Genomic DNA, 454,615 nt, shown 5'->3' on the forward strand with positions numbered 1-454,615 from the left:
ATTTGGTTATATTTTATACAGTTATTTCATCTTCATCATGTCATTCATCTTTTCCAATTCATCATTTTTCAAAGTCAAAATTACCTATGACCACAGAACCGTCTAAAGCGCCGCCGCTTTACCCGAAGACCCACCTGCTCGCCGCAAGTGGAATCGCCGCCCTTCTTAGCCTGGCTCTCCTGGTATTCCCTTCCAGTGATGTTGAAGCCAAAAAGACGACCCTGAGTCTTGAACTGGAAAGTCCTGCTGAACAACTGACACAAGATCAAGACGCTGCTGACGCGGTTCAAGCCACAAATGAGCCAGTAGCTTCTCCGTTTGCTCAAATCGAAAACACTGACGAAAACACCGCACAAACCGCAGAAGCCGCACCTGCGCCAGTCGCCGAAAAACCGAAAGCCCCCGGGCATCGTGAAGTTGTTGTAGCCAAGGGCGATACGCTGTCGACCCTGTTCGAAAAAGTCGGCCTGCCGGCTGCGTCCGTCCATGAGGTCTTGGCCAGCGACAAACAGGCCAAGCAGTTCAGCCAGCTCAGGCACGGCCAGAAACTCGAATTCGAATTGAACCCTGAAGGCCAACTGACCAGCCTGCACAGCAAGGTCAGCGACGTCGAAACCATTACCCTGACCAAGAATGACAAGGGTTATGCCTTCAACCGGGTTACCGCAAAACCAACCGTTCGCACAGCTTACGTCCATGGCGTAATCAACAGTTCGCTTTCACAATCCGCAGCCCGTGCCGGGCTCTCCCATAGTCTGACCATGGATATGGCCAGCGTTTTCGGTTACGACGTCGACTTCGCTCAGGACATCCGTCAGGGTGACGAATTCGATGTGATCTACGAACAGAAAGTGGTCAACGGCAAGTCGGTCGGCAACGGCCCGATACTGTCCGCTCGCTTTACCAACCGCGGCAAGACGTATACCGCTGTGCGTTACACCAACAAGCAAGGCAACAGCAGCTACTACACCGCTGATGGCAACAGCATGCGCAAAGCGTTCATCCGTACTCCGGTGGACTTCGCCCGCATCAGCTCGAAGTTCTCGATGGGCCGCAAGCACCCGATCCTGAACAAGATCCGCGCTCACAAAGGCGTTGATTACGCTGCGCCACGCGGTACGCCAATCAAGGCTGCCGGGGACGGTAAAGTGCTGCTCGCCGGCCGCCGTGGCGGCTACGGCAACACCGTTATCATCCAGCATGGCAACACCTACCGTACGCTGTATGGCCACATGCAAGGCTTCGCCAAGGGTGTGAAGACTGGCGGTACCGTGAAACAGGGCCAAGTGATTGGCTACATCGGCACCACCGGCCTGTCCACCGGCCCGCACTTGCACTATGAGTTCCAGGTCAACGGCGTTCACGTAGATCCGCTGGGCCAGAAGCTGCCAATGGCTGACCCGATTGCCAAAGCCGAACGCGCTCGTTTCCTCGCACAGAGCCAACCGCTAATGGCGCGCATGGATCAAGAGAAGGCCACCATGCTGGCTTCGAGCAAGCGTTAAGCCATGGCCCTTTATATCGGTGTGATGTCCGGAACCAGCCTCGACGGTCTGGACATTGCCCTGATCGAACAGACCTCGGCGATCAAGCTGATCGCCACGCACTACATTCCCATGCCTGAATCACTGCGCGCAGAGCTGCTCGGCTTGTGCGCCAGCGGCCCTGACGAAATCGCCCGCTCGGCAATTGCCCAGCAGAACTGGGTAAAACTTGCTGCGCAGGGCATTAACACCCTCCTCGATCAGCAGAACCTTAAACCACAAGATATTCGAGCGATCGGCAGCCACGGCCAGACCATCCGCCATGAGCCTGCGCGCGGCTTCACCGTGCAGATCGGCAACCCTGCCCTGCTGACTGAATTGACCGGTATTACCGTAGTCAGCGACTTCCGAAGTCGCGATGTCGCCGCCGGTGGTCAAGGCGCCCCGCTGGTTCCTGCGTTCCATGAAGCTTTATTCGAAGAGCGTACCGGTAACCAGGCGGTCTTGAATGTCGGCGGTTTCAGCAATCTCAGTCTGATAGAGCCGACCAAGCCTGTAGCCGGTTTCGACTGCGGCCCTGGGAATGTTCTGATGGACGCCTGGATTCACCAGCAACGCGGCGATAACTACGATCGCAACGGCGACTGGGCGAAGTCAGGCTCTGTTGAGCCAACCCTGTTGAAGGCACTGCTCAGCGATCCGTTCTTCGTCACCAAAGGCCCGAAAAGTACCGGCCGAGAAGTGTTCAACCTGCCATGGCTGGAAAAACATCTCTCACATCTGCCAACCTTTGCTGCGGAGAATGTGCAGGCCACGCTGCTTGAATTGACTGCACAGAGCATCATCGAGTCGCTGCAAAGCGCTCAATCCGATACTCAGGAATTGTTGGTCTGTGGCGGCGGTGCGCATAACGCCACACTGATGAAGCGACTGGCCGACTTGCTGCCCAAGGCAACCGTCGCCAGCACTGCGACTCATGGTGTCGATCCGGACTGGGTGGAAGCGATGGCCTTCGCCTGGCTGGCCCATTGCTGCCTTGAAGGGATCGCCGCCAACCGCCCAAGCGTCACCGGCGCACGCGGTCTGCGGGTACTCGGCGCCATCTACCCGGCCTGATCAATTCGCACACAGCAAAACGCCGCAGAACCGTAAGGCTCTGCGGCGTTTTGTTATCTGAAACGAAAAGCGATCAGATCGAGAACGATGATCCGCAACCACAGGTCGTGGTGGCGTTCGGGTTCTTGATCACGAAGCGCGAACCTTCCAGACCTTCCTGGTAGTCCACTTCAGCACCCGCCAGGTACTGGAAGCTCATCGGATCGACCACCAGACTCACGCCTTCGCGCTCGACGATGGTGTCGTCCTCGGCCACATCCTCATCGAAGGTGAAGCCGTACTGAAACCCTGAACAACCGCCGCCCGTAACGAATACGCGCAGCTTCAAGCGATCATTCCCCTCTTCATCGACCAGGCTCTTCACCTTGTGCGCGGCACCGTGGGTGAATTGCAAAGCCGTGGGGGTGAAGGATTCGACGCTCATGCTGACTATCTCCCGGCGTTACGCCGCCATAATGCGTGATGACGCGCATTATCCGCTTGTCCGAGAAAATCGGTCAACTATTGTTACGGTATATCAATAAAGCCGACGAGCTGTTCACAATGCAAAAAGGCCCGTTAAACGGGCCTTTTTGCTATGCCGCTTAAAGTGTTACGGCAGCATACCGGCGTGGGACAGGCCGAAACGCTCGTCCAGACCGAACAGGATGTTCATGTTCTGCACTGCCTGACCCGACGCACCTTTGACCAGATTGTCGATCACCGACAGCACCACCACCAGATCGCCATCCTGCGGACGGTGAACGGCAATGCGGCAAACGTTGGCGCCGCGCACGCTACGGGTTTCAGGATGGCTACCGGCCGGCATTACGTCGACGAACGGTTCGTTGGCATAACGCTTTTCGAACAGTGCCTGCAGATCCACCGAACGATCTACCACGGTCGCGTAGAGTGTGGAGTGAATACCACGGATCATCGGGGTCAGGTGTGGAACGAAGGTCAGACCGACATCCTTGCCCGCTGCGCGACGCAGCCCCTGGCGGATTTCCGGCAGGTGACGGTGACCTTTCACCGCATAGGCCTTCATGCTTTCCGAGGTCTCGGAGTACAACGAGCCGACAGCCGCACCGCGACCGGCACCGCTGACGCCGGATTTGCAGTCGGCGATCAGACGCGAAGTATCGGCCAGACCCGCCTCCAGCAATGGCAGGAAACCCAGCTGGGTAGCGGTCGGATAGCAACCCGGCACGGCGATCAGGCGGGCCTTCTTGATCTGTTCGCGATTGACTTCCGGCAGACCATAAACCGCCTCGTCCAGCAATTCAGGCGCGCCGTGCGGCTGACCGTACCACTTGGCCCACTCTTCAGCGTCTTGCAGACGGAAGTCGGCGGACAGGTCGATCACTTTGGTGCCCGCTGCCAGCAATTCACCCGCCAGCGCGTGCGCAACACCATGCGGCGTGGCGAAGAACACTACATCGCAAGCACCGAGGGTCTTGATGTCCGGCACGCTGAAGGCGAGGCCATCGTAGTGGCCGCGCAGGTTCGGGTACATGTCAGCCACGGCCAGACCGGCCTCGGATCGGGAAGTGATCACAACCACTTCTGCCTGCGGATGCTGCGCCAACAGACGCAGCAGTTCGACACCGGTGTAACCCGTGCCGCCGACGATACCGACCTTGACCATAACCTGCCCTCAAAGAACCCACTGGAAAGCCGTCGATAATAGGGCGCGCGCGGCCCTGCGACAACCGTCAAGGTGACGTGCGGACGCTCAAGCCTCTACTATCTGGCCTACCGTGATTAAGGAAATAACTAAAAATGCTCTATCTATGGATCAAAGCTTTTCACATTGTCAGCATCGTTTGCTGGTTTGCCGGACTGTTCTACTTGCCGCGACTGTTTGTTTATCACGCGCAAAGCGAAGACACGATCAGCAAGGAACGCTTCAGCGTCATGGAGCGCAAGTTGTATCGCGGCATCATGGGCCCGGCGATGATCGCTACGCTGATCTTCGGTGGCTGGCTGATTTACCTCAATCCGACCATCTTCAGCATGGGCGGCTGGATTCACGCCAAACTGACACTCGTCGTCCTGCTGATCGGCTACCACCACATGTGCGGCGCGCAGGTAAAACGTTTTGCCCGTGGCGAAAACACCCGCAGCCATGTCTTTTATCGCTGGTTCAATGAAGTCCCGGTTCTGATATTGCTGGCTATCGTAATTCTGGTCGTGGTCAAGCCGTTCTAACTTCAACAAGTACAGATCTTTGGGGTGTTCATCATGTCGCTGCCCGCTCTGCTCGAACAACGTCTGCGTCTGCCTGTAGTGGCCGCGCCGATGTTTCTGATTTCCAATCCTGAGTTGGTGCTCGCCTGCTGCCGCAATGGCGTGGTCGGCAGTTTTCCGGCCCTGAACCAACGCGAAAGCAGCGGCTTCAAAGCGTGGCTGGAACAGATCGAAGCGGGCCTGGCGACACTGGAGAACCCGGCGCCGTATGCAGTGAATCTGATCGTGCACAACAGCAACCCGCGTTTACAGGCGGACTTGAACATCTGTGTCGAACACAAAGTGCCGATTGTCATCACCAGTCTCGGCGCGGTGAAGGAACTGGTCGACGCGGTGCATAGCTATGGCGGTCTGGTGTTCCATGACGTGACCACTCGCCGCCACGCCGAGAAAGCGGCTGAGGCCGGCGTCGATGGTTTGATCGCTGTCGCCGCCGGCGCCGGGGGCCATGCCGGTACCTGGAGTCCGTTTGCACTGATCGCCGAGATCCGAGAGTTTTTCGATAAAACCCTGCTGCTTGCAGGATGTCTTAACCACGGCCATGAGATCCTCGCCGCACAGCTGCTCGGTGCGGATTTGGCCTACTTCGGTACGCGATTTATCGGCACGACGGAAAGTCATGCGCCTGACGCGTACAAAGATATGCTGCTGACAGCCAAGGCTGCGGACATCATTCATACTCCAGCGGTGTCGGGAGTGCCGGCGAGCTTCATGCGCCAGAGCCTGGAGGCCGCCGGTTTCGATATGGCCGCTCTGCAAGGCAAAGGCGAAGTGAATTTCGGCGACAAGCTCAAGCCGATCAGCGATGAAGCCAAAGCCTGGAAAACCGTGTGGTCCGCCGGTCAGGGTGTAGGGCAGATCGATGACTTGCCAAACGTGGATCAATTGATCTCGCGGCTGGACGCTGAATATCGTCAGGCACAGGAAAACGCGACACAGCTTACGAAACACTGGCCACGCTAAGAAAAACCAGGCCAGCCCCGACGGACTGGCCTTACACTGCTGACCTTTCAATCTATTCGCGACAAGGATGCCTCGGCCATGAGCGAACCCCGTTACAAGATCGTATTCGACGGAGCTCTACAGCCCGGTGTCGATATCACCACTGCCAAACTCAATCTGGCGGATCTGTTCAAAAGTGATGTGGCCGCGATCGAGCGCCTGTTCAACGGCCGCACCGTCGCACTCAAACGTGATTTGTCCCACAGCGATGCGCAGACCTATCTGCAAGCGCTGAGCAAAACCGGGATCGATGCGCGCATCGAAGCTGAAACGACGATCGAACTGAATCTCTCCGACGTACACGAGCATTCAGCTGCCATAGCGGAACCTGACTCCCCTTACGCACCACCGCGCGCCACCGTCGGCGAGAGTCTGCCGGCGTTCGCCACGCTCAAGCCGTTCAGCGTCGAAGGGCGAATCGGCCGCCTGCGATTTCTGGCATGGACAATGGTCCTGAGCCTGGTGACCCTGCCCATTGTCGGCGTGTTCGCCCTGCTGGCTCTGGGGCTGGTCAGCGGCGATTCCACCACTGGCCTGATCATCGGTGGCATCTTCGCCTTCTTCCTGTTTGTCGCCTTCCTGATCGTCAGCATTCTGTTCAGCGTTCAACGACTGCACGACATCGGCTGGTCGGGTTGGCTGTGGCTGCTGAACCTGGTGCCGTTCGTGGGCAGCTTCTTCCCGCTGGTCATCATGGTTGTGCCGGGCAACACCGGCGCCAACCGTTACGGGCCTCCGCCGCCGCCCAACAGCACCGCAGTGAAAGTCTTGTGTTCACTGTGGATCGTGTTTTTCGCGCTGGTCTTTGCCGGTGGAATGCTCGGCGGGATTTCGGCCATACAGCAGGAATACGAAAGCAATCTGGAAAGCAGCTACGAAAGTGGCTCAGTGACTACTGATGAAGTCGAAGTAGAGGTCGAATCACCCGTGGATTCCGCCGACGAAGCAGCCGAAGCGGCGCAGGCCCCTGTAGACTCTGCAAAAGAATGAACAGCGCTCCCCGCCGTGACACCCGCGTCGCTGGCGCGGAGCTGTTGCGATGGAGAATTGCATGACCCGTTACGCTCTGATCACTGGCGCCTCCAGCGGCATCGGCCTGGCCATGGCCGAAGCGCTGGCCCGGCGCGGCCGCAGCCTGATTCTGGTGGCCCGACAGCGTGATCAGCTGGAAAGTATTGCGATCGAGTTGACCCAACGCTTCGGTGTTGAAGTGCTGTTCCGCGCCTGCGATCTGGGCGAGCCGTTGCGCCTGTCCGGTTTTTTGCTGGAACTGGAAGAAGGCGACCGGCAGATCGACTTGCTGGTCAATTGCGCCGGCATCGGCACCTGCGGCCCGTTTCTCGCGCAGGACTGGATGACCGAGCAGGATCTGATCGAGGTGAATATCCTCGCCCTCACCCGCTTGTGCCACGCCATCGGTAACAGCATGGCGCTGCAAGGTGGCGGGCAGATTCTCAATGTCGCCTCGGTGGCAGCGTTCAATCCCGGCCCGTGGATGAGCACTTACTACGCCAGCAAGGCGTATGTTCTGCACTTCTCCGAGGCCTTGCGGGTTGAGCTCAAACAAAGCGCGGTCAAGGTTTCGGTGCTCTGCCCCGGCCCGACACGCACGGCATTTTTCCGCACGGCACAGCTCAACAGCGACAAACTCAAAGACAGTAAATTGATGATGAGCCCCGAGGAGGTCGCGCTTTACACCGTGCGCGCCCTCGACAAGAACCGCGCGATCATCATTCCCGGGCGGCGCAACCGCTGGTTCGCATTCCTGCCGCGACTGGGTTCGCGCTGGCTCAATCGCACCATTGTCGGCATGGTCAACAAGGCTTACTGCCCGCGCTGAAATGCCCTACAGGTAAAACACTGGGCGGGATAAGCCGCCCTGAGTACACTCAGACCAGCCAAACAACGGAGAAAACAGCAGTGGATACTCTGTTCACCAAGATCATCAACCGGGAAATCCCGGCGAAGATCATTTACGAGGACGACCAGGTTCTGGCGTTCCACGACATCGCCCCTCAGGCACCAGTGCATTTCCTGGTGATCCCGAAGAAACCGGTGCGCACCCTCAATGATCTGACCGAAGACGACAAGGCTTTGGCCGGGCATATCCTGTTCACTGCGCAGCGTCTGGCGCTGGAACTGGGCTGCGAGGAAGGTTTCCGCGTGGTGATGAACTGCAATGAAAAGGGTGGGCAGACCGTCTACCACATTCATATGCACGTACTCGGTCAGCGGCAGATGAACTGGCCGCCGGGCTAAGGCACGCCCCTTCCCCCTGTGGGAGCGAGCCTGCTCGGGAAGACTTCGGCACATTCAATGTATCAGTGCCTGACACTCCGCCTTCGCGAGCAGGCTCGCTCCCACAAAAAAGCATGACCGCGCAGCAAATGACCCAGCGCAAACCTTCCCCCGGCCGATTCGGTTAAACTGGCCGCCGAGATTCTTCCCGGAGGTCAGCATGACTACCCAACGTCACTACTCGCCGATTGACCGTCTTCTGCTGCAAGCCGATGCCGCGATGCGTACCCTGTTGCCCTTCAGTGGCCAGCCGTACCGTCCGTCGCCAGCGATTTTGCAGCCGGACACGCAGATGAGCGACGAAGACACCCGCCACGTCGCCGGCCTGATGCGCATCAACCATACCGGTGAAGTCTGCGCCCAGGCGCTGTATCAGGGGCAGGCGTTGACTGCCAAGCTGCCGCAGGTACGCGAGGCCATGGAGCACGCCGCCGAAGAAGAAATTGATCATCTGGTCTGGTGCGAGCAACGCATTCACCAGCTGGGCAGCCATACCAGCGTTTTGAATCCGCTGTTTTACGGGATGTCGTTCGGGATTGGCGCGGTGGCCGGATTGATCAGCGACAAGGTCAGCCTCGGGTTTGTCGCGGCGACCGAGCATCAGGTGTGCAAGCACTTGAACGAACACCTGGAGCAGTTGCCAGCGGAGGATGAGAAATCCCGGGCGATTCTCGAGCAGATGCGCATTGATGAAGAACATCATGCCGAAAGTGCTTTGGAGGCTGGAGGTTTCCGTTTTCCGGCGCCGGTGAAGTTCGGGATGAGTATTCTGGCCAAGGTGATGACCAAGAGTACTTATCGGATCTGAGAACGATATTGCTGCAGAGGGCCCCTTCGCGAGCAGGCTCGCTCCCACAGGGGGGTGGCAGAAATGAAAAAGGCGACCGAAAGGTCGCCTTTTTTGTGCCCGGGAATCTTAGGTCGGCATGTTGCGCGCATAGAAGATTTCGAGCATTTCGTGTTTCACCCGGTCTGTCACCTGAGCGCGCTGCTCAGGGGACAGGTTGCTGGTGGCATCGCCGAACAGGTAGTTATCCAGTTCGAAGTTCTTCAGCAGCATTTTGGTGTGGAACAGGTTTTCCTGGTACACGTTCACGTCGGTCATCTGGTACGCGTCGCGGGTGTCTTCGGAAAGGTAGTTCTGGATCGAATTGATCTCGTGGTCGATGAAGTGCTTGTTGCCTTCAACGTCACGGGTGAAGCCGCGCACACGATAATCCACAGTCACGATGTCCGAATCGAACTGGTGAATGAGGAAATTGAGCGCTTTCAGCGGTGAGATGACACCACAAGTCGACACGTCGATGTCCACACGGAACGTTGCAATACCGTCGTCCGGATGAATTTCCGGGTAGGTGTGCACCGTGATGTGGCTCTTGTCGAGGTGGGCCAGGATAATTTCGGGCAACGGGCCCGGCGATTCTTCGATCTGGCTTTCAGTCGGGGTTACCGGCTCTTCAGAAATCAGAATCGTGACGCTGGCGCCCTGAGGTTCATAGTCCTGACTGGCAATGTTCAGGATGTTGGCACCAATGATCTCGACAACTTCTGTGAGAATCTGCGTCAGGCGTTTCGCGTTGTACTCTTGATTGATGTACTCGACGTAAGCCTGCTGGTCTTGCGGGGTTTCCGCGTAGCAGATGTCATAGATGTTGAAGCTCAAGGTCTTTGTCAGGTTATTGAACCCGTGGAGCTTGAGTTTGCTTTTCACCGTTAAAAACTCTCTATGTATGCGGCCCGGCCGCGTGATCAAGCATGCCCGTCAAGTGCGAACAACGCACCTGCGTAGGACGGTTAACACCTCTTCGCGATGGCGATTTTGGTTATCTGTTCAGGCGGCTGATCCATCGGCTGACCGATCACTGCCCTGAAAAAAGTGGCGCATTATGCAGACGTCAGCGGGGGATCGCCAGAGTCTGCACTGCTTTTATGATAGTTGAATGTCGGTTCAACCGAGTTCGACGATTTCGTAATCGTGAGTAATCGCCACACCAGCCGCGCCGAGCATGATCGAAGCCGAGCAATACTTCTCGGCGGACAGCTCGATCGCGCGTTTGACCTGGGCTTCTTTCAAGCCACGGCCCTTGACCACGAAATGCATGTGAATCTTGGTGAACACCTTCGGATCTTCGGTCGCGCGCTCGGCTTCCAGGAAGGCTTCGCAGCTTTCCACGGCCTGGCGGGACTTCTTCAGAATGCTGACCACGTCGAAGTTGCTGCAACCGCCAACACCCAGCAGAAGCATTTCCATCGGGCGAACACCCAGGTTACGACCACCGGCGTCCGGCGGACCGTCCATCACTACGACATGACCACTTCCGGATTCGCCGAGGAACATGGCTTCGCCAGCCCATTGGATGCGTGCCTTCATCGCCAAGACTCCACTGTTGAAAAAAGGGTCGCCAGCTTAGCACAGCACTTTGCCCGGACAGCGGGCGGCGTTCCTAGGACGGACGCCTCTGCGGTGTAGGTAATTTCTCGAATTTTCGACGAAGTGTCTGTTAAGCTGGCGCCAATTCGCTGGCGCCCATGCCAGCTGTGCAGCGACCGCCTTCAGCGCCTCATAAAAAAATCAAACATCACCGTGCAGTCTTTTCGGGATACAACCATGGTTGCTATTACCCCCACACCCAAAATCAAGAACCTCGACAAGCTGCTGATGCATTGTCAGCGCCGTCGTCATGCAGCCAAAAGCAACATCATCTGTGCGGGCGATCGTTCGGACACGCTGTACTTCATCATCAAGGGCTCGGTAACGATCCTGATCGAGGACGACGACGGTCGTGAAATGATCATCGCCTACCTCAATGCCGGGGATTTCTTCGGTGAGCTGGGTCTGTTCGAACAAGCCGGCCAGGAACAGGAACGCAGTGCCTGGGTGCGGGCCAAGGTCGAATGCGAAACAGCGGAAATCAGTTACGCCAAGTTCCGCGAATTGTCGCAGCAGGATCCGGACATTCTTTACGTCCTCAGCGGACAAATCGCACAACGCCTGCGCAACACCACGCGCAAGGTTGGCGATCTGGCGTTCTTCGACGTCACTGGCCGGGTAGCACGTTGTCTGCTGGAACTGTGCAAGCAGCCAGATGCGATGACCCACCCGGACGGCATGCAGATCAAGGTGACGCGTCAGGAGATCGGGCGGATTGTCGGTTGTTCGCGGGAGATGGTCGGTCGCGTGCTCAAGGATCTTGAGGAACGCAACCTGGTCGATGTGAAAGGCAAGACCATGGTGGTCTTCGGAACGCGCTAAGCCCGAATATCAGGCGCTGTACATCTGCGCCAGCATCAAACGAAACAGCTCATCGAGACGCGCCAGGGCCTGTGGCGCGCTGAATTTCTCGTGCAGGGCGATGTGGCTTTCAGCCCGCACGCGTTGCTCCAGGCCGCACGCTTCGTTGAAGCGATTGACCGCGGCGACCATCGATTCGCGCTCGTTATCCATCAGCATCGCCCCGTGCACCAGACCGACCGGGCGCTGTCCACCCTGACTCTGGCGCCAGCGCTGGGCGGTGCCGACCATTTTGCGGCCGTCGAGATTGACGTTGAAACGACCGTCACAGAAAGCGCCGTCGATCTCACCCAACGATGATGTGCCACCCAACTCATCCAGTAACTGACAGATCGGATCGCAGAGACGACGGTAGCCGGTTTCGATACGGTTCAGATCGCCTTCGCTGCGCGGTGGTGCGTAGACCAGAGCGATATTGATAGTGGCGGCAGATTGCGGCACGGGTTCGCCGCCGGTTTCGCGCAGCAGGACGGGCCAGCCAGCGGCGGCGGAGACTTCGCAAGCGTGGTCGAAACCGGGGAGACGATTGAGGCGGCGCGGCATGACCAGGGCGCGATCGCTGGGTTGCCAGAACAGCAGGCCGAATTCAGAGTCGCCGGCGCAGACCGAGGCCAGCAAATCCTGTTCGGCTTGCAGGCCGGCTTCGATGATCAGGGGGGTTGGCAGCGACATGGAAGGCTCCGGCAGATCTGGAATCTTTGGGGATTTCTAGTACCTCATCGCGAGCAGGCTCACTCCTACAATTGGAACGCGTTCCCCTGTAGGAGTGAGCCTGCTCGCGATGGCGTCGACTCGGTCTGGAGCGAATCAGTCGAGGGTCGAACCGCTGATCGACACGCCACGCTCCGGGAAGAACAGACGCTGCAGTTCAGTGCCCGGATTTTCCGCACGCATGAACGCTTCACCGACGAGGAACGAGTACACGTCGCTGATTTCCATCAGTTCGACATCAGCACGATTGAGGATACCGCTCTCGGTAATTACCAGACGATCGCGCGGAATGCGCGGCAGCAGGTCGAGGGTGGTTTCCAGACTGACATCGAACGTATGCAGATTACGGTTGTTGACCCCGACCAGCGGCGTGTCGAGGGTTTTCAATGCACGTTCCAGCTCATCGCCGTCGTGCACTTCGACCAACACATCGAGACCGACGCCTTTGGCGACCGAGGCCAGTTCGGCCATTTTCACGTCATCCAGTGCGGAGACGATCAACAGCACACAGTCGGCGCCCAACGCACGGGCCTCGACGATCTGGTACGGATCGATCATGAAATCCTTGCGGATCACCGGCAGGCTGCACGCGGCACGAGCCTGTTGCAGGTACGCATCAGCGCCCTGGAAGTAATCGATGTCGGTCAGTACGGAAAGACAAGTCGCCCCACCCTTCTCATAGCTTTTGGCGATGTCGGCGGGAACGAAGTTCTCGCGGATCACGCCTTTGCTTGGCGAAGCCTTTTTGATTTCGGCAATCACCGCAGGCTGTTTCTTCTTGGCTTGCGCCAGCAATGCCTGGGCAAAACCACGGGGTGCATCGGCCGCCTTGGCCAGACTTTCCAGCTCGCTCAGGCTGACGCGAGCACTACGCTCGGCGACTTCCTGAACTTTGCGCGCCAGAATGTTTTCCAGAACCGTCGGTACACTCATCCCTCATTCTCCACTCTGAATACCGCGGTAAAGGCACCCAGCTCCTCGAGTTTTTCCCGAGCGAGACCGGTGTGCAGCGCGTCGTGCGCAAGCTCGACACCCTGTTTCAAACTGCTGGCCACGTCAGCGGCATACAGCGCTGCACCGGCATTGAGCACAATCATTTCGGCGGCTTTCTGGCCGTTCTCGGTTTTGCGCTTGCCGAGGGCATCGCGGATCAGCGCCAGCGAGGCTTCCGGGCCGTCGACCGACAGACCGTGCAGGCTCTGGCTCTTCATACCCAGATCTTCCGGCTCGACCCAATATTCGCTGATTTCGTTGTTTTTCAGCTCGGCGACAAAGGTCGGTGCGGCGAGACTGAATTCATCCAGGCCGTCCTTCGAGTGCACCACCAGCACATGCTTGCTGCCCAGACGCTGCAAGACTTCGGCCAATGGCCGGCACAGCGCCTTGTTGAATACGCCCACTACCTGATGCTTCACACCGGCCGGATTCGTAAGCGGGCCGAGCATGTTGAACAGCGTACGCAGGCCGAGATCGCGGCGCGGGCCGGCGGCGTACTTCATGGCTTTGTGGTGAGTCTGGGCAAACATGAAACCGATGCCGACGTTGTCGATGCAACGGGCGACCTGAACCGGCGTCAGGTTCAGATAAATGCCGGCGGCTTCGAGCAAATCGGCGCTGCCGCTCTTGCCCGATACCGCACGGTTGCCGTGTTTGGCTACGGTGCAACCGGCTGCCGCGACAACAAAGGAAGAAGCCGTCGACACGTTGAAGATGTTTGCGCCGTCACCGCCAGTGCCAACCACATCGACGACGCCGTCGAGGGTTTTCAGGTCAACCTGATCGGCCAGCTCACGCATCACCGACACGGCGCCGACGATCTCGTCGATGCTTTCGCTCTTCATGCGCATGGCCATCATGAACGCGCCGATCTGCGCGTCGGTGCATTGGCCGGTCATGATTTCGCGCATCACGTCGCGCATTTCATCGGTGCTGAGGTCGAGGTGTTCGACGATACGGCTCAGGGCTGTCTTGATATTCATGGGAAGTCCTTAGCGCGTGCCGCCGGTTTGTTTGAGGAAGTTGGCAAACAGTTCATGGCCCTGCTCGGTCAGGATCGACTCGGGGTGGAACTGTACGCCCTCAATGTTCAGGGTCTTGTGACGCAGGCCCATGATTTCGTCGACCGAACCGTCGTCGTGTTGCGTCCACGCGGTCAGCTCCAGGCAATCGGGCAAAGTATCGTGCTTGACGATCAGCGAGTGGTAACGGGTAACCGTCAGCGGATGATTCAGACCTGCGAAAACGCCCTTGTCCTCATGGAATACCGGGCTAGTCTTACCGTGCATCACTTGGCGGGCGCGGACTACATCGCCGCCAAACGCCTGGCCAATGGACTGGTGGCCAAGGCAGACACCGAGGATCGGCAGCTTGCCGGCGAAGTGTTTGATGGCTTCGATGGAGATGCCAGCTTCGGTCGGCGTGCAAGGGCCTGGCGATACGACGATGCGCTCAGGTTTCAGCGCTTCGATTTCGGCGACGGTCAATTCGTCGTTGCGCACGACTTTGACGTCGGCACCCAGCTCGCCGAGGTATTGCACAACGTTGTAAGTAAAGGAGTCGTAGTTGTCGATCATCAGCAACATGGCGTGTCGAACCTCTTGAATTCTGATTTGAAAACAGCCTTCAGATCACTTGCCCGCAGGGCGCTGCACGATGTCGGACGCAGGTAGATGCGTCGGCACAGCGGCATTTCAAACAGGCAAGGAAGGCAAAGCGATACAGATCCGGCAGGGCCGGCAGAAAAGATTCAGGCGCGCCAACGCCAGCGGGCGTGTGCCTTGATGACTTGATCCAGAAGTTTGCTGGTGATCAACACGGGGAAGGTCTCGTTCATACGTTCCGGCACAGTAACTTAGCTGGGCGGAGCGTGCAATATGGCCGGGGCTGCGGGAGATAAAAGCTGGGGAGGATTCGCGACCGATGGCAAAACGCCGGGAGTTTTTGGTACTGTCGTTTCGTTCACCTACAACAATAAATAAACGGACTTGCTCATGATCAAACAGACGCTGTTTGTCCCGCTGGCTGGCTGCCTGCTCGCACTGGCTTGTGCTCAGGCCAATGCTGCACCCAATCCCTATTCGAATTTCATAGTTTTCGGCGACAGTCTGAATGACGCCGGAACCTTCGCCGACACTGGCGGACCGGCCGGCTCCACCGAGCGTTACACCAATCGGACCGGGCCGGTGTATCAGAATGGCAGCGGTGAACTGTATTCGTTGAACTCCACGCAGTTGCTCGGCGGACGCCTTGGCTTTTCGCCAGACCAGACAGCCTCTTCCAGCTCCGCCGTGCGCGCCGAAAACGGCCAGCCGGACGGCAACAACTGGGCGGTCGGCGGCTATCGCACCGACCAGATCCTCGACTCGATCACCACGCAATCCGCTACCGGCGAACGCACCCGCGCCGGTTACCTGCCCTCCAACGGCTTCCGCGCCGACCCGAATGCGCTGTACTACATTTCCGGCGGCGGCAACGACTTCCTGCAAGGGCGCATTCTCAGCCTGCCGCAAGCCAACGCCGCGGCGGATCGTCTCGCCGACAGTGTGCAGACGCTGCAAACCGCCGGCGCCAAATACGTGATGGTCTGGCTGTTGCCTGACGTTGGCCTGACCCCAGCCATCAACGGTACGCCATTGCAAGCCTTCAGCAGTCAACTTGCCACCCAGTTCAACAGTCAATTGGTCACACGCCTGCAAGGCATCAATGCCGAAATCATTCCGTTGAACATTCCGGTCTTGCTCTCGGAAGTGTTTGCCGACCCGGGACGCTTTGGCCTGGCGACCGATCAGAACCTCACTGCGACCTGCTTCAGTGGCAGCAGTTGCCCGGAAAACCCCCGTTACGGCATCAACAGCGCGACACCCGACCCGAGCAAACTGATCTACAACGACGGCGTGCACCCGACCGAAGCCGGGCAAAAACTGATCTCCGACTACGCCTATTCCCTCCTCGCCGCGCCGTGGGAGCTGACGCTGCTGCCGGAAATGGCCCACGCCACCGTGCGCGCGCACCAAGACGAACTGCGCAACCAATGGCAGGCGGATTGGGAGAACTGGCAAGCGGTTGGCCAATGGCGCGCGATTGTTTCCGCCGGCGGCCAGCATCTGGATGTCGACAGCCAAAGCAGCGGCGCCAGCGCCGATGGCAGCGGTTACAACCTCAACGTCGGCGGCAGCTATCGCTTGAATGAAGCCTGGCGCGTGGGTGTGGCAGGCGGCTTCTACCGACAGAATCTGGAGGCCGGCCATAACGACTCGGACTACAAACTCAACAGCTACATGGCCACGGCATTTGCCCAGTACCAGCAAAATCGCTGGTGGGCTGATGCAGCGTTGACCGGTGGCAAACTCGACTACGACAACCTCAAACGCAAGTTCGATCTTGGCGCCAGCGAAGGTGCGGAGAAAGGCGACACTGACGGCAGCCTCTGGGCCTTCAGCGCGCGTGTCGGTTACGACATTGCCCAGCCGGGCAGCGAGTGGCACCTGTCGCCATTCGTCAGCGCCGACTACGCCAGCGTTGATGTCGATGGTTATTCAGAGAAGAGCAATCGCGCCACGGCATTGACCTTCGATGATCAGACCCGTGACTCGAAGCGTCTGGGTCTGGGCTTGCAGGGCAAGTACAACATCACCCCGCAAACCCAGGTGTTTGGCGAATACGCTCACGAGCGTGAGTACGAAGATGACGTGCAGAAGGTCCGCATCGCGCTCAACACCTTGCCGGCGAATGACTTCAAGCTTGAGGGCTATACGCCGCAGAGTCATCTGAACCGCTTGAGTCTGGGCGTGAGCCACAAACTGACGGCTGATCTGGCGCTGCGCGGCGGGTATTCGTTGCGCAAGGATGATGATTTTACCCAGCAGGGTGTGAATGTCGGGGTTGTGTTGGATTTTTAAGCGGTAGATCAAAAGATCGCAGCCTGCGGCAGCTCCTACAGGGCTGTTGCAGGTCATAAAAAAGCGGCGCCCTCACAGGCGCCGCTTTTTTATTGCCAAACATATGCCCCCCTGTGGGAGCGAGCCTGCTCGCGAAAGCGCTAAGTCAGCCAACATCAATGGTGACTGACACGGCCTCTTCGCGAGCAGGCTCGCTCCCACAGGGAAGATCAGTGATCAGTCCGGGGTTTGCTCGGCCAGGGCCACAGCGCGGAACATCGCGCGGCGTTTGTTCAGGGTCTCTTCCCATTCCAGCGCCGGCACCGAGTCGGCGACGATACCGCCACCGGCCTGCACATGCAGTTCGCCGTTCTTGATCACCGCCGTGCGAATGGCAATCGCGGTGTCCATATTGCCGTTCCAGGCGAAGTAACCGACCGCGCCGCCGTAAACACCACGCTTGACCGGCTCCAGTTCGTCGATGATTTCCATCGCGCGAATCTTCGGTGCGCCCGACAAGGTGCCGGCCGGCAGAATCGCCCGCAGCGCGTCCATCGCCGTCAGCCCTTCTTTCAACTGGCCGGTGACGTTGGAGACGATGTGCATCACGTTGGAATAACGCTCGATGACCATTTTCTCGGTGAGTTTCACCGAGCCGATTTCCGAAACGCGCCCGGTGTCGTTACGGCCCAGATCGATCAGCATCAAGTGCTCGGCGATCTCTTTATCGTCCGACAGCAGGTCTTCTTCCAGCGCCACATCGGCTTCTTCGGTGGCACCACGTGGGCGAGTACCGGCGATCGGGCGCACAGTGATCAGGTTGTCTTCGACCCGCACCAGCACTTCCGGGGAACTGCCGACGACGTGGAAGTCGCCGAAGTTGAAGAAGTACATGTACGGCGTCGGGTTGAAGCAACGCAGGGCGCGGTACAGATCGATCGGTGCAGCCTTGAAGTCGATCGACATACGCTGCGACGGCACAACCTGCATGCAGTCGCCAGCAAGGATGTACTCCTTGATGGTGTCGACGGCTTTTTCGTAATCGTCCTGGGTGAAGCTGGAACGGAACACCGGATCAGCCGATTGCTGTTTGCTGAAGTCCAGGCCACGGCGTGGGGTGATCGGCTGGCGCAGTTTTTCCAGAAGTGCCTGCAATTGCGCCTGACCTTGTTCGAAGGCATCCGCCTGCGCAGGATCGGCCAGCACGATCGCGTGCATCTTGCCGGCGAGGTTGTCAAAAACGACGACCGCGTCGGAGACCATCAACAAAATGTCCGGCACGCCCAGTGGATCCGGGTTCGGGCACTTGCCCAGACGCTTCTCGACATAACGCACGCAGTCGTAACCGAAATAACCGACCAGGCCACCGTTGAAACGCGGCAGACCGGCAATGGTCGGCACGTTATAGCGAGCCTTGAAGGTTTCGACGAAGGCCAGCGGATCTTCAACATCGTGGCTTTCGGTCTCGACGCCATCAACGGTGATGCTGACGTGATGGTCGTGAACCCGCAGCACGGTGCGGCACGGCAGGCCGATGATCGAGTAACGGCCCCATTTCTCGCCGCCCTGCACCGATTCGAGCAGGTAGGAGTTGGGCTGGTCGGCCAGTTTCAGGTAGATCGACAGCGGCGTGTCGAAGTCGGCCAGGGTTTCGCAGGCCAACGGAATGCGGTTGTAGCCGTCAGCGGCCAAGCGCAGGAATTCTTCGCGGATCATAAGGTGCCTCGTGGTGTGAGGGGCAAATCAGTCAGGTATGCAAACGCGCCGGCGAGCCGGCCAGGAACAAGTCAGGCGCGCCAACGCCAGCGGGCCAGGGCCTTGATGACTTTCATCCAGAGTTTGCGAGTGACCACCACGATGGCGTTTCCAGAATGGGATTGAGAAGCGTCGGGCAACGTTATCTCAGCGGCCGTACCGAGGCAACCGGGAATTAGCTTGCGCAGATCGTCGATCACCAGCGCCGGGGATTCCTCGGCAATCGGTCGGCCATGGTTGTAGCCGTAACTCAGCGCCACGCATTTGACTCCCGCCGCTTTCGCCGCCAGCACGTCGCTGCGCGAGTCGCCGACGAACAACGATTGCGAGGCCGGGATGTTGGCCATTTTCATCACGAAGAACAGCGCCGCCGGATCAGGCTTCTTCTGCGGCAAGGTATCGCCACCAATGATCCATTTGAAGTAGCGACCGATCTTCATCTGATCCAGCAACGGCGCGACGAAACGCTCCGGCTTGTTGGTGATCAGCGCCATGGCCACGCCTTGCTTGTGCAGCCACTTGAGGGTGTCGCGCACGCCGGGATAGACCAAGGTCAGCTCATGGCTGGCGCCGTAGGCCTGCATGAACACTTCCAGCGCACGCTCGGCTTCGACGTCATCCACGGCTGAATGGTCAATGCCACCGGCCAGCGCGCGGCGCACCAGCACTGGCGCGCCATTGCCAACCCACTCGCGCACCGAATCGATGCCCGCAGGCTTGCGGCCGAGGGAGAGCAGCATGGTGTCCACCGCGGCTGCCAGGTCCGGAACCGAGTCGATCAGCGTGCCATCCAGATCGAACATCACCAGCCGTGGCAGTTTCCCCGGGAACAGCTGCTCGAACCCGCTCATGGGCGCGCCAGCGCCAGTTCGGAGCGCATCTTGTCGATGACTTCCTGATAGTTCGGCGCGTTGAAGATCGCCGAGCCGGCAACAAAGGTGTCAGCGCCAGCGGCGGCGATTTCGCGGATGTTGTTGACGTTGACGCCGCCGTCGATTTCCAGACGAATGTCACGACCCGAAGCATCGATGATCGCCCGCGCTTCGCGCAGTTTGTCGAGGGTGCCGGGAATGAACTTCTGCCCGCCGAAGCCCGGGTTGACGCTCATCAGCAAGACCATGTCGACCTTGTCGATCACGTACTTGAGCACGTCCAGCGGGGTTGCCGGGTTGAACACCAGACCGGATTTGCAGCCGCCTTCACGGATCAGTTGCAGCGAGCGATCAACGTGCAGCGTGGCTTCCGGGTGGAAAGTGATGTAGGTAGCGCCGGCCTCGATGAAGTCGCCGACGATGCGGTCCACCGGGCTGACCATCAGGTGCGCGTCGATCGGCGCGGTGACGCCGTACTTGCGCAATGCCGCACAAACCATCGGACCGATGGTCAGGTTCGGCACGTAGTGGTTGTCCATGACGTCGAAGTGAACGAAGTCGGCACCCGCGGCCAGAACGTTGTCGACTTCCTCGCCGAGGCGGGCGAAGTCGGCGGAGAGAATTGACGGAGCAATTACGAAGGGCTGCATGACGCACCTTTTCTGAGCTAAATCACGATGGCGCGCATTGTATACCTCAAGTTTCCAAGCGCGCACCGTGACCGCGATGATTGGGTTGTGCCATGACGGAGGACGGGCGCTGACTCAATACGCCGCGCGGTAGATCTTCTCGATGTCCCCAGCGCTGAGTTTGCGCGGATTGTTGCGCATCAGGCGCTCGATCCCCGCCGCTTCCACGGCCATCGCCGGGATCGCTTCTTCCGGCACGCCGAAACTACGCAGTCCGGCCGGAATTTCCACGGCTGCGCACAGATCGCTCATTGCCTGCACGGCTTTGTCCGCTGCTTCGGCGGCGCTCAGATGAGCGGTCTTCACCCCCATGGCTTCGGCGATATCCTGCATGCGCTCAACGCAGGCCATCTTGTTCCAGGTCATGACGTACGGCAGCAGCAACGCATTGCTCACGCCATGGGCGATGTTGAAACGCCCGCCCAGTGGATACGCCAGCGCATGCACCGCGCCGACCCCGGCATTGCCGAACGCCATACCGGCCATCAGGCTGGCGGTGGCCATGTCTTCGCGCGCTTGCAGATTGCCGCCGTTGGCATAGGCCTTGGGCAGGGCTTTGGCGATCAGCTTGATGGCACCGATGGCCAGCGAGTCGGTGATCGGCGAGGCATTCACCGACAGATAGGATTCGATGGCGTGCACCAAGGCGTCGACGCCACTGGCGGCGGTGACACTGCGTGGGCAGGTCAGGGTCATCTGCGGGCTGACCAGCGCCACGTCCGGTAATAGAAAGTCGCTGACGATGCCTTTCTTCAACTGCGCGACTTTGTCCGAGAGGATCGCTACGTTGGTCACTTCGGAACCGGTGCCGGCGGTGGTCGGGATGGCGATCAGTGGCGGGCCTTTGCGTGGCACCTGGTCGACACCGAACAGATCTTCCAGTGCGCCGTGGTAACCGGCATACGCCGCGACACTTTTGGCGATGTCGATGGCACTGCCGCCACCGAGACCGATCAAGCCGTCATGCCCGCCCTCGCGGTAAACACGCATGCAGTCTTCGACGATGGCAATTTCCGGGTCTGGCAGCACACGGTCGAATATTTCGTAGTCGCGCCCGCCGAGTTGCACCAGCGCCAGCTCCACCGTGCCGGATTTGACCAGGGCGGCGTCGGTGACGATCAACGGGTTGTCGATGTCGAGGCGTGTGAGTTCGGCGGCCAGTTGTTCGATGGCGGCGGCGCCGGTGATCAGTTTGTGAGCGATTTTGAACTGGGACAGACTCATCGTGCGCAGCCTCTTATAGATGTGGGAGCTGGGCACAAGATTAGCTGGGGATTTGGGGTTGTCTGCTATTCAGGTGGTGAATGACCTATCGAGGGCAAGAGCAAGAGCCCCTCACCCTAGCCCTCTCCCAAAGGGAGAGGGGACTGACCGAGTTGTACTCTCGAAGTACACCGACCTGAATTACCGAGTCGAACTCAGGTTTTGAAAAGCACAACGATCTGCTCCCTTCCCCCGCGCCCCCTTGGGGGCGGTCCGACGTTTCGGGAGGGCTGGGGTGAGGGGGTGGCTCTTGATCTGGCCCTTAAACCTGAGCCGTACGCAGTTTTTCGCTACGACCCCGTAGCCATTCCAGGGTCAGCAGCAGGATGACGGAGAAGGCGATCAGCAACGTAGCCGCAGCCGCAATCGTCGGACTCAGGTTCTCGCGAATCCCGCTAAACATCTGCCGAGGCAACGTCGCCTGCTCAGGCCCGGCAAGAAACAGCGTCACCACCACCTCATCAAACGAAGTCGCAAACGCAAACAGCGCCCCGGAAATCACCCCCGGCGCAATCAGCGGCAAGGTCACCCGACGAAACGCCGTCAGTGGCGAAGCACCAAGACTAGCCGCCGCACGCACCAGATTGTGGTTAAACCCCTGCAACGTCGCCGATACCGTGATGATCACAAACGGCACGCCCAACACCGCGTGCACCACGATCAACGAGAAGAAGCTGTTGCCCAACCCCAGCGGTGCGAAAAACAGATAGCTCGCCACACCAATGATCACCACCGGCACCACCATCGGCGAAATCACCAGCGCCATCACCAGCGCTTTACCGGGGAAGTCACCGCGAGTGAGACCGATTGCCGCCAGCGTGCCAAAGATCATCGCCAGCACCGTCGCCGCCGGGGCGACGATGATGCTGTTCTTCAGGGCGCGCATCCATTCCGCCGAGGCGAAGAAGTCGTGATACCACTGCAGCGAGAAACCCTGCAGCGGATACACCAGAAAACTGCCCGAGTTGAACGACAGCGGAATAATCACCAGCACCGGCAGAATCAGGAACAACAGAATCAGGCCGCAAAGGATCCGCAGGCTGTAGAACCACACCCGTTCAATGGGCGACATGTAAGGACTCAGCATCTCGAATTCCCCTTAGCTCAGGCGCAGGCGACTGGCGCCGACCAGCCAGCTGTAAATCAGATAAAGCACGACAGTCGCCAGCAACAACAGCCCGCCCAGTGCGGTGGCCATGCCCCAGTTGATGCTGGTGTTGGTGTAGAAGGCGACGAAGTAGCTGACCATTTGATCGTTCGGGCTGCCGAGCAGCGCCGGGGTGATGTAGTAGCCAATGGCGAGGATGAACACCAACAGGCAACCGGCGCCGACACCGGCATAGGTCTGCGGGAAGTACACCCGCCAGAAACTGGCAAACGGATGGCAGCCAAGGGAAATCGCGGCGCGCATGTAAGTCGGCGAGATGCCTTTCATCACGCTGTAGATTGGCAGAATCATGAACGGCAGCAGGATGTGCACCATCGAGATGTACACGCCGGTGCGGTTGAACACCAGTTCCAGCGGTTTATCGATGATGCCCATGGCCATCAGGCCACTGTTAATCAGACCGCCCGATTGCAACAGCACGATCCATGCGGCGACACGCACCAGAATCGAGGTCCAGAACGGCAACAGCACCAGAATCATCAGCAGATTGCTTTGCCGCGATGGCAGGTTTGCCAGCAGGTAGGCCAGTGGATAGGCGAGCAGCAGGCAGATCACGGTGATCACCAGGCCCATCCAGAAGGTGCGGGCGAAGATGTCGAGGTAGATCGCCTGATCCGGGGTGGCCGGGGCGATTTCGCCGAGGTCGTCGATGCGGTGGTCGACGGACGCCAGCAGGTAATACGGGGTGATGCTGCTGGTGTTGCGTTTGACCGCCTGCCAGTAGGCGGGGTCGCCCCAACGTTCGTCGAGTGCTTCCAGGGCTTCTTTATAAGAGGCCGGTTCGCTGGCGAACGGCAGCGCCCGGGCGGTTTTGGTCAACAGGCTGCGATAGCCGGCCAACTCCATGTTCAAGCGCTTGGACAAATCGCCCAGCGTCTGGTTTTTGCGTGCTTCGGCGAGGTCTTCGCCGGCGGCTTTATAGACCGGTTCAGCGGGCAGGCCGCGGCCGTCCCAACTGGCGATGGCCGCCACGGTGCGCGGCATGCCGCCGACCACTTCGGGATTGCCGACGCTTTTGTAGAGCAGCGCCACGATCGGCACCAAAAACACCAGCAACAGAAACAGCACCAGCGGCGCAATCAGCGCTTGAGCCTTCCAGCGGTTGACCCGCTCGGCGCGCTTGAGCTTCTGCTTCAAGGTGGGGCTGTTGCCCTCGTTCAGGGGAACGGCGATGGCCATGACGTACTCCGCAAATCTTTGATCGTTACAGAGGTGGTGAGCCACCGCTGTTGTGTTGAAGCACAGCTACCTGTGGGAGCGAGCCTGCTCGCGAAGAGGCCAGCACATTCAACATCTATGCTGGCTGATCTACCGCTTTCGCGAGCAGGTTCGCTCCCACAGGGGTGGGCAAGCCCACCCTCACCAGGCTCGGCTTATTTCGCAGCCCAGGAGTTGAAGCGCTGCTCCAGCTGCTCGCCGTTGTCAGCCCAGAAGCTGACGTCGATCTGCACCTGGTTGGCGATGTTTTCCGGGGTGGTCGGCATGTCTTTCAGGACATCCTTGGCCAGCAGCGGCACAGCCTGGGTGTTGGCCGGGCCGTAGGCGATGTTTTCCGAGTAGGTCTTCTGTTGCTGCGGCTGTACCGAGAAGGCGATGAATTTCTTCGCCGCTTCCGCGCGCTTGGCGTCCAGACCTTTCGGGATGGCCCAGGCGTCGAAGTCGTAGATGCCGCCGTTCCACACCACTTTCAGGTTGGATTCTTTCTGCACCGCCGCGATGCGACCGTTGTAAGCCGAGCTCATCACCACGTCACCGGAAGCGAGGTATTGCGGCGGTTGCGCGCCGGCTTCCCACCATTGGATGCTCGGCTTCAGCTCATCAAGTTTCTTGAAAGCGCGATCCTGGCCACCCTTGCTCGCCAACTCTTTGTAGACGTCTTTCGGCGCCACACCATCGGCCATCAAAGCGAATTCGAGGGTGTACTTGGCGCCTTTACGCAGGCCACGTTTGCCCGGGAATTTCTTCGTGTCCCAGAAATCCGCCCAACTGGTCGGTGCGGTTTTCAGCTTGTCGGCGTTGTAAGCCAGTACGGTCGACCAAACGAAGAAGCCAACACCGCAAGGCTGAATCGCGCCTTTGACGTAGTCTTCAGTCTTGCCGAACAGCGCCGGGTCGAGTTGTTCGAACATGTCTTCGTCGCAACCACGGGACAGCTCTGGCGATTCGACTTCGACCAGATCCCACGACACGCTCTTGGTGTCGACCATGGCTTTGACCTTGGCCATCTCGCCGTTGTATTCGCCGGCGACGATCTTGCCGTTGCCTGCCGCTTCCCACGGTGCATAGAAGGCTTTGACTTGCGCGGCCTTGTTCGCCCCGCCAAACGACACCACGGTCAAATCGGGGCCAGCGGCCATTGCGTTTGCCGCACCCATCAGGCCCAGGGTCAGGGCGGTGAACTTCAGGGATCTCAACATTTATTGTTCTCTCCACGTGCAGGGTTGGTGTTGGTATTGCCGGGGCGATCAGTTCGCCTCTAAAAGCGGGTCAAGCGCGCGAACGTGCTCGACCTGCCAGCCAAGCGGTACCACGTCACCGACCGCGAGCGCTGGATCGAGCTCGGCAATCGGTTGTTTCACGAAGAAGTCGGTCTTGCCGCAGACTTCCAGGCGCACCCGGACGTGGTCGCCCAGATAGATGAATTCCGCCACCCTCCCTGAGAAGCGGTTAACGCATTGATCGCTCGAACCGTTGAGGCTGACGCGCTCCGGACGGATCGACAGGGTCACCGGTTCGCCGGTCTGGCCGACATTGACCGCCAGCGCCTCGACCTTTTCGCCACGACCCAACTCGACCACGCAACGCTCGCCGCTCTGGCTGAGCAAGCGGCCGTTGAGGCGGTTGTTTTCGCCGATGAAATTGGCGACGAAGGTATTTTTCGGTTCTTCGTAAAGGGTGCGCGGCGGGGCGATCTGCTGGATTTCACCCTGATGGAATACCGCAACACGATCGGACATGGTCAGCGCTTCACCCTGATCGTGGGTCACGTAGACCACGGTCACGCCGAGGCGCTGGTGCAGGTGTTTGATTTCCATCTGCATGTGTTCACGCAGTTGTTTGTCGAGGGCGCCGAGGGGTTCGTCCATCAGCACCAGTTGCGGTTCGAACACCAGCGCGCGGGCCAATGCCACACGTTGTTGCTGACCACCGGACAACTGCGCCGGATAGCGCGAGGCGAACGCGTCGAGCTGAACCATGCTGAGGACTTTTTTCACACGGTCGCTGACGTCGCTTTTGTTCAGGCCACGGACGGTCAGAGGGAACGCGAGGTTTTCCGCTACGGTCATGTGCGGGAACAACGCGTAGTTCTGGAACACCATGCCGATGTCGCGTTTGTGCGGCGGCACGTTGTTGATCGAGCGCCCGGCCAGCAGAATTTCACCGGCGGTTGGTGTTTCGAAACCGGCGAGCATCATCAGGCTGGTGGTCTTGCCGGAACCGGACGGCCCGAGCAGGGTGAGAAATTCGCCTTTGCGAATGTCCAGGTTGAGGTCTTTGACGATCAGGTTCTCGCCGTCGTAGCTCTTCTGCACTCCACGAAAGCTGACCAGTACATCACTGGCCCCTGCGTTTGTATCGACCTGGCTCATACCCACACCTTTGTTGTTGATGACTGCTTGTGGATTAAGCCTAGTGGTTGCTGACAGGCACGCAAATCGGGGCGCAGGAGAGAATCGCCTCAGCCGGATGGAAGGTTGGGGGTAGGGATTGCCCTACAAGGATGGCGCTGATGGATAAGGCAGTGACAAGCGACAAGCTGCGAGCCACATGCAATGGCAAAAACGCGTGTCGCTTAGGGATATGCGCACAATCCGGATCCAAAGCAGATCCCTTGTGGGAGCGAGCCTGCTCGCGAATGCGGTGGGTCATTCAGCTTATTCGGTGACTGTTACACCGCTTTCGCGAGCAGGCTCGCTCCCACAGGGGAACAGTGCTGATCAGAGAAGTTTGTGTTCCATCGCGTATTTGACCAGTTCGGCCAGCGAGGTGATGTTGAGTTTCTGCATCAGCCGCGCTTTGTGGGTGCTGATGGTCTTGCTGCTCAGGGCCAGTTGCTGGGCGATGTCGTTGACGTTGGCGCCTTGGGCCAGGCGTTCGAACACCGAGAACTCGCGTTCGGACAACAACGAATGCAGCGGCCGCGCATCAGTCAGACCGACTTCAAACACCATGCGATCCGCCAGATCCGGATCAATGTATCGCCCGCCGGCCGCGACTTTACGAATGGCGGTGAGCAACAGCGCCGGATCACTGTCCTTGGTCGCATACCCGGCCGCGCCAACCTTCAGCGCCCGCGCGGCCATCTGCGCTTCGTCGTGCATCGACAGCACCAGAATTGCTGGCGGATTGTTCAACGCACGGATGCGCGGGATTGCTTCGAGGCCATTGACGCCGGGCATGGAGATGTCGAGCAAGACCACTTCGCATGGCACGCTACGCAAGGTTTCGAGCAGTTGCTCGCCATTGCTCGCCTCGCCCACCACTTGCAGATCCTTGGCCAGGCCGATCAATTGCTTGATGCCCTCGCGGACGATGGTGTGGTCTTCGGCTACCAGTACACGGATCAAATCTTTTCTCCAGATTTCAGGTACACACCATTCCCTGTAGGAGTGAGCCTGCTCGCGATAGCGTCAGCCCAAACACTACAGACTTTCAGACCTCACTCACCGGCACCCGCACCATCAGACTGGTGCCCTCCCCCGGTTCACTCTCCAGCGTCAACCGCCCGCCCATGATCAGCACCCGCTCGCGCATGCCAACCAGTCCAAACGAAGTCGGCCGACCGGCAGCGGCGACAAATCCTACGCCATCATCACTGACAGTCAGACACAATTCGTCGCCTTCCAGCGCCAGCGTCAGTTCCACAGTATGCGCCTGAGCATGGCGCATCACATTGGTCAGCGCCTCCTGCAGGATCCGGAACAGGCCAATCGCCTTGGCATCACTGAGCGCCGGAAGATTGTCCGGCACCTGCACCAGACACGGAATCTGCGTCCGCGCTTCAAACCGCCGCGCCTGCCATTCGATCGCCGACGCAATCCCGGCATCGAGAATCGGTGGCCGCAGCGCCGTCGCCACATCGCGCACCAACTGAAACAACTGGGCGATCAAGCGTTTCATGCTGTTGAGGCGTTCGTTAAGACCGGGATCGAGTTGCGCGTAGGCCAGTTCGCACATCGATGTTTCCAGTTTCAGCACCGTGAGCATCTGCCCCAATTCATCGTGAACCTCGCGGGCAATTCGCGCCTTCTCTTCTTCACGCACGCTCTCAAGATGCGCCGACAGTTCGCGCAGTTGCTCACGGGAGGCGGCCAGCTCCAGCTCGATACGCTTGCTCTCGGTGATGTCCCAAACGATGCCGTCCCACACGTAGGCGCCATCCTCCAGTTGCCGGGTGATCGCCTTGATCTCGGCCCAGCGCTGCTCGCCCTGACGCGTGAGGATTCGGCCCTGCCATGACCAGTCGCTGTCGGTGTCCAGCGCCTGATCCTGGGTGCGGTGGTAACTGGCCTTGTCATCCGGATGCACCAGACTGCGCAGACCCATGTCGCGATGAGCGATGACGGCCGGTGCGTAGCCGACCAGACTTTCGCTGCCTTCACTGATGTAGGCAAAGTCGATCTGCCCGGTCACCGGCGCGCGCTCCAGACGGAACACCAGTCCCGGTACGTTGGCGGCGATGCCCTGCAGACGCGCCTCGCTTTCCTGCAACGCCGCCACGGCGCGACGGCGCTCGGTGACGTCGGTGAGATAAACCACCAGATACTCACTGTCACGAAAACGCAAGAAACTCAGCGAGACATCCGCCGGCAAAACACTGCCATCGGCACGCACGCAACTGGTCTCGAAACTCAACGGCCCTTCTTCACTGGCGCGCGCGCGCTTCCACAGGTTGAGCCAGCGATCCATGTGCAGGCCCGGCTCGAAGTCGATCAGCGGTCGCTCGATCAACCCACCCGAGGGGTAACCGAGCATGACTTCGGCTGCACGGTTGGCGTAGCGCACATGGCTGTCCCAGTTGACCCAGAGGATGCCGACGGTGCTTTGATCAATGGAGAACTGCGTCAACCGCAGCGCTTCTTCGCTGGCCGCGCGCAAGGCGATGTCTTCCCGGGCGGCCAGCAGTCGCTGTTCGAGACTGTGCTGTTGGCGGCGCTGCCAGAACACGATCGCGACACAACTCAACAGCATTACCGCGAACAACAGGCTGAGGTTCTGCCAGAACCCCGGCGACTCCGACAGTCGTGGATATTTCGGTTGCAGCCATTGATTGTGCAGTTGCTCGAGATCCTTGGCCGGGATCGCGCGCAGCGCACTTTGCACGATGCCGGCCAACTCTGGCCAATCGCGGCGCGAGCCGACTCGCAGCAGTTGCGGCAGGCCGATATCGCCGACCACCACCAGTTCGGCGAACTCCGGTTCTACCGACAAGCGTCCGAGCTGCGCCTCATCGACTACGGCGTAAGCGGCCTGCTGACTCAACAGCAACTGCAAGGCCTGACGTTCGAGCGGCACGCCTTGCAGGTTCAGATGCGGATAGTTGCCGCGCAGATAGTCGGCGGTGGTACTGGGCATGCGCACAGCGACACGGACCTGGCTATCGAGTTTCTCCAGATCGACCACGCCACTGGCCTTCTGATCGCTGACGACCAATTGCGGCACGCGCATGTACGGATCGGAAAACTGCCACAGACGCAGCGCACTCGGGGTTTGACTCAGGCCCGGCGCGATATCGATCTCGCCCTCGCGCACCGCGGTTTCCAGTTGCGCGAGATCCTGAAAGTTGCGCCAGCTCAGTTCGACATTGAGCGTTTTCGCCAACAACTTCATCAATTCGACGTTGGCCCCGGACAACCGTTGCAGGCGCCGGTCGTATTGCGCATAAGGGGCTTGCAACACCAGACCAACACGCAATTCATTGTGCTGCGCCAGCCACTGCTGCTGGCCCGCCGACAACTGTGCGAGATGTGACGGCGGCGCAGGCGCCGCCCAGCCCATCAAGGGAAACCATAAACAGCCGATAACCCACAGGCAGCAAAATCGCTTCATTGAAGTCTCATACACTGACAAATTCTGACCAACCCATTAGGCTGCCGGGATACTTTCTGGCCTGGAATAACCGATGCCCTCTGTCTACCGCCTGGCAATGCCAGCATTGTGCCTGTCGCTGATTCTGCCTTGTGCGTTTTCCGTCGAAGCCGCCGATCCGGCACCTGCCGCCACCGCAGAAAAACCGGCCGAAGAAAAACCCGCCGAACGCCAGCCACTGCTTGAGCGTAGTCAGGAAGAAGCCGCCGCACTGCAACGTAAGGTCCCGGCGCAAGAACAGCAACAATTACAGGCCGGCAGCGACACCTTTCTCGCCCTGTGGAAACCGGCCAACACCGCCGAGCCCAAAGGCGCGGTGATCATCATCCCTGGCGCTGGCGAAACCGCTGACTGGCCACAGGCGATCGGCCCATTGCGACAAAAACTGCCTAACGCCGACTGGAGCAGCCTGAGCATCACGCTGCCTGATCTGCAAAGCGATGCCATTGCCCCGCGCGTCGTCGAAGCAGCTGCCGCGCCGAAGGCACCGGAAAGCGGCAGCAAGGACGCCACCACCGCGCAGCCAATCGAACAGGCGGCGGGCGGTGAAGCCGAAGTCGCCGAGCAGGTCGTTGCCGAGACCACCGAAGAACAAGCCAAGGCCGATGCCGAGCGTATCTTCGCGCGGATCGACGCGGCGATTGGCTACGCCGAACAGCAAAGTGCACGCAGCATTGTCGTACTCGGCCACGGCACCGGTGCCTATTGGGCCGCGCGCTATTTGACTGAAAAACAAACCGCGCAGATCGAAAAATTTGTCATGGTCGATGCGCAAGCACCGGCCAAAGCCAAACCGGCATTGGCGGAACTGACACCGACATTGAAATTGCCGACCGCGGATATTTTCTACATGGACAAGCCGCTTGATCGCAACGCAGCGCTGGAGCGCATGCAGGCGAGCAAGCGCTTGAAGACATCGGCGTTCAGCCAGGTCGCACTCAAGGCCTTGCCGGATAACAAGGCTGAACAGGAGCAATTGTTCCGCCGGGTGCGTGGCTGGTTGAATCCGCAGAACCCGGACTGATCGGTAAATCGCGTCGCCCCCTTCGCGAGCAGGCTCGCTCCCACATTGGATCTGCGTACACAATCCATTGTGGGAGCGAGCCTGCTCGCGAAGGGGCCATCACCGGCAACACAGCGCTAACGACTAGCGAAAATCCCGCCGCTCACGAATCAACGTGTAGGCATTGTGCAGCTCGCGGGTTTTATCGGTCGCCTCCCGCACCTGCGCTGGCGTCGCCCCCGTACCGGCAATCTTGTCCGGGTGATGACGACTGAGCAGGCGCCGATAAGCGCGCTTGATCTGCGCCGGCTCACTGGCCGCCGACACGCCGAGCAAGCGCATCGCCTCTTGATAGCTTACCGCCGCGCTGACGATCGGCCGCTTGCCCGGCTCGTAATCGTTGGCCAAGGCCTGCACCTGATGCGCCGTCCAGCCCAGCCACTTGCCCCACTGCGCCAGCAACTCACGTTCACTGACGCCCGCGCGACCATCGGCCCAGACCATTCGCCAGCAGGCGCGCAATACGCCTTCGGCAGCATGCGGTTGCGTACTCAGACGCCGCAGATAACCGCGCAGACTGTCACTGCCGGACTTGCCGCGATTGAACGCGGCAATCGCCCGACGAGTTGCCGGCTCACTCATTTCCAGCGCACGCATCTCGTTGCGCGCCTGCTGGATGTGCCCGTCGGTGACCCGACCGTCGCTCTTGGCCAGACGGCCGAGCAGCACAAACAGCAACTCATCGTTGCGCAGCATCGGCCGGCCGCCGAGTTTTTCCCGCAAATGCCCCCAGCTCTGCAAGTGCAGACGCCGATCCAGCGCTTGCCCCAACAATGCCCCAAGCATGGCCCCCGGAATGCTGGCTATCGCAAAACCCGCTCCGGCTCCAATCAGAGTCCCTGGCCACAACATGTCAGCGACTCGCTTCTATCAAGGTTTCAGCTTCTGCCAGACGCTCGTGCGTACCAACATCGACCCAGTGACCTTTCAGACGCTCGCCCGTGACTTCGCCAGCCGCCATGGCGTTGCGCAACAGCGGTGCCAGTTTGAAAGCACCGTCGGCGCAGCCGTCGAACAACTGAGGATGCAGCACCGCGATGCCGCTGTAGGTCAGGGTTGCAGCGTCCGGCTGACCGTCGTGCACCTTGCCATCGACCAAAGTGAAATCTCCACTCGGGTGATGCGCCGGGTTGTCCGCCAGCACCAGATGCGCCAGACCGGTGATCGGCTGGTGCAGGACGCTGAAGTCGTAATCGGTCCAGATATCACCGTTGACCACCAGAAACGCGTCATCGCCAAGCAACGGCAGCGCCCGGAAAATCCCGCCGCCGGTTTCCAGCGGTTCACCTTCCGGCGAATACTGAATGCTCACGCCAAACTGCGAACCGTCGCCCAGATAATCTTCGATCTGCTGACCGAGCCAGGCGTGATTGATCACGATCTCGTTGAAGCCGGCCGCCGCGAGGGCACGCAGGTGGTATTCGATCAGAGGAACGCCGCCGGCACGCACCAGCGGTTTCGGCGTGGTCAGGGTCAGCGGGCGCATGCGCTCGCCTTTGCCTGCAGCCAGAATCATTGCCTTCATGCTGTTGCTCCACCCCGCAGGCTGGTGAGCAGCGTTTGCAGCTCCGCCAGTTCCGGACGACGCCCGATCACTGCCTCTATATAAGAGAAGAAGCGCGGTACGTCGGCCAGATAACGCGGCTTGCCATCGCGATGGCAGATGCGCGCAAAGATGCCAATGACTTTCAGGTGACGCTGCACGCCCATCAGGTCGCTGGCGCGCTGGAAATCTTCGAAGTCCGGCTGCACCGGAATATTCAGCGCCGAGGCTTGTTGCCAATAACTTTCCAGCCAGCCACGTACGCGTTCTTCAGGCCAGCTGAGGAAGGCGTCCTTGAACAGACAAGTCACGTCGTAGGTCACCGGGCCGTAAACCGCATCCTGGAAATCCAGCACGCCGGGATTCGGCTCGCTGAGCATCAGGTTGCGCGGCATGTAGTCGCGGTGAACCAGCACTTTCGGCTGGGCCAGGGCGCTGTCGATCAGCAGATTGCTGACTTGTTGCCATTGTTGTTGCTGAATTGAATCGAACTCGACGCCGAGTTCGCGCTTCACGTACCACTCGGGAAACAGTTCCAGCTCACGGCGCAGCAACGCAACGTCGTAACTCGGCAACGGTGCAACCATCGGCAACTGCTGAAAAGCCAGCAGCGCTTGCAGGGCATCGTTGAACAATTGATCGGCATTTTCGCCATCGATCACGTCGAGATAGGTCTTGCTGCCCAGGTCATTGAGCAAAAGAAATCCGCGATCGAGGTCTTCGGCATAAATTTTCGGCACATTTATTCCGGATTTCGCCAGCAAAAAGGCGATATCCACGAACGGTTTGCAGTTTTCCTGGGGCGGCGGTGCATCCATTACGACAAAGCTGCGACCCTCCCCTTCCCAGCGGAAGTAACGGCGAAAGCTCGCGTCGCTGCTGGCCGCGGTCAACGTGGCCGGGGGCACGGTGCCCCAGCCCTGATCTGCAAACAGGATTGCCAACTGCTCATCGAGCCAAACTTTCAGGTGTTGCAAGCGTACATCTTGATCAGGCATTGCAAGGGTCTCCGACGGCGCTAGCCGTCAAGCGGGTCATGCTTTATTATCCAGCATCTTTTTCAGACCATCGAGAGGCGTGCGGCCCACACCGCGGGCAGATGGCACGCAGGAAGCCCGGACTAATAAGATGGCATTGAAATCCCCCGCGTTTCGTAAAAAATTTCCGTTGTTGGTAACCGGCAGTCTGCTGGCTATGCAACCTCTGGCCAGTCAATTCGTTGTTGCCGCCGAGCAGTATGACTGCTCCGTCTCGGCTTCGGGTGGTTGGGCCTGTGCGCCCAAATCAACCGCTGCTGCGTTGCCGCCGCGTCCGGTGCATGACGGCAGTGCCGTCAGCGCTACCGGCGAAGCCGCGACCGAGAACGGTTCGGTTGCCGACACAGCCCCTAAAACGGCACTCGTCACCGAAGCCAAAGGCCGCGGTCTGAAATCCCGTAGCGAAGACTTCAGTCACCTCGACTGGGTTCCGCGCGAGAAACTCACCGCCGCCCAACTGGCCGAGACCGGGCCTTACTGCTCTGGTGCCTATATCGAACCGATTCGTCCTGGCATGAATGACAAGACGAACAAAAGCGATGCACCGACCTTTATCGGCGCAAAAGCCTCGCGCTATAACACCGATGATCAAGTCGGTACGCTGGCCGGCGATGTCGTCCTGCGTCAGGGCAGCATGCAGGTCGAATCCGACGAGGCCAGCCTGTATCAGGCGGAGAGCCGCGCCGAACTCAATGGCGATGTGCGCATCCGCGACAACGGCGCGCTGATCGTTGGCGACCATGCCGATGTGCAGCTCGACACCGGTGAAGCCAAAGTCGACAACGCCGAATACGTGATGCACAAATCGCGTATCCGCGGCAACGCGCTGTACGCCAAGCGTGCGGAAAACGCGATCATCCGCTTGAAGGACGGCACGTACACCACGTGCGAACCGAACAGCAATGCCTGGCAGCTCAAGGGCAACAACATCACCTTGAACCCGGCCACCGGTTTCGGTACCGCGACCAACGTGACGTTGCGCGTAAAAGACATTCCGATTCTTTACACGCCGTACATCTATTTCCCGATCGACGACCGTCGCCAGTCGGGCTTCCTGCCGCCGACCATTGGCAGCGGCACCGATACCGGCTTCATGCTGGTTACACCGTACTACTTCAACCTGGCGCCGAACTATGACGCCACGTTGTACCCGCGCTACATGAGCAAGCGCGGCATGCTGGTGGAAGGCGAATTCCGTTACCTGACCAAGTCGAGTGAAGGTCAGTTCGGTGCCGCCTACCTCAATGATGAAGACGATGATCGCAAGCGACAGTCCGACTACAACGAGACTCGCTACATGTACAACTGGCAGCACAAGGGCGGTCTCGACTCCCGTGTGTTCACTCAGGTTGACTACACCAAGATCAGCGATCCGTACTACTTCCAGGACCTGCAAACCGATCAGATTGGCGTGAAGTCCAGCGACTTCGTCAACCAACAGGGTCTGGTTTCCTACCGTGGTGATTCGTACACCGCCACGTTGAATGCCCAGCAATACCAGCTCGCAACCGTTTCGAACCTGACGCCGTACGGCCGTCTGCCGCAGATCACCTTCAACGGTCAGCTGCCGTACCACCCGGAAGGTCTGAATTTCGATTACGAGACCGAGCTTGTCCGTTTCGACCGTGACCTGAGAAGTGGCACCTTTGTACAGGAAGACGGCGTCACTACCGAGTCGCGCCTGGACAACAACATCACGGGTCTGGCACGTGCCAATGGCGACCGCTTGAATCTCAAGCCGGGTGTCAGCCTGCCAATGAACTGGACCTATGGCTTCTTGAAGCCATCGCTGAAATACCAGTACACCCAATATCAGCTGGATCTGGACAACACCGGCAAATCGCAGATTGATGCGATGACAGCTGAACAGAAAAAGCTCAACGGCGAATTCGACAGCAACCAGAACCGTGGTGTACCGATCGCCAGCATCGACGGCGGGCTGTATTTCGACCGCAATACCCAGTACTTTGGCAAAAACTATCGTCAGACTCTGGAACCACGCCTGTTCTACCTTTATGTACCCGAGGTCGACCAGGAAGACATTCCAGTATTCGACACCAGCGAATACACCTTCAACTACGCTTCGCTGTTCCGCGACAACCGTTTCTCTGGCTCCGACCGCGTCGGCGACGAGAACAAACTGTCGCTGGGCGTTACCAGCCGCTGGATCGAAGACAACGGTTTCGAACGTCAACGCATCAGTGTTGGTCAGGCGTTGTACTTCAAGGATCGCAAGGTTCAATTGCCTGGCATCGCATTCAACGATCGTGACGACGCGAAATCCAACGTCTCGCCATACGCTCTGGAATACGAATACCGCTGGAACCGCGATTGGCGCACCACGGCCGATTACAACTGGGATCCGGACAGCCGCAGCCCGCGCTCCGGCAGCGCGATGTTCCACTACCAGCCTGAAGACAACCCGAACAAGGTTATCAACGTCGGTTATCGCTATCGCAACGACCAGATCCGTTACGACCAGAACACCGGTAAATGGACAGTGGGTGGTGGCGACTACGGCACTCCTGGTCAGCCTGGCTACGTGAAGGACTACTACAAGATCCAGCAGCATGACTTCTCGGTCATCTGGCCGATCGTTCCGCAGTGGAACGCCATCAGCCGCTGGCAGTACGACTACAACCGCAACCGTACCCTGGAAGCCTTCGGTGGTTTCGAGTACGACAACTGCTGCTGGAAACTGCGCCTGATCAACCGTTACTGGGTTTCCTATGACGAGTTCAGCCAGGAAGCCCCGCAAAACGAAAAAGGCGACCATGGCATCTTCCTCCAAATTGTTCTGAAGGGACTCGGCGGCCTCACTGGCGCCAAGGTAGAGAGCTTCCTCGACAAAGGCATTCAAGGTTATCGTGAACGTGAAGACCAAGCTTTCTGATTGTCTGCGCCCGCTGATGCTGGGCGCGCTGTTCCTGGGTACTGCGGCTAACGCCGCAGTTCAATCCATCGACAAAGTGGTAGCGATCGTCGACAACGACGTGGTCATGCAGAGTCAACTGGACCAGCGCGTCCACGAAGTTCAGCAGACCATCGCCAAGCGTGGTGGCGGCCTGCCGCCTCCAGGCGTACTGGATCAACAGGTGCTCGAGCGTCTGATCGTCGAAAACCTGCAACTGCAGATTGGCGAGCGTTCCGGCATCCGCATCACCGATGAAGAATTGAACCAGGCAGTCGGCACCATTGCTCAGCGCAACAACATGACTGTTGATCAATTCCGTGCTGCTCTGGCTCGCGACGGTCTGTCCTACGACGACGCCCGTGACCAGATCAAACGCGAAATGGTCATCAGCCGCGTACGTCAGCGCCGCGTGGCAGAACGCATTCAGGTCTCCGAGCAGGAAGTGAAGAACTTCCTCGCCTCCGACCTGGGCAAGATGCAACTGTCCGAAGAGCTGCACCTGGCCAACATCCTGATCCCGACGCCGGAAAGCGCCAACTCTGACGCGATTCAGAGTGCTGCCCGTCAGGCCATGGAGGTTTACCAGCAACTCAAGCAAGGCGCTGACTTCGGTCAGATGGCCGTGGCCAAATCCGGTAGCGACAACGCTCTGGAAGGCGGCGACATGGGCTGGCGTAAAGCCGCACAATTGCCACCGCCGTTTGACCGCGAGTTGAGCAGCATGGCCGTTGGCGACATCACTCAGCCTGCACGCACGCCGGGTGGTTTCATCATCCTCAAGCTACTGGCCAAGCGCGGCGGCGAAGCGCAGATGCGCGACGAAGTGCATGTACGCCACATTCTGGTCAAGCCAAGTCCGATCCGCGACGAAGCCAAAACCAAAGCCTTGGTGCAATCGTTGTATGACCGCATCCTGGCCGGTGAAGATTTCGCCGAACTGGCGAAAAACTACTCCGAAGACCCGGGGTCTGCCCTCAACGGCGGCGACCTCAACTGGATCGACCCGAACGCACTGGTGCCGGAATTCCGCGAAGTGATGGCCCAGACCCCACAAGGTCAGCTGTCCAAGCCATTCCAGACCCAATACGGCTGGCACGTTCTGGAAGTCCTTGGCCGTCGCGCCACCGACAGCACCGAACAGGCCCGCGAGCAGCAAGCCATGACCGTACTGCGTAACCGCAAATACGACGAAGAGCTGCAAACCTGGCTGCGTCAGATCCGTGACGAAGCTTACGTAGAGATCAAACTCCCTGGTGCAGACCAGGCAGCGCAGTGAAACCCCAGCGTTTCGCGCTGACACCCGGCGAACCAGCCGGCATCGGTCCCGACCTGTGCCTGCTGCTCGCCTCGCAAGCCCAGCCACATCCCCTGATTGCCATCACCAGCCGCGACCTGCTCCTTGAGCGGGCCGCGCAACTGGGGCTGGCTGTCACTTTGCTGGATGTTGCGCCTGGTAGTTGGCCGGATGCCCCGGCGCCCGCCAACAGCCTGTACGTCTGGGATACTCCGCTTAGCGCCCCCGTGGTGGCTGGGCGCCTGGACAAGGCCAATGCGGCTTTCGTCCTCGAAACCCTGACCCGCGCCGGCAACGGCTGCCTGAACGGCGACTTCGCCGGAATGATCACCGCCCCTGTGCACAAGGGCGTGATCAACGAGTCCGGCATCGCCTTTTCCGGGCACACGGAATTCCTCGCTGATCTGACCCACACCGCCCAAGTGGTTATGATGCTCGCCACCCGCGGTTTGCGCGTCGCACTGGTCACCACTCACCTGCCCCTGCGCGAGATTGCCGATGCGATCACGCCAGAACGGCTGGAGCGGGTCACGCGGATTCTGCACGCCGACCTGCAAGAAAAATTCGGCATCGCCCAGCCACGCATCCTGGTCTGCGGCCTCAACCCGCACGCCGGTGAAGGCGGCCATCTGGGCCATGAAGAAATCGACATCATTGAACCGACATTAGAGCGTCTGCGCGGCGAGGGCATGGACCTTCGTGGCCCGCTGCCTGCCGACACTCTGTTTACCCCCAAATATCTGGAGCACTGCGATGCAGTGCTGGCGATGTACCATGACCAGGGCTTGCCTGTGCTCAAGTACAAAGGCTTCGGCGCTGCCGTCAACGTGACCCTTGGTCTGCCGATCATCCGCACCTCGGTCGACCACGGCACCGCCCTGGATCTGGCCGGCAGCGGCAAGATCGACACCGGCAGCCTGCAAGTCGCCCTGGAAACCGCCTACCAGATGGCCGAGACCCGTTTATGACCGAGCAATACCAACACAAGGCGCGCAAACGCTTTGGCCAGAACTTCCTGCACGATGCCGGGGTTATCGACCGCATCCTGCGCTCCATCAGTGCCAAGTCTGAAGACCGTCTGCTGGAAATCGGCCCGGGCCAGGGCGCATTGACCGCTGGCCTGCTCAACTCCGGCGCGCAACTCGATGTCGTGGAACTGGACAAGGACCTGATCCCGATCCTCAACCAGCAGTTTGCCGGCAAGAGCAACTTCAACCTGCATCAGGGTGATGCACTAAAGTTCGACTTCAACACGCTCAATGCCGCGCCGAACAGCCTGCGTGTGGTCGGCAACCTGCCGTACAACATCTCCACGCCGCTGATTTTTCATCTGCTGAACAACGCCGGCATCATTCGCGACATGCATTTCATGCTGCAGAAAGAAGTGGTCGAGCGTCTGGCCGCTGGCCCGGGCGGCGGTGACTGGGGTCGTCTGTCGATCATGGTTCAGTACCATTGCCGCGTAGAGCACCTGTTCAACGTTGGCCCGGGCGCATTCAACCCGCCACCTAAAGTTGATTCGGCGATCGTTCGTCTGGTGCCGCACGCCGTGCTTCCACACCCGGCCAAGGATCACAAGCTGCTGGAGCGCGTTGTGCGCGAAGCCTTCAACCAGCGTCGCAAAACCTTGCGTAACACCCTCAAGCAATTGCTCAGCAACGCTGAAATCGAAGCCGCCGGCGTCGATGGCAGCCTGCGTCCGGAGCAACTGGATCTGGCCGCATTCGTACGTCTGGCCGACCAGCTCGCGGTACAAGTCCCGGCCTCCCCTGCCGCCGACTGATAAACGATGAACGCTATCGGGCAGGACGCCACTCTGGTTTACTGCCCGATACTTGCCTAGACTGACTCCCCATCAGCTACGCCCCGCGTTCCGCTTCGTTTAAGGCCTCTTGCATGTCCGATTCCCGTTACCAGGTCGATGTCAGCGTCGTTACCCACTATCTGGCAGACCAATCGCAACCCGAGCACGACCGCTTCGCCTTCGCCTACACCATCACCGTGCAGAACAATGGCGAGCAGCCCGCACGCCTGATGTCGCGGCACTGGGTGATCACCGACGGTGATGGCCATGTCGAAGAAGTGCGTGGTGCAGGCGTAGTAGGTCAGCAACCGTTGATCGATGCCGGCCAGAGCCACACCTACAGTAGCGGCACGGTAATGACCACCAAGGTAGGCACCATGCAAGGCACCTATGAAATGGTCGCCACTGACGGCAAACATTTTGACGCGATCATCAAACCCTTCCGCCTCGCCGTGCCCGGATCTTTGCACTGATGGCGACGTATGCCGTCGGCGACCTGCAAGGCTGCCTCGAACCGCTGAAATGCCTGCTCAAGCAAGTCGCGTTCGACCCGGCACTCGATCGGCTCTGGCTGGTCGGCGATCTGGTCAACCGTGGCCCGCAATCACTGGAAACCCTGCGTTTTCTGCATGGCATGCGTGAATCGCTGGTCTGCGTACTCGGCAACCACGACCTGCATCTGCTGGCCGCGGCCAGAAATATCGAGCGCTTGAAGAAGTCCGACACGCTGCGCGAGATTCTCGAAGCGCCGGACTGCGCTGAATTGCTTGAATGGGTGCGACAGCAAAAGCTCATGCACTACGACGAGCAGCGTAATGTCGCCATGGTCCACGCCGGCATTCCGCCGCAATGGTCGCTGAGCCGCGCGCTGAAGTGCGCCGGCGAAGTCGAAACCGCCCTGCGTGACGACAACCTGCTCCCCGCCTACCTCGACGGCATGTACGGTAACGACCCGGCGAAATGGGACAACGACCTCAAAGGCGTCACGCGCCTGCGCGTCATCACCAACTACTTCACGCGCATGCGCTTCTGCACCGCCGAAGGCAAGCTCGACCTCAAGAGCAAGGAAGGCCTCGACACCGCTCCACCCGGTTACAAACCTTGGTTCCAGCACAGAGAGCGCAAGACCAAAGGCCTGCGCATCATCTTCGGCCACTGGGCGGCACTCGAAGGCAATATCCATGAGCCAGGCATCTCGGCGCTGGACACCGGTTGTGTCTGGGGCGGCAGTCTGACCCTGATGAACGTCGACAGCGGCGAACGCCTGTCATGCAAATGCGATGAACACGGCGGCCTCGCCCCGACCGTCGCACCACTTATCCCCGAAACTTCGCCAGTCAGCGCGCCGCGTTAGACTGCGCTTTCAGCCGAGTAACAGGAACCCGCCATGAGCGAATTCAAACGAATCCCCCCGGAACAGGCCCAGGCCCTGCGTGAACAAGGTGCTGTCGTTGTAGACGTGCGCGACCCAGCGACTTTTGCCGCGCTGCACATCAGCGGCTCGAAGCATCTGGACAACCATTCGCTGCACGCCTTCATCCAGGGCGCCGACCTGGATGCGCCGACTGTGGTCGTCTGCTATCACGGTAATTCCAGCCAGGGCGCTGCGGCGTACCTGATCAGCCAAGGCTTCTCCGACGTTTACAGCATGGACGGCGGCTTCGAGTTGTGGCGTACGACGTATCCTGCAGAAACCGCGCAAGGCACCGCCGAATAATTTTTTTGTCACGCGCAGGCCCCGGCTGCCGTGGGCCTGCGCGGGCAGACGAACGGTCTTGCCACAACTAATTACGTATCTCGCCTTTACCTCCCGAATTCCCAACTATCCTTAAGCCCAGGCCATCCAAATCAGGGGAGAGCCGGTACACCGGCGCACGGGTCATCGGGAGTGACTTTCACGATTGTCGATCGTGGAAGTGTTCTGGGGGGTAAACAAACAGCTGCCAAAACGGTTGTTTGCCAGCATCGACTGAGTGATCCGGCGTCGGCTCCACGTATCGAGCGAGGTGACGTCATGAGTATCTTTAGCCACTTCCAACAACGCTTCGAGTCCACACGCCAGGAAGAACTCTCGCTGCAAGAGTACCTGGAGCTGTGCAAGAAAGACCGTAGCGCCTACGTTTCCGCCGCCGAGCGTCTATTGCTGGCCATCGGCGAACCGGAACTGCTCGACACCTCGACCAACTCGAGGCTGTCACGCATCTTCTCCAACAAGGTGATCCGTCGCTATCCGGCCTTTGAAGACTTCCACGGGATGGAAGAATGCATCGACCAGATCGTCTCGTATTTCCGCCACGCCGCCCAAGGCCTGGAAGAGAAGAAACAGATTCTCTATCTGCTCGGCCCCGTCGGCGGCGGTAAATCGTCGCTGGCCGAGAAGCTGAAACAGTTGATCGAAAAAGTGCCCTTCTACGCAATCAAGGGCTCACCCGTATTCGAATCGCCGCTGGGTCTGTTCAACGCCACCGAAGATGGCGCGATCCTCGAAGAAGACTTCGGCATCCCTCGGCGCTACCTGAACACCATCATGTCGCCATGGGCGACCAAACGCCTGGCCGAATTTGGCGGTGACATCAGCCAGTTCCGCGTGGTCAAACTGTATCCGTCGATCCTCAATCAGATCGCCGTGGCCAAGACCGAACCGGGTGACGAGAACAACCAGGACATCTCGGCGCTGGTCGGTAAGGTCGACATCCGCAAACTCGAGGAATACCCACAGAACGACGCCGACGCCTACAGCTATTCCGGTGCGCTGTGCCGGGCCAACCAGGGCCTGATGGAATTCGTCGAAATGTTCAAGGCACCGATCAAGGTGCTGCACCCATTGCTGACCGCTACTCAGGAAGGCAACTACAACAGTACCGAAGGCCTCGGCGCGATTCCGTTTACCGGGATCCTGCTCGCCCACTCCAACGAATCGGAATGGCACACCTTTCGCAACAACAAGAACAACGAAGCGTTCATCGACCGGATCTACATCGTCAAAGTGCCGTATTGCCTGCGCGTCAGTGACGAGGTGAAGATCTACGACAAACTGCTGTTCAACAGCTCCCTGGCCAAAGCGCATTGCGCGCCAGACACCTTGAAGATGCTCGCCCAGTTCACCGTGCTTTCGCGCCTCAAGGAGCCGGAAAACTCCAACATCTATTCGAAGATGCGTGTCTACGACGGCGAAAACCTCAAGGACACCGATCCGAAGGCCAAGTCGATTCAGGAATACCGCGACTCGGCAGGTGTCGATGAAGGCATGAATGGTCTGTCGACCCGCTTCGCCTTCAAGATCCTGTCCAAGGTGTTCAACTTCGATCCGCACGAAATCGCCGCCAACCCGGTGCACTTGCTCTATGTGCTGGAACAGCAGATCGAACAGGAACAGTTCCAGGCCGAAACCCGCGAGCGCTATCTGCGCTATCTCAAGGAATACCTGGCACCGCGTTATATCGAATTCATCGGCAAGGAGATCCAGACCGCCTACCTCGAGTCTTACAGCGAGTACGGCCAGAACATCTTCGACCGCTACGTGCTGTACGCGGACTTCTGGATTCAGGATCAGGAATACCGCGATCCGGAAACCGGCGAGATCCTTAACCGTGTCGCGCTGAACGAAGAACTGGAGAAAATCGAGAAGCCGGCCGGCATCAGCAATCCGAAGGATTTCCGCAACGAGATCGTCAACTTCGTATTGCGCGCCCGCGCCAACAACAACGGCAAGAACCCGACCTGGCTCAGCTACGAAAAACTGCGGGTGGTCATCGAGAAGAAAATGTTCTCCAACACCGAAGACCTGCTGCCCGTCATCAGCTTCAACGCCAAGGCCAGCAAGGAGGATCAGCAAAAGCACAACGACTTCGTCACTCGAATGGTCGAACGCGGCTACACCGACAAACAGGTACGGCTTCTTTCCGAATGGTACCTACGGGTCCGGAAGTCGCAGTGAAGCAGCTGCAAGCTTCTAGCTACAAGCTGCAAGAACAAAGCGCGTAACCCAGAGATGCCCGGGAACCTGCTTTTACTTGCAGCTTGAAGCTCACAACTTGAAGCTGCCCGGAGGGCTTCCTATGAGTTATGTGATCGACCGACGTCTCAATGGCAAGAACAAGAGCACGGTAAACCGCCAGCGTTTCCTGCGGCGCTATCGTGACCACATCAAGAAGGCTGTCGAAGAGGCGGTCAGTCGGCGCTCCATTACCGATATGGAGCACGGCGAACAGATCAGTATTCCCGGTCGCGACATCGACGAACCGGTGCTTCACCACGGCCGCGGCGGCAAGCAGACCGTGGTTCATCCCGGCAACAAGGAATTTACTGCCGGCGAACATATCGCACGGCCACCTGGAGGTGGCGGCGGACGCGGTCCGGGCAAGGCTGGCAACTCCGGCGAAGGCATGGACGAGTTCGTCTTCCAGATCACTCAGGAAGAGTTCCTCGAATTCATGTTCGAAGACCTCGAACTGCCGAACCTGGTCAAGCGTAACCTGAGCGGCACCGACACCTTCAAAACCGTACGCGCAGGGATCAGCAACGAAGGCAACCCGTCACGGATCAACATCATCCGCACCCTGCGCTCGGCGCACGCACGGCGTATCGCCCTGTCCGGCAGCAGCCGCGCGAAACTGCGCGAAGTCAAAGAGGAACTTGAGCGACTGAGACGCGAAGAGCCAGACAACTTCGGCGATATTCAGGAACTCGAAGCGGAAATCGAAAAACTCAGTGCGCGCATCCACCGCGTGCCGTTCCTCGATACGTTCGACCTGAAATACAACTTGCTGATCAAACAGCCGAACCCGAGCTCGAAAGCCGTCATGTTCTGCCTGATGGATGTTTCCGGCTCCATGACCCAGGCGACCAAGGACATCGCCAAACGCTTTTTCATCCTGTTGTACCTGTTCCTGAAACGGAACTACGACAAGATCGACGTGGTGTTCATCCGCCACCACACCAGTGCCCGGGAAGTCGACGAAGAAGAGTTTTTCTATTCGCGGGAAACCGGCGGCACCATTGTTTCCAGCGCCCTGAAACTGATGCAGGAGATCATGGCCGAGCGTTACCCGAGCAACGAGTGGAACATCTACGCGGCGCAGGCTTCCGACGGCGACAACTGGAACGATGACTCGCCGATCTGCCGTGACATTCTGATCAACCAGATCATGCCGTTTGTGCAGTACTACACTTACGTGGAGATCACCCCGCGCGAACATCAGGCCCTGTGGTACGAGTACGAACGCATCGCCGAAGCCTTCTCTGACACTTTTGCCCAGCAGCAACTGGTCTCGGCCGGGGATATCTATCCGGTCTTCCGTGAACTCTTCCAGCGCAGGTTAGTGACATGACCGCCAAAGAGCAGAAGCGCCAACCCATTTCCACCGGCTCCGAATGGACGTTCGAGCTGATCCAGACCTACGACCGCGAAATCGCCCGGATCGCGGCCCGCTATGCACTGGATACCTATCCCAACCAGATCGAAGTGATCACCGCCGAGCAGATGATGGACGCCTATGCCTCGGTCGGCATGCCGCTGGGTTACCACCATTGGTCCTACGGCAAACACTTCCTCAGCACCGAAAAATCCTACAGCCGTGGACAGATGGGCCTGGCCTACGAAATCGTGATCAACTCCGATCCGTGCATTGCTTACCTGATGGAAGAAAACACCATCTGCATGCAGGCGCTGGTCGTGGCGCACGCGTGCTACGGCCACAACAGTTTCTTCAAGGGCAACTACCTGTTCCGCACCTGGACCGATGCCAGCTCGATCATCGATTACCTGGTGTTTGCCAAGCAGTACATCATGCAGTGCGAGGAGCGCCACGGCATCGATGCGGTGGAAGACCTGCTCGACTCCTGCCATGCCCTGATGAACTACGGCGTCGACCGCTACAAGCGGCCGTATCCGATTTCCGCCGAAGAGGAAAGGCGGCGGCAGAAGGATCGCGAAGAGCACCTGCAGAAGCAGATCAACGATCTGTGGCGCACCATCCCCAAAGGCGCAGACAAGTACAGCGACAGGGACAACGCGCGCTTCCCGGCCGAGCCGCAGGAAAACATCCTGTACTTCATCGAGAAACACGCGCCGTTGCTGGAGCCTTGGCAGCGCGAGATCGTGCGGATCGTGCGTAAGATCGCCCAATATTTTTATCCACAGCGCCAGACCCAGGTGATGAACGAAGGCTGGGCGACGTTCTGGCACTACACGCTGATGAATGACCTGTACGACGAAGGGCTGGTCACCGACGGTTTCATGATGGAGTTCCTGACGTCGCACACCAGCGTGGTGTTCCAGCCGGGTTTCGACAGCCCTTACTACAGCGGCATCAACCCTTATGCACTAGGCTTCGCCATGTACCGCGACATTCGGCGCATGTGTGAAGAACCTACCGAAGAAGATCGTCACTGGTTCCCGGAAATCGCCGGGAGCGACTGGCTGTCGACCATCAAATTCGCCATGAGCAGCTTCAAGGACGAGAGTTTCATCCTGCAGTATCTGTCGCCGAAGGTGATCCGTGACCTGAAACTGTTCAGCATCATGGATGACGATCAGAAGGACGACTTGCTGGTGCCTGCGATTCATGACGAACCCGGCTACCGGATCATTCGCGAAACCCTTGCTGCGCAGTACAACCTCGGCAATCGTGAACCGAACGTGCAGATCTACAGCATTGATCGGCGCGGGGACCGTTCACTGACCTTGCGTCACCAACAGCACGATCGCAAACCGCTGGGAGACTCCACTGACGAGGTGCTTAAACATCTGCATCGCTTGTGGGGCTTCGATATCCATCTGGAAACCCTGCAAGGCGACCAGATCATGAAAACCCATCACGTTCCGCCGCGCAGTGAACACAGCGAAGGGGATTACGGCCGGCTCGACCTCGCCGTCATTCATCTTTGAAACGGTTCTGGCCTCCGAAAGTCCGACACAAGAGTTATCCTGTCGGGCTAACGGAGGTTTTTTATGCAGATTTTCAAGGTTGGCGGTGCCGTACGTGATCGCTTGCTGGGCAAACCGGTTACGGACATCGATTGGGTGGTGGTCGGCGCCACAACAGAAGAAATGCTCGCCAAGGGTTATCGCCCGGTCGGCTCGGATTTCCCGGTATTTCTTCACCCAAAAAGCGGCGAGGAATACGCCCTCGCCCGCACCGAGCGTAAAAGCGGTCGCGGTTATGGCGGCTTCACCTTTCACGCCAGCCCCGAAGTCACGCTTGAAGAAGACCTGATTCGTCGCGACCTGACCATCAACGCCATGGCCGAGGACGATCAGCTGAACCTGACCGATCCGTACCATGGCCAGCGCGATCTTGAAGCTCGAATCCTGCGCCACGTTTCTCCGGCGTTCGCCGAAGATCCTCTCCGCGTTCTGCGTGTTGCCCGCTTTGCCGCGCGTTACGCCGGGCTCGGCTTCACGGTCGCGCCGGAAACCCTGGAACTGATGCGCCAGCTCAGCGAGTCCGGTGAACTGGAGGCGTTGACCGCCGAACGCAGCTGGAAAGAAATCTCCCGTGCACTGCTGGAAGATCGGCCGCAGGTATTTATTGAGGTGCTACGCGACTGCGGCGCGTTGAAGGTACTGATGCCGGAAGTCGACGCGCTTTTTGGTGTGCCACAACCGGAAGCGCATCACCCGGAAATCGATACCGGCCTGCACACACTCAGCGTGCTGGAGCAGTCGGCGCTGCACAAACAGCCGCTGACCGTGCGCTGGGCTTGTCTGCTGCATGACCTCGGCAAAGGCCTGACGCCGGAAGAAGAGTGGCCACGGCACATCGCCCATGAGCACACCGGCCTCAAGCTGATCAAAGCGGTCAACGAACGCTTCAAGGCGCCGAAGGATTGTCAGGAGTTAGCGCTACTGGTCGGCAAGTACCACACTCATGGACACCGGGCGCTGGAGTTAAAGGCTTCGACATTGCTGGAGCTGCTGCAGAGTTTTGACGTGTATCGCCGACCGCAGCGCTTCGAAGAATTTATTGCTGCGTGCGAGATGGATGCGCGGGGACGCAAAGGGCTGGAACAGAGAAGTTATCCACAGGCGGATTACTTGCGCGGCGCTGCCAAGGTTGCGCGGGAAGTCGCGGTGCAACCGTTGCTGGAGAAGGGATTCAAGGGGCCGGAGCTGGGTGAGGCGCTGAAGCGTGAGCGACTAAAGGCGTTGAAGGCTTACAAAGAGAACGCCTGAGGCAAGATCAGGAGATCGCAGCCTGCGGCAGCTCCTACGCGGGAATATGCGTTTCTCTACAGGAGCTGCCGCAGGCTGCGATCTTTTGCTTTAAAGATTCGGCGGGGTTAACTGCTTACCCCGCCACTCGAACGCCACCGGCGCCAGCACCTGATCAATCTGCGCCTCAGCCCACAACATCGCGAAGCTTTTTCCCATACCCGGATGCATGCGATCCGGCGCAATCAGCGACAGCGGCCACAGCACAAAGGCATTTTTCAGAATCTCCGCGCGCGGCAGAACCAGCCCGTCGAAATTTCCCGCCAGTTCGCCATACAGCAGCACATCGATATCCAGCGGCAGCCCCTTGCGATCCGGTGCGTAGCGACCGTTGTCCGCCTCAATGAATTTCAAGCGACGATCCAGCTCCATCAGCGGCAGGTCGGTATACGCCGACACCACAAAGTTGAAGAACGGCCCGCTTTTGATCCCGACCGGCTGGCTTTCGAACACCGCCGAACAGCGGATATCCACCAGAAACGTCGCCAAAGCGTCGAGACCAGCGCACAGATGAGTTTCGCGCTCGATATTGCTACCGAGCCCGAGGTAGACCTGAGTCAGCGACATCCGCGCTCGATCTCCACACCCACGCCACCCTTGGCCGCTGGCACCGCACCTGGCTTGGTCAGCTTCAAGCGTACCCAAGTGATGTTGAATTCGCTCATCAACACTGCGACCAGACGCTCGGCAAAGGTCTCGACCAATTGAAACTGCGCCTGCTCGGCAAAGGCCTGGATTCGCGCGGATACGCTGGCATAGTCGAGCGCCAGGGTCAGGTCGTCACCAGCGGCGGCCGGGCGATTGTCCCAGGCGAAGCTCAGATCAAGTCGCAGGCACTGTCGGATGCCGCGCTCCCAGTCGTAGGCACCGATCACGGTGTCGACTTCCAGGCCCTCGATAAACACTCTGTCCAAGCACTTCTCTCCACTGCACGACAAGGGCGCAATGCGCCGTTAGAATCAGGGCGTCCTCGCCCGGAATAGTTAGCATGTTTTGGTTACTGGCGACTCTCGCCTACCTGCTCGGCTCGCTGTCCTTCGCCATTTTGCTCAGCCGCCTGACCGGAAACCCGGATCCGCGAATGAGTGGCTCGGGCAATGCCGGCGCCACCAACATGCTGCGCCTGGCCGGTCGCAAACTGGCGATCCTGACCCTGCTCGGTGATCTGTGCAAAGGCCTGGTGCCGGTGCTGATTGCCTCGGCAGTGGGCCTTTCGCTACAGGATCAGGCGTGGATCGGCGTGTGCGCCGTGATCGGTCACCTGTTCCCGCTGTACTTTCGCTTTCGTGGCGGCAAGGGTGTCGCCACCGCTGCCGGCATGCTGCTGGGCCTGTATCCGCCCGCCGCGCTGCTGGCAGTATGCGCCTGGTTGCTGACGTTTTACCTGACCCGCACCAGCTCGCTCGCAGCACTGATCGCCACGCCCTTGACCCTGCCGCTGCTGGCCTGGCAGGAACCGGAGGCGCTGTTGCCGATGAGCGCGCTGACACTGCTGATCGTCTGGCGCCACCGCGGCAATCTACGCGACCTGTTTGCCGGGCGCGAACGGCATTTCTGAATACCGTCCATGAGCGCCACTCATCACAGCGCCGACAACTGCTCCATCGGCCAGCGCGCCTGCACGCTGATTGCCAGACTTTCCTGCTGACCGGCCTGCAAGCGCTGGCAACCGGCAAACGCGATCATCGCGCCATTGTCGGTGCAGAACTCGGGACGGGCGTAGAACACATCACCTTTCATGTCGCCGAGCATCTTTTCCAACGAAACGCGCAAGGCTTTGTTGGCGCTGACGCCACCAGCGATCACCAGACGCTTCATGCCGGCCTGCTTCAGGGCCCGTTTGCACTTGATGGTCAAAGTCTCCACCACGGCCTGTTGGAACGCCAGCGCGATGTCGCAACGGGCTTGCTCGTTGTCGTCCCCGGCGCTGACGCACTGCTGCCAGGCGTTGAGAGCAGAGGTTTTCAGACCACTGAAGCTGAATTGCAGACCCGGGCGATCGCACATCGGACGCGGAAAGGTGAAACGTCCTGCGACGCCCTTCTCGGCCAGTTTGGCGATTTCCGGGCCACCCGGATAATTGAGGCCCATCATCTTCGCGGTTTTGTCGAACGCTTCACCGGCAGCATCGTCGAGGGTCTCGCCGAGCAGACTGTACTGGCCAATGCCATCGACCTGAACCAGCTGCGTATGACCGCCGGAAACCAACAAAGCGACGAACGGAAATTCCGGCGGTTTTGGCTCAAGCATCGGCGCCAGCAAGTGGCCTTCCATGTGGTGCACACCGAGCGCAGGAATACCCCAGGCAAAGGCCAGTGCCTGAGCACAGGAAGCACCGACCAGCAGCGCGCCAACCAGCCCAGGACCCGCGGTATAGGCGATTGCATCGATCTCGGTCGGCACGCAGTCCGCCTCGGCCAACACCTGACGGATCAAGGGCAGCATGCGTTTTACGTGGTCACGCGAGGCGAGCTCCGGCACCACACCGCCATAGGCACGGTGCAGGTCGATCTGGCTGAACAGTGCGTCGGCCAGCAGGCCACGTTCGCTGTCGTATAATGCGACGCCGGTTTCGTCGCAGGAGGTTTCTAATCCCAGTACTAGCATGGGTTTGCGCCTTGTTTAGGCTGAATTCGAAGGCGCGCATAATAGTCGCCGCGTGATGCCCCGACCAGCGGTTTTCGATCAGAGGCTTTGCATTCCGAGCGATGAGGGGTTAACATCCGCAACCCTTAAAAACCGACGTCTTCAAGTGCTCTTTTGCCGCGAGGATGTTGACCCCGGTAATGAATGAAGGTAGCTCTGGATGCCAGCCGTCAAAGTTAAAGAGAACGAACCCTTCGACGTAGCTCTGCGTCGTTTCAAGCGCTCCTGCGAAAAAGCCGGTGTACTGGCTGAAGTTCGTAGCCGCGAATTTTACGAGAAGCCAACTTCTGAGCGTAAGCGCAAAGCAGCAGCCGCTGTTAAGCGTCACGCCAAGAAAGTTCAGCGCGAACAGCGCCGCGCCGTTCGTCTGTACTAATACACAGACGTTCGTAGCAAGCTTCTTGCCTAAGCCCGGCTCTCAGCCGGGCTAATGGCATTTGCGTAAAACGCTTGATGCTTCACCGTCGAAGCCGCACACGCGACCGAGACAAATCTGCTTCACACGTCAGACCTGGCTCTTTTGCCAGCGGTGCACGTCTTTTCTGACGAGCCTTTCAAGGCTACTGACGAGCACACCCACTGATTCCTCTCACGACGATCAGCCCAAGGCACCTGCATGCGTGCCCGCTTTATTGAGCTATCCGAGGCCCTCAACCAGCCGTCAGCGGATTCAGCGCAACACTTTCAAATAGTCGAAGACTGATGAGTACTAACGTCAGTGGATTTTCGGCAGATACACTTCCCGACAGCGATTACGCAGACGACACCGGTCGAGCCGCATATTTTGCGTGCCTACAGTAACGACCCGCGTCCGACCGCCCTTCGTATCGGACTATTTACAGCGCAGACGACGAGAACGCCATGGCCGGGCTGATTCCCCAGAGCTTCATTGACGACCTGCTGAACCGCACCGACATCGTCGACGTGGTCAGCTCGCGCGTGCAATTGAAGAAGGCCGGCAAGAACTACACCGCCTGTTGCCCGTTTCACAAAGAGAAAACCCCGTCGTTCAGCGTCAGCCCCGACAAGCAGTTCTATTACTGCTTCGGCTGCGGCGCCGGCGGCAATGCCCTCGGCTTTCTCATGGATCACGACAACCTGGATTTTCCTCAGGCTGTCGAAGACCTGGCCAAAGCCGCCGGCATGGAAATCCCTCGCGAAGAAAGCGGCCGCGAGCGCAAGCCACGGCAACCGACCGATTCGCCGCTATACCCGTTGCTCACCGCCGCCGCCGACTTTTACAAGCAGGCGCTCAAGAGCCATCCCGCCCGCAAGGCTGCCGTGGATTACCTCAAGGGCCGCGGCCTGACCGGCGAAATCGCCCGCGACTTCGGTCTCGGTTTCGCGCCGCCGGGCTGGGACAACCTGTTCAAACACTTGAGCAGTGACACACTCCAGCAGAAAGCCATGATCGACGCCGGCCTGCTGATCGAGAACGCCGAAACCGGCAAACGCTATGACCGCTTCCGCGATCGCGTGATGTTCCCGATCCGCGATACCCGTGGGCGGATCATCGCTTTCGGCGGTCGCGTGCTAGGCGACGACAAGCCGAAATACCTGAACTCACCGGAAACCCCGGTATTCCATAAAGGCCAAGAGCTCTACGGCCTTTATGAAGCGCGCAAGAACAACCGCAACCTCGACGAAATCATCGTCGTCGAAGGTTATATGGATGTCATCGCCCTCGCCCAGCAAGGCTTGAAGAATGCCGTCGCAACACTGGGCACGGCGACCAGCGAAGAACATCTGAAGCGCCTGTTCCGTGTCGTACCCAACGTACTGTTCTGCTTCGACGGCGACCAGGCCGGCCGCAACGCCGCGTGGCGCGCACTGGAAGCAACGCTGTCGAGCCTTCAGGATGGACGTCGCGCACGCTTTCTGTTTCTGCCCGAAGGCGAAGATCCGGACACCCTGGTGCGTGCCGAAGGCACTGACGCCTTCAAGGCCCGGATCAATCAGCACGCTCAGCCGCTGGCAGATTATTTCTTCCAGCAACTGACCGAAGAGGCCGATCCACGCTCGCTCGAGGGCAAGGCCCACATGGCCACCCTCGCCGCACCGCTGATCGACAAAGTGCCTGGGGCGAACCTGCGCATCCTGATGCGTCAGCGCCTGACCGAAATTACCGGCCTGAGCAGCGAGACCGTCAGTCAGCTCGCACAAAGTGCGCCGCAGGAAGCACCGCCCGCCTACGATCCAGGCATCGATTACGACGCAATGCCGGATTACAGCGACTACCATCAGCCGCAGGCACAAGACATGTATGTGCCGCAGCAGGAGTGGACGCCGAAGAAACCCGGTGCTGGCGGTAAAAAATGGGACAAGAAGCTCTGGGACAAGAACGGCAAGCGTGGTGGTGATCGCGATCAGCAACGCCCGCGCACGCCGATTGGCGTCGAATCGCCAACCCTGACCGCCCTGCGTACGTTGCTCCATCACCCGCAACTGGCCGAGCGCGTCGAAGATGCCGGACACATTGCGGACGAGAATCAGACCAACGCCCAGTTACTTGTGGCGCTGCTCGAAGCCGTACAGAAGAATCCCAAGCTAAACTCATTTCAGTTGATCGCGCGATGGCACGGCACTGAACAGGGTCGCCTGCTCAAGGCACTGGCAGAAAAGGAATGGCTGATTGACGGAGATAACCTTGAACAACAGTTTTTCGACACCATTACTAGCTTGTCAGCCCGCCAACGCGAGCGAAATCTGGAACAGTTGCTCAGGAAAGCGCGTCAAAGCGAATTGAGCATCGAAGAGAAAAATCAACTGCGCGACCTATTAAGTCGCAATGTTTCCGCATCAAACCCGACCTCAACTGGCGCGTGAGGTCATAGCTCAGGTATAATCCTCGGCTTGTTTTTTGCCCGCCAAGACCTTCAGTGGATAGGGTGTTATGTCCGGAAAAGCGCAACAGCAGTCTCGTATTATTGAGTTGATCAAACTGGGTCGTGAGCAGAAGTATCTGACTTACGCCGAGGTCAACGACCACCTGCCCGAGGATATTTCAGATCCTGAGCAGGTGGAAGACATCATCCGCATGATTAACGACATGGGGATCCCCGTACACGAGAGTGCTCCGGATGCGGACGCCCTTATGTTGGCCGACGCCGATACCGACGAGGCCGCTGCGGAAGAAGCAGCCGCTGCGTTGGCAGCGGTGGAGACCGATATCGGTCGCACCACTGACCCAGTGCGCATGTACATGCGTGAAATGGGTACGGTCGAGCTTCTGACTCGTGAAGGCGAAATCGAAATCGCCAAGCGTATCGAAGAGGGCATCCGTGAAGTGATGAGCGCAATCGCGCACTTCCCTGGCACGGTTGACCACATTCTCTCCGAGTACACCCGCGTCACCACCGAAGGTGGTCGCCTGTCCGACGTTCTGAGCGGTTATATCGACCCGGACGACGGCATTGCGCCGCCTGCCGAAGTGCCGCCGCCTGTCGAAGCGAAAGTGGCGAAAGCCGACGACGACACCGACGACGATGAAGCCGAATCTTCCGATGACGAAGAAGAAGCCGAAAGTGGCCCGGATCCGGTCATCGCTGCCCAGCGCTTCGGCGCCGTGGCTGACCAGATGGAAATCACCCGCAAGGCCCTGAAAAAGCACGGTCGCAACAACAAGGCAGCGATTGCCGAGTTGCTCGCACTGGCCGAGCTGTTCATGCCGATCAAACTGGTACCGAAGCAATTCGAAGGCCTGGTCGAGCGTGTTCGCGGTGCCCTGGATCGTCTGCGTCAGCAAGAGCGCGCGATCATGCAACTGTGCGTACGTGATGCACGTATGCCACGCGCCGATTTCCTGCGTCAGTTCCCGAGCAACGAAGTCGACGAAAGCTGGTCCGACGCCCTGGCCAAAGGCAAGAGCAAGTACGCCGAAGCCATCGGTCGTGTGCAGCCGGATATCATTCGTTGCCAGCAGAAACTGATCGCGCTGGAAACCGAAACCGGTCTGACCATCGCAGAAATCAAGGACATCAACCGTCGCATGTCGATCGGTGAGGCCAAGGCCCGCCGCGCGAAGAAAGAGATGGTTGAAGCCAACTTGCGTCTGGTGATCTCGATCGCCAAGAAGTACACCAACCGCGGCCTGCAATTCCTCGATCTGATCCAGGAAGGCAACATCGGTCTGATGAAGGCGGTGGACAAGTTCGAATACCGTCGTGGTTACAAGTTCTCGACTTATGCCACCTGGTGGATCCGTCAGGCGATCACTCGCTCGATCGCCGACCAGGCCCGCACCATCCGTATTCCGGTGCACATGATCGAGACGATCAACAAGCTCAACCGTATTTCCCGGCAGATGCTGCAGGAAATGGGTCGCGAACCGACTCCGGAAGAGCTGGGCGAACGCATGGAAATGCCTGAGGACAAGATCCGCAAGGTATTGAAGATCGCTAAAGAGCCGATCTCCATGGAAACGCCGATCGGTGATGACGAAGACTCCCATCTGGGTGACTTCATCGAAGACTCGACCATGCAGTCGCCAATCGATGTCGCCACTGTTGAGAGCCTCAAAGAAGCGACTCGCGAAGTACTGTCCGGCCTTACTGCCCGTGAAGCCAAAGTACTGCGCATGCGCTTCGGTATCGACATGAACACCGACCACACACTCGAAGAAGTGGGCAAACAGTTTGACGTAACGCGTGAGCGGATCCGTCAGATCGAAGCCAAGGCGCTGCGCAAGCTGCGCCACCCGACGCGAAGCGAGCATCTGCGCTCCTTCCTCGACGAGTGATACCAGAACCCCCGGCCCAGGCCGGGGGTTTTGTTTATATGGCAGATTAAATCCTTCGCAACGCCCCTCCCCCGCATACCCCGTCTACACTCGAAACAATCATCCCCGAGCCATAACGAGAGCGTTATGCCCAGATTGGCGTCCGTGCTTTTTTTGCTGTCACTGATGATCTGGACCGCAACGGCTGACGCGCTGACTCTGACCGATGAAGAACGTAGCTGGCTGGCGGCTCACCCGGACTTGCGCCTGGGTGTCGATGCGTCGTGGCCGCCCTTTGAATTTCGCGACGACCAGAACCGCTATCAGGGCCTGGCGGCCGACTATATCGACGTGATTCGCCAACGCCTGACGATCAAATTGACCCCCATCGAACCGGTGAGCTGGACGGTGGTGCTGGAACAAGTGAAGTCGGGCAAGATCGACCTTCTACCCGGCATCATGTCCACCCCTGAACGCCAGACCTACCTGTCGTTCACCCGCCCTTATCTCGACTTCCCGATCGTCATCCTCGCCCACATCGGCGGCGCGCAACCACGCAAGCTCGACGACCTGTACGGCTTGAAGATCGCCGTGGTGGAAAACTATGCACCCCACGAACTGCTGCGCACCCATCACCCTGATCTGAATCTGGTGGCTATGCCGAATGTCAGTTCGGCATTGCAAGCGCTGGCGACCGACGAAGTGGACGCCGTTGTCGGCGACCTCGCTTCCAGTGTCTGGAGCCTGCGTCAGCTCAAGCTCGACGGTTTGTACGTCAGCGGCGAAACCCCTTATCGCTACCAACTGGCGATGGCCGTGCCCCGTGACAACAAGGTACTGGTGGGGATTCTCGACAAAGTGCTGGCCGACATGAGCCTGGATGAAATCAGCAGCATTCAGGAGCATTGGGTCGGCAACGTCCTTGATCACCGGACATTCTGGTCGGACCTGCTGATCTACGGTTTACCGGGGCTGTTGTTGTTGGTGACGATTCTCGCCGTGGTAATCCGCATCAACCGCCGCCTGAGTTCGGAAATCGCCCGACGCATCGACCTCGAACAGGAATTGCGCAGCAGCGAATACCACTATCGCGGCCTGGTCGAGAGTCTGTCGGCCATTGCTTGGGAAGCGCGGATGAGCGACTTCACCTACAGCTATGTGTCGCCCCACGCCGAAGACTTGCTCGGCTACCCACAATCCCATTGGCTGATCCCCGGTTTCTGGCACAACATCATTCATCCGGCCGATCTGACTCGCACGCAAAGTTACTGCAAAGAAGCCCTGCGCGAGGGTCGCGATCACATCGTCGATTATCGTGTCATCACCGCTGACGGCCGTTGTTTGTGGGTGCGCGACATCGTCAGCCTGATCGAACACGGTCATGAGCCGGTGATGCGCGGCTTGATGATCGACATCAGCGAAATCAAGCGCACTGAAGAGGCGCTGCGGCTTTCGGAACAGAAATTCGCCTCGGTCTTCCAGCAATGCCCGGACATTCTGGTGATTGCACGGCTGTCCGATGGCTGCCTGCTGGAGGTCAACGAAGCGTTTGAAGAACAGATCGGGCTGAAAGCCGAGGAAGTGCTGGGGCAAACGGCGACCGACCTCAATATCTGGGGCATTCCCGGCGTCGGTCCGGGGCTGCTGCAGCGTTTGCAGGCGGGCAGTATTCGCAATCTGGAGATGCCCTTTCGCCGCAACAACGGCCAGTTGTTCACCGGCCTGATTTCCGCCGAGCCGTTTGATCTGGATACCACGCCAGCCTTGGTGGTCGTTGTACGTGACATCACCCAGCTCAAGGAAACCCAGCAGCAACTGCAAACCTCCGAGGAGAAGTTCGCCAAAGCCTTCCATGCCTCACCGGACGGTTTGTTGTTATCGCGCCAGAGCGATGGCTTGCTGCTGGAGGTCAACGAAGGTTTCAGTCGTATCACCGGTTTCAATAGCGCCATGTCGGTGGATCGCTCGGCGCTGGATCTGGGCATCTGGGTCAATCTCAATGAACGCAAACAGATGCTCGACCTGTTGCATCGCGACGGTTTTGTGCGCGACTTCACCTGCCACATCCGCCGCAGCGACGGGCAGATTCGCCTCTGTGAAGTCTCCAGCCGTCCGCTGCCGATCGGTGAAGAAGACTGCATGCTGACCATCGCCCGGGACATCACCGAGCGCCATCTGATGCAGGAAAAACTACAACAAGCCGCCACCGTGTTCGAAAGCACCGCTGAAGGCGTATTGATCACCGACACCCAACAGCACATCAGTGCGGTCAACCGTGCCTTTACCGAGATTACCGGTTACAGCGAAAGCGAAGCGCTCGGGCATACGCCTCGCCTGCTCGCCTCCGGCCTGCACGACAGCGCCTTTTACGCGGCAATGTGGCACCAGTTGACCGACGAAGGTCACTGGCAGGGCGAGATCTCCAACCGGCGCAAGAACGGCGAGTTGTACCCGAGCTGGCTGACCATCAGTGCTGTGCGCAACCGCGACAAGTTCATTACTCACTTTGTCGCGGTATTTGCCGACATCTCCAGTCTCAAGCATGCGCAAGCCAAACTCGACTATCAGGCACACCACGACCCGCTCACCGGCCTGCCGAACCGCACACTGTTCGAAAACCGCCTGTTGATGGCACTGAACAGTCAGCAGGAAAACGGCGGTCAGGGCGCCGTGCTGTTTCTCGATCTCGACCGCTTCAAACACATCAATGACAGCCTCGGCCATCCGGTCGGCGACCTGCTGCTCAAGGGCATCGCCGTGCGCCTGAAAGAGCAACTGCGCGACATCGATACCGTGGCGCGTCTGGGCGGTGACGAATTCATCATTCTGCTGCCCGGCCTGCAACAGGCCAGTGATGCCGACAACATTGCCACCAAACTGCTCAACTGCTTTGGTGCGCCGTTCCAGGCTGGCGAGCATGAGTTCTTCATCAGCGCCAGCATCGGCACCAGCCTCTATCCACGGGACGGTTGCGACGTCGCCACACTGGTGAAAAACGCCGACGCAGCCATGTACCGCTCCAAGGCCAAGGGCCGCAACCGCGTCGAGAGCTACACCCGCGACCTCACGGCCCAGGCCAGCGAGCGCATCGCGCTGGAACACGAACTGCGCCGGGCTATCGAGCGCGATGAACTGTTTCTCTACTACCAGCCGAAAATCAGCCTCGACGATCATCGCCTGGTCGGTGCAGAGGCGCTGATTCGCTGGCGTCACCCGACTTTCGGCGACGTACCGCCAGAGCACTTCATTCCGTTGGCCGAAGAGAACGGCATGATCCTGCAGATCGGTGACTGGGTGCTGGAGACCGCGTGCCGGCAAATGTTCGAGTGGAATCAGATCTACGACAGCCTCGGCCCACTCTCGGTAAACCTCGCCGGCGCGCAACTGCGTCAACCGAATCTGCTTGGGCGCATCGAACAACTGCTCAACGACAACCACCTGCAGCCGGATTTACTGCAACTGGAAATTACCGAGAATTTCATCATGAGTCAGGCCGAAGAGGCGCTGGCCGTGTTGCACCAGCTCAAACACCTCGGCGTACAACTGGCGATCGATGATTTCGGTACCGGATATTCCTCGCTCAGTTACCTCAAGCGTCTGCCGCTGGATATCCTCAAAATCGACCAGTCGTTTGTCCGCGGATTGCCCGACGACCCCCACGACGCGGCCATTGTCCGAGCCATCATCGCGCTGGGACGGAGCATGCAATTCACGGTCATCGCCGAGGGCGTGGAAACCCAGGCGCAACAACAATTCCTCGCCGCTGAAGGTTGCGAGCAGATCCAGGGCTACATTGTCAGCCTGCCGTTACCACCAGAAGAATTCGCAGCAACGTTTCTTCGTGTAACCGTATCGGATTATTCGGATAGCACAGCCGAGAAACCGTCGCTATAATCCGCGACCTACTGAGGGCCTATAGCTCAGTTGGTTAGAGCAGAGGACTCATAATCCTTTGGTCCACGGTTCAAGTCCGTGTGGGCCCACCAAATTGAAAGCCGCGCTAAATGCGCGGCTTTTTCTTGGGCGATGGATTAGGGTTCGACGTCTTGGCGAGCGTAATGTACGGAAGGCCATTGTTAGGAATACAACCGCAAGATCTGTAGGAATGTTCCCAAACTAAGTTTTCTCCCCTCTCCGCGCGTTGTTGACCGTTTCTCCAGACGAGTAATCTCCGGACGCCTCCGCCAGTCCAGGATCGATTTCATGCTCGTGAATGCTGCGCCACTGATAAAGGAAGCAGCCGACCAGCAAACCTGGATCGACCTCGCCTTACCCGATCTCAGAACCTTATCAAGAGAACTTCGGTCAGCCGCGATAGAAGAGGTTAAAAGGGCTGAGAACGCAGAAGGCGCGCTCAAAATCCTCTCGGATCACTTTGGGTTTGTCGACGAGTCATTATTGGCCGTTACCATCCTCACACCCATCGGGAACGTCACGGTCCTGAGAGACAAACTGGCCCACATCGTCGAGAAACGTCCAGACTCCCGAGAACGTTATGTTCGACATGCCATAGATACGCTGACGGGACCTTTTGAAATATGGAAAGTTCTCTACGATAACGGCGGATACCGAATGGCATTCATTAACGCCTACGAGGCAAAAAACGACATGCTTGTCGTGGTCGATGTGCGAAACGGGCATGTCCTCTGGAACTTCATGCACGCTCCCGCCAGAGCGATGAACAAACACCGCCAAGGCGAACTTTTGTACAAGCGGTACATTCTTGAAGACAAAGAAAAGGGCAGCCATTTGGCTGCCCTTAATATTTGAATCCTGATATTTGCATCCTCAGGAAATGGGATGAAGAGGTCTCACCTTACACCGATGTTGCAGCATCGCTGAGGTACCTACGTCCACTAATGCCCTGCAAGGCAGCGGATTTCGCGCTCTTGCTGGCATTCTTGATAAATAGGCCAACCAAGTCAAATCAAATATCCGATGTATTGTTTCAGCGCAACGATGCCATCGATTCTTGGGTGAACAATTCAAACATCGCCTGCAAGCGTGTTGCTGACAGTGTCTGTAACATGCGTACTCACCGCCCCCACACCCATGGAGCCGCACCCTTGCCAGACACCCGCCCGCCCGTGCTCGATGAAATCGACCGTCAGCTGATCGCCGCCCTGCAAATCAACGCCCGCGAAAGCGTTGCCATGCTTGCCCGGCAGTTGGGCATTGCGCGCACCACCGTGACTTCGCGACTGGCGCGGCTGGAAAAGGCCAAAGTGATCACCGGTTACGGCGTGCGTCTCGGTCAGCGCGTGGTCGATGGCGGCTTGCAGGCTTACGTGGGGATCAAGGTGCAGCCGCGTTCCGGCAAAGAGGTGGTGCGCCGGTTGAGTGCGATGGCGCAGGTGCAGCAGCTGTGTGCGGTGAGTGGCGAGTTTGATTATGTGGCGTGGTTGCGCACTGATTCGCCGGAGCAGCTCGATCAGTTACTGGATCAGATTGGCGGGGTGGATGGGGTGGAGAAGACGACGACTTCGATTATTTTGAGTAGCAAGGTTGATCGGGGGCAGCCGGTTTAAGGTTTTGATCGGGTATCTCGAGTGGATTACAGGGCCTCTTCGCGGGCAAGCCCACTCCCACATTTGACCCGGGTTGCTCACAAAATCTGCGCCAAGCACAAATCCACTGTGGGAGCGGGCTTGCTCGCGAAGGCGGTTTGTCAGCAACAACGATGTCGACTGATTCGACGCTTTCGCGAGCAAGCCCACTCACACATTTTGGTCGGTGTGCAGGCCTCTATCGTCAGATTGATCAGGTTATTGGCAAAACGACGACACTTTGCGTCTTATTAACGTGTTCTACGCTCCCTAGAATGGCTGGCATCTTTTCCTATACTCAGACGCGCATCCTGCGTCGGGTCGCCAGCAAGGTCAGCCATGAACAAGAACAATCGCCATCCTGCAGACGGTAAGAAACCAGTCACCATTTTCGGTCCGGACTTTCCGTTCGCCTTTGACGACTGGATCGAACACCCGGCCGGTCTCGGCACTATTCCTGAGCACAACCACGGCGCCGAAGTGGCGATTGTCGGCGCCGGCATCGCCGGTCTGGTGGCCGCTTACGAGCTGATGAAGCTCGGACTGAAACCGGTGGTTTACGAGGCCTCGAAACTCGGTGGTCGTCTGCGCTCGCAGGCGTTCAATGGCACGGACGGCATCGTCGCGGAACTGGGCGGCATGCGTTTCCCGGTGTCCTCCACCGCGTTCTATCACTACGTCGACAAGCTCGGCCTTGAGACCAAACCGTTCCCGAACCCGCTGACGCCGGCCTCCGGCAGCACCGTGATCGATCTGGAAGGCAAAACCCATTACGCACAGAAACTGGCGGATCTTCCTGCACTGTTCCAGGAAGTGGCTGACGCCTGGGCGGATGCCCTGGAAGCCGGCTCGCAGTTCGCCGATATCCAGCAAGCCATTCGCGACCGCGATGTGCCGCGCCTGAAAGAGCTGTGGAATACCTTGGTGCCGCTGTGGGACGACCGCACGTTCTATGACTTCGTCGCCACCTCCGAGGCCTTCGCCAAGCTGTCGTTCCATCACCGCGAAGTATTCGGTCAGGTTGGTTTCGGTACCGGCGGCTGGGACTCGGACTTCCCCAATTCGATGCTGGAAATCTTCCGTGTGGTGATGACCAACTGTGACGATCACCAGCACTTGGTGGTCGGCGGCGTCGAACAAGTCCCACAAGGCATCTGGCGCCATGTGCCGGAACGCTGCGTGCACTGGCCTGAAGGCACCAGCCTGAAATCCCTGCACCGTGGCGCACCGCGTTCCGGCGTGAAGAAAATCGCCCACGCGCCAGATGGCCGTTTCGCGGTCACCGACAACAACGGCGACACCCGCGAATACGCCGCCGTGTTGACCACGTGCCAGAGCTGGCTGCTGACCACGCAGATTGAATGCGACGAAACCCTGTTCTCGCAGAAGATGTGGATGGCGCTCGACCGCACGCGCTACATGCAGTCGTCGAAGACATTCGTGATGGTCGACCGGCCGTTCTGGAAGGACAAGGACCCGGAAACCGGCCGCGACCTGATGAGCATGACCCTCACCGATCGCCTGACCCGCGGCACCTACCTGTTCGACAACGGCGACGACAAGCCGGGCGTGATCTGCCTTTCCTATTCGTGGATGAGCGACGCTTTGAAGATGCTTCCGCATCCGGTGGAAAAGCGCGTTGAGCTGGCGTTGAATGCATTGAAAAAGATTTACCCGAAAGTCGATATCGCTGCGCGGATCATCGGTGATCCGATCACCGTGTCGTGGGAAGCTGACCCGTACTTCCTCGGTGCATTCAAGGGCGCGCTGCCCGGCCACTACCGCTACAACCAGCGCATGTACGCGCACTTCATGCAGGACGACATGCCCGCCGAGCAGCGTGGGATCTTCATCGCCGGCGACGATGTTTCGTGGACGCCGGCATGGGTTGAAGGCGCGGTGCAGACTTCGCTCAACGCGGTTTGGGGGATCATGAAGCATTTTGGCGGCGCGACACATAAAACGAACCCGGGCCCGGGTGATGTGTTCAAAGACATCGGCCCTATCGCCCTGCCCGAGTAAGAGGAATCCCTGATGCGTGTAGCCCTTTACCAATGTCCACCGCTGCCCCTGGACCCCGCCGCCAACCTGCAACGCCTGCATCAACTGGCGATGGAGGCCAAGGGCGCCGACCTGCTGGTGTTGCCGGAGATGTTCATGACCGGCTACAACATTGGCGCCGAAGCGGTGAGTACACTGGCCGAGGTCTACAACGGCGAATGGGCGCAGCAGATCGGCCGGATCGCCAAGGCTGCCGGTTTGGCTATTGCGTATGGTTATCCCGAGCGCACCGCCGATGGGCAGATTTACAACGCCGTGCAGTTGATCGATTCGCACGGTGAGCGCCTGTGCAATTACCGCAAGACGCATCTGTTCGGTGATCTGGATCGCTCGATGTTCAGCCCCGGCGATGATGACTTCCCCATCGTCGAACTCAACGGCTGGAAACTCGGTTTCCTGATCTGCTACGACCTCGAGTTTCCGGAAAACACCCGACGTCTGGCACTCGCTGGTGCCGAACTGATTCTGGTGCCAACGGCGAACATGATTCCGTTCGATTTCGTCGCCGATGTCACCGTGCGTTCGCGCGCCTTCGAAAACCAGTGCTACGTGGCCTACGCCAACTATTGCGGCAGCGAAGGCGACATCCACTATTGCGGGCAAAGCAGCCTCGCCGCACCGGATGGCAGCCGTATCGCCCAGGCCGGACTCGACGAAGCGCTGATCATCGGCGAAGTCGATCGGCAGTTGATGCTCGACTCACGCGCCGCCAATCGCTACCTCGGTGATCGCCGCCCGGAGCTTTACGGCGCGCTCAACCTGCGCTAATCCGCTAGCATTGGCACTTCACTGTTCTGGAAGTGCCCATGCCTGCGCCGACCCACCCCTGCCCCCACACTGAAACCCTGGCCAACGGCTTGCGCGTGACCCTGCGTCATGTGCCTGACCTGAAGCGCTGCGCGGCTGCTTTGCGCGTGGCCGCCGGTAGCCATGACGTGCCGCTGGCGTGGCCGGGGCTGGCGCATTTTCTTGAGCATTTGCTGTTTCTCGGCACCGAGCGTTTTCCCACGGGCGAAGGGCTGATGGCTTACGTGCAAGGTCACGGTGGGCAAGTAAATGCCAGCACGCGTGAACGCGCTACAGACTTTTTCTTTGAGTTGCCGAACCGAGTATTCAGCGGTGGCCTGGAGCGTCTGTCAGACATGCTCGCCAGGCCGCGTATGAATCTGGACGATCAGTTGCGCGAACGCGAAGTGTTGCAGGCGGAATTTGTCGCCTGGTCGCAGGATCCTGCGGCGCAGCGGCAGTTTGCGTTGTATGAAGGTTTACCAGCAGACCATCCACTGCGCGGGTTTCACGCGGGTAACCGGGACAGCCTGAAGGTTGAAGATCCGGCATTTCAGCAGGCGTTGAAAGATTTCCACCAACAGTTTTATCAGACCGGGCAGATGACCTTGAGTCTGGTCGGGCCACAGAGCCTTGAAGAATTGAAATTGCTGGCGGAGCAATTCGCGGCGGCGTTACCGGCTGGGGATAAAGTTATGCAGGCTGCGCCCCTGCCGCTGGCGGTGAAAAGTTATCAACAGGTCGATGAGCAGTGCGCCAATCTGATGTTTGCCTTCGATGCCCTGCCTGAATCGTCCACCGAGGCTTTGGCGTTTCTTTGCCATTGGTTGAACAGCGCCAAGCCCGGCGGATTGCTCGCGCATTTGCAGCAGCAAAAACTGGCGAATGGATTAAACGCGGCGCCGGTTTATCACTTTGTCGGACAAGCGTTGCTGCACCTGGAATTCACCGCTCCCACCGAATCGCTAGTAGCCATTCGCGAACAACTGCTCGATTGGTTGAGCTTCTTTGCTCAGCAGGATTGGACGTCACTGCACAAAGAATACGCAGCCCTGCTTCAACGTCGGCAGCAAGTGAGCGGCGCACTGCAACTGGCACGGCTCGACAGTGAGCAGCTGGAAAACGGCCTGTCCGATGCCGGCGTTGAAGCACTTACACAGATACTCCGCGAAATCGGCACTGTGGATAACTTCAGTGCTCACTGGCACCTGCCTGCCGCCAATCCATTCCTGCGCGCCAGTGAACCTTTGGCCAATGCCGGGCTGATTCGCGGCCAGACCAGCGCCCACCGAGGCCTGCGTACATTTGCTCAGGATCGCTCGCGCGGACGCCGCGAACGCTCGCCGATGCAGTTCAGCCAGGCTTTGCCGGACAGCGGCGATGACGGCGCGATCTACCTGCGTTGGCAGGTGGAAGCGGCAGCCAGCGCTGATCTGCTCTCAAGGTTGCAACGCAGTCTTCGGCTCATTCTGCAAGATGCGCGTGAGGCCGGGGTCGATTTGTCTTTTAGCGCCACTGGCAATCAATGGCTGCTGAAGCTCACCGGTCTGCAAGAGCCGATGCCCAGCGTCCTTGAGCACGCGCTGAAATGTCTGACGCAAGTTGATGCGGATTCCCCGCGCAGCGAGCCAGAAACGCCGCTTGTCGCCATCCGCCAACTGCTTAAAGCACTGCCGGAACACGTTCTGCAACCAGCAAAAACCGGCGATGACGCCAAACACCTGTGGACAACTTCGCGCTGGGACGGCCTCGCACTGGGCCTCAACCAACCAACGCAATCCGCCATGGGCCTGGCCCTGAGCCGCATACCCGGGATCCCGGACAATCAGTTGCCCGGGCCAACAGTGATCTTCGCGCAAAAGCACTGGCGCCACATCGATTCCGCATCCAGCGAACATGCCTTGCTGCTGCATTGCCCAACCGCCAGCCGTGACATCGCAGACGAGGCAGCGTGGCGAATGCTCGCACAACTGTGCCAGACACCGTTCTATCAGCGTTTGCGCATCGAACTGCAATTGGGCTACGCCGTGTTCAGTGCGCTGCGGCAGATCCAGGGTCAAACCAGTCTGCTGTTCGGCGTGCAATCGCCAAGTGCCAAACCTGCGGAGTTGCTTGAACACATTCAACAGTTTCTCAACGGCATTCCCGCGCTGATCGAACAGCTTGATGAAGCCAGCCTCAGCCAACACCGGCAAAACCTCGTCGATCAATTCGACGACGCCACGCTGGCCGGAAAAGATGCAGCCGAATTGCTCTGGCAGGCCAGGCTCACGGGCCACTCGTCGGATTATCTTGAGCAACTGATTGCTGCCATCGGCCAACTGGATCGCCAGGCACTGCTCAGCGCTACACAGCGCCTGATCAACGCCGAAGGCGGCTGGCTCTGCCTCGCCAGCGATCCAGCGCCCGAAACCCCATGGCAAGCGGGAAATTGATCATTACCGAGGCTGCAAGGAGCTTTCTCAAAGATTCACGGGCAAATCCGGTGAAATTTTGAGTAACATAGCAGCCTAACTATTTGGAACATCTCTGCGCTGCCGTGGACTATAACTATGGACAGCGCTATCCCACCCACCCTGAGGAGACACACCATGTCCTGGACAAAACCGGCTTACACCGACCTGCGTATCGGCTTCGAAGTCACCATGTACTTCGCCAGCCGCTGAGTTCTGCTTACGTAGAATTGCAGTGCAACGCCTCGGCTCGCCGGGGCGTTTTATTTTCCGCGTTGAAATGATGGAGCGTTCATGTTCGTCCAGATTCTGGGTTCGGCCGCCGGCGGCGGTTTTCCGCAGTGGAACTGCAACTGCGTCAATTGCGCAGGCTTTCGCGACGGCAGCCTGAATGCCAAGGCCCGCACCCAATCGTCCATCGCGATCTCCGATGACGGCGTGAACTGGGTGCTGTGCAACGCCTCGCCGGACATCCGCGCGCAGCTGCAAAGCTTCGCCCCGATGCAACCGGGCCGCGCCCTGCGTGACACTGGCATCAGCGCGATCATTCTGATGGACAGCCAGATCGACCACACCACCGGCCTGCTCAGCCTGCGCGAAGGCTGCCCGCATCAGGTCTGGTGCACGGACATGGTTCATGAAGATCTGAGCACCGGTTTCCCGCTGTTCAAGATGCTCACGCACTGGAATGGCGGGCTGGACTGGAACCGCATCGAACTCGACCAGAGCTTCACCGTGGCCGCCTGCCCGAACCTGCGTTTCACCCCGCTGCCGTTGCGCAGCGCCGCGCCACCGTATTCGCCGCACCGCTTCGATCCGCACCCGGGCGACAACATTGGTTTGATCGTGGAAGACCTGAACACCGGCGGCAAATTGTTCTATGCGCCGGGGCTGGGCAAGGTCGATGCACCGCTGCTGGAGATCATGGCGAGCAGCGATTGCCTACTGGTCGACGGCACGATGTGGGACGACGATGAAATGCAGCGCCGCGGCGTCGGCACCCGTACCGGTCGCGAGATGGGTCACCTGGCACAGAACGGGCCTGGCGGCATGCTCGAAGTGCTGGAGCAGTTGCCTGAGCAGCGCAAAGTGCTTATCCACATCAACAACACCAACCCGATTCTCGATGAGGATTCGCCGGAGCGTGCGGAACTGGCGCGGCGTAATGTTGAAGTGGCGTTCGATGGCATGAGTATTGTGTTGTAAGCCGTAGACACCGATGCGCGGCCCTTCGCGAGCAGGCTCGCTCCTACATTGGAATGCGATCACCTGTAGGAGTGAGCCTGCTCGCGATAAGGCCGGCACAGACACCAGATATTTCTAGGGTTGTTCCCCGGAGAACCGCAATGACCGACACCCCGCTTTCCCCGGCCGAATTCGAAGCGGCCCTGCGCGCCAAAGGCGCCTACTACCACATCCACCACCCTTACCACGTGGCGATGTACCAAGGCCGCGCCACTCGCGAGCAGATTCAGGGCTGGGTCGCCAACCGCTTCTACTATCAGGTGAACATCCCCCTGAAAGACGCGGCGATCCTCGCCAATTGCCCGGACCGGGAAATCCGCCGCGAGTGGATTCAGCGCCTGCTCGACCACGACGGCGCCCCCGGCGAAGACGGCGGCATCGAAGCCTGGCTGCGTCTCGGTCAAGCGGTCGGTCTCGACCCGGATCAACTGCGCTCGCAGGAACTGGTGCTGCCCGGCGTGCGTTTCGCCGTCGATGCCTACGTCAACTTCGCCCGTCGCGCCAGTTGGCAGGAAGCCGCCAGCAGCTCGTTGACCGAACTGTTCGCGCCGCAGATTCACCAGTCGCGCCTCGACAGCTGGCCGCAGCATTACCCGTGGATCGACCCGGCCGGTTACGAATACTTCCGCACCCGCCTCGGTCAGGCGCGGCGTGATGTCGAGCATGGTCTGGCGATCACGCTGGAGCACTACAAGACCCGCGAAGGCCAGGAGCGCATGCTGGAAATTCTCCAGTTCAAACTGGACATTCTTTGGAGCATGCTCGATGCCATGAGCATGGCCTACGAACTGAACCGCCCGCCGTATCACAGCGTCACCGAACAACGGGTCTGGCATAAAGGAATCACCTTATGAGTTTCGACCGCAGCAAAGTCCCGACCTGGCGTCCCGGCTACCGCTTCCAGTACGAACCGGCACAAAAAGGTCATGTGCTGCTTTATCCGGAAGGCATGATCAAGCTCAATGAATCTGCCGCGCTGATCGGCGGTTTGATTGACGGTCAAAGCAATGTCGCGGCAATCATTGCCAAACTCGATGAGCAGTTCCCCGGCGTGCCCGAGCTCGGTGACGACATCGAGCAATTCATGGAGGTTGCCCGTGCGCAGCACTGGATCGAACTTGCCTGATCTGCCGGCCAAGCCTGAAGTCGGCCTGCCGCTGTGGCTGCTCGCCGAGCTGACCTACCGCTGCCCGCTGCAATGCCCGTACTGCTCCAATCCACTGGATTTTGCCGAGCAGGGCAAAGAGCTGACCACAGAACAATGGATCAAGGTATTTCGCGAAGCGCGGGAGATGGGCGCGGCGCAATTGGGCTTTTCCGGTGGCGAACCACTGGTGCGTCAGGATCTCGCCGAGCTGATTCATGAAGCGCGACAGTTGGGTTTCTACACCAACCTGATCACCTCGGGCATCGGCCTGACCGAACAGAAAATCAGCGACTTCAAGAAGGCCGGCCTCGATCACATCCAGATCAGTTTCCAGGCCAGCGACGAGCAAGTGAACAACCTGCTCGCTGGCTCGAAAAAAGCGTTTGCGCAGAAGCTGGAAATGGCCCGCGCGGTGAAGGCCCACGGCTATCCGATGGTGCTGAACTTCGTCACCCATCGGCACAACATCGACAAGATCGACCGCATCATCGAGCTGTGCATTGCGCTCGAAGCCGACTTCGTCGAGCTTGCCACCTGCCAGTTCTACGGTTGGGCGCAGCTCAATCGTGTCGGCCTGTTGCCGACCAAAGAGCAACTGGTCCGTGCCGAACGCATCACCAACGAATACCGCGCAAAACTGGAAGCCGAAGGGCATCCGTGCAAGCTGATTTTCGTCACCCCGGATTACTACGAAGAACGCCCGAAAGCCTGCATGAACGGCTGGGGCAGCATCTTTCTGACGGTTACCCCGGACGGCACCGCCCTGCCCTGCCATGGCGCCCGACAACTGCCGGTGCAATTTCCCAATGTGCGCGATCACAGCATGCAGCACATCTGGTATGACTCGTTCGGCTTCAACCGCTTTCGCGGTTACGACTGGATGCCCGAGCCGTGCCGCTCCTGCGACGAGAAAGAAAAAGACTTCGGCGGCTGCCGCTGCCAGGCGTTCATGCTCACCGGCGATGCGAGCAATGCCGACCCGGTGTGCAGCAAATCCGAACATCACGGCGTGATCCTCAAGGCCCGCGAAGAAGCCGAGACCGCCACTCAAACCATCGAACAACTGGCCTTTCGCAATGAACGAAACTCACGCCTCATCGCCAAGGGCTGAGCCTTTCAGCGCCTCGCAAGCCGTCGCTGCCGGCATGGACTTCGCCGAGTTGCAGCTCGGCGCCAACGGGTTGTTCTGGAATGAATATCGACCGGAAGATGCCGCGTGCCGGATCTGGCATTGGCGCGATGGCGTGGCGAAATGTCTGACGCCGGATGGCTTCAGTGCGCGCAGTCGCGTGTACGAATATGGCGGTGGCGCGTTTTGTCTGACGCCTGACGGGGTGGTTTTCGTTGCTGAGGCGGATCAGCAGTTATACCGCCAGAACCTCGGTAGCAGGCCGGAAGCACTGACCTCGGGTGAGTGTCGTTACGGCGATCTGCATTTTGCTTTCGGCCAAGTGCTGGCGGTCGAAGAACAGCACGATCAGCATCGGCTGGTAGCAATAGATCTGGCTGACGGGAAGCGGCACTTATTGGCTGAAGGCGCGGATTTTTATGCGGCGCCAACCCTCAGTGTGGATGGCCAGCGTTTGGCGTGGATCGAGTGGAGCCGGCCGCATCAGCCGTGGACGTCGACCCGGTTGATGGTGGCTGAGCGTTTGACTGACGGTGCATTTGGTACGCCGCAATGCATGGCTGGCGCCGAGATTGAAGAATCCATTCAACAACCGCGATTCGATGCGCAAGGTCGCCTGAATTGCCTGACTGATCGCGGTGGATTCTGGCAGCCGTGGGTTGCGACTGGCGACGGCTTGAAACCACTGCCTGCTGCGCACGCCGATCATGCGCCGGCGCCGTGGCAACTGGGCGGGTGCACCTGGTTACCGGTTGGCGATGCATATATCGCCAGTTGGAGCGAAGGTGGTTTCGGGCGTCTGACGCTTGGCGATGACGATTTCACTGGCGACTACAGCCGCTTCCGTCATTTGGCTTTGGATGCGCAATTTATCTACTGCATCGCCGCCTCGCCGATCAGTCCTTCGGCGGTCATCGCCATTGATCGATCAACGCGCGAAGTGAACGTGCTGGCCGGCGGCGCGGCGCCCTTGCCCGCCGAACGCATCAGCCGTCCGCAAACCCTGCGCTACCCAAGCGGTTCGGGCGAGGCTCACGGATTCTTTTATCCAGCCATGAGCGGCGAGACAAAACCGCCGCTGGTGGTCTTCATTCACGGCGGCCCTACGTCAGCCTGCTACCCGATGCTTGATCCGCGCATTCAGTACTGGACGCAACGCGGCTTCGCCGTCGCCGATCTCAACTATCGCGGCAGCAGCGGTTATGGCCGCGAATATCGGCAGGCCTTGTACCTGAGCTGGGGTAAAGTGGATGTCGAGGATGCTTGTGCGGTGGTGAGTTATCTCGCCGAGCAGGGTTTGATCGACGGTGAACGCGCATTCATTCGAGGTGGCAGCGCAGGCGGCTACACCACTTTATGTGCGCTGGCGTTCAAACACGTCTTCCGCGCCGGAGCGAGTTTGTACGGCGTTAGCGACCCGGTTGCATTGGCTCGGGCAACGCACAAATTTGAAGGTGATTATCTGGACTGGCTGATCGGTGACCCCGAGCAAGACGCCGAACGCTACGCCGCCCGCACGCCGCTATTGCACGCAAACAATATCCGCGTGCCGGTAATCTTTTTTCAGGGTGAACTGGACGCTGTCGTAGTCCCGCAACAAACCCGCGACATGGTCACGGCACTCGAGAACAACGGCATCCCGGTCGAAGCGCATTACTATCCCGACGAACGCCACGGCTTCCGCCGCGCGGCCAATCAGGCGCATGCGCTGGAGCAGGAGTGGAAGTTCTATCGGCGGGTGATGGGATTGGCGGACTGATCGCTGCGCCCCTGTCAAAACCGAGTTGCCGCACTCGCGAGCAGGCTCGCTCCCACATTGGATCTGTGTTGTTCACAAATCCCCTGTGGGAGCGAGCCTGCTCGCGAAAGCTATCTATCAGGCGCTACGTTATTCAGCGCTTGGCGATGATATACACCGCATGCACGATCCCCGGAATATACCCGCACAACGTCAGCAGAATGTTCAACCAGAACGCCCCGCCAAACCCAACCTGCAGAAACACACCCAGTGGCGGCAACAGAATAGCGATGATGATGCGAATAAAATCCATGGGGCAACTCCTGAATGGGGGTTGGCTCACCTGAGCCATACAAGCTAATCGACCCGCGCCGTTCGTCAGGGTTCAGTGCAATAGCTGCCCACCGCCTTAAGCCAGAATTTTCAGCCCATGCTTCTGCACAATACTCAGCAGCTTGAGGGCCATCCCACTTGGATGTTTTTCTCCCGATTCCCACTGTTTAATCGTCGACGCACTGGTATTCAAATACCGTGCGAACACTGGCTGGCTGACATTATTGCGCTCGCGTAGCGCCTTGATCTGATCGGCCGGGATCGCTTCTGGAACCGTTGCCAGGCAAGACTCATCAAACTCCCGCATGGTTGCCTTGCTGATTGCTCCGACAGCCAGAAGAGCACTGGCTGACTCGTGTATCGATTCAAAAACTTCACTTTTGAATTTCTTACTCATGAAATATCTCCACAAACTCTTTCATCGCCAACAAATCCCGAATCTGCTCTTCAGTCAGTTGCGCGTACACCTTGGCTAACTTTCTTAAATCCTTCAGTTCTGTGTGAGTGATGTTGCTCTGATCTTTCTTTGCAAACAGCACTTGATAGATCCAATAGCGCCCTCCCTTCGCCAAAACAATTGAGCGATGACGGTTGGCGCTCAATCGTTTCTTCCAGACGCCACCACCAAGATCGTCAGCCTGACCTGCAAGCATCTGGCAAAACGCCTCCCGAAGCTCCTCGTCGCTGATCCATGCCTTGCCGGCTCGTATCGCAAAACCTTTGGTTTTGAACAGCCTGAATGACATCGGTATCCCTTCCCAAAAAACATACCACCCAGTGGTATAGATTACAAAGCCATCCGTCTCGAAAATATCGATCGGCCTTAACCCGCATTCCCTGCCGGCGCTTTCTAAAAAACCATTCGTACCACCAACACTCAAGGACTAATCGCCACCTGCAAAACCCGGCCACAAAAAAAACGCCCCACGCCAAAAGAATCAGGCGTGGGGCGTGCGTTATACCGCGAGACGGTTCTTTAATTCGGGTAGGAAACTTCAGCTCAGACGGCAATCCCCTTGCGGCATTGCAGTTGTGCGGTGCGCACTCGCGAGAAGGCGCGGCCCAGGCGCAGGAGCATTTCGTCGATGTTGGTTTTGCTCACGGTGAGCGCTGGGGTGAAGCGCAAGCAGTTGGCTTGCGGGGCATTGAGCAGGAGGCCTTCGTGCAGGGCTGCATGGACCACAGCATCGGCGGAATCGTCCGACAGGGTCAGACCATAGAACAGGCCTTGGCCGCGCAATTCGCCGTGGTCATAGCGGTGCGCCAATCGAGCCAGGCCTTCGCGCAGGTATTGGCCGTTGTCGTAGATCTGCTGGAGGAAGCTGCGGTCGTGCACGCTGTCGAGCACTACCAGACCGGCCGCCGTCATCAATGCATTGCCGTGATGCGTACCGCCGAGCTCGCCGGCCTCGAAACAACATGCTTTGCCCCGCGCCAACAATGCCGCCAACGGCACACCGCCGCCAAGCCCTTTACCGAGCACGACGATATCGCCGCGCACGCCGTAGGACTGTTCCGCGAGCAGAGCGCCGCAGCGGCCGATACCGGTTTGCACTTCGTCGAGGATCAGCAGAATGCCCAGTTCACGGCACAGACGCTCGACACCCTTGAGGTAATGCTCGGTGGCCGGGATTACACCGGCATCACTCTGGATCGGCTCCAGCATGATCGCCACGGTCTGCGCATCGACCGCCGCATGCAGCGCCGGTAAATCGTTGAACGGCACCAGATCAAAACCCGGCAGCAGCGGCGCGAAACGGTTGTGCAGGTTGCAGCTGTCCGAGGCGGAAATCGTCGCCAGACTACGGCCATGACACCCCTGCTTCGCAACGATGATCCGCGACGCGCCGCCGCGATGCAGTTGGCCCCACTTGCGCGCCAGTTTGATCGCCGCTTCACAGGCTTCGCTGCCGCTGTTGAGCAGGTAAGCCTGATCGCTGGAGGTCGCGGCGCACAGGCGTTCGGCGAGGCTGAGCATGCCGCGATTGTGTAGATTGAATCCGGGATTGATCAGCGCCTGCGCCTGACTGCTGATGGCTTTCACCAGCGCCGAAGGGCTGTGGCCGAGGCTGTTGGCGCCACCAGCTTGGGAAAAATCCAGGTAAGCGCGGTCGTTACTGTCCCATAGCCACGAACCCTGACCACGGATGAATACCTGTTGCGGCCGTCCGACGCTGGGCATCAGGCGCTCGGCGCTGAGATTTTCGTTATGGTCAGATGGATTGGCCTCGAAAGCGAGGTCATCAAGACTCGGCGTCTGACGCCGCAAACTGAACAGATTCATTGAAAAACACCTCGTTTCAGGTGTTTTGAACTGCCTATGCAAACACTGTCGAAGCGAACGCTATTCATCGCGTTTTCTGGCCCTGTAAGCCTTGTGAATACGGTTAGACTAGGCTCACTGACGCCCGCGGGCCATTTCGATTTCCCAGCATTTTCGATAAGCATTACTTATGGATTTCAAACAACTGCGTTATTTCGTCGCGGTCTACGAAGAAGGTCATGTTGGCCGCGCCGCTGAACGCCTGTCGATCTCGCAACCGGCACTGTCGCAGCAGATCCGCCAACTCGAGCAAAACCTCGACGTCACTCTGTTCGAACGCAGCAGCAAACGCCTGCTGCCAACTCTCGCCGCGCACACGCTGTACAACCATGCCTTGCCATTGCTTGATGGCTTGCAACGGGCGCGCGAGGCATTGGGCAACTTCAAGGGCCAGGCCTTGCGTACGCTGGCGATTGGCGTGCTGCAAACGGTTCACACCAGTCTGGTGCCGCAAATGCTCGAACGGGTGCGCAAGGCGCAACCGCATCTGGTGGTGCAAATTTACGAATTGACCGGACTTGAGATCGAGCGGCGACTGCTCAACGGTTCATTGGACATCGGCATCAGTTATCTGCCGCCACGCCAACCTGGGCTGCACGGCGTAATGCTCTACGAAGATGAACTGACGCTGGTGATCCCGGCGGATCATCCGTTGCGTGAATTCAAGAAAGTCTCGATGCGCCAAGCGGCAGAACTGCCCATGCTGCTGTTGGGCGAAGAGTTTCAGATCCGCCAGATCTGGCAGGCGCAACTGACCGCCCTGGGACGACGCCCGCAAGTGCAGGCCGAGCTGAACAATATGGTGGGGATTCTCGACAGTCTGCCGCACACCAGACTGGCGACGGTGCTGCCCGGGCGTTCGCAGAAGGAATACGACGATCAGGATCTGTTGTGGAAACCGCTGAGCGAACCGCGGGTACCGCTGAAAGTGGGCCTGGTCTGTCGCGATGTGCAGCGTCAGCAGGCGCCTTTGGCGCTGTTGCAGACATTGCTGGAGGAAGTGATGGCGCGTGAAGTGCGGCCAGAGAGAGATCCTTTGGTCTGAGCTCTTTTCTTCAGGCAAAAGAAAACCCCGCCGAAGCGGGGCTTTGCAGACTGTTTCCCTGACATCCATTTCACTCCGCCACCCTGGCAGAATCCTACGTGTCCGTGTTGTTGCTTTGCGCTTCCTGCGCGACGTCCATGAAATGTAGATTAGCCGTGGATCCAATCCGCGCCTATGGGAGAACAGCAGCACGTCATGTAAGAGAATGCTTACATGACGCGATCACATCAGAATTGCGCTGCATCCAGCAGGAACAACGACTCGCTACCCGCCTTGACCGACGCGCTCAGCGAGTGAATACGCGGCAGCAAACGGGCGAAATAGAAGCGCGCAGTGCCGAGCTTGCTGGCATAGAAATCGTCCTGCGCTTCTTTGCCCAGTGAGGCTTTGGCCATCAATGCCCACATGTAGGCGTAGGAAACGTATCCAAACGCTTGCAGGTATTCGACCGAAGCCGCGCCGATTTCGTTCGGGTTGGTTTTCGCCCGATCCAGCAGCCACGAGGTCAGCTCGTCGAGGGTGCCGACGGCATCGTTCAGCGGTTTGGTGAATTCGCCCAGATCGGCACTGGCGGTAGCGGTGAAATGGCGGATCTCATCGGCGAACAGTTTGTAGAACGCGCCACCACTGCCGACGATCTTGCGCCCGACCAGGTCCAGTGCCTGAATACCGTTGGTGCCTTCGTAGATCTGGGTAATGCGCACGTCACGCACCAGTTGCTCCTGACCCCACTCGCGGATGTAGCCGTGGCCGCCGAAAATCTGCTGGCCGTGCACGGTGGTTTCCAGACCCAGATCGGTAAGGAACGCTTTGGCCACCGGCGTCAGCAACGCAACCAGATCTTCCGCACGTTTGCGGGTGGTGGCATCTTCGCTGAACTTGGCAGTGTCGAGTTGCATCGCCACGTAAGTGGAGAACGCGCGTCCACCTTCGTTCGAGGCTTTCATGGTCAGCAGCATGCGCCGCACGTCCGGGTGGACGATGATCGGGTCAGCGACTTTGTCCTTGTTCTGCGCGCCGGTCGGCGAACGGCTTTGCAGACGGTCGCGGGCGTATTCAACGGCGTTCTGATACGAACGCTCGCCGGTGGCCAGGCCTTGAATGCCGACGCCTAAACGCTCGTAGTTCATCATGGTGAACATCGCGGCCAGGCCTTTGTTCGGCTCGCCGACCAGATAACCGACGGCTTCGTCGAAGTTCATCACGCAGGTCGCGGACGCCTGGATGCCCATCTTGTGTTCGATCGAACCGCAGGTCGCCGGGTTGCGTGCGCCCAGGCTGCCATCGGCATTGACCATGAACTTCGGCACGAGGAACAGCGAGATGCCCTTCGGGCCCGCCGGGGCGTCCGGCAGTTTCGCCAGCACCAGGTGAATGATGTTTTCGGTAAGGTCGTGTTCGCCACCGGTGATGAAGATCTTGGTGCCGCTGACCTTGTAGGAACCGTCGGCCTGAGGCTCGGCTTTTGTACGAATGATCCCCAGATCGGTACCGGCATGCGGCTCGGTCAGGCACATCGAACCGGCCCAGATGCCGGCATACATGTTCGGCAGGTAGGCGGCTTTCAGCTCTTCGCTGGCGTGGGCGTTGATCGACAGGCAGGCGCCGGCGGTCAGCATCGGGTACAGACCGAACGACAGGCTGGCGGAGTTGACCATTTCTTCGACTTGCGCCGACACGGCTTTGGGCATGCCCATGCCGCCGTATTGCGGATCACCGCCAACGCCGACCCAGCCGCCTTCGGCATAAGTCTGATAAGCCTGTGGGAAACCGGCCGGGGTGGTGACGGCACCGTCGGCCCAGTGGCAGCCTTCTTCGTCAGCGGCACGGCTCAGTGGCGCGATGCTTTTGCTGGTGACCTTGCCGGCCTCTTCGAGAATGGCTTCAACGGTTTCGGCATCGACGGTCTCGGCCAGCGCTGGCAGTTCGGCCCAGAGTTTGGCGACCTCGAATACTTCATTGAGGACGAAGCGCATATCGCGCAGCGGCGCTTTGTAGTCAGCCATGGCAAACCTCGCAAGATCTAAACAGGTGATTCGTGGAATGGTGTTTTCGTTGAGCCGGAGTGTACCTCAACAACTTTTGCGACACATAGGGTCAACCAGTGACTGATTTGTTATTTTTAGTCACCGAAAAAAGATCGCAGCCTGCGGCAGCTCCTACAGATAAAACTCGGTCCCATGTAGGAGCTGCCGAAGGCTCGGGCCGCGATCGGACGATCTTTTGATCTTGCTTAAAGCGCAAACATTTCCGCCGGCAACTTCATCAAACACTCACTCCCCGCCTCGATCGCCGCTCGATGCGCCGCCGTACGCGGCAACAAGCGCTTGAAGTAAAACTCGCTCGTCGCCAATTTGCCCCGCAGGTAATCCGCCTCACCCTCGCCCGCTTCCAATTGCGCCTGCGCCACCAACGCCATGCGCAACCACAGATAACCGAGAATGATGTAACCGCTGTACATCAGGTAATCCACCGACGCCGCGCCCACTTCATCCGGGTTCTTCATCGCCGCCATGCCGACCTTCATGGTCAGGTCGCCCCACTGCTGGTTCAACTCATTGAGTTGCGCAACGAAACTGCCCAGTTGCGGATGCTCGGCGTTGGCTGCGCAGAATTTGTGGACGATTTTGGTGAAGCCACGCAGCAACTTACCCTGACTGCCCAGCACCTTACGGCCCAGCAGATCCAGCGCCTGAATGCCGTTGGTGCCTTCGTAGATCGGCGCAATCCGACAGTCGCGAACCAACTGCTCCATGCCCCACTCGCGAATGAAGCCGTGGCCGCCAAACACCTGCATGCCGTGGTTAGTCACTTCCAGCCCGGTGTCGGTCATGAACGCTTTGCAGATCGGCGTGAGGAACGCCAACAGATCTTCCGCCTCCTGCCGTGCCTCGGCGTCGCTGCTCAGGTGCGCGACATCGAGCAACTGCGCGGTGAAGTAGGTCAGCGCGCGGTTGCCTTCGTTGAAAGCTTTCATGGTCAGCAACATGCGCCGCACGTCCGGGTGGACGATGATCGGATCCGCCACTTTGTCCGGGGCTTTGGCGCCAGTCAGCGAGCGCATCTGCAAGCGGTCGTTGGCGTATTTGATCGCGCCCTGAAAGCTCGCCTCGCCCAGACACAACCCCTGCATGCCGGTGCCGAGCCGCGCGTGGTTCATCATGGTGAACATGCAGTTCAGGCCCTTGTTCGGTTCGCCGATCAGGTAGCCTTTGGCGCCGTCGAAGTTGAGCACGCAAGTGGCCGACGCCTTGATGCCCATCTTGTGTTCGATCGAACCGCAGGAAACGCCATTGCGCTCGCCTGCTTCGCCCGCCGCATCCGGCAAGAACTTCGGCACGATAAACAGCGAAATCCCTTTGGTCCCTGCCGGTGCGTCCGGCAGTTTCGCCAACACCAGATGGATGATGTTGTCGCTCATGTCGTGCTCGCCAGCAGAAATGAAAATCTTGCTGCCGGTGACCGCATAACTGCCGTCAGCCTGAGGCACGGCGCGGGTCTTGATGATGCCCAGGTCGGTGCCGCAGTGGGCTTCGGTCAGGCACATGGTGCCGGTCCATTGCCCGGCGGTGAGTTTGCTCAGGTAAGTTTCTTTTTGTTCGGCAGTGCCGTGGGCATGGATTGCCGACATCGCGCCATGAGTCAGGCCCGGGTACATGCCCCAGGAGGTGTTGCTGGAGCCGACCATTTCGCTGATCACCAATCCCAGCGAACTCGGCAAGCCCTGGCCGCCGTAAACCGGATCTGCTGCCAGACCGTGCCAGCCGCCCTCGACGTATTGTGCGAAGGCTTGCTTGAAGCCTGTAGGCGTTGTCACCACACCATTGTCGAAATGGCAGCCCTCTTCGTCACCGCTGCGATTGAGCGGCGCCAGAACGTTCTCGCAGAACTTCGCGCCCTCTTCGAGAATCGCGTTGATCATGTCCGGGCTGGCGTCGTGCGCGCCGAGGGTGGCGTAATTGGCGTGGAAGTCGAAGACGTGGTCGATCAGAAAGCGCATGTCGCGCAGGGGAGCTTTGTACTCAGGCATGGTGGCTTCTCCGTCAGCAGATTTCCTCAACCTACTGCCGGCCACCACGCCCCACAATCATTGTGCAGACGCTGAATGCGCCGTCATCACTCAACCTGCGGCCGTGTCCATGCGCACCGCGCCGCGGCGGTTTTGTCCGTATGCCATCACGCAATTACGCCCCGCACCTTTTGCGGCATAGAGCGCCTCGTCGGCAGACTTCAGCACTTGTTCCGGGTTGCGCTGTTCCACTCGTTCGGCGACGCCGATGCTCACCGTCACCGATACGCTGGAGGCACCCGAGCCGGCCCGGCGCTGACGACCTTGCTGATCATCCTGCGGACGGTTTTCCTGATTGCGCAGTTGAATGCTGTAGGACGCAATCGACTCGCGGATCACCTCAAGATGCGGCATGCACTCTTCAAGGGTTTTGCCTGCGAACACCAGAGCAAATTCCTCACCACCGTAGCGATACGCCCTACCGCCACCGCTGATTTTCGACAGCTTGCTGGCGACCAGACGCAGTACCTGGTCACCGACATCGTGACCGTGGGTGTCGTTGAATTTCTTGAAGTGATCGACGTCGCTCATCGCCAGCACGTAGTTGCGGCCAAGGCGCTGCATGCGTTCGTTGAGTGCGCGGCGGCCCGGCAGACCGGTGAGTTCGTCACGGAAGGCCATTTGATAAGCCTCGTGCGCCACCGCAGCGGCAATCATCAACATCACCTGACTGCACATGATGTTGAGGGTAAACGGCAGGATGAAGGTTTTCGGCAGCATCCAGAACACGCCGAGCAAGCCGACCAGTTGCGCCGCATGCAGCGGGCGCGGATTGCGCCAGTATTGCCAGGCGAGCAACAGGAATGCCGAGATAAACACCGGATAGGACAGCTGGATCAGGCTCATCCATGCGCCATGCAGCGCCGGCCAGCGGATCTCCGACAGCCAGATCAGCAAAGCCTGGGGATAACTTTGCTCAAGGCCCAACGCCACACTGCCAAAGGCCAGCAACACGGCGAACCGCGCGACCATGTCCTGGAACAGATGTGTTCGTTCCTGCCAGGCGGCGAACAAGCCGAATAACAACGGCAGCAATAAACAGACCAAGTGGAAGACCACCGCAGCGTCTTCGCGGACCTTGCCGTTGTCGCGGTAATAGTCGGTCTGGGTATCGAGGAGAAAGTAGGCGATGTACACCGTGAGCATCAGAAACAGCTCGCGCTGACGGCGGTAAACCGCGCAATAAGCACCACCCAACAACAGCACCAACGTCGGCAACACATTGAACAGCGAAGTGAAGAACACGTTGAGGTCTTTGACGTACGCAGCCGCCAACCCCGCGAGTAACAACAGCAGTGAAGGTAGGAAATGGCTGAAACGTACAGCGGAAGAACGCGGCAAGGGTAAAGCTCCGACCCGTCATATCAAAGAGATGGCATTGTGCCTGCAAAGTGCAGCCAAGCCCACACAATGTGATCCAGATCACACACTGTCTCTTTAACGGCCGGAAGCCCGACTATCTGAGCGATTCGCCAACAAAAAAACCGCTGTCCCCCAACGGGAGCAGCGGTTTTCATGAAACAGCGCTAGAGCTTAGTAACCCAGCGCGAAGTCTTCTTCTTTCATGTCCATCAGGTTGTTGGCGCCCGACAGCATGGTGGCCACGTGCGTACGGGTACGCGGCAGGATGCGCTGGAAGTAGAAGCGCGCGGTTTGCAGCTTGGCGGTGTAGAACGCCGCGTCGCCGCTGCCTTCTGCCAGCTTTTCAGCGGCCAGACGCGCCATGTCGGCCCAGAAGTAAGCCAGGCAGGCATAACCGGAGTACATCAGGTAGTCCACGGAGGCCGCGCCGACTTCTTCGCGATCTTTCATGGCGGCCATACCGACCTTCATGGTCAGCTCGCCCCATTCCTTGTTGATTGCAGCCAGCGGTGCGACGAATTCTGCAACGGCTTCGTTGCCTTCGTTGTTCTGGCAGAACTTGTGGACGATCTTGGTGAAGCCTTTCAGAGCTTCGCCTTGAGTCATCAGCACTTTACGGCCGAGCAGGTCGAGCGCCTGGATACCGGTGGTGCCTTCGTACAGCATCGAAATGCGGCTGTCGCGAACGTTCTGCTCCATGCCCCACTCGGCGATGAAGCCGTGGCCGCCGTAGATCTGTACGCCGTGGTTAGCGGACTCGAAACCGACTTCGGTCATGAACGCCTTGGCGATCGGGGTCATGAAGGCCAGCAGTGCGTCGGCTTTCTTCTTCTCTTCTTCATCGACACCGTATTTGACGATGTCGACCTGTTTGGCGGTGAAGTACACCATCGCGCGATTGCCTTCGGCGAAAGCCTTCATGGTCAACAGCATGCGGCGTACGTCAGGGTGCACGATGATCGGGTCAGCGGCTTTGTCCGGCGCTTTCGGGCCAGTCAGCGAGCGCATTTGCAGACGATCGCGAGCGTATTTCAAGCCGCCCTGGAAACCGATTTCGGCGTGGGCCAGACCTTGCAGTGCGGTACCCAGACGTGCGGTGTTCATAAAGGTGAACATGCAGTTCAGGCCTTTGTTCGCCGGGCCGATCAGGAAACCGGTAGCGCCGTCGAAGTTCATCACGCAAGTGGCGTTGCCGTGGATGCCCATCTTGTGTTCCAGCGAACCGCAGCTCACTGCGTTGCGCTCACCGACAGTGCCATCGGCATTCGGCATGAACTTTGGAACGATGAACAGCGAGATGCCTTTGGTGCCAGCCGGTGCGTCCGGCAGGCGGGCCAGTACGATGTGGACGATGTTGTCGGCCATGTCGTGTTCGCCGGCCGAGATGAAGATCTTGGTGCCGGAGACTTTGTAAGAACCATCAGCCTGAGGTTCGGCCTTGGTGCGCAGCATGCCCAGGTCGGTGCCGCAGTGCGGCTCGGTCAGGCACATGGTGCCGGTCCATTCGCCGGAGACCAGTTTGGTCAGATAGGCTTCTTGCTGCTCTGGGGTGCCGTGCTCGGAGATGGTGTTCATCGCGCCGTGCGACAGGCCTGGGTACATGCCCCACGACCAGTTGGCTTCGCCAACCATTTCACTCACTGCCAGACCCAGCGACTCCGGCAGGCCTTGGCCGCCGTGCTCAACGTCGTGGGCGAGGCTTGGCCAGCCGCCTTCGACGAATTGCTTGTAAGCCTCTTTGAAGCCAGTCGGGGTTTTCACGCCGGACTCGCTCCAGGTGCAACCTTCGAGGTCGCCCACGCGGTTCAGCGGTGCCAGTACCTGCTCACAAAACTTGGCGCCTTCTTCGAGAATGGCGTCAACCATGTCCGGAGTTGCGTCTGCGCAAGCCGGAAGGCTCTGATAGTGCGCTTCGTAGCCGAGCAGTTCGTCACGAACGAAGCGAATATCACGCAAGGGGGCCTTGTAGTCAGGCATAGCGATAAACCTCTGCTGATGTAACCGGGAATGAACGACCGTGTTGATTTGTTGTGACGGTCAAACAGTTGTTTGAAACATACGTTTACGCCGAATTCTTGTCAAGCATCGATCTTTTGCCGTTCGTCATCGCACCTTTCAAACGCCGGGCACAGCAAACCGCCATGCGTTCGAATGAGCCACGGGCGCTGAAAAAAGATTAGTTGAGGGAGAAGGACTTACAACGAAAAACGCCGCGACAAGGCGCGGCGTTCAGGATGCAGATTGCGAAAAATCAGGCGAAGGTGTCGATGATCGTACCGAGCACTTCGTCGGAGGCTTTGGCGACTTTCACTCCCAGCTCTGCCTGGATCTTGCCTTGGGACATCTCGACCATATTGCTGGCCAGATCCGATTGCTGGGCACGATCCACGCCGCGCAGACGATCAACCTGCACTTGCGAAGACTGGCTGGTCACCGAACGTTCAATCGTATTATTGGCAATCTGGCTGGCAGCCTGATCGACGCGGTTCTGCCCGCTCTGAATCGAGCTCAGGCCTGCATAAAAAGCTGTGTTACCGGAGATTTCCATAACGGTTCTCATCCTTGGGAAGGATCAATGGCTGCCATTGAAGCAGAGGCGCCAGAAAAACACCCGTCAAAAACACTAATGGCACAGTGCCTGCCCATAGAGAAAAGCTTAGTCGAGCAAATCCAGTTGCAGATGAGCCGCCACCGCTTCCGCACTCAACGCCTTGAGTTTCGGCACTCGACCCAAACAGGGCGCTGGGATCCGCTCAGCCAATGTCGCCAGATTCTCCTCCAGCCGCGACGTCTTCGGATCAATGATATTCGCCACCCACCCTGCCAATTGCAGCCCATCGCGAGCAATCGCCTCGGCTGTCAGCAAAGCATGACTGATGCAACCCAGCCGCACGCCCACCACCAGAATCACCGGCAACCTCAGCGCAATCGCCAGATCCGACAAATTATCCTGATCCGCCAACGGCACCCGCCAACCACCCGCGCCTTCGATCAGAGTGAAATCGGCATTCATCGCCAGAATCTCACGCATCGGCGCCAGCAGCGATTGCACGGTCAACGCGACACCCGCTTCACGCGCCGCCAGATGCGGAGCAATGGCCGGCTCGAACGCCACAGGATTGACCTGTTGATAACTCAGCGGCAACGAACACTCGGCCAACAGCGCCAGCGCGTCGGCATTGCGCAGTCCCTTCGGCGTCACTTCGCACCCGGACGCCACCGGTTTGCCCGCCGCGGTGCTCAACCCGGCAGAACGCGCCGCATGCAGCAACCCGGCGGCAACGGTGGTCTTGCCGACGTCTGTGTCGGTTCCGGTGATGAAATAGGCTGCGCTCATACGGGTTTCTCCAACACGGCGTAGACCACCTGATAAGTCGCCGGCAATCCCGACGCCTCACGGAATTGCTCGTAAGCTTCGACCAGCCCGAGAATCCGCGCGCGGCCGGTCAAACCGCCCGGCCGCCCAGGATTCAGATTGTGCGCACCCAACGCTTTCAGTTCGTGGGTCAGACTGCGCACATCCGGGTAGTGCAACACGTGAGGCTGATTCTCCAGACTCAACGTGCGCAAGCCACTGGCCGCAGACAATTGCTCATACCGGACGAACTCGCGGAAGCGATTGACGTGCACCAGCCCGTCGACCTGCCGCCAACTGTCGCGCAACTCAAACAACGTCCCTGCACAAAGACTAGCAAACGCAAAAATCCCACCCGGTTTCAGCACGCGAAAAGCTTCGCTGAGCACTGCATCGAAGTCCGCGCACCACTGCACGGCGAGGCTGGAGAAAATCAGGTCGCAGGTCGAATCCTGCAGCGGCAGCCGCTCCGCATCGCCGGCGATGAAATGCTCGGCACCGCCCAATGGCCGCGCGTGATTGAGCATGCCCTCGGCGATATCCAGCGCCAGACCGTGGCCCTCGGCAAACCGCGAAGCCAGCGCGCGAGTGAAATAACCCGTGCCACAGCCCAGATCCAGCCAACGCGCAGGCACAAATTCCTCGGGCAATCGCTGCAGCAACTGTGTACCGACATCACGTTGCAACTCGGCGACGCTGTCGTAACTGGCCGCCGCACGAGAGAAAGAGGCCGCGACCTGGCGTTTGTCAGGCAAGCCGCCAGGCAGCACTAGAGACAAATCAGTCATCACCGCACTCGTGTAGAAAAGCCTGGATAGCACCCGCCAGTCCGTGGGGGTCTTCCAGAAGAAACGCATGACAGGCCTGTTCAATCAGACCTATTTCGATATCCGGCAACAGCGCGAATAACGCCCCCGCCGCTTCGGCAGGCACCAGCTCATCGTGCCCGGCAAAAAGATGAAACTGTGGGCCACGAAACGCTAGCAACGCTTCACGGGTGTCCAGTTGCGCGAGCAGTTCCAGTCCTGCCATCAACGCGCCGGGCGCCGTCTGCGGTGCGCCGCCGAGCATCAGCCGCGACAAGCCGCGCGGATCTTGCGCACCTTGAGCACACAGCAACGAGAAACGCTTGAGAGTCATCCGCGGATCGGCCTGGCAACCGGCAAGGAACGCATCGAAGGTCTCGCCGGGCATCGCATTCGGCCATTGTTCATGAGCAACAAAAGAAGGATTGCTCGCCAGCGTCAGCAAGCCGCAGCAATGTTCACCCCGACGTGCGGCCAATTCGGACGCAAGCATGCCGCCCAGCGACCAGCCACCGAGCCACACGTCGTGGGGAATACGTTCATCGAGTTCGTCGAGCCAGTCTTGCGGATCGCTGGAATCCAACTGCGGCAGCGGCTCGATTTCCACTTTCAGATGTTCGTCGAGCCCCTGCAACGCCGCAGCCAGAGGCTCCATCGGCGACACACCGAGGCCCCAGCCGGGCAGCAGAATCAGGCGATCACGCATGGCTTGGCTCCGACGACAGTTGGGCAAAGCAATCGGCCAGTCCCTGTAACAATAGCTGCACCTGCGCCTCGCTGTGCGCGGCGGTCAGGGTCACGCGCAAGCGAGCGCTGCCGGCAGGCACGGTTGGCGGGCGGATGGCGGTGACCATCAAACCGCGCTCGCGCAACATCTGCGACAACCGCACCGCGCGCCCGGCATCGCCAATCATGATCGGCTGGATCGGCGTGAAGCTGTCCATCAACTCCAGGCCAATCTGCTCGGCGCCATGGCGGAACTGACGGATCAGCGTTTGCAGATGTTCTCGACGCCAATGTTCAGTGCGCAGCAGCTCCAGGCTTTTCAGCGTCGCGCAGGCCAGCGCTGGTGGTTGGCTGGTGGTGTAAATGTACGGGCGGGCAAACTGGATCAGGCTTTCGATCAGCTCTTCACTGCCGGCGACGAAAGCGCCAGCGGTGCCGAAGGCTTTACCGAGGGTGCCGACCAGCACCGGCACATCCTCCTGACTCAAACCGAAGTGCTCGACGATGCCACCACCGTTGGCACCCAACGGCCCGAAACCGTGAGCGTCATCGACCATCAACCACGCGCCTTTGGCCTTGGCTTCGCGGGCGAGTGCCGGCAAGTCGGCAAGGTCGCCGTCCATGCTGAACACACCGTCGGTGACTACCAATGTGTTGCCGGTGGCTTTCTCCAGGCGTTTGGCCAGACTCACCGGGTCGTTGTGCAGATAGCGATTGAAACGCGCGCCGGACAACAGACCCGCATCCAGTAACGACGCGTGATTGAGCCGATCTTCCAGCACCGTATCGCCCTGCCCGACCAGCGCCGTGACGGCGCCGAGATTGGCCATGTAACCGGTGGTGAACAGCAGCGCACGCGGACGCCCGGTGAGGTCAGCCAATGCTTCTTCCAGTGCGTGATGCGGGCCGCTGTGGCCGATCACCAGATGCGAGGCACCGCCTCCAACGCCCCAGCGTTCAGCACCGGCGCGCCAGGCTTCGATCACTTGCGGGTGATTGGCCAGACCGAGGTAATCGTTGTTGCAGAACGCGAGCAGCGGTTTGCCGTCGACCACCACTTCCGGCCCCTGCGGGGACTCGAGCAGCGGTCGCTGGCGATAGAGGTTTTCGGCACGACGGGCAGCAAGGCGTGCGGCGAGATCGAAAGACATGCAGGCCTCGACTTTCAAGTGACACAGATCCCATGTGGGAGCGAGCCTGCTCGCGAATAGGCCTTCACATCCAACATCAATGTCGACTGAGGCACCGCTTTCGCGAGCAGGCTCGCTCCCACAGGGGTTTGGCATTCCTTCAGAGGAATCCGGCCGCTTTCAGACGGCGGCGTTGTAGAACTGCTCGCTGCTCTTCTGCTCCACCAGCGCCTGCTCGATCGCGGCCTGGTGAACCTCGTCGGCATGCTCCTCTCGGGCCTCTGGCTGGATGCCCAGACGCGCAAACAACTGCATGTCCTTGTCCGCCTGCGGGTTGGCCGTGGTCAGCAACTTGTCGCCGTAGAAAATCGAGTTGGCGCCGGCAAAGAATGCGAGAGCCTGCATCTGCTCGTTCATCGCTTCGCGGCCAGCGGACAGGCGCACGTGGGACTGCGGCATGAGGATCCGCGCCACAGCGAGCATACGAATGAAGTCGAACGGGTCGATGTCTTCGGCGTTTTCCAGCGGCGTGCCGGCGACTTTCACCAGCATGTTGATCGGCACCGACTCCGGATGCTCCGGCAGGTTGGCCAACTGGATCAGCAGATTGGCGCGGTCGTCCAGCGACTCGCCCATGCCGAGAATGCCGCCGGAACAGATCTTCATCCCGGATTCACGCACGTAAGCCAGCGTTTGCAGGCGATCGCTGTAAGTGCGGGTGGTGATGATGCTGCCGTAGAACTCTGGCGACGTATCAAGGTTGTGGTTGTAGTAATCGAGGCCGGCCTTGGCCAGCGCTTCGGTCTGATCCTGATCGAGACGCCCAAGGGTCATGCAGGTTTCCAGGCCCATGGCTTTCACGCCTTCGACCATTTTCAGCACGTACGGCATGTCTTTGGCCGACGGGTGCTTCCACGCCGCCCCCATGCAGAAACGCGTCGAACCGATGGCCTTGGCGCGTGCCGCCTCTTCGAGGACCTTCTGCACTTCCATCAGCTTTTCTTTTTCAAGGCCGGTGTTGTAGTGACCGGACTGCGGGCAGTACTTGCAGTCTTCCGGGCAGGCGCCAGTCTTGATCGACAGCAGGGTCGAGACCTGCACGCGGTTAGCGTTGAAATGTGCGCGGTGCACCGTTTGCGCCTGGAACAGCAAGTCGTTGAATGGCTGTACGAAGAGTGCTTTGACTTCGGCCAGAGACCAGTCGTGACGCAGGGTGGCGGTAGTGCTCGCGCTCATGGGTAGTTCCTTGGTTATGCTTGGCTGGCGGCTGCGGGAACGGAATACCCACAGGCGCGACACGGATGTTCGGCATATTTAAGGAAGAGTCATGCGCTGTCAACCACGATACGAAGGACAGGTTTACATCTGTTTAAATAATGTACAGATCTGCTTGCTTTGCGATGAGCCTGCAGAAGCAGAAATGCCAATCTGCGTGGCTTGCGAAACCGATCTGCCGTGGCTGGGAGATCACTGCATCACCTGTGCGCTGCCGCTGGCGGCGGCGGACATGACCTGTGGTGAATGCCTGCTAGAGCCTCCGGCATTCGAACAGGTCGTTGTGCCGTGGACGTATGGCTTCCCGGTGGACAGCTTGATTACGCGCTTTAAACACAACGCGAAATGGCCGTTTGGCCACCTGCTCGCCGACGTTCTCGGGCAATGCCTGCAACATCGCTTCGATGAGGGTTTGCCCAGACCGGATGTGTTGTTGCCGGTGCCGCTGGCGGGTAAACGTCTGCGCCAACGGGGGTTCAACCAAGCGGCGATGCTGGCGCGCTGGTTGAGTCAGACGCTGGATCTGCCGTGCGAAGAACAGGTTCTGCGCCGAATCAAGGAGACCGGTGCCCAGCAGGATCTTGATGCCAAGGCGCGTAAACATAATTTGCGCAATGCCTTCGGCCTCGTGCCGGATGCGCATGTAAAAGACCGGCATTTGGCGTTGATTGATGATGTGCTGACCACTGGCGCGACCGCACAGGCTCTGGCCCGGCTGCTGATGAACGCGGGCGCGGCGCGGGTCGATGTCTACTGTCTGGCGCGCACGCCAAAACCCGGAAGCTGAAGCCAACACCATTCCCTGTGGGAGCGAGCTTGCTCGCGAAGGGGCCAGCACATTCCACATTTATGCTGGCTGACACTCCGCATTCGCGAGCAGGCTCGCTCCCACAGGGTTCTGTGTCAGGCTTGACTCTCGCGTCGCTAGCGGCCAACTTCCACGCCACCGCCACAAAAAAGCATCCATCCATGTCCATGCCTTCCCTGTTGTCCCAGCACATCGTCCGCCGTCCGCAGCGCATCGCTCTGCTGCAACACATCGCCGAACAGGGCTCGATCACCCGCGCCGCAAAAAGCGCCGGACTGAGTTACAAAGCGGCGTGGGATGCCATCGATGAGCTGAACAACCTCGCGCAGAAACCGCTGGTCGAGCGTGCCGTCGGCGGCAAGGGTGGTGGCGGCGCGAAACTCTCCAGCGAAGGCGAGCGCGTTTTGCGTCTGTACCAAAAATTGCAGGCCTTGCAGGCGCAGGTGCTGGAGGCAGCGGAAGATGCCAGCGACCTCGACCTGCTCGGTCGCTTGATGCTCAGAACCAGCGCGCGCAATCAGTTGCACGGCAAAGTCGTGGCAATCGCAGCGCAGGGCCGCAATGACCTGATCCGCCTCGAACTGGCCGAAGGGCTGTGCCTCGACGCGCAGATCACCCATGACAGCACCGTGCATCTGGAGCTGCAGGCCGGTACCGAAGTGGTGGCCCTGATCAAGGCCGGCTGGCTGGAATTGCTCGGCAGCGCGCAATCTGCAACGTCTGGTCACAATCTTCTGAAGGGCACCATCGAAGCGATTCTCGACGCCGAGGACGGCCCGAGCGAAGTACGGATTACCCTGCCCAACGGCCATACCCTCTGCGCCCTGGCTGAGCCGCTCGACTTGCGCACGCGCGGATTGAGCGTGGAACAACCGGTGCAGGTGCAGTTTTCGCCGTCCAACGTGCTGATCGGCACGCCGCTGTAATCCGGCGCTGCAACGAAAGCGTCATCGACGCTCATTAAGGTAGCTGCCAAAACCAAGCAGGGAGCCTGATGTGAGCCTATTAGAAGAAAACCAATCCACTGACCTGGAAAAAATGGTCGGCCTCAGCCGTCGCGGTTTCATCGGCGCTGGCGCACTGTGCGGCGCGGCAATGTTCCTCGGCGGTAGTCTGTTGAGCCGCAGCGCACTGGCCACCGGCGTCAGCGCCGGCAATAGCCGCTTGCTCGGTTTCGAGAGCATTCCCGCCGCGACCACCGACGTCATCACATTGCCCAAAGGCTACAAGTCTTCGGTGCTGATCAGTTGGGGGCAGCCCCTGCAAAAGAACGGCCCGGCGTTCGACCCGAGCGGCAACGGCACCGCCGCCGCACAGGAAGTGCAGTTCGGCGACAACAACGACGGCATGAGCCTGTTCGCCTTCCCCGACGACCGCAACCGCGCGTTGATGGCGATCAACAACGAATACACCAACTATCGCTACCTCTACCCGCACGGCGGCATGCCGCAATCGGCCGAAGACGTGCGCAAGGCGCTGGCCTGCGAAGGTGTTTCGGTGATCGAAGTGCAACGCAAGAACGGTCAGTGGCAGTTCGTTCAGGGCTCGCGCTACAACCGGCGCATTCACGGCAACTCGCCGTTGCGCATCAGCGGCCCGGCGGCCGGTCATGACCTGATGAAAACCGCGGCCGACAAACACGGCAAGAAAGTCCTCGGCACGTTCCAGAACTGCGCCAACGGTAAAACGCCGTGGGGCACTTACCTGACCTGTGAAGAAAACTTCACCGACTGCTTCGGCAGCAGCAACGCCCAGCAGCAGTTCGACCCGGCGCAAAAGCGCTACGGCGTCTCGGTCGCCAGCCGCGAGATCAACTGGCACCCGTACGATCCGCGCTTCGACATGGCGAAAAACCCCAACGAACTCAACCGTCACGGCTGGGTGGTCGAGATCGATCCGTTCGACCCGCAATCGACTCCGGTCAAACGCACCGCGCTGGGCCGCTTCAAGCATGAAAACGCCGCACTGGCCGAGACCGATGATGGTCGCGCCGTGGTGTACATGGGCGACGACGAGCGTGGCGAATTCATCTACAAATTCGTCAGCCGCGACCGCATCAACCACCGCAACGCCAAGGCTAACCGCGACATCCTCGACCACGGCACCCTGTACGTGGCGAAATTCGACAACGGCGACAGCAACCCCGATCACCCGAAAGGCCAAGGCCAGTGGATCGAGCTGACTCACGGCAAAAACGGTATCGACGCCAGCAGCGGTTTTGCCGATCAGGCCGAAGTGCTGATCCACGCACGCCTTGCCGCCAGTGTCGTAGGCGCGACGCGCATGGACCGCCCGGAATGGATCGTCGTCAGCCCCAAGGACGGCCAGGTCTATTGCACCCTGACCAACAACGCCAAGCGCGGCGAAGACGGCCAGCCGGTGGGCGGGCCGAACCCGCGTGAGAAGAACGTTTACGGGCAGATCCTGCGCTGGCGCACCGACCGTGACGATCACGCGTCGAAGACATTTGCCTGGGACCTGTTTGTGGTCGCTGGCAACCCGGGCGTGCACGCCGGGACGCCGAAGGGTGGCTCGAAGAACATCACCCCGCAGAACATGTTCAACAGCCCGGATGGCCTGGGTTTCGACAAGGCTGGGCGTTTGTGGATTCTCACTGATGGTGATTCGAGCAACGCCGGCGACTTTGCCGGGATGGGCAACAACCAGATGCTGTGTGCCGATCCCAAGACCGGTGAGATTCGCCGGTTCATGGTCGGGCCGATTGGCTGTGAAGTCACTGGGATCAGCTTCTCGCCGGATCAGAAAACCCTGTTTGTCGGGATTCAGCATCCGGGGGAAAACGGGGGGTCGACCTTCCCTGAGCATCTGCCGAATGGCAAGCCGCGGTCTTCGGTGATGGCGATTACCCGTGAGGACGGTGGAATCGTCGGCGCCTGACAGACCCTCATCGCGAGCAGGCGAAGGCCTACATTTGGAATGCGTGCGTTCCCCTGTAGGCCTTCGCCTGCTCGCGATGGCGTCAGCACAGACACCAACCAACTCCCCCGCTGCCATCTGCGCTACCATGCTGGGCCGGACGCGGCAGCCTGCTGCGCGCAGGAGTCAGCATGGCCCACCCGTTTGAAACCCTCACACCCGACCTCGTGCTCGATGCCGTTGAAAGCATTGGCTTTCTCAGTGATGCGCGCATTCTGGCGCTCAACAGCTACGAAAACCGCGTCTATCAGGTCGGCATCGAAGACTCCGAACCGCTGATCGCCAAGTTCTATCGTCCGCAACGCTGGACCAACGAAGCCATCCTCGAAGAGCACCAATTCACCTTCGAACTGGCCGACGTGGAAATCCCGGTGGTGGCACCGCTGATCCACAACGGCGAAACCCTGCACGAGCATGCCGGTTTCCGCTTCACGTTGTTTCCGCGTCGCGGCGGCCGGGCGCCGGAGCCGGGCAATCTTGACCAGCTGTATCGCCTCGGCCAGTTGCTCGGGCGGATTCACGCGGTCGGCGCGACCAAGCCGTTTGAACACCGCGAAGCTCTCGCTGTGCAGAACTTCGGCCACGCGTCGTTGAACACCTTGCTCGAAGGCAATTTCATTCCGAAAAGCCTGCTGCCGGCCTACGAGTCCGTCGCCCGCGACCTGCTCAAGCGCGTGGAAGATGCTTACGCCAACACACCGCACCAGAACATCCGCATGCACGGCGATTGCCACCCCGGCAACATGATGTGCCGCGACGAAATGTTCCACATCGTCGACCTCGACGACTGCCGCATGGGCCCGGCGGTGCAGGACATCTGGATGATGCTCGCCGGTGATCGTCAGGAATGCCTGGGGCAGTTGTCGGAATTGATGGATGGCTACAACGAGTTCCACGATTTCGACCCGCGTGAGCTGGCGCTGATCGAACCGCTGCGCGCCCTGCGCCTGATGCACTACAGCGCCTGGCTCGCGCGGCGCTGGGATGACCCGGCGTTCCCGCACAGCTTTCCGTGGTTCGGCACCGAGCGTTATTGGGGTGATCAGGTGTTGGCGTTGCGTGAGCAACTGTCCGCGCTTAACGAAGAACCACTGAAACTTTTCTGATCCGCCTCCATCCTCTGTAGGAGTGAGCCTGCTCGCGATAGCGTTTTATCAGTCAACGAAAATGTTGAATGTCAGAGTGCTATCGCGAGCAGGCTCACTCCTACATTTGTTCGGTGTTCACAATTTCCCGACCTATCCGCTAAGGCATTCGTAGACAAACCTCCTTACAATCCCTCCTTTGTTAGCTGCCTAAGCAAGGATTCTGCATGCAAGCCGCCAACCCGCGTCGCGGGTACATTCTGGGCCTGAGTGCCTACATCATCTGGGGCCTGTTCCCGATCTACTTCAAAGCCATCGCCGAAGTGCCGGCCGTCGAAATCATCATCCATCGGGTGCTGTGGTCGGCACTGTTCGGCGCGCTGTTGCTGATGGTGTGGAAACACCCGGGCTGGTTGCGCGAGTTGCTCGACAATCCCAAGCGACTGGCGATTCTGGCCTTGAGCGGAACGCTGATCGCGGCCAACTGGCTGACCTACGTGTGGTCGGTGAACAACGGGCGCATGCTCGAAGCGAGCCTCGGTTACTACATCAACCCCTTGGTAAACGTGCTGTTGGGCATGTTGATTCTCGGCGAACGCTTGCGCCGGATGCAGTGGCTCGCGGTCGGTCTGGCGGCGGTCGGTGTCGCGCAACAGGTGTGGCAGGTCGGCAGTCTGCCGTGGGTTTCGCTGGTGCTGGCGTTGACGTTTGGCTTCTACGGCTTGATCCGCAAACAGGCACCGGTCAAGGCGTTGCCGGGGTTGGTGGTGGAAACCTGGATGCTGGTACCGATCGCGATTGCCTGGCTGCTTTTCAACCAGACCGCGACCAGTGCGCAACCTGAGTTCTGGACTACGTCCCAAGCCTGGTGGCTGGTGGCGGCCGGTCCGGTCACATTGGTGCCGCTGGTGTGCTTCAACGCCGCCACGCGCCATTTGCCGTACACCACGATCGGCTTCCTGCAATACCTCGCCCCGACCCTGGTGCTGTTGCAAGCGGTACTGTTGTTCGGTGAGCACTTGTCGTCGAGCACGCTGGTCGCGTTTATCTTCATCTGGGCCGGTCTGGCCGTTTACAGCGTTGATGCGTGGATAAGTCTGCGCCGGCGCAGCTGATCAAAAAACGCACAAACCCTCACAGGCCACGGTTCTCGTGGCCTGTATCGTTCCTTCCCAAGGTTATCCACAGCGTGATCCCCGCCGTTTGTGCGCAAGTCACTGAATGTTGGCGGTTTTTTGATCAACTCCCGCAAAGCCACGGCGGGTGTGGCGTTGACGACAGTCTCTACAGGTTATCCACAGGCAGGTGCACGTTTAAACTGGATAACCTGATCGGTGCTTAAACGTCTGTGCGTAACACCAGTTCCACCATCAGATCGTCAGCCAGGGTTTCCAGACGCGACTGCAAGACGTCGAGCGACAAGGTCAGCGGTACCGCGAGAATCGCCTCAGCATGGAACAGCGGCTCACTGCTCATCGGCGCCGGACGCACTTCCGTGACCAGCCTTTCCAGGTTTACACCCTGCTCGCTCAACAACCGGGTGATGTCCCGCACAATCCCCGGCCGATCATTGCCCACCAACTCCATGGCGATCGGTTTCCAGGTACAGGATTGTTCGATACCACTTTCGGCAATCAGCACGCGGATGCCATGCACCGTCAGTGCTTGTAGGGAATCGACTAATTCGTCGTAAGCCTCTGCCGGCACGCCCACCCGAAGAATCCCGGCGAACTGCCCGGCCATCCTCGACATGCGGCTTTCCAGCCAGTTACCGCCATGCTCGGCGATGCATTGGGCGATGCGCTCGACCTGTCCGGGCTTGTCCGGGGCGAAAACAGTGAGTACGAGATGGTCCATGGCGCAGCCCTCTTGTCATGACTTTTGTTATGGAAGAGCAAGTATAGGCAAGGGATGGTCAGCCGCCTCAGACGCGCGAAACGACAAATCGTGTACAACTTTTTATATTTAACTGGAACAATCCAGCTATTTTTTGAGAACATCCCGTTCCGCGACGTGACTGCAATGCGTCATGAGGTCGCAGAACGACGTTATTAGTCTGATTTTCACAAGCGCAACTCATCATGTAGTATGCCGCAGCGCGCACTACATAACGCTGGATCGATGTCTGCCCAAGGCACGTTCGCAACCCTGAAAGCCCTGTCAGCAAGGCCCCCAAGCCGTTGATTGGTCCCAGCCCAGCCGCCAGCAATGGCATGTACTGGTCGGCAGGTTTGTGGTTTAAATGGCCAGAGGCTTCATTGTCAAAATTGAAGAGCTGAAAAGCGAAATAGCTGAGCAGAGTGAGGCAAGCAATGACTGAACACGTTCAAGTCGGTGGCCTGCAGGTCGCCAAAGTCCTGTTCGACTTCGTGAACAACGAAGCCATTCCCGGTACCGGCCTCACCGCCGAAAAATTCTGGGAAGGTGCCGACAAGGTCATTCATGACCTGGCGCCGAAGAACAAAGCCCTACTCGCCAAACGCGATGACTTCCAGGCTCGCATTGATGCCTGGCACCAGGAACGCAACGGTCAGGCGCACGACGCCGTGGCCTATAAAGCCTTCCTGCAAGAAATCGGTTATCTGCTGCCAGAAGCGGCTGATTTCCAGGCAACGACACAAAACGTCGATGATGAAATCGCCCGTACCGCCGGTCCGCAACTCGTTGTGCCGGTGATGAACGCCCGCTTCGCTCTCAATGCCTCGAACGCCCGCTGGGGTTCGCTGTATGACGCCCTCTACGGCACCGACGCGATCAGCGAAGAAGGTGGCGCGGAAAAAGGCAAAGGCTACAACAAGGTGCGTGGCGACAAAGTCATCGCCTTCGCCCGTGCGTTCCTCGATGAAGCTGCGCCATTGGCGGCTGGCTCTCACGTCGATTCGACCGGCTACAAAATCGCTGACGGCAAACTGCTGGTCACCCTCAAGGGCGGCAGCAACACTGGCCTGCGTGATGACGCTCAGCTGATCGGTTTCCAGGGCGACGCCAACGCGCCAATCGCCATCCTGCTGAAACACAATGGTCTGCACTTCGAAATCCAGGTCGATGCCACCACTCCGGTCGGCCAGACCGATGCTGCTGGCGTCAAAGACATCCTGATGGAAGCTGCGCTGACCACCATCATGGACTGCGAAGACTCCGTGGCCGCCGTCGATGCCGACGACAAAGTGGTGATCTACCGCAACTGGCTCGGGCTGATGAAGGGCGACCTGGCGGAATCCGTGTCCAAGGGCGGCCAGACCTTCACTCGCACCATGAACCCGGATCGCACCTACACCGCGCCGAACGGCGGTGAAGTGACCCTGCACGGCCGTTCGCTGTTGTTCGTGCGTAACGTGGGTCACCTGATGACCATCGACGCGATCCTCGACAAAGACGGTAACGAAGTGCCGGAAGGCATCCTCGACGGTCTGGTCACTTGCCTCGCGGCGATGCACAACCTCAATGGCAACACTTCGCGCCGCAACACTCGCACCGGTTCCGTGTACATCGTTAAACCGAAGATGCACGGCCCGGAAGAAGCGGCGTTCACCAACGAGCTGTTCGGCCGCATCGAAGACGTGCTGGGCCTTTCGCGCAACACCCTGAAAGTCGGGATCATGGACGAGGAGCGCCGCACCACGGTCAACCTCAAGGCCTGCATCAAGGCTGCCAGTGAGCGCGTGGTGTTCATCAACACCGGTTTCCTCGACCGCACCGGCGACGAAATCCACACCTCCATGGAAGCCGGCCCGGTTGTGCGCAAGGCTGACATGAAGGCTGAGAAGTGGATCGGCGCGTACGAAAACTGGAACGTCGATATCGGTCTGAGCACTGGCCTGCAAGGTCGTGCGCAAATCGGTAAAGGCATGTGGGCGATGCCGGATCTGATGGCGGCGATGCTTGAGCAGAAAATCGCGCATCCATTGGCCGGCGCCAACACCGCTTGGGTACCGTCGCCGACCGCCGCTGCACTGCACGCGCTGCACTACCACAAGGTTGATGTGTTCGCTCGTCAGGCCGAACTGGCCAAACGTGCTCGCGCTTCGGTAGACGACATCCTGACCATTCCGTTGGCGGTCAAACCGAACTGGACGCCAGAGCAAATCAAGAACGAACTGGACAACAACGCCCAGGGCATTCTCGGTTACGTGGTGCGCTGGATCGACCAGGGCGTGGGTTGCTCGAAAGTACCGGACATCAATGACGTCGGCCTGATGGAAGACCGTGCCACGCTGCGCATCTCCAGCCAGCACATCGCCAACTGGCTGCGCCACGGCGTGGTCACTGAGGCGCAAGTGATGGAAAGCCTCAAGCGCATGGCGCCGGTGGTGGATCGTCAGAACGCCAACGACCCGCTGTACCGTCCGCTGGCACCGAACTTCGACAGCAACATCGCCTTCCAGGCGGCGGTCGAACTGGTGATCGAAGGCACCAAACAGCCGAACGGCTACACCGAGCCGGTGCTGCACCGTCGTCGTCGCGAGTTCAAGAAGGCCAACGGCCTGTAACTTGCGCTGAATGCCGGACATGAAAAAGCCCTGATCGAAAGATCAGGGCTTTTTTGTTTGTGTCGTGGATTGGATTTTTGTGGTGGGCTTGAGATCCATCCCCCTCACCCCAGCCCTCTCCCCCAAGGGGGCGAGGGGGAAAGGGAGCAGATCCATGTGCTTTTCAAAATCTGGGCTCGGCTCAGCAATTGCCAAGGGTTGAGGGGAAAGGGAGCCAATCTTTGTGCTTTTCAAAACCGGAGTTCGACTGAGGAATTTCAAGTCGGTGGACCTTGCACATCCACCGCAGTCAGTCCCCTCTCCCTCTGGGAGAGGGTTAGGGTGAGGGGCTTTTAGGGTTCTATCCCCAATTCATGCTTCACCAACGCCAACAACTTGCCCGTATCAATCGGCTTGAGCAGAAAATCCACCACGCTCAAATGCATCGCCGCAATCGCGTCTTTCACATCAGCATCACCCGACACAATGATGATCGGCATCGCCGCCCGCACCGATTCGCGTACTTGCCGAATCAGCTCAAGCCCACCGACATGCCCCATGCGCAGATCGGTGATCACCAGCCCGATTGAAGGTTTCTCCTCCAGCATCTTCAGCGCAGTCTCGCCACTGGCTGCGGTCAGGCAACGAATGCCGTCCAACGCGAGAATCTCCGACAACAGCTCCCGGGCGTCCTTGTCGTCATCAACGATCAATACACGCTGAGGTGGAAGATCAGGTTCGAGCATGACTGCACTGAGCGCTTCTCGCTCGGCATCGCTCAAAATATCGTGGTCGGACATGGCGTTCTCTAAGTATTCAAAACAGTCCCTTGGCAAGTGGTCAGACATCGCAGGGCAGAGCTTCAATGTGCACTTCGTCGGATTTTTTTCCAAGGGGGCAAGCAAGGGAATTTCCGACTGTTTGCGTAGGGCATCTCCGAAACTGCGCCAATGGTGGCAAAACCTAGACTTACGTCCAATGGGCACCCTGTCCGCAGGGGTCGACCATGGCCGTAACGATCCGACAACAACAATTCGAAAAAGACTGCGGTAATGGTTATGAGTAAAGCGGACGCCTTCACCCAGGCAGGGAAAACCGCGGTATTGCAGAATATTCAGGGCACCCTGCAATTCCTCCAGCGCTTCCCGCCCTTCAATCAGATGGAACACGCCCACCTCGCTTATCTGGTGGAGCAATGTCAGCTGCGTTTCTACGGCCAGGGCGAGAGCATCATCAAACCTGCCGACGGCCCGGTCGAACACTTCTATATCGTCAAGCAAGGTCGGGTGGTCGGCGAACGTCAGCACATCACCAAGCCCGGCACCGAGACCACGTTTGAAATCACCACCGGCGAATGCTTTCCGCTGGCCGCGCTGCTCGGTGAACGCGCAACCCGCACCGAGCACTTGGCTGGCGAAGATACGTTCTGCCTGCAACTGAACAAACTGGCGTTCATCAAACTGTTCGCCCTCTCCAACGCCTTTCGCGACTTCGCCTTGCGCGGAGTCAGCAGCCTGCTCGATCAAGTCAACCAGCAAGTGCAGCAGAAAGCAGTGGAAACCCTCGGCACGCAGTACTCGCTGAACACCCGACTTGGCGAATTGGCCATGCGCCACCCGGTCACCTGTAGCCCCGACACACCACTGCGCGAAGCGGTGAAATTGATGCACGAGCAACAGGTGGGCAGCATCGTTGCGGTGGACGAACACAAGGCGCCGCTGGGGATTTTCACCCTGCGCGATTTGCGCCACGTTGTGGCTGAAGGCATCGGTGATTTCAGTGAAGCCATCGAGCGCCACATGACGCCTTCGCCCTTTTATCTTTCGCCGGATCACAGTGCCTTCGATGCAGCGATTGCCATGACCGAACGGCACATCGCCCACGTCTGTCTGGTCAAGGATCAGCGTTTGTGCGGCGTGGTCTCCGAGCGCGATCTGTTTTCCCTGCAACGGGTCGATCTGGTGCATCTGGCGCGGACCATTCGCAGCGCGCAACGCGTCGAACAACTGGTGAGCCTGCGTGGTGAGATCGGCCAACTGGTCGAACGCATGCTCGCCCACGGTGCTTCTTCGACCCAGATCACCCACATCATCACCTTGCTCAACGACCACACCGTGTGCCGGGTGATCGAACTGACTCTCGCGGAAAAAGGTGACCCCGGCGTGCCGTTCAGTTGGTTGTGCTTTGGCAGCGAAGGCCGCCGCGAGCAGACGCTGCACACCGATCAGGACAACGGCATTTTGTTCGACGCGCGAGACGCGGCGCATGCAGCAGAGATTCGCGGCAAGCTGCTGCCGATTGCCCAGCAGATCAACCAGAGTCTGGCGCTGTGCGGCTTCACCCTGTGCAAAGGCAACATCATGGCCGGCAACCCCGAGCTGTGTTTGTCGCGAGCGGAATGGGCACGGCGTTTTGCAGCTTTTATTCGTGAGGCGACGCCGGAGAATCTGCTCGGGTCGAGCATTTATTTCGACTTGCGCGTGGTCTGGGGAGATGAACAAGGCTGTGAACAACTGCGCCGAGGCATCCTCGATCAGGTCGGCGACAACCGTTTGTTCCAGCGCATGATGGCCGAAAACGCCCTGCGCAATCGTCCGCCGGTGGGACGTTTCCGTGAGTTTGTGCTGGCGCGCAAGAACGGCGAGAAAGCCACACTGGATCTCAAGGTGCAGGGGCTGACGCCGTTCGTGGATGGCGCGCGACTGCTGGCGCTGGCCAACGGCATCGACGCCAACAACACCCTTGAGCGCTTCCGTCAGTTGGTCGAGAAAGAAGTCATTGAGCGCCTGGATGGCGCGGCGTATGAAGAGGCCTATCACTTCATTCAGCAAACGCGCATGCAACAACATCAACTGCAGACGCGGGAGAATCTGCCCTACTCCAACCGCGTCGACCCGGACAGCCTCAATCACCTCGACCGGCGCATCCTGCGAGAATCCCTGCGCCAGGCCCAGCGCCTGCAAAGCAGCCTGACCTTGCGGTATCAGCTATGAGCCTGTTCTCGTGGCTGCGCCCGGCGAGTGCGGTGGTGCCGGTGGATTTCCAGCAGCGTCTGGCGCAGCTGCCGGCGATTACCGAACTGCGCGAATGCACGTTGCGCGAACAACGTTGGGTCGTGCTGGATCTGGAAACCACCGGACTGAACCTGAACAAGGATCGTGTGTTGTCGATTGGCGCGGTGGTGATCGAGGATGGCGCAATCGATTTCAGCCAGCAGTTCGAGCGCACGCTGCAATGCCGCGAGCTGAAGCTCAGCCCCAGTGTGTTGATTCACGGCTTGGGGCCGAACGCGATTGCAGCCGGCAGTGAACCGGCCGAGGCGTTGCTGGAGTTATTGGAGTTTATCGGTGAAAGCCCGGTATTGGCGTTTCATGCGCCGTTCGATCAGCACATGCTCGGGCGCGCGTTGAAGGAGCATTTGGGGCACAAGTTGCAGCAGGTCTTTCTGGATGTCGCCGACATTGCACCGCTGGTGTGTCCGCAGGCGAATATTCGTGAGGCCGGGCTGGATGAGTGGATCGACTGGTTCAAGCTTGAGGTGTTCGAGCGGCATAACGCGAGCGCCGATGCGCTGGCGACGGCGGAACTGGCGTTGATTCTGTTCAGCCGGGCGCGGGGACAGCAGATTCATAGTCCGTTGAATTTGCAGCAGCGGTTGAGTCAGTGGAAGCGGCGGCAGCAGGCGCCTTCGTTCTAAATCAGAAGACCAGCCCTCTCCCCGAGGGAGAGGGAGCCGACCGAAGTGTCTGACGCTTTATATCGACCTGAAAGATCGAGTCGATTGAGGATTCGCTAAAAATCGTTCAGGTCGGTGTACCTCTAGAATATCCCCCGATCGATCCCCTCTCCCTCTGGGCGGTCCGACGTTTCGGGAGGGCTAGGGTGAGGGTCTGCCTTTAACCGCCCACCTGACCAGTGGCCAATTGCTAACCATTCCCACCTCTGCCACAATCGCGAACAATTCGCGTTAGTTAACATTTCCCAATCGGTGATGTCCGGTGTCGTCAGTCCCAAGCCCTAACAGTGAGCTCGTCGGTGCGATGTATCGTGACCATCGCGGCTGGCTGCTGGCATGGTTGCGGCGCAATGTGGCGTGCCCGCAACGCGCCGAAGACCTGAGCCAGGACACCTTCGTCCGTCTGCTCGGTCGCGATGCCATGCTGACACCCCGCGAGCCGCGCGCCTTTCTGGTGGCGATCGCCAAAGGCCTGCTGTTCGACTACTTCCGCCGCGCTGCGCTGGAACAGGCCTACCTCACCGAACTGATGCTGATCCCCGAAGGCGAGCAACCGTCGGTGGAAGAACAGCAAATGATCCTCGAAGACCTCAAAGCCATCGACCGCTTGCTCGGCAAACTGTCGACCAAGGCCCGTGCCGCCTTCCTTTATAACCGCCTCGACGGCCTCAGCCATGCCGAGATCGCCGACAAGCTCGGCGTCTCGGTGCCGCGCGTTCGGCAGTATCTGACGCAAGGCATTCGGCAGTGCTACATCGCCCTGTACGGTGAGCCGACGTGAGTCCGGCCAGTTCCAGACCGGTGCCGGCGCATGTGCTGGACGCGGCGATTGCCTGGCAACTGACCCTCGACTCGAGCAGTCCGCTGGAGCGTGAGGAGTTCGCCAAATGGCACGCAGCCAATGAAGAACACGCCCGCGCCTGGCAGCAACTGGGCATGCTCGATCAGCGTTTCAACGTGGCCAAGGGCCCGGCCCGCAGTGCCTTGCTGCAATCGCGCGAAGGCATTCGCCGACGGGTACGCAAGCTCGGCAGTGGGCTGGCCAGCGTTGTGGTGCTGGTCGGTGTGGGGCTGTTTGCCAGTGAACGCTTTCTGCCGCTGGATTACTGGCTCGCCGATCAGCGCACCGCGACCGGTGAGCAGCGCACCGTGCGTCTGGCGGACGGCACTGTGCTGAATCTCAACACCCACAGTGCGGTGGACGTGCGTTTCGATGAGAAGCGCCGGCTGATCGTGTTGCAGGAAGGCGAAATTCTCGTCGAGACCGGTCACGGCGATCCGCGCCCCTTTATCGTCGAAACCCGCGAAGGCAGCATGCGTGCCTTGGGTACGCGGTTTCTGGTCAAGCGTGAAGACGAAGGCACGCGCCTGAGCGTGTTGCAGTCGGCCGTGGCCGCACACGGGCAAGCAAATCCAGAAGAGCAGATCCTCCATGAAGGCCAGCAAGTGCTGCTGCGCAGCGACGGGCTGGATTCGATTGTCGCGCTCAACCCCGGCGCCGATGCCTGGACGCGCGGCATGTTGGTGGTGGATAACGCGCGACTCGGCGATCTGGTGCATGAGCTGGGGCGTTATCGTCGCGGGCATCTGGGCGTGGCGCCGGAAGTGGCGGATCTACGGATTACCGGCAGCTTTCCGCTGCATGACACCGATAAAGCCTTGAGCGCATTGCTGCCGACCCTGCCGGTGCAGATCGAGCGGCATACGCCGTATTGGGTCACAGTCGCGAAGGCCGAGCCCTCCTCCCCTTGATCTGATCGTTCCCACGCTCTGCGTGGGAATGCAGCCCGGGACGCTCTGCGTCCCTGCCGAAGCGGACGCAGAGCGTCCATTGAGGCATTCCCACGCGGAGCGTGGGAACGATCAAGCCCGCAGAAATGTGGCTGTTTTCCAGTTAATCGAAATTATTTTCATCCAGCCCTATCACTTTTTGCTTTTCATCCGGCACACAGGCAATTGAGAAATATTTCCATTCAGGAGCCGCCGTATGTCCCGTTCGCTAGACACCTTGTTGCGCCCCAGTCTGCTGGCTGTCGCCATCGCGCTCAGCGCGCCGCTGATCAGCAGTCCGTTGCTTGCCGCTGAACAAGCGTCCAGCGTACGCGCCTACAACTTGCCAGCGGCGCCACTGTCGACGACCCTCAACCAGATCGCCAGCCAGGGCGGGATTGCGCTGTCGCTGAATCCGTCGCTGGCGGCAGGCAAGACCTCGGCGCCGGTCAACGGCCAATACGATGCGGCTGGCGCTCTGCGCGCGGCACTGCGTGGCACCGGTCTGCAACTGGAACAAAGCAGCACCGGCACTTACACCCTGGTTGCCGTGCCTGAAGGCGTGATGGCCCTGCCGGAAACTTCGGTCATCGGTGTAGAAAACTTCGAAAGTGCCTGGGGCCCGGTCGAAGGCTACACCGCCACTCGCACCGCCGCTGGCACCAAGACCGACACCGCACTGGTCGAAGCACCGCGCTCGATCTCGGTGGCGACCCGTCAGCAAATGGACGACCGCAGCGTGCACAGCCTCGACGATGCCGTGCGCTACATGCCGGGCATCACCGCCAGCAGCTACGGCAGCGACACCCGCGCCGACTGGCTGCGCGTACGCGGTTTCGAGCCGACCCAGTTCCTCGATGGCCTGCCGCTGCCAAAAGGCGTGTACGCCAACCCGAAACAGGAAACCTGGAACCTCGACCGCCTCGCCCTGCTGCGCGGCCCGGCCTCCTCGGTTTACGGCCAGACCCCACCGGGCGGTCTGCTCGACATGGTCAGCCGTCGCCCAAGCGCCGAAGCCAGCAACGAAATCCAGTTGCAGTACGGCAGCGACAACCATCGCCAGATCAACTTCGCCAGCACCGGCAAGATCGACGACGCCGGCCAGTTTCTCTATGGCCTCAGCGGTGTGGTGCGCGACAGCGGCACCCAGGTCGATCACGTCGACAACAAGCGCTACAACATCGCGCCGAGCCTGACCTGGAACATCGACGATGACACCAAGCTCACCCTGCTGAGCCAGTTCACCCGCGACGATACCGGCATCACCAGCCAGTTTCTGCCAATTCAGGGCACTAAGATCAAGTCACCGTTCGGCGATATCTCTCACCACAAGAATCTGGGTGATCCGGACTGGGAATATTACGATCGCACCTACTACGCGCTGGGCTATGCCTTCGAACATCGTCTGAACGATGTCTGGCAGTTCAAGCAGAACCTGCGCTACACCAAGTCGGATCTGTCGTTCCAGTCGCTGACACCGGGGTCGTACCCATTCACCGAAGTGGATGATCAAGGCAATGTCGGACGCACCAGCACCAGCGTCGAAGAAGACATCAGCCAGTTCGCCGTGGACAACAACTTCCAGGCCGACTTCGCTACCGGCGACATCCGCCACACCCTGCTGCTGGGCCTTGATCACCAGCGCAGCAACACCAACTACACCTCGATCTTCGGCTTTTCGGATACCACTCCGGGCACCAACGTGATCACCCCGATCTACGGCCAGCCGATCATTCGTCCAGCGCGTTCCACCGCGTTTTACGATTACGACCAGAAGACCTACCAGACCGGCCTGTACGTGCAGGACCAAATGGCCCTCGACCAGTGGCGCCTGACTCTCGGCGGCCGTGAAGACTGGGTACACACCAGCACCAAATTCATCAACAAGGGTGATGCCACCAACACCCAGCGCGACAAGGCCTTCAGCGGCAACGCCGCGCTCAGCTACGTCTTCGACAACGGTTTCGTGCCGTACCTGTCGTACGCCGAATCCTTCCAGCCGACCACGGGCGCTGATGCCACCTCGACCGGCTCGCTCAAGCCGACCGAAGGCAAGCAGTGGGAACTGGGCATCAAGTACCAGCCGCCGGGCAGCAAAACCCTGCTGACCGCCGCCGTGTATGACCTCACCCAGAAGAACGTCTCGGTCAACACCTTCGTCAACAACGTGTCGATCACCAGCCAGACTGGCGAAGTGAAAGTCAAAGGCCTGGAGCTGGAAGCGGTTTCCGACGTCACCGACAACCTGAAAGTCATCGCCGCCTACACCCTCGCCAAATCCGAAGTGCAGAATGGCGTCGACAAGGGCAATCGCCTGCAACTGATGCCGAACCAGCAAGCGTCGCTGTGGACCGATTACACCTGGCACGCCGGCGTACTCGACGGCTTCGGCATTGGCGGTGGCGTGCGTTACACCGGCAACACCTACGGCGACAAGGCCAACACCTGGCTGGGCAAGGCTGACGCCTACACCGTGTTCGACGCGAGCGTGCATTACGACCTCGGCCGTCTGGACAACAGCCTCAAAGGCGCGTCGCTGGCACTCAACGCGACCAACCTGTTCGACAAGGAATACATTTCCACCTGCGACAGCTTCTACTGCTACTACGGCGACACGCGCAGTGTCGTCGCCAGCGCCACTTACAAGTGGTAAGCGATTGAGCTGAAACAGGCCCTGTGACCAGGCCGTCCCTCGTGGACGGCTTTGGTGTTTTTGAAGGTCATGAAATGAAAAGTAAAACAATCCGCCGCTGGTCGTTCGTGCATACCTGGACCAGCCTGGTCTGCACCGTGTTTTTGCTGATGCTGGCACTGACCGGTCTGCCACTGATTTTCCATCACGAGATCGAGCACCTGCTCGGCGATGCGCCCGAAGTGCGCGAGATGCCCGCCGACACGCCACGTCTGAATCTGGCGCAACTGGTCGAGGCCGCCGAGAAACATCGTCCCGATGAAGTCGTGCAGTATTTCGGTTTCGATGACGATGAGCCGAATGCCGTACTGACGATCATGGCGAAAACCGCCGGCACTGAACCGAACTCGTCGCACACCTTCATGCTCGATGCACGTACCGGTGAAGCGCTGGAAACGCCGTCGGCCAACGGCGGTTTGATGCTGTTTATCCTGCGCCTGCACGTCGACATGTTCGCCGGGCTGCCGGGCAAGTTGCTGCTGGCGTTCATGGGGCTGCTGTTTGTCGTGGCGATTGTCTCGGGGACGGTGCTGTACCTGCCGTTCATGCGCCGCTTGAAATTCGGCACCGTGCGTCAGGACAAGTCCACCCGTTTGCGCTGGCTCGACCTGCATAATCTGATCGGCGTGGTCACCCTGACCTGGGCCTTGGTGGTCGGCGTGACAGGCGTGATCAGCGCTTGCGCCGACCTGTTGATCGCGGCGTGGCGCAACGATGCACTGACCGCCCTGATCGAACCTTACCGCGAAGCGCCACCGCTGACTCACCTGGCACCGGCCACGCGGTTGCTCGACATCGCGGCTGAAGTCGCGCCGGGCATGAAACCGGATTTCATCGCTTTCCCCGGCACACGGTTTTCCAGCGAGCACCATTATTCGGTGTTCATGAAGGGCGGCACGCATTTGACCTCACACCTGCTGACACCGGTGCTGATCGATGCCACCACGCTGCAGGTCACCGCCGTGGCCGAACGACCGTGGTACATGGACGCCATGGGCATGTCGCAGCCGCTGCACTTTGGTGACTATGGCGGCATGCCGATGAAGATTCTCTGGGCCACCCTCGATGTGTTGACCATAATCGTCCTCGTCAGTGGCGTGTACCTGTGGGTGGTGCGGCGCAAAGCGGCGAAGCCTGTGCTGGAAACGGCGGAGGCCTCTGCATGAAACCGCGTCAGTCGAATTTCTGGAAGGTGTTCAGCACGCCGATCGTGATTGCGTTGCTCAGTGCGGCGGGGTTGTTTGCGGCGTTGCTTGGGGATGGGATTTGGGATGCGCTGAGCTGGGTTGGTCTGGGTGTGCCGGCGGTTCTGGCCATAAGAGGATTGCTGCAGCGAAGCTAAAGAAACCTGTGGGAGCGAGCCTGCTCGCGAAAGCGCTCTGACATTCAACACCAATGTTGACTGTACCGACGCCTTCGCGAGCAGGCTCGCTCCCACATTGGTTTTGCACTGGGCTTGAGGACGTGGCGTTACGCGCTATGCTGCTCCCTCATCGTTCTGATCGAGACCCTGCCAATGTCCGCCCCCAGCATGACCCTGTACCACAACACGCTCTCCCCGTTCGTGCGCAAAGTGATGGTGTTGCTGCACGAAACCGGCCAGCAGCATCGCGTCGCCTTGCAAGACTGCGTACTCAGCCCGGTCAGTCCGAGCGCCGAGCTCAATCTCGACAACCCGCTGGGCAAGATCCCCGCCCTGCGTCTGGCCGACGGCAATGTCATCCATGACAGCCGTGTGATCCTCGAATACCTCGACCAGCAACACGTCGGCAACCCGCTGATCCCGCGCGAAGGCGCGGCCCGCTGGCGGCGTCTGACCCTGGCCTCGATGGCCGACGGGATCATGGATGCGTCGGTGATGGTGCGTTATGAAATGGTCCTGCGTGCTCCGGAAAAACATTGGGACGAATGGCTCGAGGCTCAGCGCGACAAGATCCGCCGCGCTCTCGCTGTGTTGGAAAACGACGCGATTGCCGAGCTGACCAGCCATTTCGACGTGGCCGCCATCAGCGTGGCCTGTGCGTTGGGTTATCTCGATCTGCGTTTCCCGGATCTGGGCTGGCGTGAGGCCAACCCGCAACTGGCCAACTGGTTTTTTGAAGTGAGTCAGCGACCGTCCATGATCGCCACCATGCCCAAGCCTTAAATCGGCGGAGCCTGTACCGGCCTCTTCGCGAGCAGGCTCGCTCCCACATTGTTTTTGGGTATGGCAGACATCTCTGTTCCAACACCCATCCTGTGGGAGCGAGCCTGCTCGCGAATGCACCACCTCGGTTCCACAGGCAAATATCCGATAATCCGCGTCACCAACTCATCCTTCCAGCACTGATCCTCACGCAATCCCAGCGACCGGCTCATTGCATCGCCCCCACATCAAACTCCAACGGCTTCGCCGGTTTCTGCCCGATCCCGTACCAATCCAGTTTGCGCGTCAGCACCATGAACACACCGAGCAGACCGAACAGCAACAACGAGCCCATCAACAACGCGTAATCCTCGGCGCTCAGCAAGCCATAGAGCAGGCCATACAACGCCGCCAGCCCCGCCGAAAAACTCAAGCCGTGACGCACACTGCGTAGCACGTGACAGACATAAAACCCGATCAACAACACGCAACCGCTGGCCGACAACAGATACGCCGGGGCGAAACCAATGTGCTCCGACAGCGACAGCAACAACAGATAAAAGAACGCCAGCGCCACACCGACTAGCGCGTATTGCACCGGGTGCACGGCCAGACTCTTGAGCACTTCGAACAGGAAGAAACCGGCGAACGTCAGGACGATGAACAGCAACGCGTATTTGATCGCCCGGTCACTCTTCAAATATTGATCTACCGGATCGATGAAGCTCACGCCAAAGCTGCGGCCGTTGAATGCCTCGCAATCATTGCTGCTGACGCAACGGCTCATGGCGTCTTGCAGGTTGGTGGAGAAGAACGTGGTCTGCCAATCGGCGCTGAAACCCTGATCGTTGATCTCACGCTTGGCCGGCAGGAAATTACCGATGAAACTTGGATGCGGCCAATTCGCAGTGAGGCTGACGCTGCTGCTCTTGCCCACTGGCAACACCTGCAATGAACCGGTGCCTTGCAGACGCAGGTCAAAACCGAAGCTCAGTTCCGTGGTTTTGCTGGTGTCGAGCAGCGGCAGCGTCACTCGTACACCCTCGCCGAGCCAGCCCACTTGAGTCCCCGGCACGAAGTCCAGACGCTGGCCGTCGAGTTCCAGCTTCAGCGCATTTTCGATGCCGCGAATGTCGCTGATACCGACCGCGAGAAACGGTGCATCGAACTGGTAGTCGCTAAAGTCTTCTTTGATGCCCAACTGCGCCGGCAACGAGAAATGGCCGTTGACACGGTTATCGGCGTGGAACAGCCGCGCCTCATAAATGCCGCGCGCACGCAGCTCGGTTTGCACCTGGCCGTCGAGTTCGAAACGCTCCGGCAGGAAGTACAAACGCCCGCGCTCTTCGCTCGGTTCGTCGTAGCGTTGGTTGGTTTTGTCGTTGGTTTTCCAGTTGTGAATCACTTTGCGATACGGCACCACCATCACCGGCCCGCTCAGTTGCTGGCTGTAGCTGGAACTGCGGGCGATGTCTTCGAGCACGCCGTCGCGCAACTGTTGGCGGTCGTCGATGACGCCATCGATCATCAATAAAGGTATCAGCAACAGCAGGATCAGCACGGCGATGGCGCCGAGCTTGATGGTCAGATTCTTGTTCATGGGACTCTCCCTGTTTGGATGGGGGGAGTCTGGTGATCGGGTGTGGGGGTTTTGTGGGGGGAATGTGGAGATTGTGTGGAAAAATCAAAAGATCGCAGCCTTCGGCAGCTCCTACAGGTGTACGCACCCTATGTAGGAGCTGCCGAAGGCTGCGATCTTTTGACGGAATCAAGGCAAGCGCAATGTCACCTCAACACCACTTTCGACATTACGAATCTGCATCGACCCACCATGCAACTTGACCACCTCTTCAACGAAGTTAAGCCCCAGCCCCGTGCTTTTCCGCCCACTGTCCGGTCGCGGTAATGAGTAGAAGCGCTCGGTCAAACGCGGCAAGGCGTAATCGGGAATCGGGGCGGTTTCATTGAACAGACGCAGTTCAATCTGCTCATCCCGACGCTCGGCACTGAACCGCAGCAGCCCCTCAACCGGGGTGAAATCCAGCGCATTCTCCAGCAGATTACCCAACGCCTGACGCAGCAGAAACGGCTCGCCGATCAACAGAAGATCAGCCGCAATCGCCTGTTCGATGCGCAACTGCTTTCCTTCAATCCGCGCCGCCTGCCCCTGCAGCAATTGATCAACCAGCGCCGCCAACGGCACAGCGACCCGCTCTTCAAGGCCCTGACGTTGTTCCACTTGTGCCAGATTCAACAACCGTTCGATCAACTGCTGCATCCGCGCACTTTCGCTGTCGATGTTGCCGACAAAGCGCAGACGTTGAACCGGCGGCATTTCACCTTGCAGCAACTCCGCCGCGCCACGAATCGCCGCCAGCGGACTTTTCAGTTCATGGGTCAACGTATGCACGTAGCGCTCAACGTACGCCTTGCCCTCCAGTTGTGTGCGCATCTGCTCAACCGCTGTGGCCAGTTGCTCCAGCTCACCGCCGCGATAGTGCGGCACTTCCACCCGCCGCCCTTCGCTCACCGCTTGTGCATAACCGGTCAAACGGTGCAGTGCGCGGCTCAGCCACCACGACAGCAAGGCACCAAAGAGCAGACCGAGTCCGATCAAACCCGCGCCGTAAAACAGCAGGCGCCGTTCGGTACGATCCACATAAGGCTGCAATGAGCTGTTGGGTTTGGCCACGGTGACCACGCCGATGATCTGCCCGTTGTCGCGGATCGGCGCGCCGACGTGCATCACCGACGAGCTCGCGTCGTCCGGGTCGCTGCGGCTCGAACGCGCACCGTATTCGCCGCGAAGGGTCAGGTAGACGTCGTTCCAGCGCGAATAATCCTGACCGACCGCGACGCCACTGGAATCGAGCACAACGATGCCTTTGGCGTCGGTGACGTAAATGCGGTGGTTGACCTGATTTTTCGGTAAGCCCCAAATGCTCGCTTGCGGCTGACGCTCGCCATAGGCGCGCAGCAACTCGGGCCAGCGGTTCTCGCTGAGGGTGCCGGCCTTGAAATCGTCCCGCAGGATTTCCGCCATCAGGTTGGCGGTGTCGACCAGGGTTTCTTCGGTGGACTGGCGCACGCCGGGACGGATTTCTTCCATCACCGTGTTGAGCACAAAATAGCCGGTCAGGCCGACAAACAGCACATACACCAGAAAGATCCGCAGCCCCAGTGACATCAGCTGTGCCCCGGGCTGTAGCTGTAACCGAGGCCGCGATGGGTCTGGATCGGCTCGGCGTCGGCGCGCACCAGACGCAACTTGGCGCGCACGCTTTTGATATGACTGTCGATGCTGCGCTCGTAGCCGGCGTCGGCCGCTACGCCTAGCGCATCAAGCAATTGCTCACGACTGAACACCCGCTCGGGTTGTTCGAGCAGGCATTGCAGCAGGCGGAATTCGTGGCGGGTCAGGGTCAACGTCTGGCCGCGATAAATGATTTGAATCCGCTCCGGATCGATTCTAAATAGCGCTGAAGTGGCTTCAATCGCAGGACGCGGCGCCATGCGTTTAAGGATTGCCTTCACTCGCGCCGCGACTTCACGCGGGCTGAACGGCTTGACCACATAATCGTCGGCACCAATTTCCAGACCCACCACGCGATCAATCTCGGCATCGCGGGCGCTGAGGAACAGCACCGGCACCTCGCTGAAGCGCCGCAGTTGCTTGCAGGTCTCGAAACCGCTGATATCCGGCAGGCCGATGTCGAGGATGATCAGATCGGCCGGGGCCTGCCGCTGATGCTCCAGCGCCGCCGCGCCGAGGCTCAGCCACGTGGTGGTGAAGCCTTCGCCCTGCAAGGCAAAAATCAGCGTGTCGGCAATCGCCGCTTCGTCTTCGACAATCAGGATATGAGGCATGGCGTCCGAGCCCGTAGGTTAAGTGCGCGAACGGTGCCCCAAGCCCGACGTTACGTCAATGAGACCACTTGGCTCAGCAGTCCGGCTTGTCGGCCGTGAAGCGTCGCGCCGGGTTCACCGCTGCGCCGAATTCGCGCAAGGCTTTGGCACCGATCAGCAACGGGTAATTGAAGTTGCTGCGGTCGGTCAGGTTGACCTCAACGGTACGCTTGACGTTACCCAGGCACAGCTCCAGATCGACCACCGGGCGTTTGGCGACTTCGGTGCTTTCACCCTCGTCCTCTTCGTCCGAGCGGCTCTTGATCTTGCTGATCCGCGCGACCTTGTGTTCGTAGACCTTGTTGCTGGCGTCTTTGGTGCCGAGGCGGAAACGCACCCATTCGTCGCCATCGCGGGTGAAGGTTTCGATGTCCTTGGCCGACAGCGAGGCGGTCAGTGCGCCGGTGTCCATCTTGGCCTTGAGCACTTCGCCGCCGATTTCCGGCAGCGCAATGTATTCGTAACGCCCGTACAGGGTCGGCTCGGCGGCCATGACCGGCAGAGCGACGAGGGCAAACAGTGCAAGGAGGGATTTCACGTAAGGGGCTTCCTTGAGAGGTTGGGCAACGGGATTTTAGACCGTTGCGCGCTTGATCGTTCCCACGCTCTGCGTGGGCATGCATCCAGTGACGCTCTGCGTCACAGGGACGCGGAGCGTCCCGGGCGGCGTTACCACGCAGAGCGTGGGAACGATCAGGTTAACGCGACGAAAGTGAAACATTCGTCACCACCGATTTGGCCTGCCGCGCGAAGCTGCTTATCATGGCGCGCCCATCCGTTTGCAAAGAGTTGCTTATGCGCCGCCTGCTCACCGGCTGTTTCGTCACCCTGCTGCTGTTGCTCAACACCCTGATCCTGATCGGGCCGTTGCTGGTCTTTGCCCTGCTCAAACTGATCGCACCAGGCCGCTGGCGCGATTACGCGTCGGGGACGGTGATGTGGATCGCCGAGACCTGGGCCGAGATCGACAAACTGATTTTCCGCCTGTGTATCCCCACCCAATGGGACATTCGCGGTGGCGAAGACTTGCGCGGCGACACCTCGTATCTGGTGGTCAGCAACCACCAGTCGTGGGTGGATATTCCGGCGCTGATCCAGACCCTCAACCGGCGCACGCCGTTCTTCAAATTCTTCCTCAAGAAAGAGCTGATCTGGGTACCGTTTCTGGGGCTGGCGTGGTGGGCGCTGGATTACCCGTTCATGAAGCGCTACACCAAGGCCTTTCTGGCGAAGCACCCGGAGCTGGCGGGCAAGGATCTGGAGATCACCAAAGCGGCCTGCGAGCTGTTCAAGCGTCAGCCGGTGACCGTGGTCAATTATCTGGAAGGCACACGCTACACCGCCGCGAAAAGCGCGCAGCAGCAATCACCGTTCAGCCACTTGCTCAAGCCCAAGGCCGGCGGCGTGGCGTTTGTCTTGGCGGCGATGGGTGAACAACTGGATGCGATTCTCGACGTCACCGTGGTTTATCCACAGGCGAACATTCCGGGTTTCTGGGATCTGATCAGCGGCAACGTGCCGCGCGTGATCATCGACATCAAGACCCGCGAACTCGACCCGGCGCTGTGGCAGGGTGATTACGAGAATGATCCGGCGTTTCGCGAGAAGGTCCAGAGCTGGGTCAACCAGCTCTGGAACGAGAAGGATCAGCGCATCGCCGAACTGCGCGGCGAGCGCGGCTGAATCAGCTACCGGTGCCGGCGCCCCAGATACTGCCCAGGCTGCTCAGCAGCGAACCGCCGACGCCCTGCTGACCGAGGTATTGCAACAGCACAGGGGCAAACTGGCCGATCATGCCGCTGTCCATGCCCAATGCGCTGAAGGCATTGTTCAGGTCATTGGTGTCCTTGACGTTGCCCAGCGCATTCTCAAGCCCGGCGGACTTGCCGGACGAACCGAGCAAAGCCCCCAACGCCGCCAGATTGCCACTGCCGCCTGACAACTTGTCGATGCCCGGCACTTCCTTGGCCAACTGCGAATAATCGGTACTGCTCAACTGATTCTTGGCCAGCCCGAGCATCGCGCTAGTACCGCCAACGGCTTGCTCCGGAGTGACATCCAGCGCACTGAGGGCACTGAGCAAACCGGCGGTTTCCGAGGTCGGCGCCGCAGCGGCCGCCTTGTCACCGCCCTGCATCCCCGAAACCGCACCAGCGACATCGTTCAGACTGAAACCGGCAAACACCGGCCCGGCCGCCAGGGTCAGGAGCGATGCCAAGGCAAAACCGCGTGAAATCTTCATTCAGACATCCTCTTGCGCTGTGAAAACCACCCGCTGAACGGGCAGTGAAACTGCCGGTTTGACCGGGTATCCGCCGGCATGTTCCGGCGCGGCGCATCCATTTTCATCCGGCCTGCGTATATAAAACGTGAAATCCCGGACACCCTCGCGATGAATGGCACAACCGCTGTCGCTGAACTAGCCTGTGAACAGTCCGAGCCCAGCCCTCGTCGCCCGACCTTTGCCTGGAGAGTCGTCATTTCCATCGCCGACACCGATCAGCTGCGACAGTTGTTGGCCCAGTGTTCACTGGGTGATCGTCGCGCCTTCGAAACGCTCTATCGCAGCGTCGGCCCGCGCCTGCATGGCGTCGCGCTGCGCTTCATGGGCCGCGCCGATCTGGCCGAAGAAGTGCTGCAGGAAGCCTTCGTGCGCATCTGGAACAACGCCTCGCGCTACGAAGCGCACCTGTCGGCGCCGTTGACGTGGATGATCAACATCACGCGCAATCAGGCTATCGATCAATTGCGCAAACACCGCGACCGACCGCTGACGGATCTCGAACAAGATGCGCTGCTGGACGAAAGCCCTTCGGCACATGATCAGTTGAACAGCGCCCGCGAGGCTCAGATGTTGAACCGCTGCCTTGAAACCCTCGACGGCATGCAGCGCCAGTCGATTACGGTGGCCTACTTTCAGGGATTGTCGTGCACGGAACTCGCCGAACACCTGGCCACGCCGCTGGGAACGGTGAAATCCTGGATCCGTCGTGGCATGGAACGCCTGCGTCGGTGCCTTGAATCATGAACTACCAGCCCCCTGCCCTGCGCCGCGCCCTCGCCGCCGATTATGCGATTGGCTTGATGTCATCGGCTACGCGTCGGCGGTTTGAGCAGTTGTTGCTGGATGACGCAGCATTAAGGGCTGAACTGGCGCAATGGCAGGAATCGCTGGTGAGGCTCACCGAATCTCTGCCGGAGCATCCGGTGCCCGATCGCGTCTGGCATGGCATTACCGCGCGGATCGAACCGCAAGTGCTGCATGTGCCCGAGAAGCGGCCGTTCTGGAACTGGCTACGGGTTAGCGCTGTGCTGTGTTCGATCGTGGTGCTGGTGTTCCTCGGCTCGCTGTACAACCGCGACGACGCCCGCTACCGCGCCACCCTGCTGACCGCCGATGCGCAACCGGCGCTGAAGGTCGAAGCGCATGCGGATTATCTGCAAGTCGAGCCGCTGACGCTGGCGGCGGTTGATGCGGATCGCAGCCTGGAACTGTGGGCGATTCCGGCTGACGGAAAACCGATTTCTCTCGGCGTTATTCCGGCGGGGGGCAAAGGCAAGGTTGAGTTGAACGAGGCGCAGAAAGTCTTGATCGGTAAGCCGATTGCGCTGGCGGTAAGTCTTGAGCCGAAAGGTGGTTCGCCGACCGGGCAGCCGACTGGGCCGGTGTTGTACCAAGGGGCGTTGGCGGGCCTGTAAAGCAAAGCCCCTCACCCTAACCCTCTCCCAGAGGGAGAGGGGACTGACCGAGGTGTCTGGCACCATACATCGACCTGCCACACCGAGTCGATTATGGATTCACAGCGGTATTTTCAGGTCGGCGTAAATTGTGAGCATCCCTCGGTCGGCCCCCTCTCCCTCCGGGAGAGGGCTGGGGTGAGGGTCGCTTTTGACCTGGGCTTGCAACAAAAAACGGCGACCCTCAGGTCGCCGTTTTGTATTGCGCTTGAACCTTACGCCGCACTAAACAACTTATGCGGATCAATCACAAACTTCTTCGGCACGCCCGCATCGAACTCGCCATAGCCTTCCGGTGCCTGATCGAGGCTGATCACTTGCACGCCCACCACTTCGGCGATGTTGATGCGATCCCACATGATCGCCTGCATCAGCTGGCGGTTGTACTTCATCACTGGCGTCTGGCCGGTGTGGAAGCTGTGCGACTTGGCCCAGCCCAGACCGAAGCGAATGCTCAGGCTGCCCATTTTCGCGGCGGCATCCACGGCACCCGGATCTTCGGTGACGTACAGGCCGGGGATACCGATCTTGCCGGCGACACGCACCACGCCCATCAGTGAGTTGAGCACGGTGGCCGGAGCCTCGGCTTTCACGCCGTCGTGGCCGTGGCCGCGTGCTTCGAAGCCGACGCAGTCCACCGCGCAATCCACTTCCGGCTCGCCGAGCAGTGCGGCGATCTGTTCGTGCAGCGGGGTGTCCTTGGACAGGTCGACGATTTCAAAACCCTGGGATTTGGCGTGAGCCAAGCGGATGGTGTTGACGTCGCCGACGATCACCACCGCCGCACCGAGCAAACGCGCAGAGGCAGCGGCGGCCAGACCGACCGGGCCGGCGCCCGCAATGTAAACGGTGCTGCCCGGACCAACGCCGGCAGTGACGGCGCCGTGGTAGCCGGTCGGGAGGATGTCGGAGAGGCAGGTCAGGTCGCGGATTTTCTCCATGGCCTTGTCGCGGTCCGGCAGTTTCAGCAGGTTGAAGTCGGCGTACGGCACCAGCACGTATTCGGCTTGGCCACCGGTCCAGTCGCCCATGTCGACGTAGCCGTAAGCGCCACCGGCACGGGCCGGGTTGACGGTCAGGCAGACGCCGGTGTGTTGCTCTTTGCAGGAACGGCAGCGCCCGCACGCGACGTTGAACGGTACGGAGACCAGATCACCGATTTTCAGGTTCTCGACGTCGGAGCCTTTTTCGATCACCTCACCAGTGATTTCGTGACCCAGCACCAGACCGGTCTGCGCCGTGGTACGGCCACGCACCATGTGCTGGTCGGAGCCGCAGATATTGGTGGAAACCACTTTGAGAATGACCCCGTGCTCGATCTTGCGACCGCGCGGGTCCTGCATTTTCGGATAGTCGATTTTCTGTACTTCGACCTTGCCAGCGCCGAGATACACCACACCACGATTGCCAGACATGCTTTCACCTCGCTGTTGTTTTTATGGAACCGCGTTGCCCAGGCAGGCAGCGCGTTGAATGCTCGGTAAATCAAAAGATCGCAGCCTTCGGCAGCTCCTACATGAATCGCATCCCCCTGTAGGAGCTGCCGAAGGCTGCGATCTTTTAGCGAACTAGAGAACGACCGTGCGATTGGCGTTGAGAAACACCCTCCGCTCAATGTGATACCCAACCGCCCGCGCCAACGTCAGGCCTTCGATATCGCGCCCCTTGGCAATTAGATCCTCAGGGTAATGACTGTGATCCACCGCCTCGACGCCTTGAGCAATGATCGGCCCTTCGTCGAGGTCGTTATTGATGTAATGCGCCGTCGCGCCCACCAGTTTCACGCCTTTGTTGTAAGCCTGGTGATACGGCTTGGCGCCCTTGAAGCCCGGCAGCAACGAGTGATGAATGTTGATCGCCTTGCCATCGAGCTTGCGGCACAGCTCCGGCGACAGCACTTGCATGTAGCGGGCGAGGATCACCAGTTCGGCGCCGGACTCTTCGATCACCTGCCACACCTGCCGCTCCTGCGACGGCTTGTCGTTGGGGTCGAGGGGGAAATGGTAGTAGGGAATCTGGTGCCAGTCGGCCAGCGGTTTCAGATCCGGGTGATTGGAGACGACGGCAGCAACGTCCATCGACAACTGGCCAATGCGCTGGCGGTAGAGCAAATCGTTGAGGCAGTGATCGGCCTTGGAGACCATGATCACCACTTTTGGCCGGTAGTTCGGCGCGGTCAGCTCGAAGATCATGCCGAACGCCTGCCCGCGTTCGGCTAAGCCGGCGCGGAAGGATTGCTCGTCGAAACCGTCGGGCTGACGGAATTCCACGCGAATGAAGAAACGCCCGGAGAGGCGGTCATCGAACGAATGGTGCTCGGTGACGTAGCAGCCCTGCTCGAACAGAAAACGCGTGACCGCGTCCACGGTGCCGAGGACGCTGGGGCAGTCGGCGGTCAGAATCCATGTGTCTGGGGCGCGGCTCATGGTGCGGTGACTCCTGTTCTCGTGCGGGGTGTCAGGTTTTCCCTCACCCTGGCCCTCTCCCAGAGGGAGAGGGGACTGACCGAGGTGTTCTCTCGAGCTACGCCGACCTGAAATATCGCGGCGAACTCAGGCTCGAAAACTCCACAAATCTGCTCCCTTTCCCCCTCTCCCCCCTGGGGGAGAGGGCTGGGGTGAGGGGGTAGCTCTTGATCTTTCAGGCCTGAACGCTCAACCCGTACTCAGCCGAAGCATCCTGCAACCACAACCACCAGTAATCCGAAAAGCTACGACGAATCAGCAGTTCCCAAGTGTCTTCAGCGGTATGGCGAATCATCAGCTGCGACTTGGCGAACACCGTGCCCACCGCTTTACCCACCGGGAAATTATTCGGATGCACGTCGTAGCTGGTGGATTTCATCAGCACCTGACGCACGTTCGGCCCGCTCAGTTCGAGCAATTGCTGGCCGCCGCTGACGTTGACGATCGCGATGTGCAGATCACCCAGCGCTTCGCGCAGTTTCTGTTCGGCAGCGAATTCTTCACCGCTTGGCACGATCAGCAGCCACTCATCCGGGCCCATCCATTGCAGGCTGGTCTCGCCTTTGACGATGACGCTCAGAGCGCCGGGCAATTCGATGCCCAGGGCTTTGTGCACACCGGCAGCGAACGCGGCATCGTGGCCATCGCCACGGATGGTCAGGTGACCGAGGAGTTTCTTTTCCCGCACGATCACGCCGGCGTTCTTGCGGCCCTTGCCGACCAGGCTGGCGAGGTCGGCATGGTGCAGCGACGACTCGGCCTTGGCGCCGGTGGTCGGGCGTTGTTGGTAAACATTGGCTGTGGTCATAAAGCACCTTCCTGAATTCTGTTGGTTCCTGCGGTGGCTGATCTGCCGCTTTCGCGAGCAGGCTCGCTCCCACAGGGGAACGCGGTCGAATGTGGGAGCGAGCCTGCTCGCGAATAGCCGCCCGCCCACAGTTCTTGAGGCCGTCAGATGTTCTGGCGATCCCCCTTCGGATCGAAGAACACCGAAGAAACGATTTCCGCCTCGATCACGCTGCCGTCGGCCAGCGGTGCAAACACCCGCTCACCGAGGCGCTTCAGACCGCCCTTGACCACACCCATGGCAAACGAATAACCGAGGGAGTTGTGCGCGTAGCTGGAGGTCACGTGGCCGACCATGGTCATCGGAATCGCCTGCTTGGTGTTGAACACCAGTTGTGCGCCCTCCGGCAGCCAGACGTTCGGATCGATCGGCCTCAGACCGACCAGCTGTTTACGCTGATCCTTCACGCAGTCTTCACGGTTCATGCCGCGTTGGCCGATCCATGAGAACGGTTTGGTGCGACCCACACACCAGCCCATGTTCAAGTCGTCCGGGGTCATCGAGCCGTCAGTGTCCTGACCGACAATGATGAAGCCCTTCTCCGCGCGCAGTACGTGCATGGTTTCGGTGCCGTACGGGGTCAGGTTGTACTGCTTGCCGGCCTCGACGATTTTCTCCAGCACGCCCATCGCGTAGTCGGCCTGCACGTTGACTTCGTACGACAGCTCACCGGTGAACGAGATGCGGAACACCCGCGCCGGCACGTCGCCGACCAGACCTTCTTTCCAGGTCATGAATGGGAACGCTTCGTTGCTCAGATCAATGTCGGTCACGGCGCTGAGCAGCTTGCGGCTGTTCGGCCCGGACAGGGTCATGGTCGCCCAGTGGTCAGTCACGGAAGTGAAGTAGACCTTCATGTCCGGCCATTCGGTCTGGTGGTACAGCTCCAGCCATTGCAGCACGCGAGCCGCGCCGCCGGTGGTGGTGGTCATGACGAAATGGTTGTCGGCCAGACACGCCGTCACACCGTCGTCGAAGACCATGCCGTCTTCTTTGCACATCAAACCGTAGCGAGCCTTGCCCACGTCGAGCTTGGTCCAGGCGTTGGTGTACACGCGGTTGAGGAACTCGCGGGCATCCGGGCCTTGAATGTCGATTTTGCCGAGGGTCGAGGCGTCGAGCAGACCAACGCTGTCGCGTACGGCTTTGCATTCGCGCTTCACAGCGGTATGCAGGTCTTCACCGTTTTTCGGGAAGTACCAAGGGCGCTTCCACTGACCGACGTCTTCAAATTCCGCACCGTTTTTCACATGCCAGGCATGCAGCGCGGTATGACGCACCGGCTCAAAGATGTGCCCACAGTGACGACCGGCCACGGCGCCGAAGGTCACCGGCGTGTAGTTCGGGCGGAACATCGTGGTGCCCATCTGCGGGATGGTCACGTTCAGCGAACGGGCCGCGATGGCCAGACCGTTGACGTTGCCGAGCTTGCCCTGATCGGTGCCGAAGCCCAGCGCGGTGTAGCGTTTGACGTGCTCGACCGACTCGAAACCTTCGCGGGTCGCCAGTTCGATCGCCGCAGCGGTCACATCGTTTTGCAGGTCGACGAATTGCTTCGGCGCCCGTGCGGTGTTCTTTTCATGCGGCACCTGGAACAGCGCCAGTGTTGGTTCTTCGTGACGGCTCAGGGCTTTCGGCAGCACGCCTTCGACGGTCTGAAAACCGGCTTCAGCGGCAGCGCGCACGCCACCTTCAAAACCGTCAGCCAGCGAATCGCCGAGACCGTAGACGCCATTGATGCCGCCGACGCACACGCGTTTCTGCGGTGCTTCGCCCGGTACGAAACCAAGGATGTCTTCACGCCAGGTCGGCTTGCCACCGAGGTGCGAAGCCAGGTGAACGACCGGGCTATAACCGCCGGAACTGGCAACCACATCGCAGTCGAGCCATTCGCCCGGGCTGGTCACCGAATGAGCTTTGACATCAATCGCGGCAACGCGGGCAGCGGTCACGCGCTTGCTGCCACGGGCTTCGATCACGGCACTGCCAGTGAGGATACGAATACCTTTGGCGCGGGCTTCTTCCACCAGAGCACCACGCGGATTGCTGCGCGCATCGGCGATAGCCACCACTTGCAGACTGGCGTCGAGCCAATCCAGAGCAACGCGGTAGGCGTGATCGTTGTTGGTCGACAGCACGAGTTTCTTGCCCGGTGCTACGCCGTAGCGACGCACGTAAGTCGACACCGCACCAGCGAGCATGTTGCCCGGCACGTCGTTGTTGCCGTAAACCAGCGGACGCTCGCAAGCACCGGTCGCCAGCACGACACGCTTGGCGCGAACACGGTGAATGCGCTGGCGCACCTGGCCAATTGGCGCGCGGTCACCGAGGTGATCGGTGAGGCGCTCGTGAATGGTCAGGAAGTTGTGGTCGTGGTAACCGTTGACCGTGGCGCGCGGCAACAGCAGCACGTCCGGGGTGTTCTTCAGTTCAGTGATGACGCTGGCGACCCAGTCCATCGCCGGTTTGCCGTCGAGGCTTTCACGAGAATCGAGCAGGCTGCCGCCGAACTCTTCCTGCTCATCGGCCAGAATCACTCGGGCACCGCTGCGCGCAGCGGCCAGGGCAGCGGCGAGACCGGCCGGGCCAGCGCCGACGATCAGCACGTCGCAATGCTGGTTCATGTAGTCGTAGGTGTCCGGATCGACTTCGGTCGGCGAACGGCCCAGACCGGCAGCCTTGCGAATGTACTTCTCGTAGGTCATCCAGAACGATTGCGGGTACATGAAGGTTTTGTAGTAGAAACCCGGCGGCATCAGCTTGCCGCCGACCTTGCCGAGAATGCCCATCATGTCGTTGTTGACGCTCGGCCAGCCGTTGGTGCTGGTCGCGACCAGACCTTGATACAACGCCTGTTGCGTAGCGCGCACGTTGGGAATCTGGGTGGCTTCGGTCGCACCGATCTGCAGCACCGCGTTCGGCTCTTCGGCACCGGCGGCGAAGATGCCGCGAGGACGCGAATACTTGAAGCTGCGGCCGATGATGTCGACGCCGTTGGCGATCAGCGCGGCGGCCAGCGAGTCACCCTCGAAGCCTTTGTAGCTCTGGCCGTTGAAGGTGAAGCTCAGCACTTTGTTGCGGTCGATCCGTCCACCGTTGGACAGGCGATTGGTCTGGCTCATACCTTCTCTCCCAGCGCCGTCGTGGCTGTTTTCGCCGAATCAGCCTTGTCGGTGAATTGCGGCTTGGTGCCGATCTTGTAGGTTTCGAGAATCTCGTAGGTCACGGTGTCGCGGGTGACGTTGAAGTACTGACGGCAACCGGCGACGTGATCCCACAACTCGTGGTGCAGACCGCGCGGGTTGTCGCGGAAAAACATGTAGTCGCCCCACTCCTCGTCAGTGCAGGCGCCAGGGTCGAGCGGGCGCGGAATGTGCGCCTGACCGGATGCGTGGAATTCCTCTTCGGAGCGCAGTTCGCCGCAGTGAGGACAGAAGATATGCAACATGGGGATTTCTCCTGTTAGTGGGCAACCGCAGCAGCGCCGTGTTCATCGATCAACGCACCGTTGTGGAAACGGTCGATGGAGAAAGGTGCAGCCAATGGGTGCATTTCACCCTTGGCCAGACTCGCGGCAAACACGTTGCCCGAGCCAGGCGTTGCCTTGAAGCCACCGGTGCCCCAACCGCAGTTGAAGAACATGTTCGGCACCGGGGTTTTCGAAATGATCGGGCAAGCGTCCGGCGTGGTGTCGACGATGCCGCCCCACTGACGGTTCATGCGTACCCGCGACAGCACCGGGAACATCTCGACGATGGCCTGAATGGTGTGCTCGATCACCGGATACGAACCGCGCTGGCCGTAGCCGTTGTAGCCGTCGATACCGGCGCCGATCACCAGGTCACCCTTGTCGGACTGGCTGATGTAACCGTGCACGGCGTTGGACATGATCACGCTGTCGATAATCGGCTTGATCGGCTCGGACACCAGCGCTTGCAGCGGGTGCGATTCGATCGGCAGACGGAAACCGGCGAGTTTGGCCATGTGCCCGGAGTTACCGGCCGTGACCACGCCGACGCGCTTGGCGCCGATGAAACCCTTGTTGGTTTCAACACCGATGCACACGCCGTTTTCCTTACGGAAACCGATGACTTCGGTCTGCTGGATCAAGTCGACACCGAGGGCGTCGGCGGCACGGGCAAAGCCCCAGGCCACGGCATCGTGACGGGCGACGCCGCCGCGACGCTGAACGGTTGCGCCCATTACTGGGTAGCGGGTGTTTTTCGAGCAGTCGAGGTACGGAATCTCGTCAGCGACTTGCTTGGCGTTGAGCAGTTCACCATCGACGCCGTTGAGGCGGTTGGCGCTGACCCGACGCTCGGAATCACGGATGTCCTGCAGGGTGTGGCACAGGTTGTAGACGCCACGCTGGGAGAACATCACGTTGTAGTTGAGATCCTGCGACAGGCCTTCCCACAATTTCATCGCGTGTTCGTACAGGTGCGCCGACTCGTCCCACAGGTAGTTGGACCGCACGATGGTGGTGTTGCGCGCGGTGTTACCGCCGCCCAGCCAGCCCTTCTCGACCACGGCGACGTTGGTGATGCCGTGTTCTTTGGCCAAGTAGTAAGCCGTCGCCAGACCGTGCCCGCCGCCGCCGACGATGACCACGTCGTAGACCTTCTTCGGCGTTGGCGTGCGCCACATGCGCTGCCAGTTTTCGTGGTGGCTGAGGGAGTGTTTGAAGAGGCCGAAGCCCGAATAGCGTTGCATAGTCAGTTACTCCAGAACACTCAGCGATAAACCGGGAAGTCTGCGCACAGGGCCGACACTTGCTGGGCAACATTGGCCTCGACATCGGCATCGCCGAGGTTGTCGAGGATGTCGCAGATCCAGCCAGCCAACACTTCGCACTGGGTCACCTTGAAACCGCGAGTAGTGACAGCCGGGGTGCCGATGCGCAGACCCGAGGTCACGAACGGCGATTGCGGGTCATTTGGCACGGCGTTCTTGTTAACGGTGATGTGCGCGCGACCAAGGGCGGCGTCGGCATCTTTGCCAGTCAGACCCTGACGGATCAGGCTGACCAGGAACAAATGGTTGTCGGTGCCGCCGGACACTACATCGTAGCCACGTTTGATAAACACGCTGGCCATCGCCTGAGCGTTGTCGATCACTTGTTGCTGATAGGCCTTGAAGCCAGGCTCCAGCGCCTCCTTGAAGCACACGGCTTTACCAGCGATGACGTGCATCAGCGGGCCGCCCTGGGCACCCGGGAATACCGCGGCGTTGAGCTTCTTCTCGATCTCTTCGTTGGACTTGGCCAGGATCAAGCCGCCACGTGGACCGCGCAGGGTTTTGTGGGTGGTGGTGGTGACCACGTCGGCGTACGGCAGCGGGTTCGGGTACAGACCGGCGGCAACCAGACCGGCAACGTGGGCCATGTCGACGAACAGCAGCGCGCCGACTTTGTCTGCGATCTGACGGAAGCGCGGGAAGTCCAGCGTCTTCGAGTAAGCGGAGAAACCGGCGACGATCATTTTCGGCTTGGATTCGACGGCGAGACGTTCGACTTCGTCGTAATCGATCAGCCCGGTGTCGGTGTTGATGCCGTACTGCACAGCGTTGTAGAGCTTGCCCGAGGACGACACTTTGGCGCCGTGGGTCAGGTGACCGCCGTGAGCCAGGCTCATGCCGAGGATGGTGTCGCCCGGCTGGATCAACGCCAGGTACACGGCGCTGTTGGCCGAAGAACCGGAGTGCGGCTGGACGTTGGCGTAATCGGCGCCGAACAGCTGCTTGGCGCGTTCGATGGCCAGCGCTTCGACTTTATCGACGTGCTCGCAGCCACCGTAGTAGCGCTTGCCCGGATAGCCTTCGGCGTACTTGTTGGTCAGGCCGCTGCCTTGCGCTTCCATCACGCGTTTGCTGGTGTAGTTCTCCGACGCGATCAGCTCGATGTGATCTTCCTGACGTTGCTCCTCGGCATTCATCGCCGCCAGCAGTGCATCGTCGTAACCCTGGATCTGGTCTTGCTTGCTGAACATCGCGTCTCTCCCAGCGGCATCTGTGCGCCATTCGTCTCGGTAAGGCACTGGCAATGAAGGCAGTGCCCTTTGATGCCGATGGTATGACCGGCGCAGACAGCTCAAATGCCTGCGCGCGCCACGCAAAGGTGCGTTTACGACATGGCTCGAAATGGCTGGTCGAACGCATCCCTCGAATCCGTGGAGATCCCCTGTGGGAGCGAGCCTGCTCGCGAAAGCGGTCGGTCAGCCAGCTTCTATGTTGGATGTGCCGGCCTCTTCGCGAGCAGGCTCACTCCTACAGGGGTTATGCGATCAATTGGCGGACGGCGAGTAGCAGGAGGAAATGCGCGGGATAGAGGGCGTAGGCCCAGCGGCGCATCGCCGGTGGCTGGAGATGTCGCGCATGTCGCAACAGGAACATCCCCAGCATTGGCGCAAACAGACAGGTGGCAATACCAAGAATGGCGACGCTGCTACCGAACCTTGCCGAGTCGTAAAGCACTTGCCACTGATTCGCTGCGAGGCATATCAAACCCGGCAACAAGCTGAAATACCACGGGCGGCGAAACACCAGCAGCATCGCCAGCGGCAGCAATACTCCGAAGAACCCGAACATCAGTTGTTCCGGGAACACAGCGGCCAGCGCCAGCGCGGCGACACCCAACAATCGCGCCATGATCGAGGGATCCTGCCACCCCCGCGCCACCAACAAGCCCAGCGCCAGCGTCGGCATCACGTTCAGCGTATCGGGGTCGGGAATGTACAGCCGATAGGGAATCTCGCTCACGGCACTGAACAATAACAACCAGCCCAAGTAGCGCCATTCCATCCTCCGCAATCCATCGCGCGCCAGATTCGCCGCCATCGCCAGACAAAACCACGGAAACGCCAACCGCCCCGGCACGTACAGCCAATCGGCGGAGAACCCGACATATCGCAGGTGATCGAACAACATGCTCAACAGCGCCAGCCACTTGAGCAGATCCAGCGCGCCGTCGCGTTTAGTCAGGTGCATAATCGGCCTGCGTCCATGTAATGTTCTGCCAGCGACATCCCGTGTGCTCCCCGGAAGATCTTCGGTAAAGTGCGCACCATCATTGACCACGAGCCTTCACAAGAGTCTCGACCACGGAAGCCGGCCATGACCGACAAGAGCCAACAATTCGCCAGCGACAACTATTCCGGTATCTGCCCTGAAGCCTGGGCTGCAATGGAACAGGCCAACCACGGCCACCAACGCGCGTATGGCGACGATGAATGGACCGCGCGCGCGTCCGACCATTTCCGCCAGTTGTTCGAAACCGACTGCGAAGTGTTCTTCGCCTTCAACGGCACCGCCGCCAACTCGCTGGCCCTGTCGTCGCTGTGCCAGAGTTACCACAGCGTGATCTGCTCGGAAACCGCCCACGTCGAAACCGACGAATGCGGCGCCCCGGAATTCTTCTCCAACGGCTCGAAACTGCTGATCGCCGGCACTGAAAACGGCAAGATCACCCCGCAGTCGATCCGCGAAGTCGCGCTCAAGCGTCAAGACATCCACTACCCGAAACCGCGCGTGGTCACCCTGACCCAAGCCACCGAAGTCGGCAGCGTCTACACCCCGGAAGAAGTCCGCGCCATCAGCGCCACTTGCAAGGAACTGGGCCTGCACCTGCATATGGACGGCGCGCGCTTCTCCAACGCCTGCGCCTTCCTCGGCTGCTCGCCAGCGGATCTGACCTGGAAGGCTGGTGTCGATGTGCTGTGTTTCGGCGGCACCAAGAACGGCATGGCCGTGGGTGAAGCGATCCTGTTCTTCAACCACAAACTGGCGGAAGACTTCGACTACCGCTGCAAACAGGCCGGTCAGTTGGCGTCGAAAATGCGCTTTCTGTCAGCACCGTGGGTCGGCATCCTCGAAAACGACGCCTGGCTCAAATACGCCCGCCACGCCAATCACTGCGCACAATTGCTCGCTGAACTGGTCAGCGACATTCCCGGCGTCGAACTGATGTTCCCGGTACAGGCCAACGGCGTGTTCCTGCAATTATCCGAACCGGCCATCGCCGCGTTGACTGCGAAGAACTGGCGCTTCTACACCTTCATCGGCAAGGGCGGCGCACGCTTCATGTGCTCGTGGGACACCGAAGAAGAACGCGTCCGCGAACTGGCCCGCGACATCCGCGAAGTCATGTCCGCCTGACCTGAGGCCAGTGCACTGATCGTTCCCACGCTCCGCGTGGGAATGCCTCCCGGGACGCTCCGCGTTCCATCCCCCAGACGCTAAACACCGCTATGACGCAGAGCGTCAATGGCTGCATTCCCACGCAGAGCGTGGGAACGATCTTCGGCCGAAGATGACTTTTCCCACCGTAATACCAGACTTCTCTTCTAGCGCAATCATCCCACCCGCCTCACCCTGATCGTTCCCACGCTCCGCGTGGTAACGCATCCCGGGACGCTCCGCGTTCCATCTCCAATGCACCGCAAGATTCAAGGAAGAATCCCATGGGCCGCAGCCGCTACACCTTTACCGAAACCGACAAACCGCATTTCCTGACTTGCACGATCATGGAATGGTTACCGCTGTTCATCCGTCCCTACATCGTCGACCACCTGCTCAACTGCTGGCGTTATCAACAGACCCACCATGACTTGAAGCTGTACGGCTACGTGATTCTGGAAAACCATCTTCACTTCGTCGCTCAGGCGCCCGACCTGAGTAAATGCCTCAGCCAGTTCAAATCATTCACTGCTCGACAGATTATTGATGACTTGCAAAGCAAAGGCGCTGACAAAACCCTGCAACGGCTGCGCTTTAGCAAACGTGCGCACAAGCAGGATCGGGTTTACCAGTTATGGCAGGAAGGTTCTCACGCAGAAATGGTTTATAGCGAATCGGTGATGCGCCAGAAGCTTGAATACATTCACAACAACCCGGTGAAACGCGGATATGTGGATTTGCCGGAGCATTGGCGTTATTCGAGCGCCAGGGATTACGCGGGAATGCCGGGGCTGATCGAGGTTCAGTGCTGGTATTGAAATGGGACGCAGAGCGTCCCGGGCTGCATTCCCACGCAGAGCGTGGGAACGATCAACTTCGCCCGCGAAGACTTGGTCTACATTGTCTGTCGAGCCCTCCGCTCAGATAACAATAAGCAGGAGCATCGGCATGTTGTTACAAGGCAAAACCCTGTTCATCACCGGCGCCAGCCGTGGCATTGGCCGTGAGATCGCGCTGCGTGCTGCGAGGGACGGCGCCAATATCGTCATTGCGGCGAAGAGCGCCGAACCCCACGCCAAATTGCCCGGGACCATCCACAGCGTCGCCGCCGAAGTCGAAGCGGCGGGCGGCAAGGCTCTGGCAATGCAGTTGGATGTGCGTGATGAAGACGCGGTGCGCCGGGCACTGGCCCAGGCCAACGAGCACTTCGGCGGCATCGATGCACTGGTGAACAACGCCGGGGCGATCAAGCTCACGGGCGTGCAACACATCGAACTCAAGCGTTTCGACCTGATGCACCAGATCAACACCCGCGCGGTGCTGCTGTGCAGCCAGGCCGCCCTGCCCTATCTGAAGAAATCCGCCGGGCACATTCTCAACCTGTCGCCGCCGCTGAATCTGGCGAACAAGTGGTTTGCGCAGCTCAGTCCGTACACCGTGACCAAGTACGGCATGAGCATGCTGACGCTGGGGATGAGCGAGGAATTTGCCAGTTATGGGATCAGCGTCAACTCGCTGTGGCCGCAGACGATGATTGCCACGGCGGCGATCGAGTTTCAGCTAGGGAATCGGGAGTCGTTCAAGCAGGCGCGAACGCCAGCGATCATGGCGGATGCGGCGCATGTGATTCTGGATAGTAGTGGACGGCAGATTACCGGGCGGTTGTTGATTGATGAGGAGATTTTGCGGGAGAGCGGCGTGACTGAGTTCGATCAATATCGCTTTGATCGAGAAAGCGACGCGGCGTTGATGCCGGATTTGTTTGTTGACTGAAAAGCCCCTCTCCCAGAGGGAGAGGGGACTGATTGGGGGATATTTGAGAATCACGCCGACCTGAAACTGCTTTGCCGAATCCATAGTCGACTCGATATATCAAGTCGGTGTACCTCGTGAAAACAACTCGGTCAGTCCCTCTCCAAAAGAGAGAAGGGACTGATTGGGGGATGCTCAAGGAGTACGCCGACCTGAAACTGCTTTGCCGAATCCATAATCGATAAGGTCGTTCAGGTCGATGTACAACCCTGGACAACTCGGTCGGCCCCCTCTCCCTCTGGGAGAGGGCTGGGGTGAGGGGCAAGCCGTACGCAAAAACCCGCCCCACTCAGAAATCGATTCGCACATCCCCCTTCGGCACGCTGCAGCACGACAAGATAAACCCTTCCGCCTCGTCATCCTCGGTAATCCCGCCGTTGTGTTCCATCTCCACCTCGCCGCCCAGCTTCAACACCTTGCACGTCCCACAAATCCCCATCCCGCAAGCTTTCGGAATCATCAAGCCCAGCTTGGCCGCCGCCGCATGCACCGTCTCACCCGGTGCCACACGAATGCTCTTGCCGGACGAGGTGAATTCGACCTGATGCAGATCCGCCGCATCGATTTCCGGCGCATCCGCAGCCTGCTCGGCCTGTTCCACCGCATCGGCGCGGGCTTCCGGTGGCGTGGCGCCAAAGGATTCCTCGTGATAACGCGACATGTCGTAACCGGCCACTTCCAGCAAACGCTTGACCGCATTCATGTACGGCGTCGGCCCGCAGCAGAACACTTCGCGCTCGAGGAAGTCGGGCACCATCAATTCGAGCATCTTGTGGTTGAGATAGCCGCGATAACCGGCCCATGGTTCGCCCAAGCCATGCTTCTCACAAATCAGGTGCAGGCTGAAGTTGTCGATCCGCGACGCCATGTGCTCCAGCTCGCGGTGGTAAATGATGTCTTTCGGCGAGCGCGCGCTGTGGATAAAGGTCATGTCGACGTTGGCGTTGGTATCGTAAAACCAGCGCGCCATCGACATGCACGGCGTGATGCCGACGCCACCGCTCAGGTACAGCACTTTCGGGCTGGGGAAGTCGATGGCATTGAACAGCCCGACCGGCCCGTGCACCGCCAGCTCCTGCCCTTCATGCAAGGTATCGTGCAACCAGTTGGAAACCTTGCCACCCGGCACGCGTTTGATCGTCACCGAAAAGCTGTACGGCACCGACGGCGAGCTGGAGATCGTGTACGAACGCATGATCGGCTGGCCTTCGATTTCCAGCTCCAGGGTCACGAATTGCCCGGGCTTGAAGAAGAACAGGATCGGCTGATCAGCCATAAAGCAGAAGGTGCGCACGTCCCAGGTTTCCTGGATGACTTTGACGCAACGGACGATGTGTCGGCCATTGGCCCAGGTCTGGGTGGTGACCGGATTCAGGAAGCTGTTGGACATGCTGTTCTCCACGGCCGACTGTCGGCCTCATGTCGGCGATTCTGCGTATAGCGCGAACCGCCCGTTTACCTATCCGCGACATCGGCATACTTATCGCGACCAGCCCCCAACCACCGGGGGTTGCGCGTCGGGAACAGATTGCACCATGTCGCCCATGGATAAGGTTGCGCCCTGCGCCGGGCCCACACTCGCCCCAACACCAAGACAGCTTCTTTACACCTTGCGTAGCAACCGTTAGCAGCACACCTGATCAGCCACTTTTCGCCGGCCACGCAGATGGCCATGAGGATCACATCGATGGACGTCACCGCAAAAATCAGCCTGGGCGATCCGCTGGAACCCGCACGCAAGGCCACCGCACAAATGCTGCAAGAGCGCGAGCGCACCTTTTCGCTGCCGCAACCGTTCTATAGCGATGAGCGGCTCTTCGATATCGACATGCAGGAGATTTTCCAGAAGGAGTGGTTGATCGCCGGCATGACCTGCGAAATTCCGGCCAAGGGCAATTACCTGACCCTGCAGATCGGCAAGAATCCGATCATCGTCATCCGTGGCGCCGAGGGCGTCGTGCATGCGTTCCACAACGTCTGCCGTCACCGTGGCTCGCGTTTGTGCACCAGTGAAAAAGGCAAGGTCGCCAAATTGGTCTGCCACTACCACCAGTGGACCTATGAACTGGACGGTCGCCTGCTGTTCGCCGGCACCGAGATGGGCGCCGACTTCGACATGAAGCAATACGGCCTCAAACCAGTGAACGTGAAGACCGCCGGCGGCTACATCTTTATCAGTCTGGCGGAGAACCCGCCGGCCATCGATGACTTCCTGTCGACACTGAACCATTACATGGAACCGTACGACATGGAGAACACCAAGGTGGCGATTCAAACCACCTTGTTCGAAAAGGCCAACTGGAAACTGGTGCTGGAAAACAACCGCGAGTGCTACCACTGCAACGCGTCGCACCCGGAACTGCTGAAAACCCTGCTGGAATGGGACGACGTCACCGACCCGCGCGCCGATCAAGCGTTCAAGGATCACGTTGCTGCGTCCGCCGCTGCCTGGGAAGCCGAGAAGATTCCTTACGCCCACGCCAGTTTCGGCCTGCGTAACCGCATCGTGCGCATGCCGCTGCTCAAAGGCACCGTGTCGATGACCCTCGACGGCAAACAGGGCTGCGCGAAACTGATGGGGCGGATCAAGAACCCGGACCTCGGCTCGATGCGCATCCTGCACCTGCCGCACTCTTGGAACCACTGCATGGGCGACCACATCATCGTCTTCACCGTGTGGCCGATCAGCGCCCAGGAAACCATGGTCACCACCAAGTGGATCGTGCACAAGGATGCGGTTGAGGGCGTCGATTACGATGTTGATCGCATGCGTCAGGTGTGGGATGCGACCAACGATCAGGATCGCCGACTGGCGGAAGAGAACCAGCGCGGGATCAATTCGACGGCGTATCAGCCTGGGCCTTACTCGAAGACCTACGAGTTCGGCGTGGTCAACTTCGTTGATTGGTACAGCGAGCGTCTGCTGAACAACCTTGGCGCCGAGCCTGCGCCTTACCTCAAAGGCGTCCCTGTTCAGGGCTAAAGCAAAAGCTTCGCGAGCAGGCTCGCTCCCACAGGTGGAATGCATTCCAAATGTGGGAGCGAGCCTGCTCGCGAAGGCGTCATGAAAGTCATTACATCTCTGAAACGGATTGCACAATTTCTGATCAACCACCCCACACACCATACCCACCAAGCCCCCCAGCCTTCCGCAAACAAGTTATCCACATAGCCACCCACAGCAAATGGGGACAACTGTGGATGACTCAAAAAATATCTCACTGATTTGCAAAGAAAAACCGTGACTTATCCAGAAGCACGGTTTTCGAAAGGCAATGATCGTTTTTTGATCAACAGGCTGAAAGGTACACAGATCGTGGCCTTCAGCGGATGGCAAACACCTTATCCACAGAAGCGCCAACAGAGATCGGGGGTAACTTTGCATCTGCTGTGGAAAAGTGCTGAAGACTGCGAAAAATCGGGGGTTTCGGAAGATTCATCCGATTAAAAGTGCAAATTGATCAGTTATTGATCAAACCTTTGAAAGCCACGTTTTGCATGGCTGTCAGCGGACAGCGAACATCTTATCCACAGAAGCGCCAACAGAGATCGGGGGTAACTCAGGAAGTTATCCCGCGGGAAAATTCCGTAAAAACCGCAACTTAGGCTGGTTGTTTTTTGATCTGCGGCCTGCAAGCCACGGCTGACGTGACTTGCAGTGAAGGGCAAACACGTTATCCACAGACTGACCAACAGGGATTGTGAGTAAACACTCGTCAGTGGATAACCGGATTCAGGCGCGGTGCATCAGATAGGCCTCACCCGTCACCCGAATCATCGGATGCGGTACCACCTGACAGGTTTTGACGATGCCAAAGCCATGTCGCTCATAAAACCGCCGAGCGCCAGTATTGGCGGCGTAGTCGATCAGGCTCAGGCCTTTGAGCGTGAGTTGATCGGCGCGCGCCTGGGCATGTTGGAGGAACTGCACGCCCAATCCTTGATTACGCCAGCCTTCGTGCAGCGCCAGGCTGGAGATGTACAGCGTATCCGCCACCTCCATATCGGCGTAAGGCGCCAGCAATGGATCGGTGGGCGGTGTCGGGTCTGGGTCTTCGCGCATGACGTAGCTGTGCATCATGCCGACCACACAGCCTTCGGCCTCAGCGATCAGGCAGTTCTGCCAGGAAAAGTCCACATCGTCGCGGGCATAGCGCCGCTCACCGACATCAAGCAACGTCTCGCCTGGCTCCGCCAACTGGCTCCAGATGTAATCCGAGGCGCCCTCCGAGGAGATCTGAAACAAACGCGCAATGTCGCGCGCATCCGTGCGCCGGGCAGGTCGAAACTCAACTGTCATTCACATTATTCCTGTGGGTAAGCCGCTGACCTGAAGGAAAGGGATTTGGGATGTCAGCGGACGACACCTTCTTCGATCAGCAGTTTGAGGATGGCTTCGGCGCCAGCCTGCGGGGTGACGCCTTTGAGCACTTGCCCACCGCCACCACTGGCTTTTGCAGTAGCGGCTTTCATGCGGTCGGCGCCGCTTTTGGCTTTGATCACTTTCAGGCGTTTTGGTCGGGGTTTAGCGGGTTGCAGGGTAGCGACGGAGAGGAGTTCATCGTCGATCACTTCAACGTCATCAGCCTCCAATACCCCGCGCCGCGCCGGACCATACGCACTCTGCCGAGGCTTCGGCGCAGCGTTATCCACAGTCGCGAGAAACGGCAGCTTGACCTTCAACCGTCGCCGCTGTCCACGCGGCAACGCTTGCAGCACCAGCGCCGAGCCGTCATTGATCGACTCGACCAGCGCCAGCCCCACCACTAGCGGCCAACCCAAACCTTCCGCCAACAAGAACGGCAACATCCCCGAACCTTCGCCGGTTTCCGCCTGGCTGCCGGTCAGCACCACTTGCGCACCGGCATCGCGCAGATACGCGGTCAACGCCGGCAGCGCATCGGCGCCAGCCGGTTGCTCCAGCACGTGCATCTGCTCAAGACCCATACCCAGATAGGCGCGCAACGCCGGCTCCGCAACGTCGCCGGCATGCAGCACTTGCAGGTTATCCCCAGCCAGTTGCAGGCCGAGTTCCACGGCGCGCGCGTCCTGGTCGGCGCGACGTGGCCTGCCGGAAGTCGGGTGGGCGCCGATTGAAACCAGACTGATAACTTTCGTGTTCATAGCGTTTCCTTAAGCCGCATCGCGCTTGGCTTCGTTGCGGTAAGCCGCCACCGCCTCGATCAACGCTTGAAGAATCTCTGCGCTCTCGCCAATCACCGAGAGGTCGGCGCGCTTGATCATGTCGCAACCCGGATCGAGGTTGATCGCCACCACCTTGTCGCAGGCGCCGATACCTTGCAGGTGCTGGATCGCGCCGGAGATACCCACAGCCACATAAACCCGTGCGGTGACCCAAGTGCCGGACGCGCCGACCTGGCGATCACGGGCCATGAAGCCATCATCCACTGCAACGCGGGAAGCGCCTTCGGTAGCGCCGAGTGCCGCCGCCGTTTCGTGGAACAATGTCCAGTCCTTGACGCCGTTGCCGCCGGAGAAAATGAACTCCGCTTCGGCCATCGGAATCGCTGCCGGGTCGACCGCCACAGCGCCGAGATCTTCGATCCGCGACAGGCTGCGCGCGACACTTGTGGATAACTCCACCGGCAACGCTTCGTGACGGGTTTCACTGACCGGTTCAGCGCATTCGGCCGCCGCCAGAATCAACCGTGCGACGGGACGGGCAAGGTCTTGCAGCCCCGCGCCAGCGCGGCCGATGCATTCCTGATCCTTGACCTGCCAGACCCGTGTCGCCGGGCGCTCGCCCAATGCCGCCGCAAAGCGTCGACCGAGTTCACCGCCACCGCTGCGGCTGTCCGGCAGCAACCAATGGCGCGGGTTGAACTGGTTATCCACAGCGCGCAAACCTTGCACCCGTTGCTCCGGTGCATAACCGCTGAATTCCTCGCCTTCGAGTACCAGCAAGCGATCGACGCCAGCGGTCGCGAAAGCGTTTTCCTTATGCTCGCCAAAGACCACCGCCAACACTGCGCCGTCATTACCGGCGAGCTGATGGGCGAGGCCAAACAAATCACGGTCGTGACTGCTCAAGCGGCCACCGACCATGTCCGGTACCACGCTGATGTAGAACGCCGGCGCGGGCACCTGATGCAGCGGCAATTGCACTTCCACAGCAGCGGATCGTTTGACCACCCCGCCCTGTTGCGCGCCGCTGCGGTCGATACGCTTGATGCCGTTGGGGCCGATAAAACCGATGCCGTGCAGGTTCTTGCGGATGACGCCATTCGGCCCCATCCAGCTGTGTTGCGCCGGTTGCATGGCCGCGTGCAGCGGGTGCAGGCGGTTACGCGCAATCCATTCGGCGCGCGGGTCGCGGCGGATAATGTCGCTCATCAGTGGGCCTCCGCAGGTTCACGTTTGGCCGGAGTGGCAGGCTTGCTCGGCGCGGCGTCTTCGAGCAGCGCGTCGGCCACCAGTTCGGCGATGTCCTTGATCAGCGGCCGCGGTTCGACCACGCCTTCGAGCATCGCCGTGCACTGTGGACAACCCACCGCCACCAGTTCAGCGCCGGTCTCGCGGATGTCTTCCATGCGCATGTCGGGAATCCGCTGCTTGCCCGGAATGTCGGTAATTGGCGCGCCACCGCCACCGCCGCAGCAGCGCGAACGGAAGCCGGAACGCTGCATCTCTTTCACTTCGATACCGAGCGCACGCAGCACTTCGCGCGGCGCTTCGTACTCGCCGTTGTAGCGGCCGAGGTAGCACGGATCGTGATAGGTCACGCTGTTGCCTTTGTGCTGACCGAGATTGAGCGCGCCGGCCTGAATGATTTCCGCCATGTAGGTGCTGTGATGTTGCACCAGGTAATTGCCGTCGAACGCGCCGTACTCGTTTTTCAGCACGTGGAAGCTGTGCGGATCGCAGGTGACGATGCGGTTGAAGCTGTATTTGGCCAGGGTCTGGATGTTGCGTTTGGCGAGCAACTGGAAGGTTGCTTCATCGCCGAGACGGCGGGCCACGTCGCCACTGTCACGCTCTTCGAGACCGAGTACGGCAAAGTCGATTTTCGCCGCTTTCAGCACTTTGACGAACGCGCGCAGGGTGCGCTGGTTACGCATGTCAAAAGCACCGTCGCCAACCCAGAACAGCACGTCGGTGGATTTCTTTTCGCTGAGCAGATTGAGGTTCAAGTCCGCCGCCCAGTTCATCCGTCCGCCCGGGGCGAAACCACCGGGGTTGTCGGTGGCGATCAGATTTTCGAGGACTTCGGCGCCCTTGTTCGGCGTCGCGCCTTTTTCCAGGGTCAGGTGACGGCGCATGTCGACGATGGCGTCGACGTGCTCGATCATCATCGGACATTCCTCGACGCAGGCACGGCAGGTAGTGCACGACCACAGGGTTTCGGCGTCGACCAAGCCGTTGACGATCGGTTGATGTGGATTGCCTGAGTGTTCGCCGATGGGTTTGCCAGGATAAGGGCTGCCGGCGAACTTGGCATCGGTACCACCAGCGAGGCCGACGACCATGTCCTGAATCAGCTTTTTCGGGTTCAGCGGCTGGCCGGCGGCAAAGGCCGGGCACGCCGCTTCGCATTTGCCGCACTGCACGCAGGCGTCAAAACCGAGCAGTTGGTTCCAGGTGAAATCCTTGGGTTTCTCAACACCCAGCGGAGCACTCGGATCGTTCAGATCCAAAGGTTTCAAACCCGTGGAACGACCACCACCAAAACGTTCGGCGCGACGGTGCCAAGCCAAATGCAAGGCACCGGCAAAGGCGTGTTTCATCGGCCCGCCCCAGGTCATGCCGAAAAACAGTTCCGACACGCCCCACAGCACGCCAATCCCGAGAATGACTGCGAGCACCCAGCCGCCGAAGTTCTCCGGAAGGATTCCGGCCACCGGCAAGGTCAGCAGGAAGAACGACGCCGAGAACGCCAGCAGGCTTTTCGGCAGGCGCATCCACGGGCCTTTCGACAGCCGCGCCGGCGGGTTGCGCCGACGCAGGTAAACGAAGATCGCGCCGACGAACATCACTGCCGTCATCAGCAGCAAGGCGTAACCGAGGATGCGGTTATGCAGGCCGAAACCGTGCACCAGCAGCGCCAGCACAATCGACGCCACCGCACCGCCCGCTGTAGCGACGTGGGTGTTGGCGATGTATTTGTCTCGCGCCACCACGTGGTGCAAGTCGACCATGTAGCGCTTGGGCATGGCCAACAGGCCGCCGATCAGATCGACCTTCGAGGCCCGGCCCCGACGCCACATCGCTACCCGCCGCAACGCGCCAAGGACACCAAGGCCGATAGCTGCGAACAACAGGATTGGAAGAAGGGTGTTCAACATGGTGAAGCTCCCACCAGTACAACCTGGAGAAACACGATCCGCTTTACTGTGGGAGCGAGCCTGCTCGCGAAAGCGGTGAATCAGTCAGCTCATCTTTCACTGACAGATTGCATTCGCGAGCAGGCTCGCTCCCACAGGGTTTGGTGCAAGTCCTTAGAAGTCCTTGCAGAGCCGCAGGGCGTCATAGATCGCGGCGTGGGTGTTGCGCTGCGCCACGCAGTCGCCGATGCGAAACAGCAAGTAGCCGTCGCCCGCCTCGCTCAGCGAAGGTTGCGGCTGGATCGCGAACAACGCTTCGACGTCGATCTGGCCCTTGTTGCGCGAACCCTCTTTGAGCGCGTAGTAGATTTCCTCATCCGGACGCACACCGTTTTCCACCACCACCTGATCGACCACCCGCTCCTCTTTGGCGCCGGTGTATTCGTTCTCCAGCACCGCGACCAGTTTGTCGCCTTCGCGGTAGACCTTTTCCAGCATCATGTCGCCGGTCATGATCACTTCTTTCGGGTACATGCTGCGGTAGTAGGTCGGGAACGACGTTCCGCCGATGGCCACGCCCGGTTTGATGTCGTCGGTGACGATCTCGACCTGGCTGCCTTTGTCGGCGAGGAAGTCGGCAACCGACATCCCGGTGAACTCGCAAATGGTGTCGTAGACCAGCACGTTCTTGCCCGGCGCCACCTTGCCGTCGAGCACGTCCCAGCTGCTGACCACCAGCCCTTCGGCGGCACCCCAGTGTTCGTTCTGTTCCAGGTACGGATGCCCGCCGACCGCCAGCACCACCACGTCCGGACGCAAGTCCATGATGGTGTCGGCATCAGCTGCCGTGCCCAGGCGCAAATCGACTTTCAGCCGCGCCAGTTCCAGCTGGAACCAGCGAGTAATACCGGCGATCTGGTCACGCTGCGGCGCTTTCGAGGCAGTCGTGATCTGCCCGCCGATGAATTCCTTCTTCTCGAACAGGGTCACGTCGTGGCCACGTTCGGCGGCAACGCGGGCCGCTTCCATCCCGGCAGGGCCGGCACCGACGATCACCACTTTGCGCTTCGGCCCGGTGGATTTCTCGATGATGTGCGGCACGCCCATGTATTCACGGGACGTTGCAGCATTCTGGATGCACAACACGTCGAGGCCTTGATACTGGCGGTCGATGCAATAGTTGGCGCCGACGCACTGTTTGATCTGGTCGATCTGGCCCATCTTGATCTTGGCGATCAGGTGCGGGTCGGCAATGTGCGCGCGGGTCATGCCGACCATGTCGACGTAACCGCCTTCAAGAATCCGCGTGGCCTGGTTCGGGTCCTTGATGTTCTGTGCGTGCAGCACCGGCACCTTGACCACTTCCTTGATCCCGGCGGCCAGATGCAGGAACGGCTCCGGTGGATAACTCATGTTCGGAATCACGTTGGCCAGGGTGTTGTGGGTGTCACAGCCCGAGCCGACGACGCCGATGAAGTCGAGCATGCCGGTGTCGTCGTAATACTTGGCGATCTGCTTCATGTCCTCGTGGGACAAACCGTCCGGGTGGAATTCGTCACCGCAGATACGCATGCCCACGCAGAAGTCGTCACCGACCTCGGCGCGCACGGCTTTCAGTACTTCCAGACCGAACTTCATCCGGCCTTCGAAAGTGCCGCCCCATTCGTCGGTACGCTTGTTGACGCGCGGGCTCCAGAACTGGTCGATCATGTGCTGGTGCACTGCCGACAGTTCAACGCCGTCGAGGCCACCGGCCTTGGCCCGGCGCGCAGCCTGGGCGTAGTTGCCGATCACCCGCCAGATTTCTTCCGGCTCGATGGTTTTGCAGGTTGCGCGGTGCACCGGTTCACGTATGCCCGACGGCGACATCAGGGTCGGCCAGTGGAAACCGTCCCAACGCGAGCGCCGGCCCATGTGGGTAATCTGAATCATGATCTTGGCGCCGTGCTTGTGCATGGCGTCAGCCAGATTCTGGAAGTGCGGGATGATCCGGTCGGTCGACAGGTTGACCGAACTCCACCACTGCTGCGGGCTGTCGATGGCGACCACGGAGGAGCCGCCACAGATCGCCAGGCCGATGCCGCCCTTGGCTTTCTCTTCGTAATATTTGACGTAGCGCTCGGTGGTCATGCCACCGTCAGTCGCATAGACCTCGGCGTGTGCGGTGCTGAGCACGCGGTTGCGGATGGTCAGTTTACCGATCTGGATCGGCTGGAACATTGCTTCGAAAGCCATGGCGGGTTCCTCGACTTACAACGGCTTGACGGTGAACAGGCCGTCGTCGTGGCCTTCTTCGGAGCCACCGTAGACTTGCTCGGCGACGGTGCGAATCTTGCTGCCGCGCGCCTCAAGAATCTGATCCATGGCCCCGGCAAACCAACCGGTGAACATGTAATCGACCTTGCGCCCGACCTTGCCGTAGACGTAGACGAACGCCGAGTGTTCGAGCTTGACGCTGGCGGTGCCTTTGTCGAGGTCGATGTCCTGGATCTTGAACAGGCCCCAGCCACGTTGCGACAGGCGTTTCATGTAGTGCTCGAACACCGCGACGCCTTCCAGGCCGTGGCATTCAGCTTCTTTTTCACACCAGTGCCAGGCGGACTTGTAGCCGGCCTTGTAGAGGATTTCGGCGTAGGCGTCGGCGCCCAAAACCTCTTCGATGCCCATGTGGTTATTCACGAAGAAGTGACGTGGCACGTAGAGCATTGGCAGGGCGTCGGAGGTCCAGACACCGGTCTCGCTGTCGACTTCGATTGGCAATTGCGGGGCGATCTTGGCCATGGAAACTTAACTCCAGAAAAATAGTGGATTCAGTGGTGACCGCTGCCCTCACCCCAGCCCTCTCCCACAGGAGAGGGGGCAGATCGGCGGCGGTCTTGAGTCAGCGTTACTCGCCCCAGACGTCCTTGAGGACGTTGACCCAATTCTCGCCCATGATCTTGCGCACCACGCGCTCGGAATGGCCGCGCTTGAGCAGGGTTTCGGTCAGGTTCGGGAACTCGCCGACGGTGCGGATGCCCAGCGGGTTGATGATCTTGCCGAAGCTGGTCAGACGGCGGGCGTAACCCTTGTCGTGCGTCAGGTATTCGAAGAAGTCCTGACCGTGGCCCTGGGTGAAGTCGGTGCCAATGCCGATGGCGTCTTCGCCGACGATGTTCATCACGTATTCGATCGCTTCGGCGTAATCGTCGATGGTCGAATCGATGCCTTTGGCGAGGAACGGCGCGAACATGGTCACGCCGACAAAACCGCCGTGGTCGGCGATGAACTTCAGTTCTTCATCGGACTTGTTGCGCGGGTGCTCTTTGAGACCCGACGGCAGGCAGTGGGAATAGCAGACCGGTTTTTTCGACTCGAGGATGACTTCTTCGGACGTCTTGGAACCGACGTGGGACAGGTCGCACATCACGCCGACGCGGTTCATCTCGGCGACGATTTCGCGACCGAAGCCCGAGAGGCCGCCGTCACGCTCGTAGCAACCGGTGCCGACCAGGTTCTGGGTGTTGTAGCACATCTGCACGATGCCGACGCCGAGTTGCTTGAACACCTCGACATAGCCGATCTGGTCTTCAAAGGCGTGGGCATTCTGGAAGCCGAAAAGGATGCCGGTCTTGCCCTGCTCTTTGGCGCGACGGATGTCGGCGGTGGTACGCACCGGCATCACCAGGTCGCTGTTTTCGCGGATCAGCTTCTGGCTCGCAGCAATATTGTTCACGGTCGCCTGAAAGCCTTCCCACACCGACACAGTGCAGTTGGCTGCCGTCAGACCGCCCTTGCGCATGTCTTCGAACAGCTCGCGGTTCCATTTGGCAATGATCAGACCGTCGATAACGATGCTGTCGGCGTGTAATTCGGCTGGGCTCATCAGGCGTCCCCTTATTGGCGATTCATGCGCCGAATCGTCTGCCGGCGCTTTGGGGCCAGCATATGCCTCGGTGCAGGGGCGACCGGGTGCAAAAACGACAGGGGAATTGCCGAAAGCGTCAATCCGCGACAAAGGGTCATCCGCCGCGCCGACCTGCCACCTTTCCAAGCCCGCACGCTTGAGCCAGAATCACCGGCATCTTGCAAACACCACTGGATTAGAGCGGCGACAACAATGAAATCGATCTTCCTGGCCCTGGCACTGATTGCGACCGGCGTACACGCCGCCGAAGAGTCCGACAACAACCCGTGCGACGCAGTCGAAAACGACGTCCAGACCCTGGAATGCTCGACCTACAGCCGCACCACCGCCGAAGACCTGCTCAAAGACAACTACGCCAGCCTGACCGAACGCATGCAGACCGCATACGGCAAAAACGCCACGCAACTGGCGGATATCACCGCCAAACTCAAAACTGCTCAACAGCAGTGGTTGAAGACGCGGGATGCGGATTGCGCGGTTGAGGCATTCCCGGCGACGGCGGGGAGCAAGGCTTTTACCATCGCGCAGAATGATTGCGTGGCGCGGATGAGTGATGAGCGGTCGGAGTTTTTGGAGTCGATTGGGCAGGAGTGATCCTGATTACTCGCAACATGCCGTCAAACGTTGCTGGTTGGTCTCGCGAGAAATATAAGCAAAGATCCTCGAATCTTATAAAAGGCTTATATTTCTCCGAACATGAAATTGTCCAAAGACATCCAAATCATCAACGACGCCGAGGGCAAACCGGCCTTTGTGGTCATTCCGTACGCGCAGTACGTTGCGCAAAAAATGCAGCCCGACCTGATTCCCCATGAGGTCGTCAGCCGGATGGTCGATGGGGCCACACCGATCCGTGCCTGGCGCGAACACCTCAACCTGACTCAGGAAGAAGTCGCCAAACGCATGGGTATTTCGCAACCGGCGTTTGCCCAGCAAGAAACAGTCGCCAAACCTCGCAAGGCTACGCGTGAGAAAATTGCGTCGGCGTTCGGCATCACCGCCAATCAGCTTGAGCTGTAAGCTGCCCTCTTCACTTAAAGGAATTCCCCATGAACATCTGCGGCATTGAAATCAAAGGCAGCGAAGCGATTATCGCCGTGGCCGCTCTCGACGGTTCGGTCCTGAGCCACGTCCCCCTCGCCACCAAGAAAATCGCTCTCGAAGAGGATGACGAAGCGGCGAACGTGAAGTTGTTCGCGGCGCAGGTGGCGTCGTTTGTGCGTGAGAATTCGGTTGACCGGATTGCGATCAAGAAGCGCAGCAAGAAGGGTGAGTTCGCCGGCGGGCCGACGACGTTCAAGATTGAGGGGATTTTGCAGCTGCTGGATGGCTGTGAAGTGACGTTGTTGTCGCCGCAGACGATCAATGCGCAGGCGAAGAAGCATAATTTCGAACTGCCGGGGACGTTGAACAAGTATCAGCATGAGGCTTATAAGGCTGCGTGTTCGGCGTTGGTGAAGAAGTAACGCGATCAAACTGTAGGAGTGAGCCTGCTCGCGATGACGAAGTGTCAGTCGACATCAGTGTTGTCTGACTTACCGCTATCGCGAGCAGGCTCACTCCTACAGGGGTTTTGTGTGCATCCATTCAGGCCTGGGCGGTACGCCGGTCTTCGCGCGGGCAGCGGGCGAATTTTGCTCGATAGCTGCGGGTGAAGTAGGACGGTGATTCGAAGCCGCAGGCGATGCTGACTTCGAGCACGCTCATGTCGGTCTGACGCAGTAGCTGCCGGGCCTTTTCCAAGCGCAATCGCAGGTAAAAGTTACTCGGCGTATCGTTCAGATGCAGCCGAAACAACCGTTCCAGTTGCCGCCGCGTGACTTTGATCGATTCCGCCAATTGCAGCGTGGTCAGCGGCGGTTCGCTGTGCTGCTCCATCTCGCCAATCACCTGCACCAGTTTCTTGTTATTGATGCCATAACGCGTAGCGACTTCCATGCGCTGGTGGTCTTTGCGCGGGCGAATCCGCCCCAGCACAAACTGCTCACTGACCTCAATCGCCAGCTGCGGCCCATGGGCCTGGGCGATCAGATCGAGCATCAGATCGATGGACGCGGTGCCGCCCGCCGAGGTGATGCGCCGACGGTCGATCTCGAACAGCTCCTGAGTGACGCTGAGCTGTGGATAAGATTCCTTGAACGCATCGATCGCTTCCCAGTGCAGGGTCAGGCGATGGCCCTCAAGCAACCCGGCTTCGGCAAGGACAAAGCTGCCCGTGTCGATGGCGCCCAGCGTCACGCCATCGTTATCCAGCCGCCGTAACCAATGTTCAAGGTTTGGCGTGGCGAACTTCAGCGGCTCAAACCCGGCCACCACCAATAACGTCGCGCCTTTCTTCAGCGGTTCCAGCGCGGCATCGGCGTTAACCGACATGCCATTGCTCGCCAACACCGCCCCGCCATCGGCGCTAAGTACGTGCCAGCGGTACAGCTCGCCGCGAAAGCGGTTGGCCACGCGCAGCGGTTCGATGGCGGAAATAAAGCCGATGGCGGAGAAGCCCGGCATCAGCAAGAAATAGAAATCCTGAGACATGTGCGCACTCGATTCGCGGGTAACGAGAGGGAGGGGAGCGTGGATCGTTGATACGCCGATTGTCGTCAGCGTTCAAGGGTGCAGGTCGCTACAGTGCAAATGCCCGTCGCCGTAGTGCGCTTTCACGGGTGCATTGCTGCGTAACTTTGCATCACCGGCGCATCAGAGCCGGGAACCACAATAACGACCTGCCGAGGAACCCGACATGAAACGACTGATCAGCAGCTGTGTTCTTGCACTCAGCGGTACCGCTTTCTTCAGCGCCAGCGTCATGGCGGCCGACCCGGCATCGTGCCAGAACGTGCGCATGGGCGTGGTCAACTGGACCGACGTGATCGCCACCAGTGCCATGACCCAGGTCCTGCTCGACGGCCTCGGCTACAACACCAAACAAACCAGCGCCTCCCAGCAAATCATCTTCGCCGGGATCCGCGATCAGCGCCTGGACCTGTTCCTCGGTTACTGGAACCCGCTGATGACCCAGACCATCACCCCGTTCGTCGACGCCAACCAAGTCAAAGTCCTCGAAGCGCCAAGCCTGAAAGACGCCCGCGCGACCCTCGCCGTGCCGACTTATCTGGCGGACAAGGGCCTGAAAACCTTCGCTGACATCGCCAGGTTTGAAAAAGAACTGGGCGGCAAGATCTACGGCATCGAACCGGGCTCGGGCGCCAACACGCAGATCAAGGCAATGATCGCCAAGAACCAGTTCGGCCTCGGCAAATTCCAGTTGGTCGAGTCGAGCGAGGCCGGCATGCTCGCCGCCGTCGACCGCGCCGTGCGCCGCAAAGAGGCTGTGGTGTTCTTCGGCTGGGCGCCGCACCCGATGAACGTCAACGTGCAGATGACGTATCTGACCGGCAGCGACGACGCCCTCGGTCCGAACGAAGGCATGGCCACCGTGTGGACCGTCACCGCGCCGAAATACGCCGAGCAGTGTCCGAACATCGGTCGCCTGCTGACCAACCTGACGTTCACCGCCGAGGACGAGAGCCGGATGATGCAGCCGCTGCTCGATCACAAGGACGCCTTTGAATCCGCCAGGCAATGGCTCAAGGATCACCCTGAAGACAAGCAGCGCTGGCTGGAAGGTGTGACCACGTTCGATGGCAAACCGGCCGCTGAAAACCTGCAGTTGACCAGCAAATAACCCTCTCTTGAAAAGCCCCTCTCCCAGATTGGGAGAGAGGACTGACCGACGCTTCGCAGCCCCGAAAAGGGCTGCGGACAGACCCATCACGCCTGAAGGAAACCGCACCATGAACCACGACGTCATCATCACCTGCGCACTCACCGGTGCTGGCGACACGACCGCCAAGAGCCCGCACGTGCCGGTCACCCCGAAACAGATCGCCGCTGCCGCCGTAGAAGCGGCCAAGGCTGGAGCCACCGTCGTGCACTGCCATGTGCGCGATCCGCAGACCGGCAAGTTCAGCCGCAACGTAGCGCTGTACCGCGAAGTGATGGAGCGCATCCGCGAGGCCGACGTCGACATCATCGTCAACCTCACCGCCGGTATGGGCGGCGACCTGGAGATCGGCGCCGGCGAGAACCCGATGGAGTTCGGTCCGAACACCGATCTGGTCGGCCCGCTGACCCGTCTGGCGCACGTTGAAGAACTGCTGCCGGAAATCTGCACTCTCGATTGCGGCACGCTGAACTTCGGTGATGGCGACACCATTTATGTGTCCACCCCGGCGCAACTGCGTGCCGGCGCCAAGCGCATCACCGAGCTGGGCGTGAAGGCCGAGCTGGAGATTTTCGACACCGGTCACCTGTGGTTCGCCAAGCAGATGATCAAGGAGGGTTTGCTGGATAACCCGTTGTTCCAGCTGTGCCTGGGCATCCCGTGGGGCGCACCGGCCGATACCACCACCATGAAAGCCATGGTCGATAACTTGCCCGCTGACGCGGTGTGGGCCGGGTTCGGCATTGGCCGGATGCAGATGCCGATGGCGGCGCAAGCGGTGTTGCTCGGCGGCAACGTGCGGGTCGGGCTGGAAGACAACCTGTGGCTGGACAAGGGTGTGCTGGCGACCAACGGCCAATTGGTCGAGCGCGCCACCGAGATCCTCAGCCGCCTCGGCGCCCGGGTGCTGACCCCGGCCGAGGGCCGCAAGAAAATGGGCCTGACCCAGCGCGGTTAAACCATCACTCATTTCCCCTGTGGGAGCGAGCCTGCTCGCGAAGAGGCCCGTACATCCGAAGCATCTTCATCAGCAGAGGCACCGCTTTCGCGAGCAGGCTCGCTCCCACAGTTGATCGCCGAACTATTCAGGAATGTCGCCATGAGCTTTATCACCGATATCAAAACCTTCGCCGCGCTGGGCAGCGGTGTCATTGGCAGCGGTTGGGTCGCTCGCGCCCTCGCCCATGGCCTCGATGTGGTGGCGTGGGACCCGGCCCCCGGTGCCGAAGCAGCGCTGCGCAAACGCGTGGCCAATGCCTGGGGCGCGCTGGAGAAAAATGGTCTGGCACCCGGCGCTTCGCAGGATCGTCTGCGCTTTGTTGCGACCATCGAAGAGTGCGTGCGCGATGCCGATTTCATTCAGGAAAGCGCCCCGGAACGTCTCGAACTGAAACTCGATCTGCACAGCAAAATCAGCGCCGCGGCCAAGCCGAATGCGTTGATCGGCTCGAGCACTTCGGGCCTGCTGCCGAGCGAGTTCTACGAGAGTTCGACGCACCCGGAGCGCTGCGTGGTAGGCCACCCGTTCAATCCGGTTTATTTACTGCCGCTGGTGGAAGTTGTGGGTGGCAAGAACACCGCGCCCGAAGCCGTACAAGCAGCGATGAAAGTCTACGAATCCCTCGGCATGCGTCCGTTACATGTGCGCAAGGAAGTGCCCGGATTCATCGCTGACCGCTTGCTTGAAGCGCTGTGGCGTGAGGCGCTGCACCTGGTCAATGACGGTGTCGCGACCACTGGCGAGATCGATGATGCGATCCGCTTTGGCGCCGGGTTGCGCTGGTCGTTCATGGGTACGTTCCTGACTTACACCCTGGCCGGTGGTAATGCGGGCATGCGCCACTTCATGTCGCAATTCGGCCCGGCGTTGCAGTTGCCGTGGACGTATTTGCCGGCGCCGGAGCTGACTGACAAGTTGATTGATGATGTGGTCGATGGCACCAGTGATCAGCTTGGCCGTCACAGCATTTCGGCGCTGGAACGCTATCGTGATGATTGCTTGCTGGCGGTGCTGGAGGCGGTGAAGACTACCAAGGAGAAGCATGGGATGAGTTTTAGCGAGTGATGCGTTTGCTTCATACCGCTGCCCTCACCCTAGCCCTCTCCCAGAGGTAGAGGGGACTGACCGAGTTGAATGTTCGAGCTACGCCGACCTGCACCACCGAGCCGAACTCAAGTTTTGAATAGCATAAAGATCGGCTCCCTTTCCCCCTCTCCCCCCTGGGGGAGAGGGCTGGGGTGAGGGGGTAGCTCTTGATCCTGACGACCCGCCAACTGCCGGAACCCAATCATGCCCAACCTCACCACCTACCAAACCAGAATCATCCCCGACTGGGTCGACTACAACGGCCACCTGCGCGACGCCTTCTACCTGCTGATTTTCAGCTACGCCACCGACGCCCTGATGGATCGCCTCGGCATGGACAGCAACAACCGCGAAGCCAGCGGCAACTCGCTGTTCACCCTCGAACTGCACCTCAATTATCTGCACGAAGTGAAACTCGATACCGAGGTCGAAGTACGCACGCAAATCATCGGCCACGACAGCAAACGCCTGCATCTCTATCACAGCCTGCACAAGGTCGGTGATGACCAGGAACTGGCGGGCAACGAACAGATGCTGTTGCACGTCCACCTCGCCGGCCCACGTTCGGCACCGTTCAGCCCGGACACCCTGAGCCGCCTGCAAAGCATCGTCGCCGAGCAGAAAGACTTGCCTGCCCCCGCTTACATCGGCCGCGTCATCGCGCTGCCACCTGCAAGGTAAATCCATCGATCACAAGGAACCGCCATGAACACCGCTGCCGCTGTTGCCGACTTCCGTACTTATCCGTTGATCAGCGCGCTCGGTGGCGTGCAGACCTTGGCGGATCGCGTTGCCATTGAGTGGGCTGACGGGCGCGTCAGCCCGTTCCACCATATCTGGTTGCGGGACAACTGCCCGTGTCCACAGTGCGTCTACAACATCACCCGCGAACAGGTCTTCGAGATTGTCGATGCCGCTGAAGACCTCAAACCTGCTGCCGCGCATATCGATACCCACGGCTGTCTGCGCATTGACTGGCAGGACGGCCACCTCAGCCGATTCGATCCAGGCTGGTTGCGCGCCCATGCCTACGATGAGCAATCCCGCGCCGAACGCTTGGCCGCCAAACCCAAGCCTTATCTGTGGCGCAGCGATATGCAGTTGCCGGTGTTCGAATACGCGGCACTGATGAACGACAACGCCGCGCTGCTGCAATGGCTGATTGCGGTACGCGACATCGGCCTGACCCAAGTGCGCGGCGTACCCACCGAACCCGGCTCGCTGAAGCTCATCGCCCAGCGCATTTCCTTTATTCGCGAGAGCAACTTCGGCGTGCTGTTCAACGTGCAATCCAAAGCCGATGCCGACAGCAATGCCTACACCGCTTTCAACCTGCCGTTGCACACCGACCTGCCCACTCGCGAGCTGCAACCTGGATTGCAATTTCTGCATTGCCTGGTGAATGACGCCGAGGGTGGCGAGAGTATTTTTGTCGATGGTTTTGCGATTGCCGATGCGTTGCGCAGCGAAGACCCGGCAGCGTTTCAGGCGCTGTGTGAAATACCCGTGGAGTTTCGCAACAAGGATCGTCATAGCGACTATCGCTGCCTGGCGCCGATCATTGCTCTGGATGCCTTGGGACGCGTGGCGGAAATTCGCATGGCGAACTTTCTGCGCGGCGCGTTCGATACGTCAGTGGAGCAAATGCCACGGTTGTATCGGGCTTATCGACGCTTCATTGCGATGACTCGCGAGCCACGGTTTCGGCTGATGCAACGGCTCAACCCCGGTGAGTTGTGGTGTTTTGATAACCGCCGCACATTGCATGCGCGCAATGCGTTTGACCCGGCCACCGGGGCGCGGCATTTTCAGGGCTGCTATGTCGACCGGGATGAATTGTTGTCGCGGATTCTGGTGCTGCAACGCTAAACCGCGTCATCGTTCTTCGCGAGCAGGCTCGCTCCCACATTCAACCTCATTCCCATGAAGGAACGCGGTCACCTGTGGGAGCGAGCCTGCTCGCGAAGGCGTCAGCAGCAACACACCGTTCTCTGATTCACAGGCAAAAAAACTCCGATCAAGCCGTGACAGGATCGGAGCTGAGGAGGGTACTGTTGAGGAGCTGCCAAGCGAGGGTGACCAAACCTTCGTGTTGCAAGCTGAGTTCAGTGTGCCCACTCCCTTGAGCGGCGAGTTAGCCGAAAACGACCTGTTCATAGCCGTCGCGGCCACTGCGACAAATCGCCCTTGCCGTGCCTCGGCATGCCTACCAGAATCGAGCCACGACCTCCGTTACCGAAGAAGGATGCGCGTCATGATGTATGCCGATTTGATCGATCAGGAAGATTTGTTGGGCCAGCTCAAGGCGTTGGGTATTCAAGTGCCCAGTGGCACGACCGCCGATCAGGCTTGCGAGTGCGCGGTGCGCGGTCTGGATAACGTTCGCGCGTTTGAACTGCGCAAGATGGTCAAGGACATGTACACCAGCGGCGCCAGTATTCAGCCGGCGGTGCGTCAGGCGATCGACAAACAGTTGTTGCCGGCCTTGGCGGACTACCAGCAAAGCCATAGCGCCTGACGTTGCTCACCTGATCGTTCCCACGCTCTGCGTGGGAATGCCTCAACGGACGCTCCGCGTTCGGCCTTTTGGGACGCAGAGCGTCCCGGGTTGCGTTCCCACGCAGAGCGTGGGAACGATCCTCATCAGAGCCTTACGCTTGCAAACGTCGATTCATTGCGCGCCTGACTCAACGCCGACATCGGCCCCGACAGCGGCGACATCACGATCGCCTGCGGCAGCGGCAGCATCGCCACTTGCTGGGTGGTGTTGGAGCCTACGCGCTCGTCACGCGGCGGAATGCCGAAGTATTCGCGGTAGCACTTGGAAAAGTGCGGCGTCGAGACGAAACCACACACCGACGCCACCTCGATGATCGACATCGGCGTCTGCTTGAGTAACTGCCGCGCGCGAATCAAACGCAGCTTCAAGTAGTAACGCGACGGCGAGCAGTGCAGGTATTTCTGGAACAGGCGCTCCAGCTGTCGACGCGACACGGCGACGTACACTGCCAATTCATCCAGGTCGATCGGCTCTTCCAGATTGGCTTCCATCAGCGCGACGATTTCCTGCAGCTTCGGCTGGTTGGTGCCGAGCATGTGCTTGAGCGGCACGCGCTGGTGATCCTGTTCGTTGCGGATACGTTCGTAGACGAACATCTCCGAGATCGCGGCGGACAGTTCGCGGCCGTGATCGCGGCTGATCAGGTGCAGCATCATGTCCAGCGGTGCGGTGCCGCCGGAACTGGTGAAACGGTTACGGTCGAGGGTGAACAAGCGCGTGCTCATGGCCACGCGCGGGAAAGCTTCCTGCATCGCCGCCAGACATTCCCAGTGCACGCTGCAATCGAAACCGTCGAGCAACCCCGCGCAAGCCAGCGCCCAACTGCCGGTGCACACGGCGCCGAGGCGCTTGGACTGTCGCGCCTGGCTTTGCAGCCATGAAACGTGTTCGCGGGTGACAGTGCGTTGGATACCGATGCCGCCGCAGACAATCACAGTGTCCAGCGGCGGGGCTTTGTGCATGGAAGCGTCGGGCGTGATTTGCAGACCGTCACTGGCCCACACCTGGCCGCCATCGACGGTGAGGGTGCTCCAGCGATACAGCTCGCGACCGGACAATTGGTTGGCCATGCGTAGAGGTTCTACTGCGGAGGCCAGAGAAATCAGCGTGAAATTGTCCAGCAGCAGAAAGCCGATGGATTGAGGCGCACGGTTCTGGGGTTGGGCCCCGGAGTTGAACGACGTCATCGCGGTATCTCCTCACACAAAGCGGGTGATGGCCTCAGGCGGAGGCTCTTGTTATTGCCAGCGTTCTCGCGTGGGAGACGGGCTTTGTTATGACAGAGCAATTGCCATGCCTAAAATTGAATGGCTGTTCAATAACTCCTGAAAACGACGTCGCGACGTGTCTATACGAGCCGTCCGACGAAAGGTGTTTCGAAGTGCCATTAGTGTTGTTGAGCGCCTTGCCCCGAGGGGTGTGAGCAAATCGGTAGCACTTGTGGGAACTGGCCTGCGCGCGATTGTCGGACAGTGTCACCGCAAGCACGGGTGACGGACGGTAGGAGAGCTGAGCGCGTGTAACAGGTGGGAAAGACTCTTATCTGATTACGACGCGCTAAAAGGTGGCGTGATTTATTGTCTGTGTTCACTTGGTGAGCAGTTTTGACTGGTCTGGCCCCTTCGCGAGCAGGCTCGCTCCCACAGTAGATCTCCAGTGAACACAAAATGTGTGAACGCCAGGGTCCAATGTGGGAGCGAGCCTGCTCGCGAAGAATTCACCTCGGTGTCACTGACTCAGCACTCCACCGCACTGACCGCCAACCCACCTCGCGATGTCTCTTTATATTTGTCATGCATATCCGCACCGGTGTCACGCATGGTGCGGATCACCCGATCCAGCGAAATAAAATGCTGACCATCACCACGCAACGCCATCTGCGCCGCGTTGATCGCTTTCACCGCCGCAATCGCATTGCGCTCGATGCACGGCACTTGCACCAGGCCACCGACCGGATCGCAGGTCAGCCCAAGGTTATGTTCCAGGCCAATCTCCGCCGCGTTGCACAACTGCTCCGGCGTAGCGCCAAGAATCTCCGCCAGCCCCGCCGCCGCCATCGCGCACGCTGAACCGACCTCGCCCTGACAGCCAACTTCGGCGCCCGAGATCGACGCATTCTTCTTGCACAGAATCCCCACTGCCGCCGCACCGAGGAAGTAGTCGACCACGTTGGCGTCCGTCACCGCTTCGCTGAACTTCATAAAGTAGTGCAACACCGCCGGAATGATCCCCGCCGCGCCATTGGTCGGCGCCGTGACCATGCGCCCACCCGCCGCGTTTTCTTCATTAACAGCCAGCGCAAACAGATTGACCCACTCCATCGCGCTGAGCGTCGAGCCGATCACATTGGGCTTGCCCAACTCCTGAAGACTGCGGTGCAACTTCGCCGCGCGCCGCCGTACATTCAATCCGCCAGGCAGGATGCCTTCGTGTTTCAGCCCCTGCTCGACGCAGTCCTGCATCGCCCGCCACAGCTTCATCAGCCCGGCGCGGATTTCTTCTTCACTGCGCCAGACCTTTTCGTTAGCCATCATCAGTTCGGCAACGCGCAGGTTGTTGTTCTTGCACAGCTCCAGCAGCTCGACCGCGCTGGAAAAGTCATAAGGCAATTCAGTGCGATCCAGATCGACCACGCCACTGGACGCCTGCGCTTGATCGACGACAAAACCGCCACCCACCGAATAGTAGGTGTCGCGATGCAGTTCGCCGTGATCGCCCTCGGCCACAATCGTCATGGCATTGGGGTGGAACGGCAGGTTCTCGTCGATCAGACGCATGTCCCGCGCCCAGACAAACGGCACCGCCAAACGACCGTCCAATAACAGCGTGTGAGTTTCACGCAGGGCCTGAATGCGCGGGCCGATCTGCGACGGGTCGATTGCGTCCGGCCACTCGCCCATCAGGCCCATGATCACCGCGTTGTCGCTACCGTGACCAATGCCGGTCGCCGATAACGAACCGTACAGCTGCACTTCGATCCGCCGCACCTGCTCCAGCTGGTGCTTGTCCCGTAGCGACTCGACGAACAACGCCGCGGCGCGCATGGGCCCGACGGTGTGGGAACTGGAAGGGCCGATGCCGATTTTGAACAGGTCGAAAACGCTGATAGCCATTGCTGCAGAGCTCCTGAGGATGCCGGTCCGGGACGCAAAAGCGCCCGCTGGCGGAGCTGCTACGCTCAAGCTGCGATCCGCCGGAATGCCCGCATCATCAGGCTTTTGTCGGAGCGCACGGCGTCTGACACCGACGCACTCATGTCCACCAGCGCCGCGCCGTTTTCGTCCCGGTTTTTCGCCGTTTTTATACGGTTCAGAGGGCCATTCGGGGCTGAAAAAAGCTGTAAACGACGTCACTGACACTGGATGCGACCATCCCTGTACTGGATACGACCCCCCCTGTAGGCGTCAGATTTTCACTGGTACATGATCGTTATGACTCGATTGCAAGGCGCCGTGGTAGAGCTGTCTCCAGAACGCCATCCAACCGCAACCTATAAGTGCGGTGGTCCACAGTCGGAACACTGCCAAAAAAAACACCAAGGAGTCCATCCATGAAAGGTTCCCCGTCGTTGTTGTTGGCCGCCATGCTGAGTCTGCCGTTACTGGCGCAAGCTGCAGAACCGGCGCAGTGCAGTACCGTTAACTTCTCCGATGTCGGCTGGACCGACATCACCGCCACCACCGCCACCACCTCCGTTGTCCTCAACGCCCTCGGCTACAAGACCAAGACCACCATGATCTCCGTGCCCGTGACCTACAAGTCGCTGGCCGACGGCAAGAACATGGACGTGTTCCTCGGCAACTGGATGCCGACCATGGAAAACGACATCAAGGCCTACCGCGACGCCGGCACCGTGGAAACCGTGCGCACCAATCTCAAGGGCGCCAAGTACACCCTCGCCGTGCCGCAAGCCCTGTATGACAAAGGTCTGCATGACTTCGCCGACATCGCCAAATTCAAGAAAGAGCTCGACGGCAAGATCTACGGCATCGAGCCTGGCAACGACGGCAACCGTCTGATCCAGAGCATGATCGACAAGGACGCCTTCGGCCTGAAGACCGCCGGTTTCAAAGTCGTCGAATCCTCCGAAGCGGGCATGCTCTCGCAGGTGGATCGCGCGCAAAAACGCGACACAGCGGTGGTCTTCCTCGGCTGGGCGCCACACCCGATGAACAAGCGCTTCAAGATTCAATACCTGACCGGTGGCGATGATTTCTTCGGCCCCGATTTCGGTGCGGCGACCGTGGCGACCAACACCCGCAAGGGTTACGCCACGGAATGCAGCAACGTGGGTCAGTTGCTGAAGAACCTGGAGTTCACCGTCGACATGGAAAGCGAACTGATGGGCAACATCCTCGACGACAAGATGAAGCCTGACGCGGCCGCCAAGGCCTGGCTGAAAAAGAATCCACAAGTGCTCGATACCTGGCTCGCTGGCGTGACCACCATTGACGGTAAACCTGGCCTGGAGGCCGTGAAAGCCAAGATTGCTCAGTAATCGCTTATGCCGGACGGCTGCGGCCGTCCGGGCTGTTTATTTCCTTGCATGCGGACGTTCACTACCATGCTGATTGATCAGAAAATACCTTTAGGCCAGTACATCGCGGGCTTCGTTGAATGGTTGACGCAACACGGCGCCAACACTTTCGACGCAATCGCCGTGACCCTGGAAACGATGATCCACGGCGTGACGTTTGCGCTGACCTGGTTCAACCCACTGGTCTTGATTGGCCTGATTGCAATCATCGCCCATCTGATTCAACGCAAGTGGGGCCTGACCGCGTTTGTGGTCGCCTCCTTCCTGCTGATCCTCAATCTGGGGTACTGGCAGGAAACCATGGAAACCCTCGCCCAGGTCATGTTCGCGACCCTGGTCTGCGTGGTCATCGGCGTGCCGCTGGGCATCGTCGCCGCGCACAAACCGATGTTCTACACTGTCATGCGTCCGGTACTCGATCTGATGCAGACCGTACCGACCTTCGTTTACCTCATTCCTACCCTGACCCTCTTCGGGCTGGGTGTGGTCCCGGGCCTGATCTCCACGGTGGTGTTCGCCATCGCTGCGCCGATCCGTCTGACCTACCTGGGCATCCGCGATGTCCCGCAAGAACTGATGGACGCCGGCAAGGCCTTCGGCTGCTCGCGTCGCCAATTGCTCTCACGGATTGAACTGCCGCACGCCATGCCGAGCATCGCGGCCGGCATCACCCAGTGCATCATGCTGTCGCTGTCGATGGTGGTGATCGCCGCACTGGTCGGCGCCGACGGACTCGGCAAACCGGTGGTCAACGCACTGAACACTGCTGATATCGCCTTGGGCTTCGAAGCGGGCCTGGCGATCGTACTGCTGGCGATCATGCTCGACCGTATCTGCAAACAACCCGACGCCAAAGTAGGGGGTGACGCATGAGCATAATTCGCTTCGAAGACGTTGACGTAATCTTCTCCAAAGATCCGCGCGAGGCACTCAAGCTGCTGGATCAGGGCATGACCCGCAACGAGATCCTGAAGAAGACCGGACAGATCGTCGGTGTGGAAAAAGCCACGCTGGACATCAACAAAGGTGAAATCTGCGTGCTGATGGGCCTGTCGGGTTCCGGCAAGTCGAGCCTGCTGCGCTGCATCAACGGCCTCAACACCGTGAGCCGCGGCAAGCTGTTCGTCGAGCATGAAAACCGCCAGATCGACATCGCCTCCTGCACCCCGGCCGAACTGAAAATGATGCGCACCAAACGCATCGCCATGGTGTTCCAGAAGTTCGCCCTGATGCCGTGGCTGACGGTGCGCGAGAACATCAGTTTCGGTCTGGAAATGCAGGGCCGTCCGGAGAAGGAACGCAAGAAACTCGTCGACGAAAAACTCGAACTGGTTGGCCTGACCCAATGGCGCAACAAGAAGCCTGACGAACTCTCCGGCGGCATGCAGCAGCGCGTTGGTCTGGCGCGGGCGCTGGCGATGGACGCCGATATTCTGCTGATGGACGAACCGTTCTCGGCGCTCGACCCGCTGATCCGTCAGGGTCTGCAGGATGAACTGCTGGAACTGCAACGCAAGCTGAGCAAGACCATCGTCTTCGTGAGCCACGACCTCGACGAGGCGCTCAAACTGGGTAGCCGCATCGCGATCATGAAAGACGGCCGGATCATCCAGTACAGCGTGCCGGAAGAGATCGTGTTGAACCCGGCGGACGACTATGTGCGCACCTTCGTCGCACACACCAATCCGCTCAATGTGCTCTGCGGCCGCAGCCTGATGCGCACGCTGGACAAGTGCAAACGCATCAATGGTTCGGTGTGTCTCGATCCGGGCGGCGATTCGTGGCTCGATCTGGCCGAAGGCAACACCATCAAAGGCGCGCGGCAGAACGGCTCGGTGCTGAACCTGCAGAACTGGGCACCGGGGCAAGCGGTCGAGGGCCTGGAGCGCAAGCCGACGCTAGTGGACTCGAACATCGGTATGCGCGATGCGCTGCAGATTCGTTATCAGACCGGCAACAAGCTGGTGCTGCACGATAACCATCATGTGGTGGGGATCTTGGGCGACAGCGAGCTGTATCACGCGCTGTTAGGCAAGAACCTCGGTTAAGGCAGGATAAAAAAAGGGATCGCGGTGAGCGATCCCTTTTTTATTGGGAAAAAAGCCCCTCACCCTAGCCCTCTCCCGGAGGGAGAGGGGACCGACCGGGGGATGCTGCAGATCTACACCGACCTGATCTTGCTTCACCGAATCCATAATCGACTCGATCTTTCAGGTCGATGTACAACGCCAGACACCTCGGTCAGCTCCCTCTCCCTTGGGGAGAGGGTTGGGGTGAGGGGGCTTTTGACTTTAGCTGTACACCCGGCCAAGGAGCTGCCGATGGCTTTCAAACTGATCGAGCACATCGCGTGTGATCTGATCCTGCGTGAAGCCCATCAGGTCGTAATCCTGGCTGCCGTTGTGCAGATACACTTCAGCGCGGTAGTAACGCTGACGCGCTTCATCGGACTGCGCCGATTCGGTCGGGGTCGCCAGATAGCCGTCCAGGCTGACTTCGTAAACGAAAGGGTTGCCCTCTTCCATCTCAACGCGCACACCCATGCAACGCTTGGATTTACCCAACAGCGTCTGCACTTCCAGACCCTGCGCACGCATCTGCGCGGTGGCATCTTCCAGCGCCGGGCTGACCTGCTTGTCCATAAAGCGCTGCACCACCGATTGGCTCGGCTGCAGGTCCAGTTGCGTCAAACGCTCGCTGAAACCACGACGACCGCGCTCCGCCAGTTGCGCCTGCTCCTGTTCGATCTGCACGTCCTGACGCATGGCCTTGTGCAGGCCGAACATGAAGAACACCAGCACCACCGAGAACGGCAGACCGGCCAGCACCACCATGGTTTGCATGGCTTCGAAGTTACCGGCAAACAGCAGACCGATGGTCACCAGGGTGATCACCACCGACCAGAAGATCCGCAGCCAGTGCGGCGCATCTTCATCGACGTTGCCGCCCTTGCAGGACAGATTCGCCATCATCACCGCGCCGGAGTCGGCCGGGGTCAGGAACAGCACGAAGCCAACAAAGATCGACACACCGATGACGACTTTCGACGCCGGGTAGTGCTCAAGCAATTGATAGATCGCCATCGACGGCTGTTCCAGCGCCGTCTTGCCCAACTCAACCGCCCCCTGGTTCATCACCAGATCCAGCGCCGAGTTACCGAAGATCGACAGCCAGGCCAAGGTGAAGCCCAGCGGAATCAGCAGCACGCCAGCCACCAGTTCACGCACGGTACGACCACGGGAGATACGCGCGATGAACATGCCGACGAATGGCGCCCAGGAAATCCACCACGCCCAGTAGAACAGGGTCCACAGGCCCATCCAGCGCTCGGACTTGGCGTTGTCGCCCTCGTACACATAAAGGTCGAAGGTTTTCAGTACGATGCCATTGAGGTAGTCACCGATGTTCTGCACGAAGCCGTTGAGCAGGTGCAGGGTCGGCCCGAACAGCAGGACGAAAATCAGCAGACCGCTGAACAGCACGATATTCAGGTTGGACAGGCGACGGATGCCGTTTTCCACGCCGGACACGGCAGCGATGGTCGCCACGGTGCTCATCACGATGATCACGATCAACAGGTTAGTGTTGCTGTGTTCCATGCCGAACAGGTTTTCAAGGCCCGAGGACACTTGCAGCGAACCAATCCCCAGGTTGGTCACCAGACCCAGCAGGGTCACGAACATGCCGAAGCCGTCCACCGCGTGACCGGCCGCGCCCTTGACCCAACGCTCGCCGACCAGCGGATACAGCGCCGAACGCAGGGCCAGCGGCTGGTTATGACGGTAAGCAAAGTACGCCACGGCCAGACCGACCAGTGCGTAGATCGCCCAGCCGTGCAGGCCCCAGTGCAGGAACGTCAGCTGTACAGCCTGACGCGCGGCCATGTTGGTGGCCGATGCGCCTTCCGGCGGATTGAAGTAGTGATCCAGCGGCTCGGATGCGCCGAAGTACAGCAGCGAAATACCGATACCCGACGAGAACAGCATCCCCGCCCAGGCGCCGTAACTGAAATCCGGGGTGTCGTCCTTGCTGCCCAGTTTGAGTTTGCCGTACGAGGAAAACGCCAGGCCCACCACAAACACCAGGTAGGCGGCGATGACCACCATGTAGTACCAGCCGAAGCTGCGCGACAACCAGGCCTGAGCGATACCCAACAGTCTGCCGGCCTCTTGCGGGGCGATAATCAGAATGGCGGTCAACAACAGAATCAGCGCGGTAGAGGTGTAAAACACCCAACCGTTGACCGTCACCTTCTCGGGCGGGGTCTTTATAAGCGAGGCAGAACTCATGGCACAAATGCTCCAGGCAGTGCGAGAGAAGAACACAAGGCAACACGGAACCCGACCAATCGGTTAGTTGGCAGCCGACCGGCGGGTGATATAAAGACACCCCGAAAAATGCCCGAACCTGCCGAAATGGCGCTGCGAATCGCTTTCGTGGCCGAAGGTGGACGGACGTTCATCCGAAACCTGGCCGTGAGCGTCTTGCCCTTTCAACACGTCCATCGAATCGCGAACCGCGCCATGCCCCACGCAGGTTTCGAGCTTTTTCGGATGTCGGTTTTATCGCCACTTACACGTAGGAAAAATCTGTAGGCAGCGACGATTTGTCGCAGATCTTATTCTTTGTTGATTGAACGTTCAATCAAAACAAAATAGACTGGCCGTCAATCCGATAGGCGTGATTCGCCGCTCGGAAGGCCTAAGGAGATGTGCAAGATGCCCAAGGTCGGTATGCAACCCATCCGCCGCCAACAACTGATCGAAGCCACTTTGCAGGCGGTCGATCAGGTCGGAATGGGGGACGCCAGCATTGCGCTGATCGCCCGTTTGGCCGGTGTCTCGAATGGCATCATCAGTCATTACTTTCAGGACAAGAACGGCCTGATTGCCGCCACGATGCGGTATCTGATGACAGCCCTCAGCGAGAGCGTCACCGCGCGCCGTCAGGCGCTGGCAGATGACAGCCCACGGGCGCATCTGCAGGTGATCATCGAAGGCAACTTCGACGCCAGCCAGGTCAATGGCCCGGCAATGAAAACCTGGCTGGCCTTCTGGGCCACCAGCATGCACCAGCCGTCTTTGCACAGGTTGCAGCGGATCAACGATCACCGTCTGTATTCCAACCTGTGCTGCGAGTTCCGCCGTGTGTTGCCGCTCGAAGATGCGCGCACCGCAGCGCGTGGCCTGGCAGCGTTGATTGACGGCTTGTGGTTGCGCGGCGCTTTGTCGGGAGATGCTTTCGACACGGCGCAGGCGCAACAGATCGCTTACGAATACATGGATTTCCAATTGGCCAAGAAGGTGAGCTAGAGCACACAGAAAACGCTCGGCCCCTGAACGCCACCGCAGCCTCACCGCGGTGGTCAACGCCAACCACCAATGCACTTGCGAGGACACTATGGCCCGTTTCGAACTGCAAAAACTTTACATCGATGGCGCGTACTCCGACGCCGGCAGCGATGCCACCTTCGAAGCCATCAACCCGGCTAACGGTGAAGTCCTCGCACTGGTGCAACGTGCGACCAAGGAAGACGTCGAGCGCGCCGTGGTCAGCGCTAAAAAGGGCCAGAAAATCTGGGCTGCGATGACCGCCATGGAGCGTTCGCGCATCCTGCGTCGTGCCGTCGACATCCTGCGCGAGCGCAACGATGAACTGGCCGCACTGGAAACTCTGGACACCGGTAAATCCTTCTCCGAAACAAAATACGTCGACATCGTTACCGGCGCTGACGTGCTGGAATACTACGCAGGCCTGGTGCCGGCCATCGAAGGCGAGCAGATTCCTCTGCGTGACACTTCGTTCGTCTACACCCGTCGCGAGCCACTGGGCGTGGTTGCCGGTATCGGCGCGTGGAACTACCCGATCCAGATCGCGCTGTGGAAATCCGCTCCAGCCCTGGCCGCTGGTAACGCGATGATCTTCAAGCCAAGCGAAGTCACCTCGCTGACCACCCTGAAACTGGCCGAGATCTACACCGAAGCCGGCGTTCCAAACGGTGTGTTCAACGTACTGACCGGCAGCGGCCGTGAAGTCGGCACTTGGCTGACCGAGCACCCGCGCATCGAAAAAATCTCCTTCACCGGCGGCACCGACACCGGCAAGAAGGTCATGGCCAGCGCTTCGGCTTCGTCGCTGAAAGACGTGACCATGGAACTGGGCGGCAAGTCCCCGCTGATCATCTGCGACGACGCCGACCTCGATCGCGCTGCCGACACCGCGATGATGGCCAACTTCTACAGCTCCGGTCAGGTCTGCACCAACGGCACTCGCGTGTTCGTACCGGCGCACCTGAAAGCCGCTTTCGAAGCCAAGATCGTTGAACGCGTTGCACGCATCCGCGTTGGCAACCCGGAAGACGAAAACACCAACTTCGGCCCGCTGGTCAGCTTCGCGCACATGGAAAGCGTGCTGGGCTACATCGCCAAAGGTAAAGAACAAGGCGCTCGCGTGCTGTGCGGCGGCGATCGTCTGACCGACGGCGAATTCGCCAAAGGCGCGTTCGTGGCTCCAACCGTGTTCACCGATTGCACCGACGACATGACCATCGTCCGCGAAGAAATCTTTGGCCCAGTGATGGCGATCCTCTCCTACGAAACCGAAGAAGAAGTGATCCGCCGCGCCAACGACACCGACTTCGGCCTGGCCGCCGGTATCGTCACCAAAGACCTGAACCGCGCCCACCGCGTGATTCATCAACTGGAAGCCGGTATCTGCTGGATCAATGCCTGGGGCGAGTCCGACGCAAAAATGCCGGTCGGCGGTTACAAGCAGTCGGGTGTTGGCCGTGAGAACGGCATCAGCTCGCTGAACAACTTCACCCGCATCAAATCGGTACAGGTCGAGCTGGGCGATTACGTCTCGGTGTTCTAAGACCCGAGTCTTGTATTGCTCGTGAGGCCGTCTTCGCGAGCAGGCTCGCTCCCACAGGAGATCCCATTCCAATGTGGGAGCGAGCCTGCTTGCGAATCGAGTGCAAAGCACTCGTCAGGCCCGACCTGACCACATCTAAAGAGGGTGCATTCAATGTCCCAAGAATTCGATTACATCATCATCGGTGCCGGCTCGGCCGGTAACACCCTGGCGACCCGTCTGACTGAAGACGCTGGCGTCACCGTTCTGCTGCTCGAAGCAGGCGGCCCGGACTACCGTTTCGACTTCCGCACGCAAATGCCGGCTGCCCTGGCATTCCCGCTGCAAGGTCGTCGCTACAACTGGGCGTACGAAACCGATCCAGAGCCACACATGGACGGTCGTCGGATGGAATGCGGTCGCGGCAAAGGCCTTGGCGGTTCTTCGCTGATCAACGGCATGTGCTACATCCGTGGTAACGCGATGGACTACGACGGCTGGGCAAAATTGCCAGGTCTGGAAAACTGGTCGTACCTCGACTGCCTGCCGTACTTCCGCAAAGCCGAAACCCGCGACATCGGCCCGAACGATTACCACGGTGGCGAAGGCCCGGTCAGCGTGACCACGCCGAAGGCTGGCAACAACCCGCTGTTCCACGCCATGGTTGAAGCCGGCGTACAAGCCGGTTACCCGCGCACCGAAGACTTGAACGGTTACCAGCAGGAAGGCTTCGGCCCGATGGACCGCACCGTGACGCCGAACGGCCGTCGTGCTTCCACCGCCCGTGGCTACCTCGACACCGCTAAAAAGCGTTCGACCCTGACCATCGTCACTCACGCCCTGACCGACAAGATTCTGTTCGAAGGCAAGCGTGCGGTTGGCGTGCGTTACCTGGTCGGCGACGCCGAAGAGCGCGTTGAAGTCAAAGCCCGTAAAGAAGTGCTGCTGTGCTCCGGCGCCATCGCTTCGCCGCAGATTCTGCAGCGCTCCGGTGTCGGCCCTGCCGAACTGCTGAAGTCGCTCGACATTCCGGTGGTTCACGACCTGCCGGGCGTCGGTGAAAACCTGCAGGATCACCTTGAGCTATACCTGCAATACGCGTGCACTCAGCCGGTTTCGCTGTACCCGTCGCTCCTCTGGTACAACCAGCCAGCCATCGGTGCCGAGTGGCTGTTCAACGGCACCGGCATCGGCGCCAGCAACCAGTTCGAAGCCGGCGGTTTCATCCGTTCGCGTCCGGAATTCGAATGGCCGAACATTCAGTACCACTTCCTGCCGGTAGCGATTAACTACAACGGCAGCAACGGTGTGAAAGAGCACGGTTTCCAGGCGCACATGGGCTCCATGCGTTCGCCGAGCCGTGGTCGCATCCAGGCCAAGTCGAAAGACCCGCGCCAGCACCCGAGCATCCTGTTCAACTACATGGCCACCGAGCAAGACTGGCAGGAATTCCGCGACGGCATCCGCCTGACCCGTGAAATCATGCAACAGCCAGCACTGGACGCCTTCCGTGGCCGCGAAATCAGCCCGGGCATCGAAGTGCAAACCGATGAGCAGCTGGACAAGTTCATCCGCGAGCACGCCGAAACTGCGTTCCACCCGTCCTGCTCGTGCAAGATGGGCACCGACGAGATGGCTGTGGTGGATGGCGAAGGTCGCGTGCACGGCATGCAGAGCCTGCGTGTGGTCGATGCCTCGATCATGCCGATCATCACCACCGGTAACCTGAACGCACCGACGATCATGATCGCCGAGAAAATCGCCGACAAGATCCGTGGCCGCCAGCCGCTGCCGCGCAGCACCGCGCCGTACTACGTCGCGGGCGATGCGCCGGTGAAGGGCAAGCCGATGCGTGATATCACCCCGGCTGCTCAGTAGCCTGAAGTGATCGTTCCCACGCTCTGCGTGGGAATGCATCCCGTGACGCTCTGCGTCACACAGCGGACGCAGAGCGTCCATGGCGGCGTTCCCACACAGAGCGTGGGAACGATCTCCTGCCTCGCACAGTAAATCCCCCTACACCCCCTCCTCACTTGATCCTACCCCCACGCAGGCCTACTCTAGACCTCGCGCAACCGTTTCACCCCCTCCCCGCCGCTGCTCTACCGCTTCCCCCTGACAAGGAGGTTCCCGAATGTTCGATTTCCACCCCCAGCTCAAGCAGCGCTTCGCTGCCTTGCGCACGGGCGCTGAGTTTTTTTCCCTGCGATACGTACGCGAATCCGGGCAGTACCTGTCGGTGCGTAAAAACGTCGCCGAACCGCCGAGCCTGAGCCGCGACGAAGGCGCGATGCTTACCGTGCGCGTCAACGGCGTTGAAGCCTATGCCGCGACCAATGACCTGTCGCAACAAGGTCTGCAGGCCGCCCTCGAACGCGCCGAGCTGCAAGCGCGCCGGCTCAAGCCGCACGCCTTGCTCGACCTGCGCGATCAGCCAGTGTCCAGCGATCGCGCTGATTACTTTTCGCCCAATCTCGAACAACCCTTCCCGTCCCTGAGCGAATGCTTTGAGTTGCTCGGTGCGGAATCCGCCTCGGTGCCAAAGGATGAGCGCCTGGTGAACTGGGAAGTGAGCATCGGCATCACCCACGTCGAACAGATCTATCTGAGCAGCGCCGGGGCTGAATTGCGCCAGGCCCAGCGCTTCGTCTACCCGGGCCTCGACGTAACCGCCTACGACGGCAACGACAGCCAGACCCGCAGCCTCGGCCGCGAGAACTTCGGCCAACAGGGCGGCGCTGACGTGATCAGCCGCTGCGGCCTGATCGGCGCCGGTCCGCAGGTCGCCGATCAGGCCCTGCAACTGCTACTCGCGCCGAACACTCCGCAAGGCCCGCGCGACCTGCTGTTGATGCCGGACCAGATGATGCTGCAGATCCACGAATCCATCGGCCACCCGCTGGAACTCGACCGCATCCTCGGCGACGAGCGCAATTACGCCGGCACCAGTTTCGTCAAAGCCAGCGACTTCGGCAGCCTGCAATACGGCTCCAAACTGCTCAACGTGACCTTCGATCCGGGTATTCCCGAAGAACTGGCCAGCTATGGCCACGATGACGACGGCAGCAAAGCGAGCAAACAATTCCTGATCCGCGATGGCCTGTTGCTGCGTCCGCTGGGCGGTGCGCTGTCGCAATACCGTGCCGGGATGGATGGCGTCGCCAACAGCCGCGCCTGCGGCTGGAACCGCGCGCCGATCGACCGCATGGCCAACCTCAATATCGAACCGGGCGACCAGCCGCTTGAGCAGTTGATCAAAGGCATCGAGCACGGCATTTTGATGAGCACCAACCGCTCGTGGTCGATTGACGATGCGCGCAACAAATTCCAGTTCGGCTGCGAATGGGGTCAGTTGATCGAAAACGGTGAACTCAAAGGCGTGGTGAAAAATCCGAACTACCGGGCGATTTCCGCGCACTTCTGGAAAAGCCTGCGCGCCGTCGGCGACGCCAACACCGTCAAGGTGCTGGGCACGCCGAACTGCGGCAAGGGCGAACCGAACCAGGTGATCCGCGTTGGCCACGCTTCGCCGGCCTGCGTATTCAGCAATATTGATGTGTTTGGGGGAGACGCCTGATGAGCATTTCGAAGAGTCAGTCCGACGCCTTCAAGGTCATGGTCAATTGGCTGCGCGACAGCGTGCGCGAGCCGGAACAGTTCACCCTCAGCTTCGCCGCCGAATCGTCGGCGTTCGTGCGTTTCAATCACGCCAAGGTGCGGCAGGCCGGGCAAGTGCAGCAGGCCAACATCGTTCTGAAACTGATCAACGACGGGCGTCATGCCGACCTGCAAGTCACCCTGTCCGGTGATCAGGAAGGCGATCTGCAACGCCTCGCCGAAGGCCTGCAACAACTGCGCGAAACCCTGCCGTTGCTGCCGCAGGATCCGTACCTGCTGCTCAATCACAACGGCTGGCAGAGTCAGAACGTGCAGGAGCATCCGCTGCCGGATACCGAACAGGTTGTCGATGAAATCTGTGCCGCTGCCGAAGGTCTGGATCTGGTCGGCTTTTATGCTGCCGGCCCGATCAGCCGGGGTTTCGCCAGTTCTTCAGGCGCATTTGGCTGGCATCAGGCCAACAGCTTCAACTTCGACTTCAGCCTGTTCCACGACAATGGCGAAGCGGTGAAAGCCAGCTACGCCGGGCATGACTGGAGCAGCGAAGGCTTCGCCAAGCGCTTCGGCCAGGCACGCGAGCAACTGGAGTTTCTCGGCCGCCCGCTGCGCACCTTGGCGCCAGGGCAGTACCGAGCCTATCTGGCACCGGCGGCGCTGGAAGAAATCATGGGCATGCTGAGCTGGGGCGGTTTCTCGGCGCAGTCGATTGCCAGCAAAAGCAGCCCGTTGCAGAAGTTGTATGTCGGTGATCAGGCGTTCAGCCCGCTGGTGTCGCTGGATGAGAAAGTCAGTGAATCGTTGAGCCCGGCGTTTTCCGGCGAAGGTTACCCGCGCAGCGATCTGCGGCTGATCGTCGAAGGCAAGGCCGGCGATCAACTGGTCGGCTCGCGCAGTGCGGCGGAATATGGTCTGGCCGCCAACGGCGCCGGCGGTGGTGAAATGCCGAGTGCGTTGAACATGGCGGCGGGCGATCTGTCGCAAGCAGAGATCCTCAAGCAGTTGGGCACCGGGTTGTACATCAGCAACCTGTGGTACCTGAACTACTCGGATCAACCGGCGGCACGCATGACCGGCATGACCCGTTTCGCGACCTTCTGGGTCGAGAACGGCGAGATCCAGGCGCCGGTGAGCACCATGCGCTTTGATGACAGTGCTTACAGCCTGCTCGGTTCGCAGCTGGAAGCGTTGACCGCCGAGCGCGAGTTGCTGCTGTCGGCGAGTACGTATAGCCAGCGCAATACCTCCTCGGCGTTGCTGCCGGGGGCACTGGTGAGCCGACTCACGCTCACCCTCTGACAGCGATCGTTCCCACGCTCTGCGTGGGAATGCAGCCCGGGACGCTCTGCGTCCCAGCCAAAAGCGGACGCGGAGCGTCCGTTGAGGCATTCCCACGCAGAGCGTGGGAACGATCATCAAACAGACAACAAGAGGTTCCATGCCCAACCGCCCGCCTCTCGACGCCATCACCGCACGCTGGTTGCCGTGGGTCGTCGCCATTGCCTTCTTCATGCAGTCCCTCGACGGGACCATCCTCAACACCGCCCTGCCCGCCATGGCCCGCGATCTGGCCGAAGACCCTTTGCGCATGCAAGGCGTGATCATCGCCTACATGCTCACCGTGGCCCTGCTGATCCCCGCCTCAGGCTGGATCGCCGACCGCTTCGGTACCAAGAAAATCTTCTTCGGCGCGATTCTGCTGTTCAGCTTCGGTTCGCTGCTCTGCGCCTTGTCGAGCAGCCTGAGCATGCTGGTCGGCGCGCGGGTGATTCAGGGCCTTGGCGGTGCGCTGATGCTGCCGGTCGGTCGCCTCGTCGTATTACGCGCCTATCCGCGATCCGAACTGGTACGGATCATGGGCTTCATCACCATTCCCGGTCTGCTCGGCCCGTTGATCGGCCCGACCATGGGCGGCTGGATGGTCGAGTACCTGACGTGGCACTGGATCTTCCTGATCAACCTGCCGGTCGGCGTGATCGGTTGCTACGCGGTGTGGAAATTCATTCCCGACCTGCGCGGCACCGAGCGCACGCGCTTCGATAGTCTGGGTTTCCTGCTGTTTGGCGCGGCGATGATCCTGATCACCATCGCCATGGAAGGTCTCGGCGAATTGCACTTGCCGCACCTGCGCGTGATGTTGCTGCTGTTCGGCGGCATGGCCTGTCTGGCGGCGTACTGGTTGCGCGCCGGGCACATCGAAAACCCGCTGTTCGCACCGTCGTTGTTCAAGACCCGCACCTTTGCCGTCGGCATTCTCGGCAACCTCTTTGCCCGCTTGGGCAGCGGCGCCTTGCCGTTTCTGGTGCCGCTGCTGCTGCAGGTAGCTCTGGGTTATTCACCGTCGCAAGCGGGGATGAGCATGCTGCCGCTGGCCGCAGCGGCGATGATCGCCAAGTGGGTGGCGCGGCCGCTGATCGAACGGCTCGGTTATCGCATCGTCCTCACCGGCAACACATTGGCGCTGGGGATCATGCTGGCGAGCATGGGCCTGGTCAGCGAGCAGACGCCGTACTGGCTGCTGCTATGCCTGCTGGCAGTGCTGGGCGCGATCAACTCGCTGCAATTTACGGCGATGAACACCGTGACCCTGATCGACCTCGACGACGCCAGCGCCAGCAGTGGCAACAGTTTGCTCTCGGTGGTTGCACAATTGTCATTGAGTCTGGGGGTTGCCTGCGCCGGTGCGTTGCTCGGCGGGTTCACCGCGGAGGTTGGTAACGATGGCGTCGAGACCGTGCTCGGTGCGTTCCAGCTGACCTTCGTCACCGTCGGCATCATGGCAATGCTCGCCGCGACAATCTTCTCGCAACTGTCGAAAGAAGACGGTCGGCGCGCCAAACGCCCGGAAGAACACATCGAACATTAACCACTGTTCGTCCAGAACTTTCGAAGAAAGTGGCACGGGGCTGCTACACTGCGCGACATTTTGTTTTGCAGGCCAGTCCCGTGACCACCATCGCCACCGCTTTTAATACTCTGCCGCTGTCCGCCGCCATGCTGGCTAACCTCGAATCCCTCGGTTATGCCCAGATGACGCCGATCCAGGCGCAGAGCTTGCCGGTGATCCTCAAGGGGATGGACCTGATCGCCCAGGCCAAGACCGGCAGCGGCAAGACCGCCGCGTTCGGCATCGGCCTGCTCAACCCGATCAACCCGCGCTACTTCGGTTGCCAGGCACTGGTGATCTGCCCGACGCGTGAGCTGGCCGACCAGGTCGCCAAGGAAATCCGTCGTCTGGCCCGTGCCGAAGACAACATCAAGGTCCTGACCCTGTGCGGCGGCGTGTCGTTCGGCCCGCAGATCGCTTCGCTGGAACACGGCGCGCACATCATCGTCGGCACCCCGGGCCGTATCCAGCAGCACCTGCGCAAGGGTTCGCTGGTCCTCGATGGCCTGAACACGCTGATCCTCGACGAAGCCGACCGCATGCTCGACATGGGTTTCTACGACGCCATCGAAGACATCATCATCAAGACCCCGGAACGTCGTCAGACCCTGCTGTTCTCCGCGACTTACCCGGTGGGCATCAAACAACTGGCGTCGAAATTCATGCGTGATCCGCAAACGGTGAAAGCCGAAGCGTTCCACGATGACACGCAGATCGAGCAGCGCTTCTACGAGATTTCCCCGGAAGACCGCATGAGCGCAGTGACCAAAGTCCTGCACCACTTCCGTCCGGCGTCGTGCGTGGCGTTCTGCTTCACCAAGCAACAGGTGCAGGAAACCGTCGATCACCTGACCGCCAAAGGCATTTCCGCCGTCGGCCTGCACGGCGATCTGGAACAGCGTGATCGCGATCAGGTGCTGGCGATGTTCGCCAACCGCAGCACTTCGGTACTGGTCGCCACCGACGTCGCCGCCCGTGGTCTGGACATCGATGCGCTGGACATGGTGATCAACGTCGAACTGGCGCGTGATTCGGAAATCCACATTCACCGCGTCGGCCGTACCGGTCGCGCTGGCGAGAAAGGCATCGCGATCAGTCTGGTTGCGCCGGGTGAAGCGCACCGCGCGCAAGCCATCGAACAACTGCAGAAATCGCCGTTGAACTGGGATCAGGTCGATAACCTCAAGTCCCAGGGCCTCGCCCCGCTGCAGCCGCCGATGACCACGCTGTGTATCGGTGCTGGCCGTAAAGACAAGGTTCGTCCGGGCGACATTCTCGGTGCATTGACTGGCGACGCCGGCATTCCCGGTGCACAGGTGGGCAAGATCGCGATCTTCGATTTCCAGGCTTACGTGGCGGTTGACCGCACCGTGGCCATGCAGGCCTTGCAGCGTCTGAACGACGGCAAGATCAAGGGCCGTTCGCTGCGCGTACGCATTTTGTAAACGATCTTCCATTTAACGAAGATCCCCTGTGGGAGCGAGCCTGCTCGCGGAGGCAATCTGTCAGCCAACATCAATGTTGAATGACACACCGCTTTCGCGAGCAGGCTCGCTCCCACAGTTTGTTTTGTTGCGACCCACCATGAGGACACCGTTTTGCGCTCTACCGAAGTCGTGATCATTGGCGCTGGCGCCGCTGGGTTGATGTGTGCACTGACCGCCGCCGGGCGTGGGCGTCAGGCGTTGCTGCTCGACCACGCGAACAAGGCCGGCAAGAAAATCCTGATGTCGGGCGGTGGCCGCTGCAATTTCACCAACATGTACACCGAGCCGAGCAATTTCCTCTCGCAGAACCCGCACTTCTGCAAATCCGCACTGGCGCGCTACACCCAGTGGGATTTCATCGGCATGGTCGGCAAACACGCCGTGCCGTACCACGAGAAAAAACTCGGCCAGTTGTTCTGCGATAACAAATCCAGCGACATCCTCGAAATGCTCCTGACCGAGTGCGATCAAGTCGGCGTCGAACTGCACCTCGATACCTCGATCCAGACCATCGAGAAGGTCGAGAGCGGTTACCTGCTCGACACCACCCTCGGCCAGGTTCAGTGCCAGTCGCTGGTAATCGCTACCGGCGGGCTGTCGATCCCGACGCTGGGCGCCACGGGTTTCGGTTATCAGGTGGCCAAGCAGTTCGGCCATGAGTTGCTGCCGACCCGCGCCGGTCTGGTGCCGTTCACCATCACCGATCAGCTCAAGGAGCTCTGCACCGAGTTGTCCGGGACGTCGGTGGACTGTCTGGTCAGCTGCAACGATCAGAGCTTTCGCGAGAACATTCTCTTCACTCACCGCGGCCTCAGCGGCCCGGCGATTTTGCAGATTTCCTCGTTCTGGGAATCCGGCGACACCGTGGAGATCAACCTGCTGCCGGATCACGACGCCGCGAGCTGGCTGCAACAGCAGGTGGCCGAGCGCCCGAACAGCGAATTGAAAACTCTGCTGGGTGAGATTTTCACCAAGAAGATGGCCAATCTGCTGGCGGACAACTGGTTTGCGTCCAAGCCGATGAAGCAGTACACCCATGCGGAACTGGCGGAAATCGCCGAGAAGCTCGGCAGCTGGAAAGTCGTGCCAGCGGGGACTGAGGGTTATCGCACAGCCGAGGTAACACTCGGTGGCGTTGATACCCGTGAAGTGTCGTCCAAGACCATGGAATCACTGAAAAGCCCTGGCCTGTATTTCATCGGTGAAGTGCTCGACGTCACTGGCCATCTGGGCGGTTTCAACTTCCAATGGGCCTGGGCCTCCGGCTACGCCGCCGCGCAGTACGCCTGATCCAAACTCAAACACAAAACCCAGTGGGAGCGAGCCTGCTCGCGAATGCGGTGTACCAGTCGACATCAATGTTGAATGACACTCCGCTTTCGCGAGCAGGCTCGCTCCCACAGTGGTTTTTGGTGTAAGTAAAAGGAACACTTTTTGCTGTCAGATGTGATCGGCGCCATTGCGTCGGCGTCATTACTGGCTCAATTTAGCGGCATCGCCTCGGAAGGCCTTCGCACTTCATGTCCTCGACCTCGTTTCGTCAGTCTTTGCGGCGCCTGTGGGCGCTGGATAAATTCAGCTACAGCGTGCGGGTGTTCATCGCCCTGACCGGCAGCATGGCGCTGTGCTGGTATCAGGATGAAATGGGCCTGCTGATCCCGTTGTTCCTGGGGATTATCGCCAGCGCCCTGGCCGAGACCGACGACAGTTGGCAGGGCCGCCTCAATGCCCTCGCGGTGACGCTGGTGTGTTTCAGTATCGCCGCGCTGTCGGTGGAATTGCTCTTCCCCTACCCCATCGTGTTTGCCATTGCTTTGGCGCTGGCCAGTTTCGGCCTGACCATGCTCGGTGCGCTCGGCGAGCGTTATGGCGCGATTGCCTCGGCGACGCTGATTCTGTCGGTGTACACGATGATCGGTGTTGACCAGCGCGGTGGCGCGGTCACCGACTTCTGGCACGAGCCGATGCTGCTGGTCGCCGGTGCGGCGTGGTACGGCTTGCTCTCGGTGGTGTGGCAGGCGCTGTTTTCCAACCAGCCGGTGCAGCAAAGTCTGGCGCGATTATTCCGTGAGCTGGGCTTTTACCTGAAATTGAAATCCTCGCTGTTCGAGCCGATCCGGCAAATGGATGTGGAGGCGCGGCGGCTGGAACTGGCCCAGCAAAACGGTCGCGTGGTGGCGGCGCTGAACAGTGCCAAGGAAATCATCCTGCACCGCGTCGGCAACGGCCGCCCCGGCTCGAAAGTCAGCCGTTACCTGAAGCTGTACTTCCTCGCTCAGGACATCCACGAACGCGCCAGCTCCTCACACTATCCGTACAACGCGCTGGCCGAAGCGTTCTTCCACAGTGACGTGCTGTTCCGCTGCCAGCGCCTGTTGCGCCAGCAAGGCAAAGCCTGCCGCGCACTGGCCGAATCGATCCAGATGCGCCAGCCATTCATTTACGACGCCAGTTTCGCCGAAGCCCTGAGCGATCTCGACGCCTCCCTCGAGCACCTGCGCATCCAGAGCAACCCGGCGTGGCGCGGATTGCTGCGTTCGCTGCGCGCACTGGCCGCCAACCTCGGCACCCTCGATCGCTTGCTCAGCGACGCGAGTAATCCCGATGCCTTGGCCGATGCGACCGACAGCAGCCTGCTCGACCGCTCACCGCGCAACCTCAAGGACGTGTGGATTCGTCTGCGTACGCAACTGACGCCGACTTCTCTGTTGTTCCGTCATGCCCTGCGCCTGCCCTTGGCGCTGAGTATCGGCTACGGCATGGTGCATTTGATTCACCCGTCGCAGGGTTACTGGATCATCCTCACCACGCTGTTCGTCTGCCAGCCGAACTACGGCGCGACCCGGCGCAAGCTCGGTCAACGGATCCTCGGCACCGCCATCGGCCTGACCGTGGCGTGGGCGCTGTTCGATCTGTTCCCGAGTCCGTTGGTGCAGTCCTGTTTCGCCATCGCTGCCGGCGTGGTGTTCTTTACCAACCGCACCACCCGCTACACCCTGGCGACGGCGGCGATCACCATCATGGTGCTGTTCTGCTTCAACCAGGTCGGCGACGGTTACGGACTGTTCCTGCCACGGTTGTTCGATACCTTGCTCGGCAGTTTGATTGCCGGGCTGACAGTGTTCCTGTTCCTGCCGGACTGGCAGGGCCGACGCCTGAACAAAGTGCTGGCCAACACCCTGACCTGCAACAGCATCTACCTACGCCAGATCATGCAGCAATACGCCGCCGGCAAAAGCGACGACCTCGCCTATCGCCTGGCCCGGCGCAATGCGCACAACGCCGATGCGGCACTGTCGACGACGCTGGCGAACATGCTCATGGAACCGGGGCATTTCCGTAAGGAAGCGGATGTCGGTTTTCGCTTTCTGGTGTTGTCGCATACCTTGTTGAGTTATCTGTCAGGGCTGGGCGCGCATCGGGAAACTCAGTTACCCGCCGATGTGCGTGAGCAGTTGATTGATGGCGCCGGGGTGAAGCTGGCTTCGAGCATCGACGAAATTGCCCAGGGGCTAGCCAACAAGCAGCCGGTGGCGATTCAGAGTGATGAAGAAGAAGCGCTGGCCAATGAGCTGGAGCAGATGGCCGACGAGATCGATGAGGGGCAGCGGTTGGTGCAAACGCAACTGGCGTTGATCTGCCGGCAGTTGGGGCCGTTGCGGACGTTGGCGGCGCATCTGATCAAGGACACCAGTGAGGTCAGCGCTGGCTGACAGGACGTCTTCGCGAGCAGGCTCGCTCCCACACTGGATTTATGCACGACACAGACCCCCTGTGGGAGCGAGCCTGCTCGCGAAGAGGCCATCAGACACCCAGCAAATTCAGGATCAGAAACTCACATCCCATGCTGCCTCAACAACTTGTCATAACTCCCATCTGCCTTCATCGCCGCAATCGCCTTATCAAACCCCGCGACAATCTGCTCATGCTGCGGATTCTTCAGGCTGACCAATATATGCAGGCTGTTCTCACTCAGCGGCTTGGGCAAAAACTCCACCGAGTTGCGCACCTTGGCTGATTCCCGCGCCAGGTAATACTTGGCCACATACTCATCTTCCAGCGTCAGCTTGACCCGATCCGCCGCGAGCATGCGCACGGCCATGGCGAAGTTATGCACAGGGACTTTCTGCAACGCCGTGTCGGCATCGAACGGCGCCGAATAGGCATAACCGCGCACCACCGCAATCGGATAGGTGTGCAGTTGTTGCAGATTGCTGTAGTCGAGTGGCGTGTCTTTGCGCTTGAGAAAGCGAATGCGGTTGAGCAGGTATTCCCCGGAAAACTGGCCGAGCCTGGTCCGTTCATCGTTGTACCAAGCGTTGACCAACACATCGTAGCGGCCTTCGCCGACACCGAGCAGCGCCCGCGCCCAAGGCACCTGCTCGTAGCCGCTGGCATAACCGGCCCGGGCCAGGGCAGTCGTGACGATGTCGGTGGCCAGTCCGCCGTTGACCAGCGTGTCGTCGGTAAAGGGTGGCCAGATATCAAACACCAGCCGCAGCTTCTCCGCTGCAGCGGTCTGAGCCAGCAAGAGCAATCCGGTCAAAGCAAAGGCTCGATGCAAACGCGGCATGCTTGAAAATCCTTAGCGGGCAGGTTGCCCGGCATGTTTTCAGCCAAAACCCCAAGGCCCCTTACCGGCAAAACCCAGGCCCTAACATTAGCTCATTGCAGCCAGTGCACAGCGCTCTCCAGCAGATTACACAAAGTCGCCGAGGCTGCGAGAAAGGAATGATGGCATTTTGACCTTTGTCACAGACTCTTACGCCATAAAGACATCTTTGCCGCAGGCGCTTAGTATCGGGCGACACGTTCAAGGAATCGGCACATGACAATCGAATGGGTCTGCAAACATCACAGTGATCTGGGCAAGGAACAGCTGTACGCGCTGTTGAAGCTGCGCTCAGACGTGTTCGTCGTCGAACAGAAATGCGCTTATCCGGACCTCGACGGCCAGGATCTGGAAGGCGACACCTACCATTTGATGGGGTGGGAGGATGACCAGTTGATGGCGTACCTGCGCCTGCTGGACCCGGAATCCCAGGGCGGTGATGTGGTGATCGGCCGCGTGATTACTGCACCGCAGGGCCGCGGCAAAGGGCTGGGGCACGAAATGATGGAACAGGCGTTGAAGCAGGCCGAGAAGCATTGGCCGCAGGTGCCGATCTATCTGTCGGCGCAGGCGCATTTGCAGGGGTACTACGGCAAGTACGGGTTTGTTGTGGCGGGTGAGGAGTATCTGGAGGATGACATTCCGCACATTGGGATGCGTCGCCCTTAAGTGCCCCTTCGCGAGCAGGCTCGCTCCCACAGGGAAACGCATTCCAACTGTGGGAGCGAGCCTGCTCGCGAAGGCGTCAGCTCAGGCGCCGCAGGACTCAGGGATACTCCAGAACAGCCTTGATCTGCCGCAAATTACGCTCGATCCACCCGCGATCAATCGCCCCCCACTCACGAATCCGATAGCGCCCTGCATGGTTGCGCGCGCCCTCTTCCTGCTCGAACTCACAAACGATATCCAGATCCGCCAACGCGGCAATCGTGTCCTGCGCCGTGCGCCGCGGCATGCCGGTCACTTCGGTCAGCGTCGGCACACTCGGCGCCAGACCGCTGTCGATCAGGTACGCCACATACAAACGGCGGTAGAAACTGCTTTTGGTCTTGCTGACGTCCATCCCCACCTTCCTGGTTGCGTACGGTTAAGCCTGCATATCGCGCCACGTCAGGTACACGCGCAGATCAAACTCGACCTGGTGATACCCCGGCAGCATGTGCTCGCACAATTTATAGAACGCCTTGTTGTGATCCGATTCCTTGAAGTGCGCCAGTTCATGCACGACGATCATTTTCAGAAAGTCCGGCGCGGCGTCCTTGAACAACGAGGCGATACGAATCTCTTTCTTGGCCTTGAGCTTGCCGCCCTGCACCCGCGACACAGTGGTGTGCAGACCGAGGGCGCGGTGGGTCAGGTCGAGGCGGTTGTCGAACAGCACCTTGTCGATGGCCGGCGCGTTGCGCAGGTATTCCTGCTTCAAGTCCAGCGCGTAGCTGTACAAGGCCTTGTCGCTCTGCACATCGTGCCGCCCTGAATAGCGTTGATTCAGGTATTCACCCAGCCGCCCTTCGGCGATCAGTTGGCGCACCTGGTCCTGCAATTGCGCGGGATAGGCCTGGAGGTACTTCAACACAGTCATGGACAAGCGACACGGTTCGAAAAAGGTGCGCCAGTGTAGCGAATTCAAACGGGCAGCGCGCTCCAGTCAAACGGCTCGGCGAAGCTGACCGCGTCCTCGGCGATCAATGGACGCGCGACAAGGAAGCCCTGCACATATTCACAGCCGTGAGCTTGCAGCCACTGGTATTGCTCGATGGTTTCCACCCCTTCGGCAATCACCAGCAAACCGTATTGCTTGCACAGACTGATGACCGTGCTGACCAGCGAGGCGTCCCGCTGGGAGTCCGGCAATCGGGCGATTAGATGGCGATCAATTTTCAGCGTATCGAGCTCCAGATCGCGCAGATGTGCCAGCGAACACGGCCCGGAACCGAAGTCATCCAGCGCCACGCGCACACCGAGATTGCGCAGCAAGCGCAGCTGCTTGCGGGTTTCGTCGGGATTCTGCATCAGCGCTTCTTCGGTGACCTCGACCTCCAGCTGCCGGGGCTGCAAGGCATGTCGCTCCATGACTTGCCGCAACTCGGTGACCAGATTCGGCAGACTGAACTGGGTGTTGCTCAAACTCACGCCCAGCACCAGATCTTCGGCAAACAGGGTTTCCCAGGCTTTGCGCTGGCCGGCGCCACGATGATAGATCCAGCTGCCGAGGCGACTGATCAAACGTGCCTCTTCCAGCAACGGCAGAAACAGCCCCGGCGGCACATCGCCCACGCTCGGGTGCTGCCAGCGCAATAACGCTTCGAAGCCACGAATCTGGCCAGTGTCGATGGCCACTTGCGGCTGATACACCAAGTTGAAATCGCGGTTTTCGATGGCTGCACGCACGCTCTCCTCGAGCATCAGCCGCGAACGCGCCCGACCGTTCATTTCATGATCATAAAAGCGATATTGCTGACGTCCGGCGCGCTTGGCCTCGTACATGGCGATATCGGAGGCACGCAGCAATCCGTCAAGGTTGGAGCCGCAGTCCGGGTAAGTGGCGATGCCGATGCTGGCACCCAGCGCGATGTCCAATCCTTCGATCTGCTGACAGATCGACACCCGCTCAATGAGCTTTTCGGCAATCTTCGCCGCTTGCTCGGGGAATTCCAGATCCAGCAGCGCGGTAAATTCATCACCACCCATGCGCGCGAGAATGTCGAATGGCCGCAGGCACGCCTTCAATTGCTCGGAGACCCAGCGCAACACCCGATCGCCGGCATCATGACCGAGCGAATCGTTGACCCGCTTGAAGCCGTCGAGGTCCAGATACAGCAACACCCAACTGCTGTCGCTGCGCTCGCCACGCAGCAGCAGATTCTCAACCGTCTGGTAAAACCCGCGCCGGTTGAGCAACCCGGTCAGTGGATCGGTGACCGCTTGAAATTCGAGCTGTTGGTGCAAGTGACGCACCACCGACATGTCCAGCACGGTCACCACCATCGCATGCTGTTCGGCGGGCAACGCCGCACAGGACAGCGCAACTGGCACCTGCTGGCCGGGCGCCGTGCGCAGCAAGGCATCGTGCAGTCTTAATGTTTCGCCACGCTTGTAGCTGGCATAAAACTCGGAATCGGCCCACAGCGGAATGTGTGGCTTCTGTAGAAAATCGAGAAACTCTTTACCTTCCAGCTCCTTCACCGGCGCATTCAGCAAGCGCGAAATCGCCGGATTGGCAAAGCGGATCAAACCGTCCTCACCTACCACTAATATCCCCTCGGCGGCGTTATCCAGCACCGAGGCATTGAAGGCGCGCGCCACTTCCAGGTCATGACTCAGGCGCTGCAACGCGCGGCGATTGCGCTGGTGTTCCAGCAACGCCTGCACCTTAGGCTTGAGGATCTGCGGGTCGAACGGCTTGAACAGGTAATCCACCGCGCCACTGGCGTAGCCCTTGATCACGGCGTCCTGGGATTGCTCGTTGGCGGTCAGAAAGATAATCGGCGTCAGGCGCGTGCGCTGGCTGCCACGCATCAGGCGCGCGACTTCAAAGCCGTCCATGCCCGGCATCTGCACATCCAGCAGCACCAGGTCGACGTCGTGGGACAGCAGAATATTGAGCGCTTCGAAACCTGAGGCTGCAGTGAGGACATGCCAATCCTGGCGCTGCAGCAACGCGCGCATGCTGATCAGATTTTCAGGGTAATCATCAACGATCAAAAGGACAGAGCTGCCTTCACCTGGCGGGGGTTGCGCGCATTCCATGCTGCTTCTCTTGTCGGGACTTTTGGTCGGTTGCCGGTAAAAACCGCACACATACTGAGCCTTCACTCTAGTACTGGATCCAAGAAAGCAGAAGCTGTCATCAGGCCATCATTTAACCAAAGCGTGAATTTGCCGACTAACGGTCACCGCTGAAGCCCCCGGAAACCGGCAGAGATGGCATTTCGACAGGATGTTGACGTCAATCATCTGCCAAACGGGCGTTAACAAATTTTCCCTCTACGCTTATAAAGGCCGCCCCAAAACGTGCGGGCTAGAGCTTCTGGCACGTACGTGCAGTGAAACTTGAGTGGAAGAACCGACATGATCGATCTCGCAACCTGGAACCTCAGCGTTCCCGTTGGCAGCCCGCCATACACCGTCGAAACCTCCAAACTGGTGAACGGCTTCAAAGATCAATACTTCCATTCCGACACCGGCACCTTGTTCTTCTGGTCACCGGTTACCGGGTCAAAAACCGAAAACGCCATCTACCCGCGCACCGAACTGCGGGAGACCTATAGCAACGGCACCCTGCGCAACTGGTATTACCCGGACGCCGACAACCTGCTGCGCGCGACCCTCACGGTTAATAAGGTGCCCAGTTCCGGCAAGATCGTCATCGGCCAGATTCACGCTTATGAAAGCCAGAAGCCGATGGTCAAACTCGAATATCAGTACAAGACCAAAACTGAAACCGGCAACCTGGTGATCAAGGTGCGCATGCATCCGGATGACGACGAAAGCCGCGTCATCACCCTGGCGACTGGGATCAAACTGGATCGCGAATTCAACTACCTTATTCACCTGAGTCCTGGCGGTGCGTTGGGTGTCAGTGCGGCGGGTTATCAGTGGGATTCACAGATCAGCGCGACCTGGCGCAACAAGCCGCTGTATTTCAAGGCTGGGGTTTATGTGCAGGACAACACCGGGTATACGAGTGAGGGTGGGCAAGTGACCTTCTCCAAACTTGATATCGATCATGATAAGTAAGGTGTTTGCTACTTGAACGCACGGGGTCGATGATGAAATAAAACGGCAGACTAAAGAAGTCTGCCGCTTGGTTTTAATGCCGCATAAGCCATGCAACATCAAGTTTCAGAAAAATCAAAAACCGCTGATACAGAAAACGCACCATCTTCATACCAACTGAGTACTCCCTGCGGATAAGGTCCGTTTTTTGTCAGATAAATAATACCCTCGGCTTGTTTATCGTTGTCATTACGATCCAATTCCAGGTGAGCAAATGCTACCGTTCCAAGTTCGCCAAGCTTGTGAGCCACATTGGTCGCGGCATTCATTTTTATTTGGGAACCAATATAGAAATTGTGCCCTCCCAAATCAAAATATGCTTTAAAGTGGAAATGATCTCCATCTCGGAAAAAAAACTCTCTACCCACAACTGCGTATGTAAACTCTTCACCCTCGAAAGTCTTCAACGACAGGTAAACTTTACCTACAGCGTCCGCATTGGTTCGCTCATCCCTTGGCATTTTGTGCATCCTGAAAAAGAAGTGAGCCGTTACTTTAAGCCTTCAACAAAATATAGACACCTGTCATATCTGACAGGTTTTTATACCTATTGGATATAATCCACAAGCCATAACAACCAAACTCAACTAACTAAAAAAATAACCTCGTCACAAAAACGACTTAAAGTCATCAAAAGCATTCCAAATCAATATAAGAACCTGTCAGGTTTTACAGTCGTCGACAACTCTCCACGCAGGTTACGTTGGCTGGTACATCAACCATCCAATGCCTGGCCCAATCGGAAAATTCTGTAACGACGACAACAGCTTTTGCATAGATATCACCCGCGTAAATGCCAACGACGGCCAGATGTGGGTACCGCTGAAAGAACACACTCAGATTTATTCTTTTGCAGGGTCTTATTACCACCGAGACAGTACCTACACCGACGTTTGGCTTATGACCGACAACGCCGATGCAAGAGATAGCTGGCAAGGAGAAATAGACTGCTTGAGAGGTTATCCGACACTCAGTGCCATTCGCGCTCATGCGACGGGAGGCGGGCGCCACGCCCTGACCGGTTATCACTTGAAAGAGAAGCTTTCTCCCCTGTCAATTCACTGCACTCATTCAAGTGCGGAGGCACCGCTTTACGGTGGGTTATTCGTTCAGTTGAAGCTTTGAATGCTCGGTTGAGTCGTTTTTACATCCAGCCTTTAAACAGCGCTGTTTAGATCTGTCAGCAGTTACTTCCGGATGCCTACAACAGCTTGCGTCGTTGCCTACCACTACGCCAGAATCCGCCGGCTTGTGCGCCTGGCGGGCCATCGGTAACTTGATTCGCGTCACTGATTTCCAGTGATCGGGTTTAGTAGCCCGTGGTTACGCGATGCGCATTGGCACCATTCAGTCGGGCATAACCCGCGCTTGATGGCAGCTGTACGCAGGGCGCCTTCGGGTGCGCCGGTCGCGTCTCCCCGGTCTACTAACCTGCGTTCAGCTGCCACCCTCTTCGTTTAGTAGCGATCCGGTGTCGGCTCCATTTACCGGAGACGAAACATGATCAAATCAACGCCGCACCCGCCAGAAACAGATCCCGCATCCCCCTACGAATCCCTCGATTCAAAAAAACTCAACGACGCCGCCGAGCGAGCCCTCGACCATTACCTCAAACCGTCCGCCTTCATCATGGCCAGCACACATAAACCCGAACCCATGTACCTCGCCAACCCGAAGTACAACACCGAATCCCTGCTGGCCAACGCCAGCGAGACCCTGGGTTCAGCCAGCGAAATGCTCAACAACTTCGCCGCCATGCTCGACACCTCACACCGCAAGACTGCCCTGGGCATTGCGCAAGTGGTCATGCTCGGTGAACTGGCGGTAAATCAGGCGCTGGATCATGTCGAACTGAAGGAATAACCGCCCACAAAAAACCCGCCTCACGGCGGGTTCCTGAATAGCAATAAGCGTTAAAGCGTAGCTAACCGTTGCTATCTCCCAATACATGCTTACGCTTCAACCCCGACCCAACCGAGTCGTTCAAGGCGACTGTACGTCCGACATCCCATTCGCGTTGCATCCCCGCAAACAATTCAGCATCCACCCGGGACCGATGAGCAGACAGTGCCTGGCTCATTGCCTCAGCTATTCGGTCGATGATCAATGCCGGCCTATCCACCGCGCAGTGTTTGCGGCCGAACTCGATCAGTTGCTGGCGATCCGGGTAGTCTTTGGTTTTATTCATTTTGATTGCCAGGGTACGGTCAACCAGTGAACGCCCTGACTTCGGGTTGTAGTTTTCATAGACCGTGGTGGTCGTAACATCGTAAATCGGGGCTAACTGCACGGTTTCTGGAGCCGCGGGCTGCGTGTATATCACGCCGAAGTTCTTCAAATGTGCATCGCCATTGCGCACCATCACCGAAAGGCAGACTGACGAAAAGTATCGCTCCAGCTCTCGTATCGGTTCGGCATGGCGACATACCTGGCGGATGACAGCCGCGAGGGTTTCATAGCTCTGCGAATACTTGTAATTGTCGTGAGGATCTTTGTTAAGACCCAACAGTACCGCCATGTCTTCGAAGCCGAGCCGGCCGGACGACGTCAGGTCAAACCGCTCCATGACAAACAGCTCACCGCTCTCGGAAAGCCAGAACGGTGGCGTTTCCAATCCTGCCAGCCTCGCCGCCTCCAGACACAGAAACTCGTTCTGGGCCAAGTGCTCATACTCCTCGGCTCCTGATTTGACGATGAGATCGGAACTGAGGATGGTTTTTCGGCCGCCAGTGAGCTTGTCCAGGTCAGGCACCAGTACCTTGGGCTGCACTCCGGAAATACCCGACTCAAAGTAGGTTTCAACCAGAAAGTTGAAAACACCCTGAGAGGCGTCGGCAGACAGAATGTCTTGTAAACCGACCTGGGCACGCACGGCGCTAGGTGGCTCAGTCGGATTTTCATAGGTGAGGCGACCAATCTGATTGCCGCCAATGACCGAAAGCAGGCGCATTTCATCGACCTGCATATGCTTGGCCATCCGACGTTTGATCTGATCGGCCAGAAAACCTTCGGGCACATTCATATCGAAGATCGGGTGCAGCACATTGCTCACCGCGGGCGTCGGGTCATAGGGCATGACCAACGAGACTTCCCGAGACGCTTCTGCCGTCTGGTAGGCAAACGAGAACTGCGAACCTTTGGATAGCTCGCCCGCGCAGCCTTGCGGCGTAACGACGTTGAGTCGTTTGACCTTATTCATCATGCTCTACCAGATCGGCAAGCGACTTGAGATCGATTCGGTTGTCGACGATTTCAAGCGCCATGCCCAACGCGGCAATCACCCGGAACACGGTATAAAAAGCGACGTTTTCACCCGCCTCAAGATCGATAATGGTCTTGCGACTGCATTTGGCCTTATGCGCCAGCATTAGCTGACTGTAGCCCTTGGCTTTTCGCAGCTGACGAATGCGTTCGGCGAAAATCGCAGGATTGCTCAGAATCAAAATGTCACCCATACCGTACTTTAAGCTGATAAAAATCATTAAAGTTCACTATAGGTGACATTTCAAGTGTGGATTCCCAAGTATCACCACCAAACATTTCACCAACAAAAAACCCGCCTCACGGCGGGTTTCTTTTAAAGCAGTCTAACGCTCAGGCTCAGTTAACCTTAGCGTTCAACTCACCCTTCAGATAACGCTGGTACATCGCTTCCAGTGAGATCGGCTTGATCTTCGAAGCATTACCGGCAGTACCAAACGCTTCATAACGAGCGATACACACATCACGCATCGCAGTCACAGTCGCGCCGAAGAATTTACGTGGGTCGAATTCGCTCGGGTTGGTGGCCATCAGGCGACGCATGGCGCCGGTGGATGCCAGACGCAGGTCGGTGTCGATGTTGACCTTTCGCACGCCGTACTTGATGCCTTCGACGATTTCTTCAACCGGTACGCCGTAGGTTTCTTTGATGTCGCCGCCGTACTGGTTAATGATCGCCAGCCACTCTTGTGGCACCGAGGACGAACCGTGCATCACCAAGTGGGTGTTCGGGATGCGTTTGTGGATTTCCTTGATGCGGTCGATCGCCAGCACGTCGCCGGTTGGAGGCTTGGTGAACTTGTAGGCGCCGTGGCTGGTGCCGATGGCGATGGCCAGGGCATCGACCTGGGTGCGTTTGACGAAGTCAGCGGCTTCTTCCGGGTCGGTCAGCATTTGGCTGTGATCCAGAACGCCTTCGGCGCCGATGCCGTCTTCTTCACCGGCCATGCCGGTTTCCAGCGAACCCAGGCAGCCCAGCTCGCCTTCTACCGAAACGCCGCAGGCGTGCGCCATGGCCACGGTTTGTTGGGTAACGCGGACGTTGTAATCGTAGTCGGTCGGGGTCTTGCCGTCTTCGCCCAGCGAGCCGTCCATCATTACCGAGCTGAAGCCCAGCTGGATCGAGCGCTGGCAGACGTCAGGGCTGGTGCCGTGGTCCTGGTGCATGCACACCGGGATGTGCGGGAATTCTTCGATCGCGGCGAGGATCAGGTGACGCAGGAATGGCGCGCCGGCGTATTTGCGAGCGCCGGCCGAAGCCTGGACGATCACCGGGGAGTCAGTCTTGTCAGCGGCTTCCATAATGGCGCGCATCTGCTCAAGGTTGTTGACGTTGAAAGCTGGAACGCCGTAGCCGAATTCGGCTGCGTGGTCCAACATCTGGCGCATGCTGATAAGTGCCATTGTGTGTGTCTCTCCCGGTTGAGGGTCGTTAATCGTGCCAGCCTGCCGGAGCGGCGGCGGCTATTCAAGTGATTGCAGATCGGGGGTTGAGGCCCGGTCTGGTGATTCGATAAAGCAAAATCCTGAGAGCTACACAGAACCCCTGTGGGAGCGAGCCTGCTCGCGAAAGCAATCTTGCAGTCGCTGATGCAGTGCCTGTCAGACCGCTTTCGCGAGCAGGCTCGCTCCCACATTAGAACTGTGGTGTGTCAATTACTGCGCTTTGCAGCCGCGGCCGATCAGGTCATTGGTGGCGACCCAGTACACCAGGCCTTCCTCTCCCTTGACGTGAAACGCCAGCATGCCGTCGCTGTACAGCGTGCCCGAGGCGCCTGGCTCTTCTTTCAGGCGATAGACCTGATCACCGCCACCCAGTCGAACATCGACTTCCTTCTGGCCGGCGTCGGCGTAACGCCACAGCACTTTGGCCTGGCTGTCGCAGGTCCAGGTGGTCCAGTTGTCCGCCGGGGCGGACGACTGAAACAGGTTCAACTGCGCGCAACCGCCCAACAATGCCAACGCCGCAATGGCGATCAAGCCTTTCATCCGTGTTCCTCGACTGACGGCGCACGCCGCCAGCCCTGAGTTAAAGAGTCAGACCCGTCAAGGACAACCATGTTCCTTGGCCGGGGTTTGCGTCTCGTATTTGTCCAGACCGTCCGGCCCGGAACGCTTGTTCAGCACCGGGTTGGTTTCAGCCTGCCAGTCGGCCTGATAACAGCCCTTCTGCGACTCGCTCGGCGCCGGCGTGGCTTCGGCCTTCGGGTTACTCCCGCAGGCCGCCAGCGTACCGGTCAGCAATAACAGCGCTAACGACTTGACCATGAAAACACTCCTTTGCCTGGCCAAACGGGCGGCCTCAGGCCTTGGCCCGGCTTTCCAGGACTTCAACGGCTGGCAGCACTTTGCCTTCGACGAATTCGAGGAACGCGCCACCACCGGTGGAAATGTAGGAGATTTGCTCAGCCACGCCATATTTATCGATGGCGGCCAGAGTGTCGCCACCGCCAGCGATGGAGAATGCCGAGCTTTCAGCGATGGCCTGGGCCAGCACTTTGGTGCCGTTGCCGAACTGGTCGAATTCGAACACGCCGACCGGACCGTTCCACAGAATGGTTTTCGACGATTTCAGCAGTTCGGCGAAATTGGCTGCGGTTTGCGGGCCGATGTCCAGAATCATGTCGTCAGCCGCCACGTCAGCGATCAGTTTGACGGTGGCTTCGGCGGTTTCGGCGAATTCTTTGGCAACCACTACGTCAACCGGCAGCGGCACACTGACTTTGGCAGCGATGGCACGTGCGGTGTCGAGCAGGTCGGGTTCGTACAGCGACTTGCCAACCGGGTGACCGGCCGCCGCGAGGAAGGTGTTGGCGATGCCGCCGCCGACGATCAGTTGATCGCAGATCTGGCTCAGGCTGTTCAGCACGTCGAGTTTGGTCGACACCTTGGAGCCGGCAACAATGGCCGCCATTGGCTGAGCCGGTGCGCCAAGGGCTTTGCCCAGTGCGTCCAGTTCAGCGGCCAGCAGTGGGCCAGCAGCGGCGACTTTGGCGAACTTGGCCACGCCGTGGGTCGACCCTTCGGCGCGGTGAGCGGTGCCGAACGCGTCCATCACGAATACGTCGCACAGGGCGGCGTATTGCTGGGCCAGTTCGTCAGCGTTCTTTTTCTCGCCTTTGTTGAAGCGCACGTTTTCGAACAGCACGATGTCGCCGGCCTTGACGTCAACACCGCCCAGGTAATCAGCCACCAGCGGCACTTCGCGGCCCAAGGCCTTGCTCAGATAGTCAGCGACAGGCTTGAGGCTGTTCTCGGCGGAGAACTCGCCTTCGGTCGGACGGCCAAGGTGCGAGCAGACCATCACGGCCGCGCCTTTTTCCAGGGCCAGCTTGATGGTCGGCAGCGAAGCCAGGATACGCGCATCGCTGGTGACAACACCGTCCTTGACTGGGACGTTGAGGTCTTCGCGGATCAATACGCGCTTACCTTGCAGATCGAGGTCGGACATCTTCAACACGGTCATGGGTCGCACTTCCTACGGTTTTTTTGAAGTTGCTGTTTGCAGATAGTGTTCTGCAACGTCCAGCATTCGGTTGGCAAAACCCCACTCGTTGTCGAACCAGGCCAGGATGTTCACCAGCTTGGGGCCGGAAACACGGGTCTGACTGGCATCGACGATGGCCGAATGTGGGTCATGGTTGAAATCACAGCTGGCGTGCGGCAACTCGGTGTAAGCCAGCAAGCCTTTGAGCGGTCCGCTGGTGGCGGCTTCGCGCAGGATCCGGTTGACCTCATTGGCGTCGGTCGCCGTGGCGGTCTGCATCGTGATGTCGAGGCAGGACACGTTGACCGTCGGCACGCGTACGGCTTTGGCCTGAATTCGCCCGGCAAGTTCCGGCAGCAGGCGCTCGATACCCCGCGCCAGACCAGTGGACACCGGGATCACCGACTGGAACGCCGAACGGGTGCGGCGCAGGTCTTCGTGGTGATAAGCGTCGATCACTGGCTGATCGTTCATCGCCGAGTGAATCGTGGTGATCGACACGTAATCGAGGCCGATGGCCTTGTCGAGCAAGCGCAACAGCGGCACGCCGCAGTTGGTGGTGCAGGAGGCGTTGGACACCAGCAGTTCGTCACCGGTCAGGCAATCCTGATTGACGCCGTAAACGATGGTGGCGTCGACATCCGCGTCGCTGGCCATTGGCTGCGAGAACAACACGCGTGGCGCGCCGGCGTCGAGAAAGCGCTGGCCGTCGGCACGGGTGTTATAGGCACCGGAGCATTCGAGCACCAGATCGACGCCGAGTGACGCCCAATCGATGCCTTCGGGAGTGGCACTGCGCAGAACCTTCACGCAATCGCCATTAATATGCAGACAGTCGCCTTCTACTCGCACCTCGCCGGGAAAACGGCCGTGGGTGGAGTCGAAGCGTGTCAGGTATTCAATACTGGCCATGTCCGCCAGATCGTTGATCGCGACAATTTCAAACCCGGCTTTCTCGCCTCGCTCAAACAACGCACGCAAGACGCAACGACCAATCCGGCCGTAGCCGTTGAGTGCAACTTTGAAGGGACGCGGTTGAGGCATGGGGTTCTCGATTACCGTGGTGAATCAGGCAGTGCGATGTTGCCTGAACCAACACTTTCGCGAGCAGGCTCGCTCCCACATTGGAATGCATTTCCCTGTGGGAGCGAGCCTGCTCGCGAAGGCGTCAGCTCAGACGACATCTTTTCTGGATCAGTCTTCCAGCAGCTCTTCAGCCTGACCCAGGATGTTTTCCAGGGTGAAGCCGAACTCTTCGAACAGTGCCGAAGCCGGAGCCGATTCGCCGTAAGTGGTCATGCCGATCACGCGACCTTCCAGACCCACGTACTTGAACCAGAAATCGGCGTGAGCCGCTTCGATGGCGATACGTGCGCTGACCTGCAGCGGCAGCACGGCTTGTTTGTAGCCGGCGTCCTGAGCATCGAACACGCTGGTGCACGGCATGGAAACCACACGCACCTTGCGACCTTGTTCGGTCAGCTTGTCGAAAGCCTGAACAGCCAGACCGACTTCCGAACCGGTCGAAATCAGGATCAGCTCAGGCTCGCCTGCGCAGTCCTTCAGTACATAACCGCCACGGCTGATGTCGGCAATCTGGCCGGCATCGCGCTCTTGGTGCTGCAGGTTCTGACGCGAGAAGATCAGCGCCGATGGGCCGTCCTTGCGCTCCAGAGCGTTTTTCCAGGCCACGGCCGATTCAACGGCATCGGCTGGACGCCAGGTGTCGAGGTTCGGTGTGGTACGCAGGCTCGTCAGTTGCTCGATCGGCTGGTGCGTCGGGCCGTCTTCGCCCAGACCGATGGAGTCGTGGGTGTAGACGTGGATGACCTGCTTCTTCATCAGCGCGGACATGCGCACGGCGTTGCGCGCGTATTCCATGAACATCAGGAAGGTCGCGCCGTAAGGCACCAGGCCGCCGTGCAGGGTGACGCCGTTCATGATTGCGGTCATGCCGAATTCGCGCACGCCGTAGTACATGTAGTTGCCGCTGGCATCTTCAGCGCTGACGCCCTTGCAACCTTTCCACAGGGTCAGGTTGGAACCGGCCAGGTCAGCCGAACCGCCGAGCAGTTCCGGCAGCAATGGGCCGAACGCGTTCAGGGTGTTCTGGCTGGCTTTACGGCTGGCGATGGTTTCGCCTTTGGCCGCAACTTCAGCGATGTAAGCAGAAGCTTTTTCCGAGAAGTCAGCTGGCAGCTCACCGCTCAGGCGACGCACCAGTTCGTTGGCTTCGGTCGGGAACGCAGCGGAGTAGGCAGCGAAACGCTGATCCCACTCGGCTTCGGTTGCGCGACCTTTTTCCTTGGCATCCCACTCGGCATAGATGTCGGCCGGGATTTCGAACGGACCGTGGCTCCAGTTCAGCGCCTGACGGGTCAGGGCGATTTCTGCGTCACCCAGTGGAGCGCCGTGGCAGTCTTCTTTGCCCTGCTTGTTCGGCGAACCGAAACCGATGGTGGTCTTGCAGCAGATCAGCGTCGGCAGCGGGCTCTTGCGCGCGGTTTCGATGGCGGTCTTGATCTCTTCCGGGTCGTGACCGTCAACGTTGCGGATCACTTGCCAGTTGTAGGCTTCGAAACGCTTCGGGGTGTCATCGGTGAACCAGCCTTCGACTTCGCCGTCGATGGAGATGCCGTTGTCATCGTAGAACGCGATCAGCTTGCCCAGACCCAGCGTACCGGCCAGGGAAGCGACTTCGTGGGAAATGCCTTCCATCATGCAGCCATCACCCAGGAATACGTAGGTGTGGTGGTCGACGATGTCGTGGCCAGGACGGTTGAACTGCGCGCCCAGAACCTTTTCAGCCAGAGCGAAGCCTACAGCGTTGGCCAGGCCCTGACCCAACGGGCCGGTGGTGGTTTCAACGCCCGGGGTGTAACCGAATTCCGGGTGGCCAGGGGTGCGGCTGTGCAGTTGACGGAACTGCTTGAGGTCTTCGATCGACAGGTCATAACCGGTCAGGTGCAGCAGCGAGTAGATCAACATCGAGCCATGGCCGTTGGACAGCACGAAGCGGTCACGGTCGGCGAACGATGGATTGCTCGGGTTGTGCTTGAGGTAGTCGCGCCAAAGCACTTCGGCAATATCTGCCATACCCATTGGGGCACCGGGATGGCCGCTGTTGGCTTTTTGCACGGCATCCATGCTGAGGGCACGAATGGCGTTGGCACGCTCACGACGGCTAGGCATCGCTGATCTCCTGGGTTCTGGTAAGTCGAAACGGAAAAAAGGAGGGCATTTTCCCTCACCGGAGCGCCTCGGGGCAATGACAGATAGTCATCGGGGGGCGTTTTTCCAATGGATAGCGGCGCTTTCTGTTGGTGAAACCTTTCCGCTACTCGTTTGTAGAGTTAACCGCTTGGTGAGAAGTGCCATTTATCGAGCAATATCAAAACTTTTTGATATTGGCCTTGCGATGAATTCCCCCCGTCTCTAGACTGCGGCCCTATGAATTTACGCGTGCCTTCCATTCGCCATGACGATTGCGACGAGCTGGCGGCCCTGTGCAAGGCCGGCGGCGATCCGTTGCGGCTGAATGTACTGCGCGCATTGGCCAACGATTCGTTCGGTGTTCTGGAGTTGGCGCAGATCTTCGGCATCGGCCAGTCCGGCATGAGTCATCACCTCAAGGTACTGGCACAAGCCGACCTGGTGGCGACACGCCGCGAAGGCAACGCGATTTTCTATCGCCGCGCCCTGCCCCACACCGAACTGCTCGGCGGCAAGTTGCACGCTGCATTGTTAGAAGAAGTCGACAATCTGGATCTGCCTGACGACGTGCAAGCGCGCATCGAGCAGGTTCACGGCCAGCGTGCCGCGGCCAGTCAGGACTTTTTCGCCCGGGTGGCGGAGAAATTCCGTGCCCAGCAAGACTTGATCGCAGGCCTGCCGCAATACCGTGACAGCGTGCTGGCCCTGCTCGACAAACTGAACTTCAATGGTGCAGCCACGGCCATTGAAGTCGGCCCCGGCGATGGTGCTTTTCTGCCGGAACTGGCGCGTCGCTTCGGCACCGTAACCGCGCTGGACAACAGCCCGGCGATGCTCGAACTGGCGCGTCAGGTATGTGAACGTGAACAGCTGGCTAACGTCAGCCTGCAATTGGCCGATGCATTGAATGGCACAAGCCTTCAGGCCGATTGCGTAGTGTTGAACATGGTGTTGCACCATTTCGCCGCGCCGGCCGATGCGCTCAAGCACATGGCCGACCTGCTGCAACCGGGCGGTAGTCTGCTCGTGACAGAGTTATGTAGCCACAACCAGAGTTGGGCCAGGGAGGCCTGCGGTGATCTGTGGTTGGGGTTTGAACAGGACGATTTGGCCCGTTGGGCCACCGCTGCGGGACTCGTTCCCGGGGAAAGCCTCTATGTAGGCTTACGTAATGGTTTCCAGATCCAGGTCCGCCATTTTCAGCGACCGGCTGGCGACACTCACCATCGGTAAATTCAGGAAAACATCGAGATGAGCGAATACTCCCTCTTCACCTCCGAGTCCGTGTCCGAAGGACATCCGGACAAAATCGCCGACCAGATTTCCGATGCGGTGCTGGACGCCATTATTGCCCAGGACAAACACGCACGCGTTGCAGTGGAAACTCTGGTCAAGACCGGCGTGGCCATCGTTGCCGGTGAAGTGACCACCAGCGCCTGGGTCGACCTGGAGCAGATCGTTCGTGACGTGATTTGCGACATCGGCTACACCAGCTCCGAAGTCGGCTTCGACGGCGCGACTTGCGGCGTGATGAACATCATCGGCAAGCAGTCCCCAGACATCAACCAGGGTGTTGACCGTGCCAAGCCTGAAGATCAGGGCGCCGGCGACCAGGGCCTGATGTTCGGCTATGCCAGCAACGAAACCGACGTTTTGATGCCAGCACCGATCACCTTCTCGCACCAGTTGGTGCAGCGCCAGGCCGAAGCCCGTAAATCGGGTCTGCTGCCTTGGCTGCGTCCGGACGCCAAGTCGCAAGTGACTTGCCGTTACGAAGGCGGCAAGGTTGTCGGTATCGACGCTGTTGTTCTGTCGACCCAGCACAACCCTGAAGTGTCGTACAAAGACCTGCGCGAAGGCGTGATGGAGCTGATCGTCAAGCACGTGCTGCCTGCCGAACTGCTGAGCAAAGACACCCAGTTCCACATCAACCCGACCGGCCAGTTCATCATTGGCGGCCCGGTAGGTGACTGCGGTCTGACCGGTCGCAAGATCATCGTCGACAGCTACGGCGGCATGGCCCGTCACGGCGGCGGCGCGTTCTCCGGTAAAGATCCATCGAAGGTTGACCGTTCGGCTGCCTACGCTGGCCGTTACGTTGCCAAGAACATCGTCGCTGCCGGCCTGGCCGAGCGTTGCGAGATTCAGGTTTCCTACGCGATCGGTGTGGCTCAGCCTACCTCGATCTCGCTGAACACCTTCGGCACCGGCAAGATCAGCGATGACAAGATCATCAAACTGGTGCGTGAAGTGTTCGACCTGCGTCCATACGCGATCACCACCATGCTCGACCTGCTGCACCCGATGTACCAGGAAACTGCAGCGTACGGCCACTTCGGTCGCGCGCCAGAGACCAAGACCGTTGGCGAAGACACCTTCACCACGTTCACCTGGGAAAAAACCGACCGCGCCGACGCTCTGCGTTCTGCTGCTGGTCTGTAAGACTTCCCCGGCGGTACAAAAAGCCCCGCACGGTTCGCGCCGTGCGGGGCTTTTTCATGCCTGAAATACCTCCCTGTGGGAGCGAGCCTGCTCGCGAAGAGGCCAGCCGGACCAACATCACTTCCCGACCAGACACACCCCGCAAAACACCCCACCTGCCAAGCCCCCAATCGTCTTCTAACCTTCAAGCATTCCCCCTGAGCAAGGACGCTCACAATGCTTGTCACACTGCGCCTGCTGTTGATTTTTCTCACCGCCTGTACGGCCCTCAACACCCACGCCGATTGCCCGAAATGGCCGGCCACTCAAGCAAAAAGCGAAATCGCCGCCCTGCAAAAACAGATCAACCAATGGGACGACGCCTATCACCGCGAAGGCCGCTCACTGATCGCCGACGAACTCTACGACCAGTCACTCCAACGCCTGAGCGCATGGCGTGAATGCTTCAGGCTACCCTCGCCCGTCGAACCTTTGCGCACGGCTTCAGGCACAGTCACCCACCCCATCGCCCATACCGGTCTGGATAAAATCCATAAAGCCGAGGCCGTGCAAGCATGGCTACGAGATCGTCAGGACGTCTGGGTTCAACCCAAAGTCGATGGCGTGGCAGTGACGCTGGTTTATCGCCAAGGGATGTTGCAACAAGCCATCAGTCGCGGTGACGGGATCAGCGGACAGGACTGGACGACTTCAGCGCAAAGAATCAACGCCATACCTCAACGCCTGACGCAGCCGCTGGATCTGCTGGTTCAAGGGGAGCTCTATTGGCGCTTGAATGAACACGTGCAAGCCCGATCCGGCAGCGTCAACGCCCGTGCCGCCGTTGCCGGACTGATGAACCGCAAATCCTTCACGGCAGAACAGGCTGCCGGGATCGGACTGTTCGTTTGGGACTGGCCGCAAGGGCCTTTGGATTTGCCCGAACGGATTTCACGATTGGCAGCGCTGGGCTTTGCCAGGACTGAACCGTATAGCCAGCCCGCCAGCGATTTCGCAGAGGCACAAAAATGGCGCGACCATTGGTATCGCTCGCCTTTACCCTTTGCCACCGACGGCGTGGTGTTGCGCCAGAGTCAGCGCCCGCCCGCCGAACGCTGGCAAGCTCGCGCACCGTACTGGGCGATCGCCTGGAAATACCCGTTTGCGCAAGCGTTGGCCGAAGTTCGCAAGATCAACTTCAAGATTGGCCGCACTGGCCGCATCACACCGGTGATCGAGTTGACCCCGGTCATGCTCGATGACCGGGAGATCAAACGGGTCAGCGCCAGTTCGCTGAAACGCTGGCAAGAGCTGGACATTCGCCCGGGAGATCAAGTGGCAATCAGCCTCGCCGGTCTGACCATTCCTCGGCTCGACAGTGTTGTACTGCGCACCAGCGAACGCACAGATATCGATATCCCCGACGCAGAGGATTTCCACGCCTTGAGTTGCTGGCAACCGACTCCCGGTTGTGAAAGCCAGTTTCTCGCCCGCTTGACCTGGCTCAGCGGTAAGCAAGGGCTGGCGATGCAGCATGTCGGTCGTGGTACCTGGGAGAAACTTCTCGAAACACGCCGTGTGAACAACCTGCTGGATTGGTTGACCCTCGACGCGTCAGAGCTTGCTAACATTGCCGGCTTCGGCGAGCGCAGCAGCGAACGCCTGATGCACAGTTTTCACAGCGCCCGCCAACGGCCCTTCGCCCAATGGCTCAAAGCCTTGGGCTTACCGCCAAGCGGTCAGGCACACCTGCCTGACTCGTGGCAGGCGCTGGCACAACGCGACACCGAACAATGGCAGGCCGAAGCCGGTATCGGCCCGGGACGCGCAGCGCAATTGAGCGCATTCTTCCGCGACCCGCAGGTACTGGCCTTGAGCGAAACCTTACGTGCCGCCGGAATCGACGGTTTCTGACTACGCAATCCCGGTGCGCCGGGAACCCATCGGTAGCCCAAGCGCTCCAACAGCGCAGTGCCTGACCGACCCGATTGCCTTTGCACATGGAGCTTTTATGAAATTTCTTGCACCGCTCGCCATGCTGACCCTTTGCGGCGTGATGGCCGCCCCCGTAATGGCCGATGAAGATGCCCCCGGCCTGACCGGCTGCGCTGCGAAAAAGCAGGGCATCATGAACCAGATCGAACAGGCGAAATCGCGCGGCAATGCCGATCAGCAGGCGGGTCTGGAAAAAGCCCTGAGCGAAGTGACCGAACACTGCACCGACGCCGGTCTGAAGAAAGAACGCGAAAACAAAGTGCTTGAGGCCAAACACGAAGTCAGTCAGCGTCAGGCCGATCTCGATAAAGCCATGAAGAAAGGCGATCCGGAGAGGATCAACAAGCGCAAAGAAAAACTCGCCGAATCGCGCAAAGAACTGCAGGACGCGCTGGAAGAAATCGACAAGTAAAAATCAAAAGATCGCAGCCTGCGGCAGCTCCTGCTCTGATTAATACAGGAGCTGACGCAGGCTGCGATCTTTTAAATATCAATGATCGCGAAACTGTTTATGGCAAGCGCTGCAGGCATCCTCAACTTTCTGCACCGCCGGCGCGAGGTTGCTGGCCTTGTACGGCTGAACCTGACTGGCAATCACCAGCTCGCCGGTGGCGGCTTCGAGCGTGCGAGCCATTTCCTGAAACTGCGCCTGTTTTTGCCAGACATCGTCCTTGGCGCTGGTGTGATCTTCCTCGCGAACTTGCGGAAAATGCTTCCACGGTTCATGGGACAACGTATCGAGCTTGACCGCGCCCTCGGCGAATTTCGGCCCGTCGAACGGAATGCGCCCACGCAACATGCCACCCAGATCTTCACCGGTCTTGAGCATCTGTTTGAAAATGGCCTTGCGCTGGCCCAGAGGAGAATTCGGATCGACACCGCCACAGGCGGACAAGGTCAGACAGGCCAGCAATACAACAGCAATTCTTTTAACAGTCATGGTGGCTTCAGGTCACGGAATTCGGCGGCCAGTATCCTCGCGTCACCGCCAAACACCAATAGCCCTATTAAAAATACGGGTTGTTCGAGCGCATGGAGCACGCGGGCAACCGACACAGGAATCACTCCATGAACAGCCGTTTCAAGGCCTGGCGTCACCCGCTGATTGCAACCCTGCCGCTGCTGGCGATACTCGCCGGCTGCACCGGTGGCGAGAACGCCAAGCCGAAAACCCACGCGCTGGCCACTTATTCCAGCGCCACTTGGGAGGCATTGCCGGCGGTATCCGATAGCGATCTGGTCGCCGGTTTCGGTTCGTGGCGCAGCGCCTGCACCCGACTCAAGGCAGATGCGATCTGGGGCACAACCTGCGCAGCAGCGGCCAATGTTCCACAGAGCGCCACAGAAATTCGTGCGTTTCTCAAACAGAACCTCGATGTCTACGGCCTGCGCGCTGAAAACGACAACCCCAACGGCTTGATCACCGGCTACTACGAGCCGGTCTACCCCGGCAGCCTGACGCCCACCGAGGCGGCCAACGTGCCGGTGTATGGCGTGCCGGAGGACATGATCATTGTCTCGCTCGACAGCATTTATCCCGAACTCAAAGGCAAACGCCTGCGTGGTCGCCTTGAAGGTCGAGTACTCAAACCTTACGACGATGCTGCGACCATCGAATCCAAAGGTGTGAAAGCCCCGGTGGTTGCCTACCTGACCGACCCGATGAATCTGCAATTCCTGCAGATCCAGGGTTCGGGGCGGATTCAGACCGCAGACGGCAAACAGCTGCGCATTGCCTACGCCGATCAGAACGGCCATCCATATCGGCCGATCGGCCGCTGGCTGGTCGAGCAAGGCGAGTTGAAGAAAGAAGACGTGACAATGAGCGCGATCAGCAACTGGGCCAAGGCCAATCCGTCGCGCATCCCCGAACTGCTGGGCAGCAACCCGAGCTATGTGTTCTTCACCCGCAATCCGGACAGCAATGAAGGCCCGCGCGGATCACTGAACGTGCCGTTGACTGCGGGCTACAGTGCGGCAGTGGATCGCAAGGTAATTCCGCTGGGCAGCCTGTTGTGGCTGTCGACCACGCGCCCGGATGGTACGGCACTGGTCCGCCCGGTGGCGGCGCAGGATACCGGCGGCGCGATTGCCGGCGAGGTTCGTGCGGATCTGTTCTGGGGCACCGGTGATGCAGCCGGGCAACTGGCCGGGGACATGAAACAGCAGGGGCAGATCTGGATGCTCTGGCCAAAAGGTGCGGCGCTGCCACAAGTGCCGCAGGTGGCTGATACAGAGAAGAAGTAACCCTTAGGATCTTTGTCGTCTGAACAATGGCTTTCGCGAGCAGGCTCGCTCCCACAGTTGGAATGCATATCCATGTGGGAGCGAGCCTGCTCGCGAAGAGGCCATCAGCAACACCCGAGCATCAGACCGACACGAAGAAGAACGAAGCAATCAGCCCCATCCCCACAAACCACACCAGCGACCGCAAGATCGCCCAGTCCGCCAGGTAGCAAATGATGTAAAGCAGGCGACTGGTAATAAACATCACCGCCAGCACATTGACCGTCACCAACTGCGCGGTTCCCACCAGGTGCGCGACGATCACCGCCGCTGCAAACGCCGGCATCACCTCAAAGCTGTTCAACTGCGCCGCGTGTGCCCGACGAGCCACACCGTTGAGACTTTCGAGAAAGTCGCGCGGATCGTGGTTGTCACTCAACCGGTAGCCGCCCACGGCTTTCGCCACGCCAGTGCAGACATATGGCAGAAAAATCGCAATCAACACACACCACAGAGCCACCGTCATAACGCCGTCCTTTTTTCGAGTTATAGAATTCGCGAGCGGTCAGAACTTCATCACCAGCATGCCGATCAGCACCAGCCCACAGGCTAAGAGCCGCGGACGGCCGAAAGGTTCTTTCAAGTAGCGCATGCCGAACAGCACCACCAGAATCACGCTGATCTCGCGCAATGCCGCCGCCTCCGCAATCGAGCCCAACTGCATCGCCCACAGCACCAGAGCGTAGCTGGCCAATACGCAGAAGCCCACCGCCAACCCCAGCTTCCATTGCTCACGCCAGAACAACATGAACGCCGGACGCTTGGCGACCCATGCCAGCAGCGGAAACGGCCAGGCGCTGAACAACGTGACCCAGACCAGGTAATCGAGCGGGTGCGACCAGCGCCGCAATGCCTGACCGTCGATGTAGGTGTAGCAACCGATACACAGGCCGATCAACGCCACCACCGGCAGCATCGACCATGGCAAATGCTTGCCGCCACCGCCCTGCCACAACAGACAAACCATGCCCAACGGAATCAGCATGATGCCGAAGATCTGCTGGGTGGTGAGCACTTCGCCGGCGAAGATCAGCGTCAGCGCCAGCACTACCAGCGGCGACAAACCGCGCATCAGTGGATAGACCAACCCGAGATCGCCGACCCGATACGCCTGAATCAGCAGGTAGCGATACAGCAATTCAAACGCTGCCGACGCCAGAATCCACGGCCAGATATCCATCGGCGGCAAGCTCACGAATGGCAACGCGATGGCGACGACCAGCAGCGCCACGGTGTCCATGCACGCCACCACCAGCAGCCGCTCGGCGCTGAACTTGATCAATGTATTCCACGTCGCATGCAGCAGCGCCGCCATCAATACCAACCCCGTCGCCAGCACGTTCCACTCCTTATTGTTGTTAGCGAGCCAATTAGTCAGATTATTGATTCGCGATGTGTCAGCAGCTGTTTATACTGCAAGCGACCACGCCGCACTCAGTTGCGCACAGAAAAATACCAATAATTCCTGCCTGCACCGCCCTCCTTCGAGATCGGTCGTCGGCCTGCGTATGCCTGATCAAAGCGTCAAGACTACCGACAGAGACCTTGCGCATGCCACTCGCCTTGCTTGCCCTCGCTGTTGCCGCATTCGGCATCGGCACAACCGAATTCGTCATCATGGGCTTGTTGCCCGATGTTGCCCGCGACCTTGCCGTGAGCATTCCTCACGCGGGCCTGTTGATCACTGGTTATGCGTTGGGCGTGGTGTTCGGCGCGCCAATCCTGGCGATCGGCACCGCGAACATGCCGCGCAAAGCGACGTTGCTCGGCATGACGCTGATGTTCATCCTCGGCAACGTGCTCTGCGCCCTGGCGCCGAACTACGCGACGCTGATGGCCGCTCGCGTGGTCACCGCACTGTGCCACGGCGCGTTTTTCGGCATTGGCTCGGTGGTCGCCGCCGGGCTGGTCGCGCCGAACAAACGCGCACAGGCGATTGCGATGATGTTCACCGGCCTGACCTTGGCCAACGTTCTCGGCGTGCCGCTGGGCACGGCGCTCGGGCAATACGCCGGCTGGCGTTCGACCTTCTGGGCGGTTTCGGTGATCGGAGTGATCGCAGCCCTCGCGCAGTGGTTTTGGCTGCCGAAACACATCCCGATGGACAAGGCCAACCTCGCCTGCGAATTCAAGGTATTGGGCAAGATCAACGTGTTGCTGGCGCTGGGCATGAGTGTGCTGGCATCGACCAGCCTGTTCAGCGTGTTCACCTACATTGCGCCAATCCTGCAAGACATCACCGGCGTCAGCCCACACGGTGTGACTGTGATGCTGTTGTTGTTCGGCGTCGGCCTGACCGGTGGCAGCATGCTCGGTGGGCGTCTGGCTGATAACCGTTTGTTGCCTTCGCTGGTCGGTGTGGCCTTGGCGGTGGTGGTGATTCTGGCGGCGTTCAGCCAGACCAGCCGTTCGGTGGTGCCGGCGGCGATCACGCTGGTGCTGTGGGGGATTTTTGCTTTTGCGCTGTGCCCGATTCTGCAATTGCTGATCATCGATCAGGCCCATGAAGCGCCGAACCTCGGCTCGACATTGAACCAGAGCGCTTTCAACCTCGGTAACGCGGCGGGTGCGTGGATCGGCGGGCTGGTGGTTGCCAGTGGTGCAGAATCTGGCGGATTTGCCGTGGACCGGGGCACTGGTCGGCGTGCTGACGGTGCTGACGGCGCTGTTTTTCATCTATCTGCAACGTCGCGAAACGGCTGGGGTCAATGTGTCTGGCTAATCGTGTCGTGCCAGACAGAGCCCTCACCCTAGCCCTCTCCCAGAGGGAGAGGGGACTGAACGGGGGATGCTTCAGAAGTACGCCGACCTGAACGCGCATTGCCGAATCCATAATCGACTCGGTTATTCAGGTCGATGCATGCCACAAGACAATAAGGTCGGCTCCCTCTCCCTCCGGGAGAGGGCTGGGGTGAGGGAAGCTTGTGCCCTCAGTCGTTCTCGGCCCATCAAACCCCTGCGCCCAAGTATCGGACGCGCTCCATTCACCCCTCATCCAAAGGACCCCGGATGCTTGAACTTGTCGCCGCTTTCATCTGCCTCACCACCCTCCTCACCTTCGTCAACTTCCGCTTCATCGGCCTGCCGCCGACCATCGGCGTGATGGTGACTGCGCTGCTGTTCTCCCTGATCCTGCAAGGCCTGAGCGTACTCGGCTACCCCGGTCTCGAAGAACGCGTGCAGCAACTGATCGGCCAGATCGACTTTGGCGATCTGCTGATGAACTGGATGCTCTCATTCCTGCTGTTCGCCGGCGCCTTGCACGTCAACCTGAATGACCTGCGCAGCTACCGCTGGCCCATCGGCCTGTTGGCAACCTTCGGCGTGTTGATTGCCACCACGGTAATCGGCAGCCTCGCCTATTACATTTTTGCCCTGTTCGGCTGGCACGTGAGTTTCTTGTATTGCCTGCTGTTCGGCGCGCTGATTTCGCCGACCGACCCGATTGCCGTGCTCGGTGTGCTGCGTACCGCCAACGCCTCGAAGCCGCTGAAAACCACCATCGTCGGCGAATCACTGTTCAACGACGGCACAGCTGTTGTGGTGTTCACCGTATTGCTGGGCATCGCCCAACTCGGCGAAACCCCGACCATCAGCGCCACCGCCATGTTGTTCGTTCATGAAGCCATCGGCGGTGTGTTGTTCGGCGGGCTGATCGGTTATCTGGTCTATCGAATGATCAAGAGCGTCGAACAGCATCAGATCACCGTGATGCTGACCTTGGCGCTGGTCATTGGCGGTTCGGCGATGGCCACGGAGATTCACGTTTCCGCGCCGATCGCGATGGTGGTGGCCGGTCTGATCATCGGCAACCTCGGGCGCAATCTGGCAATGAACGACATGACCCGCCGTTATCTGGACGGTTTCTGGGAATTGCTCGATGACATGCTTAACGCGCTGCTGTTTGCGCTGATCGGCATGGAGCTGTTGCTGCTGCCGTTCAACTGGCTGCACGTGACGGCGGCGAGTGTATTGGCGGTGGCCATTCTGCTGTCGCGCCTGCTCACTGTGGCTCCGGCGATTCTGCTGCTGCGCCGCTGGCGGACAGTGCCGGCCGGCACCATCCGGATTTTGACTTGGGGCGGTTTGCGCGGCGGTGTTTCAGTGGCACTGGCCCTGGCCCTGCCGCTGGGCCCGGAGCGCGATCTGCTGCTGAGCATCACTTACATCGTGGTGCTGTCGTCGATCCTGTTGCAGGGTCTGACCATCGGCAAACTGGTCAAGCACGCGACTCGCAACGAGCCCACGACCACCAGCGAACCCGCTCACCACTGATCATTTTTTGATCGCCTGCGGATCAGGTTTCTCGGCCTGATCCGCAGATTCCTTCGGCGCACCGCTCTCGCTGCGAATCTGCGCATGGCTGATCAGCGCAAAGATAAAGCTGCCGCCAATGATGTTCCCCGCCAGCGTCGGCCCGGCGAAGACCATCCAGAAATCACTCCACGGCAATTCGCCGGCAAACACCAGATATGACACCTCGGCCGAACCCACCACGATGTGAGTGAAGTCGCCGAGCGCCATCAGGTAGGTGATGAGGATGATGATCCACATCTTCGCGCTCTCCATGGACGGAATCATCCAGACCATGGTGGCGATCATCCAGCCAGACACGATGCCTTTGGCGAACATCTGGCTGGCATGGTTTTCCATGACTTTGCGGCCGATTTCGAGGAAGGCAACGTCGGTCTTGCTGTCGAAGATCGGCAGTTCGAGCATCACGTACGCCACCAGAATCGTGCCGCAGAGGTTGCCGACGAGCACCACCGTCCACAGACGGATCAGCCGGCCGAAGTTCTGAAGGGTCGGCTTGGTCATGACCGGCAGCACGGCGGTCAGGGTGTTTTCGGTGAACAGTTGCTGACGGGCGAGGATCACCGCGAGAAAACCTGCGCAGTAGCCGAAGCTGGCGATCACTTTGAATTCATCACCGTCGGGCAGGCGCGAATTGAGCAGGCCCATGCCCATCAGCGACAGGCCCATGGTCAACCCTGCCGCCAATGCCGACCACCAGAGTGCGGCGATGCTGCGCTCCAGTTCCTGATCGCCTTGAGAGCGGATGATTTCATGCAGGACGGCCGCGCGGGGCGGCTGGTTTTTCTCGACTTCATGCTGTTCTTTGGCCGAGAGATCGGGGGTCTTGCCGTCGGTGGGAGTGGTCATGGCGTGGGAACCGTGGGGGTGGTGTTTACCTACGACCCCGGCGGTTCATGGCTGTTCAGTGGGCAGATGATTCTTCGCTGACTGAACAACCGCTTTCGCGAGCAGGCTCGCTCCCACAGGTACAGCGTGATCCTTGTGGGAGCGAGCCTGCTCGCGAAGGGCACGCCGCCGATATCACTTGGTAACGAGTTCATCTTCCTGGAACTGGTCTTTCACATATTTGATTTCAGTGCGCCCGTGCGGTGCCGGCAAGCCGTCTTCGCCCAGATTGACGAAAACCATCTTCTCGACGGTCAGAATGCTCTTGCGGGTGATCTTGTTGCGCACTTCGCAGGTCAGGGTGATCGAGGTGCGGCCGAACTCGGTGGCGGTGATGCCCAGTTCGATGATGTCGCCCTGGCGCGAGGCGCTGACGAAGTTGATTTCGGAAATGTACTTGGTCACCACGCGCTGATTGCCCAACTGCACGATGGCGTAGATCGCCGCTTCTTCGTCGATCCAGCGCAACAGACTGCCGCCGAACAGGGTGCCGTTGGGGTTGAGGTCTTCGGGTTTTACCCATTTGCGGGTGTGGAAATTCATCTTCACTCCTGAGTGTCTTGCCGAACGATGGACGGTATCTTGGCAGACTGAGCGGTCAGGCTCCATGCGGCTTCGACTATGGTCGTCATTAACGATCTTCATCTGGCCGACAGAAACCCTTTGGAAGATCAGTCTAGACGGCTATAATCGCCACCGTTTCAAAACGGTAACGTTCACTTGCTACCGTTTTCCCGCCACCTGTCCGAGGGGCGCTGCAGCAGGTTCAACCTGTCAGGCTCGGATGGGGCGTTGACTGGCTCAGGCCAGACACTAAACGCACAACGGCGCCCATTCGCATACATTACGAATGGAGGCTCTTCATGAGCGCTGTTATCACGCCTGCAGATTTTAACGATTACAAAGTTGCCGACATGTCCCTGGCTGCCTGGGGCCGTCGCGAAACCATCATCGCCGAATCGGAAATGCCGGCTCTGATGGGTCTGCGTCGCAAGTACTCCGGCGAACAGCCGTTGAAAGGCGCCAAGATCCTCGGCTGCATCCACATGACCATTCAGACTGCCGTGCTGATCGAAACCCTGGTTGCCCTGGGTGCCGAAGTACGCTGGTCGTCGTGCAACATTTTCTCGACTCAGGATCAGGCTGCTGCCGCTATCGCTGCTGCCGGTATCCCGGTTTTCGCCTGGAAAGGCGAAACTGAAGAAGAGTACGAGTGGTGCCTGGAGCAGACCATCCTGAAGGATGGCCAGCCATGGGACGCCAACATGATCCTCGACGACGGCGGCGACCTGACTCAGCTGCTGCACGACAAGTACCCACAAGTACTGGATCGCGTTCACGGCGTGACTGAAGAAACCACCACCGGTGTACACCGTCTGCTGGACATGCTGGCCAAGGGCGAGCTGAAAATCCCGGCCATCAACGTCAACGACTCGGTGACCAAGTCCAAGAACGACAACAAGTACGGCTGCCGTCACAGCCTGAACGACGCGATCAAGCGCGGTACCGACCACCTGCTGTCCGGCAAGCAAGCGCTGGTCATCGGTTACGGTGACGTGGGCAAGGGTTCGGCCCAGTCCCTGCGTCAGGAAGGCATGATCGTTAAAGTCTCCGAAGTTGACCCGATCTGCGCCATGCAAGCGTGCATGGACGGTTTCGAACTGGTTTCGCCGTTCATCGACGGTATCAACAACGGCACCGAAGCAAGCATCGACAAAGCGCTGCTGGGCAAGATCGACCTGATCGTGACCACCACCGGTAACGTCAATGTTTGCGATGCGAACATGCTCAAAGCCCTGAAGAAGCGCGCCGTGGTCTGCAACATCGGTCACTTCGACAACGAAATCGACACCGCTTTCATGCGCAAGAACTGGGCATGGGAAGAAGTGAAGCCACAGGTACACAAGATCCACCGTACCGGCCCGGGCGCTTTCGACGCGCAGAACGACGACTACCTGATCCTGCTGGCCGAAGGCCGTCTGGTAAACCTGGGTAACGCCACTGGCCACCCAAGCCGCATCATGGACGGTTCGTTCGCCAACCAGGTGCTGGCGCAGATCTTCCTGTTCGGCCAGAAGTACGCCGACCTGTCGCCAGCCCAGAAAGCCGAACGTCTGACTGTTGAAGTACTGCCGAAGAAACTCGACGAAGAAGTGGCTCTGGAAATGGTTCGCGGCTTCGGCGGCGTGGTCACTCAACTGACCAAGCAACAGGCTGACTACATCGGCGTGACCGTCGAAGGCCCGTTCAAGCCGCACGCTTACCGCTACTAACAGGCGCTTGCTCGCTCTCCCTGTGGGAGCGAGCCTGCTCGCGAAGGCGTCTCAACATTCAACATCCGTGTTGTCTGACCCGGCGCTTTCGCGAGCAGGCTCGCTCCCACACGGGATTGCAGCGCCTCGAAGGTTCTTGTTTCCAAGGGTATGACCATGTCCCAAGACCGTCGCTACAGCTTCGAGTTCTTCCCGACCAAGACCGATGCTGGGCATGAAAAACTGCTCGCCACTGCCCGTCAGCTGGCCACCTACAACCCCGACTTCTTTTCCTGCACCTATGGCGCTGGTGGTTCGACCCGTGATCGCACCCTCAACACCGTTCTGCAACTGGAAAGCGAAGTCAAAATTCCGGCCGCACCGCACCTGTCGTGCGTCGGAGACAGCAAGGACGACCTGCGCGGCCTGCTGAACGAGTACAAGGCGGCCGGCATCAAGCGCATCGTCGCCCTGCGTGGTGACCTGCCGTCCGGCATGGGCATGACCAGCGGCGAGCTGCGTCACGCCAATGAACTGGTTGAATTCATTCGTGAAGAAACCGGCGATCATTTCCACATCGAAGTTGCCGCTTACCCGGAGATGCATCCACAAGCACGCAACTACGAAGACGATCTGGCCAACTTCGTGCGCAAGGCTCGCGCCGGCGCCGACAGCGCGATCACCCAGTACTTCTTCAACGCCGACAGCTACTTCTACTTTGTCGACCGTTTGCAGGCGCAGGGTGTTGATCTGCCGATCGTGCCGGGGATCATGCCGATCACCAACTACAGCAAACTCGCGCGCTTCTCCGACGCCTGCGGTGCGGAAATCCCGCGCTGGATCCGCAAGCAACTGGAAGCCTACGGCGATGACACACAAAGCATTCAGCGCTTTGGTGAGCAAGTCGTCAGCGAGATGTGCGAACGCTTGTTGCAGGGCGGCGCGCCGGGGCTGCACTTCTATTCCATGAACCAGGCTGAGCCTAGTCTGGCGATCTGGAATAACCTGAAGTTGCCGCGTTGAAGCAGCTTCAAGCTTCAAGCTGAAAGCGACAAGCAAGATCAAAAGATTGCAGCCTTCGGCAGCTCCTACATTGAGATTTCATATCCCGTGTAGGAGCTGCCGAAGGCTGCGATCTTTTGCTTTTAAATGCCCGAAACAGAGCTTGTGCCGGCACTTTCTGGCTCTTTCGCGTTTCTCGTCGTAATCTCAAGCCATGCCTTTGATCACGCAGTTATTCGCCGTGCTGGTTTTTGCTTGCCTGAGCTTCGCCGCTCGAGGCGAGAAGCTGCGTATTGTCACCGAGCCATGGGCGCCGTACGTGTATGAAGAAGGCGGCAAGAACCTCGGGCTCGACTACGAAACCACGGCCATCGTCTTCAAACGTCTGGGCATTGAAGTCGAATGGCAATTCCTGCCATGGAAGCGCTGCCTGTCGATGCTTGAAACCGGTCAGGCCGACGGTGCACTGGACATTTTTCACAGCGACGAGCGCGACGCCACCCTGCTCTACCCGAGCGAACCCTTGTCGGATGTCGAGTTCGTGATGTTCTACGCCAACGACCGGCCGCATCCGTTCAGCAAACTCGAAGAACTCAAAGGCCTGACCATCGGCACTTCGCCGGGCTATCTGTACAGCCCCGATTTCAGCGAATCAACGTTGTTTAGCCGTGAGCCGGCACCGACCCACGAAGCCAACTTCGGTAAATTGGTGCGCGGTCGAATCGACTTGCTGATCACCGATCGCCGCGTTGGCCAGCATTTGCTCGATGAGCTGAATATCCGCGATCAGATCACTGAAAACCCCACCGTCATTAGCCGCCAAAGCCAGTTTCTCGCGGTTCGGCGCAATGCCGGCATGGATTTATTGGTGCAACGTTTCGGTGCCGAACTCAAACGTTTCAAGCGCGAACCGGCTTACGCCGAGCTGAGCGCACGCTACGGCGCCGCACCCGCCGGCAGCCCTTCACTGAACTCAGCCACGGCCAACAGCAAAACCGTTGAGCAGCAGGAAAGCAGCGCGCAGTGATTGCTCTGTTATACTCCGGCGTTCCCGCCAGGCTCACGCCCGGACGCCCGGAACCGTAACAGGCCTCTCGACCCGCTACAGCGCAGCTTTGCAGCCCGCGCGAGCGCTCCAGACGTGCCTTCGGAACCGCAGCAGGACCGGACGGGATTGCGTCCTCTTAAACGCCATTCGCGCCAGGCAAGACTCCCATTGGGCCAAGCCCTAACTAAAACAGGATTACTCATGTCCTTTGCTTCCCTCGGTCTCTCCGAGGCTTTAGTCCGCGCCATCGAAGATGCGGGCTATACCGAGCCTACTCCGGTGCAACAGCGGGCCATTCCCGCCGTGTTGCAAGGTCGCGACCTGATGGTTGCGGCACAGACAGGTACCGGTAAAACCGGCGGTTTCGCCCTTCCGATCCTGGAGCGGTTGTTCCCCAACGGTCACCCGGACAAATCCCAGCGTCATGGCCCGCGCCAACCGCGCGTACTGGTCCTGACCCCGACCCGCGAACTCGCGGCCCAGGTACACGAGAGCTTCAAGATCTACGCCCGTGACCTGAAATTCGTCAGCGCCTGCATCTTCGGCGGCGTCGGCATGAACCCGCAGGTTCAGGCCATGTCCCGTGGTGTCGACGTGCTCGTTGCGTGCCCGGGTCGTTTGCTCGACCTCTGCGGCCAGGGCAGCGTTGACCTGTCCCACGTGGAAATCCTCGTCCTCGACGAAGCCGACCGCATGCTCGACATGGGTTTTGTGCACGACGTGAAGAAAGTCCTCGCGCGCCTGCCGTCCAAGCGTCAGAACCTGCTGTTCTCGGCGACGTTCTCCAAAGACATCACCGACCTCGCCGGCAAGCTGCTGCACAACCCGGAACGCATCGAAGTGACGCCGCCGAACACCACGGTCGAGCGCATCGAGCAACGCGTATTCCGTCTGCCGGCCAGCCACAAACGTGCGCTGCTGGCCCACCTGATCACCGCCGGCGCCTGGGAACAGGTATTGGTGTTCACTCGCACCAAGCACGGCGCCAACCGTCTGGCCGAGTACCTGGACAAGCACGGCCTGCCGGCTGTGGCGATCCACGGCAACAAGAGCCAGAACGCGCGCACCAAAGCGCTGGCCGACTTCAAGGCCAACCAGGTGCGTATCCTGGTTGCCACCGACATCGCCGCACGCGGTCTGGACATCGATCAGTTGCCACACGTGGTCAACTTCGAACTGCCGAACGTCGATGAAGATTACGTGCACCGTATCGGCCGTACCGGCCGTGCCGGTCGTTCGGGCGAGGCGATCTCGCTGGTCGCGCCGGACGAAGAAAAACTGCTGAAAAGCATCGAACGCATGACCAAGCAGAAAATCGCCGACGGCGACCTGATGGGCTTCGATTCGAGCACCATTGAAGCCGAGAAGCCGGAAGTGCGTGAGCGTCCGGACGTGCGTAACCCGCGCAATCCACGTGGCCCACGCGGCGACGGGCCGAATGGCGGCGGCGGTGGCGGCGGTCGTAAAGACAAAGGCAAAGACAAGGGCAAGGAAAAACCGGCCGGTGAACGTGGCGAGCGCCCTGCCCGTCAGCAGAAACCGCGCGAAGGCACCCCAGCCCGCGAACAGCGCCCGAGCCAACCGCCACGTGCGGCGGCTGATCGTGCGCCGGACGAGTTCCTCGACGACGATGTGGATAACTTCGGTAATCGCGTTGACTACGTGCCCAAGCCTGCCCCGGCTGGCGGTCGCGGCCGTCGTCCAGGCGCACCGGCTCAAGGTGCTGGCGCAGGTTCGGGCGCACCACGCGGCGGTCAGTCGCAGGGTCGTCAGAACGGTCCGCGCAACAGCAACGGCTCGAGTACCGGCACCCCGCCCGCCAAACGCAGTGGCGGCCCGCGCAACGGCGCACCGCGTGATGGTCAGTCGGGTCGTCGCGACGAGTCCTCCTCGTCCTCGCGCAACCGTCGTCCAGCCCGTGACGATCAGCCACGCAGCGAACCGGCCGTACAAAACCCGCGCAGCACCGGGCCGAAGATCATGCACAAGGAATCGAAAGCCGACCGCTTCCCGACGCCTGAGCAGCTCGATCAACTGCCAAGCCGCCCGCGTGGCGAGAAACCAGCGCTGCTGACTCGCAATCGCTGAGTTGACGCCGCCATGAAAGATGCCCCGCCTCGCAAGAGCCGGGGCATTTTTTTAGGCGCCACAAACACCCCTGAATCACCGCATATCCCCTGTGGGAGCGAGCCTGCTCGCGAAAGCGGTCATTCAGCCAACATCAATGCTGACTGACCCGTCACCTTCGCGAGCAGGCTCGCTCCCACAGGGAAGTGTGTGTGTCGTAGACAATAAAAAACGCCCCCGGCCTTTCGACCGGGGGCGTTTTTATGTGGCGGGGCGAAAGTTACTTAACCTTCACGCCTTCCAGCGAGATGTCCAGATCCGCAGTCTGCGAGGTAGGACCTGGGCCCTTGATCCCGAAATCGTTCAGGTTGAGGGTGGTCTTGGCGTTGAAGCCAGCACGCTCGCCGCCCCATGGATCCTTGCCTTCGCCGTTGAATGTGGCTTTGAAGGTTACAGGTTTGGTCACGCCGTGCAGGGTCAGGTCGCCAGTCACGTCAGCAGTCTTTTCACCGGTCGATTTAACGGCGGTGGAGACGAACTTGGCATCAGCAAACTTGCCCACGTCGAGGAAGTCTTTGCTGGCGATGTGCTTGTCACGTTCAGCGTGGTTCGACCACAGGCTGGCGGTTTTAACATCAACCGAGATCTTGCTGGCTTCAGGCTTGGCCGAATCCCACGAGAAAGTACCGTCGAAATCTTTGAAAGTACCGTGGATGAAGCTGTAACCCAGGTGGCTGATTTTCCAGTCAACGAAGGCGTGCTGACCTTCCTTGTCGATTTTGTAGTCCGCTGCCATGGCCTGGGCCGAGAGCAGTGCAGAACCGATTGCCAGAGCGGCCAGAGTCTTTTTCAACATGCTTTCTTTTCCTTTGAGTCGAGGTTGAATTTCAGGCTTTGCGACCGAGCATTCGCGTCAGGGTCGCATCACGATCGATAAAGTGGTGCTTCAATGCTGCCAACGCATGGAGGCCGGAAAAAATTACCAGCGCCCACGCCAGCCAGAGATGAATCACCCCAGCGGTATCTGCCTGATCCGGTAGCCCGGAGAGCAGTGCAGGAACTTCAAAAAGGCCAAACACCGGGATCCCGACACCGTCTGCGGTGGAAATCAGGTAACCGGCAATCATCACAGCGAACAGCGCGAGATACAGAAACCCGTGGCCGAATTTGGCGCCGATACGGGTCATGCGGCTGTAGCTTTGCAGCGTCGGTGGCGGTGGGCTGATAAAGCGCCACAGCACCCGCAACACCATCAGACCCAACAGCACCAGACCGATGCTCTTGTGCAGATCCGGCGCGTCTTTGCGCCAGCTGCTGTAGTAATCCAGCCCGACCATCCACAAGCCCAGCGCGAACAGCCCGAAGACCACCAGCGCCACACCCCAGTGCATGAAGATGCTGACCCAACCATAGCGCGAAGAAGAGTTACGTAGCTGCATTGCCCAAATCCTGTGAGAACTGCGAACCAAGACTAGCGAGTTATCTATCGAATTAAAGCGGAAAATTTCGCTTTGAAATATCGAGAAATACGATCAAGAGTCTGGAAGTGACGTGTTAAGGAAAGATTAAAGGCGATTTGTCCGCACAGCGCTCGGGCCATACTGCTCGATTCTCGCGGGCTGATCCGACACTCCCCGGAGCAGGTGGCGATCACGGGAAGGTCGTCGCCAGAGAAATTCCCAATCGATAACTATGTATCGCTGGTTGTACCTCCGCACCTGATCAAATGATGACTCAATCATTCTTTGAAAAGGTCAACAACATGGCGCTTCGTTACAGCCCCTTTCAAGCAAGTGGTACTTCCGAGTTACCGCCAAACCAGACCCTGAGCCCAGGCCAATATCTGCAATCCGAAAACGGTCGATTTCGCCTTATATTGCAGGGCGATGGAAATCTTGTGATCAAAGACGGTGAAACGGTAGTGTGGATTGCCGATAGCAATCAGCCTTACAGTTTAACTTTGCATCCAAAAAAGATGCGTGAGCCACTGCAGTTTGTCATCAGCAACAACGGTTTTCTCTACGACCCTTCCCGACGGCGCCTGTGGATTGCTGAAAGCACGCACAGCCTCGACAAATCGCTCTGGCACAACACCTACATGACGCTTCAGGACGATGGCAACCTGGTCATCTACGATCAGCGCAACGGGAATCTGCGCTGGGCCCGCTCTGGATTTGTGCCCGGGCGAATTCGAAAACCCAAGCAGCGATGGCTCAGAAAGTTGCCGAACGGCACGGAGTTCTTCAAATGGGACTTTTAATACGCCTGAGTTATTTTGATTGATTAGTTGGTGAAAACCGCCGGTGGCTGCAAGCAATCCGCACTGTACGGATCTATCTTGCATTGATGGGCAAGTTCAGCACCATAACCTCCAGGAAAGAAACGTCCATTGGCACAACCGGAAAGTGTCATCAACAGAACTATTGCCATTAGCCTTTTCATCAAGCGCCTCCAATTTTTTCAAGCATAAAGTTGGAGATCCGGCACCCGCTATCGTTTCGTTCTGATTGTTTTGTGGGAAGTGTCCTGCGCAAAGGTAAGCCTTGAGACTGCACCGGGAAGGATTGACGTGCGCGCTTCTGGCAAAAAAAAACGCGGCCCTCATGGCCGCGTTTTTTATTGAAGCAAAGGCTTACTGCGCCTTGGTCTCAGTGGTGGCTGCCGGCTTGGCCGCTGGCTTCTTCGCCGGCTCGGCCTTTTTCGCTGCCGGTTTGGCCGGGGCCTTCTTCGCCTCGGTTTTAGCTGCAGGCTTCTTCGCCGCTGGCTTGGCCGCTGCTTTCTTCGCCGGTTCAGCTTTCACCGGGGTCGCTGGTTTCGGTGCTTCCACCGGCGCTGGCGCAGGTGCCGGGGTCGGCGCAGGCGCTGGAGCGACCGGTGCAGGAGCCGGCTCTGGCGCCTTCACAGGCTCAGGCTTCTTCTCGTCATCCGAACCGCCGAACAGATTAGTGAAGAAGTTGCCCTTCTTCGCCGCCACGGCACCCGCCGCGCCTGCCGCTGCTGCAGCCGGAACCACTTTGGCTGGCTCGAACGATTTGCCTGCCGCCAGATCTTCAACCTGACTGGCCGCACGCTGACCGGTGCGCAATGCGCCTTCCAGCGTGCCCGGGTACAAGGTGTCAGTGTGTTCGCCGGCGAACGTCACGCGTTGCAGCGGACGTTCCCACAGGCGCCAGAACTTGCTGATCTGCCCCGGGCCGTAAGCCAGGTAAGCGCCGCCCATCGACGGGTCGGTGCTGTAACGACGGATTTCATAACCGGTGAACGAGCCACGGGCCTGTGGATAAAACGCGTGCAGACGAATCAGCACCTGATCGACCATCTGCTTGTCGCCGAACGCCTGCATCACGCGAGCGTTGTCGCCGGACAGGTTGATCACCACGTTGGCGCCGCCCTTCAGGGCAGGCTCGATCCAGAGCATGCCGAGACCGGTGTTGCTATAGATCTCGCCGGACATGCGCGCCTTGCTTTCCCACACCGGCGTCTTGAACTTCAACATGATCTGGTCGCGCCAGCCGTAGTTGGTGCCCTTGATCGCGGCCATGTGCTGAGCATCCAGCGCCGGCGTCAGGGCAATCTTGTTCAGTGCACGCAGCGGCACGGCCAGCACAACGTAGTCAGCCTGGTAGCCAACACTGCCGACCTTGACGGTCACGCCGTCCTTGTCCTGAGTGATCGCCGACACCGGCGAATTGGTCTTGATCGTTTTGATCTGTTTGACGAACGCCTGCGCCAGCACCTGGCTGCCGCCGACCAGACGCGAAGCGCGCAGGTCACGGTCGGAGATGCCGCGATAGACACGGTTCTGCTGGGCGAAATACAGCAGCGACAGACGCGAAGGTTCGTCGTAGTGGGTGCGGATATCCTGATTGATCAGCTGACGCGCGGTGGCCGGCAGGTTTTGCTTATCGAGCCAGCTCGATACGGTGATCTGGTCCAGCGCGTGCAGGGTGCTGGTCGCTGCCGGGTTCTGCGGGTCGTCAATCGAACGCGCCAGATCGTCGAGGGTTTTCTGATAGCGCTTCAAGGCATCGGCGGTAGCCGGTTGCTTGGTCGCCAGATCGGCGGCAGAGAAATATTCGCCGTCGATCAGGTAGCCCGGGGTCCGCACGAATTCCGGCGCCGGCGTGGTGCCAAGCTTGAACGTCGACACGTACTTGTTCAGCACCGGCTGCGTCTTGTCGTTGCCGATCCACTCGCTGGTGGCCATACCGGAGCGACCGCCCAGGCTCGGCTTGGCTTCCAGCAGGGTGACCTGCCAGCCTTTGTTTTGCAGTTCATAAGCGGCAGTCAGGCCCGACAGGCCACCGCCGATCACGATTGCGGTTTTATCCTTGGCCAGCGCTGTAACGCTGAACAGCCCCAACATCACCAGCGCACAGGCGCGCAGCCAACCGACAGACATTCAGCGAACTCCGGAAATACACGTAGGAAAAAGCACTTTTGCGGGTCAGACGACCCAAAGAACCGCGAAGAATACGTTAGCCATCAAAACGCCGCCAGCGACGTCTATCGGCTCATACAAAGTAGCTCAATCGACACAATGGGTTGTCCCCGCGCGACGCATTGCATAGGCTTGCGCGATTGTTTGCCCGCGCCTGACGCGAGCCGCCTCGAGGAGACTGTAAATGGGCCTGAATAATCAGTGGATGCAACGCGACCTCGCGGTGTTGTGGCATCCCTGCACCCAGATGAAAGACCACGAACAGCTGCCGCTGATCCCGATCAAGCGCGGCGAAGGCGTCTGGCTCGAAGACTTCGAAGGCAAGCGCTACCTCGACGCCGTCAGCTCCTGGTGGGTCAACGTGTTCGGCCACGCCAACCCGCGCATCAATCAGCGCATCAAGGATCAGGTCGATCAACTGGAACACGTGATTCTGGCCGGCTTCAGCCATCAGCCGGTGATCGAGTTGTCCGAGCGTCTGGTGAAGATGACGCCGGAAGGGCTGAACCGGGTGTTCTACGCCGATAACGGTTCGTCCTGCATCGAAGTCGCGCTGAAAATGAGCTTTCACTATTGGCTCAACCGCGGCCAACCGAACAAGAAGCGCTTCGTCACCCTGACCAACAGCTACCACGGTGAAACCATGGCGGCGATGGCGGTCGGCGACGTGCCGCTGTTCACCGAAACCTACAAAGCGCTGCTGATGGACACCCTCAAAGTGCCGAGCCCGGATTGCTACGGGCGCCCGGAAGGCATGAGCTGGGAAGAACACTCGCGCAACATGTTCGCCGCCATGGAACAGACCTTGGCAGAGCATCATGACAGCGTTGCGGCAGTAATCGTCGAGCCGTTGATTCAGGGCGCTGGCGGCATGCGCATGTACCACCCGGTGTATCTGAAATTGCTGCGCGAAGCCTGCGACCGTTACGGCGTGCACCTGATCCTCGATGAAATCGCCGTCGGTTTCGGTCGCACCGGAACCATGTTTGCCTGTGAACAGGCTGGCATTCGTCCGGACTTCCTCTGCCTGTCGAAAGCCCTGACCGGCGGCTACCTGCCGCTGGCCGCGTGCCTGACCACCGACGAGGTTTACAGCGCGTTCTACGACGACTATCCAACCCTGCGCGCGTTCCTCCATTCGCACAGCTACACCGGCAACCCGCTGGCGTGCGCGGCGGCACTGGCGACGCTGGATATCTTCGAGCAGGACAACGTCATCGAGAACAACAAGGCGCTGGCCCAGCGCATGGCATTGGCGACGGCGCATCTGGTTGATCACCCGAACGTCTCCGAAGTGCGTCAGACCGGCATGGTCCTGGCCATCGAGATGGTCAAGGATAAAGCCACCAAAGAGGCCTACCCTTGGCAAGAGCGTCGCGGCTTGAAGGTGTTCCAGCATGCGCTGGAGCGCGGCGCGTTGCTGCGCCCGCTGGGCAGCGTGGTGTATTTCCTGCCGCCGTACGTGATCACCCCGGAGCAGATCGACTTCCTCGCCGAAGTCGCCAGCGAAGGCATCGACATTGCTACGCGTGACAGCGTCAGTGTTGCCGTGCCAAAAGACTTCCATCCCGGCTTCCGTGATCCGGGCTAACGTGACCGCTCGTTCCCACGCTCCGCGTGGGCATGCAGCCCGGGACGCTCCGCGTCCCAAAGCGGACGCAGAGCGTCCATCGAGGCATTCCCACGCAGAGCGTGGGAACGATCTAATCTGAGAGACCCGAAATGAGACTGTCCCGCTTCTTTATCGACGCCCCCCTGAGCACCGGCCAACACGAATTGCCGGAAGCCCAGGCGCATTACATCAGCCGCGTGCTGCGCATGGCCGAGGGCGATGCGGTGCAGTTGTTCGACGGTTCCGGTCATGAGTTTCTTGGCTCGCTGCTGGAAGTCGGCAAGAAGCGCGTGACCGTTCAGATCAATGAGCAATTCGCCGGTCAGGTCGAATCGCCGCTGCACATCCACCTAGGCCAGGGCCTGTCCCGTGGCGAGCGGATGGATTGGGCGATTCAGAAAGCCACCGAGCTGGGCGTGAATGAAATCACGCCGATCTTCAGTGATCGCTGCGAAGTCCGCCTCAAGGACGAACGCGCCGACAAACGCCTGCTGCATTGGCGCCAGGTGGCGATCAGCGCGTGTGAACAATGTGGTCGTTCGCGGGTGCCGGTGATTCATCCGCCGGTGTTGTTGGCGGACTGGATCAAGCAGAGCCAGGCCGAGTTGAAACTAGTGCTGCACCCGGTGGCGGAGCCGTTGGTGAGTCATGCCAAACCGGCGACGCTGGCGTTCTTGATCGGGCCTGAAGGCGGTTTGACGGATGCCGAAGTCGAGCAAGCCAAAGGCAACGGCTTCCACGCCGCCCGCCTCGGCCCGCGCGTATTGCGTACCGAGACCGCGCCAGTGGTGGCACTGGCGGTGGCCCAGCAGCTTTGGGGTGATTTCTAATCCACAATGATCGTTCCCACGCTCTGCGTGGGAATGCAGCCCGGGACGCTCCGCGTCCCATACGACGTGACGCAGAGCGTCACAGGAGGCGTTACCACGCAGAGCGTGGGAACGATCAGTCAGCCGGGCTACAGGACATAAAACAGAATCGCCACAAAGTGCAGCAAGCTCCCCGCAATCACAAACAAATGCCAGATCCCATGCGCATGCCGCAGCCGGTGATCCAGGGCAAAAAAGATAATCCCCACCGTGTACAAAACCCCGCCCGACGCCAGCCAGGCAAACCCGGTAGTGCCCAGCGCCGCGATCAGCGGCTTGACCGCCACCAACACAATCCAGCCCATCACCGCGTAAATCACGATCGACAGAATCCGCGCTTCCGAACGCGGTTTGATCTCTTGCAGGATGCCGATCAGCGCCAGCCCCCAGACAATCCCGAACAACGTCCAGCCCCACGGCCCGCGCAGGGTCACCAGGCAAAATGGCGTGTAACTGCCGGCAATCAACAGATAGATCGAAAAGTGATCAACCTTCTTCATGATCGCTTTCTTGCGCCCGCGCACGCTGTGGTACACGGTGGAGGCGCTGTAGAGCACCAGCAAGGTGAAAGCGTAAATCGCCACACTGACGATCTTCCACGGGCTGCCGTCCAGACAGGCAATCACCAACATCCACACGCCACCAATAAATGCCGCCACCGCCCCGACCAGATGGGTCCAGGCGTTCAATCGTTCTCCGTGATACATGTATTGCTCACCTCACATTCGTTACCGCAGCGCGCAAGGCTCGGGCCTTGAGCGTAAAAGCGCAATCAAAAGATCGCAGCCTTCGGCAGCTCCTACCTTCGAACGCATTCCAATGTAGGAGCTGCCGAAGGCTGCGATCTTTTGATCTTCAAGGCACAATCGACGCATTCCAAAAAGAGTCCGCGCCATGCTGATCGACGAAGAATTGACCCTGAAAAAACTCGAGGTGTTCCTCGCCTTCATGCGCACCGGCAACCTCGCCCGCGCTGCTGTCGAGCTGCAGACCAGCAACGTCAGCGTGCACCGCGCCATTCATTCGCTGGAAAGCGCCCTGCGCTGCCCGCTGTTCAAACACGAAGGCCGCAACCTGACGCCGCTGGAAAGTGCCTATGTATTGGAGGAACGCGCGCAGAAGCTGATCAACGACGTCGTCGAAAGCGTGCGCCTGACGCGCGAAGCCGCCGGTTTTTCCGCTGAACGTTTCAAGCTTGGCTCGCTGTATTCACTGACCGTGAAAACCGTACCGCAACTGATCATGGGCCTGAAGATCCGCCGCAGCGAACTCAACATCGACCTGATCCTCGGCTCGAACATCGACCTGCTGTACAAGCTGAAGAACATGGAAGTCGACGCGATTCTGGTGTCACTGGACGACAGCATCAACGACCCGGATTGCGAGCAGATTGCGTTGTTCTCCGACGACATCTTCCTCGCCACCCCGGCGGATTCGAAGTTTGCTCAGCGCAGTGAGGTGGATCTGGCGGAGGTGCGCGATGAAACCTTCATCACCCTGACTCAGGGCTTTGCCACGCATCAGGATGGCGTGCGGGTGTTCAAGCAGGCGGGGTTCGAACCGAAGGTGGCGATGCAGGTGAATGACATCTTCACGCTGTTGAGCATGGTCAGCTCTGGGGTGGGTTACGCGTTGCTGCCGGGACGGATTGCCGCGGTGTATGAGAATCGGGTGAAGCTGATTCCGTTGCAGGAGAAGTACCGGTTGCAGCAGCACATTGGCGTGGTGTTTTTGAAGGCCAAGGAGAGGGATCCGAATTTGCTGGCGTTGCTGGCGGAGTGTCGGATGTATGCCAATCGCCAGATCACCCCATGATCGTTCCCATGCTCCGCGTGGGAATGCCTCAATGGACGCTCCGCGTCCGCTTTGGGACGCAGAGCGTCCCGGGCTGCATTCCCACGCAGAGCGTGGGAACGATCAATCAGAAACCTAGCCCACAATCCCGCGAACAATGAAGAACAACAGCGATGGCCCAAGCAAACACCCCAGCCCGGTATGGAAAGTAGCGGTCAACGCCCCATAAGGCACCAACCGCCGATCCGTCGCCGCCAATCCAGCTGTAACGCCGCTGACAGTCCCGGCCAAACCACCAAACACCATCGCCGAACGCGGGTTATCCAGGCCCATCCAGCGCGCCGCGACCGGCGTGCCGACCATCACCAGAATCGCCTTGATCAACCCGGTGGCAATCGACAGCGCCATCACATCCGAGGTCGCGCCAATCGCCGCACCGGTCACCGGCCCGACGATATAAGTCACCGCACCCGCGCCAATGGTGGTCATGCTCACCGCATCGCGATAACCAAACGCCCAGGCCATGCACGCGCCAACAATGAACGGCAGGATCGTGCCCAGCAACAGCGCGATCACACCAATCAACCCAGCCTTCTTAGCCTCGGTCGCCTGCACTTCAAATGCCGTGGCCACAATTGCAAAATCACGCAGCATCGCCCCGCCCATCAGTCCGATACCGGAGAACAACGTCAGATCCGCCAAGCCTTTCTGCCCGCCGGTCATGGTGCCGCCGACCCACGCCAAAACCAGACCAATAACGATGGCAATCGCCGAGCCGTGAATACGTCCGAACGTCAGGCGTTTGGACAGAACCACCGACACCCACATGATCACGCCGACAAAAGCGAATGCAGTGACCAGCCCATTGTGTTCCAGACCTTTCTCGATGAGATCCCACATATCAGCGGCCTCCTACTGGCGTGCCGACCGGGGAGATTTCCGCCGGCTCGTCAGGCAATGGTTCGCCCTTATGGGTGCGGCTGATCAAAGCAATCGTGCAGCCACAAACCACCACCGAACCAATCGCCGCCAGCACCGCCACCGGGCCACCGTGCAGCGCAGTGACGACGTTCTGTTGCGCGGCCATCGCCACCACCACCGGAATGTACATCGCGCCCCAAAAGCCGACGCCCATCTCGCATTCCTTGGTCATGCCGCCGCGTTTCTGCATCCACAACCGCGCGCAGATCAGCAGGATCATGGCGATGCCGACCCCGCCGACATTGGATTTCACGCCCAACAACACGCCGAGCATGTCACCCATGATCACCCCTGCCAGCGTACAGATCGCGAGCAGCGCCACACCGTAAATAATCATTGTTGTAGTCCTCAAAGTGCATCGTCGAATGTTGTTTTTGTTGTTCGAAGCTTGAGTCGGCGGTTTTAGAGTTGGCGGCCACCCTCCTCTCGCAACAGCGCCTGCAAGGTGTCGAGACGCGCACTGTCGAAGGCAGTGACCGTGCCTTGCTCGAACACCCGGCGCGCCAGCCCGGTCAGCACCGCACCGGGCGGCAGTTCGATTTGTAGACGCACGCCGCGCTCGTAGGCGCTTTGTACGGTGCCGCGCCAATCCACCACGCGGCACATGTTGAAGGCGAGGTCGTCGCGCAGCGCTTCTACTTTGGTCACGGGGCGCGCGCGGCTGCCGCTCAGGTAAGCGATTTTCGCGGTTTTCAGCTCAACCTTGGCGAAGGCTTCGGCGAGGGTTTGCGCCGGTTCGTCCAGCAGTGGGCAGTGCGACGGTACGCTCACCGCCAGACGTTTTGCCAGACCGGCGCCGCGACTGCGCGCCAGTTCGGCCACCGCTTGCATCGCCTCGTCACAGCCGGCAATCACCACCTGATTGTCGGCGTTGATGTTGGCCAGATACACCGGCGAATCTTCGCTGTGTACCTGCGCCAGCAGCGTTTCGACTGTGGATAACTGCAGGCCGATAATCGCGGTCATGCCGTAGCCTTGTGGATAAGCTTGCTGCATCAACGCACCGCGCAGGCTGACCAGATGCAACGCATCGCTGAAGCTCAAGGCCCCGGCGACCACCGCTGCCGGGTAAGCACCGATGGACAGGCCCGCGACGTAATCCGCCGTGAGTCCGTCCTGCAACAATTGCCGTGAAGCTGCGACGCCGGCGATCAGCAGGCATAGCTGAACTGCCCTTGTCGTGCGCAACGCTGCGCTGGAATCCAGCAGCGAGACATCTTCGCCGAGCACATCACTGGCCTCGACCAAGGTCTCGCGGGGCAAGCGCTGCAGCATGCCCGCTTGCTGCGCACCCTGGCCGGGGAACACCAGCAGACTGCTCACGCTGCCTGCTCCTGCGGGTTCCACGGGTCAGTCACCAAACAGGCCTGATACTCGTTTTTCAGCAGCACGCGCGCAGATCCGCTGGCCCATTCACGCAATGCCACAGCACCGAACGGCGTCTGCAACTGCATGTCGACCCGGCACACGGCCTGATCGAAAAGCTCCACGAGTTTGCGTGCCTGATTACGGGTGATCAGTTGCGGCGTACGCAGAATCAGATCGAGATCACTGGCCGCGTGCATCGCGGTAAAATCACTGGCCAGTTCAAACCCGACACTGCCGCTGACACCCCAGACCCAACCGCAATCGTCGAGCATCGGCCGCAGTTGTTTGAGCGCCTGCATGACCGGCAGATCGCGCTCGCTGTCGACATGACACAGCGCCTCCGGACTGACCCGACAGGCAATCGAATCGACCGCCATAAATGCCGCCAACCGCTGCTCGCGCAACACACCGCGCACACCGACCGCGAGAAAACCCTCATCGCTCAACGCCCGCCGCACTACCACCGGTTGCCCGGCGGCCAGCGACTCGACTGCCCACAGCGGCGCATCCGCCGGCAACTGCACCGGGGTCATGCCCCAGAGCAGGTCGTGGGCCAGAGGCGTATTCACCACTGCGCCCTCAGCAGTTCGCGAACCTTGCTGGAAGCCGCACGATTCTTCGCGCCGAGGCGATTGCTCAAGTCAGTACTGACGACATCGCCGATGGCTTGCTTCAGGCACTCGTTGACTCTCGAAAGATCCTCCACCGTCGGCTGTTCAATCTGCTGCACTGACAAGGTTTCCCAGAGCAATCCGAGACTGGCATAACTGTCGATGTCATAAGCCATCGGCGGCACACTGGCGGCCAGCGCTTCCAGTTCTTCAACGCTGCGCAACGTCACCCGCGCCGCCGAAGCCTTGCCCATGGCATGCACCATCACGCCCGGATCGCGCAGCGCGATCAAACGGTTGGCCTGATAACCATGAGCCAGAAACGCCCCGGACATCGCCTTACCGACCAACAACGCAATCACCGGATGCCCGGCCAAACGCGCACGGGCATAACTGTCCGCCGCACCGGCCAGCGCCTGATGAATGCCGAGGGCTTCTTCGCGCCGACCGTAAGCCTGGCTCGGCACATCGACGATGGCGATGATCGGGCGTTTTTGCGCTTTATCACGATCAGCAGTGATCGCGTCATCCACAGCCTTGGCCAAGCCCCAGCCTTCGAGCAAGCCGACTTCGCCATTACGAGCACGCGGAAAACGATTGTCCGGATCAGCGACCACAGCGATAAAACGCCCCAGCTCACTGTCAGCAACCTTCAACGATGGCGGCAGCCCTTGGACCGCGACAGCGCCCGCGCTCAAGGCGTTGAACCAGTTCAAACCACGCAGCGAATAACCGCTCATGAGCGCTCTCCTTGATACAGATCGCGAACCACCGACGGTTCGATTTGCGGGTCAGTGTTCAGATTGCTCAGGCGTTGCAGAAACCATTCGGCGCGCTGGCTGCGCGGTTGCTTCGGCAAACCTTGCTGGAGCAATTCACCTACCTGCTGACGAATCTTCGCCACGTCATCGGCGACATACCGATCCACCAGACCACTGGCAAAACGCTGCTCGCCGCCAGTCAGGCTCCAGATGAATGGCCGGTCGCGAGAGTCGTATTCTTCGATTCCGGCTTCCTGCTCAATCACCTGCGGGCCGTTCAAACCGAGGCGTGCTTCCTGAGTCACCAGCAAATAACTGCACAACGCAGCGGCAATCGACATGCCGCCAAAGCAACCGACGCTACCTGCCACCACACCGACCACCGGTTGGTACTGCTGCAAATCGACAATCGCCGCATGAATATCAGCAATCGCCGCCAGCCCGAGATTGGCTTCCTGCAAACGCACACCACCGGTTTCCAGCAGCAACACCGCGCGGGTCTGAATGCCTTTGCGGTTGTCTTCAGCCGCCAGTTCCAGCGCGCCGGCAATCTTCGCCCCGCCGACTTCGCCAAGGCTGCCACCCTGAAACGCGCCTTCAATCGCGGCGATGACCACCGGCAAACCGTCGAGGCTGCCCTTGGCGATCACCACGCCGTCATCGGCCTGCGGCACCACGCCCTGGCGTTCAAGCCACGGCGACATCACCCGTTGAAACGGGTCGAGCAATTCACGAAAGCTGCCGGCATCGAGCAAGGCCTTCGCCCGTTGCCGCGCACCGAGTTCGACGAAGCTGTGTTTGTTGAGCAACGCGGCGCTGTCAGTCATGGCCGATCTCCTCGAAACCTTGTTCCAGACGCAAGCGCACCACCCCCGGCGTCGCACCGAAATCGTGGATATCGATGGCCATCGCCGGCGGCGTGGTGCCGTCGAACATCCGCGCAAACAGATGCTGCCAGCGCAGCTGCGCACCGTTGACCGAGGTTTGCACATTGATCGTCAGCTTGCCGGCCAGGCCCGGTTCGATCAGCACTTCCAGATCACCCGAGCCGACACAACCGACCAGCGCGCGACCGCGTGGCGGCTGCCCGGCGGGGAATTCAAACGATAGGGTTTCCATCAAAACGCTCCCTGAAGGATGCCGTCGCATTCGATGCGATCGAGCAGCAGCGTGGCGGCGAGCAAGTCGGCGGCGCCACCGGGCGAGGCATTCAATGCGATGAGTTGTTGATCGAGTTCGTGCAAGCGGCGGCGACCGCTGAGGCTGGCGCTGCCACCGGCGTCGAGCACCGCTTGCGCGCCGTGTTGCATGGCCTGCAACCCCTCTTCGCCGGCGCGGTAGAGCACGCAGGTGTCGGCCAGATTCGTCATGATTGCGAGCAAGGCGTCGAGCCGGGCGTTCTGTTCGCCGCTTGCTTGGGCACGGCTGCGTTTGAGTTGTGGCAGGCCGCGTTGCAGCACCGAAGGGAAGCCGAGCTGCGCTTCTTCACGAGCACCGCGTGCGCCGAAACGCAGGGCGACTTGGGCGCCGTGGCTCAAGGGTTTCGGCGCGTGGCGATCGTCCAGCAAGGCCAGACGTGCAGCACGCAGGGTCACGGCGTTAGCGCTGGAGGATTGCGGTTCGAGCGCAGCGGCCGTCACCAACAACCCCAGCGCCCAAATGGCGCCGCGATGGGTGTTCACGCCGTTGGTGGTCGCGAGCATCGATTGCTCACCTTCGCGACCGATGCGGCCAATCGCTTCGCGCAACGTTGAATCGACTTCGCCGATTTCAACTGCCGCCTCGGCCATCTCTTTGAACGCCGGCCACAACGACAGCGCCGACGCGTGCATCAGGCCCAGGTGCAGATCGGTGTGCGCGCCATTGCCGCGACGGTCGACCAATGCCGGTTTCGGCGACAGATCGGCTTCGTCGATCAGGGCGTCCACCGCCAGATCGGCCAGTCGATCAGCCATAGAAAGCGGTTTCGCTTGCAGGTTAAGTGCGTGCATTACCAGCTCCTGAATTTCGCGGGCGGGTTGTACAGGCCGCCGGACCACTCGACCAGATCGGCCACGCTCTTCGCCGCGAGCAGTTCGCGGGTGGCGTCGGTGCGGCGGATGCCGAGGTCTTCGGGCAAGGCGATCAGGCCTTCGCGGCGCATGCGTTCGGTGTCTTTCGGGTTGTGGCGCAGGCCGATGGCGGTGACGCCGGCGACCGCAGCGATCATCGCCTGGCGCTCTTCCAGCGAACGCGCCTTGTACAGATAGGCGATGCCTTCTTCGGTGAGCAAGTGGGTGACGTCGTCGCCGTAAATCATGATCGGCGCCAGCGGCATGCCGCTTTTCTTCGCCACCTCGACCGCGTCGAGGGTTTCGACGAAGGTCGGTTTGCCGCCCTCCTGGAAGGTCTCGACCATTTGCACCACAAGCTTTTTGCCGCGTTCGAGCATCGGTTGCTGCGCATCGTCATGACGCATATCCAGCCACGCCGGGGTGCCGTGACGCCGACCGCGCGGGTCGTGGCCCATGTTCGGCGCACCGCCGAAACCGGCGAGGCGACCACGGGTTACGGTCGAGGAATGGCCATCGCCATCGACCTGCAACGTCGCGCCGATGAACAGATCCACCGCGTACTGCCCGGCGAGTTGGCAGAACATCCGGTTGGAACGCAGCGAGCCGTCGCGACCGGTGAAGAACACGTCCGGGCGCGCGGCGATGTAGTTTTCCATACCCAGTTCGGTGCCGAAACAATGCACGCTTTCGACCCAACCGCTCTCGATCGCCGGGATCAGTGTTGGGTGCGGGTTGAGCGTCCAGTTGCGGCAGATCTTGCCTTTGAGGCCGAGGGATTCGCCGTAGGTCGGCAGGATCAATTCGATAGCGGCGGTGTTGAAACCGATGCCGTGGTTGAGCGACTGCACATTGTGTTTTTCGTAGATCCCACGGATCGCCATCATCGCCATCAGCACGTGCACGGGCTTGATGTGCCGTGGGTCGCGGGTGAACAGCGGTTCGATGTAGAACGGCTTGTCGGCGACCACGACGAAATCGACCCATGAGGCGGGGATGTCTACGCGAGGCAGTTCGCTGACGTCGTCGACCAACTGGTTGACCTGGACGATGACAATGCCGTCGCTGAACGCCGCCGGTTCGATCAGTGCCGGGGTGTCTTCGGTGCTCGGGCCGGTGTAGATATTACCGGCGCGGTCGGCCATGAAACCGGCCGAGAGCACGACGTTGGGGATCAGGTCCACCACCAGTCGGGCGTAGAGTTCGATGTAAGTGTGGATCGCGCCAACTTCGAGTAAACCGTCTTCAAGCAACTGGCTGATGCGCAGGCTCTGGGTGCCGGCGAAGGAGAAATCCAGTTTGCGGGCGATGCCGCGTTCGAACAGGTCAAGGTGCTCGGAGCGACCGACGCTGGGCATGATCATGTGCAGGTCGTGGAGCTTTTCCGGGTCGGCTTTGGCCAGCGAACGGGAGAGGAAATCCGCCTGCTTCTGGTTGTTGCCCTCCAGCACCACACGGTCGCCGGGGTGGATCAGCGCTTCGAGCGCGGCGACGATCTTGTCGGTGGGCAACACCACACCGTCGGCCAGCCCGTGCACCTTGTCGAGGCGGCGCTGCTTCTCATCGCGCCGCCGCGTCCAGCGCGAGTCGGGGGAAATTGTTGTTGTCATGCTCACTCCACGGGGTTCGCTGTCGTGGAGCTAAGGTAGGCGTGTGGGGTGGGGGCATCAATCAAGCGCGGTGGTGAATCATTACGCTGAGCGTAATGGTCAAGAGCGCCCTCACCCTAGCCCTCTCCCTGAGGGAGAGGGGACTGACCGAGGTGTCTGGCGCCATACATCGACCTGCCCCACCGAGTCGATTATGGATTCACAGCAGTATTTTCAGGTCGGCGTAACTTATGAGCATCCTGCGGTCGGCCCCCTCTCCCTCCGGGAGAGGGCTGGGGTGAGGGTCGGCTTTTAAGTCACTCCGTCGGCACCAACCTATCCAACAATCGATTGACCGCCATCTCCGCCACCATCACCACCTGCGCAATTCCTTGCACAGTCTTGCGGTGCGTACCTTCCACCATTGCCGCATGGTTGTTAAGCATCACCGTGGCCGACCCGAGGGTTTCGCTAGCATCAGCCAGCAGGGATTCGGTGTCGGCATGGGGGTTGGCCATGTACAGCGTGTTGGGGGTGTAAGGCGTGGCCATCAGATCGGCGTTGGTCGGGCCGAGGTAATGGTCGAGGGCGCGTTCGGCGGCTTCGTGGAATTTCTTGGAGTCGGGGGATTCGTAGGGGGATGCGGGATCTGCGAGCGGGGGGTTAGGCGTAGGTTTAATCATCTTCAAGTTCCGAAATTAAGCTGGAACCGCTTCTCTGCTAAAAGAAGGGGTGGCAGCTGAACGCAGGTTAGCAGACCGGGGAACCTAAGGAAGCCGGCGCGCCGAAGCGCCCTGCGCACAGCCGCCATCGAATGCAGGCGCTGAGCCTGACGATGATGTATGTGCACCCTTAGATTAACCACGGGCTGCTAAACCCGATCACTGGAAATCAGTGACGGAATCAAGTTACGCAGCCTGCCAAAGGCGCACAAGCCGGCGGATTCTGGTGCATGCGTAGGCAGCGGCGCAAGGATTTGTAGGCTAGGGAGCCGTAACACCGGGTGTCTTTAAACAGATGTGCCTGGATGCGTTTATTGCGCTGCGGGGATTGAGGATTTGTCTGTCGGATTTTGGTGGATGCCGCAGGCGCTATCGCGAGCAGGCTCACTCCTAAAGGGGAATGCATTCCAAATGTAGGAGTGAGCCTGCTCGCGATGAGGCCAGTCAGGCCAATGAAAATTCTGAATCAGTGGATCAGCCCAGCATCCACCAACAACTTCTCCAACCCAAGCAAATCCGGCACCTTCGCCACCTGCTCCCCGACCTGCACCGCTGCCTGCTCCAGCGAACACAACGGCACATCGACATAACTCAACTGACTGTCGAGCTTGTACGACCGCGGAATCCCCTGCACCAGCAGTGCAATGAACTTCAGCTCCGGCAACCCGCCCAGCGCATTCAAAATCACGATCCGCGCGCGCTCGCCAATGACGATTTTCTGCCCGCACGCCGATTCAAAACTCAGCAACGGAATCTGCCGCTCGCGCCACTTCACGCGCCCCAGGTACCACGGCGGCGTGTCCAGATCGAAGGCGCTGGCCTGGTAATCAATCAACTCAGCGACAGCGACGTTAGGCAGGATCAAATTACGATCCGCCAACGGCAGCAGCAACCCGGTCAGTTGGCTGCTGCGCTGATTGTGCCGGCGCTCATGCATGTTTCTTGCTCCACTGGGCAATGCTTTCAAGCAGCACCGACTCTTGATACGGCTTGCCGAGGTAGTCGTTAACGCCGATGGCCATCGCGCGGTCGCGGTGTTTCTGCCCGGTGCGCGAAGTGATCATGATGATCGGCAGGTGTTGCAGGCGTTCGTCATTGCGCACCTGGGTGGCGACTTCGAAGCCGTCCATGCGCGGCATTTCGATGTCGAGCAGCATCAGGTCGGGCATGTGTTCTTCCAGGAGCAGCATGGCGTCGACACCGTCCTTGGCGGTCAGCACGTTCATGCCGTGGCGTTCGAGCAAACGGCTGGTGACCTTGCGCACGGTGACCGAGTCGTCGACCACCATCACCAGCAGCGGTTTGTGCGGTTCGCTGTCGATCTCCGGGAGCGTCGGCGCCTGCACAACCCGCGCCTGCATCGCCCGAATCGGCGCGAGCAGATCGAGAATCAGCACCACCCGGCCATCGCCGAGAATCGTCGCCCCGGACACGCCCTGCACCGCCGCGAATTGCGCGCCAAGGCTTTTGACCACGATCTCGCGGGTGCCGGCCATGGTATCCACCAGCACGGCGATGCGCCGGTCGTTGTAGTGCACCAGCAGCACCGGCAACGGCAGGTTCTGCCCCAGCAGTTTCGGTCGTGGCGCGGTTTTCAGCAGTTCGCCGAGGTAGCACAGTTCATAGGTCTGGCCGCCGTACTGATAGCGCGGCGGATCAACCCGGAAGTAAGCTTCCAGATCATTCGGCAACACGCGGACGATGCCTTCGATGGTGTTCAGCGGAATCGCATATTGATCCTCGCCACACTGCACCATCAACGCGCGGTTGACCGACACGGTGAACGGCAGCCGAATGCGGAAATGCACGCCCTGCCCCGGCACCGAGTCGATGCTCATGCTGCCGCCGAGTTGCCGCACTTCTTCGTGCACCACGTCCATGCCGACGCCACGTCCGGAAATCTGCGTGATTTTTTCGGCGGTCGAGAATCCCGGCTGCAGGATGAACTGCAACACGTCGCGGTCGCTGATCTCGGCATTCGGTGCGAGCAATCCACGCTTGATTGCTTTGCGCCGCACGGCTTCCAGCGGCACCCCGGCACCGTCATCGCGAATGTCGAAAACGATGTCACCGCCCTCGCGCGACAGATCGAGGCTGATCTGACCTTGCGCCGGTTTACCCGCCGCCAGCCGCACTTCGGCGGACTCCAGACCGTGGTCGACGGCGTTGCGCAGCATGTGTTCCAGTGGCGCGGCCATGCGTTCGAGAACGTTGCGATCCATCTCGCCTTCGGCGTTGCCGACGACGAAGGCGACGTCTTTGTTCAGCTCTTCAGCGACCTGACGGACGATGCGTTTGAGGCGCGGCAACATGCGCTCGAACGGCACCATGCGCGTGCGCATCAGGCCTTCCTGCAATTCGGTGTTGATGCGGCCCTGTTGCTGCAACAGGTTCTCGGCGTCGTGATTACGGCGGTCGAGGGTTTCCTTGAGATCGAGCAAGTCGGAGGCGGATTCGAACAGCGCCCGCGACAGTTGCTGCAACTGCGAATGGCGATCCATTTCCAGCGGATCGAATTCTTCGTAGCCGAGGCGTTCGGCATCGACTTGCTGACGGCTGAGAATCCGCCCCTGAGTTTCAGTGTCGAGACGGCGCAACTGATCGCGCATCCGTTCGATGGTGGTTTCCATCTCGTTCAGCGCGATCTGTGCGTCGTTGACCTGCTGTTCGATACGGCCACGGAAAATCGAGGTTTCACCGGCCAGATTGACCAGTTCATCAAGCAGTTCGGCGGAGACCTTGACCATGTCCGCGCCAGCGTCGGCAGCCGGCGGCGCCGCGTCAGTCTTGACCGGCACAGGTAGCACTGGCGGCGTTTCTACCGTCACCGGATGGCTGAAATTCTGGATCGCGTTGATCAGCCGATCGGCCGGTGGGCACGGTTGCCCGGCGCGCACGCCATCGAGCATTTGCGCCAAGCGATCATGCCCGCGCTGCACCAGCGCAAACAGCTCCGCCGACGGCTGCAAAGCGCCGCTGGAAAGACTTTCGTAAAGGTATTCCAGCTCATGGGCGAGGTCGCCGATCGGGCCGATCTCGACCATCCGCGCGCCACCCTTGAGGGTGTGCAGATCGCGCAGCAGGGTTTCCACTTCCTGACGATTGCCCGGCTCCGCCTGCCAGCGCAGCAGCGCGGCGCCAGAGTTTTCGATGATGTCGAAACCTTCTTCGAGGAAGATCTCCATCAGCTCCGGGTCGTGGCCAGCGCTGTCGTGCTCGGCTATTGCTGGCGGCGCTTCGGCGACACTGTGGCCCTGACGTAGCTGACGAATCGTGTCGATCAGATCCTGCGCCGGGGTCAGCGGCTGATGGTTTTGCAACTGATCAAGCATCAACGCCAAGCGGTCATGGCTCTTGAGCAGCAAACGCCCCAGGCTTTCGCTGTAGTGGTAGCGACGATCGACCAAGCCTTCGTAAAGGCTTTCCAGCTCCTGGGCCAGATCGCCGATGGCCTCGACTTCAGCCATCCGCGCGCCGCCCTTGAGCGTATGCAAATCCCGTTGCAACGAGGACAGTGGCGCTGTGTTGTCCGGGTCACTGAGCCAGCGCTGCAAGGCCTGGCCTGAGCTGTCGAGAATGTCCACCGCCTCTTCAAGGAAGATCTCGACGATCTCGTCATCGGGCTCAAGCGCCGTTGCCTTTTGCTGCAACTCAGCGGTGGCGCTGCCCAGTTCACGGATGCTCAAGGTGCGGCTGCCATCGCTGCGAATAAGGCCCATCGACGACGGGTCGAGACTCTCATCGAGCAGATCATGCAAGGCACGAATCCGCTCTGGCTGTGGCGTGACTTCCTGCCCGGCAGCCAGTTCGTCGAGCATGTTGATCAGTGCTTCGTGGGCGTTCTGCGCTTCGCGGAAAAACTGTTCGCTGACCGCCAGACTGCTTTCTTCCACCGCGCCATACAGGTCGAGCAAGGCTTCGCACAACACATCGACTGGCAGCAGATCGGCCAGATGCGCGCCTTCGCCAAGGGTGGTCAGCTCATCCAGCAGCGCGCTGAGTTCCTGACGCTCGCCGGGGTGTTGCTGCCAGCGTTGTAGCAGGCTCTCAGCATCGAGCAGGATGTCCATGCCTTGAGCGAGGAAGTTATTGATCAGTTGCGGATCGCGCTTGATCCGCAGGCCGGTATTGGGCGCATCGAGGATCGACGCCAGACGCTCGGCGAGCAGGGTTTCCGAGCGTTTGATCAGCGACTGTGCACCGACAATCGGCGCCAGCGGATCATGCTTGAGCTGACGCAGGCCGACGCGGAACAGGCCCTCGGCTTCGAGCAGCAATTCCACTTCGTCGAGGTCCAGCGGCAACTGATGCGCCTTGAACTCGCGGGCCAGTTGATCGAGCGGTGCAGCGAGTTCGGCAATCGGCAATACGCCGGCCATCGAGGCGCTGCCCTTGAGCGTGTGCAAGGCGCGCTGCAACTCGTCGCTGGCTTGCAACGGTACGTGTTCGGCGGCCTGATCGAGAAAACGGTTGAGGCTGGCGAGGTGCGTTTCGGCTTCGTTGCGGAAGATCTCCAGCAACAACGGATCGAGCGCCGCCACATCGTCGACGTCTTCGGCCGCCAGCGGTTCATCACCCTTGGCCAAGGCATGTGCGCGGGCAGCAAGTTGGTCGACATCGCTGCGTTGACGCTGACTATTGGTGGCGAACTCGTTGATCAACTCGGGCAGCAACAGCACCGTGTCGGTGAGCAGTTGCTGCACCACCGAACCGGGTTCGACGCTTTGTTCGAGCACGCGGTTGAGCAGGTTTTCCACCGCCCAGGCCAGCTCGCCGAGGATCAGCGCACGGACCATGCGCCCGCTGCCCTTCAAGGTGTGGAAGGCGCGGCGCAGTTCAGTCAGCGCGTCGCGATCCTGCGGATTGGCGGTCCAGCGCGGCAGGTATTCGTGGAGGACTTCGAGGACTTCGTCGGTCTCTTCGAGGAACACTTCGCGCAATTCGTCGTCGACCGGTTCTTCATCGGCCGGTGGCGGCATCAGGCTGCCGGGGGTGATCAGCGCTGGCGGGTTGAGCGCCGAAACCGGGCTGGCCAGAACGTCGGCCAGCGACTGTACGGTTTCCGGATCATCGAGCGCCTGCATGTCCTGCATCACCAGCGCTTCGCTGGGGCTAAGCACGTCTTCGAGTACGGGCACATGCGGCTCATTTGGAAAGAAACCCAGACTCGCAAGAGACTTCTGCGCGACATCCAGCAACTGCTCGCTCGGCGCCTGCGGATCGTCGCTCAGACGTTCGAGGTAATACTCGAGGCTGCTGATGACATCGGCCAGATGATCAAGTTGTTCCCAGCCCGGCTCATGCGGATCAAGCAGCAAATGCTCGCGGATAAAACCGTTGCAGGCTTCGACCAGACTCGCCGCGCGGTTCAACGGAATCATCGCCAGCGCACCGCGCACCTGAGTCAGCAGCGCCGGCAACGGTTGCAGGTGCTGGCGATCCCAATCGGCGTCGATGTAGTCGACGATCATGTCCTTGGCCTGTTGCAGGCAGATGCGTGCTTCCTTGATGACGATCTGATGGATCTGCGTCAGGTCGGTGGTCGGCAGGCGCGAATCTTCCGGGCTTTCCGGCTCGACGGTGCCGACCATTCCGGCCAGTGTCGCTTCGACGTAAAGCAGCGCACCGGCAACGTCCATCAGGATCGCGTCATTCGGTTCGCGCTGGCCTTGGGCAAGGCTGAGCACCACGGCCAATTGATCGATGATGACTTTGCGCGGTTGGCCAAAACCGAGCACGGCCAACGTGTCGGCGATTTGCCGCAGCGGTGCCAGCAAGCTCTCCAGATCCGAGGTGTGCTGGCGGTCGCTGCGCACGAACAGGTCGAGGCGTTCCTTGACCCGCACCAGCTCTTCGCACAGCGCCGACAGCACCGAGCGCATCGCATCGCGGTCGGGGCCGGCCAGGCGCGCGCGTTCTTCGTCGACCATCGCGCTGTCGGGCAACGCGTCGTCCAGCGAGTAGCGATCTTTCATGGTCAGCATCTGCCCGGTGGGATGTTCGGCTTTGGCAATATAGAACAACAGGCTTTTCAGCAGCTCCGCCGGGGGCGCTTGGTTGAGGCCGGTCATGCCTTGCTCGAGCAAGCGCTTAAGCTCTTTGTCGGCGTCCTTGAACAGGCTACGCAGCGCCGGGCTGTTGGCAATCACGCCCTCGCGCATGCCTTCGACCAGCGCTGAGGCGACTTGCCACAACGGGCTCAGGGGCGCATCGCCGCTCAGCGCTTCGAGGCGGGTGAAGACTTTCGCCAGATAATCAAGGTGCGTCTGGTCATCCTGCTCGCGCAGCAAACCGACCAGGGCCATTTGCAGCATCTGCCGTAATTTGCGCAGCACGTTCGGCAGTTCTGCCGGTTCCAGCAGTGCCAGCGCTTGCGCGTTCAATGGCGCCAGCTCGGGCAGTTGCGGGCTGAACAGACTGGTTTCCGAGAGCAGGCTTTCGCCCCGAGCGCTGCGCAAATCGTTGATCAGCGGCAGCACCACCAATGGCAAATCACGCCGGGCGCTCTGCACGCGGTCGAGGTAGATCGGCAATTGCCCGAGGGCTTGCAGTAACAGGTGCAGCGCTTCGTCGCGATGGCTGACGCGCTCGTGCTGCAAGGCTTCGACCAGATGTTCCATTTCTTCGGCGAGCAACGCTGCGCCGTAGAACTCGACCATCTGCAGGCTGCCGTGGACCTGATGGATGTATGCCAGGCACTCGTCCAGCCCCGGGAAGGCCTGCGGATCGTCGAGCACGGCTTCAATCGCCTGATGCGCCTGTCTCAGCGTTTCGGCAATTTCGCCTTTGACCCATTCGAGGGCCACGTAGTCATGCCGGTCACCCATAACCGCTCCGATCACACTTTTTCCGCCGCCGGCAAGGTGAAGCCGGACACCGAACGGCGTAACTGACTGGCCATTTTCGCCAGGTTACCGATGCTTTCCGCAGTGGCCGTGGAGCCGGACGAGGTCTGCGAGGTGATCTGCTGGATCACGTTCATCGTCAGGGAAATCTGCCCGGCCGAGGACGTCTGCTGCTGCGCGGCGTTGGAGATGCTCTGAATCAGCGCCGCGAGGGTCTTCGATACGCCTTCGATTTCTTCCAGGGCCACACCGGCATCCTGCGCCAGTCGCGCGCCGCGCACCACTTCGGTGGTGGTTTGCTCCATGGAAATCACGGCTTCATTGGTGTCGGTCTGAATCGCCCGCACCAGCGTTTCGATCTGCCGGGTAGCAGCGGACGAGCGTTCGGCCAGTCGCTGCACTTCGTCGGCGACCACGGCAAAACCGCGCCCGGCATCACCGGCCATCGACGCCTGAATTGCCGCATTGAGGGCGAGGATGTTGGTCTGGTCAGCGATGTCGTCGATCAGGCTGACGATGTCGCCGATTTCCTGCGACGACTCGCCCAGACGCTTGATGCGTTTGGCGGTGTCCTGGATCTGTTCGCGAATGTTGTCCATGCCGTGGATGGTGTTGTGCACCACCTCGTTGCCCTTGTTGGCGATTTCCACGGAACGCTCGGCTACCGCTGAAGACTCGGCGGCGTTGGCCGAGACCTGATCGATGGATTCGGCCATGTCGCTGATCGCCGTCGACGCTTCGGAAATCTGTTGGGCCTGATGCTCCGAGGCCTGGGCCAGATGCATGGCGGTGGCCTGGGTTTCCTGCACCGCTGCGGCGACCTGGCCGGCGGTGAGGTTGATGGTCGCAACCAGATCGCGCAGTTGGTCGACGGAGTAGTTGATCGAGTCGGCGATGGTGCCGGTGAAGTCTTCGGTCACCGAGGCGGTCACGGTAAGGTCACCATCGGCGAGGTCTTCGATTTCATCGAGCAGGCGCATGATCGCGTTCTGATTGCGCTCGTTCTTCTCGGCGGTTTCGCGCAGTTGCCGGTTGGTTTCACGGACCATCACCAGACCGATAAGGATGATCGAGGCCAGCGCCAGCAAACCGAGGACGTAACCGCCGATGGTGTCGGTGTTGCGCCCGCCGGCAAGGTTCTCGAAGCGAGTGGCCAGGTGCGAGGCTTCGTCGAGCAGGGTTTGCGAGAGGCTGAAGATGTTGCTCGCCGATTCACGAACCTTGAACAGCTCCGGCGAGGTTTCGAGGATTTCATCGACGGAGCCGGAGACAAACTGGAACAGCTCGGAGATTTCGCTCAAACGCGCACGAGCGTCGCGGTCTTCGACCTGGCTGATTTTCAGCGCCGGGTTACCTTGCAGCATGCCGTTGAGCACTTGGCCGAAACGGGTGGCGTCGCGGCCGAAGGCATCGGCGGCTTGCTGGGAGTTTTCGTCGCCGGCGAGCACGGTGTTGACCGCGCCGAGAATGCGTTCGGCCAGCAGCGACTGACGCTGGGCCATCGCCACCTGCGCGGCGGGAGCACCACGTTGCAGGAGGATTTCGACGACTTTTTCGTATTCGATCTGCAACTGCGGCACGGTTTCGGCCAGGGTCGCGGCGACCTGATGCAACGACAGCACGGTCTGTTCGCTGGAGAGGATGGCGTCGGTGTTTTTCAGCAGGCGTTCCCAGTCCAGCTGCACGGCGCGCATTTCCGGGCGCACGGTGGCAGGCGCTGGCGGCAGGCCGGTGGCCGGGTCGCCCTTTTTCAGGTAACCCCAGCGCTGGGCGAAATCGTTGCGCGCATCGCTGAGCAGCTTGAACGCGGCCGCCTTGCCGGCGGCGGCTTCGGTAGCGTTTTTGGCAATGCGTTGCGAGAGCACGCGCAGCTCACCGGCGTGGCCGATGTACTGTTTGTCGTAGTTCGCCTGGGTGTTGAGGTAAGCGAAGTTGGCGAACAGCAGCATGATGAACACGATCAGTGCGATGAACAGCACGATGATCTGCGAGCGACTGCGCGATCCTTCCGCTGGCTTGCCTGTTTTTGCTTTTGTCATCGGTCCTCGCCCTTAACCCACACCTTTGAGGCCTGCTGCAATCCCTGTGGGAGCGAGCCTGCTCGCGAAAGCGCTGGGTCAGCCAATATTTATCTTGCCTGACACGCCCTCTTCGCGAGCAGGCTCGCTCCCACAGGGGACGGTGTTGAATCTGTTATATCGCCACGCTCATGAACACCGGGGATTTGGCCAGGGCAAACAGGCTGAACACCCGCCAGTTCTGCTCGCGCCGAAAATAGCCTTTGACGAACTCGGCCTTGGAGCCCTGGCGCTTGCTGATCGAGATCGGTTCGAAGCTGTCCTGTTCAAAGTGCTGCAAGCCAATGACTTCGTCGACCATCAACCCGGCAAACACATCGCCATGCTCGACCACCAACACCCGCCGCTGTTTACGCAACGGCGACAGCTCATGGCCGAAGAAACCGCACAGATCCATGATCGGCAACAGCCGCCCGCGCAGGTTAGCCACGCCTTTGACCCACGGCTTGACCCCGGGCAACTGGGTGAAGCGCGGTTCGTGCAGCACTTCGCTGACTTCGCCCATCGGCGCCACATACCAATGCTCGCCGAGGCGAAAGCCGATGCCGCTCCAGCGATCCTGGCGCGCCGCTTGCGACGGCAGGTCCGCCGCCAGCAAGCGGCAGCGCTGGTCGATTTGCCAGAGCAGTTCGAACGCGGTCAGCGACTCGCTCATGGTCGCGCGATCAACCGTTCAGCACGTTGTTCAGGGTCTTGATCAGGGTGTCTTCGTCGACCGGTTTGGTCAGGTAATCCTTGGCGCCCTGGCGGGTGCCCCAGACCTTGTCGGTTTCCTGATCCTTGGTGGTGATGATGATCACCGGGATGTGTCCGGTTTCCGGGTCTTTGGTCAGTTGACGAGTCGCCTGAAAACCATTGAGGCCGGGCATGACGATGTCCATCAATACCGCGTCGGGTTTTTCCTGACGGGCCAGGGCCACGCCGTCGGCGCCGTTTTCGGCCTTCAGCACTTCATGGCCGTGCTTTTCGAGCATGCCGGTGAGTTTGTACATTTCAGTCGGCGAATCATCGACGATCAGGATACGTGCCATGGTTTTCCCCATTTTTCTTGTCGACGCGCGGCCCGCTGACCGAGCGTCACTGTACGTGTCTTACTGCGGCAAAACGGCGGCGAAGCCCGGAACATGGGCCTGGATCGCGTTGAGCAGTTCTTCCTTGCTGAAAGGCTTGGTCAAAAATTGATCAGAACCGACAATCCGCCCCTTGGCCTTGTCGAACAGCCCGTCACGCGATGACAGCATGATCACCGGCGTGGCCTTGAACGCACTGTTGTTCTTGATTAAAGCGCAGGTCTGATAACCATCCAGACGCGGCATCATGATGTCGACAAAAATGATCCCGGGATGGTTGTCGGCGATCTTCGCCAAAGCGTCGAAACCGTCGATCGCTGTGATTACTTCGCACCCGACATTCTTCAACAAGGTTTCGGCGGTGCGACGAATCGTTTTCGAGTCGTCGATCACCATGACCTTCAAGGCGCTGGACTGCTGTTCCATAAGAGGGCTCTACCGTCGCCTTTGCGAATCAAATTGTCCGTTTTGCGATGACTGATGGCTGGAAACCCTTGATGCTCAAGGGCCAGCACGGCATGGCAGCCTTTTTAGCACAGTCTCCAGATGCAATCTATCGACGGGTTTTTCCTTGACCGAAAACCCGCCCGGCGCCACTCTGGCGGCACTTTTTCAATACCGATCCGGTAGCCAATTTTCGAGGAAAACCCAATGAGCGTTCGCGTCGGGATTGTCATGGACCCTATCGCCAGCATCTCCTATAAAAAGGATAGCTCGCTGGCCATGCTGCTGGCCGCGCAGAAGCGCGGCTGGGAACTGTTCTATATGGAACAACGCGACCTGTATCAGGGTGAAGGTCAGGCACGGGCGCGGATGAAGCCGCTGAAAGTCTTCGCCAACCCGGAAAAATGGTTCGAACTGGACGCCGAGCAGGACAACCTGCTCGGCGATCTGGACGTGATCCTGATGCGCAAGGATCCGCCGTTCGACATGGAGTTCGTCTACTCCACCTACCTGCTCGAACAGGCCGAAACCGCTGGCGTGCTGGTGGTGAACAAGCCGCAGAGCCTGCGCGACTGCAATGAAAAGCTGTTCGCCACGCTGTTCCCGCAGTGCACCCCGCCAACCATCGTCAGCCGCCGCGCCGACGTGCTGCGCGAATTCGCTGCCAAGCACGGCGACGTGATCCTCAAGCCGCTGGACGGCATGGGCGGCACCTCGATCTTCCGCCACCGCGCAGGCGATCCGAACTTGTCGGTGATCCTGGAAACCCTGACCGCCCTCGGTGGCCAGCAGATCATGGGCCAGGCTTACCTGCCAGCGATCAAGGACGGCGACAAACGCATCCTGATGATCGACGGCGAGCCGGTGGATTACTGCCTGGCGCGGATTCCGGCGCAGGGCGAAACCCGTGGCAACCTCGCTGCCGGTGGACGTGGCGAAGCGCGCCCGCTGACTGACAAGGATCGCTGGATTGCTGCACAGGTCGGCCCGACCTTGCGTGAGAAAGGCCTGCTGTTCGTCGGTCTCGACGTGATCGGTGAAAGCCTCACCGAAATCAACGTCACCAGCCCGACCTGCATCCGTGAAATCGACAACGCCTTCGGCACCGACATCGGCGGCATGTTGATGGATGCAATCGCCAAGAAGCTGCAGGCCGCCGGCAAAATGCCACAAGCTTGATGCACGTCACATGCAGTCTGTCGCTTGAAGCGTGAAGCCCAAGGCGTGAAACCAACATTGCGTTATCATGCGCAGCCTCTGAAAAACGCGATGTTGGTTTTCTTGTCATGACCCTCCCGTCCGATCTGCCCGCAGAACTCGCCCACCGTGGCGTGCGCCCGGCCGATCGCCTCGGTTTTACCCTGTTTCTCGCAGCGCTGATCCACTTGGCGCTGCTGCTCGGCGTCGGCTTCACGATGGTCGAGCCCAAGCAGATCAGCAAAACCCTGGAAATCACCCTCGCCACCTTCAAAAGCGAAAAGAAGCCAGAGAAGGCTGACTTTCTCGCCCAAGAGCATCAGGAAGGCAGCGGCACGCTGGACAAGAAGGCGATCCCCAAGACCACTGAGGTCGCGCCGTTCCAGGACAATCAGGTCAAGAAAGTCACGCCGCCACCGGCCGCCAAACCGGAAGTGCAGGAAGCTGCGCCGAAGGCTGCAGTGACTACGGTTGCACCAAAGCCGAAAAAGGCGCCGACCAAAAAGAAGAAAGCAAGACCGAGGTCAAACCGACGGTTGATGCGCCGGAATTCGACAGCTCGCAGCTGTCCAGTGACATTGCCAGCCTTGAAGCCGAACTGGCCAAGGAACAACAGTTGTACGCCAAGCGCCCGCGTATTCACCGCTTGAGCGCGGCATCGACCATGCGCGACAAGGGTGCCTGGTACAAGGACGACTGGCGCAAGAAGGTCGAGCGGATCGGCAACCTCAATTACCCCGAGGAAGCACGGCGCAAGCAGATCTACGGCAATTTGCGCCTGATGGTTTCGATCAATCGCGACGGTTCGCTGTATGAAGTGCTGGTGCTGGAATCGTCCGGGCAGCCGCTGCTGGATCAGGCGGCGCAGCGTATCGTCCGACTGGCGGCACCGTTTGCCCCGTTTACCGGGGACTTGTCGGATATCGACCGTCTGGAAATCATTCGTACCTGGAAATTCGCCCGGGGCGACAAGCTCTCGAGCAATTGAATACACCGCAAATCCCCTGTGGGAGCGAGCCTGCTCGCGAATGCGGTGTGTCATTCAACATTGATGTGACTGATCCACCGCTTTCGCGAGCAGGCTCGCTCCCACATTGGATCGGTGTGTCACCTGCATCTCCAGCTTGTCAGTTTGCCCCCCGAACGCCACACTAGCGCACATGAAAAACGTCAGCCCCAGCTACCTCAAGCATCAATTCCTGATCGCCATGCCACACATGGCCGACCCGAACTTTGCCCACACCTTGACCTACATCGTCGAGCACACGGCCAATGGCGCTATGGGGATTGTGGTCAACCGGCCGCAAGAGCTGAATCTGGCCGACATCCTTGAGCAGCTGCGCCCGGACATCGACCCGCCAGCACTCTGCCAGCACGTACCGATTTTCATCGGCGGGCCGGTGCAGACCGATCGCGGTTTTGTCCTGCACCCGGCGGGCAAGACCTTCCAGGCCACCGCGCAACTCGACGGCGACCTGGCCCTGTCAACTTCGCAGGATGTGCTGTTCGCCATCGCGGACGGCGTCGGCCCGGCGAAAAGCCTGATTGCCCTCGGTTACGCCGGATGGGAAGCCGGGCAGCTGGAAGCGGAACTCGCCGACAACGCCTGGCTGAACTGCCCGTACGACGCCGATATCCTGTTCAACACCAGCAGCGAACTGCGTCTTGAAGCGGCGGCCAGGCATTTGGGGATCAACCTCAGCCTGCTGACCAGCCAGGCAGGTCACGCCTGATGGCCCTGCGCCTGATTCTCGGCTTCGACTACGGCACCAAACAGATCGGCGTCGCGGTCGGCCAGGTGATTACTGGCCAGGCCCGTGAGCTGTGCACCTTGAAGGCACAAAACGGTGTGCCGGACTGGAACCAGGTCGAAGCCCTTATAAAAGAATGGAAGCCCGACGCCGTGGTCGTCGGCCTGCCGCTGAACATGGACGGCACGCCGAGCGAAATGTGCCTGCGCGCGGAAAAATTCGCCCGCCGCCTCAATGGCCGCTTCAACGTGCCCTTCTATACCCACGACGAACGCCTGACCACCTTCGAGGCCAAGGGCGAGCGTCTGGTCCGTGGCGGCCAAAAGGGCAGTTACCGCGACAACCCGGTGGACGCCATCGCCGCCGCTCTGCTGTTGCAGGGCTGGCTCGATGAAAACACTGCATTGTTTGAATCCTGACAAGCGCTTCGGCGCTTTTCTTTTGAGTGAAAAACCGAGTCGTGTCCAAGGACCCGACTCGCCCCCAACAAGGAGCAACCATGAGCCTGCCAAATCCCGCCGATCTGATCAGCCAGATGGCGACCCGCCTCAAGGCGCACCTTGCCCAGCGTGACATCACTGAACCGCGTTACATCGGCATTCGCACCGGCGGCATCTGGGTCGCGCAGGCCTTGCTCAAGGAACTGGGCAGCGACGCGCCACTGGGCACGCTGGATGTTTCTTTCTACCGCGACGACTTCAGCCAGAACGGCCTGCACCCGCAAGTGCGCCCGTCCGCCCTGCCCTTCGAGATCGAAGGCCAGCATCTGGTGCTGATCGACGACGTACTGATGAGCGGCCGCACCATCCGTGCCGCCATGAACGAATTGTTCGACTACGGCCGCCCGGCCAGCGTGACCCTGGTCTGCCTGCTGGACCTCGACGCCGGCGAGTTGCCGATCCGCCCGAATGTGGTTGGGGCGACGCTGTCGCTGGCCGCACATGAACGGGTGAAGCTGTCGGGCCCCGAGCCGCTGACGCTCGAACTGCAAGACTTCAACCTTTAATCCGCCCTATTGAGAGTCCCCTTCGCGATGACGCCTCTAGATACCAAGCGCCCGCTGCAGCTCAATGATCAGGGCCAGCTGCGCCACTTCCTCTCGCTCGACGGCCTGCGCCGCGAGTTGCTGACGGAAATCCTCGACACTGCCGACTCGTTCCTCGAAGTCGGTGCCCGGGCGGTGAAGAAAGTCCCGTTGCTGCGCGGCAAGACCGTGTGCAACGTGTTCTTCGAAAACTCCACGCGCACCCGCACCACCTTCGAACTGGCGGCCCAGCGGCTGTCGGCGGACGTGATCACCCTGAACGTGTCGACCTCGTCGGCAAGCAAGGGCGAAACCCTGCTCGACACCTTGCGCAACCTTGAAGCCATGGCCGCCGACATGTTCGTCGTGCGCCACGGTGATTCCGGTGCCGCGCACTTCATCGCCGAGCATGTTTGCCCGCAAGTGGCGATCATCAACGGCGGCGACGGCCGTCACGCCCACCCGACGCAGGGCATGCTCGACATGCTCACCATCCGTCGGCACAAGGGCGGCTTTGAAAACCTCTCGGTGGCCATCGTTGGCGACATCCTGCACTCGCGGGTTGCGCGCTCGAACATGCTCGCGCTGAAGACCCTCGGTTGCCCGGACATCCGCGTAATCGCGCCGAAAACCCTGCTGCCGATCGGCATCGAGCAATACGGCGTGAAGGTCTACACCGACATGACCGAAGGCCTGAAAGACGTCGACGTGGTGATCATGCTGCGCCTGCAGCGTGAACGCATGACCGGCGGCCTGCTGCCGAGCGAAGGCGAGTTCTACCGCCTGTTCGGCCTGACCACCGCGCGTCTGGCCGGGGCCAAACCCGATTGCATCGTCATGCACCCGGGGCCGATCAACCGTGGCGTGGAAATCGAGTCAGCAGTGGCCGACGGCCCGCACTCGGTGATCCTCAATCAGGTGACCTACGGCATCGCGATTCGTATGGCTGTGCTGTCCATGGCCATGAGCGGGCAAACGGCCCAGCGCCAATTCGAGCAGGAGAACGCCCAGTGAAGCTCAGCATTCTCGGCGCACGCGTCATCGATCCAAGCAGCGGCCTGGATCAAATCACCGACATTCACGTTGAAGCCTGCAAGATCGTCGCCCTCGGCGCGGCCCCGGCGGGTTTCACGGCAGTAGAAACCATTGATGCCCAAGGCCTTGTCGCCGCTCCGGGGCTCGTTGATCTGAACGTAGCCCTGCGCGAGCCGGGCTATAGCCGCAAAGGCTCGATCATCAGCGAAACCCGCGCCGCCGCTGCTGGCGGTGTGACCAGCCTGTGCTGCCCACCGAAGACCAAACCGGTGCTCGACACCTCCGCCGTGGCCGAACTGATCCTCGACCGCGCACGCGAAGCCGGCAACACCAAAGTGTTTCCGATTGGGGCGCTGAGCAAAGGTCTGGACGGCGAGCAACTGGCTGAGCTGGTTGCGTTGCGCGATGCCGGTTGCGTGGCCTTCGGCAACGGTCTGGAGAGCTTCCGCAATACCCGCACGCTTTGCCGGGCGCTGGAATACGCAGCAACCTTCGACCTGACAGTGATTTTCAACTCGCAGGATCATGATCTGGCCGAAGGTGGTTTGGCTCACGAAGGCGCGGTTGCCAGTTTCCTCGGCCTGCCGGGGATTCCGGAAACCGCTGAAACCGTGGCATTGGCCCGGGATCTGTTGCTGGTCGAGCAGACTGGCGTGCGCGCGCACTTCAGTCAGTTGACCAGCGCTCGCGGCGTGGCCCTGATCGCTCAGGCGCAGGCGCGTGGTTTGAAGGTGACGGCGGATGTTGCGCTGTATCAGCTGATTCTGACCGACGAAGCGCTGATCGACTTCAGCAGCCTGTATCACGTGCAACCGCCGCTGCGTACGCGTGCTGACCGTGATGGTCTGCGTGAAGCGGTGAAGTCCGGCGTGGTTTCGGCGATTTCCAGCCATCACCAACCGCACGAACGTGACGCCAAACTGGCACCGTTCGGCGCGACCGAACCGGGCATCAGCAGTGTTGAGTTGTTGCTGCCATTGGCGATGACGCTGGTGGAGGATGGCTTGCTCGATCTACCGACCTTGCTGGCGCGCCTGAGCGCTGGCCCGGCTGAAGCGCTGCGTCTGCCGGCTGGCAAACTGGCGGTGGGTGGGGCGGCGGATATCGTGCTGTTCGATCCGCAGGCTTCGACGGTGGCCGGTGAAAACTGGTTGTCGAAGGGTGAGAACTGCCCGTTCATTGGGCACACTTTGCCGGGTGTGGTTCGCTATACGCTGGTGGATGGGCGGATCAGTCACCAGGCTTGATACCGCGTCACCCCTTTCGCGATCAGGCTCGCTCCCACACTGGATCTGTGAACGACACAAATCCCCTGTGGGAGCGAGCTTGCTCGCGAAGCTTTACTGGAAGGCGCCTCTGCCTTCGGCGTTACGCACCGAGACCTGATCATTCAGCGTCCAGAAGTCATACAGCACACCCAGAAAGAACAACCCGCCCGTCAGCAGATAGATCAGGCCACTGATCCATTTCCCCTGATACATCCGGTGCACACCCAATGCTCCGAGAAACGTCAGCAGAATCCACGCCACGTTGTACTCGATCGGCCCGGCGGTAAAACGCAGATCCGCTTCGCGATCCATTGCCGGGATCAAGAACAGGTCGATCAGCCAGCCAATGCCCAGCAAACCCAAGGTGAAGAACCAGATCGTCCCGGTCACCGGCTTGCCGTAGTAGAAGCGGTGAGCGCCGGTAAAACCGAAAATCCACAGCAGATAACCGATGATTTTGCTGTGCGTATCTTGCTGCTGAACAAATTGTTGATAGGGGTTCATGAAGACCTCGATTCACGCGATAGATAAATATTCTTGAATTCTTTGTGACTTTTTTACAGGTAGCCGACGTACGGCAAATGTTACCGTTGCTACCGTCAAAGCCTTATAGCACCTGACTTCTGTCCGACAATTGCGTCCATTTGCCGCTTATTTGGTTCCGTTGGCTGCCAACTGAATCGACCAACGGACTCGGAATGAAAAAAAACTCTGTTATAAAGTTGCGCGCTATCACTGAAGAGCCACGCCTAATGCGACCATTTTTCAAGACATGGCTAACCATCTGCCTATTAATGCCACTGGCCGCCCACGCCACCAATCGTGAGCAACGTCTTCCCAACGTTAACGGCTTTACCCCTAAATCCCATGCTTCGGCTCCTTCGAGCAAAAGCAGCAAAGGCAAAACCACCACGCTGAGCAGCAAGAGCCACAGCAAGCTGGTGCCACCGATGGCGAGCAAGGAAAGCAGCAATGTGCTGAGCCGTGCGGTAAACGTCCTCGGTACACCTTATCGTTGGGGCGGCAGCAGCCCAAGTAAAGGTTTCGATTGCAGCGGTCTGGTGAAATACGCGTTCAACGACGCTACGTTCGACCTGCCACGCACCTCGAATGCCATGGCCAGCGGTCACGGCGAGAAAGTCGAGCGCAAGGATCTGAAGCCGGGCGACCTGATTTTCTTCAACATCAAGAGCCGTCGGGTCAACCATGTTGCCATCTACCTGGGCAACGACCGCTTCATCCACGCACCGCGCCGTGGCAAAGCGGTGAGCATCGATACGTTGAACAAGCCGTACTGGCAGCAGCACTACGTGGTGGCCAAGCGCGTGTTGCCGAAAGAACAAAGCCAGATGCGCGTGGTTCAGCGCTAACACCATACCGATCGTTCCCACGCAGAGCGTGGGAACGATCACTTCCTCAGAAATTATCCGGCGTACGCGCCTTCTCCCGCGCATGTTCGCGACTGATCAAACCCTTGGTCAGCAGATCCTTCAGGCACATGTCCAGTGTCTGCATCCCCAACGACCCACCCGTCTGAATCGCCGAGTACATCTGCGCGACCTTGTCCTCGCGGATCAGGTTACGGATCGCCGACGTGCCCAGCATGATCTCGTGCGCCGCCACTCGCCCGCCGCCGATCTTCTTGATCAGCGTCTGCGAGACCACTGCCAGCAACGACTCCGACAGCATCGAGCGCACCATCGACTTCTCGTCGCCGGGGAACACGTCGACCACGCGGTCGATGGTTTTCGCCGCTGAGGTGGTGTGCAGCGTGCCGAACACCAGATGCCCGGTTTCGGCTGCGGTCAGTGCCAGGCGAATGGTTTCCAGGTCACGCATCTCGCCGACCAGAATCACGTCCGGGTCTTCGCGCAACGCCGAGCGCAGAGCGGTGGCGAAACTACGGGTATCACGATGGACTTCGCGCTGATTGATCAGGCATTTGCGCGATTCGTGAACAAACTCGATCGGGTCTTCAATAGTCAGGATATGGTGATGACGGTGAGTGTTGAGGTAATCGATCATCGCCGCCAGCGTGGTCGACTTGCCCGAACCGGTCGGCCCGGTGACCAGCACCAGCCCCCGCGGGGCGTCGGTGATCTTACGGAAGACGTCGCCCATGGCGAGGTCTTCCATGCTCAGCACTTTCGACGGAATGGTACGGAATACGGCGCCAGCGCCACGGTTCTGGTTGAAGGCGTTAACCCGGAACCGCGCGACACCCGGCACTTCAAAGGAAAAGTCGGTTTCCAGATGTTTCTCGAAGTCGACCCGCTGGGTGTCGTTCATGATGTCGTAGATCAGTTCATGCACTTGCTTGTGATCCAGCGCCGGCAGATTGATCCGCCGCACATCGCCATCGACGCGGATCATCGGCGGCAGACCGGCCGACAGGTGCAGGTCGGAAGCTCCCTGTTTGGCGCTGAAGGCCAGCAGTTCAGTGATATCCATAGCGCTCCTCAATTCCAGTAGAATGCCGCGAACCTTCAGACCGCCGGCGCCTCTTGATGTCCACGATAGCAGACAACATTCTTCAGGTTCGTTCGCGCATCCAGACCGCGATCCAAGCCGCACACCGTCCTGAAAACAGCGTCCAGTTGCTCGCCGTGAGCAAGACCAAGCCCGCCGCAGCCCTGCGCGAGGCGTATGCCGCCGGCCTGCGTGACGTTGGCGAGAACTACCTGCAGGAAGCCTTGGGCAAACAGCTCGAACTGGCCGACCTGCCCTTGATCTGGCACTTCATCGGCCCCATTCAATCGAACAAGACTCGCGCCATCGCCGAGCATTTCGACTGGGTGCACTCCGTGGATCGCCTGAAAATCGCTCAACGCCTGTCCGAACAGCGCCCGGCTGAACTGCCGCCGCTGAACATCTGCATTCAGGTCAACGTCAGCGGTGAAGCCAGCAAGTCCGGCTGCACGCCTGACGATCTGCCGGCATTGGCCGCTGCCATCAGCGCTTTGCCGCGCCTGAAACTGCGCGGCTTGATGGCGATTCCCGAGCCAACCGACGACCGCGCCGAGCAGGACGCGGCCTTCGCTGCCGTGCAGAAGTTGCAGGCGAGCCTCGCTCTGCCGCTCGACACGCTTTCAATGGGCATGAGCCACGACCTCGAGTCGGCCATCGCCCAAGGCGCCACTTGGGTTCGTATCGGTACGGCCCTGTTTGGCGCCCGCGACTATTCCCAATCTTGAACGTTTCCAGATAAGGACCACACATGAGCAACACACGTATTGCGTTTATCGGTGCGGGCAACATGGCGGCCAGTTTGATCGGTGGCCTGCGCGCCAAGGGCCTGGAAGCCGCACAGATCCGTGCCAGCGACCCGGGTGAGGAAACCCGCGCCAAAGTCAGTGCCGAACACGGCATCGAAACCTTCGCTGACAACGCCCAGGCCATCGACGGCGTCGATGTCATCGTGCTGGCGGTCAAGCCGCAGGCCATGAAAACCGTGTGCGAGGCGATTCGCCCGAGCCTGAAACCGAATCAACTGGTGGTCTCCATTGCCGCTGGCATCACTTGCGCCAGCATGACCGCCTGGCTTGGCGAGCAGCCAATCGTGCGCTGCATGCCGAATACGCCGGCGCTGCTGCGTCAGGGCGTCAGCGGTTTGTACGCGACCAGCGAAGTGACCGCCGAGCAGCGTCAGCAAGCCGAAGAGCTGCTGTCCGCCGTCGGCATCGCACTGTGGCTGAATGAAGAACAGCAACTGGATGCCGTCACCGCTGTGTCCGGCTCCGGCCCGGCGTACTTCTTCTTGCTGATCGAAGCCATGACTGCTGCCGGCGTCAAACTCGGCCTGCCGAAGGACATCGCTGAACAACTGACTCTGCAAACCGCACTCGGCGCCGCACACATGGCTGTTTCCAGCGACGTTGACGCCGCCGAACTGCGTCGTCGCGTGACTTCGCCAAACGGCACAACCGAAGCCGCGATCAAATCATTCCAGGCCAATGGCTTTGAAGCCCTGGTCGAAACCGCACTCGGCGCCGCCGCGCACCGCTCGGCCGAAATGGCCGAACAACTGGGCAAATAAGGAGCCTTACATGATTGGATTGAACACTGCAGCGGTTTACGTGCTGCAAACCCTCGGCAGCCTGTACCTGCTGATCGTGCTGCTGCGCTTCGTGCTGCAACTGGTACGGGCGAACTTCTACAACCCGCTGTGCCAGTTCATCGTCAAAGCGACCCAGCCACTGCTCAAACCACTGCGGCGGATCATTCCGAGCATGTTCGGTCTGGACATGTCGTCACTGGTGCTGGCGATTCTGGTGCAACTGGCGCTGATGGCGCTGACCCTGCTGCTGACTTACGGCACCACCGGCAATCCGCTGCAACTGTTTATCTGGTCGCTGATCGGCGTGACCGCGCTGTTCCTGAAGATCTTCTTCTTCGCCCTGATCATCAGCGTGATTCTGTCGTGGGTCGCGCCGGGCAGCCACAATCCGGGGGCTGAACTGGTCAACCAGATCTGCGAGCCGGCGCTGGCGCCGTTCCGCCGCTTTCTGCCGAATCTCGGTGGTCTGGACCTGTCGCCGATCTTCGCCTTCCTCGCGTTGAAGCTGATCGACATGCTGGTGATCAACAATCTGGCGGCGATGACGATGATGCCGGAAATCCTCCGTCTGCTGATGTGAGCTGGTTTCGATGGGACGGTGACGACTTGATCCTCGAGTGTCACCTGCAACCGGCAGCCCGCAGCGATGACTTCGCCGGGCTGCACGGTGATCGTTTGAAGATCCGCCTGACCGCGCCGCCGGTCGAGGGCAAGGCCAATGCTTTTCTGATGGGCTTTCTGGCCAAGGCGTTTGGGGTTTCCAAGAGCCAGGTCAGTTTGCTCAGCGGCGAGTTGAACCGGCAGAAACGGGTGAAGATCTGCTCGCCGAAGAAGTTGCCGGATTTGCCGGGGTTGGTTGGGCGCTTGTCTTGAGTTTTGCGGCGTCTGTCCCCCTCACCCCAGCCCTCTCCCCCTGGAGAGGGAGCCGATCATGGTGTTTTCGGAACCTGAGTTCAGCCCGGATAGATCAGGTCGGCGTAGCTCAAAAGAACACCTCGGTCAGTCCCCTCTACCTCTGGGAGAGGGCTAGGGTGAGGGCCGCTTGCCGCTAACCCCCCCGGTCTTTAGACTTACGCCTCATTTCAACGAGAGCAGGGTCGATGCCAACTGCCTTTCCCCCCGATTCTGTTGGTCTGGTGACGCCGCAAACCGCGCACTTCAGCGAACCGCTGGCGCTGGCCTGCGGCCGTTCGCTGGCCGCCTATGACCTGATCTACGAAACCTACGGCACGCTGAACGCGCAGGCGAGCAACGCCGTGCTGATTTGCCACGCCTTGTCCGGCCATCACCACGCCGCCGGTTATCACAGCGTCGACGACCGCAAACCCGGTTGGTGGGACAGCTGCATCGGCCCCGGCAAACCGATCGACACCCATAAATTCTTCGTGGTCAGCCTGAACAACCTCGGCGGCTGCAACGGCTCCACCGGCCCGAGCAGCGTCAACCCGGAGACCGGCAAACCGTTCGGTGCCGACTTCCCGGTGCTCACCGTGGAAGACTGGGTGCACAGCCAGGCGCGTCTCGCTGACCTGCTCGGCATCGGCCAGTGGGCGGCGGTGATTGGCGGCAGCCTCGGCGGCATGCAGGCGCTGCAATGGACCATCACTTACCCGGATCGCGTGCGCCACTGCCTGGCCATCGCCTCGGCACCGAAGCTGTCGGCGCAGAACATTGCCTTCAACGAAGTCGCGCGTCAGGCGATCCTGACCGACCCGGAATTCCACGGCGGTTCGTTCCAGGAAGCGGGCGTGATCCCCAAGCGCGGCCTGATGCTGGCGCGCATGGTCGGGCACATCACCTACCTGTCCGACGATTCCATGGGCGAAAAATTCGGCCGTGGGTTGAAGAGCGAGAAGCTCAACTACGACTTCCACAGTGTCGAGTTCCAGGTCGAAAGCTACCTGCGTTATCAGGGCGAAGAGTTCTCCGGGCGCTTCGACGCCAACACCTATCTGTTGATGACCAAGGCACTGGATTACTTCGATCCGGCGGCGAACTTCGACGATAACCTGGCGAAAACCTTCGAGAACGCCACGGCCAAGTTCTGCGTGATGTCGTTCACCACTGACTGGCGCTTCTCCCCGGCCCGTTCGCGCGAACTGGTGGATGCGTTGATGGCGGCGCGCAAAGACGTCAGCTATCTGGAAATCGATGCACCGCAGGGCCACGACGCCTTCCTGATTCCGATCCCGCGCTATTTGCAGGCGTTCGGCAATTACATGAACCGCATCACGTTGTGAGAAAGCCATGAGAGCTGATCTGGAAATCATCCAGGAATGGATCCCCGCCGGCAGCCGCGTCCTCGACCTTGGTTGCGGTGACGGCGAACTGCTGACCTGGCTGCGCGACAACAAGAATGTCACCGGTTATGGCCTGGAAAACGACGCCGACAACATCGCCGAATGCGTAGCCAAGGGCATCAACGTCATCGAGCAGGACCTGGACAAGGGGCTGGGCAACTTCGCCAGCAACAGTTTCGACATCGTCGTCATGACTCAGGCCCTGCAAGCCGTGCATTACCCGGACAAGATCCTCGACGAAATGCTCCGGGTCGGCCGCCAGTGCATCATCACTTTCCCGAACTTCGGTCACTGGCGCTGCCGCTGGTACCTGGCAAGCAAGGGTCGCATGCCGGTGTCCGAGTTTCTGCCGTACACCTGGTACAACACGCCGAACATCCACTTCTGCACCTTCGAAGACTTTGAAGAACTTTGCCGCGAACGTGATGCGAAGGTCATTGATCGGCTTGCCGTGGATCAACAGCACCGTCACGGGTGGGCCAGTAAGCTATGGCCTAATCTGTTAGGTGAGATCGGTATCTACCGCGTCAGCAGCCCGCAGCTTGCAGACCACAAAGTCGCGGTCTGAATCCCGTCATTTCGAGGAGCACGATCATGGGTCGTTTAGCGTTGTTGTTATTGACTGCCTGCCTGAGCGCCAGCGCTCTGGCGGCCGACGTCATCAAGGGCGAGCGCAAGCAAACCTTTGGCGACGTCACGGTGCACTACAACACTTTCAACTCGACGTTCCTGCAACCGGACATCGCCAAGGCTGCAGAGCTGATTCGCAGCAAGAATCAGGGCGTGATCAATGTCTCGGTGATCAAGGACGGCAAACCGCTGGTCGCCAACGTCACCGGCACGGTCAAAGACCTGACCAGCCAGAGCGTGCCGCTGAATTTCAAGCAAGTCACCGAGCAGGGTGCGATCTACTACATCGCCCAATACCCGGTGCCTCAGCAGGAAACCCGCACCTTTGAAATCAAGGTGCAGAACGGCGACAAGATCAACACCATCAATTTCAACCAAGAACTCTTTCCCGGCGAATGATGAACATCAAGCAGCTCGTACTGGCCAGCCATAACGCCGGCAAACTCAAAGAACTCCAGGCCATGCTCGGCGAATCGGTGCAACTGCGCTCGATTGGCGAGTGGAGCAAGGTCGAGCCGGAAGAAACCGGCCTGTCGTTCGTCGAGAACGCGATCCTCAAGGCGCGCAATGCCGCGCGCATTTCCGGGTTGCCGGCGCTGGCCGACGATTCCGGTCTGGCGGTGGATTTCCTTGGCGGTGCGCCGGGCATCTATTCGGCACGTTATGCCGACGGCAAGGGCGATGCGGCGAACAACGCCAAACTGCTCGATGCGCTGAAGGATGTGCCGCAAGCCGAGCGCGGTGCGCAGTTCGTTTGCGTATTGGCGCTGGTTCGTCACGCCGATGATCCGTTGCCGATCCTCTGCGAAGGCCTGTGGCACGGACGGATTCTGACCGCCGCCAACGGCGAGCACGGTTTCGGCTATGACCCGCTGTTCTGGGTGCCGGAGCGTGACGTGTCCAGCGCCGAATTGAGCCCGGCCGACAAGAACCAGATCAGCCACCGCGCCCGTGCAATGGATCTGCTGCGCCAGCGTCTGGGCTTGAAATGACCGTTGATTCTTCTGCGTCGTCGCTGATCGTCGGCGGCGCCGCGTCTTCGCCTCGGGCACCGCTGCCAACGCTGCCGCCCTTGGCGCTGTACATCCACATCCCGTGGTGTGTGCGCAAATGCCCGTATTGCGATTTCAACTCGCACACCGCAAGTCCCGTGCTGCCGGAACAGGAATACGTCGACGCGCTGCTGGCCGATCTCGATCAGGACCTGCACGCAGTTTACGGCCGCGAAATCAGCTCGATCTTTTTTGGTGGCGGCACACCGAGCCTGTTCAGTGCCGAAGCGCTTGGGCGTTTGCTCGAGGGCGTCGAGCAGCGCATCCCGTTTGCCGACGACATCGAAATCACTCTGGAAGCCAACCCTGGGACCTTCGAGCAGGAGAAGTTCGTCGCGTATCGCAAGCTGGGGATCAATCGCCTGTCGATCGGTATCCAGAGCTTCCAGCAGGAAAAGCTCAAGGCGCTGGGCCGCATTCACAACGGTGACGAAGCAGTGCGCGCGGCCGGGATGGCGCGGCAGGCCGGGTTCGATAACTTCAACCTCGACTTGATGCACGGTTTGCCCGATCAGTCGCTGGACGATGCCTTGAGCGATCTGCGCCAGGCCATCGCATTGAATCCGACGCACATCTCCTGGTATCAGCTGACGCTGGAGCCGAACACGGTGTTCTGGAACCAGCCGCCAGTGCTGCCGGAAGATGACACATTGTGGGACATTCAAGAGGCCGGGCAGGCGCTGCTGGCCGAGCACGGTTACGCGCAATACGAAGTCTCGGCTTATGCGCAGTCCGGGCGCCCGGCGCGGCATAACCTCAATTACTGGAGTTTCGGCGACTTCATCGGCATTGGCGCGGGTGCGCATGGCAAATTGAGCCATCCGGACGGACGCATCATCCGTACCTGGAAAACCCGTTTGCCGAAGGACTATCTCAACCCGGCAAAAAGCTTTCAGGCCGGTGAAAAAGCCCTGACAAATGACGAGATGCCGTTCGAGTTTCTGATGAACGCTTTGCGCCTGACTGCCGGCGTCGAATCGCGCCTGTATCCGGAGCGCACTGGCCTGTCGCTGGAAAGCCTCGCCGAAGGCCGGGCCGCGGCAGAACAAAGCGGTCTGTTGCAGGTCGAACCGTCACGTCTGGCGGCCACCGAGCGCGGACAGTTGTTCCTCAACGACTTGCTGCAACAATTTCTGAACTGAGCCCAACCCTCAACTTCAGCCCCAAGGAAAAACGCATGGATTTGATACTCGACCTGCTCGCCACCGTCTCCCGCTGGAGCCGCAGCAACCTCTCGGAAATCGCTCTGGCCTTGGTCGGCTGCCTGCTGGTGCTGTTCGGCGCCGACTTCAAAGGCTGGGTCGAGCAACGCCTGGGCAGCATCGCCGGCGCCCTGCGCGTGCCGCTGATGTCGCTGCTGTGCGTGATCGGCAGCGGCGCCGCACTGATCTACGCCACGCCATGGGTGATCAAGGGTTTGAGCCAGTTCAACAACTACAGCCTGGCGCCGGTGTTGTTGGTGGTTCTGGTGCTGATCGGCGTCGTCGCCGACCGTCGCTGACTCCGCAAACGCCCCAAAGCAACTGTGGGAGCCAGCCTGCTCGCGAAGGCGTCATGTCAGCCGACATCACTGCTGAATGACCGATCGCTTTCGCGAGCAGGCTCGCTCCCACAGTTGATCGCAATGACAGGGAAGCTCATGAGTAAAAAACTGCTGGATGAGACGAGCAAATTTCTTAGCTACGTACTGCGCCACGAGCCTCAGGCGATTGGGCTGACGCTGGATTCGGAGGGTTGGGCAGATATCGAAGCACTGATCAGCGGCGCTGCGCGTGATGGTCGAAGCCTGGATCGCTCACTGATTGAAAACGTCGTAGCGAACAGCGACAAAAAGCGCTTTTCGATCTCGGAAGACGGCCAGTCCATTCGCGCCGTTCAGGGCCATTCGACGAAAAGCGTAGCGCTTCAACTTGAGGAAAAGCAGCCGCCAGAGACGCTATATCACGGTACGGCGACGCGCTTCATGGACTCTATCAACCAGCAAGGCTTGATCCCGGGATCGCGTCACCACGTGCATCTATCGGAAGAATCCGCCACCGCCTCAGCCGTCGGGCAACGCTACGGAACCGTGGTAATCCTGAAAGTCGCCGCACAGCAAATGCAGGAGCAAGGCTTCAAGTTTTATCAGGCTGAAAATGGCGTCTGGCTGACAGAACAAGTGCCAGTGCGCTTCATTTCCACCCTGTAGCTTCTGACGAAACCGGAAACAATTGTGGGAGCGAGCTTGCTCGCGAATACGGTGTGTCAGTCAACATCAGTGCTGAATGAACATCCGCTTTCGCGAGCAAGCTCGCTCCCACAGTTTGTATTGCGTGATGCTTAAGCGAGTTTTTCGAACTTCAGGTCCCACACGCCATGGCCAAGACGTTCGCCGCGGCGTTCGAACTTGGTGATCGGGCGTTCGGCCGGGCGCGGTACGCACTTGCCGTCTTCGGCGAGGTTACGGTAGCCCGGGGCGACGTTCATCACTTCCAGCATGTATTCGGCGTACGGCTCCCAGTCGGTGGCCATGTGCAGAATGCCGCCGACCTTCAACTTGCTGCGCACCAGCTCAGCGAACGAGGCCTGAACGATGCGACGCTTGTGGTGACGGCTCTTGTGCCACGGGTCCGGGAAAAACAGCATCAGGCGATCGAGGCTGTTGTCGGCGATGCAGCGATTGAGCACTTCGATCGCGTCGCAATCGTAGACCCGCAGGTTGGTCAGGCCCTGAGTCAGCACGCCATTGAGCAGCGCGCCAACACCCGGACGGTGAACTTCAACACCGATGAAATCCTGATCCGGCGCCGCCGCGGCCATTTCCAGCAGCGAGTGGCCCATGCCGAAACCGATCTCCAGCGAGCGCGGTGCCGAACGGCCGAACACTTGATCGTAATCCACGGGCGCATCGGCCAGCGGCAGCACGTACAGCGGCGCGCCCTGATCCAGACCGCGTTGCTGGCCTTCGGTCATGCGCCCGGCGCGCATCACGAAACTCTTGATGCGGCGGTGTTGGCGCTCGTCGCCTTCTTCCGTCTGGATAGGCGTGTCGTTCGATTCAGTCATCAATGGCTCTTACTTGATCAGACCATCCAGCGGCGAAGAGGCGCTGGCATAGAGTTTTTTCGGCATACGGCCAGCGAGGTAGGCCAGACGGCCTGCAACGATGGCGTGTTTCATGGCTTCAGCCATCATCACCGGCTGCTGGGCGTGGGCGATGGCCGAGTTCATCAGCACCGCATCACAACCCAGTTCCATGGCGATAGTCGCGTCGGAGGCAGTACCGACACCGGCATCGACCAACACGGGAATCTTGGCTTCTTCGAGGATGATCTGCAGGTTGTACGGGTTGCAGATCCCCAGACCGGAACCGATCAGACCGGCCAGCGGCATCACCGCGATGCAGCCGATTTCCGCCAGTTGACGGGCGATGATCGGGTCATCGCTGGTGTAAACCATCACGTCGAAACCTTCCTTGACCAGCGTTTCGGCGGCCTTGAGGGTTTCGATCACATTGGGAAACAGGGTTTTCTGGTCAGCCAGTACTTCCAGCTTCACCAGGTTGTGGCCATCGAGCAGCTCACGGGCCAGGCGGCAGGTGCGCACAGCTTCGATGGCGTCGTAGCAACCGGCGGTGTTCGGCAGGAAGGTATAGCGCTCCGGCGACAGCACGTCGAGCAGGTTCGGCTCGCCTTCGATCTGGCCCAGGTTGGTGCGGCGCACGGCGAAGGTGACGATCTCGGCACCCGAGGCTTCGATGGCCTGACGGGTTTCTTCCATGTCACGGTACTTGCCGGTACCAACCAGCAAACGCGACTGGTAAGTACGACCGGCCAGAACAAAAGGCTTGTCGCTACGAACGATGCTCATGGGGAATCCTCTTTAAGGGTGAGGGTCTTGCAGAATTCTGTGCCCTCGCGGGGCGGGCGATCAGCCGCCGCCGATGGCGTGCACCACTTCGACGTTGTCACCGTCATTGAGCGTGGTGTCGGCATGCTGGCTGCGCGGGACGATATCCAGATTGAGTTCGACTGCCACCCGGCGTCCGGTCAGTTCCAGACGGGTGATCAGGGCCGCAACGGTCTCGCCGTCGGGCAGTTCAAGGGATTCACCGTTCAACTGAATGCGCATGCGTAACGCCGCCATCATTTTTAGGGGCTGGCATTCTAGCCCGATCATGACCTAAAGGTCAGCACCAAGCGTCAAGCGGTTGGTTGCAGGCGCCAGGCGGCGAGCCCCAGGCAAACCCATCCGACCAGAAATGCCAGGCCACCGAACGGGGTGATGATGCCGAGCTTGCTGATGCCGGTGGTGGTCAGCACGTACAGACTGCCCGAGAACAGCAGAATTCCGATGGTGAACGACACGCCGGCCCAAGCAACCAGCCGCCCCTGAATCTGCGTGGCCAACAGCGCCACACCGAACAGCGCCAAGGTGTGCACCAGTTGATAGGTCACGCCCGTGTGGAAAATCGTCAGGTACTCGGGTGTCAGGCGGTTTTTCAGGCCATGGGCGGCGAACGCACCCAAAGCGACCCCGGTGAAACCGAAAAAAGCAGCCAGCATCAAAAAGCCACGCAGCATTGGGAACTCCAGTCAGACGCGATCGGCAGGGTCTGTATAATGGCCCGCTCCACCGGTTCGGCCAAGCCATCTCTATGCTGCGTACTATTTTCCGTCGTCTCACGAAGGCCCTGCTCTGGTTCGCCGGTGGCAGCGTCTTGCTGGTGCTGGTGTTTCGCTTCGTGCCGCCGCCGGGCACGGCGTTGATGGTCGAGCGCAAGGTCGAATCCTGGGTCGATGGCGAGCCGATTGACCTGCAACGCACGTGGAAGCCCTGGGACGAGATCTCCGATGACCTCAAAGTTGCAGTCATGGCCGGCGAGGATCAGAAGTTTCCTGAGCATTGGGGTTTTGACTTCAGTGCGATCCAGGCCGCACTGGCGCACAACGAGCTCGGCGGCTCGATTCGCGGCGCCAGCACCTTGAGCCAGCAAGTGTCGAAGAACCTGTTTCTGTGGGCGGGTCGCAGCTATCTGCGTAAAGGCCTGGAAGCCTGGTTTACCGCGCTGATCGAAGTATTCTGGCCCAAGCAGCGGATTCTTGAGGTGTACCTGAACAGCGTCGAGTGGGATGACGGGGTGTTTGGCGCCGAAGCGGCTGCCCGCCATCACTTTGGCGTGAGCGCGAAATCGTTGTCACGTCAGCAGGCCAGTTATCTGGCGGCTGTTCTGCCGAACCCGCGGGTATGGAGTGCGAGCCATCCGACCGCTTATGTGTCGCGTCGGGCCGGGTGGATTCGGCAGCAGATGAGTCAGTTGGGTGGGGATAGTTATCTGTTGGGGCTGAATGATTCGCGTCGGGCACCGTGGTCTCGATAACCATTCACGAATCTTCCAAACCCTGAAGACCCCCTGTGGGAGCGAGCCTGCTCGCGAAAGCGGTGTACCAGAAACATCAATGCAAACTGACACACCGCTTTCGCGAGCAGGCTCGCTCCCACAGGGGCCAGTATGTCCGCACAAATGAAAACGCCCCGATCATCGCTGATCGGGGCGTTTTTTATTGCCTGCTCGCCGGTTATGCGGCAATCGACAACTTGAGCTTGTTCATCGCGCTCTTCTCGAGCTGACGGATCCGCTCGGCCGACACGTTGTACTTCTGCGCCAGGTCGTGCAGCGTGGCTTTTTCTTCTGCCAGCCAGCGCTGGTAGAGGATGTCACGGCTGCGCTCGTCCAGCACTTCCAGTGCTTCATGCAGGTTATGGTTGGAGTTGTCGCTCCAGTCGGCATCTTCCAGTTGACGCGCCGGATCGTACCGGTGGTCTTCCAGATAGTTGGCCGGCGACTGGAAAGCGCTGTCGTCGTCGGCTTCAGCAGCCGGGTCGAAGGCCATGTCATGGCCGGTCAGGCGACTTTCCATCTCGCGCACTTCCCGCGGTTCAACGCCGAGGCTTTCCGCCACACGGTGGACTTCCTCGTTGTTCAGCCACGCCAGACGTTTCTTCTGGCTGCGCAGGTTGAAGAACAGCTTGCGCTGGGCCTTGGTGGTCGCGACTTTCACAATGCGCCAGTTGCGCAGAATGAACTCGTGAATTTCCGCCTTGATCCAGTGCACGGCGAACGACACCAGACGCACACCCATTTCCGGGTTGAAGCGCTTCACGGCCTTCATCAGGCCGACGTTACCTTCCTGGATCAGGTCAGCCTGAGCCAGACCGTAGCCGGAATAGCTACGGGCGATATGTACGACAAAACGCAGGTGGGCGAGCACCATCTGCCGAGCCGCCCCCAAATCCTGCTCATAGTAGAGACTCTCGGCCAGTTCACGCTCCTGCTCCGGCGTCAGCAATGGAATGCTGTTGACGGTGTGCACGTAAGCTTCCAGGTTCGCACCCGGAACCAACGCATACGCAGGCTGCAAAGAATTGGTCATACGAAAAAACCTCCCACTTACATACTCGTGCCTCTCGGCACTGCGAAAAATTGACCGGGAATTCAAGTGCAAGTTCCCAAAAAAACCGCGAGGTCAATCACGCGCAAAAAAGATTCTACTTCGGCGCCAGCTCCCTGAGATGGCGTGCGACTGCAATCCATGCACCGATATAACCCAACAGCACCGCGCCAAGCAAGAGCGACAGACCGTCGGCAACTGGCACTCCGGCCAGCGCGAAATCACTGCCGTACAAGCCGGCCAGTCCAACCACCGCATCGTTCAGCCAGTTCAGGCCGAACGCCAATACACCCCAGGACAACAGTCCCGCACCGAAGCCATACAACGCGCCCATATAAAGGAAGGGACGACGCACATAGCTGTCAGTGCCGCCGACGAGTTTAATCACTTCTATCTCGGTGCGGCGGTTTTCAATATGAAGACGAATGGTATTGCCTATCACCAAAAGTAATGCAGAAACCAAAAGCACCGTCAGACCGAAGACAAAACGATCGCCAAGCTTGAGGATGGCGGCCAGACGCTCGACCCAGACTAGATCAAGTTGCGCCTGTTGTACCTTGGGCAGCTCGGAAAGTTTTTGTCTTAATGCTTCCAGCGTCGGCTTGTCGACTTCGTTTGGCGTCACCAGCACGACGCCCGGCAACGGGTTCTCCGGCAGCTCGCGCAGGGCTTCGCCCAGTCCGGACTGTTGCTGGAACTCTTCCAGCGCCTGATCGCGGCCGACATATTCAGCATCAGCTACGCCGGGCATGCCTTTGATCTGTTCGCGCAGCGACTCGCCCTGTTCCGGGCTGGCGTCGAGTTGCAGATACAGCGAAATCTGCGCCGCTCGCTGCCACGAACCGCCAAGACGCTCGACGTTGTTAAGCAACAGCGAAAGCCCCATCGGCAAACTCAGCGCCACCGCCATCACCATGCAGGTGAAGAAGCTGCCGATCGGCTGTTTGCCGAGGCGACGCAGGCTGTCGAGCAGGCTGGCGCGATGGCTTTCGATCCACGCACGGAACAGCGTGGCGAAGTCCGGACCATCGTCTTCGTCGTGTTTTTTCTTCTTCGGCGGCTGCGGATCGGCGGCTTTCGGGGCCACGCGTTCGGAAACCTTCGGACTGCGTGTCGCACTCATTCTCCGGCCTCCCCGTCGCCAATCAATCGGCCGCGTTGCAGGGTCAGCATGCGGTGACGCATACGCGCGATCAGTGCCAGGTCGTGACTGGCAATCAGCACGCTGGTGCCCAGACGGTTGATGTCTTCGAAGACGCCCATGATCTCGGCCGCCAGACGCGGGTCGAGGTTACCGGTCGGTTCGTCCGCCAGCAGCAGGGCCGGGCGGTGAACGATGGCGCGAGCAATGCCGACGCGCTGTTGCTGACCGGTGGACAGGTCGCCCGGGTACAGATCGGTTTTATCCGACAGCGCCACGCGCTCCAGTGCCGAATCGACACGCTTGGCGATTTCGGCCTTGGACAGCCCGAGAATCTGCAGCGGCAAGGCGACGTTGTTGAACACCGTACGATCGAACAGCAACTGGTGGTTCTGGAACACCACGCCGATCTGCCGGCGCAGGAACGGAATCTGCGCGTTGCTGATGGTGCTCAGGTCTTGCCCGGCCAGCAGCAGTTTGCCGCTGGTTGGACGTTCCATCGCCAGCAACAGGCGCAACAACGTGGATTTACCGGCACCGGAGTGGCCGGTGACAAACAAGAACTCGCCACGACGGACTCGAAAGCTCAGCTCATGCAAGCCGACGTGACCGTTCGGGTAGCGTTTACCGACCTGTTCGAAACGAATCATGAACGCTCCCGCTCGGCAAACAGCGCCTGGACAAAGGGTTCGGCTTCAAAGGTACGCAAATCGTCGATGCCTTCACCGACGCCGATGTAGCGGATCGGCAGGCCGAACTGCTTGGCCAGGGCGAAAATCACCCCGCCCTTGGCGGTACCGTCGAGCTTGGTCAGCGCCAGACCGGTCAGTTCGACGGTCTGGTTGAATTGCTTGGCCTGGTTGATGGCGTTCTGGCCAGTACCGGCGTCGAGCACCAGCAACACTTCGTGCGGCGCGTCGGCGTCGAGCTTGCCGATTACGCGGCGAACCTTTTTCAGTTCTTCCATCAGGTTGTCTTTGGTGTGCAGACGACCGGCGGTGTCGGCGATCAGCACGTCGATGCCACGCGCCTTGGCGGCCTGCACGGCGTCGAAAATCACCGAAGCCGAGTCGGCGCCGGTGTGCTGGGCGATGACCGGAATCTTGTTGCGCTCGCCCCAGACTTGAAGTTGCTCCACGGCAGCGGCGCGGAAGGTGTCACCAGCGGCAAGCATGACTTTCTTGCCTTCCAGCTGCAGCTTCTTCGCCAGTTTGCCGATGGTGGTGGTCTTGCCGGCGCCGTTGACGCCAACCACCAGAATCACGAACGGCTTGTTCTGCGAGACGATCTTCAGCGGTTGTTCGACCGGTTTGAGCATCGCGGCCAACTCGGCCTGCAGGGATTTGTACAGCGCGTCGGCGTCGGCCAGCTCTTTGCGGGCGACCTTCTGGGTCAGGCGCTGGATGATCTGCGTGGTGGCTTCGACGCCGACGTCGGCGGTCAGCAGACGGGTTTCGAGGTCATCGAGCAGGTCGTCATCGATGGTTTTGCGGCCGAGGAACAGACTGGCCATGCCCTCGCCGATGCTGGCGCTGGTTTTCGACAGGCCTTGCTTGAGGCGGGCGAAGAAGCCGGCCTTGGTTTCTTCGGTGCGCGGGGCTTCGACCGGGGCCTCGGCAATCACTTCAACTGGAGTAACAGGAGCAGCGACAACCGGTGCAGGTGCAGGTGCAGGTGCAGGTGCAGGTGCAGGTGCAGGTGCAGGTGCAGGTGCAGGTGCAGGTGCAGGTGCAGGTGCAGGCTCGGGCGGTTGAACAACTGGCGCAACAAACACGGGCGCAACAGGCTCAACAACAACCGGCGCAGGCTCGACAACCGGCTCAACCACCGGTGCCGGAGCAACCTCTGGAACGAATGCAGCAGGCGCAGGAATCTCTGGGGTGACGTGCGGCGCAGCCTCTTCAACCAATGCCACTGGCTCTTCCGCCACAGGCAAAGTCAGCCATGGCTCAGCCGCCGGGGTCAGCGGCAATTCCGCCGCCACAGGCGCTTCTGGCTCAGACTCTGGCTCAACCGGTTGCAACACCGGTTCGGCAATCGGCAGAACGATCGGTGCCGGCTCTTCTTCTATTACCGGTGCAGGCGCCGGTGCAGGCTCAGGAATCGCGGGCGGCTGTTCGACGACGGGTTCCTGCGGTTTCTTACGCAGCCATCCGAACAGGCTTTTCTTCTCGCCAGCCGCAGCTGGGGTCTTCTTGTCGTCGTTGGAACCAAACATGGAGGACGGCTATCTCACGGTAGCGACGCGCCATAAGGGCGCCCCGGCAAATAAATATTCGATGCAGAACAGACTGTGTTTCATCCAGCTTGTTCACGCGCAACATTTTGTCGAGGCGCCACAGGCACCTCAAAGGTCGATTAATACGAAGGACTGGAACGGCATCTTCGGCGAAAACGCAGAGTTTAGCTGACAAACTCAAAGCTTCTGCCGGGAACCCATACAACCTATCGACCGATCAGTGGCTTGATAGGCGTGGCCGCCAGTAAAACGGATCAGTATCCTAGCACCCTCTCGCCCGCTGACGCTAAGACCAAGCGGGCAGCCCAACAGGTTAAAAAACGAATGAATGCTCTAGCCCGCCGCGCTGCAGGCCTGCTGCTCAGCACAGTCTGCCTGCCCCTTTCGGCCCTGGCGGCCGACCCGCAACCGACCCACGAATTCACCCTCGACAACGGCCTCAAGGTCGTCGTGCGCGAAGACCATCGCGCGCCCGTGGTGGTCTCGCAGGTCTGGTACAAGGTCGGTTCCAGCTACGAAACCCCGGGCCAGACCGGTCTGTCCCACGCGCTTGAGCACATGATGTTCAAGGGCAGCGAGAAAGTCGGCCCCGGCGAAGCGTCGCTGATCCTGCGCGATCTGGGCGCCGAAGAGAACGCCTTCACCAGCGACGACTTCACCGCTTATTACCAGGTGCTGGCCCGCGACCGCCTGGGCGTAGCGTTTGAACTGGAAGCCGACCGCATGGCCAATCTGCGCCTGCCGGCCGACGAGTTCGCCAAGGAAATCGAAGTCATCAAGGAAGAGCGCCGCTTGCGCACCGATGACAAGCCGATGTCCAAGGCTTACGAGCGTTACAAAGCCATGGCCTACCCGGCCAGCGGTTACCACACACCGACCATTGGCTGGATGGCTGACCTCGACCGCATGACGGTCGAAGAGCTGCGCCACTGGTACCAATCCTGGTACGTGCCGAACAACGCCACGCTGGTGGTGGTCGGCGACGTGACCCCGGACGAAGTGAAAACCCTCGCCCAGCGCTATTTCGGCCCGATCGCCAAGCGCGACGTGCCACCGGCGAAAAAACCGCTGGAACTGGCCGAACCCGGCGAACGCCAGATCACCCTGCACGTGCAGACGCAATTGCCGAGCTTGATGCTTGGTTTCAACGTGCCGAGCATCGCCACGGCTGAAGACAAGCGCTCGGTCAACGCTCTGCGTCTGATCTCGGCGCTGCTCGACGGCGGCTACAGCGGTCGCATCCCGACGCAACTGGAGCGCGGTGAAGAGCTGGTTTCCGGCGGTTCGTCGAGCTACGACGCCTACACCCGTGGCGACAGCCTGTTCACCCTGTCGGCAACCCCGAACACGCAGAAGAAAAAGACCATGGCGCAAGCCGAAGCCGGTCTGTGGAAACTGCTGGAACAGTTGAAAACCACCGCACCGTCCGCCGAAGAGCTGGAGCGCGTGCGTGCACAAGTGATCGCCGGTCTGGTCTTCGAGCGTGATTCGATCACCAGTCAGGCCACGGCCATCGGGCAGCTGGAAACCGTCGGCCTGTCGTGGAAACTGATGGACACCGAACTCGCCGATCTGGAAAGCGTCACCCCGCAAGACATCCAGAACGCCGCCAAGCTGTATTTCACCCGCGAACGTCTCAGCGTCGCCCACGTCCTGCCACTGGAGACGACTCATGAGTGAGCGCAAAACCCCACGCCTGCTGCTCGGCCTGATCGCCGTTGCAGTGATCGGCTCTGCCGCGTTGTACCTGTCGCCAGGCGCTGACAGCAATGCCAGCGAAGCCTTGGACAACGCCAAGACCAGCCAAAAGCTGCAATCACTGGCCGAGCTCGACGGCAAGGCCCCGGCCAGCCGCAAGCTCGACGTGCAAACCTGGAACACCGCCGAAGGCGCCAAAGTGCTGTTCGTCGAAGCCCATGAGCTGCCAATGTTCGACATGCGCCTGATCTTCGCCGCCGGCAGCAGCCAGGACGGCAGCGCATCGGGTCTGGCGGTGCTGACCAACGCCATGCTCAACGAAGGTGTCGCTGGCAAGGACGTCGGCGCCATCGCTCAGGGCTTTGAAGGTCTGGGTGCTGATTTCGGCAACGGTGCTTTCAAGGACATGGCGCTGGCTTCGCTGCGCAGCCTGAGTGCTGCCGACAAGCGTGAGCCTGCTTTGAAGCTGTTCTCGGAAGTCATCGGCAAACCGACCTTCCCGGCCGACTCGTTCGCGCGCATCAAGAACCAGATGCTCGCCGGATTCGAATATCAGAAACAGAACCCCGGCAAACTCGCCAGCCTTGAGCTGATGAAGCGTCTGTATGGCGATCACCCGTACGCGCATTCGAGCGACGGCAATCCGCAGAGCGTGCCGAAGATCACTCTCGCGCAATTGCGTGAGTTCCACGCCAAGGCTTACGCCGCTGGCAATGTGGTGATTGCGCTGGTCGGTGACTTGTCTCGCACGGAAGCCGAGACGATTGCCAATCAGGTCTCCTCGGCCCTGCCGAAAGGCCCGGCGCTGGCGAAGATCGCTCAGCCGCAGGAACCGAAAGCCAGCACTGGCCATATCGAATTCCCGTCGAAGCAGACCAACCTGATGCTCGCGCAACTGGGCATCGACCGTGACGACCCGGATTACGCGGCGCTGTCGATGGGCAACCAGATCCTCGGTGGCGGCGGTTTCGGCACACGCCTGATGAGCGAAGTGCGTGAAAAACGTGGCCTGACTTACGGCGTATATTCGGGTTTCAGCCCGATGCAGGCTCGCGGCCCGTTCATGATCAATCTGCAGACTCGTGCGGAAATGAGCGAAGGCACCCTGAAACTGGTGCAAGACGTGCTCGCCGACTACCTGAAAACCGGGCCGACGCAGAAAGAACTCGATGACGCCAAACGCGAGCTGGCTGGCAGCTTCCCGCTATCGACCGCGAGCAATGCCGATATCGTTGGCCAACTCGGCGCCATGGGCTTCTATAATCTGCCGTTGAGCTATCTGGACGACTTCATGCGTCATTCGCAGAGCCTGACCGTAGAACAAGTCCGCGACGCCCTGAACAAACACCTGAGCACGGACAAAATGGTCATCGTCACCGCTGGCCCGACCGTGCCGCAAAAGCCGTTACCGGCCCCATCTGATAAACCTGCCGAGCAACCGCTCGGGGTTCCGGAGCACTAATGGCTACCCGATCGCCTAAAAAACCTGCGCAAAACGTCCACAACGGTGTGAACCAGTTGCGCATCATTGGCGGCCAATGGCGCAGCCGCAAGCTGAGCTTCCCCGACGCGCCGGGCCTGCGCCCGACGCCGGATCGCGTGCGGGAAACTCTGTTCAACTGGCTCGCGCCGTACGTTGAAGGGGCCAAGGTACTCGACCCGTTCGCCGGCAGCGGCGCGCTGTTTCTCGAAGCACTGTCCCGCGGCGCCGCCATGGGCCAGGCGCTGGATGCCAGCAACATTGCCGTCTCCAGCCTGAAGGAACACCTCGGCACCCTGCGCTGCACCAACGGCCAGGTGCAGACCGCCGACGCCCTGCGTTATCTGGAAACCCAGACCGCCAGTGCGTTCGACCTGGTGTTCCTCGACCCGCCGTTCAATCAGAACCTGCTGCCGGCCGTTTGTACCTTGCTCGAAGAGCGTCAGTGGCTGGCGCCCGACTCGTGGATCTACACTGAAAGCGAAACAGCGCCATCGACGCTGGGCCTGCCGGGCAACTGGCGCCTGCACCGCGAGCAGAAATCCGGCCGGGTTTACTACGCGCTGTGGCAACGTACGGCAGAGATCACCGGTTAACCGACCGGCCTGAACAAGCGGCGCGCCTCGACCGAGGCCGCCGCGCTGCATCGAGAACCATCGTGCCCCCTTCGTCAGAACGCTTCACCCCCGCCTTCGGCCTCGGCAATCCGCACCTGCAAACCTTGTGGGGGCCGCTGTGGCGCAAAACCGTGCATATCGAACGTGAACGCGAACGCCTGTGGCTTGAGGATGGCGACTTCCTCGATCTCGACTGGCACGGTCCGCACACCGCCGATGCGCCCCTGGTGTTGGTACTGCACGGCCTCACCGGTTCCTCCAATTCGCCTTACGTCGCCGGCATCCAGCAGGCGCTGGCCGATCAAGGCTGGGCCAGTGTTGCGCTGAACTGGCGCGGTTGTTCGGGCGAGCCGAATCTGCTGCCGCGCAGCTACCATTCCGGCGCCAGCGAAGACCTCGCCGAAACCATCAGACACCTGCGTGCCAAACGCCCGCTGGCACCGCTGTATGCCGTCGGCTATTCGCTGGGCGGCAATGTGTTGCTCAAACACCTCGGAGAAACCGGCAGCGCCAGCGGTGTGCTCGGCGCGGTGGCGGTGTCGGTGCCATTTCGCCTCGATCAATGCGCCGACCGCATCGGCCAGGGATTTTCCAAGGTCTATCAGGCGCACTTCATGCGCGAGATGGTCGCCTACATCAAGAACAAGCAGCGGCAGTTTCAGCATGACGGCCGCGAAGACGGACTCGCCGAACTGGCGGCTCTCGGTTCGCTGGAGAACATGCGCACCTTCTGGGATTTCGATGGCCGGGTGACCGCGCCGTTGCACGGTTTCAATGATGCCGAGGATTACTATCGCCGTGCTTCGAGCCGTTACTTCCTCGGTGAGATCCGCACGCCGACCCTGATCATTCAAGCGGCGGACGATCCGTTCGTGTTCCCGCACAGCTTGCCGCAAGTCAGTGAGCTGTCGGCCTCGATTGCCTTCGAGTTACAGGCACGCGGCGGGCATGTCGGCTTCGTCGATGGCTCGATTCGTCAGCCCGGTTACTATCTGGAACGACGCATCCCGCAGTGGCTGTCTCGCGTGCCCGCATGAGCGATCAGGGCGAGTCGATCCGCTTCTGGCAAACCGCGCCGCTGGCCGGGGTCGAGTTGTTGTCGGCGCGCTACATTGAGCATCGTTTCGCCCCGCATGTGCACGACGGATTCGTGATCGGCATGATCATGGCCGGCGCCCAGCGTTATCGCTATCGCGGCGCCGAACATCTGGCCGGTAGCGGCACGCTGGTGTTGATCAATCCGGACGAACTGCACACCGGGCACAAGGGCACCGAGGATGGCTGGCTGTACCGGGCGTTTTATCCTGATACGGCGCAAATCGTTTCGCTGCTGGATGAGCTGGAGCTGTCCACCAGCAACCTGCCGGCGTTCAGCGCCACGCTGTATCGCGATGCGGATCTGGTCAACGGCTTTGCGCAGTTGCACCGTTTGCTCGAAAGCCCGGCCACCGCGCTGCAACAGCAGACGGTGTGGCGCGAGATGATGTTGCTGCTGTTGCAGCGCCATGCGGCAGTGCCGGTGCCGGGTCGAGCCGGCAAGGAACACCGCGCGGTGCTGCTGGGCAAGGAATTGTTGCACGCGCAATTGGCGGCGCCACCGTCACTGGAAGAGCTGGCGGCGGCGGTCAATCTGTCGCCCTTCCATTTCGCCCGGGTGTTCCGCCGCGCCACCGGCATGCCGCCGCACACCTGGCTGATGCAGCAACGCATCGCCCAGGCTCGCGCACTTCTGCAACACGGCTGCCTGCCGGTGGAGGTTGCCACGCAATTGGGGTTTGCCGACCAGAGCCATTTGAGCCGGCAGTTCAAGCAGGCTTATGGCGTCGGACCCGCCGCGTACCGCAGCGCCCGACAATTTCCTTCAGAAAACGAATAACCAATGTGGGAGCGAGCCTGCTCGCGAAAGCGGTTGTTCATTCAACATTAATGTCGACTGATCCGACGCCTTCGCGAGCAGGCTCGCTCCCACGGGTATTGATTATTCGCCGGTGGCGATACCGCGCGAAGGCTCGTTGATCCACTCGCTCCACGACCCGGCGTATAACGAACCCAACGGATAACCCGCCAGGCACAACGCAAACAGGTTGTGACACGCCGTCACGCCGGAACCGCAATAGGCAACCAGATCCGCTGGCGAACGCTCACCGATCTTGGCGGCAAAACGCTGTTTGAGCTGATCCGCCGGCAGGAATCGCCCATCGCTGCCGAGGTTGTCGGTGAACGCCGCGCATTGCGCGCCGGGAATGTGCCCGGCAATCGGATCAATCGGCTCAACTTCACCCTTGAACCGCGGCAAAGCCCGAGCATCAATCAAGGTCAACGCAGGTTGGCCAAGACGCTTTTGCAATTTTTCGGCGCTGAGCAGCAGGCTCATATCCGGCTGACCACTGAAAGTGCCGCGACTGACCGTCGGCGCATCCAGGCTCAGCGGCAACCCCGCCGCATGCCACGCCTTGAGCCCGCCATCGAGAATGAACACGCCATCGCGCTTGCCCAGCCACGCCAGCAACCACCACGCCCGCGCCGCGTAGGCACCGGGACCGTCGTCGTACAAAACCACGTCACTGTCATTGTTGATGCCCCACGCCTGTAGCCGCTCGATCAGCTCTGTCGGCTCGGGCAACGGATGACGGCCAGTCACGCCTTTGACCACTGTGCCGCTGAGGTCACGCTCAAGATCGGCGAAGCTCGCCCCGGCTATGTGCCCTTCGGCATAGCTGCGTTGCCCGTAGTCCGGGTCTTCGAGAGCAAAACGACAATCGAGAATCACCAGCCCCGGCTGCGCCTTGCGGGCATCCAGTGCTTGGGGGCTGATCAGTTGCGCAATCGGCATAACGGGGCTCCTGAGGGATTTCAACAGAACGGTTTATTTCACGTCTTCGAGGGCCTGGGCCAGCGGCACGTAGAACTCCTCGAACAACGCATTGACCTCGTCACGCGCCTGCTCGGTGACAAACCCGGCCTCCAGCACCAGCACCTGATACACGCCACGTTTAATGGCCTGCTCACTGAGGTGGTTGGAGTTTTCGCGGGTGGTGCACAGGAAGCGCACCCAGGACGTCAGGATGATCCAGGCATTGAGGGTCAGGGATTCGATCTGCACGCGATCCATGTCGAGAATCCCGGCGGCGACAAAACCTTCGTAGATCGCCGCGCCCTGGATCACGCAGCGCTGGGAAAAGCGCCGATAGCGCGCGGCCAGTTCCGGATCGCTGTCGAGCAGATGCTCCAGATCGCGGTGCAGAAAACGGTAGCGCCACATCGCCGAAAGCAATTCCTTGAGATAGAAACGCTTGTCCTCGACGGTCGCCGCACGCCCCTGCGGCGGGCGCAGAAAACTGTCGACGAGGCTTTCGTACTCACTGAACAACACGGCGATGATCGCCTGCTTGTTGGGGAAGTGGTAGTACAGGTTGCCCGGAGAAATCTCCATGTGGGCAGCGATGTGATTGGTGCTGATGCTGCGCTCGCCCTGCTGATTGAACAGCTCAAGGCTGTTCAGCACGATACGCTCGCTGGTTTTTATTCGTGGGGCCATGGCTTGAGCTTTAATTCAGAGTGCGTTGGGGGGCATCTTACGACCTAACCGGAAATGGATAAAACACTGCTGCGCAAGGAAGTCATTTGACTTTCTAGAGCATAGACTCTAAAAAGTTCATCACTACAATAAATCCGGAGCAGACCATGACTGCCGACATTGCCTACCTGCAAACGCTGCAACAACCTCTGGCCGAACTGGAGCGGTTGTTCAAGGCGCAGCGGGCTGCGTATGCCGCCAATCCGATGCCACCCGCCGCCCAGCGCCAGCAATGGCTCAAGGCACTGAGTGATTTGCTCAGCAACGAGCGTCAGGCATTGATCGAGGCGATCAGCTCCGATTTCAGCCATCGCAGCGCCGATGAAACCCTGCTCGCCGAGCTGATGCCAAGCCTGCACGGCATTCATTACGCCAGCCGGCATCTCAAAGGCTGGATGAAAGCCTCGCGACGCAAGGTTGGCATGGCGTTCCAGCCGGCCTCGGCGAAAGTGGTGTATCAGCCATTGGGCGTGGTTGGCGTCATCGTGCCGTGGAACTACCCGTTGTATCTGGCGGTTGGCCCGCTGGTCGGCGCCTTGGCGGCGGGCAACCGGGTGATGCTCAAACTCAGCGAATCGACCCCGGCCACCGGCTTGTTGCTCAAAGAATTGCTGGCGCGAATCTTCCCCGAAGACCTGGTCTGCGTGGTGCTCGGTGAGGCCGACATCGGCGTGGCGTTCTCCCGTTTGCGCTTCGATCACTTGCTGTTCACCGGCGCCACCAGCATCGGCAAACACGTGATGCGCGCCGCCGCCGAAAACCTCACCCCGGTGACGCTGGAGCTGGGCGGCAAGTCGCCGGCCATCGTCTCCCGCGATGTGCCGCTCAAGGATGCTGCCGAGCGCATCGCCTTCGGTAAAACCCTCAACGCCGGCCAGACCTGCGTTGCCCCGGATTACGTGCTGGTGCCGGAAGATCGGGTCGGCGCTTTCGTCGAAGCCTATCGCCAGGCTGTGCAGGGTTTTTATCCGACACTCATCGACAATCCGGACTACACGGCGATCATCAACGAACGCCAATTGGCGCGACTCAACGGCTACGTCAGCGACGCGACCAGCAAGGGTGCGCTGTTGATTCCGTTGTTCGAACAGGCTCAGGGCCGGCGCATGCCGCACAGCGTGCTGCTGAATGTCAGCGACGAGATGACCGTGATGCAGGACGAAATCTTCGGCCCGTTGCTGCCGATCGTGCCGTATCAGGATCTGGAGCAGGCATTTGCTTACATCAATCAGCGGCCACGTCCTCTGGCTCTTTACTACTTTGGCTACGACAAACGCGAACAGAACCGCGTGCTACACGAAACTCATTCCGGCGGTGTGTGCCTGAACGACACCTTGCTGCATGTGGCTCAGGACGATATGCCGTTCGGTGGCATCGGCGCTTCGGGCATGGGCCACTACCACGGTCAAGAAGGCTTTCTGACCTTCAGCAAAGCCAAGGGCGTGTTGATCAAACAACGCTTCAACGCGGCCAGACTGATTTACCCGCCCTACGGCACATCGATTCAGAAACTGATCCAGAAGCTGTTCATTCGCTAAACCTTTGTCATCGCCGGGTAATAAAAACAATGCACCCAAGCCTGACCGAAACACCTGCACTGTCGCGCCGTAGCCTGCTGAAATTCAGCCTCGGCGCCACGGCGTTTCTCGCCACCGCCGGACTCGGCGCCAGCCTCAGCGGCTGTTCGTCGAGCGTCGCGGCCAACGGTTTTGTCTCGTTGCGCGACGCCGATCTGCTGTTTCTGCGCGCACTGATTCCGGTGATGCTCCATGGCGCTGTGGCGGCCGAGAAGATGCCAGGCGCTGTGGAAGGCACGCTCAAGTCGCTGGACGACAGCCTCGATCACCTGTCGCCGGAAATGCTCAAACTCACCCGGCAACTGTTCGACGTCCTCGGCATGGCGGTGACACGCGGGCCACTCACGGGAATCTGGGGCAGTTGGGAAAATGCCAGCCCCGAGGCGATGCGGCATTTTCTTGATCGCTGGGAGAACAGCTCGTTGAGCCTGCTGCGCATGGGGCATAGCTCGTTGCAGCAGATGGTGATGATGGCCTGGTATACCCGCGCAGAATCGTGGGCGCATTGCGGCTATCCAGGGCCGCCTTCGGTCTGAGACCGAGTCGCACCTATCGCGAGCAGGCTCACTCCTACAGGGGGTTGCATTCCAAATGTAGGAGTGAGCCTGCTCGCGATGAGGCCCGCCAGAACAACAAAAACAAGAGAACCTGATCGATGCCCGTACCCGACCCGTTCCGCGAAGGCCTCGCCCGAGGCTGGAAAACCTACAACGGCGCACAGCTGAGCGACGACCTGACCCTGGAGGCCGACGTGGCCATCATTGGCAGCGGCGCCGGTGGCGGCACCACCGCGGAAATCCTCAGCGCCGCCGGCTACAAAGTCCTGCTGATCGAAGAAGGCCCACTGAAAACCAGCTCCGATTTCAAAATGCTTGAAGACCAGGCCTACAGCAGTCTCTATCAGGAAGGCATCGGCCGCATGAGCAAGGACGGCGCAATCACCATCCTGCAAGGACGCGCCGTCGGCGGCACCACGCTGATCAACTGGACATCGAGCTTTCGCACCCCGGAGCCGACACTCGAACACTGGGCCAAGGAACACAACGTCAAAGGTCACAGCCCCGCCGAGATGGCGCCGTGGTTCGAGAAAATGGAACAACGCCTCGGCGTCGCCCCGTGGATGGTCCCGCCCAACGCCAATAACGATGTGATCCGCAAAGGCTGCGAGCACCTCGGTTACAGCTGGCACGTGATCCCGCGCAATGTGCGTGGCTGCTGGAATCTCGGTTACTGCGGCATGGGCTGCCCGACCAACGCCAAGCAATCGATGATGGTCACCACCATACCGGCGACGCTGGAAAAGGGCGGCGAACTGCTTTATCTGGCCCGCGCGGAGAAACTGCTGATCAGCGGCGACAAGGTCACCGGCCTGCAATGCGTGGCGATGGATGAGCGCTGCGTCGAGCCGACCGGGCGCAGAATCCATATCAAGGCGCGGCATTACGTGCTCGCCGGCGGTGGTATCAACAGCCCGGCGCTGTTGCTGCGCTCGGACGCGCCGGATCCGCACGAAAACCTGGGAAAACGCACCTTCCTGCACCCGGTGAACATGTCCGCCGCGCGCTTCGATGAAGTCATCAACCCTTTCTACGGGGCGCCGCAGTCGATCTATTCCGACCATTTCCAATGGAAGGACGGCACCACCGGGCCGATGGCCTTCAAACTTGAAGTACCGCCGCTGCACCCGGCACTGGCGGCCACCCTGCTCGGCGGCTTTGGCGAGGAAAGCGCGCAACACATGGCGGACCTGCCGCACACCCACGCCATGTTGGCCCTGCTGCGTGATGGCTTTCACCCGGACAGCACCGGTGGTGCAGTCGAATTACGTGACGATGGTTCGCCGGTGCTCGACTATCAGGTTTCGCCCTACGCCTGGGAAGGCCTGCGCCGGGCCTTTCAGGTCATGGCCGAAATCCAGTTCGCCGGCGGCGCAAAATCGGTGATGCCGATGCACGCCGACGCCCGTTACGTGAAAACCCTGGCCGAGGCACGCACGCTGATCGATGGTTTGAGCCTGGAGTTGTATCGCACACGACTTGGCAGCGCTCACGTCATGGGCGGTTGCGCGATGGGCGAAGACCCGAAAAGCGCGGTCACCGACAGTCTCGGCCGGCATCATCAACTGACTAATCTGTCGATTCACGACGGCTCACTGTTCCCCACCAGCATCGGCGCCAACCCGCAGCTGTCGGTGTATGGCCTGACCGCACAACTGGCGACGTCCCTCGCCGATCGGCTGAGAAACCCGTGAAAAAACCGATTATTCGCATCGTCTATAGTGCTTTCTTACCCAACAGGCGACTTGGCCGACCGGGACGGCTGCGATACCATCCGACTCCCCAACGGACTCCCGCCAGGACGACGCGATGAACCGAGTGTTGTACCCAGGTACCTTCGACCCTATTACCAAGGGCCATGGCGATCTGGTCGAACGCGCCTCGCGCCTGTTCGATCACGTGATTATCGCGGTCGCTGCCAGCCCGAAGAAAAACCCGCTGTTCCCGCTGGAACAACGGGTCGAACTGGCTCGCGAGGTCACCAAACACCTGCCTAACGTGGAAGTGGTCGGTTTCTCGACGCTGCTCGCGCATTTCGCCAAAGAGCAGAACGCCAATGTGTTCCTGCGTGGTCTGCGCGCGGTGTCGGACTTCGAATACGAATTCCAGCTGGCCAACATGAACCGCCAGTTGGCCCCGGATGTGGAGAGCCTGTTTCTCACACCGTCCGAGCGTTATTCGTTCATTTCCTCGACGCTGGTGCGGGAAATTGCCGCGCTGGGCGGCGATATCAGCAAGTTCGTCCACCCGGCCGTGGCTGACGCGCTGACCCTTCGCTTTAAAAAGTAGGAGCTGCCGCAGGCTCGGGCTGCGATCAGACGATCTTTGTTTTTTGATCGCAGCTATCAGTGCCCTTGATCGCAGCCGCGTGCACTGCGCTCGCCAATGCGGCACAATTGCGCGCATTGGTTTATAGCGCCCGGGCCTGCCGCCCCGGCTGGAGTTAGCATGTCCCTGATCATCACCGACGATTGCATCAACTGCGACGTCTGCGAACCCGAGTGCCCGAACGCCGCCATTTCCCAAGGCGAAGAGATCTATGTGATCGACCCGAACCTGTGCACCCAGTGCGTCGGCCACTACGACGAACCGCAATGCCAGCAGGTTTGCCCGGTGGATTGCATTCCGCTGGACGAGGCTCATCCGGAGACTGAAGAACAGTTGATGGACAAGTACCGCCTGATCACTGGCAAGGCCTGATTTTTCAGCGCCTGTACCGACGCCATCGCGAGCAGGCTCACTCCTACATTGGAACGCATTTCAATTGTAGGAGTGAGCCTGCTCGCGATGAGGCCGCCAGCCTCACAGTTAAACCCTGATCAGCTTACTCACGCTGCTCAAACCCCTCCCCGATACACCCCAGACACCGCACAAACGCCGCTTTCGCCGGATCCACCACCAACGCCTGCCCCGCATCGCCAATCCCGCCGCCCAGCGCGGTAAACGGCAACGACACGACAAACGCCCCCGCACCGATCACCGTCGCCACCACCAATAAAGGTCGGGCAATCAGCAAATCGCCAAGCATGGCGTAGGCCGGGGGATTCTGGATGGTGTAACGCGGGTCACCGCTGCCATTTTCCGCGGCCTGAACAGCCAGACTGGAACACAGCAGCAGCGCAACAAAGAGGACTTGCAAGGACTTCATGGCACGATCCTTCGGGCTTAACAGTGAGACAACTCACTATAGACCGTAGGACCTTTTCAGCTTTTTGCCTCAGCTCTGGCAGCGCGGGCAGAACACACTGGCACGCTGGCCCAGCTTCACTTCACGCAGCCCGGTGCCACAGACCTTGCAGTGTTCACCACCGCGGCCATAGACAAACAGCTCCTGCTGGAAATAGCCCGGCTGACCGTCACCACCAATAAAATCACGCAACGTTGTACCGCCACGCTCGATGGCGGCGGCAAGAATGCGTTTGATCTCGATCGCCAGCTTCAGGTATCGCCCCCGGGAAATCCCCCCGCCTCGCGGCGCGGATCAATCCCGGCAGCAAACAGCGCTTCGGTCGCATAGATATTGCCGACCCCGACCACCACTGCGTTGTCCATGATGAACGGTTTGACCGCCATGGATCGCCCGCGCGACAGCTGAAACAAGCGCTCGCCATCGAACAGATCAGTCAGCGGCTCCGGGCCGAGGCGAATCAGCAGCTCATGATTGAGTGGATCATTGCTCCACAACATCGCGCCGAAACGCCGCGGGTCGGTGTAGCGCAGCGCCAGTCCCGACTCCAGCTCGATATCGACGTGTTCGTGTTTGAGCGCCGGCAACCCGACCTCGACCAGACGCAAATTGCCCGACATGCCCAAATGGCTGATCAGCGTGCCAACCTCGGCGTTGATCAACAGATACTTGGCACGACGTTCGACCAGCACAATGCGCTGCCCCGAGAGGCGCACATCGAGATCCTCGGGAATCGGCCAGCGCAACCGCCGGTCACGCACGATCACCCGACTGACACGCTGGCCTTCCAGATGCGGAGCGATGCCGCGGCGGGTGGTTTCGACTTCTGGCAGTTCAGGCATGGCGTCCTCGAATCAATGCGCGCCGAGGTCGCGGATCGTTTGTTTGAGGGTTTCGAAGTCGTAATCCGACAGTCCTACATAGTCGAGTACCAGCGGGCCGACGGCGCTCCATTCGAAATCTTCGGTCTGGTTGCCCAGTACCCGATACGAAGCGCAAATGTGTTCGGCCATTTTCAGGATCGCCAGCAGGTTTTTCAGCTGACTGTTGCGCGACGATTCATCGCTGAAGATCGCCAGGGCGTTGTGGTGATTGGCGATGGCCGCACTGACGTGTTCCGGCAGGCGCCACGACTTGGCGGTGTAGTAACCGACCACCGCGTGGTTGGTGTTGAACTCGCTGTTCTCGGTGTCGACCACCCGACATTCGGCGCTGGCATTGGCGTAGGCGGTTTCCAGCACCGACATGTAGTTAGGGAAGCGCTGCAGCATCAACGGCACGCCGCAATCGTGGAACAGGCCCAAGGCATACGCCTCGTCGCCGGCCTGAGTGCCGACGCGTTTGGCCAGCGTCAGGCACGTCATCGCCACGTCCTGGGCGGTATCCCAGAAGCGGTTGAGCGTGACGATGGTGTCATCGTTCATCTCGCCCTTGATCGACTGCGCGTTGATCAGGTTGATGATCGAACGACTGCCCAGCAGGTTCACCGCGCGTTGAATCGAGGTGATCTTGTTGCTCAGGCCGTAATACGGCGAGTTGACGATTTTCAGCAGCGAGCCGGACAGGCCGGGATCCTGGGCGATCAGCTTGGCGATCACCTCCAGGTCCGGGTCGGGCATGTACTGCTCCATTTGCAGATCCACCATGATCTGCGGTTGCGCCGGCACACTGATGCCTTGCAGCGATTGTTGAATCTGTTCGGTGGTCAGCTCTTGGGACATAAGTACACACTCTGGGACAGGCGGCGATTCTAACCTCTAAAAACCGCGAGACGACACACCAGTGGGCAATTGTCAGGAACTTTCATTCAGGCCACGGCTTCGGAATCTGTAATGCCCAACGGATCACTCCGATCCTTTGCGGCGGCAAACTCCCACAGACTCAGGAGCTTATCGATGGCCACTTCCCTCAACGGCAAGCGCGTCGCTTTTTTGGTAACCGATGGTTTCGAACAGGTTGAATTGACAGGTCCCAAGCAAGCGTTGGAGCAAGCTGGCGCGCAGGTCGACATCCTTTCGGCAGAGGCCGGCAAGGTCAAAGGCTGGAATCACGACAAGCCGGCGGATGATTTCAAGGTCGATCAGACCTTCCAGAGCGCCAGCAGCGAACAATACGACGCGATCGTCCTGCCGGGCGGCGTGCAGAACTCCGACACCATTCGCATCGACCAGGACGCCCAGCATCTGGTCAAGACTGGCGCGTCTGCCGGAAAACCGATTGCAGTGATCTGCCATGGCGGCTGGTTGTTGATCTCGGCGGGGCTGGTCAACGGCAAAACCATGACCAGTTACAAGACGCTCAAGGATGACCTGGTAAATGCCGGGGCCAATTGGGTCGACAAGGAAGTGGTCAAGGACGGTCACCTGATCAGCAGCCGTCAGCCGGATGATATTCCGGCGTTCAACAAAGAGCTGATCGACGCACTGTTGGCGTAGCATTGGGGACCGCATTCGCGAGCAGGCTCGCTCCCACATTGGTCTTGTGTCGGTCACAAGCCCTTTGTGGGAGCGAGCCTGCTCGCGAAGGGGCCATCAGCGTTTCATCGCTCATCAAACCCGACACAAGTCGCAACACGCTATACTCCCGCTCTTTTTTCCGGAGCGACGTCATGTCCCTGCCTAGCTTGCGCCTCAAAGCCAACGCCGACCGTCGCCTGCGCGCCGGTCACCTGTGGGTCTACAGCAACGAAATCGATGTAGCCGCCACCCCTTTGCACGGCTTCCAGGCCGGCGATCAAGCCATCCTCGAAGCTACCGGCGGCAAACCGCTGGGCATCGTGGCGATGAGCCCGAACAACCTGATCTGCGCTCGCCTGCTGTCGCGCGACATCAAGGTGCAACTGGACAAATCGCTGCTGGTGCACCGCCTGAACGTGGCCCTGTCGCTGCGCGAGCGCCTGTTCGACAAGCCGTTCTATCGTCTGGTCTACGGCGATTCCGACCTGCTGCCAGGCTTGGTCGTCGACCGTTTCGGCGACATCCTCGTCGTCCAGATCGCTTCGGCCACCATGGAAGCGCATAAAGATGACGTGATCGCCGCGCTGACCCAAGTGCTCAAGCCAAGCGGCATCCTGTTCAAGAACGACTCCGCCGCGCGCGACGCCGAAGGCCTCAACCGCTACGTCGAAACCGTGTTCGGCCTGGTGCCGGAGTGGGTCGCGCTGGAAGAGAACGGCGTAAAATTCGAAGCCCCGGTCATTCAGGGCCAGAAAACCGGCTGGTTCTACGACCACCGCATGAACCGCGCCCGCCTGGCCCCTTACGCCAAAGGCAAACGCGTCCTTGACCTCTATAGCTACATTGGTGGTTGGGGCGTACAGGCTGCCGCATTCGGCGCCAGCGAAGTGTTCTGCGTCGATGCCTCGGCTTTCGCCCTCGATGGCGTTGAGCGCAACGCTGCACTGAACGGCTTCGCCGACAAGATGACCTGCATCGAAGGCGACGTTTTCGAAGCGCTGAAAGAATTGAAAGCCAGCGAAGAACGCTTCGACGTGATCGTTGCCGATCCGCCGGCGTTCATCAAACGCAAGAAAGACATGAAAAACGGCGAAGGCGCCTACCGCCGCCTGAACGAGCAAGCCATGCGCCTGCTCAACAAGGACGGCATCCTGGTTAGCGCATCATGCTCGATGCACCTGCCGGAAGATGACCTGCAGAACATCCTGCTGACCAGCGCCCGTCACCTGGATCGCAACATCCAGTTGCTCGAGCGTGGCGGTCAGGGCCCGGATCACCCGGTGCACCCGGCCATCGCCGAAACGCGCTACATCAAGAGCATCACCTGCCGCCTGCTGCCCAACAGCTGATACACGCGGATAAGAGGGGAGCCAGCAGGCTCCCTTTTTTTTGCACGCGGCCCTGCCTCTTCGTTATTCCCCAACACTTCCTACAATTATTTTCGCGTTAACGTGCAGGATATTTCCTTACGTCTTTTAATTGCTGAAACTTTCCCTACAAGTTTATTTCCGACTAAAGACTGCTCCGACAAAATTACTGGAAATTTCCTACCTAATATCCTCTTGCCAATAATCCATTACAAACTATTATGAAGTTGTCGCCACGAGGTGACTTCAACTATCAACGAACAAGGAGTTCACATCATGAAAAGTATTTCTCTGGAAAGTAAAAAAATCGCAAACCTGGCTTTTCTGGTTGCGTCCAAAGCCCGTTAAGTGAGTCAGGACGCCGGGGAGTGCCGGCAACCCGGCGTCCTTTTGACTTTATCCAGAGTGAATCGACCCACATGCACATCAATCCTTATCTATTTATATTGCCGCGTTCGCCCGGACAAATTGTATGGAACTATAAAAACCATACTCAACACGAGCTTGACCTGAACTACGCCTCTCGCCTCGCCCAACTAATAAACAAGCCAGACCTCTTCGACACCGACAACATAATAGACATACACCTATTAAACGCGGACATACTAACCGTTTCAAAAATAGACACTCCAGAATGGGGCTGGGACGAACTGTCAAAGATTTATCATATCGGCACGCAAAATATTCCCTGTGAACATATTCCCCAGAACATCCATGAGTGGGCCAGACAATATCTGGCGCACTGCAACGAGGTATTGGCCACTCCACCTCCCGCAAACGACTGCCCGCAGCTTGAACCTGAGCAACGCATTGCCCTGCCTGCTCCGTGCGCGTTGGGTAATGACAGCCTGAAAAGTGCACTGCTAAAGCGAAAAACCTGTCGCAGCTACACCGGTGCAGCGATGACGCTCAATGACGTCGGCACTCTGCTCTATCTTTCTCTCGGCTATCTGCACGAACGCGAACAGGATTGCGACGACAGCATCGCCACAGGCCTTGGTGCTCGTCGAAGCAGCCCTTCCGGTGGAGGCCTGAACGCCTGCGAAGGCTTCTTGCTGGCCCGGAATGTTGTTGACCTGGAGCCCGGCATTTATGCCTACCATCCGGTCGATCATTCCCTGAGCCGGGTCAATTCGTTGCCTGAACCCGCCCTGGGCCAATTGCTCGGCGGCCAACACTTCATCAACAACCTGCCACTGGGGTTGTTCATCACCGCCCGTTTTGACCGGCTCTGGTGGAAATATGAACACTCGCGGGCCTACCGCATGGCCTTCGTTGAAGCCGGCCACCTGTCGCAAACCTTTCAACTGGTCGCCACGGCACTGGGCCTCAACACCTGGCTGACCGGGGCATTTGCCGACCGTCAGGTCGAAGCACTCCTCAATCTCGAGGGTAGCGCTGAACAACCACTGTTTTTTGTTGGCTGCGGAGAAAGCGATGGACAGGTGATGTGCAGTGAGATGCGCGAACTGTTGCGCGAGGGGCAGGCATGAGCCAGTCAATTGCGGACCCGGATGAAGCGCCAGTGTCATGGGCACTCAAATTCACCTTGGGCGATTGGGCGAGCCGTGCTTCCGTGCGCAGCAGTACCCATGATTATCAATTGCCCGACGATGTGCCGCTGCAACTGCAAACCCGCCACTGGTTTCCACCTGCGTTTCTGCCCTACCTGGCACATCCGGTCATTCAAGCCGCCGGGCGTGATGTGCTGCACCGGCTGTCAGCCAACCACCTGGTGCACTTTCTCGATTACACCACTCTGCTCGAACACCGCATCGTCAATCGTGCCGTGGAAGTCATCGTGCACCGTGAGCTGCCCATCTACGTGCCTCTGGCAATGAAACACGCGGCGCTGCAGCTCTACACCGACGAGGGTTACCACGCACTGTTCTCCAATCGACTCGCTGAGCAGATCGCCAGCTTTTACGGGATCACCGGACGTCCGGCGATTCCAAAGCGCATCACCCGCCTTAACGCATTGATCGCTCGCACACCGGAGAAGAATCGACCACTGGCATGGTTTCTGCTCGGTTTCGTCTCGGAGACCATCATCGCCCGGGAGCTGCTGGACGTCTGTCGCGACAGCCTGGTGTCCAGCGTAAGCGACATGCTGCGCGACCACCTGACTGATGAAGCCCGCCACAGTCGTTACTTCGCCGAGGTGTTCCATTACTTCTGGCTGTCCATGAACAGCCGCCAGCGCCTGTTTGTCAGCAAAACACTGCTGGAGATCATCGGGATTTTTTTCGAGGTCGACGAACACTGGCTGCAACAGAGTTTGCGAGGAGCAGGCATTGCCGACAGCGATGTGAGGGACATCATCGGCGGCATGGCAACGGCGCACGCCAATCGTGCACGCGCACGATCAGGCTCCATTGCAACGCTGGACGCACTGCGCAAGGCCGGTTTTTTCGCACTTCCTCATAACCAGAAACTTTTTGCCAAGGCAGGACTGATCGATGGATAAAGGAAAATCCGTGGTAACCACAACGCAGCGCCGCGCTGCTGTCAGCCTGTTGCTGGCCATGGTGCTGCTAGGCGTGTTTCCACTGGATGTCCTGCTGCCTTCATTTCCAGCATTGGCGGCACACTTTCGCAGCTCACCGGCGGATATCGCACTGTCCATCAGCCTGTTCGCCGTGGGGATCGCATTTGCCCAGCTCCTGATCGGCCCGCTCTCGGACGTGATCGGGCGCAAAGGCTTGTTACTCGCCGGCATGAGCGTGTCGATGCTGGGAGCGCTCGGTTGCGTCATGACCTCCGATTACACGCTATTCCTTGTATTCCGGGTGATGCAGGCCTTGGGCTGTGGCTGCTTCGTGCTGTCCCAGGCGCTGGTACAGGATCTGTTCGAAGGCGAGGAGCGCGACCGTTTGCGTATCCTGATGGTCACGGCTACCGGGATTTTCATCTCGGTGTCGCCGCTGGCCGGGACCTTTCTGCAAGCCACACTCGGCTGGCGCGGCAGCTTCTGGGTGTTTACTGCGTTGTCCGCCATGGTGCTGATCAAGGCCTGGCTGTTTTTGCACAACAGCCGTCCAACCTACAATGCTGCGCGACTCGGTTTCATCCAGTCGTACCGACGGGTACTGGGGGATTTCGAATTTGTCGGCTACTGGCTGATCTCGGCGTTTGCATTTGCCTGCCACTTCTCGTTCATCGTTATTTCGCCGCTGATCTTCATGGATCAACTGCAACTCGCGCCTTATGACTTTTCATTGATTCTGCTGGTTTACGGTGCTGCCTATGTTGTCGGCGGCATCCTCGCGGCCGTATTGAATCGACGCATTACACCGGTTCAGCAAATCTTCGCCGGACTGAGCCTGATACTGCTGTCGGGAATGGCGATGCTATACCTGTCGGCCAACCATGCATTGGCCCCGGCCACCGTGCTGATCCCGATGCTGATCTGCACCGCGGGCACCACCATTGCACGACCCGCCGCCACCTCGCGGGCCATGGGCCTGTTTCCTGAAAACGCCGGGACTTCGGCCTCGGCGGGCAGCACGATCATCTTTATTTGTGGCGGACTTATCAGCGCGTTGATCAGCCTCAGCCCGGTCAATCTGCAATCAACGCTGGGCTACAGTTTTGTGCTGCTGAGCACGATAGCGCTGGTACTCAACAACAAGCTCAGCCGTCGCGCCAGAGAGCATGAAGCCAATGCCGCAGTGCAGTCCGGTGGTGATTAAACCTGCCGGCCGTCATTCCATATACACCGTCTGCGCTGGAACAACGCTTTGCGCCATTCCCTCCAGACGCCAGCGGTGTAGAATCGGCTGATTCATCGCCATTCATCCCCCGGCGGGTTTATGAGCTCAGGCTGAGACCAGCGGCGATCCCGCAACGTCATCGGCAACATCACGGACACACGGCCATTTCTGAGTGTTCCAGACGTCAATAGAAGCTCACTCCCCTTTTGCACCTGATTAGTAAGTGATTAGCCGCCCGGAGTGCTCCATGCCAGATTACCGCTCGAAAACATCCACCCACGGCCGCAACATGGCCGGTGCCCGCGCACTGTGGCGCGCCACGGGGATGAAAGATGACGACTTCAAAAAGCCGATCATCGCCATTGCCAACTCGTTCACCCAGTTCGTACCGGGCCACGTGCACCTGAAGGATCTGGGCCAACTGGTCGCCCGCGAAATCGAACGCGCCGGCGGTGTAGCGAAAGAATTCAACACCATCGCCGTGGATGACGGCATCGCCATGGGCCACGACGGCATGCTGTACTCGCTGCCGAGCCGCGAGATCATCGCCGACTCCGTCGAGTACATGGTCAACGCCCACTGTGCTGACGCCATTGTCTGCATTTCCAACTGCGACAAGATCACCCCGGGCATGTTGATGGCTGCCTTGCGCCTGAACATTCCGGTGATCTTCGTTTCCGGCGGCCCGATGGAAGCCGGCAAGACCAAACTCGCGTCCCACGGCCTCGACCTTGTCGACGCCATGGTGATCGCCGCCGACGAAAGCGCTTCTGACGAGAAAGTCGCTGAGTACGAGCGCAGCGCCTGCCCGACCTGCGGTTCGTGCTCCGGCATGTTCACCGCCAACTCGATGAACTGCCTGACCGAAGCACTGGGTCTGGCACTGCCGGGCAACGGTTCGACCCTCGCCACCCACAGCGATCGCGAACAACTGTTCCTGCAGGCCGGCCGTACCATCGTCGAACTGTGCAAACGCTACTACGGCGAGAACGACGAATCGGTGCTGCCGCGCAACATCGCCAACTTCAAAGCGTTCGAGAACGCGATGATGCTCGACATCGCCATGGGCGGTTCGACCAACACCATCCTGCACTTGCTCGCTGCTGCCCAAGAGGCGGAAATCGATTTCGACCTGCGCGACATCGATCGTCTTTCGCGCACTGTTCCGCAACTGTGCAAAGTTGCGCCGAACATCCAGAAGTACCACATGGAAGACGTACACCGCGCCGGCGGCATCTTCAGCATCCTCGGTTCGCTGGCCCGTGGCGGCTTGCTGCACACCGACCTGCCGACCGTGCACAGCCGCAGCATGGAAGAAGCCATCGCCAAGTGGGACATCACCCAGACCACCGATGAAGCGGTGCATCACTTCTTCAAGGCCGGCCCTGCCGGTATCCCGACGCAGACGGCGTTCAGCCAGTCGACCCGTTGGGAAACCCTCGATGACGACCGTGAAAACGGCTGTATCCGCAGTTTCGAACACGCCTATTCGCAAGAAGGTGGCCTGGCCGTGCTGTACGGCAACATCGCGCTCGATGGCTGCGTGGTGAAAACCGCCGGTGTCGACGAATCGATCCACGTCTTCGAAGGCAACGCGAAGATCTTTGAAAGCCAGGACAGCGCCGTACGCGGCATCCTCGCTGACGAAGTGAAGGCTGGCGACATCGTCATCATTCGCTACGAAGGCCCGAAAGGCGGCCCGGGCATGCAGGAAATGCTTTACCCGACGTCGTACCTGAAATCCAAAGGCCTGGGCAAAGCCTGCGCGCTGCTCACCGACGGACGTTTCTCCGGCGGTACTTCGGGTCTGTCCATCGGCCACGCTTCGCCAGAAGCCGCCGCCGGTGGCGCGATCGGTCTGGTGCAGGACGGCGACAAAGTGCTGATCGACATTCCGAACCGCTCGATCAACCTGTTGGTCAGCGACGAAGAACTGGCCGCACGCCGTGCTGAGCAGGACAAAAAGGGCTGGAAACCTGTGGAAGTGCGTCCACGTAAAGTGACCACTGCCCTCAAGGCCTACGCCCTGCTGGCGACCAGTGCCGACAAAGGTGCTGTGCGTAACAAAGCGATGCTCGACGGGCTGTAAGCCTTAAGCGTCGAATAAAAGAATGCCCCGCCTGAGTGCGGGGCATTTTTGTGTCTGAGCGAAATCCCAAAGTCACAGCAGATCAAACTGTGGGAGCGAGCCTGCTCGCGAATACGGTATATCAGAAACAGAGATGGTGACTGACACTACGCTTTCGCGAGCAGGCTCGCTCCCACATTGGATCGGTGTGGCTTACTGAATTTCCTCAGGTTTGACGATCACCCAGTTCTTGTCCGCCGTCACCGGCAACCCTTCTTTCGCCTGCGCCGCCGCGTGCTTGGCCATCATGCCGTTGATCTGCGCCATGTACTTGTCCTTGCGGTTAACCCACAAGTGAATCCCGCCCTTGGCCACGTCGACATCGTGGAACAGCATGTAACCATCGCTGGTCGGGGTATCGCCGCCAACCAGTACCGGTTTTTTCCATTCATCGATGTAGGTGAGAATCGCCGCGTGCTTGCCGGCCATCCACGTCGCCGGCGTCCACAGGTACGGCGTCAGCTCAAGGCCGAGGTTGGCCTTCTCGTCATATTTGCCGGCGGTGATCTGTTTGCGTGCGGTGGTCAGTTCGTTGGTTTCGCGGTTCTTCAGCAGCGTGGTTACGCCGATGACGTTCTGCGGTTTGACGTTGTAGCCGTACTTCGGATCCGCCGCGACCATGCGCACCAGCTCTTCAGAGGCGGCGGTCATCACGTAGACCTCGATGCCGTTCTCCATCAGCTTGTTGTACAGCTCCTGCTGGCCGGTGAAGATCTTCGGCGGATTGACGTCGAGTTTCTTCACCACATCGCCTTCGTAATAAGTCGCCGGCACCGGTTTGCCTGAAGCCATCAGCTCATCGACGTAGCCTTTGAGTTCCTTGAGGGTGAAACCGGAGAACACCTGCGCCACCCACGGATAGCAGACCATGTCGTCGACTTCGCAGAGGCGGTAGTAATAACTGAACAGGCTTTCCTTGTGGTCGGCGGTGTCCTTGAACGGCATCAGTTTCAGGGAAGGATCGAGTTTGTCGCGGGTGATCAGGCCCTTGTTTTCCATGAACGGCAACAACGACTCTTCGAGGTCGTAGCGGTAACTGGTGTTGTCCATGTCGAACACCGCGTAGTTACCCTTGTTGGCATTGGCGGCGATCATCGCATCCAGCGCCTTGGCCTGATCGGCCGGCCAGTGTTTCAGGTCAGTAGCGAACGCCTGAGTAGCCAGGCCCATGCCCACCGTCAGTGCGACAGCCAGAAATTTCGGTGCGAACTTCATAAGCCTCTTCTCCCTGATTCAAAGAGATCGACGCTAACAAATATGTGTGACAGTCCTCGCCTGTCAGCGACCGCCCACGTCCCTATTGCGCCAGATGCATTGCCGAGAGCGACACGGGCTTATTCCAAAAACGACGGACGCCCTAAGATTTCGGTATTAAATCATTGCAAATCAAGCTGTTAGGCTTGCCGGTTCGCAGCAGCCCCGGAAGGCTGTTGGCAAAGTCTTTCTGGAGTTCTCATGAATCTACCGTTGATTCTCAACCTGCTGGTGTTCCTCGCCCTGCTCTTCGGTCTGGCGCAAACCCGCCACACCACGTGGAGTCTGGCGAAAAAAGTCCTGCTCGCGCTGGCGATGGGCGTCGCGTTCGGCGTGGCCCTGCACACCCTTTACGGTGCCGGCAACCCGGTGCTGAAAGCCTCGATCGGCTGGTTCGATCTGGTCGGCAACGGCTACGTACAGTTGCTGCAAATGATCGTTATCCCGCTGGTGTTCGCCTCGATCCTCAGCGCAGTGGCGCGCCTGCACAATGCTTCGTCGCTGGGCAAGATCAGTTTCCTGACCATCGGCACCCTGCTGTTCACCACCGCGATTGCCGCGCTGATAGGCATCGGCCTGACCAACCTGTTCGGCCTCACTGCCGAAGGTCTGGTCGCTGGCACTCAGGAAATGGCCCGTCTGCAAACCATTCAGACTGACTACGCCGGCAAAGTTGCCGACCTGAATGTGCCGCAACTGCTGCTGTCTTTCATCCCGCAAAACCCGTTTGCCGATCTGGCGCGGGCCAAGCCGACCTCGATCATCAGCGTGGTGATTTTCGCTGCGTTCCTGGGGGTTGCGGCGCTGCAACTGCTCAAGGATGACGTCGAGAAAGGTCAGAAAGTGATCAACGCCATCGACACCCTGCAAGCCTGGGTGATGCGTCTGGTACGTCTGGTGATGAAGCTGACCCCTTACGGCGTGTTGGCGCTGATGACCAAAGTGGTCGCCGGCTCCAACCTGCAAGACATCATCAAGCTCGGCAGTTTTGTCGTGGTGTCGTACCTCGGTCTGGGCCTGATGTTCGTCGTGCACGGCGTACTGGTGTCGGCCGCCGGGATCAACCCGCTGCGTTTCTTCCGCAAGATCTGGCCGGTGCTGACGTTCGCGTTCACCAGCCGCTCCAGCGCCGCGAGCATTCCGCTGAGCATTGAAGCGCAGACCCGTCGTCTGGGCATTCCGCAATCGGTGGCAAGTTTTGCCGCGTCGTTCGGTGCGACCATCGGCCAGAACGGCTGCGCGGGTCTGTATCCGGCGATGTTGGCGGTGATGGTTGCGCCAACCGTGGGCATCAACCCGCTGGATCCACTGTGGATCGCGACGTTGGTGGCGATTGTGACCTTGAGTTCGGCGGGCGTGGCCGGTGTGGGTGGCGGCGCGACGTTCGCGGCGCTGATCGTGCTGCCCGCGATGGGTTTGCCGGTGTCACTGGTGGCGTTGCTGATTTCGGTTGAGCCGCTGATTGATATGGGCCGCACGGCGTTGAACGTGAGTGGTTCGATTACGGCCGGTGCGATTACCAGTCAGGTGATGCAGCAGACGGATAAAGAGCTGCTGGATGCCGATGAGCATGCGGAGTTGGCTCAGGCTTAAGTAGCGCCTGACAGACCGCTATCGCGAGCAGGCTCACTCCTACAATTGGAATGCGTTCCCCCTGTAGGAGTGAGCCTGCTCGCGATGCTTTTAGGCTTTTTCCCAAATCTCAAAGTTGTACGCAGGCTTGTCGCCCTCAGCCGGATTCGACACATTCGACACCAGCTTCCACTGCTGCAAATCAAACTCCGGAAACCACGCATCCCCTTCCGGGCTCAGCGCCACGCGAGTCAGATACAGACGATCCGCCTGCGCCAGCCCTTGCGCGTACAACTGCGCGCCGCCAATCAGCATCAGCTCATCAACGCCCTGCTCCTTCGCCCATTCCTCGGCGCGAACCACGGCAGCTTCCAGCGACGGATAAACCTCGGCACCTTCGAGCACCAGACCGGCCTGACGGCTGACCACGATGTTCAAGCGCCCCGGCAACGGTCGACCGAGCGAATCCCAGGTCTTGCGACCCATGATGATCGGCTTGCCCAAGGTGGTAGCCTTGAAGTATTTGAAGTCCCCCGGCAGGTGCCAGGGCATGCTGTTGTCGACGCCGATCACGCGGTTTTCACCGAGGGCTGCGATCAGGCTGAGGGGGAGTGATTTAGTCATGCCGGCGAGGATACCAGAGCCGCGCTTACCCCGATAAGCGCCACAGCGGTTATGCTCAGCGCTCAATTAAGCGACGGGACGCTGCGTGACTGAACTGACTCCACTGCAAAACCTCTGGCTCACCGAAACCGTGCGCCTGCGCGAAGAACACGCAGGCCCATTGGATGATCTGGAAGCCAATCGTCTGGCCCGCACCGCCGGCGGTGATCTGCCGAGCCGCATTCAGCGCCGGGCGCTCTGGCTGGCCGAGCGCGACGGGCTGACCAATGCTCTGAAACACTGGCTGCAAGGCGCGCGTCTGGCGTTGCTGCTGATGGCGCTGCTGGCCTGCGTCACCGGGGCGGGCATGGCATTTTCTGCGCTCGGCGACGGTACGCGAGCGGTAAACATTTTCTGGGCGCTGGGCACGTTGCTCGGGGTCAATCTGATCCTGCTGCTGAGCTGGGCATTCGGCCTGCTATTCGCTGGCGAACACGCGGCAGCGCTTGGCAGATTGTGGCTGTGGCTCAGCGAGAAATTTGCCCGGGACGCCAAAGCCGCGCAATTACCCCCCGCATTACTGGTCCTGCTGCAACGCCACAAACTCAATCGCTGGGCGATTGGCTCGCTGGTCAATGGCCTGTGGTTGCTGATCATGTTCAGCGCGCTGAGCATGCTGATATTGATGATGGCCACCCGGCAATATGACTTCATCTGGGAAAGCACGCTGCTTGGCGCTGACTTCTTCGCGGCACTGACTGATGCGTTGACGGTTATTCCCCATGCGCTGGGCTGGAGTGCGCCGAGCGTGGACATGATTCGCGTAACGCTGGACACCGATTACAACCGCGTGCTGGTTCGCCAGATGTGGGCGATATGGCTGGTCGGCGCGGTGCTGATCTATGGCGTGCTCCCCCGCCTGCTGCTGATGCTGTTCTGCCGTTGGCGCTGGAAACGCGGGCGTGATCGCTTGCGCCTGGAGCTGAACCTGCCCGGCTACGCGCAGCTGCGCGAACGTCTGATGCCGACCAGCGAACGCCTCGGCGTCAACGACCCGGAGCCTGCGCAGTTGCATCGCGTCGAAAGCAGCGTCGGCGAACTCGCCAGCGAAGGCGCGTTGCTGGTCGCCATCGAACTCGACGAACAACGTCCATGGCCACCCGCGCTGCCGAAAAATGTCAGTAACGCCGGCATCCTCGACAGCCGAGAATCGCGGCACAAACTCCTCGAACAACTCAGCCGTTTTCCACCGGCACGTCTGGCCATTGCCTGCGACCCACGGCGCTCGCCGGATCGCGGCAGCCTCGCCTTGATCGCCGAACTGGCGCGCAGCGCCGGCGAAACCCGTGTCTGGCTGCTGCAAGCACCGCCGGGCGACGAACTGGATGCCGAACGCCTCGGCGACTGGCACGTTGCGCTGCAACAACTGGAGTTGCCGTTCGCCGATTGCGCGCCGTTGAACTGGTTGGAGACGGGTCATGACTGATGCCTGGAAAGCGCCGCTGAAACTCGCGGTGGTCGGCCACACTAACGTCGGCAAAACCTCGCTGCTGCGCACGCTGACCCGCGACGTGGGTTTTGGCGAAGTGTCCCATCGCCCGAGCACTACCCGGCATGTCGAGGGCGCGCGGTTGTCGGTGGACGGCGAACCGTTGCTCGACCTCTACGACACGCCGGGACTGGAAGATGCCATCGCCCTGCTGGATTTTCTCGAACGCCTGGAACGCCCCGGCGAACGCCTCGATGGCCCGGCGCGGCTGGCGCGGTTCCTCGACGGCAGCGAGGCTCGCCAGCGCTTTGAGCAGGAGGCCAAAGTGCTGCGGCAATTGCTCGCCTCCGACGCCGGTTTATACGTGATCGATGCGCGCGAACCGGTGCTGGCCAAGTATCGCGATGAACTGGAAGTGCTCGCCAGTTGCGGCAAACCGTTGCTGCCGGTACTGAATTTCGTCAGCAGCGCCAACCATCGCGAACCGGATTGGCGCGAGGCATTGGCGCGGCTCGGGCTGCATGCGCTGGTGCGTTTCGACAGCGTCGCGCCGCCCGAGGATGGCGAGCGCCGGCTGTATGAAAGTCTCGCGTTGCTGCTGGAAAATGCTCGACCGCAATTGGAGCGGCTGATTGCCGATCAACAGGCTCAGCGCCTCGCGCGTCAGCAAAGTGCGGCGCGCTTGATTGCTGAGTTGCTGATCGACTGCGCCGCGTGCCGACGCAGTGTGGTCAGCGAGGCGGAGCAGGAGCAGCAAGCCATCAGCGAATTGCGCAAGGCTGTGCGCCAGCGCGAGCAGAAGTGTGTTGAGGCGTTGCTCAAGCTGTACGCGTTCCGACCACAGGATGCCGCGGCGAGTGATTTGCCGTTGCTCGATGGACGCTGGGGTGATGACCTGTTCAACCCGGAAACCTTGAAGCAACTCGGCGTACGCGTGGGCGGCGGTATTGCTGCTGGTGCGGCAGCGGGGGCTGGTGTGGATTTGCTGGTTGGCGGGATTACCCTCGGCGCGGCGGCACTGGCTGGGGCGATTGCTGGCGGTGCGCTGCAGACGGCGCGCAGTTATGGCAGTCGCTTGCTGGGCAAGATCAAAGGGCAGCGTGAGCTGACGGTGGATGACGGAGTACTGCGGTTGTTGGCGTTGCGTCAGCGGCAACTGGTGTTGGCGCTGGATCAGCGCGGGCATGCGGCGATGGATGCGGTTCAGGTGGCCACGCCGCAAGACAAAACCTGGCGTGAGGGCAAGTTGCCTGAAGCGCTGAGCAAGGCGCGGGCGCATCCGCAGTGGTCGTCGCTCAATCCGCAGGCGAAGTTGAATCAGGCGGAACGGCAGGAGCAGATTGAGGCGTTGGTTGATCGGGTGCTTGAGCTTTAGATCGCTACCCCCTCACCCCCGCCCTCTCCCCCAAGGGGTAGAGGGGGAAGGGAGCAGATCTCCAGGCTTTTCAAAACCTGAGTTCGGCTGGATATTTCAGGTCGATGTATCACCTGAGAACAACTCCGTAGGCTCCCTCTCCCTCCGGGAGAGGGCTGGGGTGAGGGCGACAATCACACAGTAGACAACAATCTCGCAGCCTTACGCTTCAAAACCCCAAGATCCATCACCGGCACCGCGCGCTCCTTGGCCAACTCATCCCACTGCCGCATCCGCAGGCTGACCGCACACAACGGATCGCGCTCAAACACATCCGCCTCCACCTCGGTCATCACCCCACCCTGATACGCCAGCGTTCGCCGGCTCGCCTCACTCAGCCGATCAAAATACCCCGGCTCACGCAACGTCAGATACCGCTTGGCCTGCACGTGATATTCCACCAGCTGTGCCAAGCGCTCGCTGAAACCGGCTTCACGCAAATAATCCGCGCCCAGGCGTTCATGGCTGAGCACGCCATAACCGCCCATATTCTCCGCGCCCTCGGCACACAAATGGCCGATGTCATGAAAGAACGCCGCCAACACCACTTCATCGTCAAAGCCCTCAGCCATCGCCAGTTCGGCAGCCTGGGACATGTGCTCAATCTGTGACACCGGCTCGCCGATGTAATCGCTGGTGCCGAAGCGTTCGTACAGCCCGAATACCCGCGCAACGACTTGCTCATGACCTGTCATCAAATTTCCTCCAGCAACTGCGCAACGTTGCGCTCGGCCATCGCCGGGCCGACGCTCATGCCGACGCCGGTGTGCATCAGCGCCACACTCAACCCCGCTGCCGGGCGCAGCAACGAAAACGGCCCCGGTCCTCGAGAACCATAGACGCCCTGCCAGCGCTCGACCACTTGCACCTTGCAGCCCAGCGTCTGCTCGGCCAGCTCGATCATCCAGTTATCCACTTGCTCGGCGTTGAACGGTGAAGGGTCGCTGCCGTAATGGTGCGAGTCGCCGATGATCAGCTCGCCGTACGGCGTCGGGCTGATCAGCAGGTGAATGCCGTTGTCGTGCAAGTGCGGTTGCTCGCGCAGGATCTGCGCCTGCACCGCCGCTGCTTCCGGCAGATCGGCGAAGGCGCCGTAGTGCACGCAACTCAAACCGGTGAGCAAGGCGTGTTGCAGATTCAGCTCGGTCGCAGGTTTGGCGCGGAGCATTTGCAGACGGCAGATTTGCGGATCGAGGGCGGCGATCGGCTCGGCGAGCAAGGTCTGATAATCGTGGCCGGAGCAGACGATAATCTGCTTCGCGGTGAAACTGCCGGCGGTGCTGTGCAGGCGTCCGGGTTCGACGTCGCGCACCAGCGTCGAAAAGTGAAACTCGACACCGAGGTCGCGGCGCAAGTAATCGATCAGCGCCGGGATTGCTTCGCGTGAGTACAGCTGTTGATCGTCGATGCCGTGGAGGGCGGCGCGGTGGTGGCTGAACTGGCCGTGATACAGATCGCGCAAAGCAGCGCCGCGCAGCAACTGGATGTTGTAACCGTGCTCCACGGCGCGACCGTTACAGAAGGCTTCGAGCAGATGTTCTTCGGCTTCAGTACGGGCGAACAGGTAGGAACCGTTGCGCTTGATTTGCAGACCGGCGAGTTGCGCCCAGTCGCCCCAGATCTCGCGGCTGGCCTTGGCCAGCTCGAGCATTTGGCCAGGTGGTTGGCCAGTGACCAGCGCCTGGCCGAAGTTGCGCACCGAGGCGCCGAGGGGCGTGGCAGTGCGTTCGAAAACGGCGACCTTGAGACCGCGTTTGGCGGCGGCGTAGGCGTGCGATAGGCCCAGAATGCCGGCGCCTACGACGAGCAGGTCTTGGTGTTGTGTCATGAGGCTACCTCAATGATCGTTCCCACGCTCCGCGTGGGAATGCAGCCAAGGACGCTCTGCGTCCATAGTGACGCGGAGCGTCACGGGATTCATTCCCACGCGGAGCGTGGGAACGATCGGCAACGGTTACTTGGCGGCGACTTTCTCGGACTTGCCGTCATAACGCTTGCGCCACTCGGTCAGAATCTCGTCGCGATTCTTCGAGGCCCAGGCAAAGTCATTCTTGATCAGACGCTGCTCGTAATCCGCCGGCAATTCGGTCTGCGGCTTGGCGATCCCTGGCTGGGCAAGAACAGCGAAGTTCTCCTTGTACAGATCCATCGCCTCGGCACTCGCCGAGAAGTCAGCCAGTTTCTTCGCCGCTTCTTCATGCGGCGTGCCTTTGATCACGGCAGTCGCTTCGATCTCCCAACCCAGACCTTCCTTCGGCAGGATGATGTCCAGCGGCGCGCCCTGACGCTTCAGCTGTACCGCCGGGTATTCAAAGGAAATCCCGATCGGGAACTCGCCCGCCGCTGCTAACTTGCAAGGCTTGGAACCGGAGTGAACGTACTGGCCGATGTTCTGGTGCAGACCGTCCATGTAGGCCCAGCCCTGCTTCTCGCCAAAGGTTTGCAGCCAGGCGCTGACGTCGAGGAAACCGGTGCCGGACGACGCCGGGTTGGGCATGACGATCTTGCCTTTGTACTCAGGCTTGGTCAGATCCTGCCAGCTCACGGGTTTGGTCAGGCCCTGCTTCTCAGCCTCAACGGTGTTGAAGCAAATCGTCGCGGCCCAGACGTCCATGCCGACCCACGCGGGCGGGTTCGCGGCGTCGCGGTAGTTCGCGCCGATCTTGCCGAGATCCTTCGGCGCGTAGCTTTGCAGCATGCCTTGCTGGTCGAGAATCGCCAGGCTCGAAGCAGCCAGGCCCCACACCGCGTCAGCCTGTGGACGGGCCTTTTCGGCGAGCAGTTTGGCGGTGATGATCCCGGTGGAATCACGCACCCATTTGATCTCGACGTCCGGGTTGGCCTTTTCAAAGGCTTCTTTGTAGGACTTCAGTTGCTCGGCTTCGAGGGCGGTGTACACCGTCAACTCGGTTTTTGCCGCGAAGGCATTCAGGCTGAAAGTAGCGAGCACAGCTGCGGCCAGGGCCATAGGCTTGAACATGATCGTTTTCCTGTAAGTGAGTTGAATCAGTGACCGGGCGCGGTTTGCCGCCAGGCTTGAGAACGGCGCAGCAAGCCGCGCGAAGCCCACGCCAGCAGCAAGGACACGCCCGCCGAGGTGAACAGAATCAGGGTCGACATCGCCGCCGCGCCGCCGACGTTGCCGGCGTCATCCATGTTCAGCACCGCGACCGCCGCGAGGATGGTGTCGGGGCTGTAGAGGAAGATCGCCGCCGACACCGTGGTCATCGCCGAGACGAACAGGTAGCGCACGATATCGAGCAGCGCCGGTAGGCGAGATCGGCACGGTGACGCGCAGGTAGTGGCGGTACAGCGGCGCTTTGAGCGACAGCGCGGCGGCTTCGAACTCGGCGTCGAGTTGGCGCAATGCGGTGGTCGCGGTCATTTGTGCGGTGGTCAGGTAGTGCGCGATGGTGCAGACGATCAACAGCGTCATCGTCCCGTAGAGCACATGCAGCGGGTTACCCGTGAGGTTGAAGAAGAAAACATAACCGAGACCAAGCACCAGTCCTGGCACCGCCATCGGCACGAAACTGAGCATGCGCAACGCGAGGTTGAGGCCGCGCTGAGTGCGGGTTTTCTCCATCAGATAAGCGCCGGTGAAGATCAACACACTGCCGATCAACGCCGTGCCCAAGGCCATTTTCAAACTGTTGCTGTAAGCCAGCCAGCCACCGCCAGCGGTTTCGTTGAACTGATAGTGGTTGAGCGACAGCGACAGGTTGTACGGCCAGAACTTCACCAGCGACGAGAACACCGCCATGCCGAACACCAGAATCAACGCGGCGCTGATCAGCAAGACAATCGTCAGGTAACAGCCGTCGCGCAGTTTCGACGGCGCCGGTTTGAACACCTGCGCACGCCCGCTCATGGAGTCGCCGTGACGCCGACGCAGCCAGGCATCAACGCCGAAGCTGAACAGCGCCGGCAGCAACAGCACCATGCCGATCAATGCGCCGCGACCGAATTGTTGTTGGCCGACCACGGCTTTGTAGGCCTCCAGCGCCAGCACTTGATAGTCGCCACCGACCACCACCGGCACACCGAAATCGGTGATGGTCAGGGTGAACACCAGACAGAATGCAGCGAATGCGGCCTGCCGAGTCGCCGGCCAGGTGATGCTGCGAAACGCCTTGGCCGGGCTGGCGCCCATACTCGACGCGGCATCGAACAATCGCGCATCGGCCAGCGACAATGCCGAGAGCAAAATCATCAGCGCATGGGGAAAGGTGTAAATCACCTCACCCAGCACAATCCCCCAGAACCCATAAATGTTGTCCGAGAGCAGCCCGCGCAACATGCCCTGGTTGCCGAACAGATAGACCAGCGCAATCCCCGGCAACATCGACGGTGCCATCAGCGGCAACAACGAAATGCCGCGCCAGATGCCTTTCGCCGGAATCAACGTGCGTTGCAGCGCGTAGGCAAACAGGTAAGCCAGCGGTACGACGATGGCCGCCACGCTGAGGGATACTTTCAGACTGTTGCCAAGCAGCCAGTGGAAATTCTCGCTGCTCACCAGTTCCTTCGCCGCGAGCCAGCCACCGCCCTGCCCGGCTTCACTGCTGAAGCCGCGCCAAAAGATCGCCAGCAACGGCAGCAATACCGCGACGCCGAGTAACAGCAGCAGAAGGACTTTGCCGCCGACGACAAAAATACGGTCGCCGATCTCGGCTTTCGAAGACTGTCGCACCTGCTTGTGCGGTAGCGGCAGCGCGAGGTTGCTGTTCATCAGGCAAACACCTGCAGACTGCGCGGCGGCAAGGCGACCATGATCTGCTGGGCGCCGAGGCGCGGCATGGCTTCCGGGGCGAGTTCGGCGAGCAGTGCGTGGCCCGGCAGTTGATCGAGTTCGAAACTCATGCGGCAGCGGTTGCCGAGGAAGGTGATCTCGCGGACTTTGGCCGGGAACAGGTTTTCTTCGTGTACCAGCGGATTGACGTTGATCGCTTCCGGACGGCAGAACAAACGGCCGGAGGCGCGCTGAACGCTGCCGTCACTGAGGCGCAGGTTCATCCCGCCGACCTGCGCGTGAGTGTCGCTGCTGCGTTGGAACGGCAACCAGTTGCCCTGGCCGACAAACTCGGCCACGAACGGCGTGGCCGGGCGGTTGTAGATTTCCTGCGGGGTGGCGTACTGCTCGACGCGGCCGTTGTTCATCACCGCGATGCGGTCGGCCATCAGCATGGCTTCGTCCTGATTGTGCGTGACCATCAGGGTGGTGATGCCGAGGTTGCGTTGCAGTTGGCGCAGCTCGGTGCACAGATGCTCGCGGACCCGGGCGTCGAGGGCCGACATCGGTTCATCGAGCAACAGCAGCGACGGTGCCGGCGCCAGAGCGCGGGCCAGCGCTACACGTTGCTGTTGGCCGCCGGACAATTGGCCGGGGTACTTTTTCTCGCTGCCAGTGAGGCCGACCAGTTCCAGCATCTGTCCGACGCGCTGGCGCACTTCATCGCGACCGCTGCCAGCGAGGCCGTAGGCAATATTCGCCTCGACGCTCAGATTGGGGAACAGTGCGTAGGACTGGAACAGAATCCCGTAGTCGCGGGCTTGCGGGGCGAGGTGTGAGACGTCGCGGTCACCGAGGTACAGCTCGCCGCTGTCCTGTTTTTCCAGACCGGCGATGCAGCGCAGCAAGGTGGTTTTGCCGCAGCCCGACGGGCCGAGCAGGCACACCAGTTCACCGGCGGCGACGTCGAGGGAGACGTTATCCAGTGCGGTGAACGCGCCGAAGCGTTTCTGCACGCCGCGCACTTTCATCGGCGCACCGGGGTTGGTCAGGGCAGTTGCGATGGCAGGATTCATGGACAGACCTCATCAAGCAGATGGGGCCAATCCTAGAGTTGTAATGCGTCCGTCATGTGGCAACGAGGCAAAAACGGCCGATAGTGGTATTCGGGGATTTTGGTTCACCAGAGATCGTTCCCACGCTCTGCGTGGGAATGCCTCATCGGACGCTCCGCGTTCGGCTGTTGGGACGCAGAGCGTCCCGGGCTGCATTCCCACGCGGAGCGTGGGAACGATCATTACGCGGGGGACATTTCCTGGGCCAAACCGAGAAACGCCGCCGGCAACCGCGCGCCCTTGCGCTCTTTCAGGCAATAGAGGTACTCAGGAATCTGCGGCGCATTCTCGATCGTCAGCACGCGCAACTGCGGATCATGCGGCACTTCCTGCCGGGCAATGATGCTGATGCCGATATTGCGCAACACCGCCTCACGAATCGACTCACGGCTGCCAATCTCCAGCAACGGCCCGAAGCTCACCCCGGCACTCGCGAGCAACTCTTCCGTCAGCCGCCGCGTGGTTGAACCGGATTCACGCATCAACAAGGTATGCCCGGCCAGCGCACTCAACGCCACATGCTCCTGCGCCGCCAGCGGATGGTTGCGATGCACCGCCAGCACCAGCGGATCCGTGCCCAACACCCGACGAATCAACCGCGCGTCATCAAGCAATTGTGACGACGCGGCGATGTCCACGCGGTAATCCTCCAGCGCTTCGAGCACCTGCTGTGAATTACCGATTTCCACCGACACTTCCACCTGCGGCAGACGCTCGCGAAAGGTCTTCACCAGATCGAGGATGTAATACGGCGCCGTCGCCGCGATGCGCAATGTGCCCTGCACCTGACCGCTGTTGCGCAGGAAGAACTCGATGTCCGCCTCTTGCTGCAACAGCGTCTTGACCATCGGCAGCAACCGCGCGCCTTCATCACTGACGCTTAACCGCCGACCGCCACGGTAGAACAGCTCCACCGAATACTGACTTTCCAGATTGCGAATCTGCGTGGTCACGGTCGGTTGGCTGAGGCCGAGTTTTTTCGCCGCCAGCGTGATGCTGCCCAGGCGGGCGACCATGTAAAACGCTTTCAGCTCGGCACTCAGCACAACCTTTCCTCATCTATTTGCGCAGCAGGCGCAAACCGTTGAACACCACCAGCAGGCTCACGCCCATGTCGGCGAACACCGCCATCCACATGGTGGCGAGCCCAGCGAAGGTTACCGCAAGAAAGATAGCTTTGATCACCAGGGCCAGCGCGATGTTCTGTTTCAGGATGCTCGCGGTGTTGCGCGACAGGCTGATGAACGCCGGGATCTTGCGCAGATCATCGTCCATCAGGGCGACATCGGCGGTTTCGATCGCGGTGTCGGTGCCGGCAGCGGCCATGGCAAAACCGATCTCGGCGCGGGCCAGTGCCGGCGCGTCGTTGATGCCGTCACCGACCATGCCGACCCGCCGGCCCTGTGCATAAAGGTCTTCGATGGCTTGCAGTTTGTCGGTCGGCAGCAAGTCGCCACGCGCTTCGTCGATGCCAACCTGTGCGGCAATCGCCTGGGCGGTGTGGACGTTGTCGCCGGTGAGCATCAGGGTTTTCACCCCGAGTTCGTGGAGCTGACGGATTGCTTCGCGACTGGTTTCCTTGACGGTATCCGCCACCGCGAACAGTGCCAGCGGGCCGGAATTGTCGAGCAGCAGCACCACGGATTTGCCCTGTTTCTCCAGCGCGAAGAGTTTCTCTTCCAGTGCCGGCGAGCACAGGCCCAACTCTTCGACCAAGCGATGGTTGCCCAAGTGGTAGGTCTGGCCGTTGATCTCGCCTTTGACGCCACGCCCGCCCAATGCTTCGAAGTTATCCACAATCAGCGCTTGGAAGTTTTTATCCACAGCGGCGTTGGCGATGGCCAGAGACACCGGGTGATCGGAACGGCCGGCCAACGCCGCAGCGATTGCCGGCGCGGAGGCATCGGCGGTTGGGTCCAGCGACAGGTAATCGGTCTGCACCGGTTTGCCGTGAGTGATCGTGCCGGTTTTATCCAGCGCCAGATAATCGAGCTTGAAACCGCCCTCGAGGTACACGCCGCCCTTGACCAGAATGCCTTTGCGCGCCGCTGCCGCGAGGCCGCTGACGATGGTCACCGGGGTGGAAATCACCAGTGCACATGGGCACGCGACCACCAGCAACACCAGCGCGCGGTAGATCCAGTCGAACCACACGGCGCCCATGAACAGCGGCGGAATGATCGCCACGGCCAAGGCAAAGACGAACACCACGGGCGTGTAGATTTTCGAAAACTGATCGACGAAACGCTGAGTCGGTGCCCGCGCACCTTGGGCCTGTTCGACGGCGTGGATGATGCGCGCCAGAGTCGAATTGTTCGCCGCTGCGGTCACCGTGTATTCCAGCGAACCGGCCTGATTGATGGTGCCAGCAAAGACTTTGTCACCGACGGTTTTCTCTACCGGCAGGCTTTCCCCAGTGATCGGCGCCTGGTCGATGGTCGAACTGCCGCTGACCACTTCGCCGTCCAGCGCAATGCGCTCGCCCGGTTTCACCCGTACGCGGGCGCCGAGTTCGACGCTTTTCACGTCCTGCTCAATCCAGCTGCCGTCAGCCTGCAACACCGTGGCTTGCTCCGGCGTCATCTGCATCAAACCGCTGATCGCGTTGCGCGCACGGTCCAGCGAGCGCGCTTCGATCAGCTCGGCGACGGTGAACAGGAACATCACCATCGCCGCTTCCGGCCATTGGCCGATGAGGATCGCACCGGTGACGGCGATGCTCATCAGTGCGTTGATGTTGAGGTTGCGGTTCTTCAGGGCGATCCAGCCCTTTTTATAGGTGGTCAGGCCACCGCTGAGGATCGACACCAGCGCTATGATCGCCACCACCCAGGTCGGAGCGGCATTGGTGAAGTGAATGACTTCAGCGGCGAGCGCGCCGACACCGGACAGCGCCAGCGGCCACCAGTGTTTTTTCACCGGTGCCGGGGCCGGCGCTTCGACGCCCGCCTCCAGCGGCTCGGCGTGCATGCCGAGGGATTTGATCGCTTCGGTGATCGGCTCGGTACCCGGCAGATTGTGGGTCACGCCGAGTACGCGGTTGATCAGATTGAATTCGAGCTGCTGCACGCCGGCGAGTTTGCCGAGCTTGTTCTGGATCAGCGTCTGCTCGGTCGGGCAGTCCATCGCCTCGATACGGAAACTGCTCAGCCGCGCGTCGGCGCTGGTTTTCTCGCTCAGTTGCACCAACGCAGGCGCGGCGGCTTTCGATGAGCAGCAGGAATCTTCGTGCGCATGAACCGGTGCCGGCGCTGCAACTTTCGGCCCGCAGCAAGAGTCGCCGCCGTGGGCATGTTTATGCACAGGCTGCAATTTATGACTGTGATCGTGGCCGTCGCCGGGCTTGTGGGTGTGCTGGGAATCGCTCATTGGTCGCGTCCATGAAGGTGCCTGTTGCCAAGTAAAGACCCTGTAGCCACTATAGGGTCAAGCACCCTTTTGGAGATTGCCGTCATGAAGATCGGAGAACTGGCCAAACTCACCGACTGCGCCGTGGAAACCATCCGCTACTACGAGCGCGAAAACCTCCTGCCGGAGCCGGCCCGCAGCGACGGCAACTACCGCGTCTACACCCAGGCGCACGCCGAACGCCTGACCTTTATCCGCAACTGCCGCACCCTCGACATGACCCTTGAAGAGATTCGCAGCCTGCTGGCCATGCGTGATAGCCCGCAGGATCAGTGTGAAAGCGTGAATACGCTGATCGACGAGCACATTCAGCATGTGAAGGCGCGGATTGATGGCTTGCTGGCGTTGCAGACACAACTGCTCGACCTGCGCCAACGCTGTGGCGAAGGGCCGGGGGCGGAACAATGCGGGATTTTGCAGCGGCTGGAGGTGAGTGGCGGGGTTGTCGCGACGGAAGTCGAACACTCCCACGTAGGCCGCAGCCACGGCCATTAAGACTCACGCAAAACCAAATGTGGGAGCGAGCCTGCTCGCGAAAGCGGTGTATCAGTCGACATCTCTATGACTGACACGCCCTCTTCGCGAGCAGGCTCGCTCCCACAGGGGTTTTATGCAACGGCTTAGACCGCCATTGGCGCAGTCATTGGCGCGTGGTGCTCATAGCCTTCCAGCGAGAAGTCGCTCGGCTCGACCAGCTCCAGCCACTCCGGCTGATACACACCGGTCTTGGCAAACTCCGGCACACGATCCGAGATTTTCAGCTTGGGCATGGCAAACGGCTCGCGCTTGAGCTGTTCGTTGAGCATGTCCAGATGGTTTTCGTAGACGTGCGCATCACCGATGAAATAGGTGAACCAGCGCGGCGTGTAACCGGTCAGGCGACCGATCAGGCTCAGCAGCGCGGCGCCTTCGGTGAGGTTGAACGGTGTGCCCAGACCCAGATCGTTGGAGCGGATGTAGAGGGTCAGAGAAATCTCTTTGGTCTCGACATTCGGGTGGAACTGGTACAGCAGATGGCACGGCGGCAGGGCCATTTCATCCAGCTGCGCGACGTTCCAGCCGTGGAACAGAATGCGACGACTGCCCGGATCCTTGATGATCGTGTCGACGCACTGGCGCACCTGGTCGATGGCTTTGTACAGCACCACGTAAGCCTGGCCGTCTTCTTCGCCCTGAGCAATCTGCTTGTAGCCGTTGCTCAAGGTTTGTTCGATGGCCGCAGTGTTGCTCTGCGGGATCTGCTTGTACGCCGGCCATTTACGCCATTGCACGCCGTAGATTTCGCCGAGGTCGTCGTCGCCCTGACGGAACGGGTTGGCCAGCCACTGCGCGTTTTCGTTGGCGTTCTGGTCCCAGACCTTGCAGCCCAGCGCACGGAATTCAGCGGCGTTGTTCACGCCACGGAGAAAACCGCACATCTCGCCGATGGCCGATTTGAAGGCCATTTTGCGCGTGGTGATCGCCGGAAAACCTTCCTGCAGATCGAAACGCAGCATCGCGCCCGGGAAACTGATGGTGTTGATGCCGGTGCGGTTGGCCTGTTTGCTGCCGTTCTGAATGACGTGCGAGACCAGTTCGAGATATTGCTTCATGAGTTACCTGTGTCCTTTGAGCCCCGGCGTCGCGCGCCGGGGTTCGTAGTTTAAGCCGTCGGCGCGAGCGGTGCTGCCGGTGCGCGACGATAGGCCAGCCAGATCAGGAACAGCCCGCCGACGATCATCGGCACGCAGAGTACCTGGCCCATGGTCAGCCAGTTCCAGGCCAGATAGCCCAGCTGCGCATCCGGTACGCGGACGAATTCGACGATGAAACGGAAGATGCCGTAGAACAGCGCGAACATGCCCGATACGGCCATGGTCGGACGCGGTTTGCGCGAGAAAATCCACAGAATCAGGAACAGCGCCACGCCTTCGAGCGCGAACTGATAGAGCTGCGACGGGTGACGCGGCAGTTGCGCCGGATCGCTGAATGGCGGGAAGACCATGGCCCATGGCACGTCGGTGGCTTTGCCCCACAATTCGGCGTTGATGAAGTTACCGATGCGCCCGGCGCCCAGACCGATCGGCACCATTGGTGCGACGAAGTCCATCAACTGGAAGAACGACTTGCCGTTGCGCTTGCCAAACCACAACGCGGCCAGCATTACGCCGATGAAACCGCCGTGGAACGACATGCCGCCCTTCCACACTTCGAAAATCAGCGTCGGGTTGGCCAGGTAAGCGCTCAGATCGTAGAACAGCACATAGCCCAGGCGCCCGCCGACGATCACGCCCATCGACATCCAGAAGACCATGTCGGAGAGTTTCTCCTTGGTCCAGGTCGGGTCGAAACGGTTGAGCCGGCGCGACGCCAGCAGCCACGCACCGCCGATGCCGATCAGGTACATCAGACCGTACCAGTGGATTTTCAGCGGACCGATGGCCAGGGCCACCGGGTCGATCTGCGGGTAAGGCAGCATTGCGACTCCTCGTTAGAGTTGAAACCAAAATTCCCGGGCGACGCTGCCACCTCAGGATTAAGCCAGGATTGCGACGCGGTTAAAGCAAAAAGCTTAACCCGACGCTGAACAGCAAAGCGGCGAATAGCCGTTTCAGCAAGCGCGGCGACAACCGATGCGCCAAACGCGCGCCGATGCGGGCGAAAACCATACTGGTCAGGGCAATGCCCAACAACGCCGGCAAATACACAAAACCGAGACTATGCGGCGGCAACAACGGATCGTGCCAGCCCAGAATCATGAAACTTAATGCACTGACCAAGGCAATCGGCAGACCGCAGGCCGATGACGTTGCCACCGCTTGCTGCATCGGCACGCTGCGCCAGGTCAGGAACGGCACGGTCAACGAGCCGCCACCGACACCAAAAATCGCCGAGGCCCAACCGATGATGCTGCCGGCCACGGTCAGACCGAGTTTACCCGGCACCGTTCGGCTGGCCTTGGGTTTGATGTCCAGCGCCAGTTGCACCGAGATGATCAAGGCAAACACGCCGATGATCTTTTGCAAGTGCGGGCCGGAAATCGCTTCAGCGGTCAGCGCACCGAAACCTGCACCGAGCAGAATGCCGACGGCCATCCACATGAAGATCGGCCAGCGCACCGCGCCTCGTCGATGATGCTCACGCACGGCGTTGACCGAGGTGAAGATGATCGTCGCCAGCGACGTGCCGACCGCCAGATGGGTGAGAATCGACTGATCAAAGCCCTGCAAGGTGAAACTGAACACGAGCACCGGGACGATGATGATCCCGCCGCCGACGCCAAACAGTCCGGCCAGCACGCCCGCACAGGCGCCCAGCGCCAGATAGAGCAGAAATTCCATGACCGTCTCCCCAGACCGCATCCCCAAAACCGGAGCGGCATGGTAACGGATGCACACCCTTTGGCTCCACTGGCGATGGATGCACGGACGCCGGATGCGTACAGTGGACAAAAAACACACAAGGACCACCTTATGTGCCTGATTGTTTTCGCCTGGCGCCCGGGCGATGCCCAGCCGCTGATCGTCGCGGCCAACCGTGACGAGTTCTACGCCCGGCCGAGCCTGCCGCTGGCGCAATGGCCGGAAGCGCCGCACGTACATGCCGGGCGTGATCTTGAGGCCGGCGGCACCTGGCTGGGGATTGGCGCCAACGGCCGCTTTGCTGCGTTGACCAATATTCGCGATCCGCAGCAGGCGCCAGCGCGCAAGTCACGAGGGGAACTGGTGGCGCGGTTTCTGACCGGCGATGCGTCGATTGATGATTATTTGAGCGATGTGGTCGGGCGTTCGGCGGAATATGCCGGGTTTAATCTGTTGCTCGGCAACAGTCATGAGCTTTGGCACTTCAATGCGCGGTTGTCGGAACCGGTGATGCTGGAATCGGGCGTCTATGGGTTATCCAATGCCGGGCTGGATACGCCGTGGCCGAAGTTGCTCAAGGCCAAGGCTGGGTTGAGTGCGGTGCTGGATGATCCGCAACCGCAGCACTTGCTCGATTTGCTAAGCGATGCCCAGACCGCGCCGGAAGCTGAATTGCCGGATACCGGGGTGGGTCTGGCCACTGAAACATTGCTGTCGAGTGTGTTTATTGCCAGTCAGAGTTACGGCACGCGGGCGAGTACGGCGCTGGTGGTGCAGGCGGATGGGTCGCGGCGGATGGTCGAGCGGAGTTTTGGGCCGTATGGCGGGCATTTGGGCGAGGTGGAGATAAAAGCTTAAAAGCCGACCCTCACCCCAGCCCTCTCCCAAAGGGAGAGGGGGCCGACCGAGGTGTCTTGAGCCATACATCGACCTGAAAGACCGAGTCGATTATGGATTCAACACAGCACCTTCTTGTCCGTGTGAGTCGATTATGGATTCAACACAGCACTTTCAGGTCGGCGTACCTCTGCAGCATCCCCCAATCAGTCCCCTCTCCCTCTGGGAGAGGGTTAGGGTGAGGGGCTTTTGATCTTCAGAGGGCTTTGACCACCGCCGGCGGATGCATCTTCGACAACCCAAGGTTCTTCAGCGCCAATTGCAGCGAGCTGTGGATCACTTGCGGGTTATCAATGGTCATCAACTCGGCCAACAACTCCTGGGCCTTGCTCAGATTGACCTGACGCAACATCCACTTCACCTTCGGCAAGTTGGTGGCGTTCATCGACAAACTGTCGAAACCCATCGCCATCAACAGCACCGCCGCCGCCGGATCACCGGCCATCTCGCCGCAGATACTTACCGGTTTGCCTTCCGCATGGGCATCGCGCACCACGGTCTGCAGGGCTTGCAGCACCGCTGGATGCAGGTAGTCGTAAAGATCGGCCACACGCGGGTTGTTACGGTCGACCGCCAGCAAATACTGGGTCAGGTCGTTGGAGCCGACGGACAGAAAATCGACCATCCGCGCCAGTTCCTTGGTCTGATAAACCGCCGCCGGAATCTCGATCATCACGCCAATCGGCGGCATCGGCACGTCGGTGCCTTCGTCGCGCACTTCGCCCCAGGCCCGGTGGATCAGGTGCAGGGCTTCTTCGAGTTCGTGGGTGCCGGAGATCATCGGCAGCAGAATCCGCAGGTTGTTCAGGCCTTCGCTGGCCTTGAGCATTGCGCGGGTCTGCACCAGGAAGATTTCCGGGTGGTCGAGGGTGACGCGAATGCCGCGCCAGCCGAGGAACGGGTTGTCTTCCTTGATCGGGAAGTACGACAGCGACTTGTCGCCACCGATGTCGAGGCTGCGCATGGTCACCGGTTGCGGGTGGAATGCGGCGAGCTGCTCGCGGTAGATCGCCAGTTGTTCTTTCTCGCTCGGGAAGCGCTGGTTGATCATGAACGGCACTTCGGTGCGGTACAGGCCGACACCCTCGGCGCCACGCTTCTGCGCCCGTGCCACATCGGCCAGCAGACCGGTGTTGACCCACAGCGGCATGCGGTGGCCGTCAAGGGTCACGCATGGCAGGTCGCGCAGGGTGTCGAGGCCCAGCGCCAGTTGTTTCTCTTCTTCGACGACTTCGGCGAACTGCTTGCGCAGCACTTCGCTCGGGTTGGTGTAGACCTCGCCGCGTGTGCCGTCGACGATCATTTCGATGCCGTCGACCTTGGCGTACGGCAGGTCGACCAGACCCATCACCGTCGGAATGCCCATGGCCCGGGCAAGAATCGCGACGTGGGAGTTACCCGAGCCGAGTACCGAAACCAGACCGACCAGCGTGCCTTCCGGCACCTCGCCGAGCATCGCCGGCGTCAGTTCTTCGCTGACCAGAATGGTTTTTTCCGGGTAGACCAGGTTCTGCTGACGCTCTTCCTGCAAATAGGCAAGCAGGCGGCGACCGAGGTCTTTGACGTCCGAGGCACGCTCACGCAGGTAGGCGTCGTCCATCAATTCGAAACGGTTGACGTGCTCAGTGACCACCTGACGCAGTGCGCCCTGGGCCCACTGGCCGGTCTTGATCACGGTGGTGATTTCGCTGCCCAGCGAGGCATCGTCGAGCATCATCAGGTAGACGTCGAACAGCGCGCGCTCTTCCGGGCGCAGTTGGGTCGCGAGCTTGGCGGACAGCGCGCGCATGTCGGCGCGCACGCCTTCGATGGCGGTTTTGAACAGTGCCAGCTCGGCGTTGATGTCGGTGATGGTCTTGTCCGGCACCACGTCCAGATCCGCCGGCGGCAGCATGACCACCGCGGTACCGACCGCCGCACCCGGCGAGCCCGGCACGCCGACGAACTTGGCTTCCTGAATGCCTTTGCCCTGACGGCCCAGACCGCGGATGGAACCTGTGGCCTCGGCGTGGGCGATAACGCCGGCAAGCTGCGCGCTCATGGTCACGAGGAAAGCTTCTTCACCTTCGTCGAACTGGCGGCGCTCTTTTTGCTGGATGACCAACACGCCGACGACGCGGCGGTGGTGAATGATCGGTGCGCCGAGGAACGAGGCATAACGCTCTTCACCGGTTTCGGCGAAGTAGCGGTAGCGCGGGTGAACCGAAGCGTTTTCGAGGTTCAGGGGTTCTTCACGCGTGCCGACCAGACCGACCAGACCTTCGTTGGGTGCCATGCTGACCTTGCCGATCGAGCGCTTGTTCAAGCCCTCGGTGGCCATCAGGACGAAGCGGTTGGTCTCGGGATCAAGCAGGTAGACCGAGCAGACCTGGCTGCCCATGGCCTCTTTGACGCGCAACACAATAATCCCCAACGCCGCCTTGAGATCCTTGGCGGAGTTAACTTCCTGGACGATCTTGCGCAGCGTATTGAGCATGGCTCGGGGTCGAACTCCGTCGTCAGTCGCGCGCTAAAAGGCGCGGGGCAAGCTCTTTGAGGGCGCGGCGATACACCTCGCGCTTGAATGTCACCACCTGGCCCAACGGATACCAATAGCTGACCCAGCGCCAGCCATCGAACTCCGGTTTACCGGTCAAATCCATCCGCACCCGCTGCTCGTTGGAGATCAGGCGCAGGAGAAACCATTTCTGTTTCTGGCCGATGCACAGCGGTTGGCTGTGCGTACGCACCAGACGTTGCGGCAAACGATAGCGCAACCAGCCCCGAGTACAGGCCAGTATTTCAACATCTTCACGTTCCAGGCCAACTTCTTCGTTCAGCTCGCGGTACAAGGCGTCTTCCGGCGTCTCTTCAGGGTTGATTCCCCCTTGCGGAAACTGCCAGGCATCTTGATTGATACGGCGAGCCCATAGCACCTGGCCGGCGTCATTCGTCAGAATGATCCCGACATTGGGGCGGAAACCATCGGGGTCGATCACGGCAACAACCTCGCAAACGCATGTCGCCGCATTGTTCCACAAAGGTTGATAAGGCGGCAACGAAGCTTCCTACCTTATGTGCACTCTTGTGAAAAGACCGTATTCTTGTCGCCTTTTTACAGACTTATCAGCGGGTAACTGCAATGCGCCTGGCACTCTTCGATTTGGACAACACCCTTCTGGGCGGCGACAGCGATCACGCCTGGGGCGACTATCTGTGTGAACGCGGCTTCCTCGACCCGATTGCGTACAAAGCGCGCAACGACGAGTTCTATCAGGATTACCTGGCCGGCAAACTGGATAACGCCGCGTACCTGAACTTCTGCCTGGAGATTCTCGGCCGCACCGACATGGCCGTGCTCGAGCAATGGCACAGCGATTACATGCGCGACTGCATCGAACCGATCGTGTTGCCGCAGGCGCTGGAACTGCTGAAAAAGCACCGCGACGCCGGCGACAAACTGGTGATCATCACCGCGACCAACCGCTTCGTCACCGCGCCGATTGCTGTGCGTCTGGGCGTTGAAACCCTGATTGCCACTGAATGTGAAATGGTCGATGGCCGTTACAGCGGGCGCAGCACTGATATTCCTTGCTTCCGCGAAGGCAAGGTGACGCGCCTGAACCGTTGGCTGGAAGAGACCGGGTATTCGTTGGATGACAGCTATTTCTATAGCGATTCGATGAATGATTTGCCGCTGCTGGAGCAGGTGGCAAATCCCGTCGCTGTCGATCCGGATCCGAATCTGCGGGCTGAGGCCGAGAAGCGTGGCTGGCCGGTGATTTCGTTGCGCGGCTGATTATGCCTTCGCGAGCAGGCTCGCTCCCACATTGGATCTGTGTCGTTCACAAATCCCCTGTGGGAGCGAGCCTGCTCGCGAATGGGGTCGACACGGTCTGAAGCCCTAGACAGGCTTGGCACCCATCAAAGCCGCAATGGCGAGAAACCCGATGCCGCTGACAATCGCCAGCGCCAGATTGAATTTCCAGTTGCCAACCCCGCTAGTCCACAGCCGATTAAGTCGCACCAACAGCCACACTGCACTCAACGTGGCCACGGCATAGATCACGCTGGAACCCAGAATCCAGAATTGCCCCAACGGCCAGCCAATCAAATGCACCAGCCACCAGCCAGTGAAGGGCATGCTGAGCATCGCGATCAGCATCAAGCACCAGATAAACAGCCAAGGGCGCTGCATCGTGCTGGCCGGCCCTTCGCTGCGATTACGCCAAGTCAAAGCAGCGAGCCCCAACCCGCTGGCGAGGATCACCACGGTCGCCGCGACGTGAAGAACTTTCAGGGTGGTCAGGGTTTCCATGAATTTCTCTTCCTTGGGCCATGCCCATCAGCGTAGCCGCTCAGCCAAGAAACAGCTGATAGGCCGGGTTCTCGCTTTCATCCCAGTACGGGTAACCGATTTCCTCAAGGGCCGCCGGCACCAGATGACGCTCGTCGTGCGGCACTTGCAGGCCCGCGACCACACGGCCATCGGCAGCGCCGTGGTTGCGGTAATGGAACATCGAAATGTTCCAGCGCCCACCGAGCTTATTAAGGAAGTTGAACAGCGCCCCCGGACGTTCCGGGAACTCGAAGCGGAACACCACTTCATCAATCACGTGCGCCGCGTGCCCGCCGACCATGTGGCGGATGTGCAGCTTGGCCAGTTCGTTGTCGGTCAGGTCGACGACCGGGAAACCCTGCTCGGTCAGGCTCGCCAGCAGTGCGCTGCGCGGGTCGTTGTCCGGGTGGGTCTGCACGCCGACGAAAATGTGCGCTTCGCTGCCGGTGTTGTATCGGTAATTGAATTCAGTGATCTGGCGCTTGCCGACGGCCTCGCAGAACGCCTTGAAGCTGCCGGCCTTCTCCGGGATGGTCACGGCGATGATCGCTTCACGACCCTCACCCAGTTCGGCGCGCTCGGCAACATGACGCAGGCGGTCGAAGTTGACGTTGGCACCGGAGTCGATGGCCACGAAAGTCTGGCCACTGACGCCGCGCAACTCGACGTATTTCTTGATCCCGGCCACGCCTAAAGCACCGGCAGGTTCGGTGATCGAGCGGGTATCGTCGTAGATATCTTTAATTGCTGCGCAGATCTCGTCGGTGCTGACAGTGATCACTTCATCGACATAGTCTTTGCAGATGTCGAAGGTGTGCTGACCGATCTGTGCCACCGCCACGCCGTCGGCGAAGATGCCCACGGTCGGCAGCACCACGCGCTCACCGGCGGCCATCGCCGCTTGCAAGCAGTTGGAATCGTCCGGCTCGACGCCGATGACTTTGATGTCCGGACGCAGGTATTTGACGTACGCGGCGATGCCAGCGATCAGACCGCCGCCGCCGACCGGAACGAAAATCGCGTCCAGCGGCTGCGGGTGCTGGCGCAGAATCTCCATCGCCACGGTGCCCTGCCCGGCAATGGTGTGCGGATCGTCGTACGGATGGATGTAAACGTAGCCTTTTTCATCGACCAGTTTCAGCGAGTAGGCCAGGGCTTCCGGGAACGAATCACCGTGCAGCACCACTTTGCCGCCGCGCGAACGCACGCCTTCGACTTTGATCTCGGGGGTGGTCTTGGGCATGACGATGGTGGCTTTTACGCCCAGCACTTTCGCCGCCAGGGCCAGGCCCTGCGCATGGTTGCCCGCCGACGCGGTGACCACGCCACGGGCGCGTTCTTCATCGCTCAGTTGCGTCAGTTTGTTGTAGGCGCCGCGAATCTTGAACGAGAACACTGGCTGCAAGTCTTCGCGCTTGAGCCAAATGTCGTTGCCCAGCCGCTCGGAGAGCTGGCGAGCGTTCTGCAGCGGGGTTTCTACGGCAACGTCATAAACGCGCGAGGTGAGGATCTTTTTGACGTACTGTTCGAGCATCGGAAAGCATCACTGAGCGGTTGAGCGGGACCGAGGAGTCTAACCCGGCTTTTGCCCGCACGACCACACGAATCCAGAGGTTTTAGCCGCGCTTGCGGCTATAATGCCGGCCTTTCCGTTCTCACCTTGCCCGCTTCCGGAGCCCGCATGACCCAGGATCAACTCAAACAGGCAGTGGCTCAGGCCGCCGTCGACTTCATCCTTCCGAAACTCGACGACAAGAGCATTGTCGGGGTCGGCACCGGCTCCACCGCCAACTGCTTCATCGACGCCCTGGCCCAGCACAAGGGCGCGTTCGATGGCGCGGTGGCCAGTTCCGAAGCTACCGCCGCGCGCCTCAAGGGCCACGGAATTCCGGTGTATGAGCTGAACACCGTCAGCGACCTGGAGTTCTACGTTGATGGCGCCGACGAAAGCGATGCGCACCTGAACCTGATCAAGGGCGGCGGCGCCGCACTGACCCGCGAGAAGATCGTCGCGGCTGTGGCCAAGACCTTCATCTGCATCGCCGACGCCAGCAAATTGGTACCGGTGCTGGGCGAGTTCCCGCTGCCGGTCGAAGTGATCCCGATGGCGCGCAGCCATGTCGCTCGCCAACTGGTGAAACTGGGCGGCGACCCGGTGTACCGCGAAGGCGTGCTGACCGACAACGGCAACATCATTCTCGACGTGTTCAACCTGCAGATCACCAACCCGGTGGAGCTGGAAGCGCAGATCAATGCAATCGTCGGCGTGGTGACCAATGGCCTGTTCGCGGCGCGTCCGGCGGATCTGTTGTTGCTGGGCACTAGCGAAGGCGTGAAAACCCTCAAGGCTGAGTAATCCCAGACTGCCCGAAATTAATGGGCAGACGAAATACCCCTGCAGGAGTGAGCCTGCTCGCGATAGCGGTGGATCAGTTGATATTGATGTCGACTGACACACCGCTATCGCGAGCAGGCTCACTCCTACAATGGTTTTGTGGTGCTGGTTAGTTCGGCGTTGGTTTTTTGAAGACGTAAAACAGGTTCGGCTCACTGACCAGATACAACGCCCCGTCATCATCCATGGCAATGCCTTCTGCCTGCGGCACGGTTTTCTTCAAACCCTGCCGACCGCCACTGATGGACATCGTGCTCAACGGTCGTCCACCGACATCCAGTTCCAGAATCAATCTCGACTCATCCGACAGCGCCAACAAATGGCCGCTGCGCTCGTCGTATTGCAGGCTCGACAGATCGCGCACGAACATCCCGGCATCGCGCTTGGGGTCGTTGATCACATGCACCGCGTAGGATTTCTCCGGATTGAAGTGCGGAAAGCCGTGCACTTCGTAGATCAGCATCGGGTTGCGTTCTTTCGCGACAAACAGGCGCTTGCCCACCGAGTCATACGCCAGGCCTTCAAAACCCTTGTTGCTGGCCATATGCACGCCAAGGGTCATCTGCTCGGCATCATCTGCGTCGAGGAACGTGGTGTCTGCTTCCAGGTGAATCTTGATCAACCGCTGCTGACGCTCATCAGTGATCACGTAGGTGTCGGCGCTGATGAACTCGACGGCTTCCGGATCGCCGAAACCAATCAGGGCGATGCGCCGCAGGATCTGGCCTTCGAGCGACAGTTCGACCAGTTCGGAATTCTTGTTGGTCACGGTGAACAGGCTTTTGCGCACCGGATCGAAGGTCAGCGCCGAGACATCGTCGTCCAGCCCGTCAATCACCCGCGCTTCAATCTCGACGCGATACTGATCCAGCGCAATCGACTCGCTACTCTGCGGTTGCCACAGGGTGTGCAAGTTAAACCAGGCGCGCTCGAACAGGCGCATGTATTGGCCGATCGCGATCAACGCGATCAGGGCAATCACCGACAGGATGATCATCAGGGGTTTGGGACGGGCAAGTCGACGCATTCGGATGAGCTCGGGATCAAAACAGGCGGATGAAATATCACGCCCGTCTGAACTGAAGCTTAATGGCCACTTGCCTGTCAGGACAATCAGACTTGTCTGAAATTGCCGCGAGGACAGTTATTACTGTTTTTCGAAGCGATAGAACAGGTTCGGCTCGCTGACCATGTACAGCGTACCCGCTTCATCCATGGTCACGCCTTCGGCGCGGGGAATGGTGTTTTTCAGGCCATTGAAACCGCCGAGAAGGGTCATGAAGCTTACCTGCTCGCCCTTCTCGTCCAGCTCCAGCAGCAGATGTGAGTCGGCGGACAGCACCAGTGTGTGCTGGGTGCGCGGGTCAATCGCCAAGGCCGAGAGGTTGCGAATATCCAGTTCATCACTGGCGAGTTTTTGCTTGTCGCCCTTGAGGGTCTGGCTGCCATCGCTTTTCCAGGTGAACAGCGCCGGTGGCCGCTCCTCACCGAGCAGCAATTGCTGATTATGGGAATCCCAGGTAATGGCTTCGAAGGCTTTGTTCTGATCTTTCGACGGGCCGAGATCGTATTTCGGGAAGTCGGCGATGTGCAATTCGCGGGTGTCGGCATCGACTTTGACGATCGACAGCATGTGCTGGCGCTCATCGACGATGGCCATCAGGCCATTTTCCATGACGGTCAGGCCTTCCGGATTGCTCCAGCCCACCAGCGGCATCTTGCGCAGTACATCGCCCTGCAAAGTGAGTTCAGCGAGAAACGGGTTCTTGCCCATCACCGAGAAGAGCGTTTTGGTCTGCGGGTTGTACGCCAGATCCGAGGCCTCGTCCTTCTCCATACCGGTCAACGGCTTGGCATCGATCACCACCCGGTAGTCCGGCAGCCAGATACTTTCCTTCTGCTCGGTCTGGCTTTCGAAGCGTTCCTGCAGCCAAAGCACACCGCGATCATCCCAATGCATGGCAAACGCCACGGCATAAGCGGCGGCAATCACCAGCAAGAGCCAGACATACCAACGCAGGGCGAAACGTGAACGGCGGGTGGGTTTGAGCTGAGTTTGAGATGACATCGAGGGACGCGTTCCGAAAATTCAGGCTATGGGTAATAGCACAAAGAGGCCGGCTCAGACGCCAGAATGAGAGGAATTATCCGTACAGGATGTGAAAAAAACGGCAAATGGCGGGATTGCCCTGCACGCTTGCAAGGTGGATCACACAAATGTGGGAGCGAGCCTGCTCGCGAAGACGGAGTGTCAGGCAACGATGATGTCGACTGACCTGGCGCCTTCGCGAGCAGGCTCGCTCCCACAGGGGATTTGCGGCGTGGCGGTTAGCGCACGTTGCTGGTGAAGCTGCTCGCGCCAACCAGTTCGAGGACGATGTCATCGCCCACGTTCAGCGGGCCGACGCCGACTGGCGTACCGGTAAGGATCACGTCACCGGCCTGCAGCGAGAAGCAGCCGGCCATGTGCTGGATCATCGGCACGATAGGGTTGAGCATCGCGCTGCTGTTGCCGTCCTGACGCACTTCGCCGTTGATGGTCAGGCGAATGCCGATGTCAGTCAGGTCAGCAAAGGTGCTGCCAACCACGAACGGGGCGATCACCGCCGCGCCGTCGAACGACTTGGCGATTTCCCACGGCAGGCCCTTGGCTTTCAGCTCCGCCTGCTTGTCGCGCAGGGTCAGGTCCAGCGCCGGGGCGAACCCGGAGATCGCGTCAAGCACTTCTTCACGGCTCGGTTTGGTCGACAACGGCTTGCCGATCAACACGGCGATTTCCGCTTCGTAGTGTACCGAACCGCGCTCGGTCGGAATGGCGAAACCGCCTTCCAGCTCGACCACGCAACTGCCCGGCTTGATGAACAGCAACGGCTCGGTAGGCACCGGGTTGTCCAGTTCCTTGGCGTGTTCGGCGTAATTACGGCCAATGCACACGACTTTCCCGATCGGGAAGTGGATGCGCGTGCCGTCGACGTACTGGTGCTGATAGCTCATTTACCGACTCCTGCCTTCATTGATTCATCAAAGATTGTCGATCAAACCGCGAAAATCTTGCCCGGGTTCATGATGCCGTTCGGGTCGAACACCGCTTTCACCGCTTTCATGTACTCGATCTCGACCGGGGAGCGGCTGTAGGTCAAGTAATCGCGTTTGGTCATGCCCACGCCGTGCTCGGCGGAGATCGAACCGTTGTACTTCTCGACGGTTTCAAACACCCACTTGTTGACGGTCGCGCACTTGGCGAAGAACTCGTCCTTGCTCAGGTTATCCGGCTTGAGGATGTTCAAGTGCAGGTTGCCGTCGCCGATGTGGCCGAACCAGACGATTTCGAAATCCGGGTAGTGTTCACCGACGATCGCGTCAATTTCCTTTAGAAATGCTGGCACTTTCGACACAGTGACCGAGATGTCGTTCTTGTACGGCGTCCAGTGCGAGATGGTTTCGGAGATGTATTCGCGCAGCTTCCACAGGTTCTGCAGCTGGGTTTCGCTCTGGCTCATCACGCCGTCCAGCACCCAGCCCTGTTCGACGCAATGCTCGAAGGTTTCCAGGGCGCTGTTGGCCACTTCCTCAGTGGTCGCTTCGAATTCCAGCAATGCGTAGAACGGGCAGTCGGTTTCGAATGGCGCCGGAACGTCGCCACGACCCATGACTTTGGCCAAGGCTTTGTCGGAGAAGAATTCGAACGCAGTCAGATCGAGTTTGCCCTGGAAGGCGTGCAGCACCGGCATGATCGAGTCGAAATCGGCGGTGCCAAGCACCATCGCGGTGAGGTTTTTCGGCGCGCGATCAAGGCGCATGGTCGCTTCGACGACGAAACCGAGGGTGCCTTCAGCGCCGATGAACAGCTGACGCAAGTCGTAACCGGTGGCGTTCTTGATCAGGTCTTTGTTCAGTTCGAGCACGTCGCCCTTGCCGGTGACGACTTTCATGCCGGCCACCCAGTTGCGGGTCATGCCGTAGCGAATCACTTTGATCCCGCCGGCATTGGTGCCGATATTCCCGCCAATCTGACTGGAACCTGCCGAAGCGAAGTCGACCGGGTAGTACAGGCCCTTTTCTTCAGCGACGTTCTGCAAATGCTCGGTGACCACGCCCGGCTGACAAACGGCGGTGCGGTCGGTGAGGTTCACGTCGAGAATCTGATTCATGTAGTCGAACGACACGACCACTTCGCCGTTGGCCGCTACCGCAGCCGCAGAGAGCCCGGTGCGCCCGCCCGATGGCACCAGCGCCACCTTGTGCGTGTTGGCCCAACGGACCACCGCCTGCACCTGCTCGATGGTCTTGGGAAACACGATAGCGCTTGGCGCCGGGGCGAAGTGCTTGGTCCAATCCTTACCATACGCATTCAGGGAGTCGGCGTCGGTCAGGACCTTGCCAGGCTCGACCAGGGTCTTCAGTTCTTCAATCAGGGCAGGATTGGTCATCGACAGAACTCTCGAACAATTCATGGTCATCCTGAGAACGCTTCACGTCGCAGGAATGAGTGTTTAGCGGGGAGGCTATGCTAGCATATCGACCCCGCAGGACAGTGCCCAAGGCCAGATCCGCGGAGACGACTTTCTTGTCGTCCGGGTCAGCGTCTGTTGACCATTTCCTGCCATTTTTCTCCGGGATACAGGTTTACGCAGATGAGCAAGACTTCTCTCGATAAGAGCAAGATCAAGTTCCTTCTTCTCGAAGGCGTCCACCAATCGGCTGTCGACGTCCTCAAGGCGGCGGGCTACACCAGCATCGAATACCTGACAGGTTCCTTGCCGGAAGCCCAGCTCAAGGAAAAGATCGCTGACGCTCACTTCATCGGCATTCGTTCGCGCACCCAACTGACCGAAGAGATCTTCGATCACGCGAAGAAGCTGGTTGCGGTCGGCTGTTTCTGCATCGGCACCAACCAGGTTGACCTGAGTGCTGCCCGTGAGCGCGGTATTGCCGTGTTCAACGCGCCGTACTCCAACACCCGCTCCGTTGCCGAGCTGGTGCTGGCCGAAGCGATCCTGCTGCTGCGCGGCATCCCGGAGAAAAACGCTTCCTGCCACCGTGGCGGCTGGATCAAGTCCGCAGCCAACTCCTTCGAGATCCGTGGCAAGAAACTCGGCATCGTCGGCTACGGCTCGATCGGTACGCAGCTGTCGGTTCTGGCTGAAGGCCTGGGCATGCAGGTGTACTTCTACGACACCGTAACCAAACTGCCGCTGGGCAACGCGACTCAGATCGGTAGCCTGACCGAGCTGCTGGGCATGTCCGACATCGTCACCCTGCACGTTCCGGAAACCGCTGCGACCCAGTGGATGATCGGCGAGAAGGAAATCCGCGCCATCAAAAAGGGCGGCATCCTGATCAACGCGGCGCGCGGCACCGTGGTCGAGCTGGACGCCCTGGCGGACGCGATCAAGGACAAGCACCTGATCGGCGCGGCCATCGATGTATTCCCGGTGGAGCCACGCTCCAACGACGAAGAGTTCGAAAGCCCGCTGCGTGGCCTCGACAACGTGATCCTGACTCCGCACATCGGTGGTTCGACCGCCGAAGCGCAAGCCAACATCGGTCTGGAAGTGGCAGAAAAACTGGTCAAGTACAGCGACAACGGTACGTCCGTTTCGTCGGTGAACTTCCCGGAAGTGGCCCTGCCGGCTCACCCTGGCAAGCACCGTCTGCTGCACATCCACGAGAACATCCCGGGTGTGATGAGCGAGATCAACAAGGTCTTCGCCGAAAACGGCATCAACATCTCCGGTCAGTTCCTGCAGACCAACGAGAAGGTTGGCTACGTGGTGATCGACGTCGACGCCGAGTACTCGGAGCTGGCGCAAGAGAAGCTGCAGCACGTCAACGGCACTATCCGTAGCCGCGTGTTGTTCTGATTTAGCGTTGAGCGACAAAAAAAGGGAGCCTTCGGGCTCCCTTTTTCATGCACGCGGAAAACTTATTCGACGTTGATGGTGATTTTCTTCGAGACGATTGGCGGGTCGAATGCCATGTGACCGCTGTCGCCAAGTTCCAGCTGCAAGGTGTGCTTGCCCGGGGCGAGCTTGATGTCAGCCTGGGTCTGCGCCTTGCCGAAGTGCATATGGTTGGCATCGGTAGGGACGACCGAACCGGCAGGAACAATTTCCTTGGCGTCGATCAGCAGGTGATGGTGACCGGTGTTCTTGGTGACGTCACCGGCCGGCGCCAGTGCGACGTCCTTGGTACCGAACTTGACGGTGAAGGTCTGCGAAACCGTGGCCCCGTCTGCGGGAGAAACGATGAACACTTCGGCGCCTTTGGGGGCCGGTGTCGCCGCACTGGCCAGCACCGAAACGCCCATCAGCACACCCGCGAACGCTGCACGTGACATAAAGCTTTTCATTTTCTTCTCCAGTTTTTCCGTAAAATCCGCACGGTCATGACAACTTCATGACCATTCGTTGTCGAAGGCACTCGACAACCATAGCAAAGCGAGCCTGAATCAGAGCGTCGCGATAATGATTTCAAAGGAGTGACCATGCGTTTTCTGCCTGGCCTGATCTGCCTGCTACCCCTTTTGAGCCCTTTGGCTCATGCCGAACTGATTGATGACGTCAACGACCGTGGCGAGCTGCGCATTGCCCTTGAGGCTAATACACCGCCCTTCAATTTCAAGGAAGGCGACACACTCACGGGGTTCGAGGTCGAGCTTGGGCAACTGCTCGCCCGGGAGCTGGATGTACGCGCCGATTTCATCGTCACCGACGAGGCCGACCTGCTCCAGGGCGTTGAAAGCGGCAAGTACGACGTTGCGCTCAACCACATAGCACTGACACCCGAACTCAAGGATCGTTTCGACTTCAGCGAGCCTTACGGCAAGGTCGATTCGCAGTTGCTGGCGAAGAAGGATGAGCAGCCAAGGCCGATGGTGCTGGTGCAGGCATTGACTGAAGAGAAGCCGAAAGCGGCGGAGCCAGTGGATCTGGCGATTCCGTTTCAGAAGGGTAATCCGGCGTTTCAGGCCAGTCTTGCGAGCGCGATGCAGCGGATCAAGGCGGATGGGCGTTTGGCGGCGCTGACCGAGAAGTGGTTGAAGCCTTAAAAGCCCCTCACCCTAGCCCTCTCCCCGAGGGAGAGGGGACTGATTGGGGGATGCTTCAGAGATACGCCGACCTGAAATGGATGTACCGAATCCGAAATCGACTGGTCATGGCTTTGTCGAATCCATAATCGATCGGTCATGGCATTGTCGAATCCATAATCGATCGGTCATGGCTGTGTCGAATCCATAGTCGATAAGGTCTTCCAGGTCGATGCAAGACGCCAGACACCTCGGTCGGCCCCCTCTCCCTCCGGGAGAGGGCTGGGGTGAGGGCAACGATTCAGGATCAGTCCAAAGCAGCCAGGGCCAGCGCGACCTGCGGCAGTTCAAGTTCGCTGAAGACCTGCACACCATGGCGCTTGAGTAACGCGGCCGTCACCCCTTCGCCACTCACCTTCACGCCACTGAATGTCCCGTCGTAAGTCAGCAGATTCCCGCAAGAAGGACTGTTGGCCTTAAGCACCGCCACGCGGATGCCATATTTCTGCACCAGTTCGAGCGCCTGCCGCGCGCCATCCAGAAACTGCGCACTGACATCCTCACCCTCAGTGGTGATCACCGCCGCAACACCATCGAGCACCTCACCACCCTGCCCGCCCGGAATCTCCGCTGCTGCCCGCGGCGTCGGCAATCCTCCCGCGACCTCCGGACACAACGGCACCACCCGCCCTTCGGCAATCCACTGCTCCAGCAGATCAAACGGCCCGCCCGCACCGCCGTCATAACGTACGCGATGCCCCAGCAGGCAACGACTGACCAGAATCCTGTCCATCTCAGAACGGCTCGTTGCCACGGCGGCGAAACCAACCGGTCAGCGACAAGCGCTCGCGGTTCGCCGGCAACACTTCATGCGGCACTTCGCCGGAGAGAAACACCACCAGACACCCGCCCGTAGGCTGAACGTCGTGCACGCGCTGATCGTTCAGGTACATGCGCAACTGACCGCCATCCTCCGGCAGCCAGGCGTCATTGAGATAGACCACCACCGAAACCATGCGCTTGTCATCGTCGCGAAAACGGTCGACGTGCTTGCGATAAAACGCACCCGGCGGATACAACGCGAAATGGCATTCAAAGTCTTCAAGGCCGAGGAACAAGCCACGGTTGAGTGCCTCGCGCAGGCTCTCCATCAGGTTCAGATAACGGTCGCTGGCCTCGGCCTGACCGGGATCGATCCACTGGATGTGGTCGCCACGAATCCCCTCGCGGATCTCCGAAAAGGCCCACGCCCCACCGCCGCCGGGGCCAACTCGCCTTCGGCCTCACGTTTACGGCACTCGGCCGCCAGCTCGCGGGTCAAACCGGCGGGCAGGAAAATGTTCTGCTGCGACCAGCCGTGTTCGGCCAGGTCATCGACAATGCGTAACAGCAGTGGGTGTTCAGAGGATATTTGCATGGCGCGCATAGTATGTCGGCGGCAAGAAATCCGACAGAGCCACGCGGCGGCTTGCTACGAATTCTCGACAAGTACCGGCACCGCACGGAGAATAGTCCGCTGCTGACAGGAGTCCCTATGCGCCGTTTGCTTTTTTCACTGTTGATGTTCTGCGTTTTGCCCGCCTGGGCGGACGGCCACGATCAGTTGTACAAGGTCGCCGGCTGGCCAGATCAACGTGCGCATTTCAACGACGCCCTGACGGCCGCACAGCAGCGCTATCAGAACAGCCTGCCGCCCGCCGTATTTCAGGCGCTGGTGAACAACAGCAATCAGCGCTTTGCCCCGCAGGCTGTGGATCAACGTGCCGAAGCGCAACTGCGGCAGAAGCTCGCTGATCCAAAACCGGCGCTGACCTTCTTTCAATCGCCGCTGGGCAAGAAAATCGTCGCCGCCGAATTGCTCGCGACGCGCCGCGATCAATTGGCGAAAAATGCCAAGGGTTTGCCAAAGATGCAGGCCAGCGACAGCCGTCTGCTGATCATTGGCCACCTCGCTCAGGCGCTGCCAGCGCGTGAAGCTGGCGCCGAAGTGAGTCTGGCGATTGCCGGCGTGGCGGCGGACAGCCTGAGTTCGATGATTCCGGGGCTGCTCGGTGGCGGTCAGGCGCAAGGCATGCTCAATGGTCAGCGCCAGCGCTTGATGGATCAGATTGGCGCGGACATGAACAACACGCTGCTCTATGTCTATCGCGATCTGTCGGATGAAGAGCTGGAAGAGTTCGCGACGTTTGCCGAGTCGGCTGAGGGCAAGGCGTATTACCAGGCCGCGCTGGCGGCAATTCGCGCAGGGCTTGCGGTCGGGCAATGATCTTCGTCGCCTCTTAGACCGCTATCGCGAGCAGGCTCACTCCTACAGGGGTACGCATTCCAAATGTAGGAGTGAGCCTGCTCGCGAAGGGGCCCTCACAAGCGCTACAGATTCCGGCCCCTGATCCGCTTGCTCAAGAATTCGAAATACTCCTCACGCATCTCCACCGTCTCATTCGCCAGATGATGCCGCGCCTCGGCCAGCAGCAAGATCTGCGGTCGGTCGAACTTCCACTTCATCACCTGCAGATTGTGCTGCCAGTCGACCGTCATGTCCGCCTGCCCCTGAATGATCAATGGCCGCCGCGGACTTTTTTTCGCGTGCTCGACGCGAATGATCCAACGCGACAACGCCCCGACCCACTTCGTCGGCAAACGTCGCGGCTGCAACGGATCAGCCTGCAGAAACGGCAGGAAATCCGGATCGTTGGAATTCTCGCTGAAGCGCCGCGTGACCCCTCTGACAAAAGGCCTGAGCAAGTAATAGCTCAGCTGCGACCAGCCCCACGCCCGCGGCCGCACCAGCGGCGCCATCAAAATCACCTGGCCCTGCGCCGGGCTGTTTTCGCCGTGATTGAGCAGATGATCGACCACAATCGCCCCGCCGGTGCTCTGCCCGCACAAATGCCACGGCTGCGGCAACGCGATCGACTGCGCCTCGGCGAACAACGCTTGCAGGACATCCTGGTACTCGGAGAAATCGCGAATGCTCGCGCGCGGCCCGCTCGACAAGCCATGGCCCGGCAAGTCGCAGGCGATCACCGCAAAATCCTGATCCAGCGCCCACTCGATCACATGCCGATACAGCCCGGTGTGATCGTAGTAGCCGTGCAGCAGAAACAGCGTCGCCTTGACCTTCTCCGGCCACCAGCAATGGCTGACCACTTCATAGCCATCGACCTCGAAACGGCCCATGCCACGCCAGACATCCCGCTCGGGAAAGTCGGTTTGGTAGAAACGCTGATAGGCCTTGGCCTCGTCCGACAACGGCTGCCACTCGGCCAAAGGCTTGAGGCTGGCGCGGATCTGATCGGGGTCGAAAGTGGCAGGCATGCGGGAATTCCAAAGCGGTAAACAGACTTTATCGGCCTGCGATATTCATCTGTCGGAGCAAGCATGGCAAGCTAGCCCACCTCTTCTGGAACGAAAACCATGCGTTCGCCCTACCGCACCGCACTGTTTGCCAGCCTGCTCGCGCTGATTTGCGCCGGGGTGCTGTGGGCGGCGTACGACTGGTTTCAGGGGCGTTATCTGCGTGCTTTCAGCGAACACACGGCGGTGTTTTCCGGTGATCCGCTGCGTCTGCCGGACAATCTCGCCGGCCCCGGCAAGATCCGCCTGGTGCATTTCTGGGACCCGGCCTGCCCGTGCAATGTCGGCAATCAACAGCACCTGACCGAGATGGTCGAACAGTTCGGCGCCAAAGGCGTGGAGTTCTTCGCCGTGCAAAAGGCTGGCAGCCACGGTCAACTGCCCGCGACCCTCAGCAGCCTGAAAACCATCACGATATTGCCCGGTTCCGAACAGGTGCCCGCCAGCCCGGCCGTGGCGATCTGGGACCGTAGCGGCAAACTGGCGTATTTCGGACCGTACAGCGAAGGCCTGACCTGCAACTCCAGCAACAGTTTTATCGAACCGATTTTGAATGCCCTGACAGAAGATCGCCCGGTCAATGCCACGCACACGCTGGCGGTCGGTTGTTACTGCCCGTGGTCTGTGGAGAAGCAGTAAGGCATTCCGGACTTTTCAAGGACAGCGCTGCACGGCACAGAAGGTCTGTGCTAATTGTTTGCAGCCCGACGGGCGGCAATCCCGTATGCACAAGGAGTCACCATGAAGCGCGTGTTCACCGTACTTGGCTTGCTCATCGTTGTTCTGCTCGCCGGCGTCGGCTGGTATGTCTACAGCAAACAACCAACGCGCCAGGGCCAGGTCGAACTGCGCAACCTGCAAGGTTCGGTGACCGTGCGCTACGACGAACGCGGTGTACCGCACATTCGCGCCGAGAACGAAACCGACCTCTACCGTGCCCTTGGCTATGTGCATGCCCAGGATCGCCTGTTCCAGATGGAAGCCATGCGCCGCCTCGCCCGTGGCGAACTGGCCGAAGTGCTCGGGCCGAAACTGCTCGACACCGACAAACTGTTTCGCAGCCTGCGCATCCGTGAGCGCGCCGCCAGTTACGTCGCCAGTCTCGATAAACAGTCGCCGGCGTGGAAGGGCCTGCAAGCCTATCTGGATGGCATCAACCAATATCAGGACAGCCACGCTGCACCGATCGAGTTTGACGTGCTGGGCATCCCCAAACGGCCGTTCACAGCAGAAGACAGCATCAGCGTCGCCGGCTACATGGCCTATAGCTTTGCGGCGGCGTTTCGCACCGAACCGCTGCTGACCTACGTGCGCGATCAGCTCGGCGCCGATTATCTCAAGGTTTTCGACCTCGACTGGCAGCCCAAAGGGGTGCTGGTCAACGGTCACGCCAAGCAAGCGCCGGCACTTGCCGCTGGCGACTGGAAAGACCTCAACGCCCTCGCCCGCCTCAGCGAACAGGCGCTGATCGACAATGGCCTGCCGCAGTTCGAAGGCAGCAACGCCTGGGTGATTGCCGGCAGCCGCAGCCAGAGCGGCAAACCGCTGCTGGCCGGTGACCCGCATATTCGCTTCTCGGTGCCGTCGGTGTGGTACGAAGCGCAATTGTCGGCGCCGGGCTTCGAGTTGTACGGCCATCATCAGGCGCTAGTGCCTTTCGCCTTCCTCGGCCACAACCTCGATTTCGGCTGGAGCCTGACCATGTTCCAGAACGACGATCTGGACCTGATCGCCGAGAAGGTCAACCCGGATAACCCCAATCAGGTCTGGTATCGCGGCCAGTGGACCGACATGGTTGTCACCCAACAGCAGATCAATGTGAAAGGCCAGACACCGGTAACCCTCACCCTGCGTCAATCGCCCCACGGCCCGATCGTCAACGATGCGCTCGGCACCGCTGCCGGCAAGACGCCGATTGCGATGTGGTGGGCGTTCCTTGAAACGCCGAACCCGATTCTCGAAGGTTTTTATCAGCTCAACCGCGCCGACACGTTGGCCAAGGCCCGCGCCGCTGCCGCGAAAGTGCAGGCGCCGGGGCTGAACCTGGTTTACGCCAACGCCAAGGGTGATATCGCCTGGTGGGCCTCGGCATTGCTGCCCAAGCGCCCGGCCGGGGTGCGGCCGGAATTCATTCTCGACGGCAGCAGCAATCAGGCCGACAAGGAGGGTTTCTACCCGTTCAGCGCCAACCCGCAGGAAGAGAACCCGGCGCGCGGCTACATTGTCTCGGCCAACTTCCAGCCGCTGTCGCCGACCGGCATGGAGATTCCCGGTTACTACAACCTTGCCGACCGTGGGCAGCAACTCAATCGCCAGCTCAGCGACAAGAACGTGAAGTGGACCAACGAAGCTAATCAGAAACTGCAATTGGGTACTGCAACCGGTTACGGCCCGCGCGTGCTGGCACCGTTGCTGCCGGTGCTGCGTGAGGTAGTGAGCGATCCGGCGCAACTGAAACTGGTCGAACAACTGGCGCAGTGGTCTGGCGACTATCCGCTGGATTCGGTCAGTGCGACGGTGTTCAACCAGTTCCTCTACGACCTGGCCGATGCGGCAATGCGGGATGAGTTGGGCAATGATTTCTTCGAGACATTGCTGTCGACGCGAGTGATTGATGCGGCGTTGCCGAAACTGGCGGCGAATGCCGATTCGCCGTGGTGGGATAACCGCAGCACGCCGAACAAGGAGACCCGCGCCGATGTCGTGCGCGCGGCGTGGCAGGCGAGCATGCAGCACTTGAAGCTGACCCTGGGCGATCACTCTGCCGAGTGGAAATGGGGCGCGGCGCACACGCTGACTCACGGCCATCCGTTGGGACAGCAGAAGCCACTGGATCGGATTTTCAATGTCGGGCCGTTTGCGGCGCCGGGCAGTCATGAAGTGCCGAACAATCTGTCGGCGAAGATCGGCCCGGCGCCGTGGCCGGTAACTTACGGGCCGTCGACACGTCGGCTGGTGGATTTTGCTGATCCGGCGCATGGGTTGACGATCAACCCGGTCGGGCAGAGTGGTGTGCCGTTTGACAGTCACTATGACGATCAGGCTGAGGCGTATGTCGACGGGATGTATGTGCAGGCGCATTTCAACGACGAAGAGGTGACGGCGAATACGCGCAGTACCTTGAAGTTGTTGCCAGCGCGGGCACCTTAAAAGCCCCTCACCCTAGCCCTCTCCCGGGGGGAGAGGGGACTGACCGAGGTGTCTTTCGCTATGCACCGACCTGAGCGATCGAGTCGATTATGGATTCGGTACAGCAACATCACGTCGGCGTATCTCCTCAATATCCCCCAATCGGCCCCCCTCTCCCTCTGGGAGAGGGCTGGGGTGAGGGTCAAACCATCACCGCAAAATTCAGCCGAAACTGCTGCGGTGTCACCCCCAACCGCCGGTTAAACACCACGCGCATATGTTGCGCGTCACGAAACCCGCACTGATACGCCACCGTCTTCAACGGCGCCGCCGTGCTCTCCAGCATCACCCGCGCCGCATCCACCCGCGCCCGCTCGACAAACTCCGCCGGCGTGACTTTGGCTTCCCGGGCAAACACTCTGGAGAAATTACGCGCACTCATGTTCGCCGCATTGGCCAGATCGGCGATCGTCAGATCACCAGTCAGATTGGCCAATACATACAACTGCACCATCGCCACCGCCGACGTCGGTTCCGCGTGCGGCGTGAGGAACGGACTGAACTGTGACTGCCCACCGGAACGCTGGGTGAACACCACCAGACGCTTGGCCACGCTCAGCGCCACTTCAGCACCGTGATCACGCGCCAGCAGGTACAACGACAGATCAATCCCCGCCGTCACCCCAGCCGAGGTGTAGAGCGTGCCGTCCTCGACGTACAGACGATCCGCCTCGACCTGTGTGGTCGGGCACAACCGGGCCAACGCCTCGGCATCGTTCCAGTGCGTGGTGACGGTGCGCCCTTCCAGCATTCCGGCGCGCGCCAGCATGAACGCGCCGTTGCAGATCGAACCGAAGCGCTGCGCCCGAGCACACGCCTCGCGCAGCCACTCGTCGAACGTCGCGCCAAAATCCATGAACGGCAGGTGCGGCCCACCGGCGACCAGCAGCAGGTCGTAGGCATCCAGCGCTTCGCTGAAATACCGATGGGCATTCAGGTTCAAACCGTTGGAACAGGCCATCGGGCCGTGTTCGACGCCGATCACTTCGAGCCGATAGTGATCCTCGGGCGGCAGGAAGCGATTGGCCTCGGCGAACACATCCATCGGGCCGCTGACGTCCAGCGATTGCACGCCGGGAAACACGACGATGGCGACGGTTTTGTTCATGGCTGTGGATTCCCCCTTTAAGAGCAAAAGATCGCAGCCTGCGGCAGCTCCTACAGGGGAATGCGGGCTTCTGTAGGAGCTGCCGCAGGCTCGGGCCGCGATCGGACGATCTTTTAGCTTGGCACGATTTGCAGGTGGATTGGCAAGGATCGCAGCCATGGATCGATTGTCCGGTTTCTGCCTCGGGCACAGACTTTTCCCATCAGCGCCACGACGGCGTTTTCGACGAGGAAATCGTTATGAGCACCACCATTGCCGGCATCAAAATCCCCGACAGCACCCTCGCCCGAGCCACCACCGAGTACATCCGCGACATCGAGTCCGACTTGCTCTACCACCACTCGCGTCGGGTCTTTTTGTTCGGCGCCTTGAGCGGTGAGCGTCAGCAACTGGCCTACGATCCGGAGTTGCTCTACGTCGGCGCGATGTTCCATGACCTCGGCCTGGTCGAAGGTCATCGCAGCGCAGATGAACGTTTCGAAGTGGATGGCGCGAATGCGGCGGCAGCGTTTCTCAAACCGTACGGGGTGAGCGATGACGATATCGAACAGGTGTGGCTGTCGATTGCCTTGCACACCACACCGGGCGTGCCCAAGCATCTGCGCCCGACCGTGGCGCTGGTAACGGCAGGTGTGGAAATGGATGTGCTGGGCATGGATTACGCGGCGTTCAGCACCGTGCAGCGTGAGGCGGTGGTGCATGCGCACCCGCGTGGAGAGGGTTTCAAGGAATGCATCATCTGCGCGTTCGCCGATGGCTTGCGCCATCGTCCGCAGACCACGTTTGGCAATGTGAAGACCGATGTGCTGAAGGACAAGCAGCCGGGGTTCAAGCCGATGAACTTTGTCGAAGTCATCCGCCAATCACCCTGGACTGCCTGAAACGAACTGTGGGAGCGAGCCTGCTCGCGAAAGCGGTGTATCAGCCAATATTTGAGTCGACTGATACTCCGTCTTCGCGAGCAGGCTCGCTCCCACATTGGGATTTGGGTTGGCCTCGAGAATGAGGCCAAGCCATTAGCGCTTACGCAGCCTCCGGGCTTGGCGCCCGGCGCACGTCCGGCTGCTTCCACGAATCGGCTGCGCTTTCTTCGATGGCTTGCTGGATGGCTTTCTTGCGCGCTTCTTCGGCACGGCGGCTGAAGAACCAGACCATGAAGGTCACGATCGACACGGCCAGCAGAATCAGGCTCGCCACGGCGTTGATCTCAGGCTTCACACCCAGACGCACTGCCGAGAACACTTCCATCGGCAGGGTCGTCGAACCAGGACCCGAGACAAAGCTCGCCAGTACCAGGTCATCCAGCGACAGCGCGAACGACATCATGCCGCCCGCCGCCAGCGATGGCGCGATCATCGGAATGGTGATCAGGAAGAACACCTTCCACGGCCGAGCACCGAGGTCCATCGCCGCTTCTTCGATCGACAGGTCCAGCTCACGCAGGCGCGCCGACACCACCACCGCCACATACGCCGCACAGAACGTAGTGTGGGCGATCCAGATGGTGACGATGCCACGCTCCTGCGGCCAGCCGATCATCTGCGCCATGGCCACGAACAGCAGCAACAGCGACAGACCGGTGATCACTTCCGGCATCACCAGCGGCGCCGTCACCAGACCGCCGAACAGCGTACGGCCCTTAAAGCGGGTGATGCGCGTCAGCACGAACGCCGCCAGCGTCCCCAGCGCCACCGCGGCAACCGCGGTGTAGCAGGCGATTTCCAGCGAGCGCAGCACCGAGCCCATCAGCTGAGTGTTGTCGAGCAGGCCGACGTACCACTTGATCGACCAGCCGCCCCACACCGTCACCAGTTTCGAGGCGTTGAACGAGTAGATCACCAGGATCAGCATCGGCAGGTAGATGAACAACAGACCGATGACCAGCATCAGGCTGGAGAAACGGATGCGCTTCATTCTTTGCCCTCCATTTCTTTGGCCTGACTGCGGTTGAACAGAATGATCGGCACAATCAGGATCGCCAGCATCACCACTGCCAGCGCGGATGCCACCGGCCAGTCACGGTTGTTGAAGAACTCTTGCCAGAGCACTTTACCGATCATCAGGGTTTCCGGACCGCCAAGCAGTTCCGGGATCACGAACTCGCCGACCACCGGGATGAATACCAGCATGCAGCCGGCAATGATGCCGTTCTTGGACAGCGGAATGGTGATTTTCCAGAAGCTGTTGAAGGTGCTCGAACCGAGGTCGGATGCCGCTTCCAGCAGACTGTGATCGTGCTTCACCAGGTTGGCGTACAACGGCAGGATCATGAACGGCAGATACGAGTAAACGACGCCGATGTACACCGCCAGGTTGGTGTTGAGGATCTGCAAAGGCTCGTCGATAAAGCCCATGCTCATCAGGAACCCGTTGAGCAAACCGTTGTTGCTGAGGATGCCCATCCACGCGTAAACGCGGATCAGGATCGCCGTCCACGTCGGCATCATGATCAGCAGCACCAGCACCGTTTGCAGCTCTTTACGGGCGGTGGCGATGGCGTAGGCCATCGGGTAGCCGATGACCAGACAAAGAATGGTACTGATCAGCGCCATCTTCAACGAGCCGAGGTAAGCGGCGATGTACAACTCGTCGCCCGCCAGCATCGCGTAGTTGCCCAGGTTCAGCAGCAGTTGCAGCTTCTGCTCGGCGTACGTGTAGATCTCGGTGTACGGCGGAATGGCCACGTCGGCTTCGGCGAAGCTGATCTTCAGAACGATGAAGAACGGCAGCATGAAGAACAGGAACAGCCAGATGAACGGGACCCCGATGACCAGCTGCCGGCCATTGGGGATTATTCGGTTGATGCGGCGTTTGAATTTGCGCATGTTCATGAGCGAAGTACCACGCCGCTGTCATCTTCCCACCACACGTAAACCTGATCGCCCCAGGTCGGACGCGCGCCACGCCGCTCGGCGTTGGCCACGAACGACTGCACCAGTTTGCCGCTCGGCAGTTCAACGTAGAACACCGAGTGACCGCCGAGGTAGGCGATGTCGTGGACTTTGCCGCTCGACCAGTTGTATTCGCAGGTCGGTTGGTCGGCGGTGACCAGCAGCTTCTCCGGACGAATCGCGTACGTGACCGATTTGTCCTGTACCGAAGTGCTGATGCCGTGTCCGACGTAGATCTGCCGGTCGAGGTCCTTGCAGGTGATGGTCGCGTGGCCTTCAGCGTCATCGATCACTTCGCCTTCGAAGATGTTGACGTTGCCGATGAATTCGCAGACCAGACGGCTGGTCGGGGTTTCGTAGATGTCGATCGGGCTGCCGATCTGGGCGATCCAGCCCAGGTGCATGATCGCGATGCGCTCGGCCATGGTCATGGCCTCTTCCTGGTCGTGGGTCACCATTACGCAGGTCACGCCGACGCGCTCGATGATTTCCACCAGTTCCAGCTGCATCTGCGAACGCAGTTTCTTGTCCAGTGCGCCCATCGGCTCATCGAGCAGCAGCAGCTTCGGCCGCTTGGCCAGCGAACGAGCCAGCGCCACGCGCTGACGCTGACCGCCCGACAGTTGATGCGGCTTGCGTTTGGCGTACTGGCTCATCTGCACCAGCTTGAGCATCTCGGCTACGCGGGCATCGACTTCAGCCGCCGGGATCTTGTCCTGCTTGAGGCCGAAGGCGATGTTCTGCGCCACGGTCATGTGCGGGAACAAGGCGTACGACTGGAACATCATGTTGATCGGACGTTCGTACGGCGGCATGTCGGTGATGTCGACGCCGTCGAGGAAAATGCGCCCCTCCGTGGGCCGTTCGAACCCTGCCAGCATCCGCAGCAGAGTGGATTTGCCCGATCCCGAACCGCCGAGCAGGGCGAAGATTTCGCCTTTCTTGATTTCCAGGGACACATCGTCCACGGCAATCGTCTCGTCGAACTTCTTCGTGACCCGGTCGATTTTGACCAGCACCTGTTTCGGTGTCTGGTCGCCCTCGAGGGCTTTCTTATAGGCGCCGGAGGCAACTGCCATTTACGAAACTCCCAGAAAAAAACAATGCAGTTCGCCCCGCAAGGCGAACCCAGGATAGTGTGTGCCTTACATCCCCGACTTGACCTTGGTCCAGCTGCGGGTCATCAGACGCTGAATGTTCGGTGGCAACTCGATCGACACATAAGCCTTGTCGATAACGGCCTGCGGCGGATACACCGACGCATCGGTACGGATGGATTGTTCCATCAACTTGTCCGCCCCCGGATTGGGGTTGGCGTAACCGACGTAATCACTGACCTGAGCGATCACCTCAGGTTTCAGCAGATAGTTGATGAAGGCATGGGCCTGCTTCACGTTCGACGAATCCTTGGGGATTGCCAGCATGTCGAACCACAATGCGCCACCCTCTTTCGGCACCGTGTAGGCGATGTTCACGCCCTTCTTGGCTTCGGCTGCACGGTTCTTCGCCTGGAAGATATCGCCGGAGAAACCGATGGCCACACAGATGTCGCCGTTGGCCAGATCACCGATGTATTTCGAGGAGTGGAAGTAGGTCACGTAAGGACGCACCGCGAGCAACTTGTCGGTGGCTTTTTCGTAGTCCTTGGGATTGGTGCTGTTGGCATTCAGGCCCAGATAGTTGAGCACGGTCGGCATCATTTCATCCGCCGAATCGAGGAATGCCACGCCGCAGCTTTGCAGCTTCTTGATGTTCTCAGGCTCGAACAAAACGCCCCACGAATCGATCTTGTCGACACCCAGCACGGCCTTGACTTTATCGACGTTGTAACCGATGCCGTTGGTGCCCCACAGGTACGGCACGGCGTACAGGTTGCCCGGATCGTTCTGCTCCAGACGTTTGAGCAGCGCCGGGTCGAGATTGGAATAATTCGGCAGCTGCGAGCGGTCGAGCTTCTGGAACGCGCCCGCCTTGATCTGCTTGCCAAGGAAGTGGTTCGACGGCACGACCACGTCGTAACCGGTACGCCCGGCCAGCAACTTGCCTTCCAGGGTTTCGTTGGAGTCGAACACGTCGTAGACCGGTTTGATCCCGGTTGCCTTTTGGAAGTCGGCCAGCGTCGACTCACCGATGTAATCGGACCAGTTATAAATATGCACCGTACCGGCGGCCTGGGCTCCGACAGCAATCGTCAGGCCGGCAGTGGCCAGCAGGGCTTTGCGCAAAGAAGAAAAAATAGGCAAGTGGAGGTCCTCTAAATTAGTTGGGCCCAAGTTGCCCCGCGCTGCATGACAGCCGTGGCTGCCCGGCAACAAAACCGGCGCGCAACTTACCCTCGAAAAACCGTTCCTGCAAAACTTCCTGTCATTTAATTGATCCGCTGGCCGCCCGCGCGGGGCATGACGGCCAGCGGTTGTTGCGTCAAACCGGCTTATTTACCGGATTTGATCTTGGTCCAGCTACGAGTGATCAGGCGCAGGGTCGCTGCGTCCAGATCGCTGATCGCGTAGAGCTGCTTCTTCACTTCAGCCGACGGGTAGATGCTCGGATCGCTGGTGATGTCCTTGTCCACCAGTGGCGTGGCAGCCTTGTTGCCGTTCGGGAAACGCACGGCGTTGGTGATGCCGGCCATCACTTGCGGCTCAAGCAGGTAGTTCATGAACTTGTAGGCGGCTTCGACGTTTTCGGCATCCTTGGGAATGGCGACCATGTCGTAGAACGTGCCAGCGCCTTCTTTTGGAATGGTGTAGGCCAGCTTGACCTTGTCACCGGCTTCCTGGGCGCGGGTCTTGGATTGTTCCAGGTCACCCGAGTAACCGACGGCGACGCAGATGTTGCCGTTGGCCAGGTCGGAGATGTACTTGGAGGAATGGAAGTAGGCAACCGAAGGACGAATCTTCAGGAACAGGTCTTCGGCGGCTTTCAGGTCAGCCTTGTCCTTGCTGTTGGTTGGTTTGCCCAGATAGTGCAACGCCGCCGGAATCATTTCGGTCGGTGCGTCGAGGAAGCTTACGCCGCAGCTTTTGAGCTTCTCGATGTTTTCAGGCTTGAACACCACGTCCCAGGAATCGATCTTGTCGATGCCCAGCGCTGCCTTGACCTTGGCCGGGTTGTAGCCGATGCCGATCGAGCCCCACATGTACGGGAACGCGTGCTTGTTGCCTTGGTCGCTGGCATCGCCAACCGCCTTGAGCAGGTCTTCGTCGAGGTTCTTCCAGTTCGGCAGCTTGGACTTGTCCAGCTCCTGGTAAACACCGGCTTTGATCTGCTTGGCGAGGAAGTTATTGGAAGGCACCACGATGTCGTAACCGGACTTGCCGGCCAGCAGCTTGGCTTCCAGGGTTTCGTTGCTGTCGAAGACGTCATAGACGACTTTGATCCCGGTGGCTTTTTCAAAGTTGGCCACGGTGTCCGGGGCGATGTAGTCGGACCAGTTGTAGACGTGCAACACCTTGTCGTCCGCCTGAGCCGCAGTCGCCATGATTCCCATCAGGGACATGGCGAGCAGAGTCTTGCCAGCGAGCTTTTTGCCTAATGCCTTCATGCGTTAATGCTCCAAATTTTTCTTTTTTGAACCACTTTGTTCAGCGGCCGAACCCGGACAACTGGAACCGCGGCTAGTCTGGCAAGATCCGAGGCGGTCTTTCAAGAAAAGACCAGCCTTTCTGACAGCTTTGAGCGCGAGCGCCACGGCTCCCCCGCTCAAAGCCTAGCACTTAGCCCTGCAACGCACTGAGGGTCAGGTCCAGGCATTTACGTGCCTTTGTCACCAGCTCATCGATCTCGGCTTTGCTGATCACCAGCGGCGGCGCGATGATCATGGTGTCGCCCACAGCGCGCATGATCAGGCCGTTGTCGAAGCAGAACTGGCGGCAGATCATGCCGACGCCCTTGCCTTCGTAACGCTTGCGCGTGGCCTTGTCCTGCACCAGCTCGATCGCGCCCAACAGGCCGACGCCGCGAACTTCACCCACCAACGGGTGATCGTTCAGTTCCCGCAGACGTTTCTGCAAATACGGTGCCGTTTCGTTGTGCGCGTTCTCGATAATTTTTTCATCGCGCAGGATGCGGATGTTTTCCAGACCCACCGCCGCCGCCACCGGGTGACCGGAGTAGGTGAAGCCGTGGTTGAAATCGCCACCTTCGTTGAGCACCGCCACCACGGTGTCGCGAACAATCAGGCCACCCATCGGGATGTAGCCGGAGGTCAGGCCTTTGGCGATGGTCATCATGTCCGGCTTGAGATCGTAGAAATCACTGCCGAACCACTCACCGGTACGGCCGAAACCGCAGATCACTTCGTCGGCGACGAACAGGATGTCGTACTTGGCGAGGATTTCCTTGATGCGCGGCCAGTAGCTGTCGGGCGGAATGATCACGCCGCCGGCGCCCTGGATCGGCTCGGCAATAAAGGCACCGACGTTGTCGACGCCGACTTCGAGAATCTTCTCTTCCAGCTGATTGGCCGCCCAGATACCGAACTCTTCCGGCGACATGTCGCCGCCTTCGGCGAACCAGTACGGTTGCGCGATGTGGACGATGCCCGGGATCGGCAAGTCGCCTTGTTCGTGCATGTAAGTCATACCACCGAGGCTCGCGCCGGCCACGGTCGAACCGTGATAACCGTTCTTGCGGCTGATGATGACTTTCTTGTTTGGCTGGCCTTTGATCGCCCAGTAGTGGCGGACCATGCGCAGCATGGTGTCGTTGCCTTCGGAGCCGGAACCGGTGAAGAACACGTGGTTCATGCCTTCCGGTGCCACGTCGGCAATGGCCTTGGCCAGTTCCAGCGCCGGCGGGTGCGCGGTCTGGAAGAACAGGTTGTAGTACGGCAGTTCGCGCATCTGTTTGGCGGCTGCGTCGGCCAGCTCATCGCGACCATAACCGATGGCCACGCACCACAGACCGGCCATGCCGTCGAGGATCTTGTTGCCTTCGCTGTCCCACAGGTAAACGCCCTTGGCGTTGGTGATGATCCGCGGGCCTTTCTCTTTCAGCTGCTTGAAGTCGCTGAACGGGGCCAGGTGGTGATCATTGCTGAGTGCTTGCCACTCGCGGGTTTGCGGGTTGTTGCTGGTCATGCCAATTCTCCTTGTTATCGGTGAAGACGCGGCCGGTGAGGGCCGCGCCCGGCGTATCAGACGGCGAAGAGCAGGTACTCACGCTCCCAGGAACTGATCACGCGCTTGAAGTTTTCATGCTCGGCCCGTTTTACCGCGACGTAGCCAGTGATGAAGGTTTTGCCCAGGTACTTCTCGATGGTCGCGCTGTTTTCCATACGTTCCAGCGCGTCTTCGATGGTCAGCGGCAGGCGCAGGTTGCGGCGCTCATAACCACGGCCCACCACCGGCGCGCTCGGGTTGAGGCCTTCGACCATGCCGATGTAACCGCAGAGCAGGCTCGCGGCGATCGCCAGATACGGGTTGGCGTCGGCGCCCGGCAGGCGGTTCTCGACGCGACGGTTCTGCGGGCCGGCATCCGGTACGCGCAGGCCGACGGTGCGGTTTTCTTCGCCCCACTCGACGTTGACCGGTGCCGAGGTGTCCGGCAGGAAGCGGCGGAACGAGTTGACGTTCGGCGCGAACAACGGCAACAGCTCAGGAATCAGCTTCTGCAAACCACCGATGTGGTGCAGGAACAACTGGCTCATGGTCCCGTCCTCATTAGAGAAGACGTTTTTGCCGGTCTCGATGTCGATGATGCTCTGGTGCAAGTGCATCGCACTGCCCGGCTCACCGGTCATCGGCTTGGCCATAAAGGTCGCGGCCACGTCGTGCTTGAGTGCGGCTTCGCGCATGGTGCGCTTGAACACCAGAATCTGGTCGGCCAGCGACAGTGCGTCGCCGTGACGGAAGTTGATTTCCATCTGCGCCGTGCCGTCTTCGTGGATCAGCGTGTCGAGGTCCAGTTCCTGCAGTTCGCACCAGTCGTAGACGTCTTCGAACAGCGGGTCGAATTCGTTCGCCGCTTCAATGGAGAACGACTGACGACCGATTTCCGGACGGCCCGAGCGACCAATCGGCGGCTGCAACGGATAGTCCGGGTCGTCGCTGCGCTTGGTCAGGTAGAACTCCATTTCCGGCGCCACGATCGGCTGCCAGCCTTTGTCGGCATAGAGTTTGAGGACCTTTTTGAGGACGTTGCGCGGCGACAGCTCGATCGGGTTGCCTTGCTTGTCGTAGGTGTCGTGGATCACCTGTGCGGTCGGCTCGATGGCCCACGGCACCATGTACACGGCGTTCTGGTCAGGGCGGCAGATCATGTCGATGTCGGCCGGGTCGAGCAGTTCGTAATAGATGTCGTCTTCGACGTAGTCGCCGGTCACGGTCTGCAACAGCACGCTTTCTGGCAGACGCATGCCTTTTTCGGCAATGAACTTGTTGGTCGGCGAAATCTTGCCCCGGGTGATACCGGTCAAGTCGGCGATCATACATTCGACTTCTGTGATCTTGTGGTCTTTCAACCAATCGGTGAGCTGGTCGAGGTTGGTACTCATAAATGCCTCTGGGCTGAGTCTCCTGACATGATGTCAGGCAAAGTTTGACGCTATGGGCGTCGCGTTAAAGGGGGCTTGCTCGCGCAGTGCCGGCTTATGCCTGGCACCGCGCATAGACAATGAAAGAGGAGCTTACCTGCCCTTTACGCTGGCGTTGCATTTCCTGTGCACACTCAAGGCGTGCAGAATCATGAGCACGGCTGGGGTAGCGGCACAGGCTTTGGAAATGAAAGCGATCTATAGTGGAAGGAGACGCCATAAACAGGATGCTTTCCCGTACGTCCAGAATATCGGACGCTGACGCTTGAACGGCCATGGACGGGAACATCGTCGCTAACGGGCGAGCCATGCTGGCTGCGCTACGGACGGATTTGTCGCCACTGATGTGATGAGCATGCAGACCGGACTGTTGCGAGCAGTCGGTGATGCCGATTAACGGCAGGCGAGACATGAAGCACCCCGGTATTATTGCTGTTATGGGTTTGATCGGAGCTTAGCCTTGTTCATTTTTTTACACAACACCCCCGTAAAAAATACAACACGGCCTGCTCAAGCCTGCGGGTGCACAGTCTTCCAAGGACAAAAAAACGCCCGAAAGTGCCCCATAAATGCCCTCGCAGCGCTTTTTTAGGGCAAAAAAGGCCTCGCTTGACTTCGGCAGGCCGTTCGGGTTGACTGAAACCAGAAAAGATCAATGATTGATATTTTTAACAACAAAGGTGTTGCATCATGTCGGTACCCCCGCGTGCCGTTCAGCTTAACGAAGCGAACGCGTTCCTTAAGGAACATCCTGAGGTTCTGTACGTTGACCTTCTGATTGCGGATATGAATGGTGTGGTGCGCGGCAAGCGCATTGAACGCACCAGCCTCCACAAGGTTTACGAGAAAGGCATCAACCTGCCGGCCTCTCTATTTGCTCTGGATATCAACGGCTCTACGGTGGAAAGCACCGGCCTGGGCCTGGACATCGGCGACGCCGATCGTATCTGCTATCCAATCCCCGATACGCTGTGCAACGAGCCATGGCAGAAGCGCCCGACCGCGCAACTGTTGATGACCATGCACGAACTCGAAGGCGATCCTTTCTTCGCCGATCCGCGCGAAGTGCTCCGTCAAGTTGTTGCAAAGTTTGACGAGCTGGGCCTGACCATCTGCGCCGCATTCGAACTCGAGTTCTACCTGATCGACCAGGAAAACGTGAACGGCCGTCCACAGCCGCCACGCTCGCCGATCTCCGGCAAACGTCCGCACTCGACGCAGGTCTACCTGATCGACGACCTCGACGAATACGTCGACTGCCTCCAGGACATTCTGGAAGGTGCCAAAGAGCAAGGCATCCCAGCCGACGCCATCGTCAAGGAAAGTGCCCCGGCGCAGTTCGAAGTGAACCTGCACCACGTCGCCGACCCGATCAAGGCGTGCGACTACGCGGTACTGCTCAAGCGTCTGATCAAGAACATCGCCTACGACCATGAAATGGACACCACCTTCATGGCCAAGCCGTACCCGGGCCAGGCAGGTAATGGTCTGCACGTACACATTTCGATTCTGGATAAAGAAGGCAAAAACATTTTTGCCAGCGAGGATCCCGAGCAGAACGCCGCGCTGCGTCACGCGATCGGCGGTGTGCTCGAGACCCTGCCCGCGCAGATGGCTTTCCTCTGCCCGAACGTCAACTCCTACCGTCGTTTCGGCGCACAGTTCTACGTGCCGAACTCGCCGTGCTGGGGCCTGGACAACCGCACCGTGGCGATTCGCGTACCGACCGGCTCGTCCGATGCCGTGCGTATCGAACACCGCGTGGCCGGTGCCGACGCCAACCCGTACCTGCTGATGGCTTCGGTACTGGCCGGCGTGCACCACGGTCTGACCAACAAGATCGAGCCGGGCGCGCCAGTCGAAGGCAACAGCTACGAGCAGAACGAACAAAGCCTGCCGAACAACTTGCGCGATGCCCTGCGCGAGCTGGACGACAGCGAGGTGATGGCCAAGTACATCGATCCGAAGTACATCGATATCTTCGTCGCCTGCAAGGAAAGCGAGCTGGAGGAGTTCGAGCACTCCATCTCCGACCTTGAGTACAACTGGTATCTGCATACCGTTTAAGCGGTTGTAGCTTCAGGAAAAACGCCGTTGGCTGATTCAGCCAACGGCGTTTTTTTATGGCCGCCTGCGGCGGTTCGCGAGCAGGCTCGCTCCTACAGTTGATCTCCTGTGAGCATGAATGCTGTGTACACAAAGCTCCCCTGTGGGAGCGAGCCGCTCCGGGCGACGTTCCGACGAACGCGGTCGACAAGACAACACACAAGCCGGCTCGTACAATGCCCGCTGCCCCGCAGGAGACTTCTATGACGCGACCCGCCCCCGTCCGCAAACCCCGTGCCCGCAGTCAGGCGCGCATCGATTCGATACTCGACGCCGCGCGCACATTGCTGGCGGCCGAGGGTGTGGCGAGTCTGTCGATTTATAGCGTCGCCGAGCGCGCGCAGATTCCGCCCTCCTCCGTTTACCACTTCTTCGCCAGCGTGCCGGCATTGCTTGAAGCGCTGACGGCGGATGTGCACGCCGCATTTCGTGCCTGCCTTCAGGCGCCCATCGATCACGAAGCACTGCGAGACTGGCGTGATCTGTCGCGACTGGTCGAACAACGGATGCTGGAGATCTACGACGAAGACGCGGCGGCGCGGCAGTTGATCCTTGCTCAGCATGGTCTGACCGAGGTCACTCAGGCTGACCGTCAGCACGACATCGAATTAGGCGACCTGATGCACAAGCTGTTCGATCATCACTTCGAATTGCCGAGGCTGCCGGAAGATGTCGATGTGTTCGCCCTGGCGATGGAATTGGGCGACCGGGTTTATGCGCGTTCGGTGCAGCAGCATGGGCAGATTACGCCGCGCATGGCCGAGGAAGGGATGCGCGTGTTTGATGCTTATATCGGCCTGTATCTGCCGCCTTACCTGCCCAAGCGCTGAGCCATGATCGTTCCCACGCTCTGCGTGGGGAATGCAGCCCGTGACGCTCCGCGTCACTGGACGCAGAGCGTCCCAAGAGGCATTCCCACGCGGAGCATGGGAACGATCGCCATCTCTAGTGATCTGACTGGCCTCTTCGCGAGCAGGCTCGCTCCCACATTTGGAATGCGATCCCCTGTGGGAGCGAGCCTGCTCGCGAAGGCCGCACCGCAGTTTTCAGATCAGGCACAAAAAACCCCGAAGGGCTCACGCCCTCCGGGGTTGTTTTTTACTCACCGGCTTACAACTTGGCGATCGACACCTCGGTGGATTTCACAAAAGCGATCACTTCGCTGCCGACCACCAGTTCCAGCTCCTTGACCGAGCGGGTGGTGATCACCGAAGTGACGATGCCGGAAGCGGTCTGCACGTCGATTTCCGACAGCACGTCGCCGAGGACGATTTCCTTGATCGAGCCTTTGAACTGGTTACGGACGTTGATGGCTTTGATAGTCATGATATTTCTCCTGAGGTCGAAATAAGCGGCAAGTGGCAAGCTTCAAGCGGCAAGCAAAAGCACAGCGCTTCTACTTGTAGCTTGTAGCTTGAGGCTCGCAGCTGCTTCATTGCGCCCAGCGCAGTTGCGTAGGCAGTGGTGAAACAGGTTCCGGCGCCGGCGGTTCGCCGGGCAGGGAGAGAACACGGTTAAGCACTTCGGTTTCCAGCGCTGCCAGTCGGTGCGAACCACGCACTCGTGGGCGCGGCAGTTCGACATGCAGATCGAGGCCCACTTCGCCGTCCTCGATCAGAATCACCCGGTCGGCAATCGCCACCGCTTCACTGACGTCGTGGGTCACCAGCAGCACAGTGAAACCGTGTTGCTGCCAGAGACGTTCGATCAGTTGCTGCATTTCAATGCGGGTCAGCGCGTCCAGCGCACCGAGTGGTTCGTCGAGCAACAGCAGGCGCGGTTGATGGATCAGCGCCCGAGCCAGCGCGACGCGCTGCTTCTGTCCGCCAGACAACGCTGCCGGCCATTCATTGGCGCGATCCGCCAGACCCACCGCGTCCAGTGCTTCGAGAGCCTTCGGGCGCCAGTTGCCTTTGAGGCCGAGACCAACGTTGTCGATGATCTTCTTCCACGGCAGCAGACGTGCTTCCTGGAACATCAGTCGGGTGTCTTCCCGCGCATCGCTGAGCGGCGCAGAACCGGCCAGCAAGTCGCCGCCAGTCGGTTGATCGAGGCCGGCGAGCAAACGCAGCAAGGTACTTTTGCCGCAACCACTGCGCCCGACCACGGCGACAAACTGCCCCGCCGGAATGTGCAGATCAATGTCACGCAGCACCTGCCGCGCGCCGAAGGTTTTCTGCAGGTTGCGCACCGCCAGCGGAATCCCGCGCAGCAGGCGTGGAGGTTGTTGAGCAGTCATGCCGCACCTCCTTTGGCAACCTGATACGCCGGGTGCCAGCGCAACCACACACGCTCAAGTCCTCGGGCCGCGAGGTCGGCGAGTTTGCCGAGCACCGCGTAAAGCAGGATCGCCAGTACCACCACATCAGTCTGCAAAAACTCCCGGGCGTTCATCGCCAGATAGCCGATGCCTGAGCTGGCGGAAATGGTTTCCGCCACAATCAGCGTCAGCCACATAAAGCCCAGGGCGAAACGCACACCGACCAGAATCGAAGGCAGCGCACCCGGCAGAATCACCTGCCAGAACAGGCTGAAACCGCTCAAGCCATAACTGCGCGCCATCTCCACCAGCGCCGGGTCGACGTTGCGGATGCCGTGATAGGTGTTGAGGTAGATCGGGAACAACGTGCCCAGCGCCACCAGAAAAATCTTCGCTGACTCGTCGATGCCGAACCAGAGGATCACCAGCGGAATCAGCGCCAGATGCGGCACGTTGCGGATCATCTGCACCGAGCTGTCGAGCAGGCGTTCGCCCCATTTCGACAGGCCGGTAATGAAACCCAGGACCAGACCGATGCTGCCGCCGATGGTGAAACCCAGCGCCGCACGCCAGCCGCTGATCGCCAGGTGCGTCCAGATTTCGCCGCTGCGCACCAGGCTCACGCCGGCTTCGATCACCGCCACCGGTGCCGGCAGAATCCGTGTCGACAACCAACCGGCCGACACCGACAACTGCCACACCGCCAGCAGCAATACCGGCAACGCCCAGGGCGCGAGGCTGTGGATGATTTTCTTCATGGCGCGCCTCAGCTCTGCGACGCGGCTTTGGGAAGAATGTCGTTGGCGACCATCTCGCCGAACGGGCTGACATAACCGGCGCTTTTCGGCAGTTCCGGGCGCTCGATATCGAGGTGCGGGAACAGCAGTTCAGCGACGCGATACGACTCTTCGAGGTGTGGATAACCGGAGAAAATGAAGGTGTCGATGCCCAGATCCGCGTATTCCTTCACCCGTGCCGCGACGGTCGGCCCATCGCCGACCAGCGCCGTACCGGCACCGCCGCGCACCAGACCGACACCGGCCCAGAGGTTCGGGCTGACTTCGAGATTGTCGCGGCTACCGCCGTGCAGCGCGGCCATGCGTTGCTGGCCCACCGAATCGAAACGCGCCAGCGAAGCCTGAGCACGAGCGATAGTGTCGTCGTCCAGGTGCGAGATCAGCCGATCCGCCGCTTGCCAGGCTTCAGCGTTGGTTTCGCGGACGATCACGTGCAGACGAATGCCGAAGCGCACGGTGCGGCCGAGCTTGGCGGCTTTGGCGCGAACCTGTGCAATCTTCTCGGCCACTGCTGCTGGCGGCTCGCCCCAGGTCAGGACCATTTCCACTTGTTCGGCAGCCAGATCTTGCGCCGCTTCCGAGGAACCACCGAAGTACAGCGGCGGACGCGGTTGCTGGATCGGCGGATAGAGCAACTTGGCGCCCTTCACGCTGATGTGCTGACCGTCGTAATCAACGGTTTCGCCTTCCAGCACACGACGCCAGATGCGGGTGAATTCCACCGAGGCTTGATAGCGTTCTTCGTGGCTGAGGAACAGACCATCGCCGGCCAATTCTTCCGGGTCGCCACCGGTTACCAGATTGAACAGCGCACGGCCGCCGGACAGACGATCGAGCGTGGCCGCCTGCCGCGCCGCCACCGTCGGGGAAATGATCCCGGGGCGCAGGGCGACGAGGAATTTCAGCCGCTGGGTCACCGGGATCAGCGACGCCGCCACCAGCCACGAGTCTTCGCAAGAGCGGCCGGTAGGAATCAACACGCCGCCGAAACCCAGACGATCCGCTGCTTGCGCGACCTGTTGCAGATAACCGTGGTCAACGGCGCGAGCGCCTTCGGCGGTGCCAAGGTAATGGCCGTCGCCGTGGGTGGGCAGGAACCAGAAGATATTGAGGCTCATGGAGTGGTCTCCTTGGGGATTCGAATTACTGCGCTTTAGCCACAGCGGCCGGTGGTGTCCAGATCACATCCTTGATGCTCAGCGGCTTGGGAATCAGCTTGAGCTGGAAGAACGTGTCCGCGATTTTCTGCTGCGCGGCGACCACTTCCGGGGTCAGGAACAGCGCGCCGTAGCCCTGGCGCTTGACCGAGGTCAGGGTGATGTCCGCCGGCAGGCCGAGCAGTGGTGCAACCTGTTGGGTCACGTCTTCAGGGTTGGCTTTCGACCACTCGCCAACGGCGCGCACTTCTTCCACGAGCGTCTTGATCACCTCGGGATTTTTCTGTGCGTAAGGCTTGGTCGCGAGATAGAACTGGTGGTTGTCGACGATGCCTTTGCCGTCGCGCAGGGTGTGCGCTTGCAGCTGTTTCTCGGCGGCAGCCTGGTACGGATCCCAGATGACCCAGGCGTCGACGCTGCCACGTTCGAACGCAGCGCGAGCATCGGCCGGCGGCAGGAATACGGTTTGAATGTCGCTGTATTTGAGGCCGGCGTCTTCCAGCGCACGCACCAGCAGGTAGTGAACGTTGGAGCCTTTGTTCAGGGCGACTTTCTTGCCCTTGAGATCAGCCACCGATTTGATCGGCGAGTCTTTCGGCACGAGGATCGCTTCGCTGTTCGGCGCTGGCGGTTCATAAGCGACATAAAGCAAATCGGCGCCGGCAGCCTGAGCAAAAACTGGCGGAGTTTCGCCGGTGACACCGAAGTCGATCGAGCCGACGTTCAGGCCTTCCAGCAGTTGCGGGCCACCGGGGAACTCAGTCCATTGCACGTCGACGCCTTGAGCGGCCAGACGTTTTTCCAAAGTGCCCTTGGCTTTGAGCAGCACCAGCGTGCCGTATTTCTGATAACCGATCCGAAGGGTCTCGGCTTGAGCTTGAGTGATGGCGCCGAAGGTGACAGCCGCAGCAAACAGAGCGACCAGACCACGACGCAAAAATACAGTGCGCATAGCGCTCTCCTTTTTGCTGTTGGGTTTTGGCTGCACCTGCTTGACCGTTAGCGGCGAAGTAAGGTGAGTTACATCAAATGCGGGTGTGGCTTAAATGCTCCAGCGAGCACTCAACAAACGTTCGTTCAACAGGCCCGGTTCCAGCGGTTTCGGCCGGCGGGCCATGGCGCCGACAAACTGATCCAGCGCTTCATGCAGTCGCTGCTCCAGCGCTGGAGCCAGTTGCGCCGCCGCACTGCCTTCGCCGTAAGCGATCTGGCTGTCCTCGGCGAAAATCCCCTGAAGCATTTCCTGGGCTTTCAATGCCGACAGCACCGGCTTGAGGGCGTAATCGACCACCAGCATGTGGGCGATGCTGCCGCCAGTGGCCATCGGCAAGACAATCTTGTGGTTCAAGGCGCGCTCGGGCAGCAGATCCAGCAAGGTTTTCAGGGCGCCGGAGAACGACGCTTTGTAAACCGGTGTGGCGATCAGCAGGCCGTCGGCGTTTTCGATCTGTTGCAGCAGGTCGAGCACCTTCGGGCTGTCGAAGCGGGCGTGGAGCAAATCCTCGGCCGGGAAGTCCCGCACCTGATAACTCACCACTTCCACCCCTTGCGCCTGCAACCAGCGTTGCGAGCGTTCCAGCAGCACCCCGGAACGGGAGCGCAGGCTGGGACTGCCACCGAGTGAGACGACCAGCATTGAGACAATTCCTTAAGCGTTACAGGCGATTCGCGGGTTGCGATCTCGCTTCGATGAGGAGACCTTAACAGCTGATTTATATATCCATAAATCATATTTATTCATTTGGTTATGCATTTTGGAGATATACATTTCAACAAACTGCGGGCGAAAAAAAAGGCCGTCGAAACGGCCTGAAATCCCCTGCTTAGTGGTTCTGAATTCTGTGCTGCCCGGACTGACGCCTTCGCGAGCAGGCTCGCTCCCACAGGGAATCGCGTTTCAAATGTGGGAGCGAGCCTGCTCGCGAAAGGGTGGTGACTACACCGCAAATCTCACTTATTCGGCTGTGGCGTCAGGCGCAGGTACGGTTTCACCGCGCGATAGCCCTTCGGAAAGCGCTTTTTGATTTCGTCTTCATCCTTGAGCGAAGGCACGATCACCACCTCTTCACCGTCCTGCCAGTTGGCCGGTGTAGCCACCTTGTAGTTGTCGGTGAGCTGCAGCGAATCGATCACACGCAGAATCTCGTGGAAATTACGCCCGGTGCTCGCCGGATACGTGATGGTCAGACGAATCTTCTTGTTCGGATCGATCACGAACAGCGAACGCACGGTCAGCGTGTCGTTGGCGTTCGGGTGGATCAGATCATAGAGATCGGAGACCTTGCGATCAGCATCAGCCAGGATCGGGAAGTTGACGACAGTGTTCTGGGTCTCGTTGATGTCTTCGATCCACTTGTGGTGCGAGTCCACCGGATCGACCGACAGCGCAATGGCTTTGACGCCGCGCTTGCTGAACTCATCCTTGAGCTTGGCGGTGAAGCCCAGCTCAGTGGTGCACACCGGGGTAAAGTCCGCCGGGTGGGAGAACAGCACGCCCCAGCTATCGCCCAGCCATTCGTGAAAACGAATCTTGCCGGCGCTGGAATCCTGTTCGAAATCGGGGGCGATGTCGCCGAGTCTGAGGCTCATGATGCTGCTCCTGATGAGTTGTTCGAGACCTCAACTGTAGCCCGGGATTTGCCATCGTGAAAAAGAATAAATAATGAGATATCTAGAACATAAGTGAATATTAAACATCTGTTCACTGGACGCTGGCAGGCATCCCGACGAATATCGGTCGCAAGGTTCGAGAAGGCCTTGAGTTGCTGTAAAGAGGGAAATTCGGGGAGGGCTTACGGGGGTGGGCCTGACTCGAAAACGCAAAAGCCCCGTCCGGCGCGATGCCGGACGGGGCTTTTTTTACATCAACGAATCGAAACGCGCTATTACAGCAGCGGGATCGAGTAGCTGAGGATCAGGCGGTTTTCGTCCTGGTCGCGAACGCCAGCGATGTTGGTACGCCAGGTAGCGTTTTTCCACATGAAGCCAACGTTTTTCAGCGGGCCTTCCGGTACCACGTAACCGATAGTCAGGTCACGTTCCCACTCGGAGTCGCCATTACCGTTTTCACGACCGCCGGAAGTAACGGTGTCGATGTTGTCGCCACGCAGGTAAACCATACCAGCGGTCAGGCCTGGTACGCCGACTTTGGCGAAGTCATACGAGTAGCGAGCTTGCCAGGTACGTTCGCCGGCACGGCCGAACTTCTGAATCTGCATGTCGGTGATGGTGTAGTTCGACGAGCCGTCACCCTGGTTCAGCCAAGGGAAGTCGCTGCTGCCGTTGGAAACCTGGTAGCCGCCACCGAAGGTGTGACCAGCAACGGTGTACAGGAACAGGCCACTGTACAGGTTGTTGTCGACTTTACCGCGACCGCTGGCAACACCGGAATAGTTACCGCTGCTGAAGTAAGCAGGGGTGTTGCCGTTGGCACCGTCGTCGGAGCTGTTGAAGTAACGGAAGTCAGACTTCAGCACGCCCGGGCCAATTGCCCAGTTGTGAACCAGACCCAGGAAGTGTTGCTTGTAGAAATCTTCCAGGTTGCCGTAGTAGTACTGCGCAGTCAGGTCTTTGGTGATTTTGTAGTCACCACCAGCGTAGATGAACTTGTTGCTGTTAACGGTACGCGGTGCCGCGCCGTTGATAGACAGCTGTTCATTGTTGCTGGAGTTACGGCCTTTGGCGTGCTCGATCTGACCACCGACCAGGGTCAGGTCCTTGATCTCGCCGGAAGTGATCTGGCCACCCTGCCAGGTCTGTGGCAGCAGACGACCGTCGTTGGTCACGATAACCGGGTTCTTCGGCTGCAGAGTACCCAGCTTCAGCTCAGTCTGGGAGATCTTGGCTTTGGCAGTCAGGCCCAGGCTTGAGAAGTTATCGACCGCTTGGCCATTGGATTCGCTTGGGAAAACAGTGCCGCCGTAAGCAGGACCAGGTTTGCCAGCAGCGGTAACGTTACCGTTGGTGCCGCCGCCCGAATCCAGACGTACGCCCAGCAGGCCGATGGCGTCGATACCAAAACCAACGGTGCCTTGGGTATAGCCGGAAATGAAACGCAGATCGAAGCCTTGGCCCCACTCTTCGTTGCGGCTTGGTTCGTTTGTGCCGCTACGGTTGTCAGTGTTGATGTAGAAGTTACGCAGCCCCAAAGTAGCTTTGCTGTCTTCGATGAAACCGGCGGCGCCTGCCTGCTGCGCCATAACCCCTACGGCCACAGCCAGGGCCAAGGTGGACTTGTTCATGTAAAGCTCCTCTCGTTTCTAATTCTTGTGTTCCTGGCCCTGGGTCTGATGCCCCGGGTCCTAAGATGCGCGATTAGCGCCAGACCGTGACTGACAAGTCAATCGTAACCTTGTATGTCTACGACCAAGGTCTAATCGCAGTGATTTGGTCCGTGCAGAGTAAAGATTTCCTGATAAACCCAAAAAGAATTTATTCATTCTTTTTCATATCATTTCGGAATATGGCCAGTATCTTGCCACCTCCGCCGGGAAACAGCGTATCGGCGACTAAGCTCATTCCTAAATGGTATTTGTTAGCCTTTTTTTATATCGATTAGCTTTGGCGCAACCCCGAATCGTCAAACCCTATCGAAAAGGCGACGCCATGATGGCCAAACGCGCACTATCTAGTCAATTTGTTACAGTTTGTGTGTCAGCACTGATTTCTTTTTCGGCCCATGCCGCCAACCTCACCGTGGGTTATCAAACCGGTATCGACCCGAGCAAAGTCCCCCAGGCTGACGGCGTCTACGAGAAGACCATCGGCGAAAAAATCGACTGGCGCCGTTTCAACAGCGGCCCGGAAGTTGTGACAGCCATTGCTTCGGGCGACGTGCAGATCGGCAACCTCGGTTCCAGCCCGTTGGCTGCCGCCGCTTCACGCAATCTGCCGATTGTGGCGTTCATCGTTTCAGCGCAGATCAATGCCGCCGAAGCACTGGTGGTGCGTAATGGCAGCGGAATCAATACTCCGCAGGATCTGGTCGGCAAAACCATCGCCACTCCTTTTGTGTCCACCTCTCACTACAGCCTGCTCGGTGCACTCAAGCACTGGGGGCTGGATAGCTCGAAAGTCAAAGTGGTGAACCTGCAACCGGCAGAGATCGCAGCGGCGTGGAAGCGTGGCGATATCGATGGCGCGTTTGTCTGGTCGCCGGCGCTGGGGGAAATCCGCAAGACCGGCAAGACCCTGACCGATGCAGCACAGGTCGGTCAGTGGGGCGCGCCGACCTTTGAAGTCTGGGTGGCGCGCAAAGATTTTGCCGAGAAGCATCCAGAGGTTGTCGCGAAGTTCGCCAAGGTCACGCTGGATTCATTTGCCGATTATGCGGCGCATAAAGACAGCTGGACGGCCGACTCGGTGCCGGTACAGAAAATCGCCAAACTGACCGGTGCCAACGCCGCCGACGTGCCGGAATTGCTCGCGGGTTCAGCGTTCCCGGATGCCAAGGCGCAGCAAACCACGGCGTTGCTGGAGGGCGGCACGGCGAAGGCGATTGGCGAGACGGCGAAGTTTTTGAAGGAGCAAGGCAAGGTTGAAACGGTGCTGCCGGATTATTCGCCGTACGTCAGCGCGAAGTTCATCGCCCATTAAAAAGCTTCGCGAGCAGGCTCGCTCCCACATGGGTTCATTGAACAAATGTGGGAGCGAGCCTGCTCGCGAATGGAACGCCTCGGTTACAGAGTCTTTTCGAAGATTTTCGAATTGCGCTGGAAGTTGTACAGCGAAGCCCGCGCCGCCGGCAGACGCTCGACGCTGCTCGGCTCGAACCCACGCTCGCGGAACCAGTGCGCGGTGCGCGTGGTGAGGACGAACAAGGTCTTCAAACCCTGCGCCCGCGCTCGGGTTTCAATGCGTTCCAGCAACTCATCACCGCGACCGCCATGGCGGTACTCCGGATTCACCGCCAGGCACGCCAGCTCACCGGCATCGGAATCGGCAATCTGATACAGCGCCGCACAGGCGATGATCATGCCTTCACGCTCGACCACGCTGAACTGTTCGATCTCGCGTTCCAGCACTTCGCGCGAACGACGCACCAGAATCCCCTGCTCTTCCAGCGGACTGATCAGGTCGAGCAAACCGCCGACGTCTTCAATCGCCGCCTCGCGCACCAGTTCGAATTGCTCCTGCGCCACAAGCGTACCGCCACCGTCACGGGTGAACAGCTCGGTCAGCAGCGCGCCGTCTTCGGCGTAACTGACGATATGGCTGCGCGCCACACCGCCACGGCAAGCTTCGGCGGCGGCATCGAGCAGTTCCGCCTGATAGTTGCTGCCCAGACGCTGCAAATGTGCCGGTACTTGTTGCGGACGCAGTTCGCGAACCAGTTTGCCGTTCTCGTCGATCAGGCCGAGGTCGGCGCCGAACAGCAGCAGTTTGTCTGCGCCGAGGTCGATGGCGGCGCGGGTGGCAACGTCTTCGCACGCCAGGTTGAAGATTTCACCGGTTGGCGAGTAGCCCAGCGGCGACAGCAGCACGATCGAGCGCTCATCGAGCAGACGGTTGATGCCCTTGCGGTCGACACGGCGCACTTCGCCGGTGTGGTGATAGTCGACGCCCTCGAGCACGCCGATCGGCCGCGCCGTGACGAGGTTGCCGCTGGCCACGCGCAAACGCGAACCCTGCATCGGCGACGAAGCCATGTCCATCGACAAACGCGCTTCGATGGCGATGCGCAATTGGCCGACCGCATCGATTACACATTCCAGGGTCGCGGCATCGGTGATGCGCATGCCGTGGTGGTAATGCGGGGTCAGGCCGCGGGCAGCGAGGCGGGTTTCGATTTGCGGGCGCGAGCCGTGCACCAGCACCAGGCGCACGCCGAGGCTGTGCAGCAGGACGATGTCGTGAACGATGTTGCCGAAATTCGGATGCTCAACGCCGTCGCCGGGCAGCATGACGACGAAGGTGCAGTCGCGGTGGGCATTGATGTAAGGAGACGCGTGGCGAAGCCAATTGACGTATTCGGGCATGAACCTGGGCCTGTAATAAATAGCAGCCTAAAAAGGGGCGAAACGGAAAACTCACAGCGGGCTGATGGTTATCGTCGGAACAGGCTTGGCGACACGCGCGCTCTCCTCATGAATACGGGTTGGATTCCCACTAATTTAACGACTTGCCCCTGTAGGAGCTGCCGCAGGCTGCGATCTTTTGATCTTCTGAAACAAAAGCAAAAGATCGCAGCCTTCGGCAGCTCCTACAAGGGATGCGTTCAATTCTTCAGGCAGTAATGTTCAATCAGTTGCCGTAATAGATGCACGGTAGGCTGCAAACGTGACATTTCAAGGTATTCGCCAGGCTGATGCGCGCAGGCGATATCGCCGGGGCCGAGCACGATGGTTTCGCAGCCAAGGCGCTGAAGATAAGGCGCTTCGGTGCCGAACGCTACTGCTTCGGCGCTATGACCTGTGAGCTTTTCGGCGATGCGCACCAGTTCGGCGTCTTCAGCCTGCTCGAATGGCGGCACTTCCGGGAACAGCGGTTTGTAATCGATCTTCACCTGATGGCGCTCGGCCACGGGGTTGAGCTTGCGCAGAATCTCCGCGCGCAGGACTTTCGGGTCCATGCCTGGCAGCGGTCGCAAATCGAACTCCAGCGAACACTGGCCACAAATACGATTGGGGTTGTCGCCGCCATGGATGCAACCGAAGTTCATCGTCGGCTGCGGCACGCTGAACTGCGGGTTGTTGAATTCACGTTGCCACAACAGGCGCAGGCCGCGCAGTTCGCCGATCGCATCGTGCATCGCTTCGAGGGCGCTGTGGCCCAGACGCGGATCCGACGAATGGCCGCTCTGCCCGAGGATGTCGATGCGCTCCATCATGATGCCTTTGTGCATGCGGATCGGCTTGAGCCCGGTCGGCTCGCCGATCACCGCCGCGCGGCCCAGCGGATGTCCGGCCTCGGCCAGCGCGCGGGCGCCGGACATCGAGCTTTCTTCATCGCAGGTGGCGAGGATCAGCAGTGGTTGCTTGAACGGCTGATCGAGCAGCGGCCGCACGGCTTCGATGATCAGCGCGAAGAAGCCCTTCATGTCGCAACTGCCCAGCCCGACCCAACGGCCATCGACCTCGGTGAGCTTCAGCGGATCGGTCTGCCACAACGCATCGTCGTACGGCACCGTGTCGCTGTGTCCGGCCAGCACCAGCCCGCCGGGACCGCTGCCGAAACTGGCGAGCAGGTTGAATTTGCCGGGGCTGACCTGCTGGATGTCGCAATTGAAACCCAGATCCCCCAGCCAACCGGCGAGCAAATCGATCACCGCGCGATTGGATTGATCGAGGTTCGGTTGGGTACAGCTGACCGATGGCGCGGCGATCAGCGCAGCGAACTGGTCTTGCATGGACGGCAAAGGCATCGCTGACTCCAACTCCCGATTTGAAGTCCATCATAGAGCCATCCGGCGTCAGGAATAAACCGCCGCAGGGCGTAGGACGAATCAGTCCTGTACACTGCACGGCCTTGGCAGCCACATATTCCCCGGCTGCGCTCCCGATCCTGGATTTTCCGGCCATGCAGAAAGAAACCGAAATCAAACTCCGCGTCAGCCGCGAAACCCTCGCCGCCCTGCGCGAGCACCCGTTACTGAAAAAACGCAACAAAAGTGGCTGGGAACGCCGTGAGTTGATGAACCAGTACTTCGACACCCCCGAGCGCGATCTGGCTCAGGCCAAAGTCGCCCTGCGCCTGCGCAAGGACGGTGACGAAGTGATTCAGACCCTCAAGACCCGCGGCCAGAGCGTCGCCGGTCTGTCCGAGCGTAACGAGTACGACTGGAAGTTGCCGAAAGCCAAGCTCGACGTGAAGAAACTCGACGGCGAATGCTGGCCCGAGTCGCTGGCCGAACTGGACAAGAAAACCCTCAAGCCGATCTTCACCACCGATTTCGTCCGCGAACGCGCCGAAATCGCCTGGGGCCGTGGCAAGAGCAAAGTGGTCATCGAAGCCGCGCTGGATCTCGGCCACGTTGTCGTCGGCAAACAGAAAGAAGAAATCTGCGAACTGGAGCTGGAATTGCGCGAAGGCGAACCTGCCGCGCTGCTGGAACTGGCCGCTGAACTGGCGGAAACCCTGGCGCTGATGCCGTGCGACATCAGCAAGGCTGAGCGCGGTTATCGTCTGTACGACGCCAACAGCTACTCGCTGAGCCTGCCGGCGCCGGAACTGATTCCGGAAACCCAACTCGACGACGCCTTCGCCGCGCTGAGCTGGCATTTGCTCGGCAGCAGCCAGCGTCTGGCTGAACAATATCGCTTCAACGGCCACTGGCGCCTGTTGCTCGACTGGGTCGAGAACCTCGCCGAAATGCGCGCCCTGCTCAGCAGCCTCGGCCAGGCCGCGCCGCGTCAGTCGACTCACGACTTGCGCGTTGCCCTCGATGCCTTGCTGGAAGACTGGCGCCCGCTGGTGCAGGCCGGTATCGAAGACGAAGACGTGCGCAAAGCCGCGCCGGAGCAATTCCTCGAAGAACTCGAAGACCCGCGCTGGGGCCTGTTCTCGCTGAGCACCTCGCGCTGGTTACTGGCCCGCACCTGGACCGCCGAGCGTAACGTGCGTGGCAACCGTCAGGGCGGCGCGCAGTTGCACAGCTGGTTGCCGCGCCTGTTGGGCGAAGAAGCCACGGCCCTGCAATTGCAGCGTTATCAGCAGCAGCCGGAAGATCTGGCTGAACAACTGCCGCGTATCGAGCGCATTCAGGTCTGGCTGCACCACGCACGCAATGTGCTGGAAATCCCGGAAATGGATCGCCTGTACGGCGAGCTGAACAAGCTGGCGCAACTGGCCAACGAGCCGACGATCACTGACGAACTGCTCGACGCACGCAAGCAGCAGGCGATTGCGGTTTACCAGAATCGCGCATGGAAAATGCTGCTGCGCATGTAATACCGCTTTCGCGAGCAGGCTCGCTCCCACATTGGAATGCAATCCCCTGTGGGAGCGAGCCTGCTCGCGAAGGGGCCAGCTGCCTGACCTCAAACCGGCAGGCTGGTGGTGGACTTGATCTCCGATAACGCCACAATCGAATTCACTTCCTGTATCCCCGGCACCAGCGACAGTTTCTCGAAAAAGAACCGCTCATACGCCTCGATATCCGCCGCGACAATGCGCAGTAAAAAGTCCACCGCGCCCATCAGCACATAACACTCCAGCACCTCCGGGAACCCGCGAATCGCTTCGGTGAACTCAGTGAAGTTCGAACGCCCGTGCGCGTTGAGTTTGATCTCGGCAAAGATCTGCGTGTTCAGGCCGATCTTCTTGCGATCGAGCAAGGTCACCTGGCCACGAATGATCCCCTCCTCCTTCATCCGCTGAATCCGCCGCCAGCACGGCGATTGCGACAGGCCGACCTGCTCGGCGATCTGCGCGCTCGACAGGGAAGCATCCTCCTGCAGCAGGGCGAGAATCTTGCGGTCGTAGCTGTCCAGCTCACTGTGCATAGAAAAACCTCTAATCCACGATCTTTCGAATTGATCGTTTCGATCATTCGCCAATAACGCCGATCATAGCCAAGAAATACCCGTCACCGAATGTAAAAATTCCTCCAGTGATTTTGGAGACCCGCCATGCCGCACCTCGAAGCCGTAAACAGCGCCCCTACCCGCGCCGACGTCTGGAACGTCAACAACGCCCACTGCCTGGCGCAGTATCAGATCCTCGCCGAAGCCGAACCGGACTTGCTGGTGCGCGTGCTCAACCTGTTCGCCCTGCAATTCCTCACGCCCGAGCAGGTCAACGTGCAGCGGATGGACGACTTGATGTCGATCGACATCGTCATGGGCGGTTTCAGTGGGCATCGCGCGCAAGTGATCGCAGAAAAACTTCGTAACCTGATCAGCGTCTGCTCGGTCAATCTGCAAACCGCCGACAGCGCTTGGGATGCGCCGGCGCAAGCGGCTGGCTGACAAATCCGGCAACGGCTTCGTCGGGTAGTGGCCCAACGGCCTACCGGGCCGCGACTATCCTTTTGCGCACTGTCGCTCAAAAGGAAGCCCGCATGTCCGTTCAACTTGCCACTCAGGACCGCTGGCTGGAACTCAACGAGGTGTTGCGTGAACTGGTCGCACAGGGCTTTATCTGCCAGGACTCGGCGGAACAAGCGCTGAATGCGCGCCGTCGCCACGCCGCCCATGGCCAGATGCACCCGCTGGAATTCATCGCCAGTCAGCAACTGGATGACCTCAGTCGTCCGGGTAAACACCTCGACCTGGAAAGCCTCACCTTGTGGCTGGCGCAGCAAGCCGGCCAGCCGTATTTGCGCATTGACCCGCTGAAGATCAATGTCGCCGCCATCACACCGTTGATGTCCTACGCCTTCGCGCAACGGCACAGGATTCTAGCGGTGGCGGTCGACCGTGATTCGGTGACCGTGGCCAGCGCTCAACCCTACGTTACCGGCTGGGAAGCCGATCTGACCCATGTGCTGAAGCTGCCGATCAAACGGGTGGTGGCCAACCCGGTGGACATCCAGCGCTTCAGCGTCGAGTTCTTTCGTCTGGCCAAATCGGTGAGCGGCGCAAGCAATGCCGACGCCCAGAGCGGCAACCTCGGCAATTTCGAGCAACTGCTCAATCTTGGCGCCAGCGATCAGGAGCCGGACGCCAATGACGCGCACATCGTCAACATCGTCGACTGGCTGTTCCAGTACGCTTTCCAGCAGCGCGCCAGTGATATCCACATCGAACCCCGGCGCGAGCAAGGCACCGTGCGCTTCCGCATCGATGGCGTGCTGCATAACGTCTATCAATTTCCCCCGCAGGTGACCATGGCGATTGTCAGTCGCCTGAAAAGCCTCGGGCGGATGAACGTCGCTGAAAAGCGCAAACCCCAGGACGGCCGGGTCAAGACCAAGACCCCGGACGGCGGCGAAGTCGAGCTGAGGCTTTCAACGCTGCCCACAGCGTTCGGCGAAAAAATGGTCATGCGGATTTTCGACCCGGAAGTGCTGCTCAAGGACTTCGATCAACTGGGTTTCAGCGCCGACGACTTGCGCCGCTGGCAAGACATGACCCGCCAGCCCAACGGCATCATTCTGGTCACCGGGCCGACCGGTTCGGGCAAGACCACCACGCTGTACACCACGCTGAAAAAACTGGCGACGCCGGAGGTCAACCTCTGCACCATCGAAGACCCGATCGAAATGGTCGAGCCGGCGTTCAACCAGATGCAGGTGCAGCACAACATCGACCTGAGCTTCGCCGCCGGCGTGCGCGCACTGATGCGGCAAGACCCGGACATCATCATGATCGGCGAGATCCGTGATCTGGAAACCGCTGAAATGGCGATTCAGGCGGCGCTCACCGGACACTTGGTGCTGTCGACATTGCACACCAACGACGCCCCCAGCGCGATCAGTCGTCTGCTCGAACTCGGCGTGCCGCACTACCTGATCAAAGCCACCGTGCTCGGGGTCATGGCGCAACGACTGGTGCGCACCTTGTGCCCGCATTGCAAGGCACCGCTGACGCTGGCAGAGGAAGACTGGCAAACCCTGACCCGTCCGTGGCAGGCGCCGCTGCCGGGCAATGCACAACGGGCCATCGGCTGCATCGAATGCCGCGACACCGGTTACCACGGCCGCGCCGGGGTCTACGAAATCATGCAACTGAGCGACAACCTCAAAGCGTTCATCACCCCGGATACCGATCTGACGGCGATACGCCGCCAGGCATTCAAGGAAGGCATGCGCAGCTTGCGTTTGTCCGGCGCGCAGAAAGTCGCGGCGGGGCTGACCACGGTTGAGGAAGTGCTGCGGGTGACACCGCAGAGCGAGCAGAAATAACCCGGCACGGAACTGGATCGGGGGATTGGCAATCCAACGCCACAGTTAACCCCCAGGAGTCATCTCATCATGCGTCTCAAACTTGCTGTCGCCACACTGGCCTTGCTGTCCCTTCCCGTTGGTTCGGCCATGGCGGACAGCTTTTGGCGTAACGTCATTTCGTCCGGTGCCACCACCGGTTCGACCTACCTGACCTTCAAGGATCACAAGCTGATCATCGCCGCACAGGACGATGCCGGCAGTTTCGTTGCCAGTGACGGCGGCATTCGCGGGCCGTATCTGGAAGCAGCGATGCAGAAGGTTCGCGCCGACAATCCGGGCCTGCAGGCTTCGGACATGGAACTGGCGAATGCGATTCTGGCGAAGAATGCCGTGGCTTCCGAGTAAGTCTTTCGCCAACAGAAATGCCGCTCGATCGAGCGGCATTTTTTTGCCCGGACTTCAGATTCACCCCATAACCCTGTGGGAGCGAGCCTGCTCGCGAAAGCAATCTTTCACTCAACATTTTCGGTGACTGAATCACCGCTTTCGCGAGCAGGCTCGCTCCCACAGGGGAAGGTGTGCTTGCCGGGAAATCAGCGGTAATCGTCCACCGGGACGCACGCGCAGAACAGGTTGCGGTCGCCGTAAACGTTATCCACCCGATTCACCGCCGGCCAATACTTGTGCGCCTTGGTGTGCGCATCCGGGGTAACGCCTTGTTCGATGCTGTACGGCCGCTCCCACACCCCGGTGACATCCGCCAGGGTATGCGGCGCTCGTTTCAGTGGGTTGTCCTCGGCCGGCCAGTTGCCGTTCTGCACTTCAGTGATTTCTGCGCGAATACTCAGCATGGCGCCGATAAACCGATCCAGTTCAGCCTTGGACTCACTCTCGGTCGGCTCGACCATCAACGTGCCCGGCACCGGGAACGACATGGTCGGCGCATGGAAGCCGTAATCCATCAAGCGCTTGGCGACGTCTTCCTCACTGATTCCGGTCTGCGCCTTCAATGGTCGCAGATCGAGAATGCATTCGTGAGCCACGCGCCCGTTGCGCCCGGTGTACAAAACCGGAAACGCACCGGATAAATGCTGCGCCAGGTAATTCGCTGCCAGAATCGCCACCTCGCTGGCATCCGCCAGTTGCGGGCCCATCATGGCGATGTACATCCAGCTGATCGGCAAAATGCTCGCGCTGCCCCATGGCGCCGCGCTGACCGCGGTGTTCTGCGGTTGCGGCCCGTCGATCGGCACCACCGGGTGATTGGCCACGAACGGCGCCAGATGCGCGCGCACGCCAATCGGTCCCATGCCCGGTCCACCGCCGCCATGGGGAATGCAAAAAGTCTTGTGCAGATTCATGTGCGAAACATCGGCGCCGATATCTGCCGGGCGTGCCAAACCGACCTGCGCATTGAGGTTGGCGCCATCCATGTACACCTGGCCGCCGTGCTGGTGGATAACTTCGCAGATTTCACTGATGCCCTCTTCGTACACGCCGTGGGTCGACGGATAGGTCGCCATCAGACAGGACAGTTTCGCCCCGGCCTCGGCGGCTTTGGCTTTCAAGTCATCGAGATCAACGTTACCGGCCTCGTCGCACTCAACGATCACCACCCGTAACCCGACCATCTGCGCCGAGGCCGGGTTGGTACCGTGGGCTGAGGACGGAATCAGGCACACATCACGCCCGCCCTGCTGGCGGCTCTCATGGTATTTGCGGATCGCCAGCAGCCCGGCGTATTCACCCTGCGCGCCCGAGTTGGGCTGCATGCAGATCGCATCGAACCCGGTGATTGCGCACAGCCAGCGCTCCAGCTCTTCGATCATCAGCGTGTAACCGACCGCCTGCTCTCTCGGCACAAACGGATGCAAGTTGGCGAATTGCGGCCAAGTGATCGGGATCATTTCGCTGGTGGCGTTGAGTTTCATGGTGCAGGAACCCAGCGGGATCATCGACTGGTTGAGCGCCAGATCCTTGCTCTCCAGTTGTTTGAGGTAGCGCAGCATCTCGGTTTCGCTGTGATGGGCGTTGAAGACCGGATGGCGCAGGTAGGGTGTTGTGCGCTGGAGGCTGTCGGGGATGCCCGAGTTCAGGGCTTCAGCGTCAAGTTCATCGACGTTCAACCCATGATCGGCACCGAGCAGCACATCGAACAGCTTGGCCACGGTGCTCTCATCGCACGTCTCATCGAGACTCAGCCCCACTCGACCGCGCCCAAGTATTCTCAGATTGATCTGTGCGGCTTGAGCGCTTTCGATGATCGCCGTTTGCGCACCGCCGACGTCCAGCGTCAGCGTGTCGAAAAACTGCGCATTGACCCGGTTGATGCCTTTTCGCTCAAGTCCCGCCGCCAGAATGCAGGTCAGCCGATGCACGCGCTGGGCGATCCGTTTCAACCCTTCCGGCCCGTGATAGACCGCGTAGAAACTGGCGATGTTGGCCAGCAGTACCTGCGCCGTGCAGATGTTCGAATTGGCCTTCTCACGGCGAATATGTTGCTCGCGGGTTTGCAGGGCCATGCGCAGCGCCACGCTGCCCCGGGCGTCCTTCGACACACCGATGATCCGCCCCGGAATCGCCCGTTTGTATTCCTCGCGACTGGCAAAGAACGCCGCATGCGGGCCGCCGTAACCCATGGGCACGCCGAATCGTTGAGACGAACCGAACACCACATCCGCGCCCAATTCGCCCGGCGGCGTCAGCAACAACAGACTCAACAAATCCGTCGCGACGCAGGCCAGCGCCTGCTGCGCATGCAGATGATCGATCAAGGGCCGCAGATCGTGAATCTCGCCGTGGGTGTCTGGATACTGCAACAACGCACCGAACACCTGATGCTGTTTCAAGTTATCCACAGCGTCGATGATCAGCTCGAAGCCGAAACCTTCCGCGCGGGTCTGCACCACGGAAATGGTCTGGGGATGACAGTTCTCATCGACAAAAAACAGATTGCTCTTGGACTTCGCGACGCGCTTGGCCAGCGCCATGGCTTCCGCCGCTGCCGTGGCTTCATCGAGCAGCGAGGCGTTGGCCAACTCCAGACCGGTGAGGTCGATGGTCAGTTGCTGAAAATTCAGCAGCGCTTCGAGTCGGCCCTGCGCGATCTCGGGTTGATACGGCGTGTAGGCGGTGTACCAGCCGGGATTTTCCAGCACATTGCGCAGGATGACGGTTGGCGTCAGGGTGCCGTGGTAGCCCATACCGATCAGACTGGTCCAGACCTGATTCTGCTCGGCGTAACTGCGCAGTCTGGCTAGCGCCGCTTGTTCATCCAGTGCCGGAGGCAGATCGAGCGCGCGATTGAAGCGAATGCCTGGCGGCACCGTTTGCTCGATCAGTTCGATTCGACTACCGAGGCCGAGGCTGTCGAGCATCGCCTGCTGTTCGGCGATGTCGGGACCGAGGTGGCGGCGCAGAAAAGCGTCGGGATCGCGTAACTGGCTCAGGGACGGCAACTGGGACATGACGGGCTCTCTCTTGGCTGGCGCTCGGCGTCAATGCAACACGGTCAAACCAGCATAGCAGTGCCCTTGAAGATCAAAAGATCGCAGCCTTCGGCAGCTCCTACAAGATGTACACCATCCTCCTGTAGGAGCTGCCGAAGGCTGCGATCTTTTGATCCTAAAAAAAAGCCCCGACGAGTCGAGGCTTTGGGGTGTTGCTTAACGCTTACTCGCCAATGGCAGCCTTGTACGCCGCAGCATCCAGCAGCTTGTCCAGCTCGGCCTTGTCGCTTGGCTTGATTTTGAAGATCCACGCACCGTACGGGTCGGAGTTCAGCAGCTCAGGCGAGGCGCCCAGTTCTTCGTTGATTGCGATGACTTCACCGCTGACCGGCGAATAGATGTCGGAAGCAGCTTTCACCGACTCGACCACACCGGATTGATCACCGGCAGCGTACACCTTGCCCACTTCAGTCAGCTCGACGAACACCACATCGCCCAGCGCTTCCTGCGCGTGATCACTGATGCCCACGGTGACGGTGCCGTCAGCTTCCAGACGTGCCCATTCATGACTTTCGGCAAAACGCAGTTCAGCGGGGATATTACTCATCTTCGGTGTCCTCGGAATTGGTTCAGCGGTCATGCCCGCCGGAAAAAGGTTAGATCAAGGTTTTGCCATGGCGTACGAACGTCGGTTTGACCACCCGTACCGGGTACCACTTGCCACGGATTTCCACTTCGGCGCGGTCGGCGGTTGCCATCGGAACACGCGCCAGGGCAATCGATTTGCTTAGCGTAGGAGAGAAACTACCACTGGTGATCTCCCCTTCGCCAACATCGGCGATACGAACCACTTGATGAGCGCGCAAAACACCGCGCTCTTCCAGCACCAGACCGACCAGTTTGTGCGCAACACCAGCGGCTTTTTCCGCCTCCAAAGCAGCGCGACCGATGAACTGGCGCGTGGCCGGCTCCCAGGCGATGCTCCAGGCCATGTTCGAAGCCAATGGCGAAACGTCCTGATGAATGTCCTGGCCGTACAGGTTCATACCGGCTTCGACACGCAGGGTGTCACGGGCACCGAGGCCGATCGGGGAAATGCCGGCACCCACCAGATCGTTGAAAAAACCCGGCGCCTGACTGGCCGGCAGGCAGATTTCCAGGCCATCCTCACCGGTATAACCGGTACGGGCGATGAACCAGTCACCGTCGGTGTAGCCTTCAAAGGGTTTGAGGTGCTGGATCAGCGTGGCGCGGGACTGGGTGACCAGTTCGGCAATCTTGTGCCGGGCCTGCGGGCCTTGAATGGCGAGCATCGCCAGTTCGGAGCGCTCGTGCAGTTGCACGTCGTACTTGCCGAGCTGCGCGTTCATCCAGGCCAGATCCTGATCGCGGGTAGAGGCGTTGAACACCAGGCGATAACAGTCATCGAGACGATAGACAATCATGTCGTCGACGATGCCGCCGCGCTCATTAAGCATGGTGCTGTACAACGCACGGCCGGGGCGGTGCAGGCGGTCGACATCATTGGCCAGCAAATGCTGCAGCCAGGCCTTGGCCTGGGGGCCGGTGACATCGATCACGGTCATGTGGGATACATCGAACACCCCGCAATCGCGGCGCACTTCGTGGTGCTCCTCGACCTGCGAGCCGTAATGCAGAGGCATGTCCCAACCGCCAAAATCGACCATCTTCGCGCCGAGGGCGAGATGCAGGTCATACAGAGGCGTACGCTGTCCCATGGGTTTCTCCTTCCGGGCGTGGCGAAGGTGCGGACAGTCGCTGCACAGCGTGAAAGCCTTGTAATAGAAGGCTTTCAGCCAATTTCAGCGAAAAGATCTGTCAGACGAACCGCACCGAATGCCGCGCATTGTAGCCGCATGATTCAGGACTCACTACTAAGTGTTTCGATGGGCGGAGCGGCGAATCAGGCCGATGACCGGTAACAATCCAACCAGAACCAGGGTCAGCGCTGGCAATGATGCACGCGCCCATTCGCCTTCGCTGGTCATTTCAAAGATGCGTACGGCCAGCGTGTCCCAGCCAAACGGGCGCATCAGCAGGGTTGCGGGCATTTCCTTGAGCACATCGACGAACACCAGCAACGCTGCGCTCAGCGTGCCGGGCAGCAACAGCGGCAGATACACTTTGAAAAACAGTCGCGGCCCACTGACACCCAGGCTACGTGCCGCTTCAGGCAAAGATGGCCGTATACGCGCCAGACTGCTTTCCAAGGGTCCGTAGGCAACTGCGATGAAGCGCACCAGATAGGCCATCAACAACGCTGCCAGACTGCCGAGCAGCAACGGTTTGCCCGCACCGCCGAGCCAGCCTGAAAGCGGGATCACCAGTTCGCGATCCAGATAACTGAACGCCAGCATGATCGACACCGCCAGCACCGAACCCGGCAAGGCGTAGCCAAGATTGGCCAGACCAACGCCGGAGTTGATCGCCTGCGTGGGTGCCAAGCGCCGGGCAAACGCCAGCAACAAAGCAACGCTGACGGTAATCAACGCGGCCATGCCGCCCAGATACAGGGTGTGCAGGATCAGCCCGGCGTAGCGCTCATCGAGATCGAAACGCCCGCGCTGCCAGAACCAGACAACCAGTTGCAGCACCGGAATGACGAAGGCGCAGGCGAACACCAGGCCGCACCAGCTCATCGCCGCGAAAGCCTTGAGTCCACGCAAGTGATACAGCGCTTTCACCCGAGGTCGCTCGTTACTTGCCCGGTTGGCGCCACGCGCGCGACGTTCGCCGTACAGCACCAGCATTACCACCAGCAACAACAGACTGGCTAATTGCGCCGCACTCGGCAGGCTGAAGAAGCCGTACCAGGTCTTGTAGATCGCCGTGGTGAAGGTGTCGAAGTTGAACACCGACACGGCACCGAAATCTGCCAGGGTTTCCATCAGCGCCAGCGCCACGCCTGCACCGATGGCCGGACGCGCCATCGGCAACGCCACACGCCAGAAGGCTTGCCACGGCGATTGCCCGAGCACCCGCGCCGCTTCCATCAGGCCTTTGCCTTGGGCGAGGAACGCCGTGCGCGCCAGCAGGTAAACATAGGGATAGAAGACCAGCACCAGCACGATAATCACCCCGCCGGTGGAGCGTACCCGTGGCAGGCGCAGACCGGTGCCGAACCATTCCCTGAGCAGTGTCTGCACCGGGCCGGCGAAGTCGAGCAGGCCGACGAAAACGAAGGCCAGCACATACGCGGGGATGGCGAACGGCAGCATCAGCGCCCAGTCGAGCCAGCGCCGCCCGGGGAATTCGCAGAGGCTGGTGAGCCAGGCAAGGCTGACACCGAGCAGCGTCACACCGACACCCACGCCAACGACCAGCGTCAGGGTGTTGCCCAGCAGGCGTGGCATCTGGGTTTCCCACAGGTGCGACCAGATTTGCTGATCGATGGTTTGCCAAGAGAGCAGTAGAACGCTCAGGGGCAACAGCACCAGCGCGGCGATGGCGAAGACGATGGGGTACCAGCGGCGTTGGGCGGGGTGGGCCACTTTTGGGTCTCTGGGGGATTGGGTGTTCTTGGATTGAGTATTTCAGGTTGGGATTGCTGCCCTCACCCTAGCCCTCTCCCGGAGGGAGAGGGGACTGACCGCGTAGTTTATGAGAATTACGCCGACCTGAGATATCGAGTCGAACTCAAGTTTCGAAAACAACACAGATCGGCTCCCTCTCCCTCCGGGAGAGGGCTGGGGTGAGGGCAGCGATCTAAAGTGAACAGTGTTATCGGAAAAGCCTCAATTCCAACCCGCCCGATCCATCATCCGGATCGCCTCAGCCTGACGCTTGCCCGCCACTTCCACCGGCAAGGTATCGGCAATGAACTTGCCCCACGCCGCCACTTCTTCCGAAGGTGCCACCGCCGGGTTGGCCGGGAATTCCTGGTTCACGTCAGCGAAAATCTTCTGCGCCTCAGGCGTGGTCATCCACTCAACCAAAGCCTTGGCCGCTTCCGGGTGCGGCGCATGTTTGGTCAGGCCAATGCCCGACAGGTTCACGTGCACACCGCGATCGGCCTGATTCGGCCAGAACAGTTTTACCGGCAACTCCGGCTTCTGCTTGTGCAGGCGACCGTAGTAGTACGTGTTGACGATGCCAACGTCGCACTGCCCGGCATTGATCGCTTCGAGCACCGCAACGTCATCGGAGAACACGTCGGTGGACAGGTTGTTGACCCAGCCCTTGAGGATTTTTTCGGTTTTCTCGGCGCCATGGACTTCGATCATGGTCGCCGTCAGCGACTGGTTGTAGACCTTCTTCGCCGTGCGCAGGCACAAACGCCCTTCCCAATTCTTGTCAGCCAGTGCTTCGTAGGTGGTCAGTTCGCCCGGTTTCACGCGTTCGGTGGAGTAGGCGATGGTCCGCGCGCGTAGGCTCAGACCGGTCCAGGCATGGCTGGACGAGCGATACTGCAGCGGAATGTTGGTGTCGATGGTCTTCGAAGTGAACGGCTGCAGGATGCCCATCTGCTCGGCCTGCCAGAGGTTGCCGGCATCAACGGTGAGCAGCAGGTCGGCGGTAGCATTTTCACCCTCGGCCTTGATGCGCTGCATCAGCGGCGCTTCCTTGTCGGTGATGAACTTGATCTTCACCCCGGTCTTGGCGGTGTAGGCATCGAAGACCGGTTTGATCAGTTCATCGATGCGCGACGAGTAAACCACCACCTCATCAGCGGCCTGGGCCGTGGTGCTACCGATCAGGGTCAGGGCCAGTGCGGTCAGAAGACGCTTGGGTGCCAACATGGGAGTGGTCTCTCGGTCGGGAAATGTGGGCCAAATGATAAGGACTCACATTTACCACCTCAATCGAACTCTTTTTGAAGGAGTTACCAGATGTTGCACAGGCTGAATGTTGCGGTGACTGGACTGACGCCTTCGCGAGCAGGCTCGCTCCCACATTGGAATGCATTTCAACTGTGGGAGCGAGCCTGCTCGCGAAGAGGCCATCAGCCTCAATGTAGATGTCAGGGTTTGGCGAGGGCCGGAAGATCCCCGGTCAACCCGAGGGCTTCACGCACAAACAGCGCCTTCGCCTCCGGCATCTGCTCCACCAGCTTCAACCCGGCATTCCTTAACCAACGCACCGGCAACGGGTCGGCCTGAAACAACCGCTCAAACCCTTCCATCGCCGCCATCAGCGCGAGGTTGTGTGGCATGCGCCGACGCTCGTAACGGCTCAGCACTTTCACATCCGCCAAACGCTCACCGCGCTCGGTCGCCTGCAACAGCACTTCGGCCAGCACCGCCGCATCGAGGAAACCCAGGTTCACCCCCTGCCCCGCCAACGGGTGAATGGTGTGCGCCGCATCGCCGATCAGCGCCAGGCCTTCGGCCACGTAACGCTTGGCATGACGCTGACGCAGTGGCACGCACAGGCGCGGATCAGCACTGATCACTTCGCCCAGACGACCTTCAAAAGCGCGTTCCAGCTCCCGGCAGAAATCCGCTTCGTCCAGCGCCATCAAGCGCTCGGCCTCACTCGGCGTGGTCGACCAGACGATCGAGCACCAATCCTGCTGCCCGTCACGCTCCAGCGGCAAAAACGCCAACGGCCCGTGATCGGTAAAACGCTGCCACGCAGTCATCTGATGCGGCTTGCTACTGCGCACGCTGGTAACGATGGCGTGATGCAGGTAATCCCACTCACGCGTCGCCACACCGGTCAGACGTCGCACTGCCGAGTTGGCACCGTCAGCGGCAATCACCAACGGCGCACGTAACTGACGACCGTCAGCCAGCGTCAGCAGCCAGTCATCGCCCGAGCGGCGCATCTGTTCCAGCCGCGCATTGGCCAGCATGCCCAGATCACAATCGTGCAAGCGATCGAGCAAGGCATCCTGCACCACACGGTTTTCGACGATATGGCCAAGCACCTCGGCGTGCACACTGCTCGCCGAGAAATGGATCTGCCCGGTGCCGCTGCCGTCCCAGACATGCATGTCGGTGTAAGGGCTGCTGCGGCGCTTGGCGATGCCTTCCCAGACGCCGAGACGTTCAAGAATGCGCTGGCTGGCTGCCGACAAGGCACTCACTCGCGGTTCAAACGCGGCTTCGGCGTCGAAGGGTTTGACGCTCAGCGGGCTGCCGTCGAGCAGCAGGACTTCCAGCCCGCTGTCCTGCAACGCCAACGCCAGGGCGCTGCCGACCATTCCGGCTCCGACAATCAGCAGATCTGCGCGCATTTCCATGCTTTAAGCCTGTCTCGCTTGCGGCTTGAGCCGCACGTAAAGGGTTTTACCGACCCGCGCCACCAGATTGCCGGCGCCGTCATGAATGTCGACCTGCAACTGCGGCAGGTATTTCTCGCCATTGGCGGTTTGCCGGCGAATCTCGGCGAGCAAGGTCTCGTCGATATTGAAACGGGCGAACACCGGGCCTTTGCCAGGCGCAATGAAGTCGATATCAGCCGCCTTGTCCCAGACAATGTAACGCGAGCCAAGGTTTTCCATAAGCATCAGCATGAAGAACGGATCGACCATCGAATACAGGCTGCCGCCAAACTGGGTGCCGACGTAGTTGCGGTTGTACCAGCCGAGGCCCATCGATACCTGCACATCGCGAAAGTCATCGCTGATGTGCCTAACTCGTACACCGGCGCCAAGATAAGGCGGGTAGAACGTCATCACCCAGCGCATCAACCGCGCCTTGCCGAATTTAGCGGTCAGCCACTTAAGCATCCGGTCGTGTTCCCAAACCCATGGCCTGACGGGCAAACCAGCGCTTGGCCGGCGGCAACAGATCGAGGCCGAGCAGGCCGATATTACGGCCCAGCGAAACCAGCGGCTGCGTGCTGCCGAACAGGCGCGTGACCTGATCGGAGAAACCGACGGTGAGGTCCTGATCGAGACGCTGACGCTCGCGATAAGCCTGCAATGTGGCGAAGTCGCCCAAAGGTTTGTCACTCGCCAGCAATGCAGCGGCCAAGGCATCGGCATCGCGCAGAGACAGGTTGAAACCCTGCCCGGCAATCGGGTGCAGGCTGTGCGCCGCGTTGCCGAGCACGGCCAGATGCGAGCGCACCTGCTCTTCGGCCTCGACCAGCGTCAGCGGATAAAGATGCCGCGCGCCAACCTGTTTCAACGTGCCGAGGCGATATCCAAACACGCCCTGCAATTCGCTGAGGAAATCGCGTTCGCTCAGATCGGCCAGACGCTGCGCGTCCATGCCCAGACGGGTCCAGACCAAAGCGCAGCGGTTTTCCGGCAGCGGCAGCAAGGCCATCGGCCCTTCGTCGGTGAAGCGTTCGAAGGCCATGCCATTGTGCGCTTCGCTCGGGGTGATGTTGGCGATCAGCGCGCTCTGGTTGTACGGACGCTTGCGCACGTTGATGCCCAACTGTTCGCGCAGCCCGGAGCGACCGCCATCGGCGAGCACTGCGAGGTCGCATTCAAGGGTGGTTTCATCGTTGAGGGTCAGGCGATAGCCGTCGGGCAACGGTTCCATGCGCGTGACTTCTGCCGGGCAGCGCCAACTGATCACGTCTTTGTCGATGTGTTGCCACAGACACTGGCCGAGCCAGGCGTTTTCCACCACATAACCGAGCGCCGGCACGCCCTCTTCCATCGCCGACAAACGCGCGGTGGAGAAGCGGCCACGGTCGGAAACGTGAATCTGTTTGATCGGCTCGGCGCGGCGGGAGATTTCCTGCCACACGCCCAAGCGTTGATAAATCTGTCGCGAACCGAAGGACAGCGCCGAGGAACGTGCGTCGTAGCTCGGCTGCCAGCTGTCGCCGGGGGCGAACGGCTCGATCAGTACGATCTTCCAGCCACGGGCCTTGGCCCCGGCCTGCAAGGCCAACGCCAGACTGGCGCCGACCAGACCGCCACCGATGATTGCCAGATTGACTCGACTCATGCCGCGTGTGTCCTTGCTTGTGCCATCAGCGCTTCGATTTCAGCGACGGTTTTCGGCACGCCGCTGGTGAGGATTTCACAGCCCGTTTTGGTCACCACCACGTCGTCCTCGATGCGCACGCCGATGCCGCGCCATTTCTTCGCGACGGTCTGATTGTCCGGGGCGATGTAGATGCCCGGCTCCACGGTCAGCGCCATGCCGACTTCCAGCACGCGCCATTCGCCGCCGACCTTGTACTCGCCGACGTCATGCACATCCATACCCAGCCAGTGGCCAGCGCGGTGCATGTAAAACGCTTTATAGGCTTCGCTGGCGATCAATTCGTCGACCTCACCCTGCAGCAAACCGAGTTTCACCAACCCCGTGGTGATAACGAGAACCGTGGCTTCGTGCGCCTGATTCCAGTGTTTGTTCGGGGCGATTTCGGCGAATGCGGCTTCCTGCGAGGCCAGCACCAACTCGTAGATCGCTTTCTGCTCGGGTGAAAACGTGCCGTTGACCGGCCAGGTGCGGGTGATGTCGCTGGCGTAGCAGTCGATCTCGCAACCGGCGTCGATCAACACCAGGTCACCGTTCTTGAGCACCGCGTCATTCTGCTGGTAATGCAGAATGCAGCTGTTGCGCCCGGCGGCAACGATCGACCCGTAGGCCGGCATCTTCGCCCCGCCCTTGCGGAATTCGTAATCGAGCTCGGCTTCGAGGCTGTACTCGTGGAGCCCGGCCCGACTGGCCTGCATCGCGCGGATGTGGGCTTGCGCCGAGATCCGTGCGGCTTCGCGCATCACCTTCACTTCTGCCGCCGATTTATACAGGCGCATGTCGTGCAGCAGATGATCCAGGGCAACGAATTCGTTCGGCGGCTGGGCGCCAAGGTGCGCTTTAGAGCGGATCACGTTGATCCAGTCCATCAGGTGGCGGTCAAATTCGGGGTTGCTGCCCATCGCCGAATACACCCGGTCGCGGCCTTCGATCAGGCCCGGGAGGATGTCGTCGATGTCGGTGATCGGGAAAGCGTCGTCGGCGCCGAAGTCGCGGATCGCGCCTTCTTGCCCTGCACGCAAACCGTCCCACAACTCGCGTTCGGCATTGCGCTCACGGCAGAACAGCACGTACTCACCATGTTCGCGGCCGGGCATCAGGACGATGACGGCTTGCGGCTCGGGAAAACCGCTGAGGTACTGGAAGTCGCTGTCCTGACGGTAGACGTGCTCGACGTCGCGGTTGCGAATAGCGACCGCGGCGGCGGGCAGGATCGCGATGCTGTTGGGTTCCATCTGCGCCATCAGGGCCTTGCGGCGACGGCTGTATTCCGCTTTCGGGATATGGGTCATGGGCAGATGGCTTTCCCTGGCACGCGATTAATGCAGCGACGGCTTGGCGGCTGGCGGCACGTCGGCTTTCTTGGTTTCCGAGAACAGCAGCAGCGGCGCAACGCGCAGGTACTCCATGACTTCCATGTAGTCGGTCTCGCCGTCTTCGGATTCTTCGAGGGCGTCCTGCACTTGGGAAATGGCAGCCAGATCCTGCAGCACTTCGGTGGCTTCAGTGCTGAGCATGCTGCTGTCGCGGCAGTTCAGGCCGAAACCGCTGAGGAAGCCCTGGCACCACTCGCCCAGTGCAGCGGCGCGGTCGGCCAGCGGTGCGTCATCGGTCGGCAGCAGCAGAACGACGGTGACGTCGTCGCCGGTCAGCTCGCCTTTGACCATCTCTTGCAGGCCGATCAGGGCGTTGCGGACGTTGTCCTGGATGTCGCCTTCGAGCAGTTCGGCGGCGTCGATCAACCAGCCTTCGTTATCGAAGCCGGCACCGGCGCAGCTGCGCCCGAGCAGCACGCCGTGCAGTTCGGCAGGCGAGACGTTGTGGCCGCTGGAGGTCAGCAGGGTGGCAAAGGCTTGGTACGGGGAATTCGCAATGGTCATGGGCAGCTAGGCGCCAGACGGCGCTATGTCTAGAATGAAGGCCTTGTATCCTACATCGACAGACTCGCCAAGACTATTAAAGGCTGTCCGCCAGCTATCCCATCAGACAGACTCCGACCCAGTGGACACAATGGAAGACACCGACCTGCAAGCGCTGATGGCCAGACTCGAACTGCTGATTGGCCGAGTCGAGCAACTAAAGAGTCAAAACGCACTCTTACTAGCTCAGGAAAAAACCTGGCGCGAGGAACGCGCTCACCTCATTGAAAAAAACGAAATCGCCCGGCGTAAGGTCGAATCGATGATTTCGCGCCTCAAGGCCCTGGAGCAAGACTCATGAGTTCAAGCAATAGCGTCACCGTGCAGATCCTCGACAAAGAATATTCGATCATCTGCCCGCAGGAAGAACGCAGCAATCTGGTCAGTGCCGCCCGCTACCTCGATGGCAAAATGCGCGAAATCCGCAGCAGCGGTAAAGTCATCGGCGCCGATCGCATTGCTGTGATGGCCGCGCTGAACATCACCCATGACCTCTTGCACAAAGAAGAGCGCCCGGATATCCAGGCCAGCGGTTCGACCCGTGAACAGGTGCGCGACTTGCTCGATCGTGTCGATCTGGTCCTCGCCGACGATCAGAACACCACCAAGGGCTGATTCGACTGGCCGCTTGCGGTATACTCGCGGCACTCCCTGGGGTGCTTGCCAGTTGACGATGTCCCTGAGCCGATTCGCACTACCCTGGAAGTTGCACGTTGGGCTGGTGTGCATGTCCGCTAGACGGAAAGCCTTAAAGTCTACTGCATCTTCCACCTTGAACTTTCGGGTTCAAGGGCTAAGTTGACAGCGGTTCATCCGGGGAGCCTGATTCGAATCCGATGTCGGTGAAAACCGCCATCGGATTTTTTATGCGTACGTTTTTGCATCCATCCTGCCGAAGCCGAACCATGACCGAACCCGCGCTGCTGCCCCGCCCGCAACTCCGCCGCCTGCTGCGCAAGGCACGCCGCTCACTGAGCAAAAGCGAGCAACGCCAGGCCGCCAAAGGCCTGTACCGGCAATTGGCGCAAGACCCGCATTTTCGCCGGGCCAAACATATCTCTCTGTACCTGCCCACCGACGGTGAAATCGATCCGCGCCTGCTGCTGCGTGAAGCACAGCGTCGGGGCAAGGCAACGTACCTGCCGGTGCTGAGTGCCTGGCCACGAACCAAAATGGTCTTTCAGCGAATTCGTCCCGGCGAGAAACTCAAACCCAATCGCTTCCGCATTCTCGAGCCGCGCGCCAATCTGGCGCAGCAACGCAAGGTCTGGGCGCTGGATCTGGTGTTGTTGCCACTGGTGGGTTTTGACGATGTCGGTGGGCGACTGGGGATGGGCGGCGGCTTCTACGATCGCAGCCTGGCGTATCTGGCGCGGCGTAAAAGCTGGCGCAAGCCGACGCTGTTGGGACTGGCTCATGAGTGTCAGAAGGTCGAACGCTTGGCGCAGGCGAGTTGGGATGTACCGTTACAAGGCACGGTCAGCGACAAGGCGTGGTATTTCGCAGGATAGGACGCCGCGCAGATCAGCGGCGTCGAAAAACCAGTGTCAGCGCTTGAAGGCTGTCGACTGTTGTACTTGTTGCGCGACTTCAATCGGCGCGTCTGCCTTGTTCGACCACAGGCTCTGCGCGTAACCGGTGGTTACAACGCCCAGACCAAACAAAATGACCAAAGTCCATAGCAAATCCGGTTTGCGTTTCATCGATTGCCCCCCTCAAGGCACATCATCACGATGACAGCAGCGGTTTCCGTTCGTAGGCCGTGCAGCAGCGTCAAGCTTTAAAGGCCGGCATTTTGCGACAACGTGAACCTGCGCGCAAACGCTGACGTCAACCGACTGTCGGTTTGTCATAAAATTGCCCGACAACCTGCCCAATGACCGTTTCAGGAGCAAAAAACCATGGCCTATTGGCTGATGAAGTCCGAGCCCGACGAACTCTCGATCAAAGGTCTGGAAAAACTCGGCAAAGCGCGCTGGGACGGGGTTCGCAATTATCAGGCGCGCAATTTTCTGCGCTCGATGGCAGTGGGCGATGAGTTCTTTTTCTATCACTCCAGCTGCCCGGAGCCGGGAATTGCCGGAATTGGCAAAATAATCGAAGCGGCGTACCCGGATCCCACCGCACTGGAGACGGAAAGTCATTACTTCGACCCGAAGGCGACGCCGGAGAAAAATGCCTGGAGTGCGATCGATGTCGAGCACGTCGAGACGTTTGCCCGGGTGTTGAAGCTGGATTATCTGAAGCAGCAGACGGCGCTGGCGGAGATGCCGTTGGTGCAAAAGGGATCAAGGTTGTCGGTGATGCCGGTGACGCCGGAGCAGTGGGCTGCGGTGATTGCGCTCAAGCCTTGAAGAATATGTTGCCTGAAACATCGCCATCGCGAGCAGGCTCACTCCTACAGGGGAACGCATTCCAACTGTAGGAGTGAGCCTGCTCGCGATGGGGCCAGCCCGGACAACGAATGGCTTATTGAATGATCAGGTTGTTGAACAACAGATCTTCAACCACCGGCTTGCCGGTCTCGTCATTCATCACTTGCTGGGTCTGCTTCAACGCTTCCTGACGCAGCTTCTCTTTACCTTCGATGCTGCCCATCGCCTCGGTGGTCTGCTGAGTGAACAGCGCTACCAGCTGATTGCGAATCAACGGTTCGTTGGCCTTGACCAGTTTGCTCGCCTCTTCGCCACTCACACGCAGCGCCACATCGGCCTTGTAGACTTTGAGCTTCGGTGTGCCGTCCAGCCCGTAGTTGCCCACAAACGGTGGGCTCAGGGTGATGTAACTTACCTTCGGCGCCTCGCCTTCTTTGGCTTCTTCGGCCAGCGCTGCCACAGGCAGAGACAGGGCCAGCAACAACATGATCCACGCTTTCACAATTCGCTCCTTATCCGGTTTGCGGCCTAGCATAACGACCCGCCGCGCAAGCACAAGCTTATGGCTGACTATCAGGGCCGGGCATGCTCGTTGACCCGTTGACTGACACACCTACACTTATCGGCCATCACTCCCAAAGGAATAGCCCTGATGAAAGCCGTGCTGTGCAAAGCCTTCGGCCCTGCCGAATCGCTGGTGCTGGAAGACGTCGCCAGCCCCGCCCTGAAGAAGAACGAAATCCTGCTGGACGTGCACGCCGCCGGGGTCAACTTTCCGGACACGCTGATCATCGAGGGCAAGTATCAATTCAAGCCGCCCTTCCCGTTCTCGCCCGGAGGTGAAGCGGCCGGTGTGGTGCGTGAAGTCGGGGAAAAGGTCAGCCACCTCAAGGTTGGTGACCGCGTCATGGCCCTGACCGGTTGGGGCAGTTTCGCCGAACAGGTCGCGGTGCCAGGCTATAACGTGCTGCCGATTCCGCCGTCGATGGACTTCAACACCGCCGCCGCCTTCAGCATGACCTACGGCACCTCGATGCACGCGCTCAAACAACGCGCCAATCTGCAAGCAGGCGAAACCCTGCTGGTGCTTGGCGCATCCGGTGGCGTCGGCCTGGCTGCGGTGGAAATCGGCAAAGCCATGGGCGCCCGCGTCATCGCTGCCGCCAGCAGCGCGGAGAAACTGGCGGTGGCCAAAGCTGCCGGCGCCGATGAGTTGATCAATTACAGCGAAACCAGCCTCAAGGACGAAATCAAACGCCTCACCGACGGCCAGGGTGCCGATGTGATTTACGACCCGGTCGGCGGCGATCTCTTCGACCAAGCCATCCGCGCCATCGCCTGGAATGGTCGCCTGCTGGTGGTCGGCTTCGCCAGCGGGCGCATTCCGGAACTGCCGGTCAACCTTGCCCTGCTCAAAGGCGCGGCTGTACTTGGTGTGTTCTGGGGCTCCTTCGCCCAGCGCCAGCCGCAAGACAATGCGGCGAACTTCCAGCAATTGTTCGGCTGGTTCGCCGAGGGCAAGTTGAAACCGCTGGTATCGCAGGTGTATCCACTGAGCAATGCGGCGCAGGCGATCAATGATCTTGGCCAGCGCAAGGCTGTGGGCAAGGTGGTGGTGCAAGTGCGCTAATTAACAATGAAAGCGCTTCAACCAACGGGCGACGCCGCAATGTCGCCCGGCATCAGATGCTCCTGAACCTTTTCGCTACGCGACTCAACCAACTGCCCCTTGTCATCGAAGCGCAAAACAATCAGCCAGTCATAAACATTCACCGGCCATTTCGGTTGACCGATCAACGCCGGGCCATCGCCGCCGAAAGCGGCAATCAGTTTATTGATGTGGCCGTGATGCCAAGCGATCAGCACGGTTTTCGCCTGATTATTCTTGCGCAGCGAGCTGACCAGTTTGTCGACGTCGGTATTGGCGTAGGGCTGTTCAATCGGCAGTTGCAGGCGTTGGGACAGTGGAATCAGCGTCTGACGCGGGCGGATGCTTTCCGGGCTGTCGGCGGTAGCGATCAGACGTTGGGGCGTGAGTGTCTGGTCGTCCAACTGCAAAGAGGTGAAATAGTCCGCGTAGGCTGCGGCGCGCTGTTCGCCCTGGGCATTGAGTTCTCGGCCGACATCAGGCTTTTCCGCATGGCGGACGATCAATACGGTGACATTGCGCAGGCCTGGCGCTGCAGAACCCTGTGCGAAGTTCAACACCAGCACTGAAGCAGCCACCGCAACAACCATCAACAGTCTGGGCAATAGCCTGCGAACTTTCGGGGTCATCGTTTATCTCGAGAAATCAGGCGATCTGTAGATCGCGAGTCTAAGTCACAACGTCCCGAGCGCGACAAAAACGCCCTGTTCTTACAGCTGAGCGACAGGTTCGTAAAGGAACACGCGACTTCCAACATTTTCCGCTATTTGCTCGATGCGAACCGGTGCTATTTTCGGTAACGAAACTGTAACATTCGCATCCGCAGTCAAAACAAGAAATCTGGAGCTCTTGAATGTTTGCTTTCTTTCGTCCTGCCGCACATCAGGCTCCATTGCCTGAAGAAAAAATAGACAGCACTTACCGACGCCTGCGCTGGCAGATTTTCGCCGGTATTTTCTTTGGCTACGCGGGTTATTACCTGCTGCGCAAAAACTTCTCCCTGGCCATGCCGTACCTGATCGACGAAGGCTACAGCCGCGGTGATCTGGGTCTGGCGATGTCCGCGATCGCCATCGCCTATGGCTTGTCGAAATTCCTCATGGGCCTGGTGTCCGACCGTTCCAACCCGCGCTACTTCCTGCCGTTCGGCCTGCTGGTCTCGGCCGGGGTGATGTTCATTTTCGGTTTCGCGCCGTGGGCAACGTCCAGCGTGACCATGATGTTCATCCTGCTGTTCATAAACGGCTGGGCCCAGGGCATGGGTTGGCCGCCAAGTGGCCGGACCATGGTGCACTGGTGGTCGCAAAAGGAACGCGGCGGCGTGGTGTCCGTGTGGAACGTGGCGCATAACGTCGGTGGCGGCCTGATCGGCCCGCTGTTCCTGCTCGGCATGGGCCTGTTCAACGACTGGCACGCAGCGTTCTACGTACCGGCAGCCGTGGCGCTGGGCGTGGCCGTGTTCGCGTTCATCACCATGCGCGACACCCCGCAATCGGTTGGCCTGCCGCCGATCGAGAAGTACAAGAACGATTACCCGGAAGGCTACGACGCCAGCCACGAAGACGAATTCAGCGCGAAAGAGATCTTCGTCAAATACGTGCTGCGCAACAAAATGCTCTGGTACATCGCCATGGCCAACGTCTTCGTCTATCTGCTGCGTTACGGCGTGCTGGACTGGGCACCGACCTACCTGAAAGAAGCCAAGGGTTTCACCGTCGACAAGACCTCGTGGGCCTATTTCTTCTATGAGTGGGCGGGGATTCCGGGCACGCTGCTGTGCGGCTGGATGTCGGACAAGATCTTCCGTGGCAACCGTGGCCTGACCGGCATGGTGTTCATGGCACTGGTGACCGTGGCAACGCTGGTTTACTGGCTGAACCCGGCCGGCAACCCGACCGTCGACATGATCGCGCTGTTCTCGATCGGCTTCCTGATCTACGGCCCGGTGATGCTGATCGGCCTGCAAGCGCTGGAGCTGGCACCGAAGAAAGCCGCCGGCACTGCCGCAGGCTTCACCGGTCTGTTCGGTTATCTCGGTGGTTCGGTCGCGGCCAGTGCCGCGATGGGCTACACCGTGGACCATTTCGGCTGGGATGGCGGTTTCGTGCTACTGGTGGGCGCTTGCCTGCTGGCGATGGCCTTCCTGGCCCCGACGCTGTGGCACAAGCAAGTCGCCAGTCAGAGCCGTGAAGCAGTCGCTTGATCCGACTGTGATTTACAGCGCTTGAGCCGCGCCTCCAGATTGCGGTCTGGCATGGCGTGGCTGCGCAGGGCGTGTGCGGTCTGCTCGACATAATCGCGAGTAGTGCCGTAACGCCCGCTGGCGCTCTCGAACACCTGGCTCAGCACATGATCCGGCAAGTTGCCGGCATAGCTGGGCAGGTGTCGCTCCAGAACGAATCCTAACGCCTGCACCTGAGTGCCGTCTCCGAGCCGGCAGTTGAGCCAGTGTGGCCGATAGGATGGCACCGGCATCTCGCGTTTCCACAAGGCGTACAGCGCCGCATCGAGATTGTCTTCCGGCAAGCGATAGGCGAAGCCGCTGCACGAACCGCCGCGATCCAGACCAAATACCAGACCGGGCATTTCCGGCGTCCCGCGGTGCTCGTGCGACCACAGGTACAAGCCGCGATGGTAGCCATGCACGCGTCCGCGCACCCGCTCCACTGCCGAACACTCCGGCCGCCAGATCAGCGAACCATAGGCGAACAGCCACACCGGCCCGCCCTTGTGGCGCGCCATGGTCGATTGCATGGAAGCGAGAAGTTGTTCGTGCGTCAGCTGCGGCCCAAGATCGAGCCGCGGAGGGTAATTCAAATTCAGAAAAGCGTTTTCAATGGCGCTCATGGCGAATAGCGTTCAGCTCCCCGCGGGTGAAGAATTACTTAATAGAACGCACCGCTGTAACAATAAGGCACATATGTTTTAAGGCAATTTGAGTGCCATGGCACAGTTCTTAATTGATTGCCTGATTGATATATAACCTAGCGGTATTTATGCAATTACATAAATACCGATCGGCTATATAGAGAGTTATAACGGATTCAGGAGCGGGGAGCGTAAGCGAACACGTCGGCACGCATTTGATGGGCGTCCATCCCGGCTTCGACCAATGCGTCCAGCGTGCCGTAGACCATTGCCGGCGAGCCGCTGGCATAGACGTGCAGCGGTTTCAGGTCAGGGAAGTCTTCACAGACTGCCTCGTGCAACATGCCACAGCGCCCTTCCCAACCGCATTGATCACTGACGACTTTGTGCAGGAACAGATTGGGTAATTTCAGCCACTCGTCCCAGTGTTCGATCTCATAGAAGTCTTCCGGACGGCGCACGCCCCAGTACAGATGCACGGGATGTTTGAAGCCGTTGGCGCGGCAGTGCTCGATCAAGGCGTGAATCTGGCCCATGCCGGTACCAGCGGCAACCAACACCAGCGGCCCGTCGGGCAGCTCGGCCAGATGCGTATCGCCGAACGGCAGCTCGACCCGCACCATCGCGTTGCGTTGCAGCTGTTCGATCAGGCTCAGTGCACTGGCTTCGCGCGCCAGCACGTGGATTTCCAGATCACGCCCGCCGTGCGGCGCAGAGGCCATGGAAAACGCTGACTTCTCACCGTTCTCGCGCTCGATCATCAAGTACTGCCCGGCGTGATAGCGCGGTGGCTTGCCGGCCGGAGCGCGCAGGCGAACGCGCCAGGTGTCGCCACCCACATCGCGGCATTCGATGACCTGACACGACAGGCTGCGCACCGGCAGTTCTCCCAGCGCGAGCACGCCATCCCACAGCAGGATGCAGTCTTCCAGCGGCTCGGCTATGCAAGTGTAGAACTCGCCGTGGTCGTGCACCTTGCCGTCCTGCGCGACACTACCTTCAACCAGCAGCGCCGCACACACATGACAATTGCCGTTGCGGCAGCTTTGCGGGCATTCGTAGCCCAAGCGCCGCGCGCCGTCGAGAATCCGCTCACCGGGCTGTATCTCAAGCACTGCTCCGGAGGGCTGCAGGGTTACACGCATCAATCTATTCCTAACTGATTCCAGATGGCATCGATCCGTTGGGTGACGGCGTCGTCCTTGACGATCACGCGGCCCCACTCGCGAGTGGTTTCGCCCGGCCACTTGTGGGTGGCATCGAGGCCCATTTTCGAGCCCAGGCCAGAGATCGGCGAGGCGAAGTCGAGGTAGTCGATCGGCGTGTTATCGATCATCACCGTGTCGCGCTTGGGGTCCATGCGCGTGGTGATGGCCCAGATCACGTCGTTCCAGTCGCGGGCGTTGATATCGTCGTCGGTGACGATAACGAACTTGGTGTACATGAACTGTCGCAAAAACGACCAGACACCGAGCATCACGCGCTTGGCATGCCCTGGATACGACTTCTTCATGGTCACGATGGCCATGCGGTACGAACAGCCTTCAGGCGGCAGGTAGAAGTCGGTGATTTCCGGGAACTGCTTCTGCAGGATCGGCACGAACACTTCGTTCAGCGCCACGCCGAGAATCGCCGGCTCATCCGGCGGACGGCCAGTGTAGGTGCTGTGATAGATCGGTTTGATCCGGTGGGTTATGCGCTCTACGGTGAACACCGGGAAGCTGTCGACTTCATTGTAGTAACCGGTGTGATCGCCGTACGGGCCTTCATCGGCCATTTCGCCGGGGTGGATCACGCCTTCAAGGATGATTTCGGCGGTGGCCGGCACTTGCAGGTCATTGCCGCGGCACTTGACCAGTTCGGTGCGGTTACCGCGCAAGAGCCCTGCGAAAGCGTATTCGGACAGGCTATCCGGCACCGGCGTCACGGCGCCGAGGATGGTCGCCGGATCCGCGCCAAGGGCCACGGACACCGGGAACGGCTGACCCGGGTGCTTCTCGCACCACTCACGGAAGTCGAGGGCGCCGCCACGGTGGCTGAGCCAGCGCATGATCACCTTGTTGCGGCCGATCACTTGCTGACGGTAAATACCGAGGTTCTGGCGTTCTTTATTCGGGCCTTTGGTGACGGTCAGACCCCAGGTGATCAGCGGGCCGACGTCGCCAGGCCAGCAGGTCTGCACCGGCAGCATCGCCAGGTCGACGTCGTCGCCTTCGATGACCACTTCCTGGCACACCGCGTCTTTGACGACTTTCGGCGCCATCGAGATGATTTTGCGGAAGATCGGCAGTTTCGACCACGCGTCTTTCAAGCCCTTCGGCGGCTCCGGTTCCTTGAGGAACGCCAGCAGCTTGCCGATTTCGCGCAGCTCGCTGACCGACTCGGCGCCCATGCCCATGGCCACCCGCTCGGGGGTTCCGAACAGGTTGCCGAGCACCGGGATGTCGTAGCCCGTCGGCTTTTCGAACAGCAGCGCCGGGCCCTTGGCCCGCAGCGTGCGGTCGCACACCTCGGTCATTTCCAGCACCGGCGAGACGGGAATCTGGATGCGTTTCAACTCTCCGCGCTGCTCAAGCTGCTGCACGAAATCCCGAAGATCCTTGAATTTCATTGACGATGGCACCCTCAAAATAGGCGTACATCCTACCTGCTCTGACGGGCAAACAGCAGCCCGTCAGAGCCTGGCATCAATCAATTGTCGCTGGTGCCCAGCATCAATGGCGCAAACAACGGGCTCAGTCTGGCGCTGCCAACGTCCGAAAGATGATCGGCATCCTTGTACTGCGAGTGGCCGTCGACATCGATGGCGCACAAGCCGTCCTTGCACATCAGCGGCGTCGGATCGATGACATGAATGCCGGAATCAGCGGCGCTCATCGAACCGAACAACGAAGTGAAAAACTGCTGGCGAGCCAAGTGCTCGTTGAGCGGGCGACCGAGACCGTCTGCCGAACGGCCGATGCGCGCCAGACTGGTCAGACGGTCGATGAAGCTCTTGTGTTGCAGTGGCACTTCCTTGAACAGCCAGACTTGCACGCCCGCTTCACGCAGCTCGGCCACTTGCGCCTTGAGGGCGACGGCCATGCGCTGCTCTGCCTGGCGTGGGTTGTCCTTGCGATCAAGCAGGAACTGTAGATCGCCATCGCCGTCTTCACGACCATAAACGTACAGGCTCCAGTTTGCCGCCAACACCACGTCCTTGATCCCCAGACTCGTGACGCGGTCCATGTTGCGCTGGTTGAAGTCTTTGCACTGAGGGCGCAAGTGGTCATCGATGATCGGCGGGCACCCGGTCAAGCTGTAAAGCCACACCGGCTGCACGTTGCGCCCGGCATTGCCTTCGATGGCCGGCAACAATGCAGCGGCGTGACTGTCGCCCCAGAACATTTTTGTCGCCGTAATATGTTGATCACCGCCCACAAGGCAGGATTTGGTCAACGCCTTATCGGTGCTCAAGTGCATGCAATTCGACTGCCCGGCGTTCCACTCACGCGATTGCGCATATTCCAGCGCCTTGCCGGTCAGACGCTGCGGAACACCGTCTGCCGAGCGAATCGCCGAGCCGGTGATCGCCAGAACCGTGATCGACACCAAACCGCCGACCAACACCGAATTACGGCTGGCAAACACACGCTTCTCACGAAACGGCAGCTCGATGTATCGCAGGCTCAGCCAGGCCAGCGCCAACGCCAGGGCCATCCAGCCAATTGCCTCCAACGGCTGGATGCCATCGATGGAAATCGCGTTGGCATACACGTAAACCGGCCAATGCCACAGGTACAGCGAATAGGACAGCAGGCCGATCCACACCAGAACCGGGATACTCAACAACCGGCCGGCCCACGTTGGGCCCTGTGCGCCTGACCAGATCAACGCCGTCGTACCCAATACCGGCAACAGCGCCGCCCAGCCCGGGAACACGGTGGTTTTGTCGTAGGTAAACACGGCAAACAGCACCGCCGCCAACCCTGCCAGGCCAACGGACTCACGCAGCCACGGCCGCGCGACATGTTTGGGCACGGGTATGACCGCCAGCATGGCCCCGCAGAGCAGTTCCCACGCGCGGGTCGGCAGGGCGAAAAAAGCAAATTCCGGCCGGCGTTCGATGTAGACAATGTTCAAACCGAACGACACCAGCAGCACAGCGAACAACATCCAGCGCCAATGACGGACGTAGCGCATCATCAGCACCATCATCAGCGGGAAGAAGATGTAGTACTGCTCCTCCACCGCCAGCGACCAGGTATGCAGCAACGGCTTGAGCTCCGAGGCGGGCTCGAAGTAACCGTCTTCGCGCATGAACAGGATGTTGGAAATGAACAGCGACTGGTAACGAATCGTCCGTCCCAGCTCAGCCAGATCTTTGGCCGTCAGCAACAGCCAGCCCAATGCCAGCGTCACTACCACAACCACAGTCAATGCCGGCAGGATGCGCCGGGCGCGACGCCCCCAGAAGTCGAGGAAACTGAACCGCTGGGCGCTGATTTCACGGAACAGGATTGAGGTGATCAGAAAGCCGGAAATGACGAAGAACACATCAACGCCGACAAAACCGCCGCTGAATGTGTTGAATCCGAAATGAAACAGTACGACGGGAATAACCGCCAGTGCCCGTAATCCGTCGATATCACGGCGATTGCCAAACGTGTGCATAACCTTTCTTATCCTTGTAGGTACAAACCGCTCCAGACAAGGACAGTAGCGCGTTACGAAAGTTATTTGTTACGGACACAAAAAAAACGCCCCCTTTCGGGAGCGTTCTTTTTTACAGCGCGTGTATTACTTGCGCTTCATCGACAAGAAGAACTCGTCGTTGGTCTTGGTCGTCTTCAGCTTGTCGACCAGGAACTCGATGGCAGCCACTTCATCCATCGGGTGCAGCAGCTTGCGCAGGATCCACATACGCTGCAGTTCGTCGTCGGCAGTCAGCAACTCTTCGCGGCGGGTGCCGGAGCGGTTGATGTTGATCGCCGGGAACACACGCTTCTCGGCGATCTTGCGATCCAGAGGCAGTTCCATGTTGCCGGTACCCTTGAACTCTTCGTAGATCACTTCGTCCATCTTCGAGCCGGTTTCAACCAGCGCGGTGGCGATAATGGTCAGCGAGCCGCCTTCTTCGATGTTACGCGCAGCACCGAAGAAACGCTTTGGCTTCTCGAGGGCGTGGGCATCGACACCACCGGTCAATACCTTGCCGGAGCTCGGGATCACGGTGTTGTAGGCACGGGCCAGACGGGTGATGGAGTCAAGCAGGATCACCACGTCTTTCTTGTGTTCAACAAGGCGCTTGGCCTTCTCGATCACCATTTCGGCAACCTGCACGTGACGGGTCGGCGGCTCGTCGAAGGTCGAGGCAACCACTTCGCCGCGCACGGTGCGCTGCATTTCGGTCACTTCTTCCGGACGTTCGTCGATCAGCAGCACGATCAGGTGAACTTCAGGGTTGTTACGGGCGATGTTCGCTGCGATGTTCTGCAGCATGATCGTTTTACCGGCTTTCGGCGGTGCGACGATCAGACCACGCTGGCCTTTGCCGATCGGGGCGCACAGGTCGATCACGCGACCGGTCAAGTCTTCGGTGGAACCGTTACCGGCTTCCATCTTCATGCGCACGGTCGGGAACAGCGGGGTCAGGTTCTCGAAGAGAATCTTGTTTTTCGCGTTCTCGGGACGATCGAAGTTGATCGTGTCGACCTTGAGCAGGGCGAAATACCGCTCGCCTTCCTTCGGAGGGCGGATCTTGCCAACGATGGTGTCACCGGTGCGCAAGTTGAAGCGGCGGATCTGGCTTGGCGAGACGTAGATATCGTCCGGGCCGGCCAGGTAGGAAGCGTCAGCGGAGCGCAGGAAGCCGAAGCCGTCCTGGAGAATCTCCAGCACGCCATCACCGGAGATTTCCTCGCCGCTTTTCGCGTGCTTTTTCAGCAGGGAGAAAATCACGTCCTGCTTGCGCGAACGGGCCATATTTTCTATGCCCATCTGTTCGGCCAATTCGAGCAGTTCGGTAATCGGCTTTTGCTTGAGTTCAGTCAGATTCATATAGGAATGACGTAATCATTTATGGAGGGGGGGAAATTAAGCTTTTGGCTTAATGAGGCCGCGCCGCGGAGAAGGCGACAGGATCGCGAACTAATTCGAAAAGGAGTGCGTCGGCGACGGCTAGCAGGGGGCAATGGAGAAACCAGTGCGGGGCCGAATGTACCACCTGAGTTTCGGAGCGTCTAGCCCTGAATACGCAAAAAGCCCCGCTATTTGCGGGGCTTTTTTTCAGGCTCTTTACAGCGACGCTTAGATGTTGGCGTCGAGGAAAGCAGCCAGTTGCGACTTCGACAGCGCGCCGACTTTGGTCGCTTCAACGTTGCCGTTCTTGAACAGCATCAGCGTCGGGATACCACGCACGCCGTGCTTGGCCGGGGTTTCCTGGTTCTCGTCGATGTTCAGTTTGGCAACGGTCAGCTTGCCTTTGTAAGTCTCGGCAATCTCGTCCAGAACCGGAGCGATCATTTTGCAAGGACCGCACCATTCAGCCCAGTAATCGACCAGGACAGCGCCTTCGGCCTTGAGTACGTCGGCTTCGAAGCTAGCGTCGCTAACGTGTTTGATAAGATCGCTGCTCATGGAATTCTCCAGGTTGTAAGCAAAAAAACGTGGCCCATCATAGCCGCCCTTCCCCTGTTCAGGAAGCCGCAGTTGATTGAGTCTTGCTATGGCACTCGATGAGTTTGGGTATAGCTCAAGTCACGCCGTGGCGGGGGCAATGAAGGAAATTCCGGTGCGCAGGGCGGCGTTGCGCACGTGTTCCTGCATGGCTTTTTGCGCCGCACCCGACGCCCGGCGCGCGAGGGCGCGGAGGATCTTGCGGTGTTCCTGCCAGGTTTCCATGGCGCGCTCGGCACGGATGAACGGTAGTTTCTGGCTTTCCAGGAACATTTCAGCGCTGGCCGTAAGGATGCTCAGCATCGCCTGATTGCCGCTGGCCAGGAGGATCCGTCGGTGAAATTCGAAGTCGAGTTTCGCCGCCGCCTCAAAGTCGCCGGCCTTCAACTGATCGCGCATGGCCGCGACATTGTCTTCCAGCGCATCCAGATCGAACGTGCTCAAGGTCACCGCCGCCAGCCCCGCCGCAAAACCTTCCAGCGCATAGCGCAACTGAAAGATATCCAATGGCGACGCCTGCGCCGCGAACGACCAGCCCGGTGCGTTTTCGCCGCGCGACAACTCCACTGGCGACTGCACGAACACGCCTTTGCCCGGCTGAATACTGACCACGCCCAACGCACTCAACGATGACAGCGCCTCACGCAAAGACGCCCGACTGACACCCAGTTGCAGCGCCAGATCCCGCTGCGACGGCAAAGCATCGCCCGCACCGAAACCCTGCTCGGTGATCAGTTTGCGGATCGCTTGCAGCGCCACTTCGGGTACCGCACGGGAAATCGAGTTCATGGTTTTCAGACGCGCCAGGCCAATGTGCGGCTAGTTGTAAAGCTATTCGGCGAGTCCGGCAAGTCGTGCCCCAGCAGGGTTCGGCGAACCTGGCAGATGCGCCATGGCAGTGCGAAAAACAACCTGACTGTTCAGACCAGTAAGACCGAACAAAGCCGCTGAAACTGCGGCCTGCCGGGATAAAAGGCACGTCTTGGCACGGCACATGCTCTGTCCGATCGCAGAAATCACTTCCCGCCGATCCGGAGATTGTTCATGACCAAGCGTTACAGCGCCCTCCTCGCCGCCCTGTTTTCCAGTCTGCTGCTCAGCCAGGCTCCCGCTCACGCCGATGGTCTCGACGACGTGGTCAAACGCGGCACGCTGAAAGTCGCCGTGCCCCAGGATTTCCCGCCGTTCGGCTCGGTCGGCCCGGACATGAAGCCTCGCGGCCTGGACATCGACACGGCAAAACTGCTGGCCGACCAGCTCAAGGTCAAACTCGAACTGACCCCGGTCAACAGCACCAACCGCATCCCTTTCCTGACCACCGGCAAGGTCGATCTGGTGATTTCCAGCCTCGGCAAAAATCCTGAGCGCGAGAAAGTCATCGACTTCTCCCGCGCCTACGCACCGTTCTACCTCGCCGTGTTCGGCCCGCCAGACGCCGCCATCGCCAGCCTCGACGACCTCAAGGGCAAGACCATCAGCGTCACCCGTGGCGCCATCGAAGACATCGAATTGACCAAAGTCGCCCCCGAAGGCGTGACCATCAAGCGCTTCGAAGACAACAACTCGACCATCGCCGCTTACCTCGCCGGCCAGGTCGACCTGATCGCCAGCGGCAACGTAGTGATGGTCGCGATCAGCGAAAAGAACCCGAAGCGCGTGCCGGCGCTGAAAGTGAAGCTCAAGGACTCGCCGGTTTACGTCGGCGTGAACAAGAACGAAGCGGCGCTGCTGGCCAAGGTCAACGACATCCTGACCACCGCCAAGGCTGACGGCGCACTGGAAAAGAATTCGCAGACCTGGCTGAAAGAGCCGCTGCCGGCCGATCTCTGATCGACTGCGCGGGAGACCTTCATGGCTTATCAGTTCGATTTCATGCCGGTGGTGGAAAACACCGACCTGCTGCTGCGCGGGGCGCTGTTCACCCTTGAGCTGACAGCCATCGGTGCGTTGCTCGGGGTCGGCGTCGGGATTGTCGGGGCGTTGGTGCGGGCGTGGAACATCCGCCCGTTCTCGGCGATCTTCGGCGTCTACGTCGAGTTGATCCGCAATACGCCGTTTCTGGTGCAGTTGTTCTTCATCTTCTTCGGCCTGCCGTCGCTGGGCGTGCAGATTTCCGAGTGGCAGGCGGCGGTGCTGGCGATGGTGATCAACCTCGGTGCCTATTCGACCGAGATCATCCGCGCCGGCATTCAGGCGATTCCGCGCGGGCAACTGGAAGCCGCAGCGGCATTGGCGATGACGCGCTTCGAGGCGTTCCGCCATGTGGTGCTGCTGCCGGCACTGGGCAAGGTCTGGCCGGCGCTGAGCAGCCAGATCATCATTGTCATGCTCGGCTCGGCGGTGTGTTCGCAGATCGCTACCGAAGAATTGAGCTTCGCTGCCAACTTCATTCAGTCGCGCAACTTCCGCGCTTTTGAAACCTACGCGCTGACCACGCTGATCTACCTTTGCATGGCGTTGCTGATTCGCCAGCTACTCAATTGGATCGGTCGGCGCTACATCAGCAGGAGCCGCGCATGAGCGATTTCACCTTCTGGGACATCCTGCGCAACCTGCTCGTCGGCCTGCAATGGACGCTGGCGTTGTCGCTGGTGGCGTTTATTGGCGGCGGCCTCGTCGGGTTGCTGATCCTGATCATGCGCATCTCGAAAAATCCTCTGTCGAGCAACATCGCCCGTACCTGGATCGAACTGTTCCAGGGCACGCCGCTGCTGATGCAGCTGTTTCTGGTGTTCTTCGGCGTGGCCCTGGCCGGGATCGAAATCTCGCCGTGGATGGCCGCGGCGATTGCCCTGACCTTGTTTACCAGCGCCTATCTGGCGGAGATCTGGCGCGGTTGCGTCGAATCGATTTCCAACGGCCAGTGGGAAGCCTCGGCAAGTCTGGCGCTCAATCCGCTGGAGCAACTGCGCTACGTGATCCTGCCGCAAGCGCTGCGCATCGCCGTGGCGCCGACCGTGGGTTTCTCGGTGCAAGTGGTCAAAGGCACCGCCGTCACCTCGATCATCGGTTTCACCGAGCTGACCAAGACCGGCGGCATGCTCGCCAACGCCACGTTTGAACCGTTCATGGTCTACGGCCTCGTCGCCCTCGGCTACTTCCTGCTCTGCTACCCCTTGTCCCTCAGTGCGCGCTACCTGGAAAGGAGACTGCATGCCTCTGCTTAGAATTTCCGCCCTGCATAAATACTACGGCGATCACCACGTGCTCAAAGGCATCGACCTCAGCGTCGAGGAAGGCCAGGTCGTGGCAATCATCGGCCGCAGCGGCTCGGGCAAATCCACCCTGCTGCGCACGCTTAATGGTCTGGAATCGATCAACGACGGCGTGATCGAAGTCGACGGCGAGTATCTCGACGCCGCGCGCGCCGACCTGCGCAGCCTGCGACAGAAGGTCGGCATGGTGTTTCAGCAGTTCAACCTGTTCCCGCACCTGACCGTGGGCGAAAACGTCATGCTCGCGCCGCAGGTGGTGCAGAAAGTGCCGAAAGCCAAGGCAGCGGAACTGGCGCGAGAGATGCTGGAACGGGTTGGCCTCGGGGAAAAATTCGATGCCTTCCCGGATCGGCTTTCCGGCGGCCAGCAGCAGCGCGTAGCGATTGCCCGGGCACTGGCGATGTCGCCGAAAGTGTTGCTCTGCGACGAGATCACCTCGGCGCTCGACCCGGAACTGGTCAATGAAGTGCTCAGCGTGGTTCGGCAACTGGCCAAGGAAGGCATGACACTGATCATGGTCACCCACGAAATGCGTTTTGCCCGCGAGGTCGGCGACAAACTGGTGTTCATGCACCACGGCAAGGTGCATGAGGTGGGGGATCCGAAGGTGTTGTTTGCCAATCCGCAGACGGCGGAGCTGGCGAACTTTATTGGCACAGTTGAAGCAACAGCCTGAATCTGCCTTATCCTGATCGTTCCCACGCTCCGCGTGGGAATACAGCCAGGGATGCTCCGCGTCCCAAAAGCGGACGCAGAGCGTCCGGTGAGGCATTCCCACGCAGAGCGTGGGAACGATCAGGTTCGGGGTGCGCACTCCGGCGGTTTGAACCGTGCGCGTTGGCGCCAGCGTTTGATCGTGGCACGATGTCGAGGTTATCGACCGAGACCCCCTGACCATGCCGCAATCCCAAGCCAAGAATCTGTCCCTGATCGCCGCAATCGACCTGGGCTCGAACAGCTTTCACATGGTCGTGGCCAAGGCCCAGAACGGCGAAATCCGCATTCTCGAGCGCCTCGGCGAGAAGGTTCAACTGGCCGCGGGCATCGACGATGAGCGCAAGCTCAACGAAGAATCGATGCAACGCGGCCTCGATTGTCTCAAGCGTTTTGCCCAACTGATCAACGGTATGCCGCTCGGCGCTGTGCGTATCGTCGGCACCAACGCCCTGCGTGAAGCGCGCAACCGCCTCGAATTCATCCACCGCGCCGAAGAAATCCTCGGCCATCCGGTGGAAGTCATTTCCGGTCGTGAAGAAGCGCGCCTGATCTATCTGGGCGTGTCGCACACCCTCGCCGACACCCCGGGCAAACGCCTGGTTGCCGACATCGGCGGCGGCAGTACCGAGTTCATCATCGGCCAGCGCTTCGAGCCGCTGCTGCGCGAAAGCCTGCAGATGGGCTGCGTCAGCTTCACCCAGCGCTACTTCAAGGACGGCAAGATCACCCCGGCCCGCTACGCCCAGGCTTACACCGCGGCGCGGCTGGAGATCATGAGCATCGAACACGCCCTGCACCGCCTGACCTGGGATGAAGCCATCGGCTCCTCAGGCACCATCCGCGCCATCGGCCTGGCGCTGAAGGCTGGCGGCCATGGCACTGGCGAAGTGAATGCCGAAGGTCTGGCCTGGTTGAAGCGTCGGCTGTTCAAGCTCGGCGACGTCGACAAGATCGACTTTGAAGGCATCAAACCGGATCGCCGGACCATTTTCCCGGCGGGCCTGGCGATTCTCGAAGCGATTTTCGACGCCCTCGAACTGCAACGCATGGATCACTGCGACGGCGCGCTGCGTGAAGGCGTGCTCTACGACCTGCTCGGCCGCCATCATCATGAAGACGTGCGCGAACGTACGTTAACTTCGCTGATGGAGCGCTATCACGTCGATCTGGAGCAGGCGGCGCGTGTGGAACGCAAAGCTTTGCACGCGTTTGATCAGGTGGCGGTGGACTGGGAACTGGATGACGGCATCTGGCGCGAACTCCTCGGTTGGGCAGCGAAAGTGCACGAAGTCGGCCTCGACATCGCTCACTATCATTACCACAAGCACGGCGCTTACCTGATCGAGCACTCGGACCTCGCCGGGTTCTCCCGCGAAGACCAACAGATGCTCGCGCTATTGGTGCGCGGCCACCGCCGCAACATTCCCAAGGACAAGTTTGCCGATTTCGGCGACGACGGCGACAAGCTGATTCGCCTGTGCGTGCTGCTGCGCTTTGCGATCCTGTTCCATCACATTCGTGGCACGCAGGCGATGCCGCAGGTGGTGCTGCACGCCAAGGGCAACACCCTGGATGTGGAATTCCCGGAGAACTGGCTGGATGAGAATCAGCTGACTCAGGCGGATTTCGGGCTTGAGGCGGATTGGCTGACGCGGGTGGGCATCGTCCTCACCGTCCACTGAGTTAAATCTCAGGTGCAAAAAAGGCGATCCTTCTGGATCGCCTTTTTTATACGGTTCGGCTTGAGAGCGGAGGTGAACCTTCCCCTCACCCCAGCCATCTCCCGAGGGAGAGGGAGCCGATCTCCGTTGGCTTCGAAGCCTGAGTTCGACTCGATTTCTCAGGTCGGCGTACAGCGTAAGACACCTCGGTCAGTCCCCTCTCCCTCCGGGAGAGGACTAGGGTGAGGGGCTCTTGCTCTTGGCTTTAGCTGCTCACCGGCAAAATCGGGCTACCCAACCGTTCCAGCAACGTCGCCTGCGCACTGCGCGGGTTCTGGTTGCCGGTCGGCGTGTTGCGGATGTAACGACCATCCGACTGCAAGCTCCAGCTGTGGGTATTGTCGGTCAGGTACAGCTCCAGCTCTTTCTTCACGCGGGTCAGCAGTTTTTTGCCTTCGACCGGGAAGCAGGTCTCGACGCGCTTGTCGAGGTTGCGCTCCATCCAGTCGGCGCTGGAGAGGAACATCTGCTCGTCGCCGCCATTGAGGAAGTAGAACACGCGGGTGTGCTCAAGGAAGCGGCCGATGATCGAGCGCACATGGATATTGTGCGATACCCCGGCAATCCCCGGACGCAGACAGCACATGCCGCGCACCACCAGGTCGATACGCACACCGGACTGGCTGGCCTTGTACAGCGCGCGAATGATCTTCGGATCGGTCAGCGAGTTGAACTTGGCAATGATGTGCGCCGGCTTGCCTTCAACAGCGAACTGGGTCTCGCGGGCAATCATGTCGAGCATGCCCTTCTTCAGGGTAAACGGCGCATGCAGCAGCTTCTTCATGCGCAGGGTTTTACCCATGCCGATCAGCTGGCTGAACAGTTTGCCGACGTCTTCGCACAAAGCGTCGTCGGAGGTCAGCAGGCTGTAGTCGGTGTACAGCTTGGCGTTGCCGGCGTGGTAGTTACCGGTGCCGAGGTGCGCGTAGCGGACGATTTCGCCGGCTTCGCGACGCAGGATCAGCATCATCTTGGCGTGGGTCTTGAAGCCAACCACACCGTAGATCACCACCGCACCGGCCGCTTGCAGACGGCTGGCCAGTTGCAGGTTGGATTCTTCGTCGAACCGCGCACGCAGCTCGATGACCGCCGTCACTTCCTTACCGTTACGCGCGGCATCGACCAGCGCATCAACGATCTCGGAGTTGGCGCCGGAACGGTACAGGGTCTGACGCACAGCGAGAACGTGCGGGTCTTTCGCCGCCTGACGCAGCAGGTCGACCACCGGGGTGAACGACTCGAATGGGTGCAGCAAGAGGATGTCCTGCTTGCTGACCACGCTGAAGATGTTTTCACTGTTCTGCAGCAGTTTCGGGATCTGCGGGGTGAACGGCGTGTATTGCAGCTCCGGATGGCTGTCGAGCCCGGTGATGCTGAACAGCCGCGTCAGGTTGACCGGGCCGTTGACCTGATACAGCTCGCTCTCGCTCAGGTTGAACTGCTTGAGCAGGTAATCCGAGAGGTGTTTCGGGCAAGTGTCAGCGACTTCCAGACGCACCGCATCACCGTAACGACGCGAGAACAACTCGCCACGCAGGGCGCGGGCCAGGTCTTCTACATCTTCGGAGTCGAGCGCCAGGTCGGCGTTTCGGGTCAGACGGAACTGGTAGCAGCCTTTTACCTTCATGCCCTGGAACAGGTCATCGGCGTGGGCGTGGATCATCGACGAGAGGAATACATAGTTGTCGCCGGGGCCGCCGACTTCTTCCGGCACCTTGATGATCCGTGGCAGCAAGCGCGGCGCCGGGATGATCGCCAGACCGGAGTCGCGACCGAAGGCGTCGATACCTTCGAGCTCGACGATGAAGTTCAGGCTCTTGTTCACCAGCAACGGGAACGGGTGCGTCGGGTCGAGGCCGATCGGAGTGATGATCGGTGCGATCTCGTCGCGGAAATAGCGGCGCACCCAGGTTTTGAGTTTGACCGTCCAGTTGCGGCGACGGATGAAGCGCACCTGATGCTTTTCCAGCTCCGGCAACAGAATGTCATTGAGGATCGCGTACTGACGGTCAACATGACCGTGGACCAGCTCGCTGATCCGTGCCAGCGCTTGATGCGGCTGCAGACCATCGGCACCGGCCTGTTCACGGGCGAAGGTGATCTGTTTCTTCAGGCCGGCGACGCGGATTTCAAAGAATTCATCGAGGTTGCTGGAGAAGATCAGCAGGAACTTCAAGCGTTCCAGCAACGGATAGGACTCGTCCAGCGCCTGTTCCAGCACGCGGATATTGAATTGCAGTTGCGAGAGCTCGCGGTGGATGTACAGGCTGCTGTCATCCAGGCCCGGAATGGTAATCGCCGGCACCGCCGCCGCAGGCTCGGCCACCGGCGCGGGTGGCGCAGGCTCCAGTTCCGGCGGGGTCTCGGTGATTTGCTCGACCACCGGTTGAGCTTCTTTTACTGCAACTTCCGTGAGTCCTTCGGTATTCATTGAATGTTCCTGGGAGGGCTATTTCTGCTCTCGTAACAATTGAGCGGCGCGGACAGCAAAGTAAGTCAGGATGCCATCAGCGCCGGCACGTTTAAAGGCGGTCAGTGATTCGAGAATCACCGCCTCGCTCAACCAGCCATTCTGGATCGCCGCCATGTGCATGGCGTATTCGCCGCTAACCTGGTAGACGAAGGTCGGCACTTTGAAGGCATCTTTTACCCGGAAAAGAATGTCCAGGTAGGGCATGCCCGGTTTGACCATGACCATGTCCGCGCCTTCAGACAAGTCCGCACCCACTTCGTGCAGCGCTTCGTCGCTGTTGGCCGGATCCATCTGATAAGAGGCTTTGTTGGCCTTGCCCAGGTTCGACGCCGAACCGACCGCATCACGGAACGGGCCGTAATAGGCGCTGGCGTACTTGGCCGAGTAGGCCATGATCCGCACGTTGACGTGACCGGCGATTTCCAGCGCTTCGCGAATCGCCTGAATGCGACCGTCCATCATGTCCGACGGCGCGACAACCTGAGCGCCAGCTTCGGCATGGGACAAGGCCTGACGGACCAGTGCGTCGACAGTGATGTCGTTCTGCACGTAGCCCGCTTCATCGAGTATGCCGTCCTGGCCGTGGGTGGTGAACGGGTCAAGCGCGACGTCGGTAATGACACCCAGTTCCGGGAAACGCTCACGCAGCGCGCGGGTGGCGCGCTGGGCGATGCCTTCGGGGTTCCAGGCTTCAGCGGCGTCGAGGGATTTCAGTTCAGGAGGTGTGACCGGGAACAGCGCCAGCGCCGGAATCCCCAGCTCGACCCATTTGGCCGCTTCTTCGAGCAGCAGATCGATCGTCAGCCGCTCTACCCCGGGCATCGAGGCCACGGCTTCGCGGCGATTTTCACCGTCGAGCACGAACACCGGCAGGATCAGGTCATCGACCGTCAGCACATTTTCCCGCACCAGCCGACGCGAAAAATCATCACGACGATTGCGGCGCAGGCGCGTGGCAGGGAACAGACGGTTGGCTGGGGTAAAGCTCACGGCGGACTCCTGAGCCCGCGCAAACGGGCGAGCGTGACAGTTATAGACGGCCATTATGACGAACAGATGACAGTTGTGTGAGGCCCGTGACATGTAGCCGCATTCCATTCTCAGTGTAGGAATTGTTCACGTCGAGACACATTTGGACACTTTCATGAATGTGTCCGAAGGGTTAGGCTGCGCGTTCATTTCGCCAGCACCCAGACAATGCTCCAACAATTTCTGCATGACTTTGGCTACTTTGCCTTGTTCCTCGGCACGTTTTTCGAAGGCGAAACCATTCTGGTGCTCGCGGGCTTCCTCGCGTTCCGTGGATACATGGACATCAATATGGTGGTGGTCGTGGCGTTCTTCGGCAGCTATGCCGGCGATCAGCTGTGGTACTTCCTCGGCCGCAAGCACGGGCGCAAGTTACTCGCGCGCAAACCGCGCTGGCAGATGATGGGCGATCGCGCGCTGGAGCATATTCGCAAGCATCCGGACATCTGGGTGCTGAGCTTCCGTTTCGTTTATGGCTTGCGCACGGTGATGCCGGTGGCGATCGGCCTGTCGGGTTATCCGCCGGGACGTTATCTGCTGCTTAACGGCATTGGCGCTGCGATCTGGGCGACGGCGCTGGCCGCTGCGGCTTACCACTTCGGTGCGGTGCTGGAAGGCATGCTCGGCAGCATCAAGAAGTACGAGCTATGGGTATTGGGCGCGTTGCTGGTGCTCGGCGTTGGTCTGTGGCTGCGCCGCCGCTTCAAGAATGCGCGATTGGCCAAGCAGGTTTACGCCGACGAGCAAGCCGCGAAAGCGGCACTGCTGAATCAAGCCGAAGCGTCCAAACCTGCCGAACCGAAGACGCCAGCCGAGTAACTCGCTGGCGACTGGCTACAGCCCGCCGGCACTGAGCGGGCTGGCCGACGCTTTCAGTCAGATACGTCACTTTTGTCCTCGCTGCTCTGGCGCACTCAAGTTCGCCAGCGGCGTTCTCACGCCGGAAATCTCCCGCTTGTTACGCAGCAGGCAACCGCAATTAATGAACACCCCGCCGTTGTTGCGATCCATGTAGAAAGCGTTCCATGCAGGTGCAGCCACCACTTCAGCCTATGGCAACGCGCGACAATTTAGTGGACATTTAGCGCCATGAATCTGGAGAGAAACCCATGAGCAAAAAAGTTGCAGTGATCCTGTCCGGCAGTGGCGTGTACGACGGCGCCGAGATCCATGAAAGTGTCATCACCCTGCTGCGCCTCGACCAACGCGGCGCCCAGGTCCAGTGCTTCGCCCCGAACATCGCGCAATTGCATGTGATCAATCACCTGACCGGCGAAGAAATGCCCGAGTCGCGCAATGTGCTGGTGGAATCGGCGCGCATTGCACGTGGCAACATCAAGGACATCCGCGAGGCCGACGTCGACGACTTCGATGCGCTGATCGTGCCGGGTGGGTTTGGTGCGGCGAAGAACCTTTCGAACTTTGCCGTTGAAGGCGCAGGCTGCACTGTGCAGCCTGAGGTGCTGGCCTTGGCCGAGGCGTTCGCCGAAGCCGGCAAACCCGTTGGCCTCATGTGCATTTCCCCGGCGCTGGCGGCGAAGATCTATGGCCCAGGCGTGACTTGTACCATCGGCAACGACGCCGACACGGCCACGGCAATGAACAAGATGGGCGCCACCCACGAAGACTGCGCGGTGACGGAAATCATCGAAGACAAGGCGCGCAAACTGGTGACAACCCCGGCTTACATGCTGGCGCAGAACATCAGTGAAGCGGCGTCGGGGATCAACAAACTGGTCGATCGCGTGCTCGAACTGACCCACGAAAACGACGCCTGATCCCCCCGTATGATCGTTCCCACGCTCTGCGTGGGAATGCCGCCATTGGCGCTCCGCGCCTGCTCACTTTGGCGTTACATTTGCGGTAAGACCGGAACGCAGAGCGTCCCAAGACGCATTCCCACGCGGAGCGTTGGAACGATCATCATAAGACTCAGGGTTTGCGGGTCAGGCGTGTGAGGATCCGGTCCAGCGCATTGGCAAACGCCTGTTTCTCGCGATCGCCGAACGGTGCGGGCCCGCCGCTCATCTGGCCTTGCTCGCGCAGATCGGTGAACAGGTTGCGCACAGCCAGCCGCTCGCCCATGTTCTGCGCATCGAACTCCTTGCCGCGCGGATCCAGCGCCGCCACACCCTTCTTCACCAAACGATCAGCCAACGGGATATCGCTGCAAATCACCAGCTCACCCGGCACCGCGTGCTCGACCAGATAATCGTCCGCCGCATCCGGGCCGCTCGGCACCACGATCAGCTTGACGATGGCCAGCCCCGGCTTGATCTGCGGCTGCCCGGCCACCAGCACCACTTCGTACTGACGCTTGAGGGCGAACTTCACCACCAGATCCTTCGCCGCCCGTGGACAGGCGTCGGCATCGATCCATACACGCATTTTCTTTACCTCTAAAAGCAAAAGATCGCAGCCTTCGGCAACTCCTACAGAGTGCGCGTCGCGCCGCAATATTGCGACATGCTACGCCCCTGTAGGAGCTGCCGAAGGCTGCGATCTTTTAAGGGAGCACTCAATCAAGCAGCCGAAACCCGTCGCTTCTCCGCCATCCAACTGCGCCCGTACAACACCACAATCGCCAGAATCGCCACCGCCTGCGCCGTCAACGAATACGCATCGGCATGAATGCCCAGCCAGTCGAATTCAAAGAACGCCACCGGCCGCGTGCCGAAGATCCCGGCTTCCTGCAACGCCTTCACGCCATGCCCGGCAAACACCACCGACAACGCGCACAACAGCGCCGCGTTGATGCTGAAGAACAGCGTCAGCGGCAGTTTTGCCGAACCGCGCAGGATCACCCACGCCAGACCGACCAGCAGCACCAGTGCGGTTGCACCACCCGCGAGCACCGCGTCATGCCCGGCCGGGCCGGCCTGCAGCCACAGGGTTTCGTAGAACAGGATCACTTCGAACAACTCGCGGTACACCGAGAAGAACGCGAGGATCGCGAAGCCGAAACGCCCGCCACCGCCGACCAGACTGCTCTTGATGTAATCCTGCCAGGCCGCCGCGTGGCGACGGTCATGCATCCACACGCCGAGCCACAAGACCATGACACTGGCGAACAGCGCCGTCGCGCCCTCAAGCAACTCACGCTGAGAACCGCTGACATCGATCACATACGCCGCCAGCGCCCAGGTGCCGAGGCCGGCCAGCAGCGCCAGGCCCCAACCGACGTTGACGCTGCGCACCGCCGATTTCTGACCGGTGTTGCGCAGGAAGGCGAGGATCGCCGCCAGCACCAGAATCGCTTCCAGACCTTCGCGCAGCAGAATCAGTAAACCGGAGATGTAGCTCAGGGACCAGCTCAGACCATCGCTGCCAAGCAGGCCGGCAGACTCTTTCAACTTGGCCTTGGCCGCCTCCAGACGCTGCTCGGCCTGCTCGACCGGCAAACCGTCCTGCAACGATTGCCGATACGCCATCAACGATTTTTCAGTGTCCTTGCGCACGTTGGCGTCGACGTTATCCAGCGAACTCTCGACCAGCTCGAAGCCTTCCAGATAGGCCGCGACCGACAGGTCGTAAGCCTGATCGTGTTCACCGGCGCGGTACGCGGCAAGACTCTTGTCCAGCGTTGCGGCGGTGTAGTCGAGCAACTGCGCCGGGCCACGCTTGACCTGCGGCGGCTGCGCGCGCTGCGCACGGAACGTCGCCGCCGCTTGTGGGCCTTCGGCAGCCTGTACTTCGGCCGGGGTCTGGCGAGCCAGATCGGCAATGTTGTAGGTCTTCTCAGACTTGGCCGCCGCCGGATCGGCGCTGAAGCCGGCGATGTAAGTCGCCAGATCCCAGCGCTGCCGATCGTCAAGCTGATCGGCAAACGCCGGCATGTCGGTACCTTCGACGCCTTGGCCGAGGGTGTTGTAGATCGCATACAGGCTCAGGTGATCCAACCGCGCCGCATCACGCAGATTGGCTGGCGCCGGGCTCATGCCGAGCCCCGCCGGGCCGTCGCCGGCGCCGCTGTCACCGTGGCACACCGAGCAATTCTGCGCATAGAGCGGCGCACCACGGCTTGGGTCCGGGGTGATGATCGGTGCCTGACTGACTTCATACGCCACCGCCAGTTGCGCGCCCAACTGCCGCGCCTGACGGGCTACTTCAGCGCCATCCTGTTTCGCGGTGATCGCCGCGTGCAGGGCTTCAACGCCCTGCTCCAGCGCAGCCTTTTCCGGCTTGGCCGGCATACCGGCGATCAAGCCTTGCAGCGCCCGCGTGAACTCCAGTTGCTCGCGATATTCGGAGTCATCGACCACCTTGCCTGCGGCTACCGTCGGCGGGTAGTCGGCGCTGATGTAATCGAGCAGGTGCAGCGCTTGCGGCGCGCCTTCCACGGTATCGGCCAGCAGATTGAAGCTGCTCAGGGCAAACAACGGGAACACCAGCCAGGCCAGGAAACGGGACGAGGCAGTCATGAAGAATTCTCAAATGGAAATGCGAAGTTACATATTGTTCACTTCGAACGCATTTCCCTCAAGCTTTGTCGGCATTCAGCGCAACACCGCGGCGTGCAGCGAGCTGATTGATCGGCTTTGAAGCGTCATCCATGGCACCCCGGCAGCTGCAAAGCGCCCGTATAATGCGCCATCATTTCGCCCTCTCCGTTCAAGGAAGAACCCGCTCATGCGCCACTGTTTGTTGCCGTCCCTGCTGATCGCCACCCTTGTGCAACTCAGTGGTTGCGCCGCTTACCGTGATTACGACATGGAACTGCAACAGACCACGCAACAGCTTAAGGCCGGCAATATCGACGCCTCACTGGCTTTGATCGAGGCGCACAACCCGGATGAAGAGAAGGATTTGCTCTATTACTTCGAGAAGGGTGCGGTGCTGAGCGCTGGCGGTGAGTTCTCGCAGAGCCAGGTTGCCTGGCGCAGCGCCGAGCAAATGGTCATACAGCGCCAGGACACCATTGAAACCACGGGCGACAAATTGCTCGCCGCCATGGGCAATCACTGGGGCAGCATCATCAATGACAAGCTGCGCCGCTACGATGGTTACGACTACGAAAAAGTCATGCTGACCACACAAATGGCCCTCAACCAACTGGCCATGAATGATTTTGACGGTGCTCGCGCCGACATCAGGAAAACCCACGAGCGCGAAGCGCTGATCGCCCGGCAACGGGAAATGGAATACGAGCGTGTCGAAGAAGCGGCCAAGGCCAGCGGCGCCCGCGTCCATTACAAGGATCTGCAAGGCTACCCGGTGGTCATGCTGGAATCACCCGCCGTCATTGCCTTGAAAAACGGCTACCAAAGCGCGTTCAGTCACTATCTCGCCGGGTTCACCTACGAAGCACTCGGCGAGAAAGACCTGGCAGCGCCCGGCTATCGTCAGGCGATCGAGCTGCGCCCGGACATGGCGTTTTTCCAACAGGCCTTGCGCGACCTCGACAGCCCTGGACTGAAGGCAGACGAAAGCGATGTGCTGATCATCGTGCAGAGCGGCCTGGCGCCGGCCCGCAGTTCCGTGCGCGTGCCCTACCCGGTGAAGCTCGCGGACGGGCAAGTCATCGTTGCCAATGTTTCGTTTCCCGTGATGATCCCTGACACCTCAACCCCGGCGTTCAATCAAGTGGCTATTGATGGTCGACAGAAAAAGCTGATCGCGGTCAACAGCATTACCGACATGTCTTTGCGCACCCTGCGTGACGACATGCCGGGCATTATCCAGCGCACAACCTATCGGGCATTTCTGGCGGCCGATGTTCAGGCCACGGACAATCGACGCGATCCGAGCAAAGCCTCCTACGTCACTCACTGGGACGGTTTCGAGCAGGCCGACACCCGCACCTGGCGCACCCTGCCTAACCTTACTCAGGTTGTGCGCCTGCGTTTGAAAAAAGGTGACCACCTGATCAGCCTGCCCAACACGCCCGGGGTTGCGCCACTGAAGATCCGCATCGACCAGAAACGCCAGGTCATCGGCCTGCGTGCCTTGGGTGATCGGGTGTTTGCCAATGGCAGCGCATTCCAGTCGGATGTGGCGCCGGCAAAGAGCGTGGTATCCAACCTGAAATAAGTAATGGCACCAAACTAACAAGTGCGATTAAAAAGCTATTACATAGCCATCACCACCCGCTTATAATGCCGCGCCCTCGCTATCGCGAAACGGCATTAAAGCTCCTCTGGTTATGAGGAATTGGCAGGAGGCCAACGCCACTGTCGATGGGTCACACCAGCCCGACCAGCATTCGCGGCTGTATTTACTCCAGGGAAGAAGTACCCCCATGGCATTCCGCGCCCCCACTCTGATCGCGCTCAGCGCCGTCACTCTGCTGTCCGGCTGTTCGGCGTTTCGCAACTACGACTCCGAACTGGCCCAGACCAATCAGCAACTGGCCTCCGGCAACGTCGACGCCGCGCTGACCCTGCTGGAAAAGAACAACACCGGCCCGGACAAAGACCTGCTTTATTACTTCGAGAAAGGTGAGTTGCTGCGCGCCAAGGGCGACCTGTCCGGCAGCCAGAATGCCTGGACCAGCGCCGATCAAGTGGTGGGCAAGTGGGAAGACTCGGTCAAACTCGACACCGACAAGTACCTGGCTCAATTCGGCAGTTTCCTGGTCAACGACAAAGTGCGTCGCTACGAAGGCTACGACTACGAAAAAGTCATGCTGACCACGCAGATGGCCCTGAACCTGCTGGCGATCAACGATTTCGACGGCGCGCGCACCGCGATCAAGAAGACTCACGAACGTGAGGCAGTGATCGCCGAACTGCGCGACAAGGAATACCTCAAGAGCGAGGAAGAGGCCGAGAAAGAAGGCATCAAGACTCAGTACAAAGACTTGCAGGGTTATCCGGTCGCCAGCCTCGACGCGCCGGAAGTGGTTGGTCTGAAGAACAGCTACCAGAGTGCGTTCAGCCATTACCTGTCCGGTTTCGTCTACGAAGCTTTGGGCGAAAAAGGCCTGGCTGCACCGGGCTATCGCAAGGCCGCCGAGCTGCGCCCGAACACGCCGCTGCTGGAGCAGGCGCTGGTTAATCTCGACAAGCCGAGCAAGTCCGACGACAGCGACATCCTGATCGTGGTGCAAAGCGGTCTGGCGCCGGCCCGCGATTCGATCCGCGTACCGTTGCCATTGCCGATCTCCAACAACGTGGTGATCACGCCGCTGTCGTTCCCGATCATCAAGCCTGACACTTCCACCGCGACGTTCGCGCAGATCGGCGTTGATGGTCAGCAAGTCGATCTGACCGCGCTCAACAGCACCACTGCCATGTCCCGCCGCGCCCTGCGTGACGACATGCCGGGGATCATTCTGCGCACCACCGTGCGGGCGATCACCAAAGGCGTGGCGCAAAAGCAGATCAATGAAACCAACCCGCTGGCCGGTCTCGCCGTGGGTATCTCTTCAGCTGTGCTCGAAGGTGCCGATACCCGTACATGGCGCACCCTGCCGGACAACACCCAAGTGGTACGTCTGCGTCTGAAAAAGGGTGAGCACCAGGTCAGTCTGCCGAGCGCCGTCGGCGGTTCGCTGGTCAAGGTCACCGTCGATCAGCGTTATCAGGTGATCACCCTGCGCGCCGTGGGCAACCAGGTGTTCGCCGGTGGCCTCGCCGCACACGTCATCCCGAGCGCCAGCGCGACCAACGTCGCCAGCCTCAAACAACCTTAAGAACGGAGTCTTTGCATGCGCTTCAAACTCATCGCCGTCGCCGCCCTCGCCTTGCTGGCGAGCGGCTGCGCCACCCCGCCACCGCCAGAGCCGGGCAGCGCCGCGAGCAAAGTCGTGGCCATGGGTCCGCAGAAACACATCGTCGTCGGCGCCATGCGCGTCGCCCGCGAAAACGGCTTCATGACGGTCAATGTGCAGTTGAGCAACACCCTCAACAGCAACAAGATTTTCTACTACCGCTTCGCCTGGCTCGGCGCGGAAGGTTTCCCGATTGCCGAAGAAGAAGTGTGGAAAAGCCAAATGATGTACGGCGCCCAGACCAGCTTCATTCAAGGCATCGCCCCGACCCCGAAAGCCATGGACTTCCGTCTGGAAATCAAGACGCCGTAAGCCTGTCACCCAATTCCTGTTTTAGAGAGCACTCCCATGTTTGCACGCTTTTCCTGCATCGCCGTTATCGCCCTGCTGGCCTCCGGTTGCGCCAACACTTCGCCGACCCTGGGCAGCAAGAACATCAGCTACGGCGACACCAAAGCGGTTGAAACCGTAACCAACGAATTCGGTTCGACCGACCTGCAAATGATCGCCGAATCGATGACCCGCTCGCTGGCCCAGTCCGGCATTCTGCAGGGTCGTCCGGTGGTTCAGGTCTACGACGTGAAGAACAAGACCAGCGAGTACATCGACACCCGCGAAATCACCACCAGCATCAAGACTCAGCTGATGAAGACCGGTGTTGCGCGTTTCGCCAGCGACAATAACGCGATGCAGAGCCAGGTTGACCAGCTCAAGCTGCAAAACCAGAGCGGCCTGTACAAGAAGAGCACCGTGGCTAAGACTGGCAACATGGTTGCCGCCAAGTACCGCATCGAAGGTTCGATCAGCTCGATCGTCAAGCGCAGCAGCGACTACAAGGACGTCTTCTACAAATTCAGCCTGCAACTGATCGACGTTGAAAGCGGTCTGGCCGAGTGGATGGACGAAAAAGAGATCCGCAAAACCACGGAGCGTTAATTGATGCGCGCATGGATTGGCATGATGGCCCTGGCTTGCGCGTTCAGCGTGCAAGCGGCCCCGAAAGTCGCGGTGACGGATCTGGCGTATCAGGAACGTGTGGAGCAATACATCCACATCGTTTCGGCCCAGAGCAATCACCGCGAGGGTTACTACAGCTCCAGTGGCTCTTCGAGCTACAACGAGATTGAAGCAACGACCAGCTACATCGAACAGACCGAGCTGCGTAAATTCACCGGCGACATCAAGGGTGAAATCCTGCGCACCGGTATGTTCCAGCTGGTGCAAGGCACGCCGTACACCGCGTCGTCCAAGGGTGATGTCTTTGATGTGATCAAGCGCATCAAGGCCGGTAACTTCAAGGGCGCCGACTACGTGTTGTTCGGCACCGTGTCCGATATCGACTTCACTCAGGACATCAACGAGCTGGCGAACACCGACAGCTATTCGGCGGTGCTGGGCCTGACGCTGGTGGCGGACTTCAGCCTGATCAATACCAAGACCTTCGAAATCACCTCGGCCTTCACGGCGATGGGTGAAGCGCAGGACACCAAACTGGTGAACCATCGCGACATCAAGATCTCACTGAACCGCCCACGAGTGGTGCGTGACGTGTCCAAGGCCTTGGGCGAAGACGTGGCCGGGCAACTGAGCATGCAGCTCGGTGGCAGCGGTTACGAGCAGCCGCGCGAAGCACCGCAGCGCAACAATCTGCCGCGTGATACCGCGCCGGTGATCTTGCGCTGATGACTGGCTCCTGATCATTCCCATGCTCCGCGTGGGAATGCATCCCGGGACGCTCTGCGTCTTGGCCACAAAAAAGGCGACCGGCAAAGGTCGCCTTTTTTGTGCCCGCGATGTTTATGCCGCCGCTTTGCGCAACGTTGCCATAAACGCCGCCGCGCCGATGAACAACCCGGCAAACGTGCGGTTCATGCGCTTTTGCTGCTGCGGTGTGCGCAACAGACGCAGGACCTTCGACGCCAGACCGGTGTAGCCCGCCATTACGATCAGGTCGACGAAGATCATCGTCACACCGATCACCACGTACTGAATCAGCAGCGGCGCGTGCGGATTGATGAACTGCGGCAGCACCGCCAGCATGAAGACCAGAGCCTTGGGGTTGCTGATGTTCACCAGAAAGCCGCGGAACACCAGCGCCAGCGGCTTGCCGATCGGCCGCACCGCCGCGTCATCGCTCATGTCCATGGGCAGCGCGCGCCATTGCTTGATGGCCAGATACACCAGATAAGCGACACCGAACCATTTGATCGCGTGAAAGGCCGTGGCCGAAGCAGTCAGGATCGCGCCCACACCGGCGCCGACAATCGCAATCTGCACCGCCAGACCGATTTGCAGGCCAAGGGCGTTCCAGTAACCGCGCCAGAAACCGTATTGCAGACCGCTGGACATCGACGCAATGGCGCCAGCACCCGGGGACAGACTGATCACCCAGCAGGCGGCAAAAAACGCCAGCCATGTTTGAAGCTCCATCGCACACCTCGACTCATGCTCGTGACAAATGCCTAAGCTAATGCGGGTTTGAATGGATGACTACCGATTTTTTGCTGAATGTTGCAGGTGCTCGCGAAGGCGTCAGAACAGACGCCGCAGAATCTACTTCTCGAAACCGCTCGACGGAAACACATCCGTACCGCGCCAACGCCGCACCGAGCGCTGGAAAAACAAGCTGTTCGGCACCTGCACCATCGCGCTGCCAGTGCCCAATTCCTCAGCCTCGATCAACGTGGTGTAGAGCAGATTGATCGCCACCACCCGGCCTTTGACGCCTGGCTTGTCGGTGGTATCGACCAGCTCGACGATATCCCCGAGGCGAAACGGCCCGACGGTGAAAATCAGAATCGCGCAGAGCAGGTTCGACAGCACGCTCCACATCGCGAAGAACGCGACCGCTGCCACCGCGACGAAACCCGACAGCGCCGTCCACAGCACCGTGGCCGAGACACCGAGACGCTCCAGCACAAAGATCAGTGCACTGCCCATGATCAGCCAGCGCAGCACACCACGCAGCGGCATCAGCAACTGCGGCGGGAACGGATAGCGCTCACCCAATCTTGTCAGGCCTTTGGCGACGAAGCGCTGGGTGAGGTAACCGGCCAGCAGGATCAGCAGAATCTGCACCGTGAACCAGACCGGCTCGACCCACACCGCCGGTAGCGGCAGCTTGAACGCTTCCATCAGGACAGCGCCTCCAGCTCCGCCTGCATGCTTTCCAGTACCTCGAGCGCTTCCATCCACGCCTCTTCCAGCTCGCCTTCACGAACCTTCAGCTTGGCCTGCTCGGCGAGCAGATCACGCAATTCGTTCTTGCGCGCCGGCTCGTAGATGTCGCTGTCACCAAGGCTGGCGTCGACCTTGGCGAGCTTCTCGTGAAGCTTGCCCAGTTCGGCCTCGAGCTTGTCGGCTTCACGCTTGTGCGGGGCCAGTTGCTGACGCAACGCAGCCGCCGCCTGACGCTGGGCCTTCTTGTCGGTCTTGTCCGGGTTCACCGGGGTGTTGCTGACCGGGGCATTGCGCTGACGGTATTCCACCAGCCAGCGGGCGTAGTCTTCGAGGTCGCCATCGAACTCTTCGACCTTGCCGTCAGCGACCAGGTAGAAGTTGTCGGTGGTGCTCTTGAGCAAGTGTCGATCGTGAGACACCACCAGCACCGCGCCGCTGAATTCCTGCAGCGCCATGGTCAGCGCCAGGCGCATTTCCAGATCGAGGTGGTTGGTCGGTTCGTCGAGCAGCAACAGGTTCGGCCGCTCCCAGGCGATCAGCGCCAAGGCCAGACGCGCCTTTTCACCACCGGAGAAATTCAGCACCGGCTCATCGATGCGCGCACCACGGAAGTCGAAACCGCCGAGGAAATCGCGCAGGGTCTGCTCACGCTCGGTCGGCGCCAGACGCTGCAAGTGCAGCAACGGGCTGGCCTTGGAATCCAGCGAATCGAGCTGATGCTGAGCGAAGTAGCCGACCACGGTGTTCTCGCCACGGGTCAGGCGCCCGCCGAGCGGTGACAGCTCGCCGGCGAGGTTCTTGATCAGCGTCGACTTACCCGCGCCGTTCGGACCCAGCAGGCCGATTCGCGCACCCGGGGTTAGTTGCAGCTTGACCTTCTCCAGGATGGTTTTGTCGCCGTAGCCCAAACGCGCATCGGACAGGTCGATCAGCGGGCTGGAAATCTTGGTCGACTCGCGGAAGACGAAATCGAACGGCGAATCAACGTGGGCCGCCGACAGCTCTTCCATCCGCTCCAGTGCCTTGATCCGGCTCTGCGCCTGACGGGCCTTGGTCGCTTGCGCCTTGAAGCGGGCGATGTAGCTTTCCATGTGCGCACGTTGCGCCTGCTGCTTCTCGTAGGCCTGTTGCTGCTGGGCCAGACGCTCGGCACGGGCGCGTTCGAATGCGGTGTAGCCGCCGCGATACAAAGTGATCTTGCGCTGATCGACATGCGCGACGTGATCGACGACTTCATCGAGGAAATCGCGGTCGTGAGAAATCAGCAGCAAGGTGCCCGGGTAGCTTTTCAGCCACTCTTCGAGCCAGATGATGGCGTCGAGGTCCAAGTGGTTGGTCGGCTCGTCGAGCAGCAACAAGTCCGATGGGCACATCAATGCCTGCGCCAGATTCAGACGCATCCGCCAGCCACCGGAGAAATCGCCTACCTGACGATCCATCTGCTCGTTGGTGAAACCCAGACCGGCCAGCAGCTTGCGCGCTCGCGCATCGGCGGTGTAGCCGTCGGCGCTGTCGAGTTCGGCGTGCAGACGAGCCTGAGCGGCACCGTCATGCGCCGCTTCGGCGGCGGCGAGGTCACGTTGCACCTCGCGTAGACGCAGGTCGCCATCGAGCACATAGTCGACGGCAAGCCGCTCGAGCGTCTCGATCTCCTGGCGCATGTGAGCGATGCGCCAGTCGGCCGGCAAGTAGCAGTCACCCGAATCCGGGTGCAGCTCACCCCGAATCAAGGCGAACAGGCTGGATTTGCCGGCGCCGTTGGCACCGATGAGGCCGGCTTTGTGGCCGGCGTGCAGGGTCAGCTCGGCGTCTTCTAGCAGACGTTGCGGGCCACGCTGTAAAGTCAGGTTCTGAAGTCGGATCATAATGGCGGCGGAGTCTACCAGCTTCGCTCACAACTGGCGCGAGTAGCACGATGTCCTCTGACCTGTGGAGCTTTTCCCTTGCCACCTACGCCCGAGCGGGTGTGGAAGATGCCTGCCTGCAACTGCAAACGGCGGGCGCCAACGTGTGCCTGCTGCTCTGCGGTTTATGGCTGGAACAACGCGGGGTGACCTGCGATGAACACCGCATTGGCGTGCTTCAGGCATTGACCGAGCCGTGGGATATCGAAGTGGTGCAGCCACTGAGAACACTGCGCATGCAATGGAAAGCGCGTGCGCTGGATGATGCGGTGTTGAACGGCATGCGCGAGCAGATCAAATCACTCGAGCTGGAAGCTGAGCGAGCGCTGCTGTCACGGCTTGAAGGTGTGGCGCAGGAGTGGACGCGAAACGACGCAGGTTCAATGACCTGGCTTGAAGGTTTGGCCGGCACAGCGGCCAACCCGAACCGCGACGCGCTGCAAGTGCTGCGCGTCGCGGCTACCGGCACTTAGGAAGCGCTGGTTGGGTTGTTGCTGACGCTCGACACAGCGGCTGGCGTTGGCGCAGTCGAAGGGGTCGAGGTAGTAGCGGCAGGTGCCGGTGCAGCTGGCGCAGCCGAAGTTGTCGGTGCGGCAGGTTTTGCGGCGGGTGCGGTGGCCGGTTTGGCAGCGGCTGGTTTGGCAGCGGCTGGCTTTTTAACTGCTGGTTTTGCGGCAGGCTTGGCGGCGGGTTTTGCAGCAACAGGCTTAGCAGCAGTCGCTGGTTTGGCAGCAGCGGCCGGTTTAGCGGCTGGTTTTGCGGCAGGCTTGACTGCTGGTTTGGCAGCGGCATTCACGGCTGGTTTGGCAGCAGCTTTAGCTGGTGCTTTTGCAGCAGGTTTGGCGGCAGCTGGTTTAGCGGCAGTCTTGGCAGCTGGTTTTGCAGCAGCAGTTTTAGCAACAGGTTTTGCGGCAGCTTTGGCAGCAGGTTTAGCGGCCGGTTTGGCAGCGGCGGTTTTCGCTGGAGCAGCTTTTGCTGCAGCTGGTTTGGTGGCTGGTTTAGCAGCGGCGGCACGGGTAGCCGGCTTGGCAGCGGCAGTACGCGCAGCAGGTTTTGCCGCCGTGGTTTTAGCTGCTGGTTTTGCAGCGCTCGCCGCAGCAGGTTTCTTCGCTGCAGGTTTTGCGGCCGCTTTGGCAGCTGGTTTTGCAGCGGCTTTCACCGGTGCTTTTGCAGCTGGCTTGGCAGCGGTTTTAGCAGCAGCTTTTGCAGCAGGCTTGGCCGCTGCGGTTTTCGCTGGAGCTTTTGCAGCAGCAGGTTTGGCAGCTGCTTTCTTCGCCGGTGCCGCTGCCGGTTTGGCGGCGCGGGTGGACAACACTTTACCCACGGCTTCTTGAACGCGGCCCACGCCCTGGGCCAGCTTCAGGCTTTCCTGAGCATCGCGCTTGAGTTGCAGAATGTAGCTGCGAGTGTCGGACTGACGATCCTTCAAGGCATCGAGCAGGTCTTCCAGTTCTTTCACGGCGCCTTTGGCTTTGGTCTGTGCCTTGGCTTTGCCGGCGGCAGCTGCGTCCTGCAATTTGGTGCGGGACTTGTGCAGTTTTTCTTGCGCCTTGCCGCGTTGCTTTTCCAGTTTGGCGAGCAGTTTTTCAGCATCAGCCAAGGCTTGAGAGCAAGCGTTTTCCAGATGCTCGAGCAAGCTGCCCGAGAGTTGTTGGAGTAAGTGCAACGGAGTATTTACAGGCTTCTTGGTGGCCGACATGGTTTACCTCCTGGCTGACGTGAGTGCGGCTCATACTAGACCTCTGCAGTTACCGCCGCTAGGGCATCTTGACAGTATCGATTGCGTTGCGTTGCACCGAATCGAAAATGTTCTGCGTGAAGGCAAAAGCAGTTCACCGTTGCAGACGTTCGCGCTGGCATAATCCACCGCATCTCAGGACGGAGTGTGCCCATGTCGCGCTACTTTTTTTTATCCCTCTGCATGCTTGTTTCGGCCGCTCACGCTGACGAAAAAACCACCGCGAACGATGCTCACGATCTGGCCTACAGCCTCGGTGCCAGCCTCGGTGAACGGCTGCGTCAGGAAGTCCCGCAACTGCAGATTCAGGCACTGGTCGATGGTTTGCAACAAGCCTATCAAGGCAAGCCGCTGGCGCTGAGCGAAGCACGTATCGAACAGATTCTGGCCGATCATGAAGCGCAAAATGCCGAACACTCTGCACAGCCATCCAGCGATGCGGCGATGGAAAACGAGCAACGTTTTCTCACCGCTGAAAAAGCCAAACCGGGGGTGAAGGAACTGGCCGATGGCATCCTGCTCACCGAGCTGACACCTGGCACGGGGACCAAGGCCGGTCCCGATGGAAAAGTGCAGGTGCTGTATGTCGGGCGACTACCCGACGGCACAGTGTTCGACCAGAACACTCAGCCGCAATGGTTCAATCTCGACAGCGTGATTGCCGGTTGGCGCACCGCGTTACAGAACATGCCAGTGGGTGCGAAATGGCGACTGGTGATTCCCTCCGATCAGGCCTATGGCGCCGACGGTGCCGGCGACTTGATCGCACCGTTCACACCGCTGGTGTTTGAAGTGGAATTACGTGGCGCGACGAGTTGAGCAGGCAATAAAAAACGGTGCGCTTTCGGGCGCACCGTTTTTTTTCGATCAGGGAAAAAGATCAGGCCTGAACCGGATCTTCTTCCTTGTGTGCTGTATGCAGTACTTCAATCAGGCAGTCTTCAAGTTCGAAGCGCTCGTGCAGCAGGCCTCCGAGCTCTTTGAACTTCTCCGCTACGCATTTGCCTTCATCGCACAGGTCGTTGAACGCGAGCAGCTTCTCGGTGATGACATCGATGCGCGGATAGATCGTCTCGGCGAGTTCGAGGCCGCGCTTGTCGTTGAACGCCTTGGCTTCGCCAGTCAGCTGTTCGTAGATTTCGAAGTGCCCGGCCGACACGTAATCGACCAACACGCCGCAGAACTCCTGCAAGGGCTTGCGGCTCTCGGACAGCGAATCAGGCTCTGCGCCGAGCTTGTCGTAGGCACCGATCAGATCTTCACGCTCCTGCAACCAGCGGTCGATCAGCAGATGAACTCCACCCCAGCGTTCCTGAGCATTCTGACAACTTTCGAGCATGGCGATCTCTCTTCCCTTGTGGGTCATGCTGCTCTACACCCGCGCCCCTCTTTTGATTTTGGCTAGGGGGTCGGCCGGGCAGAGCGTCATCGAGCAACATAAATCCAATGACACGTGCGGGCCAGATTATGCCCGCACGCCTATGGCTTCAAGGTACGCAGGAGATAAAGTTCATACAAGTGTTTAATCCCGCAGCAGCACCGGGTGCGACGCTTCGCCGCTGAGCGGTCGTTGCAGAGTACTCCAGACCAGCCGCAACAATTGATAAACCGCCAGAATCGATACCGCGACAAAGAACAGCAGGCTCCATTCCGGGATGCTCAGATCGAACAACGTCCAGGAAATTTCCGCACAATCGGCACCGCCGCTAAACATCCGCTGCAACGCACAGATCCAGGGCAGACCAGTGAACAACAGCTCCGGGGCAGGCGCGCAATTGAGCAGTTGCAGCAGCGGATCGCTCTGGATCAGCACCTGCCGCCAGGCAGCCGTGGTACCTCCCAGACTCGCGCCCAGCGTCAACAGCCAGTAGAGCCACAAACCGACACGCTTGGGGCCGTGCACCGCCGCCAGGCCACTGGATACACACAGCAACGTGAGGAACAGGCGCTGCACCAGGCACAGGCTGCACGGCGTCAGACCAACAGCATATTCAAGATAATAGGAAGCTCCCAGAGCAAAGGCCCCCGCAGTGAAAGCCATGAAGAACAAGGAGCGTGAGCAGGCCAACGACATGGCTTTTCCGTAACAGTAGAGACAGACGGTTACGGTAGAGGAAAGCGTGTCAGCCTTTCAAGGCGAGGCCCTGCCGACAGTTCACCAGAGGTGTAGGGAAAACCCGACAGGTTCGAGAGGAATCGGTGTAGTCAGTTGTAGGAATTCGCCTCGGGCGCTCACTGAAGTTGAAATTTCAACCACAAAAGGTAAGCGAGGGAGCTGCCTCCCCCGCCACTTCAGACGTGCGCCGGAACCGGCAATGGCGCGGCCAGCAGGCGCTCATCCAGCAGCCCCAGACCCTCCTGGAACAACTGATTGCTGCGCTCGGTATCGCCCAGCTGTGCGAGCAGCCGTGCCAGTTCCGCACAGGCTTCAGGATTGCGCTGCACACGCAGGCTGCTTTCCAGATAGTCCCGCGCCTTGCCCCACAGGCTGGTTTGCAGACACAGGCGGCCAAGGGTCAGCAACAAGCTCGGATCGTTCGGGTGATCCTTCAGCCAGCCTTCGGCAGTTTGCAACTGACGGGCCGGATCGCTACCGCGCACCAGACCGTAGAGACGGGCCAGATGGCTGTCGTACTTGCGCTTGAGGGCCGTGCGCAGCACTTCTTCCGCTTCGACCTGAGCACCCAGCTGACGCAGCTGTTCGGCGTATGCCAGCACCAGCGGCGGCTCCTGACGCTGCGCCGAAGTGAGCTGCTGCCAGGCACGTGTAAGCGACTGCAAGCCAACACTCCCGTCCTCTTCGCGCTGCGCTGCCAGCGACAGGTTTTCCCCCCAGGCGCGGCGCTCAAGCTCTGCCAGTTGGGCGGGCGGCAGGACTTTGTCCTTGCGCAATTCCGGCAACAAACGAATCACCGCCGACCATTCGCCGCGCTGCTGATACAAGCGCTGCAACTGACGCAGCGTCTGCGCATTGTGCGGATGACGATCATGCATCGCTTGCAGAGTCACCAAGGCACCGTCGGTATCGCCACGGTCGGTCTGCAACTGCGCATGACTCAGAGCGATCGCCAGTTCCGCCTGCGGCTGACGCTCCAGTGCACGCTCCAGCAATCGATCGCACTCTTCGTAATTGCCTTGCTCATTGGCTGCGCGGGCAGCACCGAGGTAGTACAGCAATGGCTGACGCTCGGCTTCAGCCGCTCGATAAAGATGACGCTGAGCACTGGCCCAGCGACCTTCGGCCAGATCCAGTTGGCCATGCTCGATGGCCACCTGCACACGCCGGCTGCGGTTGCGTCGCGACCATGGATTGACCACACCGCTCGACGTCATGACCAGCTCGACCAGCGCCTTGATGCCCCAGATCAGCAACCACAGCACAGCGATTACCGCCAGTGTCGCCCACAGGCTCGACTCGTAGCGGAAGCTTTTGTAGGCCACCAGCACGTAACCGGAATGCTCGGCAATCGCCAGACCCAGCGCCGCCGTCGCCGCGATCACCAGAAACACGATCACATACAAGCGCTTCATGGCGTGGCCTCCTGCGCGGTGTTGGCGGCAGGTTTGGCGAAAGGTTTCACTGACTCTTCAGCGTTGACGTTGCGCCGCTCAAGATAGGCTTGCACCGCACTCAGCGTGCCGGTCAGGTCCGGCGTCGTGACCGTAACCGGTTCCTTGCTCAGCTCGGCGACCTGTTCCAGCATCACTTTGCTTTGCGCATTGTCCGGATTGAAATTGCCTTTGAGCACATCGCGAGCCTCGGCCATGGCTTGGGTGTAGACCGGCGCCTGCCCGTTGAGAGCGGCCCACTGCGCCTGCTCCAGTGCTAGGCTGAGGGCCAGACGCACTTGACTCAGGCTCTGCCCGGCCAGCAGCGGCCGCACGTTTTTGTCAGCGTTGAAATCGATGCGGATGTAGCGCGAAACCTGATCCCACCACTGCGCCCAACGACTGGCGCCGTCACCGTCGGCGGTCAGGCCCAGCAGCGATTCGCCGCGATCCTTGTACTCCGGCGCCAGCTCGGTGAGGTCAATAACCTGATCGCGCAATGCGCCCAGACGCAGGAACAGACCGGTGCGATCCGGTTGCGCCGTGCTGCGCAGCGCTACGAGGGTTTTCGCCACTTGCTCGCGAGCGGCGAAGGAACCGGGATCGTTTTGCTCACGGAGGATTTCGTCAGCGCCCTGCACCAGCGCCTGAGCGCTGCTGATGTCCTGCAACGCCGACAGCCGCAGGCTGGCCAGGCGCAGCAGATGCTCGGCCTCGGCCAGTCGCCAGTCCTTGCGGCTGGCACCCAGCACCGTTTCCAGACGTTGATTGAGGCGTTGTTGATCGCCCTGGAGTTGCGTCACCAGACGCTGGCGCTCGGCAAGTTCGTCGGCCCCCGGCAGTTGCGCGAGGCGCTCGGTCAGGCGCTGCTCATTGAGCTTCAGGCTCTGCGCCTGATCGTTCAACGCCTGCACTTCACCGGACTGCTGCTGAGTGTTGGTCTGCAGGTGACGGACCTGCCAGACACCCCAGCCGCCGATCGCGACACCGGCGGCGCCGAGCAACAAGGCGACGATGGCCAATCCATTGCCTCGGCGCGGCTCTGTGGCCGGCGGTGGAGTTTCAACCTGGGTTTCAATCACAGGCTGGACATCATCTTTGGGCAAGGCTGTTTCGCTCACGTATCCATCCTTTGCATTAGTAAACGGGTTCGGGATGCTCCCGCAACGCCGTCAGCAAAGCCGCGGCACTCGCGCCGCGGCAATCCACAACTGTTTGAGCCCCGGCGGCACCTGCCAGCTCGGCGACCCTAGGGCTTGGAACAAACAACGGCAACTGCGCGATTGTCGGCCAGGCATCACCGGCCATCTGGCGCAGGTGCTCGAAACCCTGTCCACTGCTGACCACCAGCCCGTTCAAGCGTTCCGCTTCGATCCGCCGCGACAGTTCGTTCGGGGGATAGGCCGGCAAGTCACGTCGATACAATTCCAGATACTCGACACTAGCACCAAGCTCACGCAGGCGCTCGGCGAGTAGCTCACGGCCGCCCTCTCCGCGCAGGATCAAGACCTGCGCCCCGGGCTGGCTCACCGCTGCACGCAGACGCGGCAATTGCAGCAAGGCTTCGCTGTCATCGCCGTCCGCCGGGAAGCTGACGTCCAGACCATAATCGCGAAGAATCTGTGCAGTCGCCGCGCCGACGCTGAACCAAGGCATCGTCAACGAGGGCGAGCCATCGAGCAGATCCAGCGCAATGCGTGCCGCCGGTTTGCTGACCACGATTACCGCGTTGCAACTCGGCAACTGCGCAATCGCCTGACGGATTTTGGCAGAGACCGGCAGCGGAACAATGTCCAGAAGCGGCAAACAGCTACTGAAAATCCCCTGCCCGGCCAACGTCTCGGCCAGCGCCACACAGTCTTCCGCAGGGCGCGTCAGCAGCAGGCGCCAGCCAGTCACTCGTTACCTGCCTCGCCGTAAACCGCTTTGAGAATATCGTCGGCGCCCTGGCTGAGCAGGTCTTCGGCGACCTTCACGCCCAACGCTTCGGCATCGGCACGCGGCGCCCGGGCTTCGGCGCTGAGCAGCTTGCCGCCACTCGGCTCACCGACCAGACCACGCAACCACAACTGCTCGCCTTCAAGTACGGCGTAGCAGGCGATCGGCACTTGGCAGCCGCCATTCAGATGTTTGTTGAGGGCACGTTCGGCGGTCACCCGCGACGTGGTATCGGCATGATGCAACGGTGCGAGCAAGGCGTGGATTTCAGTGTCGGCACTGCGGCATTCGATGCCGACTGCGCCTTGGCCACCGGCTGGCAGACTGTCATCGACGCTGATCGCCGAAGTGATGCGATCTTCGAAACCGAGGCGGATCAGACCGGCCGCAGCGAGGATGATCGCGTCGTACTCGCCAGCATCGAGCTTGGCCAGACGTGTATTGACGTTGCCGCGCAGGAAGCGGATTTGCAGGTCCGGACGACGGGTCAGCAACTGTGCCTGACGACGCAGGCTCGACGTGCCGACAATGCTGCCGGCAGGCAACGCCTCCAGGCTGGCATAGGTATTGGAAACGAAGGCATCGCGCGGATCTTCACGCTCGCAAATGCAGAACAGGCCGAGGCCTTCCGGGAAGTCCATCGGCACGTCTTTCATCGAGTGGACGGCAATGTCGGCTTCGTTTTCCAGCAGCGCAGTTTCCAGTTCCTTGACGAACAGGCCCTTGCCACCGATTTTCGACAGTGGCGAATCGAGCAGCTTGTCGCCGCGACTGACCATGGGCACCAGCGTCACCAGCAGGCCCGGGTGGGCCGCTTCCAGACGGGCTTTGACGTATTCGGCCTGCCAGAGGGCCAGCGCACTTTTACGGGTGGCGATGCGGATTTCGCGAGAGGACATGGATCAATCCGTACTGAATAGATACGGCGGATAATAACAGCTCAGCCAAATCCACTTTGACTTGAATCAGAAACGGCGCGGCCTCCCTGGCCGGCAATGCCTGGTAAAGGAAAGAGAGGCCGCCCGAAATGACCGGGCTACAGCCCCTGCATCATCTTGCGCACACCGGCCACATGCCGACGGCTGACAATCAGCGCATCACCATTGAGACCTTTGAGGAACAGCTGAAAATGTCCCAGTGGTGTGCGTTGCAGTCGTTCGATGCGGTCACGGGCGACCAGCGCGTTGCGGTGGATACGCACGAAGCGCTCGCCGAATTCGTCTTCAAGGGCTTTGAGCGGTTCGTCCAGCAGCACCTCGCCGGCTTCGTGACGCAGGGTCACGTATTTGTGGTCAGCGATGAAGTAGACCACCTGATCCAGCGGGATCAGTTCGATGCCTTTGCGGGTGCGGGCGCTGATGTGGCTGCGCGGGCCGGTGCCGCTTTCGGCAGCAGGACGGGTCAGGGCCGAGAGTTGCGCCCGATTGGGACGTTCAGCCCGTTTCAGGGCGTCATGCAGATGTTCGGTTCGCACGGGTTTCACCACATAGCCCACGGCGCTGGCCTGCAGGGCTTCCACGGCAAATTCATCGGGGCTGGTGCAAAACACCACGGCCGGCGGCGTTTCGCGTTCGCACAGACGGGCAGCGACTTGCAGGCCATCGAGGCCCGGCATGCGGATATCGAGCAGTACGATATCCGGCTTGTGGCTGTCGATCAGTACCAACGCCTCTTCGCCATTGGTGGCGCTGGGCTCCAGAACTGTATAACCCTCGAGCTCGCTCACCATTCGGCTGAGGCGCTCGCGAGCCAGTGGTTCGTCATCAACGATCAGGACATTCATATTGCGCTGGATTCCTGCGTGAGTCTCGCACAAGGATAGCGTAGACAGGTGAAGTGACGTCCGTCACCGCGATCCACGCTAAGACTAGCCCGAGCGCCAAAAAGTGCCGTACGTCGGCCAGCAATATTTGCCAGTGTCCGGGTCGTACTGCTCGAAGCCCGCTGTTTCCTGCGTTTCTCACGGGGATTGCCGAAGGACAATTACACCCACCCCCCTCTTCTTATAGTCGGCGGTCAGACCTTTGTGCGATCCGCAGCCGCGCCGACCCTTATGTCCTACTGTAGACGCTCGTCGGGCCGATATTGCTCAATCGAAAAATATCCTTGCGCAAATCCGCCAGGGCCAGCGCCGACTATGACTGAGCCGATGAGAAAAAAACGTATCGACCGGTGTCAGCGACAGTCTGGGCAACCCTGTTATTATCCGCGCCAGCGTTTCACGCCTTTTTTCTTCAAGCCGATACGAGCGAATTCATGAGCACTGACAAGACCAATCAGTCCTGGGGCGGCCGCTTCAGTGAACCCGTCGACGCCTTCGTCGCCCGCTTCACCGCCTCCGTCACTTTCGACCAGCGCCTGTATCGCCACGACATCATGGGCTCGATCGCCCACGCCACCATGCTGGCCAAGGTCGGCGTGCTGACCGATGCCGAGCGCGACAGCATCATCGATGGCCTGAAGACCATTCAGGGCGAAATCGAGGCCGGCCAGTTCGACTGGCGCATCGACCTCGAAGACGTGCACATGAACATCGAAGCACGCCTGACCGATCGCATTGGCGTCACCGGCAAAAAGCTGCACACCGGGCGCAGCCGCAACGACCAGGTCGCCACCGACATCCGCCTGTGGCTGCGTGACGAGATCGACCTGATCCTCGCTGAAATCACCCGCCTGCAAAAAGGCCTGCTGGAACAAGCCGAGCGCGAAGCCGCGAGCATCATGCCGGGCTTCACCCACCTGCAAACCGCGCAGCCAGTGACTTTCGGTCATCACATGCTGGCCTGGTTCGAAATGCTCAGCCGCGACTACGAGCGTCTGGTCGACTGCCGCAAGCGCACCAACCGCATGCCGCTGGGCAGCGCCGCGCTGGCCGGCACCACCTACCCGATCGACCGTGAATACACCGCGCAACTGCTGGGTTTCGACGCCGTCGGCGGCAACTCGCTGGATAACGTGTCCGATCGTGACTTCGCCATCGAATTCTGCTCGGCCGCGAGCATCGCGATGATGCACTTGTCGCGCTTCTCCGAAGAGCTGGTGCTGTGGACCAGCGCGCAATTCCAGTTCATCGATCTGCCGGATCGTTTCTGCACCGGCAGCTCGATCATGCCGCAAAAGAAAAACCCTGACGTGCCAGAGCTGGTGCGTGGCAAGACCGGCCGTGTATTCGGCGCACTGATGGGCCTGCTGACCTTGATGAAAGGCCAACCGCTGGCCTACAACAAGGACAACCAGGAAGACAAAGAGCCGCTGTTCGACGCCGCCGACACCCTGCGCGACTCGCTGCGCGCCTTTGCCGACATGATCCCGGCGATCAAACCGAAGCACGCGATCATGCGTGAAGCGGCGCTGCGCGGTTTCTCCACCGCGACCGACCTGGCGGATTATCTGGTGCGCCGTGGTCTGCCGTTCCGTGATTGCCACGAAATCGTTGGCCACGCGGTGAAATACGGTGTGGACACTGGCAAGGATCTGGCCGAGATGAGCCTGGAAGAACTGCGCCAGTTCAGTGATCAGATCGAACAGGACGTGTTTGCCGTGCTGACCCTGGAAGGCTCGGTGAATGCCCGCGACCATATCGGCGGCACTGCGCCGGCGCAGGTCAAGGCAGCTGTGGTGCGCGGTCAGGCCCTGATCGCCAGCCGCTAAAGCAAAAGCTTCGCGAGCAGGCTCGCTCCCACAGTTGGATTTTTGTTGAACACAGAATTTGTGGCCGACAAAAATCCCCTGTGGGAGCGAGCCTGCTCGCGAATGCGATCTTCAGAACAGCAGAAAAATCACTTCTTCGCAGCAATCATCGCTAAAAACGCAGGCATCGCCGCTTCTTTGTCCGCCGCTATCCTCTGCACATGCGGATTCTGCTCAAGCCGCTCCAGCAACGCCTTCGCCTGCGGCATCTCCGCCAGTAAATCGATCCCGAACAGCTTCTGCCCGACCGCACAGGCCAGCGGCACGCTGTAAAGGAAGTACAAATCGGCAATACTCAAACTGTCGCCCGCCACGTACGGGGCGAATTTGCCATGCCGGCCCAGCGCCGCAAAACCCAGCAGCAATTCGGTTTTGGTTTTTTCCTTGATTGCCTCCGGCAGGGTCATGCCGAAGAACGCTTCGCCATAGCAGGCGCGTCCCGGCAGTTCGATGTACAGCTCGATTTCCTTGGCAATCGCCAACACCTGCGCGCGCTCGAACGGATCGCTCGGCAGCAGCGGCGTGCCTTTCTGGGTTTGCTCGAGGTATTCGAGGATGATCGCGGTTTCGTTGATGAAACCGGCGTCTACGCCGAGCACCGGGACCTTGCCGCGCGGGCTGATGGCCAGAGATTCCGGTGTCTGCGCCGGATAGAACGTGACCTCTTCGAACGGCAGGCCTTTTTCCAGCAGCGCCAGTTTGACCATGTTGTAGTAGTTGCTGACTGAGAATCCGTAGAGCTTGAACATCACATAGCCTCCAGGCCGTGCGGGGTGGGCAGGGCCTGTTTATAGATCGTGCAGGCGAATCGCGCCAGCAGCATCACCCCGCTGAATGCGGGTAAACTGGCGCCTTTCCATGAGGAGCCTGCCATGAGCGAGCCGACAGACATCGACAACGACGAAGAAGAGTTCACCGAGGCTACGTTGATCGAAGCCATCGAGAACCAGATCGAAAGCGACAACCCGCCAGCGGCGAGAGCGACCTTCAACAAGTTGACCCTGGTGGGCACTCCGCGCGAAGAGATCCTCAATATGATGGCGCATGTGCTGGCTTACGAGATTGACGCGATGCTCGATGAAGACCGTGCATTTGATACCGAATGGTACGAAGCGGCGCTGCGTGGATTGCCAGAGCTGCCACCCGAAAAGCAGTAAGCCCCGATCCTGTAGGAGTGAGCCTGCTCGCGATAGCGTTCTGTCAGTGAAGAATATGCTGACAGGCACTCCGCTATCGCGAGCAGGCTCACTCCTACAATGTTTGTAACGTATCCATCCAGCCAACTCCCCGGCCCCGACTACACTGGAATTCGCCTCAAGACAAAATCCCTGATCTGAGCACTGGACATGCCGCAAAAGCGGGTTCACCTTAGGGACGCTGTCGTCCAATTCCTAGAAAGTCTGGAGTCCTTATGTCGCTTACCCCTGAGTTGGTTGCCGAACTGGAAGTCCTCGCACTCTTTCCCCTGGACAGTTCCCAGGAAGGTTTGAAAATTCATCAGACCGCTGCCCCGAAACATATTTCTGCCGCCAAACGCCTCTTTGAAAAAGACCTGACGGATCAGCCTGATGGCGGTTATCTGACCAGCCTCGGTCGCGATGCCGCACAAAATGTGCAAACCGTGCTGACCATTCTGAGAGAGCAAGAAACCGCCTGATTCTCCCCGACTTCGCCCACGGGAACTCCTGCCACGGGATTTCCGCGGGCCTGCCCGGTCGTCCGCGATAGAAATCTGACGTCAAAAAACAAATTCAGCTTAAAAGTCCCGCTGCGCAAAGGCTAAACTGCCTCCCATTCCGAGACCCTCTTCGTCCGAGCTTGCGAGCCGGTTTGAGCTGACATGACGCGCACCCACGAAATCCGCCCCGACCTGGACGAAGGCATCGACCGCAAGGTACTCAGCCAGCTGCGTGCGCGCTTTCTCAAACTCAATGAAGGGCGCTTAGGTCGCGCACTGGAAGGCTTGTCGACACGCCAACAAGGCGTACTGACACTGCTTCCGCTGTTTTTCCACGTCAATCACCCGCTGCTGCCGGGTTATGTCTCGAGCAGTACGCCGGCCGGGGTATCCAATTACGAACCGGACGCCGATACACTCGCTGAAGCCCAACGCCTGACCCGCTCGTTCTCCTACAAACCGCGCCACGGCAGCAATCCACCGCGACCGATTCATGGCCTGTTTCTGATGGGCAGTCTCGGCACGCTGGCCCAGGCCGATCAGAGCGACATGGACGTGTGGGTCTGCCACGCGCCGGATCTGAGCGAAAGTGAGCTCGCCGAACTGAGCAAGAAATGTCAGCTGCTGGAAGCCTGGGCGGCGAGTCAGGGCGCCGAAGCGCATTTTTTCCTGATCGACCCGGAGCGTTTCGTCAAAGGCGAACGCGACACTCAACTCAGCTCGGAAAACTGCGGCAGCACTCAGCACTATCTGCTGCTCGACGAGTTTTATCGCACCGCAATCTGGCTGGCCGGACGTACACCGATCTGGTGGCTGGTGCCGGTTTACGAAGAAACCGCCTACGACCTTTACACCCATACCCTGCTGTCGAAGCGCTTTATCCGCGCAGACGAAACCCTGGATCTCGGCCATCTGGCGACGATTCCACCGGGAGAGTTCATCGGCGCCGGATTGTGGCAACTGTTCAAGGGCATTGAGTCACCGTACAAATCGGTACTCAAACTGCTGCTGACCGAGGTTTACGCCAGCGAACACCCGCAGGTGCGGTGCCTGAGCCTGCGTTTCAAGAAAGCCGTGTTCGCCAATCAGCTCGATCTCGATGAGCTGGATCCGTACATGGTCGTGTACCGGCGCATCGAGGAGTACCTCACTGCGCGCAACGAACCGGAACGTCTGGAACTGGTGCGCCGCGCGCTGTACCTGAAGGTCAACCGCAAGCTCACCGGCAACAGCCGCACCCAGAGCTGGCAGCGCTCGCTGCTGGAACGGCTGGCCAGCGAATGGCATTGGGATCAGCGGCAACTGACACTGCTCGACAGCCGCAGCCAGTGGAAAGTCCGCCAGGTCAGCGCCGAACGCCGCGCGCTGGTCAATGAGCTGAACTACAGCTATCGCTTCCTGACCCAGTTCGCCCGCACCGAGCAGACCGTCAGCCTGATCAACAAGCGTGATCTCAATGTGCTCGGCCGCCGGCTCTACGCAGCCTTCGAGCGCAAGGCCGACAAGGTCGAGTTCATCAACCCCGGCATCGCCCCGGATCTGGCCGAAGACACCCTGACGCTGGTGCAGTCGCGCAATAAAAAGGAGCCCGGGCAAACCCAGTGGGGCCTGTATAACGGCAGCCTCACGGCGCTGGAGTGGGAACACTTCGCGCCGATCAAGCGCAGCCGCGAATTGCTTGAATTGCTGACCTGGTGCCACCGCAACGGCGTGATCGACAGCAGCACCCGCCTGGCTTTGCATCCAGGCACCAGCGACCTGAGCGAGTTCGAGCTGTTCAACCTGCTCGGCAGCCTGCAACAGTGCATCGCCCTGCCCTTGCCTACAGTCGCCGAGGAGCCGCTGCTACGTGCCGCTGTGCCAAGCGAAGTGCTGATTCTGGTCAACGTCGGTATTGATCCGCTCAAACATCACCGCGACCTGAACATCCTGATGACCACCGAACGCACCGACTCGCTGAGTTACGCCGGCGTGCGCGAGAACCTCGTGCTGACGCTGGATCAGGTCACGCTCAACAGTTGGAACGAAGTGCTGGTCAACCGCTTTGACGGGCCGCATGCCTTGCTCGATTGCCTGCGCGATTACCTTAATAATCTGCCGCGCGGACCATTGCAGCCGACGCTAAAGGTGCGCTGTTTCTGCCACAACCGCGCGCAATTCATCGCCCGCCGCGTCGAGGAAATCATCGACACTGCGCAGAATCTGCTGCTCAGCGATTTGAATCACCGCTACCTGATCCAGGTGCAGCAGCACTATCACGTGCTGGAATTGGTGCCGGGCCAGGTCAACCACGTCGCCCTCGCCACCCTTCCGGCCCTGCTCGACTACCTCGGTGAAGAGCAGCCGCGCTACAGCCCGCTGCATCTGGATCCGATGGCGCTGGAGGATCACGACCTCGCACTGATCCTGCCGATGGGCCAGCCGGAATGTATTCAGGTGTTCTATCGGATCACCGAGCAACAGGCCGAGCTGTACGTGCTGGATGAGTTCAATGCGCTGTGGCAACAACATTTGCCTTACCACGACGAGCAGAGCCTGCTGGTGCCGTTGCAGCGCTTCCTGCAATCGATCCTGTTCCGCCGCGAAGCCGTGCTCCCGATGGACGCCGGCCCGGATGTCCGCCTCGAAACTTTGTATTACCAGTTATTGCCATCGGGCCCGCAACGCGCGCGCCGGGTCGAAGCGCGGCCGGCACCGCAGACACCCGTGAACAAGCCGTTCTACGACGTGCAGGCGATCGTCGGCAAAGCCGCACCGGGCGAAGTGCAGGTCACCCTGTATTGCAATCAACGGGAATTCAGTGAGCTGGAACATGGCGACCAGCTGTTCAGCGTGGTCGCCCGGGAAATCGTCGAGCAGCGCCGCGACAGCGAACGCTATCGCTGCTACATCACCGACCTCGACCTTTCAGGCCTGCTCGGTGACGGGCAGAGTTCAAGCAATTTGTATCTGCGCTACAAGGCTGACCTGGAGCGCGCCCTGAACGAAGCGCTCGAACAGGTCTGAGACGGGTTACTCGGGAAACGCGCCACCGTTGGCCGGTTGCGATTCGACTTCGAGCAAAGTCAGTTTGAGGGTCTTGCCACCCGGTGCCGGCCAGTCGATGTGCTGACCGACCTTCAAGCCCAGTAGCGCGCTGCCGACTGGCGCCAGGATCGAAATCTTGCCTTCATCGGCGTTGGCATCCTTGGGATAGACCAGCGTCAGGTGATAGTCCTTGCCACTGCCTTCTTCGCGGCAATGCACACGGGAATTCATCGTCACGACATCGGCGGGCACTTCATCGTGGCCGACCACGGAGTCGGCACGGTCCAGCTCGGTTTGCAGCGCAATCACGCCCGGCGCGGCCTGGTCTTTATCGTTCAGGCTGTCGATCAAGCGCTCCAGACGTTGCACGTCCAGACGGGTAAGGGTGATGGAAGGTGCGGTCATGATCCGGGCAGACTCCTTTCTTCTGCACACAAAAAAAGCAAAACCCCGCCAAAAAAAGACGGGGTTTTCACCAGGCCTCGATGGGTTGAGGCGTGTTCGGACACTATCACAGCTCAAAAAATATACAAGTCACCCACCCGGCCGGCCCCTACATTGAGGAATTGCGGCGGTCTGCGGCTTGGGCGCAGATGACCCGGCGGCGTTGATCGTCCGCCGAGCGCCATTCGCGAATATCCTCGACATGGCGGAAGCAGCCGAGGCAAACCTTCTGCTCATCCAGCCGGCACACGCCACTGCACGGCGAAGGCACCGCAGGGCTGATGTTGCTGTAGAGCGGCTTCGGAGGCCGGGCGGGAGCAGTCTCAGTCACGGAATCACAGACCTTCGAAATCGAATTCAGCGCCGGCCTGCTGCTTGACGATGCGCTCGAGCATTTCGCCCAATTGCTCTTCGCTCTTGTCACACATCCAGCGCTCGCTCTCTTCGTCGTAGTCGAAGTGGAAACCACCGGACACCGCCGCCAGCCACAGCTGACGCAGCGGCTCCTGACGGCTGAAGATCAGCTGCGAGCCGTTTTCGAACTTGACGGTCAGCACACCGGCCGAACTTTCCAGATCGATATCCAGGTCGCTCTCGTCAAAGATGTCTTCCAGTTTTTCCTGGGTTTCATCGACCAGATCGTGGAAACGGGCTTCGGACAAACTCATTGCGGCAACCTCAAAAAATGTTCTGATCAGGCTCAAGCGCCGAAAGATACGGACGCTGCCGGCCGATTGCAAAGATTAACGACCAAGCACCCTGCCCCACTCCTGACACCAAACCCTTGTAGGAGTGAGCCTGCTCGCGATAGCGGTGTGTCAGTCAGCATATAGGCATCTGACACTCCGCTATCACGAGCAGGCTCACTCCTACAGGAGATTGCGGCGGTTCGGGCAGCTTTAGGCAAGCCCCGCCGGACGGGAACCCCCTCGCATAGGCAAGCCGCCGGGTGGCCGGTATACTCCGGCGCAATTAACGCATTTTCAAGGATTTCGCCATGAAGCGCCTGATCTCTTCCCTTGCTGCGCTCGTCGCGGTCGCCTGCCTCGTTTCGGCCTGTGGTCAAAAAGGCCCGCTGTACCTGCCGGATGACGATCAGGACCCGGCCGAACAAGCCCAGTCTTCGCAGAAGCAGCCGTCCAAAGCACACAAGCACGACGTTTACCAATAAGGGATCGCCATGGACGCTTTTAACTACCGTGGCGGGGAGTTGTTCGCGGAAGGTGTGGCGCTGTCCGCCATCGCCGACCGCTTCGGCACGCCCACCTATGTCTACTCGCGCGCGCACATCGAAGCCCAGTATCTGGCTTACGCCGATGCACTGGCCGGCATGCCGCATCTGGTCTGCTTTGCGGTCAAAGCCAACTCCAACCTCGGCGTGCTGAATGTCCTGGCACGTCTGGGCGCCGGATTCGACATCGTTTCCCGTGGCGAGCTGGAACGCGTACTGGCCGCTGGCGGCAGCGCTGACAAGATCGTCTTCTCCGGTGTCGGCAAGACCCGTGACGACATGCGTCGCGCGCTGGAAGTCGGCGTGCACTGCTTCAACGTCGAGTCCACCGACGAGCTCGAGCGCCTGCAAGTGGTTGCCGCCGAACTGGGTGTTCGCGCACCGGTGTCGCTGCGTGTGAACCCGGACGTCGATGCTGGCACCCACCCGTACATTTCCACCGGTCTCAAAGAGAACAAGTTCGGCATCGCCATTGCCGACGCCGAAGACGTGTACGTGCGTGCCGCGCATCTGCCAAACCTGGAAGTAGTGGGCGTTGACTGCCACATCGGTTCGCAACTGACCACGCTGCCGCCATTCCTCGACGCACTTGATCGCCTGCTGGATCTGGTCGATCGCCTCGGCGACTGCGGCATTCACCTGCGCCACATCGATCTCGGTGGTGGTTTGGGCGTGCGTTATCGCGATGAAGAGCCGCCATTGGCTGCCGACTACATCAAAGCCGTGCGCGAGCGTCTGAACGGTCGTGATCTGGCGCTGGTGTTCGAGCCAGGCCGTTTCATCGTTGCCAACGCCGGCGTGCTGCTGACTCAGGTCGAGTACCTGAAGCACACCGAGCACAAAGACTTCGCCATCGTCGACGCGGCGATGAACGACCTGATCCGCCCGGCGCTGTATCAGGCGTGGATGGACGTTACGGCGGTCAAACCGCGTGACACCGCTGCGCGCAAATACGACATCGTTGGCCCGATCTGCGAAACCGGTGACTTCCTCGCCAAGGACCGCGAATTGGCCCTGGCCGAAGGCGATCTGCTGGCCGTGCATTCGGCCGGTGCCTACGGCTTTGTGATGAGCTCCAACTACAACACCCGTGGCCGTGCCGCTGAAGTGTTGGTAGACGGTGATCAGGTTTTTGAAGTGCGCCGCCGCGAAACCGTGGCCGAGCTGTTTGCCGGCGAAAGCCTGCTGCCGGAGTAACCCATGCTGCTGCGTTTTACTAAAATGCACGGCTTGGGCAATGACTTCATGGTTCTCGACCTGGTCAGCCAGCACGCGCACATTCAGCCAAAACACGCCAAGCAATGGGGCGATCGGCACACCGGTATCGGTTTCGACCAGTTGCTGATCGTCGAGGCGCCGAGCAACCCGGACGTGGATTTCCGTTACCGGATCTTCAATTCCGATGGCTCGGAAGTCGAGCAATGCGGCAACGGCGCGCGCTGCTTTGCGCGCTTCGTGCTCGACAAGCGTCTGACCGCCAAGCGGCAGATCCGCGTCGAGACCAAGGGCGGCATCATCGAACTGGACGTGCGTAACGACGGCCAGATCGGTGTGAACATGGGCGCTCCGCGTCTGGTGCCGGCGGACATTCCGTTCGAAGCGCCGGCGCAGGCCATCAGCTATCAGCTGGAAGTCGACGGCACCACCGTCGAACTGGCCGCCGTGTCGATGGGCAACCCGCACGCGGTATTACGCGTGCAAGACATCAACAGCGCACCGGTGCATGAACTGGGGCCGAAAATCGAACATCACCCGCGCTTCCCCGCGCGAGTGAACGTCGGTTTTCTCCAGGTCATCGACCGTAACCGCGCGCAATTGCGCGTGTGGGAACGCGGTGCCGGGGAAACCCAGGCCTGCGGTACCGGCGCGTGTGCAGCGGCTGTCGCTGCGATCAGCCAGGGGTGGATGGATTCGCCGCTATTGATCGACCTGCCCGGCGGGCGTCTGTCCATTGAATGGGCAGGCCCTGGCCAACCGGTACTGATGACCGGTCCGGCAGTGCGTGTATACGAAGGACAAGTACGTCTTTGAGTGAGCAGAAATCATGACCGATAAGCCTCAGGTACCCGCCCGACAGTCCGACGAATCAGCGTCCGAGAGCCTGGAGGCGGCAGCGGTTGCCGCATACCTCGAGGCGCATCCGGATTTCTTCGTCGAACACGAAGAACTGCTGCCCGCGATGCGCATTCCTCACCAGCGTGGTGATACCGTTTCGCTGGTCGAGCGGCAGATGACCATTCTGCGCGACCGCAACATCGAGATGCGCCACCGCCTCTCGCAGTTGATGGACGTCGCCCGCGACAACGATCGCCTGTTCGACAAGACTCGTCGCCTGATCCTCGCCCTGATGGACGCCTCCAGTCTTGAAGACGTGGTGATCAGCGTCGAAGACAGTCTGCGCCAGGACTTTCAGGTGCCTTTTGTCAGTCTGATCCTGCTCGGTGACAACCCGGCGCCGGTCGGCCGTTGGGTCAGCCACGCTGACGCCCAAGTCGCCATCGGCGGCCTGCTCACCGAAGGCAAAAGCGTCAGCGGTAGCCTGCGCGAGCATGAACTGGACTTCCTCTTCGGCGAAGAACAGCGCAAGCAGATCGGCTCCACCGCTGTGGTCGCGGTCAGCCATCAAGGCATCCATGGGATTCTGGCGATCGCCAGCCGTGATCCGCAGCACTACAAGAGTTCGGTCGGTACGCTGTTCCTCAGCTACATCGCCGAAGTCATGGGCCGCGTGCTGCCACGGGTCAACAGCTCCCTGCGCTCGGTACGCTGAGCATGGAACGGCAACTGGACGCTTACTGCGAACACCTGCGCAGTGAGCGACAGGTGTCGCCGCACACGCTGTCGGCCTACCGCCGCGACCTCGACAAAGTCCTTGGCTGGTGCGTCAAACAGAACATCGGCAGCTGGGCGGCACTGGATATTCAGCGCCTGCGCAGCCTGATCGCCCGCCTGCATGCGCAGGGCCAATCCTCGCGCAGCCTCGCTCGATTGCTCTCGGCAGTACGCGGGCTCTATCACTATCTGAATCGCGAAGGTCTTTGCAACCATGATCCGGCCACGGGTCTGGCACCGCCGAAAGGCGAGCGCCGACTGCCGAAAACCCTCGATACCGACCGTGCACTGCAACTGCTTGAAGGTGCGGTAGAGGACGATTTTCTCGCACGTCGGGATCAGGCGATTCTTGAATTGTTCTACTCCTCCGGCCTGCGCTTGTCAGAGCTGACCGGGCTTAATCTTGATCAGCTGGATCTGGCCGATGGCATGGTTCAGGTGCTCGGCAAGGGCAGCAAAACCCGTCTGTTGCCGGTGGGCAAAAAGGCCCGTGAAGCGATCGAACAATGGCTGCCGTTGCGGGCCATGACCAACCCGGCGGACGATGCCGTGTTCGTCAGCCAGCAAGGCCGGCGCCTCGGCCCGCGCGCAATTCAGGTGCGGGTCAAACTGGCCGGCGAACGCGAGCTGGGGCAAAACCTGCACCCGCACATGCTGCGCCACTCATTCGCCAGCCACCTGCTCGAATCCTCGCAGGACCTGCGCGCGGTGCAGGAACTGCTCGGCCACTCAGATATCAAGACCACGCAGATCTACACCCACCTGGACTTCCAGCACCTGGCGGCGGTCTACGACAGCGCCCACCCACGGGCCAAACGCATGAAAGGCGATGATTCATGAGCATCCAGTTGATCACCTTCGACCTCGACGACACCCTGTGGGACACCGCCCCGGTGATTGTCAGTGCCGAAGCGGTATTGCGCGAATGGCTGAGCGAACATGCGCCGAATCTGGGCGCCGTGCCGGTCGAACATTTGTGGGCGATTCGTGAGCGGGTGTTGACCAATGAGCCGGGGTTGAAACATCGCATCAGTGCGCTTCGGCGGCGGGTGTTGTTTCATGCGATGGAAGACGCCGGGTACGCCCATGGCGAGGCATCCGATCTGGCAGACAAGGGCTTTGAAGTGTTTCTGCATGCTCGGCATCAGATCGAAGTGTTCCCTGAAGTCGAGCCAGTGCTGGAGGTTCTCGCCAATCACTATGCGCTTGGCGTGGTCACCAATGGCAATGCCGATGTGCGGCGGTTGGGGTTGGCGGATTACTTCAAGTTTGCGTTGTGCGCGGAAGATATCGGCATCGCCAAACCGGATGCGCGGTTGTTCCACGAAGCGTTGCAGCGCGGTGGCGCCACGGCCGAAACCGCCGTGCACATAGGTGATCATCCGGGCGATGACATTGCCGGGGCACAGCAGGCCGGATTGCGGGCGATCTGGTTTAACCCGGCGGGTAAGGTCTGGGAGGCGGATCGCCTACCGGATGCCGAAATCCGTAGCTTGAGCGACCTGCCAGCAGTACTCGCACGCTGGAATGCCCCCTCGAACTGATCTACTACCCCCCTGTGGGAGCGAGCCTGCTCGCGAAGGCATTCTGTCATTCAATACTGATGTTGACTGACCCACCGCTTTCGCGAGCAGGCTCGCTCCCACAGGGGAATTGCGTTCACTTCGATTGCTTTATTTCACCCATGAAAAAGCCCGCAGCGACGGCGGGCTTTTTCAGCAAGCCAGCGGCACGCCTCAGATAGGGCGGCTGCCGTACTTGTTGTCCGGCTTCTTCGGCGGATCGGCGACCACGTTGGCCTCCACTTCCTGAACCTTGCCGCCACGCGACAGGAACTCTTCCATGGCCTTGGCCAGGGCGTCGCGTTCCTTGTTCTTGGCTTCAATGCTCGGCAACTCGTCTACCGACACCGCAGCCTTGGCTTTGCCTTTGGCAGCCGGGGCCGGCGTATCGTCGCCACCATCGTCGTCAGCAACGTCTTCCGCTGCTGCTTCCAGACCTTCCTCGGCCTCGTCTTCGTCGCCTACTTCGAGGTCGTCGTTTTCCAGATCATCGTCGCTCATGTTCTACCTCATGACTTGCGAAAAGCAGATTAGTTATAGACCAGCTTTGGCAACTGTCGAAAGTCGCCGTTAAAAAATCAGTAACCATTGGTGACCAACGGTTTATGCCCCTTCACCGTGCAAGGTGGCGAGGACTTTTCGGGCACCGCCATGATCACGGTGCTCGCCCAGATAAACGCCTTGCCAGGTCCCCAGTGCCAGGCGACCTGCCGAAACCGGCAGACTGATCTGGCAGCCAAGCACGCTGGCCTTGAAGTGCGCCGGGAGGTCGTCCAGGCCTTCGTCGTTATGCTCATAGCCGTCTGTTCCTTGTGGGATCAGACGATTGAAAAATCGTTCGAAGTCGCGACGTACCGCCGGATCGGCGTTCTCGTTGATGGTCAACGACGCCGAGGTATGCTGCAGCCACAAATGCAACAGACCGACCCGGCACTCCCTGAGTTCAGGCAGCCCCGCGAGTAACTCGTCCGTTACCAGATGAAAACCCCGGGGCCGTGCCCGCAGGGTTATCAGAGTCTGTTGCCACATACAGTTCTCCGCACGTTCGGGGCGCATTCTAGCGCGCTCTGGGAAAAAACAAAGGCCCTAATATTCCTGCAATCATGTAAGCCATTGGCCGCAGAAAAACGCCCGTCGTAAACACGACCAAAGCAGTACGAAAAATCCTTTCAGCTGCTCTCTGAATGACAAATTCCGGACAAAAAAATGCCCGGCGAACCGGGCAAATTTTTTAATGCGCGTACTTACAGGTTGTAGCCGCGTTCGTTGTGTTGTGCCAGATCGAGGCCGACCGACTCTTCTTCTTCGGTCACACGCAGACCCATCACAGCGTCGAGTACCTTGAGGATGATGAAGGTGACGATCGCGGTGTAGATCACCGTGAAGCCCACGCCTTTGACCTGAATCCACACTTGCGCACCGATATCGGTCACGGTGCCGAAGCCACCCAGCGCCGGCGCAGCGAAGACGCCGGTGAGGATCGCGCCGAGGATACCGCCGATACCGTGCACGCCGAACGCGTCCAGGGAATCGTCATAACCGAGTTTGCGTTTCAGGGTGGTGGCGCAGAAGAAGCACACCACGCCCGCCGCCAGACCAATCACCAGTGCGCCCATCGGGCCCACGGTGCCGGCTGCCGGAGTGATCGCTACCAGACCGGCAACCACACCCGAAGCGATGCCCAGCGCGCTTGGCTTGCCGTGGGTGACCCACTCGGCAAACATCCAGCCCAGTGCGGCGGCAGCGGTAGCGATCTGAGTGACCAGCATCGCCATGCCGGCGGTGCCGTTGGCCGCTGCAGCGGAGCCGGCGTTGAAGCCGAACCAGCCGACCCACAGCATCGCCGCACCCATCAGGGTGTAACCGAGGTTGTGCGGGGCCATCGGGGTGGTCGGGAAGCCTTTGCGCTTGCCCAATACCAGGCAGGCAATCAGACCGGCGACACCGGCGTTGATGTGCACCACGGTGCCGCCCGCGAAGTCGAGCACGCCCCAGTCCCACATCAGGCCGCCGTTGCCGGACCAGACCATGTGCGCGATCGGTGCATAAACCAGGGTGAACCAGATGCCCATGAAGATCAGCATCGCGGAGAACTTCATCCGCTCGGCGAACGCGCCGACGATCAGCGCCGGAGTGATGATCGCGAAGGTCATCTGGAAGGTGATGAACACCGCCTCAGGGAACAGAGCCGCTGGGCCGGTCAGGCTCGAAGGCGTGACACCGGCGAGGAACGCCTTGCCCATGCCGCCGAAGAACGAGTTGAAGTTGACGACGCCCTGCTCCATGCCGGTGGTGTCGAACGCAATGCTGTAGCCATAAATGACCCACAGGATGCTGATCAGACCGGTAATGGCGAAGCACTGCATCATCACGGAAAGAATGTTTTTCGAGCGAACCATGCCGCCGTAGAACAGCGCCAGGCCCGGGATGGTCATGAACAGCACAAGTGCCGTCGAGGTCAGCATCCAGGCAGTGTCGCCGGAATTAAGGACTGGGGCCGCCACTTCGTCTGCCGCCATTGCAAGGCTTGGCATTACGATGGACAACAGGGCTCCTAGCCCTGCGAATTTACGCAGAGTCATATTGTTTTCTCCTGGGGCGTTGGGGTTTGTGGCGGCGGTTAAATCGCGTCGGTATCGGTTTCGCCGGTACGGATGCGAATCGCCTGTTCCAGATTGACCACGAAGATCTTGCCGTCACCGATCTTGCCAGTGTTGGCCGCCTTGGTTATCGCCTCGATAACCCGATCCAGATCCTTGTCGTCGATGGCCACGTCGATTTTCACCTTGGGCAGAAAATCGACCACATATTCCGCGCCGCGATACAGCTCGGTGTGACCCTTCTGCCGGCCGAAGCCTTTGACTTCAGTAACGGTAATGCCCTGCACGCCGATTTCGGACAGCGACTCGCGCACGTCGTCCAACTTGAACGGCTTGATGATGGCAGTGACTAGCTTCATGAAAACTCTCTCCCGAATTGGTGGACTTGCCCCAGGAAAACAAACCCGACTCAAGTCTAAGCGCAGTGCCTGGCTTTGTAACGCATCGTCGGCCTTACCTGCCCGACTGACGCCAGCTAACCGCTGCTGACGAAACTCCCCGCTCCGTCTGCCGCACTGCATTCGTCACAGCGACTGCATCAGTGCATGGGTCGAAGGTGACTAAGCAGAAACCTTGCCATCTCGCCAAAATCCCCTGATTTCAATCCCTTGGCCGCTGCTGCAAGCCATTGCACCCAAAACGCCATCCGGATACGCACAACAACGGTGCGTCGCCGTCCATCCGCCTGCGCGAAAAGCGTGCATCCCTGACCACGAGATTGACTATAGACACTGCGTGATACACTGCCGGCCATTGTTTCCAGGACATTCACCATGCTCGCGCCCAAAGACTTCCTCGACGCCCTGAGCGGCACCGCCTCCCGCCTGTTCAACGGCGACACCCCGCTGCCGAAAGCCGAAATCGAAAGCCAGTTCAAGATGCTGCTGCAGAGTGCCTTCAGCAAACTCGACCTGGTCAGCCGTGAAGAGTTTGATAGCCAGATGGTTGTGTTGGCGCGTACTCGCGCTCGACTTGAGAGTCTCGAAGCCAAAGTCGCCGAGATGGAAGCCAAGCTGACACCGCCCGCTGAATAATCCGCGCCCCCTGTAGGAGCTGCCGAAGGCTGCGATCTTTTGATCTCCAGCCCTTCAACCATCCCGGCAACGTCCTACAACCTGCACCACCGCCGTCCGATTGCGCCGAAAAGCCCAGGTTTCTAAGCTCACCCGATGCTGAATGTTCAGCACCGGGTTTGGCGACCCGAACAGCTTAAGGCGCACGACAACCATGATGGCGGCTACATTTACCGCCACATCGTTTCATGGCGGTTGTGCGTGGGAGACCTTCGGGTCTGCCGGGTTCCTTTTGCTCCGGTTCGCCAACCCGCGTACAACTGCCACCCAATCGTTTGGCGACGATTGAGGGCAGCCCCTTAAGCAAGAGGAACTGTTCAATGAATCAAGAAGAGACTTATCTAAGCCCGCACATCTTCACCCGCCACAAACTCCCCCTCCACGCCCTCCTCATCCAGAACCAACCCTGGTTCTGCGCCCGAGACCTGAGTCGCCTGCTGCACATCTACCTCAACGAACGCATGCTGCGAAAACTCGACCCCGACCAATACCAAACCCGCAAAACCCTGATCCACAAGCAGATCGAAAACACCCTGCTGATCAGCGAATCCGGCATCTACGCCCTCCTCGTCTACCACTACTGCCCCGAATACCGGGCACTGCGCGAATGGATCACCCACCAGGTCATCCCTACCCTGCGCGACGCCCAACATCCCAGCACAAGCGAACGTCCACACCTGAGCCTGCTCAGTTGGCCGAACATGACGTTGAGTTTGTTGCACTGGAATAACCAGCCGTGGATACGGTTACACGATGTGCCGGAGATGATGGTGGAACGGGAACAGACCAAGCGCCCAATGACGGGGCCATGGTGGAAAAGGGCTTCGCGGATGCTGCAATCGCTATAAACCCGCATGCCGGAGCTGGGCACTGCGCAAATCGTAAGTCGACTGAAGATTCATCCAGAACTCAGGCGTAGTGTTGAGATGAGTGGCAAGGCTGATTGCCAGATCGGCGCAGATCCTGAGCTGGCATTTCACAAGCTTTTCTATCTCACTTTCGGGACAGTTCGTGGGCATGGCCAGATCCATGACAGTCATGCCCAACGGCTCCATGAATTACTTACTCAGAACCTCGCCCGGATGAATCGGGCGCATACCATTGCGGTCCATTTTTCGCCTCCAGAGGCTGCGTTGAGTGACCAAACTGGAGCATCCGACTCCTGGATACAAGACCTTCACACCCCTTTCGCCGGCGTCCTACAACTATTAGGGCATGGCCCTACTAACATCAGCGTCTGCGCCTGATTACGCGACTTTTCCTCCTTGTACTACGGTGGCCAACAAAGCATCTGTCACCCAAAAAACGAGGCCTCAATGAAAGACAAAAAGAGAAGGGCAAAGCTAGAAGAGATTGTTGGATATCACGCTGAAGCACTTCGGTTAGCCGGAGGTATTTCAGCCAATCAGCGTCATTTTATTGAGGTAGCGGCCAAGTACGGTAAAGAACTCGAACCGGATGGTTGGCTGGCCGGGGGAGGAAGCCAAGTAAGAAATCTCGAAGAAGAAAACTAATGTGGCGCCTCTACTGAACGTGGAAGGGCACCTTGGCAACATCCAGTGAAGGTTTGCCCTCGGATCCGTGTCGCCTGGATTCGCTCTCCCAACTACCCTTCAAAAACCCGCAGGAAGCGGCTCCCCGATTCAGCTCAAGGAACGACCATGTCCCTCTCCATCGTCCACAGCCGCGCCCAGATAGGCGTGGAAGCCCCCGCTGTCACCGTCGAAGTCCATCTGGCCAACGGCCTGCCGTCGCTGACCATGGTCGGCCTGCCCGAGGCGGCGGTGAAGGAGAGCAAGGATCGGGTGCGCAGCGCCATCATCAATTCCGGGCTGCAGTTTCCGGCGCGGCGGATCACCTTGAATCTGGCGCCGGCGGATCTGCCCAAGGATGGCGGGCGGTTTGATCTGGCGATTGCCTTGGGGATTCTGTCGGCGAGTGTGCAGGTGCCGTGTCTGACGCTGGACGATGTGGAATGTCTGGGTGAGTTGGCGTTGTCCGGCGCAGTAAGGGCGGTGCGCGGGGTGTTGCCGGCAGCGTTGGCCGCGCGCAAGGCGGGTCGTGCGCTGGTGGTGCCGCGGGCGAATGCCGAGGAGGCGTGCCTGGCTTCGGGGTTGAAGGTGTTTGCGGTGGATCATTTGCTGGAGGCGGTGGCGCATTTCAATGGGCATACGCCGGTTGAGCCCTATGTATCAGACGGGTTGATGCATGCCAGCAAGCCTTATCCCGACTTGAATGAAGTGCAGGGGCAAGTGGCGGCGAAACGAGCGCTGCTGATTGCTGCTGCGGGCGCCCATAACTTGCTGTTCAGCGGGCCGCCTGGGACGGGTAAGACATTGTTGGCGAGTCGCCTGCCGGGGCTGTTGCCGCCGCTGGCCGAGAGTGAAGCACTGGAGGTGGCGGCGATTCAGTCCGTCGCCAGTGGCGCACCGCTGACCCATTGGCCGCAGCGTCCCTTCCGTCAACCGCACCACTCGGCATCCGGGCCGGCACTGGTCGGCGGCAGCTCAAAACCGCAACCTGGCGAAATCACCCTCGCCCACCATGGTGTGCTGTTTCTCGATGAGTTGCCGGAATTTGATCGCAAGGTTCTGGAGGTTTTACGGGAGCCTTTGGAGTCGGGATTCATCGTGATAGCCCGGGCCAAGGATCGCGTACGTTTTCCGGCACGCTTCCAGTTGGTGGCGGCGATGAATCCCTGCCCTTGTGGATATCTTGGCGAGCCCAGCGGCAAGTGCTCGTGCACACCGGACATGGTGCAGCGCTATCGCAACAAGCTATCGGGGCCGTTGCTGGATCGGATTGATCTGCACCTGACGGTGGCGCGGGAGGCGACGGCGTTGAATCCGGCAATTAAACCCGGCGAGGACAGCGCCAGCGCCGCAGCACTGGTAGCCGAGGCTCGCGAACGACAGCAAAAGCGTCAAGGCTGCGCCAACGCGTTTCTCGATCTGCCAGGACTGAAAAAACACTGCAAGTTATCCACAACCGATGAGAATTGGTTGGAGTCAGCCTGTGAACGCCTGACGCTTTCGCTGCGCTCGGCCCATCGCCTGCTCAAAGTCGCCCGCACCCTGGCAGACCTTGAGCAAGCCGATTCAATCAAACGCGAACACTTGGCCGAGGCGTTGCAATATCGGCCGGCGACACCTTAATGCTCGGTCAGATCCACCAACGGCGTCTGCCGCACTTCGGTGTCGCGCCCGGCCTGAATCTCGGTCACGCGCTTCAACGCGTTATCCACAGCCCCCTTGTCCGCAAGCAGGCTGTAGCTGATCTGGAACTGTTTGTGTTCCTTGGGTGCAATGGTCGGCACCAGATTCAGCGGACGCTGATAGCGGCGGTTGTAGGAAAAACTGGTGCCCGGCTCCAGCCCCGTGACATAGCCCTGCCCTTGGGTGTCAGTATTTTTCCACAGGGAGAACACCGGCAACTGCTGGGTATTGAAGCCAACAGAAACACCGAGGCTGCCGGCCTTATTGTGCAAAACAGTCAGGGTTTCGCCTTTGGCGTCGGCATAGGGCACGACGTTGTAGACGGTTTCGTCGTAGTCCTTGGTAGGCGCGCGGTAAGTCTGCCAGTCAGCCAGATCACCCTTGGCCTTGTCGTTGAACGGCGACACCTGTTTTACCGGCGCAGCAAATCGTGCGCCTTGCTCGAGGAACGGCGTACTGAAGTTGCTGTGATACAGCGCCTGGTATTCCTTCGGATAATCGCCGTTGTTGGTCAGCGTATCGTTGAGTGCAAAGCGCACGCTGCCAGGTTCGGTGACCAGTTCAGTGACGACCGAGAAATCGACTTTCTTGAAGGCTTGCTCTTTCAGCTCGCCGCGCAGACTGATGGCGTAGGGCGGCTTTTCGTCGATGTGCAGCGTGACGGTACTGGCCGGGATGTTGGCGGCGCGTCCGTGCAAGGTCAGCAATTCACCATTGTCCATACCGGGATGGCCGACCCACTCGTAACCGCAGCGGGTCACCAGCTCGTTGAAACCTTCCAGCCAGCCCAGCCCACCGCGTCCGTTAAGTTCAATGAAGGCTGGGTTGACCACGTCCTTGACCGGCGAATCCCAACCCATGCGTACATTGCCAACAGAAGCTTGCAAGACATTCATGCCTCGGGTTGGCACCACCGAGAGTTTCATCGTGCCGTTATCGATATCAACAATGCTGACGCCTTCCTGCCGCCCACCGTGCAAGGTACGCAGGCTTACGGAGAAGGGTTTGTCGGTTTTCACACCGATCTGCTCACTGGTGATGCTCCAGTTTTCTGCGGGCTTGTTGGTATCGAGAAGGACGTAATCCCAGGCCATGGCATGGGAAGCAGCAGCGAATGCGCCGAGGGCGACGGCGAGTTTGAGCGGGGTCATGGCAGCAGCCTTTATTGGAGTTGTGCCATTTTTATAGCGCTGCGGAAACGTTTCAGCAAGTGTATTAGATCGACAGATTGCATGTTCTGCCGAAGATCTTCAGTGATGCAATCGCAAGCAGGCTCGCTCCCACACGGGATCCGGGTCTTCACAAAATCTGTGAATCACACCGAACACTGTGGGAGCGAGCCTGCTCGCGAAAGCTATTTCAAAGGCGCATCAACGAAAGCGATCAACCTCGGAACGCAAATCCGCCGCCAGCTTCTCAAGCTCCTTGGCGGTAACAGCCAGGTTCGACACAACCTCACGCTGCTCACTGTTGGCCAGTGCGATGCTCTGCAAATTACTGCTCAACAACGTCGCAGTGCTGCTCTGCTCCTGAGTCGCCGTGGTGATCGCGGCAAACTGCTGCCCCGCCGAACGGCTCTGCTCGTCAATACGCGCCAGCGCCGACGCCACGTTGGCGTTGCGCGACAAGCCTTCCTGCATCAGCACATTGCCCTGCTCCATGGTGCTGATGGCGTTGCCGGTTTCCTGCTGGATGCTGTGGATCATGCTGGAAATTTCATCAGTCGCCTGGCGGGTACGCGAGGCCAGGCTGCGCACTTCATCGGCTACCACGGCAAAGCCGCGACCTTGTTCGCCGGCACGGGCCGCTTCAATCGCAGCGTTGAGTGCCAACAGGTTGGTCTGCTCGGCGATCGAGGTGATCACACCGACGATGCCGCCGATTTCCTGCGAACGCTGACCGAGGGTGTTGATCACGCTGGCGGTGCTGTTCAGGGCGCCAGCGATTTGCTCCAGCGAGGACGACGCTTCTTCCATCGAGCTGCGGCCAATCTGGGTTTGCTGGGCGTTTTCCTGCGCCAGACGCTGGGTCGCGCCCATGTTGTCGGCAATGTTCAGCGAGGTCGCGCTGAACTCTTCCACTGCGCCGGCCATACTGGTGATTTCGCCGGACTGTTGCTCCATGCCTTCATAGGCACCGCCGGACAAACCGGACAGGGCCTGGGCACGGCTGTTGACCTCTTCCGAGGAGCGACGAATGTGCTCGACCATGGTCGACAGCGCTTGGCTCATCTGGTTGAACGCGCGAGACAGCTGACCGATTTCGTCGTTGCTCGACACGTTCAGGCGCACGCTCAGATCGCCGGCGCCCAAGGCTTCCGCCTGACGGACGAGATCGCTCAGTGGCGCCAGTTTGCTACGCAGCAACCAGACCACGGAACCGACCGCCAGCAGCATCGCCAACAGACTGCCGATCGCCAGTTGCGTACCGACGCTCCACGTCACTGCGCGGATTTCGGCTTTCGGCATGCTTGCTACCACCGACCACGGGCCACCATCAAACGGCACCGCGACGCTGTAGAAATCTTCGGAGTTGTCGCCCCAGAACTGACCTTTGCCCGGCGATTTCGCCAGATCCTTGATCACTGGAATCGCTTGATCCAACGCCTGCACACCTGCCGGTGCAACCAGCCATTTGCTCTGCTCATCGAGCAGCGCCAGCGAGCCGGTCTGGCCAATGCGGAAGCGCTTGAGGTTGTCGAACTGGGCGTTTTGAGCATCGGTGTAATCGAAGCCGACGAACAGCACCGCAATCACCTTGCCGCTGCCATCGCGCACCGGGGTGTATTGGGTCATGTAGGAACGATCGAACAGCAACGCGCGGCCGACATAGCTCTGCCCCGCCATCAACTTCGCGTACGCCGGGTGCGCGTGGTCAAGCAAGGTGCCAATGGCGCGAGTGCCGTCCTGCTTGGTCAGCGAGGTGCTGACCCGTACGAAGTCTTCGCCGCTGCGCACGAACAGTGTGGCGACGCCGGCGGTCATCTGCTTGAACTCGTCGACTTCCTTGAAGTTGTTGTTCAACACTTCGCTGCCCAGGTGCAGGCCCGGGGTCTGGGTGCCGGCCACCGTCACCGGTTCACTCGGGTGAATGCTCAGACCCGCGCTGAAGCGCTTTTCGAACAACCCGCTGAGCCGCTGGGTGCTTTCACGCAGCGTGCCGTGAAAGGTGCTCAGTTGGTCGGCCAGCAGCCGCGCCTCACTGGCCAGATGCTCTTCACGGGTAGCGAGGTTGGCGGAATCCAGCGAACGCAGGGCGAACACCGTACTGCCACTGATGACTATCGCCAGTATCACGGCGAGGGCGAGGCCTAACTGTGAGGCGATCCGAGCGCGAGGTTGAGACATGACAGCTCCTGGCCGAACTTTCCGATCCTCCTTGATCGCAGCTCGGATAATTTTTAATAGTGGGGGTGAATCGTGGATACCGGCACGACGGTTCCACATGCACGTATTCGGCGGTAAAGCCGAATACTTGAGCGAGCAGCAGGGTTATGGCACAAGGCCGCCATTGTGGCGGCTCGAACGTTTCAGCTCAAGCGCGTAACCGCCGGCAGTTCCATGGCGCGGACTTCGCCTTGCAGGAAGTCGCTGAGGCGGCGCAAACGTTCACCTCCCGGACGGGTCTTTGGCCACACCAGGTAATAATTCAGTCCGCTGGCGACGGCCGTCGGCCACGGCAGACTCAGTCGTCCCTGCGCCACATCTTCGGCGACCATCAACAGGTCGCCCATCGACACACCATAACCGCGCGCCGCGGCGATCATCCCTAACTCAAGCGTATCGAACACCTGTCCGCCCTTGAGCGACACCTGATCGGACAGCCCCATGTGCTCCAGCCAACTGCGCCAGTCACGACGATCCGGGGTTGGATGGAGCAATTCGGTGGACGCCAGCCGGGCCAAATCCCATGGCTGATCATTCAGCAGGTTTGGCGCACCCACCGGAATCAGTTCTTCGGGAAATAACAGGCTCGCCTCCCAGTCCGGTGGAAAATGCCCGTCACTCAACAGGACAGCGCAATCAAAAGGCTCATCGTTGAAGTCCACCGAATCCACATCCATCCAGGCGCTGGTCAGTTGCACTTCGTTGCCCGGCTGCAAGTGGCGGAAGCGACTGAGCCGTGCCAGCAGCCAGCGCATGGTCAGGGTCGACGGCGCCTTCATACGCAGAATGTCGTCTTCGGCGCGCAAGGTATTGCAGGCCCGCTCCAGCGCCGTGAAGCCTTCGCGGATGCCGGGCAACAGCAGGCGAGCGGCCTCGGTCAGTTGCAGGTTTCGACCACTGCGGTGGAATAGCCGGCAAGCGAAATGATCTTCCAGGGTTCGAATATGCCGACTGACTGCGCTCTGGGTGATCGACAACTCTTCCGCCGCACGGGTGAACGAACTGTGCCGTGCCGCTGCTTCAAATGCGCGCAGGGCATACAAGGGAGGAAGACGACGAGACATGCAGAAAGCTCCTATAGCGGGATGCAGCCAGTCTGACGAAAACTGCTCAAGATGAGTTTTAATCATGCCACCCATCCTTTTTATCCCTTTGTGCAAAACCTGCCAAGCGCCGAGAATCGACGGTCTTCTGTTCCCTCTGAAAATCGAGTGGTGATGACCATGCAGCATCCTGTGCGTACCGAACTCTGGGCCATTCTGCGGCTGGCAGGGCCGTTGATTGCTTCACAGTTGGCGCACATGTTGATGGTGCTGACTGACACTTTAATGATGGCCCGCCTGAGTCCCGAAGCGCTCGCGGGCGGCGGTCTCGGTGCAGCGACTTACTCGTTCGTATCGATTTTCTGCATCGGCGTGATTGCGGCAGTCGGCACGCTGGTGGCGATTCGCAAAGGCGCCGGCGACATCATTGGCGCCGCACGGCTGACTCAGGCCGGGCTGTGGCTGGCGTGGCTGATGGCGTTGGGCGCCGGGTTGTTGCTGTGGAATCTGAAACCGGTGTTGCTGTTGTTCGGCCAGACCGAAACCAACGTCAACGCCGCCGGGCAATTCCTCATCGCCCTGCCCTTCGCCCTGCCCGGCTACTTGAGCTTCATGGCCCTGCGCGGTTTTACCAGCGCGATTGGCCGGGCGACGCCGGTGATGGTTATCAGCCTGGCCGGCACGGTGGCCAACTTCCTGCTCAATTACGCGCTGATCACCGGCATGTTCGGCCTGCCGAAAATGGGTCTGACCGGGATCGGCCTGGTCACGGCGATTGTCGCCAACTGCATGGCGTTGGCATTGGCCTGGCACATCCGTCGGCATCCGGCTTATGACGCTTACCCTTTGCGTGCGGGCCTGTCGCGACCGAACCGGCAATACCTGAAAGAACTGTGGCGCCTCGGTCTGCCGATTGGCGGCACCTACGCTGTGGAAGTGGGCTTGTTCGCCTTCGCGGCGCTGTGCATGGGCACCATGGGCAGCACGCAGTTGGGCGCACACCAGATCGCCCTGCAGATTGTTTCGGTGGCATTCATGGTGCCGGCGGGGATGTCGTACGCAATCACCATGCGCGTCGGCCAGCATTACGGCGCCGGTCAATTGAGCGATGCACGGATGTCCGGCCGGGTCGGGATCGTCTTTGGCGCCGTGGTCATGCTGGGTTTCGCCATGGTGTTCTGGCTGCTGCCAAATGAGTTGGTCGGGTTGTTCCTCGATCACAACGATCCAGCGTTTGCCGAGGTGATTCGCCTCGCGGTGAGCCTGCTGGCGGTGGCGGCGTGGTTTGAATTGTTCGACGGTACGCAGACGATTGCCATGGGCTGCATACGTGGGCTCAAGGATGCGAAGACCACGTTTCTGGTCGGGCTCGGCTGCTATTGGCTGATCGGCGCGCCGGCGGCCTGGTGGATGGCGTTCCACCTCAATTGGGGGCCGACGGGGGTCTGGTGGGGATTGGCGTTGGGGTTGGCGTGTGCAGCGGTGAGTTTGACCCTGGCGTTCGAATGGAAGATGAAGCGGATGATTCGGCTGGAGCCTGCGTCATCAAGTCAGTTCACTGTCCCGCAGACCGACTGAGATCCCTTGTAGGAGTGAGCCTGCTCGCGATAGCGGTGTGTCAGACAACTCATCATTTTTGACACACCGCTATCGCGAGCAGGCTCACTCCTACATTGGTTATGTGCTCAGTTCACGATTTCGAGGGCTGGCTGCTGACTCGATCCAAACGTCAGATATTCCACCAACTCCGCCAACGGCAACGGCCGGCTGATCAGATAGCCCTGCACCTGATCGCAACCAAATCCGCGCAGCAGCTCCAGTTGTTCCGGCGTCTCGACCCCTTCGGCGACCACTTCCAGATGCAGGTTGTGCGCAAGATTGATCATCGCGTGCACCAGTTTGCGGTTCTCTTCGCGCTGCTCCATGCCGCCGACAAAGCTCTTGTCGATTTTCAGCAAGGTGATCGGCAGGCTGTTGAGGTGCACGAACGAGGAAAACCCGGTGCCGAAGTCATCCAGCGAGAAACGCACACCGAGGCGGCCGAGGGCGTCCATGGTCTGCTTGACCAGATCGCTGCGGCGCATCACTGCGGTTTCGGTCAGTTCAAACTCCAGCCATTGCGCTTCAACACCGCGCTCAGCAATCAAGCGACTAAGCGTCGGCAACAACTGACTGTCCTGAAACTGGCGGAACGACAGGTTGATCGCCATGTGCAGCGCCGGCAACCCGCGCTCGCGCAGCGCCTGCATGTCACGCAGGGCCCGGGAAATCACCCAGTAACCCAGCGGTACGATCAAACCGCTCTGCTCGGCCAAAGGGACAAATTCACTTGGCGGCAGCAAACCGCGTTCGCCATGGCGCCAGCGTACCAACGCTTCGAGGCCAACAATCTGGCCATCCTGAAGATTCAGGCGTGGCTGGTAATGCAGCTCCAGCTCATCGCGACGCAACGCCCGGCGCAGTTCGCTTTCCAGATCAGCCATGCTCCGCGCGTTGCGGTTGATACGTTCGTTGAAGATATGAAAGGTGCAGCCCTGGGTACTTTTCGCTTGCTGCATGGCGATGTGCGCGTGCCACATCAGCGGGTCGGCGCCGCCCTGCGCACGGGCGTGGGCGATGCCGAGGCTGGAGCCGATCAGCAGGCTTTCGCCATCAACCCAATACGGTTCGGCGAGCGCTTCGGTGATGCGTTCGGCCATCCATTCGGCGCGCTGCGGCGCCCGGCGGGTGTCGATCAGCAAAGCGAATTCGTCGCTGCCCAGCCGCGCCAGTTGATCACCGGCCTCCAGCTGACTTTTCAGCCGCGCGACAACCTGCAGGATCAAGCGATCGCCAGCCTGATGGCCAAGCGCATCGTTGGCATGACGGAAGTTGTCGAGATCGAGATGCCCGAGGGCCAGGCCACGACCGTCGTTTTCCGCGAGGCGAGCGGCGAGCAAGGTCTGGAAACCCTGACGGTTGGCGATGCCGGTCAGCGGGTCCTGTTCAGCGAGGCGTTGCAGGGTGTTTTCGAGAACGCCGCGTTCGCGCACATGGCGCAGGCAACGGCGCAGCATATCGGCGTCGAGGGCATCGAACACCAGCCAGTCACTGACGCCAACCGGCGCGGTGTCCGGTTCGTGTTCCAGCAGCAATACCGTCGGCAGGCTGCAACGGCCGGGTGCCGGTTGCAATGCAGGTATGGTCAACAACACCGCGTGGCGGTTGTCTTCGAACAAACTGCTGACCGACTCCCAGCTCGGCGCGCTGATCAGCACCGCCGCGCTCCCCATCGGAGCCAGACACTCACGCAATAACGCTGTCCACGCTGGCTCTTCGGCCAGTAGCAGCAAACGCAAGGGTTCGACAGGCGTAGACAAGCTAGCTCCCTAGACTCTGCAAAGATGTGGGCGGGGCATTATGCCGTTGCGATGTTCAATGACCAAATGACAACGGTTATCAAAACGTTATTTTGTGTCACGAATGAGTACATTAGCCGCAAAATCACCGCGCATCCTCCGCGAAAGTAACAAAACCGGCAAATTTGAATCGCGTGATACGTCACAAGTCGGAGAGAGCAGCACAATTCTCTGAGCCTGTTAAAATGCCGGCCCATTTCGTCAACGACTCCCGAATTTTCGTATGTCCCGACTCAATCCCCGGCAGCAAGAAGCCGTGAACTACGTCGGCGGCCCTCTATTGGTGCTCGCCGGTGCTGGCTCCGGCAAGACCAGCGTGATCACGCGCAAAATCGCGCACCTGATCCAGAACTGCGGCATCCGCGCCCAGTACATCGTCGCCATGACCTTTACCAACAAGGCCGCGCGCGAGATGAAAGAGCGGGTCGGCACCCTGCTGCGGGCCGGCGAAGGGCGCGGCCTGACCGTCTGCACCTTCCACAACCTCGGTCTGAACATCATCCGCAAGGAACACGTGCGGTTGGGCTACAAACCCGGTTTTTCGATCTTCGACGAGACCGATGTAAAAGCGCTGATGACCGACATCATGCAGAAGGAATACGCGGGCGACGACGGCGTCGACGAGATCAAGAACATGATCGGCGCTTGGAAAAACGACTTGATCCTGCCGCCTCAGGCGCTGGAGAACGCGCGCAATCCCAAGGAACAGACCGCCGCGATCGTCTACACCCACTATCAGCGCACGCTGAAAGCGTTCAACGCCGTGGACTTCGATGACCTGATCCTGCTGCCGGTAAAACTCTTCGAAGAACACGCCGACATTCTCGAAAAGTGGCAGAACAAGGTCCGTTACCTACTGGTCGACGAATACCAGGACACCAACGCGAGCCAGTACCTGCTGGTGAAAATGCTCATCGGCACGCGCAACCAGTTCACCGTGGTAGGCGACGACGACCAGTCGATCTATGCCTGGCGCGGCGCGCGGCCGGAAAACCTGATGCTGCTCAAGGACGACTATCCATCGCTGAAAGTGGTGATGCTCGAGCAGAACTACCGCTCGACGAGTCGCATCCTGCGCTGCGCCAACGTGCTGATTTCGAACAACCCGCACGAATTCGAAAAGCAGCTGTGGAGTGAGATGGGCCACGGCGACGAGATCCGCGTGATCCGCTGCCGCAACGAAGACGCCGAAGCCGAGCGCGTGGCGATGGAAATCCTCAGCCTGCACTTGCGCACCGACCGCCCGTACAGCGATTTCGCCATCCTTTATCGCGGTAACTATCAGGCCAAGCTGATCGAACTGAAGCTGCAGCACCATCAGGTGCCGTACCGCCTGAGCGGCGGCAACAGCTTCTTCGGCCGTCAGGAAGTGAAAGACCTGATGGCCTACTTCCGCCTGATCGTGAACCCGGATGATGACAACGCCTTCCTGCGCGTGATCAACGTGCCGCGCCGTGAAATCGGCTCGACCACCCTGGAAAAACTCGGCAACTACGCCACCGAACGCAAAATCTCGATGTACGCCGCCACCGATGAAATCGGTCTGGGCGAACATCTGGACAGCCGCTTCACCGATCGCCTGTCGCGCTTCAAGCGCTTTATGGACAAGGTCCGCGAGCAGTGCGCCGGCGAAGACCCGATCTCGGCGCTGCGCAGCATGGTCATGGACATCGACTACGAGAACTGGCTGCGCACCAACAGCTCCAGCGACAAAGCCGCCGATTATCGGATGAGCAACGTCTGGTTCCTGATCGAGGCGTTGAAAAACACCCTCGAAAAGGACGAAGAAGGCGAAATGACCGTCGAGGATGCGATCGGCAAACTGGTCCTGCGCGACATGCTCGAACGTCAGCAGGAAGAAGAGGATGGCGCCGAAGGCGTGCAGATGATGACCTTGCACGCCTCCAAGGGTCTGGAATTCCCCTACGTGTTCATCATGGGCATGGAAGAGGAAATCCTCCCGCACCGCTCCAGCATCGAAGCCGACACCATCGAAGAAGAACGCCGCCTGGCCTACGTGGGCATCACCCGCGCGCGCCAGACCCTGGCCTTCACCTTCGCCGCCAAGCGCAAGCAGTACGGCGAGATCATCGACTGCGCGCCGAGCCGCTTCCTCGATGAGCTGCCGCCGGACGATCTGGCCTGGGAAGGCAACGACGACACACCGACCGAAGTCAAAGTCGTGCGTGGCAATAGCGCATTGGCTGATATACGCGCGATGTTAAAGCGCTAGAATTGACCACTTTTTACTAGACCTTCGGCGCACAAAGCGCCAAATGAGGACAGCTTCATGGAAGCATTGCACCAGAAAATCCGCGAACAAGGCATTGTGCTTTCCGACCAGGTCCTGAAGGTCGACGCCTTCCTGAACCACCAGATCGACCCGGCCCTGATGAAGCTGATCGGCGACGAATTCGCCACGCTGTTCAAGGATTCGGGCATCACCAAGATCGTCACCATCGAAGCCTCGGGCATCGCCCCGGCGATCATGACCGGTCTGAACCTCGGCGTGCCGGTGATCTTCGCCCGCAAGCAACAGTCCCTGACCCTGACGGAAAACCTGCTGTCAGCGACCGTTTACTCGTTCACCAAAAAGACCGAAAGCACCGTGGCCATCTCCCCGCGTCACCTGACCAGCAGCGACCGCGTGCTGATCATCGACGACTTTTTGGCCAACGGTAAGGCGTCGCAAGCGCTGATCTCGATCATCAAACAGGCCGGCGCGACCGTTGCCGGTCTCGGCATCGTCATCGAGAAGTCGTTCCAGGGCGGCCGCGCCGAACTGGATTCGCAGGGCTACCGCGTTGAATCGCTGGCTCGCGTGAAATCGCTGAAGGATGGCGTCGTCACCTTCATCGAATAAGCCAGCAGCACCGCAGTCCCCCTGTAGGAGTGAGCCTGCTCGCGATAGCGTAGTGTCAGTCGACACCTTGGTTGACTGACACTACGCGCTCGCGAGCAAGCTCGCTCCCACAGGTAAGTCTCAAGCCTTCGACAAATCCATTCTGTACCCCGCCCCCGGCACTCCCTCATGCATCGCAGCTTGAATATCCGCATACAAGGCATTCGCCTCGCCGGTAGTAATCGAGCGCGAACAATCCCGTAGCACGACATGCAAAAGCACGTTCTCCTGACCCGGCAGCATTCCGAGTCGCTCAATGGCTTGCGCCGGTAAATCCGTACGCTGCCAACGCCCCTTGATTCGCATCTCCTCGATCCACCCAGAACAATCACCCGCCGCTTGCAACATCCTCTCGGTCAATACCTCTTCACTCAATCCCGGCGTTACCGCCAACGAGATATCGCGGGCAATCGACGGCAAACGAGATACCGCAGTCCAAGAATCCAGATCATGCATCTGCGCCTGCACGCGCACATTCTGATCACGCAACAAACGAATATCAGGAATGCCTTTGCGCAACATCGTCAGGCGATCCAGCCCCATCCCAAGAGCGAGCCCGCCATGGCGCAGAGGATCAATCTGCAAACGCTGCAATAGCGACTTCGCGATACGCCCGCACTCTAGAACCTCAACCGGCACGCCATCATTCAACACATTCACTTCAATCCCGCCCTCGGTGTAGTGATGTGGACTATCGCTATAAACCCAGGATTTTTCAGGAACGGCCAACTGCAAAATATCGCCAACAAGCCGCAGCAAATGCTCATGGGATGCCAACTCCGGGTCGCCCAACACCCAAATATCCATTTGATGCGGCTCGGCGCAATGCCAACGATCTCGGCTATCACGCCTGAAGGTAATGCCTGGCGCTGCCAGCAAAATGGTTTGTCCCGGCTGACGAACCTCGGCGGCCTGCTGAAGCGCCGCAGGGATCTGGCTCGTGGTCTGTGTTCGCAAAAGCGAATGCTCATCGACCCAACGTGTGTGCTCACTGCCGAGGGTAATTTCTGTCGGGTCGTAACCAAGCAAACCGTAGTTTTCTTCTGCGGACACAATCCTTGGGCCAATCTGCAACTGTGCTCGGGGCCAGCCCTTTTCTTCGAGTCCCTGAAGGACCTCATTCAGTAATAGTCGGATAGCGTGATCAGGGTGGCTCTTTTCGGTTAAGTCAGTGAGGAGTAAGGCTTGGTGGACAGCTACATCTGTCAGGTATTTCTTTGATGTGTGCACTGTGTGCCCTCTGGATTTCGGCTGGCTAGAAGTCCTCTTAAAAAACGCCCACAAACAAACCTATCGATAGGCGAACGCCGACGACAATCCAAATACTCATTGATTGATGATTTTCAGAACGGGACTACAGAAGTCATTCCGTATCCATTCAGATCTCGGGCATACCCCGTGTAGGAGCTGTCGAGTGCAACGAGGTTGCGATCTTTTGATCTGCTCAAAGATCAGGATCAAAAGATCGCAGCGTGCCGCAGCTTCTACGGGGTTTGGATGGTGGCTTTCAGGCCGGTGAGGAGCAGGCGTTGGAAGAGGTCTTCTTTCAGGCCTTCCGGGTGGGTGAGTTGCATGCGTTCAAGATGCTCGGGGTAGAGCGATGCTTCGGGGGCGTCGAGGGCTGCTTTGCCGAGTTCGAGGATTTCGGTGAGTTTGAATTTGCTCTTCAGCCAGTTCAGCGCGCGCAGCAGATCGCGTTCGATCGCAGTGAAATCACAGCCCAGCGGGTACTCCGGAAACAGGTTTTTGTGCCGTGCGGCAATCGCTTGCAAACGCTGCGGCGTGTTCTCGGTGAAGCGTGGATCGAGACGGAAATCCTTTGGCAGCTTGCCGACTTTTTGCGCTTGCTCGATCAAACCCTGCTGGAAGCGAGAGTCACTGATATTCAGCAATGACTCAATCACCACCGCGTCGGATTTGCCACGCAAATCAGCGATGCCGTATTCGGTCACGACGATGTCGCGCAGGTGCCGTGGGATCGTGCAGTGGCCGTATTCCCAGACGATGTTGGAGCTGACGTCGCCACCGGATTCGCGCCAGCTACGCAGGATCAGAATCGAACGGGCATCGTGCAACGCGTGACCCTGCGCGACGAAGTTGTACTGCCCGCCGACACCGCTGAGTACCCGTCCGTCTTCGAGTTGATCCGCCACGCCAGCGCCAAGCAGGGTCATGGTGAATACGGTGTTGATGAACCGCGCATCAAGGCGTTGCAGGCGCTTGAGTTCTTCCTGTCCGTAGAGCTCGTTGATGTAGCTGATGCGGGTCATGTTGAATTCGAGGCGTTTGCTCTGCGGTAACTCGCGCAAGCGCTCGTAGAAACTGCGCGGGCCGAGGAAGAAGCCGCCGTGCACCGAGATGCCGTCAGTCTGCGCCGCCTCGTTGAGGGTGCCGGCGTTGGCCTGTTCCTGCGTTGGCACATCGGGGTAGACCTTGCGGCGGATGATCCCGGCATCCGCCAGCACCAGCAGACCGTTGACGAACATTTCGCTGCAACCGTACAGGCCTTTGGCGAACGGCCCCGTGCCGCCCTCGCGCTCGATCAATTGCGCCCACTGGCTGAGGTTGATGTCGTCGAGCAACGCCCTATAACCGGTGTTATCCGCCTGACGCGCCAGCAATGCGGCGGTCAACGCGTCGCCCATCGAACCGATGCCGATCTGCAACGTACCGCCGTCGCGCACCAGCGTACTCGCGTGCAAGCCAATGAAATGATCCTGAAATCCCACCGGCATGTTCGGCGTGGAGAACAGCGTGCTGCTGTCCTTCGCGTCGATCAGCAGGTCGAAGGTGTCGATATCGACTTCTGCATCGCCGGGCATATACGGCAAATCGGTGTGCACCTGGCCGACCAGCAGAATCGTCTCCCCGGCGTCCCGGCGCTTGGCGATCATCGGCAACAGGTCGAGGGTGATGTCGGGATTGCAACTCAGGCTCAGTCGATCGGGATGCTCGCTGCTGCTGGCCAGTAATTGCGCCACCAGATTGAGCCCGGCGGCGTTGATGTCACGGGCGGCGTGGCTGTAATTGCTGCTGACGTAATCCTGCTGGGCCGGCGCGCTGTTGAGCAGGCTGCCGGGCTGCATGAAGAACTGTTCGATGCGGATGTTCGCGGGCAGGCTGTCGCGGTGCAGGTCGGCGAGGAAATCGAATTCCGGATAGTCACCGAAGACGCGCTCGACGAAGGGTTCGATGAAGCGTTTTTGCAAGCCGTCGCCCAACGCCGGGCGGCCGAGGCACAGTGCGGTATAGATCGTCAGTTGCCGCTCGGGCAGGCCTTTGATCCGCCGGTACAGCGCGTTGACGAAGTGATTGGGTTTGCCCAGGCCCAGCGGCATGCCCATGTGGATATGCGCCGGCAAGCGCGCCAGCACGTCGTCCACTGCCTGTTCGATCGAACACAACTGCACCATCTGAAGCCTCCTGCCCGTTCCGTGAATAGGGGTAGACCGAGCTTGCCTTGAGTTTGCTGCAATGAACAGCTTCAGAGTGGGTGTGCGCTGTTCTTGAAATGTTTTTCCGACTCGAAATTGTTGCCCTCACCCTAGCCCTCTCCCAGAGGTAGAGGGGACTGATTGGGGGTTGCTGTGAAGATACGCCGACGTGAAAGTGATGTGCTGAATCCATAATCGCCAAGGTCTTTCAGGTCGATGTATAGCGAAAGACACTTTGGTCGGCCCCCTCTCCCTCCGGGAGAGGGCTGGGGTGAGGGCTACTAAATCGCAGGCACAAAAAAACCGTCCGAAGACGGTTTTTTTCGTCAGAAGCGCGGCTTATTTCAGGCCGGACATCTTCTCGATTGCGCCTTTCAGGTCGGCGTCGGAGCAGTCAGCGCAGGTGCCTTTAGGCGGCATGGCATTGATGCCGGTGATGGCCTTGGCCAGGATGCCGTCGAGGCCGCCCTGGTGATCGGCTCGTTCTTTCCAGGCTGCGGTGTCACCGATTTTCGGCGCGCCTAAAAGGCCGGAGCCATGGCAAGCGTTGCAATGTTTGGCAATGATTGAGTCTGGAGTCTTGGCATCACCGCCGCCGGCAGTTGCAGCCACTTCCATCCCCTTGCATTCCTGCCCTTGGACACACACCTGGCCGACCGGCTCGAGGCGTTTGGCAATGTCGTCATTCGTCGCAGCTTGAGCGCTGACAGCCCAGAGGGCCAGTACGGTTGCTGGTGCGGCCAGCATTTTCATAATTAGGTTCACGCGTTCACCCTCAATGGTGGCTATTCACGCCTGCGGCCACGGTTCGCAGGCGGGCGGAAGTATAGCGGGTAGGCCGTCACACTGAAACAACCCCATAGTCGAAGGGGTTATACCGCACGGTAGAAAAACGGTCCGGATGCCTTTGCCATCATGGCTTGGCACCTCTTTGTTAAAAATTCGCCGGCGTGGCTGCGCTGATTAGTCGCGCAGGCAAGTCGAACGGATTACGGAAACGATGCGGCTTGGTACTTTCAAAGTAGTAGCTGTCGCCGGCTTCGAGAATAAAAGTTTCCAGACCCACCACCAGTTCCAGACGACCTTCCACCAGAATCCCGGTTTCCTCGCCTTCATGGGTGAGCATTTCTTCGCCGGTATCGGCGCCCGGCGGGTAGATTTCATTGAGGAAGGCGATGGCGCGGCTGGGGTGCGCGCGGCCGACCAGTTTCATGGTCACGGCGCCGTCGGAAATGTCGATCAGCTCGTTGGCCTTGTAGACAATCTGGGTCGGGACTTCCTGCAGGATTTCTTCGGAAAAGAACTCGACCATGGACATGGGGATGCCGCCCAGTACCTTCCTCAGCGAACTGATCGAAGGACTGACGCTGTTCTTTTCGATCATCGAAATGGTGCTGTTGGTGACGCCCGCGCGTTTGGCGAGTTCACGCTGGGAAAGCCCTTTGAGCTTGCGGATCGATTGCAGTCGTTCACCGACGTCCAAGGCGGGAGCCTCCTGATGTTGTAAGAATATTGAGCGTTATCATGGCGACAGCGTTCAGTATTTACAACACTTGGCCCCCGCAGCGGCGTCAACCCTCGGAATAGAGCCTTGGCACCCGACGCAGGTTGCAGAAGATCTGGTACGGAATGGTGTCGGCCCACTGCGCCACTTCGCTGGCGAGGATGTTTTTGCCCCACAATTCGACGGTCGAACCGAGGTCGGCTTCCGGCACATCGGTCAGATCGATGCAGAGCATGTCCATCGACACGCGACCGAGAATGCGGCTGCGCTTGCCAGCCACCAAAACCGGCGTGCCGGTCGGCGCCTGACGCGGGTAGCCATCGGCGTAACCCATGGCGACCACGCCGATGCGCATCGGCTTGTCGGTGATGAATTTGGCGCCGTAGCCTACGGGCTCGCCAGCCGGCAGTTCACGCACGCTGATGACTTTCGATTCCAGGGTCATTACCGGTTGCAGGCGATCAGCCACGGCGTTGGCCTCTTCGAACGGGGTCGCGCCGTAAAGCATGATGCCCGGGCGCACCCAGTCACTGTGAATCCTGGGCCAACCGAGCACGGCTGGCGAGTTGCGCAGGCTGACTTCAGCGGCCAGCCCCTGCCGCGCCGCTTCAAACACCGCGACTTGCTCGGTGCTGCTCTGCGCGTGCAATTCATCGGCGCGAGCGAAGTGGCTCATCAACACAATCTTCGCCACTTTGCCGCTAGCCAACAGACGCTGGTAAGCCGCCGGATAATCCTTTGGATGCAGACCCACGCGGTGCATGCCCGAATCGAGCTTCAGCCAAACAGTGATCGGTTTGCTCAGGGCTGCCTGTTCGATCGCTTCGAGTTGCCACAGCGAATGCACGACGGTCCAGAAATCATGCTCGACGATCAACGCCAGCTCATCGGCCTCGAAGATCCCTTCCAGCAACAACACCGGCGCACGAATGCCGGCAGCGCGCAGCTCCAAAGCCTCCTCGATGCAGGCAACGGCAAACCCGTCGGCCTCGGCTTCCAGCGCCTGCGCGCAACGCACCGCGCCATGGCCGTAGGCATCGGCCTTGATCACCGCAAGCGCCTTGGCGCCGGTGACTTCGCGGGCAATTCGGTAGTTGTGGCGCAGGGCTTCTAGGTCGATCAGGGCACGGGCAGGACGCATGGCGGCAGACTTCTAGGCGGTCATGGGAAGAAAAACCGGCGCCGACTGACGACGTGAACCGCCAACAGCGCCGGGAGAGGGATCTTTAAAACAGTTACGGCAGCGCGGCGACGATGGAGATCTCCACCAGAATGCTCGGCTTGGCCATCTTCGCCTCGACGGTGGCGCGGGCCGGGGCAGCGCCTTTTGGCAGCCACTGGTCCCACACCGAATTCATCCCGGCGAAGTGCGCCTCGATGTCGTTCAGATAGATCGTCGCCGAGAGCAGGTGTTGTTTGTCAGTGCCGGCCAGATCAAGCAAACGCTCGATATTGGCCAGTACGTCGCGGGTCTGCTGTTCAACCCCGGCGTCGAAGTCGTCGCCGACCTGCCCGGCCAGATACACGGTGCCGTTGTGGCTGACGATCTGACTCATGCGCTCATTGGTGAGCTGGCGCTGGATTGACATGTTTTGCGGACTCCTGGGTTTTGTTGCCGTAACGGGAAATATCGAGGCCTTCAGCGCTGATCTGTGGCTTTTTCTTCGCCATCAGGTCGGCCAGCAAACGACCGGAACCGCACGCCATGGTCCAACCGAGCGTGCCGTGACCGGTGTTGAGGAACAGGTTCTTGAACGGCGTGGCGCCAACGATCGGCGTGCCGTCCGGGGTGGTCGGACGCAGGCCGGTCCAGAAACTCGCCTCGGCCAGATTGCCGCCCTGAGGATAAAGGTCGTTTACGATCATCTCCAGGGTTTCGCGGCGACGCGGGTTCAGCGACAGGTCAAAACCGGCGATCTCGGCCATGCCACCGACGCGGATGCGGTTGTCGAAACGGGTGATCGCGACCTTGTACGTCTCGTCGAGAATAGTCGAGGTTGGGGCCATGGCCGGATTGGTGATCGGCACAGTCAGCGAGTAACCCTTGAGCGGATACACCGGGGCTTTAATGCCCAGTGGCTTGAGCAGTTGCGGCGAATAACTGCCGAGGGCCAGCACGTAACGGTCGGCGGTTTCCAGCTTGCCATCGATCCATACGCCGTTGATGCGATCACCGGCGTAGTCGAGTTTCTGGATGTCCTGGCCGAAGCGGAATTCGACACCGAGCTTCACGGCCATTTCGGCGAGGCGCGTGGTGAACATCTGACAGTCGCCAGTCTGGTCGTTCGGCAGGCGCAGGGCACCGGCGAGGATGTCAGTCACGCCCGCCAGCGCCGGTTCAACCCGGGCAATGCCGGCGCGGTCGAGGACTTCAAACGGCACACCAGACTCTTTCAGCACGGCGATGTCTTTGGCGGCGCCATCAAGCTGCGCCTGAGTGCGGAACAGCTGAGTCGTGCCGAGGCTGCGGCCTTCGTAGGCAATGCCGGTTTCAGCGCGCAGTTCGTCGAGGCAGTCGCGGCTGTACTCGGACAGGCGCACCATGCGCTCCTTGTTCACCGCGTAACGGCTGGCGGTGCAGTTGCGCAGCATCTGCGCCATCCACAGGTACTGGTCGATGTCGGCGGTGGCCTTGATCGCGAGAGGGGCGTGGCGTTGCAGCAACCACTTGATCGCCTTCAGCGGCACGCCCGGCGCGGCCCACGGCGAGGCATAGCCCGGCGACACCTGGCCGGCGTTGGCGAAACTGGTCTCCATGGCCGCAGCGGGCTGCCGGTCGACCACCACCACTTCAAACCCGGCACGGGCCAGATAGTAAGCACTGGCGGTACCGATGACGCCGCTACCCAAGACCATTACGCGCATTTTTGTATCCCTCATCGCGGCAGGGCCGCGTACGTCTGTTGTTAGAGCAATGATGCGCGCAGTGTAAAAAAGAAATGCCAGTGCTTTTCACTATATAAGCGCCTATATTTGGCGACAATTCTCGGCAAAAACCCTTTTCACGGAGGCGCATCCCCTATGCGTACCAACACTCAGACCAAACGTGAGCTGGACAAGATCGACCGCAACATCTTGCGGATCCTGCAGGCGGACGGGCGGATTTCCTTTACCGAACTCGGCGAAAAGGTCGGCCTCTCCACCACGCCATGCACCGAGCGGGTGCGGCGTCTGGAGCGCGAAGGGATCATCATGGGCTACAACGCCCGGCTGAATCCGCAGCACTTGAAGGGTAGCTTGCTGGTGTTCGTCGAGATCAGCCTCGACTACAAATCCGGCGACACGTTCGAGGAGTTCCGCCGCGCGGTGCTGAAGTTGCCGCACGTGCTGGAGTGTCACTTGGTGTCGGGGGATTTCGACTATCTGGTGAAGGCGCGGATTTCCGAGATGGCCTCGTACCGCAAGCTGCTGGGCGACATCCTGCTGAAGCTGCCGCATGTGCGGGAGTCGAAGAGCTATATCGTGATGGAAGAGGTTAAGGAGAGCCTGAGCCTGCCGATTCCGGATTGAGTTTTTGAAGATCAAAAGATCGCAGCCTTCGGCAGCTCCTACATGGGAATGCATATCTCTGTAGGAGCTGCCGAAGGCTGCGATCTTTTAAACCAACACCTGCCGATTCGCCGCCATGTACTCGAAAATCTGCTTTTCAACTCGCGGATGAATCAGCTCCACCGGCCGCCGCTCATTCGGGCACGGCAAGGTTTTGGTCGTGCCGAACAAGCGGCAAATCAGCGGCCGCTCCTCATATACCGTGCAGCCATTCGGCCCCAGATGCACACAGTTCAACTCTTCCATCGCCGCATCTTGCTCGGCGCGGGTCTTGCGCGGCAGGCGGGACATTTCTTCCGGCGAGGTGGTCACCGGTCCACAGCAATCGTGGCAGCCGGGCACACACTCGAACGAGGGGATCTGCTGACGCAAGGTGCGGACTGTCTGGCTGTTGCAGCTCATCGAAACGGTAACCAAGGTGGAATAGACGGCAATTGTGCCGCAAAAGCCGTGATCCAGACACCGCAGGCCGACCAGTGTTGCCCACGTTCAGGCGTGCGGCTTATGCTCCGTCAAATTTTCTCGACACTTAGCCGTTGGATGACGCCCATGACTGCCCGCGCCTTCACCTCCGCGAGCCAACCCCACGTTGCCTCTTACTACGCCGCCAGCAGCCTGCCGCAGCCGGATCATCCTGCGCTGCAAGGTGAAATGGTGGCTGATGTCTGCGTGGTTGGTGGCGGTTTTTCCGGGTTGAACACGGCACTGGAACTGGCTGAACGCGGCCTCAGTGTGGTGTTGCTCGAGGCGCACAAGATCGGCTGGGGCGCCAGCGGCCGCAACGGCGGGCAGTTGATTCGCGGCGTCGGTCACGGTCTCGATCAGTTCGCCAATGTCATCGGCAGCGACGGCGTGCGCGAGATGAAACTCATGGGCCTGGAAGCGGTGGACATCGTTCGCCAGCGGGTCGAGCGCTTTCAGATTGCCTGCGACCTGACCTGGGGCTACTGCGATCTCGCCAACAAGCCCGCCGACCTCGAAGGTTTTGCCGAAGACGCCGAAGAACTGCGCAGCCTCGGCTATCGCTACGAAACCCGTCTGCTGCAAGCCAACGAAATGCACACGGTGGTCGGCTCCAAGCGCTATGTCGGCGGTTTGATCGACATGGGGTCAGGGCATTTGCATCCGCTCAATCTCGCATTGGGCGAAGCAGCGGCGGCGCAGCAATTGGGCGTCAAACTGTTTGAACACTCCGCAGTGACGCGTATCGATTACGGCCCTGAAGTCAAAGTCCATACAGCCCAAGGTTTGGTACGCGCGAAAACGCTGGTCCTCGGCTGCAATGCCTATCTCAATGATCTGAATCCGCAACTCAGCGGCAAGGTCCTGCCCGCAGGCAGCTACATCATCGCCACCGAACCGTTGAGCGAAGAACAGGCGCACAGCCTGCTGCCGCAGAACATGGCGGTCTGTGATCAGCGGGTGGCGCTGGATTACTACCGGCTCTCGGCGGATCGTCGTTTGCTGTTCGGCGGCGCCTGCCATTATTCCGGGCGCGATCCGAAGGATATCGGCGCCTACATGCAGCCGAAGATGCTCGAGGTATTCCCGCAATTGGCTGGGGTGAGGATCGATTATCAGTGGGGCGGCATGATCGGCATCGGCGCGAACCGCTTGCCGCAGATTGGCCGGCTCGCGGACCAGCCGAACGTGTATTACGCCCAGGCCTATTCAGGCCACGGGGTGAATGCCACGCACCTGGCGGGCAAGTTGCTGGCCGAGGCGATCAGCGGGCAACAGGGTGGCGGGTTTGATCTGTTTGCCAAGGTGCCGCACATCACCTTCCCGGGCGGCAAGCATTTGCGCTCGCCGTTGTTGGCGTTGGGGATGTTGTGGCATCGCCTTAAAGAGTTGGTCTGATTGATCGTTCCCACGCTCTGCGTGGGAATGCATCCAGTGACGCTCTGCGTCACAACGGACGCGGAGCGTCCGGGGCGGCGTTCCCACGCAGAGCGTGGGAACGATCAGTGGTTGTCAGATCCGCCAGAACGGCTTCAACCCCTCCTCCTGCGCCTGCTCACGGGTCAGCCCGATATCCTTGAGCTGGTCCGCCGTCAGCGCCAGCAACGCCTTGCGCGTGTGCAGACGATGCCAGAACAGGTCCCAGCGACTCAGGCCGGACGGTGTGTTACGCATGATCTCATTGCGTGCACGATCCTTCTGCCCTGCCGCCAGTTCCTGACTGTGTAACGTCAGCCGCACATCGCTCAAGCCGTTCATTTTCAATGCTCCTGTTTACTTGGATAGCCAGAGATTCCATGATGCGCGGGCGAGCAAAACCGTTACAGATTCAAAGCGACTGTATTAACTCCATACAGATTTGCCGCTTTGCCGACTGAATTGTCGTTTTTTGCCACATCTGTACTGGTATATCGAATCACCGCACCGAGGCAGAACCATGACCCTTTACGTAAACCTCGCCGAATTGCTCGGCACGCGCATCGAAAACGGTTTCTATCGACCCGGCGATCGGTTGCCGTCGGTGCGCGCCTTGAGCGTCGAACACGGGGTCAGCCTGAGCACGGTGCAACAGGCCTATCGCATGCTCGAGGACAGTGGCCTGGCCACACCAAAACCCAAGTCCGGCTACTTTGTACCGGTCGGTCGCGAGCTGCCGGAGCTGCCCGCCGTCGGTCGTCCGGCGCAACGGCCCGTGGAGATTTCGCAATGGGATCAAGTGCTGGAATTGATTCGCGCGGTACCGCGCAAAGATGTCGTGCAACTGGGTCGCGGCATGCCCGACATCAGCTCGCCAACCATGAAACCGTTGCTCCGCGGTCTGGCGCGGATCAGCCGCCGCCAGGACATGCCCGGTCTGTATTACGACAACATTCACGGCACTCTCGAACTGCGCGAACAGATCGCTCGGCTGATGCTCGATTCCGGTTGCCAGTTGAGCGCCAGCGACCTGGTCGTCACCACCGGGTGCCACGAAGCGCTGTCCACCAGCATCCACGCGATCTGCGAGCCGGGCGACATCGTCGCGGTCGATTCGCCGAGCTTCCACGGCGCCATGCAAACGCTCAAAGGCCTGGGCATGAAAGCCCTGGAAATTCCCACCGACCCGCTTACCGGCATCAGCCTCGAAGCGCTGGAACTCGCACTCGAACAATGGCCGATCAAGGTCATTCAGCTCACCCCGAATTGCAACAACCCGCTCGGCTACATCATGCCGGAGTCACGCAAACGCGCCCTGCTCAACCTCGCGCAACGCTTTGATGTGGCGATCATCGAGGACGATGTGTATGGCGAACTGGCCTACACCTACCCGCGTCCGCGCACGATCAAATCCTTCGACGAAGACGGCCGTGTGCTGCTGTGCAGTTCGTTTTCCAAGACCCTGGCGCCAGGGCTGCGTATTGGTTGGGTTGCGCCGGGCCGCTACCTCGAGCGCGTGCTGCACATGAAATACATCAGCACCGGATCGACCGCACCGCAGCCGCAGATTGCCATCGCCGAATTCCTCAAGGCCGGTTATTTCGAACCGCACTTGCGGCGCATGCGCACGCAATACCAGCGCAGCCGCGACCTGATGATCGACTGGGTGACGCGGTACTTTCCCGCGGGTACTCGCGCCAGCCGGCCGCAAGGCAGCTTCATGTTGTGGGTCGAATTGCCGGAAGGTTTCGACACCTTGAAACTCAATCGTGAGTTACACGACCAAGGCGTACAGATTGCCGTCGGCAGCATCTTTTCCGCCTCGGGCAAGTACCGCAATTGCCTGCGGATGAACTACGCTGCCAAACCGACAGCGCAGATCGAAGAGGCGGTGCGCAAAGTCGGCGAGACAGCTGTCAGATTGCTGGCCGAAGCCGACTGACCTTTTTCCAGAGAACCGCGTCCATATGCCGACCCTAGCCGCCATTCGGAATGACCCTACGTGAGCTTCAGACAGCCCCTGTTCGCTTTGCTGTTACTCGCCTCGTTCCTGAGTGGCTGTGCGACCCTTGATGTTCCGCGCGAGCCGAGTCAGGCGTTGCCGGCATCCGATTCCAGCTTCGGCCGTTCGATCCAGGCGCAAGCGGCGCCCTATCAAGGCCGCTCGGGGTTTCGCCTGCTGTCCAACAGCAGCGAGGCGTTCACCGCCCGCGCCGAACTGATCCGCAACGCCCAGACCAGCCTCGATCTGCAGTACTACATCGTCCACGACGGCATCAGCACGCGAATGCTGGTGGAGGAACTGCTCAAGGCTGCCGACCGTGGCGTGCGCGTGCGCATCCTGCTCGATGACACCACCAGCGATGGCCTCGACCAGATCATCGCCACACTCGCGGCGCATCCGCAGATTCAGATTCGTCTGTTCAATCCACTCCACCTTGGCCGCAGTACCGGCGTCACGCGGGCAGCAGGCCGCTTGTTCAATCTATCGCTGCAACATCGGCGTATGCACAACAAACTGTGGCTGGCGGACAACAGCGCGGCCATCGTCGGCGGACGCAATCTGGGTGACGAGTATTTCGACGCCGAGCCGAATCTGAATTTCACTGATATCGACATGCTCAGTGTCGGGCCTGTCGCCGAGCAGCTCGGCCACAGTTTCGACCAGTACTGGAACAGCGCCCTGAGCAAACCGATCGACGAATTCCTCTCCAGCCAGCCGACCGCCAAAGACCTGAAAAACACCCGCACGCGCCTGGAAGAGTCGCTGGAAGAAACCCGCAAACAGAATCACGCGCTGTATCAGCAATTGATGACCTTCAAGACTGCGCCGCGCATGGACATCTGGCGCAAAGAGCTGATCTGGGCGTGGAATCAGGCATTGTGGGACGCGCCGAGCAAGGTCTTGGCCAAGGGTGAGCCGGATCCGCAATTGCTGCTGACCACGCAACTGGCACCCGAGCTCAGAGGCGTGAGCAAAGAGCTGATCATGATTTCGGCGTACTTCGTGCCGGGCCAGCCAGGTCTGGTTTACCTGACCGGTCGCGCCGATGCCGGCGTCTCGGTGAGCCTGCTGACCAACGCGCTGGAGGCCACCGATGTACCGGCGGTGCATGGCGGCTATGCACCGTATCGCAAGGCGTTGCTGGAGCATGGCGTGAAGTTGTATGAACTGCGGCGCCAGCCTGGGGATAACTATGGCAGCGGCCCGCATGTGTTTTACAGCAAGTCGTTTCGTGGTTCGGACTCAAGCCTGCACAGCAAAGCAATGATCTTTGATCGGCAGAAATCGTTTATCGGCTCATTCAACTTCGACCCGCGCTCGGTGCTGTGGAATACCGAGGTCGGGGTGTTGGTCGACAGCCCGGAACTGGCCTGGCATGTGCGCGAACTGGCCTTGCAGGGCATGGCGCCAGCGTTGAGCTATGAGGCGAAGCTTGAGAACGGGCAGATCGTCTGGGTGACTGAGGACAACGGCCAGATGCATACCCTGACCAAAGAGCCGGGGAGTTGGTGGCGGCGGTTCAACGCGTGGTTCAGCACCACTGTCGGCCTTGAGCGAATGCTTTAAAGAGCAAAAGATCGCAGCCTTCGGCAGCTCCTGCAGTTGAAATGCATTCCTCCTGCAGGAGCTGCCGAAGGCTGCGATCTTTTGACTTCAAGCCGTCTGAGCTGTGCCAAACGCCCCTTGGCGCAAGAGCAGAATCACCAACCCGAACGCCCCGATCGCCATCAGCAACGGCAACGCATGCCCGCTGATCCACTGGCTGCCCGCCCCGGCCGCGAGCGGCCCGACCAGACAACCCACGCCCCAAAGCTGCGCAATGTGCGCGTTCGCCCGCACCAGCGCATCGTCGCGATAACGCTCGCCAATCAGAATCAGCGACAGGGTGAACAAACCACCGGCACTCGCCCCGAACAACACCCACAACGGCCAGATCAGCAGCGTGTCGAGCAACATTGGAATCGCCAGACTCGACAGCATCAACACCACCGCACAACCCGCGAACAACGTACGTCGCGACAGGTAATCGGCCAACGCGCCAATCGGCAATTGCAGCAACGCATCCCCCACCACCACGGTGCTGACCATCGCCAGCGCGATCTCGGCCGTGAAACCCTGCTGCAGGCAATACACCGGCAGCAACGTCAGGATCATCGCTTCGAACGCGGCAAACAACGACACCGCCCAGGCAATTGCTGGCAGCTCGCGCGCAAATCCCCAGAGGTCGCGGAACGTCACGCTGCTCGCTTCACTGCTTGGCGCACCGCTGCGACCGAGTAACAGCAACGGCGAAACCACCAGCAAACCGACACCGACCCAGAAACCGTAATCATGTTCAGTGCCCAACGCGCCCAGCAACAACGGCCCCGACAGTTGGCTCAACGCATAGCTGCTGCCATACAGCGCCACCAACCGGCCACGCCAGTGCTCGACCACCAGCTGATTGATCCAGCTCTCGCCGAGGATGAACACGATAGTCAGGATCACGCCGATCATCAGGCGCAGCACCAGCCAGATCGGATAGCTCGGCAACAGCGCCAGCAAACCGATCGACAATGCCCCAGCCCACAGGCACAGGCGCATCAGGTTCGCCGTGCCAAAGCGCGCCGCCAAATGGCTGGAAATCTTCGCGCCCAACAACACGCCAATCGCCGGCATCGCTGCCATTACACCGATGGCGAAGGAACCGTAACCCCAGCCTTCTAGGCGCAACGACACCAACGGCATGCTGACCCCCAGGGCCAGACCGACACTCAAGACAGACGCCAACACGGCGAAATACGTCGCCCACCGCATGTTCCACGCTCCTGTGGATAATTATTTTTAGAGACCACATCAAACAAATGTGGGAGCGAGCCTGCTCGCGAAAGCGGTTTCACATTCAGCACATGGGCTGACTGATACACCGCTTTCGCGAGCAGGCTCGCTCCCACAGGGATCTGCCTCGTCTGGAGGATCTGCTCTTGCGAACAGACCCTCCTAACGGCTTACAGCTTGATCCACGTCGCCTTCAGCTCGGTGTACTTGTCGAACGCGTGCAGCGACTTGTCGCGGCCGTTGCCCGACTGTTTGAAGCCGCCGAACGGCGCAGTCATGTCGCCGCCGTCGTACTGATTGACCCACACGCTGCCGGCACGCAGCGCCTTGGCGGTCAGATGAGCCTTGGAGATGTCCTGGGTCCAGACTGCAGCGGCCAAACCGTAAGGCGTGTCGTTGGCGATCTGGATGGCTTCTTCAGCGGTATCGAAAGCGATGACCGACAGCACCGGGCCGAAGATCTCTTCCTGAGCGATCTTCATCGCGTTGCTCACACCGTCGAAAATAGTCGGCTCAACGTAAGTGCCGCCGGTTTCCTGAAGGATGCGCTTACCGCCAGCCACCAGTTTGGCGCCATCGCTGTGGCCGGACTCGATGTACGACAGCACGGTGTTCATCTGTTGGGTGTCGACCAGCGCACCGACGTTGGTTGCCGGATCCAGCGGATTGCCCGGTTTCCAGGTTTTCAGCGCCTCGATCACCATCGGCAAGAACTTGTCTTTGATGGAACGCTCGACCAGCAGACGCGAACCGGCGGTGCAGACTTCGCCCTGGTTGAAGGCGATGGCGCTGGCAGCGGATTCGGCAGCGGCTTGCAGATCCGGGGCATCGGCAAAGACGATGTTCGGACTCTTGCCGCCGGCTTCCAGCCAGACACGCTTCATGTTCGATTCGCCGGAGTAGATCATCAGTTGCTTGGCGATCTTGGTCGAACCGGTGAACACCAGTGTGTCGACGTCGTTGTGCAGGGCCAGCGCCTTGCCAACGGTATGACCATAACCCGGCAGCACGTTGAGCACGCCTTTCGGAATACCCGCTTCAACCGCCAGTGCGGCGATGCGGATGGCGGTCAGCGGGGATTTTTCCGACGGCTTGAGGATCACCGAGTTACCGGTCGACAGCGCCGGGCCGAGTTTCCAGCAGGCCATCATCAACGGGAAGTTCCACGGCACGATGGCACCGACAACGCCCACCGGCTCGCGGGTCACCAGACCCAGTTGATCGTGCGGCGTGGCCGCGACTTCGTCGTAAATCTTGTCGATCGCTTCACCGCTCCAGCTCAGCGCTTGCGCCGCGCCCGGAACGTCGATGTACAGCGAATCGCTGATCGGCTTGCCCATGTCGAGGGTTTCAAGCAGGGCCAGTTCTTCGGCGTGCTGCTTGAGCAGGCCGGCAAAACGGATCATGGTGGCTTTGCGTTTGGTCGGCGCCAGGCGCGACCAGACGCCGGAATTGAACGTGGCGCGGGCGTTCTCAACAGCGCGTTGGGCGTCGGCGGCGTCACAGCTGGCAATCTTGCCGAGCAGACGGCCATCGACCGGGCTGATGCACTCGAAGGTCTCGCCGGAGACGGCGTCGGTGTATTCGCCATTGAGGTAGGCGCGGCCTTCGATTTTCAGGTCGCGGGCGCGTTGTTCCCAGTCGGCACGAGTCAGGGTGGTCATTTCGAGTGTCCTCCGCTTGTTGAATACGAGCGCCGCGCGATCTTCGCCAGCGTCCTCAGGAATTCTGCCCGGCCAGCCGGTTTTTTCGGCCAGAGGCACCCGCCACCCTAAACCAGCGGCCGGGGTTGTTTCAATATATTTGACATAAGGTGGCCATACGGCCTTGCGGTGTTGATTTTAATCAACATAGACTTTGGGCCTTTCCAGCCAATCGCGCCGTATTCACGGGGGATAACAACAATGAACATCCAGAACGTCGTCGACATCAGCCTCACCAGCAGCGAAGCCGAACGCTATCGTCCGGACCCGGCGAAAGTGCTCAAGGGTGATCCTGAGCAAGCGGTGTTCCATCAGTACGAAAGCCCTTGCGGGCAGATGGGCGTCGGCGTGTGGGAAGGTGCGGTCGGGCAGTGGACGGTGAATTACACCGAGCATGAGTACTGCGAAATCCTGCAGGGGGTTTCGGTGCTGCGTGACAGCGATGGCAATGCCAAGACCT

The 454,615-nt window shown here is 59.9% G+C and carries 416 protein-coding genes, 1 tRNA gene, 1 other RNA gene, 6 pseudogenes and 1 riboswitch (1 of these 425 only partly in view); of the genes and pseudogenes, 201 read left to right on the forward strand and 223 right to left on the reverse strand.

The features are described 5' to 3' along the window. Positions 1-86: 86 nt before the first annotated feature. A complete protein-coding gene (locus tag AB4N44_RS14365; RefSeq protein ID WP_127929977.1) occupies positions 87-1,505 on the forward strand; it encodes a peptidoglycan DD-metalloendopeptidase family protein in 1,419 nt (472 codons plus the stop codon). Positions 1,506-1,508: 3 nt separating this feature from the next. Next, positions 1,509-2,600, forward strand: a complete 1,092-nt coding sequence (locus AB4N44_RS14370) for an anhydro-N-acetylmuramic acid kinase (protein WP_127929978.1) — start codon at positions 1,509-1,511, stop codon at positions 2,598-2,600. Between the two features lie 73 nt (positions 2,601-2,673). Here the strand turns inward: AB4N44_RS14370 and erpA are convergent, their stop codons facing one another. Both erpA and argC read right to left on the reverse strand, forming a co-directional pair. Beyond that, positions 2,674-3,024, reverse strand: a complete 351-nt coding sequence (erpA, locus tag AB4N44_RS14375; RefSeq protein ID WP_008077999.1) for an iron-sulfur cluster insertion protein ErpA — start codon at positions 3,022-3,024, stop codon at positions 2,674-2,676. A gap of 168 nt (positions 3,025-3,192) precedes the next feature. Next, positions 3,193-4,227, reverse strand: coding sequence for an N-acetyl-gamma-glutamyl-phosphate reductase (gene argC / locus AB4N44_RS14380; RefSeq protein ID WP_034155112.1), 1,035 nt, complete (start codon positions 4,225-4,227; stop codon positions 3,193-3,195). Between the two features lie 134 nt (positions 4,228-4,361). Here argC and hemJ point away from each other — a divergent pair, with 134 nt between their 5' ends. The 6 genes from hemJ to coq7 all read left to right on the forward strand — a co-directional run bounded on the left by hemJ (position 4,362) and on the right by coq7 (position 8,937). After that, on the forward strand, positions 4,362-4,790 hold the full coding sequence (hemJ, locus tag AB4N44_RS14385) for a protoporphyrinogen oxidase HemJ (protein WP_127929979.1): 429 nt from the start codon (positions 4,362-4,364) through the stop codon (positions 4,788-4,790). Positions 4,791-4,823: 33 nt separating this feature from the next. Beyond that, positions 4,824-5,792 carry an NAD(P)H-dependent flavin oxidoreductase gene (locus AB4N44_RS14390; RefSeq protein WP_460158220.1) on the forward strand — a complete coding sequence of 323 codons (969 nt, stop codon included), beginning with the start codon at positions 4,824-4,826 and terminating at the stop codon, positions 5,790-5,792. Between the two features lie 78 nt (positions 5,793-5,870). Further along, positions 5,871-6,821: a DUF805 domain-containing protein gene (locus AB4N44_RS14395; RefSeq protein ID WP_127929981.1), complete on the forward strand. Its 951-nt coding sequence runs from the start codon at positions 5,871-5,873 to the stop codon at positions 6,819-6,821. Between the two features lie 61 nt (positions 6,822-6,882). Further along, positions 6,883-7,671, forward strand: a complete 789-nt coding sequence (locus AB4N44_RS14400; RefSeq protein ID WP_093441854.1) for an SDR family NAD(P)-dependent oxidoreductase — start codon at positions 6,883-6,885, stop codon at positions 7,669-7,671. An 80-nt stretch (positions 7,672-7,751) separates the two neighbouring features. Further along, entirely contained in the window at positions 7,752-8,090 is a 339-nt protein-coding gene (locus AB4N44_RS14405) for a histidine triad nucleotide-binding protein (RefSeq protein ID WP_003228789.1), read from the forward strand. 199 nt (positions 8,091-8,289) lie between these two features. Beyond that, on the forward strand, positions 8,290-8,937 hold the full coding sequence (gene coq7, locus AB4N44_RS14410) for a 2-polyprenyl-3-methyl-6-methoxy-1,4-benzoquinone monooxygenase (RefSeq protein ID WP_008077993.1): 648 nt from the start codon (positions 8,290-8,292) through the stop codon (positions 8,935-8,937). Between the two features lie 108 nt (positions 8,938-9,045). On the opposite strand, the gene speD is transcribed toward coq7, so the two are convergent. Together speD and AB4N44_RS14420 are read right to left on the reverse strand one after the other, a co-directional pair. Beyond that, the gene (gene speD, locus AB4N44_RS14415; protein ID WP_016983471.1) at positions 9,046-9,840 is read right to left on the reverse strand and encodes an adenosylmethionine decarboxylase; all 795 of its coding nucleotides are present in this window, start codon (positions 9,838-9,840) and stop codon (positions 9,046-9,048) included. 237 nt (positions 9,841-10,077) lie between these two features. Beyond that, positions 10,078-10,500 (reverse strand): OsmC family protein, encoded by a 423-nt coding sequence (locus AB4N44_RS14420; protein ID WP_003228794.1) that lies wholly within the window; start codon positions 10,498-10,500, stop codon positions 10,078-10,080. 237 nt (positions 10,501-10,737) lie between these two features. Between AB4N44_RS14420 and crp the strand changes: the two genes are divergently transcribed. Beyond that, positions 10,738-11,382, forward strand: coding sequence for a cAMP-activated global transcriptional regulator CRP (crp, locus tag AB4N44_RS14425; protein WP_008088598.1), 645 nt, complete (start codon positions 10,738-10,740; stop codon positions 11,380-11,382). 9 nt (positions 11,383-11,391) lie between these two features. Here the strand turns inward: crp and AB4N44_RS14430 are convergent, their stop codons facing one another. The 4 genes from AB4N44_RS14430 to AB4N44_RS14445 all read right to left on the reverse strand — a co-directional run bounded on the left by AB4N44_RS14430 (position 11,392) and on the right by AB4N44_RS14445 (position 14,714). After that, positions 11,392-12,093, reverse strand: coding sequence for a lipoate--protein ligase family protein (locus AB4N44_RS14430; RefSeq protein WP_460108628.1), 702 nt, complete (start codon positions 12,091-12,093; stop codon positions 11,392-11,394). Between the two features lie 135 nt (positions 12,094-12,228). Continuing rightward, positions 12,229-13,065 carry an indole-3-glycerol phosphate synthase TrpC gene (gene trpC / locus AB4N44_RS14435; protein WP_160042058.1) on the reverse strand — a complete coding sequence of 279 codons (837 nt, stop codon included), beginning with the start codon at positions 13,063-13,065 and terminating at the stop codon, positions 12,229-12,231. Beyond that, positions 13,062-14,111: an anthranilate phosphoribosyltransferase gene (gene trpD, locus AB4N44_RS14440; RefSeq protein ID WP_127929984.1), complete on the reverse strand. Its 1,050-nt coding sequence runs from the start codon at positions 14,109-14,111 to the stop codon at positions 13,062-13,064. The genes trpC and trpD overlap by 4 nt, the downstream gene beginning before the upstream one ends. Positions 14,112-14,120: 9 nt before the next feature. Continuing rightward, on the reverse strand, positions 14,121-14,714 hold the full coding sequence (locus AB4N44_RS14445) for an aminodeoxychorismate/anthranilate synthase component II (protein ID WP_007918806.1): 594 nt from the start codon (positions 14,712-14,714) through the stop codon (positions 14,121-14,123). Between the two features lie 408 nt (positions 14,715-15,122). Between AB4N44_RS14445 and estP the strand changes: the two genes are divergently transcribed. Continuing rightward, complete coding sequence (estP, locus tag AB4N44_RS14450) at positions 15,123-17,030, forward strand: esterase EstP (protein WP_127929985.1); 1,908 nt, start codon at positions 15,123-15,125, stop codon at positions 17,028-17,030. 216 nt (positions 17,031-17,246) lie between these two features. Here the strand turns inward: estP and trpE are convergent, their stop codons facing one another. The 10 genes from trpE to AB4N44_RS14500 form a co-directional block, all read right to left on the reverse strand. Further along, a complete protein-coding gene (gene trpE / locus AB4N44_RS14455) occupies positions 17,247-18,725 on the reverse strand; it encodes an anthranilate synthase component I (RefSeq protein WP_127929986.1) in 1,479 nt (492 codons plus the stop codon). A gap of 71 nt (positions 18,726-18,796) precedes the next feature. Next, positions 18,797-19,615 carry a phosphoglycolate phosphatase gene (locus AB4N44_RS14460; protein WP_460108626.1) on the reverse strand — a complete coding sequence of 273 codons (819 nt, stop codon included), beginning with the start codon at positions 19,613-19,615 and terminating at the stop codon, positions 18,797-18,799. Beyond that, positions 19,612-20,286 carry a ribulose-phosphate 3-epimerase gene (rpe, locus tag AB4N44_RS14465; protein ID WP_007918813.1) on the reverse strand — a complete coding sequence of 225 codons (675 nt, stop codon included), beginning with the start codon at positions 20,284-20,286 and terminating at the stop codon, positions 19,612-19,614. The genes AB4N44_RS14460 and rpe overlap by 4 nt, the downstream gene beginning before the upstream one ends. 114 nt (positions 20,287-20,400) lie before the next feature. Next, positions 20,401-21,549, reverse strand: a complete 1,149-nt coding sequence (locus AB4N44_RS14470) for an iron-containing alcohol dehydrogenase (protein ID WP_127929988.1) — start codon at positions 21,547-21,549, stop codon at positions 20,401-20,403. Between the two features lie 301 nt (positions 21,550-21,850). Then, the gene (locus AB4N44_RS14475) at positions 21,851-22,675 is read right to left on the reverse strand and encodes an ABC transporter permease (protein WP_008084123.1); all 825 of its coding nucleotides are present in this window, start codon (positions 22,673-22,675) and stop codon (positions 21,851-21,853) included. Positions 22,676-22,687: 12 nt separating this feature from the next. Next, positions 22,688-23,935: an ABC transporter permease gene (locus AB4N44_RS14480; protein WP_008084125.1), complete on the reverse strand. Its 1,248-nt coding sequence runs from the start codon at positions 23,933-23,935 to the stop codon at positions 22,688-22,690. A gap of 194 nt (positions 23,936-24,129) precedes the next feature. Further along, positions 24,130-25,173: an ABC transporter substrate-binding protein gene (locus AB4N44_RS14485; protein WP_127929989.1), complete on the reverse strand. Its 1,044-nt coding sequence runs from the start codon at positions 25,171-25,173 to the stop codon at positions 24,130-24,132. Between the two features lie 48 nt (positions 25,174-25,221). After that, positions 25,222-26,346, reverse strand: a complete 1,125-nt coding sequence (locus AB4N44_RS14490) for an ABC transporter ATP-binding protein (RefSeq protein WP_038363353.1) — start codon at positions 26,344-26,346, stop codon at positions 25,222-25,224. 348 nt (positions 26,347-26,694) lie between these two features. Next, complete coding sequence (locus tag AB4N44_RS14495) at positions 26,695-27,324, reverse strand: response regulator (protein WP_116028308.1); 630 nt, start codon at positions 27,322-27,324, stop codon at positions 26,695-26,697. Positions 27,325-27,409: 85 nt separating this feature from the next. Next, the gene (locus AB4N44_RS14500) at positions 27,410-29,806 is read right to left on the reverse strand and encodes a PAS domain-containing sensor histidine kinase (protein WP_316917196.1); all 2,397 of its coding nucleotides are present in this window, start codon (positions 29,804-29,806) and stop codon (positions 27,410-27,412) included. Between the two features lie 73 nt (positions 29,807-29,879). On the opposite strand from AB4N44_RS14500, the gene AB4N44_RS14505 reads away from it, so the two are divergent. Then, positions 29,880-30,869 carry an alpha/beta hydrolase family protein gene (locus AB4N44_RS14505; RefSeq protein WP_316917197.1) on the forward strand — a complete coding sequence of 330 codons (990 nt, stop codon included), beginning with the start codon at positions 29,880-29,882 and terminating at the stop codon, positions 30,867-30,869. Between the two features lie 123 nt (positions 30,870-30,992). On the opposite strand, the gene AB4N44_RS14510 is transcribed toward AB4N44_RS14505, so the two are convergent. From AB4N44_RS14510 to AB4N44_RS14520, 3 genes are read right to left on the reverse strand one after another with little or no spacing between them, the layout of a single operon-like run. Further along, on the reverse strand, positions 30,993-31,760 hold the full coding sequence (locus AB4N44_RS14510) for a TerB family tellurite resistance protein (RefSeq protein ID WP_460108624.1): 768 nt from the start codon (positions 31,758-31,760) through the stop codon (positions 30,993-30,995). Between the two features lies 1 nt (position 31,761). Next, entirely contained in the window at positions 31,762-32,433 is a 672-nt protein-coding gene (murU, locus tag AB4N44_RS14515) for an N-acetylmuramate alpha-1-phosphate uridylyltransferase MurU (RefSeq protein ID WP_127929993.1), read from the reverse strand. Then, positions 32,430-33,449 (reverse strand): aminoglycoside phosphotransferase family protein, encoded by a 1,020-nt coding sequence (locus tag AB4N44_RS14520; protein WP_460108623.1) that lies wholly within the window; start codon positions 33,447-33,449, stop codon positions 32,430-32,432. The genes murU and AB4N44_RS14520 overlap by 4 nt, the downstream gene beginning before the upstream one ends. A gap of 130 nt (positions 33,450-33,579) precedes the next feature. Between AB4N44_RS14520 and AB4N44_RS14525 the strand changes: the two genes are divergently transcribed. From AB4N44_RS14525 to AB4N44_RS14575, 11 genes are all read left to right on the forward strand, one after another. Further along, positions 33,580-36,381, forward strand: coding sequence for an LPS-assembly protein LptD (locus AB4N44_RS14525; RefSeq protein ID WP_127929995.1), 2,802 nt, complete (start codon positions 33,580-33,582; stop codon positions 36,379-36,381). Then, the gene (gene surA / locus AB4N44_RS14530; protein ID WP_177413886.1) at positions 36,356-37,678 is read left to right on the forward strand and encodes a peptidylprolyl isomerase SurA; all 1,323 of its coding nucleotides are present in this window, start codon (positions 36,356-36,358) and stop codon (positions 37,676-37,678) included. Before AB4N44_RS14525 ends, surA begins: the two co-directional genes overlap by 26 nt. Continuing rightward, the gene (gene pdxA / locus AB4N44_RS14535; RefSeq protein ID WP_460108621.1) at positions 37,675-38,664 is read left to right on the forward strand and encodes a 4-hydroxythreonine-4-phosphate dehydrogenase PdxA; all 990 of its coding nucleotides are present in this window, start codon (positions 37,675-37,677) and stop codon (positions 38,662-38,664) included. The genes surA and pdxA overlap by 4 nt, the downstream gene beginning before the upstream one ends. Then, a complete protein-coding gene (gene rsmA, locus AB4N44_RS14540; protein ID WP_095122616.1) occupies positions 38,661-39,479 on the forward strand; it encodes a 16S rRNA (adenine(1518)-N(6)/adenine(1519)-N(6))-dimethyltransferase RsmA in 819 nt (272 codons plus the stop codon). Before pdxA ends, rsmA begins: the two co-directional genes overlap by 4 nt. A gap of 113 nt (positions 39,480-39,592) precedes the next feature. Beyond that, positions 39,593-39,973 (forward strand): Co2+/Mg2+ efflux protein ApaG, encoded by a 381-nt coding sequence (gene apaG, locus AB4N44_RS14545; protein ID WP_160042070.1) that lies wholly within the window; start codon positions 39,593-39,595, stop codon positions 39,971-39,973. Beyond that, positions 39,973-40,854 (forward strand): symmetrical bis(5'-nucleosyl)-tetraphosphatase, encoded by an 882-nt coding sequence (locus tag AB4N44_RS14550; RefSeq protein ID WP_160042072.1) that lies wholly within the window; start codon positions 39,973-39,975, stop codon positions 40,852-40,854. Before apaG ends, AB4N44_RS14550 begins: the two co-directional genes overlap by 1 nt. Positions 40,855-40,887: 33 nt before the next feature. Next, positions 40,888-41,217: a thiosulfate sulfurtransferase GlpE gene (glpE, locus tag AB4N44_RS14555; protein WP_016983139.1), complete on the forward strand. Its 330-nt coding sequence runs from the start codon at positions 40,888-40,890 to the stop codon at positions 41,215-41,217. Between the two features lie 297 nt (positions 41,218-41,514). Next, a complete protein-coding gene (locus tag AB4N44_RS14560) occupies positions 41,515-43,437 on the forward strand; it encodes a PrkA family serine protein kinase (protein WP_007910115.1) in 1,923 nt (640 codons plus the stop codon). 121 nt (positions 43,438-43,558) lie between these two features. Continuing rightward, positions 43,559-44,830, forward strand: coding sequence for a YeaH/YhbH family protein (locus AB4N44_RS14565; RefSeq protein ID WP_007910114.1), 1,272 nt, complete (start codon positions 43,559-43,561; stop codon positions 44,828-44,830). Further along, on the forward strand, positions 44,827-46,389 hold the full coding sequence (locus tag AB4N44_RS14570) for a SpoVR family protein (RefSeq protein ID WP_127930000.1): 1,563 nt from the start codon (positions 44,827-44,829) through the stop codon (positions 46,387-46,389). Before AB4N44_RS14565 ends, AB4N44_RS14570 begins: the two co-directional genes overlap by 4 nt. A 63-nt stretch (positions 46,390-46,452) precedes the next feature. Further along, complete coding sequence (locus AB4N44_RS14575; protein WP_127930001.1) at positions 46,453-47,676, forward strand: multifunctional CCA addition/repair protein; 1,224 nt, start codon at positions 46,453-46,455, stop codon at positions 47,674-47,676. Positions 47,677-47,766: 90 nt separating this feature from the next. Here the strand turns inward: AB4N44_RS14575 and folK are convergent, their stop codons facing one another. Then, positions 47,767-48,282, reverse strand: a complete 516-nt coding sequence (gene folK, locus AB4N44_RS14580) for a 2-amino-4-hydroxy-6-hydroxymethyldihydropteridine diphosphokinase (RefSeq protein ID WP_460108618.1) — start codon at positions 48,280-48,282, stop codon at positions 47,767-47,769. Next, complete coding sequence (gene folB / locus AB4N44_RS14585) at positions 48,273-48,629, reverse strand: dihydroneopterin aldolase (protein WP_127930003.1); 357 nt, start codon at positions 48,627-48,629, stop codon at positions 48,273-48,275. The genes folK and folB overlap by 10 nt, the downstream gene beginning before the upstream one ends. 74 nt (positions 48,630-48,703) lie before the next feature. Here folB and plsY point away from each other — a divergent pair, with 74 nt between their 5' ends. Further along, positions 48,704-49,273, forward strand: coding sequence for a glycerol-3-phosphate 1-O-acyltransferase PlsY (gene plsY / locus AB4N44_RS14590; protein WP_064390790.1), 570 nt, complete (start codon positions 48,704-48,706; stop codon positions 49,271-49,273). 23 nt (positions 49,274-49,296) lie between these two features. On the opposite strand, the gene tsaD is transcribed toward plsY, so the two are convergent. Further along, on the reverse strand, positions 49,297-50,322 hold the full coding sequence (tsaD, locus tag AB4N44_RS14595; RefSeq protein WP_034155077.1) for a tRNA (adenosine(37)-N6)-threonylcarbamoyltransferase complex transferase subunit TsaD: 1,026 nt from the start codon (positions 50,320-50,322) through the stop codon (positions 49,297-49,299). Positions 50,323-50,521: 199 nt separating this feature from the next. Here tsaD and rpsU point away from each other — a divergent pair, with 199 nt between their 5' ends. The 16 genes from rpsU (at position 50,522) to AB4N44_RS14675 (ending at position 71,204) form a co-directional block, all read left to right on the forward strand. Further along, positions 50,522-50,737, forward strand: coding sequence for a 30S ribosomal protein S21 (rpsU, locus tag AB4N44_RS14600; protein ID WP_002551877.1), 216 nt, complete (start codon positions 50,522-50,524; stop codon positions 50,735-50,737). A gap of 485 nt (positions 50,738-51,222) precedes the next feature. Further along, entirely contained in the window at positions 51,223-53,187 is a 1,965-nt protein-coding gene (gene dnaG, locus AB4N44_RS14605; protein WP_460108616.1) for a DNA primase, read from the forward strand. A gap of 67 nt (positions 53,188-53,254) precedes the next feature. Next, the gene (rpoD, locus tag AB4N44_RS14610; RefSeq protein ID WP_038363308.1) at positions 53,255-55,099 is read left to right on the forward strand and encodes an RNA polymerase sigma factor RpoD; all 1,845 of its coding nucleotides are present in this window, start codon (positions 53,255-53,257) and stop codon (positions 55,097-55,099) included. 126 nt (positions 55,100-55,225) lie between these two features. Beyond that, positions 55,226-58,972, forward strand: a complete 3,747-nt coding sequence (locus tag AB4N44_RS14615; RefSeq protein WP_460108615.1) for a bifunctional diguanylate cyclase/phosphodiesterase — start codon at positions 55,226-55,228, stop codon at positions 58,970-58,972. A gap of 15 nt (positions 58,973-58,987) precedes the next feature. After that, positions 58,988-59,064, forward strand: a tRNA-Ile gene (locus AB4N44_RS14620). Between the two features lie 217 nt (positions 59,065-59,281). After that, positions 59,282-59,848 (forward strand): PBECR2 nuclease fold domain-containing protein, encoded by a 567-nt coding sequence (locus tag AB4N44_RS14625; RefSeq protein ID WP_150749675.1) that lies wholly within the window; start codon positions 59,282-59,284, stop codon positions 59,846-59,848. 296 nt (positions 59,849-60,144) lie between these two features. Next, positions 60,145-60,606: an Lrp/AsnC family transcriptional regulator gene (locus AB4N44_RS14630; RefSeq protein ID WP_150749676.1), complete on the forward strand. Its 462-nt coding sequence runs from the start codon at positions 60,145-60,147 to the stop codon at positions 60,604-60,606. A gap of 357 nt (positions 60,607-60,963) precedes the next feature. After that, complete coding sequence (locus AB4N44_RS14635; RefSeq protein ID WP_127930008.1) at positions 60,964-62,646, forward strand: flavin monoamine oxidase family protein; 1,683 nt, start codon at positions 60,964-60,966, stop codon at positions 62,644-62,646. A gap of 12 nt (positions 62,647-62,658) precedes the next feature. Next, positions 62,659-63,453 carry a carbon-nitrogen hydrolase family protein gene (locus tag AB4N44_RS14640; protein WP_460108613.1) on the forward strand — a complete coding sequence of 265 codons (795 nt, stop codon included), beginning with the start codon at positions 62,659-62,661 and terminating at the stop codon, positions 63,451-63,453. A gap of 38 nt (positions 63,454-63,491) precedes the next feature. Further along, complete coding sequence (gene pqqF, locus AB4N44_RS14645; RefSeq protein ID WP_460108612.1) at positions 63,492-65,906, forward strand: pyrroloquinoline quinone biosynthesis protein PqqF; 2,415 nt, start codon at positions 63,492-63,494, stop codon at positions 65,904-65,906. Positions 65,907-66,062: 156 nt separating this feature from the next. After that, entirely contained in the window at positions 66,063-66,137 is a 75-nt protein-coding gene (pqqA, locus tag AB4N44_RS14650; RefSeq protein WP_003422658.1) for a pyrroloquinoline quinone precursor peptide PqqA, read from the forward strand. An 81-nt stretch (positions 66,138-66,218) separates the two neighbouring features. Beyond that, entirely contained in the window at positions 66,219-67,130 is a 912-nt protein-coding gene (pqqB, locus tag AB4N44_RS14655) for a pyrroloquinoline quinone biosynthesis protein PqqB (protein ID WP_093429954.1), read from the forward strand. A gap of 140 nt (positions 67,131-67,270) precedes the next feature. Continuing rightward, the gene (gene pqqC, locus AB4N44_RS14660) at positions 67,271-68,023 is read left to right on the forward strand and encodes a pyrroloquinoline-quinone synthase PqqC (protein WP_093429953.1); all 753 of its coding nucleotides are present in this window, start codon (positions 67,271-67,273) and stop codon (positions 68,021-68,023) included. Continuing rightward, positions 68,020-68,295: a pyrroloquinoline quinone biosynthesis peptide chaperone PqqD gene (gene pqqD / locus AB4N44_RS14665; RefSeq protein ID WP_102900124.1), complete on the forward strand. Its 276-nt coding sequence runs from the start codon at positions 68,020-68,022 to the stop codon at positions 68,293-68,295. The genes pqqC and pqqD overlap by 4 nt, the downstream gene beginning before the upstream one ends. Next, positions 68,288-69,427: a pyrroloquinoline quinone biosynthesis protein PqqE gene (gene pqqE / locus AB4N44_RS14670; RefSeq protein ID WP_174245091.1), complete on the forward strand. Its 1,140-nt coding sequence runs from the start codon at positions 68,288-68,290 to the stop codon at positions 69,425-69,427. Before pqqD ends, pqqE begins: the two co-directional genes overlap by 8 nt. Beyond that, positions 69,393-71,204, forward strand: coding sequence for a S9 family peptidase (locus AB4N44_RS14675; protein WP_460108611.1), 1,812 nt, complete (start codon positions 69,393-69,395; stop codon positions 71,202-71,204). Before pqqE ends, AB4N44_RS14675 begins: the two co-directional genes overlap by 35 nt. Before the next feature lie 133 nt (positions 71,205-71,337). Here the strand turns inward: AB4N44_RS14675 and AB4N44_RS14680 are convergent, their stop codons facing one another. From AB4N44_RS14680 to AB4N44_RS14695, 4 genes are all read right to left on the reverse strand, one after another. Beyond that, positions 71,338-71,496 (reverse strand): YqaE/Pmp3 family membrane protein, encoded by a 159-nt coding sequence (locus AB4N44_RS14680; RefSeq protein ID WP_003228885.1) that lies wholly within the window; start codon positions 71,494-71,496, stop codon positions 71,338-71,340. Positions 71,497-71,592: 96 nt separating this feature from the next. Further along, positions 71,593-71,913, reverse strand: coding sequence for a helix-turn-helix domain-containing protein (locus tag AB4N44_RS14685; protein WP_127930012.1), 321 nt, complete (start codon positions 71,911-71,913; stop codon positions 71,593-71,595). Then, positions 71,906-72,262, reverse strand: a complete 357-nt coding sequence (locus AB4N44_RS14690; protein ID WP_127930463.1) for a type II toxin-antitoxin system RelE/ParE family toxin — start codon at positions 72,260-72,262, stop codon at positions 71,906-71,908. Before AB4N44_RS14690 ends, AB4N44_RS14685 begins: the two co-directional genes overlap by 8 nt. Positions 72,263-72,516: 254 nt before the next feature. After that, entirely contained in the window at positions 72,517-73,800 is a 1,284-nt protein-coding gene (locus AB4N44_RS14695) for an aspartate aminotransferase family protein (RefSeq protein WP_460108609.1), read from the reverse strand. A gap of 169 nt (positions 73,801-73,969) precedes the next feature. Between AB4N44_RS14695 and AB4N44_RS14700 the strand changes: the two genes are divergently transcribed. After that, on the forward strand, positions 73,970-74,884 hold the full coding sequence (locus AB4N44_RS14700) for a LysR family transcriptional regulator (protein WP_127930014.1): 915 nt from the start codon (positions 73,970-73,972) through the stop codon (positions 74,882-74,884). Between the two features lie 227 nt (positions 74,885-75,111). Here AB4N44_RS14700 and AB4N44_RS14705 read toward each other — a convergent pair whose 3' ends face one another. The 10 genes from AB4N44_RS14705 to bioB all read right to left on the reverse strand — a co-directional run bounded on the left by AB4N44_RS14705 (position 75,112) and on the right by bioB (position 87,568). Beyond that, on the reverse strand, positions 75,112-76,890 hold the full coding sequence (locus AB4N44_RS14705) for an acyl-CoA dehydrogenase C-terminal domain-containing protein (RefSeq protein ID WP_316917213.1): 1,779 nt from the start codon (positions 76,888-76,890) through the stop codon (positions 75,112-75,114). A 227-nt stretch (positions 76,891-77,117) separates the two neighbouring features. Further along, the gene (locus AB4N44_RS14710) at positions 77,118-78,914 is read right to left on the reverse strand and encodes an acyl-CoA dehydrogenase C-terminal domain-containing protein (RefSeq protein WP_127930016.1); all 1,797 of its coding nucleotides are present in this window, start codon (positions 78,912-78,914) and stop codon (positions 77,118-77,120) included. 90 nt (positions 78,915-79,004) lie between these two features. Then, positions 79,005-80,294 (reverse strand): GGDEF domain-containing protein, encoded by a 1,290-nt coding sequence (locus AB4N44_RS14715; protein ID WP_127930017.1) that lies wholly within the window; start codon positions 80,292-80,294, stop codon positions 79,005-79,007. Between the two features lie 192 nt (positions 80,295-80,486). Further along, a complete protein-coding gene (locus AB4N44_RS14720; protein ID WP_127930018.1) occupies positions 80,487-82,292 on the reverse strand; it encodes a phenylacyl-CoA dehydrogenase in 1,806 nt (601 codons plus the stop codon). Between the two features lie 274 nt (positions 82,293-82,566). Further along, a complete protein-coding gene (locus AB4N44_RS14725) occupies positions 82,567-82,863 on the reverse strand; it encodes a pyrroloquinoline quinone biosynthesis protein PqqE (protein WP_160042094.1) in 297 nt (98 codons plus the stop codon). A 108-nt stretch (positions 82,864-82,971) separates the two neighbouring features. After that, positions 82,972-83,652 (reverse strand): dethiobiotin synthase, encoded by a 681-nt coding sequence (gene bioD / locus AB4N44_RS14730; protein ID WP_127930020.1) that lies wholly within the window; start codon positions 83,650-83,652, stop codon positions 82,972-82,974. Beyond that, positions 83,649-84,458 (reverse strand): malonyl-ACP O-methyltransferase BioC, encoded by an 810-nt coding sequence (gene bioC, locus AB4N44_RS14735; protein ID WP_150749685.1) that lies wholly within the window; start codon positions 84,456-84,458, stop codon positions 83,649-83,651. The genes bioD and bioC overlap by 4 nt, the downstream gene beginning before the upstream one ends. Continuing rightward, on the reverse strand, positions 84,451-85,182 hold the full coding sequence (locus AB4N44_RS14740) for an alpha/beta fold hydrolase (RefSeq protein WP_127930022.1): 732 nt from the start codon (positions 85,180-85,182) through the stop codon (positions 84,451-84,453). The genes bioC and AB4N44_RS14740 overlap by 8 nt, the downstream gene beginning before the upstream one ends. After that, positions 85,175-86,353, reverse strand: coding sequence for an 8-amino-7-oxononanoate synthase (gene bioF / locus AB4N44_RS14745; protein ID WP_127930023.1), 1,179 nt, complete (start codon positions 86,351-86,353; stop codon positions 85,175-85,177). Before bioF ends, AB4N44_RS14740 begins: the two co-directional genes overlap by 8 nt. Before the next feature lie 159 nt (positions 86,354-86,512). Next, a complete protein-coding gene (bioB, locus tag AB4N44_RS14750) occupies positions 86,513-87,568 on the reverse strand; it encodes a biotin synthase BioB (protein ID WP_460108605.1) in 1,056 nt (351 codons plus the stop codon). A 91-nt stretch (positions 87,569-87,659) separates the two neighbouring features. On the opposite strand from bioB, the gene AB4N44_RS14755 reads away from it, so the two are divergent. From AB4N44_RS14755 to rarD, 5 genes are all read left to right on the forward strand, one after another. Next, positions 87,660-88,394 carry a double zinc ribbon domain-containing protein gene (locus tag AB4N44_RS14755; RefSeq protein ID WP_460108603.1) on the forward strand — a complete coding sequence of 245 codons (735 nt, stop codon included), beginning with the start codon at positions 87,660-87,662 and terminating at the stop codon, positions 88,392-88,394. 182 nt (positions 88,395-88,576) lie between these two features. Further along, a complete protein-coding gene (locus tag AB4N44_RS14760; RefSeq protein WP_150749687.1) occupies positions 88,577-89,341 on the forward strand; it encodes a TOBE domain-containing protein in 765 nt (254 codons plus the stop codon). A 70-nt stretch (positions 89,342-89,411) separates the two neighbouring features. Beyond that, the gene (locus tag AB4N44_RS14765) at positions 89,412-91,313 is read left to right on the forward strand and encodes a PhoX family protein (RefSeq protein ID WP_093429938.1); all 1,902 of its coding nucleotides are present in this window, start codon (positions 89,412-89,414) and stop codon (positions 91,311-91,313) included. Positions 91,314-91,483: 170 nt separating this feature from the next. Beyond that, positions 91,484-92,458 carry a serine/threonine protein kinase gene (locus AB4N44_RS14770; RefSeq protein ID WP_110720743.1) on the forward strand — a complete coding sequence of 325 codons (975 nt, stop codon included), beginning with the start codon at positions 91,484-91,486 and terminating at the stop codon, positions 92,456-92,458. 206 nt (positions 92,459-92,664) lie between these two features. Beyond that, positions 92,665-93,552: an EamA family transporter RarD gene (gene rarD, locus AB4N44_RS14775; protein ID WP_127930027.1), complete on the forward strand. Its 888-nt coding sequence runs from the start codon at positions 92,665-92,667 to the stop codon at positions 93,550-93,552. Between the two features lie 223 nt (positions 93,553-93,775). On the opposite strand, the gene AB4N44_RS14780 is transcribed toward rarD, so the two are convergent. After that, positions 93,776-94,294 (reverse strand): glycine cleavage system transcriptional repressor, encoded by a 519-nt coding sequence (locus tag AB4N44_RS14780; RefSeq protein ID WP_127930028.1) that lies wholly within the window; start codon positions 94,292-94,294, stop codon positions 93,776-93,778. A gap of 455 nt (positions 94,295-94,749) precedes the next feature. On the opposite strand from AB4N44_RS14780, the gene AB4N44_RS14785 reads away from it, so the two are divergent. Continuing rightward, positions 94,750-96,927, forward strand: a complete 2,178-nt coding sequence (locus tag AB4N44_RS14785; RefSeq protein ID WP_150749688.1) for a malate synthase G — start codon at positions 94,750-94,752, stop codon at positions 96,925-96,927. A gap of 332 nt (positions 96,928-97,259) precedes the next feature. Here AB4N44_RS14785 and AB4N44_RS14790 read toward each other — a convergent pair whose 3' ends face one another. After that, complete coding sequence (locus AB4N44_RS14790) at positions 97,260-97,706, reverse strand: response regulator (RefSeq protein ID WP_160042100.1); 447 nt, start codon at positions 97,704-97,706, stop codon at positions 97,260-97,262. Between the two features lie 258 nt (positions 97,707-97,964). Between AB4N44_RS14790 and AB4N44_RS14795 the strand changes: the two genes are divergently transcribed. The 8 genes from AB4N44_RS14795 (at position 97,965) to AB4N44_RS14830 (ending at position 107,250) form a co-directional block, all read left to right on the forward strand. Next, positions 97,965-99,899 carry a putative nucleotidyltransferase substrate binding domain-containing protein gene (locus AB4N44_RS14795; RefSeq protein WP_318186591.1) on the forward strand — a complete coding sequence of 645 codons (1,935 nt, stop codon included), beginning with the start codon at positions 97,965-97,967 and terminating at the stop codon, positions 99,897-99,899. Further along, the gene (locus AB4N44_RS14800) at positions 99,896-100,603 is read left to right on the forward strand and encodes a 3'-5' exonuclease (protein WP_127930031.1); all 708 of its coding nucleotides are present in this window, start codon (positions 99,896-99,898) and stop codon (positions 100,601-100,603) included. Before AB4N44_RS14795 ends, AB4N44_RS14800 begins: the two co-directional genes overlap by 4 nt. Positions 100,604-100,946: 343 nt before the next feature. Then, positions 100,947-101,423: an RNA polymerase sigma factor gene (locus AB4N44_RS14805; RefSeq protein ID WP_263596565.1), complete on the forward strand. Its 477-nt coding sequence runs from the start codon at positions 100,947-100,949 to the stop codon at positions 101,421-101,423. After that, positions 101,420-102,394 carry a FecR domain-containing protein gene (locus tag AB4N44_RS14810; RefSeq protein ID WP_150749692.1) on the forward strand — a complete coding sequence of 325 codons (975 nt, stop codon included), beginning with the start codon at positions 101,420-101,422 and terminating at the stop codon, positions 102,392-102,394. The genes AB4N44_RS14805 and AB4N44_RS14810 overlap by 4 nt, the downstream gene beginning before the upstream one ends. Before the next feature lie 235 nt (positions 102,395-102,629). Beyond that, on the forward strand, positions 102,630-105,065 hold the full coding sequence (locus tag AB4N44_RS14815; protein ID WP_316917220.1) for a TonB-dependent siderophore receptor: 2,436 nt from the start codon (positions 102,630-102,632) through the stop codon (positions 105,063-105,065). Between the two features lie 74 nt (positions 105,066-105,139). Continuing rightward, on the forward strand, positions 105,140-106,270 hold the full coding sequence (locus AB4N44_RS14820; RefSeq protein ID WP_150749694.1) for a PepSY-associated TM helix domain-containing protein: 1,131 nt from the start codon (positions 105,140-105,142) through the stop codon (positions 106,268-106,270). Next, positions 106,267-106,446: a hypothetical protein gene (locus AB4N44_RS14825; protein ID WP_127930036.1), complete on the forward strand. Its 180-nt coding sequence runs from the start codon at positions 106,267-106,269 to the stop codon at positions 106,444-106,446. Before AB4N44_RS14820 ends, AB4N44_RS14825 begins: the two co-directional genes overlap by 4 nt. A gap of 174 nt (positions 106,447-106,620) precedes the next feature. Beyond that, positions 106,621-107,250 carry a glutathione S-transferase family protein gene (locus AB4N44_RS14830; protein WP_150749695.1) on the forward strand — a complete coding sequence of 210 codons (630 nt, stop codon included), beginning with the start codon at positions 106,621-106,623 and terminating at the stop codon, positions 107,248-107,250. A 208-nt stretch (positions 107,251-107,458) separates the two neighbouring features. On the opposite strand, the gene creD is transcribed toward AB4N44_RS14830, so the two are convergent. The 4 genes from creD to rloA2 all read right to left on the reverse strand — a co-directional run bounded on the left by creD (position 107,459) and on the right by rloA2 (position 111,673). Continuing rightward, positions 107,459-108,829, reverse strand: coding sequence for a cell envelope integrity protein CreD (creD, locus tag AB4N44_RS14835; protein ID WP_316917222.1), 1,371 nt, complete (start codon positions 108,827-108,829; stop codon positions 107,459-107,461). 168 nt (positions 108,830-108,997) lie between these two features. Then, positions 108,998-110,416 carry a two-component system sensor histidine kinase CreC gene (creC, locus tag AB4N44_RS14840; protein WP_150749698.1) on the reverse strand — a complete coding sequence of 473 codons (1,419 nt, stop codon included), beginning with the start codon at positions 110,414-110,416 and terminating at the stop codon, positions 108,998-109,000. After that, complete coding sequence (gene creB, locus AB4N44_RS14845; RefSeq protein ID WP_150749699.1) at positions 110,416-111,096, reverse strand: two-component system response regulator CreB; 681 nt, start codon at positions 111,094-111,096, stop codon at positions 110,416-110,418. Before creB ends, creC begins: the two co-directional genes overlap by 1 nt. Before the next feature lie 73 nt (positions 111,097-111,169). Beyond that, positions 111,170-111,673, reverse strand: coding sequence for a retropepsin-like aspartic peptidase RloA2 (gene rloA2 / locus AB4N44_RS14850; protein WP_007909997.1), 504 nt, complete (start codon positions 111,671-111,673; stop codon positions 111,170-111,172). Positions 111,674-111,930: 257 nt separating this feature from the next. Here rloA2 and AB4N44_RS14855 point away from each other — a divergent pair, with 257 nt between their 5' ends. Further along, a complete protein-coding gene (locus tag AB4N44_RS14855; RefSeq protein WP_150749700.1) occupies positions 111,931-112,818 on the forward strand; it encodes an acyltransferase in 888 nt (295 codons plus the stop codon). 1 nt (position 112,819) lies between these two features. On the opposite strand, the gene AB4N44_RS14860 is transcribed toward AB4N44_RS14855, so the two are convergent. Further along, the gene (locus AB4N44_RS14860; RefSeq protein WP_095112740.1) at positions 112,820-113,377 is read right to left on the reverse strand and encodes a DUF2780 domain-containing protein; all 558 of its coding nucleotides are present in this window, start codon (positions 113,375-113,377) and stop codon (positions 112,820-112,822) included. Positions 113,378-113,527: 150 nt separating this feature from the next. Here AB4N44_RS14860 and AB4N44_RS14865 point away from each other — a divergent pair, with 150 nt between their 5' ends. Together AB4N44_RS14865 and AB4N44_RS14870 are read left to right on the forward strand one after the other, a co-directional pair. Then, positions 113,528-114,163, forward strand: a complete 636-nt coding sequence (locus AB4N44_RS14865; protein WP_150749701.1) for a sigma-70 family RNA polymerase sigma factor — start codon at positions 113,528-113,530, stop codon at positions 114,161-114,163. Further along, positions 114,160-114,834: an anti-sigma factor gene (locus AB4N44_RS14870; protein ID WP_127930045.1), complete on the forward strand. Its 675-nt coding sequence runs from the start codon at positions 114,160-114,162 to the stop codon at positions 114,832-114,834. Before AB4N44_RS14865 ends, AB4N44_RS14870 begins: the two co-directional genes overlap by 4 nt. 254 nt (positions 114,835-115,088) lie before the next feature. On the opposite strand, the gene fdhA is transcribed toward AB4N44_RS14870, so the two are convergent. From fdhA to AB4N44_RS14910, 8 genes are all read right to left on the reverse strand, one after another. Next, positions 115,089-116,288, reverse strand: a complete 1,200-nt coding sequence (gene fdhA, locus AB4N44_RS14875; protein WP_034155015.1) for a formaldehyde dehydrogenase, glutathione-independent — start codon at positions 116,286-116,288, stop codon at positions 115,089-115,091. Between the two features lie 153 nt (positions 116,289-116,441). Next, entirely contained in the window at positions 116,442-117,299 is an 858-nt protein-coding gene (purU, locus tag AB4N44_RS14880; RefSeq protein ID WP_008086918.1) for a formyltetrahydrofolate deformylase, read from the reverse strand. A gap of 214 nt (positions 117,300-117,513) precedes the next feature. Beyond that, entirely contained in the window at positions 117,514-118,146 is a 633-nt protein-coding gene (locus AB4N44_RS14885; protein WP_038363195.1) for a sarcosine oxidase subunit gamma, read from the reverse strand. Between the two features lie 143 nt (positions 118,147-118,289). Beyond that, the gene (locus tag AB4N44_RS14890) at positions 118,290-121,307 is read right to left on the reverse strand and encodes a sarcosine oxidase subunit alpha (RefSeq protein ID WP_460108598.1); all 3,018 of its coding nucleotides are present in this window, start codon (positions 121,305-121,307) and stop codon (positions 118,290-118,292) included. After that, a complete protein-coding gene (locus AB4N44_RS14895; protein WP_007913119.1) occupies positions 121,304-121,633 on the reverse strand; it encodes a sarcosine oxidase subunit delta in 330 nt (109 codons plus the stop codon). Before AB4N44_RS14895 ends, AB4N44_RS14890 begins: the two co-directional genes overlap by 4 nt. 14 nt (positions 121,634-121,647) lie before the next feature. Then, positions 121,648-122,898 carry a sarcosine oxidase subunit beta gene (locus tag AB4N44_RS14900; RefSeq protein WP_003206307.1) on the reverse strand — a complete coding sequence of 417 codons (1,251 nt, stop codon included), beginning with the start codon at positions 122,896-122,898 and terminating at the stop codon, positions 121,648-121,650. Positions 122,899-122,918: 20 nt separating this feature from the next. Continuing rightward, a complete protein-coding gene (locus AB4N44_RS14905) occupies positions 122,919-124,172 on the reverse strand; it encodes a serine hydroxymethyltransferase (RefSeq protein WP_008086924.1) in 1,254 nt (417 codons plus the stop codon). Between the two features lie 286 nt (positions 124,173-124,458). After that, positions 124,459-125,169: a TraX family protein gene (locus AB4N44_RS14910; protein WP_460108596.1), complete on the reverse strand. Its 711-nt coding sequence runs from the start codon at positions 125,167-125,169 to the stop codon at positions 124,459-124,461. Positions 125,170-125,295: 126 nt separating this feature from the next. On the opposite strand from AB4N44_RS14910, the gene AB4N44_RS14915 reads away from it, so the two are divergent. From AB4N44_RS14915 to AB4N44_RS14925, 3 genes are all read left to right on the forward strand, one after another. Then, positions 125,296-126,336, forward strand: a complete 1,041-nt coding sequence (locus AB4N44_RS14915) for a threonine aldolase family protein (protein ID WP_038363178.1) — start codon at positions 125,296-125,298, stop codon at positions 126,334-126,336. Between the two features lie 305 nt (positions 126,337-126,641). Then, complete coding sequence (locus AB4N44_RS14920) at positions 126,642-127,175, forward strand: REP-associated tyrosine transposase (RefSeq protein ID WP_150749703.1); 534 nt, start codon at positions 126,642-126,644, stop codon at positions 127,173-127,175. Positions 127,176-127,305: 130 nt separating this feature from the next. Beyond that, positions 127,306-128,130, forward strand: coding sequence for an SDR family oxidoreductase (locus tag AB4N44_RS14925; protein ID WP_460108594.1), 825 nt, complete (start codon positions 127,306-127,308; stop codon positions 128,128-128,130). 328 nt (positions 128,131-128,458) lie between these two features. On the opposite strand, the gene gbcB is transcribed toward AB4N44_RS14925, so the two are convergent. Beyond that, positions 128,459-129,559: a glycine-betaine demethylase subunit GbcB gene (gene gbcB / locus AB4N44_RS14930; protein ID WP_007911227.1), complete on the reverse strand. Its 1,101-nt coding sequence runs from the start codon at positions 129,557-129,559 to the stop codon at positions 128,459-128,461. Between the two features lie 297 nt (positions 129,560-129,856). On the opposite strand from gbcB, the gene gbcA reads away from it, so the two are divergent. Both gbcA and AB4N44_RS14940 read left to right on the forward strand, forming a co-directional pair. Further along, on the forward strand, positions 129,857-131,152 hold the full coding sequence (gene gbcA, locus AB4N44_RS14935; protein WP_127930050.1) for a glycine-betaine demethylase subunit GbcA: 1,296 nt from the start codon (positions 129,857-129,859) through the stop codon (positions 131,150-131,152). Positions 131,153-131,410: 258 nt separating this feature from the next. After that, entirely contained in the window at positions 131,411-131,617 is a 207-nt protein-coding gene (locus AB4N44_RS14940) for a hypothetical protein (protein ID WP_186616188.1), read from the forward strand. Between the two features lie 285 nt (positions 131,618-131,902). Here the strand turns inward: AB4N44_RS14940 and AB4N44_RS14945 are convergent, their stop codons facing one another. The 7 genes from AB4N44_RS14945 to AB4N44_RS14975 form a co-directional block, all read right to left on the reverse strand. After that, positions 131,903-132,469, reverse strand: a complete 567-nt coding sequence (locus AB4N44_RS14945) for an N-acetyltransferase family protein (RefSeq protein WP_460108593.1) — start codon at positions 132,467-132,469, stop codon at positions 131,903-131,905. Positions 132,470-132,522: 53 nt separating this feature from the next. Then, positions 132,523-133,293, reverse strand: coding sequence for an electron transfer flavoprotein subunit beta (etfB, locus tag AB4N44_RS14950; protein WP_460108592.1), 771 nt, complete (start codon positions 133,291-133,293; stop codon positions 132,523-132,525). A 9-nt stretch (positions 133,294-133,302) separates the two neighbouring features. After that, a complete protein-coding gene (gene etfA / locus AB4N44_RS14955; protein ID WP_460108590.1) occupies positions 133,303-134,523 on the reverse strand; it encodes an electron transfer flavoprotein subunit alpha in 1,221 nt (406 codons plus the stop codon). After that, positions 134,523-136,472, reverse strand: coding sequence for a dimethylglycine demethylation protein DgcB (gene dgcB / locus AB4N44_RS14960; protein WP_160042128.1), 1,950 nt, complete (start codon positions 136,470-136,472; stop codon positions 134,523-134,525). Before dgcB ends, etfA begins: the two co-directional genes overlap by 1 nt. A gap of 153 nt (positions 136,473-136,625) precedes the next feature. Further along, a complete protein-coding gene (gene dgcA / locus AB4N44_RS14965; protein WP_007911244.1) occupies positions 136,626-138,686 on the reverse strand; it encodes a dimethylglycine demethylation protein DgcA in 2,061 nt (686 codons plus the stop codon). Positions 138,687-138,701: 15 nt separating this feature from the next. After that, on the reverse strand, positions 138,702-139,232 hold the full coding sequence (locus tag AB4N44_RS14970; protein ID WP_005792152.1) for a DUF5943 domain-containing protein: 531 nt from the start codon (positions 139,230-139,232) through the stop codon (positions 138,702-138,704). 106 nt (positions 139,233-139,338) lie between these two features. After that, positions 139,339-140,316: a dipeptidase gene (locus tag AB4N44_RS14975; protein WP_007911246.1), complete on the reverse strand. Its 978-nt coding sequence runs from the start codon at positions 140,314-140,316 to the stop codon at positions 139,339-139,341. 234 nt (positions 140,317-140,550) lie between these two features. Between AB4N44_RS14975 and AB4N44_RS14980 the strand changes: the two genes are divergently transcribed. From AB4N44_RS14980 to AB4N44_RS14990, 3 genes are all read left to right on the forward strand, one after another. After that, positions 140,551-140,952 carry a lysozyme inhibitor LprI family protein gene (locus tag AB4N44_RS14980; RefSeq protein ID WP_008083168.1) on the forward strand — a complete coding sequence of 134 codons (402 nt, stop codon included), beginning with the start codon at positions 140,551-140,553 and terminating at the stop codon, positions 140,950-140,952. A 102-nt stretch (positions 140,953-141,054) separates the two neighbouring features. Next, a complete protein-coding gene (locus AB4N44_RS14985; protein WP_460108589.1) occupies positions 141,055-141,378 on the forward strand; it encodes a helix-turn-helix domain-containing protein in 324 nt (107 codons plus the stop codon). Between the two features lie 29 nt (positions 141,379-141,407). After that, positions 141,408-141,824 carry a DUF3010 family protein gene (locus tag AB4N44_RS14990; RefSeq protein ID WP_426618974.1) on the forward strand — a complete coding sequence of 139 codons (417 nt, stop codon included), beginning with the start codon at positions 141,408-141,410 and terminating at the stop codon, positions 141,822-141,824. A 121-nt stretch (positions 141,825-141,945) separates the two neighbouring features. Here AB4N44_RS14990 and AB4N44_RS14995 read toward each other — a convergent pair whose 3' ends face one another. Beyond that, positions 141,946-142,890, reverse strand: a complete 945-nt coding sequence (locus AB4N44_RS14995; protein ID WP_159814749.1) for a GlxA family transcriptional regulator — start codon at positions 142,888-142,890, stop codon at positions 141,946-141,948. A gap of 205 nt (positions 142,891-143,095) precedes the next feature. Here AB4N44_RS14995 and AB4N44_RS15000 point away from each other — a divergent pair, with 205 nt between their 5' ends. The 6 genes from AB4N44_RS15000 to AB4N44_RS15025 all read left to right on the forward strand — a co-directional run bounded on the left by AB4N44_RS15000 (position 143,096) and on the right by AB4N44_RS15025 (position 148,683). After that, positions 143,096-144,040 (forward strand): choline ABC transporter substrate-binding protein, encoded by a 945-nt coding sequence (locus tag AB4N44_RS15000; RefSeq protein WP_455805838.1) that lies wholly within the window; start codon positions 143,096-143,098, stop codon positions 144,038-144,040. A gap of 109 nt (positions 144,041-144,149) precedes the next feature. Next, positions 144,150-145,037 carry a beta-keto acid cleavage family enzyme gene (locus AB4N44_RS15005; protein WP_316917234.1) on the forward strand — a complete coding sequence of 296 codons (888 nt, stop codon included), beginning with the start codon at positions 144,150-144,152 and terminating at the stop codon, positions 145,035-145,037. A 141-nt stretch (positions 145,038-145,178) separates the two neighbouring features. Continuing rightward, positions 145,179-146,144 carry an L-carnitine dehydrogenase gene (locus AB4N44_RS15010; protein ID WP_460108586.1) on the forward strand — a complete coding sequence of 322 codons (966 nt, stop codon included), beginning with the start codon at positions 145,179-145,181 and terminating at the stop codon, positions 146,142-146,144. Between the two features lie 225 nt (positions 146,145-146,369). Further along, positions 146,370-146,846, forward strand: coding sequence for a thioesterase family protein (locus AB4N44_RS15015; protein ID WP_460108584.1), 477 nt, complete (start codon positions 146,370-146,372; stop codon positions 146,844-146,846). A 24-nt stretch (positions 146,847-146,870) separates the two neighbouring features. Then, the gene (locus tag AB4N44_RS15020; RefSeq protein WP_160042142.1) at positions 146,871-148,034 is read left to right on the forward strand and encodes a gamma-butyrobetaine dioxygenase; all 1,164 of its coding nucleotides are present in this window, start codon (positions 146,871-146,873) and stop codon (positions 148,032-148,034) included. Positions 148,035-148,419: 385 nt separating this feature from the next. Next, entirely contained in the window at positions 148,420-148,683 is a 264-nt protein-coding gene (locus AB4N44_RS15025) for a hypothetical protein (protein ID WP_016983943.1), read from the forward strand. Positions 148,684-148,808: 125 nt separating this feature from the next. Here the strand turns inward: AB4N44_RS15025 and gbdR are convergent, their stop codons facing one another. Together gbdR and AB4N44_RS15035 are read right to left on the reverse strand one after the other, a co-directional pair. Next, positions 148,809-149,912 (reverse strand): choline metabolism transcriptional regulator GbdR, encoded by a 1,104-nt coding sequence (gbdR, locus tag AB4N44_RS15030; protein WP_007949927.1) that lies wholly within the window; start codon positions 149,910-149,912, stop codon positions 148,809-148,811. Between the two features lie 549 nt (positions 149,913-150,461). Next, positions 150,462-151,838: an L-serine ammonia-lyase gene (locus tag AB4N44_RS15035; protein ID WP_460108582.1), complete on the reverse strand. Its 1,377-nt coding sequence runs from the start codon at positions 151,836-151,838 to the stop codon at positions 150,462-150,464. A gap of 437 nt (positions 151,839-152,275) precedes the next feature. On the opposite strand from AB4N44_RS15035, the gene AB4N44_RS15040 reads away from it, so the two are divergent. From AB4N44_RS15040 to choV, 3 genes are all read left to right on the forward strand, one after another. Then, on the forward strand, positions 152,276-153,223 hold the full coding sequence (locus tag AB4N44_RS15040) for a choline ABC transporter substrate-binding protein (protein ID WP_095121425.1): 948 nt from the start codon (positions 152,276-152,278) through the stop codon (positions 153,221-153,223). Between the two features lie 66 nt (positions 153,224-153,289). Further along, positions 153,290-154,135 carry a choline ABC transporter permease subunit gene (choW, locus tag AB4N44_RS15045; RefSeq protein ID WP_095121426.1) on the forward strand — a complete coding sequence of 282 codons (846 nt, stop codon included), beginning with the start codon at positions 153,290-153,292 and terminating at the stop codon, positions 154,133-154,135. Further along, positions 154,132-155,310: a choline ABC transporter ATP-binding protein gene (gene choV, locus AB4N44_RS15050; RefSeq protein WP_160042146.1), complete on the forward strand. Its 1,179-nt coding sequence runs from the start codon at positions 154,132-154,134 to the stop codon at positions 155,308-155,310. The genes choW and choV overlap by 4 nt, the downstream gene beginning before the upstream one ends. Before the next feature lie 243 nt (positions 155,311-155,553). On the opposite strand, the gene AB4N44_RS15055 is transcribed toward choV, so the two are convergent. Further along, entirely contained in the window at positions 155,554-157,494 is a 1,941-nt protein-coding gene (locus AB4N44_RS15055; protein ID WP_238704422.1) for a BCCT family transporter, read from the reverse strand. A 486-nt stretch (positions 157,495-157,980) separates the two neighbouring features. On the opposite strand from AB4N44_RS15055, the gene betI reads away from it, so the two are divergent. The 9 genes from betI (at position 157,981) to yccS (ending at position 171,816) form a co-directional block, all read left to right on the forward strand. After that, positions 157,981-158,574 (forward strand): transcriptional regulator BetI, encoded by a 594-nt coding sequence (gene betI, locus AB4N44_RS15060; RefSeq protein WP_034153602.1) that lies wholly within the window; start codon positions 157,981-157,983, stop codon positions 158,572-158,574. Positions 158,575-158,662: 88 nt separating this feature from the next. After that, a complete protein-coding gene (gene betB / locus AB4N44_RS15065; RefSeq protein ID WP_460108579.1) occupies positions 158,663-160,135 on the forward strand; it encodes a betaine-aldehyde dehydrogenase in 1,473 nt (490 codons plus the stop codon). Between the two features lie 153 nt (positions 160,136-160,288). After that, positions 160,289-161,992 carry a choline dehydrogenase gene (betA, locus tag AB4N44_RS15070; RefSeq protein WP_150775760.1) on the forward strand — a complete coding sequence of 568 codons (1,704 nt, stop codon included), beginning with the start codon at positions 160,289-160,291 and terminating at the stop codon, positions 161,990-161,992. A 256-nt stretch (positions 161,993-162,248) separates the two neighbouring features. Next, entirely contained in the window at positions 162,249-163,691 is a 1,443-nt protein-coding gene (locus AB4N44_RS15075; protein WP_127930065.1) for a TldD/PmbA family protein, read from the forward strand. Continuing rightward, positions 163,691-165,028: a TldD/PmbA family protein gene (locus AB4N44_RS15080; protein WP_455805844.1), complete on the forward strand. Its 1,338-nt coding sequence runs from the start codon at positions 163,691-163,693 to the stop codon at positions 165,026-165,028. Before AB4N44_RS15075 ends, AB4N44_RS15080 begins: the two co-directional genes overlap by 1 nt. Before the next feature lie 139 nt (positions 165,029-165,167). Then, positions 165,168-166,595: a multidrug transporter subunit MdtD gene (gene mdtD, locus AB4N44_RS15085; RefSeq protein WP_160042152.1), complete on the forward strand. Its 1,428-nt coding sequence runs from the start codon at positions 165,168-165,170 to the stop codon at positions 166,593-166,595. 128 nt (positions 166,596-166,723) lie between these two features. Then, positions 166,724-168,061, forward strand: a complete 1,338-nt coding sequence (gene dbpA / locus AB4N44_RS15090; RefSeq protein ID WP_238704423.1) for an ATP-dependent RNA helicase DbpA — start codon at positions 166,724-166,726, stop codon at positions 168,059-168,061. A gap of 153 nt (positions 168,062-168,214) precedes the next feature. Further along, positions 168,215-169,393, forward strand: a complete 1,179-nt coding sequence (locus tag AB4N44_RS15095) for a BaiN/RdsA family NAD(P)/FAD-dependent oxidoreductase (RefSeq protein WP_460108576.1) — start codon at positions 168,215-168,217, stop codon at positions 169,391-169,393. A gap of 230 nt (positions 169,394-169,623) precedes the next feature. Beyond that, positions 169,624-171,816 carry a YccS family putative transporter gene (gene yccS / locus AB4N44_RS15100; protein ID WP_150693768.1) on the forward strand — a complete coding sequence of 731 codons (2,193 nt, stop codon included), beginning with the start codon at positions 169,624-169,626 and terminating at the stop codon, positions 171,814-171,816. A gap of 122 nt (positions 171,817-171,938) precedes the next feature. On the opposite strand, the gene AB4N44_RS15105 is transcribed toward yccS, so the two are convergent. Next, complete coding sequence (locus AB4N44_RS15105) at positions 171,939-172,676, reverse strand: substrate-binding periplasmic protein (protein ID WP_127930070.1); 738 nt, start codon at positions 172,674-172,676, stop codon at positions 171,939-171,941. Positions 172,677-172,931: 255 nt separating this feature from the next. Here AB4N44_RS15105 and AB4N44_RS15110 point away from each other — a divergent pair, with 255 nt between their 5' ends. Beyond that, positions 172,932-173,384: a GNAT family N-acetyltransferase gene (locus AB4N44_RS15110; protein ID WP_127930071.1), complete on the forward strand. Its 453-nt coding sequence runs from the start codon at positions 172,932-172,934 to the stop codon at positions 173,382-173,384. A gap of 97 nt (positions 173,385-173,481) precedes the next feature. On the opposite strand, the gene AB4N44_RS15115 is transcribed toward AB4N44_RS15110, so the two are convergent. The 3 genes from AB4N44_RS15115 to AB4N44_RS15125 are packed head-to-tail and all read right to left on the reverse strand — an operon-like array spanning position 173,482 to position 176,465. Next, positions 173,482-173,778, reverse strand: coding sequence for a winged helix-turn-helix domain-containing protein (locus AB4N44_RS15115; RefSeq protein WP_007913779.1), 297 nt, complete (start codon positions 173,776-173,778; stop codon positions 173,482-173,484). A 24-nt stretch (positions 173,779-173,802) separates the two neighbouring features. Further along, on the reverse strand, positions 173,803-174,297 hold the full coding sequence (locus tag AB4N44_RS15120; RefSeq protein ID WP_034153713.1) for a M48 metallopeptidase family protein: 495 nt from the start codon (positions 174,295-174,297) through the stop codon (positions 173,803-173,805). 44 nt (positions 174,298-174,341) lie between these two features. Beyond that, on the reverse strand, positions 174,342-176,465 hold the full coding sequence (locus tag AB4N44_RS15125) for a putative bifunctional diguanylate cyclase/phosphodiesterase (RefSeq protein ID WP_460108574.1): 2,124 nt from the start codon (positions 176,463-176,465) through the stop codon (positions 174,342-174,344). A 321-nt stretch (positions 176,466-176,786) separates the two neighbouring features. Here AB4N44_RS15125 and AB4N44_RS15130 point away from each other — a divergent pair, with 321 nt between their 5' ends. Continuing rightward, entirely contained in the window at positions 176,787-177,455 is a 669-nt protein-coding gene (locus AB4N44_RS15130; protein ID WP_034153613.1) for a polysaccharide lyase family 7 protein, read from the forward strand. 98 nt (positions 177,456-177,553) lie between these two features. On the opposite strand, the gene AB4N44_RS15135 is transcribed toward AB4N44_RS15130, so the two are convergent. Beyond that, the gene (locus AB4N44_RS15135; RefSeq protein ID WP_160042159.1) at positions 177,554-177,955 is read right to left on the reverse strand and encodes a hypothetical protein; all 402 of its coding nucleotides are present in this window, start codon (positions 177,953-177,955) and stop codon (positions 177,554-177,556) included. 1,039 nt (positions 177,956-178,994) lie between these two features. Here AB4N44_RS15135 and AB4N44_RS15140 point away from each other — a divergent pair. Beyond that, positions 178,995-179,357 carry a DUF6124 family protein gene (locus AB4N44_RS15140; protein ID WP_034153614.1) on the forward strand — a complete coding sequence of 121 codons (363 nt, stop codon included), beginning with the start codon at positions 178,995-178,997 and terminating at the stop codon, positions 179,355-179,357. 61 nt (positions 179,358-179,418) lie between these two features. Here AB4N44_RS15140 and AB4N44_RS15145 read toward each other — a convergent pair whose 3' ends face one another. The 8 genes from AB4N44_RS15145 to tkt all read right to left on the reverse strand — a co-directional run bounded on the left by AB4N44_RS15145 (position 179,419) and on the right by tkt (position 187,434). Continuing rightward, positions 179,419-180,693, reverse strand: a complete 1,275-nt coding sequence (locus AB4N44_RS15145) for a type II toxin-antitoxin system HipA family toxin (protein ID WP_460108571.1) — start codon at positions 180,691-180,693, stop codon at positions 179,419-179,421. Next, entirely contained in the window at positions 180,686-180,976 is a 291-nt protein-coding gene (locus AB4N44_RS15150; protein WP_224789358.1) for a helix-turn-helix transcriptional regulator, read from the reverse strand. The genes AB4N44_RS15145 and AB4N44_RS15150 overlap by 8 nt, the downstream gene beginning before the upstream one ends. A 118-nt stretch (positions 180,977-181,094) precedes the next feature. Further along, positions 181,095-182,159 (reverse strand): class II fructose-bisphosphate aldolase, encoded by a 1,065-nt coding sequence (fba, locus tag AB4N44_RS15155; protein WP_007913760.1) that lies wholly within the window; start codon positions 182,157-182,159, stop codon positions 181,095-181,097. A 252-nt stretch (positions 182,160-182,411) separates the two neighbouring features. Then, positions 182,412-182,744 (reverse strand): MliC family protein, encoded by a 333-nt coding sequence (locus AB4N44_RS15160; protein WP_016987235.1) that lies wholly within the window; start codon positions 182,742-182,744, stop codon positions 182,412-182,414. Between the two features lie 57 nt (positions 182,745-182,801). Further along, positions 182,802-183,023, reverse strand: a complete 222-nt coding sequence (locus tag AB4N44_RS15165; RefSeq protein WP_007913756.1) for a hypothetical protein — start codon at positions 183,021-183,023, stop codon at positions 182,802-182,804. 34 nt (positions 183,024-183,057) lie between these two features. Continuing rightward, positions 183,058-184,221, reverse strand: coding sequence for a phosphoglycerate kinase (locus tag AB4N44_RS15170; protein ID WP_007913753.1), 1,164 nt, complete (start codon positions 184,219-184,221; stop codon positions 183,058-183,060). A 12-nt stretch (positions 184,222-184,233) separates the two neighbouring features. Further along, on the reverse strand, positions 184,234-185,286 hold the full coding sequence (gene epd / locus AB4N44_RS15175) for an erythrose-4-phosphate dehydrogenase (protein WP_127930077.1): 1,053 nt from the start codon (positions 185,284-185,286) through the stop codon (positions 184,234-184,236). Positions 185,287-185,436: 150 nt separating this feature from the next. Beyond that, positions 185,437-187,434 (reverse strand): transketolase, encoded by a 1,998-nt coding sequence (gene tkt / locus AB4N44_RS15180; protein ID WP_127930078.1) that lies wholly within the window; start codon positions 187,432-187,434, stop codon positions 185,437-185,439. A 258-nt stretch (positions 187,435-187,692) separates the two neighbouring features. Between tkt and AB4N44_RS15185 the strand changes: the two genes are divergently transcribed. The 4 genes from AB4N44_RS15185 (at position 187,693) to AB4N44_RS15200 (ending at position 192,283) form a co-directional block, all read left to right on the forward strand. Next, positions 187,693-188,688: an ArsR/SmtB family transcription factor gene (locus tag AB4N44_RS15185; protein ID WP_016987232.1), complete on the forward strand. Its 996-nt coding sequence runs from the start codon at positions 187,693-187,695 to the stop codon at positions 188,686-188,688. Between the two features lie 18 nt (positions 188,689-188,706). Beyond that, positions 188,707-189,897: a methionine adenosyltransferase gene (gene metK, locus AB4N44_RS15190; RefSeq protein WP_034153622.1), complete on the forward strand. Its 1,191-nt coding sequence runs from the start codon at positions 188,707-188,709 to the stop codon at positions 189,895-189,897. Between the two features lie 216 nt (positions 189,898-190,113). Next, positions 190,114-191,790: an NAD-dependent DNA ligase LigB gene (gene ligB / locus AB4N44_RS15195; RefSeq protein ID WP_460108568.1), complete on the forward strand. Its 1,677-nt coding sequence runs from the start codon at positions 190,114-190,116 to the stop codon at positions 191,788-191,790. Positions 191,791-191,887: 97 nt separating this feature from the next. After that, the gene (locus AB4N44_RS15200) at positions 191,888-192,283 is read left to right on the forward strand and encodes a DUF1090 domain-containing protein (protein WP_127930080.1); all 396 of its coding nucleotides are present in this window, start codon (positions 191,888-191,890) and stop codon (positions 192,281-192,283) included. A 78-nt stretch (positions 192,284-192,361) separates the two neighbouring features. On the opposite strand, the gene AB4N44_RS15205 is transcribed toward AB4N44_RS15200, so the two are convergent. Beyond that, the gene (locus tag AB4N44_RS15205; protein WP_150648869.1) at positions 192,362-192,811 is read right to left on the reverse strand and encodes a c-type cytochrome; all 450 of its coding nucleotides are present in this window, start codon (positions 192,809-192,811) and stop codon (positions 192,362-192,364) included. A gap of 128 nt (positions 192,812-192,939) precedes the next feature. Between AB4N44_RS15205 and mltA the strand changes: the two genes are divergently transcribed. After that, positions 192,940-194,118 carry a murein transglycosylase A gene (gene mltA / locus AB4N44_RS15210; RefSeq protein ID WP_460108566.1) on the forward strand — a complete coding sequence of 393 codons (1,179 nt, stop codon included), beginning with the start codon at positions 192,940-192,942 and terminating at the stop codon, positions 194,116-194,118. Positions 194,119-194,239: 121 nt separating this feature from the next. Here the strand turns inward: mltA and AB4N44_RS15215 are convergent, their stop codons facing one another. After that, a complete protein-coding gene (locus AB4N44_RS15215) occupies positions 194,240-194,623 on the reverse strand; it encodes an MAPEG family protein (protein WP_077574861.1) in 384 nt (127 codons plus the stop codon). Between the two features lie 39 nt (positions 194,624-194,662). After that, positions 194,663-195,496 (reverse strand): EamA family transporter, encoded by an 834-nt coding sequence (locus tag AB4N44_RS15220; RefSeq protein ID WP_460108564.1) that lies wholly within the window; start codon positions 195,494-195,496, stop codon positions 194,663-194,665. A 212-nt stretch (positions 195,497-195,708) separates the two neighbouring features. Between AB4N44_RS15220 and AB4N44_RS15225 the strand changes: the two are divergent. Together AB4N44_RS15225 and AB4N44_RS15230 are read left to right on the forward strand one after the other, a co-directional pair. Then, positions 195,709-196,879, forward strand: a pseudogene (locus tag AB4N44_RS15225) (MFS transporter). Between the two features lie 287 nt (positions 196,880-197,166). Next, complete coding sequence (locus AB4N44_RS15230; RefSeq protein ID WP_460108561.1) at positions 197,167-198,432, forward strand: cation:proton antiporter; 1,266 nt, start codon at positions 197,167-197,169, stop codon at positions 198,430-198,432. On the opposite strand, the gene AB4N44_RS15235 is transcribed toward AB4N44_RS15230, so the two are convergent. Continuing rightward, positions 198,433-199,320, reverse strand: a complete 888-nt coding sequence (locus AB4N44_RS15235) for a formate/nitrite transporter family protein (protein ID WP_127930086.1) — start codon at positions 199,318-199,320, stop codon at positions 198,433-198,435. It abuts the gene before it with no gap. A gap of 174 nt (positions 199,321-199,494) precedes the next feature. After that, positions 199,495-199,902 carry an acyl-CoA thioesterase gene (locus AB4N44_RS15240; RefSeq protein WP_016984776.1) on the reverse strand — a complete coding sequence of 136 codons (408 nt, stop codon included), beginning with the start codon at positions 199,900-199,902 and terminating at the stop codon, positions 199,495-199,497. A gap of 198 nt (positions 199,903-200,100) precedes the next feature. Then, a riboswitch (S-adenosyl-L-homocysteine riboswitch) is annotated at positions 200,101-200,199 on the forward strand. A 23-nt stretch (positions 200,200-200,222) separates the two neighbouring features. On the opposite strand from AB4N44_RS15240, the gene ahcY reads away from it, so the two are divergent. The 4 genes from ahcY to AB4N44_RS15260 all read left to right on the forward strand — a co-directional run bounded on the left by ahcY (position 200,223) and on the right by AB4N44_RS15260 (position 205,749). After that, positions 200,223-201,632, forward strand: a complete 1,410-nt coding sequence (gene ahcY, locus AB4N44_RS15245) for an adenosylhomocysteinase (protein ID WP_007913721.1) — start codon at positions 200,223-200,225, stop codon at positions 201,630-201,632. A 156-nt stretch (positions 201,633-201,788) separates the two neighbouring features. After that, entirely contained in the window at positions 201,789-202,634 is an 846-nt protein-coding gene (gene metF, locus AB4N44_RS15250) for a methylenetetrahydrofolate reductase [NAD(P)H] (RefSeq protein WP_007913720.1), read from the forward strand. 193 nt (positions 202,635-202,827) lie between these two features. Then, a complete protein-coding gene (locus AB4N44_RS15255) occupies positions 202,828-203,640 on the forward strand; it encodes a substrate-binding periplasmic protein (protein ID WP_460108558.1) in 813 nt (270 codons plus the stop codon). 222 nt (positions 203,641-203,862) lie between these two features. Next, positions 203,863-205,749, forward strand: coding sequence for a DEAD/DEAH box helicase (locus AB4N44_RS15260; protein ID WP_150749733.1), 1,887 nt, complete (start codon positions 203,863-203,865; stop codon positions 205,747-205,749). Positions 205,750-206,008: 259 nt separating this feature from the next. Here AB4N44_RS15260 and AB4N44_RS15265 read toward each other — a convergent pair whose 3' ends face one another. Then, the gene (locus AB4N44_RS15265) at positions 206,009-206,584 is read right to left on the reverse strand and encodes a YceI family protein (RefSeq protein WP_007913714.1); all 576 of its coding nucleotides are present in this window, start codon (positions 206,582-206,584) and stop codon (positions 206,009-206,011) included. Between the two features lie 31 nt (positions 206,585-206,615). Further along, positions 206,616-207,167 (reverse strand): cytochrome b, encoded by a 552-nt coding sequence (locus tag AB4N44_RS15270; RefSeq protein WP_150775747.1) that lies wholly within the window; start codon positions 207,165-207,167, stop codon positions 206,616-206,618. A 290-nt stretch (positions 207,168-207,457) separates the two neighbouring features. Here AB4N44_RS15270 and llpB point away from each other — a divergent pair, with 290 nt between their 5' ends. Further along, positions 207,458-207,988, forward strand: a complete 531-nt coding sequence (llpB, locus tag AB4N44_RS15275) for a lectin-like bacteriocin LlpB (RefSeq protein ID WP_455805854.1) — start codon at positions 207,458-207,460, stop codon at positions 207,986-207,988. Between the two features lie 372 nt (positions 207,989-208,360). Here llpB and AB4N44_RS15280 read toward each other — a convergent pair whose 3' ends face one another. After that, on the reverse strand, positions 208,361-210,130 hold the full coding sequence (locus AB4N44_RS15280) for a flavin monoamine oxidase family protein (protein ID WP_460108556.1): 1,770 nt from the start codon (positions 210,128-210,130) through the stop codon (positions 208,361-208,363). Positions 210,131-210,353: 223 nt separating this feature from the next. Between AB4N44_RS15280 and AB4N44_RS15285 the strand changes: the two genes are divergently transcribed. Together AB4N44_RS15285 and AB4N44_RS15290 are read left to right on the forward strand one after the other, a co-directional pair. Then, positions 210,354-211,760 (forward strand): adenosylmethionine--8-amino-7-oxononanoate transaminase, encoded by a 1,407-nt coding sequence (locus tag AB4N44_RS15285; protein WP_460108554.1) that lies wholly within the window; start codon positions 210,354-210,356, stop codon positions 211,758-211,760. A gap of 131 nt (positions 211,761-211,891) precedes the next feature. After that, a complete protein-coding gene (locus tag AB4N44_RS15290; RefSeq protein ID WP_460158112.1) occupies positions 211,892-212,611 on the forward strand; it encodes a 16S rRNA (uracil(1498)-N(3))-methyltransferase in 720 nt (239 codons plus the stop codon). Between the two features lie 128 nt (positions 212,612-212,739). Here the strand turns inward: AB4N44_RS15290 and trhA are convergent, their stop codons facing one another. Then, positions 212,740-213,357, reverse strand: a complete 618-nt coding sequence (gene trhA, locus AB4N44_RS15295) for a PAQR family membrane homeostasis protein TrhA (RefSeq protein WP_038358773.1) — start codon at positions 213,355-213,357, stop codon at positions 212,740-212,742. A gap of 187 nt (positions 213,358-213,544) precedes the next feature. Here trhA and AB4N44_RS15300 point away from each other — a divergent pair, with 187 nt between their 5' ends. Beyond that, on the forward strand, positions 213,545-214,465 hold the full coding sequence (locus AB4N44_RS15300; RefSeq protein ID WP_460108552.1) for a LysR family transcriptional regulator: 921 nt from the start codon (positions 213,545-213,547) through the stop codon (positions 214,463-214,465). A gap of 114 nt (positions 214,466-214,579) precedes the next feature. On the opposite strand, the gene madM is transcribed toward AB4N44_RS15300, so the two are convergent. The 16 genes from madM to pilG all read right to left on the reverse strand — a co-directional run bounded on the left by madM (position 214,580) and on the right by pilG (position 232,946). Beyond that, positions 214,580-215,344 (reverse strand): malonate transporter subunit MadM, encoded by a 765-nt coding sequence (gene madM / locus AB4N44_RS15305; protein WP_007913704.1) that lies wholly within the window; start codon positions 215,342-215,344, stop codon positions 214,580-214,582. A 1-nt stretch (position 215,345) separates the two neighbouring features. Continuing rightward, on the reverse strand, positions 215,346-215,762 hold the full coding sequence (gene madL, locus AB4N44_RS15310; protein WP_038358777.1) for a malonate transporter subunit MadL: 417 nt from the start codon (positions 215,760-215,762) through the stop codon (positions 215,346-215,348). Positions 215,763-215,827: 65 nt separating this feature from the next. Next, positions 215,828-216,748, reverse strand: coding sequence for a malonate decarboxylase subunit epsilon (gene mdcH / locus AB4N44_RS15315; RefSeq protein ID WP_460108551.1), 921 nt, complete (start codon positions 216,746-216,748; stop codon positions 215,828-215,830). After that, entirely contained in the window at positions 216,745-217,365 is a 621-nt protein-coding gene (locus AB4N44_RS15320; protein WP_460108550.1) for a malonate decarboxylase holo-ACP synthase, read from the reverse strand. Before AB4N44_RS15320 ends, mdcH begins: the two co-directional genes overlap by 4 nt. Next, positions 217,359-218,144 carry a biotin-independent malonate decarboxylase subunit gamma gene (gene mdcE, locus AB4N44_RS15325; protein WP_460108548.1) on the reverse strand — a complete coding sequence of 262 codons (786 nt, stop codon included), beginning with the start codon at positions 218,142-218,144 and terminating at the stop codon, positions 217,359-217,361. Before mdcE ends, AB4N44_RS15320 begins: the two co-directional genes overlap by 7 nt. Then, positions 218,141-218,992, reverse strand: coding sequence for a biotin-independent malonate decarboxylase subunit beta (locus tag AB4N44_RS15330; protein ID WP_460108547.1), 852 nt, complete (start codon positions 218,990-218,992; stop codon positions 218,141-218,143). Before AB4N44_RS15330 ends, mdcE begins: the two co-directional genes overlap by 4 nt. Further along, the gene (locus AB4N44_RS15335) at positions 218,985-219,284 is read right to left on the reverse strand and encodes a malonate decarboxylase subunit delta (RefSeq protein WP_007913697.1); all 300 of its coding nucleotides are present in this window, start codon (positions 219,282-219,284) and stop codon (positions 218,985-218,987) included. The genes AB4N44_RS15330 and AB4N44_RS15335 overlap by 8 nt, the downstream gene beginning before the upstream one ends. Next, entirely contained in the window at positions 219,284-220,156 is an 873-nt protein-coding gene (locus AB4N44_RS15340; RefSeq protein ID WP_460108545.1) for a triphosphoribosyl-dephospho-CoA synthase, read from the reverse strand. Before AB4N44_RS15340 ends, AB4N44_RS15335 begins: the two co-directional genes overlap by 1 nt. Then, the gene (mdcA, locus tag AB4N44_RS15345) at positions 220,156-221,826 is read right to left on the reverse strand and encodes a malonate decarboxylase subunit alpha (RefSeq protein WP_316917255.1); all 1,671 of its coding nucleotides are present in this window, start codon (positions 221,824-221,826) and stop codon (positions 220,156-220,158) included. The genes AB4N44_RS15340 and mdcA overlap by 1 nt, the downstream gene beginning before the upstream one ends. Before the next feature lie 296 nt (positions 221,827-222,122). Next, entirely contained in the window at positions 222,123-222,488 is a 366-nt protein-coding gene (locus AB4N44_RS15350) for a DUF6124 family protein (RefSeq protein ID WP_460108543.1), read from the reverse strand. 505 nt (positions 222,489-222,993) lie between these two features. Continuing rightward, the gene (locus AB4N44_RS15355) at positions 222,994-223,464 is read right to left on the reverse strand and encodes a chemotaxis protein CheW (protein WP_127930102.1); all 471 of its coding nucleotides are present in this window, start codon (positions 223,462-223,464) and stop codon (positions 222,994-222,996) included. Continuing rightward, entirely contained in the window at positions 223,457-229,354 is a 5,898-nt protein-coding gene (locus AB4N44_RS15360; protein WP_460108541.1) for a hybrid sensor histidine kinase/response regulator, read from the reverse strand. The genes AB4N44_RS15355 and AB4N44_RS15360 overlap by 8 nt, the downstream gene beginning before the upstream one ends. An 11-nt stretch (positions 229,355-229,365) precedes the next feature. Further along, a complete protein-coding gene (locus tag AB4N44_RS15365; protein WP_016985966.1) occupies positions 229,366-231,411 on the reverse strand; it encodes a methyl-accepting chemotaxis protein in 2,046 nt (681 codons plus the stop codon). 154 nt (positions 231,412-231,565) lie between these two features. Further along, the gene (locus AB4N44_RS15370) at positions 231,566-232,105 is read right to left on the reverse strand and encodes a chemotaxis protein CheW (RefSeq protein ID WP_122604417.1); all 540 of its coding nucleotides are present in this window, start codon (positions 232,103-232,105) and stop codon (positions 231,566-231,568) included. A gap of 10 nt (positions 232,106-232,115) precedes the next feature. Further along, positions 232,116-232,481, reverse strand: a complete 366-nt coding sequence (gene pilH, locus AB4N44_RS15375) for a twitching motility response regulator PilH (protein ID WP_127930104.1) — start codon at positions 232,479-232,481, stop codon at positions 232,116-232,118. Positions 232,482-232,541: 60 nt separating this feature from the next. Next, positions 232,542-232,946, reverse strand: coding sequence for a twitching motility response regulator PilG (gene pilG / locus AB4N44_RS15380; protein WP_007913673.1), 405 nt, complete (start codon positions 232,944-232,946; stop codon positions 232,542-232,544). 225 nt (positions 232,947-233,171) lie between these two features. On the opposite strand from pilG, the gene gshB reads away from it, so the two are divergent. The 7 genes and pseudogenes from gshB to AB4N44_RS15415 all read left to right on the forward strand — a co-directional run bounded on the left by gshB (position 233,172) and on the right by AB4N44_RS15415 (position 239,218). Next, positions 233,172-234,143: a glutathione synthase gene (gene gshB, locus AB4N44_RS15385; RefSeq protein WP_455805863.1), complete on the forward strand. Its 972-nt coding sequence runs from the start codon at positions 233,172-233,174 to the stop codon at positions 234,141-234,143. Positions 234,144-234,250: 107 nt separating this feature from the next. After that, positions 234,251-235,149 (forward strand): annotated as a pseudogene (locus AB4N44_RS15390) (energy transducer TonB). A 172-nt stretch (positions 235,150-235,321) separates the two neighbouring features. After that, positions 235,322-235,894, forward strand: coding sequence for a YqgE/AlgH family protein (locus AB4N44_RS15395; RefSeq protein ID WP_016985971.1), 573 nt, complete (start codon positions 235,322-235,324; stop codon positions 235,892-235,894). Further along, positions 235,894-236,331 (forward strand): Holliday junction resolvase RuvX, encoded by a 438-nt coding sequence (ruvX, locus tag AB4N44_RS15400; RefSeq protein WP_008077844.1) that lies wholly within the window; start codon positions 235,894-235,896, stop codon positions 236,329-236,331. The genes AB4N44_RS15395 and ruvX overlap by 1 nt, the downstream gene beginning before the upstream one ends. 80 nt (positions 236,332-236,411) lie before the next feature. Continuing rightward, positions 236,412-236,918: a bifunctional pyr operon transcriptional regulator/uracil phosphoribosyltransferase PyrR gene (pyrR, locus tag AB4N44_RS15405; RefSeq protein WP_064116261.1), complete on the forward strand. Its 507-nt coding sequence runs from the start codon at positions 236,412-236,414 to the stop codon at positions 236,916-236,918. Between the two features lie 27 nt (positions 236,919-236,945). Then, positions 236,946-237,950, forward strand: coding sequence for an aspartate carbamoyltransferase catalytic subunit (locus AB4N44_RS15410; protein WP_007913665.1), 1,005 nt, complete (start codon positions 236,946-236,948; stop codon positions 237,948-237,950). Next, positions 237,947-239,218, forward strand: coding sequence for a dihydroorotase (locus AB4N44_RS15415; protein ID WP_110718025.1), 1,272 nt, complete (start codon positions 237,947-237,949; stop codon positions 239,216-239,218). Before AB4N44_RS15410 ends, AB4N44_RS15415 begins: the two co-directional genes overlap by 4 nt. A 93-nt stretch (positions 239,219-239,311) precedes the next feature. Here AB4N44_RS15415 and AB4N44_RS15420 read toward each other — a convergent pair whose 3' ends face one another. Next, positions 239,312-239,743, reverse strand: coding sequence for an NINE protein (locus AB4N44_RS15420; protein ID WP_110718026.1), 432 nt, complete (start codon positions 239,741-239,743; stop codon positions 239,312-239,314). A 248-nt stretch (positions 239,744-239,991) separates the two neighbouring features. On the opposite strand from AB4N44_RS15420, the gene AB4N44_RS15425 reads away from it, so the two are divergent. Next, positions 239,992-240,609: a C40 family peptidase gene (locus AB4N44_RS15425; RefSeq protein WP_127930107.1), complete on the forward strand. Its 618-nt coding sequence runs from the start codon at positions 239,992-239,994 to the stop codon at positions 240,607-240,609. Between the two features lie 46 nt (positions 240,610-240,655). Here AB4N44_RS15425 and AB4N44_RS15430 read toward each other — a convergent pair whose 3' ends face one another. Then, positions 240,656-241,690 carry a type IV pilus twitching motility protein PilT gene (locus AB4N44_RS15430; RefSeq protein ID WP_095049465.1) on the reverse strand — a complete coding sequence of 345 codons (1,035 nt, stop codon included), beginning with the start codon at positions 241,688-241,690 and terminating at the stop codon, positions 240,656-240,658. A 56-nt stretch (positions 241,691-241,746) separates the two neighbouring features. Here AB4N44_RS15430 and AB4N44_RS15435 point away from each other — a divergent pair, with 56 nt between their 5' ends. The 11 genes from AB4N44_RS15435 (at position 241,747) to AB4N44_RS15485 (ending at position 249,466) form a co-directional block, all read left to right on the forward strand. Continuing rightward, a complete protein-coding gene (locus AB4N44_RS15435) occupies positions 241,747-242,433 on the forward strand; it encodes a YggS family pyridoxal phosphate-dependent enzyme (RefSeq protein WP_460108538.1) in 687 nt (228 codons plus the stop codon). Between the two features lie 23 nt (positions 242,434-242,456). Next, a complete protein-coding gene (proC, locus tag AB4N44_RS15440) occupies positions 242,457-243,275 on the forward strand; it encodes a pyrroline-5-carboxylate reductase (RefSeq protein ID WP_150749752.1) in 819 nt (272 codons plus the stop codon). Positions 243,276-243,285: 10 nt separating this feature from the next. Then, positions 243,286-243,876 (forward strand): YggT family protein, encoded by a 591-nt coding sequence (locus AB4N44_RS15445; protein ID WP_150776071.1) that lies wholly within the window; start codon positions 243,286-243,288, stop codon positions 243,874-243,876. Continuing rightward, a complete protein-coding gene (locus AB4N44_RS15450; RefSeq protein WP_460108536.1) occupies positions 243,873-244,169 on the forward strand; it encodes a DUF167 domain-containing protein in 297 nt (98 codons plus the stop codon). Before AB4N44_RS15445 ends, AB4N44_RS15450 begins: the two co-directional genes overlap by 4 nt. 227 nt (positions 244,170-244,396) lie before the next feature. After that, a complete protein-coding gene (gene metX / locus AB4N44_RS15455; protein WP_150776072.1) occupies positions 244,397-245,536 on the forward strand; it encodes a homoserine O-succinyltransferase MetX in 1,140 nt (379 codons plus the stop codon). Positions 245,537-245,543: 7 nt separating this feature from the next. After that, positions 245,544-246,164 (forward strand): methionine biosynthesis protein MetW, encoded by a 621-nt coding sequence (metW, locus tag AB4N44_RS15460; RefSeq protein WP_008083798.1) that lies wholly within the window; start codon positions 245,544-245,546, stop codon positions 246,162-246,164. A gap of 26 nt (positions 246,165-246,190) precedes the next feature. Then, the gene (locus AB4N44_RS15465) at positions 246,191-246,625 is read left to right on the forward strand and encodes a DUF4426 domain-containing protein (RefSeq protein WP_460108534.1); all 435 of its coding nucleotides are present in this window, start codon (positions 246,191-246,193) and stop codon (positions 246,623-246,625) included. Then, the gene (gene rdgB / locus AB4N44_RS15470) at positions 246,622-247,218 is read left to right on the forward strand and encodes an RdgB/HAM1 family non-canonical purine NTP pyrophosphatase (RefSeq protein WP_460108532.1); all 597 of its coding nucleotides are present in this window, start codon (positions 246,622-246,624) and stop codon (positions 247,216-247,218) included. Before AB4N44_RS15465 ends, rdgB begins: the two co-directional genes overlap by 4 nt. Further along, a complete protein-coding gene (gene hemW, locus AB4N44_RS15475; RefSeq protein WP_460108531.1) occupies positions 247,215-248,420 on the forward strand; it encodes a radical SAM family heme chaperone HemW in 1,206 nt (401 codons plus the stop codon). Before rdgB ends, hemW begins: the two co-directional genes overlap by 4 nt. Before the next feature lie 35 nt (positions 248,421-248,455). Further along, positions 248,456-248,779 carry a DUF3392 domain-containing protein gene (locus tag AB4N44_RS15480; protein ID WP_127930116.1) on the forward strand — a complete coding sequence of 108 codons (324 nt, stop codon included), beginning with the start codon at positions 248,456-248,458 and terminating at the stop codon, positions 248,777-248,779. Between the two features lie 138 nt (positions 248,780-248,917). Then, positions 248,918-249,466 carry an RNA 2'-phosphotransferase gene (locus AB4N44_RS15485; RefSeq protein WP_460108529.1) on the forward strand — a complete coding sequence of 183 codons (549 nt, stop codon included), beginning with the start codon at positions 248,918-248,920 and terminating at the stop codon, positions 249,464-249,466. A 131-nt stretch (positions 249,467-249,597) separates the two neighbouring features. On the opposite strand, the gene trmB is transcribed toward AB4N44_RS15485, so the two are convergent. The 4 genes from trmB to AB4N44_RS15505 form a co-directional block, all read right to left on the reverse strand. Then, positions 249,598-250,323: a tRNA (guanosine(46)-N7)-methyltransferase TrmB gene (trmB, locus tag AB4N44_RS15490; protein ID WP_110718034.1), complete on the reverse strand. Its 726-nt coding sequence runs from the start codon at positions 250,321-250,323 to the stop codon at positions 249,598-249,600. A gap of 9 nt (positions 250,324-250,332) precedes the next feature. Beyond that, the gene (locus AB4N44_RS15495) at positions 250,333-251,127 is read right to left on the reverse strand and encodes a thiazole synthase (protein ID WP_007913621.1); all 795 of its coding nucleotides are present in this window, start codon (positions 251,125-251,127) and stop codon (positions 250,333-250,335) included. Between the two features lie 60 nt (positions 251,128-251,187). Then, positions 251,188-251,388 carry a sulfur carrier protein ThiS gene (gene thiS / locus AB4N44_RS15500; RefSeq protein ID WP_122604433.1) on the reverse strand — a complete coding sequence of 67 codons (201 nt, stop codon included), beginning with the start codon at positions 251,386-251,388 and terminating at the stop codon, positions 251,188-251,190. Between the two features lie 71 nt (positions 251,389-251,459). Continuing rightward, the gene (locus AB4N44_RS15505; RefSeq protein ID WP_160042209.1) at positions 251,460-251,840 is read right to left on the reverse strand and encodes a DUF423 domain-containing protein; all 381 of its coding nucleotides are present in this window, start codon (positions 251,838-251,840) and stop codon (positions 251,460-251,462) included. Positions 251,841-251,914: 74 nt separating this feature from the next. Here AB4N44_RS15505 and mtgA point away from each other — a divergent pair, with 74 nt between their 5' ends. After that, positions 251,915-252,637 (forward strand): monofunctional biosynthetic peptidoglycan transglycosylase, encoded by a 723-nt coding sequence (gene mtgA / locus AB4N44_RS15510; protein ID WP_007913618.1) that lies wholly within the window; start codon positions 251,915-251,917, stop codon positions 252,635-252,637. A gap of 199 nt (positions 252,638-252,836) precedes the next feature. Here mtgA and rpoH read toward each other — a convergent pair whose 3' ends face one another. From rpoH to ftsY, 4 genes are all read right to left on the reverse strand, one after another. After that, on the reverse strand, positions 252,837-253,691 hold the full coding sequence (rpoH, locus tag AB4N44_RS15515; RefSeq protein WP_003229146.1) for an RNA polymerase sigma factor RpoH: 855 nt from the start codon (positions 253,689-253,691) through the stop codon (positions 252,837-252,839). Positions 253,692-253,806: 115 nt separating this feature from the next. Beyond that, positions 253,807-254,832 (reverse strand): permease-like cell division protein FtsX, encoded by a 1,026-nt coding sequence (ftsX, locus tag AB4N44_RS15520; protein WP_099757424.1) that lies wholly within the window; start codon positions 254,830-254,832, stop codon positions 253,807-253,809. After that, a complete protein-coding gene (gene ftsE / locus AB4N44_RS15525; protein WP_008065082.1) occupies positions 254,829-255,500 on the reverse strand; it encodes a cell division ATP-binding protein FtsE in 672 nt (223 codons plus the stop codon). Before ftsE ends, ftsX begins: the two co-directional genes overlap by 4 nt. Beyond that, positions 255,497-257,068 carry a signal recognition particle-docking protein FtsY gene (ftsY, locus tag AB4N44_RS15530; RefSeq protein ID WP_460108527.1) on the reverse strand — a complete coding sequence of 524 codons (1,572 nt, stop codon included), beginning with the start codon at positions 257,066-257,068 and terminating at the stop codon, positions 255,497-255,499. Before ftsY ends, ftsE begins: the two co-directional genes overlap by 4 nt. On the opposite strand from ftsY, the gene AB4N44_RS15535 reads away from it, so the two are divergent. From AB4N44_RS15535 to AB4N44_RS15560, 6 genes are all read left to right on the forward strand, one after another. Next, positions 257,067-257,261 carry a hypothetical protein gene (locus tag AB4N44_RS15535; RefSeq protein WP_095121529.1) on the forward strand — a complete coding sequence of 65 codons (195 nt, stop codon included), beginning with the start codon at positions 257,067-257,069 and terminating at the stop codon, positions 257,259-257,261. The genes ftsY and AB4N44_RS15535 overlap by 2 nt on opposite strands. A gap of 152 nt (positions 257,262-257,413) precedes the next feature. After that, positions 257,414-258,769 carry a M16 family metallopeptidase gene (locus AB4N44_RS15540; protein ID WP_150775316.1) on the forward strand — a complete coding sequence of 452 codons (1,356 nt, stop codon included), beginning with the start codon at positions 257,414-257,416 and terminating at the stop codon, positions 258,767-258,769. Further along, positions 258,762-260,249 carry a M16 family metallopeptidase gene (locus AB4N44_RS15545; protein WP_460108525.1) on the forward strand — a complete coding sequence of 496 codons (1,488 nt, stop codon included), beginning with the start codon at positions 258,762-258,764 and terminating at the stop codon, positions 260,247-260,249. Before AB4N44_RS15540 ends, AB4N44_RS15545 begins: the two co-directional genes overlap by 8 nt. Next, positions 260,249-260,863 carry a 16S rRNA (guanine(966)-N(2))-methyltransferase RsmD gene (rsmD, locus tag AB4N44_RS15550; RefSeq protein ID WP_150730935.1) on the forward strand — a complete coding sequence of 205 codons (615 nt, stop codon included), beginning with the start codon at positions 260,249-260,251 and terminating at the stop codon, positions 260,861-260,863. Before AB4N44_RS15545 ends, rsmD begins: the two co-directional genes overlap by 1 nt. A gap of 62 nt (positions 260,864-260,925) precedes the next feature. After that, the gene (locus AB4N44_RS15555; RefSeq protein WP_460108522.1) at positions 260,926-261,921 is read left to right on the forward strand and encodes a hydrolase; all 996 of its coding nucleotides are present in this window, start codon (positions 260,926-260,928) and stop codon (positions 261,919-261,921) included. Beyond that, positions 261,918-262,760, forward strand: a complete 843-nt coding sequence (locus AB4N44_RS15560; protein WP_460108521.1) for an AraC family transcriptional regulator — start codon at positions 261,918-261,920, stop codon at positions 262,758-262,760. Before AB4N44_RS15555 ends, AB4N44_RS15560 begins: the two co-directional genes overlap by 4 nt. A 102-nt stretch (positions 262,761-262,862) precedes the next feature. On the opposite strand, the gene AB4N44_RS15565 is transcribed toward AB4N44_RS15560, so the two are convergent. Continuing rightward, complete coding sequence (locus AB4N44_RS15565; RefSeq protein WP_460108519.1) at positions 262,863-263,717, reverse strand: sulfurtransferase; 855 nt, start codon at positions 263,715-263,717, stop codon at positions 262,863-262,865. A gap of 33 nt (positions 263,718-263,750) precedes the next feature. Beyond that, complete coding sequence (locus tag AB4N44_RS15570) at positions 263,751-264,422, reverse strand: TetR/AcrR family transcriptional regulator (RefSeq protein WP_007913599.1); 672 nt, start codon at positions 264,420-264,422, stop codon at positions 263,751-263,753. A 146-nt stretch (positions 264,423-264,568) separates the two neighbouring features. Between AB4N44_RS15570 and AB4N44_RS15575 the strand changes: the two genes are divergently transcribed. From AB4N44_RS15575 to AB4N44_RS15595, 5 genes are all read left to right on the forward strand, one after another. Next, the gene (locus AB4N44_RS15575) at positions 264,569-265,999 is read left to right on the forward strand and encodes a coniferyl aldehyde dehydrogenase (RefSeq protein ID WP_460158113.1); all 1,431 of its coding nucleotides are present in this window, start codon (positions 264,569-264,571) and stop codon (positions 265,997-265,999) included. A gap of 29 nt (positions 266,000-266,028) precedes the next feature. Continuing rightward, positions 266,029-266,574: a twin-arginine translocation pathway signal protein gene (locus tag AB4N44_RS15580; RefSeq protein ID WP_460108517.1), complete on the forward strand. Its 546-nt coding sequence runs from the start codon at positions 266,029-266,031 to the stop codon at positions 266,572-266,574. A 119-nt stretch (positions 266,575-266,693) separates the two neighbouring features. Then, a complete protein-coding gene (locus AB4N44_RS15585) occupies positions 266,694-268,289 on the forward strand; it encodes a GMC family oxidoreductase (RefSeq protein WP_460108515.1) in 1,596 nt (531 codons plus the stop codon). Between the two features lie 115 nt (positions 268,290-268,404). Next, positions 268,405-268,884: a pantetheine-phosphate adenylyltransferase gene (gene coaD / locus AB4N44_RS15590; protein WP_003229157.1), complete on the forward strand. Its 480-nt coding sequence runs from the start codon at positions 268,405-268,407 to the stop codon at positions 268,882-268,884. Positions 268,885-269,043: 159 nt separating this feature from the next. Next, positions 269,044-269,295, forward strand: a complete 252-nt coding sequence (locus AB4N44_RS15595; RefSeq protein ID WP_003234652.1) for a YfhL family 4Fe-4S dicluster ferredoxin — start codon at positions 269,044-269,046, stop codon at positions 269,293-269,295. Between the two features lie 124 nt (positions 269,296-269,419). Here AB4N44_RS15595 and AB4N44_RS15600 read toward each other — a convergent pair whose 3' ends face one another. The 3 genes and pseudogenes from AB4N44_RS15600 to AB4N44_RS15610 all read right to left on the reverse strand — a co-directional run bounded on the left by AB4N44_RS15600 (position 269,420) and on the right by AB4N44_RS15610 (position 271,449). Next, positions 269,420-269,743 carry a multidrug transporter gene (locus AB4N44_RS15600; protein ID WP_110718043.1) on the reverse strand — a complete coding sequence of 108 codons (324 nt, stop codon included), beginning with the start codon at positions 269,741-269,743 and terminating at the stop codon, positions 269,420-269,422. A gap of 69 nt (positions 269,744-269,812) precedes the next feature. Next, positions 269,813-270,624 (reverse strand): annotated as a pseudogene (mutM, locus tag AB4N44_RS15605) (bifunctional DNA-formamidopyrimidine glycosylase/DNA-(apurinic or apyrimidinic site) lyase). A gap of 12 nt (positions 270,625-270,636) precedes the next feature. Continuing rightward, a complete protein-coding gene (locus AB4N44_RS15610) occupies positions 270,637-271,449 on the reverse strand; it encodes an HDOD domain-containing protein (protein ID WP_174245144.1) in 813 nt (270 codons plus the stop codon). Between the two features lie 228 nt (positions 271,450-271,677). Here AB4N44_RS15610 and AB4N44_RS15615 point away from each other — a divergent pair, with 228 nt between their 5' ends. From AB4N44_RS15615 to ilvD, 6 genes are all read left to right on the forward strand, one after another. Further along, positions 271,678-272,217 carry a type 1 glutamine amidotransferase domain-containing protein gene (locus AB4N44_RS15615; protein ID WP_127930132.1) on the forward strand — a complete coding sequence of 180 codons (540 nt, stop codon included), beginning with the start codon at positions 271,678-271,680 and terminating at the stop codon, positions 272,215-272,217. Between the two features lie 173 nt (positions 272,218-272,390). Further along, positions 272,391-273,587, forward strand: coding sequence for a class I SAM-dependent rRNA methyltransferase (locus tag AB4N44_RS15620; RefSeq protein ID WP_127930133.1), 1,197 nt, complete (start codon positions 272,391-272,393; stop codon positions 273,585-273,587). A gap of 437 nt (positions 273,588-274,024) precedes the next feature. Next, on the forward strand, positions 274,025-275,098 hold the full coding sequence (locus tag AB4N44_RS15625; RefSeq protein ID WP_460108512.1) for a SagB family peptide dehydrogenase: 1,074 nt from the start codon (positions 274,025-274,027) through the stop codon (positions 275,096-275,098). Beyond that, positions 275,095-276,072, forward strand: a complete 978-nt coding sequence (locus AB4N44_RS15630; RefSeq protein WP_460108511.1) for a diiron oxygenase — start codon at positions 275,095-275,097, stop codon at positions 276,070-276,072. Before AB4N44_RS15625 ends, AB4N44_RS15630 begins: the two co-directional genes overlap by 4 nt. Next, positions 276,065-277,297, forward strand: a complete 1,233-nt coding sequence (locus AB4N44_RS15635) for a multidrug effflux MFS transporter (protein ID WP_316917271.1) — start codon at positions 276,065-276,067, stop codon at positions 277,295-277,297. The genes AB4N44_RS15630 and AB4N44_RS15635 overlap by 8 nt, the downstream gene beginning before the upstream one ends. Positions 277,298-277,565: 268 nt before the next feature. After that, on the forward strand, positions 277,566-279,407 hold the full coding sequence (gene ilvD, locus AB4N44_RS15640) for a dihydroxy-acid dehydratase (protein WP_077574927.1): 1,842 nt from the start codon (positions 277,566-277,568) through the stop codon (positions 279,405-279,407). Positions 279,408-279,599: 192 nt separating this feature from the next. Here the strand turns inward: ilvD and AB4N44_RS15645 are convergent, their stop codons facing one another. Next, positions 279,600-280,661: an HAD family hydrolase gene (locus tag AB4N44_RS15645; RefSeq protein ID WP_150749770.1), complete on the reverse strand. Its 1,062-nt coding sequence runs from the start codon at positions 280,659-280,661 to the stop codon at positions 279,600-279,602. 240 nt (positions 280,662-280,901) lie between these two features. Here AB4N44_RS15645 and AB4N44_RS15650 point away from each other — a divergent pair, with 240 nt between their 5' ends. Then, the gene (locus AB4N44_RS15650) at positions 280,902-282,293 is read left to right on the forward strand and encodes an L-cystine transporter (RefSeq protein ID WP_150749771.1); all 1,392 of its coding nucleotides are present in this window, start codon (positions 280,902-280,904) and stop codon (positions 282,291-282,293) included. 90 nt (positions 282,294-282,383) lie between these two features. Here the strand turns inward: AB4N44_RS15650 and AB4N44_RS15655 are convergent, their stop codons facing one another. After that, complete coding sequence (locus AB4N44_RS15655) at positions 282,384-282,896, reverse strand: dihydrofolate reductase (RefSeq protein WP_460108509.1); 513 nt, start codon at positions 282,894-282,896, stop codon at positions 282,384-282,386. An 85-nt stretch (positions 282,897-282,981) separates the two neighbouring features. Between AB4N44_RS15655 and AB4N44_RS15660 the strand changes: the two genes are divergently transcribed. Together AB4N44_RS15660 and AB4N44_RS15665 are read left to right on the forward strand one after the other, a co-directional pair. Then, positions 282,982-284,361 (forward strand): DUF2868 domain-containing protein, encoded by a 1,380-nt coding sequence (locus AB4N44_RS15660; RefSeq protein ID WP_460108507.1) that lies wholly within the window; start codon positions 282,982-282,984, stop codon positions 284,359-284,361. Continuing rightward, on the forward strand, positions 284,354-285,739 hold the full coding sequence (locus tag AB4N44_RS15665; RefSeq protein WP_093429806.1) for a GTPase/DUF3482 domain-containing protein: 1,386 nt from the start codon (positions 284,354-284,356) through the stop codon (positions 285,737-285,739). The genes AB4N44_RS15660 and AB4N44_RS15665 overlap by 8 nt, the downstream gene beginning before the upstream one ends. 173 nt (positions 285,740-285,912) lie before the next feature. On the opposite strand, the gene AB4N44_RS15670 is transcribed toward AB4N44_RS15665, so the two are convergent. The 7 genes and pseudogenes from AB4N44_RS15670 to AB4N44_RS15700 all read right to left on the reverse strand — a co-directional run bounded on the left by AB4N44_RS15670 (position 285,913) and on the right by AB4N44_RS15700 (position 294,994). After that, positions 285,913-286,473 carry a phosphonate degradation HD-domain oxygenase gene (locus AB4N44_RS15670; protein WP_460108505.1) on the reverse strand — a complete coding sequence of 187 codons (561 nt, stop codon included), beginning with the start codon at positions 286,471-286,473 and terminating at the stop codon, positions 285,913-285,915. Then, on the reverse strand, positions 286,473-287,606 hold the full coding sequence (locus AB4N44_RS15675; protein ID WP_460108503.1) for a TIGR03364 family FAD-dependent oxidoreductase: 1,134 nt from the start codon (positions 287,604-287,606) through the stop codon (positions 286,473-286,475). Before AB4N44_RS15675 ends, AB4N44_RS15670 begins: the two co-directional genes overlap by 1 nt. 126 nt (positions 287,607-287,732) lie before the next feature. After that, a complete protein-coding gene (locus tag AB4N44_RS15680; protein WP_007912988.1) occupies positions 287,733-288,758 on the reverse strand; it encodes a putative 2-aminoethylphosphonate ABC transporter substrate-binding protein in 1,026 nt (341 codons plus the stop codon). Between the two features lie 26 nt (positions 288,759-288,784). Beyond that, a pseudogene (locus tag AB4N44_RS15685) lies at positions 288,785-290,510 on the reverse strand (putative 2-aminoethylphosphonate ABC transporter permease subunit). Beyond that, a complete protein-coding gene (locus AB4N44_RS15690) occupies positions 290,510-291,586 on the reverse strand; it encodes a putative 2-aminoethylphosphonate ABC transporter ATP-binding protein (RefSeq protein WP_460108500.1) in 1,077 nt (358 codons plus the stop codon). The pseudogene AB4N44_RS15685 and the gene AB4N44_RS15690 overlap by 1 nt, the downstream one beginning before the upstream one ends. 221 nt (positions 291,587-291,807) lie before the next feature. Beyond that, complete coding sequence (locus tag AB4N44_RS15695) at positions 291,808-292,671, reverse strand: LysR family transcriptional regulator (protein WP_064116303.1); 864 nt, start codon at positions 292,669-292,671, stop codon at positions 291,808-291,810. Positions 292,672-292,684: 13 nt separating this feature from the next. Then, on the reverse strand, positions 292,685-294,994 hold the full coding sequence (locus AB4N44_RS15700; RefSeq protein ID WP_460108499.1) for a heavy metal translocating P-type ATPase: 2,310 nt from the start codon (positions 294,992-294,994) through the stop codon (positions 292,685-292,687). Between the two features lie 84 nt (positions 294,995-295,078). Here AB4N44_RS15700 and cadR point away from each other — a divergent pair, with 84 nt between their 5' ends. Next, positions 295,079-295,528 (forward strand): Cd(II)/Pb(II)-responsive transcriptional regulator, encoded by a 450-nt coding sequence (cadR, locus tag AB4N44_RS15705; protein WP_053124784.1) that lies wholly within the window; start codon positions 295,079-295,081, stop codon positions 295,526-295,528. Positions 295,529-295,653: 125 nt separating this feature from the next. On the opposite strand, the gene AB4N44_RS15710 is transcribed toward cadR, so the two are convergent. From AB4N44_RS15710 to AB4N44_RS15720, 3 genes are all read right to left on the reverse strand, one after another. Beyond that, positions 295,654-296,625 (reverse strand): thymidylate synthase, encoded by a 972-nt coding sequence (locus AB4N44_RS15710; RefSeq protein WP_460108497.1) that lies wholly within the window; start codon positions 296,623-296,625, stop codon positions 295,654-295,656. A gap of 50 nt (positions 296,626-296,675) precedes the next feature. Continuing rightward, positions 296,676-297,491 carry a prolipoprotein diacylglyceryl transferase gene (lgt, locus tag AB4N44_RS15715; RefSeq protein ID WP_007913003.1) on the reverse strand — a complete coding sequence of 272 codons (816 nt, stop codon included), beginning with the start codon at positions 297,489-297,491 and terminating at the stop codon, positions 296,676-296,678. Between the two features lie 79 nt (positions 297,492-297,570). Beyond that, positions 297,571-298,353, reverse strand: coding sequence for a sulfite exporter TauE/SafE family protein (locus AB4N44_RS15720; protein ID WP_160042245.1), 783 nt, complete (start codon positions 298,351-298,353; stop codon positions 297,571-297,573). Between the two features lie 132 nt (positions 298,354-298,485). Here AB4N44_RS15720 and AB4N44_RS15725 point away from each other — a divergent pair, with 132 nt between their 5' ends. Beyond that, on the forward strand, positions 298,486-299,232 hold the full coding sequence (locus AB4N44_RS15725) for an NRDE family protein (protein WP_160042247.1): 747 nt from the start codon (positions 298,486-298,488) through the stop codon (positions 299,230-299,232). A 235-nt stretch (positions 299,233-299,467) separates the two neighbouring features. Here AB4N44_RS15725 and ptsP read toward each other — a convergent pair whose 3' ends face one another. Together ptsP and AB4N44_RS15735 are read right to left on the reverse strand one after the other, a co-directional pair. Further along, on the reverse strand, positions 299,468-301,747 hold the full coding sequence (gene ptsP, locus AB4N44_RS15730; protein ID WP_127930148.1) for a phosphoenolpyruvate--protein phosphotransferase: 2,280 nt from the start codon (positions 301,745-301,747) through the stop codon (positions 299,468-299,470). Positions 301,748-301,769: 22 nt separating this feature from the next. Further along, positions 301,770-302,249, reverse strand: coding sequence for an RNA pyrophosphohydrolase (locus AB4N44_RS15735; RefSeq protein WP_003229203.1), 480 nt, complete (start codon positions 302,247-302,249; stop codon positions 301,770-301,772). A gap of 143 nt (positions 302,250-302,392) precedes the next feature. On the opposite strand from AB4N44_RS15735, the gene AB4N44_RS15740 reads away from it, so the two are divergent. Continuing rightward, complete coding sequence (locus AB4N44_RS15740; protein WP_053124792.1) at positions 302,393-303,049, forward strand: histidinol-phosphatase; 657 nt, start codon at positions 302,393-302,395, stop codon at positions 303,047-303,049. Positions 303,050-303,154: 105 nt separating this feature from the next. Here AB4N44_RS15740 and AB4N44_RS15745 read toward each other — a convergent pair whose 3' ends face one another. Both AB4N44_RS15745 and ilvA read right to left on the reverse strand, forming a co-directional pair. Further along, complete coding sequence (locus AB4N44_RS15745) at positions 303,155-303,568, reverse strand: DUF2269 family protein (RefSeq protein WP_127930149.1); 414 nt, start codon at positions 303,566-303,568, stop codon at positions 303,155-303,157. A 40-nt stretch (positions 303,569-303,608) separates the two neighbouring features. Further along, on the reverse strand, positions 303,609-305,123 hold the full coding sequence (gene ilvA, locus AB4N44_RS15750) for a threonine ammonia-lyase, biosynthetic (protein ID WP_123593571.1): 1,515 nt from the start codon (positions 305,121-305,123) through the stop codon (positions 303,609-303,611). Between the two features lie 147 nt (positions 305,124-305,270). Between ilvA and rpiA the strand changes: the two genes are divergently transcribed. After that, a complete protein-coding gene (rpiA, locus tag AB4N44_RS15755; RefSeq protein WP_007913886.1) occupies positions 305,271-305,945 on the forward strand; it encodes a ribose-5-phosphate isomerase RpiA in 675 nt (224 codons plus the stop codon). Positions 305,946-306,093: 148 nt separating this feature from the next. On the opposite strand, the gene AB4N44_RS15760 is transcribed toward rpiA, so the two are convergent. From AB4N44_RS15760 to AB4N44_RS15775, 4 genes are all read right to left on the reverse strand, one after another. Beyond that, positions 306,094-307,011, reverse strand: a complete 918-nt coding sequence (locus AB4N44_RS15760) for an SdiA-regulated domain-containing protein (protein WP_127930150.1) — start codon at positions 307,009-307,011, stop codon at positions 306,094-306,096. 120 nt (positions 307,012-307,131) lie between these two features. Continuing rightward, positions 307,132-308,052 carry an SdiA-regulated domain-containing protein gene (locus AB4N44_RS15765; protein ID WP_127930151.1) on the reverse strand — a complete coding sequence of 307 codons (921 nt, stop codon included), beginning with the start codon at positions 308,050-308,052 and terminating at the stop codon, positions 307,132-307,134. Between the two features lie 260 nt (positions 308,053-308,312). Beyond that, positions 308,313-308,978 (reverse strand): fumarylacetoacetate hydrolase family protein, encoded by a 666-nt coding sequence (locus tag AB4N44_RS15770; protein ID WP_460108493.1) that lies wholly within the window; start codon positions 308,976-308,978, stop codon positions 308,313-308,315. 41 nt (positions 308,979-309,019) lie between these two features. Further along, the gene (locus tag AB4N44_RS15775; protein WP_095121590.1) at positions 309,020-310,414 is read right to left on the reverse strand and encodes an FAD-binding oxidoreductase; all 1,395 of its coding nucleotides are present in this window, start codon (positions 310,412-310,414) and stop codon (positions 309,020-309,022) included. 204 nt (positions 310,415-310,618) lie between these two features. Here AB4N44_RS15775 and serA point away from each other — a divergent pair, with 204 nt between their 5' ends. Next, a complete protein-coding gene (serA, locus tag AB4N44_RS15780) occupies positions 310,619-311,848 on the forward strand; it encodes a phosphoglycerate dehydrogenase (protein ID WP_095121592.1) in 1,230 nt (409 codons plus the stop codon). A 62-nt stretch (positions 311,849-311,910) separates the two neighbouring features. Here the strand turns inward: serA and AB4N44_RS15785 are convergent, their stop codons facing one another. Further along, the gene (locus AB4N44_RS15785; protein WP_150775342.1) at positions 311,911-312,336 is read right to left on the reverse strand and encodes a DUF4399 domain-containing protein; all 426 of its coding nucleotides are present in this window, start codon (positions 312,334-312,336) and stop codon (positions 311,911-311,913) included. Between the two features lie 135 nt (positions 312,337-312,471). On the opposite strand from AB4N44_RS15785, the gene AB4N44_RS15790 reads away from it, so the two are divergent. Beyond that, positions 312,472-313,035, forward strand: coding sequence for a transporter substrate-binding domain-containing protein (locus AB4N44_RS15790; RefSeq protein WP_160042259.1), 564 nt, complete (start codon positions 312,472-312,474; stop codon positions 313,033-313,035). 286 nt (positions 313,036-313,321) lie between these two features. Here AB4N44_RS15790 and AB4N44_RS15795 read toward each other — a convergent pair whose 3' ends face one another. Both AB4N44_RS15795 and AB4N44_RS15800 read right to left on the reverse strand, forming a co-directional pair. After that, a complete protein-coding gene (locus AB4N44_RS15795; protein ID WP_460108491.1) occupies positions 313,322-313,807 on the reverse strand; it encodes a 2-thiouracil desulfurase family protein in 486 nt (161 codons plus the stop codon). A gap of 1 nt (position 313,808) precedes the next feature. Continuing rightward, a pseudogene (locus AB4N44_RS15800) lies at positions 313,809-314,440 on the reverse strand (2OG-Fe(II) oxygenase). 108 nt (positions 314,441-314,548) lie between these two features. Between AB4N44_RS15800 and AB4N44_RS15805 the strand changes: the two are divergent. Beyond that, the gene (locus tag AB4N44_RS15805; protein ID WP_122604472.1) at positions 314,549-315,280 is read left to right on the forward strand and encodes a DUF2059 domain-containing protein; all 732 of its coding nucleotides are present in this window, start codon (positions 314,549-314,551) and stop codon (positions 315,278-315,280) included. A 104-nt stretch (positions 315,281-315,384) separates the two neighbouring features. Here the strand turns inward: AB4N44_RS15805 and bipL are convergent, their stop codons facing one another. Further along, positions 315,385-316,332, reverse strand: coding sequence for a phospholipase BipL (bipL, locus tag AB4N44_RS15810; RefSeq protein WP_150749789.1), 948 nt, complete (start codon positions 316,330-316,332; stop codon positions 315,385-315,387). Positions 316,333-316,431: 99 nt separating this feature from the next. Between bipL and AB4N44_RS15815 the strand changes: the two genes are divergently transcribed. Both AB4N44_RS15815 and AB4N44_RS15820 read left to right on the forward strand, forming a co-directional pair. Beyond that, positions 316,432-317,010, forward strand: coding sequence for a DUF6436 domain-containing protein (locus AB4N44_RS15815; RefSeq protein WP_127930158.1), 579 nt, complete (start codon positions 316,432-316,434; stop codon positions 317,008-317,010). Between the two features lie 102 nt (positions 317,011-317,112). Beyond that, a complete protein-coding gene (locus tag AB4N44_RS15820; protein WP_460108488.1) occupies positions 317,113-319,521 on the forward strand; it encodes a penicillin acylase family protein in 2,409 nt (802 codons plus the stop codon). A gap of 181 nt (positions 319,522-319,702) precedes the next feature. Here AB4N44_RS15820 and AB4N44_RS15825 read toward each other — a convergent pair whose 3' ends face one another. Beyond that, on the reverse strand, positions 319,703-320,668 hold the full coding sequence (locus AB4N44_RS15825; RefSeq protein WP_460108487.1) for a GlxA family transcriptional regulator: 966 nt from the start codon (positions 320,666-320,668) through the stop codon (positions 319,703-319,705). Between the two features lie 239 nt (positions 320,669-320,907). Between AB4N44_RS15825 and AB4N44_RS15830 the strand changes: the two genes are divergently transcribed. After that, positions 320,908-321,549 (forward strand): HD domain-containing protein, encoded by a 642-nt coding sequence (locus AB4N44_RS15830; protein WP_460108486.1) that lies wholly within the window; start codon positions 320,908-320,910, stop codon positions 321,547-321,549. Between the two features lie 142 nt (positions 321,550-321,691). Here the strand turns inward: AB4N44_RS15830 and AB4N44_RS15835 are convergent, their stop codons facing one another. The 8 genes from AB4N44_RS15835 to AB4N44_RS15870 form a co-directional block, all read right to left on the reverse strand. Beyond that, a complete protein-coding gene (locus tag AB4N44_RS15835; protein ID WP_007913861.1) occupies positions 321,692-322,582 on the reverse strand; it encodes an ABC transporter permease subunit in 891 nt (296 codons plus the stop codon). Then, the gene (locus AB4N44_RS15840; protein ID WP_174245145.1) at positions 322,579-323,460 is read right to left on the reverse strand and encodes an ABC transporter permease subunit; all 882 of its coding nucleotides are present in this window, start codon (positions 323,458-323,460) and stop codon (positions 322,579-322,581) included. Before AB4N44_RS15840 ends, AB4N44_RS15835 begins: the two co-directional genes overlap by 4 nt. Positions 323,461-323,495: 35 nt before the next feature. Next, positions 323,496-324,638, reverse strand: a complete 1,143-nt coding sequence (locus AB4N44_RS15845) for an ABC transporter ATP-binding protein (RefSeq protein ID WP_007913856.1) — start codon at positions 324,636-324,638, stop codon at positions 323,496-323,498. Between the two features lie 66 nt (positions 324,639-324,704). Beyond that, positions 324,705-325,802, reverse strand: coding sequence for a polyamine ABC transporter substrate-binding protein (locus tag AB4N44_RS15850; protein ID WP_460108484.1), 1,098 nt, complete (start codon positions 325,800-325,802; stop codon positions 324,705-324,707). A 188-nt stretch (positions 325,803-325,990) separates the two neighbouring features. Further along, positions 325,991-327,103 carry a polyamine ABC transporter substrate-binding protein gene (locus AB4N44_RS15855; RefSeq protein WP_127930163.1) on the reverse strand — a complete coding sequence of 371 codons (1,113 nt, stop codon included), beginning with the start codon at positions 327,101-327,103 and terminating at the stop codon, positions 325,991-325,993. 172 nt (positions 327,104-327,275) lie between these two features. After that, positions 327,276-328,640 carry an aspartate aminotransferase family protein gene (locus AB4N44_RS15860; RefSeq protein WP_102901387.1) on the reverse strand — a complete coding sequence of 455 codons (1,365 nt, stop codon included), beginning with the start codon at positions 328,638-328,640 and terminating at the stop codon, positions 327,276-327,278. A gap of 56 nt (positions 328,641-328,696) precedes the next feature. After that, positions 328,697-330,055, reverse strand: coding sequence for a glutamine synthetase family protein (locus AB4N44_RS15865; protein ID WP_126367462.1), 1,359 nt, complete (start codon positions 330,053-330,055; stop codon positions 328,697-328,699). A 94-nt stretch (positions 330,056-330,149) separates the two neighbouring features. Further along, complete coding sequence (locus AB4N44_RS15870) at positions 330,150-330,506, reverse strand: gamma-glutamyl-gamma-aminobutyrate hydrolase family protein (RefSeq protein ID WP_460108482.1); 357 nt, start codon at positions 330,504-330,506, stop codon at positions 330,150-330,152. Between the two features lie 278 nt (positions 330,507-330,784). Here AB4N44_RS15870 and AB4N44_RS15875 point away from each other — a divergent pair, with 278 nt between their 5' ends. Together AB4N44_RS15875 and AB4N44_RS15880 are read left to right on the forward strand one after the other, a co-directional pair. Then, a complete protein-coding gene (locus AB4N44_RS15875; RefSeq protein WP_007913842.1) occupies positions 330,785-332,161 on the forward strand; it encodes a glutamine synthetase family protein in 1,377 nt (458 codons plus the stop codon). A gap of 242 nt (positions 332,162-332,403) precedes the next feature. Further along, on the forward strand, positions 332,404-333,030 hold the full coding sequence (locus AB4N44_RS15880) for a TetR/AcrR family transcriptional regulator (protein WP_034151970.1): 627 nt from the start codon (positions 332,404-332,406) through the stop codon (positions 333,028-333,030). A 280-nt stretch (positions 333,031-333,310) separates the two neighbouring features. Here the strand turns inward: AB4N44_RS15880 and AB4N44_RS15885 are convergent, their stop codons facing one another. The 8 genes from AB4N44_RS15885 to AB4N44_RS15920 form a co-directional block, all read right to left on the reverse strand. Further along, positions 333,311-333,526, reverse strand: a complete 216-nt coding sequence (locus AB4N44_RS15885) for a TOBE domain-containing protein (protein WP_003229256.1) — start codon at positions 333,524-333,526, stop codon at positions 333,311-333,313. A gap of 106 nt (positions 333,527-333,632) precedes the next feature. After that, positions 333,633-334,439 (reverse strand): aliphatic sulfonates ABC transporter ATP-binding protein, encoded by an 807-nt coding sequence (gene ssuB, locus AB4N44_RS15890; protein ID WP_007913838.1) that lies wholly within the window; start codon positions 334,437-334,439, stop codon positions 333,633-333,635. Beyond that, the gene (gene ssuC / locus AB4N44_RS15895; protein WP_003229260.1) at positions 334,436-335,218 is read right to left on the reverse strand and encodes an aliphatic sulfonate ABC transporter permease SsuC; all 783 of its coding nucleotides are present in this window, start codon (positions 335,216-335,218) and stop codon (positions 334,436-334,438) included. Before ssuC ends, ssuB begins: the two co-directional genes overlap by 4 nt. 8 nt (positions 335,219-335,226) lie before the next feature. After that, a complete protein-coding gene (gene ssuD / locus AB4N44_RS15900) occupies positions 335,227-336,375 on the reverse strand; it encodes an FMNH2-dependent alkanesulfonate monooxygenase (protein ID WP_018928626.1) in 1,149 nt (382 codons plus the stop codon). A 25-nt stretch (positions 336,376-336,400) separates the two neighbouring features. Further along, a complete protein-coding gene (locus tag AB4N44_RS15905; protein ID WP_007913834.1) occupies positions 336,401-337,366 on the reverse strand; it encodes a sulfonate ABC transporter substrate-binding protein in 966 nt (321 codons plus the stop codon). A 90-nt stretch (positions 337,367-337,456) separates the two neighbouring features. Next, positions 337,457-338,050 carry an NADPH-dependent FMN reductase gene (gene ssuE, locus AB4N44_RS15910; protein WP_007913832.1) on the reverse strand — a complete coding sequence of 198 codons (594 nt, stop codon included), beginning with the start codon at positions 338,048-338,050 and terminating at the stop codon, positions 337,457-337,459. 314 nt (positions 338,051-338,364) lie between these two features. Next, positions 338,365-339,003, reverse strand: coding sequence for a peroxiredoxin (locus AB4N44_RS15915; protein ID WP_034151974.1), 639 nt, complete (start codon positions 339,001-339,003; stop codon positions 338,365-338,367). Between the two features lie 296 nt (positions 339,004-339,299). After that, entirely contained in the window at positions 339,300-340,655 is a 1,356-nt protein-coding gene (locus tag AB4N44_RS15920; protein WP_127930165.1) for an OprD family porin, read from the reverse strand. Positions 340,656-341,019: 364 nt separating this feature from the next. On the opposite strand from AB4N44_RS15920, the gene tauA reads away from it, so the two are divergent. Beyond that, on the forward strand, positions 341,020-342,009 hold the full coding sequence (gene tauA, locus AB4N44_RS15925) for a taurine ABC transporter substrate-binding protein (protein WP_460108479.1): 990 nt from the start codon (positions 341,020-341,022) through the stop codon (positions 342,007-342,009). A gap of 83 nt (positions 342,010-342,092) precedes the next feature. Here tauA and argA read toward each other — a convergent pair whose 3' ends face one another. Next, complete coding sequence (gene argA, locus AB4N44_RS15930) at positions 342,093-343,391, reverse strand: amino-acid N-acetyltransferase (RefSeq protein WP_007913824.1); 1,299 nt, start codon at positions 343,389-343,391, stop codon at positions 342,093-342,095. 239 nt (positions 343,392-343,630) lie between these two features. After that, complete coding sequence (gene argE, locus AB4N44_RS15935; protein WP_460108477.1) at positions 343,631-344,776, reverse strand: acetylornithine deacetylase; 1,146 nt, start codon at positions 344,774-344,776, stop codon at positions 343,631-343,633. Positions 344,777-344,931: 155 nt separating this feature from the next. Between argE and AB4N44_RS15940 the strand changes: the two genes are divergently transcribed. After that, positions 344,932-346,302 carry a CYTH domain-containing protein gene (locus AB4N44_RS15940; RefSeq protein ID WP_127930168.1) on the forward strand — a complete coding sequence of 457 codons (1,371 nt, stop codon included), beginning with the start codon at positions 344,932-344,934 and terminating at the stop codon, positions 346,300-346,302. 89 nt (positions 346,303-346,391) lie between these two features. Here AB4N44_RS15940 and AB4N44_RS15945 read toward each other — a convergent pair whose 3' ends face one another. Continuing rightward, a complete protein-coding gene (locus AB4N44_RS15945) occupies positions 346,392-346,856 on the reverse strand; it encodes an Lrp/AsnC family transcriptional regulator (RefSeq protein WP_016983809.1) in 465 nt (154 codons plus the stop codon). A 126-nt stretch (positions 346,857-346,982) separates the two neighbouring features. On the opposite strand from AB4N44_RS15945, the gene AB4N44_RS15950 reads away from it, so the two are divergent. The 3 genes from AB4N44_RS15950 (at position 346,983) to AB4N44_RS15960 (ending at position 349,585) form a co-directional block, all read left to right on the forward strand. Next, positions 346,983-347,321 (forward strand): hypothetical protein, encoded by a 339-nt coding sequence (locus tag AB4N44_RS15950; protein WP_127930169.1) that lies wholly within the window; start codon positions 346,983-346,985, stop codon positions 347,319-347,321. Positions 347,322-347,413: 92 nt separating this feature from the next. After that, positions 347,414-349,198, forward strand: coding sequence for a GspE/PulE family protein (locus tag AB4N44_RS15955; protein WP_150749802.1), 1,785 nt, complete (start codon positions 347,414-347,416; stop codon positions 349,196-349,198). Positions 349,199-349,264: 66 nt separating this feature from the next. After that, positions 349,265-349,585: a DUF2388 domain-containing protein gene (locus tag AB4N44_RS15960; RefSeq protein WP_174245147.1), complete on the forward strand. Its 321-nt coding sequence runs from the start codon at positions 349,265-349,267 to the stop codon at positions 349,583-349,585. 188 nt (positions 349,586-349,773) lie between these two features. Here the strand turns inward: AB4N44_RS15960 and gcvP are convergent, their stop codons facing one another. The 10 genes from gcvP to AB4N44_RS16010 form a co-directional block, all read right to left on the reverse strand. Next, positions 349,774-352,647: an aminomethyl-transferring glycine dehydrogenase gene (gene gcvP / locus AB4N44_RS15965; protein WP_460108474.1), complete on the reverse strand. Its 2,874-nt coding sequence runs from the start codon at positions 352,645-352,647 to the stop codon at positions 349,774-349,776. Between the two features lie 205 nt (positions 352,648-352,852). Continuing rightward, a complete protein-coding gene (gene gcvH / locus AB4N44_RS15970; RefSeq protein ID WP_460108472.1) occupies positions 352,853-353,236 on the reverse strand; it encodes a glycine cleavage system protein GcvH in 384 nt (127 codons plus the stop codon). A 49-nt stretch (positions 353,237-353,285) separates the two neighbouring features. After that, the gene (gene gcvT, locus AB4N44_RS15975; RefSeq protein ID WP_038359018.1) at positions 353,286-354,368 is read right to left on the reverse strand and encodes a glycine cleavage system aminomethyltransferase GcvT; all 1,083 of its coding nucleotides are present in this window, start codon (positions 354,366-354,368) and stop codon (positions 353,286-353,288) included. 156 nt (positions 354,369-354,524) lie between these two features. After that, complete coding sequence (locus AB4N44_RS15980) at positions 354,525-356,141, reverse strand: ABC transporter permease (RefSeq protein WP_127930173.1); 1,617 nt, start codon at positions 356,139-356,141, stop codon at positions 354,525-354,527. Positions 356,142-356,384: 243 nt separating this feature from the next. Continuing rightward, complete coding sequence (locus AB4N44_RS15985; protein ID WP_150749805.1) at positions 356,385-357,389, reverse strand: extracellular solute-binding protein; 1,005 nt, start codon at positions 357,387-357,389, stop codon at positions 356,385-356,387. A gap of 221 nt (positions 357,390-357,610) precedes the next feature. Then, positions 357,611-358,828, reverse strand: a complete 1,218-nt coding sequence (locus AB4N44_RS15990; protein WP_174245148.1) for a 2-octaprenyl-3-methyl-6-methoxy-1,4-benzoquinol hydroxylase — start codon at positions 358,826-358,828, stop codon at positions 357,611-357,613. 9 nt (positions 358,829-358,837) lie between these two features. Then, positions 358,838-359,323, reverse strand: a complete 486-nt coding sequence (locus AB4N44_RS15995; RefSeq protein ID WP_127930175.1) for a DUF4442 domain-containing protein — start codon at positions 359,321-359,323, stop codon at positions 358,838-358,840. Next, on the reverse strand, positions 359,316-360,503 hold the full coding sequence (ubiH, locus tag AB4N44_RS16000; protein WP_093429757.1) for a 2-octaprenyl-6-methoxyphenyl hydroxylase: 1,188 nt from the start codon (positions 360,501-360,503) through the stop codon (positions 359,316-359,318). Before ubiH ends, AB4N44_RS15995 begins: the two co-directional genes overlap by 8 nt. Then, positions 360,500-361,834 (reverse strand): Xaa-Pro aminopeptidase, encoded by a 1,335-nt coding sequence (gene pepP / locus AB4N44_RS16005; RefSeq protein WP_150749807.1) that lies wholly within the window; start codon positions 361,832-361,834, stop codon positions 360,500-360,502. The genes ubiH and pepP overlap by 4 nt, the downstream gene beginning before the upstream one ends. Before the next feature lie 27 nt (positions 361,835-361,861). Beyond that, the gene (locus AB4N44_RS16010; protein WP_007911199.1) at positions 361,862-362,422 is read right to left on the reverse strand and encodes a YecA/YgfB family protein; all 561 of its coding nucleotides are present in this window, start codon (positions 362,420-362,422) and stop codon (positions 361,862-361,864) included. A 130-nt stretch (positions 362,423-362,552) separates the two neighbouring features. Here AB4N44_RS16010 and AB4N44_RS16015 point away from each other — a divergent pair, with 130 nt between their 5' ends. The 4 genes from AB4N44_RS16015 (at position 362,553) to AB4N44_RS16030 (ending at position 363,972) form a co-directional block, all read left to right on the forward strand. Beyond that, entirely contained in the window at positions 362,553-362,762 is a 210-nt protein-coding gene (locus tag AB4N44_RS16015) for a TIGR02449 family protein (RefSeq protein WP_007911197.1), read from the forward strand. Next, on the forward strand, positions 362,759-363,076 hold the full coding sequence (locus AB4N44_RS16020) for a cell division protein ZapA (protein WP_034151990.1): 318 nt from the start codon (positions 362,759-362,761) through the stop codon (positions 363,074-363,076). Before AB4N44_RS16015 ends, AB4N44_RS16020 begins: the two co-directional genes overlap by 4 nt. Positions 363,077-363,106: 30 nt before the next feature. Then, a non-coding RNA gene (gene ssrS / locus AB4N44_RS16025) (6S RNA) lies at positions 363,107-363,285 on the forward strand. 81 nt (positions 363,286-363,366) lie between these two features. Further along, entirely contained in the window at positions 363,367-363,972 is a 606-nt protein-coding gene (locus AB4N44_RS16030; RefSeq protein WP_122842238.1) for a 5-formyltetrahydrofolate cyclo-ligase, read from the forward strand. Between the two features lie 36 nt (positions 363,973-364,008). Here the strand turns inward: AB4N44_RS16030 and AB4N44_RS16035 are convergent, their stop codons facing one another. Beyond that, complete coding sequence (locus AB4N44_RS16035; protein WP_016985917.1) at positions 364,009-364,164, reverse strand: hypothetical protein; 156 nt, start codon at positions 364,162-364,164, stop codon at positions 364,009-364,011. A gap of 198 nt (positions 364,165-364,362) precedes the next feature. On the opposite strand from AB4N44_RS16035, the gene AB4N44_RS16040 reads away from it, so the two are divergent. Next, the gene (locus tag AB4N44_RS16040) at positions 364,363-364,815 is read left to right on the forward strand and encodes an EVE domain-containing protein (RefSeq protein ID WP_150749809.1); all 453 of its coding nucleotides are present in this window, start codon (positions 364,363-364,365) and stop codon (positions 364,813-364,815) included. A 115-nt stretch (positions 364,816-364,930) separates the two neighbouring features. On the opposite strand, the gene AB4N44_RS16045 is transcribed toward AB4N44_RS16040, so the two are convergent. Next, positions 364,931-365,338, reverse strand: coding sequence for a flagellar basal body-associated protein FliL (locus tag AB4N44_RS16045; protein WP_127930178.1), 408 nt, complete (start codon positions 365,336-365,338; stop codon positions 364,931-364,933). A gap of 150 nt (positions 365,339-365,488) precedes the next feature. Between AB4N44_RS16045 and AB4N44_RS16050 the strand changes: the two genes are divergently transcribed. Further along, positions 365,489-366,466: an NADPH:quinone oxidoreductase family protein gene (locus tag AB4N44_RS16050; RefSeq protein ID WP_414870511.1), complete on the forward strand. Its 978-nt coding sequence runs from the start codon at positions 365,489-365,491 to the stop codon at positions 366,464-366,466. A 17-nt stretch (positions 366,467-366,483) separates the two neighbouring features. Here AB4N44_RS16050 and AB4N44_RS16055 read toward each other — a convergent pair whose 3' ends face one another. Continuing rightward, the gene (locus AB4N44_RS16055; protein ID WP_460108468.1) at positions 366,484-367,113 is read right to left on the reverse strand and encodes a flagellar basal body-associated protein FliL; all 630 of its coding nucleotides are present in this window, start codon (positions 367,111-367,113) and stop codon (positions 366,484-366,486) included. Between the two features lie 224 nt (positions 367,114-367,337). Here AB4N44_RS16055 and glpT point away from each other — a divergent pair, with 224 nt between their 5' ends. Next, on the forward strand, positions 367,338-368,687 hold the full coding sequence (gene glpT, locus AB4N44_RS16060) for a glycerol-3-phosphate transporter (RefSeq protein ID WP_016985912.1): 1,350 nt from the start codon (positions 367,338-367,340) through the stop codon (positions 368,685-368,687). On the opposite strand, the gene AB4N44_RS16065 is transcribed toward glpT, so the two are convergent. The 7 genes from AB4N44_RS16065 to AB4N44_RS16095 all read right to left on the reverse strand — a co-directional run bounded on the left by AB4N44_RS16065 (position 368,663) and on the right by AB4N44_RS16095 (position 376,798). Further along, the gene (locus tag AB4N44_RS16065; protein WP_460108466.1) at positions 368,663-369,331 is read right to left on the reverse strand and encodes a gamma-glutamylcyclotransferase; all 669 of its coding nucleotides are present in this window, start codon (positions 369,329-369,331) and stop codon (positions 368,663-368,665) included. The genes glpT and AB4N44_RS16065 overlap by 25 nt on opposite strands. Positions 369,332-369,528: 197 nt before the next feature. Beyond that, complete coding sequence (locus AB4N44_RS16070) at positions 369,529-370,497, reverse strand: CDP-6-deoxy-delta-3,4-glucoseen reductase (RefSeq protein ID WP_034151997.1); 969 nt, start codon at positions 370,495-370,497, stop codon at positions 369,529-369,531. Then, positions 370,497-371,963, reverse strand: a complete 1,467-nt coding sequence (gene ubiD, locus AB4N44_RS16075) for a 4-hydroxy-3-polyprenylbenzoate decarboxylase (protein ID WP_008081413.1) — start codon at positions 371,961-371,963, stop codon at positions 370,497-370,499. The genes AB4N44_RS16070 and ubiD overlap by 1 nt, the downstream gene beginning before the upstream one ends. A gap of 80 nt (positions 371,964-372,043) precedes the next feature. Further along, entirely contained in the window at positions 372,044-374,005 is a 1,962-nt protein-coding gene (locus tag AB4N44_RS16080) for an acyltransferase family protein (protein ID WP_127930182.1), read from the reverse strand. A 126-nt stretch (positions 374,006-374,131) separates the two neighbouring features. After that, positions 374,132-375,391 carry a transcription termination factor Rho gene (rho, locus tag AB4N44_RS16085; RefSeq protein WP_003229334.1) on the reverse strand — a complete coding sequence of 420 codons (1,260 nt, stop codon included), beginning with the start codon at positions 375,389-375,391 and terminating at the stop codon, positions 374,132-374,134. A gap of 249 nt (positions 375,392-375,640) precedes the next feature. Continuing rightward, a complete protein-coding gene (gene trxA / locus AB4N44_RS16090; protein ID WP_003206727.1) occupies positions 375,641-375,970 on the reverse strand; it encodes a thioredoxin TrxA in 330 nt (109 codons plus the stop codon). 120 nt (positions 375,971-376,090) lie between these two features. Further along, positions 376,091-376,798 carry a FadR/GntR family transcriptional regulator gene (locus AB4N44_RS16095; protein ID WP_127930183.1) on the reverse strand — a complete coding sequence of 236 codons (708 nt, stop codon included), beginning with the start codon at positions 376,796-376,798 and terminating at the stop codon, positions 376,091-376,093. Between the two features lie 255 nt (positions 376,799-377,053). Here AB4N44_RS16095 and AB4N44_RS16100 point away from each other — a divergent pair, with 255 nt between their 5' ends. The 5 genes from AB4N44_RS16100 (at position 377,054) to ppx (ending at position 381,623) form a co-directional block, all read left to right on the forward strand. After that, the gene (locus AB4N44_RS16100) at positions 377,054-377,839 is read left to right on the forward strand and encodes a transporter substrate-binding domain-containing protein (protein ID WP_007911166.1); all 786 of its coding nucleotides are present in this window, start codon (positions 377,054-377,056) and stop codon (positions 377,837-377,839) included. A 21-nt stretch (positions 377,840-377,860) separates the two neighbouring features. Then, on the forward strand, positions 377,861-378,529 hold the full coding sequence (locus AB4N44_RS16105; RefSeq protein ID WP_007911165.1) for an amino acid ABC transporter permease: 669 nt from the start codon (positions 377,861-377,863) through the stop codon (positions 378,527-378,529). Continuing rightward, the gene (locus AB4N44_RS16110) at positions 378,526-379,176 is read left to right on the forward strand and encodes an amino acid ABC transporter permease (RefSeq protein WP_110718085.1); all 651 of its coding nucleotides are present in this window, start codon (positions 378,526-378,528) and stop codon (positions 379,174-379,176) included. The genes AB4N44_RS16105 and AB4N44_RS16110 overlap by 4 nt, the downstream gene beginning before the upstream one ends. After that, the gene (locus AB4N44_RS16115) at positions 379,163-379,900 is read left to right on the forward strand and encodes an amino acid ABC transporter ATP-binding protein (RefSeq protein WP_007911148.1); all 738 of its coding nucleotides are present in this window, start codon (positions 379,163-379,165) and stop codon (positions 379,898-379,900) included. The genes AB4N44_RS16110 and AB4N44_RS16115 overlap by 14 nt, the downstream gene beginning before the upstream one ends. Before the next feature lie 220 nt (positions 379,901-380,120). After that, a complete protein-coding gene (gene ppx / locus AB4N44_RS16120; protein WP_016985904.1) occupies positions 380,121-381,623 on the forward strand; it encodes an exopolyphosphatase in 1,503 nt (500 codons plus the stop codon). A 244-nt stretch (positions 381,624-381,867) separates the two neighbouring features. Here ppx and ppk1 read toward each other — a convergent pair whose 3' ends face one another. Together ppk1 and hemB are read right to left on the reverse strand one after the other, a co-directional pair. Then, positions 381,868-384,093, reverse strand: a complete 2,226-nt coding sequence (ppk1, locus tag AB4N44_RS16125) for a polyphosphate kinase 1 (RefSeq protein WP_110718086.1) — start codon at positions 384,091-384,093, stop codon at positions 381,868-381,870. 18 nt (positions 384,094-384,111) lie between these two features. Further along, the gene (hemB, locus tag AB4N44_RS16130; RefSeq protein ID WP_150749815.1) at positions 384,112-385,125 is read right to left on the reverse strand and encodes a porphobilinogen synthase; all 1,014 of its coding nucleotides are present in this window, start codon (positions 385,123-385,125) and stop codon (positions 384,112-384,114) included. 207 nt (positions 385,126-385,332) lie between these two features. Between hemB and AB4N44_RS16135 the strand changes: the two genes are divergently transcribed. Beyond that, complete coding sequence (locus AB4N44_RS16135) at positions 385,333-385,983, forward strand: DedA family protein (protein ID WP_150749816.1); 651 nt, start codon at positions 385,333-385,335, stop codon at positions 385,981-385,983. 66 nt (positions 385,984-386,049) lie between these two features. On the opposite strand, the gene AB4N44_RS16140 is transcribed toward AB4N44_RS16135, so the two are convergent. Further along, positions 386,050-386,175, reverse strand: coding sequence for a hypothetical protein (locus AB4N44_RS16140; protein ID WP_460108462.1), 126 nt, complete (start codon positions 386,173-386,175; stop codon positions 386,050-386,052). Positions 386,176-386,273: 98 nt separating this feature from the next. Here AB4N44_RS16140 and elbB point away from each other — a divergent pair, with 98 nt between their 5' ends. After that, the gene (elbB, locus tag AB4N44_RS16145; protein WP_016985900.1) at positions 386,274-386,942 is read left to right on the forward strand and encodes an isoprenoid biosynthesis glyoxalase ElbB; all 669 of its coding nucleotides are present in this window, start codon (positions 386,274-386,276) and stop codon (positions 386,940-386,942) included. Positions 386,943-387,096: 154 nt separating this feature from the next. Here elbB and AB4N44_RS16150 read toward each other — a convergent pair whose 3' ends face one another. Next, on the reverse strand, positions 387,097-387,552 hold the full coding sequence (locus AB4N44_RS16150; RefSeq protein ID WP_127930187.1) for a YaiI/YqxD family protein: 456 nt from the start codon (positions 387,550-387,552) through the stop codon (positions 387,097-387,099). 134 nt (positions 387,553-387,686) lie between these two features. Beyond that, the gene (locus AB4N44_RS16155) at positions 387,687-389,585 is read right to left on the reverse strand and encodes an FTR1 family protein (protein WP_460108459.1); all 1,899 of its coding nucleotides are present in this window, start codon (positions 389,583-389,585) and stop codon (positions 387,687-387,689) included. A gap of 208 nt (positions 389,586-389,793) precedes the next feature. Here AB4N44_RS16155 and AB4N44_RS16160 point away from each other — a divergent pair, with 208 nt between their 5' ends. The 5 genes from AB4N44_RS16160 (at position 389,794) to AB4N44_RS16180 (ending at position 394,558) form a co-directional block, all read left to right on the forward strand. Then, a complete protein-coding gene (locus AB4N44_RS16160; protein WP_460108457.1) occupies positions 389,794-391,194 on the forward strand; it encodes a COG3014 family protein in 1,401 nt (466 codons plus the stop codon). Positions 391,195-391,402: 208 nt separating this feature from the next. Then, on the forward strand, positions 391,403-392,797 hold the full coding sequence (locus AB4N44_RS16165; RefSeq protein ID WP_150749819.1) for a COG3014 family protein: 1,395 nt from the start codon (positions 391,403-391,405) through the stop codon (positions 392,795-392,797). 15 nt (positions 392,798-392,812) lie between these two features. Then, positions 392,813-393,187: a YcfL family protein gene (locus AB4N44_RS16170; RefSeq protein WP_127930191.1), complete on the forward strand. Its 375-nt coding sequence runs from the start codon at positions 392,813-392,815 to the stop codon at positions 393,185-393,187. A gap of 36 nt (positions 393,188-393,223) precedes the next feature. Next, positions 393,224-393,811 carry a penicillin-binding protein activator LpoB gene (lpoB, locus tag AB4N44_RS16175; protein WP_016772610.1) on the forward strand — a complete coding sequence of 196 codons (588 nt, stop codon included), beginning with the start codon at positions 393,224-393,226 and terminating at the stop codon, positions 393,809-393,811. 3 nt (positions 393,812-393,814) lie between these two features. Next, a complete protein-coding gene (locus tag AB4N44_RS16180) occupies positions 393,815-394,558 on the forward strand; it encodes a penicillin-binding protein activator LpoB (RefSeq protein ID WP_127930192.1) in 744 nt (247 codons plus the stop codon). A gap of 114 nt (positions 394,559-394,672) precedes the next feature. Here AB4N44_RS16180 and AB4N44_RS16185 read toward each other — a convergent pair whose 3' ends face one another. From AB4N44_RS16185 to AB4N44_RS16195, 3 genes are all read right to left on the reverse strand, one after another. Then, positions 394,673-395,305 (reverse strand): LysE family transporter, encoded by a 633-nt coding sequence (locus AB4N44_RS16185; RefSeq protein WP_095049367.1) that lies wholly within the window; start codon positions 395,303-395,305, stop codon positions 394,673-394,675. A gap of 123 nt (positions 395,306-395,428) precedes the next feature. Further along, positions 395,429-396,010 carry a mechanosensitive ion channel family protein gene (locus tag AB4N44_RS16190; protein ID WP_095119850.1) on the reverse strand — a complete coding sequence of 194 codons (582 nt, stop codon included), beginning with the start codon at positions 396,008-396,010 and terminating at the stop codon, positions 395,429-395,431. Then, entirely contained in the window at positions 396,010-397,920 is a 1,911-nt protein-coding gene (locus tag AB4N44_RS16195; RefSeq protein ID WP_127930193.1) for an ATP-binding cassette domain-containing protein, read from the reverse strand. Before AB4N44_RS16195 ends, AB4N44_RS16190 begins: the two co-directional genes overlap by 1 nt. A 50-nt stretch (positions 397,921-397,970) precedes the next feature. On the opposite strand from AB4N44_RS16195, the gene AB4N44_RS16200 reads away from it, so the two are divergent. Continuing rightward, complete coding sequence (locus tag AB4N44_RS16200) at positions 397,971-398,432, forward strand: TIGR02444 family protein (protein ID WP_127930194.1); 462 nt, start codon at positions 397,971-397,973, stop codon at positions 398,430-398,432. Here the strand turns inward: AB4N44_RS16200 and AB4N44_RS16205 are convergent. Beyond that, positions 398,429-399,658, reverse strand: a complete 1,230-nt coding sequence (locus AB4N44_RS16205) for an AlgP family protein (RefSeq protein ID WP_127930195.1) — start codon at positions 399,656-399,658, stop codon at positions 398,429-398,431. The two genes, AB4N44_RS16200 and AB4N44_RS16205, sit on opposite strands and share 4 nt — an antisense overlap. Positions 399,659-399,850: 192 nt before the next feature. On the opposite strand from AB4N44_RS16205, the gene AB4N44_RS16210 reads away from it, so the two are divergent. After that, a complete protein-coding gene (locus AB4N44_RS16210; RefSeq protein WP_127930196.1) occupies positions 399,851-400,516 on the forward strand; it encodes an FKBP-type peptidyl-prolyl cis-trans isomerase in 666 nt (221 codons plus the stop codon). Between the two features lie 61 nt (positions 400,517-400,577). Here AB4N44_RS16210 and rsd read toward each other — a convergent pair whose 3' ends face one another. The 8 genes and pseudogenes from rsd to AB4N44_RS16250 form a co-directional block, all read right to left on the reverse strand. Further along, entirely contained in the window at positions 400,578-401,036 is a 459-nt protein-coding gene (rsd, locus tag AB4N44_RS16215; RefSeq protein ID WP_127930197.1) for a sigma D regulator, read from the reverse strand. A gap of 183 nt (positions 401,037-401,219) precedes the next feature. Further along, entirely contained in the window at positions 401,220-401,771 is a 552-nt protein-coding gene (locus tag AB4N44_RS16220) for a disulfide bond formation protein B (protein WP_460108453.1), read from the reverse strand. Between the two features lie 218 nt (positions 401,772-401,989). Next, a complete protein-coding gene (locus tag AB4N44_RS16225) occupies positions 401,990-403,228 on the reverse strand; it encodes a heme biosynthesis HemY N-terminal domain-containing protein (RefSeq protein WP_460158114.1) in 1,239 nt (412 codons plus the stop codon). Continuing rightward, positions 403,225-404,367 carry a uroporphyrinogen-III C-methyltransferase gene (locus tag AB4N44_RS16230; protein WP_316917305.1) on the reverse strand — a complete coding sequence of 381 codons (1,143 nt, stop codon included), beginning with the start codon at positions 404,365-404,367 and terminating at the stop codon, positions 403,225-403,227. The genes AB4N44_RS16225 and AB4N44_RS16230 overlap by 4 nt, the downstream gene beginning before the upstream one ends. A 16-nt stretch (positions 404,368-404,383) precedes the next feature. Then, positions 404,384-405,145 carry a uroporphyrinogen-III synthase gene (locus AB4N44_RS16235; protein WP_150749825.1) on the reverse strand — a complete coding sequence of 254 codons (762 nt, stop codon included), beginning with the start codon at positions 405,143-405,145 and terminating at the stop codon, positions 404,384-404,386. After that, the gene (gene hemC, locus AB4N44_RS16240; protein ID WP_127930202.1) at positions 405,142-406,083 is read right to left on the reverse strand and encodes a hydroxymethylbilane synthase; all 942 of its coding nucleotides are present in this window, start codon (positions 406,081-406,083) and stop codon (positions 405,142-405,144) included. The genes AB4N44_RS16235 and hemC overlap by 4 nt, the downstream gene beginning before the upstream one ends. A gap of 137 nt (positions 406,084-406,220) precedes the next feature. After that, the gene (locus tag AB4N44_RS16245) at positions 406,221-406,967 is read right to left on the reverse strand and encodes a LytR/AlgR family response regulator transcription factor (protein WP_127930203.1); all 747 of its coding nucleotides are present in this window, start codon (positions 406,965-406,967) and stop codon (positions 406,221-406,223) included. Then, a pseudogene (locus tag AB4N44_RS16250) lies at positions 406,964-407,167 on the reverse strand (sensor histidine kinase); the annotation flags it as partial. The gene AB4N44_RS16245 and the pseudogene AB4N44_RS16250, both read right to left, overlap by 4 nt. Positions 407,168-407,440: 273 nt before the next feature. Here AB4N44_RS16250 and argH point away from each other — a divergent pair. Continuing rightward, positions 407,441-408,835, forward strand: a complete 1,395-nt coding sequence (argH, locus tag AB4N44_RS16255) for an argininosuccinate lyase (RefSeq protein WP_007911110.1) — start codon at positions 407,441-407,443, stop codon at positions 408,833-408,835. Between the two features lie 128 nt (positions 408,836-408,963). Here argH and AB4N44_RS16260 read toward each other — a convergent pair whose 3' ends face one another. Next, complete coding sequence (locus AB4N44_RS16260) at positions 408,964-409,623, reverse strand: glutathione S-transferase family protein (protein WP_150749826.1); 660 nt, start codon at positions 409,621-409,623, stop codon at positions 408,964-408,966. 123 nt (positions 409,624-409,746) lie between these two features. Here AB4N44_RS16260 and AB4N44_RS16265 point away from each other — a divergent pair, with 123 nt between their 5' ends. The 3 genes from AB4N44_RS16265 to AB4N44_RS16275 all read left to right on the forward strand — a co-directional run bounded on the left by AB4N44_RS16265 (position 409,747) and on the right by AB4N44_RS16275 (position 413,558). Next, on the forward strand, positions 409,747-410,031 hold the full coding sequence (locus tag AB4N44_RS16265; protein WP_460108449.1) for a hypothetical protein: 285 nt from the start codon (positions 409,747-409,749) through the stop codon (positions 410,029-410,031). A 254-nt stretch (positions 410,032-410,285) separates the two neighbouring features. Then, positions 410,286-410,531, forward strand: a complete 246-nt coding sequence (locus AB4N44_RS16270) for a TIGR02647 family protein (RefSeq protein WP_008084565.1) — start codon at positions 410,286-410,288, stop codon at positions 410,529-410,531. A 183-nt stretch (positions 410,532-410,714) separates the two neighbouring features. Beyond that, complete coding sequence (locus AB4N44_RS16275) at positions 410,715-413,558, forward strand: class I adenylate cyclase (RefSeq protein ID WP_460108448.1); 2,844 nt, start codon at positions 410,715-410,717, stop codon at positions 413,556-413,558. 6 nt (positions 413,559-413,564) lie between these two features. Here AB4N44_RS16275 and rnk read toward each other — a convergent pair whose 3' ends face one another. From rnk to cyaY, 3 genes are all read right to left on the reverse strand, one after another. Further along, complete coding sequence (gene rnk, locus AB4N44_RS16280) at positions 413,565-413,984, reverse strand: nucleoside diphosphate kinase regulator (RefSeq protein WP_150776009.1); 420 nt, start codon at positions 413,982-413,984, stop codon at positions 413,565-413,567. A gap of 148 nt (positions 413,985-414,132) precedes the next feature. Beyond that, positions 414,133-414,354, reverse strand: coding sequence for a DUF1289 domain-containing protein (locus AB4N44_RS16285; protein WP_150776008.1), 222 nt, complete (start codon positions 414,352-414,354; stop codon positions 414,133-414,135). A gap of 4 nt (positions 414,355-414,358) precedes the next feature. Further along, positions 414,359-414,691 (reverse strand): iron donor protein CyaY, encoded by a 333-nt coding sequence (gene cyaY / locus AB4N44_RS16290; RefSeq protein ID WP_077575013.1) that lies wholly within the window; start codon positions 414,689-414,691, stop codon positions 414,359-414,361. Between the two features lie 329 nt (positions 414,692-415,020). Between cyaY and lptM the strand changes: the two genes are divergently transcribed. From lptM to AB4N44_RS16320, 6 genes are read left to right on the forward strand one after another with little or no spacing between them, the layout of a single operon-like run. Next, complete coding sequence (gene lptM / locus AB4N44_RS16295; RefSeq protein WP_007911098.1) at positions 415,021-415,194, forward strand: LPS translocon maturation chaperone LptM; 174 nt, start codon at positions 415,021-415,023, stop codon at positions 415,192-415,194. A gap of 9 nt (positions 415,195-415,203) precedes the next feature. Further along, the gene (gene lysA, locus AB4N44_RS16300; protein WP_064389521.1) at positions 415,204-416,451 is read left to right on the forward strand and encodes a diaminopimelate decarboxylase; all 1,248 of its coding nucleotides are present in this window, start codon (positions 415,204-415,206) and stop codon (positions 416,449-416,451) included. Positions 416,452-416,454: 3 nt separating this feature from the next. Next, positions 416,455-417,285, forward strand: coding sequence for a diaminopimelate epimerase (gene dapF, locus AB4N44_RS16305; RefSeq protein ID WP_008084573.1), 831 nt, complete (start codon positions 416,455-416,457; stop codon positions 417,283-417,285). Positions 417,286-417,298: 13 nt separating this feature from the next. Continuing rightward, on the forward strand, positions 417,299-418,024 hold the full coding sequence (locus tag AB4N44_RS16310) for a DUF484 family protein (protein ID WP_127930209.1): 726 nt from the start codon (positions 417,299-417,301) through the stop codon (positions 418,022-418,024). A gap of 2 nt (positions 418,025-418,026) precedes the next feature. After that, the gene (xerC, locus tag AB4N44_RS16315) at positions 418,027-418,926 is read left to right on the forward strand and encodes a tyrosine recombinase XerC (protein WP_160042307.1); all 900 of its coding nucleotides are present in this window, start codon (positions 418,027-418,029) and stop codon (positions 418,924-418,926) included. After that, complete coding sequence (locus AB4N44_RS16320; RefSeq protein WP_160042309.1) at positions 418,923-419,630, forward strand: HAD family hydrolase; 708 nt, start codon at positions 418,923-418,925, stop codon at positions 419,628-419,630. Before xerC ends, AB4N44_RS16320 begins: the two co-directional genes overlap by 4 nt. Positions 419,631-419,822: 192 nt before the next feature. Here AB4N44_RS16320 and sutA read toward each other — a convergent pair whose 3' ends face one another. From sutA to glnK, 4 genes are all read right to left on the reverse strand, one after another. Next, positions 419,823-420,149: a transcriptional regulator SutA gene (gene sutA / locus AB4N44_RS16325; RefSeq protein WP_007920420.1), complete on the reverse strand. Its 327-nt coding sequence runs from the start codon at positions 420,147-420,149 to the stop codon at positions 419,823-419,825. A 102-nt stretch (positions 420,150-420,251) separates the two neighbouring features. Then, positions 420,252-420,677, reverse strand: coding sequence for a secondary thiamine-phosphate synthase enzyme YjbQ (locus AB4N44_RS16330; RefSeq protein WP_007920418.1), 426 nt, complete (start codon positions 420,675-420,677; stop codon positions 420,252-420,254). A gap of 215 nt (positions 420,678-420,892) precedes the next feature. Continuing rightward, complete coding sequence (locus tag AB4N44_RS16335) at positions 420,893-422,230, reverse strand: ammonium transporter (RefSeq protein ID WP_007920417.1); 1,338 nt, start codon at positions 422,228-422,230, stop codon at positions 420,893-420,895. Positions 422,231-422,268: 38 nt separating this feature from the next. Then, on the reverse strand, positions 422,269-422,607 hold the full coding sequence (gene glnK / locus AB4N44_RS16340; RefSeq protein ID WP_002555808.1) for a P-II family nitrogen regulator: 339 nt from the start codon (positions 422,605-422,607) through the stop codon (positions 422,269-422,271). Between the two features lie 414 nt (positions 422,608-423,021). Here glnK and AB4N44_RS16345 point away from each other — a divergent pair, with 414 nt between their 5' ends. Beyond that, positions 423,022-423,282, forward strand: coding sequence for an accessory factor UbiK family protein (locus tag AB4N44_RS16345; RefSeq protein ID WP_008086041.1), 261 nt, complete (start codon positions 423,022-423,024; stop codon positions 423,280-423,282). A gap of 359 nt (positions 423,283-423,641) precedes the next feature. Continuing rightward, positions 423,642-424,169, forward strand: coding sequence for a BRO-N domain-containing protein (locus tag AB4N44_RS16350; protein WP_460108440.1), 528 nt, complete (start codon positions 423,642-423,644; stop codon positions 424,167-424,169). On the opposite strand, the gene AB4N44_RS16355 is transcribed toward AB4N44_RS16350, so the two are convergent. Beyond that, on the reverse strand, positions 424,164-424,361 hold the full coding sequence (locus tag AB4N44_RS16355) for a HigA family addiction module antitoxin (protein WP_460158115.1): 198 nt from the start codon (positions 424,359-424,361) through the stop codon (positions 424,164-424,166). The genes AB4N44_RS16350 and AB4N44_RS16355 overlap by 6 nt on opposite strands. A gap of 276 nt (positions 424,362-424,637) precedes the next feature. Here AB4N44_RS16355 and AB4N44_RS16360 point away from each other — a divergent pair, with 276 nt between their 5' ends. Together AB4N44_RS16360 and AB4N44_RS16365 are read left to right on the forward strand one after the other, a co-directional pair. Beyond that, positions 424,638-424,835: a hypothetical protein gene (locus tag AB4N44_RS16360; protein ID WP_160042313.1), complete on the forward strand. Its 198-nt coding sequence runs from the start codon at positions 424,638-424,640 to the stop codon at positions 424,833-424,835. 147 nt (positions 424,836-424,982) lie between these two features. Then, the gene (locus AB4N44_RS16365) at positions 424,983-426,476 is read left to right on the forward strand and encodes a YifB family Mg chelatase-like AAA ATPase (RefSeq protein ID WP_095113231.1); all 1,494 of its coding nucleotides are present in this window, start codon (positions 424,983-424,985) and stop codon (positions 426,474-426,476) included. On the opposite strand, the gene AB4N44_RS16370 is transcribed toward AB4N44_RS16365, so the two are convergent. The 3 genes from AB4N44_RS16370 to AB4N44_RS16380 all read right to left on the reverse strand — a co-directional run bounded on the left by AB4N44_RS16370 (position 426,473) and on the right by AB4N44_RS16380 (position 430,986). Then, entirely contained in the window at positions 426,473-427,687 is a 1,215-nt protein-coding gene (locus AB4N44_RS16370; RefSeq protein WP_460108434.1) for an aldose 1-epimerase family protein, read from the reverse strand. The two genes, AB4N44_RS16365 and AB4N44_RS16370, sit on opposite strands and share 4 nt — an antisense overlap. Before the next feature lie 219 nt (positions 427,688-427,906). Further along, positions 427,907-429,883 (reverse strand): methyl-accepting chemotaxis protein, encoded by a 1,977-nt coding sequence (locus tag AB4N44_RS16375; protein ID WP_150749836.1) that lies wholly within the window; start codon positions 429,881-429,883, stop codon positions 427,907-427,909. 182 nt (positions 429,884-430,065) lie between these two features. Beyond that, positions 430,066-430,986 carry a LysR substrate-binding domain-containing protein gene (locus AB4N44_RS16380; RefSeq protein WP_460108431.1) on the reverse strand — a complete coding sequence of 307 codons (921 nt, stop codon included), beginning with the start codon at positions 430,984-430,986 and terminating at the stop codon, positions 430,066-430,068. A gap of 159 nt (positions 430,987-431,145) precedes the next feature. Here AB4N44_RS16380 and AB4N44_RS16385 point away from each other — a divergent pair, with 159 nt between their 5' ends. Further along, positions 431,146-432,543 carry a NorM family multidrug efflux MATE transporter gene (locus AB4N44_RS16385; protein ID WP_460111703.1) on the forward strand — a complete coding sequence of 466 codons (1,398 nt, stop codon included), beginning with the start codon at positions 431,146-431,148 and terminating at the stop codon, positions 432,541-432,543. Positions 432,544-432,650: 107 nt separating this feature from the next. On the opposite strand, the gene AB4N44_RS16390 is transcribed toward AB4N44_RS16385, so the two are convergent. Continuing rightward, on the reverse strand, positions 432,651-434,324 hold the full coding sequence (locus tag AB4N44_RS16390; protein ID WP_160042323.1) for a putative bifunctional diguanylate cyclase/phosphodiesterase: 1,674 nt from the start codon (positions 434,322-434,324) through the stop codon (positions 432,651-432,653). A 262-nt stretch (positions 434,325-434,586) separates the two neighbouring features. Between AB4N44_RS16390 and rep the strand changes: the two genes are divergently transcribed. Both rep and AB4N44_RS16400 read left to right on the forward strand, forming a co-directional pair. Then, entirely contained in the window at positions 434,587-436,596 is a 2,010-nt protein-coding gene (gene rep / locus AB4N44_RS16395) for a DNA helicase Rep (RefSeq protein ID WP_127930218.1), read from the forward strand. Positions 436,597-436,653: 57 nt separating this feature from the next. Next, entirely contained in the window at positions 436,654-437,226 is a 573-nt protein-coding gene (locus AB4N44_RS16400) for a xanthine phosphoribosyltransferase (protein WP_003229440.1), read from the forward strand. 120 nt (positions 437,227-437,346) lie between these two features. Here the strand turns inward: AB4N44_RS16400 and srmL are convergent, their stop codons facing one another. The 7 genes from srmL to dadA form a co-directional block, all read right to left on the reverse strand. Further along, on the reverse strand, positions 437,347-438,495 hold the full coding sequence (gene srmL / locus AB4N44_RS16405) for a PheS-related mystery ligase SrmL (protein ID WP_460108427.1): 1,149 nt from the start codon (positions 438,493-438,495) through the stop codon (positions 437,347-437,349). A 254-nt stretch (positions 438,496-438,749) separates the two neighbouring features. Then, entirely contained in the window at positions 438,750-440,678 is a 1,929-nt protein-coding gene (locus AB4N44_RS16410) for an acetyl-CoA hydrolase/transferase C-terminal domain-containing protein (protein ID WP_460108425.1), read from the reverse strand. Positions 440,679-441,038: 360 nt separating this feature from the next. Further along, positions 441,039-441,452 carry a c-type cytochrome gene (locus AB4N44_RS16415; RefSeq protein ID WP_102901447.1) on the reverse strand — a complete coding sequence of 138 codons (414 nt, stop codon included), beginning with the start codon at positions 441,450-441,452 and terminating at the stop codon, positions 441,039-441,041. Positions 441,453-441,633: 181 nt separating this feature from the next. Beyond that, positions 441,634-442,182, reverse strand: a complete 549-nt coding sequence (locus AB4N44_RS16420) for a cupin domain-containing protein (RefSeq protein WP_008086779.1) — start codon at positions 442,180-442,182, stop codon at positions 441,634-441,636. Between the two features lie 88 nt (positions 442,183-442,270). Then, positions 442,271-443,344, reverse strand: a complete 1,074-nt coding sequence (gene alr, locus AB4N44_RS16425) for an alanine racemase (RefSeq protein WP_150776016.1) — start codon at positions 443,342-443,344, stop codon at positions 442,271-442,273. 94 nt (positions 443,345-443,438) lie between these two features. Further along, positions 443,439-443,792, reverse strand: a complete 354-nt coding sequence (locus AB4N44_RS16430; RefSeq protein WP_077575031.1) for a RidA family protein — start codon at positions 443,790-443,792, stop codon at positions 443,439-443,441. After that, positions 443,764-445,068, reverse strand: a complete 1,305-nt coding sequence (gene dadA, locus AB4N44_RS16435; RefSeq protein WP_034152046.1) for a D-amino acid dehydrogenase — start codon at positions 445,066-445,068, stop codon at positions 443,764-443,766. Before dadA ends, AB4N44_RS16430 begins: the two co-directional genes overlap by 29 nt. 156 nt (positions 445,069-445,224) lie before the next feature. Here dadA and AB4N44_RS16440 point away from each other — a divergent pair, with 156 nt between their 5' ends. Beyond that, positions 445,225-445,713, forward strand: coding sequence for an Lrp/AsnC ligand binding domain-containing protein (locus AB4N44_RS16440; protein ID WP_003177284.1), 489 nt, complete (start codon positions 445,225-445,227; stop codon positions 445,711-445,713). Positions 445,714-445,800: 87 nt separating this feature from the next. On the opposite strand, the gene AB4N44_RS16445 is transcribed toward AB4N44_RS16440, so the two are convergent. Beyond that, entirely contained in the window at positions 445,801-446,154 is a 354-nt protein-coding gene (locus tag AB4N44_RS16445) for a YkgJ family cysteine cluster protein (protein WP_016985827.1), read from the reverse strand. Between the two features lie 147 nt (positions 446,155-446,301). Between AB4N44_RS16445 and AB4N44_RS16450 the strand changes: the two genes are divergently transcribed. Beyond that, entirely contained in the window at positions 446,302-447,612 is a 1,311-nt protein-coding gene (locus AB4N44_RS16450) for an NAD(P)/FAD-dependent oxidoreductase (protein ID WP_460108419.1), read from the forward strand. A gap of 114 nt (positions 447,613-447,726) precedes the next feature. Here AB4N44_RS16450 and AB4N44_RS16455 read toward each other — a convergent pair whose 3' ends face one another. Next, positions 447,727-447,972 (reverse strand): DUF1127 domain-containing protein, encoded by a 246-nt coding sequence (locus AB4N44_RS16455; RefSeq protein WP_455805923.1) that lies wholly within the window; start codon positions 447,970-447,972, stop codon positions 447,727-447,729. Between the two features lie 178 nt (positions 447,973-448,150). On the opposite strand from AB4N44_RS16455, the gene AB4N44_RS16460 reads away from it, so the two are divergent. Beyond that, a complete protein-coding gene (locus tag AB4N44_RS16460; protein WP_460108416.1) occupies positions 448,151-449,572 on the forward strand; it encodes an aminotransferase-like domain-containing protein in 1,422 nt (473 codons plus the stop codon). A 60-nt stretch (positions 449,573-449,632) separates the two neighbouring features. Then, positions 449,633-451,201, forward strand: a complete 1,569-nt coding sequence (locus tag AB4N44_RS16465) for a phospholipase D family protein (RefSeq protein ID WP_150749841.1) — start codon at positions 449,633-449,635, stop codon at positions 451,199-451,201. An 87-nt stretch (positions 451,202-451,288) separates the two neighbouring features. Here the strand turns inward: AB4N44_RS16465 and AB4N44_RS16470 are convergent, their stop codons facing one another. Next, the gene (locus tag AB4N44_RS16470; RefSeq protein ID WP_127930227.1) at positions 451,289-452,431 is read right to left on the reverse strand and encodes an MFS transporter; all 1,143 of its coding nucleotides are present in this window, start codon (positions 452,429-452,431) and stop codon (positions 451,289-451,291) included. A gap of 191 nt (positions 452,432-452,622) precedes the next feature. Then, positions 452,623-454,116: an aldehyde dehydrogenase gene (locus tag AB4N44_RS16475; RefSeq protein WP_041071948.1), complete on the reverse strand. Its 1,494-nt coding sequence runs from the start codon at positions 454,114-454,116 to the stop codon at positions 452,623-452,625. A gap of 240 nt (positions 454,117-454,356) precedes the next feature. Here AB4N44_RS16475 and AB4N44_RS16480 point away from each other — a divergent pair, with 240 nt between their 5' ends. Beyond that, positions 454,357-454,615: the 5' portion of a cupin domain-containing protein gene (locus AB4N44_RS16480; protein WP_064589815.1), read on the forward strand. Its footprint extends 104 nt past the window's final position; the window shows 259 of its 363 coding nt (coding positions 1-259); its start codon is at positions 454,357-454,359; its stop codon lies beyond the right edge, outside the window.

Source organism: Pseudomonas sp. S3_C06, from assembly GCF_054667675.1.

Excerpts from the sequence above, each read along its gene's own strand:
- AB4N44_RS14365 (WP_127929977.1), top strand. The coding sequence starts at position 87 with ATGACCACAGAACCGTCTAAAGCGCCGCCGCTTTACCCGAAGACCCAC.
- AB4N44_RS14370 (WP_127929978.1), top strand. The coding sequence starts at position 1,509 with ATGGCCCTTTATATCGGTGTGATGTCCGGAACCAGCCTCGACGGTCTG.
- erpA (WP_008077999.1), bottom strand. The coding sequence starts at position 3,024 with ATGAGCGTCGAATCCTTCACCCCCACGGCTTTGCAATTCACCCACGGT.
- argC (WP_034155112.1), bottom strand. The coding sequence starts at position 4,227 with ATGGTCAAGGTCGGTATCGTCGGCGGCACGGGTTACACCGGTGTCGAA.
- hemJ (WP_127929979.1), top strand. The coding sequence starts at position 4,362 with ATGCTCTATCTATGGATCAAAGCTTTTCACATTGTCAGCATCGTTTGC.
- AB4N44_RS14390 (WP_460158220.1), top strand. The coding sequence starts at position 4,824 with ATGTCGCTGCCCGCTCTGCTCGAACAACGTCTGCGTCTGCCTGTAGTG.
- AB4N44_RS14395 (WP_127929981.1), top strand. The coding sequence starts at position 5,871 with ATGAGCGAACCCCGTTACAAGATCGTATTCGACGGAGCTCTACAGCCC.
- AB4N44_RS14400 (WP_093441854.1), top strand. The coding sequence starts at position 6,883 with ATGACCCGTTACGCTCTGATCACTGGCGCCTCCAGCGGCATCGGCCTG.
- coq7 (WP_008077993.1), top strand. The coding sequence starts at position 8,290 with ATGACTACCCAACGTCACTACTCGCCGATTGACCGTCTTCTGCTGCAA.
- AB4N44_RS14420 (WP_003228794.1), bottom strand. The coding sequence starts at position 10,500 with ATGAAGGCACGCATCCAATGGGCTGGCGAAGCCATGTTCCTCGGCGAA.
- crp (WP_008088598.1), top strand. The coding sequence starts at position 10,738 with ATGGTTGCTATTACCCCCACACCCAAAATCAAGAACCTCGACAAGCTG.
- AB4N44_RS14430 (WP_460108628.1), bottom strand. The coding sequence starts at position 12,093 with ATGTCGCTGCCAACCCCCCTGATCATCGAAGCCGGCCTGCAAGCCGAA.
- trpC (WP_160042058.1), bottom strand. The coding sequence starts at position 13,065 with ATGAGTGTACCGACGGTTCTGGAAAACATTCTGGCGCGCAAAGTTCAG.
- trpD (WP_127929984.1), bottom strand. The coding sequence starts at position 14,111 with ATGAATATCAAGACAGCCCTGAGCCGTATCGTCGAACACCTCGACCTC.
- AB4N44_RS14445 (WP_007918806.1), bottom strand. The coding sequence starts at position 14,714 with ATGTTGCTGATGATCGACAACTACGACTCCTTTACTTACAACGTTGTG.
- estP (WP_127929985.1), top strand. The coding sequence starts at position 15,123 with ATGATCAAACAGACGCTGTTTGTCCCGCTGGCTGGCTGCCTGCTCGCA.
- trpE (WP_127929986.1), bottom strand. The coding sequence starts at position 18,725 with ATGATCCGCGAAGAATTCCTGCGCTTGGCCGCTGACGGCTACAACCGC.
- AB4N44_RS14460 (WP_460108626.1), bottom strand. The coding sequence starts at position 19,615 with ATGAGCGGGTTCGAGCAGCTGTTCCCGGGGAAACTGCCACGGCTGGTG.
- rpe (WP_007918813.1), bottom strand. The coding sequence starts at position 20,286 with ATGCAGCCCTTCGTAATTGCTCCGTCAATTCTCTCCGCCGACTTCGCC.
- AB4N44_RS14470 (WP_127929988.1), bottom strand. The coding sequence starts at position 21,549 with ATGAGTCTGTCCCAGTTCAAAATCGCTCACAAACTGATCACCGGCGCC.
- AB4N44_RS14475 (WP_008084123.1), bottom strand. The coding sequence starts at position 22,675 with ATGCTGAGTCCTTACATGTCGCCCATTGAACGGGTGTGGTTCTACAGC.
- AB4N44_RS14480 (WP_008084125.1), bottom strand. The coding sequence starts at position 23,935 with ATGGCCATCGCCGTTCCCCTGAACGAGGGCAACAGCCCCACCTTGAAG.
- AB4N44_RS14485 (WP_127929989.1), bottom strand. The coding sequence starts at position 25,173 with ATGTTGAGATCCCTGAAGTTCACCGCCCTGACCCTGGGCCTGATGGGT.
- AB4N44_RS14490 (WP_038363353.1), bottom strand. The coding sequence starts at position 26,346 with ATGAGCCAGGTCGATACAAACGCAGGGGCCAGTGATGTACTGGTCAGC.
- AB4N44_RS14500 (WP_316917196.1), bottom strand. The coding sequence starts at position 29,806 with ATGAAGCGATTTTGCTGCCTGTGGGTTATCGGCTGTTTATGGTTTCCC.
- AB4N44_RS14505 (WP_316917197.1), top strand. The coding sequence starts at position 29,880 with ATGCCCTCTGTCTACCGCCTGGCAATGCCAGCATTGTGCCTGTCGCTG.
- AB4N44_RS14510 (WP_460108624.1), bottom strand. The coding sequence starts at position 31,760 with ATGTTGTGGCCAGGGACTCTGATTGGAGCCGGAGCGGGTTTTGCGATA.
- murU (WP_127929993.1), bottom strand. The coding sequence starts at position 32,433 with ATGAAGGCAATGATTCTGGCTGCAGGCAAAGGCGAGCGCATGCGCCCG.
- AB4N44_RS14520 (WP_460108623.1), bottom strand. The coding sequence starts at position 33,449 with ATGCCTGATCAAGATGTACGCTTGCAACACCTGAAAGTTTGGCTCGAT.
- AB4N44_RS14525 (WP_127929995.1), top strand. The coding sequence starts at position 33,580 with ATGGCATTGAAATCCCCCGCGTTTCGTAAAAAATTTCCGTTGTTGGTA.
- rsmA (WP_095122616.1), top strand. The coding sequence starts at position 38,661 with ATGACCGAGCAATACCAACACAAGGCGCGCAAACGCTTTGGCCAGAAC.
- apaG (WP_160042070.1), top strand. The coding sequence starts at position 39,593 with ATGTCCGATTCCCGTTACCAGGTCGATGTCAGCGTCGTTACCCACTAT.
- AB4N44_RS14550 (WP_160042072.1), top strand. The coding sequence starts at position 39,973 with ATGGCGACGTATGCCGTCGGCGACCTGCAAGGCTGCCTCGAACCGCTG.
- glpE (WP_016983139.1), top strand. The coding sequence starts at position 40,888 with ATGAGCGAATTCAAACGAATCCCCCCGGAACAGGCCCAGGCCCTGCGT.
- AB4N44_RS14560 (WP_007910115.1), top strand. The coding sequence starts at position 41,515 with ATGAGTATCTTTAGCCACTTCCAACAACGCTTCGAGTCCACACGCCAG.
- AB4N44_RS14565 (WP_007910114.1), top strand. The coding sequence starts at position 43,559 with ATGAGTTATGTGATCGACCGACGTCTCAATGGCAAGAACAAGAGCACG.
- AB4N44_RS14570 (WP_127930000.1), top strand. The coding sequence starts at position 44,827 with ATGACCGCCAAAGAGCAGAAGCGCCAACCCATTTCCACCGGCTCCGAA.
- AB4N44_RS14575 (WP_127930001.1), top strand. The coding sequence starts at position 46,453 with ATGCAGATTTTCAAGGTTGGCGGTGCCGTACGTGATCGCTTGCTGGGC.
- folK (WP_460108618.1), bottom strand. The coding sequence starts at position 48,282 with ATGTCGCTGACTCAGGTCTACCTCGGGCTCGGTAGCAATATCGAGCGC.
- plsY (WP_064390790.1), top strand. The coding sequence starts at position 48,704 with ATGTTTTGGTTACTGGCGACTCTCGCCTACCTGCTCGGCTCGCTGTCC.
- tsaD (WP_034155077.1), bottom strand. The coding sequence starts at position 50,322 with ATGCTAGTACTGGGATTAGAAACCTCCTGCGACGAAACCGGCGTCGCA.
- rpsU (WP_002551877.1), top strand. The coding sequence starts at position 50,522 with ATGCCAGCCGTCAAAGTTAAAGAGAACGAACCCTTCGACGTAGCTCTG.
- dnaG (WP_460108616.1), top strand. The coding sequence starts at position 51,223 with ATGGCCGGGCTGATTCCCCAGAGCTTCATTGACGACCTGCTGAACCGC.
- rpoD (WP_038363308.1), top strand. The coding sequence starts at position 53,255 with ATGTCCGGAAAAGCGCAACAGCAGTCTCGTATTATTGAGTTGATCAAA.
- AB4N44_RS14615 (WP_460108615.1), top strand. The coding sequence starts at position 55,226 with ATGCCCAGATTGGCGTCCGTGCTTTTTTTGCTGTCACTGATGATCTGG.
- AB4N44_RS14625 (WP_150749675.1), top strand. The coding sequence starts at position 59,282 with ATGCTCGTGAATGCTGCGCCACTGATAAAGGAAGCAGCCGACCAGCAA.
- AB4N44_RS14635 (WP_127930008.1), top strand. The coding sequence starts at position 60,964 with ATGAACAAGAACAATCGCCATCCTGCAGACGGTAAGAAACCAGTCACC.
- AB4N44_RS14640 (WP_460108613.1), top strand. The coding sequence starts at position 62,659 with ATGCGTGTAGCCCTTTACCAATGTCCACCGCTGCCCCTGGACCCCGCC.
- pqqF (WP_460108612.1), top strand. The coding sequence starts at position 63,492 with ATGCCTGCGCCGACCCACCCCTGCCCCCACACTGAAACCCTGGCCAAC.
- pqqB (WP_093429954.1), top strand. The coding sequence starts at position 66,219 with ATGTTCGTCCAGATTCTGGGTTCGGCCGCCGGCGGCGGTTTTCCGCAG.
- pqqC (WP_093429953.1), top strand. The coding sequence starts at position 67,271 with ATGACCGACACCCCGCTTTCCCCGGCCGAATTCGAAGCGGCCCTGCGC.
- pqqD (WP_102900124.1), top strand. The coding sequence starts at position 68,020 with ATGAGTTTCGACCGCAGCAAAGTCCCGACCTGGCGTCCCGGCTACCGC.
- AB4N44_RS14675 (WP_460108611.1), top strand. The coding sequence starts at position 69,393 with ATGAACGAAACTCACGCCTCATCGCCAAGGGCTGAGCCTTTCAGCGCC.
- AB4N44_RS14680 (WP_003228885.1), bottom strand. The coding sequence starts at position 71,496 with ATGGATTTTATTCGCATCATCATCGCTATTCTGTTGCCGCCACTGGGT.
- AB4N44_RS14685 (WP_127930012.1), bottom strand. The coding sequence starts at position 71,913 with ATGAGTAAGAAATTCAAAAGTGAAGTTTTTGAATCGATACACGAGTCA.
- AB4N44_RS14690 (WP_127930463.1), bottom strand. The coding sequence starts at position 72,262 with ATGTCATTCAGGCTGTTCAAAACCAAAGGTTTTGCGATACGAGCCGGC.
- AB4N44_RS14695 (WP_460108609.1), bottom strand. The coding sequence starts at position 73,800 with ATGAATCTGTTCAGTTTGCGGCGTCAGACGCCGAGTCTTGATGACCTC.
- AB4N44_RS14700 (WP_127930014.1), top strand. The coding sequence starts at position 73,970 with ATGGATTTCAAACAACTGCGTTATTTCGTCGCGGTCTACGAAGAAGGT.
- AB4N44_RS14705 (WP_316917213.1), bottom strand. The coding sequence starts at position 76,890 with ATGGCTGACTACAAAGCGCCGCTGCGCGATATGCGCTTCGTCCTCAAT.
- AB4N44_RS14710 (WP_127930016.1), bottom strand. The coding sequence starts at position 78,914 with ATGCCTGAGTACAAAGCTCCCCTGCGCGACATGCGCTTTCTGATCGAC.
- AB4N44_RS14720 (WP_127930018.1), bottom strand. The coding sequence starts at position 82,292 with ATGCCTGACTACAAGGCCCCCTTGCGTGATATTCGCTTCGTTCGTGAC.
- AB4N44_RS14725 (WP_160042094.1), bottom strand. The coding sequence starts at position 82,863 with ATGGAAATCTCCGGTAACACAGCTTTTTATGCAGGCCTGAGCTCGATT.
- bioD (WP_127930020.1), bottom strand. The coding sequence starts at position 83,652 with ATGAGCGCAGCCTATTTCATCACCGGAACCGACACAGACGTCGGCAAG.
- bioC (WP_150749685.1), bottom strand. The coding sequence starts at position 84,458 with ATGACTGATTTGTCTCTAGTGCTGCCTGGCGGCTTGCCTGACAAACGC.
- AB4N44_RS14740 (WP_127930022.1), bottom strand. The coding sequence starts at position 85,182 with ATGCGTGATCGCCTGATTCTGCTGCCCGGCTGGGGCCTCGGTGTGTCG.
- bioF (WP_127930023.1), bottom strand. The coding sequence starts at position 86,353 with ATGTCTTTCGATCTCGCCGCACGCCTTGCTGCCCGTCGTGCCGAAAAC.
- bioB (WP_460108605.1), bottom strand. The coding sequence starts at position 87,568 with ATGAGCGCGAGCACTACCGCCACCCTGCGTCACGACTGGTCTCTGGCC.
- AB4N44_RS14755 (WP_460108603.1), top strand. The coding sequence starts at position 87,660 with ATGCGCTGTCAACCACGATACGAAGGACAGGTTTACATCTGTTTAAAT.
- AB4N44_RS14760 (WP_150749687.1), top strand. The coding sequence starts at position 88,577 with ATGTCCATGCCTTCCCTGTTGTCCCAGCACATCGTCCGCCGTCCGCAG.
- AB4N44_RS14770 (WP_110720743.1), top strand. The coding sequence starts at position 91,484 with ATGGCCCACCCGTTTGAAACCCTCACACCCGACCTCGTGCTCGATGCC.
- rarD (WP_127930027.1), top strand. The coding sequence starts at position 92,665 with ATGCAAGCCGCCAACCCGCGTCGCGGGTACATTCTGGGCCTGAGTGCC.
- AB4N44_RS14780 (WP_127930028.1), bottom strand. The coding sequence starts at position 94,294 with ATGGACCATCTCGTACTCACTGTTTTCGCCCCGGACAAGCCCGGACAG.
- AB4N44_RS14785 (WP_150749688.1), top strand. The coding sequence starts at position 94,750 with ATGACTGAACACGTTCAAGTCGGTGGCCTGCAGGTCGCCAAAGTCCTG.
- AB4N44_RS14790 (WP_160042100.1), bottom strand. The coding sequence starts at position 97,706 with ATGTCCGACCACGATATTTTGAGCGATGCCGAGCGAGAAGCGCTCAGT.
- AB4N44_RS14795 (WP_318186591.1), top strand. The coding sequence starts at position 97,965 with ATGAGTAAAGCGGACGCCTTCACCCAGGCAGGGAAAACCGCGGTATTG.
- AB4N44_RS14800 (WP_127930031.1), top strand. The coding sequence starts at position 99,896 with ATGAGCCTGTTCTCGTGGCTGCGCCCGGCGAGTGCGGTGGTGCCGGTG.
- AB4N44_RS14805 (WP_263596565.1), top strand. The coding sequence starts at position 100,947 with ATGTATCGTGACCATCGCGGCTGGCTGCTGGCATGGTTGCGGCGCAAT.
- AB4N44_RS14815 (WP_316917220.1), top strand. The coding sequence starts at position 102,630 with ATGTCCCGTTCGCTAGACACCTTGTTGCGCCCCAGTCTGCTGGCTGTC.
- AB4N44_RS14820 (WP_150749694.1), top strand. The coding sequence starts at position 105,140 with ATGAAAAGTAAAACAATCCGCCGCTGGTCGTTCGTGCATACCTGGACC.
- AB4N44_RS14825 (WP_127930036.1), top strand. The coding sequence starts at position 106,267 with ATGAAACCGCGTCAGTCGAATTTCTGGAAGGTGTTCAGCACGCCGATC.
- AB4N44_RS14830 (WP_150749695.1), top strand. The coding sequence starts at position 106,621 with ATGTCCGCCCCCAGCATGACCCTGTACCACAACACGCTCTCCCCGTTC.
- creD (WP_316917222.1), bottom strand. The coding sequence starts at position 108,829 with ATGAACAAGAATCTGACCATCAAGCTCGGCGCCATCGCCGTGCTGATC.
- creC (WP_150749698.1), bottom strand. The coding sequence starts at position 110,416 with ATGTCACTGGGGCTGCGGATCTTTCTGGTGTATGTGCTGTTTGTCGGC.
- creB (WP_150749699.1), bottom strand. The coding sequence starts at position 111,096 with ATGCCTCATATCCTGATTGTCGAAGACGAAGCGGCGATTGCCGACACG.
- AB4N44_RS14855 (WP_150749700.1), top strand. The coding sequence starts at position 111,931 with ATGCGCCGCCTGCTCACCGGCTGTTTCGTCACCCTGCTGCTGTTGCTC.
- AB4N44_RS14860 (WP_095112740.1), bottom strand. The coding sequence starts at position 113,377 with ATGAAGATTTCACGCGGTTTTGCCTTGGCATCGCTCCTGACCCTGGCG.
- AB4N44_RS14865 (WP_150749701.1), top strand. The coding sequence starts at position 113,528 with ATGAATGGCACAACCGCTGTCGCTGAACTAGCCTGTGAACAGTCCGAG.
- AB4N44_RS14870 (WP_127930045.1), top strand. The coding sequence starts at position 114,160 with ATGAACTACCAGCCCCCTGCCCTGCGCCGCGCCCTCGCCGCCGATTAT.
- fdhA (WP_034155015.1), bottom strand. The coding sequence starts at position 116,288 with ATGTCTGGCAATCGTGGTGTGGTGTATCTCGGCGCTGGCAAGGTCGAA.
- purU (WP_008086918.1), bottom strand. The coding sequence starts at position 117,299 with ATGAGCCGCGCCCCAGACACATGGATTCTGACCGCCGACTGCCCCAGC.
- AB4N44_RS14885 (WP_038363195.1), bottom strand. The coding sequence starts at position 118,146 with ATGACCACAGCCAATGTTTACCAACAACGCCCGACCACCGGCGCCAAG.
- AB4N44_RS14890 (WP_460108598.1), bottom strand. The coding sequence starts at position 121,307 with ATGAGCCAGACCAATCGCCTGTCCAACGGTGGACGGATCGACCGCAAC.
- AB4N44_RS14895 (WP_007913119.1), bottom strand. The coding sequence starts at position 121,633 with ATGTTGCATATCTTCTGTCCTCACTGCGGCGAACTGCGCTCCGAAGAG.
- AB4N44_RS14900 (WP_003206307.1), bottom strand. The coding sequence starts at position 122,898 with ATGCAACGCTATTCGGGCTTCGGCCTCTTCAAACACTCCCTCAGCCAC.
- AB4N44_RS14905 (WP_008086924.1), bottom strand. The coding sequence starts at position 124,172 with ATGTTCAGCAAGCAAGACCAGATCCAGGGTTACGACGATGCACTGCTG.
- AB4N44_RS14910 (WP_460108596.1), bottom strand. The coding sequence starts at position 125,169 with ATGCACCTGACTAAACGCGACGGCGCGCTGGATCTGCTCAAGTGGCTG.
- AB4N44_RS14915 (WP_038363178.1), top strand. The coding sequence starts at position 125,296 with ATGACCGACAAGAGCCAACAATTCGCCAGCGACAACTATTCCGGTATC.
- AB4N44_RS14920 (WP_150749703.1), top strand. The coding sequence starts at position 126,642 with ATGGGCCGCAGCCGCTACACCTTTACCGAAACCGACAAACCGCATTTC.
- AB4N44_RS14925 (WP_460108594.1), top strand. The coding sequence starts at position 127,306 with ATGTTGTTACAAGGCAAAACCCTGTTCATCACCGGCGCCAGCCGTGGC.
- gbcB (WP_007911227.1), bottom strand. The coding sequence starts at position 129,559 with ATGTCCAACAGCTTCCTGAATCCGGTCACCACCCAGACCTGGGCCAAT.
- gbcA (WP_127930050.1), top strand. The coding sequence starts at position 129,857 with ATGGACGTCACCGCAAAAATCAGCCTGGGCGATCCGCTGGAACCCGCA.
- AB4N44_RS14945 (WP_460108593.1), bottom strand. The coding sequence starts at position 132,469 with ATGACAGTTGAGTTTCGACCTGCCCGGCGCACGGATGCGCGCGACATT.
- etfB (WP_460108592.1), bottom strand. The coding sequence starts at position 133,293 with ATGAACACGAAAGTTATCAGTCTGGTTTCAATCGGCGCCCACCCGACT.
- etfA (WP_460108590.1), bottom strand. The coding sequence starts at position 134,523 with ATGAGCGACATTATCCGCCGCGACCCGCGCGCCGAATGGATTGCGCGT.
- dgcB (WP_160042128.1), bottom strand. The coding sequence starts at position 136,472 with ATGTTGAACACCCTTCTTCCAATCCTGTTGTTCGCAGCTATCGGCCTT.
- dgcA (WP_007911244.1), bottom strand. The coding sequence starts at position 138,686 with ATGGCTTTCGAAGCAATGTTCCAGCCGATCCAGATCGGTAAACTGACC.
- AB4N44_RS14970 (WP_005792152.1), bottom strand. The coding sequence starts at position 139,232 with ATGGCCAAGATCGCCCCGCAATTGCCAATCGAAGTCGACAGCGAGACC.
- AB4N44_RS14975 (WP_007911246.1), bottom strand. The coding sequence starts at position 140,316 with ATGAGCCCAGCCGAATTACACGCCGACAGCATCGTTATCGACGGTCTG.
- AB4N44_RS14980 (WP_008083168.1), top strand. The coding sequence starts at position 140,551 with ATGAAATCGATCTTCCTGGCCCTGGCACTGATTGCGACCGGCGTACAC.
- AB4N44_RS14985 (WP_460108589.1), top strand. The coding sequence starts at position 141,055 with ATGAAATTGTCCAAAGACATCCAAATCATCAACGACGCCGAGGGCAAA.
- AB4N44_RS14990 (WP_426618974.1), top strand. The coding sequence starts at position 141,408 with ATGAACATCTGCGGCATTGAAATCAAAGGCAGCGAAGCGATTATCGCC.
- AB4N44_RS14995 (WP_159814749.1), bottom strand. The coding sequence starts at position 142,890 with ATGTCTCAGGATTTCTATTTCTTGCTGATGCCGGGCTTCTCCGCCATC.
- AB4N44_RS15000 (WP_455805838.1), top strand. The coding sequence starts at position 143,096 with ATGAAACGACTGATCAGCAGCTGTGTTCTTGCACTCAGCGGTACCGCT.
- AB4N44_RS15005 (WP_316917234.1), top strand. The coding sequence starts at position 144,150 with ATGAACCACGACGTCATCATCACCTGCGCACTCACCGGTGCTGGCGAC.
- AB4N44_RS15010 (WP_460108586.1), top strand. The coding sequence starts at position 145,179 with ATGAGCTTTATCACCGATATCAAAACCTTCGCCGCGCTGGGCAGCGGT.
- AB4N44_RS15015 (WP_460108584.1), top strand. The coding sequence starts at position 146,370 with ATGCCCAACCTCACCACCTACCAAACCAGAATCATCCCCGACTGGGTC.
- AB4N44_RS15020 (WP_160042142.1), top strand. The coding sequence starts at position 146,871 with ATGAACACCGCTGCCGCTGTTGCCGACTTCCGTACTTATCCGTTGATC.
- AB4N44_RS15025 (WP_016983943.1), top strand. The coding sequence starts at position 148,420 with ATGATGTATGCCGATTTGATCGATCAGGAAGATTTGTTGGGCCAGCTC.
- gbdR (WP_007949927.1), bottom strand. The coding sequence starts at position 149,912 with ATGACGTCGTTCAACTCCGGGGCCCAACCCCAGAACCGTGCGCCTCAA.
- AB4N44_RS15035 (WP_460108582.1), bottom strand. The coding sequence starts at position 151,838 with ATGGCTATCAGCGTTTTCGACCTGTTCAAAATCGGCATCGGCCCTTCC.
- AB4N44_RS15040 (WP_095121425.1), top strand. The coding sequence starts at position 152,276 with ATGAAAGGTTCCCCGTCGTTGTTGTTGGCCGCCATGCTGAGTCTGCCG.
- choW (WP_095121426.1), top strand. The coding sequence starts at position 153,290 with ATGCTGATTGATCAGAAAATACCTTTAGGCCAGTACATCGCGGGCTTC.
- choV (WP_160042146.1), top strand. The coding sequence starts at position 154,132 with ATGAGCATAATTCGCTTCGAAGACGTTGACGTAATCTTCTCCAAAGAT.
- betI (WP_034153602.1), top strand. The coding sequence starts at position 157,981 with ATGCCCAAGGTCGGTATGCAACCCATCCGCCGCCAACAACTGATCGAA.
- betB (WP_460108579.1), top strand. The coding sequence starts at position 158,663 with ATGGCCCGTTTCGAACTGCAAAAACTTTACATCGATGGCGCGTACTCC.
- betA (WP_150775760.1), top strand. The coding sequence starts at position 160,289 with ATGTCCCAAGAATTCGATTACATCATCATCGGTGCCGGCTCGGCCGGT.
- AB4N44_RS15075 (WP_127930065.1), top strand. The coding sequence starts at position 162,249 with ATGTTCGATTTCCACCCCCAGCTCAAGCAGCGCTTCGCTGCCTTGCGC.
- AB4N44_RS15080 (WP_455805844.1), top strand. The coding sequence starts at position 163,691 with ATGAGCATTTCGAAGAGTCAGTCCGACGCCTTCAAGGTCATGGTCAAT.
- mdtD (WP_160042152.1), top strand. The coding sequence starts at position 165,168 with ATGCCCAACCGCCCGCCTCTCGACGCCATCACCGCACGCTGGTTGCCG.
- dbpA (WP_238704423.1), top strand. The coding sequence starts at position 166,724 with ATGCTGGCTAACCTCGAATCCCTCGGTTATGCCCAGATGACGCCGATC.
- yccS (WP_150693768.1), top strand. The coding sequence starts at position 169,624 with ATGTCCTCGACCTCGTTTCGTCAGTCTTTGCGGCGCCTGTGGGCGCTG.
- AB4N44_RS15105 (WP_127930070.1), bottom strand. The coding sequence starts at position 172,676 with ATGCCGCGTTTGCATCGAGCCTTTGCTTTGACCGGATTGCTCTTGCTG.
- AB4N44_RS15110 (WP_127930071.1), top strand. The coding sequence starts at position 172,932 with ATGACAATCGAATGGGTCTGCAAACATCACAGTGATCTGGGCAAGGAA.
- AB4N44_RS15115 (WP_007913779.1), bottom strand. The coding sequence starts at position 173,778 with ATGGACGTCAGCAAGACCAAAAGCAGTTTCTACCGCCGTTTGTATGTG.
- AB4N44_RS15120 (WP_034153713.1), bottom strand. The coding sequence starts at position 174,297 with ATGACTGTGTTGAAGTACCTCCAGGCCTATCCCGCGCAATTGCAGGAC.
- AB4N44_RS15125 (WP_460108574.1), bottom strand. The coding sequence starts at position 176,465 with ATGGAATGCGCGCAACCCCCGCCAGGTGAAGGCAGCTCTGTCCTTTTG.
- AB4N44_RS15130 (WP_034153613.1), top strand. The coding sequence starts at position 176,787 with ATGATCGATCTCGCAACCTGGAACCTCAGCGTTCCCGTTGGCAGCCCG.
- AB4N44_RS15135 (WP_160042159.1), bottom strand. The coding sequence starts at position 177,955 with ATGCCAAGGGATGAGCGAACCAATGCGGACGCTGTAGGTAAAGTTTAC.
- AB4N44_RS15140 (WP_034153614.1), top strand. The coding sequence starts at position 178,995 with ATGATCAAATCAACGCCGCACCCGCCAGAAACAGATCCCGCATCCCCC.
- AB4N44_RS15145 (WP_460108571.1), bottom strand. The coding sequence starts at position 180,693 with ATGAATAAGGTCAAACGACTCAACGTCGTTACGCCGCAAGGCTGCGCG.
- AB4N44_RS15150 (WP_224789358.1), bottom strand. The coding sequence starts at position 180,976 with ATGATTTTTATCAGCTTAAAGTACGGTATGGGTGACATTTTGATTCTG.
- fba (WP_007913760.1), bottom strand. The coding sequence starts at position 182,159 with ATGGCACTTATCAGCATGCGCCAGATGTTGGACCACGCAGCCGAATTC.
- AB4N44_RS15160 (WP_016987235.1), bottom strand. The coding sequence starts at position 182,744 with ATGAAAGGCTTGATCGCCATTGCGGCGTTGGCATTGTTGGGCGGTTGC.
- AB4N44_RS15165 (WP_007913756.1), bottom strand. The coding sequence starts at position 183,023 with ATGGTCAAGTCGTTAGCGCTGTTATTGCTGACCGGTACGCTGGCGGCC.
- AB4N44_RS15170 (WP_007913753.1), bottom strand. The coding sequence starts at position 184,221 with ATGACCGTGTTGAAGATGTCCGACCTCGATCTGCAAGGTAAGCGCGTA.
- epd (WP_127930077.1), bottom strand. The coding sequence starts at position 185,286 with ATGCCTCAACCGCGTCCCTTCAAAGTTGCACTCAACGGCTACGGCCGG.
- tkt (WP_127930078.1), bottom strand. The coding sequence starts at position 187,434 with ATGCCTAGCCGTCGTGAGCGTGCCAACGCCATTCGTGCCCTCAGCATG.
- AB4N44_RS15185 (WP_016987232.1), top strand. The coding sequence starts at position 187,693 with ATGAATTTACGCGTGCCTTCCATTCGCCATGACGATTGCGACGAGCTG.
- metK (WP_034153622.1), top strand. The coding sequence starts at position 188,707 with ATGAGCGAATACTCCCTCTTCACCTCCGAGTCCGTGTCCGAAGGACAT.
- ligB (WP_460108568.1), top strand. The coding sequence starts at position 190,114 with ATGCTTGTCACACTGCGCCTGCTGTTGATTTTTCTCACCGCCTGTACG.
- AB4N44_RS15200 (WP_127930080.1), top strand. The coding sequence starts at position 191,888 with ATGAAATTTCTTGCACCGCTCGCCATGCTGACCCTTTGCGGCGTGATG.
- AB4N44_RS15205 (WP_150648869.1), bottom strand. The coding sequence starts at position 192,811 with ATGACTGTTAAAAGAATTGCTGTTGTATTGCTGGCCTGTCTGACCTTG.
- mltA (WP_460108566.1), top strand. The coding sequence starts at position 192,940 with ATGAACAGCCGTTTCAAGGCCTGGCGTCACCCGCTGATTGCAACCCTG.
- AB4N44_RS15215 (WP_077574861.1), bottom strand. The coding sequence starts at position 194,623 with ATGACGGTGGCTCTGTGGTGTGTGTTGATTGCGATTTTTCTGCCATAT.
- AB4N44_RS15230 (WP_460108561.1), top strand. The coding sequence starts at position 197,167 with ATGCTTGAACTTGTCGCCGCTTTCATCTGCCTCACCACCCTCCTCACC.
- AB4N44_RS15235 (WP_127930086.1), bottom strand. The coding sequence starts at position 199,320 with ATGACCACTCCCACCGACGGCAAGACCCCCGATCTCTCGGCCAAAGAA.
- AB4N44_RS15240 (WP_016984776.1), bottom strand. The coding sequence starts at position 199,902 with ATGAATTTCCACACCCGCAAATGGGTAAAACCCGAAGACCTCAACCCC.
- ahcY (WP_007913721.1), top strand. The coding sequence starts at position 200,223 with ATGAGCGCTGTTATCACGCCTGCAGATTTTAACGATTACAAAGTTGCC.
- metF (WP_007913720.1), top strand. The coding sequence starts at position 201,789 with ATGTCCCAAGACCGTCGCTACAGCTTCGAGTTCTTCCCGACCAAGACC.
- AB4N44_RS15255 (WP_460108558.1), top strand. The coding sequence starts at position 202,828 with ATGCCTTTGATCACGCAGTTATTCGCCGTGCTGGTTTTTGCTTGCCTG.
- AB4N44_RS15260 (WP_150749733.1), top strand. The coding sequence starts at position 203,863 with ATGTCCTTTGCTTCCCTCGGTCTCTCCGAGGCTTTAGTCCGCGCCATC.
- AB4N44_RS15265 (WP_007913714.1), bottom strand. The coding sequence starts at position 206,584 with ATGTTGAAAAAGACTCTGGCCGCTCTGGCAATCGGTTCTGCACTGCTC.
- AB4N44_RS15270 (WP_150775747.1), bottom strand. The coding sequence starts at position 207,167 with ATGCAGCTACGTAACTCTTCTTCGCGCTATGGTTGGGTCAGCATCTTC.
- llpB (WP_455805854.1), top strand. The coding sequence starts at position 207,458 with ATGACTCAATCATTCTTTGAAAAGGTCAACAACATGGCGCTTCGTTAC.
- AB4N44_RS15280 (WP_460108556.1), bottom strand. The coding sequence starts at position 210,130 with ATGTCTGTCGGTTGGCTGCGCGCCTGTGCGCTGGTGATGTTGGGGCTG.
- AB4N44_RS15285 (WP_460108554.1), top strand. The coding sequence starts at position 210,354 with ATGGGCCTGAATAATCAGTGGATGCAACGCGACCTCGCGGTGTTGTGG.
- AB4N44_RS15290 (WP_460158112.1), top strand. The coding sequence starts at position 211,892 with ATGAGACTGTCCCGCTTCTTTATCGACGCCCCCCTGAGCACCGGCCAA.
- trhA (WP_038358773.1), bottom strand. The coding sequence starts at position 213,357 with ATGTATCACGGAGAACGATTGAACGCCTGGACCCATCTGGTCGGGGCG.
- AB4N44_RS15300 (WP_460108552.1), top strand. The coding sequence starts at position 213,545 with ATGCTGATCGACGAAGAATTGACCCTGAAAAAACTCGAGGTGTTCCTC.
- madM (WP_007913704.1), bottom strand. The coding sequence starts at position 215,344 with ATGTGGGATCTCATCGAGAAAGGTCTGGAACACAATGGGCTGGTCACT.
- madL (WP_038358777.1), bottom strand. The coding sequence starts at position 215,762 with ATGATTATTTACGGTGTGGCGCTGCTCGCGATCTGTACGCTGGCAGGG.
- mdcE (WP_460108548.1), bottom strand. The coding sequence starts at position 218,144 with ATGAGCGGTTATTCGCTGCGTGGTTTGAACTGGTTCAACGCCTTGAGC.
- AB4N44_RS15330 (WP_460108547.1), bottom strand. The coding sequence starts at position 218,992 with ATGACTGACAGCGCCGCGTTGCTCAACAAACACAGCTTCGTCGAACTC.
- AB4N44_RS15335 (WP_007913697.1), bottom strand. The coding sequence starts at position 219,284 with ATGGAAACCCTATCGTTTGAATTCCCCGCCGGGCAGCCGCCACGCGGT.
- AB4N44_RS15340 (WP_460108545.1), bottom strand. The coding sequence starts at position 220,156 with ATGCACGCACTTAACCTGCAAGCGAAACCGCTTTCTATGGCTGATCGA.
- mdcA (WP_316917255.1), bottom strand. The coding sequence starts at position 221,826 with ATGACAACAACAATTTCCCCCGACTCGCGCTGGACGCGGCGGCGCGAT.
- AB4N44_RS15350 (WP_460108543.1), bottom strand. The coding sequence starts at position 222,488 with ATGATTAAACCTACGCCTAACCCCCCGCTCGCAGATCCCGCATCCCCC.
- AB4N44_RS15355 (WP_127930102.1), bottom strand. The coding sequence starts at position 223,464 with ATGCATGAGCGCCGGCACAATCAGCGCAGCAGCCAACTGACCGGGTTG.
- AB4N44_RS15360 (WP_460108541.1), bottom strand. The coding sequence starts at position 229,354 with ATGGGTGACCGGCATGACTACGTGGCCCTCGAATGGGTCAAAGGCGAA.
- AB4N44_RS15365 (WP_016985966.1), bottom strand. The coding sequence starts at position 231,411 with ATGACAAAAGCAAAAACAGGCAAGCCAGCGGAAGGATCGCGCAGTCGC.
- AB4N44_RS15370 (WP_122604417.1), bottom strand. The coding sequence starts at position 232,105 with ATGAGCGAGTCGCTGACCGCGTTCGAACTGCTCTGGCAAATCGACCAG.
- pilH (WP_127930104.1), bottom strand. The coding sequence starts at position 232,481 with ATGGCACGTATCCTGATCGTCGATGATTCGCCGACTGAAATGTACAAA.
- pilG (WP_007913673.1), bottom strand. The coding sequence starts at position 232,946 with ATGGAACAGCAGTCCAGCGCCTTGAAGGTCATGGTGATCGACGACTCG.
- gshB (WP_455805863.1), top strand. The coding sequence starts at position 233,172 with ATGAGCGTTCGCGTCGGGATTGTCATGGACCCTATCGCCAGCATCTCC.
- AB4N44_RS15395 (WP_016985971.1), top strand. The coding sequence starts at position 235,322 with ATGAAAAACGTCAGCCCCAGCTACCTCAAGCATCAATTCCTGATCGCC.
- ruvX (WP_008077844.1), top strand. The coding sequence starts at position 235,894 with ATGGCCCTGCGCCTGATTCTCGGCTTCGACTACGGCACCAAACAGATC.
- pyrR (WP_064116261.1), top strand. The coding sequence starts at position 236,412 with ATGAGCCTGCCAAATCCCGCCGATCTGATCAGCCAGATGGCGACCCGC.
- AB4N44_RS15410 (WP_007913665.1), top strand. The coding sequence starts at position 236,946 with ATGACGCCTCTAGATACCAAGCGCCCGCTGCAGCTCAATGATCAGGGC.
- AB4N44_RS15420 (WP_110718026.1), bottom strand. The coding sequence starts at position 239,743 with ATGAACCCCTATCAACAATTTGTTCAGCAGCAAGATACGCACAGCAAA.
- AB4N44_RS15425 (WP_127930107.1), top strand. The coding sequence starts at position 239,992 with ATGCGACCATTTTTCAAGACATGGCTAACCATCTGCCTATTAATGCCA.
- AB4N44_RS15430 (WP_095049465.1), bottom strand. The coding sequence starts at position 241,690 with ATGGATATCACTGAACTGCTGGCCTTCAGCGCCAAACAGGGAGCTTCC.
- AB4N44_RS15435 (WP_460108538.1), top strand. The coding sequence starts at position 241,747 with ATGTCCACGATAGCAGACAACATTCTTCAGGTTCGTTCGCGCATCCAG.
- proC (WP_150749752.1), top strand. The coding sequence starts at position 242,457 with ATGAGCAACACACGTATTGCGTTTATCGGTGCGGGCAACATGGCGGCC.
- AB4N44_RS15445 (WP_150776071.1), top strand. The coding sequence starts at position 243,286 with ATGATTGGATTGAACACTGCAGCGGTTTACGTGCTGCAAACCCTCGGC.
- metX (WP_150776072.1), top strand. The coding sequence starts at position 244,397 with ATGCCAACTGCCTTTCCCCCCGATTCTGTTGGTCTGGTGACGCCGCAA.
- metW (WP_008083798.1), top strand. The coding sequence starts at position 245,544 with ATGAGAGCTGATCTGGAAATCATCCAGGAATGGATCCCCGCCGGCAGC.
- AB4N44_RS15465 (WP_460108534.1), top strand. The coding sequence starts at position 246,191 with ATGGGTCGTTTAGCGTTGTTGTTATTGACTGCCTGCCTGAGCGCCAGC.
- rdgB (WP_460108532.1), top strand. The coding sequence starts at position 246,622 with ATGATGAACATCAAGCAGCTCGTACTGGCCAGCCATAACGCCGGCAAA.
- hemW (WP_460108531.1), top strand. The coding sequence starts at position 247,215 with ATGACCGTTGATTCTTCTGCGTCGTCGCTGATCGTCGGCGGCGCCGCG.
- AB4N44_RS15480 (WP_127930116.1), top strand. The coding sequence starts at position 248,456 with ATGGATTTGATACTCGACCTGCTCGCCACCGTCTCCCGCTGGAGCCGC.
- AB4N44_RS15485 (WP_460108529.1), top strand. The coding sequence starts at position 248,918 with ATGAGTAAAAAACTGCTGGATGAGACGAGCAAATTTCTTAGCTACGTA.
- trmB (WP_110718034.1), bottom strand. The coding sequence starts at position 250,323 with ATGACTGAATCGAACGACACGCCTATCCAGACGGAAGAAGGCGACGAG.
- AB4N44_RS15495 (WP_007913621.1), bottom strand. The coding sequence starts at position 251,127 with ATGAGCATCGTTCGTAGCGACAAGCCTTTTGTTCTGGCCGGTCGTACT.
- thiS (WP_122604433.1), bottom strand. The coding sequence starts at position 251,388 with ATGCGCATTCAGTTGAACGGTGAATCCCTTGAACTGCCCGACGGCGAG.
- AB4N44_RS15505 (WP_160042209.1), bottom strand. The coding sequence starts at position 251,840 with ATGCTGCGTGGCTTTTTGATGCTGGCTGCTTTTTTCGGTTTCACCGGG.
- mtgA (WP_007913618.1), top strand. The coding sequence starts at position 251,915 with ATGCTGCGTACTATTTTCCGTCGTCTCACGAAGGCCCTGCTCTGGTTC.
- rpoH (WP_003229146.1), bottom strand. The coding sequence starts at position 253,691 with ATGACCAATTCTTTGCAGCCTGCGTATGCGTTGGTTCCGGGTGCGAAC.
- ftsX (WP_099757424.1), bottom strand. The coding sequence starts at position 254,832 with ATGAGTGCGACACGCAGTCCGAAGGTTTCCGAACGCGTGGCCCCGAAA.
- ftsE (WP_008065082.1), bottom strand. The coding sequence starts at position 255,500 with ATGATTCGTTTCGAACAGGTCGGTAAACGCTACCCGAACGGTCACGTC.
- AB4N44_RS15535 (WP_095121529.1), top strand. The coding sequence starts at position 257,067 with ATGGAGGACGGCTATCTCACGGTAGCGACGCGCCATAAGGGCGCCCCG.
- ftsY (WP_460108527.1), bottom strand. The coding sequence starts at position 257,068 with ATGTTTGGTTCCAACGACGACAAGAAGACCCCAGCTGCGGCTGGCGAG.
- AB4N44_RS15540 (WP_150775316.1), top strand. The coding sequence starts at position 257,414 with ATGAATGCTCTAGCCCGCCGCGCTGCAGGCCTGCTGCTCAGCACAGTC.
- AB4N44_RS15545 (WP_460108525.1), top strand. The coding sequence starts at position 258,762 with ATGAGTGAGCGCAAAACCCCACGCCTGCTGCTCGGCCTGATCGCCGTT.
- rsmD (WP_150730935.1), top strand. The coding sequence starts at position 260,249 with ATGGCTACCCGATCGCCTAAAAAACCTGCGCAAAACGTCCACAACGGT.
- AB4N44_RS15560 (WP_460108521.1), top strand. The coding sequence starts at position 261,918 with ATGAGCGATCAGGGCGAGTCGATCCGCTTCTGGCAAACCGCGCCGCTG.
- AB4N44_RS15565 (WP_460108519.1), bottom strand. The coding sequence starts at position 263,717 with ATGCCGATTGCGCAACTGATCAGCCCCCAAGCACTGGATGCCCGCAAG.
- AB4N44_RS15570 (WP_007913599.1), bottom strand. The coding sequence starts at position 264,422 with ATGGCCCCACGAATAAAAACCAGCGAGCGTATCGTGCTGAACAGCCTT.
- AB4N44_RS15575 (WP_460158113.1), top strand. The coding sequence starts at position 264,569 with ATGACTGCCGACATTGCCTACCTGCAAACGCTGCAACAACCTCTGGCC.
- AB4N44_RS15580 (WP_460108517.1), top strand. The coding sequence starts at position 266,029 with ATGCACCCAAGCCTGACCGAAACACCTGCACTGTCGCGCCGTAGCCTG.
- AB4N44_RS15585 (WP_460108515.1), top strand. The coding sequence starts at position 266,694 with ATGCCCGTACCCGACCCGTTCCGCGAAGGCCTCGCCCGAGGCTGGAAA.
- coaD (WP_003229157.1), top strand. The coding sequence starts at position 268,405 with ATGAACCGAGTGTTGTACCCAGGTACCTTCGACCCTATTACCAAGGGC.
- AB4N44_RS15595 (WP_003234652.1), top strand. The coding sequence starts at position 269,044 with ATGTCCCTGATCATCACCGACGATTGCATCAACTGCGACGTCTGCGAA.
- AB4N44_RS15600 (WP_110718043.1), bottom strand. The coding sequence starts at position 269,743 with ATGAAGTCCTTGCAAGTCCTCTTTGTTGCGCTGCTGCTGTGTTCCAGT.
- AB4N44_RS15615 (WP_127930132.1), top strand. The coding sequence starts at position 271,678 with ATGGCCACTTCCCTCAACGGCAAGCGCGTCGCTTTTTTGGTAACCGAT.
- AB4N44_RS15620 (WP_127930133.1), top strand. The coding sequence starts at position 272,391 with ATGTCCCTGCCTAGCTTGCGCCTCAAAGCCAACGCCGACCGTCGCCTG.
- AB4N44_RS15625 (WP_460108512.1), top strand. The coding sequence starts at position 274,025 with ATGCACATCAATCCTTATCTATTTATATTGCCGCGTTCGCCCGGACAA.
- AB4N44_RS15630 (WP_460108511.1), top strand. The coding sequence starts at position 275,095 with ATGAGCCAGTCAATTGCGGACCCGGATGAAGCGCCAGTGTCATGGGCA.
- AB4N44_RS15635 (WP_316917271.1), top strand. The coding sequence starts at position 276,065 with ATGGATAAAGGAAAATCCGTGGTAACCACAACGCAGCGCCGCGCTGCT.
- ilvD (WP_077574927.1), top strand. The coding sequence starts at position 277,566 with ATGCCAGATTACCGCTCGAAAACATCCACCCACGGCCGCAACATGGCC.
- AB4N44_RS15645 (WP_150749770.1), bottom strand. The coding sequence starts at position 280,661 with ATGAAGTTCGCACCGAAATTTCTGGCTGTCGCACTGACGGTGGGCATG.
- AB4N44_RS15650 (WP_150749771.1), top strand. The coding sequence starts at position 280,902 with ATGAATCTACCGTTGATTCTCAACCTGCTGGTGTTCCTCGCCCTGCTC.
- AB4N44_RS15655 (WP_460108509.1), bottom strand. The coding sequence starts at position 282,896 with ATGACTAAATCACTCCCCCTCAGCCTGATCGCAGCCCTCGGTGAAAAC.
- AB4N44_RS15665 (WP_093429806.1), top strand. The coding sequence starts at position 284,354 with ATGACTGATGCCTGGAAAGCGCCGCTGAAACTCGCGGTGGTCGGCCAC.
- AB4N44_RS15670 (WP_460108505.1), bottom strand. The coding sequence starts at position 286,473 with ATGACAGGTCATGAGCAAGTCGTTGCGCGGGTATTCGGGCTGTACGAA.
- AB4N44_RS15675 (WP_460108503.1), bottom strand. The coding sequence starts at position 287,606 with ATGACACAACACCAAGACCTGCTCGTCGTAGGCGCCGGCATTCTGGGC.
- AB4N44_RS15680 (WP_007912988.1), bottom strand. The coding sequence starts at position 288,758 with ATGTTCAAGCCTATGGCCCTGGCCGCAGCTGTGCTCGCTACTTTCAGC.
- AB4N44_RS15690 (WP_460108500.1), bottom strand. The coding sequence starts at position 291,586 with ATGAATCCTGCCATCGCAACTGCCCTGACCAACCCCGGTGCGCCGATG.
- AB4N44_RS15700 (WP_460108499.1), bottom strand. The coding sequence starts at position 294,994 with ATGAGCGATTCCCAGCACACCCACAAGCCCGGCGACGGCCACGATCAC.
- cadR (WP_053124784.1), top strand. The coding sequence starts at position 295,079 with ATGAAGATCGGAGAACTGGCCAAACTCACCGACTGCGCCGTGGAAACC.
- AB4N44_RS15710 (WP_460108497.1), bottom strand. The coding sequence starts at position 296,625 with ATGAAGCAATATCTCGAACTGGTCTCGCACGTCATTCAGAACGGCAGC.
- lgt (WP_007913003.1), bottom strand. The coding sequence starts at position 297,491 with ATGCTGCCTTACCCGCAGATCGACCCGGTGGCCCTGGCCATCGGTCCG.
- AB4N44_RS15720 (WP_160042245.1), bottom strand. The coding sequence starts at position 298,353 with ATGGAATTTCTGCTCTATCTGGCGCTGGGCGCCTGTGCGGGCGTGCTG.
- AB4N44_RS15725 (WP_160042247.1), top strand. The coding sequence starts at position 298,486 with ATGTGCCTGATTGTTTTCGCCTGGCGCCCGGGCGATGCCCAGCCGCTG.
- ptsP (WP_127930148.1), bottom strand. The coding sequence starts at position 301,747 with ATGCTCAATACGCTGCGCAAGATCGTCCAGGAAGTTAACTCCGCCAAG.
- AB4N44_RS15740 (WP_053124792.1), top strand. The coding sequence starts at position 302,393 with ATGCGCCTGGCACTCTTCGATTTGGACAACACCCTTCTGGGCGGCGAC.
- AB4N44_RS15745 (WP_127930149.1), bottom strand. The coding sequence starts at position 303,568 with ATGGAAACCCTGACCACCCTGAAAGTTCTTCACGTCGCGGCGACCGTG.
- ilvA (WP_123593571.1), bottom strand. The coding sequence starts at position 305,123 with ATGCTCGAACAGTACGTCAAAAAGATCCTCACCTCGCGCGTTTATGAC.
- rpiA (WP_007913886.1), top strand. The coding sequence starts at position 305,271 with ATGACCCAGGATCAACTCAAACAGGCAGTGGCTCAGGCCGCCGTCGAC.
- AB4N44_RS15760 (WP_127930150.1), bottom strand. The coding sequence starts at position 307,011 with ATGCGTCGACTTGCCCGTCCCAAACCCCTGATGATCATCCTGTCGGTG.
- AB4N44_RS15765 (WP_127930151.1), bottom strand. The coding sequence starts at position 308,052 with ATGTCATCTCAAACTCAGCTCAAACCCACCCGCCGTTCACGTTTCGCC.
- AB4N44_RS15770 (WP_460108493.1), bottom strand. The coding sequence starts at position 308,978 with ATGAGCTATCAGCACCAGTACGTCGACGGCACGCGCATCCACTTCCCG.
- AB4N44_RS15775 (WP_095121590.1), bottom strand. The coding sequence starts at position 310,414 with ATGACCAATCCTGCCCTGATTGAAGAACTGAAGACCCTGGTCGAGCCT.
- serA (WP_095121592.1), top strand. The coding sequence starts at position 310,619 with ATGAGCAAGACTTCTCTCGATAAGAGCAAGATCAAGTTCCTTCTTCTC.
- AB4N44_RS15785 (WP_150775342.1), bottom strand. The coding sequence starts at position 312,336 with ATGAAAAGCTTTATGTCACGTGCAGCGTTCGCGGGTGTGCTGATGGGC.
- AB4N44_RS15790 (WP_160042259.1), top strand. The coding sequence starts at position 312,472 with ATGCGTTTTCTGCCTGGCCTGATCTGCCTGCTACCCCTTTTGAGCCCT.
- AB4N44_RS15795 (WP_460108491.1), bottom strand. The coding sequence starts at position 313,807 with ATGGACAGGATTCTGGTCAGTCGTTGCCTGCTGGGGCATCGCGTACGT.
- AB4N44_RS15805 (WP_122604472.1), top strand. The coding sequence starts at position 314,549 with ATGCGCCGTTTGCTTTTTTCACTGTTGATGTTCTGCGTTTTGCCCGCC.
- bipL (WP_150749789.1), bottom strand. The coding sequence starts at position 316,332 with ATGCCTGCCACTTTCGACCCCGATCAGATCCGCGCCAGCCTCAAGCCT.
- AB4N44_RS15815 (WP_127930158.1), top strand. The coding sequence starts at position 316,432 with ATGCGTTCGCCCTACCGCACCGCACTGTTTGCCAGCCTGCTCGCGCTG.
- AB4N44_RS15820 (WP_460108488.1), top strand. The coding sequence starts at position 317,113 with ATGAAGCGCGTGTTCACCGTACTTGGCTTGCTCATCGTTGTTCTGCTC.
- AB4N44_RS15825 (WP_460108487.1), bottom strand. The coding sequence starts at position 320,668 with ATGAACAAAACCGTCGCCATCGTCGTGTTTCCCGGCGTGCAATCGCTG.
- AB4N44_RS15830 (WP_460108486.1), top strand. The coding sequence starts at position 320,908 with ATGAGCACCACCATTGCCGGCATCAAAATCCCCGACAGCACCCTCGCC.
- AB4N44_RS15835 (WP_007913861.1), bottom strand. The coding sequence starts at position 322,582 with ATGAAGCGCATCCGTTTCTCCAGCCTGATGCTGGTCATCGGTCTGTTG.
- AB4N44_RS15845 (WP_007913856.1), bottom strand. The coding sequence starts at position 324,638 with ATGGCAGTTGCCTCCGGCGCCTATAAGAAAGCCCTCGAGGGCGACCAG.
- AB4N44_RS15855 (WP_127930163.1), bottom strand. The coding sequence starts at position 327,103 with ATGAAGGCATTAGGCAAAAAGCTCGCTGGCAAGACTCTGCTCGCCATG.
- AB4N44_RS15860 (WP_102901387.1), bottom strand. The coding sequence starts at position 328,640 with ATGACCAGCAACAACCCGCAAACCCGCGAGTGGCAAGCACTCAGCAAT.
- AB4N44_RS15865 (WP_126367462.1), bottom strand. The coding sequence starts at position 330,055 with ATGAGTACCAACCTCGACCAGCTCACCGATTGGTTGAAAGACCACAAG.
- AB4N44_RS15870 (WP_460108482.1), bottom strand. The coding sequence starts at position 330,506 with ATGTCTCGCCTGCCGTTAATCGGCATCACCGACTGCTCGCAACAGTCC.
- AB4N44_RS15875 (WP_007913842.1), top strand. The coding sequence starts at position 330,785 with ATGTCGGTACCCCCGCGTGCCGTTCAGCTTAACGAAGCGAACGCGTTC.
- AB4N44_RS15880 (WP_034151970.1), top strand. The coding sequence starts at position 332,404 with ATGACGCGACCCGCCCCCGTCCGCAAACCCCGTGCCCGCAGTCAGGCG.
- AB4N44_RS15885 (WP_003229256.1), bottom strand. The coding sequence starts at position 333,526 with ATGACTATCAAAGCCATCAACGTCCGTAACCAGTTCAAAGGCTCGATC.
- ssuB (WP_007913838.1), bottom strand. The coding sequence starts at position 334,439 with ATGACTGCTCAACAACCTCCACGCCTGCTGCGCGGGATTCCGCTGGCG.
- ssuC (WP_003229260.1), bottom strand. The coding sequence starts at position 335,218 with ATGAAGAAAATCATCCACAGCCTCGCGCCCTGGGCGTTGCCGGTATTG.
- ssuD (WP_018928626.1), bottom strand. The coding sequence starts at position 336,375 with ATGAGCCTCAATATCTTCTGGTTCCTGCCCACCCACGGCGACGGCCAT.
- AB4N44_RS15905 (WP_007913834.1), bottom strand. The coding sequence starts at position 337,366 with ATGCGCACTGTATTTTTGCGTCGTGGTCTGGTCGCTCTGTTTGCTGCG.
- ssuE (WP_007913832.1), bottom strand. The coding sequence starts at position 338,050 with ATGCTGGTCGTCTCACTCGGTGGCAGTCCCAGCCTGCGCTCCCGTTCC.
- AB4N44_RS15915 (WP_034151974.1), bottom strand. The coding sequence starts at position 339,003 with ATGAGCCTCAGACTCGGCGACATCGCCCCCGATTTCGAACAGGATTCC.
- AB4N44_RS15920 (WP_127930165.1), bottom strand. The coding sequence starts at position 340,655 with ATGAACAAGTCCACCTTGGCCCTGGCTGTGGCCGTAGGGGTTATGGCG.
- tauA (WP_460108479.1), top strand. The coding sequence starts at position 341,020 with ATGATGGCCAAACGCGCACTATCTAGTCAATTTGTTACAGTTTGTGTG.
- argA (WP_007913824.1), bottom strand. The coding sequence starts at position 343,391 with ATGCCCGAATACGTCAATTGGCTTCGCCACGCGTCTCCTTACATCAAT.
- argE (WP_460108477.1), bottom strand. The coding sequence starts at position 344,776 with ATGCCTTTGCCGTCCATGCAAGACCAGTTCGCTGCGCTGATCGCCGCG.
- AB4N44_RS15940 (WP_127930168.1), top strand. The coding sequence starts at position 344,932 with ATGCAGAAAGAAACCGAAATCAAACTCCGCGTCAGCCGCGAAACCCTC.
- AB4N44_RS15945 (WP_016983809.1), bottom strand. The coding sequence starts at position 346,856 with ATGCACAGTGAGCTGGACAGCTACGACCGCAAGATTCTCGCCCTGCTG.
- AB4N44_RS15950 (WP_127930169.1), top strand. The coding sequence starts at position 346,983 with ATGCCGCACCTCGAAGCCGTAAACAGCGCCCCTACCCGCGCCGACGTC.
- AB4N44_RS15955 (WP_150749802.1), top strand. The coding sequence starts at position 347,414 with ATGTCCGTTCAACTTGCCACTCAGGACCGCTGGCTGGAACTCAACGAG.
- gcvP (WP_460108474.1), bottom strand. The coding sequence starts at position 352,647 with ATGTCCCAGTTGCCGTCCCTGAGCCAGTTACGCGATCCCGACGCTTTT.
- gcvH (WP_460108472.1), bottom strand. The coding sequence starts at position 353,236 with ATGAGTAATATCCCCGCTGAACTGCGTTTTGCCGAAAGTCATGAATGG.
- gcvT (WP_038359018.1), bottom strand. The coding sequence starts at position 354,368 with ATGGGACAGCGTACGCCTCTGTATGACCTGCATCTCGCCCTCGGCGCG.
- AB4N44_RS15985 (WP_150749805.1), bottom strand. The coding sequence starts at position 357,389 with ATGTTGGCACCCAAGCGTCTTCTGACCGCACTGGCCCTGACCCTGATC.
- AB4N44_RS15990 (WP_174245148.1), bottom strand. The coding sequence starts at position 358,828 with ATGCGCGCAGATCTGCTGATTGTCGGAGCCGGAATGGTCGGCAGCGCC.
- AB4N44_RS15995 (WP_127930175.1), bottom strand. The coding sequence starts at position 359,323 with ATGCTTAAGTGGCTGACCGCTAAATTCGGCAAGGCGCGGTTGATGCGC.
- ubiH (WP_093429757.1), bottom strand. The coding sequence starts at position 360,503 with ATGAGTCGAGTCAATCTGGCAATCATCGGTGGCGGTCTGGTCGGCGCC.
- pepP (WP_150749807.1), bottom strand. The coding sequence starts at position 361,834 with ATGACCCATATCCCGAAAGCGGAATACAGCCGTCGCCGCAAGGCCCTG.
- AB4N44_RS16010 (WP_007911199.1), bottom strand. The coding sequence starts at position 362,422 with ATGACCATTGCGAATTCCCCGTACCAAGCCTTTGCCACCCTGCTGACC.
- AB4N44_RS16015 (WP_007911197.1), top strand. The coding sequence starts at position 362,553 with ATGGAAGACACCGACCTGCAAGCGCTGATGGCCAGACTCGAACTGCTG.
- AB4N44_RS16020 (WP_034151990.1), top strand. The coding sequence starts at position 362,759 with ATGAGTTCAAGCAATAGCGTCACCGTGCAGATCCTCGACAAAGAATAT.
- AB4N44_RS16030 (WP_122842238.1), top strand. The coding sequence starts at position 363,367 with ATGACCGAACCCGCGCTGCTGCCCCGCCCGCAACTCCGCCGCCTGCTG.
- AB4N44_RS16035 (WP_016985917.1), bottom strand. The coding sequence starts at position 364,164 with ATGAAACGCAAACCGGATTTGCTATGGACTTTGGTCATTTTGTTTGGT.
- AB4N44_RS16040 (WP_150749809.1), top strand. The coding sequence starts at position 364,363 with ATGGCCTATTGGCTGATGAAGTCCGAGCCCGACGAACTCTCGATCAAA.
- AB4N44_RS16050 (WP_414870511.1), top strand. The coding sequence starts at position 365,489 with ATGAAAGCCGTGCTGTGCAAAGCCTTCGGCCCTGCCGAATCGCTGGTG.
- AB4N44_RS16055 (WP_460108468.1), bottom strand. The coding sequence starts at position 367,113 with ATGACCCCGAAAGTTCGCAGGCTATTGCCCAGACTGTTGATGGTTGTT.
- glpT (WP_016985912.1), top strand. The coding sequence starts at position 367,338 with ATGTTTGCTTTCTTTCGTCCTGCCGCACATCAGGCTCCATTGCCTGAA.
- AB4N44_RS16065 (WP_460108466.1), bottom strand. The coding sequence starts at position 369,331 with ATGAGCGCCATTGAAAACGCTTTTCTGAATTTGAATTACCCTCCGCGG.
- AB4N44_RS16070 (WP_034151997.1), bottom strand. The coding sequence starts at position 370,497 with ATGCGTGTAACCCTGCAGCCCTCCGGAGCAGTGCTTGAGATACAGCCC.
- ubiD (WP_008081413.1), bottom strand. The coding sequence starts at position 371,963 with ATGAAATTCAAGGATCTTCGGGATTTCGTGCAGCAGCTTGAGCAGCGC.
- AB4N44_RS16080 (WP_127930182.1), bottom strand. The coding sequence starts at position 374,005 with ATGCACACGTTTGGCAATCGCCGTGATATCGACGGATTACGGGCACTG.
- rho (WP_003229334.1), bottom strand. The coding sequence starts at position 375,391 with ATGAATCTGACTGAACTCAAGCAAAAGCCGATTACCGAACTGCTCGAA.
- trxA (WP_003206727.1), bottom strand. The coding sequence starts at position 375,970 with ATGAGCAGCGATCTTATCAAACACGTTAGCGACGCTAGCTTCGAAGCC.
- AB4N44_RS16095 (WP_127930183.1), bottom strand. The coding sequence starts at position 376,798 with ATGAACTCGATTTCCCGTGCGGTACCCGAAGTGGCGCTGCAAGCGATC.
- AB4N44_RS16100 (WP_007911166.1), top strand. The coding sequence starts at position 377,054 with ATGACCAAGCGTTACAGCGCCCTCCTCGCCGCCCTGTTTTCCAGTCTG.
- AB4N44_RS16105 (WP_007911165.1), top strand. The coding sequence starts at position 377,861 with ATGGCTTATCAGTTCGATTTCATGCCGGTGGTGGAAAACACCGACCTG.
- AB4N44_RS16110 (WP_110718085.1), top strand. The coding sequence starts at position 378,526 with ATGAGCGATTTCACCTTCTGGGACATCCTGCGCAACCTGCTCGTCGGC.
- AB4N44_RS16115 (WP_007911148.1), top strand. The coding sequence starts at position 379,163 with ATGCCTCTGCTTAGAATTTCCGCCCTGCATAAATACTACGGCGATCAC.
- ppx (WP_016985904.1), top strand. The coding sequence starts at position 380,121 with ATGCCGCAATCCCAAGCCAAGAATCTGTCCCTGATCGCCGCAATCGAC.
- ppk1 (WP_110718086.1), bottom strand. The coding sequence starts at position 384,093 with ATGAATACCGAAGGACTCACGGAAGTTGCAGTAAAAGAAGCTCAACCG.
- AB4N44_RS16135 (WP_150749816.1), top strand. The coding sequence starts at position 385,333 with ATGCTCCAACAATTTCTGCATGACTTTGGCTACTTTGCCTTGTTCCTC.
- AB4N44_RS16140 (WP_460108462.1), bottom strand. The coding sequence starts at position 386,175 with ATGGATCGCAACAACGGCGGGGTGTTCATTAATTGCGGTTGCCTGCTG.
- elbB (WP_016985900.1), top strand. The coding sequence starts at position 386,274 with ATGAGCAAAAAAGTTGCAGTGATCCTGTCCGGCAGTGGCGTGTACGAC.
- AB4N44_RS16150 (WP_127930187.1), bottom strand. The coding sequence starts at position 387,552 with ATGCGTGTATGGATCGATGCCGACGCCTGTCCACGGGCGGCGAAGGAT.
- AB4N44_RS16155 (WP_460108459.1), bottom strand. The coding sequence starts at position 389,585 with ATGACTGCCTCGTCCCGTTTCCTGGCCTGGCTGGTGTTCCCGTTGTTT.
- AB4N44_RS16160 (WP_460108457.1), top strand. The coding sequence starts at position 389,794 with ATGCGCCACTGTTTGTTGCCGTCCCTGCTGATCGCCACCCTTGTGCAA.
- AB4N44_RS16165 (WP_150749819.1), top strand. The coding sequence starts at position 391,403 with ATGGCATTCCGCGCCCCCACTCTGATCGCGCTCAGCGCCGTCACTCTG.
- AB4N44_RS16170 (WP_127930191.1), top strand. The coding sequence starts at position 392,813 with ATGCGCTTCAAACTCATCGCCGTCGCCGCCCTCGCCTTGCTGGCGAGC.
- lpoB (WP_016772610.1), top strand. The coding sequence starts at position 393,224 with ATGTTTGCACGCTTTTCCTGCATCGCCGTTATCGCCCTGCTGGCCTCC.
- AB4N44_RS16180 (WP_127930192.1), top strand. The coding sequence starts at position 393,815 with ATGCGCGCATGGATTGGCATGATGGCCCTGGCTTGCGCGTTCAGCGTG.
- AB4N44_RS16185 (WP_095049367.1), bottom strand. The coding sequence starts at position 395,305 with ATGGAGCTTCAAACATGGCTGGCGTTTTTTGCCGCCTGCTGGGTGATC.
- AB4N44_RS16190 (WP_095119850.1), bottom strand. The coding sequence starts at position 396,010 with ATGGAAGCGTTCAAGCTGCCGCTACCGGCGGTGTGGGTCGAGCCGGTC.
- AB4N44_RS16195 (WP_127930193.1), bottom strand. The coding sequence starts at position 397,920 with ATGATCCGACTTCAGAACCTGACTTTACAGCGTGGCCCGCAACGTCTG.
- AB4N44_RS16200 (WP_127930194.1), top strand. The coding sequence starts at position 397,971 with ATGTCCTCTGACCTGTGGAGCTTTTCCCTTGCCACCTACGCCCGAGCG.
- AB4N44_RS16205 (WP_127930195.1), bottom strand. The coding sequence starts at position 399,658 with ATGTCGGCCACCAAGAAGCCTGTAAATACTCCGTTGCACTTACTCCAA.
- AB4N44_RS16210 (WP_127930196.1), top strand. The coding sequence starts at position 399,851 with ATGTCGCGCTACTTTTTTTTATCCCTCTGCATGCTTGTTTCGGCCGCT.
- rsd (WP_127930197.1), bottom strand. The coding sequence starts at position 401,036 with ATGCTCGAAAGTTGTCAGAATGCTCAGGAACGCTGGGGTGGAGTTCAT.
- AB4N44_RS16220 (WP_460108453.1), bottom strand. The coding sequence starts at position 401,771 with ATGTCGTTGGCCTGCTCACGCTCCTTGTTCTTCATGGCTTTCACTGCG.
- AB4N44_RS16225 (WP_460158114.1), bottom strand. The coding sequence starts at position 403,228 with ATGAAGCGCTTGTATGTGATCGTGTTTCTGGTGATCGCGGCGACGGCG.
- hemC (WP_127930202.1), bottom strand. The coding sequence starts at position 406,083 with ATGTCCTCTCGCGAAATCCGCATCGCCACCCGTAAAAGTGCGCTGGCC.
- AB4N44_RS16245 (WP_127930203.1), bottom strand. The coding sequence starts at position 406,967 with ATGAATGTCCTGATCGTTGATGACGAACCACTGGCTCGCGAGCGCCTC.
- argH (WP_007911110.1), top strand. The coding sequence starts at position 407,441 with ATGAGCACTGACAAGACCAATCAGTCCTGGGGCGGCCGCTTCAGTGAA.
- AB4N44_RS16260 (WP_150749826.1), bottom strand. The coding sequence starts at position 409,623 with ATGTTCAAGCTCTACGGATTCTCAGTCAGCAACTACTACAACATGGTC.
- AB4N44_RS16265 (WP_460108449.1), top strand. The coding sequence starts at position 409,747 with ATGAGCGAGCCGACAGACATCGACAACGACGAAGAAGAGTTCACCGAG.
- AB4N44_RS16270 (WP_008084565.1), top strand. The coding sequence starts at position 410,286 with ATGTCGCTTACCCCTGAGTTGGTTGCCGAACTGGAAGTCCTCGCACTC.
- AB4N44_RS16275 (WP_460108448.1), top strand. The coding sequence starts at position 410,715 with ATGACGCGCACCCACGAAATCCGCCCCGACCTGGACGAAGGCATCGAC.
- rnk (WP_150776009.1), bottom strand. The coding sequence starts at position 413,984 with ATGACCGCACCTTCCATCACCCTTACCCGTCTGGACGTGCAACGTCTG.
- cyaY (WP_077575013.1), bottom strand. The coding sequence starts at position 414,691 with ATGAGTTTGTCCGAAGCCCGTTTCCACGATCTGGTCGATGAAACCCAG.
- lptM (WP_007911098.1), top strand. The coding sequence starts at position 415,021 with ATGAAGCGCCTGATCTCTTCCCTTGCTGCGCTCGTCGCGGTCGCCTGC.
- lysA (WP_064389521.1), top strand. The coding sequence starts at position 415,204 with ATGGACGCTTTTAACTACCGTGGCGGGGAGTTGTTCGCGGAAGGTGTG.
- dapF (WP_008084573.1), top strand. The coding sequence starts at position 416,455 with ATGCTGCTGCGTTTTACTAAAATGCACGGCTTGGGCAATGACTTCATG.
- AB4N44_RS16310 (WP_127930209.1), top strand. The coding sequence starts at position 417,299 with ATGACCGATAAGCCTCAGGTACCCGCCCGACAGTCCGACGAATCAGCG.
- xerC (WP_160042307.1), top strand. The coding sequence starts at position 418,027 with ATGGAACGGCAACTGGACGCTTACTGCGAACACCTGCGCAGTGAGCGA.
- AB4N44_RS16320 (WP_160042309.1), top strand. The coding sequence starts at position 418,923 with ATGAGCATCCAGTTGATCACCTTCGACCTCGACGACACCCTGTGGGAC.
- sutA (WP_007920420.1), bottom strand. The coding sequence starts at position 420,149 with ATGAGCGACGATGATCTGGAAAACGACGACCTCGAAGTAGGCGACGAA.
- AB4N44_RS16330 (WP_007920418.1), bottom strand. The coding sequence starts at position 420,677 with ATGTGGCAACAGACTCTGATAACCCTGCGGGCACGGCCCCGGGGTTTT.
- AB4N44_RS16335 (WP_007920417.1), bottom strand. The coding sequence starts at position 422,230 with ATGACTCTGCGTAAATTCGCAGGGCTAGGAGCCCTGTTGTCCATCGTA.
- glnK (WP_002555808.1), bottom strand. The coding sequence starts at position 422,607 with ATGAAGCTAGTCACTGCCATCATCAAGCCGTTCAAGTTGGACGACGTG.
- AB4N44_RS16345 (WP_008086041.1), top strand. The coding sequence starts at position 423,022 with ATGCTCGCGCCCAAAGACTTCCTCGACGCCCTGAGCGGCACCGCCTCC.
- AB4N44_RS16350 (WP_460108440.1), top strand. The coding sequence starts at position 423,642 with ATGAATCAAGAAGAGACTTATCTAAGCCCGCACATCTTCACCCGCCAC.
- AB4N44_RS16355 (WP_460158115.1), bottom strand. The coding sequence starts at position 424,361 with ATGACTGTCATGGATCTGGCCATGCCCACGAACTGTCCCGAAAGTGAG.
- AB4N44_RS16360 (WP_160042313.1), top strand. The coding sequence starts at position 424,638 with ATGAAAGACAAAAAGAGAAGGGCAAAGCTAGAAGAGATTGTTGGATAT.
- AB4N44_RS16365 (WP_095113231.1), top strand. The coding sequence starts at position 424,983 with ATGTCCCTCTCCATCGTCCACAGCCGCGCCCAGATAGGCGTGGAAGCC.
- AB4N44_RS16370 (WP_460108434.1), bottom strand. The coding sequence starts at position 427,687 with ATGACCCCGCTCAAACTCGCCGTCGCCCTCGGCGCATTCGCTGCTGCT.
- AB4N44_RS16375 (WP_150749836.1), bottom strand. The coding sequence starts at position 429,883 with ATGTCTCAACCTCGCGCTCGGATCGCCTCACAGTTAGGCCTCGCCCTC.
- AB4N44_RS16380 (WP_460108431.1), bottom strand. The coding sequence starts at position 430,986 with ATGTCTCGTCGTCTTCCTCCCTTGTATGCCCTGCGCGCATTTGAAGCA.
- AB4N44_RS16385 (WP_460111703.1), top strand. The coding sequence starts at position 431,146 with ATGCAGCATCCTGTGCGTACCGAACTCTGGGCCATTCTGCGGCTGGCA.
- rep (WP_127930218.1), top strand. The coding sequence starts at position 434,587 with ATGTCCCGACTCAATCCCCGGCAGCAAGAAGCCGTGAACTACGTCGGC.
- AB4N44_RS16400 (WP_003229440.1), top strand. The coding sequence starts at position 436,654 with ATGGAAGCATTGCACCAGAAAATCCGCGAACAAGGCATTGTGCTTTCC.
- AB4N44_RS16410 (WP_460108425.1), bottom strand. The coding sequence starts at position 440,678 with ATGGTGCAGTTGTGTTCGATCGAACAGGCAGTGGACGACGTGCTGGCG.
- AB4N44_RS16415 (WP_102901447.1), bottom strand. The coding sequence starts at position 441,452 with ATGAAAATGCTGGCCGCACCAGCAACCGTACTGGCCCTCTGGGCTGTC.
- alr (WP_150776016.1), bottom strand. The coding sequence starts at position 443,344 with ATGCGTCCTGCCCGTGCCCTGATCGACCTAGAAGCCCTGCGCCACAAC.
- AB4N44_RS16430 (WP_077575031.1), bottom strand. The coding sequence starts at position 443,792 with ATGTCAATCCAGCGCCAGCTCACCAATGAGCGCATGAGTCAGATCGTC.
- dadA (WP_034152046.1), bottom strand. The coding sequence starts at position 445,068 with ATGCGCGTAATGGTCTTGGGTAGCGGCGTCATCGGTACCGCCAGTGCT.
- AB4N44_RS16440 (WP_003177284.1), top strand. The coding sequence starts at position 445,225 with ATGCGTACCAACACTCAGACCAAACGTGAGCTGGACAAGATCGACCGC.
- AB4N44_RS16445 (WP_016985827.1), bottom strand. The coding sequence starts at position 446,154 with ATGAGCTGCAACAGCCAGACAGTCCGCACCTTGCGTCAGCAGATCCCC.
- AB4N44_RS16450 (WP_460108419.1), top strand. The coding sequence starts at position 446,302 with ATGACTGCCCGCGCCTTCACCTCCGCGAGCCAACCCCACGTTGCCTCT.
- AB4N44_RS16455 (WP_455805923.1), bottom strand. The coding sequence starts at position 447,972 with ATGAACGGCTTGAGCGATGTGCGGCTGACGTTACACAGTCAGGAACTG.
- AB4N44_RS16460 (WP_460108416.1), top strand. The coding sequence starts at position 448,151 with ATGACCCTTTACGTAAACCTCGCCGAATTGCTCGGCACGCGCATCGAA.
- AB4N44_RS16470 (WP_127930227.1), bottom strand. The coding sequence starts at position 452,431 with ATGCGGTGGGCGACGTATTTCGCCGTGTTGGCGTCTGTCTTGAGTGTC.
- AB4N44_RS16475 (WP_041071948.1), bottom strand. The coding sequence starts at position 454,116 with ATGACCACCCTGACTCGTGCCGACTGGGAACAACGCGCCCGCGACCTG.